The organism is Shewanella pealeana ATCC 700345, assembly GCF_000018285.1.
In the GTDB taxonomy this organism is placed as follows: Bacteria; Pseudomonadota; Gammaproteobacteria; order Enterobacterales; family Shewanellaceae; genus Shewanella; species Shewanella pealeana.
Map to the genome: position 1 here is coordinate 2549534 of NC_009901.1, position 461373 is coordinate 3010906.

Below are 461373 nucleotides of genomic sequence, written 5' to 3' on the forward strand. Positions count from 1 at the left end.
AAGATGAAGCGGGCCTTGGTTTACACCTTAAATCACCAGGTGCAAGCAAAGTATTGCTTACTGCTCCAGCAAAAGGTGCAATTAAGAACGTAGTTTATGGTGTAAACGAGCAAGACATCCTTGACGAAGATACGATTGTATCAGCTGCAAGCTGTACCACTAACGCGATTACACCAGTACTTAAAGCGGTTAATGACAAGTACGGTATCGAAAATGGTCACGTGGAAACAATCCACTCATATACTAACGACCAAAACCTAATCGATAACTATCACAGTGCAGATCGCCGTGGACGTAGTGCTCCATTAAACATGGTAATTACTGAAACAGGCGCAGCTAAAGCAGTATCTAAGGCGTTACCTGTGCTAGAAGGTAAGCTAACAGGCAACGCGATTCGTGTGCCTACACCAAACGTTTCTATGGCGATTATTAGCTTAAACCTGAACGGTGAGACTAATAAAGAAGAGCTTAACGAATACATAAAAGATATGGCGCTGCAGTCTGATTTGCAAAACCAGATTGATTACACTGATTCGACAGAAATCGTTTCGAGCGACCTTGTGGGTTCACGTTACGCAGGTGTTGTTGATTCGCAAGCGACCATTGCTGAAGGTAAGCGTGCAATCCTTTACGTATGGTATGACAATGAATTTGGCTATAGCTGCCAGGTTGTTGGTGTTATGCAAAAGATGCTTGGCCTTAACTACCAGTCATTACCACATGGCTAATTTGTTATAACTCTACGCTTTCTGATAAAACGCCTCTTACTGTATAGAGGCGTTTTTGTTTTTAGAACTAGCATTATCCAATAACATTACTTGCTTATTCACATCAAACCTAATCAATAAGCCGAACACATAATTTATAAGCCAGGTGCTGGGTAGGCGGTTGAGCATAGAATGAAGCACTTTAGTCAGTGACTGTTAAAAGTAAATGAGTTGAAAGGGTATGGACTTGTTTTCCTAAGCTTATGCACAGCTCTCAAGAGTTAATCTGAAAGGCTGGCAAAGCGTAAAGATATTAGAAGATGGGGCTTACTGTGAGGCCAATTATTATAATGACTCGCAAATAAACTTACTCACTTTAGGCCTTGAGAGCTAAAATGAACCCTAATCATTTCATAAATAGTGCTTAGATTCGCTAGCAATTTGACTGACTATTAGCCTTACAGCATAAAAAACGTTAGCTTTGGTTGATTTAACATCAAACGGGCATTAAATTGTTTTTTCGCGATTGACTATCAAGGGGAAATCGGTAGAATGCCATTCCGTAGTCAAGGGGAAGCTTGCTAAGCAAGTACTTGAATACAGATTAAATTGAAATGCGACATTAGCTCAGTTGGTAGAGCGATACCTTGCCAAGGTATAGGTCATCGGTTCGAACCCGATATGTCGCTCCAATTTACATCATGTGGCGCGATGGCAGAATGGCTATGCTGCGGATTGCAAATCCGTCGATCTCGGTTCGACTCCGGGTCGCGCCTCCACAATTAAGAATTTGATGAGTTTGGTTGATACTGTTAGACAGTAAAGCCAAGCAGTTTTGATACCGACAAAATGTATCATCAAAATCAAAGAGTTTGCCCGTGTGGTGGAATCGGTAGACACAAGGGATTTAAAATCCCTCGCTGAATAAGCGTGCCAGTTCAAGTCTGGCCACGGGTACCATCTTCTTATGAAGAGTAAATAAACCAGCCATTGAGCTGGTTTTTTTACATCTAAATTTTAGTATGAATTATAAGCAAGGAATTCCTTTTTATAAGAGACGCCTCGCAGCATAAGCGTGCTAGTTCAAGTCTGGCCACGGGTACCAAATAACTCTCTTAAGAGTTGCAGAGAAGCCTCGACGATGTCGGGGCTTTTTTGTATCTGGCGCTTACGATAAAAGCGCAAGGGATTCCTATTTATAACAGATGCCTCACTGAACAAGAGTATCAGTCTAAATCTGGCCACGGGTACCATCTTCTTATGAAGAGCAAATAAACCAGCCATTGAGCTGGTTTTTTTACGTCTGCAATTTTTAGAAAATCAGCACCACAAGGGATTCCATTTTTTAAGAGACGCCTCGCTGAATAAGCTTGCCACTCTTTTTGATATAACGAGTCTGGCCACGGGTACCACTATCTTTTAGAAGATCATGAAGAGAGGGCAAGGGTTTGTTATTAATTAAGCATTCTTTGAACATCTTTTGTCTTGTTAGATTATGTTTTAAGCGGTTGAATAAAATAAACAAATAACCGGTTGACTCATTTTTATAATCGAGTAAAGTATGTCTCGTTCCCAGCAGTTAAGGGCACACAATGGCGCGATGGCAGAATGGCTATGCTGCGGATTGCAAATCCGTCGATCTCGGTTCGACTCCGGGTCGCGCCTCCACAATTAAGAGTTTGATGAGTTTGGTCGATACTGTTAAACAGTAAAGCCAAGCAGTTTTGGTACCGACAAGACGTATCGTCAAAATCAAAGAGTTTGCCCGTGTGGTGGAATCGGTAGACACAAGGGATTTAAAATCCCTCGCTGAATAAGCGTGCCAGTTCAAGTCTGGCCACGGGTACCATCTTCTTATGAAGAGTGACTAAACCAGCCTAGTGCTGGTTTTTTTACGTCTGCAATTTTTAGAAACCTGCACCTAAAGTGATTCCTTTTTATAAGAGACGCCTCACTGAACAAGTGTATCAGTCTAAGTCTGGCCACGGGTACCAAATAACTCTCTTGAGAGTTGCAGAGAAGCTTGCGTAAAATGCGCGTAAGAAAATGTAAGACCGGCTTAAGCAAGCTCTACGTAAACAATGGAGAAGGGCAAAACACAAATAGCCTCCCTTAATGAACACTCCCAAAAATTACAGTTATCAAGCTTGTTTCATCATTCATTTAAAGCCAGTTAAATAGCTAGCTACTAATTAAGCGTTGTGTGAACATCTTTTGGCTTGTTGGAATATGTTTTAAGCAGTTGAATAAAACAAACAAATAACCGGTTGACTCATCTTCATAATCGAGTAAAGTATGCCTCGTTCCCAGCAGTTAAGGGCACAACATGGCGCGATGGCAGAATGGCTATGCTGCGGATTGCAAATCCGTCGATCTCGGTTCGACTCCGGGTCGCGCCTCCATAACTTTTTATTGTTATGACACTTATTAAAGTAGAAAAGAATAAGAATTTGATGAGTTTGGTCGATACTGTTAGACAGTAAAGCCAAGCAGTTTTGATACCGACAAGACGTATCGTCAAAATCAAAGAGTTTGCCCGTGTGGTGGAATCGGTAGACACAAGGGATTTAAAATCCCTCGCTGAATAAGCGTGCCAGTTCAAGTCTGGCCACGGGTACCAAATAACTCTATTAAGAGTTGCAGAGAAGCCTCGACGATGTCGGGGCTTTTTTGTATCTGGCGCTTACGATAAAAGCGCAAGAGATTCCTATTTATAACAGATGCCTCACTGAACAAGAGTATCAGCCTAAGCCTGCCATGGGTTCCATCCTCTCTTGTAACAGTAAAAAGGGCCCCTTCATTAACGTGCGGAGGCTTTTTTGTATCTGCTGTCTATAGAAAAGCCCGAGGGGTTTACTTTTTATAACAGATGCCTCGATAAATAAAGATGCCAGTTCAAGTCAGGCCACGGGTAGCATCCTCTCATTTAAAACGGTCAAAAGGTCTCTGCATGAACGTGTGGAGGTTTTGTGCATTGTAAGTTAGTGAGCTATAAGGCAAGAAAAGCGCTGTTACAACACGGAATACGCTTAGATAGTTCTTCTAATGAGATAGTATGTAGCTAGACCTTTAGAGTCTTAAATTGGCCTGTACGAGGAATAAAAAAGCCCTAACGAGTAGGGCTTAGGGCTTTAGCTGTTAATACTTAATTTGCATTGTACAAATCTAAATGCACTTCGCAGGTTTTGGTAGGCCTGCAATTTTAGTTGCCTGTTTAGCAGGACCGACTGGGAACAGGGTGTAAAGATACTTAGAGTTTCCTTTTTCAGCTCCAAGCTTTAGCCCCATCGCTTTTACAAGCACTCTGATCGCAGGACTGGTCTTAAATTCTAAATAGAATTCACGAACAAAGTTAATCACTTCCCAATGAGCGTCGCTCAGCTCTATCTGCTCTTCTTTGGCAATAACTGGAGCAAGCTCAGGAGTCCAATCATTTACCGACTTCAAATAACCTTGATGATCGGTTTCTATCTGTTTTCCGTTAAATTCTATCATTTTACCAACTAATTACTTTATCGTGCGTAAGACTAAGTGCTACAAATTCGTTGTAGTCTATCTGTTTGACATCTTTTAGAAGAACTTTAAGGCCTCTAGCTGTGACATCTTCTTGCAATGCAACGTAATTATACTCAGCTAGCTGAGTGCGCCATGTTTGCTTCAGAAGGCTATTTACGGCGTTAGCAGATAATAGAATGCAGTCATTCTTGCTGGCATAACGTAAGCACGTTTTTAGCGCAGAACTTTGCTCAGGTGACTCTTGTATAAGATGCAATATCATTAGAAAACGATAACCTCATCAGCATTGGCTAAGTGGCTTGAAATTTCTTCAGCGGACCTCTGTTCCACATCAATCCTAAAATCAGTCTGTTGTAAGCCGAGTTCAAGCATAGAGTCCTGGCATACTAACACTGTTTCTATGTCATAGAGCGGCAGGGCGCCGAGAGTGGCAATATAATCTTTAGCGCCAACAGACTCAGGATCTTGATCTTGTAGTAGGGTTAATAGCCCCTCATCAGTAAAAATCAAACTTACCTCTTGCTCGAAACTGGCACTTAAAAGGGACAAATCGAGCCCTTCACGGCCGTGTGCTGTACCGTGGGGAGCCTGTCTAAAAATAATACAAAGTTTTTTCACTTATGCTCCTAAAAACTGACGAGTCTGTCGGCAGTCTCAATTCCAATAACCAATTCGCCTAAACCACCCATGATGAAAGGAGGTTGCATATTCCAATGGCTGTATTGGTTTTCTTTCGCATCAGATTCAGATAAGACACCACGACGTAGCGCGGCTGAGACACAGTTCACCAGAGCCACACCGTGACGTTGGTGTAAATCAATCCAAGCTTGCTTAAGATCGAACTCATCGCTAGCAGGGCTATTGAGATGATTGGTGTTTAATACGCCATCTTGATAAAAGAAGACTTTCTCAATGGAGTGGCCGTTCTCTATAGCGGCTTTAGCGAATCTGTAGGCACTGTAACTCGATGCACAACCGTAAGCTGCTGAGTTAACCTGGATAATAAATTTGCTCATGGTAAAAAAAATGGCCCTGTAATAGGGCCATTTTAACTCAATTAAAATTAATTGGTATTAGTCATCGCCGCCAATACCCATTAAATGTAATAGGGCGATGAAAAGATTTAAGAAATCTAAGTATAAAGAAATGGTTGCGCGAATATAGTTAGTTTCGCCGCCATTAACGATTTTGCTTGTATCGTAAAGAATAAAGCCTGTCATTAACAATGCGATACCGGCGTTGAGTGCCATAAACACCATGCCGTTACCAAGGAAAAGGTTAACTAGGAGGCCAACAACCATAATAACTAGGCCAGCAATAAGGAAGCCGCGCATAAACGAGAAATCTTTCTTAGTCGTTACCGCATAACCTGAGAGAGTGATGAATATTACCGAGGTTAAACCCAGTGCCTGCATGATCAGCTGTGGACCATTAGCCATACCTGCATAATGGTTAAGGATGTAGCCCAGCGACGCACCTTGCATACCCGTGAACGCGAATACCCAAAATAGACCAGCACTCGAGTCAGCTTTTCTTAGCGTCACAAACAAAAGCACTAAACTACCGATAGATAAGCCTAGAGACATCATAGGGCTAATTGCTAATGCCATCGCCAAACCTGCGCACACTGCAGAAAACGCTAAGGTCATAGAAAGCAGCATATACGTATTCTTAAGCAGTTTGTTTACTTCAACTGAAGTACTGCTATACGCGGTTTGTTGTGTCATATCTTTCATTTCTTTCTCCGAAGACAAATTTTCAAGCTATTTTGTTGGAACACGAGATAAACAAGGAGTTCCCTCATTGTTTAAATGAGTCATTATCGCTTGTTAACTTATTGAATCATACAGCAGCCAAACCAAGGTATAAAGCGCTTGATTGATAAAATAGGCTGAAGTTAAGCTTAGTTAATCTAACCAGTCTTTATGTAGCTTTTCACTATCGCCCAAATAATCGAGTACCCAAGCCATGGCTGGGGACTTATTCGTCGCGTTCCAGGCTAAACAGCAAGGACTGGTTTTATTCGGTCTTTCAAGCTGCTTTTCTATTAATGCGCCGGTCTTAATAAACGGGAAAGCAAAATGGGCCGGCATATATCCAACACCTAAGCCTTCACGAAAACAGTTGATAGCGCGGATCCAGTCAGGCACAACTAATCGACGTTGATTTTCTAGCAGCCAGGTCATACGTTTAGGGATCTCACGAGAAGTATCTTCTAAACATATAGAAGGGTATTGCCTTAACTCATCATCTGTTAGCGGCCGATCAATTTCTGCAAGTGGGTGGTTTTTACCGACAAGAAAGCACCACTCGATTTCGCCCATGTCTCTAAAATGGTAATCACCACCAACAGGTATGGCGGTGGTTGCGCCTATTGCGATGTCGCTACGACCGGTAGCAATCGATTCCCACACACCATTGAATACTTCGATGCGTATAATCAGTTCGACATTATCAAAGGTTCGATAAAAGTCGGCGATTAAATTACTGATTTTATCTGCGCGTACGATGTTATCGAGCGCTATAGACAAGGTAGGCTGCCAGCCATTGGCTACGCGTATGGTATCGGCGCGCATTGTGTCAATGTCTGATAATAGTGAACGTGACTGTTTAACGAAGTGTTCACCGGCGGCAGTTAAGCTAACGCTCCTGTGATGACGAACAAAAAGTACCACGCCGAGTTCTTCTTCAATTTGTTTAACTGCATAACTCACAGCTGAAGGGACTTTATGTAATTTATTGGCTGCGGCGGTAAAACTGCCAACGCGAGCAACCATATCGATGAGCTGAAGAGACTGTTCAGAAAGCATGGTTCACATCCTGCTGTGATTTTTTTTGATAGCTAATGTGAAAAATAAACGTTTCACAGCACATTAGCAAGTGTTTACACTGCGCGACTTTAATAAATCCAGATCAGAATTTCGAATTATGAACTCACTAACAAGTGTAAAATACTATATTTTTCTAGCATATCTAGCGGTATTGAGCATGTTAGGCTTTATTGCCACTGACATGTACTTGCCTGCATTCAAAGCAATTGAAGACACAATGGCAACATCGCCATCACAAGTCGCAATGTCTTTGACATTCTTTTTAGCCGGCTTAGCGCTAGGTCAGTTACTTTATGGTCCTTTAGTTGAGCGTTTTGGTAAACGTAATTCACTGATCTTAGGTCTAGTATTGTTTGCTGCTGCAAGCTTCTCGATATCCGTTAGTGATTCAATTTTAGTATTTAATATTTCGCGTTTTATACAAGCATTAGGTGCATGTTCTGCCGGCGTTATTTGGCAGGCGATTGTTATTGAAAAATACGATGCAGCAAAAGCACAGGGCGTATTTTCTAATATTATGCCGTTAGTGGCCTTGTCACCAGCACTTGCTCCAATCTTAGGTGCGTTTATCTTACAATCGTTAGGTTGGCAGAGCATTTTCATTACATTGACCGGTATGGCTGCTGTAATGATTCTTTTGACAGTTTGGTTTGTGCCTGCAGAAACCAAAGCAATAAGCCATGAAAAGAAAGAGATCAGCTATTTAACAATCCTTAAGAACACTAAATACCTAGGCAACGTGGTTATTTTTGGTGCTTGTTCTGGTGCGTTTTTCTCATACCTAACACTGTGGCCAGTAGTGATGGAGCAGCATGGATTCGATGCTACAGCAATTGGGCTGAGCTTTATTCCGCAAACTATTACCTTTATTTTGGGTGGCTATGCGAGTAAAACGCTTATTCGTAAAATCGGTTCAGAGAAAACCTTAAAGCTATTACTATCTGTATTTGGCACGTGTGCTATGTCTATTGCAGTAGTGACAATCTTACTGCAAGGACTATCAATTTATCCATTGCTAGCTATATTCTCTGTACTTGCAGCGTGTAGTGGTGGTATTTACCCAATTGTTGTAAACGGTGCATTGCAGGAATTCTCTGATAACGCAGCTAAAGCGGCGGGTTTACAGAACTTCCTACAGATCAGCTTATCATTTGGTGCTTCAAGCCTTGTAGCTATGTGGGCGACAAGTGGTGAAGTTGCGATAGGTTGGGGGATTATGATCTGCTCATTCATCGTATTTATTGGCTTCAAACTACGTAACTATAAAAATTGGAATGAGGTTAGCGAAGAGATCGTAATGCCAGATCCTGCGCGCATTGCAATCAATCAGGATGAGAAATAAGCAAACTGATTCGTTCTTAATCAAAGTGATAATTTGTTAAAATTATCACTTTACAAGAACTACAGAGCGCTATATTATCCGCAGCGTTCGGAGAGATGGCAGAGTGGTCGAATGCACCGGTCTTGAAAACCGGCATGGGTTTATAGCCCATCTAGGGTTCAAATCCCTATCTCTCCGCCACATTTAAAAAATCCCGTTATCGCAAGATAACGGGATTTTTGCTATCTGGAGTTTAGCGATTAAACCCCAGGCTTCCTATTAGTTAAAGTCAGCTATCTCTCCGCCACATTCAAGATGAAGCCCCTAGCAGAAATACTAGGGGCTTTTAGTTGGCTGATTATTTTAATATGCTTTAATTTACGGCCTAAAAGGTGTTTGCGCGCATCATTGCATCCATGCCACCATCGACAAAAATTACACTGCCATGGATAAAACTGGCTTGTTTTGATTGTAAGAAGCTTACCACTGAGGCGATTTCTGCTGCTTCACTATTGCGGCCAATCGGTGCGACAAAGTTTCTTACAGCCTCGCCATATCGAGCATCATCTTTAGATGCTTGATGCAAAGGCGTTTCTACTGCGCCAGGTGCGATGATGTTGACTCTGATCCCTTTAGGCCCCCAGTTTACAGCAGTTTGACGACACCAACTGGTCACCGCATACTTTGACGCTGCATATGCGATATGAGCTTGCTGATCTTCATTTGCTAATTGTGTCGCTAGCGCTTCGTCATTATCTAGCATGGCTAACGCCATAGGATGCGGCGTGGCAACTTGCTGATTTGCCGCGACAGAGCCGATAACGACAACAGAAGGTTGCGTACCTTGAGCTAATGCGTCATAGAGACCAGTAACTAAAGATGTGACACCAAAGTAATTAACCTCAACGATGAGTCCACAATTAGGCGCAGTGACACCAAGGCCTGCACAACATACTAACCCATCTAGTGTACCTTTAGACTGTTCATAAACATGGTTTATGGCGTTTTGACGACCTTCAGCTGTCGCTAAATCAGCAGCAATACGGGTAAATTTGTCATCAGCTATTCTATCTATACCAATAATCGTGTGACCCGCTTTTTCAAGTTGAGCACAAACAGCCGCGCCAATGCCTGAGGATGATCCCGTTACTGCAGTAATAGGCATATTGTTTCTCCTTTAATCGTAAGCAATACTCTGCGCTTAACAAAGTAAATATAAAAGCGATAATAGATGTAGATAAAACCAGTATGCCCAGAGAGTCTGTTTGCCTCCTCGTTTAAAGAGACTAGATCTGGCACTCAAGGTTTTAGTGTTTTATAACAGGCTCGATGAGTTCACACCGGCATTATCTGGCTCGTTAGTCACAAATATGCGATTAAGCCTGATTAACAGTATTACGGCTATGATTGTCGAAAAGCTACTGAAGATGAGGGCATACCTCAAAGATTCAAGGCCCATACTAGGCGAAAGAATGTCACTAAGACCGCCGACTAAAACAGGGCCTATTCCCATTCCGAGTAACGAAACTAAGATTGATTGACATGCGATGGCAACGGCTCGTTGATGAGTTGGGACTAAATGAGTGAGTAAGCTAAAGCAGGGTCCTACCCACCAAACAGAAAAAAAGCTCGTTAGCGCGCAAGCAAACATCGCGACTGGCACGTTATAGCCAAAAAGTAGTATGGTCTGCTCACTTGGCCACAGCAGATAAAAGTACAGAGAGCTGATCCCAAGAATATGGCCTATTATTGGTAGCTGTAATGGCGAGGTTTGTTCACTACGTTTATCTGCTAAATAGCCGCCTAAAAGAATCCCGATTGCAGCTGCGCCACCGCCAATAATTCCGGCGAGTACGCCAGCACTGTATAGATCTAATTGGTGGCTTCGCATTAAAAAAGTAATATTCCACATACCAAAAGCATTTGCCGACATCGTTGCCATTGAACTTGAAAAAACGAGTAATTTAAATCGCTTGTGGGCCCATAGGGAGCGTAGTGTATCAGCTAACGTGTCGTTGCTAGTGTTCAGTTCTGTTTGTACTGCGGTTAAGTTAGCTTGTGCTTTGTTATTAAATTGACCTCTTATTGGCTCTTTTACAAAAATGAAAAATATCGCCGAAAGGATCAGAGCGGGGATAGAGAGTAAAAGAAAAGTGTGGCGCCACCCCAATAGACCAATGAGATATGCGCCAAGACCTAATGCTACAATAGAGGCCAGAGTCGCTGCTGAGCTGTAACAACTAATGGCAAATGCACGCTTATTTAACGGATATAAATCGGCAATAAGAGACATTGAAGAGGAGCCGATAGGGACCTCTGCTACTGCTACAAGCATCCGCGCGGCGACCAACATATAAAAGCCAACAGCAAAACCACATAGCGCGGTTGCAAATGCCCAAGCTAAGGCGCAAAAAGCCAATATTCTTGTTCGTGATTTTTTATCTGCTAACTGCCCGGCAGGTAAGCCTAAAACCGCAAACACAACAGCAAACGCCAGCCCCGACATTAAGCCCATCTGGGTGTCGCTGGCTCCGAACTCTAATTTTATGGGCTCAATCATCACTGCAATAATTTGCCTACCGATGAAAGTTTCACCATAAAATAAGGTCAACAACAGTAGCAGACCGTGTCGGCGCCACTGTTGTCCGTTATTGTTAGCGCAGCTGACCATAGTTATGCGCGTTCTCTGGCCATATTCATTGCCGTGTCGTCAATCATATCTTCTTGGCCGCCAACAGTGCCACGCCTACCCAGTTCGAGCAGTATATCTCTCGCTGGAATGCCATGTTTTTTCTCGGCTCTCTGAGCAAATAATAAGAATGATGAGTAAACGCCTGCATAGCCTAACGTCAGTGCATCTCTGTCGATTCTTATAGGCTGATCCATCATCGGGGTAACCAGATCTTCAGCTACGTCCATAATGTCATACAAATTAATCCCGTGGCTTACTTGCATACGCTCAAGAACGGCAACGAATACCTCTAGGGGGGTGTTGCCTGCTCCAGCTCCTAAACCTGCGACTGAGCCATCTATTCGCTCAGCACCAGCTTGGATTGCAGCTAGGGAGTTCGCGATACTCATTCCCATATTATGGTGGCCATGAAAACCAATTTGGGTATCGCTTTTTAGCTCTCCGCGTAAGCGCTCAATATGCGAAGTTACGTCTCCTGGCAGCATATAACCTGCAGAGTCGGTGCAGTAAATACAGTTCGCACCGTAGGACTCCATCAGTTTGGCTTGCTCAAGTAATTTATCAGGGCTAACCATATGAGCCATCATAAGAAACCCTACTGTATCTAGGCCTAATTCACGTGATAACGAAATATGCTGCCCAGATACATCCGCCTCAGTACAATGGGTTGCAACACGGATAGTATTAACCCCGAGGTCATGGGCCATGCGCAAATGATCACCCGTACCTATCCCAGGTAACAACAAAGCAGATACTTTTGCCTGCTTCATTTTAGGGATCACCGCGCTTAAGTATTCTTCATCGGTGTGCGCAGGAAATCCGTAATTGAGTGAGGCACCGCCAAGGCCATCACCGTGGGTCACTTCGATTAAAGGTACGCCTGCAGCATCGAGTCCTGTCGCAACATCAACCATCTCTTTCAAACTAATTTGGTGTTGGCGAGCATGCATGCCGTCTCTTAATGACATATCGTGTAAGATAACTTTTTTTCCAGTTAAGTTCATCGTGATCTCCTAGGCTAGCGCCGCTTCTTTGGTAACGTTAAGATGGGTTTTAACATTGAGCATTTTGGACGCTAGCATTTCTGCTGTTCTGGCTGCTGCAGCGGTCATTATGTCTAGGTTACCGGCATACTTTGGTAAGTAATCGCCCAGCCCTTCGACTTCTAAAAAGATAGTGACCTTACGACCATCAAACACCGGACCGTTTTTAAGGGTGTAACCGGGTACATATTGTTGAACTTGTTCAATCATCTTATGAACAGATGCAGTAATCGCCTGTTCATCGGGTTGATCTTTTGTTAGACAATGAATGGTATCGCGCATCAGTAACGGTGGCTCAGCAGGGTTAATGACAATAATAGCTTTGCCTTTTTCTGCACCGCCAATTTGTTCAACTGCACCAGCTGTGGTACGGGTAAATTCATCAATGTTTTGCCTCGTTCCCGGACCCACGGAGCGCGAAGATACCGTGGCAACAATTTCACCGTACTCTACAGCCTGTACTTGTGACACCGCTGCAACCATAGGAATAGTTGCTTGTCCACCACAGGTGACCATATTAATGTTGTTAATATTTTCATCAAGTTGCTCAAGGTTGACTGGCGGTACGCAAAAGGGACCAATTGCAGCTGGGGTTAAATCAATCATCACCACCCCTAATTCATTTAGTTTTCTTGAATTTTCTGCATGCACATAAGCTGATGTCGCATCGAAAGCAATTTTTATCTCATCGGCTTCAACAAAGGGAAGTAAACCATCTATACCATCAGCGGTTACTTTTAGCCCAGCAGCTTTAGCTTTAGCTAAACCGTCAGAGTCTGGGTCTATTCCTACCATCCACACCGGCTCAAGCACATCACTTCGCAGTAATTTGTACAGTAGGTCGGTGCCAATATTGCCAGAGCCAATCAGCGCACATTTTATTTTACTTGTCATGTCGGTTTTCCTTTGTATTATTTCCGTGCTGAGAGTTGAGATTGCATTAATCACAAAAACTGATGCTGCAGCTTCCCAAACCTTCGATTTCCATGGTGAATAAATCTCCAGACTTGGCCACAATTAAAGGAGCCAGTGCGCCAGATAGAATAAGCTCACCTTTTTTAAACGGAATACCATATTCGCCTAGTGTATTTGCTAACCATGCAACTGCTTGGGCGGGGTGGCCTTGAACGGCACTGCCTAGACCTGAACCGGCAAATTGGCCATTTTTTTGGATTTGCATTTGTGCAAGGGCGAGATCAATCTCTCTTGGTGGGGTATGCGTTTCACCAATGACAAATACGCCACAAGATGCATTATCTGCCACGGTATCGACGATATTTATACGCCAATCTTCGATTCTTGAATCGACGATTTCAAAGCAAGGAGCCACCCAAAGCGTAGCGTCAAGGACGTCCTCGGCTGTAACGCCTGGTCCCTGTAAATCATTCTTTAAGCAAAAGGCAATTTCACCCTCGGCTTTAGGCTGAATGAGTTTGTGTTTTGATAAGCTGATGCAATCGCCGTTGTTAAAATGCATGCTGTTGGTTAAGAAGCCAAAATCAGGCTGATGCACATTGAGCATTTGCTGCACGGCCAAACTGGTTACGCCAATTTTTTTGCCAATAAGTCGTTCGCCGTCATCTTCACGCTGTTGCAAGCATAATCGAGATATTTTGTATGCGTCATCGATGGTTAGACTCGCTGTCCGCTCACTCAAGGGAGCAATCGTTGTCCCTTTGCTAAGTGCTAACAGTAACTCTTTGGCATGCATTGCAATAACAGAGCTATTGGGTGTTTCAGCTACTTTATCGATCATTACCTGACTCCTAAGACACTTTTGACCACAGATCGGGTAGACCGGGATCTGTGCGTTTAATGATCTGCTTTAGCAGCAGTTTAAGTGCGTTTATCTCACCTTGACTAAGGCCATCAACAAGCTCATCTTCTATCGCTTTTGCTTGAGCTATTTGCTGTAGTGAAACTTGACGTCCCTGATCTGTCAAAAAGTAACATTGGTCAGTTTTTTTAAGTAAATTGCTATTAATCATATGTTGCAATTGAGCATCGCTGACACAACGGCCAGTGTATTCAATGTGAGTGTTAAGTTGTTCTATGTTGATCCCATCATTTATCGACAGCACTGAGAGTGCAAAAAAGTGAATATCTTGGAGCAGATGCTCTGTTAGTACTGAACGCATTTTACTGAGCATTTGAAAGTGAGACCGGCCTAGTAAGTAGCCCAGAAGATCTTCGTTGTAGCTACAAGCTAATGTGTCTTCTGCTTGGCTGAGATTGACCTCTTCCCATGGCTGAGGAACAGTGAGCGCGTATTGTCCGCTATGGAAAGCGAGAGGGGCTTGGTCATTGCGATCAAAATCCAATACTTCACCAATAAATATGATGTGGTCACCACCATCGTGGATAAACGCATTACGACATTGAAAACGAGCAGCGCACCCCTGCAGTAAAGGTGCTGAACTGACTCCCTTGTCTTGCAACAATCCTGAGAACTTATCTTCGCCTCGCGAGGCAAATCGCCCTGATAGTTCTTGCTGGGAGCTAGATAAAACATGAACGTTCCAATGTTCTGCGGCATTAAAGACCGGCACACTCATCGCCGATTTTGCAAGACTCCAAAGAACTAACGGCGGGTCAAGTGACACGGAGTTAAAACTGTTCGCTGTTAAGCCTACTTCGGTGCCATCTGCTGCTTTTGTGGTGATAATGGTAACCCCAGTAGTGAAGGTCCCTAGTGCATTTCTAAATGCCTTTGTATCAAAGTTTGGATTTGACATTACTTGTCCCTCTGTCGTGCACCATATGCGGAGCAAGCCCTAAGTGGCGTGCAATCATAGATATCAGTATCGTGTTGACAGGTAGGGCGATCATCGTCTTAATGGACTAAAAGCTTGCCGCAGTTTACCTAGAAGGTCACAGTAATTTGCAGTTAACCAATAACGCACTGCTTTACTTATATCAGAATATCGAACCGTTACCGGCATCGTCCGTACAGACCATGAATTAGGCGGGCTAGACAGCTAAAAAGGTGCAAACAACCGTATTAATAAAAGAGGGAACTCCCATAATGACAACACCCATAAATAGCCTCACTCAATTATTAACGCAGCAAAAGCAAGCGCATCTCGCTAGCCCAAACCCATCGGCAAGTGAACGTAAAAAAAGAATTCAACAAGTTATCGATGTATTAGTGGCTAATCACAGCGCTTTGGTAACCGCAATGGAAGCAGATTTTGGCGGACGTAGCCAAGGTTTCTCGCTAATGAATGACGTATTGGGTTCATTAGGTTCACTCAAGCATACTAGGGACAATTTAGACGATTGGATGGCTGCAGAAACTCGCCAGCCTTTTACGCCTTACGATCAGTTAGGCGCCAAGGCTGAAGTGAGCTTTCAAGCAAAAGGTTGTGTTGGAATTATAGGCACCTGGAATGCACCTTTATATACCTTATTAAGCCCACTCGCGTGTGCTCTAGGCGCGGGAAACAGAGCTATCTTGAAACCATCAGAGTTAACTCCCCGCACAGCTCAAACTATTGCTGAGTTGTTTGAAAAATTTATTAGCCCTGAAGTCGTGACTGTAGTGACAGGGGCTGCGCAAATCGGCGCTGCATTCGCGGCACTACCTTTTGATCATCTAGTATTTACCGGCAGTAGTGCAATTGGTCGAAAAGTGATGGCCGCTGCGGCAGAGAATTTGACTCCCGTAACGCTCGAGTTAGGCGGGAAGTCACCGGCGATCATTAGTGCTAGTGCTAACCTTGATCAGGCTTGCTACCGTTTAGCAATTGCAAAGGGCACTAACGGTGGGCAAATCTGTGTCAGCCCAGACATTATTTATCTACATCAAGAAAATCTCGAACAAGGAATATCTACGTTAAAGCAAGTATTCTCGAGCTTATATCCTTCAATAAGCGGTAATCAAGATCTCGTGCCTATAGTCAATCAAGCTCACTTTGAGCGAGTAGAAAGCTATATTAATGATGCAAAAGATAAAGGCGTAAGAGTTGAGTCGAGTCATCAAACCTCAGCCGACGCTATGACTCGTCGAGCGCCACTACGAATCGTTGTTAACCCTCACAATAGCTGTGACATTATGCAGCATGAGATTTTTGGTCTAGCAGTGGTGATTAAAACCTATTCAGAGATAGATGAAGTCATAAGTGATATCAATAGTCGTGATAATCCTTTAGCGCTGTATTATTTTGGTGAAAACTCAACAGAGCAGGCAAAGGTGCTTGGTTTGACTCGTTCTGGTGGGGTAACAATCAATGATGCTTTGATGCACGCCGCTATGCATGACGCGCCTTTTGGTGGTACAGGTGCTTCAGGAATGGGCCATTATCATGGTAAAGAAGGATTTTTACAGTTTAGCCATATGAAGACAGTTCTGACTATGCCTGATTATGACCCTCGCGCAGAGTGGGGCATGTTACCGCCATACCATGAAGGTTTTAAGGCGGTAATGGAGTCGCAAGTTACAGCAGATTAACGAAATGGATTAATTGTTAGCAATAATGAAAAATGGCAGCCACAGGCTGCCATTTTTATGTTTTTATTAATAACAATCTAAGGGATTGTATAAGGTTCAGTGCCCTTAGGTACGTAAACGCCCTCGCATTTATCTAAAAATTCAGCTCGTCGTGCTTTAGGGTTATAAAATTGCTTATACCAAATACGCACTTTCATAAACGGTCCATCACTGGGGATAAAGAGTCCATTTAGACAAGGGGCTTTATTAGTCCAAACCTCAAAATCTTGTTCAAAGGCGAGGCGACTCGCTTGCTGAAATTGGCGTGCAGCGATGGTGTCTTCAACAGTAACAACACCGTTGCCATTTGGTGACTTAACGAGTAACGCATGCCAGACTCGGACAGAACCATCTTCTACTGGCGTATTTGTTATCATCAAAATAGCGTCATAAAACCCCGTCATATGGGATATGAGTACTCCAGGGCCGTGATAACTAGTATCAGTATGCAATATTGGGCTACCGCCATCTTCACTAACTAGAGTTCGATGAGGTCCACATTGTCTTTGAATAGCTTGATGGCCTTTAAATTCATTTTCATAGCGTTGTACTGTCGAACCGTGGATCGGGCTCAAGTGGCCATAATCACAAATGTTGTCGATCACTTCTTGCGGATGTTGTTCAAGGATCCCTAAGTCATCGAACTGCCATTTAACCCAAGAATCGTCATCCCATTGGGGAAGCGATGGATGATCCCACTCTGGATCGCCATTTTCGGGATCATGCCAAACCCAAATTGCACCTAGGCTTTCTGTTACCGGCCAGGATTTTACACAAGCAGTTTTAGGAATTGGACCGTCATGGTAAGGAATATCATCACATTGCCCATCTGGACCAAAACGCCATGCATGATAAGGACAACGAATTCCGTCACCATCGATATTAGTTCCACCACCGTCGATGATGACATAAGAAGTATTATTTTCAGCGGCCAGATGCGTCTTCATATGAGGGCAGTACGCATCGAGTAATACAACTCTACCAGTGGCTTGGCCACGGTATAGTGCAAAGTCGCGTCCAAAAAACCTAACGGCTAAAGGCTTGTGAGTATTAATATCCTCGGCGGTGGCGATCATAAACCAGCCTCTAGGGAAGTCGAAATCACCTAAACGGTAATCTTGTGCTGTTGCCATGCGTAACTCCTTGCTAATTATGTTTTTTATATTATTCATTCCGGCACTATTACCTAACCGTGCCGGTATAATTATCGTTTTAATTATCGTTTTAATTATCTATGTACTTGGAAGTGGATCGTTAACGGTAGTCGGTGGCACGGAGTTATCTATTGATTCAACCTCATCGTTATTCAACTGTTTCATTCGAGTTTGATAAGGAGATAGTCCTTTATAGTAAAACCATGCAGAAACGAGCAGCAGCATCATAGTGGCCACGAGCGCATATTTGAGGCCTTCACCTGCGAATATTTCTCCAAACACGTCACTTAATGTACCTGTTAGCAACGGGCCAAGGCCTGCTCCGAAAAGTGTTAAGAATAGGTTTAGTGACGCAGCGCCAGTTGCACGTTGGCTGCTGGTCATTAAATGACTGATAGCTGCATAAGATAAACTCGGCCACCAGCAATTAAAAAAACTAAACAGGGCTGCAAAAACAATAGCGTGGGGGATTTTGATCTCTCCCACCATCCAAAAGGCGTCAGCTGGCCATAACATAAAGGCCACTCCCATAGGCAGGCTGATCAAAATACCTATGATGGGCAGGCCAATTTGCCAACGAGAGTCGCGCTTTGACAACTTGTCACAAAAAACGCCACTGAATATAGTACCGATAGCAGCAAAAATACCGCCGGCTAATCCAAAGCTAATACCAGCATGAGCTAAAGACATATCGTAGTTACGTACCATGAACGTCGGTACCCATATACCGTAACCATAACCAGCCATGCCTGCGAGTGCGCAGCCCATAGCGATCCAAATAAATCCTTTTACTTTCATTATTCCTTTTAACTGTTTGAAAAAGGACTCTTGCTTATTTTTTTCATTATTGAGCGTGGTATTTTTGTCGTAAACACCATGCCCAGGATCTTTGGTAAAGCAAAATAGCAGTAGCGCAAGCAAAATACCGGGGGCACCAAAGAATAAGAACACAGAACGCCACCCATATTCCTGCGCAATCCACCCGCCAGCAACCATTGCTGCTAGTAACCCAAGATGAGGGCCAATCATTAATACGCTAATGGCCAATGAACGACGGTGAGGCGGGTAAAGATCTGACACCATAGATATTGACGGCGCTATACCGCCAGCCTCACCCACTGCAACCGTCATTCTGGCTATCATCAATTGCCAGAAGTGCTGCGCCATACCACAGGCCATTGTTGCAATGCTCCATAGCCCGCAGCATACCGCAATAATGTTACGTCTATTTCCGCCTCTGTCAGCTAAACGGCTTAGAGGTAAGCTTAACCCTGCATATAGAATGGCAAATGCAAGACCACTTAAGAAACCCATTAACGTATCTGATGCACCAAACTCTTGTTTTATTGGCTCCAGAACGATGGCAATGACATTCCTATCAATAAATGAAAAGACGTAAACCAGTGCTAACAACACAAGCGTGCTATGTGTACGCCATGTCACTGAGGGTAAAATAGGCTGCATAATGAGCTCCATAATTAAGATCGCAGTTTCTCAAAGGTAACCTAGCGAAAAATCCAGACATCGTCCTTTTGGACGTGTTGCTATCTCGTGGAATAGATTCTTATATTTGTGTTCTTAGTACTCAGGTTTTATGGTCAGAAGAAAAATACAACTTTGAACTAAAGCGGGAGGGATGAATGGACGAATCGAACAAGCAATTGCCTAATGATTATCAAACGCAAAAATTAAAAGATCGCCAAGCGTTAAATTACCCATTCGAACCACCATTGTGTGATGCAAATGTTGTCTATGTGGCAAAAGGCGTGCTTTGGGCGCGACTCTCTATGCCGATGGGCCTAGATCATATCAATGTTTATATTTTGGAAGATTTCGATGGCTGGTATCTAATTGATACCGGTTTAAATACTGAAGGTAATAAAGCTCTGTGGCTTTCGCTTGCAGCAAATTACCTGAGCGCAAAACCGGTTAAAGGCGTTATCTGTACCCATTTTCATTATGACCACTCTGGCCTAACTAGCTGGTTAACCGAATATTTTAATGTGCCTTTGTATATGACTCACGGTGAGTACTATATGTTGAGAGGGGTAGCTGCAACTCATAATGCTACCGGGAGTAAACAGGATAAGCTGTTTTATACTCACGCAGGCTTGTCTGCTGAGTATGCCGCAAAGATTTTTGAAGCTTGTAAGAAAGATCCTTATATCACGCATTACCCGCCACGTTTTTCCCGCCTAAGAGAGGGGGATACTTTCAGAATAGGACATCGAGAGTGGCAGATTTGGATTGGGGAAGGTCATAGCCCAGAGCATGCTTGTTTATATAGTGAAGCCATAGACGAAGAACCTGCACTTTTAATTGCAGGTGACCAAGTTCTTCCCGAAATTAGTTCAAATATTTTGGTTAGTAGCATTGAACCTGAAGCGAACCCGTTAGCTAACTGGTTTAGATCGTTAAAGCGACTCAAAGCATTAGATAGTGAAACTATGGTACTGCCAGCACATGGTCCCGTTTTTGTAAACTTGCATACTAGAGCTGAACAACTGGAACAGCATCACATAAACCAACTGGATACACTGCGTCAGTTAAGCATGAGTCAGGCAAGCTTTAGTGCCTTGGAAGCTGTAGAGGCGTTATTTAAACGCCCTTTACAACCAATAGAGAAGCTGATGGCTCTTGGCGAAACACTGGCCCATTTAAATTGGTTAATAAACGTAGAAGAGTTAACAAAGACCCTTTGTAATAAAAGTAATAAATATTTATATAACAATAAGCTAAGAATAGCTTAGGGATTATAGTTAACAAGAAATAGATAACAGGAGAAAGTGATGGATATCATTGATCAAGCACAAAAAGTTAAAGCGCAACTGACAGCAGCAGGGGCGCCATTTGAATTGACGCAACTTGATCAATCAGGGGGCGTTGTGTACCGTAACGCGCCTAACAATCTCGCCGAAGTCATAGAGTCATCACGTCGTGATGATGAAAGTACTTTCCTAGTTTATCAAGATGATGTTTTCAGTTTCAGTCGATTCTACACTGAAGTCGACGCGCTTGCCGCGTGGTTCCATAAGCAGGGAATCGTACAAGGCTCTCGCGTCGCGATAGCATTACGCAATCGCCCCGAATGGGCGGTAACATTTGCAGCTATTGCAAAGTTGGGCGCCGTTCCGGTTCCGCTCAACAGTTTTGGACAGCCGAAAGAACTGTGGTCGGCGATAGACGAGGTGATGCCCAAGATTTTAGTGTGCGATAAAGCGCGCTGGAATAAACTGGATACCCATGTAGACAGTAATACTTTTGATGTGTTAGTTGTAGATGACAACGATAAGGCGACGCCGGATGTATCACATTACCAAGAGGTGGTCGCTAGCTACAAGCATTCAGAAACCGTTTTTCCTCATCTAAGTATCTTACCAGAAGATACCGCCCTGATTTTGTTTACCTCAGGCGCTTCAAGCAATGCAAAAGCGGTCGTCTCCTCTCAACGAGCTGTTTGTCAGGCGCTTTTCAATATCGATTTTATCTCTGCCATATCGGCAATGACATCACCAAAAGTAGTTGAAAGGATAATGGCTAAAGGCAATCCTCCAATGTTACTTACTGCCGTCCCGTTATTTCATGTCAGTGGCCTGCACGCTCAGTTATTAACCGCGCTACGAAGTGGTAGAGGAATGGTGATAATGCATCGCTGGGATCCTAAAGAAGCGGTGAAAATGCTCAAGCAGCATAATATCACTCAGTTTAATGGTGCGCCTTCTATGGTGATGCAGCTATTTCGTGAGCCAGGATTTCTGTCACCGACAGTATTAGGCAATATGGCAGGCCTAGGCTTTGGTGGCTCAGGCTTACCAGAAGTGCTAGTCGATCTAGTATTAAAAGAAATGCCTAATCATATGGTTGGTAGTGGTTTCGGCATGACAGAATCTAACGGTGTGGGCGCGTCTTCGTCTGGCGAAATGTTCAGAGTCAGCCCTAAAAGTTCGGGAATGTTATCCCCTTTAGTCAAGGTAAAAGTCTGTGATCCGATAGGGGATGAACTGCCAAAGGGAGAAGTTGGAGAGATTTGCCTCAAGTCCGTCACGATTATGCGTGAATACCTGAATAATAACCAAGGTACTCAACAAGCTATTCAGAATGGTTGGCTGCACACCGGTGATATTGGCTATTTAGATCGCCATGGTTTCTTGTTCGTAGTGGATAGGCTTAAAAATGTAATCATCAGAAATGGTGAGAATATTGCATCGGTCGAAGTCGAATCCAGCTTAATGTTACACCATGCTATTAAAGAGGCTGCAGTATTTGGTATTGCCGATGACATGGTTGGTGAAAGCGTTATGGCCGTCGTGTCGCTAAAAAGAGGACAACAGGTTGAGGAAGATGAGCTGAAGCTGCATGTTGCCGCTCAACTTGCAGGCTATAAAGTACCAAGTACCATTCATATTGTCGAAGATGACTTACCACGGAATCCAGCGGGTAAGTTGCTGCATAGCCAATTGAAACAAACTTATGGATTACGTAAATAAGGTTATGTTATTGCCAACGCCACAACCCCGTTTGGCGTTGGCATCCTAGATTAGGTCTTTGTTTATTATCTATAATTAGTAATGCTGTAAAGCCAGTTTGTGCTAGTCCAGATTGACGATGATTCAAAATTTGTAACCCTACATCATGAGTTCATTAGCTACCAAATTTAGTGGATTGTGTATTCCACTAGTTAACACGCTTCTTGCTGATACCGAGCAGGGAGTACTGGTAATCATTAGTTCACAATAGTGAGATAGCAAATGACATTCAGTGCCTTAGATAAACCTACAAATGACAACCAAACCACTTTCGACATCATTATCGTTGGCTCTGGAGCTGGGGCAATGGCTTCATCTATTGTTGCCTCTGATCATGGCTTATCAGTATTAGTGGTTGAAAAGTCGGGTAAGTTTGGCGGAACTTCAGCACTTTCTGGTGGTGGAATTTGGATCCCCAATAATGATCACTTCAAGGCAAAAGGTGGCCAGGACAGTTATCAACAAGCATTTGATTACCTAAAAGCGTCTACCGAGAACAGAGTGTCAGACTCTAGATTACATGCCTACTTAACTCATGCTCCAGAAATGATCCGATATTTAGAGCGCAAAAGCCGCGTACGCTACGCCGTTGCCGAAAAATACCCAGATTATTATCCTCATCTTGAAGGATCGTTGGCTGGTGGGCGTACTCTTGATCCTGAAATATTTGATACCACATGCATGGGCGATGAGGTTGAAAACCAGTTAAAGGCTTCAGCGTCTACGCTATTGATGGGAAAAATTGCGTGGACTGCCCGCGATGCTCATAAAGCGATGGCCCGTGAGCGCGGCTGGCGATTATTACTGTTAAAGCTGATCATGAAATATAAGCTTGATTTTGGTCAACGCCGTAAAACTCGGCGCGATAGACGGGCAGCGTTAGGCAGCTCATTAGTTGCTTCACTTAGGCAGTCAATGACAGATCGGAATATTCCGCTTTGGCTTGATACAGACTTTACCGATATCGTGTTTAGTCAAGATAGAGTTTGTGGAATTGAAGTCGTCCGTGATGGTGAAAAACAAACACTTAACGCAAAGCTAGCGGTGATTTTTGCAAGTGGGGGGTTTGAGCAAAATCAGAAGCTTAGGGATAAGTATCTGCCGAGCCCATCAAATGTTAAGTGGAGCGCAACGCCTCCAGGTAATAACACTGGCGCGGCTTTAGAAGCAGGGATCCGTGCTGGTGCAAACACAGATATCATGGATTGGTGTTGGTGGTCACCTACAGTGAAGGTGCCTAAAGAAGATAAAGCAAGAGGCCTTTTTGCTGAACGTGCTTTTCCCGGTGCAATTGTCGTTGATGGCTTGGGCAAGCGCTTTGTTAATGAGGCCGCTCCTTACCTAGAGTTTGGTGATGCAATGTATCGAAATAATGCGGCAACAGACGGTAAGTCTCTACCTGCATGGGTGATATTCGATGCAAACTTTAGGTTTAACTACGCCATGGGGCCTTTTATGCCGGCACAAATTCAGCCCGATAGTCGATTACCTAAAGGCTGGTTAAATACCCTTTATTGGAAGGCTGATAGTCTCGATGAATTGGCCAAACAGATTAAAATAGATGCCGATGGACTTTCACATACTGTAGAGCGGATCAATCGGTTTGCAACAACTGGGGTTGATGAAGATTTTGGCCGAGGGAGTAATGTTTTCGACCGCTATTATGGTGACACCAATGTTAAACCTAACCCTTGTTTAGCACCAATAGTTAAGGGGCCTTTTTATGCTATGCGAATTGAAGCGGGGGATATTGGAACTAAAGGGGGTTTGCTAACCAATGAGCATGCTCAGGTAATGAATACAGACAACATGCCGATTGCTGGACTCTACGCTATCGGTAACTGTTCAGCTTCTGTAATGGGTCAAAGTTATCCAGGTGCTGGAGCAACGTTAGGCCCTGCTATGACCTTTGGCTATATCGCCGCAAATCATATAGCAAAGGACATTACAAAGGACCTGACTAATGGCAAACAAACTACTCTCTAGCATTGAACAGGCTTTTACTCTGCTGTTATTTTGCCACTCTGACGAAGCATATTGTATATACAGTTGTGATTCGTTAATTGAAGGTATGCGTGCTTGGCCTATAGTGAGAGTAAAAGAGCATCATTTACTAGATAAGCAAGTAGCAGACGCTACAAACTTAAATGAGTGTAATCAAGATAGGTAATACGATGATCTTTGAAAGTAACGCGAACCCAGTTAACTCGACTAGTAATAATTTGAATTTAAACGCCGCAGTGTTAACCATTCCTCAACTAGTTTTGCGTGCTGCTGAATTGTATAACAGCGATGTTGCGATAGAAGATGATAGTGAGAAGATCAGCTACGCAGAACTCGCAACGCGGGCTTTAGCTGTGAGTAAAAGTCTTATTGCTGCTGGAGTAACACCAGGTGACCGGGTAGCTATTTGGCTACCAAACTGTGCCAATTGGGTTATTGCGTCTTTAGGCTTACAAATGGCTGGGGCAATACTGGTTCCGTTAAATACACGCATGAAACCCACAGAAGCTGCCGATATATTAGCACGTAGTGGCACTAAGTTATTGTTTGTAATGGGAGATTTTTTAGGCGTCGATTATCCAGCTGCATTGGCTAAATTGCTGCCTGTTAATGTAGAAGCACAAGTGATTGTTAGCGCACGCGCAGCTACAAGCAGTAATCCACTGCGCTTGACCCAAACATGGCAACAGTTTTTAGCAATGGGTAATAATCAGACAAGCGAAATCGCGCTTGAGCGCGCAAATGCTGTCAAGCCTGATGACATTGCAGATCTAATGTTTACCTCTGGAACGACAGGAAAACCCAAAGGTGTTATGAGCAGCCATCGCAGTTGCTTACTTGCATTTACTCAGTTTGTAGAAATCTTAGGAATAGAAAAGGGCGATCGTTATTTGGTGGTTAATCCTTTCTTTCATGCTTTTGGCTACAAAGCCGGTTGGTTAACCTGCTTAATTGCGGGGGCAACTATTTTACCTCACAAAGTGTTTGATGCTGATGAAGTGATAGAACGGATCCAAAAGGATAAGATATCTGTGTTGCCTGGGCCGCCGACATTGTATTTATCGATGCTATCTCACCCTAAGCTTGAATATACTGATCTTTCAAGCTTACGAGTTGCAGTAACGGGAGCAGCAACCATTCCCCCAGTCCTCATTGAGCGTATGCGCAGCGAACTCGGGTTTAAAATTGTTACAACGGCATACGGTTTAACTGAGTGTGGTGGTTTAGCGACAATCTGTAACCCTGATGAAGATGTCAATACAATCTCAACAACCAGTGGCAGTGCTATTAAAGGCACTCAAATAAGTATCCAATCGAACAGTGGTCAGCCATTAGGGATAGGTGTACAAGGCGAGATCTGTATCAAAGGATTTCATGTTATGCAGGGGTATTTTCAAAATGCTACGGCTACGGCAGAGGCGATAGATAACGATAACTGGCTGCATACGGGTGATATTGGAATGCTCGATGAGTGCGGTAACCTTACAATTACCGGACGCTTGAAAGACATGTTTATTGTAGGCGGATTTAATTGTTACCCCGCAGAAATAGAAGCGGTGCTGGCTGAGCATGATGCAATCAGTCTTAGCGCTGTAATTGGAGTACCATGCGAGCGAATGGGCGAGGTTGGCTGTGCTTATATTGTTTGCAAGCTAGGCCATACCATTAATGAACAGGAACTAATAAGCTGGTCACGAGAACGGATGGCTAATTACAAAGTGCCTCGTCATGTACGCTTCGTTAACTCTTTGCCTGTTAATGCCTCTAATAAAGTCATAAAAACCGCATTAGCGGCTGATTTTTCTGCTTAACCCTCCAATATTATCGATTAAAAAGTTGATTATAGGGCTGCCATGCATATATTTATGGCAGCATTTTTTTATCTGGTTCTAACCTAAACTAGCATGCCAAACTGAAATAGTAGCTATCGTACTAAAGATGTGACCCGTACCAATCCTCTTAGGCTTTTAATTAAAGGGCTTTCTATCAATATTAGTCCTATCAACAAGAGTCCTCTGAATTAAAGCTCTAGCAATAAAAGCCAATCTATTCAGAACCAACTGATTAGATGAATCATTTAAGAGTTATTAAAGGATGATTACGATTTTCACTATGCGCTCCATTTACTGGGATCCCCATGCTTATATATCTATGCTAGTGACACAGATAACACAGATAACACAGATAACACAGTGGCTTCACAGGCCTACAGTGTATGGGGGGGGCCTTGAAAGCGTATAAATCCATAGGAACAATAGTTCTGATGATTACTCTTTATACTGATGTATTGTAATCTACAAATATCCTAGCTTAGAGGTCGCCGCGTCCATGCATGTCATTAAAAACGTTCTATGTTGACTCTAAGTGGGCGGGACAAGCAGTGGGCCCGGTTAAATTAAAAAGTTGAATAATTAATAAGTTGAATAATTAATAAGTTGAATAATTATTAAGGCGAATACAGCTAGCTGTATTCGCCTTAATAGGGTTAGAGCAGAGAGATATGTAGATGTATAAACATTATGTCTGTAATGGTTTGTCTGTGGCGATGGCTATATTTTCAATGTTATTTTTAAGCGTATCTGTAACTGCGCCCTGCGCCTCTTTTGCTGGTTTTACACCGAGGAGACAAGCAAGCGCCGGCAACAAGAATATCGCCCCTAATACATTCACGAGAAACATAAACGCTAATAAAATGCCCATGTCGGCCTGAAATTTTAGCGCGGAAAAAGCCCAGGTCCCGACACCAATAGACATAGTTACCGCAGTAAACACTGCAGCGGTACCACGGCTTCGCATCGCTTTATAAAAGGAGTTACGCAAATCGTGGCCTTGATAAAGTGAATGTTGCATCTTCTCGTATATATAGATCCCGTAATCCACGCCAACGCCAATTCCTAGTGCAATCACAGGCAGGGTTGACACTTTCAGACCAATTCCAAGTATGGCCATTAGTGCATTACAAAGTATGCAAACTAACATTAACGGCAGAATCACACATAACACACCTCTGGCAGAACGAAAGGTTACCCAACACAATAAACTAATTGCGCTGAAGATAGAGATAAGCATCTGTACTTCAGCTTTTTCTACCGCTTCATTGGTTGCTGCTGCGACGCCAGCGTTACCACCCAATAACTTAAACTCAGCATTAGAGATGTTTTGGCTGTCGGTAAAAAGCCTAATTTCTTTCACTACATGCTTAAGCGTTGCATCTTGATGATCATTTAAATAAACCAACATGTTAATGGTTTTACAACCGTTATCATTAAGCGCATGTAACGGATTTGCAGCACTCGCACCGGCAAGCAATGCGCTTGGATCCCTTTGTAAAGTTCTCCATAAGGGGTTACCTTCGTTATTGCCAGACACATATAATTTAGCTAAACCCGCAGTGGTCTTTACCGAGCGGACACCATCGACACCCCGCATATGAAAATCAAACCGGTCAACTGCATTCATCACTTCCCAATCAAGGCAAGATTCATCCCGCTTATAGCTTTCAAGATACACTGATAAGACATCCATTCCGATAGAATAGTCTTTAATAATCTGTGCATTATCGAGATTATATTGTGAATCCTCTCTGAGCTCCGGCACACCGCTACCAATATCTCCAGTTAGCAGCGAGCGGGATTGCCATGTCCCTAGGGTTAACAGAATCAACATGACGCAGACTGACAAAAGCGCGGGTTTCGGGGTCGCCAAAGCAGACACCTTCCACCAGAGTTGCTGTTCCTTCTGTAGTGGTTGCTGTTTTTTATGCGAGGCCATTTTTTCTAATGTGAGGTAAGACAGTATCACTGGCATAAACATTTTATTGGTGATGATCATCAGTGCAACGCCTAGACAAGCCGTCATTCCCAACTCTTGCACCATAGGAATATCGATAACCATGATCACCATAAAACCCAGCGCGTTAGCAAGTAAAGCGACCGTACCGGGTATGGCTAATTTACGGATGGCATTAACAGCCGCATCAGGTGAACTATAGCCATCAAGTACATCTTGCTTCCAAACGTTGGTCATTTGAACAGCATGGGACACACCGATAGAAAAAATTAAGAAAGGGACGAGTACAGACATAGGATCGATGCCGTAGCCAAGCAGTGGTAGGATCCCAAGTAGCCAAACGACAGGCAGTAATGCAACGGTAATCGCCAACAAGGTGAGTTTTAGCGATAGAGTGTAACGCCAGAGCAGTAGCAAGGTCACAATGAATGCGATAACAAAAAACAGTAAAACCGTAGACAACCCATCCATGACATCGCCCATAACTTTAGCAAAACCAATGATTTGGATGTCAATTCCTTGTCCTGCTAATTCACTACGAATTTGTTCAAGGTGGGCAGCTACTTTTGCATAGTCTGTGGCTTCTCCTGTTTCAGGATCGGTTTCCATCAAATCGGCTTGAACCATGGCGGACTTAAGATCATTTGAGACTAAATTGCCCACTTGTCCAGATTTAGTTACATTGGTTCGCACCCAGTTTAGCCCTGCTTCGTCGGCTGTAAATCGAGAAGGGATAACCACATCACCCATGAATCCAAATTCTGTGACTTCCATGTAACGCACTTCCGGCGCAAATAATGATCTTACCGTTGTTCTATTTATGCCTGGTGTAAAAATAACTTCATCATGGACTTTTCTGAGTCGATTAAGAAATTCTGCATTATAAATATCCCCCTCACCGGTCCACGTCATACTGACCATGACTCGGTTACTACCGGTAAAGGTGCTTGAGTGCTTTAAAAAAGCCTGCATATAAGGGTGTTGAATAGGAACTAACTTAGTAAAGCCGGGATCAAAGCGAGTATCTAAAGCAGAGTAGCTAAGCAAAAGGGTGATCAACAAAAAGAGTAGCCCAAGAGGCTTACGTTTCTGGATGAGCTGACGGGCACTGAAGTCGACAAAACGTTTGAGTAAGCTGATTTCAGTGGAGCTATTTGAGCTAGATTGAGACAGTGACATAAAGAACTCCAGGGCTAGCTATTTGAATTATTAGTATTAGGTGTGCTTGGTATTAACCCTGTGCTGTTTGTGGCTGGATGTACCACTCCAGAGTCAGTTGCAAACAGTAATCGGCCATCAGGTAGCATTAACAGATCAGTAATTGATAAACGTCCACCACCTTGGATGATTTTGAACGTTTCTCCTTGATCATCACTCGCCAGTACAATTCCTCCTTGGCCCGCGATGAGCAACTCTCCACTTGGTAATAAAAGGTGATTAAACAAAGAAATGGGGTAGGGGAAGTTGATTTTATGCCAGCTATCACCATTATCTTCACTACGAAAAATATTGCCTCTCATCCCATACACAATCCATTTTGAACCGCCTAAATGCAGTCCTCCATATAGCGACCCATCGTAAAATGCTGCTAATTCTTGCCAATTGTCAGCGCCATTTTGTGAACGCAGAACCGTGCCTGCCTCGCCAACAATTAACCAATTTTGTTTGTTGTCGTCAGAGATTAGTCGATTTAAATGCCAATCCGTGGCCGCTGGAGCGGCAATTTTATTCCAGTTTTCACCGTTATCGTTGGAAACCATTGAATTGCCAAACGCACCTACAGTTAACCATTGACCACTATTTAGTTTGGCAATACTGAATAAAGGGTCACTGGCAGATGGGTCGAATGCGACTTCTCGCCAGTTAAGTCCGCCGTCAGTTGTTTTTAAGATCCAGCCCTCATGGCCAATAGCCAGCCCAAAATCAGGGCTGTCAAACAACATCCGGGTGATCAACGCATAGCGCTGAGTATCGATATTGCTCATATTCCATGTCTTCCCCTCATCTTTAGATAACAATATCGTCCCAAGCTCACCACTGGCGACGAGTCCAGCAGATGTAGCGACAACATTGGTGACGTTCATATTAGTAATGGGGATGCTACTGTGAGCGAGTGGTGCTGTTTCTCTTTCCGAAAAAGCAATAATTCCGGCTGCGGCGACAATCAATGAAATAGAGATAGTAAAAATTATATGCATAACTACTCCCAGTAGTAACTTTGCTATAGCAGCAAAGCCTCTGGCTTTCACTGGTGAAATAGCACGTTCAACTTAAACGATAAAATGAATGGCATTGTTTGTATTTCTATTAATAATCAATGCTTAATGATTTTATTTTAGCCCTAGGGTTTACCTATGTTTAGTAAGTTCCAAGGCATTGCTCTTAGGCTCATTATTACCAGTTAACCTAGAGTCTCATCGTCCAAATGAGCTAGGTACTAAAAGCAGTTTTTGCAGCAGTTTTTTGTTTTAGTCCGAATTAACGATGAGTGTTTGTAACAGCTGTGGAAACCTCAACAACATAAATGAAGTGGTAACGCTTGGCTTATCCAAACTTAGCTAGGTAATTCGAAGATTGAAATTGAATGCAAATTTGGGAGTAAATGTTTATGAGTGAACATAAAGAAGTATTTTCTGCAGGCTTAATTAAAGAAGACTATATAACCGTAGAGGCTCAAGCGTTGCTTGAACTCGCCGCCGCATTAGTTCCTAACCTTGCGGCACGAGCTCGACAAACAGAAATAGACGGTAAGGTGCCCCAAGCATCAATTGATGAAATAGCTGAAGCGGGTTTATTTGCTGTTTTACAACCTAAAAGGTGGGGCGGAGCAGAGCTCGACCCTCGTGTATTTTATCGAATTCAAATGATTCTGGCTCAAGGTTGCATGTCTACTGCATGGATCTACGGTGTTATTAGTGTTCACAATTGGCAGCTGCCATTGTTTCCTGAACAAGCTCAACAAGATGTTTGGCAAGAAGATCGCTCAACCTTAATAGCTTCAACTTACATGCCAGTGGGTAGAGCTCAAGCTGTTGAAGGCGGATTCACATTTTCCGGTCGCTGGGGCTTTTCAAGTGGCTGTGAGCATTGTGAATGGATCTTTTTGGGGGCTTTACTGCCTAAAGAAGATGGCAGTGAAGGTGTTGAGCACACCACATTTTTACTACCGAAATCCGATTTTAGTATTGAAAAGAACTGGGACGTTCATGGACTGCAGGGGACTGGCAGCCACGATATCGTCGTAGACAATGTCTTTGTACCTGCACATCGAACTCAACGTACCAATAACCATAGTGATGCAGGTTGTCCAGGCAGAGTGCTCAATCAAGGTTGGTTATACAAGATCCCGTTCACTCAAGTGTTCCAGAGAGCAGTTTCAACCGCATGTATTGGCGCATTAGATGGCGCAATTGAGGTGTTTAAGCAAAGAGCATCAGCTCATGTTGGCAAGCACGGCAGCAAGACCGCTGAAGATCCTAATGCACAGTTTGCAGTAACTGCGGCAATGATGACGAGTGATCAATTAAAACTAGTTATGATGCGTAATTATGAGCGTATCGTGAATTGTGCAAAGTCTGGCGAAAACTTGGAAGTAGAAGAGCGATTATTACAGCGGGCTCAAGCAGCATCGGTTCCCAAATTGTGTGGTGAACATGCCGATGAGTTACTTCGAGCCTGCGCGGGGTCAGGGCTTTATAAATCGAATCCAATTGAAAGGGTATTTAGAGATATTCACCAAGCACGTGGACACATAGCTAATAATGGTGATGCCTATATGCGCGCCCACGGTTCAGTCATGCTTGGGTTACCAAATCTTGATCCATTTATTTAATCATCTCATTAGATAACCGTTTTTGGAAAGGAGTTGCCATGTCTTCATCTCGCTATCATCTGTTGACAGTCAGTAAACTGGTAAATGAAACCTCAGATGCACGTTCAGTGATTTTTGAAGTGCCGCCGAGTTTACGTCAAAAATTTGCATTTAAAGCCGGGCAATTTCTTACATTCAGGATCCCTAAAAACGGCGAACATCTACTGCGTTGTTATTCGTTGGCTAGTACACCAGACGAACCTATGTTGAAAGTTACCGTGAAACGGGTGGCTAATGGCGTGGTATCAACTTGGGCGGTAAACGACTTGAAGGTCGGCGATCAAGTCGAGGTCATGCAACCTGCAGGTATTTTTATACCTAAATCCGTAAGTGGTGACTTATTGTTGTGTGCTGGTGGAAGTGGCATCACCCCGATATTTTCAATTTTACAAACTGCCTTGAAGCAAGGCTCAGGTAATATCCGCTTGATCTACGCCAATCGTGATCAAGACTCGGTCATTTTTAAAAATGAATTGATAACCCTAACAGAACAATATCCAAAACGGCTCGAGGTTATCCACCTTCTTGACTCCGTTTCAGGGATCCCAAGTAATCATTTACTGGCGCGATTAGCCCAACCCTTTGCTAGCACGCTTAACTTTGAGGGGGCATTTATTTGCGGTCCAGCACCTTTTATGGACTCAATGGAGTACGCATTAGAATCAATCAACTTGTCAGCCGACAAAATCTACGTAGAACGTTTTATTTCATTACCCAATGAAAAAATAGCGGGAGGGCAAGCAACTGACGTACCAAATAACCGAATCGAAACCGTTACACAACATAGTAATGGTGCTAGCGATACGTTGATCGATGCTGTCGCCACGATCGAGCTCGATGGTCAAACCCATAATATAGACTGGAGCAAACAAGATACCCTGCTTGAAGCCGCTGAAAAGGCTGGCCTATCTTTGCCCCATTCATGTAGAGAGGGAATGTGTGCATCTTGCATGTGCGAAGTCAAAGAGGGCCAGGTTCAACTACGCGCAAATGAGGTTCTTAGCGAACGAGATTTAAAACAATCGCTAACCTTAAGCTGTCAGGCAATGCCCCATTCTTCTAAAGTCCACATTTGCTATACGTAAACTTTCGACTATATGAATTCATGAATGAATCGAGTTCATGAATTCATATAGTCCCTATGCAGATGTTGGCTATTTATCTCCTTAACCTTAGGGTTCGACAAAAGTATTAGTGTGTTAGATAGCTGAAATCAATGAGTTAACTTTAGTACGATATATCGCTATTTCATTGTTTAGTAATATGAATATACAAAGATACATTCATAACGCCGACCTTTACCCTCCTCAACAAATCTATGTGTCAACTTCCATTGACACAAAATCGATATCGTTTTCTCACGAGCCTATAACAATTTGTTATCAGGAATAACTATCGGTTATGTTTGTAGTCTCAACGGACGATGGCGTAAATCGCTACCTTTTTTAATCTGATTAATACACAACAAACCGTGATATGCGGGTTTAGCTTGGCGCAATTAATGGCCAGCGGCATCATCTAAGGAGATTTAAGATGCAGTCAAATAGTATTAATCATGCTCGCCTTCTAGGAAAAGTCGCATTTATTACCGGAGCTGGCAGTGGTATTGGTGCAGCGACAGCAGTTCGTTTAGCTGCTGAAGGGGCGAAGGTTATGATTTGTGGTAGAAATCAGCCGCCTTTAGATCTTGTTGTAGCGCAGATAAAGCAGGCCGGTGGTGTGGCTACTGCAGTTATTGCAGATGTGTCTAATGAAACTGAGCTCGTAGCAGCGATAGAACGATGTGCTAGCGAATATGGTTCACTAGACATTATGGTCAACAATGCGATGGCCTTTACTTGGGGCAGTATCGAAGAGATGGACACGCAAGCTTGGCATGAAAATTTCAAAACCTCAGTAGACGGTACCTTTTGGGGAACAAAGGCCGCAATGAAATTAATGAAAAGTAATGGTGGCAGTATCATCAATTTATCATCAATTTGTGGCGAGCTAGGAACCCCATGGATGTCAGGCTATAGCGCAGCTAAAGCCGCAGTGACTAATTTTTCAAGAGCCGCTGCAGCCGAAGGCGCAGCGAGCAACATCCGCGTCAATACCGTCATTCCGGCTGTTGTTGAAACACCAGCTACAGAGGGGATGCTCTCAAATGCCACCGCTCGAAAGAACACTGAACGGTTAATTCCTATGGGGCGAGTAGGACAACCAGATGAATTAGCATCTGTTATCGCATTTCTTGCCAGTGATGAAGCATCCTATGTCACCGGCGTTAGCTTACCTGTCGATGGTGGCCGAGCAGCTGTACTCGTTACGGCAATGGATTGAGGTAGTGATGATTAGTAACCAAAGCATACAAGCTAAAGAAGCGCTGCTAAGTCCATTAATAATTGGCGATATCACGCTTAATAATCGTGTTGTGATGGCGCCGATGACCCGTAATCGCGCTAACAGTGATGGTACGCCCACGACCAGCATGGTTCAGCATTATTCTGATAGAGCATCCGCCGGACTCATAGTCGCAGAAGGAACTTGGCCTAGCCGCGAAGGGCAGGCATATTGCCGCCAGCCGGGTATTGAAACCAAAGAACATTGTCTGGCGTGGCGCCATGTCACAGATGCAGTTCATGCTAAAGGTGGAAAAATTGTGCTGCAGATAATGCATAGTGGCCGCATTGGAAGTAAGCACATTAAAGGCGAAACCGTTAAAAGCTTCGCACCATCAGCGATTCAAGCCGCTGGAAAGGTCTACACCGATAGCGCTGGCATGCAAGATTTTGATGTGCCGCTAGCCTTAAATACAGTGCAGGTTGCCCAAGTGATCGCCAAGCATCGCCAAGCTGCGATTAATGCAATAGAAGCTGGGTTTGACGGTGTTGAACTTCATTGTACCAGCGGATATTTACCCATGCAGTTCTTATGTTCTGGCTCGAATCAACGTACTGATAAATATGGTGGCAGTAGCGATAACCGTGCAAGCTTTGCTTACGAATGTTTATTAAGCATGAGTGATGCGATTGGCGCAGGGCGGGTCGGTTTAAGGATTAACCCCGGCAACAGTTTTAACGATTGCTCAGATGATAACCCGGCGCAAAGCCATATCAGTTTGCTAAAGCAAGTTAACGGTTTAAACCTTGCTTATTTACATGTGATGAAATCGCCATTAGCTGAAATAGATGCGTTTGCGTTAGCACGCGAACATTTTGACGGTCCGTTGATTTTAAATGATGGTTTCGAACCTGCAAGTGCTGCAGAAGCGGTACAAGAGCAATTGGGGCAAGCGGTCTCTTTTGCAAGACATTTCATCGCCAATCCTGATTTAGTTTATCGAATTAATGATGACCTTCCATTATCTACATTTGATCGCAAAAGCTTATATACCGCCGGTGATGCTGGCTATAACAATTATCAAACTCATCAATCATTAACCACGAGTTGAAAACCGGAAAAAAAGGAAATTAATAATGAAAATACTGGTACCAATAAAACGAGTGGTCGATCATAACGTTAAAGTCAGAATCAAGTCTGATGGCAGTGGTGTTGATTTTAATAACGTCAAGATGTCAATAAACCCATTCGATGAAATTGCCATCGAAGAAGCTGTGCGTCTAAAAGAAGCGGGGATTGCAACTGAAGTCATTGCGGTAAGCTGCGGCGCAAAAGCATGCCAAGAAACCTTACGTACAGCTTTGGCTGTTGGCGCTGACCGTGCGATTCAGGTCAATACCGATGCAGATCTAGAACCACTAGGTGTTGCCAAAATACTCAAACAAATTGTCAAGCGTGAAGCCCCGCAATTAGTCATTTGTGGCAAACAAGCAATCGATGATGATTGTAACCAAACTGGGCAGATGTTGTCTGCATTACTCGGTTGGTCACAAGGCACGTTTGCCTCAGAGCTTAAAGTCGATGCCAATGAATTGTCTGTTACCCGTGAAATCGACGGCGGGCTTGAAACTCTCATGCTTGCATTGCCTGCCGTTGTTAGTTGCGATCTACGTTTGAATCAACCTAGATACGCGTCGCTTCCTAATATTATGAAAGCTAAACGCAAGCCTTTAGAAGTCATTGAATTAAATGAGCTTAATGTCGATGTGAAACAACGAGTAACAGCCATAAATTATACGTTCCCGGCGACACGCAGTGCAGGTGTTATGGTGGAAGACGTTGCAGAGTTAGTGAGTAAATTACGTGAAGAAGCACGAGTACTATAAGGAGATAGTTAAATGAAATTGTTAGTTATAGCTGAACACGATAATACTCGAATAGCCGACGTAACATTTAATGCGATACAAGCCGCGGCGCAACTCGCATCGTTCTCAACAGATGCGAAAATTGAGTTACTCATTGCTGGAGATGATTGCCAAGCTGTCGCCAACGAGGCCGTTACTTTAAGTCATGTGGATACAGTACGTTGTGTTGAAGCCGCTCACTATCAAGCAGGCTTAGCGGAAAACTTAGCGAGTTTGGTTGTTGAGCAGACTGAAAAACATCAGTATCAAGCCATTATTGCAGCAAGCAGTAGTTTTGGTAAGAATGTGGCTCCCCGCATCGCGGCATTATTGGATGTTTCACAGATATCTGATGTAACCGCCATCAATGGTCTAGGCCGATATACAAGACCAATCTATGCCGGCAACATCATGCTCAACTGTGAGACGCAAGATCCTGTACAGGTGCTAACGATTAGACCGACAGCTTTTGATAAGGTCACTAACCAAGGCCAAGCCGAATGTATTAGTGAGTCTCCAGCACAAGATCTCGGTTTATCTCGGCTGATTAAACGTGAATTGTCTGAGTCAGACAGACCCGAACTTGGCGCGGCTAACATTATTATTTCAGGAGGGCGTGGCCTAGGAAGTGGCGATAATTACAAACAACTACTCGAACCTCTGGCTGATAAACTTGGGGCGGCTTTGGGGGCCTCTCGAGCTGCAGTTGATGCCGGTTACGTACCTAACGACTATCAAGTCGGACAAACCGGTAAGATTGTTGCGCCGGAACTCTATATTGCGGTTGGGATCTCCGGGGCAATACAACACCTTGCAGGTATGAGTGACTCGCAAATCATTGTTGCCATCAATAAAGATCCAGACGCACCTATATTTCAAGTCGCCGACTATGGCTTAGTTGGAGATTTATTTACTGCCATTCCAGAATTAACCGGAGCACTAACGTAAGTTTAATGTTTTTCGTATAGGCTGGTAGTACAGCCTATACGCAACCAATTTAAAAATAACAAAAATTATAAAGTTAATTGGAGGGGATTTTGCCTAATATTGACCTAGAAATTGAATACTACAATGACCTTGTTGAATCTATTTATGACGCTGCACAAAATAATTCCAGTTGGTCTGAGCCTTTAGAGGAACTGAGAAAGTTATTTGGCGCAAATTATGTCACTTTAATACTCAAACAACCCCTGCCTGATGATGAACAAGGCATAGGCCTAATGGTCGCGGTTGGCGGTAATATAGATGATGAGAGTAAAATCCAGTATTTGCCCTACGGCCATACGTTAACGCCCTTTAATGACCAAGAACCGAATACGATTGTAACGGTTGATGATCTTATGGACGAACAGCAGTGGATTGAGAGTTCCTATCGGCGTCATTGGTGCATGCACAATGATGTTTATCATGTGATGGCGGTTGATATCTCAATTCCTGATGTCGGTAATCTGCCTTTTAGGATCACTCGCGGAGAAGCCGATACCGCATTTAGTGCAGAAGATAAAGCATTATGCCAGTTTTTTGTTTCTCACCTTAGACGCGCGCTCGGGATCCACTTGCAACTCAATCGAAGTGAATCATTGGGCTCAATGTACTCTCAGGCCATCGGCCGTTTATCCATTGCCACCATTAAAATTGATGAGCAAGGTAAAGTATTAGATCAAAATATCTTTGCACGAGAAATTATCGATGCAGGAGATGGCCTAAAAATAGTCTGCGGTAAATTAACTGCGACATCGAGCAGCGATAACCGAGAATTAAAACATTTAGTCAAAGGCGCGTTTGAACGAGCACGTAATAATCGTAAAAATATTTTGCCTGAAGCCATGTCTGTTAGTCGCCCCTCTTGTGAGGTCAATTTAGGCATAGTGGTTGAAGTCATCCCAGGTCTTGATTGGGCTGAGGGTAAAGGTCAAGCTCAAGCAATTGTCTACATTCGAGATTCAGTGAGCAAATCTCAAGCCAGTAGCGATATGGCGAAGAAGCTTTTTGGCCTCACGCCTGCTGAAACAGCCTTGTCTTTACAGTTAACGAATGGTTTGTCGCTAGAAGAGGCATCTGAAGCCCTCAATATTCGTAGAAATACTGCTAGGGCACACTTACGCGCGATTTTTTCCAAAACCGGTGTTCGTCGTCAGACTGAGCTTGTACGAATTTTTCTAAACAGTGTGGCTGCGCTGGGTTATAACAATGTCGATTCAAAAAGTAATGACATTAGAACGGAGGAGTAACCTGTTATCTAGCTCATTGCTCTACGTTAGATGTAAACGGCGCATTTGGCGAAGCGCCGTGATGATATTATTTGCCGGTAAACACCGCTCGTCTTTTTTCGAGAAAAGCGACCATGCCTTCACGCTGATCTTCAGAAGCAAACAATAACGCATTGGCTTTACGCTCTAGCGCCATGGCAGCAGGGAGTGATGCGTCCATGCCTGCAAGTATAACTTCCTTTATTTGCTCAGCCGCTAAAGGAGGCATACGAGCGATACGTCTAGCATTTGTTAAGGCTTGTTCTAGTACGCTATCATCGTCGCACACTTCACTCACTAATCCGGCAGTAAATGCTTCTTGCGCTGTAATAGGGCGTCCTGTTAGTGCCATTTGCATGGCTTTTGCCTTACCTACTGCACGTACCAATCTTTGAGTGCCACCGATACCGGGCATGATCCCTATGGCGATTTCTGGCTGGCAAAACGCCGCAGTTTCGCCAGCTATTATAATATCGGCTAACATCGCAAGCTCGCAGCCCCCTCCATAAGCATAACCACACACAGCAGCTATAACGGGTTTTGGGCATTGCTCTATAGGCGCCCATAGTCTTTCAGTATGGCGCTGATAAATATCAATTGGACTGGCTTCGATAAGGCTAGTTATATCACCGCCAGCTGCAAAAACCTTATCGCCTCCGGTCAGCACTATACATCGTACTGTGGGATCATTAGATAAAGCGCTAAAGTGATCAGATAAACACTGTTGTAACTCAAGACTTAACGCATTGGTCGCCGCGGGTCTATTCAGAGTTAATAATGCTACGCCTTCCTCCGGCCTTTCTAATAACACCGTCTGTTGTTGATTCTCCAACTTATCTCTCCTCAAGTAGTGCCGTGCATCGATGTCTGTTGGTTGACGTGATAGTACAGAAAAAGCAACAAATTCGATTTTATTCATATTCATAGCCACTTTCACCCTTAGTGCAAATTGCGACATCGTCCATTTAGACGAAGCTAACTTTGCCTAGCTAATGATATTTATATAAGCCTAAGAAAAACGGCGAGTTAACTTCAATTTTGGCCGTTACAAATATGACTAAGGGTAAAGTTATGCAGATTGATTACCAGAATAAAGTGGTATTGGTGACAGGTGGCACTAAAGGTATTGGAGCAGGCATTGCTACGGAGTTTCTTGCAGCTGGAGCCAAAGTAATCGTTTGCGGTCGCAGTGAGCCGCAAACACTACCAAATTCCGGTAACAACACTGCGCAGTTTATTTATGCGGACCTTAAAAAACATGACGATATTGAAACCTTGTTTAGCACGATTGCTAAACAATATCCCCGTCTTGATGTGGTGATCAATAACGCCGGAGGAAGCCCTTTTGCGTTAGCCGACAAAGCCTCACCACGATTCCATGAGAGCATTCTTCGCCTAAATCTTATTGCGCCTTTAAATGTCGCTCAACAAGCGAACGCACTAATGCAAGAACAAGACTCGGGGGGGGCAATTGTGTTTATAGGCAGTATTAGTGCGCTTAGAGCCTCTCCAGGGACCGCAGCCTATGGAGCAGCAAAAGCGGCGGTATTGTCATTAGTACAATCTCTTGCCGTTGAATGGGCACCAAAAGTTAAGGTAATGGCCGTCAGCCCGGGTCTAGTAAAAACCGAGCAATCGCAGCTTCATTATGGTGATGATGAGGGGATAGCTGCGGTCGCTAAAACGATACCTGCAGGTCGATTAGCCGATCCGGCTGACATAGCTAAGGCTTGTTTATTTCTCGCATCAGAAAACGGTTTTTATGCCAGTGGTTGCAACTTATTACTTAACGGAGGCGGCGAAATGCCTGCGTTTTTAATGGCTTCTCAAACTACTCAATAATTAATAGCAGTAACAAAATGGTTTGTATGAGCTTTATAACGAGCGGGTACCAGCTTGTTTAACAACATTATTTTAAGCATTGAGTGCAGAGATACTCAAGAACAGCAGGAGGATTGACATTGGCTGATTATCCTTGGATGACCCAAATACGCACTTTAGTAGGCACAGAGTACGACCGTATATACGCATGGGATGCTATCAACCCTGCGATGGTAAGGCAATGGTGCGAAGTCATGGGAATTGATAACCCACTTTATACCGATGAACAATACGCATTAACAACAGAGTTTGAAGGCATTGTTGCACCGCCTTCAATGTTACAGACGTGGTGTTTAGCCGGGTTTAACGATGTTTGTGCGCCGGGGTCTTCAGAAGAAAACCCTTACGGCGTACTGAAATTATTGGAGGCACAAGGCTACCCAGCGGTTGTTGCGGTTAATTCTGAACTCGATTTTAAACGATATTTAAAAATGGGCGAGAAGCTTTGTTACACCACAAAATTAGAGTCAATTAGCGAAGAAAAAACCACCGGCCTTGGGGTTGGATACTTTGTCACTTTTATCATGACTTATTTTTCAACTCATAACGATGGTGAAGAAGAATTGGTCGGCACTTTATTATTTAGAGTGTTTAAATTTAAACCAGCAGCTCGCGCAGAATCCACGCCTGAAGTAAAACAGGATCCAAAGCCTGCTGCCAAAGTGTATAAGCGACCAAAGCCTGGGATCAGCGATGATAATCGGTTCTTCTGGGATGGCTGTAATCAACATGAACTTCGTATCCAGCACTGTACTTGTTGCGACAAACTACAGCATCCACCGGCACCGATATGTATGCATTGTCAGTCGTTCGAGCTAGACCATAAAGTGGTTAGCGGTAAGGGGAGTATCTTCTCTTTTGTGGTGATGCATTATCCAGAAGTCCCACCATTTGAGCACCCGAACCCAATCGCTCTCGTCGAATTAGAAGAGGGGGTAAGGTTAACGGCTGGCTTGATCGGCATTGAGCCTGAGGACGTAGTCATTGGTCAAAAAGTTAAAGTGGAGTTCACCACCTACGACGGTGATTTGACACTACCAATGTTCAAACCTGTCAGCGGATAAAAAGGGGGGATATTATGGATTTTTCATTAACCGAAGAGCAGCAAGCGATCTTTGAAATGTCTCAGGGAGTGTTTAACGATTGCTGCACCGATGAGTACCTACGTGAAGTTGACGATTCAAATATCACCATAATGGATACATTGTGGCAAACCTGTATTGAAACCGGATTACATGCGCTGTATTTGCCAGAAGAGTATGGCGGAAGTGAATTAGGAATGACCGAACTTGCATTAGTACTACAAGCACAAGGTGCAGCATTAGGTTTGGTTCCACTTTGGCGCCATCAATTAGCCGGGGCATGTTTAGCCAAGTTTGCTACTGCAGATCTACACCCCGTTGTGCGCGCAGCAGCTTCTGCTGACAATATATTAACCCTCAGTATGCCAAAGCTTAGCAAGCATAGCGCGTTAGTTAAGGCGACTCCGAATAAAGAAAACAACGGTTACTTACTTAGCGGTAAATTATCAGCTGTTGCAGACGCAGCTATCGCTAGCCATGTGTTGATGCCAATTGAAATCGCTAACAAAGTGGGTTTTGCGCTGGTGCAATTAGATGCTGTCAATATAGAGCGTATCGATGGAGTACTAACTCAGGGCGAACAAGTTTCAGATCTTGTTTTTAATCAATGCCCAGTATTCGGGCATCAGCTTCTAGCAGATGGTGCCAGTGAATGGCTTACTCCCAGAGTGCTTGCAGCCTTTAGTGCAATGCAGCTTGGAGTCAGCGAGGAACAGCTTAAAAGAACCGTTGAATATATCTGTGAGCGTCGTCAATTTGATCGTCAAATTGGCGCATTCCAAGCCGTTCAAATGACAATGGCTGATTGTCGTATTGCCTTAGAAGTGCTGCGTTCCACCTTATTGCAACTTTGCTATCGCATTGATGCGGGCCTTGGTTGTGATTCTGAAGCGCTAGCTTGTGCGCTGCATGCTTGTGATGCAGGACACTTGATAGGCCATAAAGCGCAACATGTTCATGGCGGTTTCGGTGTAGATATCAGTTATCCAATACATCGTTATTTGTATTGGAGCCGCGCAATATCACTAGGACTTGGCGGAAGCCAAGCAATAACCGAGCGGTTAGGTGACTGGTTAGCAGAGAATGACAAACTTGGATGGAAGTATGACCTCAATGAAAACAATTAATACTAAAAACAGTGTGGCTAGCAACTTTTCAAATGTAAATCTTGGTGACAAATTACCACAGCTTACAATTCCTATCACGGTTGCATTAATCACTAGTGGCGCGATTGCGACCCGAGATTTTTTCCCAGGTCATCATGATAAAGATGCCGCTAAGGAATTAGGCTCGCCCCATATTTTTATGAATATCTTGACGACTAATGCATTAGTTCAGGGCTTTGTTGAGCAATGGGGAGGGGCAAACATTCGTTTTACTAATCTGAACATTAAGCTAGGAATGCCAAATTACCCTGGAGACACCATGGTATTTAATGGAGAAGTCAGCGCACTTGATCCACAGAATCATTCAGCAGTGATTAGCCTTGTTGGGAAAAATTCAATGGGTGCCCATGTGAGTGGCTCCGTTTCTGTTTCATGGCCACGAGATTTCGCGTAATTAAAGGAGAATTTAGATGGATGCATCGATCAGTGGTAAGGCTGCTATTGTTGGTTTAGGCGCTACTGAGTTTTCTAAAAACTCTGGCCGTACAGAATTACGTTTGGCAATGGAAGCAACATTATCGGCACTTAAAGATGCCGGGATTGACCCGAGTGAAGTTGACGGTTTCTGCTCTTATTCTGTAGATAAAGTGCCAGAGTATGAAGTGGCTCGTTTACTCGGCTGTAAGGAAGTCAAGTTTTTCTCCCAAATCCCTCATGGCGGTGGCGCTGCGTGTGCACCGGTTATGCATGCCGCTATGGCTGTCGCCTCTGGTGTGGCTAAAACCGTTGTGGTGTATCGTGCGATGAACGAGCGCTCTTGGTATCGATTTGGTACCGGGGATTATGGTTTCGCTAATACGCCGACATTTGAAAATGTAAATTATGGTTGGTATATGCCTCATGGTTTTCATACGCCCGCATCATGGGTCGGTATGTTCGCCCAGCGATATATGCATGAATATGGCGCGACATCAGAAGATTTCGGACGCATAGCCGTTGCGGCGCGAGACTTTGCGGCGACCAATCCCGCCGCGTTCTTCCATAATAAGCCGATTACTTTAGAGGAACACCAAGCGTCAAGATGGATCTGTGAACCATTACATTTGCTTGACTGCTGCCAAGAGTCAGATGGAGCGGTTGCTATGGTGATCACCAGTGCAGAGCGAGCAAAAGATTTAAAGCAGAAAAGCGTGGTGATAAAAGCCGGCGCCCAAGGTATTGCACAAGGGCAGCAAGTGATGACTTCATTTTATCGTGACGATATTACCGGACTGCCTGAAATGGGCATTGTCGCAAAAGAGCTCTACAAGCAATCAAAGTTAACTCCTGAAGACTTCCAGACTGCAGTCATCTATGACCACTTTACCCCATTTGTATTGCCACAACTTGAAGAGTTTGGTTTTGCTAAACGCGGACAAGCGAAAGAGTTTATCCGTGCAGGCGAGCATGCTCGAGGTGGAAAGTTGCCGATTAACACCCATGGTGGCCAGCTTGGCGAAGCCTATATTCACGGTATGAACGGTATCGCAGAGGCGGTACGCCAAGTACGTGGCTCTGCGGTCAATCAAGTCGATGATGTTGAGAACGTATTAGTTACAGCTGGAACAGGCGTGCCAACCAGTGGCCTGATTTTAAGTGCGGAGGCTTAGGTATGTATATTGATTTAACGCCAGAACAGCATCAATTGCGCTTAAAAATTCGGGATTACTTTACCAAGCTGATGACACCAGAGCTCAAGGCTAAATTACGTGGAAAAGAGGGCGGAGACGACTATCGCGCTGTTATCGAGCAAATCGGTAAGGATGGTTGGTTAGCGGTGGGATGGCCAAAAGAGTTTGGTGGCCAAGGCTATCAAGCGACTGAGCAGCTTATTTTCTTTGAAGAAGCCAATATCGCAGGTGCGCCTCTACCATTTGTGACCATTAGTACGGTAGGTCCCGCATTAATGGAGCACGGCACAGAGTATCAAAAGCAGAAGTTCTTACCGGGTATTGCCAGAGGAGAAATCATTTTTGCCATCGGTTATTCAGAACCTAATGCAGGTTCTGATCTGGCTACATTGACCACGGCTGCAAAAGTTGAACAAGAAGGTTTTGTTGTCAATGGCAACAAAATGTGGACCTCTGGTGCTGAGTCTGCTGATTATATTTGGCTGGCAGCTCGAACAGATCCAGAGCAGGCGCGGCATAAAGGTATTTCGATTATGATCGTTGATACCCAAACTCCAGGTTTTTCACATACCGTGATCCCCACCTGTTCGAACCCAACGGCAGCAACTTACTATGACGACGTTGTCGTACCAAAAGAAATGCTTGTTGGCGAGCTCAATCGGGGCTGGAAACTGATCACTTCCCAATTAAACCATGAGCGTTTAGGGTTAGGAGCATGGTCAGATAAAGTGGTGAGTTTGTACCGTAAAGTTTACCTTTGGGCTAAGGCAAAAGATGAGCACGGCCGATGCGCAACTGATAATCCATGGGTGCGAAGCGCTTTAGCCAAGTGCTATTCGCGTTTAGAAGCAATGCGGCTGATTAATTTTAGAATTGCCGCAGATCTTGAGCAAGGGCAAATGGATGTTGCGTTGGCATCAATCACTAAAGTTTATGGTTCTGAATCTGCAATTGAAATATTGCGTCTGTTACAAGATATTGTCGGCAGTAACGGCATGGTCCGTGAAGGTTCAAGCGCCTCATTATTACTTGGCGAACTCGAGTATGAAGTACGTGCTTCTGTCACGCTGACTTTTGGTGGTGGAACAAATGAGATCCAGCGAGAGCTCATTGCGCAATTTGGATTGGGTTTACCCAGAGCACGTAACTAAAGTTAGAAGGATTTGCATCATGAGCGATATGGATTTATTTAAAAACGATGTAAAACAGTGGCTAGAAGAAAATTGCCCACATTCTCTCAGAACGCCGACTCCGGAGAATGAATTAGTGTGGGGCGGTAAAAACGTAAACTTTGTCACCCAAGATATGCGTGATTGGTTTGAGCGTATGCGCGATAAACGTTGGTTTTGTCCGGGATGGCCTTCCGAATATGGCGGTGGGGGGTTGTCGGCTACAGAAGTCAATATTCTCGAGAAAGAAATGCTCCGCATGCGATGCCGTCCACCGCAAATCAATCTAGGAATTTGGATGCTAGGTCCAGTGCTATTAAAGTATGGTACTGAAGAGCAGAAAAAACGCCTGCTGCTGCCGATGACACAAGGTGAAGTCCGCTGGTGCCAAGGGTTTAGCGAACCTAATGCCGGCTCAGATCTTGCCAATATCCGGACTAGTGCCGTCGATATGGGCGATCACTTTTTGGTTAATGGCTCTAAAATTTGGACCTCATACGGCGATAAATCGGACTGGATGTATGCCTTAGTAAGAACCGATAATAACGCCTCGAAGCATGCAGGGATCAGTTTACTCGCACTCGATATGGCAAGCGCCGGAGTAACGCCTAAAACTATCGATTTAATCAGTGGAAAATCGACATTCTGTGAAGTGTTCTTCGATAATGTCAAAGTGCCTAAAGACAACCTTATTGGTGATGTAAACGGTGGCTGGCCGCTAGCAAAGCTACTGCTTCAGCACGAGCGCAGCGCAATGAGCAAGTTTGGTGAGTTTAGTTTGCCAAATCATTTTCACCTCAAAACGTTTGTTAACGACTATATGCCCAAGCCTCACACTGTATCGGAAACGATTTTGCATGCACGCACCGTTGTTTGTGATATGGAAGAAAGGATCTTTAATTTGACGGTTCAGCGCATGGGAGAAGAAGCTCGTTCTGGAAAGGATGTTTTCCCTACGATGTCAATTATGAAGTATGCCCATAGTGAACAAGAGAAAGTTAAGTTTGAGTTGCTACTCGATGTGATGGGTTACCGAGCTCTGGGGTGGCAGCTAGATGGCTGCGCTAACGACAGTTTTAGCGAGCAAGAGCTTAGTGTTACCCGTGGTTGGCTAAATAGCTTTACGCAAACCATTGCGGGTGGGTCTTCTGAGGTTCAGCTAAATGTGATCGCTAAAAGAGTGCTCAACTTACCTGATAGTAAAGCGGGATCTTCAGTTAAAAAGGTAACAACATCATGAAGCTAATTTATAACGAAGACGAACGTATGTTGGCTGACACTGCCATAGAGTTTTTGACATCAAAAAGCCCTGTTGCAGCCAAAAGAGCCTTACGAGATGAAAATACCGAACTGAGTTTCGACCCGCTTATTTGGCAAGAAATGATCCAATTAGGCTGGAGTGGGATAAGCTTTTCTGAAACGTTAGGGGGACACGGTTTTAGCCATAAAGGCTTAGCGGGGATCTTTGAAGCCATAGGCAATAATTTAACTCACTCACCTATGCTGTCATCTGTGGTCATTTGTGGTGGCATTTTACAACAACTAGCTAAAACCAATGATTTATCCAAGCAGCATATCAGTTGGCTTGAACAAATTATCAGTGGAGACAAGCGCGTTGCCTTGGCACTAGAGGAAGGTGTAAGACACGACCCGGAAAATATTACGACGACAGCGATAAAGGTCGATGGTGGCTACCGCTTATCCGGTCATAAGGCGATGGTGATTGACGGAGTAGGTGCAGATGCACTGTTAATTGTAGCTCGCATTAACGATGTTAACGCGCCGATTAGTCTATTTTTAGTGGCCAATGATGGGCGTTTTAGCCATAACAAAATGTCGGTAATCGATTCCGGTAATTACAGTTCAGTGACGTTTGAGCAAACGCTAATCGGCGATGAGTCATTATTAACGAGTTCACTAGCCGCTAATGAGGTGAACCCAGCCAAAAGTGCACTTGATGTGGGTCTTGCTTTAGGCCGTTTATGCTTAGCCGCTGAAATGTTAGGTGCATGTTCAGCATTGTTTAACATGACAATCGACTATCTAAAAACTCGTGAGCAGTTTGACGTAAAAATTGGCACATTCCAGGCGCTTCAACATCGAGCGGCAAAATGTTTTATCGAGCTAGAATTAGCACGTAGTGCAGTTATTAACGGATTTGTTACGGCTGATAAGTTAAATAACTTGCAAGCTGAACAATCGGCCGATTCTGCTAGGTTATTACAAATCATCGATGATATTTCCGCCGCTGCATCGTTAGCAAAATGGAAAGTGGGCCAGTTGAGTGACATGATCTCAGGCGAAGCAGTACAAATGCACGGTGGAATAGGGGTGACCGATGAGTTGGATGTTGGGTTATATCTAAAACGGATCCGTGTGGCACAAATGAGCCTAGGAGACAGTGACTTTCATTTAGCACACTATGCAGCCTTAACCGAGTAATACCGCTGCAATCACGCGCATTAGTAGCATCGCTAATGCGCGTTCATTCGCAATACAGCCGCGACTCTGGCCAACCCCATGTTGATAACGCCATTTTTATGGCCACCTAATAAATAACATCTAATTAATGAAACTGTCTGAGTGTACGGTATAGGTGTTAATCATTCTCCTCGGCAATTTTAGTTTCACACTGCAAATGCTCCCTCTAAACGTTGTTTGTAAATTATCCCTCATGAAGCATCCACTGCATTGTAATAAATAATCAAGCGTGACTAATCAACAGTGACTTAACCTTAAAAATCTAGATTGAAATCGTAACTAAGTTGGTGTTATACAAGCAAGTTAACGAATTGAGGTAAGGATCTAAAGTGGCGAAGGTATTAGTGAGTTCATGTTTGTTGGGTTGTAATGTTCGCTATAACGCGAGTCAGATTGAGGTTAATAGCGCAGACTTTGATGACGTCGTTAAATCGCATAGCATCATCTCTTTTTGTCCAGAAGTTGCAGCCGGGTTAGTGATACCTAGAGCTCCGGCTGAAATCTGTCAAGGTTCAGGTGTGGATGTATTAGCAGGCTCAGCCAAAATAATGTGCCAAGACCAAACCGATGTCACTGAGGCTTTTATATTGGGAGCAGAGCTGGCTTTGCAAGTCTGCATTAAGCAAGGGGTAACCCATGCTATTTTAACGGAGTCTAGTCCATCTTGTGGTAGCTCAAATATTTATAATGGTAAATTTGAAGGCGTTAAAATACCAGGACAAGGGGTCACTTGTGCTTTATTAGAAAAACACGGCATTAAGGTAACAAACCAGTATGAATTAGCAGAATTAACCAGCCACAGCTAATTGAAAGCAAAGAGTCGTGTTTAAGAGTCTACATTGTTCGCAATAATCGCGGATTATCCAGATGTGAATAATCCGCGCTGGCATAGATTGCGGCCTTTATGTTGTCACTGAGGAGTGCATAGCGTGTCGCGTATTTGATACTCGTCTGAGCTACTACATCTGAGCTACTACATCTGAGTTATGCGCTATAGTTCAATCGCTGCTTTCATACCAGAACTAATAGCGCCTTCAATATAATTAACAGCACTACCGTCTCCGATTGAGCTGATTTTGAAGCCTTCCGCGACCAACATCTGCTCAAAGTCGCTATTAGGCGCTGCGCCTTGAGCCATAATGACGCTATCACTTGCTAATGTTTGTGCTGCATCTTCTTTATCTGTGAAGGTTACATTATTGGCATCAATTTTATTCACAGTTGAATTTGTAAGAATTTTTACTCCTAATTCATTGAGCTCTTGCAAGATCCGCCAACGACGTACAATCGACAGTTCGCTGCCTAAGTCTCTTGTTGGTTCGATGATGGTCACATCCCGTCCTCGAAGCGCTAAGAATTCTGCCAATTCTAATCCGACTAAACCCCCACCAATAACTGTAATCTTTTTACCCAGAGGCATCCATAACTTAGACAGCTGACGGCAGGCATCTAAACTGGATGTGACGCCACTTGCTGATCCGGCATTGAACATCGCTCGTTGTGAAAGTGACAGCTTTTGCTTAGCGATATCTTTGCCTTCGCCGGTCATGAGTAGACGCAATTCATCTCCAGACCATACGTGTTGCAGTTGCGAACCGACGATATTTGGACTCGTGCGGCGGGCGCCCACCGCAAGTAGAATTTCATCAGGTTGCAATTGGCTAAGTAATTCAACCGATGCTTCGGTATTAAGGCGAATATCCACCTTAGATTGCTTCAGCTGATTAATTTGGTATTCGAGTAATTTACCATTTTCAGGGTAGGTCATTGAGGCAAAAAACAGAGTGCCACCTAGGCGTGACCCTCGTTCAATCAGCGTCACTCTATGACCACGGTCACTGGCAACTTTTGCAGCTTCCATGCCACTAGGGCCAGCTCCGACAATAACGATATGTTTTACTTTGTCAGTGGCAATGATGTTCAGTGTTGATTCATGTCCTGTTCTCGGGTTTACCGCGCACTTCACTCGCTGATTAATAAAAATTTGGCTAACGCAGACATAACAATATATGCAGGGACGGATCTCCTCAGCGCGGTTATTGATGATTTTGTTTGGCAGCTCTGGGTCCGCTAGCAGTTTTCTCGCCATTGCAACAAAAGCTATTTTGCCACTGCCAATCGCTTTATCGGCAACATCGGGCTCTAAACGACCAACCGCAGTAACAGGGATTGAAACATGTTTACTCACCTCTGCGGCCCAATGAAGAAAACCTGCAGGCTTTTGTACTAAGGGCGCTTCGGTAAATGCATCGCCTCGATTAGTATTGGCATAGGCTGAAATACTCAAGGCATTGAGGCCTGCAGCTTCAACCAGCTTGGCGACCTCGATGCAGTCTTCAATTGTGATCCCGCCAGGAGTGCGTAATTCTGCCGCATCGAGCCTTAACCAAACTGGGTAATCATTACCAACTTGTTGCCGCACAGCCGCTATCACTTCGAGCAACAACCGCGCTCTGTTTTCGAGGCTGCCGCCATACTTATCATCACGTTTGTTGTAATAAGCCGATAAAAAGCCTGCAATAATGTAGCTGTGAGCAGCATGAATCTCGACTCCATCAAAGCCCGCTTGTTTAGCTCTAAGTGCGGCAGATGCGAACCAAGCTACCATTTGCTTGATATCTGCTTGGTCCATAACCCGAATTTTAATCTGCCCGCCTGCTTTTGGGCGAATGAAAGAGGCCAGTTCACTATGGGTTAAGGTCTTCATCATATCGCTATTGGTCGCGGGTGGCATTGATGGCACCCATAAATCCCTGCCTTCGGCTAAATCCCTTACCGCAGTTTTACCTGCATGCTGTAACTGGATAGCGATTTTGGCACCATGCTTATGTACGCGGTCGGTTAACTGCTTTAGACCGGGAATAAACTCATCAGATGAAATACCAACTTGGTAAGGCTCTGCAGTACCCGCAGGGTAAGCAATAGCACCCACCCCCATGGTTAGCAGTGCAGCGCCGCCTTTAGCCCTTTCTTCGTAGAAAGCTTGAATGCGTTCACCACAATGGCCATTAGACTCCGCAAAATTGGATCCCATAGGAGCCATTACCATGCGGTTTTTAAGCGTCAAACTGCCTATTTTTCCGGGTTTTAGTAAATGTTCGAAGTTCGCCATTGATACTCTCTCTAATTTTTGTCTTTGTGATCGTTATTATTTTTAATTATTCGTCATTAGGTAGCAGGCTGTTCGGAACACGATTAACCCATAATACCTAATATGTCAGCGCTAAAATTGCCGACACATTAACCATGCTTGAGAAAGTCGAGGCAAGTTCGGTTAAATAGGTCTTGGTGCTCTACTTGGATCCAATGCCCGCAGCGATTAAGTAACAAGAACCTTGCGTTAGGCGCGTTGTCTAGAAATTTATCAACTCCCGCGGGCGGGTTAAAGTTGTCATTGGTGCCCCAAAACCCCAAAATAGGGCATTCGACAAGTCGTAATTGCTCGGTCATATTTGGCACTAACATCGTCGAAAATAAGTTTTTTGGCTGGGTGGTCGCGACTTCTGCGCGCTCGCGCAGAGTATTGTCGTCTAGTTGCGATGAATCAAATAGCTGCAGACGCATGACTTGACGCATCTCTTCAACTCCCATGGGGCCTTGGCTATAAATCTCAACCATTTTTTGGATCCCTACCATTTGAAAGTAGGTTTCGCGATCTTCAACGCCGCCCGGGGCCATTAGAATAAGTTGCTCGACGGTTCGTGGGTACTTAAGTGCTTGCCCTAATGCAATCGCACCTCCTAAAGAGTTGCCGAGCAATGTGCATTGTTCGATCCCTGTTTTCAGCAAAAATTGATTTAAGGTCTCAACAAAAAAAGCTAAATCGTAATTAATGTCATTGGGCTTATCTGACTGACCAAAACCTGGTAAGTCCAGAACAATATTTCTAAAGCCTGCTTTTTCAAAAACAGGATAATTGCCTTTAAAGTTACTATGGCCGCTCGCTCCGGGTCCACTTCCATGGAGCCATAACACGGTTTTACCTTCTCCTTTGTCCAGATAGTGCAAAGTCAGTCCATTATCAAGAGTGACAAATTTTCCTTGGATCACATTTGAATCAGAGAGCGAGCTATTCATAGATTATTCCTTATCACCATGATCAAGGAGCCTAAGCAACAGCTTAGCTAATCAGGTGTAGTCAATTGCTAAAATTAGATTAATCCTCTAATTCAACTGTGTTTTTGACATCGTCCATACAGACCACAGAAGCAATAAGTTTGCTGATTTATAGCCCAGTAACAAGTTGGCCTTACTGCAACATTTATTTTAATTGGCACTCATAAATGCGCTTAGTCTTCTTGGACGATGTCTAGTTTTGACAGCTCTATCAACATGTTTCTCACCATATAGGTCCGTCGATATGACATCTAATTAAAGTCAGTCCAATTTGGAGAGAGCATGAAACATAAAGATAAAGTTATTTTTGTTACCGGTGCGGGTCAAGGAATGGGACTGGCAATGGTTAAGTTATTTGCCGAGCAAGGCGCTAAAGTCGCCGCTATCGATATTAATGAAGCTGCAGCTAAAAAAGTGGCTGAGCAACAAAGTGCTGAGTCAGGCACTGAGGTTATTGGTATTGGTTGCGATATTTCCCAGTCCAGTTCAGTCCGAGACGCGATTACGGAGGTGGTGCAACGCCTCGGCAGTATTGATGTTGTGATCAATAACGCGGGGATCGGCTCAATTGACTCATTTATCGATACCCCGGACGAAAACTGGCACAAAGTGATTAATGTCAATCTTACCGGCACCTTCTACTGTTGCCGCGAAGCTGCCCGTGTCATGAAAGAGCAGGGTAGCGGTTGTATCATCAATATTTCGAGCACCGCAGTGATGTCAGGTGATGGCCCTAGTCATTACTGTGCATCTAAAGCGGGCGTTATCGGACTTACCCGCTCAATTGCAAAAGAGCTTGCTGCAAGTGGCATTCGCGTTAATACCATAGTCCCCGGTCCTACCAATACCCCAATGATGGCTGATATTCCAGAAGAGTGGACTCAGCAGATGATCGACGCCATTCCATTAGGTCGTATGGGAGAACCCGCTGATATTGCCAAGCTTGCATCTTTTATTGCCAGTGACGATGCCTCTTTTATAACCGGGCAGAACTTAGCGGTAAACGGCGGAATGGCGTTTTTATAAGGGACAATCATGACGGAATCTATAGAAAAGCGTATCGATCGTCTGGAATCGATAGAAGAGATCCGCCAGTTAGCCGGTAAATACTCTTTGTCTTTGGATATGCGCGATCTTGATGCTCATGTTGGTTTATTCGCTGAAGATATTCGTGTCGGCAGAGAAAAAACCGGTAGAGCGCATTTGAAGAGTTGGGTTGATAGCACTCTAAGAGATCAATTTAGCGGCACCTCACATCATATTGGTCAACATATCATTGAATTTATCGATGAAAATCATGCGATTGGGGTCGTCTACTCTAAAAATGAACATGAAACCGGCGCCGAATGGGTTTTGATGCAAATGCTGTACTGGGACGACTACGAACGAATAGAAGGCCGCTGGTATTTTAGACGACGATTACCTTGTTATTGGTACGCCTCAGATCAAAATAAACCCGCAATCGGCGATATGAAGATGCGTTGGCCGGGAAAAACCTGTTATTCCGGTACGTTTCACGATCTATTTCCAAGCTGGAAGCAGTTTTGGTCGCAGCGACCCAATACAAACGAATTACCCAATGTCGCAACGCCTGCACCTATAGAGCAATTTTTAAACATGATGCGTAAAGATACTCCGGCACCAAAGATCCGGGTGAAGTAGTGGTTTGAAGCTTACATGGACAGCGATTACATGCAAATTAACGTCACCATTGATAAGGACATGATGTGAAAATTAAAAACCACAGTGGAGTGCCCTTGGCCTCCATGGAAGAGACTCAGGCAAAGAGTGACAAACGATCGAAAGCGGCGCAACTTATTAAACCTTATGCAAAATATACAATCGCAGACAGGGTAGAACAACAAGCGCAGTCGCAACAGGATAAAACATTTCTTGTTTATAATGACCAGCACTTTAGTTACGCAGAAGTCGATCAACGTGCAAACCAAGTGGCCAACTTAGCTGCATCTCGAGGTCTAAATGCTGGAGATGTTTGTGCAATGGTGCTTGAAAATCGGCCCGAGTTTTTCTTTATTTGGTTTGGATTGACCAAATTGGGCGTCATTGTCGCGTTTATTAATTCACAGGTTCACGGGGCTCCTTTATCCCACGCGATTAAAGAGACTGAAGCAAGCGCCGTCATAGTCGGTGAAGAGTGTGCCCACTTAGTGAGTAAGACTATCAGTGATATTACAGATTGCTCGCTGTTACAGGTGCCACTTTGGTTAGCTTCTGATGTCGAAAAAACTGCAGCCAACAAAGACCTTGAATGCTTTGATAGCAATTTAGCCTTGAATTATATGGATTACAGTCGTGAATTTGATTCAAGGGTAGCCCGAAAAGATATTACCGCAGAAACGCCGAGTTTACTTATTTTCACCTCTGGAACAACAGGCCTACCCAAAGCAGCCATATACAGCCATATGCGTTGGTTATGTTCTGGTGATGTGATGTCGGTGACAATCGATGCAACTGAATCTGATGTGTTTTACGTCTGCCTGCCTATGTATCATGGCGCAGCGGCAACGTCAGTGACTTCAACCGCTTTAGCGGCTGGCGCAAGTATTGTGGTTAGGCGAAAATTCAGTGTGCGTGAGTTTTGGCCGGATGTGCAGCAAAACGGGATTACCGTATGTCAGTACATCGGTGAGATCTGTCGCTATTTACTCAATTATGACGACAGTAAAAATCAAGGCCAAGGAGTAAAAGATCATACTTTACGCTGCATGCTTGGCGCCGGTCTTAGTGCCGAGTCTTGGTTGAGTTGGATTAACAAGTTTGGTGAGATGGACATTTATGAAGGTTGGGGCTCCACAGAGGCCAATACTAATTTAATTAATCTAGATAACTACATAGGTTCATGTGGCAGAGTAGCAGATTGGAGCAAGACCAATTTTCGCCTGGTTAAATTCAACACTGATTTAGAATGCCATGAAAAGGATGCCGATGGCTTGTATGTGCCTTGTAAAAGTGGTGAAGTCGGCGAGGCGATAGGCATGATCATTAATCATCCAGAGTTTGGCGGTGGCCGCTTTGAAGGCTATACCTCGAGTAATGCAACAGAGAAGAAGATCCTTGCTGATGTATTTACCCAGGGCGACGCATACTGGCGTTCAGGAGACTTATTACGTTTTGATGACAATGGCTATTTTTATTTTGTCGATAGAATAGGTGATACCTATCGCTGGAAAAGTGAGAACGTGTCCTCACAGGAAGTCGCAAATGAATTGAGTGGATTAGCAGGACTTGAATTGATCAATATCTATGGTGTTCAAGTACCTGAGCATGAAGGCAGAGCCGGAATGGCAGCAATCGTTATGCAACAAGGGAAAGATTTTGACCCTAATGCGTTTTATGCACTAACAGAGGCTAAGTTACCTCGTTACGCTGCGCCACAATTTGTCAGAGTCAGCAGTGTTGCAGACATGACTTCAACCTTTAAGCTACGTAAGGTTGATTTGCAAAAACAAGGATATAACCCAATTGGTTGTGACGATCCTATTTATATCCGCAATGATAAATTAGAGACTTATGTACGCTACTCCGATGAGGCGTTAACAGCAGTCGGTTTACCGCCGTTTAAACAAGTGTGATCAGGAGGATAAATGGGACTATTAGGTAATGCAGCCATCGTAGGAGCTGCTCAGTACAAACCTGAAAAATATCAAACAGCGCCACAGATGTTCCATTTGGAACAAGTCGCCGACTTAGCCAATCAAGCGCTACAAGATGCGGGTTTAGGCCTAAATGAACTCGATGGACTGGTGATCAGTGGCCCCCAGTTCCATGAAGCATCCATTTTTGTGCCTGCCATGGCGGCCGAGTACCTGGGAATAGAGGTTAACTTTGCAGAAGTGGTTGATCTTGGCGGCTGCACATCAGTGGGTATGATTTGGCGCGCCGCGGCAGCCATTGAGTTAGGTCTTTGTCAGGCGGTGCTGTGTGTTATCCCCGCGCGGATGGCGCCTTTAGCCCCCAATGAAGATCCAGCTTGGATGGCCGAAGCGATGCGCTACGGCGGCCATAGTACCGCTTTTGGTGCTCCAGAAGCTGAATTTGATATTCCATATGGTCATGTTGGGCAAAATAGTGGTTACGCTATGATTACACAGCGCTACGCGGCCAAATATGGCTATGATCCTGTGGCGATGGCAAAAATTGCTGTTGATCAGCGTACCAATGCTCAGTATCACCCCGATGCGATATTTAATGGCAAAACCTTAAGTGTTGAAGAAGTACTTGCCAGTAAAAAGGTTGCAGAACCCTTACATGTTTTAGAAATTGTCATGCCAGTTGCCGGCGGCGCTGCTGTTATTGTTGCTTCAAAAGAGTTGGCTGCTAAAGCAAAAAATCGTCCCGCTTTTGTGACTGGATTCGGCGAGCGCTTGTCATATAAATCTCCCTCGTATGCGCAAGAGATGACGGTAACACCTTTAGCACAAGCCGCTAAGCAGGCTTTCACTATGTCAGGTCTAAAGCCTGAGGATATGCAAGCCGCTCAAATTTATGACTGTTATACCATTACAGTTTTACTTTCGCTTGAAGACGCAGGTTTCTGTCCAAAGGGCGAAGGAATGAAGTTCGTCAGGGAGCATGATCTGACGTGGCAAGGTGATTTCCCGCTTAATACTCATGGTGGTCAATTAAGCTTTGGTCAATCAGCCTCAGCAGGCGGAATGTCGCAAGTTATTGAAGCATTCCATCAAATTTCGGGGCGTGCAGAGGGGCGGCAAATTAAGGATTGTGACAATGTTTTTGTCAGCGGTACTGGCGGCGTGATGAGTGAGCAAGGCGCACTGATTTTACAAGGAGGCTAATGATGAGCAGTTTTAAACCATTGCCATTGGCAACAAAAATTTCTATGCCTTTTTGGCAAGCATTAAAAGAACAAAGTATTCAATTACAGCAATGTAATTCATGCGACGGTTGGGTCTTTTTTCCTCGTAATCATTGTAGTCATTGCTTAGCGCATGACTTGACGTGGAAACCCGTTAGCGGCGATGCAACTTTATATACTTATACCGTTGCCCGAGTACCGACTATGGCGGAATTTAAAGACGAGTCCCCACAAATTCTCGCCGTTGTAACGCTTAAAGAAGGGGTGAGAATGAATACCACCCTTGTTGGCGTGCAAGAGAAAGACATCATGGTCGGCATGCACTTAAAGCCTGTATTTGACCAAGTTGATGTCAAAGGTAATACACTTTTAAGGTTCACCAGTGTTGATAGCGATTTAAGTGTTCTAGAGTATCAAGACCCTCTGGCTAACCTAGCTAGAAATAGTCAGGGACAAGTTCAGGTACCAATTACCAATTTAGCTGCACTGAATGCGTTAGTGACCGATGAGTTTTCTCCATGGAGTGAGCCGTTAACGGTAGATCAAGGCTTGATTAATGGGTTCGCTGATCTTTCTGGCGATGATTATTGGATCCATACCGACCCAGAAAAAGCCGCTAAAGAGAGCCCGTTCGGCACGACGATTGCTCATGGCTCGTTAGTGCAAGTGTTACAGTCACGGTTGCCACTGACCTTGCCATATGAAATTGTGGGTTTTAATACCATGGTTAATTACGGTTCAGACAGATTGAGGTTTCCGACCCCAGTCCCAGCTGGCGCACGGATCCAATCACGCGCTAGAGTTAAATCGGTAGCCTCTACCCATAAGGGACTGCAACTTATCCTCGAAGTCCATATTCATTTAGTCGATAACGATAGGCCTTCAGTTATCAATGAATTGGTCATTTTCTACCGCTAGTTTTCACTTTCCCCATTTAGCCTTGGCCGAGTTAACCGCTCGGCTTTTTTTTGCTAAAAATTAATAGTCCCCATTAGTTCGAGTTAAATCAGTCGGTTATATCATAATCCTTTTTTTAGTCTTAACGGACGATGAAGCTATTGATGCTGTTCAAGATAATTGAATTCATGCAGAAAAGGAGACAAACAACAATGGACATTAAAGCACTCGGCTATTTCGTTGCACAAACTGATGATCTCGCACAATGGCAGCAATATGCTGAAAATGTATTAGGCATGATGGTCACATCAGCCCCTGGCGGCGGTCTTTACTTAAAAATGGATGACCGACCTTACCGCATGCTAATTGTTGAGGGCAGTGATAAGCGTTATCTAGCGTCAGGATGGGAGCTTGCTTCACAAGCCGCTTTTAACACTGCGATTGAATCTTTAAACGCAAAAGAGGTGAGCTGGGAAGAAGGTAACGCTGCCGAATGCTTGCAGCGTGGTGTGCAGCAACTTGCAATAGTCATTGACCCCGCGGGCAATAGACACGAATTGTATTGGGGGCATAAATCTGATTGCCAACCGTTTATTTCACCTCAAGGTGTACCAGCCTTCCTTACGGGTGATATGGGATTAGGTCATACGGTTTTGCCAGCGCCTAATTTCGATGAGACATACGCATTTATGACAGATGTCCTAGGTTTTGGCTTATCCGATATATTCAATTTCAAACCCTCGCCAGACGCCGAGCCCATTCGTATTCATTTTATGCACTGCAATAACCCTAGACACCATAGCTTGGCTATTTGTGAGTTTCCATCGCCAGTAGGCTGCGTGCATGTCATGGTTGAAGTGGAGTCAATGACAGAAGTGGGCCGCGCCCATGATAGGCATCAAAATCACGGTGTTGCGCTATCAGCCACTTTGGGTCAGCACCTCAACGACAAAATGACCTCTTTTTACATGAAAACACCATCTCAGTTTGATCTTGAGTTTGGTTGCGGCGGTTTGCAAGTTGATTGGCAGGACCATTGCGCCTTTGAGTTTACTCGAGTGAGCATTTGGGGCCACGATTTTTCAGTTGGACAAAATCAACAAGGAGCCGAGTAGATGAATAAATTACAAACCGTAAAGCAAATGGTCGAACAGCTCGAAGACGGCATGACTATCGGTATCGGTGGTTGGGGACCAAGACGAAAGCCGATGGCGCTAATTCGCGAGATCCTTCGCTCAGACTTAAAAGATCTCACCATTGTTGCCTATGGCGGTGCAGACGTTGGCATGCTTTGCGCTGCCAATAAAGTAAAGAAAGTTATCTTCGCATTTGTATCTCTTGATTTTATTCCCCTCGAGCCCTTTTTCAGAAAGGCTCGTCAAAATGGTGACATCGACATCATGGAAATTGATGAGGGAATGATGTTGCTCGGCTTACGGGCTGCAGCATGGGGTTGCCCATTTATACCGACTCAAGTCGGCTTAGGTACCGATGTCGTTAAGGTTAATCCGGACTTAAAAGTCATTGATAGCCCCTATGACGATAAAGAGTGGGTAGCCATGCCAGCATTGAAGCTCGACGCGGCACTGATCCATGTCGATAGAGCCGATGTTCGCGGTGTGTGTCAAATCACTGGACCCGATCACTATATGGATGATTGGTTTGTTAGAGCGGCTAAAAAAGCCTTGGTGACCTGCGATGAACTTGTGGGATCTGAAGTATTTAACGACCCTAATGCAGCACGCTGTGTTTTTTGGGAGCGTAGCCTAACAACCGCAGTCGCCCATGTCCCCGCGGGTGCTCATCCAACCTCTTGCGCGCCTTTTTACGGTTTTGATACCGCCCATTTTAAAGAATACAACGCTTGTGCGCGTGACGGTGGTTTTGAACTGTATTTCGATAAATATGTAAAAGATAAGTGTGAAAATGATTATCAAGCGTTAGTCGGCGGGGTAGACACCATAAAACAATTAGCCTTACCGGTTTACTAAACATATCAACGACAGCAGCGCCTTGAATACATTGCGAGGCGGTCAAATTTTGCAGCAAGGAAAAGGATAACACGATGACTATAGCGAAAGAGTACAGCTTAGCAGAGCTGATGATATGCGCCGCTGCAGAGGCATTTCGCCATGATGGTGAGGTACTTGCAACCGGTATTGGGCTAATTCCTCGCCTTGGTGCTAGTTTAGCCATGAAAACTTTTAACAGCGATCTGATGATGACAGACTCAGAAGCTTATTTGTTGTCAGAGCCAAATCCGGTAGGGCCAAGAGCTGATAATTACATTCAGCAAAATGAAACATGGATGGGTTTTTCACGGATTTTTGATAATGTTTGGAGCCGTAAGCGCCATGCGATGGTAGGCCCGACTCAAATTGACCAATTTGGTCAGGCAAACATTTCAGCATTAGGCAGTGACTATAGTAAGCCAAAGGTGCAAATGCTTGGCGTAAGGGGCTTTCCTGGCAACTCAATTAGCCACCCTAATTCGTTCTTTGTACCAAGCCACAATACTCGTGTTTTCGTAAAAGGTGAGTGCGATATGGTGGCATCGATTGGTTATAACCCTGAACGGTTGCCAAAAGGCTACCGACTCGATGATATCGATATACGCCTAGTGATAACCGATCTATGCGTGATGGACTTTAACGGCCCGGATCACCAATTACGTTTAGTGAGTCTGCATCCCGGGGTCGCGCTTAATACGGTTATTGAAAATACAGGGTTTGCAATAGACATTGCGCAAAATGTAAAGACAACACCGCCGCCAACCGTTGAGCAACTCGCTATTATTGCCGCGTTAGATCCGCATAACTTAAGAGCAAAACAACTTAAAGACAATCCTCCTGGTGATAGAACCACTAGCGCCAAACTCGTAGAAGAGGTGGCCTAATGTCTAACAATACAGCTCACAGTGAAGCGGCCCCGCAAACTACGGATAACCAACTAGCCGCGCTTGATGTAAGTCAGCGCGAAGATATTGATGGCGTCGTGTTTTATGAGGTGCGGGAACAAGTTGCAATTGTAACCATGAATCGCCCCGAATATAACAATGCACAAAATTCGAAAATGACCTACGCGCTCGACGCCGCTTTTAAACGAGCGTGCGACGACGACAAGGTAAAAGTGATCATACTCGCCGGTGAAGGTAAGCACTTTTCAGCCGGACATGACATCGGCACCCCCGGACGCGACGTTGACCAAGAGTTTGATCGTGCCAGTCTTTGGTACGATCACAGCAATAAAAGCGGCGGTGAGTTTTTATATGCGAGAGAGCAAGAGGTTTACTTAGGTATGTGTCGTCGCTGGCGTGATATGCCGAAGCCGACCATTGCTATGGTACAAGGCGCCTGTATCGCTGGCGGGCTAATGCTAGCCTGGGTATGTGACCTAATTATCTGTTCTGATGATGCCTATTACTGCGACCCAGTTGTTCGAATGGGGATCCCAGGCGTTGAATATTTTGCGCACGTGCATGAGCTTAACTCTCGCATTGCAAAAGAGTTTTTATTCTTAGGCGACAAAATGAATGCTCAGCGTGCTTATGAGTTAGGCATGGTGAACCGAATTTTTTCGAGGAAAGATCTCACTAGCGAGACGTTAACCATAGCTAATAAAATCGCCCAAATGCCACGACTTGGTTTGCAACTAACTAAGCAAGCGATTAATAACGCAGAAGATTTGATGGGCAAACGTAGCACTATGGATATGGTTTTTGGCTTACATCATTTTGCTCATGTTCATAATGAGTCAATATCCGGAGACAAACTCGGTGGCTTTGATGCAAAAGCGATGGCAAAAGCCAACAAGGCTGCCAGCGGTGCAGAGAAGTGCAAGGAGACATCATGAGCCATGCCGTTGATGCTACAAATCCTGTTGATCCAGTGTATGAGCTTAAAACCGATTTAACTGAAATGCTGGGTTGCCGCTATCCCATTGTCCAAACCGCAATGGGTTGGGTGTCAGACGCAAACTTGGTGATTGCAACCACAAAAGCGGGCGGATTTGGATTCTTAGCCGGTGCGACAATAGAGGCTTCTGAGCTAGAAAATGAAATTCTCAAGGTTATTACTGCCACTGGGAATAGTCATTTTGGTCTCAATTTTCATATGTTCCAAGAGAATGCCAAAGAGTGTGTTGATCTCGCGATCAAGTACTCCCTTAGAGCCGTTAGTTATGGCCGAGGCCCAGATAAACAAACCATCTCGCGGCTAAAAGCAGCAAAAGTGTTATGTATCCCTACCGTTGGCGCACTGAAACATGCGTTAAAAGCGCAAGCGCTAGGGGCTGACATCATCACGATTCAAGGTGGAGAAGGTGGTGGCCATACTGGCGGTGTGCCTTCAAGCATACTCTTACCCCAAGTACTCGATGCGGTATCGATTCCAGTAATTGCGGCAGGTGGATTCTCAACCGGACGTGGTTTAGCTGCAGCTTTAGCTTCTGGAGCATGCGGTATAGCAATGGGGACTCGTTTTTTAATGACCTCTGACTCACCCACACCGGCACATACGCTCAATAAGTATTTGGAAGTTAACGACACCCAAGCTATTAAAGTGACAACAGCTGTAGATGGTATGCGCCATAGAATGATTAATTCTCCATTTATTGCGCGCCTTGAAAAAGCCAGCCCATTTGGGCGTCTACGGATCGCACTAGCAAGTGCATGGTACTGGAAAAATGAAACCGGAATGACATTTGCCCACATGGTCAAAGTGTTTATCGAATCGGTGAAAACTGAGCCTGGGGCCGTGTCTCAAGTTGTTATGTCCGCAAATCAGCCAGTGTTATTACAGCGTTCAATGGTCGATGGCCAACCCAATGAAGGCATTCTGCCAAGTGGTCAAGTTGCAGCCTCAATTAATGAACTTATCAGTGTCGATCAGCTAGTAACCGATATCGTAAAACAAGCACATCAATGCTTAAGCCAACTTCAGGCTCGAACATTAATTACCGAGACACCAATCAATAAAAATCACTCTACAAAGGAGGCTAGCTAATTATGGCCAATGCATCGGTTAACCCTATTTCGCTGCCTAAATCAGCATTTATTACAGAGCTAAAAAATGGCGTCGCGGAGTTGGTGATCAACAAACCGCCAGTCAATGCCTTAGATAGCCATGAATGGTTCGCCTTAGCTCATGAGATTGAACGACTCAACGCGGATCTAGCCGTTAGAGTGATTGTTATTCGTGCTGAAGGTCGAGGCTTTTGTGCCGGCGTTGACATTAAAGAACTGGATCAGTACCCAGAACGCATTGTTGCCGTAAATGCCGGTAATTATGCGACGTTTAAAGCCATTCATCGGGCAACAGTGCCGGTAATTGTCGCCGTTCATGGATTTGTACTGGGCGGTGGAATTGGTATCACAGGTGCTGCAGATATTGTAGTTGCATCCGATTGTGCCACATTTGCACTACCAGAGGTGGATCGCGGCGCAATGGGCGGTGGAGCCCATTTACAAAGATTGTTCCCGGTACAGAAAGTACGCTACATGTTTTTTACTGGTGACACTATCACGGCACCAGATGCAGAGCGCTATGGCTTTATTGAGCGCATCGTTACTAAGCAAGAGCTGCGTAAAACGGCGTTAGCTATTGCCACTAAAATCGCGGCGAAAAGTCCTGAAATGATCCGTATTGCCAAAGAAGCCTTAAATGGTATTGAAGATGGCAATCTCGAAGACAAATACCGCTGGGAGCAAGGTTTCACACTGCAGGCCTATACCTCTCCAGACTCAGCTGAAACTCGTAAGGCGTTTATCGAAAAGCGTGAAGCGAGCTTTTAGTTTTAACCCTTTACCATTCGAGGCAGCTTATGAATTTAACATATACAAAACAACAACAAGCGTTTCGGTTAGAAGTACGCCAATGGTTAGCGGATAACTTACCGGAACAAAAATTAGCAAGTTACGATACCCGAGAAGGATTTGAGCAACATAGGGTGTGGGAAGGCAAATTATTTGATGCACGTTTATCCATGGTTATGTGGCCAGAAGAGCTTGGCGGTCGCGGTTGTGATCTTATTGAATGGTTGATCTTTGAAGAAGAATATTATGCTGCTGATGCGCCAATGCGGGTTAACCAAAATGGTCAGTTACTACTCGGGTCAACATTAATCGAATTTGGTACCGATGAGCAGAAAAAGCAATTTTTACCCCCTATGGCCGCGAGCCAACATATGTGGGCTCAAGCGTGGTCAGAGCCTAATGCCGGCTCTGATATGGCCGCAATTACCAGTAAAGCGATACGAGAAGGCGACCATTATGTGATCAACGGTCAAAAGACTTGGTCCACAAGAGCGAGTTTTGCCGATTGGTGTTTTGGCTTGTTCCGCAGCGATCCTACTTCGAGTCGCCATCATGGCTTGTCGTATCTAATGGTGCCACTCGACGCAGAAGGGGTGACCATTAGGCCGATAAAAGCCCTTAACGGAAAAGATGCTTTTGCAGAGATCTTTTTTGATAACGTTAAAGTTCCTGTGGTTAATCGGGTGGGGGATGAAGGCGTTGGTTGGCGGGTTGCGATGGCGACGGCAGGGTTTGAGCGAGGATTGTTACTGCGCTCTCCGGCACGTTTTCAGCAGACGGCTCGCAAATTAGTCGAGCTGTATAAAGCCAATCAACAAACTGCTGATAATGATCCGAGTATTCGCAATCAGGTCAGTGAATATTGGTCGGCCGCCGAGGCTTATGCATTGTCTGCATACAATACCGTTGGCCGGCTAAATCAAGGTGACAAGATTGGCGCCGAGTCGAGCATCAACAAGATTTTTTGGTCAGAGTTAGATTTGAAGATGCACGAAACCGCTATGCGGATTTTGGGTTCTCGCGCCGAGTTACTCGACAATGATGCACAAGAAGCATATTGGCTCGATGGCTTTTTATTTGCGCAAGCGGGTCCTATCTATGCGGGATCTAACGAAATTCAACGCAATATTATTGCGGAACGCATGCTTGGCCTGCCACGCGCCTAGGGGGAATTATGGACTTTACATTCACAGAAGATGAACTCGCATTTCGAGAAGCCATCAGTCGATTTTTAATGACCGAAGCGGCTCCTGAGGCGTTGAGAGAGATTTGGGAGACTGATACGGGACGCTCACCTGAATTGCGCAATAAAATTGCCGAGCAAGGCTTAACGGCACTATCTATTCCAGAAGAAGATGGCGGCTTAGGACTTGGTGACGTTGCTTGGTCTTTAATGACCCAAGAGCTGGGTTATTACGGGATCCCCGATAGCTTAGCTGATACTGCATATCTTGCTGCAGGCGTGCTAACAGCGCGGCCGCAAACTGACAATCTAGAACGCAATCAACAGATTAAGCAATGGTTAACTGCAATCGGCGAAGGCAGTATTCGTGTTGCTGTCGGCCATCCAGTTAATCCGCTAGTGGCTGACGCTGCAGTAGCTGATCTGTTAATCCTGCTCGATGGTGATGATGTACATGCCGTTACACGTAAAGATATTGATGTAGTGCTGCGCCCAAGTATCGATTCATCAAGACGGCTTGCTAAAGTCAGTTGGCAACCAAGTCGCGATAGCTTGCTTGCTTCAGGTGAAGTAGGCAAAGCGATTCAACAGCAAATATTAAACCGCGGCGCTTTGTCAGCGGCTGGGCAGTTGTTAGGTTTAGCGCAAAGAATGCTAGATCTGTCTATTGATTATGTTGCACAGCGTAAGCAATTTGGCCGTGTAATCGGTAGTTTTCAAGCCGTTAAACACCACTTGGCAGATGTGGCATCAAAAATAGAGATGGCAAAACCCGTGCTATACCGCGCTGCAAAGGAGTTTGATGACGAAAGTGTCGACTCTTCTGTGTATATTTCTCAAGCCAAGATTTTTTGCGCTGAAGCAGCACACTTGGCGGCAAAAAACGGTATTCAAGTCCATGGTGCAATGGGATACACCTGGGAAGTCGATTTGCAGATGTTTATGAAACGGACCTGGGTTTTAGAGTCGACTTGGGGCGATGTGAGCTTTCATAAAGCCAGAGTCAATGAGTTTGTGTTTGACGCAAATAACAAAATTGGTCCAGGCCAAACCTTTGGGAGAACATAATGGCAAATGCTTATATCGTTGATGCGCTTCGCAGCCCAACAGGCCGCCGTAAAGGAGGCTTGTCTCATATACATGCCATTGATTTAGCGGCTCATTCTTTAAAGGCATTAGTAGAACGTAATGCTATTCCTGCAGCAGATTATGATGACGTTATTTTTGGTTGTGTCGATACCATAGGTTCGCAAGCTGGCAATATTGCACGTACTTCATGGCTAGCTGCAGGTTTACCGCTGAATGTACCCGGAACCACAGTAGATCGCCAATGCGGCTCGTCACAGCAAGCGATACATTTTGCCGCGCAAGCAGTGATGAGCGGTACCCAAGATGTGATAGCAGTGGGTGGTGTGCAGACTATGACACAAATTCCGATATCTTCTGCAATGTTAGCAGGCCAACCTCTGGGATTTAGCACACCGTTTGCAGAAAGTGAATTGTGGCATAAACGCTTTGGCGATGCGCCGGTGGATCAATTTTATGCGGCGCAGCGAATTGCAGATAACTGGCAGATTAGCCGCGAAATGATGGAATCATTTTCGCTAGAGAGCCATAACCGCGCATTAACTGCGATTAAAGAAGGCTATTTTGAGCGAGAAATCGTGCCATTAGCCGGAGTCACTCAAGATGAAACGCCAAGAGTATCAAGCCTTGAAAAAATGGCGTCTCTTGAACCTGTAGGCGATGCGTATCCGTCAATTACAGCTGCAGTGTCGAGCCAAACCTGTGATGCGTCGGCAGCCATGTTAATTGTCTCAGAACAAGCATTAGCTAAATATCAGCTTAAACCACGGGCACGTATTCATCATCTAAGTGTACTTGGTGATGATCCCATCTGGCATCTAACTGCACCTATTGCTGCAACAAAAGCCGCATTACAAAAAGCTGGCATGACTCTAGATGATATTGATCTCGTTGAAATTAATGAAGCATTCGCATCGGTTGCGATGGCGTGGCTTAAAGAAACGGGATATAGCCACGATAAGACCAATGTGAATGGTGGCGCAATTGCACTTGGGCATCCTTTAGGCGCGACAGGCGTACGCTTAATGACTGGTTTGTTACACGAGCTAGAGCGGCGCGGTGGGCGCTTTGGGTTACAAACAATGTGTGAGGGCGGTGGCCTTGCCAATGTCACCATTATTGAGCGTTTGTCATAAGCGACTTGAGCCAATACAAAAACAATAAAAGTTAGTGCAATTGAGGGAGCATAGAATGAAAGCATGTAATTCGAGAACCGTAATTATTACCGGCAGTGGCGGTGGCCTAGGTCGAGCTTATGCGTTAGCGTTGGCTGCAGAAGGAGCCAATGTAGTAGTTAATGATATTCGCGCCGACGCTGCTGCAGCCGTTGTTGACGAGATCTTGACTCAAGGTGGGCAAGCTATTGCGAACTCAGATGACATTACTCGCATGGACACCGCAACCAACATTGTCGATGCAGCGTTAGAGGCATTTGGTGAGGTACATGTACTGATTAATAATGCCGGTGTTTTGGCTGACAGAATGTTTATTAGCCTTAGCGAAGCAGATTGGGACAAGGTCATGCAGGTTCACTTAAAGGGCCATTTTTGTTTAGCCAATATTTTGGGGCGTCGTTGGCGTGACCTTGCAAAGGCCGGTCAACCGGTTGACGCACGGATCATCAATACTAGCTCAGGTGCAGGGCTTCAAGGCTCTATTGGGCAGTCAAACTACTCTGCTGCTAAAGGTGGCATTGCATCGTTAACATTAGTTCAAGCAGCTGAACTGGGGCGTTACGGGGTAACAGTAAATGCACTCGCGCCCGCAGCCCGCACCTCAATGACCCAAAGTGCCATGCCTGATGTGGTAAAGAAACCAGAAGATGGTAGTTTTGACCTGTGGGCGCCGGAAAATGTTGCGCCGCTGGTTGTATGGTTAAGCAGTTCTGAATCGAAGCATATCTCAGGACAGATCTTGGAAAGCCAAGGTGGACGGATCTCCTTATGTGATGGTTGGCGTACCGGTTTGACGGTAGATCATGGTAAACGATGGGAAATTAGCGAGGTAGGCTACGCTGTTGACCAACTCATAGGAAAAGCACCTGCAGCACAAAAAGTATGGGGTAGCTAAGGATTTTAGCTAAAAGCCTTTAGCTGAATTGAGACAATTGACCACGATAATGGATTAGCACCGAGGACAAATGGCAATGAACGATAATATTGATAATAAAAGACGTAGTTTGCTTAAAACAGGTACAGCACTTGGTGCTGCAGCATTGAGTGGAGTTTCATTAATCGCGCAAGGGGCTGACGCCGGTAACAGACAAAAGGCTAAGGTTGCGAGTGCCGATTTACCATTACCCGAGTACGATAACCTCGATGTTGTCGCGATGGCTGAATCTCTTAAAAAAGGTGAACTTACTCCTATAGAGTTGTTTGATGCGGCTTATGCACGCTTTGAAAGTCGCTCGGCAATCAATGTTGTTGCGGTGGAACATTTTGAACAAGCACGTGAGCATGCTTTGACGCTAAGTAAAGCGGGCAATAAAGAGCGCGCCGACAGTAACGCGCCACTTCGTGGTGTTCCTTTCGCGTTAAAAGATCTGCATATAAAAGTAAAAGGGACTGTTACGACCAATGGTAGCCCACTTTTTAAAGACTCGGTAGCAACCAACAACTCCACTCTTACTCAGCGGTATATGGACGCAGGCTTGAATATCATGGCTAAGTTGACCAGCCCTGAGTTTGGCCAAACGGCGACCACCGAATCGGCTCTTCACGGTGATACGCTAAATCCTTGGGACCTTGCTCGAACTAGCGGCGGCTCAAGCGGAGGCTCTGCGGCAACAGTTGCGGCAAGAATATTGCCAGCGGCACATGCAAGTGATGGCGGCGGCTCAATCCGAATTCCTGCATCAAACTGTGGTGTATTTGGTTTAAAGCCGAGTAGGGGACGAGTACCAATGGGCCCAGGAGCTATAGAGGGCTGGATGGGATTGTCAGTTCATAATACGGTGACCCGTTCAGTACGAGATTCGGCACTGTTACTCGACTTAACTCAAGGTAAAGAGGCAGGCTCTCGCATTACTCACCAAGATCAGAGCTTAATGGCTGCAATTAAAAAAGCGCCAAAAGGCCTGAAAATAGCGGTGATGAATAACCATCCCTTCGGCTTGCCCATTCATCCTGACTGCATTAAGGCGGTAAATAAAACTGCCAAACTGTTAGCTGCACTAGGGCATCACGTTGAAGAGGCACAGCCCATATTACCTATAGAAGGTATGTTTAAAGGCATGGGGGTCGCTACAACGAGTGGCTTACTTTACACCATTCAAGAGCAAGAAAAATTGCTCGGCCGTAAAGCACGAGAAGAGGAGTTTTCACCCATCGTGTGGCGTCACCTGCAAAATGCACCTAATTACACCGCTCAGAATGTGTTTAGTGCCCGTAGTGCGTTTGATGATGGCGCAAAGGCATTTGACCACTTCTTCAGTGATTACCATTTGATCCTGTCACCGGTAACCGCGGTGCCACCACCTAAAATCGGTGCGCTAAGCTTAAATCAACCCTATGATGATTTTGTGCAAGATATTATGTATGCCTCACCGATTACCGCACTGTTCAATATGACGGGCTTACCCGCTATGTCGGTTCCTTTACACTGGAACGATGATGGCTTACCTATTGGAGTGCAGTTTGCCGGACCTTACGGCGGCGAGCCCTTGCTGTTATCTTTAGCAGCGCAGTTAGAGCAAGCATCGCCGTGGGCAGATAAATTACCAGGGTTTATTAGTTAAGCTTCGAATGAAGCTTGAATACATGTTTTATCTACGTATTTCGGCAACTCCGATGGGGAACGGTGTTTTTCTGTATGTGCCATAACTTACTTTTGCCCCAACGTTGGTTAGCCTTCGAGTGAAGGCTGATCACATTTTTTCTCAGCTGTGGCTACGGGGAAGTGTGTTCTACATTTTCGCTTCATGGCTATCAATCGCCTCCAGCGGGGTATGTGCAGATACTGCTGAAGCACGCCTCAAGTACGTCCGTGTAGGCTCAACGAAAACATCCCTGTTTCCGACGGCTTCAGCCGTACCTACACTAGGTAATGGGTGTACTTATTTAGGTTGGTGTTGCTTGATGTCTAACTTGGAAATGCCCCAAAGCTAGCTAAGGAAGAAGTTTGTTTGCACCCTGTTTATCAGCTTAGCAATAGCTAAGCTAATGTGAGGCGCAACACACAACAACTGCGCCCGAATTATCATATGAGCCGAAGCCTAGTGACTTTTCACCCTGAGTGAACATTACAATTTATGCAATGATGAAGGTTGTTTTTTCACTCAAGCAGAGAAACTAGAATAGAGTTCTTTCTATGTTATAACTCATTGTTAAGGAATTGGTTTACTGTTAGTCTTGAGTAATTAAAGTACTGGCGTTCTGTTCTTATGAAGACCGTTCTTATTCGGAATTCAGCCTAATATACTGTTATGTTTTCAAGGAGGGCGGATGCCTGAACCTATTACAACTGTAGGACTAGGTGCAATTGCTGCGTATTTAGGCAAAGATGGAATAGCAAAGATACTTGGTCCCACAGCCGAGTATCTTGGTGGTGAACTACAAGAGTTCACTAAAAAAAGAATGAATAATGTTGGACAAATCTTCAGTAATGCAGAAAAAAAGCTAGGAGATAAAGTAGAGCAACCCGGCGCAATTCCACCTAAAGTTCTTAAAACAGTAATAAATGAGGGGTCTTATTCTGAAGATCAAATTGCCGTAGAATACTTCGGTGGTGTCTTAGCATCTTCAAGAACAGAATTATCAAGAGATGATAGAGGAGCAAGGATAGCGAAAGCATTAGATATTTTGTCGTGCTATCAGCTAAGAGCCCACTATCTAATTTACTCCTCACTCTCGCACCTTTTTAAAAATAAAGGTCAAAGCCTTAGAATGAACGAGCAACGTGATAAATTGGAAATGTTTATACCATTTGACGGTTTTGCTAATGCAATGGGCTTGACTCAAAAAGAGTGGGATAACCCTCAATTACTAACCCATATTTTTCAGGGGCTTAATTCAGATGGTCTTATCAGTGATCGCTGGGCATTTGGCCCAGTAGATACTTTAAAAACTATGAGTAGCAGCCCATTAATAACATTACCTGGTATTGTATGCACGCCTACATCAAGTGGTGCAGAACTTTTTCTATGGGGTTTTGGTAGTGGAAACCAAGATTTAGATTACATTTTCACAAATGATTTTTCTGCAAAGGTTGATGGGACTCCTGAATTAATTCAAGGCGCTCTAGCAACAAAAACATAGCAAGGTAATCAAACGGCCACGTAACCGTTTTCTCGGTTCCGCTTCGTTATACATTCTAGCCAACTATTACTTGCCGCTTATTGCTGCGTTATGTTTAAGGAGTAGATGTTGAGAAACTCGATATTTTCAAAGGTTTTCTTTAGAGACCCGACTCAAAGTGTTGGTCTATTGAAGTGGGTGAAACTTACATTACTAGAGTCTTATCTTGGTGAGCAAGTAATCGACATTATATTGTCTGTCTCATCCTATCAAACTAAATCTATTACTTGGAAAGGTGGAGACCACGCTGAAGGAGGGTATCGAGGGGAGCTAGAGTTTTTCATCCCTGCAACCTTGATCAACAGGTTGTTGAAGACGCATATTCTAGAGCTACTTGAAATTAAGTATTTTCAGCATTACCAAGTTCTTGAAAAGGGGAATACTAAGGAGAACAAAGCTTTATTTTCAGCAAATCCTAATAATCTTCCAGTATTGTCTGAGTTAAAGCTTAGTTATAACACTATATGGGTAGTCATAAACGTTACTATTGATGTGATTGTTTATTTGGCTACTTCTGATATTTCGGCTGCACTTTTAAGTGGGGCAGTGATTGAGTTTATTAGGCGTTTTAAAATTTAAGCATAACGAATGATATGGGGGCAGTGTAAACTTTGATTGAACACCATACATTCCCTAATCCCGCGAGCCATTTTTAGACACTTTAATCTAACGTATTTCTGTCCAAAAACGAGCTGGGGCTTTAGTCATAACTTAAAACCATAGTGGCGCATTTAGGCTTACAAAAAACACCTATTCCCCATCGAAGTTGCCGAAGGAGTTGAAGTCAATCACGTGAGCGAGGCAGGATGCTGAGGTAGCCTTAGTAGAGCCATGGAAGACGATTCTGAGGCGATAGCGATTGTCGAAAATAACTGAGGCTAGTATCGAATGCATGTAACTTCGTCTGGGGCGCTGAGGGTTTTTTAAGGGGGACTAGCGCTTTCCCCCTTGACTCGGGTGCGGGCGAAGCGCCGCGACGTTAGTTGTTAGACAGAGTCTAATTTGAAATCAGTGTGTGAGCTGAAAGCTCATGACCTCTATCGAGCACCGCTTGATTACTTAAAACGCTTTAGAGGTTTTCGAACTAAAAGCTCTAAATCACTTTTGTCCACTAACGAGCTAGACCTTTAGTCATAACACTAAACTCCAAGAATGTGCTTTTCTAACTCGGTGCAGATACGGCTGAGACCGTCGAAAACATGGATGTTTTCGTTGAGCTCACATGGACGTGCTTGCAGCGTGTCTCAGAAGTGTCTGCACATATGCTGCCCGCAGGCCATTGGAACCACTTTTGTTAGATGCCACTCTTAGCCAAAAATATATCGAGTCTTTTGGGGTTTTGTAATCAAACTAAGTTTGATTTGGCTTTACGAGGTAGTCGAGCTGCAAGCTCCAACAAACTTTTGTCTAACAACGAACTAAAAAAACGGCTCCTGTAGGAGCCGTATTAATTAACACAGATTTAAGTGACTAATGTAACTAATGTAACTAATGTAACTGAGTTAAGTACATAGAGTTTTAGTGACTAGAACGCCCACTTAACGTTTAAACCAATATAATCTCTGTCACTTAACGTGCGCTCTTTATACGCTTCATCTACATCAGGGTCGCCATAATAGCCGACATAGTCTAACGAGGTTTGGATTCCTGTCGGATTATGGGTAAAGCTAATGCCGACGCGTGCACGGTTATCCCCTTGACCACCCACACCGCCAGTTATGACACGCCCGCTTAACTGATTACTGTAGGCTAACGGTATGCTCATGTCCCAACTTTCGAAAATACCTGGATAAGACAGAGTTAAGCTCGCTGCAATAGCAAAACTATGATCTTCATAATAAAGCTCATTAGTATCTGGCGTTCCCGGAATACCAATATTGCGAGCTTCAACATCAAGAATGTCAACATAGCTCGCTTCAATGGTTAGGTTAGTTGCATCCGCTATAGACGTACGACCAAAGTTAACAATCGCATTTAAGTTAGCTTGTAAAATCTCAGCTTTACTCGGTTGAACCATTTCAAATGCCGTGACTAATGCGGGGGCTCCATCTTTATAGCTTACCTCCGCGCCAATTGACGCCGGGCCAGTACTGGTCGACATCGTCGCTCCAACTAAGGTTATTTCATCGAAATAACGCACATTGTAGCCACCGGATGGGAACTGGCCAGCGTTTGCCATAATGTCAATTTCAACCATAGGAATACGGTCGTTGTAGTTAAGATAATATAGCCCTAGCTCTGTTACGTCGGTAATACGATAGCGACTACCTACACCCCATTGACTGGTTTCATCAGGCGTAATATCTGGACCACGAGGACCAAATGCACAGGTTCCGTCAGGTAGGGCTTGTAGACAGTAAGCGCCATGGCCTACTGCTTGGCTGGTACTAAAGAAAGTACCGGGTGACGCGACAATCGTTTCTTCCCAGTTAAACTGCCAGTGCGCCATAACCGACCAATTATTGGTTAATTCAGCTTGTACTGACACCTGTTGCTCTGGAAGAAGGATATCTTTTACTTCGGTACCGGGTACATAGCTTTTAATCGCATCAGAAGGCCCTTGTGCAAGTGAGATACTTGGAAAAAATAGCGCTTCGCCCCATGCAACAACTTGCTGACCTACACGCAAATCTACATAGCCTTCATCACCCAATACAAAAGCGGTATATGCATACAAGTCGAGTAATCGCGTGTAACCACCATGCCATCTTTGCGCTTCGCTACTAAATTTATCATCTTGATAAACATCATCATAGAAGGTGCTACCAGATACAACTAAGCCACTATTACCCCATCTAAGGTGGCTCTCTAATAGTAGATATAGGCCGTTACCGATCAAATCATGCTGTTCAAAATTAGCATCTCCTTGGCTGCCTGCAGCCAAAATCTCATCCGGCTTTTCTAAGCGCATACCGGCGCTATAAGTTAACGTGCCTTTCCAATCTAGTGTCACGTCATCGCCAAGTTTAATGGTTTCTGCGCTATATGCCGAACTACTCAGGCATGAGCCTAAAATCGCCAGTGCTAAGGTATTTCGCTTAAATTTTTTCAAACTATCTCTCCCTAGATATTATTATATTAATGGCTTAAACGGCGTAGCGCTGCGGGGGTAAAGTTACTGGAAGTAAAGTCACCTTTGTTTAAGATAGGACCTTTATCTTGTTCCTGGAAAAGGTTGTAACCAACATAGCCACCACTGGTAAGATCGTGGTAGAAACTACTACCGGGCTCAAAAGCTTGGGTATCGAAGGCGTAGTAATAATTTACAAAAGCGTGTTGAACTAACTCATCTCGGGTATCGTAGTAATCGGCAACAATTGCATGCCAATTATCTTCATCTAGATACATGGTGCGTCGACCATATTTATGACGATAATCTTCTTTTAACTTTCCTTCTAATACCCAAACGCGGCGCAGCTCATAGCGCATGTATTCAGGGTTTGCATGGTTCACCTGCAATAGGGAGTCATATTTAACATCACCTTTATTTACCTTGTAGGTGTTAACTGGGATAAAGATCTCTTTGCGTTCGCCTAGCGTCCAGTTATAACGCTCTGGCGACCCATTCATTAGGCGATCTGAATCGATAGTGAGTTTTCCTGAAGAGGCACTTAGCGGTGTATCAAACCCGTATTCCGGTAACTGACGTACACGACGTGTTCCCGGGTTATAGTTCCATGCCAAGCGCTTACCCTGTGCATAGTTATTGGGTTCTGAAACAACTGTCGCACTTCCCTTAGTTCGAGTGGGGAGGATATTAATTGCTAATCCATAGGCTTGAACTTTGCCTAAACGCTCACCAAGTTGCTCTGGCACTGTACCTGTAAATATGCCGTATGAACGCGTTCTTCCCCATGCAATGACACCATCAGAGCTCACATCTGCAATGTCTCTTGTGGTATCAAATGTAAATGCTCGATATGCATAATTATTATTGGCTAGGGCTTGTAGCGGTTGCTCCATATCTGGGATAGGGAAGGGAACTCCACCCTGGTAGCCGGTAAATCCAAGGCCGTCATCAACGAGTTTAGCCTCCACTGCATTTCGCTTTACAACTTCACAAGAGGCATCTGGGTATCTAAAGTCTCTTCGCCCAGTGTAAACCGGCATTTTGAACGTATCAGGGTATTGCTCGAACATGGCCTTTTGACCAACGGTAAGTTGATCGCTATATTTCTGCCAGTTTTTGCCATCGATAGTATAAATGGGTTTGTCGTCTGCATAAGGGTCTACTAGGTGCTGTCCTACGCTTAGCTCATATTCAACTCCTGGTGGCTTTCCTAACCATTTTCCTGAATAAGCAGGGATGGTTCCTGCCGAATTACCTGCTGCTATTGCGCCTACACAAGTTAATTCATTGCCCAATTTGGCAACTTGCTCAGCGGGTGCACTCGCTAATGCAAAGTGTGATTGAACTATTAGCAAACTGGTCACTATTGGTGGTAACAGATTCTTTTTTAGCATCTTTATTCCTCTAGTTATGGTTCATATTGCTACAAGGTCTTGTTGATAATCTCATTATTTTTTTGTTTAAAAATATATCGCGCATTCCGATTATTTTGTAAAAAAAACAGATGAGAATCGTCTATTGGGACTAGTGCTAATAGAGGTAATGGCGTTTGGATTAGGTAGATCTTCTCTGCACTTAAACGTCTATTTATTCAGTTGTTAATGATTTCCTTATATTTAATTCATAAAAAGGCTAACGGTTTGTGAGCATTCAATTCGCCGTACTGGCTTTTTAGTCCACTTTGACGATGAATTAACTGCTCTAGCTCTGCTTAATGACACTTATCCGGCCATGTTGAAATGATTTTGCTCAACATTTGTATGGCAATTTAAATATCGAGGGGAAGAATATGAAGCAAGCACCTGAATATGTCGCGGGCCATGGGTTACTGAAAGGTAAGTCTGTATTGATCACTGCAGCTGCTGGCGCTGGAATTGGATTTGCTGCCGCTCGACGAGCCGCAGAAGAAGGGTGCCGGGCTTTAATGATTTCAGACATTCACCCAAGGCGGCTCGATGAAGCCGTTACTCGCTTACGTGCAGAAACTGGACTAGAGCAGGTATATGGTCAAATTTGCGATGTCACCAATCAACAAGATGTCAGTACATTAGTGCAATTAGCGGAGTCAAAGCTTGCCGGCATTGATGTACTCATCAACAACGCCGGATTGGGTGGACAAAAGAACGTTGTCGATATGTCTGATAATGAATGGTCTACGGTGCTTGATATTACTTTAACGGGCACCTTTAGAATGATCCGTGAGATCTTGCCCCACATGCAGGCTCGTGGACATGGCGTTATTGTTAACAATGCGTCAGTACTTGGCTGGCGTGCACAAAAAGAGCAAGCACATTATGCCGCCGCGAAGGCAGGTGTCATGGCATTAACCCGCTGTAGTGCTTTAGAAGCCGCAGAGCATGGCGTACGAATTAATGCGGTATCACCGTCAATCGCGTTACATGATTTTTTAAAGAAAGCTTCTAGCGAAGAATTGCTTAACCAACTTGCGAGTAAAGAAGCATTTGGCCGCGCAGCCGAAGTTTGGGAAGTGGCAAATGTCATGATGTTTCTCGCCAGCGATTACTCATCTTATATGGCGGGTGAAGTGGTTTCTGTCAGTTCGCAACAGGCTTAGGAGGTGTTCTCATGGCTAATATTGAAATATTAACTGCAGAGCAATTACTAGACTCAGCAAGCCTAGATCTGGGGCATTCCGATTGGTTAACCATTTCTCAAGAAAGAATAAACCTTTTTGCCGAAGCTACCGGCGACCATCAATGGATCCATGTTGATCCAGAGCGGGCCGCGACGGGTCCTTTTGGTGCTTGTATCGCTCATGGTTACCTTAGTCTTTCTCTAGTGAATTTGTTTCTACCGCAACTCGTTGAAATAAGAAACATCAGTATGGGCGTTAACTACGGCTGCGATAAAGTGCGCTTTCCCGCTGTAGTACCGGTTGGTAGCAAGGTCCGCGGCCAAGGAAAAATTATTCATAGCGTAAATAAAGGCGCGTTTATCCAAGCCACCATTCGCGTCACCATTGAGATCCAAGGTTCTGACCGCCCAGCCTGTGTGGTTGACACCATCAGTTGCTACACCTTTGATACGCCAACGACAAACTCTAATAACTAAAGGAATTATAAGATGACAGAAGCAGTGATCGTCTCCGTTGCACGTACCGCATTAAGCAAATCTTTTCGTGGCGCATTTAATGATACTGAAGCCCCGGTTCTTGGTGGCCATGTTGTCAAGTCTGTCGTTGAGCGTGCTGGTATTGACCCTAAGTCTATCGATGATGTGATTATGGGCGCAGCAGCCCAGCAGGGGACCCAATCCTACAACATTGGCAGACTCTCAGCTTATACCGCTGGCCTACCCGATACCGTATCAGGCATGGCACTAGACCGTATGTGCGCATCGGGTTTAATGAGTATTGGTGTTGCAGCAAAATCGATTATGACTGACGAGATGAGCACCGTTGTTGCCGGTGGCGTTGAGTCGTTATCGTTAACCCAAAATAAATATAAGAATACTTATCGAGCACAGTCTCAAGCGGCAATTGCTGCAATGCCTAGTGCTTACATTCAAATGATCGAAACTGCCGAAATTGTCGCAGAGCGCTACGGCATCAGTCGTCAGGCTCAAGATGAATACTCGCTGCTAAGTCAGCAACGCACCGCTAGCGCCCAGCAAGCGGGTTACTTTAATGATGAAATTGTACCGATTACTGTTCAGCAACTGACCTTTGATGAAAACCGCCAACCAGCAGGCCATAAAGAAACGATTGCGTTACAAGACGATTGTAATAGACCGCAAACAACGCTAGACAGTTTGTCTAATCTTGCTCCTGTTTGGAAAGGTGGCGAGTGGACTGGCGAAGGCCGCAATGTTACCGCGGGCAATGCATCACAGTTTGCCGATGGCGCAGCGGCAAGTTTATTAATGAGTAAAACCCAAGCAGCAAGCCTTGGTATTGCCCCCTTAGGAACTTACAAAGGTATTGCCGTAGCAGGTTGTGCCCCAGAAGAGATGGGAATAGGTCCGGTGCTCGCTATCCCCAAACTGTTAAAGCGTTTTGGTCTGACCATTGATGATATAGGTCTGTGGGAGATCAATGAAGCCTTTGCAAGCCAAGTTGTTTATTGCCAACACAAGTTAGAGATCCCCGCCGATAGATTAAATGTAAATGGCGGCGCTATTTCTATTGGGCACCCATTTGGTATGTCTGGCGCTCGTATGGTGGGTCATGCACTGATTGAAGGCAGGCGTCGAGGCGTTAAATACGTTGTTGTAGCAATGTGTATTGGCGGTGGTATGGGCGCAGCAGGACTCTTTGAAGTCAATCAGTAATAAAGGAGTGATTCATGTCAGTAATTTTAGAAAAAGCACAGAAACTATTCTTGTCAGACAATGACGCAAATGTACTCACAGGCCATCAATTTGAAACGGTTAATTATTTAGTCAAAGACAAAATAGGCATTATCGAGCTAAATCGACCCAATAAAATGAATGCTTTCAATCAAACCATGCGCAGCGAGCTGCAGGCTGCGATAGAAATGGCAGACAATAATGACGATTTAAGAGTGATTATGATCCGTGGTGCTGGTGATCACTTCTCTTCGGGCGCGGACTTGAAAGAGCTTGTTGGTGCCAAGCACGGTATAGAGGCACAGATCCTTAATGAATATAAGCCATTTTTATCACGTATTGCCCAGTCAAAAAAGATTTATATGGCAGTTGTACAAGGCGCCGCAGCAGGGATAGGCGGTTCGTTAGCCTTAAATTGTGACTTAGTCGTTATGGCTGAAAGCGCCTGCCTTTTTCAGGCTTTTGCCGCTATTGGATTAGTGCCTGATGGAGGCGCAAGCTGGCATTTAGTCAATAAACTGGGCTACAAGAAAGCGTTCGAACTTTGCGTCGAGGCCGACAAGCTCACGGCGCTGGAGTGTCTGAGCAGCGGCTTGGTCAATCGTATTTCTGATGATGCAAGTGTGCAAGGTGATGCACTTGTTTGGGCACAAAAATTGGCCACCGGAGCACCACTATCACAGCAGTACTTAAAGCGATTATTGCAACAAGCTCAGCGAGGGAGCTTACACGACACCATTCGCCAAGAGGCGCTGTATCAGCAGTTCTGCTTCAACAGTGACGATTTTAAAGAAGGTGTGAATGCCTTTTTTGAAAAACGCGATGCAACCTTTACTGGTAAGTAGCTGATATTAACCCGAATTAAAGCAATAGATCAGATTATTAAGAACGTTATTAATGGGAGACGTCATGCGCGAAGTCATGGATTTTGATGTTGTGATTGTAGGAGCTGGGCCTTCAGGGCTATCCGCCGCTTGCAGGCTCATGCAGCTGAGTAAACAGGAAAACCAACAAATTTCTGTTTGTGTTGTGGAGAAAGGTTCAGAGGTTGGGGCACATATCCTATCTGGCGCCATTATCGAACCTCGAGCAATCGATGAGTTGTTTCCCGATTGGCGGACTCTAGGGGCACCATTAACAACCAGCGTGACAGAAGATAGATTACTTTTTTTGTCTGATAATAAAAAATCAATCACCTTGCCCCAAGTCGCTGTTCCAAAGCCGTTACATAATCAGGGAAACTATATTGCAAGTTTAGGTAATGTTTGCCGTTGGTTGGCTGAACAAGCTGAAGCGTTAGGAGTCGAGATATTTCCTGGATTCGCTGCGGCAGAAGTCCTATACCATGAGGATGGCTCAGTAAAAGGCATTGCAACCGGAGACATGGGGGTCAGTAAAGATGGTCAACCGAACTCTCAATACATGCAAGGCATGGAGCTGCATGCAAAATTTACCTTATTCGGTGAAGGGTGCCGTGGTCATTTAGGAAAAGAACTGATCCACAAGTTTGGCTTAGCCGATGAAAGTGATGCACAGCATTATGGGCTGGGAATGAAAGAGATCTGGGACATTAATCCTGAGCTGCATCGTCCTGGACTGGTTGTGCATGGTTTTGGCTGGCCACTTGATAAAAATGCTGGCGGTGGTTTTTTCCTATACCACACCGATAATCATCAGCTAGTTGTAGGCTTAATTGTCGATCTCAATTACAGCAATACTCATTTAAGTCCTTTTGATGAATTTCAGCGCTTAAAGCATCACCCACAATTGGCACAATATCTAAAAGGTGGGTCACGGGTGTCGTATGGAGCAAGGGCTATAGCTAAAGGGGGACTCAATGCGTTACCTGTAATGAGTTTTGCTGGAGGCATGCTGCTAGGTTGTAATGCTGGCACATTAAATGTGGCAAAAATTAAAGGTACCCATACCGCAATGAAGTCGGGGATGTTATGTGCTGAAACCGTATTTGACCTGCTCAATAACGACGTAACATCAGGCTCCACTGACGCAGTGTTCGAAGCTAAATTTAAACAGTCTTGGCTTTATGAGGAGCTACATAGCAGCCGAAATTTTGGGCCCGCATTACACAAATACGGTACGCTCGCTGGCGGTGGCTTTAACTATATTGATCAGAATTGGTTTGGCGGAAAGTTACCCTTGTCGCTACGAGATAATATTGAAGACCATGCTTGCCTCCTCCCCAGCAGTGAGTCAAAACCCATTACTTACCCCAAACCTGATGGAATCTTAAGTTTTGATAAGTTGACCTCGGTATTTCTGTCCAATACCAATCACGAAGAAGATCAGCCTTGCCATTTATCACTACTCGATCATTCCGTGCCTTCTAAACACAACATCCCAATTTTTGATGAACCAGCAGCACGCTATTGTCCTGCTGGGGTATACGAGGTAGTTGACAACGGCGGAGGCAATGCACTGCAAATCAATGCGCAGAATTGTTTGCATTGTAAAACCTGCGACATAAAAGATCCGTCACAAAATATCAGATGGACAGTGCCAGAAGGCGGTGGCGGGCCGAGCTATCCCAACATGTAAAGCATATACGTTGTGATAAACCTCAGTGCCTAGTCTACAAGCAGGGGGGAGCGGTCTGTTCCCATATAGGCAATAGATTGCCTTCATAATAATCAATTTGGAGAGATGCTATGAGCGGACGTTTAATTGGAAAGGTTGCCTTAATTACCGGGGCAGCCCGAGGTGTTGGTTTAGCAACTGCGAGATTAATGGCAAGGGAAGGAGCCCAAGTTGTTCTCACCGATATAAATGCTGAACAAGGGAAAGAGATAGCAAATAGTATTGGTAATAATAGCTTGTTCATAGAACATGATGTCACTAAAGAGGCTGATTGGTCTGCTGTTATCAATCATATTGAAGCTAAATTTGGCCAATTAAATATTCTGCTCAATAACGCCGCAATCTTGCAACTTGGTGACATCAAAGAAGAAACGTTGGCAGGATGGCAGAGAGTGCACATGGTTAATTCAGACAGTGTTTTTCTTAGGATCCACTATGCTTTGCCGCTAATGGAAAAAAGTGGCGGTGGTTCAATTATCAATATGTCCTCTTCATCAGCCGTTTTCGGTATGCCACATTTTGCAGCCTATGGTGCGAGTAAAGCCGCTATTCGTGGACTGTCTCAAAGTGTTGCGGTTTATTGTTCGCAGACCAAAAATAACGTTAGGTGCAACACCTTGCATCCGGATTCAATTATGACACCTATGGTTATGGAGATAAGTGCACAAGCAGGTGATCGCAGCTTAGCAGATCCTGATCGTGCTAAGGCTTATGTATGCCGTCCTGAAGACGTCGCTAATAGTGTTTTATTTCTAGCGTCCGATGAATCAAAACATATTAATGGTGCCGCTATTGCGCTAGACGGTGGGGCGACAGTAACTCCTCCTTATATTTAATTTTGCTCGCTTTGGTTCATTAATAAATGGAGATTATTATGATATCTGAACAATTTGGTCTAGGAGTCGTTTCTAGCTATATAGAGTTTTTAAATACCGGTAACTTTGAAGGTATTGCCTCACTTTATAGTAAAAATGCAATCGTAGAAGACCCAATTGGTAGCGATAAAATTGTAGGTAGAACGGCAATACGTGATTTCTATCGTCAAGCGGTTTTGGGCGTTCATCAAGTAAACCAACTCGGTCAGGTTCGTGTCGCTAATAATGAAATAGCCTTTCCTTTCGAAGTGATTTTAGCAAACGATCCTACGCTTACTATTTCAGTTATTGATACCTTCAAGCTCAATGACGAAGGTGAAATTGACACCATGCGTGCATTTTGGGGGCCGGGAAATGTCACTTCGCTCTAGGCACAAAAATAACCACTCCATAACGACTCAGCTATAAAAGGATACGTTATAAATGGATTTTACCTTCACTGAAGAGCAACAAATGATCCGAGATACCGCGGAAGCTTTTCTCGTTGAAATATCAACCAGCGCCCAAGTACGCTCTGCAATGGAAACTGCAACGGGATATGACAAAGCCGTTTGGAACCGAGTGTGTGAGCAGATGTTTTGGCAGGGCGTTACCGTTCCTGAAAGTTACGCTGGTTTAGGCCTTGGTTATGTTGAGCTGGTTGCGCTATTAGAAAAAATGGGAGAGCGGCTGTTTTGTTCACCGTTTTATTCTACGATTGCATTGGCTGCAAATGCATTATTGATTGCTGGTAATGAGCAGCAAAAAAACCGCTATTTTGAAGATATTCTAGCGGGCGCTACCGCAACTCTTGCCTATACAGGAGCAAATGGTAGATGGGATGCGAAAGCGGTAGAAGCGCTGTGTGTCAGAGAGAATGGTCAATATAAATTAAATGGATGCTATCGATACGTTGTTGACGGTCATAGCGCTAATTTTTTAATTGTTGCAGCAAGAACCATCGGCAGTGTCGGTGAAGAAGGAATAAGTTTGTTTGTTGTGGATGGCTCTGCTAATGGTGTGCAGCGCAATTGGCTCCCAACGATGGATCAAACCCGTAAACAGGCACAGGTTGTGTTTGAAAACGTTATTGTTGATCCGGGGGCGTTACTTGGCGAGTTTGAGCAAGGGTGGCAGAATCTATCGGTCATTATTGATTTAGCCACTATTGCTATTGCGGCCGATCAAGTTGGAGGCGCACAAGTAGCATTAGATCAAAGCGTTGAGTACACCAAACAACGAGTTCAGTTTGGAAGAACTATTGCGTCTTTTCAGGCTATAAAACACAAAGCAGCCGATATGATGCTTAAAGCTGAGGCTGCGCGGTCGTCTATATATTATGCAGCATGCGTTGCCGACCAATTTCTAAATTATCACCGTCAAGATACTGATGGCGCGCCTTGTCACACTAAAAATCCATTCCGCAGAGAGTTAACCGAAGTTGCGAGTATCGCAAAAGCCTATTGCAGTGATGCATATTTTTTTAACGCTGGTTGCGGGATCCAACTACACGGTGGCGTTGGCTTTACCCAAGAGTATGATATTCAACTTTATTTTAAACGAGCCAAATCCACAGAAACGTATTTAGGTAACGGTGCCTATCACCGCGAGCGTTTAGCTAATCTTATTCTCCAGCCTGGAGCTTTATAATGAAACTCGATTTTGATAATGCAGATGAATGCTTTCGTCGCGATGTGAGTCAATGGCTTAGTGATAATTTAAGCGGTGAATTTGAATGTATTCGTGGCCGAGGTGGTCCTGGCGACGAGCATATGTTTATTGAAGAGCGTAAGGCTTGGGAGCGAAAACTATATCAAGGTGGCTGGACATGCATTGGCTGGCCAAAAGAGTACGGAGGAAAGGCGGCCAGCATAGTGCAGCAAGTTATTTTTAACGAAGAATACGCAAGGGCTGGAGGCCCAGGCAGAATAGGCCATATAGGTGAAACTCTAATTGGGCCAACATTAATAGCCTATGGCAGTGAGCAACAAAAACGCCGTTATCTTGCGGGTATTTTAACCGGCACCGAATTTTGGTGTCAGGGGTACTCTGAACCCAATGCTGGTTCTGACTTAGCTAACGTACATACCAAAGCTAAGTTTGATGATGAAACGGGCCAATGGTTAATAAGCGGCCAGAAGGTGTGGACATCGTTAGCCCACGAATCCCATTATTGTTTCGTTGTCGCTAGAACCGATCCAAAGTCTGTTGGCCAAAAAGGCTTGGGTTTCTTTTTAGTTAACATGGAGCAGCCTGAGGTCGATGTTAGACCCATAGCTCAAATGACATCAACCAGTGAATTCAATGAAGTTTTTTTTGATGATGCAGTATGTAGCAGCGATGATTTGGTTGGTCAATGTGGCGATGGTTGGACAATTGCGATGAGTCTACTTGGATTTGAGCGTGGAATTTCAACTCTGGGTCAACAGATGCTTTTCACTAACGAGTTCAACGATATAGTTAATGCAGCAAGAGCCAATGGGTCCGCTGATGATCCGATAATAAGGCAAAGAATTAGTGATGCGTATATTGGCTTAAAAATAATGCGCTATAACAGTATGCGTATGCTGTCAGATTCCAATGTTGACGGCGATTTATCTAAAGAGGCTATGTGCTATAAGCTTTACTGGGCGAGCTGGCACCGTAACTTAGGTAAACTTGCTATGGATGTACTTGGACCGGAGGCTGAAATTTTACTCGACAGCCCCTATCAACTGACTCAGCTACAATCTATGTACCTTTTTTCTCGTTCAGATACCATCTATGGTGGGACCAATCAAATCCAGCGCAATATTATTGCCGAGCGTGCTCTTGGAATGCCAAAAGAACCTAGAGGTTAAAGGTAAGAGATAAGTAAGAGATAAGAGGTTAGTCGGCTAGCGAAAAATGCAATAAAAAGCCTGAAGAATATCTTCAGGCTTTTTTATTACACGCTTAATACTTGAATATTAACTTGTGCTCGCCTGTAACTCCTGAAGTTTTTCAACTCTCGTTTTACTGCCAATTATGCGCTTAATATCTTCAATCATGACGTATAGGCAGGGAATTAACACTAAAGTCACCACAGTGGCAAACAACACGCCAAAGGCTAATGATACTGCCATCGGGATCACCATCTGCGCCTGCATGCTAGTTTCAGTCATGATGGGTACCAAGCCGATAAAGGTTGTCAGCGAAGTAAGCAAAATCGCCCTAAAGCGACGACATCCAGCTTCGAGTACCGACAACTTCATAGCCACACCTGACTCACGAGACTTGTTGATATAGTCGACCATCACCAGAGAGTCGTTAACGACAACACCCGCGGCGGCAATAATACCGAATACTGACAGAGCGCTTAAATCAAGGCCCAATAGCATGTGGCCGAGTACCGAGCCAATCACACCAAATGGGATCACAGACATGATCATTATCGGCTGTGAGTATGACTTGAGTGGTACGGCCAATAAGCTGTAGATCACTAACATAGAGATTAAGAAATCTCTAAGCTGGGTATCTGCGCTATCAAGTTGCTCCTGAATATTACCCGAAACCTCACTTTTAACCCGTGGGTACTTCGCTAATAATTCAGGTAAGAAGTTATCGCGTATATCTTTAGCCAGTTTAAACGGCTCTGCTTGGTCTGCGTCAACTGAGCCCCAAACATTAATAGTACGATTACCATTTTCACGGCGAATACTGTTGACCCCATCGGTCACCACGATTGCTGCCACCTCAGACAGTGGGATTTCAGCGCCTTGGGGCGTCTTAATCATCACATCAGATACCTGAGCTATAGAGTTACGTTGCTCTTCTGGATAACGCAGCATCACCTTGATCTCTTCACCGTTACGCAAAATACGTTGAGCTTCGAGGCCGTAGAAACTGTTACCCACCTGACGTGCAATATCCGCCAAGGTTAAACCTAAGCTGTGAGCTAGCGGCTTAAGCTCAAACTGGATCTCTTTAGCACTTGACTGGCGACTGTCGTTAACATCACCCACGCCTTTCAGCGTATTCAGTTTGGCTTTAAGCTCTTTAGCCGCAGCGATTAACTGCTCATCATCCTTACCTTCGAGCCTAAAGCTGATGTCACCATCATCTCGGCCTCCACCGAACAAATTATCTTGGATGGTGAATGATTTCATACCCGGAATGAGCGGCATGTTTTGACGCCATAGCTCGGCAACGGCAAAGGTATCGATAGGGCGAATTTCAGGATCCACCAGTTTTGTCATCACCTGCGCCGAAGTTCGACCGCGAAGTTCAACCTGCAGATCAGAAATCATCTTCTGGCCGTACTGCTCCTCAAGCTGATTATCGACACGTCTTAGTGCTTCTTCAATTGATAATGCTGCCGATAAGGTCGCATTTTCAGAGGCATCGATATTCATCTCAAATGTGATCCGTGGGAAATCATGAGGAATTTTCGGTTGACCAATAAAACGTACGAGCCCACCTGAATAGAGCCCTGCACAGACTAAGATCATGCTGATAAATATCATGATGACCGTATAGCGATACTTAACCGCAAGTTCAAGTGTTGGACGATAATAGCTGTGGATCAGTATCTTTAAGCCAGCATCGACTTTACCTTGTAAAAAGTTAACGCCGTTTCTAAGCCAATCGAGAGGATTTTTTGAGCCCGGTTTCACCACCGTCTTTTGCTTCATGCGCGCCAAGTGGGCAGGCAAGATAAGCTTAGACTCAATAAGTGAGAAAATAAGGCACAGGATAACCACAAAACCAATTGCTTGGCCAAAGGCCGAAGAGGGGCCATCATCGAGTGTGATGGGTAGAAAGGCGGCAATCGTTGTTAACACGCCGAAGGTCGCTGGCATAGCAACACGCTTAACTCCACGGATTACATTGTCGAGGGTTTGCCCTTTTTCCTCACATTCGGCGTGAGCACTTTCGCCCATCACAATGGCGTCATCAACCACAATACCTAAGACTAAGATAAAGGCGAACAAGCTAATGACGTTAATGGTGACATCAATCATCCCCATAGGCATAAACAGCAGAGTACCTAAGAAACAAACGGGTAGGCCCATCATCACCCAGAACGCCAGTCTTACTCGTAGAAATAACGCCAGCAAAATGAACACCAGTACGGCTCCACTTTTCATGCTGTCTAGCATAAGATTCAAGCGGCCCTCTAGGTAATAGGTCATATCCACCCAAGGCTCTAACTTAACTCCTTGTGGTAACACTTTCTGTTTCTCGGCGATATAGCCTTTAACTACATCGGCTACATCGGTAAGGCTTTGATCGTTAGCCGCGCCAATAAAGAAAGTCACAGAGTTCATGCCGTTAAACTTAGAGTACTGAATACCTTGCTCAAAACCATCGACCACAGTAGCCACATCACCGAGTAACAGGGTGGTTCCATCTTCAAGGGTGATTAACGGTAAGCTTTCAAACTCATAACCAACATAGGCTTGGTTCTGCACTCTAAGATTGATATAACCGTTCTCGGCGCGAATTTGACCGGCTGACATGTTACGTGAATAACCGCGAACGGCTTCTGCTACATCATTAAAGCTTAAGCCAAATTCACGCAGTCTATCTTTACTGACCTCAATGGCAATCTCATAGCCAAGACCACCATAGAAATCGGTAATATTAACCAGGGGTAATTGTAAAAGCTCGTCGTGGATCTTCTCACCCAAATCTTTTAGCTGGCGCTGGGAAAGATCGCCATAAAGGCTCATATACATCACTTCTTGACGAAGTTTAATACGCTCCACTTTTGGTCTTTCCATGCCATCAGGAAAACTTGAGATTGAGTCAATTTCCGATTTCACCTCTTCCAGTACCACCTGTGGGTCATAAGAGTCTTCTACTCGAAAGTATCCAGAAGAGACGTTACGATTAGAATAGGTGATCACGCGCTTAAGCCCTTGAACGCTCTCTAATGCTTCCTCAATCTTAATGGTGATCCCTTCTTCGACCTCCTGCGGCGCCGCACCAGGGTATACGGCATTAAACTCTAGCCAGTTGATCTCAACGGCCGGAAAAAACTGCTTACGAATCGTGTTTGCCGTTAACAGTCCACCCAGCAAGATAATAATCATTAGCAAGTTTGCGGCAACGCTATTGCGTGCAAACCAAGCGATGATGCCTTTGTTAGTATCTATCATGAATTAATCCTTATCTTCCATCGCGATTTGCGTAGGTTGCTGTTCAGGATTTTCTTCATCACGTAACAACTTGTCTTCAGGCAGAGCTAGCTCCATGCCTTCGATGGGGTAATCTAAAGCAGAGGTGATCACATTCATGCCTGATTCGAGACCATCGGAGACGATAACCTTAGAGCCGACTTGACGTAGAATGGTGATGTCTTTGTATCTAAGCTTGCCCTCATCATCTAGCACCGCGACCTGATTGTTGATCACAAGGTGGCGCGGCAGTTCTGCGACTAAACCCGCATGAGTACCATCGATTGTTGCAGTAACATAAGTGCCATAGCGTAATTCATTGTTGTTTGACTTTAGTCCGTAAGGATCGGTTACTTCAGCGACCAAGTAGGTCATGCGACTGCGATTATCAATCACGCCCTCACTACGCACCACAGTAGCAGGCCATTCTTGAGTCTTACCTGCGAATTCACCTTTCAATACCACTTGTGCATGTTTGCCTTTGTCATCTAAAAACTGCAGTTCCTTATCTGCAATAGGAAGACGGATCTCAGCTTCTGCGGTACTTAACACCTTACCTAATGGTGTGCCCATGCTGACGTATGAGCCTAAACCTATGTTACGCGCCTCGATTAGAGCATCGTATGGCGCTTTAATTAAGGTGCGCTCAAGATTACGTTTAGCACGTTTAAGCCCTGCTTCAGAAGAGTTTAACTTGGCAATCTCTTGCGCTAATTGAGGCTTTCTAAGACTCAGTTCAGTCGGTACACCATTCTTAATGCGTTTCCATTCCTCTTCGGCAACCTTACCGTACGCTTTCTCTTGCACTAATGTCGCTCGCGCCGAAGCCATATTCGCCTGCGCATCAATCAGTGCTGATTCGTAATCGCTAGGATCTATTTTGGCAAGGATATCGCCTTTTTTGACAAAGCCGCCGCGTACAAATTTTTCAGATAAGAAAACGATCTCGCCGTTTAGCTGGGAAACTAGTTCCGTCTCATATTTCGCATTAACTACGCCATAGGAGCTGACTGCAAAACTCATCGGATTAATTTGGACTGCCTCGACAGAGACCAAGGGGGTGGTATCGAGCTCTTCCTTCTCTTCTGGCGGCTTTTTCAATGCCGATATGCCAATAAATCCTGCCACGCCGATAGCGATGACAGCCATTGGTAAAATGATCTGTTTTTTGGTAGCCACAAACACGTCCTCTTGTTGAAGCAAATTTGCACTCAATAGCAATCTTTTTACTGCTTTGGCAGCAATAACGATGAGTAATCTAATTAGAATTTTGAATACATGTTAATGAAACTGGCGAAATGTAAAAGTGCGATAATGTAAACGTGTGTGACTCAATTTGACATAAATGAGATTTAGATTGGGGGAGAATATGTTTTATTGTATACAATAGTTCTTCATCTAACTGTTTTTACAGTTTAAATATTTACAGGTTAGTGGATTTAAAGAGAGCATTAAGAAAGCTAGAACAAAAACATATGATGATATTTAAATATGTAAAAATGTAACAAAAGCAATTTCTACTGGATTGCATCTGTCTATATGACTGAGCCTATGACTGAATCCAGCCTAGATTGATGATATAGCAGCAGAGGAAGGACAGAGTGAAGGGGAGTAAAGCAGGATTGAGCGAATAGAAAAAGCAGTGCTAATGCACTGCTTTAAATTCTACGATTTTAACCGCAGCATTTCTTATATTTCTTACCACTACCGCATACACATGGATCGTTACGATTCGGTGACTTTTCAAAACGGGTAGTTTGTGGCTTATTAAGCAGTCCAGTCAAAAGAAGGATATTTTCCTCTTGGTTTGGATCGACAGTAATCAAGCCCACCAGCTCATTATCAGTAAGCAGTTGTAATACTTCTGCTTCACGCTCGGCGGTTTGAACCAGTAGTTGAAGTGGGTTTTCTTCGGTTCCCACTTTTATTTCACGTTTAGTGTTGTAACCATAGCTTTCGTGCTTAGGCTTTGGGGTTTTACGCCCTTTAAAAAAGAATTTGTCTGACATCGCTATGGCGCTCAATCTAAATAAAGATAAATTTACGCAAGCTTATACTATAAAAAAGGCTTCAGTGGTATCTAAGTCTGATAATCGTGGCCTTTTTAGTACGAAAATTAGCTTTTGAACATAAATAGTCATTTCCTAGGGCTGCAACAACTATTTAGATGTAGGCGGGAAAGAACTCGTGTTTGTCTCGTCTGTCTAAATAGATAGCGGAGATTGAATCTAAAATGGCAATAAATACGCTTAATTGGCGGTTAAAGCGGCTGCAGATAGCCTTTTGACACAAGAGTTTGCCATCTGAGACCTTTTGCTATTTCCGCATCGAGGAAAACTTTGTTAAAATCGGCGCAAATTAAAGGAGAGCTTTTATATGCCAGTTTATGTTGTGGGCCACAAAATCCCAGACTCAGATTCAATTTGTGGTGCTATTGCACTTGCACACCTAAAAAACCAGATCGGTGAAGCGTCTGTTGCGACTCGTTTAGGTGATATTTCACCTGAGACTGCATTCATTCTTGATAAGTTTGGTTTCGAAGCGCCTGAGCTTAAGCTTAGTTATGCTGGCGAAGAAGTTTACATTGTTGACCATTCAGAACTGACTCAAGCACCTGACGACATCGCAGAAGCGACAATTGTTGGTATTGTTGATCACCATAAACTGGGCGATCTAACAACTTCAACGCCACTAGAGTGCTGGATCCGTCCAGTAGGTTGTAGTAATACCGTCATCAAGATGATGTATGACTTCTACAATGTTGAGATCCCAAAGAATATCGCTGGCATTATGCTTTGCGCTATTTTAAGTGACACGGTTATTTTCAAGTCGCCAACTTGTACTACAGCCGATATTAAGTGCGTAGAAGCACTTGCTGAAATTGCTGGCATCGAAGACTTTAAAGCCTTAGGCATGGATATGTTTAAAGTGAAGTCTGCGGTTGAAGGCACTCCTGCACGTGACCTTGTTATGCGTGACTTTAAAGACTTCAACATGAACGGTAACCTAGTGGGTATTGGTCAGTTAGAAGTGATCGATCTTTCAGTATTCGATGACATTAAAGCGGATCTAGAAGCGGATATTGCGGCGCTTAAAGCAGAAGGCAATCGTCACAGCGTACTATTGCTACTGACTGACATCATGAAGGAAGGTTCAGAAATGCTAATCGTCACTGACGATCTAGCTAAAGTTGAATCGGCATACAACTGCAAGTCAGTAGATAACAAAGTTTGGTTAGATGGTGTACTAAGCCGTAAGAAGCAAGTTGTACCACCACTACAGGATGCTTTCGCTTAATTAAGCAATTCCTGAACAAGATTCAGACATAAAAAAGGCCGAACAGATGTTCGGCCTTTTTGTTGGCTCTTAACTAATGAAAGCTAGTCTTTGGTGTCTCTGTGACGTAAGCCGTTAAGTCTCGCTTGGGCTAAGCCTAAAATACTATTTTTAGGGTAGTCGCCTTGTTGATTCAAGGTGCCGACTTTGCAACCCGTGAGCAATTCAATGGCTTGGTTAACATGGTTGATGGCCCAAATATGGAATTTGCCTTTCTCAACCGCTTCGACAATATCTCGACGTAACATTAAATTGTGGACATTCGACTGCGGAATAATGACCCCTTGGGTATCTCTACGCCCCTTAATCTTACACACATCAAAGAAGCCTTCAATTTTCTCATTGACGCCCCCAATGGGCTGCGCTTCACCAAACTGGTTCATCGAGCCGGTAATCGCGATATCTTGACGGATCCCTTTACCCGAAAAAGATGACAACATGGCGCATAACTCTGCCATTGTTGCACTGTCACCATCGACTCCACCATAGGATTGTTCAAAGGTGAGGTGAGTCGATAGTGGGATCTTATCAGTCTTACCTAAGATAGCTGCAATATAAGCGGTTAAAATCATTACGCCTTTTGAGTGGATACTGCCACTGAGTTCAACATTGCGCTCGATATCGAATACCTTACCTTCACCAAATGAGCTGGTGGCGGTAATTCGGCTAGGAGCACCAAATTGGTAATCGGTTGTCGACATCACAGATAGACCGTTCACTTGACCAACCGTTTCGCCTTGAGTATCGATTAAGGTTTGGCCATTGATAAAGCTTTGCATAAATTCATCTTTTGCGCGGCAGATGCGTTTTTCTTTATTAAATAGAGCCTGTTCCACATGGCTAACGCGGATCATGTTGGCATTCGCTGCACGGGCGCAATAGTTTGCCTCACGTAATAGATTGGCGATATCGACTGAATGCAGTGAAAGCATATTCTGATCATCGGCTTGACGCGAGCTAAACTCGATGACTCGAGCGATTGCTTTTCTATCGCAGTGTAAGATCTGGTTGCTGTGTACAATACTGGAGATGAACTGGGCATAATGCCCCTCAGACACATCGGTACGCGGCATTCTATCTTCAAAGTCGGCAGTTACGCGAAACAACTCGGTAAACTCGGCGTCATACTGCTGCAATAGCTTGTAGGTAGCAAAATCACCGAATAAAATGATTTTCACGTCTAATGGAATCGCCTCAGGATCCAATGAGATGGTGCCAGACAAGGTCACTTCACGCTCGAGAGAAGTTAAACTCAGCTTGCGTGATCTCAGAGCCCGCTTTAAGCCGTCCCATACATACGGATGCTCAAGTACTTTAACCGCATCTATCATCAGTACGCCGCCATTTGCCTTATGTAGACTACCTGGGCGAATGAGAGAGAAATCGGTAAAAACCGTGCCTTTATAGGTGGCATTTTCGACATAGCCGAAGATGGTGTGATAGTTCGGAGTCTCCTCAACGATGATAGGTTGTAATTGAGACTCCTGTGACACCAACACATTGATCTGGTAACGCCTTGGCATCTTCTTACTCATTGAAGCATAGGCGAGGGCGGCTTGCTCTTCGCTTTCCTCCAAGAAAATGTCCAGATTGTCGAGGATGTCTTTATGCATCGCCTTTATGTAGGATTTTACATTAGTCTGTTCTTTATATTGCTGTTTAAGACTGGCTAGTGCATGGGTAAGGACTTCTTCAGCGACTTGTTCATCGTGTTTTTGCTGCTTTTCAGAGTACTCTTCCTCCCACACGGTGATCTGCCTAACGATGCCACGAAGCTGAGCCTCAAGAGCTGAAATTGCATTCTGCATCCTTTCTTGCTCTTGCGCAGAGAGTGCCACATAGCTTTCTTCTGTATGAGGTTCCTCACCATTTAATGCAACAAGCTCGTAATTACCTTGGGCAGAGATAGATAGGCCAACACTATTACGCTTAGCTTCTTCGGTTAGCACCAGTAATGCTTCTTCCTGTCTCGAAGTCAGTTGGCTTTTTAATCTGTCGGCTCGGTTGTAGTACATCTCATTATCGAACGCTAAAGGCAATGCCTTAAGCAGTTTCGACATCAGTTTTTCTATGTCTTTTTTAAAGCTAAGCCCCATGCCTGCGGGAAGTTTTAGTACCTTGGGGCTGCGGGAATCATCGAAGTTAACTACATAGCACCAATCGAATAGTGTACGGCCGTTCGAATTAGGCGCTTGACGATTAAGGTGGCGTAAAACCATAGTACGCTTGCCTAAGCCGTTACGGCCAAGCGCGTAAATGTTATAGCCTTTCTCTTTCATAGAAAGGGCAAATTCTACCGCTTGTTGCGCGCGGGCCTGACCAACGATTTCGTCTAAGGGTTCGAGGTGTTTAGTCGACTTGCAGTCTGAAGAGAGCTTTTTTAGCGTCGACGCGCGGTAAAGCTTGGCACTGCTGAGAGGTTTTATTGGCATAATGCGTCCTCTTAATAATGACGGTCAATAATTTTACTCTATACAGTTAGATAGTAGATTTCTGCAATTATTTACGGATCGGCTAGATATTAGCCTATTACGCGGCTTGTTTGCTGGATATTTGTGCAGTGTGCAGTGGAAGGGACTTTAAAATAGCGATTATCAATAATCTATCATCAAATAAAAGTATTTAACTCTTTGATGGAGTGAAACTTTTACCATTAAGAGTTTTACCATTTACTCTATTGCAAGAGTAAATGGTGTATCTCGGTATTTATGCTTTGTGGTTTTTTATCGTGTGGTGTTGGATTTTTCCATGTGCAATCGGTATTACAAACCTTTTCGATATTGCTCATTGGTGGTGTTAGCAATCAACCCCTGTAACTTGCAAGAGAGCTCTGCTTCACTGCTGTTTAGCCTCTGTCTCAGTTCTTGTGAGGCTTCTGATGTATTCTGTGATTGTTGTTGTGGTGCCTGTTTTGAAAGTGACTCAACAAGCAAGTCTACAGTGTCAAATTGGCTTTGTTGTAGCTGACTCTTGGTAGAAACAGAGCGCAAATCAAGTAGCACGGAATCGAAATAGCCTTCAAGTTCAGTCAAGATCTGAGGGTTATAGAAGTGCTCGCTTCCATATAAGGCATTATGCTCACGGCGCTTCTTATCGATTACAAAGTCGATGCCTTTAACATTGGTCAAGGAGCTCGTCTTTTTACAAACCGTTAAGCACTCCTTATCCATAACCGCTTTATCGCAGCCACATGATTGCAAGAACAGACATTGGCGACTGCTCATTAACATCACAGGGTGATATAGACTGTAATGTAACTTGAAGTTGCTTGGCGCCTTAATGGCTTTTATCTGCTGCTTATTCAGTTCATTAGAAACGAATGCACCAACACAGCCTTGCTGCTGTAGGCTATGCATACACAGAGAGTTGCTTATGTTCAAATAAGGGCCTGCAACCCACTCAATGCCACTTTGGCTAGCAGCAAAACCCACGCCGCTATTGTTGCTGACAATGATTCTAGGCTTAATGTCGGCGAGTAATTGCTTTGCCGCAATGAAATCAGGCTCCATGATCACTGCGCCAAACCAAGGAATTAGCTCAGGCTCCTGGTTAAACAATAGACTCAGCTTTTCACGCTCAGCGGATATCGCATCAGGAATTGCATAATATACACTGACGTCTTTACCGTAGAGTGATTGTTTAATCTGGCGGTATAGGGCCAGATCTCGTCTATTCGCGATAAGAATCGACACGCCTGTGTGTTTATCAATGCTAGGGTTAGGCTGTTGAGCTGCGCCTATGGCTAATTGTCCGCAAGCGTTTGCAACATGCTTGCGCACCGTTTGCAAGGTAAGGGGCTCAACATGCTCTCTGCCATCGTTTAACCAGCAAACAATTTGGCGTTTCATCTCGGTTAATTCTTTAAAAGGGACGAATAGGTTTTCAGCAAGTTCGTCATAGTGGATAGGTTCGAGACCGAACTCTAGTCCACCAATGCTCGCGAAGCGTTTCGTGAGCTCGTCTGTCTGCAAGCCGTACTTGTCTGATGGAAGTAGCACAGAGACTGACTCCACATAAAACGCACGATACTTATCTTTGAGGTTATTAGTCTGAAGCTTTACTGAAATCCGTAATGCTTGGTTTTGTTGACCACTAAAGCGTAAGCTCACAATGGGTTTGTCTAAACTTAGCTTGGCAATTTTTCCGGCAAGGGTCTCAATGATCTCAGTCTTTTCATCATAGAGTGCTTTCTTAACATTCACTGAGCCTTCGGTGTTTTCTCCAGAGGCTAGCTTCAAACTCTCTATTCGCGTGAAGTGCTGCACCGCGTTGTCGCGAGGGTTATCGATATACATATTCTTACCGACAGCGCCCTGCAGATAACCGTTAGAAAAATCACGGTTAAATACTGTGTAGAGTGGAGCTTTGTCTGAGCTCATGATTTGATTCTGCTCAAGACGGCTTATCTGCTTACGCCAGGTATCAATGACTCGGTAGACATAGTGAGATTTCTTTATTCGCCCCTCAACCTTTAACGAATCCGCGCCGGCAGCATAAAGGGCGTTAAGATCAGAATACGCCGAATTGTCTTTTAAATTTAGTGGATATTGTGCGCCAACATCCGTAGTTTGATACTGATCTCGACACGGTTGGCTACAACGGCCACGATTGCCTGAATTACCGCCATGAGCAGAGCTGAAATAACAGAGACCGGAAAAGCCAATGCAGTTAGATCCGTGTACAAATACCTCTGTCAGCATATCTAGACTGTGAGCCTTATCTGACATCAGCCTAATTTCCTCGAGGTTAAGCTCCCTAGATAGGTTAGCCCTTGAGGCGCCAAGCTTAGAGAGAAACTCGAGTTGTCCGCTGTTATGGGTAGTCACTTGAGTCGATGCGTGAATATCAAGGCTGGGGTAATGTTGCTTCAATAGATAAAACAAGCCAAAGTCCTGAACAATTACCCCATCTATGCCGGTGTTGACTAGTTGGTTCAACAGCTTGAGTAATGCCGGTAGTTCCTGCTCTAACACTATGATGTTGAGTGTCAAAAACAGTTGGCAGTCGTGCTGATGTGCAATACGAAGCAGGCCATATAGATCTTCAAAACTTAAATTCTCGGCTCGGGTACGAGCATTAAAGCTATTTAGGCCACAGTAAACAGCGTCAGCTCCTGCAACAATGGCGGCTTTAATAGACTCGATATCACCACCTGGTGCGAGTAATTCAAGTTTTCTCATGGTATTCCTAGTTATCACGCAAATGGCAATATGTAGATATGGGGGGTAAAGACCTCTCGTAGTCGAGACGATCAAAGCTTATTGTAAGAGCAAGCTAGAAGCAGATCTATGTCAGTAAAAGCTATTTCTCTAAACTATGATACGGATCTTATCAATATCCTTAGCCGCTTCGGTTTCATTGCCACTTACTGCAGCTAACTGCGCAATATCTGTTTATACAAGAATGTATATAACAAAAACACACAAGTACTTAGCATAAAGATAATTAATGACTAATTTGTACGCATAAGATCCTGAGCTTTGGTTTTTTTAAAGAGAATAAATCTGAATTAGTGTAAGCTAAATGTTCTTATTCTCAAGTAATTACCTCGTGCATTACTGCTTAGAATTTCATCCGTATTCACTTAGAACACCAATATTAGAAGTCCACTATGCTTTACAATCAAAATCTCGCTGAACGTTTTCCAAAAGGTAGGTTTGCAATGTGGAGCGTTTATAGCTTCACTGGCGCGTCTATTTTAGCCTCTATCATTTTTTCTTTATTGCTTTTCCTTTCGATTGATGACGATCCTGTCATGCAATTATTGTTTGGTGGACTCGCCGTTATTTTTGAACTAGGTAAATTCTTCGCCTGGTATGAAGTCGGTGAGCGCTATTCAAGAAAGAACTTTTTCGGTATGTTTTCCGCGCTTGGCTTTTATGCCGTACTAGCCGCCATCTCCATCGGTGGCTCGATTGGCGGTATTAATAGTGCTACCAATAAAGCCCAAGAGCATGTTCATGTACAGCAGAGTAAAGTGAACGCTTTCAACATGCAGATCGACGCTATCGATAAGCAGATTGAGCTTAACAACGTTGCGGCAGAAAAGTATATCCAGATGGAGCGCATCGCAACGGGTGTCACTCGTATTCAAAAAGAGAACAACAAACTGCGTGAACAGCAGCAGCAACTCGCTATGCAACGTGACAGTGTTCCGGTTGTTAGCCAAGGCTCTATCGTTGGCCTAATTGAAAGCCTAGCGCTATCACTCAATATCAAAGCTGAAACGGCGCAACTTGGTTTAGTGGTGTTCCTGTCTATTTTATTGGATTTCTTCGCAGCCTTCTTTGTTGGTTTAATTGGTGAAGAGAACCGCTTCAGACAACGATTTAAGCAGCAATCTCAACAGCTAGAGCCTATTACGCTGGATGCTTATCGACGCCTGCATAATGATGACTCCGACTTTATTCCTATTTTCGAGCCAAAGCAGTTACCTGAGGCAGAACCTAAACCTCTATATGAACGCGTTCTAGATGCTCTTGGCAATAATCGAGTTAACTGTAGTAAACGTGCGGTGAGTCAATATTTGAATATTTCTACCGAAGAAGTAGATGAGGTTTTTGCGCGTATGTTCAGTGAAGGCGTAGTGACTAAAAAACCAAACAACCATTACCAATGGCATGGGGTGAATATGGACATTAACCCATCGCCTGAGCCTATTTAAGCTACCTCAATAGAATAAATGACTCCATCAAAGGAAGCAGCATTAGTTGCTTCCTTTTTTATTGGCTTTTTGTGGTAAAAACAAGCATAAGCTCCAAATTGGTATTTGAATAAAAACAGTAAAGCCCTTAGGATCAAGGCAATTAAAATATCAATAAGATCTCAGTAAATGCCAGCTAATCAGATTAATACTCAAGAAGAGCCTTTAACGCTTTATTTTATCTATGACTCTCACTGCCCGTGGAGCTATGCTGCCACGCCTGTTGTTGAAGAACTGCTTAATGCTTTCGACTATTCAGATGTCCATTTACTGCATTGCGCACATTTCAACGGTTCTGACGCACCTAAAAAGGCACAGGTTGAGCAGGTTAGTGCACTCAGCAATGTGGAATTTAGTGATGCTTATTCTAAGCAAGTAAGTAATAAGGTGTCTTCAGTTAAGACGGCGAACTTTATGTCTTGGGTGCAGTCTAAGCAAGCTGATAAAGAGTTTGAGTTCCTAAAAGTACTTCAACATCAACACTTTGTTGAAGCCAACCCGTTAAATTCGAGAGACGATTTCGACAAGATAATTAATCAATATAAATTATCGCCGTCAAATAAGGTGTTTAAAGATGCACTAAGCCATGAGGCAGAAAGTGTGTTAGCGGGTATTGCAGAGATTGGCGAGGCTATTGGCACCAATGCATTCCCAGTATTAGTGATGACATCAGGCGATCAGGCGATCTTTATCGATCACTCGCAACATTTGGCATCGCCAAAAGATGTGGTGGAAATGGTTCGTGCTGAGCTTGCTGATTTAAGCGATTAGTGAGTTAAATACGTCATCATGTGTAAGTGGGCACTCGTACAATAGTTCATGTATATAATGCCCTTGTATATTGCCAGTTGCAGTTGAGTAACCTTGGTCATTTTCGGTTCAAGGTTATTCAATTATTAGCAAAGCTAAAGGCACGAGAACCTAAACTAAAGCCTAATCAGTTGTTATAGCAAACTCGAATGAGCGCTACATAGAAGACGACCAACCCAAACCACTTAAGTACTAACAGAGTATCAATAAGCATACAGTCACTCCTTAGAGAAATAACCTTTGTCACACTAATCTGTAGGGCTTGTATTCATTGGGTGTAGTCACTCGTCAAAGGCTAGCATTCAAACCCGATAAACTAGTCCATAATCGCTTCTTTTAAACGGTTACAGCTTAGCAAACGAATGTTAAATATGGATTAATTAACCGCATTTTAATGAACTATTCATTTAGATAATTCAATGCTACCAATACTATGCCTTTTTCTGCGCATAAACATGAATGTAGCGACCTAGAGACAAAAACGGCTCTTGTCTACACAGCTTTTGTTCCATCGCTAAGATCTGCTCGAAGCTAAAATCGCCCATATCATGATTTTGCATATAATCATGAAATGTTCTAACCCCTGTTTTGCCTAAGATCTCAAAACCTGCTTGCTCTAAACAGCGATAGACTAGATCGGGCTCTATACCTTGCTGTGGCTGAAGTTTAAAACGTTTACGATGGGGCATCCCTTGTTCTATATGCTTAAGGTTACCGCAGATTAAATTTTTAAATAGTAGGCCGTTATAGTTATAGAACATCACTGAGATAATCCCTCCGGGCTTTACCTGCTCACAGAGTGAAGTCAATGCGCTAATCGGCTCTGCTAACCATTCCATTACTGCATGAAACAACACTAAATCGACGGGTTCATTAAGGTGCTCAGCTATATTCTGCACTGGACTATGAATAAATCGATATTTGTCTAATAGCTGATTGGCACTAATGTCTTGTTCAGCAAGCGATAGCATTTCACTAGATAGATCGCAAAGACTAACATTGTGCCCAAGTGCAGCAATCTTTTGCGACAATTGCGCTAAGCCGCCACCAGCATCGAGTACGCTAAAAGGCTGGTCTTCTTGTTTGCCCCGCAGATCTGCATCAGCAGCTAACCGAAACAAAATCTGTTCAATATCGTGCCATACCACAGTTTGTCTTATTTCACCTTTTGCGGTGCCATAAATACTCGCGGCAAACTTATGTGCTAAATCGTCAAAATTTCTATCTTGTTTCACTGTCTTCTTCATACGTTGAACGTTATCTGTTGGCGAAATTACGCGGGCGCGAATTCTCTCACAGCAAGCCAAAAAATCAAATCAGTGCAGCAACAAATAACCACTGTGAACCACAATATCTGCCGCGAGAGCCTAACTAAACTGATGTTATTATCGGATCCCCCAATGCAGGAAGTGAGTAAGTATGCAGATTATTGAGTGGTAATTAAAAATATCCCGGGGTTATAATTTAATTTATGCATCTACGTGGGTATCTATTCACTCTGTCACTGTGGCGTTGTAAGAGACGCGAGTTCAAAAAATAACCATAGAACATCTTAAGAGTTTCTGGTTTTATGTTTAAGAAATCAAGAGTTCCCATACTCATATTAATGCCTCAACCATATCTAATCAGGTAAAATTTTAATTATGATTATTGCCTCATTCTTCTGACCATACTGAGTTCCAGCACGATCAATCTTTAGAAAAATTGAGAGCTCCGTAAGTTTTAGGCCTCATGTGCGAACTGACTGTTATCTACACTATGGAACATTCACATATTTCTATTGAGTGCAGCTTTAAAAGCATGCAATTATCAGTAAGGTAAAGCGCACATGTCATATATTAGAATGTTAAGCGCTAAGGCTCCAATTCATATTTTTAAGTGACTTAATTATGATACTGACATCTTTGATTGATAATACTAGATTGAATCATCGAACAGACCTAACAATAGAAAGAGGGTTATCTATTCACGTTAGCACTATGGGGAAGAGCATATTATTTGATGCCGGGAGTAGCAGGGCCTTTTGTGATAATGCAGCCTTATTGAACGTGGATATCAAAGCTGTTGATGCTGCAGTGATTTCACATCGTCATCATGATCATTGTAATGGCGTTAACCATTTTATAGACAATAACTCGAAAGCTCAGGTCTATTTTCGGGAATGCGAAAAGACCAATTATATTTTCAAAGCATTTGGTTTTGAAAGTAATGTAGGTATAAATAAGCAGTTACTGACTAACGCTACTAATCGCTTAACCTTTGTTAACCAATTAACGGAGATATTTCCTAATATTTTTATCATCACTAATTTGGTTGATAAATACCCCGAGCCAAAAGGTAATAAATACCTTTTCACTGATTCTGAGGGCTGTTGTAAACCCGATACATTTGATCATGAATTACTACTCGTTATAAAGGAAGATGATGGGCTTGTCGTGTTTACGGGTTGCGCTCACAGTGGTGTGCTCAATATGATAGAGACTGCAGTCAATTCATTTCCTACTGCGAAAATTAAAGCTGTTGTCGGTGGTTTTCATTTGGTCGGGTTACCGCTCTTTAACAGTATCGGTGGGACTAAGCAGCAAATCGAAGAAATTGGGAAATTGATGTTAAATTACCCAATAGATAAGCTATATACAGGACATTGTACAGGCATGAAAGCCTATAACATTTTGAAAGGTGTGCTTGGAGAGCGCTTAGAATACTTTCCAACAGGTCGTAGCATTAGCATTTGACTTTATATAATCACTTATCAGATAAAATTTGTCGGTGATTTGTGTTGTTCAGATATGCTCACAAGTATTAATGGCTTAATAAGCCTACAGGCTATAAGTGTTTGGCATGAAAAGCGAAGATAGCGCTAATGGCTGAATATTGCGATAGGCAGCCGAGATAGGCTATAGATGTGCAAAATTTTTTAATCAAAAGTGGTAAGCCTATCTACGCTGCAAGTTTTACTGAGCACAAATAAATTTACCACTTTTCTTAAGCTATTAGCCTTTTAAGCAAGTTGTTTTAACGACGGAAGGTCACTTCTTCGGTTTCATTCAAGTGAATTTGTGTTTGTGCAACCTGAGTCTCAGCTAACACCTTACCCTGACGCACAGAGTAACGTACTGGAACCTGACGACGTAGCGCATCAAAGCCATTATCGGCAGGCAAGATAAGCAAGTTACCTGGTTTACCTAGCTCAATACCATAGGTGTCTTGGATGTTTAGCGTGCGTGCTGACTTGTTGGTGATAAGCTCTAGCGAGTTGTTGATTTGATCGTAACCCATGATTTGGCAAACATGTAGCCCCATGTGCAGCACCTGCAGCATGTTAGCTGTACCTAGTGGATACCAAGGGTCGAAAATATCATCGTGACCAAAACAGACGTTAATGTCAGCAGCTAGCATCTCTTTCACGCGGGTAATACCACGGCGCTTAGGATAATCATCGAAACGGCCCTGTAGATGGATATTCACTAGCGGGTTGGCAACGAAGTTAATCCCTGACATGCCAAGTAGACGGAACAGACGTGAAGCATATGCACCATTGTAAGAGTGCATTGCCGTTGTGTGACTCGCTGTTACGCGCTCGCCCATTTGATACTTATGTGCAAGAGCTGCAACCGTTTCTACAAAGCGAGACTGCTCATCATCAATTTCATCACAGTGAACGTCGATTAGGCGGTCGTACTTACGAGCAAGATCAAACACATAATGTAGCGACTCTACGCCGTATTCACGGGTAAATTCAAAGTGCGGGATCGCGCCAATCACATCTGCGCCTAGCTTTACCGCTTCTTCTAGTAGCTCTTTACCGTTAGGGTAAGACAGAATACCTTCTTGCGGGAAAGCCACAATCTGGATATCCACCCAAGGCTTCATCTCTTCTTTCACTTCAAGCATGGCTTTAAGTGCAATTAGAGTCGGATCCGATACATCGACGTGAGTACGAACGTGCTGGATACCGTTGGCAATCTGCCATTTTAGGGTTTGCTTAGCACGAGACTTAACGTCTTCGATAGACAGCATGGATTTACGCTCAGACCAGCGTTCGATCCCTTCAAACAAGGTGCCTGAAATGTTCCAGCTCGGCTCGCCAGCAGTTTGCGTGGTATCTAAGTGAACATGTGGCTCACAAAAAGGTGGCACAGCCATGCCGCCTTCACCATCAATCACTTGTAAAGAATCGGCACTTGGAAGTTCGATGCTTTGGCTCATAGCAGCAATCGCTTTGAACTTACCGTCTTCAATCAACAATTGTTGAAGGCCTTCTTGACCTTTTAGAGTCACATTTTTGATCAACATACTTGCTGATGACATGGTGTTTTCCTTATGCATTGGTAGCATTTTTACAATCTGATTTAACTAATTTTTGTTTATTCATGCGTTTTAGCGCTTCATCTATTAATAAATAGCTGATGGCACCCGCAAGTACGGCATTAATTGGCACTATGCCTGGTAATAGGTGGCCTGCTAGCACGCCTATCACGACACCGCTAATCGCAGCCCAATTTACCGTTGAAAACTTAGCATTGGCGAAGTCTTTATATTTTTCACGGTTACGTAAGTAATCGGCGATGATAATGCCACCAATAGGTGGGATAGCTGCCGATAGGAAGGTTAACCAACCGACAAAGTTATTATATAGCCATAGCGCGCACAGAGTGCCGATCACGCCGTTAAAAATTGACAGGTACTTACTCGGCAAGCCGGTAATGTTTGAAAAGCCTAAGCCCGAAGCATACAGCGCATTATCATTGGTGGTCCAAATATTAAGACCCAAGATGATAATGGCTGGGATTAATAGTCCCTGAGCAATCATAACCTCAGAGATATCAGCTTGCCCCGTTGCCGCAGCGCCCGCTGCGCCGAAGATAAACATCAACGAATTACCGACGAAGAAGGCAAACATGGTGACAAACACGGCAGTTTTAGGATTTTTACCGAAGCGAACAAAATCTGCGGTCAGTGTACCGGCTGAGATAAATGAGCCGACAACCAATACCAGAGCGGTATTAAAATCGATTGGATTTTCAGGCTCGACCGCCATTAAGCCTTGCATGCCGCCCATAGTGTCGACCGCTTGTAGTACCGAGAATCCGCCAAATAGGGCGATGGCTGGAACCGCGATGGCTGACAAAATCATAATCGCGCCAATACCGAAGTACACGGTAAAGGTCATCAGTAGACCCGAGACAATAATCAGCAGGTTGGTATCTATACCTGTGGCTTTCTGTACCGGAATAGCAAACATTGCCACGCCAACACCAAACCAACCAACTTGCGTGCCACCGAGAAGTAGCGAGGGTAGCCAAGAACCTTTTAAACCGAATGAGTAACGCGCGAGGAGATGAGTAGAGAGGCCTGTTTGAGCGCCGATGTAACCAAGAAATGAAGTATAGATACCGAGAATTAAATTACCAATAAGAACTGCTAGAACAAAATCATTAAAAGAGAGGCCTGTGCCGAGCGTTCCTCCCGTCCACATACTTGCTGAAAAAAAGGTTAATCCCAGCATCACCATCGTCAGAGAGAAAACACCTTTACGGCCCGATTGAGGAACCGGACTTAAACTGTAATTATTATCGCTTGCCATTTATTGCCTCTGGTCATGTAATTATTATTCACGGCCTACCGAAATTGCAAAATCACTCAAGCATAGAAAGCAAGCTCGAGTCTGTGCGCATCAGGCAAACGGCGCGTATTTTAGTGATAATGAATACAGAGTCAAGCAATAAACCCGCCTTAATTACAAATCGATGCATTAGTTATTTCAATGTAAATTCAATGCTATTTTAAAGCTATCACTTATGATGGGCAGCGAGTCTCTATTCAACCTTTAACTCCCATTTCAACCAACTTATTACATTTAAGTTGCTGTCAACCCCAGTGTACTTGAACTTTGGTGAATTGCTTGTCCTAAAGCATACGAGGTAGCTCCTCAACTATACTTTTAATTCGATGCTTGAAAGCTTAATTCGTAGTCAACTTAAAAGTTCGGTAGAGAGGACAGTTAACATGCCAAAATATGTGATAGAAAGACTACTTCCCGGTGCAGGGGATTTATCGGCTAGCGACTTACAGGGGATCTCTAGGAAGTCTTGTGATGTGCTAGAAGCGTTAGGACCCAAAGTGCAATGGGTTGAAAGTTATATTACCGATAATAAGATCTATTGTGTTTATATTGCGCCAGATGAAAGCTTGATCAGAAAACACGCGGAAATGGGAGAGTTTCCAATAGAAGCCGTTAATCAAGTTAGGACGATTATTGATCCAACGACATCTGAATAAATTCAAGCAGACTCGAGCTAACAAGCCTATTGTTGGCTCGAGTTTACTCGGGAAGTTATTCCCCGCGCCTTATGAAATCACCAAAAGTTTACCTATTATTTTGATGATTTCGATCTTGATGATTACGACTCGGGCACAACTTTAGGTTTGGGTTTAAACAGGGCCAATAGCGGGATGAGACACAGGTAGGAGACCAACAGAAAACCGAATGTAAATACGAACGCCGTCAAGGTTGATTGTTGATGTAAGATATTTTGCATCTGAGCCAAAAATGTCGGGTCGGTGATAGTGGTTCCTTGGGCTTGTGCCGCTTGCTGTAAAACTGGATTGGTTGGCGAAAGTGCACCGCCTAATTCGTTCCATTCCCGCTGCTGGGTACGGAAGAAATAAGTATTCACAATAGAGATCCCGAAAGAGCCGCCAATGGTGCGGCATAAGTTAAACACCACGGCACCACCGATTGTGTCTTTGGGGGCAAGGGTGGCGTAGGCCAACTGGCTAAGAGGCGCAAACACTAAGCCCATGCCTGCGCCTTGAATGATACTGGGTAATAAAATCCAATAGATGTTTATCTCAAGGGAGTATTGCGTCATCAAATAGGTTCCGAGCGCATTAAGACTCAGGCCAATAACAATCAACAACCTGGCATCAATTCTATCCATATAGCGCGCCATCATCAGTAGCACAAATGCTGATGCGAGACCTCTTGGCGCCATGGCAAAGCCTGTGGTTTCTACCGGGTAATTTAATAACTGCTCTAGCATCATAGGTTGCAACTGAGTGATACCGAACATTCCCATCGAGAAGCCAGCCATAACCAGACATGACATTGCAAGGTTACGGTCTCGCAATAACCAAACAGGAGCGATCTCACTCTTAGTCGTAAAAGAGCGTGCCACAAAGAAAATAATCGCAATGGCGCTGATTATGGTTGAAAACAAGATGGTATTGGACTCGAACCAAGATTCTTGATTACCCCGGTCGAGCACCATCTGCAGCAGACCAATACCGATTGTCATTGCGATAACGATTGGCCAGTCAATTTTAGGTTTACCTTTACCACTGAGCTTAACAAAGGTGTAAATCAGCGTAAGGCAGATGGCGCCAACGGGTAGATTAACGTAAAAAATCCAGCGCCAATCCATGTTTTCGGTAATGATCCCACCTAGTGTCGGCCCTAGAATTGGCCCAAGCAATACGCCAACACTAAATAGTGCCATCGCCTTACCGCGCTGATTAGCGGGATAGATCTGCACCATGATTGACTGAGATAGAGGGATCACCGAAGCGCCAAATGCTCCTTGCATCACCCTAAAGGTCACCATTTCAGTAATGGTATCGGCTTGGCCACAAAGAGCCGAGCTGACAATAAATCCACTGACTGAGATCAATAGTAGATTACGAATACCAAATTTAAGCGCAAGAAAACTGGCTAGCGGGATAAATATCGCCTCAGCCATAGAGTAGGAGGTCAGTACCCAAGTGACTTGATCGGACGTCACCCCCAATGCGCCCATCATATGCGGTAGGGCAACATTCGCAATCGTCATGTCGAGTAAGACCATGATAGCGGATAACATCACCGCCAAGGTCACCAGTTTACGACTGCCTTCACTTAATACTTGAGCATCACCAGGGCTTGACGATGCTTGAGAGAGCTCGGTCATGTTACTGCTCTTGTTTGTTTGCTGTGCTAACTGTATCTATGGTGACATTCGCGCTAGCGCCCACCCGTAACGGAGTGTCAGGGTGTTCACTTTCGTTAGCAAGACGAATGAGTATAGGGAAACGTTGCGGGACCTTTACCCAGTTACCGGTGGCATTTTCTGGAGGCAGCAGTGAAAATGATGAGCCGCTAGCGGGAGATATGGCTTCAATGGTGCCGTGATAATCCACACTCGGGTAGAGATCTAAGGTGATTGTTGCCTGCATTCCCTTAGTGATCAATTCTAGCTGGGTTTCTTTAAAGTTAGCTTGTACCCAATAGGTATTGGCCTCAACCAAGGGCACCAATGCTTGGCCAACAGACACCACGCTACCCGCATGGGCGGTTAACTTACCTAAGGTGCCACTTTTGGGAGCAAAGATATTGGTGTATGAAAGAGACAGACTGGCCTGACTGAGCGCCGCCGCGGCCTTTTTCACTTCCGGTGCGGCATTACCTTGCGCGCCTTGGGTTTTAATGAGTTGTGACATGGTTGCGCGGGCGGCAATCACATTCTCTTCAGCGGAGGAGAGCTTGGCGCGGGCATCATCGAGTTGCTGCGCTGGCAGTAACTGTTTTGCTACCAGTTGCTTAATACGTTGGTAGGTTGCCTGAGCATCGGTCAGTTGAGCCACGGCGCTTCTAACGTTGGCACTGGCAGCCAGGATCGCATCATCACTGGCGGCATTATTCTGTATCGCCACCTCGTAAGCGGCGCGAGCTTCATCGAGTTGTGCCTGAAAGGGGGCTGGATCGATCTGTACCAGTAAGTCACCTTGGCTGACCTCTTGATAATCAGATGCATTAACGCTGATCACCTTGCCATGGACTTGTGGTGCAATGTAAATGATGTTGGCATGAACATAGGAGTCATCGGTACTCGGGTAGTTCTTTTGATGCTGAATATAGAAATAACTAAGAGTAACAAGTGCCGCGAGCACTGTGGCGGCAATGATAAGGTTACGTATTAGGTGGGATTTTGGTTCTAGCTCTGCTGGTGCTGATGTTTCTGCTAAATTTTCGCTCATTATTTTAACCCAATTAGGTTATTTGACGTAAGCCGAGCGGTTGAACCTGTACTTAAGAAGCTGATAGCTCGGCGAAACATTCATTCGTTTCACAAATACTAGACCCCGTTTGTAGTAGTCACAATGTAAGTGACTAAAAAAGCATAAAAGTGAAGCCGATTTAATATTGAGTAGAGGGAATAATTAAGCATGTTAACCATAGTGTTAGCTATGCGTTAGCATTTGATTAAAGGAATATCTCGCCAGCGATTAGAATATTGCGGTATACATTTTTCTTCGCATTCTGCACTTCTACGAAAACTATCCTGTAAGCACTAATAAGTGTCGCCTCTTCTAGTCTTTTGAAAATACTGATTATTGGTAACTAATGGTTTATTGCTACTGGTTAAGCAATGTACCGCTGACTCAAGTGCATCCTTAAGTCGCTAAGGCTAAATCAGATGCCATTTACTTCAAATCTGATTTTAATTACGTTAACTATTGCTGCAGCGCTCACATAAACTATACACTGGCACCACATCTTTTTTACAAAAATAATTAGTGCTAATTCAATTACATCTAATTGATTTTACCAGCACCCTTTAGAGATTTGTGAACAGCACATTTAGGGACGAACGTATGCCAAGTCATCTCAACAGCACAGCATTCAAATTAACACTGCTTTTTTCATCAGTGGCACTCATTACTGGCTGCGAAAAAGAACCAGTGCAAATCACCCCTAAATTAGTTGTTGTTGAAAAGGTATCGACAGCAACTGTGCCACTTTATGGCAATTATGTCGGAGTAACAAAGGCCTCGTTGGATGTTGAAGTAAGAGCGAGGGTCGATGGCTTTGTTGAAAACAAAACTTTTATCGAAGGCAGTGCCGTCAAAGAAGGGGCACTACTTTATCGTATCGATAATCGGCCTTATGTCGCTGTGGTTAATCGTTTAAGTGCTAATGTTGAATCCCAGCAATCAGCACTTGAAAAGGCGCAACGTGATGTCGAACGTTTAAAGCCCTTGTATGAGCAAGACGCTGCCAGTCAGTTAGATTTTGATAATGCGCTGTCGGTTCTATCGCAAGCAAAATCCAGTGTTGCAGCAAGTAAAGCCGAACTTGAAGAGGCAAGGCTTGAACTCAGTTATACCGAGATTCAGTCTCCCATTAGTGGATTAGTCAGCCGCTCAGAAGTTGATATCGGCGCATTGGTCGGTAGCAGCGGTCAATCGTTATTAACTCGGGTTAAGCAGGTCGACCCTATTTATGTCACCTTTAATATGTCGGCGTTAGATTATCTTAATGCGCGCCGACGGATGACCAGTGACAAAGAACAACAAGCCGCTGAATCAGAAGGTAAAGCCGTTGAAGGTTTCGTTACAATTACATTGCCAGATAACAGTGAGTACCGGTATTTAGGTGATGTCGGCTTTACCGATCCTTCGGTCAACCCTGAAACTGGGACCTTTCAGGTAAGGGCTGAACTCCCCAACCCAGATAAAGAGTTACTGCCGGGCCAATACACCAATGTCAGAATTAAGCTCAGTGAAGTGAGTGGTGCAATCGTTATCCCGCAAAAAGCCACGCAAGTTGAGCAAGGTGGCGTCTATGTGATGATTGTGCTGCCCAATAATAAAGTTGAACGCCGCTTTATCGTGATAAAACATCAAGGTGAAATGGGCGTAGTAGTACAAAGTGGTTTAAAAGCGGGAGAGTTGGTCATTGTCGAAGGCATGCACCGTGTCCGTCATGGGCAACTGGCAGAGCCGTTAACTGCCGAGCAGTATAATAAGAAAGAGGATGTAAAACAAAAAGCGCAAGCATTGAAGCAACAAAAGCTTGAGCAGGAACAGGGGGATAACTAATGGCACAGTATTTTGTTAATCGCCCCGTATTTGCCAGTGTCATCTCTATTGTCATTGTGCTGCTGGGCTTAATTGCGATGTTTCAATTACCCATTGACCAATATCCTTACATTACACCGCCTCAGGTCAAAATATCGGCATCCTATCCCGGTGCCACATCCACTACCGCGGCAGAATCTGTGGCTACACCATTAGAGCAAGAGCTTAATGGCCTGCCAAATATGATTTATATGAGCTCTAAGAGTACCAACTCTGGTAGCACCAACATTACGATTACGTTTGATGTTGGTACAAACCCAGATCTTGCGGCTGTTGATGCACAAAACTCAACGCAACAAGCAACGGGGAGCTTGCCTATTGATGTGCAAACCGAAGGGGTGTCAGTTTCCAAAGAAGCCTCTGTTGAGCTGCTCAAATTAGCCTTAACCTCTGAAGATGAGCGTTATGATGAAATTTATCTAAGTAACTACGCCACTATTAATATTCAGTCAGCCTTAAAACGTATTCCGGGTGTGGGACGAGTCAGAAATACAGGTGCACGTAGTTATTCAATGAGAGTGTGGTTAAACCCCGACACAATGGCGGGTTATGGGCTCACTACCTCAGATGTTATCGATGCGATAAAAGCGCAAAACAAGGAGTCGCCAGCGGGCAGTATTGGCTCCCAACCAAATGCTGACACCTTGAGTATGACTCTGCCAATCACCGCCGCAGGCCGAATGAGCAGTGTTCCGCAGTTTAACGAGATTATTGTGCGTGCAAGCGCCGATGGTTCGATTATACGCTTGCGTGACATTGCCAACATTGAACTCGGTTCATCCTCTTATACACTGCAATCACAACTCAATGGCAACAATGCCACCATCTTGCAGGTTTACTTATTGCCAGGTGCTAATGCGCTAGAGGTTACTAAAAAAGTAAAAAGTGAGATGGCAAAACTTGCTCAAAAATTCCCTCAAGGGATGAATTGGGAAGTCTTTTTTGATGCCTCCGTGTTTATCGAAAACTCAATAGATGAGGTAGTAAAGACCCTAGTTGAAGCGCTTATTTTGGTTATTCTAGTGGTATTCATGTTTTTACAGAATATTCGCGCAACACTTATCCCCGCCATTGCGGTGCCTGTTTCTTTAATTGGCACATTAGCCGCCATGCTTGCCTTTGGTTTTACCATCAATACCGTGAGTTTATTAGCGCTAGTGCTGGCAATTGGTATTGTGGTCGATGATGCCATTGTTGTGGTGGAAAATGTTGAACGTTTAATGGATGAAAAAGGGCTGAGTTCATCCCAGGCAACTAAGGTTGCCATGAAGGAGCTCTCTGGTGCGCTTATTGCTACCAGCCTAGTGCTTGCTGCGGTGTTTGTGCCTGTGTCCTTCTTGTCTGGGATCACCGGTATTATGTACCGAGAGTTTGCTGTCGCGATAACGGTTGCGGTACTGATTTCAACTCTGGTGGCGCTGACACTTTCGCCGGCACTTTGTGCGTTATTACTCAGGCCAGGAGATAAAGCGACATCAGGCTTTTTCAAATGGATGAATGATCGTTTAGACACAGCCACAACTAAGTATGTCGGATTGGTGGTGTTAACCAACAAGCACGCCAAACGCAGTTATCTGTTATTTGCCTTAATGGTGGGCGGTGTGTACTTAACAATGAGTTCGCTGCCATCGAGCTTTATGCCAGATGAAGATCAGGGTCGATTTTTTATCGATGTGTCACTGCCTAATGGGGCAACGGTTAATCGTACTCAAGATGTCCTTAAGAAAGCCGAAGCCACAGTTCTTGCTCATCCTGCGGTAGCTTACTCGTTTACCCTAGCAGGTGAAAACAGACGCTCGGGTTCGAATCAAGCAAACGGTCAGTTTGAGATAATTCTAAAACCTTGGTCAGATCGCGTGGACAATGATGCAACCGTACAAAAAGTGATGAACGAGATTAAGCAATCACTCCATGATGTGCTCGAGGCTGAATTCAAAATTTATTTACCTTCGGCAGTCCCAGGCCTCGGCAATGGCTCAGGTGTAGAGATGGAGCTGCAAGATACTTCAGGGAGTAACTTTAAAGGCTTAATGGAAACCGCTGATGAACTGGTTGAAGCCTTAAAACTGCAACCCGAGATAGCGACAGCCGGATTATCACTGCAAACTGCCATTCCGCAGTTACACCTTAATGTCGATGAAGCTAAAGCCATGGCCATTGGGGTTAAGGTGTCTGATATTTATGGCACCATTAAAACATTTACAGACTCATCGACGGTTAATGACTTCAATTTATTTGGACGAGTGTACCGAGTGAAAGTACAAGCAGAAGAGCAGTATCGTCAATTTCCGGATCAAATAGAGGATTACCATGTTCGCTCCTCATCGGGCGCCATGGTACCAATAGGTGTATTGGCTACATCTGATTATTCGGTTGGGCCTGCAGCGCTCACGCACTACAACATGTTTACCAGCGCTTCGATTAATGCATCTCCTGCACCGGGTTATGCCTCAGGCGATGTGATCCGCGCGATTGAGCGGGTTGCAAAACCCATGCTACCTGACGAGTTTAGTTATGAGTGGACCGGAATAACCTATCAAGAGGTGCAGTCTGCCAATCAAACGGCTATTGCGGTGACGTTAGCGATGGTGTTTGTGTTCTTGTTTCTTGCCGCGCTTTATGAGAGCTGGACTCTGCCGATAGCGGTATTGCTCATCGCCCCCATTGCGATGTTAGGTGCATCAGTGGGGACCTTAGTGAGCGGCATGGAAAGTAATCTCTTTTTTCAGGTGGCGTTTATCGCACTGATCGGAATGGCTGCAAAAAACTCGATATTGATTGTCGAGTTTGCCAACCAATTACATAAAGAAGGTAAGAGCCGATTAGATTCAGCCATTGAGGCGGCTAATATGCGTTTTAGACCTATTTTAATGACCTCATTAGCCTTTATTCTTGGCGTACTGCCACTGGTATTTTCTGTCGGGCCAGGCGCTGTCAGCCGCCAAAGTATCTCTATTCCTATTTTATGTGGCATGATTTTCGCGACAACCATTGGCATCATTATGGTACCGCTGTTTTTTGTGACTACGGCAGGCTGGGTTCGCTCTAAAATCACCGGCAAAGCCGATACAGTGGAGGTGTCGACTCATGCCTAATCAATTCAATATCAGTCAATTCAATATCACTCAAGCCTATATCAAGCATAAGATGCCAATCGGTGGTGTTCGAGCATTTCGAGTGAACACCTCAGTATTGAGTGTCGCCTGTGGGATTTTGCTACTTTCTGGTTGCGCCATGGGGCCTGATTACCAGAGACCCGATCTTGAAATACCGGAGCAATTTCACCACGAGTTGCAGCAAACCGATGAGCAGAATGTTGGGCTGAAGCATTGGCGTGATTTTTATCTCGATCCTGATCTACAGGTATTGATAGAACATGCTCTCGATCAAAACCTAGATTTAGAGGGAGTGCGCTCAAGGTTGTTAGCCGCAAGAGCTGGGGTTACGGTTACTGACGCAGCACTATTTCCAGTTGTAGGACTTGATGCAAATGGTGAGCGAGCATTAGATAGCGCGTTGACCAGTACTGATCCCGTTAAAGAAGATACTTTTTATGTTGCCGGTACGGTTTCGTGGGAATTGGATCTTTGGGGAGCGAATCGTCGAAGAAGTGAAGCTGAATTTGCCAACTTCATCTCTTCACAAGAAGCACTTAATTTAGCCACCATCAGTCTAATCAGTGATGTTGCCAGCCGTTATTATGAATGGCTCGATGTTGAGCAACGTTATCAAATATCGCTTAATACTGTCGAGCTACGTAAAAAAGAGCGAGATCTTGCTAGGCTACGTAAGCAAAATGGTGTGATATCGGGCCTGCAAGTTAGGCAGGCGGAGGTGGAGTATCAAAGTGCCAGAGTCACACTACCGGATCTTGATTATGAGCGAAGTGAAAAGGCGAATCAGCTGCGAATATTACTGGGCGAATTTACGTATCCCCTTATTCCTAAAACTGAAGCGCAGTTAAAAGCTGAAGGAGCATTGTTTCCAGACTCATTTGCAGTGGGTATTCCATCACAGATGCTATCACAACGCCCTGATGTAAAGTCCGCTGAGCAAGCTCTTGTTGCAGCCAATGCCAATGTCGGTGTCGCTAAAACAGCATTCTTTCCTAAATTTACCATTAGCGGCAGCTATGGTTCTGAGTCTGAAAGCCTCAGTGACATATTTGATAGCCAGGGGCTGACTTGGTCGCTTTTAGGCGGGGTAACCGCTCCGATTTTCAATGCAGGTAAGATCTCAGCTCAATATGATATTGCTCAGGAAAATGCCAAACAGGCTATGCTCAGTTATAAAAGTACGGTGCTTGGGGCATACTTTGAAGTAAATGATGCGATGAACAGTTTCAGACGCTCTGAGCTCGCGATTGACGCTCAGCAGGAATTAGTCGTGGCATCAACTGAATATACCCGCTTAGCAACGTTAAGATACCGAAATGGTGTGTCGAGTTCGTTGGATCTGATGGATGCACAGCGAAGTCTGTTTAGCGCCGAACTGACTCTAAGTCAGGTGAAACGTGATCGATTATTGTCGATGATTACGCTTTATCGTGCGCTGGGTGGGGGAGTACTGACCCGTGATGAGATGAAGGCTGAACTTGAAAAACCGACTGGCAAGCAACAAGTTGAAGAAGTCACTAATCAATAAATAATAAAAATTTTTGAGCGATTAGTCCTCCAATTTCGGGAGGCTAGTCGCAGAGCTCTGCTAGGATACACTGCTCCTACAACTAAGCTCCTAACTCAGCTCCTACAATTCAGTTACTACAACTCCGCACTGCCCCCGAAAACATGCTAATTTTGCCACTGCTCGGTTAACACTTAATCAAGGGAATGTCTTTCCACCGCGTCGTATACTGTGGTGTGAGCATCTCTCTGCGCATGCCCCATTTCTGTGATATGCCTTGGGCGGCCAGAAACAGAGAGTCTGTGCCGTACTTTGCATTAATGCTATCTAGCACCAACATCTTGTTTGGGTTCCTGCACTTCTCGAATAGGTCGCCTTGTAAGTTGGCCTCGCTGCACAGGTTGATCAGGCCCACACCAATTTTGTAATAACGTATAGCGGGGTTGAATCTGACGATAGCGGCTCTTGTTGCTGCCTCAATCAGCTCACAGGTGTCATTTGTTGGATAATTAAAATGATGAACAAACTTAAATCCGCCGGGCTGCTCATCAAAAGGCGAGTTTGAGGCAAAAATCAGCATGCTTTTACATAGCGAACCTTGGGTTCTGGCCTTTGCTGCTGCGGTTGAAGCATGCTTGCTTAACGCCTGACACAAGGAGGTTGAGTCGGTGACTCTATTGCCTACGCTGCGGGTTGAAAATATCTGTTTCTTGTCTGCGCGGGCCTCATCCCAAGTTTTGCACACTTCACCATTTAACTCACGAATTGTACGTTCAAGCTCGATGCTAAATTGCTTACTAGCGATGCCGGTTTTCATTTGTGACAAAGCAAAAGCATTGTGGATATTCATCATCCCGAGTCGTTTAGCGATTCGATTGCCAACGCCCCATACATCGTTAGTTTTCATGGTCTTTAAAATCGAAATGCGCTGCTCATCACTGCTAATAGCGCATACACCGTTATATCCGGCGATTCTCTTGGCGGCATGATTGGCAACCTTAGCCAAAGTGAGCGTGGGGCCAATCCCAACACAGACCGGAAGCCGAGTTTCTTTCCACACGGCGCGCCTTATTTTCATCGCATGCTCAGTTAAACAAGGGATAGCGGGGTAACAGTGCTTAAATGATAGAAATGACTCATCGATGCTGTAGATATGCTGCTCCGGTGCAAAACGGCCAATTACCTCCATCATTGCTGCAGATAACGAGCCATAGAGCTCATAGTTTGAAGACAGCGCGATAACGCCTTTCTGCTCACACAGTTTCTGTGCTTCAAAGTAGGGACCAAACTTGTTAATTCCAGCCTCTTTGGCCAATCTGTTCGCCGCAACAATCATCCCGTCGTTGTTACTGAGCACTACGATAGGGCGGTTACGCCAGTCAGGCCTAAATACCTGCTCGGCGCTGCAATAAAATGAGTTTGCATCCACAAGTGCATACATGATTAATCGTTCTCTAAAATTGAGCTTCTACGATGACAGCGAATAGAACGTATAACCACGCCTTCAACACTAAAAGTATCGTGTTCAAGAATGGGCGTGCTCATGTGGGATTCGTTAGCGGATAGCAGTAATCGATTTACCTTATCGATAATCTTACAAACAAACGAGCCGTTGTAGTTGGCGACTATCACGTCTTGATTGCGAACCTCAACATGCCTATCGACAATTAAAATGTCACCATCAAAGATGCCAACACCTTGCATAGAGTCGCCATTGGCTTGGCCAATAAACGTTGAACTCGGATGTTCTATCAGTAACTCGTCAAGACTTAACGGCAGTTGCCGGTAATCGGTAGCGGGGGACTCAAAGCCTGTAATGCCAGCACTGGCTGCAATCGGGATAATGTTCATGCTAAAAAATAATTAACTGTATGTTTATACAGTATAGTGGTTTTATATCATTTTGCGCAATAAGGATGACAACTATCTGTGAGCAGTTTGCAGCATTCTCCTCTAATAACATGGTATTTAAAGACAGGTTTTCAATACTTACACTTTTATTTACAATAGCTTTTATCGCTTCAAATTTATGTAAGATTATTCTTAGTGAATAATGAGAAGTATTTGTTGATCAATGAGTTGTGGTTGTGACTCTAGTCTATTTCTATTGCTGGATGTTAAATGATATGACAAGAAGATGTGCGCTCAGCATTTGTTTATCTTTTATTGTTTCTATATGTATAGTTAATTTATTCTTGACTGTTAATAAAGGTAAGTTGAATAGTAAGTTTTTAACTAACATCCTTTTTATTAGTGATGCAATATACCGTTTTAATGTAAACAGCCTTAACAGTAAGTACATTTCTCTACCATCAAATGATTTAAAACAGGGGGTCATAGTAAAAAATTCTGAAGCTAAAAAAATTCGAGACCTATCTGAACATATAGATAATCTATTTGCTGTATTGAAAATCAATCCAATCATATCTAGCAACTTATGGACGGTCGCGAATGTATACCCAGAGTATGTCATTCCAAGGCCGTTTAGAGAGGAGTACATAAACCTTTTTGATAAGGATTTTGCTGAGGAAAACTACCTAGAACGTATTTTAAAATTAGAAAATATTGAAGAAACACTAGAAGGAAGTGGTTTAACTGTATTTGAAACAGTGAGAGTTTTCGGTCCTTATATAGAAGAGGGAACCAATGAAGAGTTATTTTCAATTTATTACCCACTATATTTAGAAGGCGTTGTTTTTTCTGTTTTAGTTATTGATGTAAAAAGTAATTTTTTAAATGATTTCATAGAAAATTTTAATGATGAAGAATTTACTTGGTTTGAAATGTCAGATAAAGACCGTCAAAACATCAGTACGATTATATACGAATCCTTAGCACTTAAGACCGAAGATAGAAAAGTGGGCCTAACAATAAAAACACCTACACTGTACAACTCTATTGCCATTTTAATATGTACGCTAATCATACACGGCTGTTTTTTAATTGCTGCATACATTAGAAAGTTTTATGTCGAAAGCAGCATAGATAGGTTATCAGGCTTCTATCGAAAAGATGGTTTTATGAGTAAAAAAATGTCTGTTAACTCTATGTGCCTAATTGATATCGATCACTTTAAGAAAATCAATGATACATATGGACACGTTGTTGGTGACATTGTGATTGCAGAAGTGGCTAATCGAATAAAAAACTCCATGCGCTCAACTGATCTCGCTATCCGCTGGGGTGGCGAAGAGTTTGTGGTTATTTTTAATGGTGAACTGTCTTTCGAGCAATTCAATAGCAAAGCCAATGGTTTATTGAGCACGATAAATAGTGAAACCATCAATGATATAGCCGTCACTATATCTATAGGTGCTATTTACTCCCAGTCTGAAATGAAATTGCAGGAAGCATTTCATCTTTCTGACGAAGCTCTTTATGAGTCGAAGAACTCTGGACGAAATAAAGTCACTATTCATCGTCATAGCTGAGTGATAGTGCATCTAATTATCACGTAGCATTCAACAATGCTAAGCTTAGCGAGCAATCCATTGCAATGTTTCAAGATAAGCAATTCAAACTAATCAAATTCGGTAGGACGTGCTGGCAATGCCCATCCCAAAAATCGGCTTTAACCATGAAAAATCCAATCAAGCCGAGTTTGAAATCATTGAGCTTGCTTCTCTACTTTCGAGACCTAGCCTAGATCACGAGCCTCAAATGCCCCATAGGGTGAGCTTTTTCATGTTCATCTGTATTGAAGCCGGGCAAGGTAGCCACATGGTGGATTTTGAGGAGTATCCATTCGAACCCGGCTCAATTATCTTTGTGCAGCGTGAACAAGTACACAGCTTTGATCTGTCATCGAAACCACAAGGTAAAATATTACTCTTCACTCAAGCCTTTTTAGACCGCCTGCATAGCAATATGCGCTTGCCAAATTATACGCCTACGCATCTTAACGCCTCCCATTCACCGCAGGCCCAGCTGAGCGAGCTTGATCGCAAGCGTACTCGCACATTAATCGCTGAAATGATTACCGAGCAGCAACAAGAGAACTGTGAGCCCTTAATCATCATGTATCTTTTCTCTGCACTCGCGTTGATTTTTCATCGCTTACGCCCAGAGTCCGTTCACGATAGGCTTACGGTGGAACAAAATGTTCGCTTAGCGCGATTTTTTGAACTGATGCAGCAAAACTTTTCGCGGGTGCGTGACGCCAACTGGTACGCACATCGACTCAACACCACCTATAAAACCCTTAACCAAGTATGTAAGTTGGCAACGGGTTTAACCGCAAAGCAGATGATTGACGCCTTTACAGTCGTTGAGATGAAAAGGCGCTTAGTGGTTAATAGTACAGCTTCACAACAGATGGCCTATGACTTCGGTTTCGAAGATGCCAGTAACTTTGTTAAATATTTTAAGAATCTCACCGGGCTAACGCCGACACAATTTCAGACCAAATACCGTAAACCTGTTCTATAGCGGTAACTGCTTAAACCCACATTGTCCCAAACCCACCAATTGTCATAATTTTCAGTCGGTTAGCGTTAAAGCTATCTGCAAGGTTCGATATTGACCATTTTCCGGCACAGTTCCACACTGCAAAAAAATCCCTTGTCTACTAACCTATAATTCATTCAGGCAAGGACGGAAGCAATGAATAAACTATCAAAAATGTTCACACAAACATTAACTGTAATTGGCGTAATGGGTCTCGTGGCCTGTTCTCATTTAACATCGGAGTCAGAGTCTATGAGCAATAAAGAGAAAGCGGTAGCCGTAATTGCAAGCATCGAAACAGGCGACCCAGCAGCAATCAACTACATTAATGCAGCGCAATATACGCAACATAATCTAGCCGTTGGTGATGGATTAGCGGGATTTGGAGAGGTGCTACAGGCCCTGCCAGAAGGCAGCGCGAAAGCCGGTGTTAAGCGAGCAATTCAAGACGATAATTACGTTGTGCTTCATACTGAATACAACTTTTTTGGACCTAAAGTCGGTTTTGATGTATTCCGCTTTGAAGATGGCAAAATTGTTGAGCACTGGGATAACTTACAAGTAATTGCACCAGTAAATCCAAGCGGACACACTCAGCTTGACGGCAGCACGGCCATTACCGACTTAGATAAGACGGCAGAGAACAAAGCTATAGTCGCAGACTTTGTTAATACCATCTTGATGAATGGCGACATGAGCCAGATAAACAAGTTCATCGACAACGAAGACAGCGCATACATACAACACAACCCAGGGATCGGCGATGGCTTAAGCGGTCTTGGTAAGGCACTCGAAGAGCTGGCTAATGCAGGGCTTACGATGAAGTATGACACAAATCATAAAATTCTCGGGGAGGGCAATTTTGTAGTCTCTATTAGTGAAGGTATCTTCGCCAATGAACATGTGGCCTTCTACGACTTATTCCGTCTCGAGAACGGTAAAATCGTTGAGCACTGGGACACTATCGAAACGATTCCAGCTCAATCGGAGTGGAAAAATACTAACGGTAAATTTGGTTTCTAACGTGCTCTAGAATGGCTATTTAGTGCGGTTATTTATACTGCTACTTAACATTAATACAGTTACTTAGCACAGCTATTTAGCACAGCCAATACTCATCGCGAGTACAACGCTAGTAAACATGCTAGCACCAAGTAAGCCGTTAGCTATCACATGGATAGTTAGCGGCCTTTTTATTCGTGTAAGCATCAGAGTGAAGTGACAATGACAGTGAAAGTGAAAGTGACCAGACTCAATATCCAAGATTATGCTCAGCAAATAGCACTCTATGAGCCATTTAAACCGGACTTAAGCTCCCCAAAAAGCAAGGCCCAATTAGTGAGCGAGCTACTTAACCAGCTCTCTGAGGTTTTGGTTTCACTCGGGATCACACATTTTCAAGATCACGACGCTCAAAGTCAGCGCATACTATTAGATAACGCCATGACGGTTTTGCCTGCAAATTATTTGTCAGCAGAGAGTACGGATGCACTGACTCAACTACTACAGATAGAAAGCGCCGAACGTGAGAGAACCGATGTAACAGACATAGCTGCAAAACCTTTTGTAATCATAGGCGATACTAAAATAATCCTATGGAAAGGAGACATAACCACACTCGCGGTTGACGCTATAGTGAATGCCGCCAATAACCAAATGCTTGGCTGTTTTCAACCTCAGCATAAGTGCATCGATAACGCTATTCATAATCGAGCTGGGGCGCAGTTAAGAGCCGATTGTGAGGTGATTATGGAGCTACAAGGCAATATTGAAGAGACTGGCATAGCAAAGATCACCCGAGCTTATAACTTGCCCTCTAAATTTGTGATCCATACCGTTGGGCCTATTGTACAAAATATGATTCAGCCGATACACGCAGGACAACTCGCGTCCAGCTATCGCAGTATTTTAACCCTAGCAAAGCAAACTGAGCGTATTCGCAGTCTAGCTTTCTGCTCTATATCAACCGGTATTTTTGGCTACCCGATTGAACAAGCCACACGAGTCGCACTCGATACCGTGACTCAGTGGTTAATGGAGAATCCAGATCAATTCGATACAATAGTCTTCAACGTATTTAGTGAGTACGACCACCATGTATACCAATCAGCACTGGAGGATTATGTATGTCAGCTTTGAATGCTAAAGCGCTCGATCAAAACACCTTAACCAGCATACCTGCGCTATTGAACCAGGCCGATGCGATTCTCATTGGAGCCGGCGCAGGCTTGAGTGCTGCAGCGGGAATTAATTACCTCGATCAGGATAAATTTGCACAAGTATTTCCTGGTTGGGTTAAAAAGGGCTTCACGGCCCAATATCAGCTGATGGGCTACCCACACTGGACTCAGTTAGAGCAATGGGGATATTACAAGGCACACCTTGAATATGTGTACTTTGGTCAAGATGACAATCAACTATATCGACAATTACGGCGCGCCGTAGCTGACAAAGACTACTTTGTGATGACATCAAATGTTGATGGTCTTTTCTACAAGAATGGCTTTGATAAAAACCGATTTTACTCACCTCAAGGGGACTATGGAAAAATCCAATGTACAACGCCATGTAGCGACCAAGTCTGGGATATTCGCCCCTTTTTAGACCAGATGGAAGCTTACTATGATGCCGATGAGCAAGTGTTAACAGATGAAATTGCGATTCCTCGCTGTCCAAATTGTGGCGGTGAGATGTTTATCCACGCTAGAATTGATGGCTCATTTATCGATTCGGTCCATGAGCCTGAAAGAATCAAGCTTATAGATTGGTTAAACCAGGTCGCAGATAAGCAACTTCTGTTGCTCGACTTGGGCTCAGGCTTTAATACTCCTACAGTCATTAGAATGCCAATGGAGCAAATTACAATGAGTCTGCCTAATGCAAATCTGATTAGAGTCAATCTAGATCATGCTGAAGTGCCTGCAAAACTTGCAACCAAAGCGATAGGAATAGAAGCCGATTTAAATGAGTTCATTGAAGTTCTCACAGCGAGTTAAGATAAATTGAGACTACATTTGATAGGTAATAAAACGGGTTAAACTTGTAGAGTAGGGAGCTTGGGGACTAATTAACTGGGCGCACAGTACTTGATTAAACCCTAATTGACTCAGCAATCGTTGACCATAGAGCGTCTGAACAATTTACTCAAACTCTCTAAGTACCCAAGCCCCCAAAATAAGCTCCCCAAACTCATCAATCCAGCCGAGCGACTCAGCTTTACGGTCTTATAGGTCAATGGCTTAAATCAGTTGAAACAGTTAAAATCTGGTCGAAACTGTACACAAATGTTATGTATAGCGGAGCATATTTACTCATACGTTATGGTAATCAGCAAGCGTCACTAAGATGAATGTTTTTATAGATAAATAAGGTGCATATAGAGCCAGCCAAAATAAAAGGTATAGCCCCCCAAAGTAGCCAACCATTCATTATCTCTGCGTATAAAATAACCATAGCGTTTATTATGATGACGGTAGATGTGCTCAGTATGGCGCTTTTGCTATGAGCAGAGAAACTACGAGCAGAATCAAAAAATAATTTATGAATACAATACCAAATAAAGCTCAGTGTGGTGCCATATGTCAAAAAGCCAAATAATCCGACGAGTAAAATGAAATTACTATCGATACCGCTAATAAAAATAGCAGTAAAAATAGTGATAATGAACGATGCGAACAAAGCTGATGTAAGTAGGTTGGCGTAGTCTTTCATTCTGTTTTTTAATTGACTAAAGTTAACGGCAGTTGATAAATTGATGAAAGTGTACTCTACGGTTCACATCTCGTCATGCACATTCGGCCATTAAGATCAACGTACTAGGGTTCAAGTGGCCCCTCGATTTATCTGAAGACTATTAACCTAAGGGTAGGTGTTAACTACTTCAATATTTCTTTAGACAAGAAACTCTATAAAAACTCCCCCATCAATTGGACGTAATTACACAGGAAAGTGTTATGCATAAAAGTAGATTAGCTGCATTGGTAATAGACAGCAAAGTTGATGATATTGAGGAAGCTAATATCTTTTGGGAGCAGGCACTAGGACTTGAATGCGTGCGTTCAAGTGAAGACTGGTCTTCAAGATATTCACACCTTAACGCACCCGATGATCAACCTCATATATTGATTCAAAAAACAACTCATGAGAGTCGAGTTCATCTTGATATCGAGACAGATGATATCACTGCTGAAGTGACGCGCTTGAAGGCTTTAGGTGCGAAAATTATAGAAAAGTTTGAGCGCTGGGTCGTGATGCAAGCACCGACAGGTCATCGATTTTGCGTAGTGAATCCTCAAAGAAAAGACTTTAACGATTCGGACAATGTTAATGTTTGGTAACAATTTAACTTGCAGCCTCTAAAATGAAGCCAATAACAATAAAAATGGCACCTGATACCTAAAGACTAACTCATGAAACCGAGCTCATGAAGGTTCATGAACTGAATAAATGGGTAAGGGCAGTAGTAAGGTGAGTTTTCACCTTAACGCTACCCCGTAGAGGGAAATGATTTACGTAAGCGCTTAATAACCTTGAACTAACTTCTGAATTAAACAAGGTCAAGGCTTTTAACAATAATAGCCTTGAGTGAAGTGAATTTAATAGAGCAGGGACTTAAAGAAAGGTTGAAATTAAGCCATTGTCAGATGTTGGTTTATATGCCTGTATGGCTAGTTAACCGTTTACTTAGTTTGGATGAGAAAGTTTGGTCGAAAAAATTCCATATGATGTCTCTAATGGCACAGTATGTTGAGCATTACCCCTAGGACAAGATAACCGGCACCAAATCCAACACAATAGCAACATTATGCAAGTCACATCGCATTTTAGCCCGCATGAAAAAGCTCTCTAGGTCAGCACTTGATAATCTTAAATCGTCGATGCTATGGTGGTTAATTGTTACCACTTTGTTGTGTCAGCTGTTATTTAACAGATTGACTTAGGGTTCTATTTTTATGTTTATTCACAAATGTGAACGTGTAGATGAAAATCTTGCGATTCAATTTTCTAATAATAATGAAGCAAACTTCAGTTTATTTTGGTTAAGAGATCACAGTACCGATCAGTCCAGCCTTAACCCAGATACATTACAACGAGATGTTGAAACCTTTTCCTTACCGACAGTGCCACAGGTAGAACAGTTCCAGATTATCAATAACGGCGCTCAACTGCGCATTCATTGGCTAGATGGTGATCTAGTCAGCGAGTTTGATGCTAGCTTTCTTTTTAATATGGCCTGTACGCCAGTTAATGACCCCTCATATCAGTTATGGGCTAACGAGCTACAAAACCAAGTCCCAGATTTTGATTTTGAACAGGTAACCGCTAACGATGCTGCTTTTTTGCCAGTATTAGAAAGTATGGATCGGTATGGTTTAGTGACATTTTCAGGCATGCCTTCAAATATGGAAGCGACCAAAAAGTTACTCAATCAAGTCGGGTATATCCGAGATACCGTATTTGGTAGTTTATGGGACTTTTCTAATAATGGCGCTCATAGTGACAGTGCCTATACCAGTGTGGGGATTGGGCTACATACCGACAGTACATATACACTTGACCCGCCAGGCTTACAGTTATTGCATTGTTTGGCCTTCGACGGCGAAGGGGCCTTTAACCAATTTGCCGATGGCTTTAAAGTTGCTCAAACCATTAAAAATGAAGACCCTGCCGCTTATGAGACTCTGAGCAAGATTAAGGTGCCTGCCCATTATATTGAGCCCGGCATCCAATTAAGAGGCCAGCATGAGGTTGTGCGCGAAGATATTAATGGCCAGTTTGAACAAATTTGTTTTAATAACTTTGATCGCAGTCCCTTTATGCTAAGTGCTAGTGAGCAAAAGGCTTTTTATCATGCTTATGGCCTGTTTCAACGTTTAATTAACGACCCTAAATATCAGGTGAACTTTCAATTACAACCAGGACGTGCGGTATGGTTTGATAATTGGCGTGTTCTTCATGCGCGTAGCGCTTTTAGCGGCTTCCGACATCTTGCCGGCGGCTACACTAATCGAGAAGATTACATAAGTAAAAAGCTAACCTTAAAAGGGAAAACACCATGGCAGGAGTAATCGATTTACGCAGTGATACCGTCACGCAGCCTTGCCAGAACATGCGCGCGTTAATGGCATCAGCCGAAACGGGTGATGATGTTTATGGTGAAGATCCTAGCGTTAAGCAGCTTGAATCCTATGCAGCTGAATTACTGAATAAACAAGCTGCGGTATTTTGCCCCTCAGGCACGCAAAGCAACTTAATGGGGCTGCTGTCTCATTGTGGCCGAGGCGATGAGTACATTGTTGGCAACGTTGCACATACCTATCTTTACGAAGGCGGCGGCGCCGCGGTATTAGGGAGTATTCAGCCACAGCCATTAACGCTACAAGCTGATGCAACCATGGATCTTTCCGAGCTGGAAAAAGCCATTAAGCCTAAAGACGTTCACTATGCCAGAACCAAGTTGATATGCCTGGAAAACACTCATGGAGGTCTTCCTTTACCTGACGGATACACTCAAAACGTTAAAGCGATAGCACAGCGCCATGGCTTAAGCATGCATTTAGATGGTGCTAGATTATTTAATGCCGTTGTTGCTGGTAATAAGAGTGCTGCGACATTAACTGCAGATTTTGACAGTGTTTCAATCTGTTTATCAAAAGGCTTAGGAGCGCCTGTTGGCTCGTTACTCGTAGGCTCAAATAAGTTTATCGATGAAGCTAGGCACTGGCGAAAAATGTTAGGTGGCGGTATGCGCCAAGCAGGAATTATTGCCGCTGCAGGCTTGTATGCCTTACAAAACAACGTTAGTCGCTTGAGCGATGATCACCGCCGAGCGAGCGAATTAGCAAATGCGCTAGGGCAGATTGACGGTGTTAGTATCCCGTTAGGTCAGGCCAACACCAACATGTTATATGTGAGCGTTAGCCAAGCAATGAGAGAACGCCTTGCTGAGCGTGCAGCCAATTACAATATATTGCTACCTGCTGGTGAGCAGATGCGTTTGGTCACTCACTTAAATATTAATGATGATGACCTAAAAGCCATTATTGAGTTATTTCAACAAGCGGCTTAACGCTAGGGCACCTGATGACACAAAACATCTCTTCACATTCCCAAGGCCATAGAGTCATGGGGTTTTGGCGCGTTTGGGCGCTTGCCGTAGGATGTGCTATTGGTTCGGGGATCTTTATGATGCCGACCTTGTTAGCCCCTTATGGCATGTTAGGATTGAGTAGCTGGCTAGTCGCTGGCGCTGGTACGGTGCTGATTGCACTGACATTTGCAAGGTTAGCAACCAGAATACCTAAAACCGGTGGTTTGTATATTTACGCTGACTCAGGTTTAGGGGCTATGGCCGGATTCATTGTCGGCTGGTGCTATTGGATCTCCTGTTTAACTGCCGTAGCAAGTGTTGCCATTGCATTTATCAGTTATCTCTCCGCTTATGTGCCAATGCTGGCAGAACACAATCAAGTCGGGTTGGTCGCATGTTTAGGTTTAATTTGGCTTATTATCGGCTTGAATATTCGGTCGATTAAGGGCAGTAGTATATTCCAAGTGATCACGACGATTTTAAAGATCGTGCCCTTGTTACTACTGGCAGTATTAGGCTTAATCAATATGCAGCCGGAAATGCTACCCGAGTACAATCCGACTGAGTTATCACCGATTGCGGCAATATCCGCTGCCACTATGTTGGTTATGTGGTCATTTTTAGGGATTGAATCAGCCACCGTTCCTGCGGGTAATGTGATCAAACCTGAAAAGACCATTCCAAGAGCGATTATAGCCTCTGTACTGACTATCTTAGTCTTGTATATCTTGGTGAGTTTAGCGGTGAATCTAACTGTACCGACGAGCGAACTTAAGGATTCAACTGCGCCATTTAAGCTAGCAGCTGAGCGGTTAATGGGTCCTGTTGGCGCGTTAGTGGTAACTCTTGGTGCTTTATTGTCGACGCTAGGATCCTTAAATGCGAATACCTTAATGTGTGGACAGATGCCGATGGCCATCGCAAAAAATGGCTTATTTCCGAAGCGATTTAAACATTTATCTAAAAATGGTACACCAACATTTGGTTTATTTGTGTCGGGCGGAATTGTCTCTGTGTTATTGATAATGAATTACACCAAAGGTTTAATCGGTGCGTTTACTTTTTTAGTGATGATGGCGACGTTAGCAACCTTGATGGCTTATACCTTATGTGCCATTGCTGAGTTTTACTTTTTAAAACAGGATAAACCATCGGCAGCACGAAACCGCGCCATCGTTCTAGGGATCGGCACCTTTGTGTATAGTTTATTTTGTATTTTGGGAGCAGGGCAGGAAATTGTCTTTTACTCTTTCTTCCTGATTTTATTAGGTTTGCCTATATACGCCTTACAAAGAAAACCAGAGAAAAGAAAAACAAAGACGAGCATGAATGAAGAGTTGTTCACTGACTAGTTGAACCTAAGCGGTACTGACATCAACATTTTTATATTACTGGCCAATGCTATGTTCAAGGCGCTACATCAATTTTGTAGCGCCGTTTGGCGGATTTAAGCAATCAGGCATCAGTGACATATCTCACTCCTTCTCCAAAGTTGGTTAGCTTCGAATGAAGCCTGATTCATTTATCTTCCCCACAGAAATCGCCAATGATTAAAACACATGCTCTGCATACAATTTAGGTAGCTCATCATCTCTTTTTAAAATTTCTTCCAACCTTTGCTCGAAGTTTTCTGGTTTTTTATCAATGAACAAATACGATTTGGGTTGAGGGCGCTCAAACCTTTCCTCTGTAATTACTGCACTTTTACCTTTCTCCATAAAGGCAAAAAGTTGAGCCATAAATTCAGTATTATCATTCTCATTATTAAAGTGGGCTCTGCCCGTTGGTTGAATAAGAAAGTATGTTGGCCAATAACCTGATTCTTGCTTCTTGTTTTCACTATATAAAAAAAGAGCAAGTCCATGCATGTTTTCACGAGCTCCAAGGTTATCAAAGTTGCATGCTGCTATTTTCCCAAAGCGCCACGTGTATACTATCTTGCGCTGACGATCAAAATAAATATCAGCCATTCTAGGTAGGCGAAGAAAAGCAACTGTAGCCATCATTGATATAACGAGTAAAACACAAATAATAATAATATCTAGATATACACTATCCTTATAACTTTCCCCACCGTAATTACTCACAGCATCGATATACTCTAATATAGAGCTTTCCCCATCCTTTCCCACTAATGCTTCATAGTAGATATAATCACTTTCATCATAATTAATTCCTTTAACTATAAGCTCTTTTTTCAAATTTATATTACTGTTTGCAAAAGAAACTTCCCCTTCGTTTGGACCAAAAGTACTTATTTGGATGAGTAATAATATCCACCCACATAAAACCCAAGGCGCAACAAATGCAAATCGAATATTATGAAATGCGTTAGCAACAGAAAGAGTCGTATTATCCACAGACATAATTGAATTTAGTGGGTCTTGGCGTGCTTTAAGAGTTACTCGACCATTGAGCCAATTACGTAGTTCAACAAATTTCTGAGCATGTCTAAGCTTCCAAAAAGGTTTAAGTTGTTTTCTTTTCATTCTTATTCTTATTAAAGTAATTCGTTATCTTTCATGCCAATAAAAGCACGTTCGATAAGGCCATTCTGACTTAGCATGCGCTTTGGAAGGCTTTGTTGCAGCGCTCAAATAATCAACAAATAGGTAATCAATATAAGATCAGTTATTATTTTACACAGAGCCTAGCACCTTAATCATTTAACAAATGCCTCACAAACATAATAAGCGTAAACGCCATCATATAAAGAAAGCAGTTTATCACTTAAGAAATTATGCGCAATATAACCAGTCACTAAAAAATAGAGGCAAAATTAGTCTTTGGTTATGTATGAGCAACTTAATCGAATGCGCTGCTGTTGGGATAATTAACTGGCAAATAAAAAACTCTAATTGCTTTTCCTAATCGAAATCCAAAAGGGGCTAGGGCAGTTACGAGGTTAGCCTCTTAATGATAATAGATTGAGAGAACAGCCACTTTCAGTGGTTGTTGGCTAAGGTACGCATAATTTGGTTTTAAAGTACTTGATGACTTTCTCAAGAAGTCCTTCATGAAGTCATTTGGAGGTCCTGAGACAAAGAAAAACCTATGTAATTGCCCGATATTTCCAAGTCGGAACCAACTGTTTTCGTGTGCTGAATAGCTACTTTACAAGCTTGGCTGGCCCAGGCCGTTAGACATTAGCGTTAATGAATAATTGAAGTCTCAATAAACTGCCAGCCGATTGTTACAGAACATAAATCAGTAGAACGAAAGATTATCATTAAAGAGCAACCGTCAGTTAAAAAAATCAGACTTTACCAACTAAATAGCTAATCCAATTGTAGTAACTGTTAGCTAGTAGATCTAATAGTGAATTATTAGTTCAACTTGCCCAGTTACAAATCTCAACAGCAAACTATCATGAGAATGGTGGTTACTTCATAAACTTAATCTACGTCCAGCAGAATTGAGTTATCAGGAAAAAGCCATAAACAGACAATTACTCATAGCATCACGTGATGCCGAATCCGACGTGGTGACTGAGATTCTCATTTTCGATGACAATTCCCACAAGGAGATAAGAAGCTACTGACACAAAAACCCTATTTAACATAATATACATTGTGCGCATAGCTGTGTAGGTGTCGCTGATATGGGGTTAGATGGCAGCTTTGTCTATATGAGCGTTCAATCAGGGTCTATATGGGATTCCAATCTGCTCATTAGCCATTGAACCGAATACCAAAGCTGCATGTAGATACACATAAACATCTGCAGTGTTCCTTAAGTCTTTTGCTTGAGTCTAAGTCGTTTGTTCAAAGCCAAATGTTGATAGTTAGCCTTTAGCATCTAAGCTCGAACCTGATTGAACGCCAACATTGACATGCCACTGAGCACTGCTAAGTAAACACAACTCATTAAATGATTGCTCTACAATCTAGGAAACTTAAACCTAAGAAAACTTTTGTGAGTATTCAGCTTGGTCGTTGAATGTAACTTGGCAATGAGATGGTCTAACCAAAGCTTTGAAACTGTGTATTCACACTGGGCGCTTAAACCCAGCATTGAAACTCTGTATTTAAATCAAGACATTGAATCTGTGCATTCAAGCTAGCATAAAAGCCTAGCTTGAAAATCAGACTGAAAATAGCCATTTATTAGCGTGCGCTACGTGAAATCTGACGAGCTGAGCTAGGCAAAGATTTAAAGCAGCCACACAGCGCGCCATATCATTTTCACTAAAGTTAACCATTTCAATGACTATTCAGTGCTTTTTAATACGAGCGCTAAATACCAGCGTTAAATATGAGCCTTGATATGGCTTGCTATAAATGAATATTAAATTCATCTAGGTTTTGTGCCAATCAAGAGTCACCGTGACTAGGCCTTGGTTGGCACTTGAACCTAAGTCTTAAGTCTAAGTCTGGTTTTGGTCTTGTTTTAGCCTAGTCATTGGCATAACGAGAGTTCAGTTCAGTGACATCTAAGTGAAAATATCGAATACCCATCATACAGGTATTAGCTTGGGCTTGGGCTTAGCCTTGAGATTAGGATTGGCTGAAAATAGATAGAAAGCAGCTAAACTGGCGCATAAACACAGTTTATTAATAACTTTCCTTGTTTGCTTAAAGATTATAAATAGTGCTGGTTTAGATAGCTGGTCATCATACCTAGCGAGCTATAGGCTATAGATACTGAGTTGATAGTTACATAGATGATAGTTACAGAGATCGGTGGATAAAGACTTATAGCGGGAAAAGCCCCTTTTAAGTCAATTGCCGATAATGTCACTTATCGGCATTAACCCATCTTTGAAATCCAAATAGAAATTCCAATAGAAATCACAGCACAAAACTAACTTGAATTTTGTAGTTAGCAATGTGATTAGTAATTGGATCAGATACAGAGTTGTATATTGGCTAAAGCAGAGAAAGATCGAATGGTTAATGTAAGAGACTATTTAAGGCTCGAACGCCAGGTGTGCACATAAATATAATAAGTTTACAATCAGCAGCTTACGTGTACACCCGAGTATAGTCGAGTGTATCGTTAGCTTATTTTAATAGTGTGAGTGGTTAATTATCGTGTACACGCCCTACTCTTTAACGACTCGATAAGAGCTTGTTCATACAGAACTCGGTCATCATCGCGCCCTGCTCGGCTAGAATTCATTGAGAGCTTGTATTAGGAGCTTGTGGCGTTGCTCATTCCTCTTCAATAGCACGAGATAGCACAAGATAATAGCCTTCTTCCCTACTCCATTTTTACTAGCTATGAGCTATAACTGTTGCTCGGGACATAACTGTATAAGATAAAGACTTACCGTCTATTTTAAACATGTCTTTTATCTCGCCACATTTCTGAAACCCTGTGCTGATATACAGTTTTTGTGCGGCTAGATTATTTGAAAGTACCCAAAGATCGATAAACTCAATTAGCGGTTCATCAGCAACCCACTCTAGCATTTGATTAATTAATTGTTTGCCGATACCGAATCTACGAACTGAACGATCGACCCCCATACCCAGTAATACTCTATGTTTAGTATGGTTTTCTGCATGACCTCTAATATCGATGTGCCCTACTATCTTTTTGTTATCATCAAAAGCCAGCCAAAGACGTCGCCAGCCCTGGTGGAATATTTCCGTGTTAATGCCAGCAGTAAAACGAGACTTCATAGCAGCATTCACCGATGACTCTACTTTAGACATAGGCTGGAAAAGTTGAGTTTCACCATCTCCATTGTCTGACAAATGATCATTTAAGTAACTGAAGAAACTTGTTAAATCATTTTGAGTTGCCTGTCTTATTTCCATGTCACTCCATTTTATCGCAGCTTTATAGTGCCGTATTACCATTGTGACATAAACAATAAAACCGAACTAAGCCGAAAAGTCGGGCGCAGGGGCTCCGTCTCAAACGCTTGTTATGCCAACTCAACTTATTATGGTTTTTCTTTGTTAACAAGCATATTCATGAATTTTGTAAACCGCCTTAGTCTTGTTTCAGGTTTCTTGGCACTGATTAGTCCATATGCGATAGCATAACGACTCGATTTGTTAAGAGTTTCATAAAACTCTTTAGCACTTGGCATACTATCGAGAACACTTAGGAAATCAGTAGGCACTTCCATTTCACTTACCACATAGGCTTTTTGCCAGCGCCCATCTGCTTTTGCCGCACGAATATGCATAAGCCCGGGTTCCATCATTCTATTCTCACTAATTAAACGTTCCGCATGCTTTGTGTTTCTTTTAGACCAGTTGCTTCGCGCTGTTCTGGGAGTAATGCGCTGAAGATAGGCTTGCTCATCAATTGACTTTTTAATACCGTCGATCCACCCCCAACATAGAGCTTCAATCACGACATCATCCCAAGTTACACTTTTAATCCCTGTGTTTTTTTTGTAGATCTTTACCCATAATTCACTTTCAGAGGCGTGATTAGTATTAAGCCAGAGACCGAGTTCTTTCGGTGTTTCAAATGTCTTGATGCTCAATAAGTCAGGTTCAGGCATTCAGTTGCTCTCTCTTTGGCCTAACGCCCCTCTAATAAGTGAACCATTTGCTGGCGGGCGATTTTCTCAGCAAATGGCATGATCGCCATAGTGGTCTTACTTCACAGCTAGCTTGAGCTAAGCATTAAACTTGGTACTTTCCACCTCTTCTAAAATGCCCATGCCTGTAGCATAAACACGCTAACACAATCTGAACTTGAACAAGAATCTGAACATAAACCTAAACATGAGTCTAAACAATAATTACGAGTAAGTATCTCTAACTACCTTAAAAACACCGCTAAGCTGAATTTCATGCAGCAGAAACAGTAAGCACCTGTTTAGTGAAAGAAAATGAATTTTCGTAAAATTAGAAATCGGAAAAGTACCAGCCATTATATAACCCCTCGATCACACGGCTAACCGCTGGAATACGATTTCTGGCATATACAACCCCCGCAGCAATGAGCACGACTGCCCGATTAGCGCGAGCCACGATTGCCCTTGGCTACTTATAGATGCTTTCAAGCATGTTAGAAGCCCTCAAGGGAGAGTTAGCCCTTAGGGCGCAGCCTTATTAGAAATTGATGACGCTTCACAGCGTTATCTTGACCTCAGGACTCTAGGTATAGGTGAAATTGGGCATAAAAAAACCGTACCCGTTAAGGGGTACGGTTTTGCCAAGTACATGCAGTATATCGAATAAGGATAGGCCACGAGCAGCCGAGTCCTTATCTCGAGTGTTGAACAAGCCCGATTGATACCTTATGCATTATCTAAGGCATCCTTTAAGTCTTTTAGGACTGTATCATGCTGCTCGCCAAATTCCTCAAGACGACCCTTTGCATGCCAAACATAGATATTTGCAATAAGTAAACACAAAGGAGAAGAAAAAACTACAAGAAATATAAAACATGTAAGAAACATACCTGAAATTTTCAATTCTGGAGCTAGACCAATGCATATTAGTATACCAATTAAACAACACGTTGCAAAAATACCAATATACTTACCAAATTTAGTTAATGTGTTAATAACACCCAGGTATTTCAATCTTTTTATATCTAGTTTTGCTGACACTCGACACTCTAGATAAGCAGCACCAAGTGATAACTGTAATTTCTTTCCTGTATCAGAACAAATAGTTTCAAAGTTTCGTATAGCTTGATTTCTAAGAGCATCCCAAAAAGAAAATAGCAGGTTTATCCCAACAGCCACCTCAAAGAGCGAACAGAAATTGACGGCGGAGTATAAGATTGGCAGTTCCTCTGTCATTTTGCCCCCCCAGTATACGAAACATCTACTTTCTCAATTATTTTATAAAAATCATTAAGTTTATTGCAAAAGCCCTCTTCCAAGAAATTTGCAACTTTTGGCTGTTCATCATTTTCAAAGTCTTCGAACTCTCCAATAATGTAAGACTTACTATCTCCAACTAAGTAGCTATACTGATATTTATTATTAAGGATACGGTTATAAGCAGAGTCCGAAATATTTTTTATTTTTAAGTTGCTAGATTTGGCATCCCTAAAAAGAAGTGACTTTTTTAACTTTCTGGGTTCATTGGTTAAAATATTGAAGCTAGTCTCTCCGTCCTCAAGAAAGTCAATAACGTTTCTAACAAACACGCTGTCATTAAAACTTTCGAAAAGATAGTTCTTATGACTACTATTATTAACCACCAAGGCTTGTAATGAGGTACAGCTTTTATTAACTATAAGATTGAGTATAAGACGAAATGCATCTTCACTAGTTATTCTTATGTGAGCAGAGATGCTCTCACTGGCTAATTTCTTTATGTCAGAAAACAACTCTTCATTAGTCATAGCAAACCTCACGCATTGGTAACATCAAGCAAGCACTCCTATCATTAATTTAACAACATGATACATGCTACCTCTCCGTTTGTTTAGCTTTGTTACTGTTTTTTATGTGCTTGTTGAAAATAATGATGACATGCATTCAACTTCACCCCCACCGTTCCACGATTTTTATTTGCTCCCTTTACTACTTTATTGGTGTTCATATCCTTTTGGATGAACTCAAGCGGCACTAATTTTGAGATCTCGCACGGGTTAATGCATAAATCGGCGCAAGACTACGGGCGAGGCCTTTGCGAATGAGCTACCCGCACCCGTCAGTTCTTTTACAAGGGTTACTAACATCTGGGGGGGATTCGGCAACGACTACGGCATTTCAACAATGCAAAAGTACATTTGCCCAAACTTCAAACTGTTTATTATTGCTCATTACGAATTAATCTTTAACGCGCCTTTGGGATAACGCCGATGCGCATTTCATATTGCTGGAATAACCCATTCTATAAGCTTAAACAACACTTCTACTTCAATCTAATGGATATGTTTAAATGAGCTTATAAGCCGTATATCGCAGGGATGCGATAAGCGAGCCTCCATGGAAGGAAACGGCGTGCTTATACGCCATTAAACATAGCCTCCTGCGGAATTTGTTTTAGGTGGCTACGTCCGCTCTTACTCAATTCCCTGCAGATAATCTAACGGTTTATTCTGCGCACTCTCATGACGCTCTATCTGTGTAGTGTGCAGATATTGCGATGTGGTGTCGATACTCTCATGACCCGCATCGGCCTGTACGTGTGACAATGGTCGACCGTTAATATTGATGTCGTGGGTGATCCCTGTGTGGCGAATATTGTGAATACTTAAGCCGCGCATTTGTAGTGCATCCTCACAAAAGCCGTCAGTTTCGATGCTATTCGCCGCAATTACGATGATCTTATCCACTTCTTCTCGAATTTGTCGGATCCCCAGGTTGGCATTTAAGTTGCCGACTTCGCGCCCTCGCCCCGCCGCTTTTTGGCGCACGATTAGCGGATGTTGCTCGTTGCTTGTTGGTAGTGGCGACAGTTTTAAGTAGCTACGATATTGCGTTAACGCATCGATTAATGCCTTAGATACGGCAACGCTTCTGCTCTTGCCGCCTTTACTCTTTGGAATATAAAAGCTCCAAATTCCGGTCTGGCGGTTTTGTTTAAACTGACTCATCACCGGTGAGAAACCAGCCCTTGCTGAAACTTCTGATACCCGCAGATAGCAGGAGTAGATAAGCTTGATTAGAAACAGACTGCGTTGATGAAGTTCTGGCTGTGCTTTGGCTAACTTCTCAACCGTTGACATGATGTAGGACCATTGCAGCTCGGTAAACGCCAACTGGTTATCATCATCTGTGTTGAGTCGGTACTTCTGCCTTGATGAGAATCGACTCTTATTAAGCCACATCTGCGCTGGATTTTTCTCGCAGTAATCCTCGCCCATTAGGTAGCTATAGAAGCTAGATAGAATCGCAACTTTGGTCTTGAGAGCACTGTCGCTGAGAGCATACGGCTGAATTTGCCCGTCGACTTTCTTACCTCTAAATGGCAGCCAAGCCGGGTTTGGCGTTCGTTCGTCGCTCGTCTTGTCCTGCTTGAATTGGGCCACGTTAAAATAGCCAATAAGTTCGGTTGGCGGATTTTTACAATACTCTATATATAGGCCGACTTCTCGGCGCCCTATTGCACTAACGTTGAGTTTTATTACATCAAAACACCAGTGCAGGAAGGTGGTTAGTTCGCTTCGATAGGCTTTATAGTTGTTTTCATTGTATTTTTGCTCGAATAGCCAATCTGTAGCGTGTTCAAACACTAAACCGGCTTCATCGAGATCCCCCAAGCTAAGTTGAGTGATATGTTGATTGACCAGCGGATTGCCAATTTGAATGTAGTCGATTGAATCAAAAAGCGGGATAACTGGAGGTAATTGCATAGGTATAGATGGATATAGAAAGTATAAAAGCCGATATCTCTATATTAATCAGTAAGGTTAAAAAGCGATATCCTTAATTAACCTTATATGACTACTTATTTGCTTTATCAGCTATTTATTACCGCTATGGCGCCTTTAACCGACTCTTGGCTTTGCTCATGACAGAGGCTTTTACATTGTTGTTGGCAGTGCTTGTCACAATGAATGCGTTTCTCACAGCTCCATAAGCAAAGCTGCCACACAGCCTGTTTGGTCTCACTATCCAAACACTTAAAATCGGCGGCGCATAACTGACCTTGCTGGATCAGCTGAGCAATCTTTGCTTCAGAAATACTGATATTTAACTGGCGAGTTGGACTATCCATTTCTATTCTCCATCAGAACTCAACTGAAATAACTTATCTAAGATCACTCACATAGCTAGTATCTATCACTAATCATACCGGACTTAGACCACAACCAAATGATAATGATTATCAATAAGCTTGTCGAGTCGTTTATGCTCTGGAATAAACACTGTGGAGAAAATTTGTGGTTTTAAAATGGGTGTTTAGGCTGTTCCAGTACTTAGCGTTCGCTGTCGGCCAAGAAATCGAAGCTAGTAAACTTCTCTACCCCATCAATTTCATAGCTAACAATTGCGCTCCAAACCATGTAGTCACTACTGCACGAACCATATATTAAGCTTCCCTGATGCTTGTTTTCGTCGATTTGGCTAAGTTTTACCGGAATAATCCCCATAAACATATCTCGACCCTGAACTTTAACCTTTATATTACTCACTTCTTGAGAAGTGCTGATTACAAGCTGTAACGGGCGCTCACTGGGGGTTTGCCAAGGGCTGATCGTTAACTCAAGGTCTACATCGGCTACACTTTGGGTACAAGGGCCAGATTTGAAATTACAAAGGCTTGGATCTACAGCCATTGAGGCCTGAGGTTCATGGCTATTTGGTTCACAACCTATGAGAAACAGACCCAGAACATAGCTTATAAAAAGGCTTAATACTGTTGATTTGTGAGTAACTTGCACGTTAATTAACCTTTTGATTAAAAGTTGTAACATTCTATTGAGTACCTTGATCTAGATCAACTTATCCCGCCCCTTAATTCCTATCTTTTTTGATATAGCTCAAGTATCATGACCTTGCCTTGCGTTACTTCATGAAATGCAAGGTTACACATTGACACAGAACACTAGTTTCCGATAGGAGACATGATTTGTTGTCAAAATATACGGGTAGAGTTTTGCTCTACACAATAATAAGTATAAGTAATAAGCAGTGGAAGCAATATGATGAACCATTCCCAGCCTCAAGGCGCTGATTACAACTACACCATCGTCCGTCAATTCGCTCTAACAACTGTGTTATGGGGAATTGTTGGCATGTCGGTAGGTGTACTAATTGCAGCTCAGTTAATCTGGCCGCAGCTAAACTTCGAAACTTCATGGTTAACGTATAGTCGTCTACGACCTCTACATACGAATGCCGTGATTTTCGCGTTTGGTACCTCAGCCCTTTTCGCCACATCCTATTATATCGTTCAACGCACCTGTCAAACTCGACTATTTGCACCTAAGTTAGCCGCATTTACGTTCTGGGGTTGGCAAGCCATCATTCTTTCGGCAGCAATTAGTTTGCCACTTGGTATTACCAGTGGTAAAGAATACGCCGAATTAGAATGGCCAATTGATATCGCAATTACCGTCGTATGGGTCTCCTATGCTGTGGTTTTCTTCGGTACTATCATTAAACGAACCACGTCGCATATCTATGTGGCTAACTGGTTCTTTGGTGCCTTTATTATCACGGTAGCTGTACTTCACATAGTTAACTCTATGGCTGTACCGTTAACTATGACTAAGTCTTACTCGCTATATAGTGGCGCTGTAGATGCTATGGTCCAGTGGTGGTATGGTCACAATGCGGTAGGCTTCCTGTTAACTGCAGGTTTCTTAGGTATGATGTACTACTTCGTACCTAAGCAAGCTGGTCGTCCGGTTTATTCGTACCGCCTATCTATCGTTCACTTCTGGGCACTTGTTGCTTTGTATATCTGGGCTGGTCCTCACCACCTACACTACACAGCACTTCCAGACTGGACTCAGTCACTTGGTATGGTGATGTCTCTAATCCTATTCGCTCCTTCTTGGGGTGGTATGATTAACGGTATCATGACGCTATCGGGTGCATGGCACAAACTTCGTACAGACCCTATCTTGCGTTTCCTTGTTGTTTCATTGTCTTTCTACGGTATGTCTACCTTCGAAGGCCCAATGATGGCAATTAAGACGGTTAACGCACTTTCTCATTACACTGACTGGACTGTTGGACACGTTCACTCTGGTGCATTGGGTTGGGTTGCCATGGTTTCTATCGGTTCTTTGTATCACTTGATACCAGTTCTGTTTGGCCACGGCCGTATGTACAGCACAAACCTAATTAACGTTCACTTCTGGTTGGCAACAATCGGTACTGTTCTTTATATCGTTTCAATGTGGATCTCTGGTGTGATGCAGGGTCTAATGTGGCGCGCAGTTAACTCTGACGGTACATTGACTTATAGCTTTGTTGAAAGCTTAGAAGCCTCTTACCCGTTCTACTTTGTTCGTTTCCTAGGTGGTGTATTCTTCCTTACAGGTATGTTCATAATGGCATACAACGTACTGCGTACTGTTAAGGCCCCTAAAGATTCTTTGCCAGCAATTGCTGATGCAAAAGCAGCTTAAGGAGTAGATACGATGAAATTTAATCATGAGATAGTTGAGAAAAACATCGGTCTATTAGGGATCCTCACTGTTGTCGCAATCAGCTTTGGTAGCTTGGTTGAGATCACACCCCTTTTGTTCCAGGAAGACACTACTGAGCCATTAGAAGGTCAAATCCCTTATACGGCTATGCAGATTGAAGGTCGTGATATCTATGTTCGTGAGGGCTGTTATGGCTGTCACAGCCAGATGATCCGTCCACTGCGTGCTGAAACTGAACGTTACGGTCACTATTCAGTGGCTGGTGAGTCAGTTTGGGATCACCCATTCCAGTGGGGCTCTAAGCGTACCGGTCCAGATTTAGCCCGTGTTGGCGGTCGTTACAGTGACAAATGGCATGAGGTTCACTTAATCGACCCTCGCGCCGTGGTACCGCAGTCAAATATGCCTGCTTACCCTTGGTTAGCTGAGAACACTTTAACCGGTGAACTTACTGGCCAGAAGATGCAAATCCTGCAAAATCTTCACCCTACTCATCAGATGTACACCGCTGAAGAGATTGATGGCGCTAAAGACGCTGTTAAAGGTAAGACTGAGTTGGATGCATTGGTCGCATATCTGCAATCACTAGGCCACGCGCTTAAATAAGGAGGCAAATTATGGATTACGGCACATTACGTGGAATTATAACCATAGTGGTAATGGTGACCTTCATCGGTATATTTGCTTGGGCATATAGCTCTAGTCGTAAGAAACAATTCGACGATGCAGCTAACCTAGTTTTCTCTGACGATGAGAAAATCTCGGTTTCGAAGGACTCAGGAGAACAAAAGTGATGAGTAACTTCTGGAGTATATGGATTATCGTACTCACGGTTGTGGTAATCATTGGTTGTGTTGTTCTACTACGTGCTTGTTCTAAGAACGACACGGGTGTAGAAGAAGGCAAGTCAATGGGTCACAGCTTCGATGGTATTGAAGAACTTAACAACCCACTACCTAAGTGGTGGAGTTACATGTTCTACCTTACTATCGTATTTAGTGTCATCTATCTTGCACTTTACCCTGGTCTTGGTAGCTTCAAAGGTCTTTTAGGCTGGACAAGCTCTAACCAAAGCGTACGTACCCTTGAAGAGTCTAAAGTTGCAGTTGAAACAGCTGTAAAAGAAGGCCGTTGGGTTCAGTATGACCAAGAAGTAAAACACGCAGACGAGAAGTTTGGCCCTATCTTTAAGGCATACGCTGATACACCATTGGAAGAGTTAGTTAAGAATGAAGAAGCCCTTAAAGTGGGTGGACGTCTATTCCTACAAAACTGTGCCATGTGTCATGGTAGTGACGCCCGCGGTAGTAAAGGCTTCCCTAACCTAACCGACAATGCTTGGTTATATGGTGGTGAGCTAGCAACGATTAAGACCTCTATCATGAACGGTCGTCACGGTATGATGCCGCCTAAAGGTGGTTTACCGATTGAAGACAGTGAGATTAAAGGTCTAGCTGAATACGTTGTGAGTCTATCGGGTCGCGAGCACGATGCTGCGCTTGCCGCTCAGGGACAAGGTTCATTCATGAAAGGCTGCTTCGCCTGTCATGGTATGGACGGTACTGGTAACAAGTTTATGGGTGCCCCTAACCTAACTGACAACGCTTGGGTCTACGGCGGAAGCCGCGGCGCTATCGAGCAGTCAATTAAGAACGGTCGTACAGGTGTTATGCCTGCATGGAAAGATGTATTAGGTGAAGAAAAAGTTCACGTAATCACAGCTTACGTTTACAGCTTGTCTAACAAGTAATCACACTGGATTAACACTTGGTGTAATAATAAGGCCTCGTTAACAACGAGGCCTTTTTTTTAAGTGCTAAATCACAGTTTTATCGGTAAAATATCTGTTCTTTTTTTCCAAGTTTCTAACAATTATTCTAATAATTATAGGTGATAAAAATGTCGACTCCACAACCCTGGTATAAACAGTTCTGGCCTTGGTTTCTTATCATATTGCCGCTTTGTGCTGTGGTCGCAAGTATCAATTTGTTTTGGGTTGCTTTTACCAACCAAGACCCATTAGTTACCGAAGAGTACTATAAAGAAGGTAAAGGCATTAATATTGACCTTCGAAAGATAAAACATGCTAAGCAGCTTGGAATGAACTACATGCTAGAGTTTGATGACAAGTACGTAGAGCTCTCTCAGCAAGGTGGCGACAAGTACCTTGCTGGATTAAGCATTAGCTTTTATCACCCAACACTTGAAGAACGAGATTTCTCGCAAATTGTTACCGCTGATGCCAATGGCGTATATCGAATCGATTTAACACAATCGATTGAAGGTCCTTGGGACGTCAGAATTGAAGGCTATGATCAAACTTGGCGCATTCAGCAACGTGTGATGCTAAAAGACGACCAACAGTACTGGTTAAACTAACTCCTTTATGCCCTAACCCGTTCGCTCTGCTGCGGGTTTTCAATAATTAGAAAAAGAATAACATCTCATGAGTCAAGCAAGCTGCTTTCATTGTAGCGAACCTGTTTTAACAGGTAAGCAATTTACCACCTGTATTAACGATGATGAGCAGCTTATGTGCTGCCCGGGGTGCCAAGCCGTGTCGCAAGCAATTATTGACGCGGGGTTGACCAATTACTATAAATACCGCACTGAGCCTGGTAGTAAACAGACTGCGTTGGTTCCTGAAGAGTTATCGAACTTCAGTGCTTATGACTTACCTGAAGTACAGCAAGACTTTATCCAGCAAAGAGACTCGCTCAATGAAGTGTCTCTAACGGTAGATGGCATTACCTGCGCGGCGTGCGCCTGGTTGATTGAACATAAAATCAATAAACTCGATGGTGTTGCAAAAATACAGGTCAACTCCACCACACAGCGTGCGCTGATAGCTTGGGATAGCGAAACAATTAAGCTGAGTGAAATTCTCAATCAGATAAGCTTAATTGGTTATCAAGCAGCCCCTTTTCAAGTTGACGAGCAAGAAATAAAGAGTAAGCGAGACAGCCGTAAGTTCCTGCTACGTCTTGGCCTTGCAGGTTTTGCTACCATGCAGGTAATGATGTTCGCCCTCGCCCTTTATTCTGGTTACTTTAGTGATTTAGACACCGAATACCGCGATTACTTCCGCTGGGTAAGCATGTTATTTGCAGCGCCGGTGGTGTTCTACTCGGCGCAGCCATTTTATTTTAGCGCCGTGCGCTCGATGCTAATGGGCCGCTTAAACATGGATGTATCGGTCAGTATTGCGATTTGTGGTGCATATATTGCCAGTTGTATCGAGACCATCAATGGGACTGGCGAGGTGTATTTCGAATCAGTCTCCATGTTTACCTTCTTCCTATTGCTGGGTCGCTTCTTCGAACAAAATGCCCGTCAAAAGGCGTCAGTTAGCTCCAGTAATCTGCACAAGCTGGTGCCTTTAACGGCGCAACTTAAAACGGATGAGGGTTTTGATGAAGTCCCTGCAAAACGTCTAGTCATTGGCGATATCATCTTAGTGAAACCCGGGGATGTCATCGCCGCCGACGGCATAGTGATCGAGGGCGAAACCGCCGTTAACGAAGCCATGCTCACCGGTGAGCAGATGCCGCTGCAAAAAATGATAGATGCCGAGGTGTTTGCCGGAACCATTAATATTGAGCAACCTATCTTAGTAAAGGTGACCGCGCTTGGACAAGATCAACTGGTTGCGGAAATTATTCGCCTGCAAGAGATAGCGTCCAACAATAAACCTAGAGTCGCGCTTTATGCCGACAGGTTCTCTAACTACTTTACTGCCGCGATTTTATTGATTGCAGCCTTAACCTACCTGTTTTGGTACTTCTACTCGCCAGAAGATGCTTTTTGGGTGACATTATCGGTACTGGTGGCAACCTGCCCGTGTGCCCTCGCTCTAGCAACGCCTACGGCTGTCACCTGTGGTACGGCGATTATGACTCGTTTAGGCATTATTACTCGTCGCTCTGGCGTGTTTGAGAAACTGCCGAAAATACAACATGTTGTTTTTGATAAAACCGGCACCCTGACCCTAGGTTCACTGTCGATTAGCGATGTTGAACTCACGGCCGATTGGTCAGAAACAGCTGTACTCGCCCATATTGCCGCATTGGAGTCAGGCTCTTTGCATCCAATTGCTAAGGCCTTTGCAGCACACTTTAATGGCGCCATCACTGTCAGTCATAGACAAAGTGTTGTTGGTAACGGGCTATCTGGCACTATCGATGGGCTTGAATATAGAGTCGGCAGTCAGCAGTTTGTTAATGGCACAAATGATGTTGAGGCGTCGACTATCGTCTGGTTTAGCCAAGGGCACACCTTGCTGGCTAAAATCACCTTAAATGATGAAGTGCGTCCAGAAACGGCGCAAGCCGTTACTCAGCTTAAGAAGATGGGCTGTAAAATCAGTATTGCCAGTGGCGATAACTCGACAGAAGTTGCTGCCTTAGGCCAGCGTCTTGGTATTGACGATGTACATAAGGGACTCTCACCTAAAGACAAGCTAGCTTTAATCGATAAGTTTCAGCAGCAGGGTCAAGTGGCCATGTTTGGTGATGGCATTAACGATGCTCCTGTACTCGCTGGAGCGAACTTATCTATTGCTATGGGCAGCGGCGCCGCGATATCTAAAAATAGTGCCGATATCATTTTATTGGGTGATAACCTTTCGCGTTTTGCCGACGCAGTAAAGGTCGCTAAATCAACGGGGAGGATTATCAAGCAGAATTTATTCTGGGCGCTAGGATATAACCTGTTTATAATTCCACTGGCCGTGAGCGGCCACGTTGCTCCTTACATCGCTGCATTGGGGATGTCAGCAAGCTCACTCATTGTTGTCAGCAATAGCCTAAGACTGCTTAAGGTTCGTTTATGAGTATTATCTATGTCCTGATCCCAATCGCTATGCTTTTCGTGCTCGTCGCGGTAGGTGTATTCTTCTGGGCCGTAAAATCTGATCAGTTTGATGATTTAGAAAAACAGAGTGTGTCGATTCTTTTTGAAGAAGATGAGGCGCCAAAGGAAAAACCACAAGCCAACAAACTCGATGAAAACAACCCGAGTAAGAAGTCTGCTGAGTGAATGATTTCAGCCTAATTGGGGCATTTATCGTCGGCGTAATGGGCGCGGGACACTGTATTGGTATGTGCGGTGGCCTTGTCGGGGCATTATCGGCTAACTTACCCAAGAATAGTGGCGCTAATGCTCTGGTATCCCAACTAGGTTACCTGCTGAGTTACAACAGCGGTCGTATCATCAGTTACGCCACTGCCGGTGCGTTAATTGGTGGCAGTGCCAGTGCCCTTGGAGTCTTGTTCGATGCCGACTCCTATTTACTGGTTTTGCGCATTTTTGCTGGCCTTATGATGATCATCACCGGGCTTTACATCGCACAACTCTGGGCTGGCGTGGTTCAGATTGAGCGTATTGGAAAATTACTGTGGCAATATATCGCCCCAATTGCCAATAAATTCATTCCGATAAAAAACCGCTCCCACGCCTTTATTGCTGGTGCGCTTTGGGGCTGGCTCCCTTGTGGTCTGGTTTATAGCATGTTGACCTGGGCTGTTGCTGCGGGGAACCCGCTTGAAGGCGCTCTTATCATGCTTTGCTTCGGCCTAGGCACATTACCCGCATTATTAAGCGCAGGTATTGCAGCAAGCAGCTTTAGCCGCTGGGTGCAGAAGAAAACAGTACGAATAATAAGCGGACTGGCGTTAATCGGTTTCGGAGTACAAACCTTGTACGTGGCGATTAACCAGCTTAACTAGCTCCGATTATCAAATTAGTTTAACATAGTAGATGAACAGTCAAAATTGAGAGAGACAATGTCAGCAGATAACAACAAGAATCGCCGTCAGATGGCGTCAGGATGTGCGATTCATTGTCATGATTGCAGCATGGGTACACTTTGTATTCCTTTCACACTTAACTCCAATGAGTTAGATCAGCTTGATGAGATCATCGAACGTAAGAAGCCGATACAAAAAGGCGAACCGATTTTTAAATCTGGCGATCCGCTAAAGTCTTTGTTTGCGATCCGCTCTGGCACAATCAAAAGTTATACCATTACAGAACAAGGCGATGAACAGATCACAGGCTTCCACCTCGCTGGCGATGTCATCGGTTTCGATGGGATTCATTCCCAATCTCATCAGAGTTTCGCGCAGGCCCTTGAAACCTCAATGGTTTGTGAAATCCCTTATACCACTCTCGACGAGCTAACAGGTAAGATGCCTAAGCTTAGACAACAGATCATGCGCTTAATGAGTAATGAAATTCAAAGCGATCAAGAGATGATCCTGTTATTAAGCAAGAAGAATGCAGAAGAGAGACTCGCAGCCTTTATCAGTAATTTAGCTAAGCGCTTCGGCAGCAGAGGTTTTTCACCAAGAGAGTTTAGGTTAACCATGACTCGTGGTGATATTGGTAATTACCTTGGTCTGACCGTTGAAACAATTAGCCGCTTACTTGGTCGCTTTCAAAAAGCAGAACTTATTGAAGTTAAAGGTAAATACATTACAATATTAGATATTGACGCATTAAGCGAACTATCTGGTAACAGTAATATTGCGCGATAGGATTTATTCGGCAATCAGCTTGATCTAAAACAATATAAATTCATCGCAATCATGCAAGATGAAACTAGACGATATTTAGATAAGGAAACGGCTATGATGGACTATCAGAAACTCCTTGTGGTTGTCGACCCAACGACAGAAAAACAGGCGGCTCTAGCAAGAGCCGTTGAACTCGCCTCAGAAAGCAAAGCCGAAATTACGGTCTTTTTATCGATTTTCGACTTCTCCTACGAGATGACCTCAATTCTTTCCGGTCAAGAAAGAGAAGCGATGCGGGAAGGTGTCATTAACCAGCGTAAAGCTTGGATAGATGACATTATAAAACCTTATTGTAAAGATGGCATAAAAGTCACATCTGAAGTTATCTGGCATAACCGCCCTTTCGAAAGCATTATCAGACAGGCAATTGACGGTAACTACGACCTTATCGTTAAGGGTACTCACGAGCACGATAAGCTTAAGTCGGTAATATTCACACCGACAGACTGGCATCTTATGCGAAAAGCCCCTATCCCAGTGCTGCTAGTTAAAGAACATGACTGGCCTGTAGCGGGTAAGATAGTTTGCGCCATTAACGTCAGTGCAGAAGACGACGCAAATGAGACGCTTAATGGTAAAATTATCACTCACGCCAGCAAACTCGCTAAGCAATTTAATGCTCAGGTACATCTAGTTAATGGTTACCCTGGCACTCCTGTTAATTTAGCCATAGAGCTGCCTGATTTCGATGCCCACACTTACAGTGAAACCATTAGGCTTCAACACGAAGAACGAATTTGCTATCTAGCAAATGCCTACGGGATCTCTCCTGACTTTTGTCATGTAAAAGAAGGCTTACCAGAAGATGTCATCCCCGATTTAGCCGCTGAGTTAGATGCAGAGCTAGTGATTTTAGGCACGGTAGGCAGAACCGGACTTTCTGCTGCATTAATCGGTAATACGGCAGAGCATGTCATCGACAGTATCAACTGTGACTTATTGGCGATAAAACCTGATGGTTATAAATCACCATTAGAAGAGGTCTAACCGCTTTCTAAGCTTTACCCGAAGCCATTAAGCTGGAATAATACGCGCCCTGAACTATTGTGTACTAGGCGCGTTTTTTATGTCCGAAGAATTAACTCCACAACAAGTCACTCGTATGACTAAACTGCAGAAGCGTTTACGCACTGAAGTTGGCCGTGCAATTGGTGATTACAACATGATTGAAGAAGGTGACCGAGTTATGTGTTGCCTCTCGGGTGGCAAAGACAGCTACGCCATGCTCGATATCTTGTTGAACCTTCAGCAACGCGCTCCTATTAAATTCGAAATCGTTGCGGTTAACTTAGATCAGAAGCAACCCGGTTTCCCTGAAGATATTCTGCCAGCATACTTAGATACTTTAGGCGTGGCTTACCATATCCTAGAAAAAGATACTTACTCTATCGTTAAAGATAAGATCCCAGAAGGCAAGACTACCTGCTCACTATGCTCGCGCCTACGCCGCGGTACCTTATATGGCTTTGCGCAAAAGATTGGTGCGACCAAAATTGCTCTAGGCCATCATAGAGATGACATCATCGAGACCATGTTCTTGAATATGTTCTTTGCCGGTAAGATGAAGGCAATGCCACCTAAGTTACTATCAGATGACGGTGCCAACATGGTTATTCGCCCGTTAGCCTATGCTCGCGAAAAAGATATTGCTGAGTATGCAGCGCTTAAAGGCTTCCCAATTATTCCTTGTAACCTTTGTGGGTCACAAGAAAACCTCAAACGTGCAGCAGTCAAAGAGATGTTAGTACAGTGGGACAAGCAGCATCCAGGTCGTATTGAAACCATCTTCACTGCGATGCAAAATACTGCCCCATCACAGGGTGTAGACAGAGAGCAGTTTGACTTCTTATCACTGCAGCGTGACCCAGATGCGCCAATGAGTGGTCAAGTTGCCGAATCTGATCTGCCTGCATTCGATTTCGTTGATGTATCGAATAACGGTCATATCAACCTTGATGCCGCTGCGCGAATCGATGTTGTCAGTACTTATACGCCAGAATAGCCTATTGATGAATAAAGATAAAAAAAGCCCTGATTAACAGGGCTTTTTTGTAGCAGTATTTCGGCTCTTAGTAACTTATTTCACTGTCCAAGGACTGATAACCTTAGGTGCTACAGATGTCTTTAAGCTAGTTAGCGCTGCTAACTGACTGCTTTCAAGACGATATGTGCCTGTCACAGGAATGGCCTTATCATCGATGTAAACTGTCGCGTCACCATCAAACTCTAGATTTAGACCTGCTATATCCGATGCGAAATAGCGCATTGGAAAGCCTTGCATCTGACTCAGTAAAGCATTCATCTCTTGCTCTACCTGCATAAGCTCTGCTTGCTTGTAAGACTGCTTGGTATTCTTTGCCCTTACCTGCATTGCAATTGCACAAGACTGTGCATCACCTTCGACATCGAGATTAATCAAGGCACGATCGGACTTAAGTTGACCGTCGTAGGGTAAAAATAATCTTTGGTCTTTAGTGATGGTTAATGGGAACGAATCTTTTTCGGTAGTGATGGTTCCGTTATTAACTTTACAGCCATTGGCCTTAGACACTGAGAATGCAATTTCGACCAGCTGGTAATTACCCTTGTTTACCTGCTTGAGGCGCTGATAAAAACTCTGGTATTCAAGTGAGATTGGCTGAGCCTGACTTACCGTCGAAACACTTAATAAGATACAGCTAAGCAGCAGTTGTTTTTTCATTATTATCCACTAAAAATCGTTGGTTTTGGCGTAACATTTCAAGTAGCTCATCGATATAAGCTTCTTGGCGTTCTGAATAGTTGATCAATCCGTAAACGAGATCTTCAGCTCTAGGCGTCTTGTTCTCTGCGCGTAGGTCTGCTCTTATCGATCTCAGTAAAGAGTATGCGGCATTCGAATTGAGATTGCGCATGTATGAAGCAACTGAGTCTTCTACTGTTTTAAATAGTGCGACCTCATGAGATAAACCTTCTGTTCGCGATTGAGGTACTAAGCCACAGCCTTTTCTAAAACACCATTGACCGAAAAAGTTTAGACCTTCACGGGCAAAGCGAGAGCTCCCCCAACCTGTTTCGTTCGCAGCTTGAATTAGCACCATTTCTTCGGGTATGACATCGACTCTGACTAATAGTGTGTCGATATGCTTAATAGTAAGGCTTCTAAGGGTATATTGATACTTTTCAGATATTTGCTGTAATCTAAACTCATCGGCCTCGGTAAGAGATTTGCCATTAATAATCTGATTACGCGTCGCAATTAAAAAGTCTCTTTCATCTTGAATAATCGCGTTTTGGTGTTTAATAGACGGCCGTAAAAAAGCGAAAAATTCGCGTTTCTTTTCACTCACATCGGTTATTGCAGCAAAATCAGGTACAACACTGGCCACTTCACCGTTTTTAACGGCTTTACCTAATACAGGCGCTTGTTCTTCATTTGCTGGAATGAACACCAGTCTGATAAGTAGGAGCAGTGCAATGACTAACCCTAACGCGATAGTAAACAACCCAACTTTACCTGTTTTCACTCATTTTCCTTTCTAGAATTACATGGAATTCACAGTTAGTTAATCTGTTGGCTATTATATGCTAGCTTTACCCGATAATACATCGCGAAAAATTTCAATAATCTAGGTATAATATATGCCTCTTTTTACAGGCTTTGGGTATTCAGGAAGGAGACCCCAACAATGAAACACAATGGGCTGAATCATTATAACCATGTGGTAGCCATAGGTGGCGGACATGGACTGGGCAGAGTGTTATCAGCACTTTCCTTTTTAGGACCCAAATTAACCGGAATTGTCACAACAACCGACAATGGCGGCTCCACTGGACGCTTAAGGGCGCAGCAAGATTGTATTGCCTGGGGTGACTTACGTAATTGCCTAACTCAATTGGCTAGGCGGCCCTCTGTCGGTTCACTTATGTTCGAATACCGATTCTCAGGTGAAAGCGAATTAAGTGGCCATAATCTTGGCAACTTGATGCTAATGGCACTAGATGAGCTCTGCGTACGACCATTAGATGCGGTTAATTTAGTGCGTAACTTTTTAAATATTGATACGCGCCTCATTCCAATGTCTGAAGAGCCAACGCATTTAGTGGCTTTACAGGCCAGTGGTGAGAGTGTTTTTGGCGAAACCGATGTCGATAAGATGCAAGACACGCCGATCGCTTTGTCTCTAGACCCGCAAGTACAAGCGACTTGTGAAGCTTGTGAAGCAATACTTGAAGCTGACCTTATCATATTGGGGCCTGGAAGCTTCTTAACAAGCATCATGCCGCCGTTACTGCTACCCAAAATTGCCCATGCACTTGCGGAGTCAAAAGCTGAAGTGATCTTAGTGGATAACTTAACCGATGAGCCCTCGCCCATCGCTAACTGCAGCTTAAGCAATAAGGTCAACTGGTGCCATCAAGTGTTGGGATTAACTATCATCGACAAAATCCTTTGCAATGCAGATACTCACTATGAAGAGAATAACATCTGTTATTACCCTCTTCGCAGTTCACATCATATCGGCTTACATGACAAACAGGCGCTAGCCGATGCCTTGTCTATCATGGTTAGTCATAAGCACTGTTTAGAACAAGCTTAGTTAGTTTTGACCAGTAATGAATCCACCTAGTTCACTAAATGGTATCGGGCGTTCAATAAAAAAGGACCTTAGAGGTCCTTTTTTATTGAACGCATGAACTTTAAGAGGTAACGCTTAAAGTACTTTTGCGATAGCTGCACAGATCACAGGCATGTTTGTCTTGGTCATGCCCGCTACGCTGATGCGGCCTGAGCCGACGATGTAGACTGCAAACTCATCTCGCAAGCGGTTCACTTGGTCTTTATTTAGACCTGAGAAACTGAACATGCCGTTTTGGCGAGAGATAAAATCAAAATCTTGTTCTACACCCGCAGCTTTTAATGATTCAACAAACAGTGTACGCATTTCTGCGATACGCTCACGCATCTCTTTTAATTCGTCATGCCAAAGCTGCTTTAACGTTTCATCTTCTAAAATGGTGCTAACAATTAACGCACCGTGCGCAGGCGGATTTGAATAAGAAGCACGAATGGTGCTCTTGATTTGGCTAAATGCATTAACTGCTTCATCACCGTTCGCAGCGACAACTGTTACCGCACCGATACGTTCATTGTAAAGGCCAAAATTCTTTGAGAATGAGTTAGCAACAATCAATTCTGGAACAGTATTGGCAACGATACGAAGCCCTTGCGCGTCTTCTTCAACGCCTGAACCAAAACCTTGATAAGCAAAATCGAACAGTGGCACTAACGATTTTGCTAAGCATAGATCAGCAACTTGCTGCCATTGTGCGTTATCTAAGTCGATACCCGTTGGGTTATGACAACAGCCGTGTAGCAATACGAGATCGCCAGCTTCTGCAGTCTGTAGATCGGCTAGCATTGCATCGAAATCTAGACCATGAGTTTCCGCTTTATAGTAACGGTACTCTGCAATTTCTAATCCTGCAGTGCTAAAGATATTGTTATGGTTTGCCCAGGTAGGATTACTGATCCAAATCTTGTTAGAGCTAGTATGACGAACTAGGAATTCTGCAGCAACGCGTAAAGAGCCTGTTCCACCTGGAGCCTGCGCTGTTAATGCTCGAGATTGAGAAATGACTGCATGCTCAGTACCAAACAACAGAGTTTGAACTACGCGGTTATAGGCTTCAACACCTTCCATACCAAGATAGCTTTTACTCTTTTCCGTAGCTAATAATTTTTCTTCTGCAAATTTTACAGATTTTAAAATAGGTGTCTGGCCAGATTCATCTTTATATATGCCAACGCCCAAGTTCACTTTGTTGTCGCGAACATCTGCTTTAAATGCATCTGTTAGGCCTAAAATTGGATCGGCAGGGGCCAGCTCAACCTGGGAAAATATCATTATGGCTTTCCTAAATATTAGAAGTGTAGGGTTATCGGGTGTATTTATAACATTGATGCTATTAGTGAGAAAGAGAGATTTACGACTATTAGTAAATTTTGGGTCTTAGCATTGTTTTTATTAGTTTTACGCTGAAAAATATGAATATTCACAAATATCAGTAACTCATACTAACAATAATATAATTGCGGAACTCTATCGTTAGAGCAAAACAAAAAGCCTTCACAAAAGTGAAGGCTTTTTATCGATAACGACTAGAAATAACAGGGATTAACCGATTTTTTTTAGGCCGCCCATGTAACCGCGTAATGCTTCTGGCACTGTGATAGAACCATCTGCATTCTGGTAGTTTTCAAGTACAGCCACTAACGTACGGCCAACAGCTAAGCCTGAACCATTCAATGTGTGTAGTAAGCTTGGCTTCTTGTCAGTTTTACCTTTGTAGCGCGCTTGCATACGACGCGCTTGGAAGTCTTGCATGTTACTGCAAGATGAAATCTCACGGTAAGTATCCTGCGCTGGCAACCAAACTTCGATGTCGTAAGTTTTCGCAGAGCCAAAGCCCATGTCACCAGTACATAAAACCATTGTACGGTATGGTAGACCTAGCTTCTGCAGAACGACTTCAGCATGGCCCGTTAAGTCTTCTAAGGCCTGCATTGAATCTTCGGGCTTAACAAGCTGAACCATTTCAACTTTGTCAAACTGATGTTGGCGGATCAAACCACGAGTATCACGGCCATAAGAGCCCGCTTCACTTCTAAAACAAGGTGTATGTGCAGTCAGTTTGATTGGTAAATTATCTTCTTCAACGATAGTGTCACGAACTAAGTTAGTCAGTGGCACTTCAGCTGTTGGAATTAGACTTAGACCTTGGCCTTCTTCAGTCGCAGGTTTGGTATGAAATAAGTCTTCACCAAATTTAGGTAACTGACCCGTTCCTAATAAACTGTCTTCATTCACTAGCAAAGGTACATACGCTTCAGTGTAACCATGTTCTGTTGTATGAAGGTCTAACATGAATTGTGCTAAAGCACGGTGCATGCGAGCAATTTGCCCCTTCATCACGATAAAGCGCGAACCTGTAATCTTCACGGCGTTTTTAAAGTCTAAACCACCAATATTTTCACCAAGTTCAACATGATCTTTGACTGCGAAATCGAACTCTTTTGGTGTGCCCCAACGGCGAACTTCGACGTTTTCAGACTCATCTGCACCCGTTGGTACTGACTCATCAGGTAAGTTCGGCACGCTCATTGCGATAGCGTTTAGCTCTTCAAGTAGTGCAGCTAATTCAGTCTTCTTAGCATCAAGCTCTTCGCCTAGGGAACCAACTTGAGCCATGATAGGTGCAACATCTTCGCCTTTAGCTTTAGCTTGGCCAATCGACTTAGAGATAGCGTTACGCGACGCTTGTAGCTCTTCGGTTGCAACCTGCAAAGACTTGCGAGTTTCTTCAAGTTTGCTTAGACGCTCAACGTCTAAAATAAAACCACGAGTCGCAAGGCGCTCGGCGGTCATTTCTAATTCACTGCGTAAAAATTTTGGATCTAACATATTTTATTATCTTAATAGTTAAAAACGAGAAAACACCAATTGCTGTCCCAGATAAACGACAAAAATACAAACGCCGACATTAACAACAACATTGAATACGGCTTTCACCAAATATCCCTGTTGCATTAGCAACAGAGTCTCATTGGAAAAAGTAGAAAACGTGGTTAGGGCCCCTAACATACCAACCCCAATAAACGCCTTAAACTCCGGGCTAAGTTCGCTCACTTGTCCGAGTGCAAAAATAACACCCATTAAAAACGAACCTAAAATATTAACGACAAGTGTACCAAAAGGAAATCCACTACCAAATACCTGAAGCATCAATAATGAGATAAGATAGCGTAAAACCGCACCAATTGAGCCACCTAAGGCCACAAAAAGTACATTATTCATATCTTTTCTCCTCACTTTGTTCGTCAAGAAGCTTCAACTGAGCCAGTTTATCTTTAATACGCTTTTCAAAACCACGCTCTGTTGGATAGTAAAATTGCTGTTCGGTTAAAGATGGAGGCAAATATTTCTCGCCACTTGCATAGGCATTAGGTTCGTCATGAGCATAACGATAGCCTTCGCCTTTGCCTATCTCTTGCATCAATTGAGTCGGTGCATTACAAAGATGCTTAGGTACAGGTTCGTGTCCCGTTTCTCGGGCAAGCTGTCTTGCCTTCGCAAAAGCGGTATATACCGCATTACTCTTAGGTGCACTCGCTAAGTACAACACAGCTTGTGCTATGGCACGCTCACCTTCCGAAGGCCCCACCCGATGAAAGCATTCCCATGCATTAACGGCGACGGTCATCGCCATTGGATCGGCATTACCTATATCCTCTGAGGCGATGGCTAAAAGACGCCGACCGATATAAAGCGGGTCACAACCGCCCTCAAGCATTCGACAATACCAATATAGTGCCGCATCAGGAGCAGAACCACGAATCGACTTATGAACGGCAGAAATCAAGTCGTAATACTGATCGCCATTCTTATCAAAGCCAGCAAGTTGCTGCCCGGCTACCTGCACTATCATCTCTTCAGTGAAGGCCTCACCATCTTTAAGCATATCGCTCATTAGCTCGATAAGGTTTAACGCCTTACGCGCATCACCGTCACAAGTTTGAGCAAGCTTTAAGGCTACATCGGGTGGCAGCAGAAATTTACGCTTACCTAAGCCACGCTCTTCATCTTTTAGCGCTTGTTGGACTATCTGCCCAATTTCATCCGCTTCAAGCTGTTTAATAACATAAACCCTAGCTCTGGATAATAATGCGTTGTTTATCTCAAATGATGGATTTTCTGTGGTTGCGCCAATAAAAATGACTGTGCCATCTTCGATGAAAGGCAAGAATGCATCTTGTTGACTCTTGTTAAAACGATGAACCTCATCGACAAATAGCAAGGTGCGTTGTCCACGAGATTGAGCCACGTTCTTAGCATGCTCAATTGCGCTGCGGATCTCTTTTACACCCGATGTTACCGCAGAAATACGTTCAACATGGGCATTAGCATAACGCGCCACTAACTCGGCTAAGGTAGTTTTGCCTGTGCCGGGGGGGCCCCAGAACATCATGGAGTGAGCTCTTCCTGCCTCAAGCGCTTGGCGCAGGGGTTTGCCCTCACCTAAAAGATGAGTCTGACCTATATATTGCTCTAATGTTTCCGGCCTCATCCTAGCGGCTAAGGGCCTAAAATCCGGTGCGAAATCAAAACTGAAACTAGACACTGACTTCTCTTAATTTTGCGATTTTAAACGCTGATCATCGATATCGACATCATCAGGTACGATAAACTTAAACAGATCTTTGTCATTCTCTGCAATAGGAGTTTGATTCGTCAGGGTAAAATCACTGGTATTACCCTGTTGATCTTTTAAGACCATTTTAGTCAATTGCTGTTGGTTGAAGCAAACCTCAACTTCCGATACGCCGCTATCTTTATCTCTGGGGCTAATATCAAAACAGTCGCCGTTATTTACCACATCATATTGCGACCATGTGGCGTCATCGGAATGAACTAATAAAGCGATAGGAGATGCATTGATGGCCTGATTTATATCCATAACAGAGACTTCTTCTGCAAATGGATTATAGATCCACACATCCGTGCCATCGGCAACGATCAATGACTCATCGGGTGCAGTCAGATGCCAATAAAACTGGTTAGGGTGTGAAAGTGCGAATACGCCCTCGCCTGTTTGAATAACTTTTTGATTTATATCTGTCACAGTTTGATTAAAGTTCGCTTTTAAGGTGTTAATTTCCATTAGCTTTACTTTTAAATCATCCTGCCCTCCAGCCATAGCTGGAAGGTGGCAAAACAATGGCAGACTCAAGGCTGCTATCGTGAAAATCTTTTTCATTATACTCTCCGAGAAAAGCCATATTTAGGCTTAACGCTAAATCTAATTAGTCGTATTCAAACTGTTTTATACGTAATCTTTTGGCGGTGGTGGCGCTAGTACCTCACGATTGCCGTTATGCCCTTGGGCACTGACGACGCCTTGAAGTTCCATCTGCTCGATGATTCGCGCCGCGCGGTTATAACCAATCTTGAACTTACGTTGGACGCTAGAGATTGAGCCACGACGAGTTTGAGTAACGAAGGCGACCGCTTCATCATATAATGCGTCTACCTCTTCTTCACTGTCGCTAGCTTCACCGGGTAATAATACCTGCTCGCCTTCTGCTGAACCTTGTAAAATTTCTTCGATATATTGTGGCTTACCACGCGCATGCCAATCGGCTACCACCTTATGAACTTCATGATCGTCAATAAATGCGCCGTGTACTCGCATAGGAATACTGGTACCAGGTGGTAAATAGAGCATGTCACCCATACCTAGCAAGGTTTCAGCCCCCTGCTGATCTAAGATAGTTCTAGAATCGATTCGCGATGATACTTGAAACGCCATACGTGTTGGAATGTTAGCTTTAATCAAGCCAGTTATCACATCAACTGACGGTCTCTGAGTCGCCAAAATCAAGTGAATACCAGCCGCACGAGCCTTTTGAGCAATTCGAGCTATGAGTTCTTCTACTTTTTTACCGACGATCATCATCATATCGGCAAACTCATCGACGACAACAACAATAGAAGGCAACTTATCCAGCTCAGGCGCTTCAGGCTCCATACTATCTGAAGACTTCCAAAGTGGATCGTAGATAGGTTCACCTGACTCTTTTGCTTGTTTAATCTTAGCGTTATAGCCTTTAAGGTTTCGCACCCCTAAGGCTGACATTAGCTTATAACGACGCTCCATCTCCCCAACGCACCAACGCAGTGCATTAGCAGCTTCCTTCATATCGGTTACTACTTCACAAAGAAGATGTGGAATCCCTTCATAAACCGATAACTCCAGCATTTTAGGGTCGATCATAATGAAGCGAACGTCATCAGGGCCAGACTTATAGAGTAAGCTGGTGATCATCACGTTAACGCCAACCGACTTACCCGAGCCTGTAGTACCAGCAACAAGAAGATGCGGCATCTTACCCAAGTCAACGACAACCGGTTTACCACCGATATCGGCACCTAACACCATGCTTAAGTGGGATGGGTTTTCTCTAAAATCTTCACAATCGAGTACATCGCGCATAAACACAGTTTCGCGGAACTTGTTTGGTAACTCTAATCCCACATAAGCCTTACCAGGGATCACTTCGACAACCCGCACATTTTCAGCCAGTAGAGAGCGTGCCAAATCCTTTGATAGATTTGTGATTTTTGAAGCCTTCACGCCTGGAGCCAGTTCAAGCTCGAAACGAGTCACCACCGGACCTGGATACACCCCTACAACATTAGCGGTAATGTTGAAATCGGCTAACTTAACTTCGACTAGTTTACCAATCTGCTCGAGCTCTTCTTGGCTAATCGGATTTGTGGTGCGATTAGGCACATCTAATAAGGAAATACAAGGTAAAGGCGCCATAGGTGGGCGCTCTTGCTCAAGTTCTTGTCCAGGCAGAACCACTATCCCATCGACAACTTTGGCTTTGTCTTGTTCATTACGCTTACTCACTGAAACAGGCTCGCTTGATACTTTGTTATCAGTATCAATTAACTCAACATCGTCAGCCTCATCATTGACCCATGGCGCGGCAATGTGTGGCTCAATCATCTGTGGGTCGATATTGATTGGCGCTGCAGCTTGTACAAAGTCTTCAGAACGTTCAAATATTTGGGGTTCAATCCTAGGTTGAACGCTGTCAACCTTAGGCTTTTCTTTGTTAACTGTGACCGTTTTGGCCGCTGGGCTATCTTCGTTTGACTCTTCATCATCTTCACCTGCGGCGGTATTACGGCGCTCTTTAAAACGCTCAACCACTGACAAGAAGCCTCTAGTGTCTTCGGTGTCACCCATTTCTGGCTTAAATTTGTTAGGAAGTTCTTTAAGGGCTCTAAAAAACCAGATTGTAGCGTAACCAGTTAAGTCGACAACGGTTAACCAGCTAATGCCAGTGAGTAACGTAAAACCTGCGCCAACAAAGCAGAGTAATAATAATGTGGTACCCAGACTATTAAAGTAAGGCAGCATTGCCTGACCAATGACGTCACCTGCAACCCCACCAGCAGAGAAACCATAGATACCATTGGCGTTCATGCTCGCTAACGCGGCAAGACTGAAAACAATAAGCAAGAATCCGATGAGACGCAGACCCACGGAAAAATAGTCTATTTCAAGCAACTTATGAGTACGCTTGAATAGCAACCATCCTGTTAAGGCGATAATGATTGGAATGATATAGGCGCAATAACCAAAGAAATAAAATAAAACATCAGCCAACCAAGCGCCTACGGCACCGGTTAGATTATTAATTTCGCCATCAAAGTTTGATTGACTCCAACCTGGATCGGAAGAATGGAAACTGCTCAAAGCAATAAGAACGTATGTCGCCGTCATGCAACAAAAAATAAGACTACCTTCCAATAATCTTTGAACGCCAGAGAGCGTTTTAACACTATTTCCCTTAGACAATGGAAAACCTACACTAAAAAAACCTCAATTAAGGACAAGATACCAGAAATTAAGACTTTATGCAGCGTTTGCGACTTCTAAGCACGACTGAATATTTATTCACCCGGACACTTTGCATCAATTTGTATCCTTTTGGATTTTGTATAAAAAAAGGAGCCCGTTTGGCTCCTTTTTATAGAAAGTATGTCAATTAAGCATCTGAAACGGTATTGATAGCAACACGATTGGTTTGCTTAACTTCTTCCATCACGACATAAGTACGAGTATCTGAAACTGCTGGCAACTTCAGCAGTGTTTCACCGAGTAAACGACGATATGCAGACATATCTGAAACTCGCGTCTTTAATAAATAGTCAAAATCACCAGAGACTAAATGACATTCTTGGATGTCATCGAGCAGTTGTACGGCTTTATTGAACTTATCAAACACCTCAGCAGTGTCACGGTTTAAGGTGATTTCTACAAAGACTAATAATGAAGCACCCAAGTAATGAGGGTTTACTAATGCCGTGTAACCCTTTATATAACCTTGCTTTTCAAGTCTTTTAACTCTTTCAAGGCAAGGTGTTGGGCTTAAACCTACACGCTTAGATAACTCGACATTTGAAATTCGGCCATCAATCTGTAATTCATTAAGTATATTTCTATCAATACGATCTAAGTCTTTTATAGGACTCTTTTTATTATTAACCATATATATAACCCTGGTTGGCTGATAAGGCGATATTATCATCTACTTTTAAAAAATCTTCAGCAGCATAAACTGCGTAATGAATACTATACTAGATTTCCCTGAAACATTCACGTTCAGGCAATATAAAATAACAATTACACCCATAGAGAATGGGTTTTTATGCGAATTTGAGGCTCGAAGATGATTATAGGTGTTCCAAAAGAAATCAAAAACCACGAATATCGTGTTGGTATGGTTCCATCAAGTGTTCGTGAATTGACGTCACGTGGTCATGAGGTTTTTATTGAAACAAATGCTGGTTCAGGCATTGGTTTTGTAGATCAAGATTACATCGAAGTTGGTGCAAAAATACTGGATACCGCTGCAGAGGTATTTGCTAAATCAGAAATGATTGTAAAAGTAAAAGAACCCCAAGCCGTTGAACGTGCAATGTTGCGTGAAGACCAGCTACTGTTTACCTATCTTCATCTAGCGCCGGATCTGCCTCAAACAGAAGATCTCGTTAAAAGTGGCTCTGTGTGTATAGCGTACGAGACAGTTACTGATGATCGCGGTACCCTTCCACTACTCGCACCTATGTCAGAAGTTGCTGGACGCATGTCAATTCAAGCCGGTGCTATGGCATTAGAAAAATCTATGGGTGGTCGCGGCATGCTACTCGGCGGCGTACCCGGTGTAGAGCCTGCTAAAGTCGTTATCATTGGTGGCGGCATGGTAGGTACCAACGCTGCGCAGATGGCTGTTGGTCTAGGTGCTGACGTTGTTATCTTAGATAGAAGCATCGATGCGCTTCGTCGTCTCAATGCACAATTCGATAATAAAGTTAAAGCTATCTACTCAACGGCAGACGCTATCGAAAAACACGTACTAGAAGCTGACCTTGTTATCGGTGGTGTACTGGTCCCAGGCGCCGCAGCACCAAAGCTTGTGACGAAAGAACACATCAAACGTATGAAGCCTGGTTCAGCAATTGTAGACGTTGCAATCGACCAAGGTGGTTGTATTGAGACATCACACGCTACAACTCACCAAGATCCAACTTATATCGTAGATGATGTTGTACATTACTGTGTGGCAAACATGCCTGGCGCTGTAGCCCGTACATCAACATTCGCTCTTAATAATGCTACTTTGCCGTATATCATTAAGCTAGCTCAATTAGGCTATAGAGAAGCGCTATTACAAGATAAGCACTTACTTAATGGCCTTAATGTTATGCACGGTAAGATCACTTGCGCCGAAGTTGCTGAAGCATTGAACCTTGAGTTTGTTGATCCAACTATCCTGCTTAAGTAAAACGACTCATAAAAAAAAGGAGCCTATATGGCTCCCTTTTTTTGAACTCTTGCTAATGACTTAGCTTATCGTAGAAAAACTGTAGCCCTTTCCCCTAACTGTGTTAATTAGAGTCTTAGGTAATTGCATCTCAAACAGCTTACGGCGGGTATTACTGATATGCATATCCAGATTACGATCAAATTTTCCGAGCTCTTTCTCCAGTATACGAAGTTGTAGTTCCTGCTTAGTTACCACTTGACCTTTTCTCTCGAACAAATATTTAAACAGCCTAAACTCAGTCTGAGTGAAAACCACCGATTTCTTATAAATTGAAATAGTGTTTAGCCTATCATCAAAGTCAATATCTTCAGGTTTAACACTTTTTAGCTCAGGCCAGTTGTTTTTGCTTTCTAATCTGCGTCCCACGGTCTGTATCCGAACCAATAGCTCACGCTGACTACAAGGTTGAATTAAATAGTCATCGGCACCAAGCTCATAAGCATGGATCCTGTCTTCTTCAGAATCTGTATCCGAGAATATCATTTTCGGTGTCTTCGTTTGCTTTAGCAGACAATGCTCAATATCAGTTATATCTGACATATTAAGGAATAATAAAATTAGATCGGCATAGATAGACGCCTCTTTAAGGCGTTGTTCATCAAAGTTGTTTGCGAGGGTTACAGTAAAATCATTGCCTGCAAGAAGCTGAGCCAATTTCCCTATAACAGTGGAACCATTATCCACCAGCAAAATGTGTTTCATTACCTAACAGCTCAAATACGAATAATTCGCATTAAGATTACATTAAATAAAACCAATAATCTAGTCGCTTGTATTAAATTGATTTAGCTCTACGAGCCTAATAATCATTACAAGAACAAAAAAGGCCAGCTGCGGTAGCAAACTGGCCTATTGGAGACAAAGATTTTGATTACTTACTTAACATCAGCTCTCGGATATATTTAACTGGAGCACTGCCGTAACTCAAAAACTCTTCATGGAAAGCTTTTAAATCGAAATCATCACCCTTTAGCGCCTTATACTCTTCTCTAAAGTCATAGATCTCACGATAACCTGAATAATAGCTAGTCAGCTGAACCTGACTCAGCGTTGCTCTACGCCATTTACCTTCGGCTTCAGCTTGCTGCTGAAAGGCTTCATTCATCATCAAGTCTAACGCTTGCTCTTCAGTCATGCCTTTTACTTGGATACTGTAATCGAGAATAGTGTTACAGATCACGCGTAAATTCCATTTGTAGTACATGAGCCACATTTCAGGCTCAAAATCACCATAACCCTCTTCAAGCATCATACGTTCGGTATAGACAGCCCAGCCTTCAACCATGGCGCCATTACCAAACAGACTCTTGATAAGACTTGGGGACTCGTTGGAGTAGACTAGCTGAGTGTAGTGACCAGGAATAGCTTCGTGGATATTAAGCACTTGCAGGATCCAGTGATTATATTCACGTAAGTAACTCTCTGCTGAATCACTACTCATCCCATCGAGTGGAGTAACGTTATAATAGGTGTTTCCTGATTTTTCATATGGTCCAGGCGCACTGATCGATGCTCCCGCATAGCCTCTCATATAGGCAGGCGTTTCACGCACAACCAAAGGCTTATTCGGATCCAGCGTCACTAGGTTTTTCTCATTTACGAAAGCCACAAGTTCAGGGATCTGCGCTCGTACCTCATCAACAAAATCGTCCCGCTTAACATGCTTAGCCGATAGCTTATCAATAAGCGCCTTTATCGCTAGCTTGTCATCTTTAGGTTTTGGTGTATCAAAATACTTACCCCAGATTTTTGTCGTTATCTTTGCCATTTCAGCTTGGACACGGTTTTTATCATTTACGGCTTTTTCATAAAGGGCTTTGCCCGACATCCCAGCTTGAATATCGTAGGCAAACTTTTGCTCGTAAAGCTCAGCTCCAATACGGAAACTTCTCGCCCCTTGCTTGTCAAGTTTCGACTCTAAGGCCTTTAACCAGTCAAGGTGCTCATTTATAGCGATAGTCGCTTCATTAAATCGATTAGCAAATAGCGCCTTCTCTTGATTGGTTAATCCTGATTTAATCGCCTGATCGAGTAACTCATTTGAGAACACGGAAAACGCGCCCTTATTTTGCATAATGGCAAGTTGTGTGTGCTCAAGAGTGGGATCTTTAATATTTGCACGAGCAGCCGCATAATATGCGGGCACATTTTCCATTCTAAACATCACAGAACGAAGGCGTTCGTCTAAAGGAGCAAAGTCTTCATTAATTATCTGTGCAAAACCACCTGAAACATTGTAACGGGAAGGATCCCATTGCCAGGACTTAAAGGTCTCAATGTTCCACTTCATCTCAGCCAGTAGGTTCTCAATCAGTCGATAATCGGTCAACATGGTAGGGGTCATCAACTTAGGATCGAACTTTGCCAATTGTTGCTGCTGAGTCTGTACAAAGGTGAGGCTCGCCTGCCTCGTTTCGGCGTTAGGCACTTTTAGAACGCCGTCGTACTTGTGAAAGCCGCTGTATAGGGCCCATGTTGGGGATTCAACCCACAAGGCATCGATAAAACTAGTGCTAAATTGAGCAAATGCTGAATTTTGATCAGTAATCTCGACCGCTACGGGTTCTGTTGTTTGCTGACTTTGACAGGCCGTAAGGCCTAGCAGAGAAAGCGCTATCGCCAATGGCAGCGCGGCTCTTTTCATATTGTGATCCCTTAATTTGTTAGTTCGTGGTCTTTGCCACTTTTAATGCCCTCTCAGTAAATCATGTTCTGGTGATTTTTTCAGTAACTATGCTTATTTTGACAAGCTTTGTTACACAAGGAGGGCTTAATTTTATTATGGTTATCAAATCATAAGTGGCTTTGGGTCCACGATAAGATATCGGCGAAGCGATAATGCTCAAATTGCCCGAAACCGTTAAGCTGTCTCATTTTCAACTTGGTAAACATCGGGGTGGTCAATCCACAAAGAAATCGCGTAACTAAAACCGGGCTTGCGTGTACACCTAGTTTTTTTATCGCTTCGAGGCAGCACCCATTGAAGTCAAACTGACTCAAAGGTTTTAGCCCCGCGGCTACCGGCAATTTAGCCGTTTGCCCACTACATACGCTACAGTGACCACAAGGTCCGCTTAAGCGAGGATCGGCAAAGTATTGAGCCAGTTGTAAACTTAAGCAGGACTCACTATCAAAAAAATCCACCAGCTGATTAATACGGGTAATTTCGCTCTGCTCTTTGATACTAAAACGATTAAACAGTCTCGAAGCTAAAGAGTCATCAATATTGGTGCTAAATATTTCATAAACTTGAGTTAACTGCTTGCTTTGCAATTCGATAAGCTGTTTTTGATGCAAGTAATCTAAGGCTTTGATCGCTCTATCTCGGCTATGAGGCACTTTCTGCTCTAATGCCTCAAAGTTAGCGCTATACCAAAGCTTTGCCTTCTGTGAACTATCGAGCACGGCATTGATAAAGACTTGCCTATCAGGATCGAACTTTTCCAACATCTGCTCAACCGGACACAAGAGCTTAAAACGATATTCGGCAAAATAACTGTATTTTGGCTTGATGACCCGTAACATTTCTAAGTACACCAGTAACGTCTTTAAGCTCAAAATTCGAATATTCGATGCGCTAGACAATGGGTTAAGCATCAACTCCCACACTGAACTGGTTTGCGCTTCACGCTTTATTTCATCGATAACATGCTCTATCGCACTCAGTTCTGGAGTGTCACCATATACGAAGTTTTCTAAGACATTAAGGTTATCTCTATTGGCTAGTACCAGACAGTCGGAACTAAAACCATCACGCCCCGCACGCCCTATCTCTTGAGCATAGTTTTCTATGGACTTAGGAAGATCATAATGGGCGACAAAGCGAATATCACTCTTATCAATTCCCATTCCAAAAGCGATAGTGGCGACGATAATAGGCACCTCACCTGACATAAACTGTGCTTGAATCGATTTACGCTTATCGCTGTCCATGCCTGCATGATAAGCAAGTGCTGAGAACCCCTTCTTAATCAAAGCATTTGCAACAAACTCAGCCGTCTGCTGTAAGGTCACATAAACAATACCACTATGCTCTTTTCTCACCTCGAGCCAATCGCAGAGGTAATTTAGCTTATCTGGTGATGAGATCCCTACAGTTTGAAGATTTAGATTCGGACGATAAAAACCCGTTAAAGTGACGCATTGCTCAGCTATACCGAACTTTTTCCCCATATCCTCTATAACTTTAGGGGTCGCTGTCGCCGTTAGAAGCAATACTTGTGGGATCTGCAGTTGTCTCTGATAAGCAGGTAGTTTGAGATAATCAGGTCTAAAGTTATGTCCCCACTCTGAGATACAGTGCGCCTCATCGATGACTAGCATAGAGATAGGTACTGTTGAGATAAACCGCCTAAAACGTTCGTTATTAAGGCGCTCTACTGAGATCATTAAAATCTTAATCCGCCCAGAGGTTACCCCCTCAATAACCGCACTCGCCTGCTCATTGGTCTGAGTCGAGTCGATAGACGCGGCTGAAATGCCCTTTTTATTTAAAAACTGTAACTGATCGTCCATCAAGGCGAGTAGTGGTGATACCACAAGAGTTAAGTGTGGTAGGGCTAAGGCCGGCAATTGATAGCAAAGAGATTTACCTGAACCCGTAGGGAAAATAGCCGCAGCGCTTTGACCATTTAGAATATTTTGGACAACTTCTTCCTGTCCTTCACGAAACTGCTGAAAACCAAAATATTGGCTTAGCAACGCATGGGCGTTATCCATATATAATCCTGTATCATCTGATGTGTTAAAAAGAGGCTAAAATGGTTTGTAAAAAAATGGAGAACGGTTTATTTCTCCGAGTCAACTATGTCAACGGAACGGTTTTTTTCCAAACGGAAATAGGCTTTAACTGGGTTGTGATCTGAAGTTGAAGTGATAATAGATTCAGCCTTAATTAACTCTAATCCCCTATAAAAGATATGATCGAGATTATGGCCTAGGACACGAGTTCTAGAATCCACACTCGGTATTGCCTCGGTAAGATCTGCGCGCTTTGCCAGTTGTCTAACAGTATCGAAGCGTTCATCGCTCCAAGTATTCATGTCGCCAGCAAAAATAACAGGCCCTTGATGCCCTTTGATGGCCTCTTCCACGATCCGCAACTGAGCCTTGTATTCCTCTAAGCCGAAAGTAAAGTTAATACTATGTATGTTAGCCACCAACAGTTGGCTCTTATCGGATAAGGCGTAATAAGAGATCAACATAGACTTGGGGAAATTAATGTAAGGCTCTGGCTTTCTAAATACACAGCTGCTGGTTGCAGGTTCTCGCGTTAGATTCATCACACCAACAGGCTCATTCTCAAAACTGAATGCTTTAGCAAGCAGCATAGATAACTCTTGAGATTCAACGAATGAATTCAGCTCTGGGGTTAACTGAGCCTCCTGCAGCAAAAGCAGGTCTGAACGCTCAGCAAGTTGCTTTAACGTTTCATCCCACCCCTCACTTTTCTGCTTATAAAGATTCCAAGTGGTTACATCGAGTTTACCGTACCTATCGAGAGCGCCTTTGGCTGGTTGGCTGATACACTGAACATCTTGGCTAGCACCAATCTGATTAGTAACCAGTGCATCTTCAGTAGGGATCACCGATGCGTCATACACGTAAGCAACAACGGCGAGGGCTGCGATAAGCGCCAGAAATATAAGCTTGCGGATAATTTTTGCCATAATGGACTTATTCAACTCTGTACTTAGATTTAAAGTAATCTTTTCATTATAATAGCTTATTAGTGTTAGTCACATAATCATTCAATTAAGAGGTTAGTTAGCTCAAATCATCGTTTATCCGCTGATTTATGCGACTAAAGGTAAGACTATCAGACACAATATGTATGAATTTTATCAGCTACTCACCATAGCTGGCGTGTTTCTTTACTGGCTTATTATTGCAGGTATCAGTATTCGCGTAGTTGCAAAGCGGCGCTCTATTGGAGTTTCTTTAGCCTGGTTAATGATTATTTATATCGTGCCATTAGGTGGCGCCTTTGCCTATCTACTGTTTGGTGAATTAAATTTAGGTAAGAAGAGAGCGGTTCGCGCAGAGCTGATGTTTAAACCCTACGGTGAATGGTTTAAAAAACTCTATGAGTATCGGCAATATCGCCCTCATGTCGCGAGTCTATACGGCCAGTCGATCAGTGCCATTTGTGAAAAACAAGTTGGGATCCCTGCACTTGCCGATAACCATCTGACTCTGTGTAGTGAAACTTATGAGATCTTAGATAACTTAATTGAAGATATCGACAAGGCAAGTGAGACGATTCTACTCGAGTTCTATATCTGGCACCCCGGTGGGCGCGCCGATGATGTAGCTAACGCCCTCATCAATAGCGCTGCTCGAGGGGTGAAAGTACGCTTATTACTTGACGCTGCGGGCAGCAGGCACTTCTTCAAGAGCCATTGGCCAAAATTAATGAAAAAAAGTGGCATTCAGGTGATCAGTGCTCTCGAAGTGTCTCCTTTTCGTATGTTCTTTAGACGGCTAGATCTTAGACTTCATAGAAAGATCGTCGTCATCGATAATCAAATAGGTTATACCGGCTCAATGAATCTTGTCGACCCTAAGTATTTTAATCAAGATGCTGGCGTTGGCGAATGGATTGATGTGATGGTGCGGATCACCGGCACCTCAGTTCCAGTGCTTAATAGCATCCATGCCTGGGATTGGGAAGTGGAAACTAATGAGCGTTTCTTGCCTGAACAGCCAAAATGTTTGTCTCATGAGGACAGCGAGATCACAGACTTAGTTCAGGTGATCCCATCTGGGCCAGGTATGCGTGAAGAGGTGATCCATCGAGTGCTACTACAAAGCATTTACCAGGCCTCAAAAAGTATCGTTATCACTACGCCCTACTTTGTGCCAAGTGACAATCTACATATGGCACTGATCATTGCGGCGCAACGTAACGTTAAGGTCGACATTATCGTTCCTGATAAGAATGATTCATTAATGGTTGAATGGGCGAGTCGAGCATTTTTTAGTGAACTGTTAGAGGCGGGCGTTAATATTCATCGATTTAAAGGCGGTCTATTGCACACCAAATCTGTTGTCATCGACAGTAATCATTGCTTGATTGGCACAGTTAACTGGGACATGCGCAGTTTATGGCTCAACTTCGAAGTGACCCTTGCGGTTGATAACCTAGGCTTTACCAAAAAGCTTGAACAGGTACAGCAAGAGTATCTTAAAAATGCCGATAAGGTCTGCTTCGAGCAATGGCAAAAGCGTTCAATAGCCAGTCGCGGAGCCGAACGAATTTTCTATTTATTCAGCCCGTTACTCTAGTTCTTGCAATGATTCTTATATTCGCTGTTTTCTTTAGCCGCCAACGTAGCGATTCGTTGGCGCCACTATGGCCACAAAGCATGACTCTAATTGGATTGTTATGAACAAAGTTTTTATTATTGGACTACCACGAACTGGCACCACCAGTATCAGTGTAGCCATGTTAGATTATGGTTTTAAAGTTGCACACACAGCATACACACAACAGGCATTTAACCTAGCCGATATTGTCTCTGATGCCCCCTGCTTTAGCGACTATCAGCAACTAGATAAGCTATTTCCCGATGCTAAGTTTGTTTATCTAGAGCGAGAGCTATCTCTGTGGATCCCCTCTATGCAGATGCTGATCAACAAGATGAAAGTCGAGTTGGACTTAAAGACTGGGACATTTAACCCCGTGTTAAAGCGCAGCTTTAACCATACTTTTATGTTAGACAAAACTGATAATCCTGATGAACCAGCTCATTTAGAGAAATGTTATTTAGATCATAAACAACAAGTTCTCCATTATTTCGCCGATCGTGATGATTTTATTCGGATCAACATCAGTCATGAAGAGAGTCTAGGTCAATTACTTACTTTCCTTGGGCTAGAAGTCGATGGCAGCCCACAGTTTCCTCATCTAAACATAGGACGAAACGTGGCTTGCTGGGAAGAGCACAAACATCCAAATAAAGTTAATGCCAATAGTATAGGGCCGCTACGCAGAAAATTTTTCGATTATGCCGCTAAGCTTTAGCAAAAGCTCTGGCAACTAAATTCCGGCTTGAAAGGATAGTGCAAGAATTACAGACAGCAAAAAGCCCGTTATCTTTCGATAACGGGCTTTTCAGAATTTGGCGGTGAGCGAGAGATTCGAACTCTCGTTAGGTATTAACCTAAACACACTTTCCAGGCGTGCGCCTTCAGCCACTCAGCCAGCTCACCAAACTAATCAGTTTTACGTGGATAATCACCACGATTACCAAAAAATATCAATTAACGAATATTTGTCTGGCAACGGAGCGCTACTTTACTTAAAAGGCACAATTGCGTCAAGCCAAATTACCGTAATCTCAAACGTTTGCATAATTGCTAGCCAATTCCGCACAAAATAGTTAATGGATTAACTTAACTTGAATTTTTGCACCTCTTTCGACATCTCTGCCGTGTCCTCAACGAGTTTATCAGTTAGAACGCTTAGCTGATCTGCCACGCTGTGAGTTTGCAGATAGATCTCGCTAATTTTCTGCGCATTTCGATTCACTTCTTCAGCCACGGCCGTTTGCTCATGAGTCGATGCTGCGATCTGCTCGTTCATACTCTCGATAACACCAATATGATCGACTATTTTATCTAGTTCGCTACTGGCTCGGTTTGCTTCTACAACACTTTCGTTGGTCTGCTTAGTTCCACGCTCCATCGCCAATACCGCAGTGTTAGCACCACTACGTAAACGTTCAGTCATGGATTTAATATCACCCGTTGCCGTTTGTGCCCGCTGAGCGAGCCCACGAACCTCATCGGCGACGACGGCAAATCCTCTGCCTGACTCTCCGGCTCTAGCCGCTTCGATTGCAGCATTAAGAGCCAGTAGGTTTGTCTGGTCGGCAATACCACTGATCACATCTGACACAGTGACAATGCTTTGAATATCTTGCTCGAGTTGCTGCAATGCCTGTGCTGAATCACGAATATCACCCGCGAGTACACCAATGGCATCACTGGTACGCCCTACCTCGGCATTGCCCTCTTTAGCCTCAATATTCGCCTGAGTCGAGGCCTCTGATGCCCGCTCTGCATTGATAGCGATTTCGGCAACCGTGGCACTCATCTCTGTCATCGCAGAAGCAACCTGCTCAGCTTCGCCATGGCCAAGCTCTACATCTTGACGTAGTTGAGTAGAGTATTGCTCCATCTGAGAGACAGCAGTCAATAAAGAGGTCGAATTAATACGTACGTGTTCAATCACGCGCTCAAAGTCAGACATCATGTCATTAAAGGCCAGAGCCAACTCACCAAATTCATCTTTACTCTGTTGATCAATACGGATGCTAAGATCAAAGTTTGCCCTAGCTCGAGTGACACTGTTGTGCAAGTTGGCAACACTGCCATGAATATAGCGCAGTACAGAGATAGAGAGAGTCAGTACAATCCCTGCGCCGAACAGCAGTCCTAATAATGTGATGTAAAAACTTTGGCTGGCCGCCGATAAACGCTGCTTGGTCACATTGATAAGCTCGGTTGACAGCGCATGTTCAAATTCTCTTAATAACTCAATCCGTTGGGTGGACGTTTGAAACCAGGATTCAGCTTTCTGCGCTGCAATCTCAGAAGTTATCTGCTTAAAAGCGATGTTTCTATACTGGTTAACATCTTTAACTGCATTGGTATTTAACAGTGCTTGATAGTTTGTCTTACTTTGTTCATCGGCTAAGGCTAAGAAACGCTCTTGATAACTGGCCTGCTCTGCCACTAAGGTTACAAAGCGGCGATAGACATCTTCTTTAAACCCCATATTGCCAAAAGTTGAACTGAGTACTGCTCGCTCTATGCCTGCTCTCTCCTTCATTTGCAAATATGCCGAAAATGCTGCAGCTCTTATAGCTATCTCTTGGTTAGCGGCATTATTTGCCGTCAAGTCAACAATACTCAGTAATAGTGCATTAACCTGGGTGTAGAACTTTACCTCTTCGGCGACAGAAATAGATAAACCTTCAACACGAGTACGTATATCGGGGATCTGGCTAAGCAGGCTTTCTACTCGTGCAATTTGTGTCGCAAATGCAGTTGGGAGTTCATGGCTTTTAAGAAATTGCTGGTAACTGTTAAGCAAAGCGTCCGTTGCATCATGCTGCTGTGGAAGTTTCTGAGAAAACGATTGGCCTTGGGAGCCGATAAACCCAGCACTCATGCCTCGCTCTTTTTGGATTTCATGAACTAAGTTACTGTTGGTCACAGCCAATTCGCTTAACACCAAAACCTCAGTAAGCTCGCTCTTTAATTGGTATTGGGTTTTAGCGTAGAGACCACCGAAAATGACTGATGCAATGAGTGGCGGTAGGATAAGGACAAAAAACTTCTGCTTTAAGCTGAGATTAGCAATGATAGTCCGCTTCATATGTTAAACAACCCTGTTTAAATATTATTTTATTGTTGCAATAGCATAGTCGAAACCTACTGTAGGTAAATAGATTTCTTAAATTTTTTGAAAAAAAAGCCCGTATCAACGGGCTTTTTTTCTTTAAACTATAATAGTCACTCAATGCGCCAACTAAATGTAGGTGGCTATGATAAGAGTTAAGCTATTTACGCATTGCCTTTTACTTTCATATTCAGTGTCTGAGCAAAATTCAGCATTCTGTCTAATGGTTTTAACGCATCTAAGCGTAAACTATCATCGACAAATATCTCATGATGACTCGCATCTACGTTTTCTAACGCACTCTCGATAGCTTTTAAGCCATTCATCGCCATCCATGGGCAATGTGCACAACTCTTACAAGTCGCTCCATTACCACCCGTTGGTGCGGCAATTAAATTTTTATTAGGTGCAGCTTGCTGCATCTTATAGAAGATCCCTTTGTCGGTAGCCACGATAAAAGTATCATTATCCATGGTTTGCGCCGCTTTAATCAGCTGGCTTGTTGAGCCCACAGCATCGCCTAGCTCTACCACACTTGCAGGAGATTCTGGATGTACCAGTACAGCGGCATTTGGATGGATCTTTTTCAGCTCACGTAAAGCTTTGGCTTGGAATTCATCATGAACGATACATTCGCCTTGCCACATCAACATCTCGGCACCGGTTTGCTTGGCGATATAGCTGCCTAAATGACGATCTGGTCCCCAGATAATCTTTTTATCTTCACTGTCTAGGTGCTCAACGATTTCAAGGGCAATGCTCGATGTAACCACCCAGTCGGCTCTGGCTTTTACCGCCGCTGAAGTATTGGCATATACGACTACCGTGTGATCTGGGTGCGCATCGCAGAACTCACTGAATGTCTCGATTGGGCAACCTATATCTAAAGAACAGGTCGCTTCGAGCGTCGGCATCAAGATAGTCTTCTCAGGACTTAAAATTTTTGCGGTTTCGCCCATAAATTTAACGCCAGCGACGATTAACGTCTTTGCTGGGTGATCACGACCAAAACGCGCCATCTCTAACGAGTCAGAAACACAGCCTCCCGTTTCTTCGGCTAAGGCTTGGATCTCTGGGTCGGTATAGTAGTGCGCCACAAGCACGGCATCTTTATCTTTTAAAAGCTGCTTAATTTTTGCTTTTGATTCGGCTTTTTCTCGCTCAGATAAAGGAGCTGGCTTTGGTGGAAAAGGGTAATCAATATTTTCGATAATTGGGGCGAATGCGCTCATAGTACAACCAACGGGCAATAACAGATTAGCGGAATTATACGGAATACTTCACAAATTTAAAACTCTTATAGCGACGCTGCCAATAAAAAAGGCGCTATTTCTAGCGCCTTTGAAGGAGTCCTATATCGATTACTGCATCGCTAACAACATCTCTTGCGGCTGCTCAAGGTACAGCTTCCACAGATTACAGAAGCGTGCAATGGTGCCGCCGTCGATAACACGATGATCCCCAGACCAGCTCACCTGCATAATCTTGCGTGCTTCAACTTCGCCTTTGTCGTTAAAACGTGGCAGAACTTGCAATTTACCTAAGGCAACAATCGCAACTTCAGGTTTATTGATGATAGGCGTGGCCACCGTACCACCCAAGGCGCCAATATTTGAAATGGAGATACTTCCTCCTTTCAAATCATTCGGCGATACGCGGCCGCTTCTCGCAGCGGTGGTTAGACGAGTGATCTCAGCAGCGATTTGCAAGATTGTTTTATCTTGCACATCTTTGACGTTAGGCACGAGTAAGCCGACCTTAGAGTCAACAGCCATGCCGATATTGTGGCTCGCCAAATAGGTCTGCTCGGTGCAATCGCCGTTCACACGGCTATTCATATCTGGGAACTGTGATAGCGCCAGTGACATAGACTTCATGAAGAAAGGCATCATGGTGAGTTTAAGCTCATCGGTCGAATACTTTTTCTTCACGCTTTCACGAAGTGCGACTAATTCAGTTAAATCAAATTCTTCACAGTAGGTGAAATGCGGAATCGTCGAAACCGATTCGCTCATCATCTTCGCCATGACCGCACGAACGCCTTTTATCGGCTCCACCCTATCGGCTTGGCGATGGCTTGGTTGCTCAATAACAGCTGCAGGATTTGAAACTGCAGGAGCTGCAACAGACTTTTGCGTTACCGAGATATTTGACTGGCCACCATTGGCATGATGACGTTCAACATCTTCTTTATAGACGCGGCCATTTTTACCTGAACCCGAAATTGTTGAAATATCGAGATCCAATGAGCGCGCTAAGCGGCGAACTGCTGGACTTGCTAAGGCTTTTCCTTGTGGCGTTGCCTCGAGAGATTGACTCGATGAACCAGACTCTGGAATTAGAGGAGACGCTGCTTGCAGCTCTCCAGCTCCAACCTCGGCCTCGACTTCAATGGCAAACAGCGGAGCGTGCACTTTTGCAAGCTGCCCCTTACGAACACGCAGCTTTACAATTTTGCCGTTTTTAATCGCCGGTATCTGCACTAAAGCCTTATCAGTCATGACATCGGCTATCGGCTGATCTTCAACAACGGTATCACCTTCGCTCACTAGCCACTCGACCAACTCACACTCAACGATCCCTTCGCCAATATCGGGGAGTAAAAACTCTTCGATAGTCGTGCCAGGCGTTACGCTCTGCGAGATTTGATTATCTGAACCAGACTCTGATTCGACCTCAGAGATAGCGGCGTCTTCAGTCGCTGTATTTTGAGAAGCCGTAGCTTGACCGCCAGTGTCAGCTTCGCCTTCAACATCCACCGAGTAAAGCGGCGCGTGCACCTTAGCAATCTCGCCCTTAGCGTAATAGAGCTTAGTGATCACTCCTGCATTTGGTGCTGGAATTTGTACTAAGGCCTTATCGGTCATGACATCGGCGATAGGTTGATCTTCAACAACACTGTCACCCTCTTGTACTAACCATTCAACCAGCTCACATTCGACAACGCCTTCGCCGATATCCGGAAGGATAAATTCTTTAATCATGGCTGGCTCCTAAAATTTTACCGAAGCTTTAATCGCTTCAAACGTCTTTAACGCATCTGGCATATATTCTTTTTCGTGGATCAAAGGATACGGCGTATCTAGACCACACACTCGCGCTATCGGCGACTCAAGATATAAGAAACACTCTTCTTGAATTGTCGCGGCGATCTCACCGGCAAAGCCACCCGTTAACGGCGCCTCATGATTGATCAATAGACGCCCAGTCTTTTTAACCGATGCTGCTACCGTGTCAACATCCCATGGGGACAAGGTTCTTAAATCGATAATTTCACAGGAGATCCCTTTCTTCGCTGCCATCTCTGCGGCGTTTTCTAAGATTTCCATCTGTGCGCCCCAGCCAAGTAAGGTGATGTCTGTACCTTGTTTGATAACTTCGGCTTTACCGAGTTCGATAACATGGTCGCCCTCAGGCACTTCACCCACCGATGCACGGTATAAGCGCTTTGGCTCAAAAAATATCACCGGGTTTTTATCACGAATAGAGGCGATTAACAGCCCTTTTGCCTGCTCAGGGTTACGTGGAACGACAACTTTGAGACCCGGTGTTTGGGTAAAATAGGCTTCTGGTGATTGCGAGTGATAATGACCACCTGCAATACCGCCGCCGTAAGGTGTTCTAAAAGTAAGGCCGCCAACATTAAACTCGTTACCGCTGCGGTAACGGAACTTGGCACTCTCATTCACTATCTGATCGATGGCAGGAAAGATATAATCGGCAAACTGAATTTCAGCCACCGCCGTCATGCCGTTCGAGGCTAAGCCATTGGCGAAACCGGCAATGCCCTGCTCGGTTAACGGTGTATTGAAGCAACGCTCACGGCCAAACTTTTCCTGTAGGCCCGAAGTTGCTCTAAATACCCCACCAAAGTGGCCGACGTCTTCGCCGAACACCATCATTTTTTTATCCGCTTCCATTTCCGAGCTTAGGGCTTGGTTAATGGCTTGCAACATATTCATCTGAGCCACGGCTTATACTCTCCCTGCACTTTTTGGATACGATTCTGGATACTTCTTAACATGGTTTTTTAAGTCAGCTAGCTGCTTCTTCAGAATTGGGGTTGGTGTGTCATATACATCTTCGATAATGTTATCGATATGAGGAGTTGGAATTTTTTCAGCAACCTTAAGCTCAGATAGCACCTCTTCACGGTACTTAACATAGAGATCGGCATCGCGCTGCTCATTCATCCAGCCCTTATTGATCATCCATAGCTTGAAACGTTTAACTGGATCATGCTGCTGCCATTTTGCCTCTTCATCTTTCGAGCGATAGCCAGAAGGATCATCAGATGATGAATGAGCACCTAATCGATAAGTCATGGCTTCAATCAAAACAGGGGCATTATTGTCTAACGCATAGGCGCGAGCCTGTTGAGTTGCCGCTAATACTGCCAACATGTCGTTACCATCGACACGAATGGTATGCATGCCATAGCCCACACCGCGGCTAGCAATACCGTTACCTTTAAACTGTTCATCAGTAGGTGTTGAGATGGCGTAACCGTTATTACGGCAAAAGAAAATAACTGGAGAATTGAGCACTGCTGCCATATTTAGACCGGCGTGAAAATCGCCTTCTGAGGCTGCGCCTTCACCAAAATAACAGATTGCTACATTACGCTTACCCTGCATTTTTAGGCTATATGCAACACCTGTAGCTTGAGGGATCTGTGTGGCAAGCGGAGATGAAATAGTTTGATAGTTAAGCGCTTCACTGCCGTAATGGATCGGCATCTGGCGGCCCTTGCCAAAATCTTTTTCATTACTGAACATCTGATTCATAAACTGCTCAGTGGTAAATCCGCGGTAACGAATCGCAGCATGTTCACGGTACTGAGCCAAGATCACATCACCATCATCGAGTGCTGCAGTGCTGCCTATTATCGACGCCTCTTCACCAGTACAGGTCATATAAAAGCTAATACGACCTTGACGCTGCGCCCCCAACATACGCTCGTCTAATACACGGGTAAATACGCAGGTATCATGGATTTTAGCCGCTAAAGCTTCATCGATAACGGGTAATACGGCCTCTTCATAAGCGGTACCGTCCGCTTGGAGAATTTTTAAAATGGGGATCGCGAGTGAGTCTTTATCTAAAAAGCTCACGCGATGGACTGTTTCAGCATTCGTTGTTGCGTTGCTCATAATGTGCTCTTGTTATTGAGGGTGCCGTTAAACGATAAATACAGCACCATTCTATTTTAATACGCGGGAAGAACATTACGTTAACGTAAACTAACTCTCAATACTTCCCATCATTGAAACGACAACTAAGCATCTCTGTGCATGTATATATTGGTTTACATGCACAGTTATTCAGTTCGAATCTAGTCTAAACGACTTTCATCTGCGGACTTTAAACATAAGACTGTCCGCTGCCCTACTGGCACCTTAGCATTGGGGAATACAATGGATTCAAACTCATGCTCAACTTTCACCTCAAAACCGCCCTCTTTCGCTAAAGTGTAGCCTCTAGGGAAAGCGGTAAAGTTTTCGACATCGTTGGTGAAAGTAAATTCAAAGTCGTCGTATCGTTTGTTTACCGAACGACAAACTTGATAAAGGTTTAAACGCTTCATATCAAAACTTGGTAATTTAAGCTCTTCGCCACACATCAATAGAGTTAGCATCTCTTTCATCGCGATAAAACGAGTCATATCATTTTGTCCCATAGGGAACACTTTACCTAGTTCGATAGTAAAGGCATCTGCATGATAATTTTCAGAAGAGAAATAACTAAAGGTCGTGGTTGGCTCATGGTGGAATAAAATGGTATTCACGCCGCAGGATTCGAGAAACATAATCTGTTCTTTGCTGTACTTTCTATTACCACGATAGGGGTAAATAGCAAACTTCTCATGCTTAGAGGCCCGAATTGCAGTATGTAAATCGTAATGCATTCGATGACGCTCTCCCGAATGGGCGCTGAAAAACTTGTCGACATATTGCTCAAGCTTTTGTGCTCTCACTCGCTCAGGGTTACAAAGCCCCTCTCCACGTGAATGAGCACCATTAAATAACCGATTAAGGTTTTCATCGATAAAACGTGTGCCATTATGAATGGCGGGAGGATTACCGATAAGAAATAATACTCTTTGCTTGAGAACAAGTTGTTCATCAAGTAATTGTGTCATTAGGTCGTTACACAATTCAATAGGCGCAGTCTCATTACCGTGAACGGCACAAGATAAGACGAGATCTTTAGTGTGTTTAACGCCTAAAGGCTCGAACATGATAACGCCTGTATCCCAAACCTCTACATGGACTTGGTTAGCAAGATCAAATTCAAAACTTTCTGTTAAGTATTGTGGATGCGCGAGGGTTAACGCTAAAAAGTCCTTAGACTGTTTCAATTGTTGAAACACAAACTACTCCTTATTATTCATGTCAGCTTTATTTGGCAGAAATTTCAAATACCACGGGTATTTGTAACACCTAGCTTCGCTAATTCTGTCAGCGATAGTAGCATATTTGACAGCTGTATCTCGTAGCCTTTTTAGCCCCTGTAGTACAACAAATCATCAGCTATGCGCTTTTTTACTTGCGCAAACCTAAAAAATAAAACAAGATAAAGACATCTAGCCATCCAAACGGCTATTTGTGATAATTTATTGAGGAGACAGTAATGGCATTGGCAACATTCGGCGCAGGGTGTTTTTGGGGAGTTGAATACTTTTTCAGAGAAGTTGAAGGTGTCATTGACTGTACGTGCGGATATATGGGCGGCAAAGACAGCTACACCCGCTACGCAGAAGTCAAAACGGGTACCACTGGTCACGCAGAGGTTGTGCAAGTGGAGTACGACCCTAACATTGTGAGTTACCAACGCTTACTGGAGGTTTTTTGGCAGAACCACAATCCCACCACATTGAATCAACAAGGTGGTGATATTGGTAGCCAGTATAGAAGCGCTGTTTTTTTTCATGATAAACAACAGAAGCATCAGGCCGAAGTTGCCAAATTAGCACTCATCAAAAGTGCAAAATGGGGCTCACGCCAGATAGTCACTGAAGTTGTACCTTGTCAGCAGTTTCATCAGGCTGAAGCGTATCATCAAGATTACTTAGCTAAAAATGAATTGCCTAGCTGTCATATCAGTTATTAACACCGATAAACAACGAGTCATAATTGATATTACGTACTCATTTATATAAAGCGCAAAGAAAAGCACTCAAGGTTCCATAATGAAACTCATGACTGTGTGCAGGAACTACATTTGCCTGTTTATCAACTTTAGCCATTAAAAAATCATCACAAGAGTTATCGTTATTCAATTTGAGTAATAAAGGTTTGCTCGTCATCCACAAAAGCCACAAAGCCGCCGTGATAGATAAATACCCGACCACGCCCCTCAACTAGGCAGGCAAGCTGTGGGTGCAAATCTTCTTCGTTATCCTTACTTTGATAAATGCCGGTATCGGTGATTACGCCGCTGAGGGTAGGCAAATATCCATAAGTGCGCTTGGCTTGAGCAATCAGGTTCAATTCGCTGGCGGTAGAGAAGCAAAATGGGATCCCACCGGCTTCTTCGATAAATAAAGTTTTCAGTTCTTCAAAAGCTGTAATCACCAGCCAGTCGATGCCGTTAACATGATGGATATACATAGAGTTTCTCGGTAATTCTGATGCGGAGATTCTATCACTATCAGAGCAAGAACGTAGTAGAGATTTAGTTGCTAAAGGCAGTAATTCTGTGCCATTTCCGGACATTCACTAGGCAACTTGAAACTCACTTTGGCCCCAAAGTGAGTTAGCCTTCGAATGAAGGTTGGTTACATTATCTTTGGTATCGTTGCTATGGGATAGCCCGTTTGAACTTGTAGCTAAGTAGTTATCAATCGCCTCCTGCGGGGTATGTGCAGACACTGCTGAAGCGCGCCGCTAGTACGTCCTTGTAGGCTCAACGAAAACATCCCTGTTTCCGACGGCTTCAGCCGTATCTACACTCGATAATTGGTGTACTCATTGGGCGTAGTGGTTTGAAATCTAGCTTAGAAGAACTACGTTTTTGTACAGTTACATCGTACTGGTTAGGGTTTTATAGCTCACTTTAATAGCAGTGATGCACATGTACCCTTGGGTATGTAAGAGGTAATGCCAAAAAATCATAAAGATATATTTGTGCATTCTCGTTTTTTGCGGGATAACAGGCGAGCGCACTTTTACCAGAGGCGTATTGGATACAATTATTAATAATGACGTTTGATGCATTGTTAATAATTGAGTTTTATTGAATAATGTAGTGCGTATTTTTCCGACAATCATCGACAAAACGCGCGAGCGTCATATTAAAATGTTAGGTCTAGGTAACAATGAACCAAACTACAATAAAGATTCTAAACGATCTAAAAGTCTCAATTGATGAGGCTGTTAGACACTGGGAGATCTGGTGGGAGCTTGGTTATTCTGGAAATCGTACAGAGTTTAAGTCTGAATTTGATTCTGAGGACTATAACTACTATTTACACGCTTCATATGAAGCTCACAGCTTATCAATGTTTTTGGCGTTAGGGCGCATTTTTGATCCAGATAGTCGCTCATCAAGCATTCGGGCTCTAAAAGCCAATTTAAGTGAAAATGGCACAAACAAGCCTCTGATTTGATCAATGAAAATCTTAAACTCCATGAGGATAGTGTCAGAAAACTGCTAGATATCCGGAGTAAAATAGTCGCTCACATAGATACAACCTATACTGACAAATCCGTTTTGAAAGCCAATTCCATTAGCCCAAACGATATAAGAGATCTGATTTTAACGGTACGCGAATCTTACTATATGGTACTCCGTTACCTATCATTGAATACGCAACAACACCCTGATGGTGCGTTTGCGGAGTCAACTCTAAAAGTCCTAAGGAAATTAAAGACCTAACAAAAGCATGAACGGGACGTTTACTCGTGTCGCATTTTGTAAAAGTCGGTGATTTGGACGATTCAATCAGTTTGGGCTAGTAAACGCCCGTTATGCTAACGTTACCGCATACTTGATTGTCATACTTCCCTAATACCAATCATTACTTCCAGAGCTTTAGCTCTAACGCGTTTCTGTCCAAAAATGAATTTGTAACATCTGAATCCGCTAATTCGGATAGGTGAATAGTCAGATGTCAGTGTGGCTGTGGGCTTCGGTTTCAAGGATGAAACCGCAGAGGGGCCAAGGACGGCTTTATAGCATCCCACAGAAGTAGCGACATCTGAAATTACTGCTCATTATTGGCTTTCTTCGTGTCCTCAGTGTTCCAATAACATCCGTGTTTAACGGCCAGTTAGCGATTCCTAGCTCTTGCTTATTAGCACATTCACCATATTCGCCGTGGTGAATCGCTTTAATCCAAATATAAGCTGCGTGCCTTACTATTTGATAAATCAAACAGGCTAATCGGTAAGAGGCTGTTACTGCGTGCCGCTTGAGTTAAAGCCCATTGATGCGTAATGGGCTTTAATATATCAAGAACAAACTTGGCAAGTTCGGCTCCAGCATCACATTCTGCGTATGGTGCTACTAGGGAGCGGCCGCTACAGCTCAAATCGAAGCTTCCCTATTGCTATAGGTAATACAGAGTTACTTAGCTAATTGAACGGTATCCACATCAATCGTTGAATAAGACCAACCGCTATCAATTTCACCTTGAATTACCACTTTAGTTTCAGGTGTTGCTTCGACGCCGTTCCAATCATGATCGTCAATCTCAATGATGATCTCACCAGTATCATCCCTGAACGTATACTCTTCATCACCTAAGCCTGACACTATATAGCCCGTTAATGTCACAGGAGTATCATCTTTCGCTTCTAAAGCCACTGCAACAGTCTGAACCTTTACGTTACTCGGACCAATAAATCCGCCTTTTTGCTCATGAGCTTGAGCTGCGAACGCACTTGATGATGATAATATCAATGCACTTACTAATAATACGTTTTTCATGTCATTACTTCCTCTATGAATTAATACTGTAGTACATACTAATTTTAATGCTGTATTTAATATCAACACCATAGCGGACACGCCGTGAAGAAAGTGTGAATTCTGGTTTTGGATATAAACTAATTACTTGTTCCGCCACAAAATATGAGTTTTATCTACAGAGCATTCTTGAGCTAAAAGTGGCTAAGAAATCGATTCGAACAGGAACAACACTGCGACAGTAATACCCAATAAAAAAACCTGCCCAGTTATTTACTGCGGCAGGTTTCATATTTACGGTTTTACCTTACTCTTACAGCGCGATAGCAAGCTCCGCACCTTGACGAATAGCGCGCTTGGCATCGAGTTCGGCAGCCACATCGACACCGCCAATAAGGTGAACTGGAATGCCTGTAGACTTCATCTCATCAACAAGTTCGGTATTTGATACTTGCCCAGCACATAAGATGACATTATCGACATCCAATACCTCGCTTTTACCATCGATGCTAATGTGTAGGCCTAGCTGGTCGAATTTCTCGTAGCTAACGCCTGTTTTCATTATTACATGATGCTGCTTCAGCACCGATCGATGGATCCAACCGGTGGTTTTGCCAAGCCCCTTGCCCATCTTGGTCGATTTACGCTGTAGCAGATACACTTGTCTGTGTTTATCTTCAGTAACTGGGACTGTGAGTCCACCAGGCTCTTTATAGTCTTTATCTATCCCCCACTGCTTTAACCAGCGATTAAGATCCAGTGTTGAAGACTCAGACTCACACAGGAAGTGAGCCATATCAAAACCTATGCCTCCCGCACCGATTAACGCGACCTTCTGACCAATTTCGACTTCGCCATTGAGCACCTTCTGGTAATCAACCACCTTAGGGTTATCGAAACCAGGTAACTCAATAGGTCTTGGTTTTACACCACTAGACATAACGATTTCATCAAACTTCTCATCACGTACCACACTGGCATCGAGACGAGTGTTTAAGCGAAGTTCCACCTTATGTAGCTTAATCTGATTAAGGAAGTATCGAATTGTTTCGTTAAACTCTTCTTTCCCCGGGATCTTACGAGCTAGGTTAAACTGACCACCAACTTCAGCTTTCGCTTCAAATAACACCACTTCATGGCCACGACTCGCCGCATAAATAGAAAATGCCATACCGGCTGGACCAGCGCCCATAACCGCAATACGCTTCTTCTTTTGTACCGGCGTGAAGTTAAGCTCGGTTTCATAACAAGCTCTAGGGTTAACAAGACAAGTTGCACGTTTAAGGGCAAAACTATGGTCCAAGCAGGCTTGGTTACAACCAATACAGGTATTAATCAGTTCAGGTGTATTGGCAGCTGCTTTATTGACAAACTCGGCATCAGCAAGGAAAGGCCTCGCCATCGACACCATGTCGGCCTGACCCGATGAGATAATGTGCTCGGCTATTTCAGGTGTGTTAATTCGGTTAGTGGCAATAAGCGGAATTGACATCTCTTTCATCAAACGCTCAGTCACCCAAGCAAAGGCGCCGCGCGGTACGCTCGTGGCAATGGTCGGTACACGAGCCTCATGCCAACCAATACCTGTGTTGATAATGGTCACGCCAGCTTGTTCTAGCCATTTAGCCAGCTGCACCACCTCTTCCCAAGTCGAACCGTTATCGACAAGATCTAACATAGATAATCTAAAAATAATGATAAAGTCAGAGCCGACTTTTTCTCGAATTTTTTTAACAATTTCGATCGGGAATTGGGCACGATTTTCAAAAGCCCCGCCCCACTTATCGGTACGTTTATTAGTACGAGAGCTGATAAACTGGTTTATCAAGTAACCTTCGCTTCCCATCACCTCTACACCATCATAACCCGCCTTTTTTGCTAGAGCTGCGCTGGTGGCATAATCTTTGATTGTCCCGTTAACCTGTCTTGCAGACATAGCCGATGGTGTAAATGGGGTAATAGGCGATTTAATCTTACTCGGTGCACTAGAGAAAGGATGGTAGCCGTAGCGACCGGCATGCAAGAGTTGCATACAAATTTTGCCGCCAGCCTCATGCACGGCTTGAGTCACTTTGGTATGTTTCTTAACCTGCCACGGAAAACTAAGTTGGCAGGCATTAGGTGCTAAACGCCCCCGTAGGTTTGGCGATATGCCACCTGTCACAATAAGACCTACGCCACCTAATGCGCGCTCTTTATAAAACGCTGCCAGTTTCTCAAAGCCGCCCTTTTCTTCTTCCAAACCTGTATGCATTGAGCCCATCAATACTCGGTTTTTTAACTGGGTAAATCCCAGATCTAAGGGTTCTAATAAATGCGGAAACGACATTCAAACATCCTTTTTAAACAAGTGATTTAATCCAGCATACCCTGTGTAAACAATAACCTCAATAAGTGTATGAATAGATTCCTTTACAATTGAGTTTTCCTTTCATGACGGTTTTCAGTTAGCATTATGCCAACTAAGCTAGAAAGGAGTGGCTAATGCCCACTAAACCCTCAATTTTTAAAAGGATATTCCTCCTTATTTGGAATACCGTTAATGGATTAAGAAAGCTTTTCCTTAATCTTATCTTCTTCGGTGTCATTGCCCTTATCATCGTAAGTCTTAGCACCGACGATGGTGTAGAAGTTGAAAATGGTGCCGCACTGGTGCTCAATCTATCTGGCACAATTGTTGACCAAAAACGTCAAGTCGATCCTATCGAAGCGGCGATGAAAAGTGGCAATGAAGCCGATGGAAGCGGCGAAATTTTACTTTCTGATGTGCTATACGTGATAGATAACGCTGCTTCTGATGAACGTATTAGTCAACTGGTATTAGATTTAGGCATGTTGCGCGGTACAGGTATAAGCAAGCTGCAATCTATTGGTAACGCGATTGATTCATTCAAGGCCACTGGCAAAACTGTTGTCGCCAATGGCAATTGGTATGGTCAAAATCACTATTTTCTTGCGAGCTTTGCAGACAAAGTCTATCTAAACCCTCAAGGGAGTGTCGAAATTGAAGGTCTGGGCCGCTATCGTCTCTATTTTAAATCTGCATTAGAGAAGCTTAAGATCAATGCTCACGTGTTTAGAGTCGGTACTTTCAAGTCTGCGGTAGAACCTTTTATTCGTGATGATATGTCTGATGAAGCTAAAGAAGCTAACTTAGTACTATTAAACGATTTATGGCGAAGCTACGCTGACACAGTTGCGGCTAACCGTGGCATTAATAGCAACGACTTATCCCTAAGTGCCGATGATTACCTCGCCCAGCTTGATAAAGCGGACGGTAAGTCGGCTGATATGGCTGTTAATATGAAATGGGTCGATGGTCTTAAGTCTGCTGAAGAGTTTAGGCTTTCGATGGTGGATGCCGTCGGCAAGTCTAGCGATGGTAACAGCTACAAACATATCGATTTTTATGATTATCTGTCTGTGACTCAAGCTCATCCTTCATTATCCTTAAACGATCAAGTTGGCATCATTGTCGCAAAGGGTAATATCTTAAATGGTTCACAGCCTGCCGGACAAATTGGTGGCGACAGTACATCTGAGCTACTTCGAAAAGCCCGTTTCGATGATTCGATAAAAGCGGTTGTACTCAGAGTCGACAGCCCAGGTGGTAGTGCCTTTGCTTCCGAGCAGATCAGACAAGAAGTCCTTGCACTTAAGGCGGCTAACAAGCCTGTCGTTGTCAGCATGGGCAGCTACGCTGCATCGGGTGGATACTGGATCTCTGCCAGTGCAGACTATATTTATGCAACGCCAACAACGCTCACTGGCTCAATTGGGATCTTCGGTATGATCACTACCTTTGAAGACTCATTAGCAAGCATTGGGGTTCATACAGATGGTGTCGGTACTTCTGAGTGGGCAGGCTTCTCTGTGACTAAAGGCCTTTCACCTCAGATCCAAGCTGTCATTCAGCGCCATATTGAACGTGGATACTACGACTTTATCTCGTTAGTCGCTAAAGAGCGTGATATGAGCTTAGATCAGGTTGATAGCATCGCTCAGGGTCGAGTGTGGACCGGTCGTAAGGCATTAGAGCTAGGACTCGTCGATGGTTTAGGTGAGTTGCAAGATGCGGTAACCAAGGCTGCTGAAATGGCTTCTCTCGATACCTTTGATACCGAGGTGATTGAGAGAGAGTTGTCTCCACAAGAGCAATTCATTCAAGAGATGTTCGCTACGGCTTCGAGCCATCTACCACCGAGCGTCACTCAATCGAGCCTACTTGAAACCATCCTTAGTCAATGGTCTGGTGTGGTTGAAGAGTTTAAAGCTTTCGATGATCCAAATGGTGTTTATCTTTATTGCGATACCTGTAACTTTTAATTACTAATTAAGGTTACAGTTAACAAAATATGCCCGGCAAATGCTGGGCATATTTATTTTCAAATCCACTCTCCTACACCAAATGCTACCAACCACGCTAAAAAGCGTACTTATAGCAAACTTGCTACATATGGTTTCATCTCTTCAACCTCAGTATCAGAGGATTTAACTACCGAGTTGAACAACACAATATTTTAGTGTGCCTTACTTAGGATTATTGAGCCATATAGCCTGCATCTACTGTCACTTTGGGTATATAATCCATGCACCCTGCTTTAATCCAGAACTAAAAAACAAAATCCAATGACAAAACGATCTATCTATGTAGCCTACACTGGCGGTACAATCGGTATGCAAAAAACCGATCATGGTTTCGCACCTGTTGCAAATTTCCTCACAGGCTGCGTTAAAGCTATGCCTGAGTTTTATCATGACGAAATGCCAGACTTTGTCATTAATGAATATTCGCCTCTTATCGACTCTGCGAATATGAAACCAACCGATTGGCAAATGATTGCCAATGATATTAAAGCAAAATACGATCAGTATGATGGTTTCGTTATTCTCCATGGTACCGACACCATGGCTTTCACCGCATCAGCGCTCTCTTTTATGCTACAAGGCTTACAAAAGCCTGTCATCGTAACCGGTTCGCAAATCCCTCTTGCCCAATTGCGTTCAGATGGACAAACCAATTTACTCAACGCCTTGTATATCGCGGCCAACTATCCAGTTGCCGAAGTTTGCCTATTCTTTAATAACAAACTCTTTAGAGGTAACCGCACCACCAAGGTCCATGCCGATGGCTTCAATGCCTTTGCATCACCGAACTTCCCGCTTCTATTAGAGGCTGGCATTAAAATTCGCTGGCATGCAGGTAAACGCGCAAAGTTTGATCCAAAGCTTGAGCTTCAGGTCGCCAAAATTAGCCCGCAACCTATCGGTGTTGTAACGCTTTATCCAGGGATCAACACAGAGATCTTTGAGAACATATTGCTTCAACCCGTTAAAGCACTCATCTTACTGACTTTTGGTGTCGGCAATGCACCACAAACACCCGAGCTGTTAAAAACCCTCAAGCAAGCTCATGAGCGCGGCATTGTCATAGTTAACCTCACTCAGTGCTTGCAGGGGCGGGTTAATATGGATGGCTACGCCACAGGTAACGCACTTGCCGAAGCAGGAGTTACCAGTGGTTACGATATGACAACAGAGGCTACACTGACTAAATTGCACTATTTATTGTCTACCGACATGACCCCTGATGAGATCCGCGCTGCGATGAAGGTTTCTATTGCAGGTGAGTTAACCGCCGACTAGCCAAATAGTGTCAGGCCGTGACAGCATAAAAGAAAGCCCAAGCATTTTGCCTGGGCTTTTTTGTTAGCGATGTTTATCTTATACCAATCAGTATAAGAAGTTGATCTACTCAGAGCGTTTTTTGGCAAACTAATTCAAGGTGAATAACTGACAGAATGGTTGTTCCCTTGTGAAGTTGTTCAACGTAGAAGTAGGCAGCCAAAAACGCTCCAGAATGGCGAGTTTTAGCGGCTCTGATACTGTGTTAACGAGCTTAAACGTAGAATAACTATGCTCTTCACTCGTTGCCTTGCCTCAGTGCCGCTAAACTCTCGCTGAGCGACCAAATCTTTATACTGATTGGTATTAATTATAGGTCCTGTTCTTTAAATTCAGCTATCGCCTCACCTTTAAATTGCTTTTTAAGCTCTGACTTAGATAACTCATTGACCTGGCCAGTACTATTGATAGTGAAATGATCGGTCTGATTGAGTTTTCGCGCTTGATAGAGCATCACCACTTGTTGAGTCGATGCACGCTGCTTGTCAGTCAATACACTACCATCTTCCCACTTACCCAGTTCAACAGCGCTTAAAAGACGCTGATACACTTCACTAGGCATGTCATCGATGACTTTATTTATATCGGTCATACTTTCTTCCGTTTATGCAGAACGATCTGTATTCGAGTAATTAAGTAGCCAACGAAGCCCAGTGAAAATGCACCTACCGCAACATACGATCGTGCACCTTCGGCAGGCTCACCGCCCCAAAACCAAGTCACTACACCACCAATAAACAAGGTTAACGCTAAAAAGCTTTGATTCATTAACTGATTCGATCGCTTGATGTGGCTAATCACTCTCAAGTTCTCATTATCAGCTGAGATACTCGCCTTACAATAAGAGCACTGCTTTGCCTTACTCGAAATGCGTTTGTTACAGCTAGGACAATCAACTAAAGCCATTGGCTACCTCTTAGCTCTTTGTTTACATCTTAAGGTTACGTCTTAAGTTGACCACTTGGTCTTACTTAAGTTTATCAACTACTGCGTTCATCGCAATTAATGACGCTTCACCAAGATAGATACAGCGCTCTGGTGACCAGCCTGCCATTAAGTCAGGCATATTGGCATTATCTTTAAATGGCATTTCTAGGGTGTTTGAGAGACAACCAAAAGTATGAGCAACCCAGTTAGACGCTACGGTTAGATTTGCTTGGCCTGGCTCGTCTTTATCGTAACCAAAATCATCCTGAAAATCAGGGCTTGCCATCAATAATGCATCAACAAACGCTTGTTGACGTGCGGCGTCTTTCTCTGTGAAAGCCGGTACACCTTCGCAACCCGCTAAGAAGACATACGGTAAGCCTTCATCTCCGTGCACATCATAGAAAAGATCAACGCCAGTCTCTTTCATCTTATTAACCACATATAGAACTTCAGGGCTCTTCTCAAGAGAAGGCGTTTTCCATTCACGGTTAAGGTTTGTACCGACTGCGTTAGTACGCAGATGACCACGGGCGCTACCGTCTGGGTTCATGTTCGGTACGATATAGAAGTTTGCCTTATCAAGTAGCGCTTTAGCCGTCGGGCAATCGCTATCAAGCAGATTGTTCATCAGGCCTTCAACTAACCACTCGGCCATGGTCTCACCAGGGTGCTGACGCGCGGTTATCCAGATGTTGGCTTTGTCTTCATCACCGTCGCCTATCTTAACGAGGGTCATGTCACGGCCATCTAGTGTTAAACCTAAGTGCTCTAGACTCACTTGTGGGTGAACTTGTACTGCGGCTAGAAGATCTTGGTGACGCTCGTAACTGTAAGGCGCGAAGTAAGCAATTTGAATCGCATCACAATCCAAGTCAACTTCAATACTAAGCTTACCGTCTTTATATTGAGTCGGCAGTCTAAACCAATTTTGTCTATCGTAAGTCGCTACCGCTTGGTAATCTTCCCAACCTTTAGTGTAAGAGGCTTTGTCTGCATTAACGATATTGAGCGTGTATTGGTTACCCACCACACCTTCGAGTTTAAAGTTAAACCACTGAAAAAACTCACCACCTTCATCTGGGCGGATCGCTAACTGTACGTCATCTTTATTATCTAGATTGATAACTTCAATATTTCCACTATCAAAATTCGCGGTAATACGCATAACACTTCCTTTTACTTTTGCTAATACGGCGTGACTGTTACTGTTTGACGCTGCAAACAAGCCAACTCTCGTTCTTTGCGCTATAGAATAAACCAAAATGTGATAAGGAACAGCCAAAACCCGCTAAAAACCGCTAAATATCACAGCCATGACTATATACATTCGACTCTAAAGCCGAATACAGAGCTTTACCCCTTACCTGAAATTCCATACAATCGCTGCAATTCGTAAAACAAGAGGGATACTATTCCCCTTGCAGTACCGTATTCGTTAAAGAACGGAGAGACTAATGACCCAAGCTAGACATTGTGACTTACTTATTCTGGGTTCTGGCCCAGCAGGCTATACGGCCGCAGTTTATGCCGCTCGCGCAAATTTAAAGCCTGTATTGATCACTGGTATTCAACAAGGTGGACAATTAACCACCACGACTGAAGTAGAAAACTGGCCAGGAGATGCTGAAGACTTAACAGGTCCAGCATTGATGGAGCGTATGCAGAAGCACGCTGAAAAGTTTGAAACTGAGATTATTTTCGATCACATCAACGAAGTGAACCTAAATGTTCGCCCTTTCCAACTGAAAGGCGACAACGGTGAATTCACTTGTGACTCACTCATCATCTCGACTGGTGCATCAGCCATCTACCTTGGCCTAGAGTCTGAAGAAGCGTTTAAAGGCCGCGGCGTATCAGCCTGTGCGACCTGTGACGGTTTCTTCTATCGTAACCAGAAAGTTGCCGTGATCGGTGGCGGTAACACTGCCGTTGAAGAAGCACTTTACTTAAGCAACATCGCGTCTGAGGTTCATCTTATTCACCGTCGTGATAGCTTCCGCAGTGAGAAGATCTTAACTAAGCGCCTGATGGACAAAGTAGCCAATGGCAACATCATCCTTCACCTTGATAACACACTCGATGAAGTAGTTGGCGATCAAATGGGTGTAACGGGTCTTAAGATGAAGAGCACTAAAGACGGTAGCATTAAGGATCTTGAAGTTGCTGGCGTATTCGTTGCTATTGGCCATAAGCCAAACACATCTATGTTTGAAGGCCAGTTAGAAATGAACAATGGCTATATCAAAGTGCAAAGTGGCCTTGATGGTAACGCGACTCAAACTAGCATCGAAGGTGTGTTTGCAGCAGGTGATGTGATGGATCAACATTACCGCCAAGCAATTACATCAGCAGGTACTGGCTGTATGGCGGCATTAGACGCAGAACGTTACCTAGACGCAAAATAGGAATAACTAAATAAGAGCGCTTAAATAAGCACTCTATTGTTAAACTAAAAAGCCAACACTCAGTGTTGGCTTTTTATTTTCTACTATTTTATTTTTAGTTATAACGTCCTTGAGTAGAGAACGACCTCAACATCATCTGCGACATCTGGATGAGATATTTTTTTAATAAACTTCATTCCAAGTTTTTTCATAATATTAATTGATGCTAGGTTCTGCTCGTCAGCTATGGCAGATAAATATTTAATATCCACTTGAGTATTGACTAGGTGATCGACAACCACACGGGCACTTTCAGTTGCTATACCCTTCCCCCAAGCGCTCTGTTTAAAGCGCCAACCAATTTCTAAATTATTGAATTCCGGCTTTTCAGTAAAGTAGTTCATGGGTCTGATAAGGATCCAGCCGACGAATAAGTCATCCTCAATAGCGTGCTGGCTATTTTCTACTGAGTAAACAAACACCTTCCAAATGCCCCAACCTTTCTCTAAATTCAAATACTTCGCAAGTCGAGGTAGAAACACATTATCAATCTCATCACGCGTTGTTTTGCGGCCACAGCTAATGTAGCGCATCACCATAGGATCTTGATCGAGTTCAAACAGTAGTTCGGCATCGTCTAAAGTCATAGGAGAAATGACCAATCGATCTGTTTTTAGTGTTGTCATACCAGCAAAAATCCATTTGTAGTCAACTAGTGGAATCATCATAGCAATAGCAAAAGCAAATGAGTATTCAATGGTTTTTACGTTAAAAAGTATTGTGTTGCTATTAATACAATCTGTATAAGACGGTGAATGTTAGATAAGAATTTAATAGCAATAAAAAAAGGGAGCCCTAGGGCTCCCTTTTTCGAAAGATTCTAAACTAATTACTTAGCTAAAGCGTCTTTTGCTTTTTCAACTAAAGTTGCAAATACAACTTTATCGAAAACAGCGATGTCAGCCAGGATCTTACGGTCGATTTCGATTGATGCTTTTTTCAAACCATTAATGAAACGGCTATAAGATAGACCATTTTGACGAGATGCCGCATTGATACGTGCAATCCATAGTTGACGGAATTGACGTTTCTTTTGACGACGGTCACGGTAAGCATATTGACCAGCTTTAGTTACTGCTTGAACAGCAACACGGTAAGTACGGCTACGAGCGCCATAATAACCTTTAGCTAATTTAAGTACTTTCTTGTGACGAGCACGAGCGGTTACACCACGCTTAACTCTAGGCATTGTTCATTGCTCCTTTAATTAAGCGTATGGTAGTTGACGTGCAATTGCTGGCACATCAGACTTAGCTACTTGACATTTTGCACGTAAGTGACGTTTACGCTTAGTGCTCTTCTTGGTCAAAATATGACGTAAATGGGCTTGTTTGCGCTTAAAACCGTTAGCAGTTTTCTTAAAACGCTTTTGTACACCCTTGTCTGTTTTCATTTTAGGCATTGCTAAAACTCCGCATTGGGACAATTAATAAAACGCAAGGCGAACAGGAAACCTTAACAGGCCCCTGCTACTTTTATGGTTGCCTTACTATTTCTTTTTCGGCGCAAGAACCATTACAGCTTGGCGACCTTCCATTTTCGGGAAAGACTCCACGACTGCAATAACTTCCAAATCAGCTTTGATACGGTTCAAAAGATCCATACCTAAACTTTGGTGAGCCATCTCACGACCACGGAAACGCAGCGTTACTTTCGCTTTGTCGCCGTCTTCTAGAAAACGAGTCAGGTTGCGTAGTTTTACCTGGTAATCGTTTTCGTCTGTACCGGGACGGAATTTAATTTCCTTCACCTGTACAATTTTCTGCTTCTTCTTTTGTTCTTTTTGAGCTTTTGCTTTGTCAAAAAGGAACTTACCGTAGTCCATAACACGACAAACTGGCGGCTCAGCGTTAGGACTGATTTCTACTAAATCAACACCGGCTTCATCAGCAACTTCTTGTGCTTCTTTAATAGTTAAGATGCCTAACTGCTCACCATCAAGACCGTTTAGACGGACTTCTGGCACGCCAGTGATGAGTTCGTTAATTCTGTTTGGGGCCGCCTGGCGCCCTGCTGTTTTCTTGATCTTTATGACCTAATCCTCCAACAAATTGAGACTACGGAGCGAAATCTGGTTCTTGAGCTTAGTAGCAAATTCTTCGATTTGCATTTTACCTAAGTCAACGCCTTCACGGGTACGCACCGCTACTTCCTTATTTTCCATCTCTTGGTCACCAACGACCAATAGATAAGGCACACGCCTTAAGGTATGTTCGCGTATTTTAAAGCCTATCTTCTCATTCCTCAAGTCTTTAGTTGCACGAATTCCATGTTCTTTGAATAAATTAACGACTTCGTCCACATAATCGGACTGTTTATCGGTAATATTCATTACAACGACTTGAACTGGTGACAACCAAGCTGGGAATTTACCTGCGTATTCTTCAATTAGAATACCCAAGAAACGCTCTAACGAACCTAGAATCGCACGGTGGATCATAACAGGTGTTTGACGACTGTTATCTTCAGCAACATAAGTTGCACCTAAACGACCAGGTAACGCGTAATCGAGCTGCACTGTACCACATTGCCACGCCCTGTCTAGACAGTCGTGCAAAGTAAATTCAATCTTCGGACCGTAAAACGCGCCTTCGCCCGGTAAAATTTCAAATTCGATGTCATTTGCTTTAAGAGCTTGCTTAAGCGCCTCTTCAGCTCGATCCCACATCTCATCATCACCGATGCGTTTTTCTGGGCGTGTCGACAGCTTAACCACGATGCTGTTAAAGCCGAATGTTTCGTATGTATCGTAAACCATCTTGATACACGCGCTCACTTCCTGCTGCACTTGCTCTTCGGTACAGAAGATATGTGCATCATCTTGAGTGAAACCACGTACGCGCATTAAGCCATGTAGTGAACCCGATGGCTCATTACGGTGACAACAACCAAACTCTGCCATACGTAATGGCAAATCACGGTATGATTTAAGACCTTGGTTAAAGATCTGCACGTGACCTGGACAGTTCATAGGCTTAACTGCGTATTCACGGTTTTCAGAACTGGTTGTGAACATAGCTTCTGAGTACTTGTCCCAGTGACCACTACGTTCCCACAACACGCGATCCATCATTAATGGCCCCTTCACCTCTTGATAGGTGTATTGACCTAGCTTTTGACGAATAAACTTCTCAAGTTCTAGGAATAGACTCCAACCGTCATTATGCCAGAACACCATACCCGGTGCTTCTTCTTGCATATGGTACAGATCTAACTGCTTACCAATTTTACGGTGGTCACGCTTAGCCGCTTCTTCAAGACGGTTAAGGTGGACTTTAAGCGCTTTCTTGTCTGCCCAAGCCGTACCATATACACGCTGCAACATCTTATTGTCTGAGTTACCACGCCAGTATGCACCAGCAACGCTCATCAATTTGAAGTTTTGGCAGAATTTCATGTTAGGCACGTGAGGACCACGACACATGTCGATGTATTCTTCATGGTGATAAAGAGCAGGCGTTGAGTCTTTTGGAATATTCTCATCCAAAATAGCCATTTTATAAACTTCACCACGTGATTCAAACGTATCACGCGCTTCTTGCCAGCTAACTACACGCTTATCAACAGCGTAATTAGTTTTAGCAAGTTCAGCCATGCGCTTTTCTAGCGCATCGATGTCTTCCTGAGTCAACTTATGATCTAAGTCGATGTCATAGTAGAAACCATTATCGATAACCGGACCGATAGCCATTTTGGTTTCAGGGAACAGTTGCTTAATCGCGTGACCTAGCAAGTGAGCACAAGAGTGACGAAGAATTTCAACACCCTCTTCATCTTTAGCGGTAATGATTGAAAGATCTGAATCGGTTTCAATCAGGTCACATGCGTCTTTTAGTTCACCGTTCACGCGACCAGCGATACACGCTTTAGCAAGACCAGGACCAATGTCAGCAGCAACATCTAAAGTAGAAACAGAGTGAGCAAACTCGCGTTTGCTTCCGTCAGGAAGTGTAATTACAGGCATGATTTTTCCTTTCCCAGTGGTGACCCCTACGTAGGGCCACTTGGTTTTAAAATTAAGTGTGGTTTACGCCTCTGGGACTAGACCTTACAGTAGTCTGTGTTTTCCAGCGCGCAAGCCATCAATTCTAAGTGATACGGGCTGTACGATGCAAGTTTTCCATCATATTAGTTTTTCTTATCACGACCGCAAAATTATTAGGGCCAAATGTAATAAAACTAACCACTTAACGTCACACTTTGTTCACGTTTCATGACTAACATGGCCGCATCTAAATAAGGAGGTCGTAATGATTAATACATTGATGTTTGCCGCAGCGCTTTTTCAAGCCGATATAAGCCAAGTTAAACCTGTAGCAGAGGTAGATATAGATAAAAAAGTGATTGCCACTCAGATAGAGACCGAACTTAACAACGCCTGGGCACAGATGACTCTGACTTTGGAACAAGAAAGCTCCGCCTTAAAGGAAATAGAAACGAACGCTGAACTCGTTGAATTTAACTCACTCCAAGACCGTAAATTGACCCGTCTAAAATATGAAACCGGTCGTCTGTAACTCGGAATAAACGATACTTGCGTCTTCTATTCACTCACACCTATGGCTATGATGTCCTTATAAAGGCTAATAGCTGACACATGTTATATTTTAGCCACCTCTTCTATCTATACAGAAAATGGGTATAAATATGACAACTTGGGCATTAGTGACTGGCGCTGCAAAACGTATCGGACTCGCAATTGCGACTCAACTACATGATGATGGTTACAATGTAGTGCTCCACTACGGGCAATCGATTGATGACGCCCAGGCACTATGCGACACGCTAAACACTAAGCGCGCCGACTCTGCAATCATAATGCAGGCCGACTTAGCCAATAGCGATGCAATCGACACACTAATCGCTAAAATAAACTCAGCTGGAATCAGACTATCTGTACTTATCAATAATGCTTCTTGCTTTTACCCTACTCCAATAGGTGAAACCTCTTTTATTAAAGCGCAGCAGTTGCTTGCGACAAACCTCATCGCGCCTTATCTTTTGGCTGAAAAGCTCAGCCCGCTACTTGAGGCCAATAATGGTTGTGTGATTAACCTTTTGGATATCCACGGCAGGCGCCCGCTAAAAGATCATGGACTATACTCTATATCAAAGGCTGCACTCGAAATGGCTACCTTGTCACTGGCTCAAGAACTCGCCCCCAATATACGTGTTAATGGCGTATCACCCGGTGCGATTTTATGGCCAGAGCAATCCGGCGAACAATCGCAACAAGCTATATTAAGTGCTATCCCACTGGCTAAGCTTGGCCAAGTTGATGATATTGCCAGGCTTATTTCTCATTTAGTGAGCGCGCCCTATATCTCAGGCCAAGTGATTGCCGTAGATGGAGGACGAAGCGCAGTAGGTTTTATGGGAGCGTAATTATGCGATTCATCAACAAGACGATTAGTTGCCCCCACTGTGGGCATCACCAACATATCAATATCGATGCTACTTGTGGTGATCAGGATTACTACGAAGATTGTCGAATATGCTGTAACCCAATCCATATGCGTTTGCACATGGATGAAGCCAAGCACAAAATCGAGTTTTTCATTGATTCAGACGATGAGCAGATCTACTAAGCCACAGATCTGCCCATCAATTTGTTGCGAAAGCAAGTATTAGTTATTGTCGAAACGTTTGGCAAGTACACGCTCTACCGTATCGACGATGGCTTGAGTCTGACTGTCTATCTCAATGTTAATGTTATCGCCCTTAACATAGCTGTCTAAATTGGTTAGTTTCAACGTTTCAGGAATTAAATGCAGCATAAAGGTGTCTGCTGTCACCTCTCCTACCGTCAGACTACAGCCGTTTACACCAACAAAGCCTTTATACAAAATGTAATTCATCCATTTAGGCTCAACCTTCAAACGAATGTCGTAATGTTCATCAGTAGCGCTCACCAAATCTACCTCGGCTTGAGTGTGAACATGCCCCGATAAAATGTGGCCACCTATCTCACTTCCGAATGTTAATGAACGCTCGATGTTAACCTGTGAGCCAACTCTCAGTTTTGATAGGTTAGTTAGCTTAAGGGTCTCTTCCATTACATCGAAAAACACCCTATCATCTTCTATTCTTGTGACTGTTAAACATACACCGTTATTTGCGACACTTGCCCCTAGTGAAAGTCCCTCGCGCAAATCCGGCCCAATTGCGATTTGTAGCGTGTTTAAGCCTGATTTCTTATCTATCGCCAACACTTCGCATGTTGCTTGAACTATACCTGTAAACATCTTATCTCTCGTTAGTATATTAAGGGCTGTACCCATGAACCATTCTGGCTTTCAAGCCAAACGCTTAGTCCAATTAGCGCTACCAGTGCTTATTGCCCAAGTCACACAAACCATGATGGGCTTTATCGATACCGTTATGGCTGGGCGTGTTAGCGCCGTCGATATGGCCGCAGTAGCGATCAGTGCCAGTCTTTGGCTACCGGCATTATTGTTTGTTCAAGGCTTATTAATGGCCTTTACACCAGTATTTGCTCACCATCATGGTGCCGATAATCAAAAAGCGATTCAACCATTAGCTTTTCAAGCTGGTTATATTGCCATAGTTGGTAGCCTTGTTGTGGTGCTTATCCTCTCATTTGCAGAGAATATTTTCACCATGATGGATCTTGAACCTGAGATGGCAAGACTTGGCGTTGGTTACCTTAATGGCTTCATGTGGGGCGTACCCGCGTTCGTACTTTATCAAGTATTAAGAGGCTGTAGCGAAGGGATCTCTTATACCTTACCGACTATGGTGATTGGTTTTGTCGGCCTAGCAGTCAATATTCCCGCAAACTACATCTTTATATATGGTCATTTTGGTGTGCCAGCAATGGGCGGTGCAGGCTGTGGTATAGCAACGGCGCTCGTGTTCTGGGCCATGTTAATCGCCATGGTGATCTACATGCAGCTGCATAAAAAATTTAAAGAGCTGGCACCGTTCAAATCTTTTCACATGCCAGACCTAAAAGTCATGTTTGATATGACAAAACACGGCTTCCCTATCGCTATGGCGCTGTTCTTTGAAGTGAGTTTATTTGCAATCATTGCGCTGCTATTGGCCCCTTTAGGCGCCACAGTGGTAGCAGGACATCAGATTGCACTTAACTTTTCATCGATTGTATTTATGTTACCGCTGTCGTTGGGTATCGCGGTTTCAATCCGCGTAGGCTATTACTTAGGCCAAGACAAGCCTGAAATCGCAGCGCTAGTCACTAAGCTAGCACTAATGATTTCCTTTTCGTTAGCAGCATGCACTGCTGTGATTACTATTTTATTTAGAAACGAAATAGCGCTGCTTTATAATGATAATCCAGAGGTTATCACCCTGGCGGGTAGCTTGATGTTCTTTGCCGCTATCTATCAATTATCGGACTCAATACAAGTGGTTACCGCAGGTGCGCTACGTGGTTACAAAGATACCCGCAGCGCATTTTATATCACACTGGTTTCGTATTGGGGTGTAGGTATGACCTTAGGCTATACCTTGGCTCGCACCGATATTATTGTGCCGCACATGGGCGCGCAAGGTTTCTGGATTGGTTTGATTGCCGGTTTAACCGCTGCTGCAATTATGTTTGCAGCTCGACTACGCTACATTCAAAAACAGGGCGTTGTGCACTCAGCAATATAATTGAGTGTCGATAGACTTCGCGAAACAAAAAAAGGCTAACTCTTTTCGAGTTGGCCTTTTTATTTTCAATGTCCCGTCCTGAGATAAGTTGACACTTTGGAGACTTATCTATGAAACCTTCAGATTCAATCCGCAGTAAACGTACACAACGTGATTACACATTAGGCTTTAAATTAGCCGTAGTCAGCCAGGTAGAAAAAGGCGAGCTGACTTATAAACAAGCTCAAGAGCACTACGGTATCTAAGGTCGAAGTACCGTTAGAATCTATTTGGATTAAAGGTAAGGTTACCGTTGCCATCATACGGGTAAACATGAGCCTTAACGTTATTACCAGCATGTTCACAAATAGTCTTATTGCATATTTTGTATATGTTACAAGCACAAATATCTCTCTGACGTGAACTCTTTGATGTTAACTAGTGCCTATCACCGGATGCAGACCTTAAGTAAAAGTACTAATATGAGCCTTACAAATAATTAGTATGCCGGAGAAATACTATGGCCTTTGCGCTTTGCGATCTTACCGTCACCAGCACCGCTTTTAATCAGCTAGGTTCAATTCCTAAAGCGCACACGGGAGAGGCAGAAAATACCTCTCCCCAACTCACCTGGACAAATGTTCCTGACGGCTGTAAATCTTTTGCGGTTATCTGTCACGATCCCGATGCTCCAAGGGTGAACGCCGATGGTTCATTCGGCTACGTACATTGGCTTGTGTACAATATTCCCTATGGCATTCACCAACTTGAAGCAAACAACACACTCTATACATCGGGGATAAATGATTTTGGTCTAGGTGGCTACGGTGGCCCTATGCCACCCAAAGGCCATGGCATTCATCTATATTACTTCTGGGTTTTAGCGCTAGATGAAGAATTGGATCTGCCCGAAGGACTTAACATGCAGGAGTTGTTAGCTAAGATAGAACCTAATTTAATCGGCATGAACCGCTTAGTTGGAAGCTATCAGCGGGACTAGAGCTACCGGAGACGTCTTTTAAGAGCTTGCTCTTCTGCTTCTCACGAATAAGTGAAGACGTGGCTAATGAGCCTATACAAATTCACTTATCGCGTCCTGTGGAGGCTAAAATTTGTCCTTGCTCGCCCAGCGATTGTTAATCATACACATGTTAAAAGGCCTGTTCGGCGTCAATGCTTCTCGTTCGACCAGTATTTCTTTGAGCTACCACACCTGAAACCTAAACCCACAGCCGAACCGACATCAGACTATTCAACTCTTCGAATTAACTATCTCAGGTTTTACCAGCTCATTTTTGGACATGGCCCTTAAGATTTAATGAACAAAAAAGCCTCATCAAAAGAGGAGGCTTAACCACTTATCTACACCTGTTGAATTGATTAATGGCTTGATGAATGACCGTGAATACGATGTTTGGTTACAAAGCTGACGAGTAAACACATAATAAAGACGACCCCATATAAACCATTACCGGTCAGCATTGCGGCATGTGCACCATAACTCTTCACAATTGGACTGGTAACAACGAAGGTCAACATAGTGCCTATACTGCCACAAAATAAAATAAAATTAACAATGCGAGGCGATGCTTCTTTTGTCTGCTGTGACGCCAGTGTAATGATGGTTGTATAAATAGCGCTACTGAAAAAACCTAGTACTGAGATGATAAAAAGTAAATGCTCTGTATTTTTATCCATATTGAACCAGAACATTAATCCAGTGGCTAAAGCAGAAAGCACCAATACAAAATATTGAATATCAAATCGCTTCATTATCATGCTAAAGCCCCACATACCGAGCATGTATGCACCCCAGAAGTAACTCAGTAACTGACCCGCTCCACTTAAATCCATGCCCAACGACTTAGTTGCATACTCAGGGATCCATGAAATAAAAGCCATTTGCCCCAAAATATAACAAAGGGCTGCAATCGCTAAAAACAGAATACCTAGACCCCACTTCTCTTTTACCGCTTGTTGTTGCTCCTCAGACTTAATCAGTACAGGGAATTCGCAAACAAGTGCCAGAATAAAGATAGCAACGTAAATCATGCCAATGGCAGCATATACCCAATACCAAGCAACACTGTGTGCGAGTAATGCTGCCGAAATTAGCGGGAAAATCATACCAGCCATACTGAAAAATGAATCGGTAAACAGTAATCGAGAACCACATTGTTTACCATGATAGAGCCGAGTAATTAAATAAGTACCAATTGACATGGTAATACCACTCACCACACCAAGAACAAACATGCTAGCTGAGAAGATGGCAAGGTTATGACCAAACATGAGCCCTAAAACTGCCAGAACCATCAGGATAAAACCAAAAATCAGTTGTTTTTTTAGTGCAATAATTTCCATTAACCATACGTTTAAGAAAATAGAAATTAATACACCGGTATTCAAGAATGTAAAAGTGTTACTCATGCTGGAGATAGGTAAATTGAAAAATTTAGCAATATCCCCCATCACAATCCCGGTGACAATAATCAAAGATCCTGTTAATGCATAGGATAAAAAGCTTATCCATGTAAGTAGGATGCGATTGCGGTCGGTCATAGCAAGTCCTGTATCGGTAAAAATTGGATAAAAAAAATCGACCTTTAAAAAGTCGATTCAAACTAAGTTATTTTAACATGATACAACTTGATACATTAATAGGAATTTTAAAACACTCCTAAATAAATTAGCCTCCGCTCATTTACTTTACCTTCTACATACTCACAAACAAACATCGAAAACAATACAAGCAACCAAGTAAACATACAGCCAACACCAACAACATATTTGCAATGAGATTGATATTGTAAATATCGCACGTTAGCCATAATTAATTGCATAAAAAAGCACAACCTATGTTCATAGCCATTAATGATATTAGCGAAAGAACAACATTTAGACATCCTGTACAACACCCGGTAGAGGTAATCAATGAAGATGTGGGCAGTGTTTAGCAATTATTAAAACAGCTTAGCTAACACACAAAACGCGCTGGCTGAGAACAGAAGAAATACCCCCCCGTTCTCAGCTTGTTTCATCAGTTCGGTCTATACAGTGGTTAACAGCCCTTTGGAAATATCCAAACTTCAATAGCGCCATCTTTACTGCCAAAGTCATCACCTGATGTGCCTGGGCTCGAAGGTGCCGTATCTTGAGTGGGCGCACTATTACAGGTCGTAGATGGGATGACCGACCAGCTTCCGCCACCAGCTCCGGCTCCATCATCGCCGGCACCACCGCCTCCATAACCACCACCGCCGCCACCGCCGCCAGAAGCACTAAAGCTATCATCTGCATTGCCGCCTCTGCCGTTTGAACCGACCCCAGGGTCGCCATTTACCCACTCACTATTAGCGCCTAAAAATCCTTGTCCGCCTTGGCCACCAATACCATCTTTGCCGTCATTGGCGCCATTTCCACCATTGCCCCATTCATCGGTGCTACCACCGTCTGCAACATCAATAATGGCTTGGCCTACGCCAATGGTTCCTTGGCCTATGATTGATGAGGCTGCAACGCCACCAGCACCACCATCTGTGCCATCGTTCAGCCATCCAGACGAGTCACCACCTCCACCACCGCCGGCAATAAGTATGACATCGTCTTCAAGTGAAGCTGGGCTAGTTTCTGCAATCATAACCAGTGTCGAAGAGCCACCGTCACCATCGATATTACTCAGTGTGCCATTTTCACCGATGAAGAAGTTGAATGATGTTTGCCCATAATCGTCTAGGAAATGAGATAACGTCGTGACTGTCGAGGCAAAACCACTCTTACCACCATCACCACCAGAGGTCCAGAGCCCACCACTAGAACCAATGCCACCTTCTCCTCCCCAAGCTAAAATGGCCATAGGCGTATCGTTGTCCAGAGTGGTATCAAAAGATGCGCTAACCTGGCTGAAGATATCAACCAGATTAACAGAGGTAACCAGATCTGAGGCATCTATTGCTTCACAGCTAGTTATTGGCGTGCCGCCATCAACTCCACCATACTCGGTGCTACAAACTTCTTTATCAACGGCTGGCAATAAACATTTATAGACGGTGTTGCCATCATCGGTAACATCCTGCTTAACCGAATCGCATGGGTCAGACTCGGCAACGGCTGTTGAATTACAAAAACCAACAGAGGTGATATCGCAAATGCCTCCATCTATCCATGTCGCGCCAACAAGATTAGCGTTATCAAAATCTGTATCCGTGACGGTCGCATTATCAAGGTCTGCTGGAGATAATTGTGCGCTGGAAAAATAAGCCCCACTCAGATTGGCATTACTAAGATCTGCATAGGTCATTTCCGAACCACGAAAGTCACCCTTGCTCATATCGGCGCCACTAAAATTGGTTCCGGTAAGCGTTGATTCGAAAAGGTCGACATTGGTTAATATGGCATCAGTTAAATCCGCGCCGGAAAGATCTGCAAATGTGAGTGTTGCATTATCCAGGTCTGCGCCTGACAAATCACAATTCTTGCATGCGTTGGTGGAAATAAGCGTAGTCACATTGTCATCTGTAGTATCGGCATAAGCAGGACTTATCAGGACATTACCGATGGTACTCAGTAGTTTGGAAACAATCGAATAATTAACGCTATTTGCTTCTGGCTGCGAACCACTATCTGGCGTCGTCACTAAGAAGGTCGTATCTGTGCTATCTACATGCTGACCGTGGGTCAGTACTAGTTGAAACTCCCCCGCAGGTATGACGGCCGAGACGCACTCATCATTGGCTGTAATGCTAAGCACTTCCTCGCCACTGCTATTATTAAGCACCATAGAGTGATTTGAATTGCTGTTACCATCTTCATAGCAAAATGTATGCTTGAGGGGACGCGAATATTGGTAAGGTATGAGATCAGAGCCTGTCTCGCCATTAGAGTCATCTTCTACCGTTGCCGACGGTGGCTCAAGAAATAAAGCAACGGTACCTTGTTCGGGGCTGGCTCGTAAACGACTATTATTGGCAAAGTCCTTTTCGGTTAAAAGGCCTGATTGTATTTGAGTCTCATTGTCGTTGCTATCACAAGCAGTGACAAAGGTGAGAGAAAATGTTAACGCTAACAACGCGTTAAACTTGCTGCGGTAATCATTGATAGTCTGCACGTTATTTTCCTTATAATGGAACAGAACTTCGGAAGTTGTAGATTTTTATGAAGTTGTAATAATGGGCTATCCATAAGCCTTTGGTGAGCGGGGCATTGTTCTTTTTAGATAGTGAATTAGAGTGTTGTTTTAGTCAACCTTACATGAGAATAAGTAACCAATTGAATTGTGTGTTCATCTTGATGTATTCATTCGCATCTATGACCTCCCCCCTATGCTTCATCAACATTATCAAGGTGGTTATTAAACCAGCATTGAAGATGGGGCTGTGTTTACTGTCGGCTAAATACTATTGGGATTATAAATGTAAAAAAACTATCAAATTTCCGCCAACTAACAAAAACCTTAGCAAGTTACCCTTGCTTGAGAGGTTATCATCATTAAGCGACCTGTAGTCTGCTTTTAGTATAAGTACCAGAAACTTAAAAGAATTGCTGATGGTGTTATTTTTGATAAGTTGAAGCTTTCCCGGCTCAAGCCAAACCAGTGGGTGATTGGGCTCGATGAGATTCAAAACACTTTTAGCCTCCAACAAATACCAGACTGATAAAGGAAGCAACGAAAGGCAGAGTAATGGCCAAATTAAGTTAAAAAACTCACTCAAACTTTCCATCCTTAGAAACATAACGCCCTCATAAGCCGAGAATAATACTGGCACAATTTGTTGCGCCGTTTTCTTTTGAAACAAATTTGATAGCGTGACTCGATGGGCTTGCTATATTTCGCTAGTAACAACCTGAATAACAATTAACAGAAATACAACTATCAACATAAAGAAATATGGCATTTTATATTTTCGAAAAGTTCTACTGTCACCCGCGGAAGTAATCAAATGTAATAATCTTGAAGACACGCTAATTGGTTTGTTCTTCAGCGTTCCCCCTGAAGCGATCTTGCGCACCTTTGCAGAAACAAATTTACCACCAAAATGTTTTAAGTCGGCTGCAATGTCAATTTTCGATTGTTCAATGATTGCTTCATTGAGAGGAAGTTCGCGCGTAATACGTAAATATCTTTTCCCACCGTCAAGAATTCTAACTTCAAATTCTGCATGTTCAACGCGCTCATGCAACTTTCTAAAACCGCCACGAAGAGCTAATTCAGACTTGAATTCAAATACAAAGTGTATTGTTTGATTAGAATCTGGTTCAAACATATAAATTTAACCAGCACTCCGTAGTTAAATAATAAATATAACGCCTGGCTAATGAGTAAACCCAATTCTGGCGGGCGATTTACACCGCAAATGGCATGGCAGCGTTGTGAATCTAATTTAATTGCTTGTTATAACTCCTTCACTAAACAGTATGTTACATGACCTTTGGGATAATCAGGCAATTCACCAAAAACTTTGTATCCACGCTTCTCATAAAATGGTTTTGCTTGAAAGCTAAGAGTTTCTGTACGCATATAGCCAAAGCCTTTTTCTTTGGCAAAGTTTTCCGCTGCATCCATTAATTTACTTCCAACGCCTTGTCCTCTGGTTTCGTCAGATAACCATAACAGCTCGAGGATACAATAATTCCAGAAAGCTACCGCTCTTATACCTCCAACGACTTTTCCATTTTCATCTTTAGCAAATGCAGCAAATTTAGTATCAGGTTCGAAAACCACATCGTCTGAAATGTACTTTTGGTTATAGGACTGAATACCTTTACTTATAGTTTCAAGATCTTTTTTATTAGGAGAGGTTGTTACTTCGATGTTCATTTCTGCATCCGTGCTAGTGAGTTATGACGCCCCATTCAGAGGCAAATGATTATTGGCTAGAATAGCGACGCAGGAGCAAAGGCAACTGTTATTTTTCCTGCTGAAATGGTTTGTTAGATATTCTCTTTTATAAAATTAAGAATTTCATTGTGAATGTTTGAGTTCGTACCATGCCCAATGTTTTCATATGTATTAAAAACAACATTTACATTATTTTCTTTGTATATTTCTTGGCATTTAGCCCAACGGTCAGGTTGCATCTTTTCACCTAAAGTCGAGTGTATAACTTTTCTTTCCAGATCTGAGTACGCATCATCATATTCAACAGCGTCATTAGTGTCGTTTTCGCCCATGAATAAGAATTGAGGCAAGGAAGCCCATTGGGTTTTGTTAAAATCAGTACCTGTAATCTTTTTAAAATCATTGACACCAAGAGGGTAATCTAAAACCTCATCAGAGACATTATCTATAGGTAACATTAAAATCCCATTTAATCCACCAGCAACAACTAACTGAAGACTATCAGGATGTAACATAGAAAAGCGGTTAGCCAGACTTCCAGAAGCAGAAAAACCAGTTAAAATTACTTTTTCATGCACTTTCACAGAATGGTTGGTGAGTTCCTTTTTGGCTTGAGAAATCATTGCTAGTAATTGTAGGTCTAACCTTTTTAAGTCTCCTGATTTTACTAACAACGTATCTCGATCTAATGCATGAGTATATATTTCCCAATCTGTTTTTGGACGTGGAAAAATTGGAATAAGTATTGGTGAGTTTAGCTTTTTTGCTACCCATGGGCCTACAGCATTTCCCACTATAGCTTTTTTTGCGCTTTTGTAATGTACATCAAAATCATCAGAAATAACGCCAGTATTGTTCGTTTCAACCACCAAGTAATTTGTGTCGATACTCGCTGGGATCTTTAATAAGAACGGAAAGGAAAAGCCTTTTTTTGGTTCAGCCTTAACCTCAATAATTTTTTCTGCATAGCTACCGTTACTTATTAATATAAGAAACAAAACTGCACTTTTTTTAATTAACTTCTCAAATAACATGGTGACTCCTCCTTGAGAACACTTAACGCCTCACTAAGAGGCAAATGATTATTGGCTAGAATAGCGACGATGGAGCAACAACCAACTGTCACTTGTCCTTTTGAGTGCCTTGTTATGTGTTTGATACACCGTCGAATTTTTTATATAAGTAATAAACAAAAGAAGCATTTATACTACCAAAAACAGCTATTAATTTAACTAACATTCCAGTTTGAGGTGCATTTGCATAAATAAAACCTACTGCAAAAAATGAAATGGCCACTAAAACAAATGCCAAAACCATCGCGAGTTTAAAGTCGCTTTTATTATCTCTAATTTTAACTGTATCCATTACATTTGACATATCCATCCTTAGTTTGAGAAACACAAAACATTTGTATAGTGCGCATGCGCGTTTATTAAACCGATTATTTAAATCAACATCAAGCTAAGCACATGATACTAAGTGATAAATACTTCCCCCTCAAGTAAAAGTGCGCATAATTCATGCAAGTTTTTCATACTTGATCGTTCAAAGTAGATGGTACTGTATAAATAAACAGCATCAAGAGGTGTTTATCATGACCGCGACCAAAAGTCCTTTCCTTATGCAAGTGCGTGAACATATGCGTATGCGGGGTTACAGTATCAAAACTAAATCTAGCTAAAGCCAAGTCAGTCCAAAATAGGTCGACTAAATAACAAAACTGTCATTAGCTAATTGTCGGGCGTTTATCGAGTACATTTGTTAGAATCCTTTGCAATTTTTATGGTGGCTATATTTGCTGCCACACTCTGTATGTACGGCACTGTTATGTACGGCACTGTTTCGAATCATTAATTTTCAGCAGAGTGTTCAGGTTTTACATTTTAAAGGCAGGCTATGACCGTTCTTCTAATGACTCCCCCCATGACCCAGCTAAATACGCCCTATCCGGCCACGGCGTATTTAACGGGTTTTTTACGCTCTCGAGGTTATGAGGCGGTGCAGCGAGATCCTGCTATTGAGCTTTTCATAGAGATGATGACTGCGCCAGCGCTGGAGGTTATCCGTCAGCATGTGGAAGAAAACTACGAGCACTTTGAAGACGATGAACTGCCTGATGTTATCTTTAACTTTTTAGCTGAGTTTGACCGTTACCATCTAGCGGTAGAACCTGCCATCCGCTTTTTACAGGGTAAAGACCCAAGCCTTGCGGTGCGTATTAACTCTCGCCGTTTTTTACCTGAAGGCCCTGCGTTTGATGCGATAGCTCAAATGGAAGCGGTATCTGGCGATGTGTTGCAAGCGGCCTTTGGTAATCTAGGCGTACAAGATAAAGCTAAGTATCTAGCCACATTGTTTATTAACGATCTGTCTAGCGTCATCACTCAAGGGGTTGATCCCTATTTTGAAGTCAGCCGTTATGGCGAGAAACTTGCGGCTGCGAATCCAAGCTTTGACAACCTCTACGATACCTTGATGGATGAGCCGAGTTTCAGCTCAGAAATTTTGGAACAATTAGTCGAGCAGTATCTAGAAGAAACCCAGCCGAGCGTGGTCGCGTTAACCGTGCCCTTCCCTGGCAATATGCTCGGCGCGCTGCGTATCGCGCAAACTTGTAAAGCCATCAACCCTGAGATCCCTATTGTTATGGGCGGCGGCTTTATTAACACCGAGCTACGCGCGCTGAAAGATCCTCGAGTGTTTGAGTTTGTTGACTTTATCTGTCTCGATGACGGCGAGCGACCTTTTATCACCCTGCTTGAATATTTCCAAGGGCAACGTGAAGTCGATGACTTAGTACGAACCTATTTCCTTGCAGAAGATGAGAACGGCGAGCCTTACGTACACTTCAATGACAATGCCGAGCTACACGATATCCCGCAAACAGATGTAGGTGCACCTATATACGATGGCCTGCCATTGGGTGAATATTTGTCACTTTGTGAAATGCTCAACCCAATGCATCGCATTTGGAGTGATGGACGCTGGAATAAGCTCACTATTGCCCATGGCTGTTACTGGCGTAAATGTAGCTTCTGCGATGTCAGCCTAGATTATATCGACCGCTTTGATGCCGCCGGAGCCGATGTTTTAGTGGATAGAATCGAGCAGCTCATTGAAGAAACTGGCGAGACAGGTTTTCATTTCGTCGATGAGGCGCTACCTCCAAAGCTTTTGTTTGCACTAGCAAAACGCTTAATTGAGCGCAAAGTGGTGATCAGCTGGTGGGGCAATATTCGTTTTGAGAGAACATTTAGCCGTGCGCGCTGTCAGTTGTTAGCAGATTCAGGCTGTATCGCAGTAAGCGGCGGGCTTGAGGTCGCATCAGATCGTCTGCTTAAACTAATGAAAAAAGGTGTCAGTGTTGAGCGAGTAGCTCAAGTCACCAAGGCTTTTAGCGATGCAGGCATCTTGGTTCACGCCTATTTGATGTATGGTTTCCCAACGCAAACCGAGCAAGAGACGGTCGATTCACTAGAAATGGTGCGTCAGATGATGCAACAAGGTTGTTTCCAGTCTGCCTACTGGCACCGTTTTGTGGCCACTATCCACAGCCCTATTGGGATCAATCCTGAGCAGTTTGGCATCACCCTTGCCGAGCGGCCAGAGATCTTGTTTGCTGAAAATGATGTCGACTTTACCGATCCAACCGGTACAGATCATGAAATGCTAGGTGAAGGCCTGCGTAAAGCAATTTACAACTATATGCACGGCATTGGCTTTGAGCAGCCGATGAGCTTTTGGTTTAACCAGAGCGTAACGCGTACTCAGATGAAAAAAGATTTGATCTCAAAAGCGATTAACAATCTGATTGAAACAGATTAACCACTGCATATCTTAAACAGCTAGTTGCTAATGCGTTTTAGCCTATAGTCGTTCTAATCTAAAGCAAGGCCACTTTCATCTAAGAAAGTGGCCTTTTGTTTATACTGATTGGTATAATACTTAAGCAAGATTATTCTTTCGCTTTTGATGGCCTACTGTTAATAACACCTAAAAATAAAAATATCACCGATAACAAGAAAAAACTGGAACTCCCTAGCAGATCTTTCTCGATTAGATTATAAATTAAGGCTAAAAGCATAATCATCGATCCAATAAAATAATGGCTGGATTTTGATAAAGCATTTTTTTTCATGTCGACTCCATTCTGAGTATATGCATTTCAGTGACTTGTTATAGATAGTCTTTAAACCAATTAACCAGTTCTTTTTCAGCTGTTTCTTTATTCTTATCCAAGAAATGATTATCTTCAGGATATATCACTAGCTTATGAGGTATGTTGTTGGTTGATAACGCGTCGGCGAGGTCCATTGAGTGCTTAACAGAGACGCGTTTATCATTAGTACCGTGTATAAGTAAGATAGGCATGGTGGGAGATAATTCACTGACCCAGTTTAATACCGACCGTTTTTGTAGTTCTGCGACTTTATTCTGCTCGTAGTTTGGAATTCGGTGCAAATATACTTTTTCCATTTCAGGGCGGTAAGTTAGCCCTTTTTGCAGATCGGAATTACTTGAAATAGTTGCTATGGCTTTTATATTATTGACTTTTTTCACTGCTAAATGAGTTTGCATTCCACCACGACTTGCGCCGTACATGCCAATACGTTGCGCATCAGCTCCTTCAATACTAGGGATGAAATCCATTAAGGCGATGACATCATTGATATCACTTCCTCCAAATTCATCATGGGCAGTTGACTGACTATTAAAAGTCCCACGATATTGGCTACCAATAATCACAAATCCTTCGTTAGCAATAGGAAACAAGTTATTCATCATTGAGCCGAAAACAACACCACCAAAGTTGCCGTTACCGCCACGATTATAAATCAGTACTGGCAACTTCTCTGTAGATACTTTTGGCTTTATGATATAGCCCTTTACGACATTGCCATCTACAAGGTATTCAAAAGTAGAGCAGGATAAATTAGTCTTATAAAGATCAAACTTTTCCTTACCAAAGCGCGAATCAAAACGAGCTAAAGTTTGTTTAAGCTTTTCCTCAGAGTTTATTTTCCTTTTAAATTTTTTCTCCATGCCATTACGCCATGAATCATAATCAGTGAAAATCCAAGTAAAACAGTTTTTTTGCTCAGTAACGCGTTCATCATTGATCAAATTGGTTGCTTGAGAACTAAATGAAAAAATAACTAAAAGGATGATTAACAGATTTTTGGTCACATGAACTCCATGTCGGTGATTAAAGGTTGGTATTGATACGATATTATTTAAACAAAGCCGCAAAAATTTTTTCGAAGAGTTTTAGAAACTTGCCACAGACAACACAGGTTAGCAATAAGCCTTTTGATTGGATAAAATGAAAAAATTGATGACTAACCGTTCTATATGTAACGCTAAATGTGGTTGTGGTTGTGGTTGTGGTTGTGGTTGTGGTTGTGGTTAGAAATTTATCAGTTGAGATACCATCAAGCTAAATTTAATTAGTAATAAATACATTAAGCTTAGGCCTCCAAAATGGCGGATAAGCTAAGCGCTCACACTAAGTGTATTAGCCATTACAGAGCAAACTCAAAATACTCACAGTTTGCGGGAATTTTTTGCTGTTCCGACCAAGGGCCACCCCACTGGCAACATTTTGTAAAACCCGTAGCCACTCTCCATGACCAATGACCACTAAGGTATTGATGCCGAGTGACTCAATACTGGCAAAGAAGCGCTCTACTCTTCCTAATACCGGCGTTGCAGACTCGGCATGTTTGATGGCGATATGATTTGCACTGAAACGGCCAAGGGGCTTACCACTGGATAATTTTTCATAAAACAATTGGCAACGACCTTGGCACTATATTCTATGAGCACAGCTCTATATATAGTTGAGCCCGACTAACTAGCAAACGACTCCATCCCAGTATTTATCAGAAATTGATCCATTAAAGATCCGAAACATCAAATCTCAGATACAAAAAAACCAGCTTTCGCTGGCCTACATATAAACTTTATTCTTCTATAAAAGAATTGGTTGCGGGAGCTGGATTACTTTCGATAACAGAAGTAGCAACGACCTTCGCCAGCCTTTCATAAAGAGTTGAGCCCGACGAGCTAGCAAACTGCTCCATCCCGCGTCTTATTTATCTTTCACCATCGGTTCTAAATCACTGTTTAAAGGCAATATGCCCAGTCCATAAATTTCAGGCACAAAAAAACCAGCTTTCGCTGGCCTACATATCACATCATTCTTTAAATAAAGAATTGGTTGCGGGAGCTGGATTACTTTCAATAACAGAAGTAGCAACGACCTTCGCCAGCCTTTCATAAAGAGTTGAGCCCGACGAGCTACCAAACTGCTCCATCCCGCGTCTTATTTATCTTTCACCATCGGTTCTAAATCACTGTTTAAAGGCAATATGCCCAGTCCATAAATTTCAGGCAAAAAAAAACCAGCTTTCGCTGGCCTACATATCACATCATTCTTTAAATAAAGAATTGGTTGCGGGAGCTGGATTTGAACCAACGACCTTCGGGTTATGAGCCCGACGAGCTACCAAACTGCTCCATCCCGCGTCCGATTTGACGCTAATAACTGTTTTGATTCTGCTATAAATGAATTGGTTGCGAAAACTGGATTACTTCCTATAAATGAACTGGCAACGACCTTCGCCTAGCTTTTATAAAGAGTTGAGTCCGAGTAGCTTTTATACTGCTCCATCCCGCGTCCGTAATATTTATTCGTTTTACTTCATTATAAGGAAGTGGTTGCGGGAGCTGGATTTGAACCAACGACCTTCGGGTTATGAGCCCGACGAGCTACCAAACTGCTCCATCCCGCGTCCGATTTGACGCTAATAACTGTTTTGATTCTGCTATAAAAGAATTGGTACAACCGAGTGGATTCGAACCACCGACCCCTACCATGTCAAGGTAGTGCTCTAACCAACTGAGCTACGGTTGTATTGGTTGCGGGAGCTGGATTTGAACCAACGACCTTCGGGTTATGAGCCCGACGAGCTACCAAACTGCTCCATCCCGCGACTGTTAATAGACTTTTGATTCTTCTATAAAGAATTGGTACAACCGAGTGGATTCGAACCACCGACCCCTACCATGTCAAGGTAGTGCTCTAACCAACTGAGCTACGGTTGTATCGTTCAAGAACTGGTTGCGGGAGCTGGATTTGAACCAACGACCTTCGGGTTATGAGCCCGACGAGCTACCAAACTGCTCCATCCCGCGACTGTGTTCTTGCTGTTCGTTTGGCAGTTGCCTTGGAACGAGCGCTATAGTATGGCGATAGCGTGATTGTTGCAAGCAAAAAAACACAAATAGTTGCCAAGCGGTGATTTGATGGCCAACTTGAGCGGTGTTTAAGCGTTTAAAGCAATTTTTAAGTAAAACAATTACAAAGCAGAATGATATTAGCCAATTTTTTGCTCATTTAAATAGCCTTCAAAGGCATTTGTTAGCACTTCTATCAATAACTCCCCTATTCAGATGTCAGTTTTAAGGCTAGCTATAAATGTTACTCGATCACCAGTAAGCAAAAGAGCCACTTTTATTAGTGGCTCTTTTAAATTCATTGCTGAACCCTATCGGCTCAATGCTGGGACAGGTTTTGAAATAATAGGCCTGTCATCAATCGGTAAGTGTAGTAAAGCCGCTACAAAGGCTAAAACCACGGTACTCCACCATATCGGTTCATAACTACCGTAATAGTCATAAATACGACCACCAACCCAGGCGCCGAGAAAGCTTCCTATCTGGTGAGTAAAAAACACTAAACCATATAAAGTCGATAAATAGCGCGCACCAAAGATCTGTCTAACTAGACCAGAAGTCAGTGGTACTGTACCTAGCCAACAAAAACCAATAGCTGCACCAAAAATAGCCGCGGTATGATTAGTAACAGGTAAAGTCACGAAAGCTGCTATCACCACGGTTCTAATTAAGTATAAAGCTGACATCACATAGCGTTTGTTAAACTTATCACCCATTACGCCCCAAAAATACGAGCCAAAGATATTAAAAATACCTACGTATGCCAATGCTAATGCTGCCGTAGAGCTATCCAAATGCTTATCAGATAGATAACTGGGTAAATGAGTAGCAATAAACATTACATGAAAACCACATACAAAGAAGCCCAAATGTATAAGCCAGTAATTGCGATTAGTACAAGCCTGCTTAAGCGCCTCTGTTAATGTTTGATCATCCAATTGCTCAGAGCTAGTTTCACTTGGCTTAACCGTTTTCATAAAAGAAGCGAAAGCGAACATAAAACAACAAAGCAGTGCGAACACCTGTAGTGCTGTTTGCCAGTCAAACTCGGTTAGTAAACTTTGGGCGCCAGGGATCACCGCGAACATACCAAAAGAGCCTGCGGCCGTGGTCAAACCAAATGCCTTCGCTGTATGCTCCGCCGGAACTACTTTTGCGACAGCGCCAAGTACAACCACATAGCTGGTTGCACTTAATCCCAAACCAATCAACATACTAATAGACACATAAAACATTTCTGTCGACGTTGATATTGAGGTGAGCAGCAGACCTAAGCCATATGCTATAGCGCCAAGCATAATGACTCTCTTCGAGCCAAAGCGATCGGCAGCCATCCCAACAAATGGCTGAAACACACCAAAGAGGAGGTTTTGCAAGGCAATCGCAAAACTGAAGAATTCTCGTCCAACATCAAAGCTCATCGAGATAGGCATCATAAAGATCCCAAATGACTGGCGGATCCCAAGGCTAATGATAAGAATACCGATCCCTAACCAAACCAGAGCAGGAAAACGAAATATACTCATAACGGGCCTCCGTTATTGGCATTAGCGGATTCTGGTATCGACTTAGGCATTTGATGACAGCCGCCATCTGTTGCATTCATAGCAAATGCATTCAGTAAAGGCTTACAGTAATGGACTAGTGTCAGCGTTAATAGGAGTAAGGATGTCATGCGCAGCAGCTGCGCGAATAGAGTTTGAGAACGCATTAGATTTGAGGCTGAGAAAAGAAGACGCGCATCCTACAGCGACGTGAAACATGACACAAATGAATAATTAGAAACAATACTATGCATAGAATGCATGTTTGAAACTAGAGTTAACTATCACTAATAAAAAACGGGCATTCAATACTGAAATGCCCGTTCTATTCTTTCAACCAAATGTTCGCCTAGTTAATCAAGGCACAACAAAGATATCACTTACCCCAAGGGTTAGTTGGATCTTGTGACGCCGCTGGTCGTTTTGCGCCACTGCTGCGATTTTGCTTGTAAGAATCTTGCGCTCTTGCCTTACCTTTACTAAAGCCTGATCGCGGACCATTTTTCTTCATTTCCTTATAGTTTTCCATGGCCTTTGCGCGCATTTCTGCGACAAGCTCCACGGTTAACTTTTCAGGTTTGCGCGGCACAATACCGTCGGCATAACCACGTTCTCGCGGCTTTAGCTCCATTTGTGCTTCGTTGCCTTTTGGCATGCGCTTAAAACGATATAGGTAAAATGCTTCTACGCGTTCCCTCGCCCAATCAGTCTTTTTCAAAAACTTAATGCACGATTCCATATTCGGATTTAAATTAAAGCATGCCAATTTAAGGGCTGCATAAAGTACTTTATAGTCATAGAACTTCACAAGCTCAGTTAGCATTGTTTCAAGTTTTAAGCCGTGAAGCGGGTTGTTCTGTTGATGTTCAATCATGAGGCGTCCAAATATCGCAGATAATATAAAGCGTAAGCACCGAAAAATGATAACTATTTAATCGATACTAAAGACCAACCATAACGCTGGTCATAACTATGACTTAATAATAACAAGAAAATGCCTTTATCACCCACGAAAATCGTTCTAGAAGATCATTTATTTACCAAAACTAAGCCAGCCTAGCCAAAAAATCTTTGTAAAAAAGTCCAATCACACTCATCTACGCTAAGCCCTTGATAGCCAATTACATAAACAAGATAAAGCCAAAAGGGTCAATCTGGGCGACAATTGTGAACGGAAGCAAACATGGGTGTGACCTAGCCTTCATAGTTATCAACGACATATTTAAATTAGCTTGCAGCCATATTATCTTACCCCCAAATGGCCAACACCAAGTTAAGAGAGTGAGCTATGGTTAACATCCGTGAACAGATCAAACAGCTTGTAAACCTTTCAGGAATTTTTCTCACTAAGCACGAGATTGAAAATATTGAGATTACAGATTTTGGTTTGAATAACTTTAATCACGCCGGATTAATCGTTCATACCTATATCAATACAGAGCGATGCTGCGCTAAAGAGCTCATCATGCTACCGCACCAGATCTGCCCTGAGCATGTTCACCCAAGTATTGGAACACAACAAGGTAAAGAAGAGACCTTTCGCTGTCGATTTGGAAAAGTGAGCGTCTTTATTGAAGGAAGTGTCACCCAAAAACCTACAGTAGATCTACCAAAAGACACCGAAAATTACACAGTGTTTCACGAGGTGATATTAGAGAGAGGCGAACAGTTAACCTTAGCTCCCAATTCTAAGCATTGGTTTAAGGCTCATAGTGAAGGAGCTGTCGTTTCTGAGTTTTCAACGACTTCAAACGATGACGCGGATCTATTTACTAATAAAGCAATTAACCGATCAAGTCGACTCAGTTTATAAGTGGGCGTAGAAAACCTACGCCCGTTGCACAAGTGCTACTTACGCACTTCAAGCAGTTTATCAACGTTCTGCTGATTAACCACAGTCCAAGGAATGTCATAGCGTTTAGACAGGCCATTATTCCAATTTAATTGATCTGCATATTGCTGCCATACCTTAGATGTCGGCTTGTACTGCTCACCGATAATATGACGTAATGCCACATCGATAGAGCCTTGCATCTGGCCATTTGCGTCTTGCAGAATAGAAGTCATTTTATCACTTTTTACTGCATGCAAAGCATCGGTTACGCCGTCAATACCGGCAATAACATAGTTATCAACTGAGTCACCTGTGCCTTCAATCGCTTCAATTGCACCGAGTGCCATTTCATCATTTTGACCAATCACACCACTGATTTTACCCTGATGCTTCATTAACCAGTTTTCCATCAAGGTCATACCTTCGGCGCGAGACCAGTTAGCCGTCTTACGCTCAAGTACCTTAACCGCTCCTTCTGGACATTCAGCGATGGCTTTTTCATTACCCTGACCACGCTGGATCTCACCAGAGCCACCCTTTGGTCCTTCAAGAATAACCACATTACCCTTACAGCCAATTTGTTCCATTATAAACTTAGCTTCTAAGTAACCACCTTCAACGTCGTCAGAAACCACTTCAGCGGTCATTTGATCGGTATTTAAACGCGCATTGGTAACGATAACGGGAATACCAGCGTCGTTAGCCATATCCACAACATCAATATTGGCATCGAAATCCATCGGGTTAATGATGATTGCGTCATGGTTGGTACGAATAGCCGTTTCAGCCTGGTTATTTTGCACTAACGCGTCATAGCGACCATCATACATAGTGATCTTAACTTCACCCGATTTTACTAACGGGTGGTCGTAGGCTGCTTGCTGCATAAGTTGCACAAATTCAGCCTTCATACCGTACATTAACACCGCTATTTTAATGTCATCTTTAGCAAATGCCGCCCCAGAAGATAACGCTAATGTGCTACCGAGTAATGTAGAGATAATGGTTTTTTTCATTTTAATCATACCTTTTTCTTTTTATTTTTAACTCTGCTCTTTTTAAAGAGACCACTTTTAAAGAGATTGCTTCTAACGTGACTGCTTTCTAGAAGGGTCTAACATCACTGCCGCAACAATGAGTAAGCCTTTGATAATTTGTTGGTAGTAAGACTGAACGCCGAGTAGATCTAAACCGTTATTCATCACCCCGATAATCAGTACCCCAAACAAAGTGCCGGTAAGCGTACCGAGTCCACCAGCCATTGAGGTGCCGCCAATGACCACAGCGGCAATAGCGTCAAGCTCATAGCCAAAGCCCGCACTGGTTTGCGCCGAGCCTGTACGTGCAGTCAAGATCAAACCCGCAATTGCCGCCATCACGCCACACAGGGTGTAAACAGCAACTTTAACCTTATGTACGTCGATGCCAGAGGTCTGAGCCGACTTTTCATTACCGCCCACCGCAAATACATAGCGACCGAAAACTGTCTTATTAAGTAAGAACCAAGCAGCAACGAAGATGACGGCAAAAATCACCACAGGTGTTGGGATGCCAAAAGTGTAGCTATTACCTAGTGCACGAAAGCCGCGATCCAGCGACGAAACCGGATTACCATCAGTCGTCAACATGGTCATGCCTCGGGCTACTGACAGCATACCCATGGTCACGATAAAGGCTTGCAGACGGAATTTTGAAATAATGTAACCGTTCAAAAAGCCACAAATAGCACCGATACAGATAGCCACCATTAGCGGCAGTAAGATAGGCGAATCAAAACCACCAATCAGCATGTTGGATGAATTTGTCACAAAGCGTGCTGAAACAATACCGGCGAGCGCCAGCACCGACCCCACCGAGAGGTCGACCCCAGCCACAATAATCACGAAGGTCATACCCACGGCTAAAATGCCGTTAATAGAGACCTGACGTAAAACAGACAGCAGATTTCCTTGAGTAAGAAAATAGTTACTATCCCACATGCCATTGTGGATACAGATCTCGCCTAATACGGCGATGGTGGCGCAAATAAACAGAAACGCCAACACGATACCGTATTTGTGTAAAATCGGTTTTAGTCGAGTAATAGGTAATCTCAGACTCTTATCTGTAGCAACAGATGTATTCATTTTTTATATCCTAAGAAGCAATACTTAATAACAGTTGTTGGCTGGCTTCTGCCTGTGACAGTTCACTGACAAGCTCACCATTTTTAAACACAATAATGCGGTCACTCATGCCGATAATTTCTGGTAACTCAGAAGACACCATGATGATCCCTTTTCCTTGCAGAGCTTGTTCAGACATGTATTTGTAGATCTCTTTTTTAGCGCCTACATCAATACCTCGGGTAGGTTCATCGAGCATAAGAAGTTGTGGATTGGTCAAAGACCATCGGCCTAAAACCACCTTCTGTTGGTTACCACCAGAAAGGTTGCCTACGATTTGCTCTTTGTTGGGTGTCTTAATCTTGAATAGCTCGATCATCGACTCAATCCGATTACTCTCTTGCTTTTCATTCACAACAAATGAAGAGGAGCATTGCTCTAATGAAGAGATGGAAATGTTTTCACCAACAGAGCTAGTCAGCACTAAACCTGATGATTTTCTATCTTCAGTCACATAGGCCATGCCAGACTTAATCGCCTGTCTTGGTTGGAGTTTTGTAAACTCTTTATCATTAAAGCAGATTGAGCCTGATTCGAACTCGTCAACACCGAAGATGGCGTTCAGCACTTCAGAGCGACCCGAGCCCACTAAGCCATAGATCCCTAAAATCTCGCCATTCCTGACCTTAAACGAAATATCGTTGAATTTTTTTGATGTTAAATTTTTAACTTCTAACAACACTTGTTCGCTTGGCTGGTTAAATTTAGAGAACTCTTCATTAATCTGACCGCCAATGATCTGTTCAATCAGTTGCTCTCGAGTAACGTCACCGATCAAACCTTCACTGATATAAGTTCCATCTCGAAATACCGTGTAATTTGTGCAATGTTCAAAAATTTCAGACAACCGATGTGAAACATAGACGATGCCCTTCCCCTTAGCGGCAAGTGACTTAATCGCCTTAAATAGCTTCTTCGAATCCTCTTCGCCTATGGCTGAGGTCGGCTCGTCTAGAAACACGATATTGGCATTGGAGTGAGATAACGCCTTAGCAATTTCAACCAACTGCTGATGGGCAACACACAGCGTATGCAGCATGGCATTGACTGGAATATCAAATTCCAGCTCATCCATAAGGGCCTGCGCTCTTTGGTTGAGTGTTTTAAAATCCACAATACCAAAACGATTACGTGGTTCCTGGCCTAAGTAGATGTTTTCAGCAACGGTTAGATTGGGGATCATACTCAGCTCTTGCTGAACAATAGTGATCCCCGCTTCTATGGCCTCTTTAGCATTAGCAAACACTCTAGGCTTGCCATTGACCATGATGCTGCCTTCATCTGGCTGCAAAAAGCCCATCACAATACTTAGAAAAGTGCTCTTGCCTGCGCCATTACCACCACATAAAGCATGGATTTCGCCAGCATTCAGGGTGAAATTAATATGCTTAAGGGCTTTAACCTCACCAAAGGACTTTTTAACCGAATTGACTGATAATAAAGGAGCCTTATTCATTACAGCCCCCTGTTAGTTGCGCCTCTGCCAACCGTGGATACTGGCTATAAAGCGTATCGATATAGCGATCATAAGCGACTTGATACTGTGCAACGTTGTTGCAATTAGGCTGAGTACGACTCTCTTCATTAAGCGCAATTAACTGCTCAATGATCTCGTTGTCCATCCTTCCTTTTAACGCCCAGCTCGCCTGAATCGCCGCCCCAAGCGCGGCCGCCTCTTCAACTTCTGGGCAGATCACTTCGCAGTTCATGGTATCGGCAATCATTTGACGCCAATGAGCAGACTTCGCCCCACCGCCAATTAACCGAATTTGCTCGATATTAATCCCTGCACCACGTAGCAGTTCCAAACCGTATTTAAGGCCAAAGGTTGCGCCCTCAACCACAGAGCGCACTAAGTTGTCGCGTGTGAAGTTGGCAGCATCTAAACCATGGATAGAGGCTTTGCCATCAGGAAGTGCAGGCACCCGCTCGCCATTAAAGAACTGAAGAAATGAGATATTACCGGCGCCGATCTGAGAAGCCTCAATCGAGTGGTTAAACTCAGCAAGACTCATCTTGAGCACGTCTTGCACCAAGCTCGTTGCCGACGTGACATTCATGGTGCAGATAAGCGGCATCCAGCCATTTGAGCTCGAACAGAAGTTGGCAATACTCGGATGCTTTAGCTCAACTGGCTTATCAGAAAATGTATATATGGTGCCAGAGGTGCCAAGCGACATAGTGATGATGCCGTTTTTAACGTTACCGGTACCGATTGCGCCCATCATGTTATCGCCACCGCCAGAGGAGACCACAACGTTATCACTCAAGCCTAAGCGCTCTTTTGCCTGACCAATCACCACGCCAGTGGCTTTTTCAGCACGATTAAGCTCGGGTAACGCCTTAAATAGATTGCCGCTTGGGTCGATAAGAGCACAAACATGCTCATTCCAACAACGATTACGCACATCGAATAAACCTGTGCCAGAGGCATCGCCAAAGTCGGCGCAGTACTCGCCCGTTAGCCAGAAATTCAAGTAATCATGTGGCAGTAGAATATGGGCAATCTTGGCAAAGTTTTCAGGCTCATGTTGCTTCATCCACAGGATCTTCGAGGCCGTGTAACCGGTTTCAACCCTAAGGCCTAACCTGTCTATACACGCCTGTTCGCCACCTAGCATTTGCAACAGCTGTGCATTCTCTGGCGCTGTTTCCGTGTCACACCAAAGTTTGGCTGGACGAATGACTTCACCTTGGCTGTCTAAGGCAACAAGCCCGTGTTGCTGACCCGACACCCCGATGGCTTTAATCATTTTAGGATCGACATTAGCCGTCGATACCGCCTGCTCGAAAGCTGTCACTAAGGCATCAATCCACCAACTTGGCTGCTGCTCACGACGACCGTTTGACTCAGAGATCAACTCATGGGGAGCAGAACATTCAGCCAACACACGAGATGTGCCTAAATCAACCAGAATGACCTTAGTGCCCTGTGTGCCACAATCGACACCCGCGACAATATTCATCGCTTACTCCATCTCTATCATGATCTTTACATCTGAAGGGTTCGCTTCAAGTGCTCTAGCATAGGCCTTTAGTGAATCTTCAAACTTATAGGTCTTGCTGATCAACGGCTTGACGTTTAACTTGCCTGAAGCGATAAGGTTGATGGTTTTAGGGTACATATTGGCGTAACGGAAGATGGTCTTGAACGTGATTTCTTTAACCTGAGCCGCAACGATATCGAATTTAACAGGCTCTACAGGCATTCCCACTAAAACGACTGTGCCATTTGCTGCAACGTGCTGGCAGATACGGGTAATCACCGCTTCAACGCCGCAACATTCAAACACCACATTGACGCCACGGCCGCCAGTTTTAGCCGCAACCACCTCAGCCACATCTTGGGTCAAGCTGTTAACCACGGTAATGCCTTCATAGTCATTAACCGTAGCTAACTTTTCATTGACGACGTCGACAACGATGACTTCAGCGCAGCCACTCGCCAACGCTGATAGTGCGCACATAACGCCAATTGTACCCGCGCCGTAAACTAGGCCAATATCGCCCGGTTTAATTTCGGCTTTAGTCGCAGCCTGCATGCCGATAGCTAAAGGCTCAACCATGGCACCTTCTGCATAGCTCATATGCTGAGGGATTTTAAAGGTGAAAGCCGCAGGGTGTACCACAAACTCAGAGCAGCAACCGTCGTAAGGAGGCGTAGCCCAAAACTGCACATCCGGATCTAGGTTATAGATCCCCTCCATAGTCTCTGCTGACTGTGGCTGAGGTATGCCCGGCTCCATACAGACTCGGTCCCCCTCTTTAAGGTGCTTAACATTGCTACCTACCGCGGTGACGATACCTGCCGCTTCATGGCCGAGGATCATTGGTTTTTCAACGACAAAATGTCCTATACGGCCATGAGAAAGGTAATGAACGTCTGAGCCACATATACCAACGGCTTGAATTTTAATTTTTACATCATTTGCACCGACTTCTGTAGGCGTCATTACCTCTTTTAAGGCAAGTTCATTTACTTTTTCTAGTACCAAAGCTTTCATGTAATGGTTCCCTTTATCAAAACAATGTTATCGATGTCATTAACACTTTCATTTAAGATAATCTTTTACTTGAAAAGCTTTTGCGCTAAAACTCACAAAAATCAGCACCTCCAGCACCGCCCTTATAAATAACTGTTTTCTTAAAATAAAACAATTCACAAGCAGCATTACACTTAAATCAATTAAATGTTATCGATAACATTTAATTTCTGTTATTTTGACAAGAAAATACATAACATTGGCTTGAGTAAATCTAGGACTAGGAAGTAATACGCGGATATTGCCTCTACCTAAATGAAGAGAACGGTAAATGACGCGGGAACTAAAGAGCATGAAAAAAGTTAAGCTATCAGATATTGCCAAGATGGCTGGTGTATCCTCGATTACCGTCAGTAGAGCGTTATCAACGCCTGAAAAGGTCAAAGCTGATACCTGTGAAAAGATCCAGAAAATAGCGCAAGAGCTTGGCTATATACCCAACCTAATGGCAAAAGGGCTTAAGTCTCGATCAAACACCATAGGGGTTATTGTTCCGACAATTATCAACCCGTTTTTTGCCAGTGCGGTAAAGTCCATCATTCGTAGTGCCAATAAAACAGGTTATAACTGCCTATTCTTCACCTCAGATGAATCGCAAAAAATAGAGCAAAACGCAGTCAATACGCTAATTAGTTACAATATCGACGGGATCATCATTGCCGTTATTTCAGAAGATGAAAACTATACTCCCGCTTACTTTTCAACCTTAGAGAAGTTACACGTCCCAGTGGTATTGCTCGACAGACATATCGAGGCGCCACATATTTGCGGAGTGTATTTAGATAATGTCGATTCAGGCTACAAGCTTGGCAAAGAAGTGTTATTAAACAATTACCAACGGGTGTTAATCGTATCCGGCTCAGCCAACTCTAAAGTGGCCAATTCACGATTAGCAGGCCTTAAGATGGCAGCGGAAGAGACACATTCAAATACGATTATCGATGTGATCAAGGCGGACTTTAATACCCAATTGGCAAAGGAATTAGTGCAAGATTACCTATCACAGCATAAACCCGATGCCATTATTGGTTTAAACAACCAGATCACCTTAGGTGCGCTTGAGGCCAGTGTTTCACATCACTATCAACTTGGAGCGGATATTCATTTCTATAGTATCGATGAAATCACCACCGCAAAACACTTTGGCATCTCCATCCCCTGTATCAGGCATGACGTTGAAGAGTTTGGCTACCATGCCGTGACGCAGTTAATCCGGGCCATTGAGTCTGAGCAGTGCGACAAACTGTCTGATATCATCATTAGAGGCACGGTAGTTAAGTAAGTCCCTTATCCGTACTGTATTTGAATCTCAATCAACATCGATATAAACCTGCTGTTTGAACCTCCAGATTAAATCTGCTGATTAAACCTATGGCCCTGAAAAGCTCATTATTGAGCCAGTAGGGGCATAGATAATCTTCAATCGCGATGAAAACAAACGCAATCATATAAATAACCCGCCATTCATCGCATGATTGCTCGACATCTAAGCACTGACCTCTGTATAATCCGCGGCTGTTTTGCCTCTCAAGCAGGATTAGTCACCCTAACCTGTTAGCGTCTTTGGCTTTCACTTTATATTAATCACTCAGGATACTCTTTTGATTTCTACCGCAAATATTACGATGCAGTTTGGCCCAGAGCCATTATTCGAAAACATTTCCGCTAAGTTCGGTAACGGCAATCGCTACGGCTTAATCGGCGCAAATGGTTGTGGTAAATCCACCTTTATGAAGATCCTCAGTGGCGAGCTTGCACCGACCTCAGGTAACGTTTCAATTACCCCAGGTCAAAAAGTCGGTACTTTGAGCCAGAACCAATTCGCATTTGAAGAATTCAGCGTTATCGACGCGGTAATTCAAGGCGATGCTAAACTGTGGGAAATCAAGCAAGAACGTGAGCGCATCTATTCACTGCCAGAAATGAGTGAAGAAGACGGTATGAAAGTGGGCGAGCTTGAAAGTGAGTTTGCTGAAATGGACGGTTACAGCGCTGAAAGCCGTGCCGGTGAAATCCTACTTGAAGCGGGTATCGAAGAAGAGTTTCATTTCGGCCTAATGAGCCAAGTTGCGCCAGGTTTTAAATTGCGCGTGCTATTAGCACAGGCATTGTTCTCAAATCCAGATATCTTGCTACTGGACGAACCAACCAACAACTTGGATATTCACACCATTAACTGGTTGGCTGAAGAGCTAAACAAACGTAAGTGCACCATGATCATCATTTCGCATGATAGACACTTCTTGAACACTGTTTGTACTCATATGGCCGATATCGATTACGGCGAGCTACGTATTTACCCAGGTAACTACGAGTACTTCATGGAAGCGTCTTCACTTATTCAAGAGCAATTGCTTGCGGGTAACGCCAAGAAAAGTGCTGAAATGACCGAACTTCAAGACTTCGTTAACCGTTTCGGTGCTAACGCGTCTAAAGCGAAGCAAGCTAGCTCTCGTGCTAAGAAGCTTGAAAAAATCAGCCTAGATGAAGTTAAATCATCAAGCCGTATGACACCGTCACTCCGTTTCGATGATGGTAAGAAGATGCACCGCCAGGCGCTTATTCTTGAAAACGTCGGTCATGGTTTTGACGGCGAAACCCTATTTGAAGGCGGAGAGTTGATCCTTGAAGCTGGCGCTAAACTAGCTGTTATTGGCGAGAACGGTGTCGGTAAATCAACCTTCTTACGTTGTTTGGTGAATGAATTACAAAACAACCATGGCGTAATCAAGTGGTCTGAGAATGCTTCAATCGGCTACTGCCCGCAGGATAGCAGCAAAGACTTTGATAATGATCTAAGCCTATTTGATTGGATGTCACAATGGCGCCTTCCTAAGCATAACGACCTAATGGTACGTGGCATGCTAGGCCGTCTACTATTTACTGAAGACGACATCAACAAGAAAGCGCGCAACTGTTCTGGTGGTGAGAAAAACCGCCTATTATTTGGCAAGTTAATGATGATGGACATCAACGTGCTGGTAATGGACGAGCCAACTAACCACATGGACATGGAAGCGATTGAAGCATTAAACAATGCGCTTAAAGTGTATGAAGGTACGCTGATTTTCGTTAGCCACGATCGTGAGTTTGTTTCATCTTTGGCAACTCGTATTATCGATGTTAAAGACAAGAAGCTGGTTAACTTCCAGGGTACCTTTAATGAGTACATGGCAAGTCAGGCTGAAAATGAAGCAAGTAAAAGAGCCTAATTGATTATTTCCCTGCACGCCATCAGGCATGCTGGGTTAATCCATAAAAATGGCGCTAATCTTTTGATTAGCGCCATTTTTTATGTAAACCATTAGAGTCAAGATTTAACCTTCACTTTTCTCGGTTAAAGTCTATTTATGCTCAAGGTGGTATTGATATAAAGCTTCAATATCTGCGCTACACATCAATGGCATCGCGCCTTTAAGCTTATCTAGCGGCCAATCCCACCATTTCATCTGTAAAAGCTTAGAAACCGAATCACTATCGAAACGTTGCTTCACAAGTTTATTGCTGCCAACAACGACTGTGTATGGCGCTACATCTTTGGAGATCACCGCTCGTGCGCCAATCACTGCGCCGTCACCTATGCTCACCCCAGGCATAATCATCGCCTCAGATCCAATCCATACATCGTTGCCGATAACCGTATTGCCCGCACGCTCGAAGCCACTCTTTACCCCATCACCAAATGTTTCTTCGGAAAATGGATAGGTGGAGATCCAATCCAAACGATGGCCCTGATTGCCCGCCAACATAAAACACGCGCCAGAGGCGATGGAGCAGAACTTACCGATAATCAGCTTATCGACTTCACCAAATACTCCCGCCTCCCACACATCTATGGTCGAGCCATCACCGAGCAGGTAACGCACAGCTTGATCTTCAAAAGATTTGCCGTGATAAAAACCTGAATAGTAAGAGTACTCCCCTACTTCGATATTTGGGTTAACGACTTGCTGTTTGAGCTTTTTAGAATCAAGCCAACTGGTAAACTCGTTCATTTTTAACCTTGAAAGTTCTAATATAGTAAATGTGATTCAATAATCATTTAATCTTAAAGCGCAATACCAATGCCTACTGCATTATCAAAATGATTATAATCAGAAATGGTCATCCCGTAGCCACTTTGCAGCTTTAGATAGCCTCTTAAGCCTTTATATATTGGAAAGCGCCAACTCAACTCTTCATAGCCTTTAGAAAAACCACTTTCTACAAGGTTTCTTAGGGTTAAGCTCACTTGATGATCACCAAAATACCAATCACCTTTGACTGTGCCATAGCCCATATAGTCTTCAATATCAGGGTTATAATCCGTACTTGAAAAGTCAGCTCTTAGCCAAGGCTTTATACTGATTTCAATATCCTTATATGCCAATGAAAACTCCAAATAAACGCGGTTCCAACTTCGCTCATAAATGCCACCTTTGCCATTTGATTGGTGCTCGAAACCTAGGCTAGTACTTCGCCAAGTATCATCGGCCTTCCCGTGTTGCCAGAACCAAAACACTTGCGGCTGATATTGTGAATCTCGAAAGTAGGCCGACTTGTCGTAAGCCTGCCAATTAGATATTTGGCTGTAAGCGATGTAAAAGCCATCATTGTCAGTGAAGAGATTGTTCGCGATGCCATATTTAAGACTAAATTGAAACTGCAGATTGGTGTTACTAATGTTCTCATTATTTGGGTTTTGGGGAGCGTAGTAAGCTTGATTTGCTGATTGCGTTTGGTAAATCGGTAAAATGAAGTTGTTGTCAAACACCGTTAACTTATAAAGATCATCAGCTGGAGTTAACCCTGCAACCCCTGTGATATCATTACTAATAGTGGCTTGCTCTTTTGCCTGGAGTGAACCTGCAGCCAGTAAGCTTGCTAGTAAAATGACATAGGTTTTAATATTGGTTTTATGCTTCAAGTTACTTATCTCCCTATTAAATAACGACGAACTTCATCAACAATTGCACTTATCATTTTCCAGATGTTCGTCTCAATATTCTAATATATTGGATTTATTTTGATTTTACACCTTTCATCGCTAATCTTCGCCTTAAAAACCAAAGACTAAGCTACCGTTTCCGTTTTTAATGTCGTAAATTGTCTGTAGCTTAGCCTTTTTAGTAAGTTAAAATTGAAGCCTGGCTTCAAAAGTATCTATTTCGAATAGCGTCTGTTGTATAAGGCTAGGTTGCCATTCCTTCTTCGCAACAACTATCCGGTATCACCTGTTTTGAAAGTCAGTAAAAAGGAGCCCATACAGGCCCCTGAGTAATGAGTTAATCAACCACGATAAACATACTGTAATTACATAAAGATAAACTGACGATAAAGCGCAATAAGCTGCTGTCGAATGATCTTAGCCTGATCCGCGCCACCTTCACCTTCATCGACACACAGGAGTAACTCCTTCTCCTTGGCTGTGATCTGCTGACACAGGGCTGACAAATTCTCACAAAATTGCGCCCTATCCATGTGGCTAACTGCAACCTGAGTTTGACTACCAGAGTCGAGTCTACGCTTAGATGAACTAGGCACTATGCCATTGGCCATGTTATAGATAATTTGATGGCCTCGTCGCTCAGCAGACTCGTCGATGGCACTTTGCATCGCAGTTGTCACCTTATCTGCATATAGAATCGCTTTGCCGTTCTCGTTACGCGCAGCTCGGCCGATAATTTGAATCAGCGCCTGTTCAGAACGTAAGAAACCGGCTGTATCGGCATCGAGTACCGCCACCAAGGATGCCTCAGGAATATCTAAACCTTCACGCAATAGGTTAATGCCTATCAGCACATCAATCTCTCCCACACGCAGAGCTTTTATGATCTCGACCCTATCGTTGGTTTTGATATCTGAATGTAAATAGCTGACTTTAATCCCTTTGGCAGACAAAAAGTCATTTAACGATTCAGCGCTTTTTTTAGTTAACGTGGTCACCAGTGTCCGCTCGTTGCGGGCAAGTCTAAGGGCTATCTCTTGAACGAGATCCTCAAGATTATTGTCAGAAGGACGAATTTCAATTTCAGGATCGAGTAAACCTGTAGGACGTATAATCTGCTTAAATACCTGCTGTTTTGATTTTGATAGCTCGTAGTTGCTCGGAGTGGCTGACACAAAAATGGTTTGTGGTTTAATGCTCTCAAACTCAGTGAAGCTCAAAGGACGGTTGTTACGGGCAGAAGGGAGACGAAACCCAAAATCGATTAGAGTGTTCTTACGGCTCTGATCACTCTTATACATGGCCGATATCTGCGGGATCATCACATGTGACTCGTCAATAAACAGTAAGCCATCTTTAGGGAGATAGTCGAACAAGGTTGTTGGCGGTAACTGTGGGTCGCGTTGATTTAGATAGGAAGCATAGTTCTCAATACCTGGACAATAGCCCTGTAATCGCAGCAACTCGAGATCTGACACTGTGCGCTCATATAACCTCGCCGCCTCAGTCAGTCTATTATCTGCATTGAGTATGGCGACCTGTTGCTCCATATCGCTCATTATCTGCCCGCAGGCCAATTCCACCTGCTCTATAGATACCGAATACAAGGTTTTTGGCGAGACACAATATTCAGCGATTGTCTCGAGTTGCTGGCCACTGATGGCATCAATCCAATACAATTGATTGACTCGGCCAGCTTCAATTTCAACTGTCAGCGCCTGATGCTCGGAATCAGCAGGAAAGATATCAATCACTCCCTCACGTACTAAAAACGTCGCCCGATTGATAGTGCGATTACAACGCGTGTACTGCAACCGCTCCAACCGCTGGATTAAATCATCAAGGTCTATTTCTTGTCCTAGCCAGAGCTTAACTTGCAAGGAACGGTAGGCATCAGGATCTCCTAAACCATATATCGACGAGACAGACGCCACGACGATAACATCTCTACGCTCAATCAAGGCCTTAGTGGTTGATAATCGCAGCCGCTCTAAGTGCTCGTTAATGGCTGAGTCTTTACGAATGAAACGATCGCTACCGGGAAGGTACACTTCAGGCTGATAATAATCGTAATAAGATACAAAGAATTCAACGGCATTTTCAGGGAAAAAATGCCTCATTTCACTATATAGCTGCGCGGCTAATGTCTTGTTATGAGCCAGAATAATCGTTGGCCGTTTTAACCTATGAATGATATTGGCCACAGTGAAGGTTTTACCCGAACCCGTAACACCTTTTAAGGTTTGATGGCTGCTTCCACTATCAATCCCATCGACTAAGCGAGCGATGGCTTCAGGCTGATCGCCTGAAGGCGTATAGTTCGAATGTAAGATAAAGGTATTTTTAGACATAAGCACTCGCCTTTAATCAAGTCTCGCTGCGTGTCTGTAGTACAGCTCACAGCAGCTTAGATTAACTATAGAGTATCAAGCTTAGTCGATGGCTAGGAGGCTGGTTTAAGTCGGATAAAATAATTGATTTACTAATTTAACGCTTAACCCCAATCAAGTGCCATCAAAAATATTGATAGCACACCTGCACCTTAGCCTTAAGCATATCTTGAACTTATATTAGCCGTCACTCTAACCTCTAACCTCTAACCTCTAACCTCTAACCTCTACGCCCTGGCCTTAACGGCATAAGGCTCACTAAGCCGCCGTTTCCTTTGGTTCATCCGGAGCATTGCAAGTGTACTGACAGCTTTCGGCCACACCTTTTTTATGTGAACTACAAGCTAGAAAGCTCTTGCCCGTACGACTGTTGGTACGCTTAACTAATTTACCCGAAATACACTCTGGACAGACTTGGATCTTATGGCCGCATTTTGCAGAGCTGCAGAAGTGCTTAGTTTCGTTACTAAGCATAGGGGCGCTATTACAGACTCGGCATGCCTCAAGCTTAGTATCGCAATAGTCTTGCCCTAAGGAGCAAGTGTAAAACAAGCCATAACGACCCTCTCTTGGGATGAGTTTGCCCTCGTTACACTCAGGGCAACAAAGTTGCTCGTGATATAGGGGAGCAAGATCGCTAAGGTAAACACGTATATCGGCTGTAAAGCCCCTTAGCTCTTTAACAAATACAGACTCTTTACCTAATTCAGCCTGAACAAATACCGTTTGTTTGGCTCGTGACAATGCGACGTAAAATAAGCGTCGCTCCTCGGTATCGGCGTAACTATCAAGCTTTGGTAACAAGACTTCTAAGATAGGATCGCTATCGATTTTGCATGGGAAACCATACTTGTCGTCATTCACATCGAGCACGATAACAAAGTCGGCTTGCTTACCTTTAGAAGCATGGGCAGAAAAACCTGAGATCTCAAACTGCGGATAACTCTTTTGCCAACGACTCAGCTCTTTTAGCGACGCGTTAAAGCGGCCGATTAACATCACCGTCGCGCGCTTAGGTTTCTTTATATGGCTTGTGACCTCATAGATACTGTCAAAAGCCTGCGCGACTGCAGCCTCTTTATTATTAATAAGCAAGCAAACTTGTGGATTCTCGCTGTGGCTATGGGTCGTAAGGCGCTTCTTTAACTGGGCAGGGTTTGCCTGAATAAATTGTGAAGCCACCTTCTCGATTCTGTCGTTAAATCTGAAGGTCTTGTCAAGCATAACAGTTGCTGTCGCGCCGAAGGTTTCACTAAACTGAGTGGTTAAACCGAGATCGCTACCGGTAAAACGATAAATCGCCTGCCAGTCATCTCCCACACAAAACAGGGCACATCCTGGGCTTGAGTCCCGCAGCTCTGTCACTAACTTGGCGCGCTCTGGCGAAATATCCTGAAACTCATCAACCATGATGTATTTATATCGAAAGCGCTCAGCGGTTTTCTGATGAAAATCCTTGGCTTGGGTTATCTTCAGCGCTTCGGCGATCATGTCAGAAAAATCTAAAGTATTAAGTAATTTAAGTTGCTTGTCATAACGGTCATATACCCACCTAAAGAGGTGTAAGAACGCCTTCCATCTGAGTTGGTTATAAGTCGCAATCTTCTTGTTTGAACCTGCAGTCATGGTTAACGACTCAAGCATGGCTAAGGTATAGCTTGAAGACTTAAACAGCCCCAAAAAGCTCGACATCAAGCGACTCACATTACGATACACGCCTAAGTGTTTAACCTGAGCAAATACCTCTTGCGGAGAGATAGGCTTAAAAAGCTGACTCTGTTCAAGGCCTAGCTCGCCGCAGCGTCCACACAATAGCGCCTCTAGAGCCTGCTCTAATCCGCCCTTTTCGGCCTGCCAGCTAAAGGTTTGCAACAGGCAGGTGTTATGACGCTTATGTAGCGAAATCTTCCACTCACGGCTTTGTTGGTACGCTGCTTTATCGATATCTGGACGTGTATTGCCCTGTTTATCCAGCCCAAAATGCTCTAGATAGGCATCGAGTACAGGAATATAGAAATCAGGTTGATAGACGCTCTTTCCTGGCTCTGTGATCTCAAGGCTCTCTTGAGAGCGATATTTAGGCTCATACTCGAACTCGATACCGTGGGTATAAAGGTAATTACAGATGGTTAGCTCTTGAAAGCTCTTAACTAGATCGCCCGATAACGCACGGATCTCGTTATTTTTCAGATAGGCGCGATACTGGCCTTGGCTGTTAAAATCCAACTCGTTCACTTGAGGGTACAGATAACGGCCAAAATAATCGGCAACGGGATCGGCCATCTGTGGATCGGCAACAATGTCGTCAATCTGTAGATCGACAAATTGCGTCAGACGCTTATCATCACTCGCCAGTACAGACACTTGGGTCGAGCGATTTAAGTAGTATTGGATGATCTCCTTACCTAAGGCATGAAAGGTACTGACTTTAACCCCAGCTAATGTCCCATCTCCGTGCGTAGAAACTCCAGCTATGGTACTTATTCGTTGCTCAAGTTCGACTCTGGCATCTCTGCCGTAGGCTAGCATCAAGATCTCTTCCGGCCGCGCCAAACCTTGATTAACCAAGTATGCGGCCTTTGCCGCCATGGTGCTGGTTTTACCTGTGCCCGCCCCCGCAATCACTAAGGTGTTGTTCTCATCTATAACACAGGCTTGACGCTGTAATGGCGTTAATGGGTTTGCCTCTATAGAGTCAAACAGTTGCTGATGCGCATCTAGCTGCTTTTCCTGCCACCACTGGTTATATTTTGTGGTAAACGCCTCGGGCTGCTTAATGAACTTTGCGAGTCTGCAGTTAAACTGACTGGTGTCAAAACCTAACTGGCTAAAATGCTCGACACGGTTAAATACCGCCAATGAATCTTGAAACTCATGCTGTAACTGGTTTGTATCTGAATCACGTAAATATCGCTTATGTAGACCAAAGCGATTGTCAAAACGCATTATATCTGCCAGTAGATCATCATAGCTGACTTGTAGCGCCGCTTTGCTGTGTAGCACATGGTTACTCAGAGCGTACTTAAACAGAGGTTTACTGTCGATAAAGCGGAAAAAGCTAAAACGCTTATCTCCCCAAACTAATGTTTGGGTAAACCAGCCTTCACGCACTTCAACGGTTTGATTGAACAGCGGGTAAGGATGAAGCTTACCGTTTATGGTTAACCCCTGCTCGCAAAGCTTGGCACCATTACAGAATATGATCCCTTGCACAAAACCGAACTCAACAGAATGTCGCCTAAGCTCCATTTACAACCTCTGATTGATAAAATACCGCGGCATAATATCAAGTAATTTCAGCTGCAAATAGCAGTAATCTTGTTATGTGCTTAAATTTTACCAGCACTTTATACACTAGGCCCATGTGTAAATTGTTGATAAAAACATCGGTGTAAATCGCAAGGTCATTTTTAGCTTTTTTTAAATATAAAATCTGCATGACAAGCGTGATTGACCACACAAAAACGAAGCGAAACCCACTAATTAAGCGCAGCATCACATACCCAAGTTTCTTATACATGCTAGCCTCTATATACATTCATAGCACGCAAAAAACTAAACAAATGCTATGCAATATCATCTAGATAACAGATCCATTGATGGAATGATAAAAGGGTTCACCATAATGAAAAAAGTACTAATTGCTGGTCTTGTAAGCTGTTTATTCGCAGGTACTGCTAGTGCAGAAAGTGCAAAAAACCTAGACAAAGATACTGCGCTTGGCATGGCAAGTCTCATGATTTGTACAACCTTCTATGCCGAACAAGATATGCACCTTGAAGGCAACATTGTCGGCCAATCGATGATGGCTCACAAAAACTCTGGTATTGAAGAGATGGTTATGTCAAAAGAAACCAGCGAAGCATTAGATGATTATATGAGTATCTTCAATGCAGCCAATAAAGAGCAGCAAGTTAAGCTTTGTGATGATGCAATCAAATTTGCTCGCGAAAGTGATTTTGTCGAGGCTGAATAGGCCAGCAGCTTTATGCTTAAACACTTTGATAGCCCCGTAAGGGGTTATCTTGTTTTTATGCTTTATCCCAAACCACCTTTTTCAAGCTTTATTTCCCTAAACCAAGCTTAATAGCACCGCCCTCTTTAATGCGCATTGAGCCCGAAGCCACTGTTAGCGTTGACTAAATACAGCTGTAGCCCATAATCACAAGTAAAATGCACTGCAATGCCTTATCTTGCTTATATTTTGGAGCTTTTTTAATGAGTAGCCTTAAACTCAAACCGCACCACTTAGTCTTACTATTCGCCTTAGCGATAGCTTTCTATGCCTGTTATTTACTCATCTCCCCTTATTTAGGCTCGATAGTACTGGGGTTTATCGTCTCTATATTATTTCTCCCGCTCCATACTCGAATTCAACAGCGCATGCCTAACAGCCCTAATATGGCCTCAGTATTTTCGTGTACATTAGTGACGGTGATGGTGTTGATCCCATTACTGTTTGTGGCGATGGCGATTATGAATGAAGGCATCAACTTTATGACTAATGCCTACGGTTGGCTTACTGACGGCGGAGCAAAAAGCTTTCTTGCTCACCCTTATATTCAAAGTGGCGTCGCCTTACTCAATAAGTGGCTGCCATTTGACACAATTAAGATAGATGAGCTGGTACAACAAGCAGCAGGAAAAGTAACCCAGCTGAGTAGCAGCTTATTAACTGCCAGTACGGGCATTGCAGGTGATGTAGCTGATACCGTTTTAGATTTTGGACTGATGCTATTTGTGTTGTTTTTCTTTTTGCGTGATCAACAGAAAATCATCGATAACACTCGCCATATCATTCCATTATCTCGCTCGCAGCAAGGGCTTATCTTCAATGAAATCGGCGTTGTTGCCAAGTCTGCTGTGTTAGGTGCATTTCTTACTGCATTAGCCCAGGGTGCACTTGGCGGAATAGCCATGTCGTTAGCCGGATTTTCGGGGTTGTTTTGGGGCAGTATGATGGCGTTTGCGTCTTTTATCCCCTTTGTTGGCACCGCAATGATCTGGCTACCAGCCTCGATTTATTTGTTCATCACCGGTGACTGGCAATGGGCGCTATTTTTGATTGTGTGGGGTGTGGTGGTTATTGGCTCGATTGATAACTTTCTTAGACCTTGGCTTATGCAAGGCAATACCGGCATGAGCACGCTACTGCTGTTTTTCTCGCTACTGGGTGGTTTACAGTTGTTTGGCCTAATCGGCTTGATCTATGGGCCGATCATATTTGCCGTTACCTTGGTGTTAGCTCGGCTATATGAAATTGAGTTTAAAGACTTTATTGAGCAACAAGATAAAGAGTAATTACCGAGTTAACTCCTACGCTTCCGCTATCAAAACAGGCCGCTTAACGTTAAGCGGCCTGTTTTATGACCATTCAAGTTTTCACTTCTAAACTTTCATTTAGAAAATTCAATTTAAAATTTTCATTTAACACCTCTATTTCGAACAAAATCGAAATAACAATTGACACAGCAGCCAGCTACAACTACATTTCCAGATACATGGAATTGTCAAAAAGTAAAAGGTGCTAAATCATGTACACCAGTCAAACAACCCAAGCGGCAACCGATGCTATCGAGTGGGCGTTAACTCATGGTATGGCACTAAAAACCACACCTTACTCGGCAACCCATACCGCCTTCAGCTTTACGCCGACACCTATTAGCAAGGCGAGGTATCAACAGCTGGTGGACTCAGTCGGTTTGCTTGGCAAGCTGGTTCATTTTGTATCTGAAGATCACCGATTCTTAAACCAAGCGATCGCCCCTATCACCAAAGGCGATCCCTTCTTTAAGGCCCTGCTGGAGATGCATCAAGCTATTCATCAAGCAAGCAATCAAACGAGCGTTCAAGTGAGCAATCAAGCGCCCCAACAATCAATTGATCAAGGCGTGTCGTCAGAAAGTCGTGGTGGTGACGCCAAACGCTTACCGCTACTCATTATGCGCAGTGACTTTATGGACGATGCGGCCTTAGGACCAAAGCTTATCGAGTTCAACGGCATTGCCGCAGGTATGGGGCCATTCGGACAACGAGTCCATGAACTACATAAATACCTGCAGCTTCAAGCCGCCGATACGTTTAACTTGTGGTCAGCCAGCCCAAACAGCAAGCTGGTAGACAATCACGCATTAGAGGGATTGGCTCAAGGCATAGCTAATGCCACATTTAAAATTAAGCGCGAGTTTACAAAAAACGACGCTTCGACAGGTTTTAAAAACAGTCCTCCCGTGTTCCTAATGGTAGTGCAAGCCAATGAGGATAATGTTTACGATCAACACCTGTTAGAGCATGTACTGCAAGCAAAAGGCATTAAAACGGTAAGACGCACTTTTCGCGAACTGCACGACAAACTCACAACCGGTAAAGATGATAGATTACTGCTCGAGGGTGTCGGCCCCATCGATACCGTGTATCTGCGCGCTGGTTATCAATATTGTGATTATCACGCCAATGACATCATCAGCCGTGTATGCTGCGAAGCACTGATGCAAACCCGTATTTTTATTGAAAAACACCGAGTGGCGGTTAACGCTACCGTTAGCCAGCAACTGGCCACCAGCAAGCGGGTGCAGATGTTACTGTCTTCTATGGCACCTGACGCCCTCACCCGTTTTGGTTTAACTTTAGATGAGGCCAAAACCGTTAAAGGCTTACTTGGCGAGATGCGCGCAGTCACTCAAGACAGCGCTACATTGATTGCCCACAGTAATACTGACGAATGGGTGCTAAAAAACCAAGGTGAAGGTGGCGGCCACTGCATATTTGGCGAAGACATTCTGCCAAAGCTTGCCGAGCTTAAACCAAGCGAATATCAGGCCTGGTCACTGATGCGAAGACTACATCCAACCGCGAGAGCTACGGCCGCGTTAACCGTACGCAAAGGTGAGCTCCACAGAGTCGACGATTTAATTAGCGAAATCGGCATGTTCACCGTACATATCGACGGCGGGGCAGCGATAAACATAATAGATGATAGCGAGCAGGATACGAACAAACAGCTTAACGCCAAGCAAGCTTACGCCGGTTACTTGATAAGAAGTAAATCAGCGCGCACCACAGAAGGCGGCGTTCACAGCGGTCAGGGCGTATTGGATTCGTTAGCTTTTAGTGATTAGATTTTAGTGGCTAGCTTTTAGTGACTAGCTTTTAGTGACTAGATTCTACTAACTAGATTTTAGTAATTGAGGCTAATCGTTAGAACTGCAGATTAAGTTTGTAGCCGAAATTGACTACATTATATTGCGAGGAAGATCTTTAAATTAGCCGTACCAGCTAATTAAGCCACTCAAACAAACTTGAGTGGCTTACTAGATTAGCTCATTAATCAATATGTTCGCATCGGCCAAACTCAGCGCCGGACTTAACCTTATTAATTAAGCCTTTAGGGAAACCTGTTTTTACCGATTGCCCATTTTCGCACACATAGACCTGATCCATGTTGACATGGTAAGACATGTGCACGCCAGCAATTCCGCCTACCATTTCAGAGCCTGAACCACTGATTGACAATGGGTTGTTCATATAAGCATTTTCAGCTTCCATGACTCCCTGCTTGCCAAAAAATTCGGTTAAAGGCATCCAGCCAATGGTGTCGATGTAGATTGCACCCACAAATCCAGCCCAAAAATCGCCCGCTCGTGCAATGATGACACTGCCATCATCAGTCATATCAAACGGAGAGGCAGGAACTGCACCAAATGTGCTTTGTACCCATTCAGGACTTTCGAGTTCACACAAGTCTTGGCCCCACCATAAGAATGGAATGTCTTCACACCAAGTTAGGCCACCGATATCGGTAAATGCCGCATCACCTTTTTTAGTATGATCCCAAAGTAAGGTATTGCCTTGCTCGGTCGCTAGGGCAACCATTTTACCATCGTAAGAAGAAGCATGAGATTCAGTCGCGCCAACCTCATCATAAAGATTGATCATTCGACCTTCATTAACCCAGGCTACCGCTTCCCAACCGTCAGCAGAACCCAGCACTACGTCACCATTACCAGAGATAGAATGTGCTCGTACCCAGCTATATTTATCCCAGTTAACATCTCGGGTGTCTAATTCATGCATACCGGCTTTTGGGGTCCAAATAAATGGCACCAGCTCACCTTCGCCATACTCAGTGCAATAACCGTTGTTATTAACATCTTTGTAGGCCAATCCTACAACGGTATTACCCGCATCATCGATATCCCAAGCAGAAGCCGCTTGCGTGCCCTCCATACCAGAGCCACCACAGGTGTTACCGGTAAAATCTCCTAAAGACATCGCCCCATTGGCACTAGTCCAAATCGCTGGAGCGCTAATACCATTACCGTCTAAGTCAGAATTAACCAACAACTTCTTACCATTACGGTTCATCTTGCCACTGCTTGCCGAGATGTAATCAGGTAGGATGTTAAAGCCTTTATTTTCATCCCATGTAAACCCAATACCGTTAATCACTCCCATGGAAGAGCGTCCATTTTTTGCAAGATCCGTTAGATACGCATTAACTATGGGCCTAAACTCGATACCATCATGGTAACCATTAAAGGTTAAGTCGGCTTGCTTAGCCTTACCAGCTTCAGCAAGGATAGGAGTGAAGTCACAGGCATTATCGACTGCGGGGTTGCTCCCTTCTGCCTCATTCCAATACTCAGCAACTGACACTAAAGGTGTTTGGCGAGTTGGATAGCCTCCTTGGAAGATCTCTTCGGTATATAAAACATAATTTTGCCCAGGAGTTAGACCATTGATCTTAAATGATCCATCAGGTCCCACCTTACCCTGAGTTAAATTACCAGATTGAGCAGATACGGCATCAAACAGTGGATCATTAACATTGCGCGCAATGATATTGATACCGCTGTATTCTGTTTGACCATCTTTTAAGCGTAATGTCCCTTCAATGGAGCCAAACTGACTCTTATATTCGGCAGTTGGGTATAGGTTTGAAATCGAAACGCGGTCATCGAGTACATTGACTGTGCTTTGACTCACGCCACCCGCGCCATCATGACGGATATAAGGAAACATAGTTTCGATAATATCAGGATCGGCAGGGTTGCCTCCCCAATCAGCGGGATATTCAAAATCATGAATAGATTCAACATCACAACCCGCAACGCCTGGATATAACGGCGCACCGGGCCAGCTTAAGTAAGCCAACTGTCCGTTCGTCTGGGAGTGCGACAAGTTAAGGGCGTGACCAAACTCATGGGTAAAGACACCCGCAACTTGATTACCTTCTGTATCTTGCACATAAACATTCCAACCATTGAGCACGGCTGTCGCTTCTGTAATATTACCGTTTTCGTCCGCCCACTCAGGAAAGGCGATTCCGAGTACCGCAGATTTAGGCACACCAAAAAAGTCTTCTAAAATACTGCCGTCGGTGTCATATAAGACATAGAAACCATAGCCGTTTTCAACGGTATAAATTTGCGCTGCATTTGCCCCGGTCACATCTGCAATGCCCACCTGCTCTTCGATGGTGCCAGCAATATTAGCCTCAAACGTCGACGTTTCAACACTGTTCCACTGATCGAAGGCAAATTGAGTGATCTCATTTGCACGTTCAATCGACAAGAAAACACTGCCATCGTAATCAAAAGTAAAAGCTTCGCCGCCATCAACATAGACAGGAATAGAACCGGCTGACGTGTCCCATTTATAGGGCTGAGGATTTGCGCCATCAGTAGTAATCAATGGGCCTGCAGCCATGACACTGCCAGAGCTTAAAAACATGGCGATTGCCAGTGTAGATTTAGATAATTTCATTATTTCATCTTCCCATTGTCAATCCATTGCTGTGAAACGGCGCGCCCAACAACACTCATAAAGAAAGTTGCACTGATAGCCTTAGGGTTGGTCATCATATTTTGCTCTTCATGAGTCAATAAGCCGGCAGCAAACTCCACATCTTTAAAGATGCCGTAGTTATTAAATTCGTTAAGCACATTGCCATTGACTAGGTTGAACTTTCCATGGGCCATGCCCGCAGTGGTGCGCAAACCCGTTTGCTTAGCTGACTTGTGCATAAAGGCGACAACTGACTCCCCTTCAATCCAGCGCGGAAAGCCTTCTGGTGCCATGGCAAGCATCTGTCTACCGTCTGGCATTACGCGAGGCTTTAATAAGCCAAATTGACGAAATGTATAAGTTGAGTTCTTAGCGTGCTGACCTTTTGCCGCACTACCGATCTTGATGCTAACTTCGGTATAGGGGATCCCCTTATCTGTTAAACCGTCGGTTACCTTCTCAACTTGCCCAGAGATAATGCTTTCAGAGGTATTAATTAATTGTGTAAGATTTTGAGATTTTAATTTTGCCGCTTGCGCCATGGGTGCTAACAGGATTAAAGCTGTTAGCAGCGCTGTAACACTGGCAATACTTTGCTTGAGTTTCATACACCTTCCTTATTTATTATTGATGAGTAGAAATTCGTTTAATGTGAGTAGAACGCCTACTGGTTAATAACCGTACCTGAAAATTATTGAGCGAAATATCGGGGAAACCCTGATTTTTTCCAAATACAAACTAAGTTAACGATAAGTTAAATTTGCTTATTATTTGCTACGCGGATACCTTCTAATATTAATCAAGCCCCTGCTTAGTGTCTGTGTAACAGATAACGAGAGAGTTTATTTGTATATTATTCTGAACAGAATTCGGTCGAGTTTTACATATATCCTGACTGTCACGTCAATTGTTGCCATCTGCCTGATTCCCAAGCTGGGCCACGCTTTTTCAAGTTTGGAGACTAGCCGTATAGGCCTTAGTAGCGGCTTGGAAGAAGACATTATTTTAGCCCTGCTGATCGATCATCAAGACTTTATGTGGGTAGGGACTAAAAATGGACTGTTTGTCTATGATGGCTACCAAGTACAGAAACATATTCCACAACCCAGCGCCCCCAATAGCCTTAGTGCGTTAGATATTCGCAATATCTATCAAAGCAGTGATCACACTATCTGGGTTTCAACAAATAGCGGTGGGTTGAATAAATATGTGCCACAAAGCAATACGTTCGTCCATTATCGTCATCAATCAGAACAACAAAATAGCATCAGTAATGACAGTGTATATGATGTGGTAGAAGGACCTGATGGGCACCTATGGATTGCGACTCAGATAGGCTTAAACAGATTAAACCGCAGCACAGGCGAGATAACGCGCTTCTATCATGAAGCCAGTGATCCCACTTCATTACCCAATGATTATGTATACCGGCTCTTCTTAGATAGTAAGCAGCGGTTGTGGCTTGGCACCATTGGCGCGGGGCTCGCTTATTGGGACAGTGCAGAACAAGCGTTTATTCGAGTCCCGCTGCCAGCAGGCGGACATGACGATATATTTGCCATCACTGAAGATACGAGTCAAAACCTATGGATCGGGAGTCGTAATGGCTTACTAAAGATGGGTCCACAGCGCGATAATGTCGAGCAGATCTATTTAACGCCCTCTTCTGCACAGCAGCCACTTATCATCAAGCTTCACTTGACCCAAAAAAACACCCTCGCGATTGGCACCAGTGGCTACGGCCTTATGATATTAGATCTCACTAACAACCAGCTAGTTAGCGAGTATAAAAAGCCGCAAGCCGCTAAAGGAACCGCCACTAGCATAGTTGAAAACTCGCAAGGCACGCTTTTTGTCGGCACTTGGGGCGCAGGAATTCAGCGAATCGAGCCGAAAGTTCCCTACGTTTCATTGATCACTAAACCCGATAATAAAGCACTCCCAGCCATCAGAAACATTAGCGCGCTTTACACTGACCAGACTAATAACAAAACCTGGGTCGGCACATCAGGCACAGGCTTGCATTGGTTAGATCAAGACTCGGGGCAGATTTTAAAGGTGCAGTCCCCACTTGCACAACATTTAGTCGAAGGTGTACACAGCATCACCCAGCTAAGCAATGGACAGCTCTATGTGGGGACATCTCAAGGCTTGTGGCAATTATCGGCACAAGGTGAAACCTTAGCTTTCTTTAGGCACGAGCCGACTAATCCAAATTCTATCGGCAAAGGTTATGTCAGGGTCATAGAGCCTGCATTAGATGGAAACTTATGGATTGGTGTTGGTGGCACCGGGCTACACCACTTCAATCCCAGCACAGGAAAGTTTACCGCCTATCGGCACCAGAGTAACAATAAAGAATCTATCAGCGGCAATTACATCACCTCCCTCCTCGTCAATGGTGATGAGATCTGGGTAGGAACTCGCTCAAGTGGCCTAAATCGATGCCAGACACGCAATTGGCGTTGCCAGCGGTTTAAACCAAACTCTGAACTTGAACAACCACTGAGCCATTTCTATATCACAGATCTCGCCATCGACAGCAAACAGCAGATTTGGGTCGGAACCGACGGCGGTGGCTTAAGTAAAGTTGTATTTGATAGCGACAATAAGGTTGAAGCATTCCAAGCCGTGAGCAAGCACCTTGGATTTGTGGGGCAAAGCATCATCTCAATTACACCTGAGTCCGATGGCAATTTATGGCTAACAACAAAGAAAGGTATTTCGTTTTTTAACCCATCTCGACAGACGGCCTTTAATTTAGGCGATGATCAACTTTTTCATGTCGGTAGTTTTTCACAAAATGCCCGCTCACAGAGTAGCGAGTACAGTTACTTTGGTGCCATCAATGGGGTTATTCGTATTGAGCGCAACCGAGTGATAACTCCAGAGCTCCCCGCCCCGATCAAGTTTACCAAAATTGAACATGAGTCTTTGCCCATACCACTAATGAATATTGGTATCGCGAGCGATCTTGAGCTAGCTCTACCTTGGGGCGAAGTCCTCACTTTAGAGTTTTCATTATTAGATTTTTCCGAGAAGAGTCATGACTATGAATATCGTTTGACGCCATCAAGCCCATGGCAGAGTTTAAACAACCGAAAACACATGACATTTTTTAATCTAGACCCAGGTTTTCACCCGCTTGAAGTCAGAGGAAAAGGGAATAATGGCCAATGGAGTGAGCCCGCCAAACTCAATGTTCAGATAGTGCCACCTTGGTGGATGAAAACTTGGGTCAGAATCGCATTTATCTTCGTCATCATACTGATGTTTATCGCATTTCATAAAATGCGGATTGCCCGTTGGAAGAAACACTCGGCGCGACTACAGGCGCTGCAAGAGCAGAAGCAGATTGCACTCGATGACGTTAAAAGTCGTGAACAGCAACTGAGTACAGCCTATCAAGGACTTAGAAGTCTAGCGACTCAAATACAAAATGCTAAGGAAGAAGAGCGAAAATCCATTTCAAGAGAGTTACATGATCAGTTTGGACAAACGTTAACGGCCACAAAAATCAATCTTCAGCTCTATAAAAAGTTTAACTATCAAGAACAAGAGCGCATAGATTCAGCCATATCAATTACCCATACTATGATCCAACAGATGCGGGCCATCTCTTTCAATTTGCGCCCCGCTCTCTTGGATGATGAAGGCCTAGTCGCAGGGGTTAAGCTTCAACTCGAAAAGATGTCAGCCTTAATTGCTAACCCAATCGAGTTCAGCGTTAGCAGTGATTTTCCCATCGTTAATCAAGGGATCACCATTAATGTATTTCGGATCATCCAAGAGTCGGTCAATAACGCCATTCGACATGCTGATGCCAAGCAAATTTGTGTCAGCCTCATCTATCATAGCGAACAATTACTCATCGAAATAAAAGACGACGGTAAAGGATTTGATGTCGAAAAAGCTAAGCAAAATACCTTTAGTGGCATCCATCTAGGACTACTCGGTATGGAAGAGCGTGTGCATTCGTTATCTGGAAAATTGATGCTTCACTCAAGTGTCACAAATGGTTCAATAATTAAGGTGGTGATCCCTAATGTCTGAAAAAATTACAATTATACTCGTCGATGACCATATATTAGTCCGAGCAGGGATCCGAAGTTTATTAGAGTCCATCGCCAATGTTGAAGTCATTCAAGAGTCAGGAGATGGAATTGAAGCCTTGTCGTTACTGCGAGCCCACGAACCGACACTGTTGATATTAGACATCTCCTTACCCGGCTTGAACGGACTCGAAGTCGCCCGTAGCGTCACAAAGATGAAGACCAAGACAAAAATCTTAATGCTGTCGATGCACAGCGACATTGAATACGTTGCAAAAGCACTCACCATAGGCAGCCACGGTTACCTCATGAAAGAGTCTGCCGTCGACGAACTCGAAACCGCTATTTCTACACTGATGAGTGACAAACAATATATAGGGAAAAACATCGATCTGCAGATGGTCGATAAACTCAAAGGCGATAGCAATCAAGACAGCGATTTAATAGAACTGCTGACTAGCCGTCAGAGGCAGATCTTGCAGCTGATTGCCGAAGGTTATTCAACAAGGGAGATAGCCCTACGCATGAATGTAAGTATTAAAACGGTTGAGACCCATCGCGCCCATATTATGTCCCGCCTCAATATATTTGATATTGCCGGTCTCGTGCGGTTTGCCATTCGTTCTAAACTGATTTGCCTCAATGAAGAGCCACACTAAATGGTGTGGCCCTGACGCTTAAGTTCGAAATCAATACTCGACGCATCATGGCTTGCGACAAAGCCATTAATAGTGGCAGTAACAGAATACTGCGACAGAAGACAGCAACAGATACGGCAATCACTTAGCAGCCAACAACATTATTACCCCTTGTAACAGTTAATCACTCCACATATTGCCAATACATTCAAATAAACCTAGATCATTTTCACTCTTCTATTGCTCAGGAAAGTATCAGGGGAGTGCTCAGGCAAATATCAGGGGAGTGCTCAGGCAAATATCAGGGATTCCCCGATAGTTTAGCCCGCTAAAGTTAGCTAATTTGATCCAATGGCAGTCGCTTTATTTCAAATGCCCAGTTTTTTGAAGCTTATCAGCAATATTCAAATAGACATATTTAATAAGAATCATAAATAAATGGAGTGTATTAATGAGAAAAACAACTAAAACCCTTATCGCCCTGAGTATAGGCTTGTCCTTTGCAACTCAGGCAGCGGATCAACGCTATATCATCCAAGTTGATGAGGGACACAAGGGATTAGTCAAAGCCCTAGCTAAAAAGGTAGGTGGCGAGCTTAACGTAGACGGCAGCGGCTTTATCGCAGCAACATTTTCAGGCAAAGACCTCAGCACAGTTAAAGGCTTGCTCAATAATCCACATGTTAAGCTTGTAGAAGAAGATCAACGCCGCGTACCGCTGTCGCTATACAGCGATGACATTGGCGATCCATCCGTCACACAGCTAACACCCTATGCAGTCTATCAATCACAAGCTGACCAACTCACATTAAACCCCAGTGCAGGCACTAAGGTGTGTGTAATTGATTCAGGGCTGGATCAATCTAATCCCGATTTTGTATGGTCATCTATTACAGGTGACAGTGACTCGGGCACCGGCAACTGGTATGAACATGGTGGCCCCCATGGCACCCACGTAGCCGGAACCATAGGCGCAGCTGACAATGACTTTGGCGTGATTGGCATGGCGCCAGGTGTCGATATGCATATCATTAAAGTCTTTAATGCCAGTGGCTGGGGTTATTCATCAGATTTAGCCCACGCCGCTAGCCTTTGTAGCGCAGCAGGCGCGAACATTATTAGCATGAGTCTAGGTGGCGGCTCGCCAAATACCACCGAAGAGAACGCCTTTAAATCCTTCACCTCTGACGGTGGCTTAGTCATCGCGGCTGCAGGTAACAGCGGTAATAATGTGCGAACTTACCCAGCAGGCTATACCTCGGTGATGATGGTAGGCGCAAATGATGCTGACAATAATATTGCCGTATTCTCACAATTCCCCGCCTGCTCAACCTTTTCTACCGGCAAAGGCAAAAAAAGCAAAACTGAGATTATTGACGGCAGTTGCGTAGAGATCACCGCTGGCGGCGTGAGTACCCTATCGACATACCCTCAAGGCATGGCGGTTAATTCCAACCTTGAAGCAGACGGACAAAGCATCGCCTCTTCGGCAATGGAGAACGCCGGTATCGTAACAGCCGAGTCGTACTTTATGGGAACAGCCGAGGCAATAGATGCAAGCGCTAATGGTAAAGTTTGTCTTATCGATCGAGGCGTTATCTCATTCCACGATAAGGTTAAAAACTGTGAAGCTTCAGGCGGTTTAGGCGCTGTTATCGTTAACAATGTCGATGGCATGCTATATGGAACATTGGGGGATGCCAATATCACTGAAATTCCAGCCGTAGGAGCCGCATTAGCCGATAGAGGCGCTTTACATGCCGCAACACAGATGACAGTTAAAATTGCCGCCAGCGACTATGGTTTCATGAGCGGAACTTCAATGGCGACCCCAGCGGTCTCAGGATTAGCAGCGCTGTTATGGTCAAACCATAGCGGTTGTACTGGTACAGATATCCGAGAGGCGCTAAAGGCCTCTGCATTTGACGCTGGAGAATCGGGCCGCGACGATTACTTTGGCTACGGTATCGCCAAGGTCGCCGACGCCAGTGCTTATCTCGATAACATGGGTTGTAACACCACTGAGCCGTTAGAAGATATCGAGCTCAGCGCGACAACATCATTTTCAAAGGGTAAGGATAGAGTGAGCTTAACTTGGTCTGGCGCTAGCAGCAGTCGAGTCGATGTTTATCGTAACGGCCTTATCCAAACCACAACAAGTAATGACGGCAGCCACGAAGATACATTAAGAAATGCTTACGGCATTTACACTTACAGTGTTTGTAATGCAGGTACCAACCATTGCTCTAGCAATGTCAGCGTCAACTTTTAATTTATTTGATTGATTGATGCTTGTTAGTCGCAAACAATCAACAAAAATAGCCTAAAAAGCCGCATTCGCGGCTTTTTTAATTAATGTGCTTATCAACTCTCAAAAATGTATTTCAACAAAATATTCAGCGTTTAATTATCGCTGGTAACTTTAATCCCCCAGCAATACCAAGCAACATACAAAAAACTGTTGTGATCCCAGCTGGAGATAATGAGGGTAAGCCCAACAAAAGCTGACTATCATTACCACCACTCGCAATAGCCGCCCCAATCCCCATCAGACAGCCAGCTAAAAAGTGTTTTAGGCTACTGCGGCTAGTTAATGCTACTAGGTCAAATGTTTTCTTATGCAATGCGGCTACAACCATACCAGCTAATAAAGCTGCAATGAGTATAAAACGGCTTTCATCAGGCCAGATTTCTGATTTATCATACCAAAGCGATAAACTCACATCCTTTAATAACCCGCTCGGTGTCCATTTAGGTTCATGCAAAAAAACAATGCCTGCACACAGGCCTATTCCTAACATACTGAGCCAAAGCTGACGATTCTCTTTTGTCATCTTGATTGTACAAAACAAAATTAAGCCTGATAACGTAATGAGTATGCCTGTATGCAAATTAGGCTCAATTTGATACGGGGATTTTTGGTACTCTAGAGAAAAAGTCGCTAACAATAACCAACCTGCTAACCACCCAGTAATTGTAAAAAACATAACTAGCTTGCCTCTAGCCAACTTACTAATAGTTGAAACACCACAACCACCATTAAAAGAAGCGCCAAGCCCAAAGAGGAATCCGCCAACTACAGCTAACATTGAGTACTCGTATGAGATAAAAGGTGTTTTCACATCTAAAAGATATCCGATAACGATAGAAACCCAAGCCAATGAGCCGCTCATTACAATGGAAAGTAGAAACATTGGTTTACCGGCTAATGCCTCATTTACACCACGAACAAGGCATAACCCAGTTGTTTGAGCTAAGTAACCAAGCAAACCGATAAGAAGTATCGAAAATACAAACAAAGTCATTAAATATTCCCTTAACAATAGCGACTAACTCTGTATAGACTAGTAAGGCAAATAAACTCCATTTCGTCCATCATCACAAAAATTTCAATCAAATTGGCAGCTATGATAAATAGAGATTTAAAGCAGCATATTAGTCAGCATTTTCTTTTTGAGAACTTAATCATTTGTGGTGAAACTGCTACTCCCTCGAAAATAGCCAATATCCCGCAACAAGAAGAGACTTGGAGCGCATTACAACAACTGGCAGTACACCTTCTCGACCCTATTGTCGAACAGTTCGGCTCAATAACTCTGACTTATGGATTTTCCTCGCCAGAATTAGCACGAGCAATATCTAAGAATAAAAATCCGCATATTGCGCCTAACCTTGATCAACATGCGTCGCACGAGCTAAACAGCAAAGGAAACTTAATCTGCCCTCGCCTTGGCGCCGCCGTGGATTTTTTTGTTGATGCTATGCCAGAACAAATGGACGAAGTAGTATTGTGGATCGCAAAAAATCTTAAGTTTGATCGTATCTACTATTATGGTAAATCACGGCCGTTGCATATCAGCTATGGTCCTGAGATGAACCAGTTTGTGCAGCTTATGAATACCAATCAAGTCACTGGCCGACGAACGCCTGGAAAACGAGCAATTGGAGACAATGCCCTATCCTTGTTAAAACAGCTTGATTACTAGTTTTGTAGTGGCATAGCGTTTAGCCAAAGTGCTATAACTGAGGTTTGTGAGTTAATAAAGGTTAATCAGAAATACCAATATGATAGATAACCAGCCAGACAGTAAACAAAGTGATAAATCTAGTATTTGGCTTACAAGTCAAGAAGCCATGAAGCATTTTGGTGTGTCTGGCTGTGAGCTTATGCATAAGCGTGAAAGTGGTGAGTTAACATTTAAAAAGCAAGGTAATGCCTACCTCTATTTAATAACGCCAAAGAGTAAGTAACTCAAACGTTAACTATGAAGCAGTAAGCTAATTAAGGATATAGCGTGGACGCAACTAAATTTAATCAACTCGTTAGCTCTGTTCCTTTAGGAAAGAAATTACCTGAAGCTATCTATCTACATAAAGACTGTTTTCCTGAGTTAGATAACTCCCTAACTCAATTTATTCTTGCAGTTGGCAGCGCACTTAAAATAGATCCGAATGAGTGGCATATAGTTAAGTTATCACGCAATGAATTCAGACTATCGCTACTCTCCTACCCGACCTTTTTCACAGAAGCTTATCCATCACTCACTCAAAGTGTAACGGTTGACCTGAATAAACTAAGTCACCGTATCGTTGACTACAAAGACAGTGACAATCCGCCAATCCTGCACCGCAAAGAAACCATGCTTCCTGCTCAACATGAATGCTTTGATGAATTTAAAGCAATCACTGAAGAGGGAGAAAATGCCGGGCTTTACCAAAATAGCCGTATGATCGGTTTCAAGCAAAGCTGGCTACGCACTATTGAAGCGCATGGCTATACGCTGGTAGACGGGCGATTATTTCGAAGCTCTGCAGTTATAGACCAAAGCAATACAACAGTAACAAGTATTGACCGCCATAAAACTGCGATTGTGAGGCATGAACTCTCTGCCCCAATGAAGCAACTCGCCAAGCAAGGCTACCTTAATGGCGAACATACTATCTTTGATTATGGCTGCGGTCGGGGCGATGATTTAACAGAACTAGAAGCTCACGGATTAGACGCCTTAGGCTGGGACCCGAACTTTCGACCAGAAGCTGAAAAGGTAAAGTCCGATCTCGTGAATATCGGTTTTGTTATTAATGTGATTGAAGATAAAGTTGAGCGAGATGAAGCACTCCTCGGCGCTTGGGAGCTTACAGAAAAGTTACTGGTCGTTTCTGCAATGTTAGCCAACGACAAATTCATCAGCCAGTTCACACCCTATAAAGACGGTGTCATTACATCAATAAATACCTTTCAAAAGTATTATGCTCAATCAGAGCTAAAAGGCTATATAGAGCGCACACTTGATGAAAACGCAATCGCCATTGCCCCCGGTATTTTCTACTTATTTAAAGATAAACTGGAAGAGCAACGTTTTCTTTCTGGCCGCTTTAAACGCCACCATTCATGGAAGCAATTAACCACTCCAACGCCAACAAGTGAAGAACAAGCAAGGCTACTGTTTACAAAGCATCACAATCTACTTAACCGCTTTTGGGACAAGTGCTTGGAACTTGGTCGTTTACCCGCTTTAGAAGAGTTTACTGAAACGCCAGAGATAATTGCCGCGATTGGAAACGCCAAGAAAGCACTAAAACTGCTGCTACAAGTTCAAGGTGAGCAAGCAACGAAGGTGTTCGAGGCCGCAATTGCAACAAGGCGAGAGGACTTATTGGTTTATTTTGCTCTATGTCAGTTTGAACAACACAAAGGCTATACACACTTACCCAATGAGCTGAAGCGAGATATAAAAGTATTCTTCGACACCTATAAAGTTGCCCAAGCAGAAGCTAAAACCCTACTCTACAGGATCGCTAATACCCAAGAAATAGAGCAAGCATGTATTGAAGCACATCAAATACTACCTGCAAGTAAATTAAATGATGGCCACTCGCTTGAACTGCATAAACAATTCTTGCCGCTTCTACCCGCCTTGCTGAGAGTTTATGTTGGCGCTGCCGTTCAGTTATATGGGGAGTTAGACGAAATAGACATCGTAAAAATCCATATAACATCAGGTAAAGTCAGCTTTATGGGCTACGATAATTTTGATACAAGCCCCTTGCCGACACTGCGAGAACGTATCAAGGTCAAGATGTGGCAATTGGATGTAGACTTTTTTGATTATGTTGATGAGCATTCTAGGCCACCTCTAATCAACAAACATTTGCTACTTACATCTACTGACGAGACTTATAAAAAGCAGTTAAGTTTTGATAAGAGGTTAAGCAAGCTGCTAGGGCTTAATGAGCATGACAATGTGTTCATGTCAAAATGTGAGTTTGACTCAAAGCTATTAATGTTAAACAAAAAAATCATTGGATTTACCATTAAATCTGTAACATGATGCAACTTTAATTGTTAATGAGTTTCTCATGTTACCGCTACCGTCCAGTAATAAACTCGATATTCCTGCATTAAGCCGAATATTCGACAATACAACCAACTCCTACAAGCTACTTTTCTTTCGTGCTTTACTTAGCTTGATTCAGGATGGGAAAACGCCGGACGGAAAAGTTAACAGCACTGAACTGGCGCAATACTTATTAGCTCACGCTTGGGTACCATCAGTCTATTTTAAATTAAACCTCGGCACTCAAGATCAAATTGTTCAACACCTCTACGACCTAAATTTAGTAGCAGTCGACCTGTCACAGCATAAAGGTAAGCCCTTTACACTATTGTTCGAAAAGTTAGCCAAAACTAACAACTCTAAGATTAACAAACAAGTTTTAAAGTATGTGCCATACCGTTTACTTCAACCCTTCTTTAGTGCCGAATTACAAGGCATAAAGGATGCCGAAAAAAATAACCTAACGTATGAACTATCACAAAGTCAGTTCGACATTGTTAAACCTATTTACAAAATTTCCTTTATTGAAGATTGTAATTTACCCCAATTAACATTACACCCAGACTGGTATGAGTACTTATGCAATAACATCATTTTAGTACAAGGTTGGGCCGAGCTAAATTGGACTCGTTACTTACAGCGAAAAAACCCAAACACGCCTTCGATAAGCAATAAACTGACGTTGAATACTAAACGTGAATCATTAGTTAAGCAGCGGAAATTTTGGGATGAATTTATCTCGCAACATCAACCCAAATGCATTTTTACCGGAGAGCAACTTAGCACTGCCAATTACGAATTAGACCATTTTGTACCTTGGTCCTATGTTGCCCATAATCAGTTTTGGAACCTCTTGCCTATATTAAACAGCTGTAACTCGTCTAAAAGTAACAAACTACCAGACAAATGCTTTTTACAGGACTTTACAAAGCTACATTTTGAAGCTGTTACTATGGCAATAAAGCACCGACGTATTGACATCATTGATGACTATATAACCATCCTTCAGTGCCCAAAAAGCGAATTAACTGACAAACTGAAATTCACTGGCAAGCTGAGCCACGTATTACAAACAGTACTGGACTCTGCAGGCTTACAAGGGTTTGAGCCAAACTGGAAGTGGACTAAATCAGAGTCAAACCAACACTGTATACCTAACCAGTTATAAATTGTAATTCATTATCCTAATTCCTCCGTGCATTGCATCTAATAATCATCTAGAATATTCACCCTCCTCGTTATACCTATAACGTCTTACTATATGTTTGACGTGATAAGTTGACGTACTAAGATTTAACTAACGTCATATTTAACGTTAGGAGTTTCATATGAAAAGCCCACAAGATGGTTATTGTTTTTCGTTTCCGGCAGTCAGAGGTATTCAAGCAGGAAAGCCTTTTTATATAGCAACTTGTCCTCTTAGCACTATTCCCAAGATCTTCGTTTTTGACGAAGAAGAAGTGCCACCAGAGTTGCGTGCCCAGCGAACGTTAAACAAATCACGTATCCCAGAGATGGTACGTTATTTAGTCGAAAATCCAAAAGACTACGTTTTTTCAGCGTTAACTGTATCTGTTGCGTCTACAGTGATATTCGAAGAAAGTGATCACAACAACACCCCAAATCTAGGTACGTTGAAAGTCCCTATGGACGCACAGATCCTAATTAATGATGGACAACATAGACGTGCAGCAATTGAAGCTGCAATCAAAGAGCAACCAGAGATTGCACACGATAATATTGCAGTATTGTTTTTTGTCGATGAAGGACTAAAACGCAGCCAACAGATGTTTGCAGACCTAAACAAATATGCAGTTAAACCAAGCCCTTCTCTGGCAGCGCTTTATGATAGTCGCGATGAAAGCGCCGAGCTTGCAAGGTATCTAGCGCAAAACGTTAAACCTTTCGAAGGTTTTACTGAGATGGAAAAATCCAGCATAAGCTCAAAAAGCGGAAAGCTATTTACCTTAAGCAGCCTAAAGCAAGCTAACAGAGCTCTACTAGGTAAAGGTGTTAAAGACAGCTTTACTGAAGAAGAGAAACAATTAGCCGCAGACTATTGGCAAGCAGTATTTGCAGAAACACCTGAATGGCAAATGGTAATAAATAAAGAATTATCTCCTTCGCAGTTTAGGCAAGAGTATGTGCATGCGCACGGCGTTGGCCTCCATGCGTTGGGTGCATTAGGTTGCTCATTAATCACAGCGCAACCTGATGTCTGGAAAGAAACAATTAAGCAGTTAAAAAATGTAGATTGGCGTAAATCCAACCCTGTATGGGCCAACCGCAGCATGTTACATGGCAAGTTAAGCAAAGCGTCAACCAACATAATGTTGACGACAAATGCACTCAAGCAAAGCTTATCTCTATCATTAACGCCGGAAGAACGCGCTCTAGAAAATAAACATATACCAAGTAGTGAGGCATCCAATGGCTGATTTATTCCAAGCCGATGCGCTAGATGATGAGCAGTTAGAATATATTCAAAATGAATTCTTTGCTGGTTTCAAGCGATACAAAAACAGCGATACGTTACCAGCAGGTCTCGATAAATACGACAAACTCGATGATTCTTTAAAGCATCAAGTTAGTATCAATTTATGTCGAGAACTATTGCGTGAACAAAAGAATAACGAAGGCTTTCCGTTAAAACACTTTATCGATGATGTTCAAAGTGTTTATTGTTCTGATAACCGCCCTTGGGTAATTGGCTACAGTGGTGGTAAAGATTCATCAGCCGTTGTCACGCTCATTTACCTAGCTCTGCTATCACTTGATGAATCTAAGCGCACCAAGCCAGTATATGTTGTGGCATCAGACACATTGGTAGAAACTCCATTAGTGGTCGATCATGTAAATCGTTCACTTGAAAGCATTGGCAATAATGCCAAGAAAGATGGTCTACCGTTAACAACACATAAAGTATTACCAAAACCGCACCAAACGTTTTGGTCATGTTTACTGGGTAAAGGTTACCCTGCACCAACTCAAAGTTTCCGTTGGTGTACTGAGCGCATGAAAATCGATCCTGTTAGTGACTTTATTAAAGATAAGGTATCACAGCATGACGAAGTGATTGTTATTTTAGGCTCTCGCAGCCAAGAAAGTGCGTCTCGTGCGCAGGTTATCGCCAAGCATAAAATAGAAAACACACGACTAGCTCGTCACACCACACTAGCCAATGCATTTATCTATACACCAATTGATACCTGGAGTATGGACGATGTATGGAAGCTAATTCGCGCCTGTAGCTTAGAGGTGACCATTTCACCGATGGGTATAGGTAAAAAATGGGCTGATGAATATGGTCTTGAATGGGAAAACCCATGGGGTGGTAAAAACCTTACTCTATGGAACCTATATAAAGATTCATCAGACCAAGGCGAATGCCCAATGGTTATCGACGATAGTACGCCTTCATGCGGTAATTCACGTTTCGGTTGCTGGACATGTACCGTAGTCACAAAAGACCGTGCAATGGAAAGCTTAATCCAAAACGGTGAAGAATGGATGCAGCCACTGCTAACATTCCGCAACAAGTTGGCTGAAACCAATGTGCCGGCAAACAAAGATATCTACCGCAATTACAAACGACGCCAAGGTAAAGTCAATTACCAACGCGTAAAAGACGGACAAGAATTATCTGAAGAACGCGCACACGTGCCCGGGCCTTATTGGCTTAAATACCGTAAAGAGTGGTTAACCGAACTGTTAGTGCAACAAAGAGAGTTCAATAAAGATGGCTATTCAGTCACCTTAGTTACCGAGCCTGAACTACACGCTATTCGCCAAGAATGGTTGAACGACCCGAACGAACCAGACTGGGCTGACTCACTACCAAAAATCTATCGCGAAGTATTTGGTGTCGATCTTAATTGGGTAATTAACGACAACTCTAGTTTCGGTGAAGTTGAAGCGCAGATTCTTACCGATTTAGGCGAGCAATATAACGTTGAGCCTGAAATGGTACAAAAGCTTTTGGATCTTGAGCTTTCTTTAGAAGGCCTAAGTCGTCGTACCGGTGTATTCGATAAACTCGGTACCCTACTAAGGCAAGACTGGGGCACGCTTGATGAAATCAAACAGCGCCACGCTCAACTGCAAAGTAAGTCAGATTTTGATATCCATAAGGATCAAATCGACAAATATGAACGTGAAATTCTTGAGCTAGAAAAGCAAGCCAAGGTGGAGTTTTAAGATGATAATCAAAAGCCTGGTGATCAATAACTTTCGAGTATTTCGTGGCGTACACGAGATTGACTTAGAACCAAGAGTAACCCGTAAACACCAAACTGCTGCATCGCCTATCGTGTTATTTGGTGGATTAAATGGTGCAGGTAAAACCTCTATTTTATCTGCAGTCCGTGTGGCCTTGTACGGCCGCGCAGCATTTGGCCGCGGCATGAACTCAGCTCAATATCAAGAGCAACTAGATGCACTGATTCATAATGGTGTAGGGATTAGTGCAGACAAAGCGTCAATCCAGCTCATCTTTACTCATAGCCAAAATGGTGTTGAAAGCGAATATCGCGTCACTCGTGGTTGGAAGCGTGGCCAAAAAGATAAATTGGTTTTAGAGCAGAACAACACTGAACTCAGTAGCATGAGTTACGATCAATGCCAAAGCTTCCTTAATGAGCTTATCCCGCCGGGGATCTCAGACCTATTCTTCTTCGACGGGGAAAAAATTGCCGATCTTGCAGAAGATGAATCCGGTGAAGTACTGCAAACTGCAGTTAGACGCCTTTTAGGTATTGATGTTGCCGAGCGTTTGCGTAGTGATTTAGCTATCTATCTAAAACGCCATGATGCCGCAGCAATGCCAGATAACATCAAAGCTCAAATTGACAAGTTAGAATCTGATCGCACTGCAGCCGAACATGCCGCTGTAGAGCTAACTAACAAAGCATCATTGTGCCGCGCAAAAATCGAACTAATAGCTAAAGATATCGAAAAAACCGAACTTGATCTATCTTCACGAGGTGGTGCTTGGGCACAAAGCCGTGAGCAAGAAAAGGCTAAACAGTTTGAACTAGACGCTGAACGCAAAGAACTAGAAAAAACACTACGGGCGGAGATTGAAGGTGACCTACCATTTGCATTGGCCCCCAATGCAATGCAAGCACTACTCACTCAATTAGAAGCCGAAAAGAAAGCTAAGCAAGCTGATAGTTTTAACTCTGAGCTAAAGGGCTTCTTAACTGAATTAGAGCAGAAGTTATCATTCTCGCTATCTAACTCCTTTGTCGCAATAGAAACAATCAAAGAATGTTTAAATGATCGTGAATCACAGCAGGTAAAGACTGATATCCAGCTTGATTTAGCAGATAGAGAGTACGATCAAATTAAAGCGCAGATTAACAACCAAGCGCCCTCTTCCTATAAGCGTTTTGACGAAGCACGTAAACGCTTAGCTATAGTTGAAGAGCAACTAGATTCTATCTCAATTAATATTGCCCGCGCACCAGAGCAAGAACAACTGGAGACGCAACTTGAAGCGTTAAAAGAGCTTAATAGCCGCCGCACCGCTGCAATTGTAGAGCATAGAGATACGACTGAAGCGGCGAAACGAAAATACCGTGAAGCAATTGATTACGCACGTAAAGTACAAAAGCTGCATGACAAGCATAAAGTCGCCTCTACCGCTGAAGCATCGCTAACAAACGCGCAAAATACCCATGCATTGTTAGCAGAATTCAGTGAGCAACTAACTGCAGTACGTGTTAAACAACTAGAAGCTGAGTTTATCAAAAGCTATCAAAAGCTGGCACGTAAAGAAGACCTAAAGCTTTCAGCACGCATCAACACTACTACCTTTGACGTTGAGTTAATCGATGAGGATCAGCACACCATTAGCCGTAGAGGCCTGTCTGCCGGTGAAAAACAGATCTACGCTATTTCAATTCTCGAAGCATTAGGTAAAACATCGGGTAAGAAACTGCCAATCATTATCGATACACCGCTAGGTCGACTTGACTCTAAACACAGAGATAAGTTGATTGAGCACTACTTCCCTGAGGCCAGCCATCAAGTAATCATTCTGTCTACCGATACAGAGATTGATGAAGCGTACTTTGGAGAGGATTATCTAAAAGATGACATTTCTCATGCCTTTGAGATTCAGTTTGATGCCGCCACTAAATCATCAAAACTGCGTGAAGGTTATTTCTGGGAACAGAACTCTGCTAATAATGAAGTGCAACAAAATTCAGTAGTAGGAGCCAACTAATGCTACCAAATCGGATGAACCTAACTCGCTCTACTGAAGAGCAATTGAAAAAACTGAAGCAATACACGGGAATCGCACCCAACGTATCATCACGAATCGCCTTCTTCCGCTCAATAGAGTCAGGTTTTATCTATCGACCAGCAGATTCTATTGACACTGAAGCAAAACTAGATGGTAGTTTGGTATTAGATAAAGTGACTTGGATGGGGGAAACGCAGTTGGTGAGTGAACAGCTACTAAAACTTAAGTACCCAACATTAGAAGGTCGCTCTCTCATGTCTGCATGGGCTGCCCATGTTGAAGATGGGATTGCAGCTGTCCGAAACCACAAAAAAATCAATGAACTTTCAAATGCTATAGTGACTTAATAGCCATTTTGTGACTCTGACAGAACTCATAACAGTTCTGTCAGAGAATACTTGCCATAAATAAATTAACTAAATATATTACTGCATACGTCCTTTAATAGAATTTTTATTTATACCAGAGTCGATGAATAGGATCGTATATGGCACCTTCACTTATTAATTTCCCTGAGACTGTATAGTCAACTTCTAATCCAGTCAACTCTTCAACTTTTAAATTAATCTCATTAATTGACATTGGTCTAACCATCTCATGAAGGAGTTTTCTGACGGCTTGTGAAGTATTTAAACGCCTAGTGTCTTCTCCCCATTCAGCTAAACCAAGCAAGAGACTTTTTGCTAAATAAAACCTTGAGTCCCTTTGAGCCAAATTTAAAACTGTGTAGCCATTAGGTGATTTTGTACCAAGAATAGCCTCTACCTCTGATGCATGTATGCCTATTTGTTGCTTGTTCAAGTGTGCGAAAATCACATCTAACAAACGCTTATTGTCATCTTTAGTCCCTGGAACATCACGATCTATTAGCCCCCAATAATCAGGACCAATCTGAATCATCCGAGCAGTTCCCTGTATTTGTAAATGTTCATGTACACCGCGAAGTTTCTCTAGTCTTCTTTTTATTTCATTTCCTTTCAAAGGCGTGCCAGCATCTTCAAGAATTCTAGTGAATGCATCCGCCATATCGATTCTATCTTTTGGTGTTTGGTTAGAATCACTACGTGTCCAAACATTCTTATTCAAATATGTGATTTTTGACGAATCTTCTAAAATAATATTCAATATATAATGATCTAGTTTATTCGACAATGAAGGAAAATTATTCAGTAGACTATTTAATATTTCAGTTATATGCCACTGTTTCAAAAGCTCATTTTTTAATAGTAAATTTTCGCAAACAATTTTAATTTGCTCGCAGAGGTCATTAGGTAAAGTATTGAAGTGCTTTAAGCCGTAGGTACCTCGACTAAATAGCCGTCCACCAACACTTGCTACTGAATTATGCGCAGTTCTAACATCGACTTCCTTGCCAAAAATTTTTGAAGCTCTTTTCGCAATTTCAGTAAAGTGCAGCGGAGCCTCTGCTTGCTGCAAAACAGCTAAAACAGCAGACTCTCGACTTTTGCCAATCGCTATTAACTTCGAATTATTTTCAATACCATTAAAAATCATTGCGCTTTCAAAATGGTCAAACAACAAAAAGTATAATTCAGTACAATTATTCTCGGTGACTGCTGATTTCAGTGTTGTTTTGATCTCACTTAATGTCCAAGTACCTTCTTTAGATTTTTCAATTAAATTAATTCTTAATTGAAAAATCAAATTATCCCAAGCCTCTTGCCTTATTCTACCTATAATATTTGCACCATTAACATTGATAATAGATAATTTTCCTTCTGTAAAAGTCTCAATAATGGCTGCAAGGTGTTTGAACTTTCCTATATAACCAGCAAACCAATCATCCTCCGTTTCCAGTAACTCCATGTACAAGGGCTCTGTTCTATTAGTTAGTAATTTATCTATTTTAAAATAGATGCAATCATCCCAATATTCGGTGTCAATAATTCTAGCGACATGCTTTTTTTGTATTTGCCTAATTCGCTCTCGTGTGACTCCAAACTTAGTACCCACTTCCTCTAAGGTTAGAATGTGTCCATGAAACCCCATTCTGAGTTCAATTATTTCTTTTTCTCTATCTTTCAATAAGCTCAATGCCTGAGTGAAATGTTCTTTTAAAGGAATATTCGATGCAAGGTTATATTTAAATTCATTATTACTTTGAGCTGTGAAATCCATTTTTCCGAAAGGCTCTGCAGTAATAGGTTTATGAAAATTTTGTGAAGCATCACTATTTAAAAAAGCATCAAGCTTACTTTGCTTTCGACTTATAATTTCTAGCAATAAACTATATAAGTCTCTAGCAGATTTACGTCCGAAATTTGGCCATGATAGCATGGTCTTGTCAGTAATATCTTTCAAATCATTTAACGAAGTAAATCCATTAACATTGAATACATTAAACAATCTAACAGGTAAATTAAGTTCTTCCAGTGGTTTTTCTAACAAACTAAATGGCAAAATAGCGATTAAAGGCATTAACTCTGTACTAGAAATTTCAGCCTTAAGCAGGTTAAACCTCCCTATCCCAGACGTCTCTTTTAACGTTGCTGGCAACTGGGAGTAGCGATTTATATAACTTACATCGTCATAAACACCGTGACTATAGAGATCATCAAAGAGTTTTACATCATTAACCTTCGCTAAACGAACCCAACCAGAAACCTCACCAGTAAACGCATTTACAGAATAGTATTTACCCTCTGTTGTTTTCCCAAATAATTGTTTTTCTGCTAGAGAAGTTTGGCAATACTTTTCAAGTTCATTTTCCAATACAGTAACAGGCTTGTTAACGGGAAACGATGCTAAGTTATTTTCTACTATATAAGCAAAAATATCCTCTTTAGACTTAGCAGACTTCATTTCATTTAAATAATTTAAAGCTGTAGAGTGTAAGCTCCCCACATTATCTTCTACAACAGTACAATCAGCCCCCTTACTCGAACAATCATGTTCAAGATAACCAAAACCATCTAACATTAAATAAATAGGTACTTTATTATTTGATAACGACACTTCTACAATACTGCCACCAGAACTTTGATAATTGCTTGGTAATGCCCATTTAGCGGCAGCTGTAGATAAAACTTTGCCTTTAAAAGCTAATAATTTATCAGCGTCGACTATATTTGGCCTGACAAAACCAACATGAATCAACCCTGTATATGATTCACTTCCATTTAATGCCTTCCAGGCTTCATGAATGCTAATTAAATCACGATATACACTTATTTTGGGTGCTTCTATTTCGTGATAAAGAGCAAAGTATAATTTTAGTGACGCCATCAATAATTACCTTATTCAGCTAGAAAGTATTCTTCAAAAGGGATCTCACCCGTTTGGTCATACGCGTTATACATCTCTTTAATGCCTTGTTCGGCAAGGCGCTCAATAAAAGAGTAAATGGCTATAGAATCCGAGTTTAAGCCTGAATTTTCTACGACGGAATACAATACTTTGTCAGGATCTAAATCAGCAACACGTAAAAAAGAATTAACACTAGAAGTTAACCCTACAGGAACCGTTTTATTTTTAACCCCTAGTGCAACAGCCAATCGATACAAGTCATAGCGTACTAATTTGTCACCATCTTCACCTGCTAGAGGGTTTAGCTCGTCTAATAACTCATCAATTTTTTCTACGGTAACATCTGTAAGTCCAATTCTATTAGGCTCTGTGCTCATAATTAACGGCTCCGAATAATACGTGATTGGGTTGAAGAAATACGTTCAATGGCATAACGAGCACCAATTCGCTCTTTAAAGTTTTCGATATCTTTATTCGGGTCAATCTCACCTTCATGCACCAACAATACAACTTGGTCAGCCATTTTAGGCAAGTATTTCAGTACATTAGCTCGATGCTTAGGGTCTAAACGCCCAAGTGGTGTATCCATGATAATCGGGCCGGTTTTTCTAGCTGTACGATTTAAACCATCAATAAGTGACAATGCTACAATCTGCTCTGCACCCGCACTACGTTCTTTAAGCGCTCGGCCTTGGTGATCTAAAATCGTTAATCCATAATTTTGGTTAATTTCTAACCCTGAGTACGTCGTCTCTGTCGTTAACTGACTAAACGCACTAGTCGCATATTTTTCAACTTGTAATCGCGCAGAATCTCTTAATTCATTAATGCCTTCACTAAACACACTCTCAAGACTTTGATACAAGCCTACTTTAACCGAACTCAGTGAATTAGTGCCTTGTGTACTTTTTGAAATAACATTGGATATTTGTGTTTGGTCTTTCTTTATTTTTTCTAGGCTTTTCTCTACGCTACTAATATCATTTTCAATGTTAGATAACTGCTTAATATAGCTGTCACGTATATTTCTTTGGCGTGATATCTCGTCAGTATCAAAACCGCTTATTTCATCTTCAATTTCATCTATATTGGTTTCAAGCTTCATTAACTGAACTTTGGACTTCCGCTCTTTTTTTATTAACTCACAAAAACGAACACCTTCAGATTGAGACTGAATTTGTGAAAACTGTTCAATTTTATTATCTAAATCCCGAATATCTTTAATATCAACAAACGACAATGATGCTTCAGCTTTTAATACTGCCACTTGCCCTTTAATCTCTGTAATTTCAGTTTCTGAAATAGTCTGAGAACATGTTGGACAAATGGGATCTAATAAACTTTTTTCTAATTCTAATATTTTAGAATCTAGAATGACTTTATTATTTGAAGCCTCAAACATAGCTGAACGCTGCTCTTTAATATTTATTAAAACCGGTTGCACCCCAGTATATAAAATATCCTTCCATGCATTTTTAAGTAACTGACGACGTTCATTTTGATCGTAAATGATATTGTTTTCAGTTGCTTTTTTAGTTGCAGTTAAAACATCTAGTTCTGCTTTACTTCTTTGCGCGGCTTCAGTGTTTTTTTAATTTTTCGTCAATTGTATCGACTAAAAGCTCAACGTCATTTTTCTGTTCTTTTAGCGATTTCAAGTCAGCTTTGGCTGTATCTTCTTTAACATCTAAATCACTTTGGCGTGTTGCTAAGCTTTTTAGTTCAGATGAATTATTTGCATCACGCGTTTGTATTCTTCGTGATTCTTGCAATAAAACAGCGAAATCTGCACGCCCATTAATTAACGAAGGCACGCCTAAAGCTTGTTCAATATGCAGTTTTATTTTTTCGCCCTGGGCATTTTTATCCAATAATAAGTTTTCATACTCTTGTAATAACTCACCGTCGAATAAAAAGAATCTTGAGATCTCCTCAGGAGAAACTTGGTTAATCTGGTTTAATATTTTATCTCCAGCAATCACTTCACCATCAACTTTTAAACCAATCACCTCTTCAAAGTCATTATCGATTGAAGGCACTGACACGTGACTTTTCTTGGTTATTTTTCGTCGTAATTCATAGCTCTTTTCTTCGTGTGTAAATTTAAGCAAAATTGACATTGACCAATCATCAACACTTGCAGCTTCAATATTAACTAAGTTTACACGTGGAATAGTACGCAAATGACGACCAACCGCCAGTCCGTAAAATCCCCAACGAATAGAGTTCAAAAAACTGGTTTTACCGCGCATGTTGTCTCCATAAAGCAACATAACATTTTGTGTTTCATGTTGCGGAAACTGTACAATTTGCTCACCTTTATAAGGCATGAAATTATTAATAACGATTTCTTGTAACTTCATATTGATAGGTCACCTTGTGGCATTGAAATTGACGCTTCAACTACTTTTTTAATTTCGTTAACGCTATTTCTTTCTTTTTCAAACTGATGCTTTTGCTGAATGGCATAGCACTGTTCAATTAACAGTGAATCTATTGGTACCTCGAGTTGAGCATTAATTTTTAACAATACAGATAATGGATTACTTTTACTCATCTTCAACATCTCCTAACTCTTCAATTCCATCAGTGCCATAGAAGCCACACTCTTGAGGGTCTATACCTAACTCAATTGCGATTGTGATTAATTTAGTCGAACCTGATTTGTTCATTGCGGTGCCTGAAAACTGAATACTTCTTTGTAATTCACTCTTCAATAATGATAATTGACCAGGCTCACTATCTAAACAGATAGGCACCATCACAGCATCATATATAACCGCTTTATGTTTATTGGCGCTTATGCGTAACACGCGACCTCGTCGTTGTATAAATTGCCTTGGATTCTGCGATGAAGCAAGAATAATAACATGTGAAATTTTAGGAATGTCCACTCCTTGGTCTAAACAGCGAATAGAAACCATAATGCCTCCAAATTGCTTAAACCACTCAAGTGACGCAGCGGAATCTCCTTTCATATTGGTATGATATTCACAAGGCGAATGACCACTTTCTTTTAAAGCACTAATAACTTCTCTGACTTGATATTGGTCTTCACAATATACTAACCAGCTCTCACCTTCTTTATAGTTCTCTTTAATCACTCTTGCTGCATAGGGGATTTTAGCAGACGCTTTTTTAGCAATACGCGAACGCTGAATTAACATTAGTTGCAGTTTTACAGAGGTAATTGGTGCTCCATTAGCATCACGTTTAGAGCGCGCATATTCTTTATAAATAGCTTTAGTTTCTAGCTCCCATTGCTCAGACTCTTCTACCGTAAAGCGAATAGCTTCAGGTAAATATTCATACTTAACTAAGCGACCACTATTAATGGCATCTACTAGCGTGAAAGGGGGCTGAACAATATCGCCGAAATAGTTAAATATCTTTTCTGTGCCGACAGGGTCGCCGTAACGATTCGGAGTAGCGCTTAGCCCTAATCGTTTACCAGCATCAATGGTTAGTATATTGGAGTTTTCTAGACTGCCAATTTCATGTACTTCATCAGCCACAATCATTAAATGTGGCCCAGCACATATTGCATTAATAAACTCAGGAAGCCTCGCCGTTGCCATCGTGGCAAGGACCACCCTTACGCCTAAATCTTTATCTGGTTGAGTGATTGTATTTAAGCGTCTATTTTTTCTCCATCGGTCATGCCCATCACCTGCTTTTAGTAATATGACATCAGGAATATCAGACTTTATCTCTTCGGACCACTGCTTATGTAATAAGCGATCAGGTACCAACACTAAAGCGACACCGCCGCCCTTTAAATGCTCATTCAAGGCGACTAATGCTGTGAAGGTTTTTCCGCTACCCGTGGCATGCTCAAATACACCACGGCAACCTTGTTGTTTCCATGCTTCTATCGCGTTGACTTGATGGGGTAAAGGGGTTCTTTTAGGCGCTTCATAATCAATCTGCTCAATGTTTGGGGGCATAAAATAATCATCCAATGTATCGGGCTCTATATCTGCTATCGATTCTTTTGAAATACTTTCTAGTTTTGACTTAGCAACTTGAGGAAAAGGGATCACATCTAAAGCATCTATATCGTTATCCCAAAGTGTTTCAAAATACTCACTGTTTCTATACACCTGACGAGCATCTCTCCCTTCAACCCAGCTTCGAAATACATCAATCGTTTCGTAATTACCACGCTCATGCCAACCATTCCAAGTTTCGTTTATTGAGCCCTTGAAGGTAACTGTTTCATTATTGGCGTGAATAATGCCTACTTTTTCATGAAATAAGCCATTACCTATTTTTCGAAATGCGATTTTAACTTCGAGGCAGCCACACTTGATAAGTGTGGCTAACGCCACCGTATTTTTAATGGTGCTTGTATTTTGCATTAATAAGTTAACTGAACTTAAAAGACTATTTTCGACAAACTGTTCATCAATGACAGGATGATAGCCAGACTCTAACGCTTCAATGTCAGCATTTGATAAGTATTGAGAACAAACAAGCCGAATCTTGCCACCACGTTGAGCAAACTTAACGAGCTCAGGGCCAATCAGTAAAAAGACTGTGGAACTAAAGTAACCAACAGAACGATCATATGAACTAGCTTCTTGTAAGCATGGCTTATAAAAACTATTAACTAAATCATCATGGCCGGTTCTGTATTCTTCTTTTAACTCTATTTCACTTAATTTCACTTAATTTCCCTTCAATCCAATACAGCAACAGAAAATCAACTTCTCCAACATCAATATACAACTTGTTAAATACTAATTTGGATATTTACTAAATATTTTTATATTAAAGACTAAGCGAACACAGAATAGAGATATTATTCACATAGTTTCGTTGTAGTATAATGTAGTGCCATAGTTAATTTGGCTATCATTAGCATATAATATAGCGATTGATGTTTAGCTTGAAAGTTGAAAAAACTTACCTTTAAAGAAAAGAGCAACTTTCTGTCCCCCACACTACATCAGTGAAATATTTGATATTAACTACTCCTTTGATACAAATGTGTCGTTGGATAAAAAATCTGTCTATTAACCATCAAATTTCTTGACCTATTTCAAAACTTCTTTCTGATGCCAAATCAAGTACTCAATATTAGGCAACCAAATATCCTTCTTTGGTAGTTTAATATGTCTACTTTCAAAATCAAAAAATAGTCGCTGGGCTTGCTCACCGCCATTCAAGCTTTCTGACAACTTAATGGTGTAATCCTGTGTAATAGTAAAAGCACCTTTATCAAAAGCTTTATGATGTAATGCACATAGGGTTAAACCATTGTTTACATCGCACGGCCCATGGAACTGCTTCCATTTGATATGAGCAGCTTCTAAGCCTACAGAGATATCGTCCATTCGCAAATCAAAGCCACAAACCGCACACTGGTAGTTATAGGCGCGTAACACTTCTTTTCTAAATCTAGGATCTCGCTTTTGAACCTGCTTAAAGCTGAATTCAAGGCCTAGGTGACGCGTAATATCATCAACAATACTCTGTGGAAAACTATCTTGTAGAATTGTTTCTAGAAGCTCTAGGGTTAAGTTAGAGTCTTGTTTAATCAATTTATAAGCAGCAGCGTTAAAACCACCGCTTACCTGGTGTTTAATTAGTTCACGTTTGCTGGGGTCTGTATTACTCTTTCGAGCAATGCAGTTTTCAGCATTATTTAGCGTCCAAATATTATCGTTTATTAATCGCCAAAATGGGTACTCAGCATGATAAATTGACCGAGCTGGACCAAATCGTTTAAGCAACTCAGTGACCTCTTCGTCAACTTCAGTTTCATAATCAAAATATTGACCATGACCTTGGAGATACTTCGAGAGTGCATAGGCCATCATTAATGGTTTGTTAGGTGCACGCTGATCACTTCGAGACCATCGTTTTACAGCTAAGACTGCAGCCCTAAGTTCATTTGGCGTCATTTAAATGCTCCATTTCAGCTAAAAGCATTAATATTGGCTTGGTGACACTAGAATTGATCAAACTTAAGAAGTGATTGATATCTTGTTTTTTGAGATTTAAATCCATTTAATTGACTCAGTAATCTGTAGTTATTTGATTATATACATTTATTTGGTGCTAATAATATGCGCTATCGCAAAAAACACCCCGAAAGGTGTTTTTTATCAGTCTGTTAGGTAACTCGTTAACCAAGCAGCTCCCAAAACGCTTTATCTTTGATCTTCTGCACTTTCTTATCGCCATCCACATACAAGCTGTAGTGCTTATCTAGCTCACGAATGCTCTTCATCAGGTTTTCTTGGTCTGACTTATCATCCTTGTTGAAGATTGACTTAATGTCTTGGTTTTTAATCTGCGATACACGGTGCACAATCCAGCTTAAGATGTAAGACGAATAATCATTTTCGCTGGTCTTAAAGTGGGTAATATCTTGCGTTGACAAAATCACCCCCACTCCATATTCTCGGCCCTCTTTTAGTACCTTGCGGAGGCTTGGGAAGTTTTGCGACATAAAGTTATCGGCTTCATCAACAAGCAATAGCTTAGTGACTTGTCTAAAGTCGCCCTGCACTTCAGGTTTGCCTTGCTTTTGCATCTGCGAATAGAACAAGTCCATCGTCAATGCCACAACCAGATTTTGAATTTCTGATGGGTAACCTGCTAATTCAACCACTGTTATGCCGTCCACCAGCTCATATAAGCTAGTGCACTTTTCATGGTTATCTTCGAAGATCTCCAGCTCATACAAACTTTCCAGCGCAGCATAGAGTGAATCTTCAGTTGGCTCCGTCTCTTCAAATAGCGCCCAAATATCACTAATTGTTGGCGCCGGTTTGCTCCAAGTACTTTGATCGCCCTTTTTAATACCAGCTAGCTCATAAGCTTCGCCAATCAGCTTTCGCAGTTTTAGTTGTTGCTTCTGCCCTAAACCAAATGCTTTACCCATGGTCTCAGAGAAACCACGCGCCGTATGCACAGGCAGCATAGGTGTATCACCAAATAAACTAAGTGGATTATATGGCAGTTTATGCAGGTTAAACTTTTTACCGTTAGTGGCTGTTAAAAACTTCTCATCGACATAATCTGACTTGTAATCGAAGATCAGAATACCAATAGCTTTACCATCCACATTACGCGCTTGCTGACGATACAACTGAGTCACTACCGACTTGGTACACTGCGTTTTGCCTGTACCCATGGTGCCAATAATGCCTGAGTTGGTGTTCATAAACTTAGCGGTATTGGTTGGCTCCCAATATACTTCTGCATTATCACGCACGTCATGACCCACTAGAATTTTTATAGGCTCATTATCTTGCTCAGGTTGACTAACAGGAGTTTGCCCCGCGGTTTTGGAAGGCACATTCAAATCGCTATGTGCTGTATCTGAATCCTTTTCTACAAGCTCGGCGTCTTTTATTGGATCTTTAGTCGGTAAAAAATCACTGAGCTCGATAGCCCGACTTGAGATCGTATGAGTATCTGTACTTGTGCTTTGTTGAGTAGTTGTTTGTGGCTCAGGTAAATCCTGCTCTGGTTGTTTTCTCGTTTCACTTGAATTAGCTGCAACAAGCAAATATTTTTCTGGAATATGGCAAAGTTGCTCGGGACGAACATCCGTCATTAACTCTCGCAGCGGTGTACTAACAAGTTGTTTCAAATAACTAATAGGCAGCTGAATTTTTAAGATGTCGTCGACTTCATTAAAATCTGCTTCAAAGAAAGTATCGTTTTCAACATGAGAGAGCATAAAACCGTCTGGATAATTTGCTAGCTCAGCAATACTGTAGTCACCTTGTAACCACCATTCTCGATCAGCTAAGAATCCGTCAAAGTAAGTATCTGAATAGAGATTATATAGCTCATACTTGTCGATCTGCATCAGCACCTGTCTGATGAACAGGCCACGATATAACATGCCAGCAAAGTCATTACGGCCCAATATGTCTTCACACAGGTAACGTTTAAGCTCTTTAGCTTGCTGCACACCTTTACTGTGGGTTTGTTTGATGCCGGTTTTCACTTCAAGTGGTAACACGTACATCTGTTTATCTTTAAAGCCGACAAACAGTACATCATCAGAGATGAGGCCTGACTTGTAACCTTGGACGTTACGCGAGAAGTCACTATCAGACATCTTAAGACCGATGTTACCGGTTACACGGATCATCTCGGCAACCGAAAGCGGTACCCAAGTAATATCAGATTGCGACAGTAAGCAGTTTACAAATTTATACGCACCAATAATGCCCTTTTTCTCTTTACGCTCGTTGGCATTAGCGGTGATCATCTTAAGCAGCCACTCACCATTAAAGGCATTAAACTCTTCAGTTATCCCGCCTTCGTCCTGTTCAAGCACCTTCTTATAAAGCTCGGTTTGGCGAGTAACGGTAATTGCGTCGTAATTCGCCGAGTTGGTGTAGTTATCCGAATAGTGGATCAACACCATATCTTTTGCATTCTCGAAAAAATCTAAGGTCACCTTAGGGTCAATAATGGTCGTCCAGATGGAACTGACATAAGAACGCTCTAGTAAGGCTCTAAAGTTATCACTCACCACCAGCGCCATCGACTTTGAGTTACCAGTCGGCTCGCTAGATAGACGCGCAGGCTTGATGAGGCCGCCAAGCTTTTGGGCAATTTGTAGATGTGCTTGCCCTTCGGTATCGACATTCTTAAGGCCGAATGCTGTAAAGTAGCTGTCTTGTTTATTTGCAGCTGCTTCACCCGCCATTAGACCATGACAAACCACTCCACTTAGCTGTTTATCGACATTGACATCTCTTGGCTCTACCTTGCTGTTATTTCGAAAGAAGCTAAGGTGTGAATAAGCTTGTTTGCCATCAATTTTGCCATTCTCAAACTTACTATAAGTGAGTCGAGTGCGTAACAAGTCGATAATCATATCCGCTTGCTCACGTACAGCGCCTTTATCTAGTTCATATAAGTTTTTCAGCTCATCGTAACTCGCCGTCTCGGCGAAGCGATCGAATTCGCTATAGACAAGTTTATCGTCATACAGATTCACATGAACTTGGCAGACCTTATCTTTATTCGCCTTAACAAAATCAACCAACCCCATAAAAATTTCGTGGTTTGATTTGTTATTAACTGAGTTAATAATCAATGTCGCTTTCGGGCCTGCATTAAACAGTGCCGAGAAGGCATTTTTAAATTCACCGACTTTATCTTTTACTAGCTTACGCACATAAGAAAAGCTCGTATCTTGTTGTGGTACGAGTTCTAACCAAAAGCTATTTTCTTTCTCTAACTGACTAAAGGCAAAACCATGAATAGGGTCGTAGATAAAAGGTAATAATCCACGGGCATTTAGTCTATCAAGCGTCACTTTTGGCAGTGTCTTAAAACTATGGCTTTGATCTAGGGTTACATGCTCAGCTAGTGATAAATAGTAAGCAATGACCATAGGGTGGAATGGCGTAATAAATTCTTGGCCACTAAAGGTCGCAAATCCGATATTAATCAACTGCTTTTGCTCTGCCGTAAGCAAAATATCATCGCCGATAGCGCTAATAGCATCATTGTATTGTTTTACAACCTGCCCCGCTAAAACACGATACTCCGGCCCCCAACTACAGAGGCTAGGCAATGTACGGTGTTCATGGTAATAGTCAAATAATGCTCGATAAGCAACAAACAACGAAGGGTATGTCGCCTCAATATCGTTGAGAGATAACGGATTTTGTTGCTCATCGCGTCTAGTGAGCAGCAAACCGTCAACAATTTCAGCTTCCCACTGCAATAGGGTTAAGCGTTTGCCCTTGGGTGAAAGTTCTTTGTTATCGAGTAAGACTTTATTCTTTGCGCGATTAAAGCTACCAAGATAATCATCTTGATATAGTCGCGTAAATCTGTCTTTATCTAAGATCAGTGGCAGTGTTAGTGAGTCTGTTGCGATTGCGCCCTCAACATTAAACGTTAGCCATGAATCTTGACCTTTAACCACAAAATGTAGCTCGTCAGATTCATTCGCTATCTGCTCGAAATTAATCTCGCTTGTCGTTTCATTGTCGAAAACCTGTCCAATCTCATCGAGTACTGCTTTAGTGCCCTCTTTGCCACCGTCTATGCCAATCACAAAACTGCTGTCTTCTGTTTGCAGTGTGATCCGCGCGGTCTTCTTGGATGAAGTTGGTGGTTCGATTAGGAAGTTATTTCTAAAGGCATCAATATAGAAATCGCCGCTTCTAATGACTAACACTTTAAACTTATAGCGTTCCGCTGTTTTCTCTCTTTTTAGATCTAGAGTGAAAAACATCGCTTTGCCAGTATAGGCGCCAGTAACCGTCACTCGGCTGCGTTTTCCGCCTGAGTTCACTGGATTTGCGATTTCAATTAAGTCCGTTTTATTGTGCAGAATTGAACACTGCTTACGTTCGATTTTCCCGCCAATAAATGTCAACTCAAAACCAAAATCTTGTTGGTCTTCTTCTATAACCAAAATCAAATGGCGCTCTCTGCGACCCGCCTTGGTTTCTGACTTATTCTTTGCTATTAGCTCTCCTTGGAGGATCACCTCACTTTCGAGCTCTAATAGGTTTTTTCTGTTTGCTTCCTGCTCTTGCTTACATGCACTAAATTCTAATTCGGTTTTCCAGCTTTCAAGGCCTTCTCCGCCAAAATTTCGCTCAACAAACTTAGAACCGAAATCTTTTTCAGCAAGCTTTTCTTCCAATTCATTAGGGAAATGATGAGTGATACGTTCAATATCTTCATATAGCCGTTTGTTCTCATCGAGTCGTTTATTGATTTGTTCTGGCTTACCATCCCACGTCAGAATTGCAGGGTCATTTAATAAGCCCAGCTCGCTAAACTTTAGATCGCCATCGAGTAGTGCATTGTAAAGTTTTTCAAAACCAAACATGGTTGCACCATCATCGACGATTTGATTAAACCTATGCTCGAGTAAACATTCTGAGACTTTGCGAGTCCCGTTAACGTCATCGATTAACTTGTACATTGCTTGTTTAATCTGCTCTGGGTGCCAGATACTTGCAGGCTGAGCCACATTTTCAGCAGAATTAATCAGCGTGTCTAACATGCTGTTGTGGATCACTAGCAATGCACAGTCTTCAAACTCACCGAATTGCCCAGCAACTTCATCGCGCAAGTGTGAGATGAAGTTCTCTGTAAAACCAGGTGCCGTATTCGAGTCTTCGCTATGTAATACCGGCAAAAGACGAGAATGACCGCATGTGACTATTGATAACTTTGTGCCTTTAACATCAATCGTGCCATCGGCTTTTGATACAATCGAGTCAAACAGTTTCATGCTATTTTCATTATCAGGAGACTGAAACTGATATCGATAGCCAGGCTTAATGGAATGCTGTCCCCAATTTAGGAATTGTTCAGCTAAAAAATCATTAAATTGTTTTAAAGACATATACTGCATCTCCACTGTCACTCATACGCTCAACATTGCCGATGCGTTCGTAAAATTCGATTAAAGCCTGTTGGCTTTGCTTGTCAAAAAAGACACCTCTTGCTTCGAAAGCTAAGATAAGCTCATGGAATCGCAGCTTATCTTTTTCACCCACTGCAATATTGGTCAATAAAATGAGGTAATCTTGATTAAACACCATTACTCGCCCTGCACGCCCCCGACTCTGAATAAAGTGAGAGCAAAGCTCAGCTTCTGCTGATTTGACATATTGCAAATTGATATCGTATCGAGTTTCACCTCGACCAAATTGTGCTGCACCTAGCTTTAGTAAGTTGTCGAGTTGATCTAGTGGGTCTCTAGAATCCGATAGACTGGTATTAAGTTGTCTAGTTTCTTTAAATTCAGCTGCGTAGTTTTCAAGTGCATCTACACATGTTGGGTATTCTGCTAAGTTTTGCGCAAACGCCCAGATAGGCATAGTCTGATTTTTACTATCTTGTAGATTTTCATTCATCGATAAGTAAGGAAAGATACTCCAAAGGGCGGTAGACAATTGCTTATGCCCATAGTCCTTTACCAATTTGCGCTCATCACTTGCTTTTTCGGTATCTAAAATGAAGTAATGCAGCTTAGGGCTTGGCTCACCTGAGCGCCAATCTTTTAAATTTAGTGCCAATTGCGCAGTGTACAAGTGCGCATATAGTCGAAGAAAATCTTTGAAAATAGACAGTAAATATTTAGGCCGTTTACTTAAAAATGTAAGATCTTGTTGGAAATGATTAGCCATAAATGGCAAATATGGCGCCTCCTTAGGCACAACATCACCCTCTTCAGGATCCTGAGTTTTTAGGTGAAGGCTGAGTACGTCATATAGCTGCTGTTCGAGAAAGTTTAGCTTTGCATTCGGTTTTTCTGTAAAAGAAAAATCTTGTAGCAAACTAGCAAACATATTGCCTAAGCGACTGTTTGGCGTATTACCCACAGCCTTATGCGTTTTGAACAATAAGAATTCTGGTGCAATCTTAAACAATTCATCACCTTGAAAATACATCTTATAAAGGATCGGCCAAAAATCAGCTTCATCTAACTTACGCAAGAATGTCTTTTGGCTAGCCTCTTTGAAGTCTGTTAGTTCAAATTGCTTTTTCTTTTTACCGGTTAGATCTGTAGGATCTTTAAAGGGAATAAACTCTTTTCGGTAGGCGTGTTTTACCACGTGCCCTAGTGCACTGTCCCAATCAAAAATGTCATACCTGTCTTTTGTTCGGATAGGAAAGTAACTGTTTAACGTATTGTTTTTTACCTGCAACTCAGATTTTAATCGCAACATAATTATAGGCCACTCACTTCAAATTCATCAAAATCGTCGTTTGCAATTTTGTATCGGTCATTTTTGTAAAGTATGTGCAAAGTACTCGTTTCATTAGCAACTTCAGCTATCTCTTCAACAAGCTCATCTAAGAGCACGACGGTATTTTTATCGTGCTTATTAGGGCGATAGCCTTCAACAATACGTAGCATCAGACTCAATAAGTTGATGTTTGTCGGTAATTTCACGATACGTTTACCCACTTTAAAATAGGTATTGAAGTGTGACGTTTTAGTCTCTTTATCTTCGGCTATCTGGGGCACATGAACTTTAAGCTCTAAATCTGCAGCTAACTGGAAACCATTGTGTTCAGAAATAAAGAACTCGCCTTTGCCTAGCCTTGGCGCATTACGATTGTTGTATTTATGGATAGCAGCAATTGCTACATCTTTATAATATTGGCGTAATGCCAACTTATGCTCATCAGAACCATCAAAGTGACAATGTAGGTGCCAAACCTCAGAATATTTCTTAATCAGATCTTGTTGGAAGTCAGCACAAAATGAAAGGTGATAGTTGTTAGCAAACTCTGAATTTTTTAACAAGTAAAACAGTCTTAGATAAGATTCAGGCGCTAGGGAACGAGTAAAGCCCTTTAATAGAAGGGCTTCTACAAATACCTCATAGTTATGATCAGGTAAGCCTAAACTTCTCGATAAAATGAATTTATCTATATGCTGCGTTCGGATATTAGCAGGATCAAAATCTACAATTTTACTGGCTAATTCGTTATCAAAACCGGTGAATAAGTTATCAAATAAGTAACCAGGCCCTGCTAATAAATGAAATACAAAATCAAGTAATGCACGTGCGGTAAGGAACTGGTCCTTAACTAATCTAGCTTTAAACAAAAGCTCAATAATTGTTTGCTGTACCGCTTCATCACTTAAGAGCTCATAATTGGCACACAACTTTTTGTCTACTGCTTGCGTTAGTGTTTTTTCGTGCTCAAAATGGTCGCGGATGATGTTATTAGTCGGCGCGGTGAGCTTTTGAAACAGCTCTTTTACAAACTCGGCCGTGTAACCATTTTGCCCTAATACAAACTTGGGAAACTTCTCAAAGTCTAAAAACTGGTGATTTGACTCGGTTGGCGAGTCATCAAGGAAGCTTTTTATCGATGATTTAATATCATCGTGCTGCTCTGCGCCTTCTTGCGCATAGTTGCCAAGCATACCGACGTTAATACCAACTACGAGCGTTTTATTAGAAGTACGGTTTTCTTCAAATAAAGTATCAAGTGTTTGGATTGCATTAGAGGTTGGTGAAAAGCTATGGGTCGCATCTAAGTGAAACTTATAGCGGTCTTTAAACATCGCCATTTCACAATAACGCGTTAAGATTTCAGACTTACCATCGCCACTACTGCCGCATAAAAAGATAATGTCATCTTCTGTTGCACTAAGGAGTGCTTCTTTAAAAGCTTGTTCAATGTTGGTCGTAATGAATAGATAATTCTTTATCTGATCTTCGATAGAGTTATCATTTTGATGCAGAGTACGCACCGCATACGGGGATGATTTTGATAAAACAGATAACGCGGATTTAAACCTTAACATAACACTCCAAGCAACATAGCGTTAGCGTGGTAAGCACTTATAAATGTATGGCAAGGCAGACTTGGATTGAGTATCAAATATAGAGCTCACTAATTGTGTGAACCGCACTTTGATTTAGACTCATCTTGAAGCGTCTCTTCCTTAAGCACTTACTCCTTTAATATATGCCCATACAATACGTGTTTGTATAAAAAATACAAGTGAGCCTATTCTTAAAAATCATATAGATGTCTCATTTTTAGCATGAACATCCACTACGAAATTGAATCGTAAATAATTTACTGAAGATAACTAGGTATGGGCGATAGTAACATAGTGTCAAACATGAAATATACAGCTGTATAATCACATGATGAAATAGAAGTACCTAAGCAAGCGTTAATTATGTTTCAATCCCGGTGCAGCTTTGCTTTATAAAAAAGCAGACAAGTTCTAACACGACTAATTTAATTGCTGAATTTCGCTACCGGCAGCTGATCACGAATACCGAAAAACGGATCAACAGCTTAATTTTATCTGCAGCCTGCAGATATGAGGCAAAGCGTTATCAACGACATAACTCATACACAAAAGAAATGCCGTCATACTCTGTTATAAAGGGAATAGAAAAATTTAAAGCAGCTCTTTACGCTCGCTGATGCACTCGTACGATCCCATTTCAAACAGGCGGCAGATCCATGGGCGGTTCTCATAGATAGTACACATTAAGGTGTCTCTATCGACTGCTGAACACCAGCCATCATCCAGACGCAACATGGTTTCAGCGCCATACTCGTCAATACTGATATGCTCATCAGGTACGCCGGTGTCGGTCACTATCATGACTTCTAAACGGCAACAACAGGCTTGGCAGTTTGAGCAGGTCACTTCTGAGTTGATTACAGGATCGGATATATCTTTTACGTCAATGTTCATAAACAGCAGTATTAAATTTAATGGCCGCTAGGATACGCTAAAACTGCAGTTTTCACGACTAATTTGCTCTCTATCGTTTTTAACGCAAAGAACCCAGTTTGTACTGGGTTCTTTGCTTTGGTTTGATTCTTTATTTTTATTAGGTTTGGGCTTAACTTTCCGACATTAACGGATCCGCAGGTACTCTCACCCAACCTTCCATCAGTACTCGAGCACTGCGGCTCATCACGGCTTTATTGACCTGCCAGTCACCATCGACTTGGCTTGCCTCTGCACCGACCTTTAGGGTGCCAGATGGATGACCAAAGGTGACAAAGCCAGGGTTAACTGCATTACTCTGCCCCTCACCTGCTGCCAAGCTGACTAGCGTGCCAGGGATAGCTGCTGCGGTGCCGATAGCGACGGCTGCGGTGCCCATCATGGCATGGTGAAGCTTGCCCATAGACAGTGCGCGTACATTTAAATCGATAGTGTTTTTATCTATAGCTTTGCCACTGGATGATGTGTAGTCCACTGGTGCTGCTACTATGGCCACTTTGGGCGTATGCTGACGGTTTGCCGCTTCGTCGATATGCTTAATCAGCCCCATCTGCACTGCGCCGTGGGCACGAATCGTCTCAAACATGGCAAGCGCTTTAACATCGCCGTTTATAGCTTCTTGCAGCTCTGAGCCTGTGTAACCCAACTCTGCCGCATTGATAAACACGGTTGGAATACCTGCGTTGATCATGGTGGCTTGCAGTACCCCACCAGCTACTACATCGGTTGGCACGATTAGGTCATCAATCAAGTTACCTGTTGGGAACATGGCGCCATCACCATCGGCTGGGTCTAAAAACTCAACTTGCACCTCGGCAGCGGGGAACGTGACACCATCAAGCTCGAATTCCCCCGTCTCTTGCACTTCTCCGTTGGTGATGGGTACATGAGCGATAATGGTTTTACCGATGTTTTTCTGCCAAATACGCACCACTGCAATACCGTTTTCAGGAATGCGGCTGCTATCGACTAAACCGTTACTGATTGCAAATGATCCCACAGCGGCAGTTAAGTTGCCGCAGTTGCCACTCCAATCGACAAAAGGTCTGTCGATAGCGACTTGGCCAAACAGGTAATCGACATCGTGATCGGCCTTGTCACTCTTGGCAAGGATCACTGTTTTACTGGTGCTCGATGTTGCGCCGCCCATGCCGTCAGTTTGTTTGCCATAAGGATCTGGACTACCTATGACTCTTAGCAGCAGCGCATCACGGGCAGCGCCTGCTACCTGCGCTTCCGTTGGCAAGTCGGTTAAATTAAAGAACACCCCTTTACTGGTGCCGCCACGCATATAGGTTGCAGGCACTTTGATTTGCGGCGGGAATTTTGTTTTCTGGTCTGTTGATGTGGTCATAAGTTTTACCGTTTGAATTCTTTTTGAGCCATTAGTCATATGTAAAATCAAACAACATGAGCGTGAGGTTTTATATCGTTATAAAGATGAGCTTTGGTGGCATGGATGCCACCGCAGAGCCTATAATGATGTACTTGCGGCGTCTCATCAGGATAACGATATTAAAGTATCTGCTTACAGCTGCGAGATTAAAGAGCAAAGATTAAAACTCTACTCTTTATTGGCTGAAGGCGCTTTATCCGCAGATTCCCTCTTTGCCCGCTGAAGGCTCATGTTGAAGACTCCTAGCTGGTTGAAGACTCTAAAAAATCTTGGGCGAAGCGTTGTAATATGCCGCCCGCTTCATAGATAGAGACTTCTTCTGCTGTATCGAGTCGGCACTTAACTGGGATCTCAACCACTTCACCGTTACTGCGAGTCATGATCACGGTCAATAACGCGCCCGGTGTACGTTCACCAAGTACATCGTAGGTCTCAGTGCCATCAATCTGATATGTATGACGGTTATCCCCATTGGTAAACTCAAGCGGTAATACGCCCATACCCACAAGATTAGTGCGATGAATACGCTCAAAACCTTCGGCTACAATCACCTCAACACCTGCAAGGCGTACGCCTTTGGCTGCCCAGTCTCGGCTAGAGCCTTGCCCGTAATCTGCACCAGCGATGATGAGCAGCGGTTGCTTTCGCTCCATGTAGGTTTCAATCGCTTCCCACATGCGTGACTCAACACCTTCCGGCTCGATACGAGCATAAGAGCCTTGCTTTACCTCAACTTCGCCGTTTTTACCAATTTTGGTCACCATCTCGTTAAACAACTTAGGGTTAGCAAAGGTCGCACGTTGAGCGGTTAAATGGTCACCACGGTGCGTGGCATAAGAGTTAAAGTCGACTTCCGGTAGCCCCATCTTATCAAGGTACGCACCCGCAGCACTGTCGAGCATAATCGCATTTGATGGCGATAGATGGTCGGTAGTGATGTTGTCGCCGAGTACCGCAAGCGGCCTCATGCCTTTCATGGTGCGCTCACCTGCTAACGCGCCTTCCCAATAAGGTGGACGGCGGATATAGGTACTCTGTGGACGCCAGTCATATTGAGGATTAACCTTCTGCTGATTATCGTCGCCGTAGTCGACCTTGAGGTCGAACATTGGCTCATAGACTTTACGGAACTGCTCAGGCTTAACACTCTGAGCGATCACCGCATCAATCTCTTCATCCGTAGGCCATAGATCTTTAAGCAGAATATCGTTGCCGTTACTGTCTTGGCCCAGCACGTCTTTTTCAATATCAAAACGAATGGTGCCTGCAATCGCATAAGCTACCACTAATGGCGGAGATGCAAGAAAAGCTTGCTTAGCGTACGGGTGAATACGGCCATCGAAGTTTCGGTTTCCACTGAGCACTGCCGTTGCGTATAGATCGCGGTCGATAACCTCTTGCTGAATGATAGGATCTAACGCCCCGCTCATGCCGTTGCAGGTAGTACAGGCAAAACCGACAATACCAAAGCCAAGCGCTTCAAGCTCGGGTAATAGCTTGGCATCTTCCAGATAGAGCTGCACCGCTTTTGAACCTGGGGCCAAAGATGTTTTTACCCAAGGTTTACGAGTCAGACCTTTGGCGTTGGCGTTACGGGCAAGTAGACCCGCTGCAATCACATTGCGTGGATTAGAAGTGTTAGTACAGCTGGTAATGGCGGCAATGATACAAGCGCCATCAGGCATTAGGCCGGCTTCCTCTTCAGCTTTATTGGCAAAGGGGGCACTAATACCTTTTGCAGTAAGTTCGGCAGTTGCTACGCGGCGATGTGGATTAGATGGTCCCGCAATGTTACGGCCAACGCTTGATAGGTCGAAACGTAGCACACGCTCATACTCCGCATCTTTTAGGCTATCCGCCCAAAGTCCTGCTTGTTTAGCATAAGTCTCAACCAGCTTAACTTGGCTATCATCACGGCCAGTCAGCTTTAGGTAATCGATTGTCTTATCATCGATATAGAACATGGCTGCGGTTGCGCCAAATTCTGGCGTCATGTTGGAGATAGTCGCGCGATCGCCCAATGTCAGATTTGCTGCACCTTCACCGAAGAATTCTAGATAAGTTGAAACCACTTTCTCATTACGTAAAAACTCGGTAACAGCCAATACGATATCGGTTGCGGTAATGCCTGGTTGGCGTAGCCCCACCAGCTCAACACCCACAATGTCGGGTAGACGCATATACGATGGGCGCCCGAGCATCACACTCTCAGCCTCTAGTCCACCAACACCGATTGCGATAACGCCCAGAGCGTCAACATGGGGCGTGTGGCTGTCGGTGCCAACTAGGGTATCGGGGAAGGCAACGCCATCTCGGGCTTGGATAACGGGCGACATCTTCTCAAGGTTGATTTGATGCATGATACCGTTACCCGGCTGAATGACATCGATATTTTCAAAGGCGGTTTTGGTCCAGTTGATAAAGTGGAATCTATCATCATTACGTCTATCTTCGATGGCGCGGTTTTTCTCAAAGGCATCTTTTTCAAAGCCCGCGTGCTCAACCGCGAGTGAGTGATCCACAATCAATTGTGTGGGAACCACTGGGTTCACTTTTGACGGGTCGCCGCCCTTGTCGGCAATGGCGTCACGCAGACCCGCTAAGTCAACCAGTGCGGTTTGCCCTAGAATGTCGTGACACACGACACGGGCTGGATACCAGGGGAAATCTAAGTCGCGTTTACGGTAAATAATCTGGCTTAGGCAGTCATTTAATGACTCAGGGCTACATCGGCGTACTAGGTTCTCGGCATACACACGAGAGCTATAGGGCAGTTTGGCATAAGCACCCGGGCTGATGGCATTCACAGCCGCTTCGGTATCGAAATAATCGAGCTCTGTACCAGCTAACGCTTTGCGGTATTGGGTATTTAATTGGGTCATAATGCGTTCCAGTTTAAATATGGTGCAAGGTTCGAGGACGCTTCGCTTTTAGGTCCTAGGTCCTAGGTACTAGAGCGTTCGCAAGCTCACTGCTAGGACGCTTCGCGGCTAGAACGGGCTTCGCCCTGCTATACAATCAAAAGCCTAAAAAGTACTGCTGTTATCTTTTGACTGTATAGGCTCTAGCAGGAGCGTAGCGACGCTCTAGCCGTGACGAAGTCGCGTTCTAGAATCTAAGGTCTATCTTTCACCAATAGGGTTAACCTTGCGTGGCTCGCTACCCGTGTAATCTGCACTTGGGCGGATAATACGGTTATTAGAGCGCTGCTCCATCACGTGTGCCGCCCAGCCAGTTAAACGTGAACAGACAAAGATTGGCGTGAATAACTTAGTTGGAATACCCATAAAATGGTAAGCCGATGCGTGGAAGAAGTCGGCGTTACAGAACAACTTCTTGCTGTCCCACATAAACTCTTCACAGGCTACAGAGATATCATAAAGCGAGCTGTCACCAAACTCAGCCCCAAGCTTTTTAGACCAAGCCTTGATGATAACGTTACGTGGATCTGACTCGCGGTAAATCGCGTGACCAAAGCCCATGATCTTCTCTTTACGCTCAAGCATGCCCGCCATCTGCTCTTTAGCATCTTGTGGTGATGAGAACTTTTGGATCATATCCATAGCCGCTTCGTTTGCGCCGCCATGCAGCGGGCCACGTAGTGTACCGATAGCGCCTGTAATACAAGAGAACATATCTGACAGGGTTGAGGCACAAACACGGGCGGTGAAGGTTGATGCGTTAAACTCATGCTCCGCATATAAAATTAACGACACATCCATGACGCGGCGGTGTAGCTCCGATGGCGCCTTGCCATTGAGTAGGTGCAGGAAGTGACCGCCGATAGAGTCTTCGTCTGTTACACAGTCGATTTCAACGCCCTCGTGCGAGAACTTATACCAATAACACATGATGGCAGGAAACGCGGCTAATAGACGATTAGAGGCTTTATTCTGCTGAGTAAAGTCATTCTCAGGCTCTAGGTTACCCAAAAATGAACAACCGGTACGCATCACGTCCATTGGGTGTGCATCGGCTGGAATACGTTGCAGTACTTCTTTAAGCGCTTGTGGAAGATCGCGCTGAGCAAACAATTCAGTTTTATAATGATCGAGCTCAGTTTGATTCGGTAACTCGCCGTTAAACAACAGGTAGGCTACCTCTTCAAATGTGGCATTATCAGCCAAGTCTGACACGTCGTAACCACAATAGGTTAGCCCCGAACCTGACTTGCCCACTGTACATAGGGCTGTTTCACCAGCACTTTGACCACGAAGGCCTGCGCCACCAATCTTTTTATCAACTGCCTTGTTTGAAACCTCAGTCTTATCTACCATTGCTCTCTTCCTTCTAGTTTTTTTACCCCATCAATACTAGGTTGCAGGGCTTCTTATCGTTATACACCAGCGCGATTCCGTCACACTGACGCTTTGTTATCGTTTGTAAGGTACTGTCTATTGCTTTAAATCTTTAGCTTATTTCTTTAGTTAACCATTGAGGCTGAATTACAAGTTCTTGCCTTCTGAAAACAGCTTATCTAGCTTTTGCTCATAATCGTGGTAACCCAAGTAATCGTATAGATCCATGCGAGTTTGCATTGAATCAACCACAGCCTTTTGGTCGCCATTTTCAAGAATTGAGGTGTACACCATCTCGGCAGCTTTGTTCATGGCTCTAAAGGCACTTAACGGATACAGCACCATAGAGGCGCCCCATTCGCCTAGTTGCTCTTTGTTCCACAGTTCGGTTTGGCCAAATTCAGTAATATTGGCAAGGATAGGTACATCGAGAGCATCGGCAAATGCGCGGTAATGCTCTTCAGTTTTAACCGCTTCTGCAAAAATGCCGTCAGCGCCTGCGGCCACATAGGCTTTAGCGCGGGCAATCGCTGCTTCTAAGCCTTCCTGGGCGAAAGAGTCGGTACGCGCCATGATGAAAAAGTCAGGATCGGTGCGGGCATCCACCGCGGCCTTGATGCGATCGACCATCTCTTGTGTTGATACAATCTCTTTATTAGGACGATGACCACAACGCTTTTGCGCCACTTGGTCCTCCATGTGCACCGCAGCTGCGCCGGCTTTTTCCATATCACGAATGGTTTTAGCAATGTTAAATGCGCCGCCCCAGCCAGTGTCGATATCCACCAGCAAAGGTAAATCGCAGGCTGAAGTAATACGCTGCACATCGACAATCACATCATTAAGCGATGTCATGCCGAGATCCGGCAGACCATAAGAGGCGTTTGCCACCCCGCCACCAGAAAGGTAAATAGCTTGGTGACCAATCTTTTTTGCCATCATGGCTGAATAAGCATTGATGGTACCTACTATCTGTAGGGGCTTGTTAGCGGCTAATGCCTCGCGAAACTTCTTACCTGCGCTCATGTGCTGATCCTTTTGTTTATCGTTCACTGTGCTGTAGTCTGTATTTGGCTCTGTACTTAGCTCTGTACTTAGCTCTGTACTTAGCTCTGTACTAGGGCTTAGCTCAAGCACTGCAAAATTTATAAGGTTATTACTGTCAGTTGTTGATTTTTTATGGTGTTGCTTAATCATTAGCTAGCTTGTTTTGAATACTAGATTTTGAGTACAAAATATGGCGACGCATCAGCATCTCTGCGAGTTCTGCATCACGATTACAAATCGCTTGTACTATGTGTTTATGCTCATCGAAGGCGGTAGTCACTCGTGGCCCCGTCATCCCTAGCTGTACGCGGTACATACGCACTAGGTGATATATGCCGTCAAACAGCATAGAGATAAGGTGTTTGTTTTTACTGCCTTGAATGATGCGATAGTGAAAGTCCACATCACCTGCTTCCTGGTAATAAGAGCCTGCCGATTGGACCTTTTCAAAGTGACTGTTGAGCAAGGCTTGTAGATCAGTGATCTCTTGATCGGTCATATTTATTGCGGCAAGCCTTGCCGCCATGCCCTCCAGAGACTCTCTCACCTGATAAAGCTCAACGAGCCCTTCGGCGGTAAGGCTCACCACCCTTGCGCCAACATTGGCTTTACGCTCAACTAAGTGACTAGCCTCTAAACGATTAATCGCCTCACGGATCACCGCTCGACTAACGGCATATTTTGTCGACAACTCAGTTTCACTTAACTTTGAGCCCTGCAAAACCTCGCCCTCTACGATAGCTTTACGTAGCTGGAAAAAGGTCTTATCGGCACTGGTAACAGGCTGTTCGTTAAAAAAAGTCATCAGTTAAATACAATATTAGTTTTTAATGGATTGTCGACAATCTAGCCATTTAAATACAAATAGTCAACAATGCACCGACAAATTGTCGACAAAGTAAGAGTAAAGTCTAAGAGACAGCTTGGGGTTAAATTAGCTAACTAGGACGGAAATCTTTACGGACTACTCAAGGTTATTGTTAGCTTGGTGACTCTAGTTTGGTGGCTGATAAGTTGTTCTTTTACCTTAACTTCAATAGCACCTAACAGGAGGTACACTTATCGCCCTCATAGGCGTTAATTTCGACCATTCACCTATGGTAAAACGTTCCTGCTCATGTACACTCATAACATACTGACTTGTAGGATAAGTTCATGAGCCAACGCACTCTTCATACACTCTTCAAACCTAAATCAGTGGCCATTATTGGCGCCTCAAATAAACCCAAACGAGCCGGTAATGTCTTGATGAAGAACTTGCTCTCCGGTGGTTTCTCGGGACCTATCATGCCGGTGACCCCAAAATATGAAGCGGTGATGGGGGTGTTAGCTTATCCCAACATTCAGGCTCTGCCACTTATTCCCGATCTTGCCATTATCTGCACCACCGCAAGCAGCGTACCTAGCATCATTGAAACTTTGGCTCAATTTGGCTGTAAGGTCGCCATTGTTATGGCCTCTGGTATGGCCGATGAATTTAACGAGGAAGGTGTCAGCCTATTAAGTCAGATGCAGCAATTTGCCGATAGGTATGGCATGCGGATTTTGGGCCCCAATAGTTTGGGGATGATATTGCCAAACTTAGGCTTAAACGCCAGCCTTGCTCACACCAGTGCCCTGCCAGGCAAGATAGCATTCGTATCGCAATCAGCGGCTATCTGCACCACGGTACTAGACTGGGCAAATAACAAAGGCATTGGTTTCTCCTCTTTTATCTCTCTCGGTGATGCCAACGATATTAACTTTGATGAGCTTTTGGATTACTTGGGAAGAGATTCCAAAACCGATGCCATTTTGCTCTATATCGACTCGATTAACGAAAAGCGTCACTTCTTGTCTGCGGCGCGGGCGGCGTCACGTAATAAACCCATATTAGTGATTAAGTCTGGCCGAAGTATTGAGGGCGGCAACGCCGCTCAGTTACACACTGGTGGCGTGTCTGGAAACGATGCTGTTTATGAAGCCGCCTTCAGACGTGCAGGTATGCTCAGGGTTAACGATCTTATCGAGCTCTTTGCCGCAGTAGAAACCTTAGCCCACTCACGGCCTTTGCAAGGCGAGCGTCTTGGGATCATCAGTAATGGTGGTGGCCCTGCCGTTTTGGCATTGGATGAACTGATTTTAGGCGGAGGCAAATTACCATCACTGTCCCCCGAGATCTATCAGCGTCTGGATGCATTACTTCCTAAAAGCTGGTCTCGCCAGAATCCGATTGATATCGGAGGTGATTCAGATGCAAACCGTTATGCTAAATCTCTTGAGATCTTAATGGACAGTGACGATCTCGATGCGATCTTAATTTTGCACTCACCCTCAGCGTTAGGTGAAAGTGTCGGGGTCGCCGAAGCCATTGCAGATACTATTGCTAAGCACCCCAATCGGCACAAAATCAATATTCTTACCAACTGGAGCGGCGAAGACTCAGCCTATGAGGCCCGTAAGCATTTCTCAAAGTCTCGCATTCCGACCTATCGCACACCAGAGGGTGCCGTTGGGGCCTTTATGCATATGGTTGAGTACCGTCGTAACCAAAAGCTACTGCAAGAAGTGCCGCAATCCATTCCTGATAATATTCCTGCCGATTCCACATTGGCCCGTGAAAAGTTACAACAGGCGTTAGACCAAGGTAAAACCGTTTTAGAAACCCATGAATCACGTGCAATTTTAAGTGCCTATGGACTTAACACTATCGATACCTGGTTTGCGACAACTGCAGAGCAAGCCGTTGAGTTTGCCAAGCTGGCTGGTTACCCTATTGCGTTAAAGCTGCAGTCACCGGATATTCACTATAAATCTGACATACAAGGTGTGATGCTGAATCTCACTTCCGATCTAGAAGTTGAACATGCAGCCAATGCCATGATTGAAAGGGTGATCTCAGTTAATCCCGATGCTCGGATTGAGGGACTCATAGTGCAGAAAATGGCGCTCACCGCCGGTGCGCAGGAGATAAGAGTCGCGGTTGCTAATGATCCTGTTTTTGGTCCGGCAATTTTGCTAGGTGAAGGCGGCTCGGAATGGGAACCCACTAAAGATGCGGTCGTTGCCCTTCCCCCTCTTAATATGACGCTGGCGCGTTATATGGTGATCCAAGCCCTCAAAACCCAAAAGCTCAGGGATAGGCATTTGCCACTAGGGCTAAATATGCATGCACTTTGCGTCATGCTGACCCAGATCTCACACTTAATTATTGACTGCCCTGAAATCGCCACTCTCGACTTAAACCCCGTGTTGTGCGCAGGTGAGCAGATCACTCTACTCGATGTTAATATCGGTCTACAGCAAGAACCGGTTGATAACGCTTCGAGGCTGGCAATCTCTCCTTATCCAAAAGAACTCGAAGAGATGGTTACCCTTAAGAATGGCAATAAGGTCATGCTACGGCCAATTTTGCCAGAAGATGAGCCTAAACATCTGGCTTTTGATAACTCCCTTTCTGATGAGGATAGATACAAGCGCTACTTTGGGGTTCGCTCTAAGATGACCCATGAAGAGATGGCGGTATTAACTCAAATTGATTACGCCAGAGAGATGGCCTTTATCGCAACAGCGATTGGCGAGGATGGAGAAGAAACCACGTTAGGCGCCATACGAGCCTCTATCGATCCCGATAATACTGAGGCTGAATTTGCGATGGCTGTTCGCAGTAATTACCAGGGCCAAGGTTTAGGTAAACTGTTGCTTGAGAAACTAGTCAAGTATTACAAAGACAATGACACCTTAGTCCTCACTGGTTTTACCATGTTTGAAAATAGAAACATGGCGAGCCTAGCAAAGCGTTTAGGCTTTAGCGTAACCTTCGATATGGAAGATCGATTGATTAACATGCATATGGACTTAAAAGCTGACTAAGCCTTTCTCAAGCGTAAAAAAGCCATTAAGACAGATTCTTAATGGCTCTATTTATTTAAGTGCTTGCTCAAGTGCATAATCAAGTGAGCTTATGACGAGTAAACTGACTGCGCTCGTTCTATACCAGTTCTTCGGCAACCCTTTCACCAATAACACAGTTACGCCCAGATGACTTTGCCCGGTATAAGGCTTCATCGGCGCGAATAAAGTAACTGTCTTTATCGTCGCTCGCCTTAAGTGAGGCCACGCCCACCGAGACAGTGACATTTCCAAGGGGTAACTTCTTCTCTTTACCTATGGTTAGATTACGACCTGCTATCTTGATCCGAATATTCTCGGCAACTTTATGGGCATCTTGATGTGAGGTATTAGGCAGCAAGACCACAAACTCCTCGCCGCCATAACGTGCCACAAAATCTTCCCCTTTCACGGCATTCTTAAGTGCCTGAGCCACATAGGCGAGCACCTTATCACCGATTAAATGGCCGTGAACATCGTTAAATTTCTTAAAGTAATCTATATCGACAACCAACAAGCTACTTTCAACGTTCGAAAGATTGAAACTATCGATGTGGCTTATCACTTCTTTGTCAAATGCTCGGCGATTATTCAGTGACGTCAGTTGGTCTGTCATCACTACAGAACGAAGTTCGACCATCTCTGTTTTTAGCGCATCTACCTCTTCACTCATGCTGGTGAGGCTCTTATCCATATCAATATTGGCACTGATTATTTCATCGAGCTCAGAGGTTATACCGTTCACTAAATCCTGTAATACAGCAGGTTCAGGATCATCTTTGAGAGCCGTGTCAAATTCTGTCAACGACTCAGAAAAACGTGATGTGCCCTTACTCATACTCGCTATCTTTGCCAATAAGCTATTGATGAGTATGTGAGTTTCTGTTTGAACATTTTCGATGAGTTCAGGTGAGTGGACCTGGATATAAGTCCTATAGAGCTCCTCACTCATGGTAGGAGTAAAGGCAAGGTTATTAGCTAATAAACCATCTATCGCACGCTTCAGATCGAGATTAATCCCTTTATAGTATTCATACCAAACCGCATAGTTTTCAGGGGTGACAGGAATATTTAATTCTGACATTTTTGGTACAGCGTGGCGCAGTATTTTTGCTGACAGCTCTGTTTCAGACAAATGTTGTGCCATATCCATAAATTGACGCCTCTCGATCGATTTCCATGATTATCAATACTTTAAACAAAAAAAAGGGGCTTGCCACCCCCTTTTCAAATAAATTTACTGATTAATGACTATTTATTTCCTACAACCCAAGAAAATATCGGTACTTGGGCGATATATACTGGTTTTCACATTCATCAAGCCAAGTAAGCTATCGAACAAGTTATCATGGGAAAAACCTCCCTTAGCCGCTTCTTTATTTAGGCAGGTTAGATCCAGACGATTTTGTTCGGCGAATCCGTTAGAGATCCAAGCTAATAAAGGCACCTTAGTCTGCTCACCTGGCGCAAATGAATACGGCGTACCATGAAGATACATACCGCTTTCCCCTAATGACTCACCGTGATCCGAGATATAAAGCATTGCAGTGTCAAATTGCTTACTCTCCCCCTCTAGTTCTTTGACCACCTGTGACACAATATAATCTGTGTACAAAATCGTATTGTCATAGGTGTTAACCAGCTGTTGGTGAGTACAGTTTTGAATATCACTTCTCTGACAGTCAGGTACAAAGCGCCGGTGTTGCTCAGGGTAACGCAGATAGTATGTCGGCCCATGGGAGCCAATGATATGCAGCACCAGCAAGGTGTCTTTTCGCTCAATCGTCTTAAGGCGTTTATCCAGCTCATTTATTAAGACTTGGTCATAACAAAATTCGCCGTTGCATAGCTTGGGATCGCTGTTATGGTCGATAACCACATGCTCTATGTTCTGACAAACCCCTTTACAGCCGCTGTCATTATCGAGCCATTCGAGTTGAATGCCTGCATGATTCAGTATGTCGATGACATTATCTTGAGCCATTGCACGACGAGAGTCGTAATTTTTATGATCCATTCTTGAAAACATGCAAGGTAAAGAGACTGCGGTTGCAGTGCCACAAGAGTGCGTATCTTGAAATGCGATTAAGCCTTGAACTTTGGTATGCGCATTGGTTGGTCTGTCATAACCATAGTAATGATAATTAGCCGCTCTTGCCGTTTCGCCGACCACCAGCACCACTAAATTAGGCTTAGTTTGCGGATGGGTTTTAGAATTAGTTTTAGCCGTGGTATTTTTCGCATCTAGGCCAAGCTGTTTATACTCAAGCGGCTGTTGCAGATAGTTGACATCAATGTACTTGGCGGTAGAACCAATAAAATAGGTAGGAATAACATAACGCTTAATGATGTCGTTATTACGGCCAAAAGAGACGTAGTTTTGATAATAGAACATGCCTATCACCACTATGCCCGCGAGCATAGACAGCATAAACACGGCCTTATGCAGTAACTCCTTACTAAAGGGTTTGTATTGAATATTGGCTTTATATATAAGCAAGCAAGGTATTAGCCCCGTCACAGCGAAATTGAGGACAGATGCCCAATTAAGGTAGGTCGCCGCCTCCGATTGATTGCTCTGAACGGTGTTTTCAATCATGCCGTAGTCAAAAACCACTCCATATTGAAAAGCGGCAAAAAACACACTCGATGATATCAGGGTCAGAATGATGAAGAATGGCTTTGCCAGGTACTTCACACTAAAAATACTAAATAAAAAAGACAGTGCAAATAACAGAAAAAAAGGCATGGTCGCAATAAAGGCCATATTCACATCGGCTTGTTTATCCACGCCCTGTTTGATAATTTGAAAAAGCGGAATATTAAGTACGCACACATAATAAATCGCAAGTATAAGTGTGAATTGAATACTATTTAGATTTCTAAGACGTGATAACACTGAGTTTACTCACTTATTTTTAAGGTTATTTATGGCTCTCCTTGCCTATAGCCCGCTATCGGGGGGGATGGCTTTATAATAGCACCTTAACAAAATGGCTAATACTGTATCAAACGAAAGAATGATACATTTTTGCTAAAAACGTATCATTTGTATCATGCGGAGAGCTGATCTAATACTAATTGGTATTAAGCTTAAATAGGCAGGGTTTTGCTTAGTGAGTACCATTTTAAATGGAGATTATCGAACAAGAAGCTGCCGTACAAACGGGCTATTAGAGGCTGCCTGCAGATAGAAGTGAACCTAGCATACTCTCATTATGGCTAGCGGCGTCGAGTTGACTAAAACTCGAGATTAATCCTTTCGAAAAAATCTAATAACTGAGCACGCTCTTTATCGTCAAATTTAGCCGTCAGATCTTGAGTCAACTGCATATGAAGTTTATCGTGCTCTTCGAACATTTCACGGCCACTATCGGTAAGTTCAACTAAAATAGAACGTCTATCGTTAGCATGGGGAGTACGTACAACCAACCCAGCTTCGACCATCTTATCGACCTGAACCGTTAGCGTCCCCGTTGTAATACCGATCTTTTGCGCTAATTCTTTCATACGCATGGGGCCGTTAAGCCCCAATATTTCAACTGTGTGAACTTGAGGCAAGCTAAAGCCTTTATCTTTGACCACAGCCATTTCCCAAGATGATAACTTCTCGTAAAACTCGATCATTGCATGATTTAGGCTATCATCTTGGTTCTTCATTGTGTTCATTCCTCGTTATAAGGGGCTTATTGTGCCTGAGTCACTGGATTAACTTCAATAGTGATATGAGATAAGCGCTCAAATTGTGATAGCTTTTCCTTAAAATAACCTGCTTTTTCAGTACGTTCACAATGAATGATCATACTAGCAGCATAATGGTCGGCACTGATTTTCCAAATATGCAGATCTACAAGCTGTGCGCTTTCTTGCTCAATGGTTTGTCTGATCTGCTGCATGTAGCTTTGTTCAATACTTGCATCCAACAATACTGGCCCTGTTTGTTTAAGCAGTCCCCATGCCCAACGAGTAATAATCACTGCCCCCACAATACCCATAATAGGATCCAGCCAAGTTAGACCAAAATATTTACCCATCAATAAAGCTGCTATTGCTAACAGCGAAGTGAGCGCATCGGCAAGGACGTGAAAGTAGGCAGCCCGTAGATTATGATCTTGGCCATGATGATGGCTATGCTTATGTTCATGGCTGTGTTCGTGATTATGTCCGTGCTTATGTCCGTGCTCATTTCCATGATCGTGGCTATGATGATCTTTCAATAAAAAAACACTGACTACATTAACAATAAGACCAATAATCGCCACCAAAATAGCCTGGTTGAAATAGATCTCATGAGGATTAAAAATTCTCACACTCGACTCTACCAGCATCACGAGGGCGACTAAGCCCAAGGCGATCGCACTGGTGTAGCCCCCGAGTACGCTAACCTTACCAGTCCCATATGAAAACTCCGCAGAATTAGCATGCTTTCGTGCATAACGGTAAGCAAACAAGGTAATCATAAAAGCCGCTGCGTGGGTTCCCATATGCCAGCCATCAGCTAATAATGCCATTGAACCATAAATGGTACCGGCAATGATCTCTGCCAGCATAGTCACTATCGTAAGCACTAAGACATAAAACGTATTACGTTCACCCGAACTATTTTGGGTTGAAAACTTCTGTTTATCTACGCAATGAATTGCAGCCTGTTCACCATCGTTCATAAATAACACCCTTGAATATTTTGTTTTAACATCTAGCCATAACCTCTTAGCTATCGTTCATTTCTGACTTATCACTTCTGTTTACAAGCCTGTCTGACCAGCACAATTTCGATGACAAACAAGGAAATCAAACTGACCAGCAAGGTTTGAGCTACGAATTAATCGTGAAACAAGTAATTTGATAATCAAACTAAGTTTGCGCTTTTAGGAGACGTAAAACAAGACTTGGGACTATTTATATGATCTTGCACTATACCGTTGAACATAAATGATGCGTTGTTAATGAGCTTAAACCTAGGTAAAGACGAACTTTATGCAAACCTCGCAGTCATATTTGGATAGCAATCATTGGGGCTGTAACAGCAGGCTGAGTATTTTTTTTGTTTTTTTTAACCCTTTTTGAAAACGACCCCGTTTATAGAGGTATTGAACACAGACAATACCTTTTTCTTTTGGAGATTTTATGACTTTATTCACTGCTGCAAACAAACATTTTGCTCGTACTCTTTTAGCTTCTTCTTTAATTCTTTCGGCTTTTTCATTCAATGCGAGTGCGACTAGCCCAGCCCATCCATCTGGATTAAATCAAAATATGATCAGTGCACAAATGTATAGCGCGAGTGATTACACTGCGACCAAAGAAACAAAAATGTATCCAAAACCAGAAGCGGGTCAAGTCCAGCATATCTTGACTCTACCTAAGCTAGATAATGAAGACGATTACAGAGTGGAGATCCAGATCGGTCAAACAAAGATGGTCGACTGTAACAAGCATGGTTTATCAGGTGAACTCAAACAACATTCGGTCAAAGGATGGGGCTATAACTATTATCAAGTAGACACCATTAGCGATGGTCCAAGCACTATGATGGCCTGCTTCGAACAAACTAAAACGGAAAAATTCTTACCTATTGGTGATGATCTAATGCTTAAGTACGATAGTCGCTTACCGAAAGTCTTTTATCTACCAGAAAACACTCAGGTGCGTTATCGCGTCTGGAAAGCCGAATCAGCATTTAACTATTCGGGTGAAGCGGCACAATAATCAGCTTCGATTTCTGAAGTGTGTCTAGTCCTAAAATAGGTTGACGGTTTTTATTAAGCCAGTTGGAACTCCCGACTGGCTTTTTTATGTACTTCATTAGGGGTTTTCATCCCTAAACTAAGATGCGGCCTTAAATGGTTATAAGTCTCTATCGACTCTTTGATTAACATATCGAGCTCCTTCATCGTACGGCAGCGATAAAGCAAAAACTCGTGCTTCAAAATCCCATTAACCCGCTCTGCAAGTGCATTTTGGTAGCAGTCATATCCATCTGTCATGGACGGAGTAATACCATTTGCCGCTAACGTCTCCTGGTACTCAGCTGAGCAGTACTGCATCCCTCTATCTGAGTGGTGAATGGCATCGCCTGTTGTCTGACGATTCTTTATCGTCATATTCAATGCTTTGACCACGTCACAAGCTTTCATTTCATGGCTTAACTCATATCCCATTATCTTTCTTGAGTACGCATCTGTTACCAGAGACAAATAGTGCGTCCCCTCATCTGATTTCACGTAGGTGATATCGCTAACGAGCACCTCTTCAACACGCTTGACCGCTCTGTCTTTTAGTAAGTTGGGATACTTTCTTAGCCAGTGATGGCTATTGGTCGTTTTAGTGTAATTTTTTCTGGGTTTTACCAGCATATTTTGTTGCTTCAAATACTGAAATAACCCATCTCTACCGAGCTTTATCCCTTGTTCTATCAGTTGTGGCTTGATGAGCTGGTAGAGCTTGCGCGTCCCCACTCTAGGCATAAACTGGCGCCAATACATGACCATCTTCATCACAGGTTTAAGCGTTTCAGCTTTTGCCGTTCTGCGTTGTTTCCATTGATAAATTGCTTGTCTAGATAAGTTGAACTGCCGACTCGCTGTGGCTAACTTTATGGTGCCTTTTACTTTGGCGAACCAGAGCGTTCGGCTAAGTACTTTTTTTCTAAATCGATGCCGTATTCGTTTTTAAGCAACTCGACCATATCGCCATAAATCATGTTTTTCATTTCTAGATTAGAGACTTGCTTCTCCAATCGCTTAATTTTCTGGGCTGGCGTTTCTTTAGATTTAGACATAGGAGAGTGCTCAATAGGCTGGGACCAGTCTAATCTACCATGCTTTCGTAACCATGTAAGGACGGTACTTCTTCCTTGGATACCATAGTGGTCTTGAGCTTGCTTATAGGTCAGCTCGCCTTTTTCTACTTGGCTGACGACGGCTAATTTAAAGCCTAATGTGTAATCACGCTGAGTACGTTTATTGCTGATAGAACCTGAAGGTTTCATAGATAAGTCTCCAATGTGTCAACTTATCTCAGGACGGGACAGTGTTGACATAAAAAAAGCTACCAATTTGGTAGCTTTTTTCGTATTTGCAATCTGTTAGACTTTTAGAGCACCAATCGCTTCTTTACACAAAGCAGTAATGCGTTCCCAGTCACCCTGCTCCATCGCATCTGTTGGCGCAATCCAGCTACCACCAATACAATCGACATTCTTAAGTGCTAAGTAATCTTTATAGCTACTTGGGGTAATGCCGCCAGTTGGGCAGAAACGAATATTTGCCAGTGGGCCAGAGAAAGCTTTAAGTGCATTTACGCCACCAGAAGCTTCAGCAGGGAAAAACTTGAAGTTTGTGTAACCCAGTGCCATGCCTTTCATCACTTCTGAAATGCTAGCAACTCCAGGAATTAGCGGTGTGTTACCCGCCATAGCAGCTTCTAACAATTCAGTTGTTGCACCTGGAGTGATAACAAACTGAGCGCCAGCGTCAATTGCCTGTGCTAACTGTGCTTTATTTAGAATAGTACCCGCGCCTACTAGGGCTTCAGGTACTTCTTTAGCAATCTTAGTGATCGCTTCTAATGCACAATCGGTACGTAGTGTTACCTCTAAAACCGAGATCCCGCCAGCAACGAGTGCTTTAGCAAGCGGCACTGCATGTTCAATCTTATTGATCACCATTACAGGAACAATAGGGCTGCGTTTAAAAATATCTTGTGGCTGTATTAACCAGTTATTCTCAAGCATTGCGTTACTCTTCCTTAAACTTTAATAGTGTTCATCAATAGCACTAGTGCATCGCGCACCAGTTTCTGGACTGCTTAAGCTTGCGCGCAGTGCACCGAAAAGCTCTCGTCCCATTCCATAACTTGTTCTTTGCAGATCGACTTTATCGGCAGCTCTTGCATTAAGCTCGGCCTCATCGACTAGCAGAGACAGTTCACCCGTTGTCGCATCGACTCGAACTAAATCACCATTGTGGATCTTAGCGATTAGACCGCCATCTAACGCCTCTGGCGTTAAATGAATGGCTGCAGGCACCTTGCCAGACGCGCCTGACATACGGCCGTCAGTCAGTAGAGCGACCTTATAGCCTCTATCTTGTAGCGTACCAAGGATAGGAGTGAGCTTATGTAGCTCCGGCATGCCGATGGCTTTTGGTCCTTGACCTTTTACTACCACCACGCAATCTTTATCTAAATCACCCGCTTTAAAGATAGCTTCAAGCTTGTTTTGATCGTCAATCACCACTGCTGGCGCTTCAACAACTCGATGTTGCTCAGCCACTGCAGACACTTTAATCACCGCGCGGCCCAGATTACCTTTAAGCAGCTTTAGGCCACCGTTGTTTTGGAACGGCGTGTTAAGCCCCGTTAGCACTTCGTTATCTAAGCTTGTTTGCGGACCATCGACCCATTTAAGCTCGCCATCACGGATTTGCGGCTCTTGGGTATAACGCTTAAGACCAAAACCTGCGACTGTATCGACATCTTCATGAAGTAAGCCGCCGTCCAGCAGTTCTTTTATTAAGAACGCCATACCGCCAGCAGCGTGGAAGTGGTTAATATCGGCGTGACCGTTTGGATACACACGTGCTAGTAGCGGCACTGCATCTGAAAGCTCAGAGAAATCATCCCAGTTGACGATAATGCCAGCAGCGCGAGCCGCGGCCACTATGTGCATGGTCAGATTAGTCGAGCCACCCGTTGCCAATAGTGCAACGATACCGTTAACCACTGATTTTTCAGATACGACTTTACCGATTGGCGTATATTGAGTACCCATTTCGGTTAGACGACAAACCTGCTTAGCGGCTGTCTTGCTCAAGACTTCACGTAGCGGATCGTCTGGATTAACAAAAGATGAGCCAGGTAATTGAAGTCCCATCACCTCTAGCATCAACTGGTTACTGTTGGCCGTGCCGTAGAAAGTACAAGTACCCGCACTGTGATAAGACTTAGACTCAGCATCTAACAATGCCGCTCTGTCGATTTCGCCTTGGGCATACTTTTGACGAATACGCGCCTTTTCCTTATTAGGAATACCCGACTTCATCGGGCCAGCAGGTACAAATAGCATAGGCAAATGGCCAAAGCTCAGTGCACCAATCAACAGACCCGGTACAATCTTGTCGCAAATACCTAGCAGCAAAGCACCGTCGAACATGTTATGGGATAGACCTACCGCTGTTCCCATGGCAATCACTTCACGGCTTAACAGGCTAAGCTCCATGCCAGGCTGACCTTGGGTCACGCCATCACACATAGCAGGAACGCCGCCTGCAACTTGTGCAACACTACCGACTTCGTTACAAGCCTGTTTCAACAAGTCTGGGTACGCACCGTATGGTTGGTGAGCAGACAACATGTCGTTAAAAGAAGTGATAATACCGATATTTGCTTTGTTTAACTGCTTTATGTCGGACTTGTCGCTTGGGTTACAAGCTGCAAAACCGTGAGCTAAGTTACCGCAACTCAGTGCGCTACGGTGAACGCCTTTATTTTTAGCATCATCGAGCGCCGCTAAATACTTAGCGCGAGAATCTTTGCTTCGTTCAATAATTCTGTCAGTAACAGATTGTACAACGCTGTGCATAATTACTCCTTAAGCGCTCCAGTAAACATCAACAGGTGTTTTATGCTGTTCGAGAACGGCTCGAATTGGCATTTCACGCGTGTCTTCGCTTGCTAGTGCTTGTCGGTAAACCTCAAGTTTTTGTTCACCAACGATATGTAGATAGATTTGACGGCTGGCTAAAATAGCTGACTTTGATAAAGAGATCCGTGAATGAGGTGCATTGCCAGGTGTAACCGCAACACACAATTCAGCCGATGTTAATGCGTTATCAAGTTCAGCATCTGCAGCACAAGGGAACCATGAGCAGGTATGCCCATCATTGCCCATGCCTAATACGACAACGTCAAAAGGCGTTGGAAAGCTACCAAGTTGCTCAATTGCCATAGCACAACCTTCTTCTGGTGAAGAATACATATTCTTCAAACCACGAAATTTAGCACTGGCGGCTCTATTCTTGAGTAAGTTATTTCTTACCAAACGCTCATTAGAATCACCGTGCTCAGGGCTGACCCAGCGTTCATCGGCTAACGTGATAAACACATCACTCCAGTCGATCGCTTTCTTGCTAAGTAGTTCAAACAACTTAAGCGGAGTAGAGCCGCCAGAAACAATCAGGCTTGCCTTTCCGCGGGCATCAACAGCGTCTTGCAGTTGATTAGCAATACGCTCGGCCAGTTGCGCTTCTAACGCCTCTTTATTATCGAACGATTTGAAAACAGTTTCTTTAATCATTGTCTTCCCCTTACTCGTCCCAAGAACGGCCATCTTTAGTGATAAGCGCAACAGAGGCGACTGGGCCCCATGTGCCAGCAGGGTAAGGCTTTGGCGTTTCGTCTGTTTCTTCCCACGCTTGAATAATACCATCGACCCAGCTCCACGCCTGCTCGACTTCATCTCGGCGTACAAACAGCGCCTGATTGCCTAACATGGCTTCAAGCAATAAACGCTCGTATGCATCGGCAATTCGTTCACTCTTGAATGTTTCAGAGAAACTTAAATCGAGTTTGGTGGTTTGTAGACGCTGCTTTTCACCTAGACCCGGCACCTTATTCAACATCTGGATTTCAACCCCTTCATGAGGCTGTAATCGTATTGTCAGTTTATTCGGTGGCAGATTACGATAATTTGAACTGTATAGGTTGTGCGGTGGATTTTTAAAATACACCACGATTTCTGAACTCTTAAACGGCATACGCTTGCCACTACGAAGGTAGAATGGCACGCCAGCCCAGCGCCAGTTATCGATGTCTACGCGAAGTGCTACAAAGGTTTCAGCTTTAGACTGAACATTCGCGCCCTCTTCCTCTAAGTAACCTGGAACCGGAGCGCCTTTTAAGAAACCAGAGCTATATTGACCACGAACCGTATTCTCATAGATGTTATCAGCATTGATTGGTCGCAGTGACTTAAGCACTTTTACTTTTTCGTCACGAATATTGTCAGCATCTAAGTTAACTGGTGGATCCATCGCCACTAAGGTTAATACCTGTAATAGATGATTTTGGATCATGTCGCGCATCTGGCCCGCTTTGTCGAAATAACCCCAACGGCCTTCGATACCCACCTCTTCAGCAACAGTTAGCTGTACATGATCGATAGTACGGTTATCCCACTTAGAAGCGAAAAGAGAGTTGGCAAAACGCAATGCAAGTAAGTTTTGCACCGTCTCTTTACCTAAGTAATGGTCGATACGATAAACTTGGGTTTCTTCGAAATAGGCTGAGACTTGGTCGTTAATGATGCGAGAACTTGCGAGATCGGAACCGATTGGTTTTTCTAGAACGACGCGAGAGTCAGGGAAAATAAGTTTTTGTTCGTGAAGGCAACGACAGATATCGCCAAAAATAGCAGGAGGAGTGGCGAAGTAACTCACCATGACGCGTTTTTCTGGCTCGAGAATATCGTGGAAAGCTTGATAGCCATCAGACTCTGTGAAGTTGGTGCCTACATAATGACAACGGTCTAAGAAACGGTTCACCGTCTCTTCACAAAGCTCGTCTTTTACAAAAGTCGTTAAGGCGTTTACCACCAGCTCGCGGTATTCTTCTTGACTAAATTCATCCTTTGCGACGCCGAGGATTTTAGTATCGACATTCAGCAAATTGGCTTTATCGAGTTGGTATAAAGAAGGAAGTAACTTACGCTTCGCAAGATCTCCCTTGGTACCAAATAGAACAAAATCACAAGCTTTGGCTTTAGGTGTCGTAATGCCCATCGCTTCAATATCTCCTTTTGACACTGTGCCCCATCATTTTTGATGAGAATTCACACGTTTGTTGTAATATAACAACAGAAATAGCTAATTGCATCTAAATTTTATAATAAACTTCAAGTTAGCTTATTAGGCATGTTACGCCATAATCTGGTATGCTTTCGTGATAAAATTACTAAAAATTATCGTGTTTGTACCTGTTGTCATTATAAATTAATGTTGGCCTAAGCGCTCTGTAATTAACGGTAACTAAACGACAAATAATTAGCTTCAACAAAATATAATAAAACTACATTACTATTGAGTGGACGTACGCATATGAATACCCTCGAAAAGGTGCAGAAAAGCCTTACCCATTTTAGTAAATCTGAACGTAAAGTTGCAGAAGTTATTTTGTCTTCGCCACAAACCGCGATTCATTCTAGTATTGCGACGCTGGCAAAAATGGCAGATGTGAGTGAACCTACAGTCAACCGTTTCTGTCGTCGCCTTGATACTAAGGGCTTTCCAGACTTCAAGCTCCACTTGGCCCAGAGCCTAGCCAATGGTACGCCATACGTTAGCCGCCATGTAGAAGAAGATGATAGTCCAGACTCTTACACCACTAAGATTTTTGAATCTTCTATGGCGTCACTAGATACCGCCAGACAAAGTATCGACACAGCCGCTATCAACAAGGCTGTAGATATTTTAACTCAAGCTAAGAAAATCTCTTTCTTTGGCTTAGGCGCCTCCGCTTCTGTTGCGCACGATGCTCAAAATAAATTCTTCCGCTTTAATGTACCTGTCATCAGTTTCGACGATGTTCTTATGCAGCGTATGAGCTGTATAAACAGCAATGAAGGCGACGTAGTGGTATTGATATCTCACACCGGCCGCACTAAATCGCTTATTGATATCGCTAAGCTTGCCAGAGAAAATGGCGCTGCCGTTATTGGTATTACCGCCAGACATTCTCCACTATCAACGGTTTGTACGCTTCCTGTTACAATGGAAGTACCTGAAGATACCGATATGTACTTACCTATGGCTTCACGTCTAGCACAATTAGTTATAATTGATGTGCTAGCCACAGGATTTACCCTCAGACGAGGTCCTCGTTTCCGCGAGAATTTGAAGCGAGTAAAGGAAGTCTTAAAAGAATCAAGAATAGACAAAGATCCAGTTCTGTAACTGACTTTCGACATGATTTTAGGCAGTTCAGCCTAGGCTGAATTGCCCACTTTCAAAGATATGTTGGAATAGGTCACAAAATTAAAAACTTGAGTTAGATCATTTTGTTCGTAAATTTACTACAAGTATGGGTGTTGTCTGTTAATATAGGGTCAGAATTATTTAAAACTTAACGGAGTATCTCATGTTCCGCAGAACCAAAATTGTAACAACTTTGGGTCCAGCCACAGACCGTGATGACAACTTACGCCGCATTATTGCTGCCGGTGCTAACGTTGTTCGCTTAAACTTCTCTCACGGTGCACCAGAAGATCATAAGAAACGCGCAGACGATACACGAGCGATTGCAAAAGAGCTCGGCGTTCATGTTGCCGTTTTAGGCGATCTACAGGGCCCTAAAATCCGAATCTCAACTTTCAAAGACAACAGAAAGGTTATGTTAGTGCTTGGTCAAGCCTATACCCTTGATGCCGATCTAGCGAAAGGTGAAGGTGATGAAAACCAAGTCGGTATCGATTATAAAGAGTTACCACAGGACGTTAGTCTTGGTGATATCTTAATGCTCGATGACGGCCGCGTTCAACTACGCGTTGAAAGCGTCGAAGGTAACAAGGTTCATACCATAGTGACGGTTGCCGGTCCTTTATCAAACAATAAAGGTATCAACAAGCAAGGCGGTGGCCTTTCTGCGGCGGCTCTAACAGAAAAAGACAAGCAAGACATCATCACCGCAGCTGAGATTAAAGTTGATTATCTCGCCGTCTCTTTCCCAAGAAGTGGTGCAGATCTTAACTACGCTCGTGATTTAGCACGTCAAGCCGGTAGTAATGCGTTAATCGTCTCTAAAGTTGAGCGCGCAGAAGCCGTTGCAACTGACGAAGCGATGGACGATGTCATCATGGCGTCTGATGCCGTTATGGTTGCTCGTGGTGATCTCGGTGTTGAAATTGGTGATCCTGCTCTTGTTGCAGTTCAAAAGAGACTGATTAGCCGTTCACGTCAATTGAATAAGCCTGTTATTACAGCAACTCAAATGATGGAATCGATGATCTCTAGCCCAATGCCAACTCGTGCAGAAGTGATGGACGTAGCAAACGCGGTTCTAGATGGTACCGATGCGGTAATGCTAAGCGCCGAAACTGCTGCCGGTGACTTCCCAGAAGAAACCGTTAAAGCCATGGCTGAAGTCTGTTTAGGTGCGGAGTCTCATCCTAGTGTTCAAGTTTCTAAGCACAGATTGGATCAGCAGTTCACCACCATCGAAGAGACGATTGCATTATCGACTATGTATGCAGCAAACCACCTAGAAGGTATCAAGGCCATTATCGCCCTTACCGAATCTGGTGCAACGCCGCAGATGATGTCTCGCATCAGCTCTGCTCTGCCAATTTTTGCCTTGTCACGTCATGAGTCGACTTTGGCTAAGATGGCGCTTTACCGCGGTGTTCAGCCTGTGTATTTTGATTCGACTGCACATGCTCCAGAAGCGGTAGCTCAAAAAGCACTAGAGACGCTTTCTCAAGCTGGTTACCTTGTAAAAGGCGACATGGCGATGATGACTAAGGGTGATGCAATGGAAACCGTTGGTGGCACTAACACCAGCAAGGTTGTTGTTGTTTAAACCATACTCCCCCTTAAATCATTAGGGATTTAGTCAATAAAAAAGGTACGCATTGCGTACCTTTTTTTATACTCAATAAACGGGTTAAAGTTTATCGAACTCGTCAACAGCGATAGCAGCTAAGCGCAGCTCATCAGCTTTAATCAAGTTTTGGTGCTCTTGCTCTGAGATTAACGAGATCTCCAATGCAGCGCCAAACAATGCCACTGCTGGCAACTTCTTCGGTAAGCTGCCCTCTTTCTGTGCTTGCTTAAGCTTCTTATACAGCCCTTTGCACCCATGTTTAGCAATAAAGGCATTTTCAACTTCGGTAATACCACTTGTATCCCCATCAAAACTTGGGCACAAGAAAGTTAACCTGTCACGAGCTGGACCTTGCTTATTCATCGCATTGGCCAAATCAATCGATAGCTTATCACTCGCATCTTTAAATCGGTTACCAAGCGGGAAGATTAATGCACGCAGCAGCAATGCAACCCCGCGATTTGGGAAGTTACGAATCGCTTCATCTAACGCTTTTGCCGCTAAGTGAAGACGGGTAGCCATAACGTGGCGTACCGCTGGTAAGTCATCAAACTGACGACCATTATCTTCAAAAAGTTTTAAGGTCGCAGAACCAAGATATAGCTGACTTAACACATCGCCCATACGTGCACTTAGCATCTCTTTACGTTTCAGATCGCCGCCAAGAATAAGCATAGAAACATCTGTCATCAAGGCTAAGCCAGCAGATAAACGCGTCATGTCTTTATAATACTGCTTGGTTTCACCACTCACTGGTGATTGAGCAAAACGGCTGCCAGTCAAGGCATTACCTAACGCGCTAAAGGCATTACGAGTCGCATAGCCAATATGTCCCAGTAACAAGTCATCGAAACGCTCAAGGCCTTCACTGGTGTCTTGCATTCCCGCCGCTTCCATCTCAGCTAGCACATAAGGGTGACAACGTGTTGCCCCTTGGCCGAAAATCATCAAACTTCTGGTTAGAATATTTGCCCCTTCTACCGTGATAGAGATTGGCAGCGCCATATAACCATGGCCTAGATAATTCTTAGGTCCAAGCTGAATGCCCTTACCCGACTGAATGTCCATCGCATCATCAATCACCTTTCGACCAAGCTCAGTCATATGATATTTAGCAATTGCGGTCACAACTGACGGCTTAACCTTTAAGTCGATGCCGGTGGTGGTTAAACGTCTTGCGGCTTCAAGTTGATACGTATTGGCAATCACACGAGCAAGTGCCTCTTGCACCCCTTCAAATTGACCAATATCCAGACCAAACTGCTGACGCACTGCGCTGTAGGCCGTCGTCGTCTTGGTAGCCATATGGCCTGAAGCGGTTGATAAAGCGGGTAGTGAAATGCCACGACCAGCCGACAAACACTCAACTAGCATTCTCCAGCCGCGTCCCGCATATTGAGGGCCACCGATGATCCAATCCAATGGAATAAACACATCTTTACCTCGGGTCGTACCATTCATAAACGCCATATTGAGCGGATTATGACGACTACCAATCTCGACGCCTTCATGATCAGTTGGAATTAACGCACAGGTGATGCCGATATGTTTTGTGTCACCTAACAAGCCATCTGGATCGGACATCTGAAATGCAAGACCGAGCACATCAGCTACAGGAGCAAGGGTTATATATCGTTTATCCCAATTCAGTTTTAGGCCGAGTACTTCTTCCCCATTAAACTCTTGGCGACAAACGATACCAGTGTCAGGAATTGCACCAGCATCACTGCCCGCGTCTGGACCCGTTAAGGCAAAACAAGGAATGGCACTGCCATCGGCAAGTTGGGGTAACCAATAATCTTTCTGTTCGCTAGTACCATAATGGGTCAATAGCTCTCCAGGACCTAATGAGTTAGGTACCATAACGGTTACTGCCGCGCTAACGCTACGGCTGGCAATCTTACTGACGATAGTCGAGTTTGCGTAAGCCGAAAACGCCTTACCACCATATTTTTTTGGAATGATTAACGCAAAGAAGCCTTCTTTCTTGAAGTATTGCCAAAGTTCTGGCGGTAAGTCTTTTCTGTTATTCACTATGTCGTAATCATCGATCATAGTTAATGCTGTCATGACTTGATTATCGATAAAGTCTTGCTCTTCTGATGTCAGCGTCGGTTTACCGTAACTGTGAAGTAACTGCCAGTTAGGTTTGCCTTTAAATAGCTCGCCTTCCCACCATACATCGCCCGCTTCCATCGCTTCTTTCTCAGTAACAGAAAGTGGTGGCAATACTTTTTTGAAAAAACTAAATACAGGACGCGTAATTAACTGCATCCTGATGTTTTTAACGCTGAATACAACGACTATTGCGATAAGCAACAGTACTAATAATGTCGTAGCCATAATTTTTACATTACATCCTTAGTAAGTGGAACGGACACTCCGGCAGACAAATACGGAATGACTTTTCTGATAACAGCTTCAATATCATTTTGCTCCCCAAAATCAGCTTCTGCAATTTCTGTTAATGCATCGGCTGACGCCATGGTGAAAACAATCGTACCTAAGGTAAAGTGTAATCGCCAAAACATCTCTGCGGGAGGAATATGTGGTGCACTTTCGGCGACAGCCTTAACGAATAACCCTAAGTATTCTCCATAGTGTGTGGTGATAAACCAACGGAGGTGACCTTGGCTTTCAATGTAACCACGCCCTAATAATTGCAAGAAGGTCGTAGTCCCTTCCGCTCTCAAGCTATTAAGATCGAGTAAAGGTGCCACCAAGGTCGAAAAGATGTCGTCTAAGGATGCGTTCGCATTATTACTACGCACAGCAACAATGGCCTCGGCGGCAGCTGGCATAAACACATCGAGGTAACGTGCGAGTACCGCCCGGATCAGCTCCTTTTTAGAGCCAAAATGGTAATTCACAGATGCAAGGTTTACTTCAGCTTTACTTGTAATTAGTCTTAGTGAGGTTTCTGAAAAACCTCTTTCTGCAAATAATTTTTCCGCAGCATCCAGTATTCTTGTTTTTGTATCGGAGCGATTTGCCATTCCGTTGCCTCTATTTCTATTTAAAACACTCGTTTAAATTAAACATTCGCTTTCTTTTTGTCAAACGAAATCCCTTTAATCAAGCAAACAGGTCAATATTTCAGTAAGCAATCTTAATCCCCTATTAATCGGCAACAAAATAAGTAAAATATGCAACACAATAATAACAGGGGATATTGAGGATGAGTAAAAGCCTAGTTAAGGTTTCTAAACTTTCGGCAGTGATTGCGCTAACACTTGGCGTTTCAGCTTGTAGTAAAATAGAGGCTGAGAGTAAGCCTGTCACAGTTGATAAAACTATAGAAGCTAAACAGTTTATCAAGGATGCTGAATCTAAAATGGCCGATCTCTCTATTGAGATTAATCGCTCTGAGTGGATCTATAGCAATTTTATCACCCAAGATACTGCGGCACTGGCAGCCAGTGTTTCTGAAAAATATACCGCTGCATCGGTAGAGCTCGCGACTACATCGGCGCAATTTGCCAATCTTCCATTAAGTGACGCTGAAAAACGTAAACTCAATATACTTCGTAGTTCTATCGTACTCCCAGCTCCACTCGATGTGGTAAAAAATGCCGAACTGGCCAATATTAGTGCCGAGCTAAACGGTCTATACGGTAAAGGAAAATATTGTTTCGAAGATGGTCACTGCCTAACTCAGCCTGAACTGTCTGCCATTATGGGAACATCAACTAATCCAGATGAGCTTTTAGAGGTGTGGCAAGGCTGGCGTGAAATAGCCAAACCTATGCGTCCGCTTTTTGAAAGAGAAGTGGAGCTTGCAAATGAAGGGGCCAAAGATCTGGGTTACGCAGATCTCTCTGAGCTTTGGCGTAGTAACTACGATATGAAGCCTGACGAGTTTTCCACTGAACTTGACCGATTGTGGGGGCAAGTTAAACCTTTATATGATTCGCTACACTGCTATGTTCGTGGTGAGCTAAATGAGCAGTATGGTGATGATGTGGCACCAGCATCTGGAGCTATACCAGCCCATCTACTCGGCAATATGTGGGCACAAAGCTGGGGCAATATTTATGAGCAAGTCGCGCCAGAAAATGCCGATCCTGGATATGATGTCACTGAGCTGTTAGCCAAGCATAACTTTGATGAGATAAAAATGGTTGAGCAGGCCGAGACCTTCTTTACTTCTCTTGGCTTCGAGCCACTACCTGACACATTCTGGGAACGTTCTTTATTCGTCCAGCCTGAGGATCGCGATGTGGTTTGTCACGCATCGGCCTGGGATCTCGATAGTCGCGACGATATCCGCATAAAGATGTGTATTCAGAAGACCGCCGAAGACTTTACCGTAATTCATCATGAGCTTGGGCATAACTTCTATCAACGCGCTTATAAAGACCAACCGTTTATCTTTAAAAATAGCGCCAACGATGGTTTCCACGAGGCGATTGGCGATACTGTTGCCTTATCGATTACGCCAGATTACTTGAAGCAAATTGGATTACTTGACGAAGTCCCTGATGCGTCCAAAGATATTGGGCTACTACTCAAGCAAGCATTAGATAAGGTGGCGTTTTTGCCATTTGGTTTGATGATTGACCAATGGCGCTGGAAGGTCTTTAGCGGTGAAATCACACCTGAACAATATAATAAAGCATGGTGGGAACTTCGCGAAAAATACCAAGGTGTGAAAGCTCCTATCGCCCGCAGCGAAGCAGACTTCGACCCAGGTGCTAAGTATCACGTGCCCGGTAATGTGCCCTACACGCGCTATTTCTTAGCGCATATTCTGCAATTCCAATTCCATCAATCCCTATGTGAGATTGCTGGTGATAACGGCCCAGTTCATAGATGCAGTATTTATGGCAACAAGGAAGCCGGAGCAAAACTCAACACCATGCTAGAAATGGGGCAAAGCAAGCCTTGGCCTGAGGCGTTAGCGGCAGTAACTGGCACTAAAGAGATGGATGCCAAAGCCGTACTCGATTACTTTGCGCCACTGCAAACTTGGTTAGATGAGCAAAACTCCACTGCAAATCGTCAATGTGGCTGGTAAATGCTAAATAATGCAGTGGACTGCTATTTTGTGTGAGTAATGCAAAATCCAAAAGGCTATTTTACTTAAAGTAAAATGGCCTTTTTAAAACCTAAATAAACTAAAATAAAGCTAAAAATCAGCGGACTTTCACCCCTTTGTGATTAGTTTCTCTAGCTTCAATTCGTTTCTGCTCAGATTTTGTCAGCATGACATAAAGCGCTCCAGTGCCGCCATGGTGGGTTTGGGCACTGTGAAAAGCCAGAACTTCATCTATCTGTTCAAGCCAGGTAACAACAAAGGATTTCATTAATGCAGGGATAGGCTTAGTGTTAGCACCTTTACCATGAATGACTAAAATACTTCGCTCGCCCTTTTCCCGACTCTTTTGGATCTCGTTATATAGTACCTCTCTGGCCTGAGCGACTTTTAACTGGTGCAAAAGCACTTCATATTTAACCGGATAATCACCTCGGCTTAAACGATGAAACACCGCCTCTTGTACTCCGTCCCGCTTAAACTCCACCACATCTTCTGGTGCAACAGGATTAACTTCTTGAACCTGTGTAGTCAGCTTAGACAAGTGCTCACTCATCTCTAGCTGCGATCGGCAAGCAGCTTGCGCCTGCGTCGAGGCTTTTTGCTCCCAGATCGTACAAGAGGTATTATTTTTAAGCGGCCTTACACTTGCCATCTCTTCGAGAAAAAGAGTCATATCCTCTTCACCCATAAGTGCTCCCATAGGCTTAACGCCACAAACAATCTGAACGGATAATCATTGGCCAATTTCTGGCATAAAAGACGGTTTCTACACATCTTGTAAAGATCTAGTACTTTAGTTCAGCTTAACCATCTATTATAGTGATAATTAATATATTCTCGGTCTATCCAAATTACATGCTCAAAAAAGTTGCTACATCGCTTACGTTAATAAGCGCACTATATCTCAGCTTCATTCAAGTCGCATTCGCCAATGATAACGACTCGCTAAATGCCGTCTATAGCCATTTTAGCGAAGCCTTTAATGAGCTAGATGCCAGTATAATGAAGTCTATCTACTCTGAAGATGCTTGTTATATTCCTGAAGGCCAAGATAAAGAGATCACCTTAGGTCGAGATAAGATCGTTGCTTTGTACGACGCTTTTTTTGGTAAGATAAAGCATAAAAATGCAAAAATTGAGGTCGACTTTAGGGTCATTGAACGCAACATCGTAGGAAAAAGTGCAACTGATGTCGGCTATTACCTTATTCGTTTCCATCCTCCTGTCGATAATGGCGAGCCAAGCAGCGAGTTTGCCGGTAAGTTTGTGGGAGTGTCCAAGAAGAAGAGCGATGGTAAATGGTATTTAACCGTCGATACCAACAATCGCGCCGAAGCATCTTTTTATTATAATGCCAAACCAAGTCCAAACCTTTATTATGGCCGCCAATTTCCAACATTGAGCCAAAGCACATTACCTAATAACCATGACAAACCATAACATCAGCATTAAGCCAAAGTTCACCACCCAATAACCATGACAAACCATAACATCAGCATTAAGCCAAAGTTCACTACCCAATAACCATGACAAACCATAACATTGAAGCCGAATCCTTATGCCCTTGTTGTTCAGGGCTATCTTATCAGTCTTGTTGCCAACCATTTCACCTTAAGACGCAAATAGCACAAAATCCCGAGCAGTTAATGCGCTCTAGATTTAGTGCTTTTTATCTAAACAAATTTGCATATCTGATTGAAACTCATCACCCAGACTTCTTAAATGGCCTCACAGAACAAAACCTTGCACAAGAACCACTGCCAGATTGGTTAGGTCTTGAAGTGAAGTCTGCAAGTGAAGATGGCAATCAGGGGCGTGTAACTTTTCAAGCTTGGTATCAATTAGACAATGAGCTAGATGCAATACATGAATGTTCTGATTTCATTAAGCTGGAAGGTAAATGGTTTTACACCAAGGGGGAACAAAAGGCTGCCGTTTTCCCTAAACGTAATGATAAATGTGTGTGTAACAGCGGTAAGAAGTTTAAGCAGTGTTGCGGTCAGTAAGTAATGCTGAGCTTGGCTCTTAGTGCAAATTCAATTGCACTAAAAAAACATGAAGTAAATCGTTTAGTGTTTGGCTAATTACCCACAGATAGAGCCGATAAATTCGGCTTTATCGTATCAAGCAATCTTTGATATGGCACAAGACTAATGGATCGCTGAGGATTTTTGTAAAAACTGACCGAACTCGGATACTCGTAGGGCTGGGCTATATAAGAAGCCTTGTGCTTGATGACACAAGTGTTTAGCGAGGAACTGCTCCTGCTCTTTTGTTTCGACACCTTCAGCGGTGAGCGAGATATTGAGTGCCGATGCCATTGCAATAATAGCACTCACTATTTCTCGGCTTTCACGACTGACAGAAAGGTCTGAGATAAATGAGCGATCAATTTTCAACTTACTAATTGGGAACTGTTTTAAGTATCTCATCGAACTATAGCCAGTACCAAAATCATCAATGGCGAGTCCAACGCCGAGTGCTGCTAGCTCGTGACACAAATTAGTTGCAGAGCGAATATCTTCCATTAACTCAGTTTCGGTGATTTCAAGGATCAAACTATTTGGTTTTAAACGATAGCGGGTTACAAGCTCCCAAACCTGCTCAAACAAGTTACTGCTAAAAAACTGTCTTGCAGACACGTTTACGTGCATGGATATATCAATTTGATGGCGTTGCCAAAGGTTTAACTGTTTACATGCCGCTTCAAGCACCCATGAACCAATATCGTTAATCAGTCCCGTTTGTTCGGCAATATCGATGAAAGCTCCAGGGTAGAGCACGCCTTTCTTTGGATGGTGCCAACGGAGTAATGCTTCTGCACCGATATAAGACTGAGTTGCCAAATCTTTGAGTGGTTGATAATACAGTTCAAATTGACGCCCTTTTATCGCGAGGGCTAGGTCTCTTTCAATTTGAGCATCTTCTTTAAATGCATTTAACAAGGCAGAGTTAAACAACTGGATAGCATTACCTTGCCGATTTTTGGCATATTGAATGGCGATGTCTGCACAGGTCAAAGCCGAAAACTTCTGCTCAATCGAGGAAAGATCGACTCTAGCTAAAGCCGGCCTTGGTTCAATTTGCTCAATTCCAATGGTAATCGTCGCTTCAAGCTGATGATATAATCGCTCAGTTGCCTGCTCTATCCAAGCTTCACTTGATCCACTTTCAAACAAAATCCCAAACTCATCACTTCCTATTCGTGCGACCTCTGAAATTTTATTTACTTCGGCAAAATGGCGAATTCGTCGGGCGATTTCAACTAAGATGATATCGCCATTTGCATGACCATAGGTATCGTTAAAACGTTTAAACCCTCTAAGATCGATCATGACTAAATGGCCAGTATGCGATTTTTCAAGGACTCGACTGAAGTGTGTTCGATTATATAACCCAGTTAAGCTACAGCGCCAAGCTAGACGAAATAACTCATTTTGATGATAGTGCTCTTCAGTACAATTTTCTGCATTAACTAAGGCAAAATGGTTGCCCCTTTCAGAGATAAAGCGCTTTACCGAAAAACGCATCCAGTAAGAACTGCCATCATCGCGGACTAAATAGACCTCTTCTTCAGAGGCCTCCCCTTCCCGAGCTTTTTTCAACACCTCATCAGATAAGTCGGGATATTGTTTGAAAAAGTCTAATACCTGAACCTTTCGACCTAACACTTTTTCTTTAGGAACTTTGGTTAAGTTAAAATGGGCCTTATTAACATATTCAATAAGATCAGTGGCTAAATTAACCACCATCATTATCTGCTCTGACTGCTCTGCAGCTGATAAGAACAGGGTTAAGCGCTCATCTTTATCATAGCCGTATTGAGTCGCTAATGTTAATGCTAGCTGATCTGCGACTTGTGAACAGAGCTGCACCTCAAGATCACTCCAAGGCTCTGTCTGCTCTTTGCGCTCAAGACTTAACATCCCCTCTAAATGTCCATTAATACGAATAGCCACTTCTAAAACTGACAAGATCCCTTGTTGCTGGTAATAAGCTTGAAGTTCGATTAGTCGCTTGTCACTACAGCAATGCTCTGCCGTAATATGACGTTCATCTTTTAATTGACTGATAAAATTGGGACAAGAGGAAGGGACTGGGCGAATAGAGGTAAGTGCTGATGAATTTGGAGAAGTATTGAGGCGTGTGATTTGTGTCAGTGTATCCGTGTCAGCTGACAACGCAGAGACGACAACACTCGAAACACTAAGTTGCTGAGAAAGTAATTCAGCCGCAATTTGTGCTGTTGACTTAAAGTCGCCCAACATCTTTGCTTCTGAATTAACAATGTACTCCAACAATTGCTGAAATTTATGTTTCTTCACACGTAATCCTAAATAGGGTAAGCAAAGAGCTTACCAAATAGCTTTAAAATTAAAGCTAATATATTATTTTTATAGGGTACAAGATTACACGAGTTAACGCATTTTCAGCAAGTTATCCGAAGGACTTTTACAAACCATTTTCTAGCTGAAATATCATTTTTTCGGCGCTAAAAGAGAACGTTAGACTAACTTTTGCACTTTGACCTTCAAGTAGGGTCTGTGCAGTCACCCCCTCAAAGCGTTGTTGTGCCTTTTCAATGACAGTGTTTGCTAACTCTTCGCAATTATCACCCTGTAACTCTAAATCTAATACCGTGTCATATTCATCAATAACGGCGCCAACATCCACAAAGCTACCACAGTCATTACAAGTATCATTAACTAAATCTGACTGTGCCTTTTGAATATTTTTCATCTTTAACTTGTCTCTATTAAGATCATTTGAATATCTGATTATATATCAGCAAATCAAAATAGAGCAGGATCATCATCAAGCTTGAGCTATTAATTCGCTCATTTTACGTTGCATGAGTAATTGATCGCCAAAATGCATCAATTCCACCTTTGCTTTTGTCGACACCTGACGATAGCGTTGGCGAGTAGAGAGTGCACAGTTAGCTAACACCTCTTGCATTCCTAATGGCTCATTGTGACGGATCACTATGGCTTCTTCGTTTAATGCGTTAGCCAAACGAAAAGCCGTAGGCCCATTTAATTGGTACGTCTTACTGTTATCTGTCACGCTATGGTCACTATCGAGTAGCCCGAGTAGCTTCTGAGGAGCGGGAAGTTCAAACTTTGTGCGCAGGTCATCGCAAAGATGCCCTGGAGTCTGAAATTGCGCCATATCACGCGCATCTTCCGAAAGCATAGAAAGCAGTAACCCAAATTCCCCTCGTCGGTTTGAACCGACTGCGTGATTGAGTCTCGATCCCAACTGGGATTCGTTAACTAATGTACTTTCTAACTGTATAACACTCATTGTGAATAAAAATAAACCAATAAAACAAACTGTTAAAACCTTATCGACCCGATGAGTCATTACTTTAGGCTTTATTTCGGATTCAATTACATTGGCCAGTAGTTTCTAAACTCATAGCAATTGTTTTAGTAACTAGCTAATTAATAATCACATTGAGCAAGAATACATCTACAAAACAACTCGTTGTCAGTTAATTGACCAAACAGTCCGTTCTTTAGGGTTTATTTCAAATTTTGGCTTTACAGGAATTTTTTTTCTGACTACTATAGCCGCCGCAATTGAGGAGGGGTTCCCGAGTGGCCAAAGGGATCAGACTGTAAATCTGACGGCTCAGCCTTCGAAGGTTCGAATCCTTCTCCCTCCACCATTTGCGCACAATTTGTAGAAAGATATTCGTGGAGGGGTTCCCGAGTGGCCAAAGGGATCAGACTGTAAATCTGACGGCTCAGCCTTCGAAGGTTCGAATCCTTCTCCCTCCACCATTTCTATTTACGAGTTGAATGTAAGACGTACAAAGTAACAAACACAATAGGCCAATATTGTGTGCAAGATGAAGTAAGAAAATGTGGAGGGGTTCCCGAGTGGCCAAAGGGATCAGACTGTAAATCTGACGGCTCAGCCTTCGAAGGTTCGAATCCTTCTCCCTCCACCACTTCTTAACTTACTAGTACTATGTATTAGCAGTTTTGAAGTAAATTAAAGTAAAAAGTAGTAAACACAATAGGCCAATATTGTGAGCAACATGAAGTAAGAAAATGTGGAGGGGTTCCCGAGTGGCCAAAGGGATCAGACTGTAAATCTGACGGCTCAGCCTTCGAAGGTTCGAATCCTTCTCCCTCCACCACTTCTTAACTCACTAGTACTATGTATTAGCAGTTTTGAAGTAAATTAGAGTAAAAAGTAACAAACACAATAGGCCAATATTGTGAGCAACATGAAGTAAGAAAATGTGGAGGGGTTCCCGAGTGGCCAAAGGGATCAGACTGTAAATCTGACGGCTCAGCCTTCGAAGGTTCGAATCCTTCTCCCTCCACCACTTCTTAAACTTACTCTCTCCTACTCTTAGTCTGCTCTCTCATTAGTTCAGTCTGCGTTAGTTTAACTCTGTAACAATTCTTCCCTACTACAATAATCAATTCAGATAAATATCCATTTAAACCTAGTTATAACTTAAAAACTATTCTGTTAATCGCCTTATAACTCAAACAAATATCAATTGCTGCTTCAATAAATATTTATTAATCATGCATTTACATTTCTTTGACAAGTAGTATCAAATCCTTTTATTAGTACCATTCATCTCATATTTTCACTATGATTTAAAATCAATGTTTTAATCAGAGGCGATAAAGTGACTAATACTTGGGTAAATCAAGCAATCGAAAAAATTGAAGCTGACTTTCAACGAAGTGCAGACACGCATCTGATCAAGCTAGATACGCCTGGCTTAAATGGTATTGATATTTACCTAAAAGATGAAAGTACTCACCCAACAGGAAGTTTAAAACACCGTCTCGCTCGCTCACTCTTTCTTTATGCTCTGTGTAACGGCTGGATAAAGGAAGGCACTACAGTTATAGAATCATCTTCTGGCAGTACTGCCGTATCAGAAGCCTATTTCGCACGACTACTGGGTTTGCCATTTATTGCCGTCATGCCAAGTACCACAGCTAAGAAGAAAATCCAGCAAATTGAGTTTTATGGCGGTCAATGCCACTTTGTCGATCACTCGAGTAAGATCTATGCCGAGTCTGAACGTCTCGCTCAGCAACTCGACGGCCATTACATGGATCAGTTCACCTATGCCGAGCGCGCAACGGATTGGCGAGGAAACAACAATATTGCTAACTCTATCTTTAACCAGATGGAAAAAGAGCAATATTCGATTCCCACATGGATTGTAATGAGTCCAGGAACGGGCGGAACCTCGGCAACAATCGGTCGCTATATCCGCTATCAAAGATTAACGACCAAACTGTGTGTGGTCGACCCTGAAAACTCCGTTTTCTTTGATTACTTCAACACCGGTGATAAAAACGTTAGTTGTGCGAATGGTAGTAAGATCGAAGGCATTGGCAGACCCCGCGCCGAACCGTCATTTATTCCAGGAGTAGTTGATGAGATGCGTAAGATCCCAGATCCGGCATCGGTCGCTACTATCAATTGGCTAGAGAACATTATTGGCCGTAAGACAGGCGCATCTACTGGCACCAACCTTTACGGTGCCCTACAGCTCGCAAGTGAAATGGCTGCTAAAGGTGAGACAGGCTCTATCGTCACTCTTATTTGTGACTCGGGTGAACGCTATTTAGACACTTATTACAACAATGAGTGGATCAAAGAGAATATCGGCGATCTTAGCGACTATGAAGATGCTTTAGCACATTTTAGCGCGACTTGTGTATTAAATTGCCCAAGTTTGAAATAAGCCTGTCAGATAAAAAAGCCCTTGAGTTCGTAAGAATCAAGGGCTTGTTATTTAAACTATTGCAGCCAATTCGGGCGAATTAATTGCTGTCTAAGTCATATAGCATGTGTTGAGCGTACTCTAGTCAATATTTAAGTACTTATGAGTTTGAACCGATAAACGCCAGTTACGCTCAATACAGGTCTTCATCGCCAACTCTGTCGCACGAGGTATCTGGCTAATGGGTTGTAAACAGACGGTTTTACCGGTTAAGTTAATGTCTTCAAGCAGGAGATCTAACTCATCGATGTGCTTTTGCGTCGCTACTGGATGCTTAATCTCATTAGCACGATTAAGTGCCTGAGCTAATACAGCATATCCGCCTTTCATGTTCACTTTTGGTGATACCGTTACCCAAGTATCTGGATGACAAAGCACATCGAAGGTTCCACTGGTCTCAATCTGCGTTTGATAACCTTGGGCATGGAGATATTGAGTTAATTCGCTCAAGTCATATAAGCAAGGTTCACCGCCTGTGATCACAACAAGCTTGGCGGTAAAGCCCTTGTCTTCAAACGCACTGACTAACTGCTCTACAGTTAACTCCGACCAACGACCCACAGTTCCATCGACTTGAATAACTAAGTCCGGTGCAACTCGATTATCCTCGAGCAATTCCCAAGTCTGCTTAGTGTCGCACCAAGAGCAACCAACAGGACAGCCTTGAAGTCTAACAAAAATGGCTGGCACTCCAGTATGAGTCCCCTCGCCTTGTATTGTTTCAAACACTTCATTAACTGGATATTTCATTATCTGACCTCTTGATTAGCTGGGCGGCATTTATAGTAGATTTTACTCAGAGTCGCAAGTAGTTTAAAAGCATTCACAGCTGAGCTAAACTACTCAGTCTTATTTATTGAAAGATTAAAGCTTAATTATGTCAAAAGCCGTTGTAGTTTTTAGTGGTGGTCAAGATTCGACAACCTGCCTCATCCAAGCCCTTCAACATTTTGATGAGGTCCACGGGATCACCTTCGATTATGGACAAAGACATAGAGAAGAGATCGAAATTGCCAAAACACTGGCTAGCAAGCTTAAATTGGCTAGTCACAAGGTGATGGACGTAACTCTACTCAATGAATTAGCCATCTCAGCGCTCACCCGTGACTCCATTCCGGTCTCCAATGATTTAATGGATAACGGCCTACCAAATACCTTCGTTCCAGGGAGAAACATTCTGTTTCTAACGCTCGCTGGGATCTATGCCTATCAGCTTGGTGCCGATGTTGTTATTACTGGTGTGTGTGAAACAGACTTCTCAGGCTATCCCGATTGTCGTAATGACTTTGTAAAAGCGATGCAAGCGGCACTTGAGCAAGGTATGGACAAAAAGCTAACCATTCAAACGCCTTTAATGTGGTTAGATAAAGCTGAAACTTGGGCTTTAGCGGATAAATACCAAAGCTTAGATCTAATCCGTGATGAGACGCTAACTTGTTATAACGGAATTAAAGGTGATGGTTGCGGTACCTGCCCAGCCTGCCTATTAAGAAAGCGTGGGCTTGAAGAGTACCTAGCCGATAAAGAGGCGATACAAGCAAGACTTACGGCTAAATGCTAAAACTCAAATTAGGGGCTAATAGCCCCTATGGGGTCGCGCTGGTCATCACCCTAGTTTGTGTCTGTTTTTTTTATTTGCAACTTGACGCTTTACTGGCCTATCAGCGAGTGCTCATCCTCGATGGACAGTGGTGGAGGTTACTAACCGGTAATTTACTGCACACTAATGCATGGCACCTATATATGAACTTAGCGGGTTTATGGGTGATATTAGCGCTACATGAGCAACACTACCAAGCCAAAGGGTTTAGTGTGCTCTTCTTCATACTATGCCTTATGCAAGGGATCGGCTTACTGGTGTTTTATCCAAGTCTTATCGGTTATGTCGGTTTAAGCGGCATGCTGCATGGACTCTTTACATATGGCGCGGTGTTGGATATTCGCAATGGATTAAAATCAGGTTACCTACTGCTATTAGGGGTATTCCTAAAAGTCGCCTACGAGCAATACTTTGGTGCAAGCATTGAGATGACTCAGCTCATCGACGCCAGAGTGGCAACTGAAGCCCATTTAGTGGGACTTATCAGTGGGCTTAGCTGTGTCGGCTCAATTTTAGCTTTCAAACATTTTCGAGCCAAAACTCGTCCTCAGAAATAAGTGATTCATGGTTAATAATCAAAAAGGAGAGCAAGTTTAACTGGCTCTCCTTTTTTAATTAATGATTTTAATTAAAAGCTTATTATCACTAAGCCTTTATAAACTGCTCTCTGAGTCGGCTGACTTGATCGCGAACAGCTGCAGCTTCTTCAAACTCTAGGTTCTTAGCATGCTCATGCATCTGCTTTTCAAGCCTATCAATGTCATGGCTGATGTCTGCAGGTTTAGCCACATGGTAACCCCCTTCTTTCTCCGCTACGCCTCGCTCACTATCGACATATTGATGATCGCCAACGTCCATAACATCAGTAATGCGCTTAACCACACCTTTAGGTGTGATGCCATTATCTAAATTGTATTGATGCTGTTTTTCACGACGACGATTAGTTTCAGTTATCGCTTTATCCATCGACTTAGTGATTCGATCGCCGTAAAGGATCACCTTACCGTTGATGTTTCGCGCCGCACGACCGATAGTCTGAATAAGTGAGCGCTCAGAACGTAAAAAACCTTCTTTATCGGCATCGAGAATACAGACTAAAGATACCTCAGGCATATCTAAGCCTTCTCGTAGCAAGTTGATACCGATAAGTACATCGAATACACCCAATCTTAAGTCACGAATGATTTCAACACGCTCAACGGTATCAATATCTGAATGCAAATATCTGACTTTAACACCGTGCTCATCAAGATACTCGCTGAGATCTTCAGACATACGTTTAGTCAGTGTTGTGACTAACACACGCTCATTCACTGCGACTCGCTTGCCAATTTCTGAAAGCAAATCATCAACTTGAATACCAACAGGCCTCACTTCAATCTCAGGATCAAGCAGACCAGTCGGTCTCACAACCTGCTCGGCAATCTCCCCATCAGACTTATCAATTTCATAATCACTTGGCGTCGCTGAAACAAAGATGCTTTGTGGCATAAGTGCTTCAAACTCTTCGAACTTAAGCGGACGATTGTCTAGTGCGGAAGGCAGACGAAAGCCATACTCAACAAGGTTCATCTTCCTCGAACGGTCACCTTTATACATGGCGCCAATTTGCGGCACTGTGACATGTGACTCATCAATAATCAGCAGACCATCATCAGGCAGATAGTCTAACAAGGTAGGAGGCCCATCGCCGGGAGCTCGCCCAGATAGGTATCGGGAGTAGTTTTCGATGCCAGAGCAGTAGCCAAGTTCAGTCATCATCTCAACATCGTACTGCACACGTTCGGTTATGCGCTGCTCTTCTATCAGCTTATTGAGTTCAAGTAGCTGCTTCTTACGATCTCTGAGCTCTTGTTTAATATCTTCTGTCGCCGCTAAAATTGATTCTCTAGGCGTCACATAATGACTCTTAGGATAAACGGTGATCCGAGCGATTCGCTTTACCACATGACCAGTAAGTGGGTCGAATAAGCTTAAGCGCTCTATCTCGTCATCAAACAGCTCGATGCGAATGGCATTTTTGTCCGAATCTGCCGGAAAGATATCGATGACTTCACCACGTACTCGATAAGTACCGCGCTGCAGTTCAATATCATTACGGGTGTATTGCAGCTCACTGAGGCGCTTTAAGATATCACGCTGCTCCATATTGCCACCCTCTCGAAGGTGTAACAGCATCTTCATATAAGCTTTAGGATCGCCCAGGCCGTAAATCGCCGATACAGAGGCAATCAGCACCACATCTTTTCGCTCTAATAAGGCTTTGGTGGCCGATAAGCGCATCTGTTCAATGTGTGCATTCACCGATGCATCTTTCTCAATAAATGTGCCCGTTGAAGGAACATACGCTTCAGGTTGATAATAGTCGTAGTAAGAAACGAAATATTCGACGGCGTTATGGGGAAAGAACTCTTTCATCTCCCCGTAGAGCTGAGCAGCAAGCGTCTTATTGGGCGCCATAATAATGGTTGGGCGTGACATTTTTGCGATAACATTCGCTACAGTGAAAGTCTTACCTGATCCAGTAACACCTAATAGTGTCTGGCAAGCAACGCCGGACTCGAGTCCCTCAACAAGCTTGTTGATGGCCGTTGGCTGATCGCCTGCAGGCTTGTACATGGACTCTAATTGAAATACAGATTCTGACACTCAGATACTTCCCTAGAAAGATGAGCGATTATTTTAACCTAATTCGATTAAAAATGGCGCGTAATCGTGAATTTATCAATCGACATATATATAAGAAGGCTAATCAAACATGACAAGACTACAACTACAGCCTATATAGTAAGGCACAGGGGGGCTCCTTTAAGACCTGAATGGATATTTAAGTTTACCACTAGCCATATCCTTGCTTCATATTTCTATACCTTCACCCAATTGAGGTTTGTAACACATGCCTGTGTCTCACACTCCGACGACCAGAAGCGGTCTGGCTAATGTTTCTATTTTGGCAAGTCTTAAACGCCTCATACCTCGAAGAGGTTCGAGCAATCTTGCCACGGTTACTGATGTAACTATCAATATCGGCATACTAGTGCTAAGTGAAACTTTACAACATCGACTAAAGTGCATACTTATTGATGCCTTTGTCACCAAAGCCTGTAGAATCGGCATTTTAATTCACAAGAATCACCCACAAAGCGGTTACACTTTAGCAACACTTTTGAAGTTGCCCCAATTAACTGTTGCTTTTTACATCACACTGTTTTTATTGGCTAAAAAAAACAATCAATAAATTCGTTCAATTTAAGCTCAATGCCCAATCCATCGGCATTTGAAGATGATTTTTCGACTTAACCCACAGGCTTATCCACAGAATCAGTGGATAACTCGCACAAAGCTTATCTACAGGGGCTTTTAGAGCATAGTGCAACTAAAGTACGACCTGATGTTTTTTTGAAAGTTTCCTACATTTGTAATTATCACTGCAGGATTCGGGCTAGAATTAACGACTGAACGATATAAAATTGCGATTAACTCATACACTTGCATTTGCAACTGCTCACATATTAACAAAAACGCTGCATTCACCAGCATTATGTGTATTAGGTGAGCACTTAAGCATATAAATTCATTTTTTTTCCCTTGTCGAGTTGACTCAATTGTAAGAGCGATTTAATATGCGCTCCGTCTTCAACGAGACGTAACTTAAACGCTTCCCCTGTAGTTCAGTTGGTAGAACGGCGGACTGTTAATCCGTATGTCACTGGTTCGAGTCCAGTCTGGGGAGCCAAGTTAAGTTAAATTAGATAGTTATCTAATTAATGTAAAAAGTAATTCCCCTGTAGTTCAGTTGGTAGAACGGCGGACTGTTAATCCGTATGTCACTGGTTCGAGTCCAGTCTGGGGAGCCACTTTTTATAAGGTTAGATTATTGTCAAACTAAAATAGCAATTCCCCTGTAGTTCAGTTGGTAGAACGGCGGACTGTTAATCCGTATGTCACTGGTTCGAGTCCAGTCTGGGGAGCCATTTTAGTCTTAATAAAATATTGCAATTCCCCTGTAGTTCAGTTGGTAGAACGGCGGACTGTTAATCCGTATGTCACTGGTTCGAGTCCAGTCTGGGGAGCCATTTTTTATTAAAGTTAATTAAAGTATTGCGATTCCCCTGTAGTTCAGTTGGTAGAACGGCGGACTGTTAATCCGTATGTCACTGGTTCGAGTCCAGTCTGGGGAGCCACTCTTTAGTTAAAGTAAGTTAAAGTATTTCGATTCCCCTGTAGTTCAGTTGGTAGAACGGCGGACTGTTAATCCGTATGTCACTGGTTCGAGTCCAGTCTGGGGAGCCACTTTAATTTAGCTACAATATGTTTGAAAGGTTTATTCGATTCCCCTGTAGTTCAGTTGGTAGAACGGCGGACTGTTAATCCGTATGTCACTGGTTCGAGTCCAGTCTGGGGAGCCAACCTTTTCATCATCACCTCGCCTCTTCTGTTGTACTTCTCAGCTGTAAATTCCAAAACATTCATATTAAAATCTAATCCGTTATAAATACGCTGCAATAAACCCCTAAATCTGTTTATAATGCCTCCAATTAAACCAGTGTTACTCGAACAAATTCGAGTTATGACGTGCGTTGAACGGACTCTCTTATGACAACCTCTAAACTTTTCCAGTTGTTTTTAGTTTTACTTTTTTCAGGACTCACCTTTTTAAGTTACCAAGATGAAAAGCTAAAATTATCGACTCAAGCTCAACTGCAACTTGATCAATACGCCAATACCATCAAGCAACAGCAGCAATGGCAAGGAAAAGGTGAAGCGCTTTTTGACACCCTCACACAACAATTTAACTTTCAATTTTTCCAATATATCGATACGTCGGATAGCGGTAATAATTTCACTCATGGCCAATTAGCTCCAACAGAGAAAGTAAATTTAGCTAAATTTTTTTCCCTTCAATCACCACACACTCAGGCTTTAGATGCTGGGAGATTACAAGTTAAACTATCTAACCTAGCGACAATTGATAGCACTGTGGCCCGGTTTCAAAATGTCCTGTTTATCATTTGGACGACATTCCTACTGATTAGTGTCACTTACCTACTATTAACCATGAGACAAAAAAGAAGTATTCGCTATATTTCAATGTGTGTTGAAAATTTAGCTAAGCTCTCTTTCGGTGCAATTGAAAATTCACGTATAAAAGGCGAATTTAAAAGCATAGGAGTCACGTTCGATAACAGTAAACAGCTTTTAAAAGCCAAAATCGATGGATTCCATAAAACCCATGAACGACTAAGCAAAACCGCTTTTCATGATCCGATCACAGGTTTTGGTACTCGAGCTCTATTTACCGAAAAACTTGATGAAATAGGAAAACCCGAACACAAAGGCAAAGGTGTTTTGATGGTTATTAGGGCGACGGAACTCGCCTCTATCAATCAGATGCATGGTAGAGAAGCGGGGGATGATTATCTTACTCGCATTGCTAATGAGATTAAGTGTGCATTTAATGAAATTCCTCAAGCACAGTTTTATCGGATCTCAACTGCCGACTTTGCCATTGTTATTGCCGATATAGCTATCAAGCAAGCCACCGGAATAGCCGATGCTCTTAAGACAGCATTTAATGAATATCAACAGCAAGTTGGCACTCCAGCTATTGGTCATACCGGCTTAGTGCCCTACCTTCAAGATAGCGACCCAGTCTCTTTAATGACACTGGCTGATACCGCCGTCAGTATTGCTCAAACATTAGGCCCTAACAGCTACCATATCCAGGAAAAGCTAACAGGCGGTGAGCTTTTTGGTGAGAGTCGCTGGAAAGTGGCGATCAACGACCTTTTAAGACGAAAAGCGATAAGGTTCTACATTCAACCTATTCGTCCATGTCGACATAATGTCGAATTCTATCGAGAGCTACTATCACGCTTTTATAATAGCCAAGGAAAACTATTACCCACAGCAACAGTCATCGCGATGGCAGAACGTCACGGCATGAGCGAAGAACTCGATAAGCTAATCGTTTTGAATACACTTCGCATGCTTATCCAGTCACCGAATCTAGACGGGCTTATAGGTATCAACATCAGTGCTGCCTCTGCTACCAATAAATCGTTTGTTTCTTGGTTAAAAAACATACTCAGCAGGCAGAGACAAATCGCAGCTAGATTAGTATTTGAGGTGAGTGAGTCTGGTATGCAGGCAAATCTTAGTGCCACCTACCATTTTATTAATGAACTCCATAGTGTCGGTTCACGGATCTCTATCGAACGATTTGGTTTAGGCTTTACTTCATTTAAACTTTTTAAAGAAGTTCGCCCTGACTATATCAAGTTAGATCCTAGTTACACTCAAGAAATAACCCAAGATCCACACAATAAATTTTTCGTTAAAATGATCATAGATATCGCCCGAAAACTCGGGATAAAAGTAATTGCAACTGGAGTAGAAAAGCAGCAAGACAAGTTGGCAATGGAGCAACTGCTCATTGATGGCTTACAAGGCTACTATATTTCGGAACCTAGCCCGTTAAAAAAGGAAGAAAAGTCGCTTACTACTGCTTAATACTGACTATTTATAAAGCAAACTTTTTATCCTTGCTTTCTATGTGTTGTTAATGGCTTAGGAAAAGCCGATAATGGAACATATTCTGTCTAAAAAAATTGATTAGAGATGAGTGAATATCTCCTGTTATTGATTGGCACAGTGCTAGTCAACAACTTCGTATTAGTAAAATTTCTTGGCCTTTGCCCTTTTATGGGGGTATCTAGCAAGCTTGAGTCGGCTATCGGCATGTCAATGGCGACGACTTTTGTTCTGACGCTAGCCTCAATTTTAAGTTATTTGGTCAACCAGTATCTGTTGCTACCTTTTGATCTCGGCTATCTGCGCACCATGAGCTTTATTCTTGTGATTGCAGTTGTGGTGCAGTTCACCGAGATGCTGGTTCAAAAAACCAGTGCATCTTTGCATCGCGCCTTAGGTATTTATCTGCCTTTGATTACCACTAACTGTGCCGTACTCGGTGTCGCCCTCCTCAACATTAATGAAAAGCATGGCTTTATTGAATCTGCCATATTTGGCTTTGGTGCTGCGGTTGGTTTCTCATTAGTGTTAATTCTTTTCTCTGCCATGCGAGAGCGTCTTGCTGCTGCCGATGTTCCCACACCTTTTAAAGGTGGGGCCATTGCTATGGTTACCGCAGGACTAATGTCACTCGCGTTTATGGGATTCACAGGGTTGGTTAAATAAACATGTCAGCTATTGTCATTGCTATTGTTGTACTCACAATACTCGCGCTCGTATTCGGTGTATTGCTGGGCTTTGCTGCCGAAAAATTTAAAGTTGAAGGCAACCCCCTAACAGATCAAATTGAAGCACTATTACCACAAACCCAGTGTGGCCAATGTGGTTACCCTGGCTGTCGCCCCTATGCAGAAGCCATTGCGAATGGCGACAAAGTCAACAAGTGTCCTCCTGGTGGCGCTGCAACCATGGAAAAGCTCGCCGATCTTATGGGCGTCGAACCTGAGCCACTCAATGTCACTGAAGCTGTGCAAATAAAAAAGGTCGCATACATACGTGAAGATGAATGTATTGGCTGTACAAAGTGCATACAGGCCTGCCCCGTCGACGCGATTTTGGGCTCCGGAAAATTAATGCATACCGTCATTACCGATTATTGTACGGGCTGTGACCTATGTGTTGCGCCTTGCCCTGTCGATTGTATCGATATGCTACCAGTAGAACAGACCACTAAGACCTGGAACTGGCAACTTAATGCCATTCCCGTCAAGCAGTTGCAAGAGGATAAGCCGTGTTAACTTTATTAGAGCAAATTGATAAAGGGACGCTTTGGCGCTCACATGGTGGTGTTCATCCTCCAGAATTAAAAAATCTATCAAACAAAACGACGATTTCAGAGTTACCACTCGCGAGTCAATTCGTTTTACCACTTACCCAAGTTGGCGACAGCGCCCTACTCACGGTTAAGGTTGGCGATAGAGTGCTAAAAGGTCAGAGCCTGACATCGGGTACTAGCTTTGCTTATAGCCCTGTGCATGCACCTACGTCCGGTGTTATCAGCCAAATTCAGCCTATGCCAAGCAATCACCCTTCTGGCATTGCGGTATTAAGCTGCGTAATTGATGCCGATGGCTTAGATGAATCGGTAGAGATTCTAACGGCAGATGTTGCATCTTTAAGCAACCAAGAGATCTTAAGCAAGATCCAGCAAGCAGGTATTGCAGGACTGGGCGGCGCAGCTTTTCCGACTCATATCAAGTTAAGCCCTGCCAGTGACATCGAACTAGTGATTATCAATGGTATCGAGTGCGAGCCTTACATTACCTCTGACGATCGTCTAATGCGTGAACACAGCGATGACATCCTTGCTGGTATTGCGATTATCCATAAGCTACTCAAGCCAAAACGCATCATTATCGCCATCGAGGATAATAAGCCCGAAGCAATTGAAGCGATGCAACATGCGCTTAATCGCAGCGAGTTAGTGACAGATAGCGCCAGGATCACTGCAGTTCCAACCAAATATCCATCTGGTGGTGAAAAACAGCTAATACAGATCTTAACTGGCCAAGAAGTGCCATCAGGCTCTATTCCTGCCCAGCTCGGTATGTTAGTACAAAACGTCGGTACGGCTTACGCCATCCATGACGCAGTCAGTAATGGCCATGCTTTGACACGCCGTGTCGTCACAGTGACAGGCTTAAATAGCCAAACACCAGGCAACTATTGGGTACCCATTGGTACGCCAGTCAGCCACATTCTCAAGCAGCTTGGTTTTAATGGCGACTTAGCCACCGATAAAGTCATAATCGGTGGGCCTATGATGGGTCACTCGCTACCCGATATTTCTGCTCCTGTGTTAAAAGGCACAAACTGCGTTCTGTTACCGAGCAGTGAAGAGATAGCGCCTGAACAACCAGAGAAACCTTGTATTCGCTGTGGCGAATGCGCCGTCGTCTGCCCTAGCCTGCTCTTGCCACAGCAACTATTTTGGCATGCAAAAGCTGAAGAATACGATAAAGCCTCAAGCTTTAACCTACACGACTGTATCGAATGCGGTTGCTGTAGCTTTGTTTGCCCAAGTGATATCCCATTAGTAGAGTACTACCGTATCGCCAAGTCAGCGATACGTACGCAAACAGAAGAGAAAAAACAAGCCGACTTTGCTAAACAGCGCTTCGAAGCTAGATTACAGCGTCTAGAAGAGGAGAAGCTTGCTCGCGAAGCCAAAGCTAAAGAGGCAGCAGAGCGCCGTAAGGGCAGTATGTCTAGCGGCGACAGAGACGCTGTTGCCGAGGCCATGGCCCGTATTAAAGCTAAGAAAGCTGCCGATAGCCAGCAGGCCGAGGTCACAGCTTCTGCCGAGGCTCCTTCGGACAAGAAAGCTCAAGTTGCAGCAGCGATTGCCCGTGCCAAAGCCAAAAAATCAACTACCAATACAGAAATGAACACGGTAGATGATTCTGCTGAGTCTTCAGCAACAGATAAGAAAGCACAAATAGCTGCGGCAATTGCCCGTGCTAAAGCTAAAAAAGCTGCGCAGGCTGACACAACTAATACAACTGAAGAGAGTGAAGCCAGCGGTTTAGACAAGGGGGAGGCGCGAGAGGCGCCAGTTGAAATGCCTGTAGAGATACAAGCTAACAACAAGAAAGCGCAAATAGCCGCAGCGATTGCACGTGCTAAGGCTAAGAAAGCTGCACAAGCTGAGAAAGCTCAAACTAGTAACTCCGTAAACTCAGAGACTTTAGAGCATGAGACTTCAGAATCTGTGCCTGCTGAAGATGCTAAGAAAGCACGCATTGCAGCAGCCGTCGCTAAAGCTAAGGCCAAAAAGCTAGCTTTAACGACTGAAGTTCAAGCCGCAAAAACTCAAACTATAGATGCTCAATCTATAGAAGCGAAGGCTAGTGAAACGATAGACAGTGAGATATCAGAACCTCTGCCTGCTGAAGATGCCAAGAAAGCACGCATTGCAGCAGCCGTCGCTAAAGCTAAGGCCAAAAAGCTAGCTTTAACGACTGATGTTAAAACTGTAGAAGCTCAAGCTGCAGAAACTCAAACTATAGGTGCTCAATCTGTAGAAGCGAAGGCTAGTGAAGCTCAAGCCATTAAACCTATAGATAGTAAAGCTGTAGACAGTGATACTTCAGAAACTGATTTTTCTGAACCTTTGTCAGCCGAAGATGCCAAGAAAGCACGCATCGCCGCAGCGGTTGCTAAGGCTAAAGCGAAAAAGATGCAACAAAAATTGCAGGAGAAGGAATAAACCATGGCGTTTAAGTTAGCCTCATCACCTCATTTAAAGGTGCAACTACAAACCCAAAGTGTGATGCGCCGGGTTATTCTATGTGCCCTGCCGGGTATTGCAGCTCAGTGTTATTTTTTCGGCTTTGGCGTACTCATACAAGTTATGTTGGCTATTGTTGTTGCATTAACCGCAGAAGCAGCAGTACTTGCGTTAAGAAAACGCGCGGTACTTTCTACTATTAGCGATAACAGCGCCTTATTAACGGCAATCTTAATTGGTGTCGCCATACCGCCTATCGCTCCATGGTGGTTAGTGGTGATTGGTACCTTGTTTGCGATTGTACTCGTTAAGCAGCTTTACGGTGGTCTAGGGCAAAATATCTTCAACCCGGCAATGGCCGCTTACGTCATGCTGCTTATCTCGTTCCCGGTGCAGATGACAAGCTGGTCAATTCCAACGGCGATTGCTCAAAACCCGATGGATATTGGCTTAACGCTACAGGCAATATTTGGCTCGATGAGCGCCGAGCAATTAAGTCTTTATAAACTCGGTTTTGACGGCGTAGCTATGGCAACCCCGCTCGATACTGTTAAGACCGACCTATCTTTAGGCCTAACGACCTCAGAAAGCTTAACTAAAGCCATTTTCAGCGATGGCTATGGCGTAGGTTGGTTCTGGGTCAACATGGCTTACCTAGCGGGCGGCCTTATTATGCTGAAGCTAAAAGTGATCCGCTGGCACATCAGTTTCGCCATTCTAGGTTCACTCTTCGTCTGTAGCAGTTTTGGTTACCTGTTAAGCCCTGATACTCATGTAGGTCCACTACTGCAGCTATTTTCAGGTGCCACCATGATTGCGGCATTTTTTATCGCAACTGACCCTGTAACGGCCGCAACCAGTGTTAAAGGACGCCTGTTGTTTGGCACACTAATAGGTGTGATGGTCTATGTTATTCGTACCTATGGTGGCTACCCAGACGCTTTCGCTTTTGCCGTTTTACTGGCCAATCTATGTGCGCCATTTATTGATTATTACGTCAAGCCGCGTACTTATGGACACCGCACGGGCAACTGAGCATAAAGAGAATTTATTTTGAAAAAATCAATGTTAAAGAATGGTTTGCTTCTAGGTCTATTTGCACTCTTGTGTACTGGCTTAGTCGCTGTGGTAAACCTATTTACTTACGATAAAATCAAGCAACAGGAAAAAGTCGAACTCGCGCGCGTGCTACATCAGATCATTCCTGATGAAATCCACGATAACGAACTGACTTCGCACTGCATTTTGCTTAATTCAGTGGAGTTTTTAGGCACTGACAATTCACTGCCTGCCTATATCGCGACCAAAAACGATAAGGGAGTAGCGATTGCCATTGAAGCCATTGCCCCTGATGGCTATAACGGCAATATTCGCATTATTGTCGGTATCAGCGATAAAGGTGAAGTGTTAGGCGTACGTACACTATCGCATCAAGAAACCCCTGGTCTTGGTGATAAAATTGAACTTAGAAAGTCTGACTGGGTGCGCTCTTTCGATGGACTTTTTTTATTATCAGATAAAGATAAACGATGGAATGTAAAAAAGGATGGCGGCGAAATCGATCAGTTTACGGGTGCCACCATCACACCACGTGCATATGTAAAAGCCGTTAAGAATGCCGTTAGCTATTTTAATGCCAACAAGGCACAGCTGTTATCGACACCTGCCAATTGCGAGGTTGGAAAATGAGTGATTATAAAGAGCTAACCAAACAAGGGCTCTGGAAAAACAATCCTGGTCTAGTGCAGCTTTTGGGCCTGTGCCCTCTTCTGGCCGTTACCGCAACCTTGACCAACGCCCTAGGTTTAGGTCTTGCGACCATGCTGGTATTAATCGGCTCAAACATCTTGGTCTCTCTGGTGCGTGACTTTGTACCAAAAGAGATCCGCATTCCAGTGTTTGTGATGATCATTGCAGCGCTAGTAACAACCGTGCAGTTATTAATAAATGCATACGCTTACGGCCTGTACTTATCACTTGGGATCTTCTTGCCACTTATCGTCACTAACTGCGTCATTATTGGCCGCGCCGAGGCTTTTGCATCACGTAATAGTGTTGCAAAATCAGCCTTTGACGGGCTCATGATGGGATTAGGTTTTACCTTAGTCTTATCTGTTTTAGGTGCAGCTCGTGAAATATTAGGCCAAGGCACACTATTTTACGGCGCCGACCAACTGTTAGGTGAATGGGCTAAGTCATTAACCATTCATATCTGGCAGGTCAACACTAGCTTTCTGTTAGCCATGCTACCACCTGGTGCCTTTATCGGTATGGGCTTACTCATCGCACTTAAAAACGCCATAGATCAATATCTTGCTACGAAACAGCCTAAAGTCGAGCAAGAAGCGCCTACTCGAGCGCGTATTACTAAGGTCAATTAAGCCGCAATAAATAATAACAATACAGGATACGGATATAGATAATGAATACAGAGAAGCGCCGCCAGATCCTTGAAAGACTTAGAGAGAATAATCCTCATCCTGAAACTGAGCTTAATTTCTCAAGCCCTTTTGAGCTGCTGGTTGCCGTTACATTATCAGCACAGGCTACGGACGTTAGTGTTAATAAAGCCACCGATAAACTGTTCCCGGTAGCCAATACGGCTCAGGCTATTGCAGCCCTTGGCGTTGAAGGTCTTAAGCAATACATTAAAACCATCGGCCTGTACAACAATAAAGCCATTAACGTGGTAAAAGCTTGTGAGATCTTAGTCGAAAAATACGATGGTGAGGTTCCAGAGGATCGTGAGGCACTCGAAGCCCTTCCCGGTGTTGGCAGAAAGACTGCCAATGTGGTACTCAACACGGCTTTTGGCTGGCCAACCATCGCGGTCGACACTCACATAGACAGGGTATCAAATCGCACTAAGTTCGCAATTGGCAAGAATGTCGTCGAAGTGGAAAAAAAGCTGCTAAAAGTCGTTCCAGCCGAGTTTAAGGTCGATGTACACCACTGGCTTATATTACACGGTCGCTACACCTGTATTGCCCGTAAACCTCGCTGTGGTAGCTGCATTATAGAAGATCTGTGTGAGTACAAAGATAAGGTTTATCCTGAAGACTAGCCCTATTGAGGCTCGACGAGTCGATTAAGTCGTGGTCATGGATTTACAGACGGACAGCTACAAAAAAAGCCGCTAAAAGCGGCTTTTTTTGTAGCTGTATAAATTAATACATACAGATAAAGAAAACAGTTAAAAACGCAGCAGTAATCGCTGTAAGACCTAGTGCCATCTTTAGTTCAGTTTGCATGGTGTTCTCCTTAAGTAACTCAGTCAATAATATAAGAAATATGCGACTTTCTCAGACTAATTTAGGCATTTTGTGATCTAGGCACTGACTAAAGAAATTGATCTGGCTCAATTTTTACAAACAGTATCTATCAGCAATAATTTATACCAATCAGTATAAAGATTTGGTCGCTCAGCGAGAGTTTAGCGGCTCTGAGGCAAGGCAGCGAGTGAAGAGCATAGTTGTTCTACGGTCAAGCTCCCTCTTGTTCCATAAGAGTCACTGCATCAGAACCGCTAAAACTCGCCATTCTGGAGCGTTTTTGGCTGCCTACTTCTGCGTTGAACAACTTCACAAGGGAATAGCCATTCTTTCAGCTATTCGCCTTGAATTAGTTTGCCAAAAAGCGCTCTGAGTAGATCAACTTCTTATAACGATTGGTATTAGATATACTTCTGCACATCTATTACCCTATTCGACTAGGAAATCAACCATGGCACAACTACTACACACCATGCTCCGCGTTGGCAATCTTGAACGCAGTATCGAGTTTTACACCAAGGTTTTAGGCATGAAGCTGCTAAGACAGAGTGAGAACAGCGAATATAAATACACCTTGGCTTTTGTCGGCTATGACGAAGAGTCAACGGGTAGCGCGGTTATAGAACTGACCTATAACTGGGGAACTGAGTCTTATGATCATGGCAATGCATTTGGTCATATCGCTATCGGTGAAGAAGATATCTATGCGCGCTGTGAAGCTATCGCTGCGGCAGGTGGCAAGGTTATACGCCCGGCGGGACCTGTTGCTGGCGGCACGACTGAAATTGCTTTTGTAGAAGATCCTGATGGCTACAAAATTGAATTTATTCAGATGAGTTCGGCTGAAAACGGTTTAGGTTAATCCGTTTTTTAAGCAATAAAAAAGCGCCCTAAGGCGCTTTTTTTATGTCTAAAACCGTTTAGATTTTGAAACTTGCTTGAAGGTAGAAATAACGTCCAAGCGTGTCATAAGTGTACGGATCGGTGTTAGCGTCATTATTACCAGAGTAATATGGAGGTTCTTTATCAAATAGGTTGTTAACACCTAATGACAATTGAAGCCCGTTATTGAAGTAATATGAGCCAGAAATATCGTGATAAACAACACTTCCAACTGTTGGAGCTAAACAGCTTGCATCTGCCGCTTGACAGTCATAGCTATCCATACCTGAGATATAACGAGCCTGATAGTTAGCAGACCAATCTGCACCTTGTACGCCTAAGTCAAAGTTACTCTTAACCTTGGCAAAACTACCCATTCCCGATGTGATATAGCCGGCATAATCAATAGATTGACCAGAGATTTCAGACACGTTCTCAAGCAGAATAGTCGTATCTAGACCGGTTCTCCAATCTAAGCCCAACACTTCAAATGTATAGGCTAGGTTCACGTCAATACCTGAAGTATCTTCTGCACCAATGTTTTGTAGCTGATTGTTAAATTTAATTTTACCGCTCAATGGATCATACGTAATATTAGCCGATTGACAAAGCGCGGTGTCTGTATTGATTTGCTCACCAGAACTATTCATACACTGCTCTGCGATGTAGTTTGAATCAACTAACGCGATTGAGTTGGTGATTGAAATATCGTAGTAATCAGCTGTTACAGAGAATCCATCTAAGTAACTAGGCGAATATACAAAACCTACAGTGAAGGTTTCAGCTTCTTCTGGAGTAAGGTTTTCGTTACCACCACGAGTCACTTCAGCTTGGTAGCTCTTCTCACCAGTTACAGGGTGAGTGATCTTATCAAATGAAGTAGCGCTTCCTGAATACAATTCATCAACTGATGGTGCTCTAAAGGCTGTAGACGCAACACTTCGTAGCATCAAGTCATCAGTCATTTTCCAAGTTAAACCAAGCTTCCAAGTGCTATCGCTACCAAATGTGCTGTAATCGAAGTAACGTACTGCCGCACTTAAGTCAACTTGCTGAGCAAGAGGAAGATCTGCTAGCAATGGAATCGCTAATTCTAAGTAAGCTTCATTTACATCGTACTCACCTTCAGTTGGGTCAACTTTAGGATCGTTTGCTAGACCTTGAGCGGTTAGCGAATCAGGAATGAACCAAGCTTTCTCTTTACGGTGCTCGATACCCGATGCAAAGCCTAAGTAACCAGCAGGTAATTCCATCACCTCACCAGAAAGGTTACCCGATACGATGAACATTTCACTACCACCAGTGTTTTGCTCGGTGTAAGTGTAACCGTCCATATTGTCACTTGACCATGATGTTTGGTCTAATGGGTTGAAGTTACCTTCTGAGATATCTTTATTTAGGGAGCCCATGTTGACCAAGTTAGCAAGACGGTCAACCGAGTCATTACGACCGTAGTTCACTGATGTGTCCCATGTCCAACCGTTATCAAGCATACCTTCTAGGCCAACAACTACACGCGCAGTATCGACAACTTGGCTGAATTCACGTGGTCCCACTTCAGTCAAACGGCGAGCATACCCAAGATCGTCTCCGTAATTGATGCCATGCTCTAGTAAGCTATCTCCCATAGCTTCAGTATACTTAAACTCTGTATAGATAGGTTGCGGTGCCATTTGCTGTTCTGACCAACGCTTTGAATACATAGTTTCAGTAAACAAAGTTGTATCGTCAGTTAAGTCAAAGTTCGCCAGCGCTGTAAAGTTTAAGCGTTCCATAGGCGTGTATAAGAAGCTATCCGCAGAATAGTTATATGCATCTTCTACATGATTATATTCGTCCCAGCTGCCATCAGGGTTGCCTTGGTAGTCTCCATCTGGTCCATAAAGGTGACCATTCTCTGAGTAAACACTACCCGCACAAACCAACTCGCCGCCACTTTCTGTTAAAGGACATTCGGAAAAACCACGATCGGCTTGGCTTGCTGAGCCACGCTTCATGTATTGAATACCCATGACAACGTTACCGCCATCAAAGTTGCCACCAGTGGTTAAATCAAAGCTAGTCTCTTCAGCATCACCTTGACCAGAGATACCGCTTTGAACATTTAGCTCTAAACCTTCAAAATCGTCTTTTAAAATAATGTTTACTACACCAGCAACCGCATCTGAACCGTACACAGAAGATGCACCATCTTTTAGTACTTCAACACGCTTAATCATTGATACTGGAATTGTATTTAAATCTACCGTAGAAGCAGCACCAGTACCAGAGTTAACCATACGACGGTTGTTAACTAGAACAAGTGTTCTTTGTGAGCCTAAACCACGTAAGTTAATTGAAGCTCCACCTTGTGAGCCGTTGTTAACGCCAGGATTTGTCATGGCGCCGCCTGTAGCGGTCATTTTCTGTAGCACTTCATCAATAGAAGTCGCGCCAGAAGCTTTAATTGCGCTAGCGTCGATAACAGTCACTGGCGAAGCCGTTTCCATATCGGTACGCTGAATGCGGGAGCCGGTAACAGCAATGCGTTCTACATCGGCACCGACTTCTTCTGCGAAAGCTGTATTTGACACGGTAAAGGCTGTCGTAGAAACCGAAGCGATTAAACCGAACTTGATCGCTGAGGCCAATTTAGATGGTCTGTTCATTATGTAGTACTCCCTAACCTTTTATTTTTATATACACGCCATTTGTTATTTTTGGCGTTGGTATGGATACTGCAATTTCACGTTTATGCCGTCAATCGAGCAATTTATTAACTATTTACGCTTTTTTGTTAAAAATTCTCGCAGCAAAAGTAGCGCAAATTAAACAACAAACAGAATCATAATGCATAAGCCGCCACTCAAAAGAGTTATTCGCTACAAGTGGCATCATTAACAGATAAAGAAACTAAAAAGAACGCAACCTTTCGTTAACCCAACAAAAACAGAAAAACGTGACGCGGATCACACTTTTGGCAGGGTGACTTTAGTAAGTCACAGTGTTTAAGTGCTTTTTTTTTTGATGTTGCTCATATTTTTTCTCGTTAAATAGAGCTAACACTCAGTTGCTGTTCAGGAAAGGTCTGCTCGCAAATGATGACGTGTGAACAAATGTAACAACGCAACAAATCAGCAATTAACAGCTTGGTACAAATTCATCACAATTTAGCCCCTAGATATAACGGCTCTGTCCATTCAATCTAAATGGCACGCATGACTAGCCTAAACCGTAGAAGCTAGACACGAGATAGTTACAATATTGGATTTATATGAGAGGTTTTATCGTTTATAAGCTCTACATTATCTTTTCACGGTAAGTGCACACAGACCTTATAGGAAGGAGCGAGGCCATTAGCCGGTGAAATATATTCATGCATTAAGACTTAACTCTGGCAGGCTAATAGCTGAACGATATTGGAGGCTTAAGAGGTAACTTTTAAATATATTGAGGAGCATTCACATCTCACTCCTCTAATATAGAAAGTATAGAAAGCATCTAGCTGAGTTTAACGCTCTGAAATAAAGAAGATCCCTAGCAGGGTTAAGACACTGGCTGAATGATATTAAAGTGGCTATAGGCTCTAGGAGTGGCAATGCGCCCTCTTGGCGTTCTCTGTATAAAGCCTTGCTGAATTAAAAAAGGCTCTAACACATCTTCAATCGTTTCTCGCTCTTCGCCGATAGCCGCCGCGAGATTATCTAAACCTACTGGGCCGCCCATAAATTTGTCGATAATTGCCAACAACAACTTTCTATCCATATAGTCAAAGCCTTCCGCGTCAACATCAAGCATATCGAGTGCTTCTTCGGCGATAATTTTAGTCACTTCACCGCGATGTTTAACTTCGGCAAAGTCACGCACGCGCCTGAGTAGGCGATTAGCGATACGTGGTGTACCACGAGAGCGACGTGCAATTTCAATCGCACCTTCGTCATCGATAGCAAGATCCATGACTTTAGCGGAGCGAGTCACAATGCTTGATAGGTCTTTAACATTGTAGAACTCGAGTCTAAGTGGAATTCCGAAACGAGCTCTTAAAGGCGAAGTTAATGCACCTGCACGGGTCGTTGCACCGACCAGTGTAAATGGCGGCAGATCTAGCTTGATTGAACGCGCGGCCGGGCCCTCTCCAATCATGATATCTAGCTGATAATCTTCCATAGCTGGATATAAAATCTCTTCAACCACGGGGCTTAAACGATGAATTTCGTCAATAAACAATACATCATTTGGCTCAAGGTTAGTTAACAAGGCAGCTAAGTCGCCAGCCTTTTCTAAAACTGGGCCGGAAGTTGACTTAATGTTCACTCCCATTTCATTGGCTACAATCATTGCCAAGGTGGTTTTACCTAAACCTGGAGGACCATAAATCAGCATATGATCCAGTGCTTCCCCTCGTTTTTGCGCTGCTTGAATAAAAATCTTAAGCTGCGCGCGAGTATCATCCTGACCGGTATACTCATCCAGCATCTTCGGACGCATAGCGCGATCAACGGCTTCGATTTCATCGCGCTCTATTATGTTCGGTTGTATAAGTCGATCTGCTTCAATCATCTTTTTCCCTTACAGCATCGATTTCAATGCAGATTTAATCAGCGTTTCTGAACTCATACCATCGGTATAAACTGATGATACTGCTTTGCTCGCTTGGGCAGGTTTATAACCCAGTGATAACAGTGCAGCAATTGCGTCTTCTTCAGCTGTGTTTACAACTTCTGACGCCTTGTAATTTGATTGCAGCATAAACTCGCGCTCAGAGCCGACAGAAGCTTCCATTAAGCTCTTTAACTTATCGCGCATTTCGACCAATAAGCGCTCGGCGGTTTTTTTACCTACGCCGGGTAATTTAACCAAAGTCGCGATATCATCTCGTTCAACACAAGCAACAAATTCACCCGCTGTCATACCTGATAAAATCGTTAAACCCAGTTTTGGTCCAACGCCATTAGCCTTGATAAGCAATCGAAACAGACTTCTTTCTTGTTTCGATACGAAGCCGTATAACAACTGCGCATCTTCTCTCACCACAAAGTGAGTATAAATAACGGCCTCTTGCCCAAGCTCAGGTAGCTCGTAAAAGCTGGTGAGTGGCATTTGAAGCTCATAACCGACTCCAGAAACATCGACCAGAACTTCTGGTGCCTGTTTCTCAATAAGTATTCCGCGAATACGACCTATCATTTATATCGTCCATATGTTCTTACATTTGCTCTGCCAGCCAAGGCAACTAGACTCTGACTCGTGTGATAATGACACACAGCCACACCAAGCGCATCAGCGGCATCGGCTTGTGGCGCGCTTGGGAGTTTTAGTAGTTGCTGGATCATGTGCTGCACTTGCGTTTTTTGCGCGCGCCCAGTGCCCACTACCGCACTTTTAATCTGAGTTGCACTGTATTCGGCAACGGGCAGATTAGCCGCGGTTGCCGCGACGATAGCTGCGCCTCTTGCTTGACCAAGTTTTAATGCTGAATCCGCATTTTTGGCCATAAACACCCGCTCAATCGCAAATTCATCGGGTTGATATTGTCTGATAATTTCAGATAAACCATCGAAAATCTGCTTTAGGCGTAATGGCAACTCATCAGAGCTGGTACGAATACAGCCACTGCCAACATAAACTTGTTGCCTGCCTACACATTTAATAACACCGTATCCAGTGATCCTAGACCCAGGGTCGACCCCCAAAATAATGGCCATATTTTACTTATTCCAGCCCTTCCATCACTTCGTCAGAAATTTCTGCGTTGTGATACACCTCTTGAACATCATCATGATCTTCAAGATTATCAATCAAACGAAGGAATTTAGGCGCGGTATCCGCGTCCAAATCGGCTTTTGTCGATGGGACCATAGTTACTTCAGCATTAACCGACTCAAGCCCTGCATTATCCAATGCATCCTTCACTCTTCCAAAGTCTTCCGGTGAAGTTAGCACATCGATAGAACCATCTTCGTTAGTCACGACATCTTCGGCGCCCGCCTCTAATGCCGCGTCCATTACCGTATCTTCATCGACACCTTCATATGAAATAATGCCTTTCTTATCGAACAAATAAGCAACAGAACCGTCGGTGCCTAAGTTACCGCCAGATTTGCTGAATGCATTACGCACACCAGACACTGTACGATTTTTATTATCAGTCATCGTCTCGACTAATACCGCCGTGCCACCTGGGCCATAACCTTCATAGATGATGGTCTCTAATACTTGCCCGTCGAGTTCACCAGCGCCACGCTTAATCGCACGTTCGACCGTATCTCGGGTCATGTTGTTAGAAAGGGATTTGTCGATGGCGGCACGTAAACGTGGGTTCGAGTCTGGATCTGAACCACCTTCGCGGGCAGCAACCGTGAGCTCTCGAATGAACTTTGTAAAAAGTTTGCCACGCTTTGCATCTTGGGCCGCTTTACGATGCTTAATGTTGGCCCATTTACTGTGTCCTGCCATCTCTATCTCCTCAATACTGACTTATACCCAAACGACCTGTAAGAGCTAAAGATTCGTAATTATCAAGTCTCTTGGGTATATTTTACCGAAAAAAAAGCCGAGTCTTAACTCGGCTCTTTATGGGTTTTATTATTCTGTGTCTTTAGCGTCAGCTTTTGGCTCCGCTTCGACGACACTGACACCTAGTTCAGCTAACTGCACTGGATTGGCAAATCCTGGTGCATTCGTCAACGGACAAGCCGCTGTCGTCGTTTTCGGGAATGCCATCACGTCACGGATTGAGCTCGCGCCCGTCATCAACATGATGATACGGTCTAAACCGAAAGCCAAACCTGCATGTGGTGGTGTGCCGTAGCGTAATGCTTCGAGTAGGAAGCCAAACTTCTCGCTCGCTTCTTCGTCATTAATGCCTAGAATTCTAAATACAGCTGACTGCATCTTGCTGTCATGAATACGCACCGAACCGCCGCCTAATTCACAACCGTTTAGTACCATGTCATAAGCATCAGAAATCGCACCAATTGGATTCGCTTCTAGTTCTTCAGGCGTCATGTTGCTTGGCGCTGTGAATGGGTGGTGCATTGCATGCAGGCCGCCATCAGATGTGCGTTCAAACATTGGGAAGTCAACAACCCAAAGAGGCTTCCACTCGCCTTGTAGCAAGTCAAAGTCTTCACCGGCTTTAAGACGTAGTGCGCCCATCGCTTCTGCAACGATATTAGCTTTATCTGCACCGAATAGGATTAGATCGCCAGTTTGAGCACCTGTGCGCTCAAGCAATGCGTTAACCACATCTTCACTTAGGAACTTAAGTACTGGAGACTGAATGCCTTCCATGCCTTGAGCAAGGTCATTAACTTTCATCCAAGCTAGGCCTTTAGCGCCGTAAATAGTCACATACTTTGCGTATTCATCTAACTGCTTACGTGAAAGTTTCGCGCCGCCAGGAATACTTAGTACAGCAACACGGCCTTCTGGATCGTTTGCTGGACCATTAAATACTGCGAACTCAACTTCTTTGACGATATCTGCAACATCGATTAATTCAAGCGGGTTACGTAAATCTGGCTTATCAGAACCGAAACGACGCATCGCTTCTTCGAATGTCATCTTAGGGAACTCGCCCAAATCAACATTCAATAACTCTTTGAATAAACCACGTACCATTTCCTCAGTCTTATCCATTACTTGCGCAGAAGTCATGAATGAAGTTTCGATATCGATCTGAGTGAATTCTGGTTGGCGGTCAGCACGTAAGTCTTCATCTCGGAAGCACTTAACGATTTGGTAGTAACGGTCAAAACCTGACATCATCAACAACTGCTTAAACAATTGTGGTGATTGCGGTAATGCGAAGAACTGACCTTTATAAGTACGGCTTGGTACTAGGTAATCACGCGCACCTTCTGGTGTCGCTTTAGTCAGGATTGGGGTTTCAATATCTAAGAAACCGTTGCCATCTAAGAAACGTCTTACCGCGCTAGTAACCTTTGAACGGAATACGATACGGTCAGCCATTTCTGGACGACGTAGGTCTAAGTAACGATACTTTAAACGCTGCTCTTCAGTGTTATGCTGATTTTTGTCCATGTTGATTGGCAATGGCGCTGAGCTGTTTAAAATAGTTAGCTCTAGACCCAAGATCTCAACCTCACCAGTACGCATATCTGCGTTAATCTGGCTATCCGGTCTCGCTCTTACAAGGCCTTTAATCTGAACACAAAATTCGCTGCGTAGTGTGCTTGCAACATCAAAAACTTCAGGAAGGTCTGGATCATAAACAACCTGAACGATACCTTCTCTATCACGAAGATCGAGAAAAACTACGCCGCCCAAATCTCGGCTGCGATTAACCCAACCCACTAGGGTCACTTCTTGACCTACGTGAGACTTATTGACGTCTCCACAATAATGACTGCGCATTTAACTCTTTCCTTTATTCCGCAAAGCGATGCTTGAGGATCTGGTTCAAAACAAGACAAAAGCGGCATTATAGAGAAATATTGCCGTTTTCCAAATAACTTCTCGACTAGTCGGCTAACTATCAATCAATTTAGATTAAAAATTAATAAGTTTGGCTTATCTTAGCAAAACTAGGTACTTCTATATGCCCTACCACCCGCATTTTTTACACGATACATCTGTTGATCCGCTGTTTTTAATAGTGCATCGATACACTCACCATCTTTTGGATAAACCGCAATACCGATACTGGCCGATACTGACACTGTTTGTTCACTAATCAAAAAAGGCTTAGATAGACTGGCTAATAAATTTTCAGTTACGTCATAAACCGATTTAAGATCTTTGATATCATTTAAAATAATCACAAACTCATCGCCACCAAGACGCCCTACCGTATCAGAGCGACGGATACCATTAGTCAGTACTTCGCTTACATGCACAAGTAATTTATCACCAACTTGGTGCCCATATCGATCATTAACCTGTTTAAATTTGTCTAGGTCTATGAAGACCACTGCAAACTGCGCCGTATCCCGTGCATGCTGCAAGATAGCCTGTTCGAGGCGGTCTTCGATTAGCGCACGGTTCGGTAATTGAGTTAAGCTATCGTGTTTAGCAAAGTGTGCCATTTTATTTTCGGCTTCAATACGTAAAGCGACCTCTTTACGTAAACGCTTATTGGCTAATAGTGCTATAAAGACGACTATAGTTAACATCGAAAGCACTAGAATACCGATCTTCACCTTGTTTTCATATTCCTCACGACCAAACTCGACTGTCTGCGACGCCCACTTCTGATGGATCTGCTGCTGTCGTGTAGAATCAATATTGGCCAAAACAGCGTTGATTAATGGTAACAGGGCTTCCTTAGTATGGTGTATACCAAAATGACTGCGCTGCTCGGCGAAGTCGACTAACATAGACATTTTCAAATTAGCGTACTGCCCGCGTCGAATACCGCTGTTTAGGTTGACAACCTTATCGATAAAGACATCTGCTTGAGCTTGACTCACTGCTCGTAGACCAGCATCACTATCAGGTACTAATATCAATTTCAGGTTTGGATACTTTCGCATCAACTCACCCACAATATGATAGCCTTCTATGACGGCAATTCGTTGACCACTAAGCTCATCTAAACTGTAAGTACTCACGCTATTTAATGATGTTACAACCCCCCAAGGAGAGGGCCAATAGGAATCGGTGAAACTCAATTGGAATTCACGCTCAGGCGTTTTAGCCACACTGCCAGCCATATCCACCTCACCACGGATTAAAGCATCGAGTAGGCTACCCCATTCATCGTACACTTGCGTTTCAATATCTAGCCCCAGTTCATTTGCTATGATATTAACTATCTCACTATTAACCCCCGCGTATTGACCAGCCTTTTGATACTCCATCGGGCGCCAGTTGCGAAGGTAACCGACTTTCACGGTACCAATCTCATCAATTATTCGCTGCTGAACAGGCGTTAAGTTAATCAAACTCTGCTGACTTTTAAAAATTCTATCTTCAGGGTTCAACATCCACTTTCGCTCAATTTGTGCCAATTCACTCTGAGAGATCAGCGTAAAACCTGCAGAAATTCTGTCTGCAAACCCTTGCTGACTACCCCGATTTAGCACGTACAAGTCGGTCTTAAATTCCAGAGCCATATACTGATAAAATTGATCCCAGTTATGATTTAACAGCAAATAATGCTGAGTCCAGGCTGCTGCAGCAACAAACGCGCTAATCTCCCCTCTCTGTGATGCCTCAATCATGCTATCAACAGAGTGATAATAACGAATTTCAGACTCGGGAAGTGTGTCAATTAGCTCAGATAGATAGGGTGACGTTGGTGAAACCGCAACAACTTTGCCTTTGAGCTCGTCTACATTTTGCAGTGGTTTCTCAAACGAGAATAAACGACTCGTCACCCGATAGATGGTATGTGCACGATTAAGCCCTGTTTGCATAGACGCACTTTCTGGATAGCCTAAGTGCACGTCGGCAATCCCCCGCTTAACATTATCGATGCTCTGTTTCATGCTGCCAGCCACAAAACGGATAGGTAGCCCTGTTTTCTCAGACCATAACTTCCAAATATCGATTAACAAACCATGGGGGAAGCCGTCAGTGCCGATATCAGCAAATGGTTCAACCCCCATTTGCATCGCAATCACGATATCATTTTGGTATCTAAGGTTGCCCAGCCATTTGTGCCTAAGTTCTTCGATAACCTCTGGACTGATTGCCTCAAATCCTGATGTGATTTTTGATGCTAATGCTTTATTTTCTTCCTTTAATGCTGGATAGAGGGAAAACGAAGAGATGAGCTTACGGTTCTCGAGCGGATATTTAACGGATATAGTGTTGTTAATTTGGCTTTCTCTTAGAAAGCCTTCTAAGCCCACAAATACAAGAATCTCCTCATCAATTACCGACTTCAGCAGTTCAGTACGATTATCAAAATAGGCAAATGTAAGTTTTGGCTCCAGAGACTTCAAAATTTCGATCTGGGCTGCGCCTTTTACAACCCCAACTCTGTATGGAATGATGTCAGAAAAACTTAATGGGATAGGTAGCTGATAATTTAGATAAAGGTAACTGTTTACACTGGCTATTTTTGATGAAAAATCATACTGCAGGTCTCTTGCGCTTGTTTTCGCCATGCCGATGTGAACATCAGCCCTTCCTAGCGCTAAGTCACTTAAAGAAGTAATCCAATCCGCAGGTTTAAAAATCACTTGGGTTTGAGTCTGTTTCGACCATTCCAACCAAATATCAACCAAGAACCCACTGGGTTGATTGTTTTCATCCACAAACTGGAAAGGATAAGTATCATTACTCATCGATATGATGAGCGGAGACTTATCTACAGCCACGTCTGACAGAGTCGGAAATGTGACAAACATTGTTGCTATTGTGAGCAATAAACAAGTGATAGTTTTCAATTACATTTCCCACAAGGTTAAAAATATGCGCGCCATTTGTTTCAATATTGCTATTAGACAAAATTTTATGAGGAAATTCCAGTGCTAGTCTTGCCGCTTATAGACATGTTTAGCTAGAATGAGGTGTTGAACTCCCACAATTTGATCACATGAACTCTTCACAAGACAATCTCTTTGCCAAGCCGTACGAACATGTCAGCGATTTTCAATTCGATGACAAAGTAGCAGGTGTATTTAACGATATGATCAGACGCTCTGTTCCTGGTTATGGTCAAATCATCAATACCATAGGTGATTTAGCACAAAAATATGCTACCCCTAACAGTAAAATTTATGATTTGGGTTGCTCATTAGGCGCCGCCACATTGAGTATTCGCCGCCGTGTCGAAGGCCGTAACTGCCAAATCATCGCTATAGATAACAGCGAGTCTATGATTGAGCGCTGTAATGAAAACTTATCGGCTTATGTTAGTGAAACGCCTGTAGAGCTAGTCTGTGGTGATATTCGCGATATCAAAATAGAGAATGCCTCTCTAGTCGTACTTAACTTTACGATGCAATTTCTCGCTCCTAGCGATCGTGAAAGTCTGCTTAAAAATATTTACCAAGGTCTTGTGCCTGGTGGTTTACTCGTACTGTCTGAAAAGCTCTACTTTAAAGAAGATAATATCCAGACAACATTGGATGATTTACACCTCGATTTCAAAAGAGCAAATGGTTACAGTGAGTTAGAGATCAGTCAAAAACGCAGTTCGTTAGAGAATGTAATGAAGCCTGATACGCTCGTCGAGCACGAAAATAGGATCAGAGCACAAGGGTTTAGCCAGTTCAGCGTTTGGTTCCAATGTTTTAATTTTGCATCAATGGTGGCAATTAAGTGATTAGCTTTAGCTCGTTTTACAAACAAATTTCAGACTCCAGCCTACAACACTGGTTAGAGACGCTTCCATCCATTCTTGGTCAGTGGCAACGTGATCACAAACATGGCTCCCTACCAAAGTGGGAGAAAGTGCTCAATAAACTGCATTACCCTGACGCCGACATCATAGATTTCAAAACCAGTGTAAAAATTGGTTCTGGTGAACAATTAAGTGATGGCGAAAGAGAGAAGCTTGAGAATCTTTTAGGGATTTTTAAACCTTGGCGTAAAGGCCCCTACTCACTACACGGCGTAGAAATTGATACCGAATGGCGATCAGACTGGAAGTGGGAGCGTGTCGTGCCACATATCTCCCCCCTAGCCAATCGCACCGTGTTAGATGTTGGTTGTGGTAGTGGTTATCATATGTGGCGTATGTTAGGCGAAGGTGCTAAGCACGTAGTCGGTATCGATCCATCACCTCTGTTTATGTGCCAGTTCGAAGCCGTTAAACGTTTAGCCGGTAATGAACATCCCGTTCATTTCCTACCGCTTGGCATCGAAGAGTTACCACCGCTAGATGCCTTCGACACCGTTTTTTCGATGGGGGTTTTATATCACCGCCGCTCGCCTATTGATCACATTTATCAGTTAAGAGATCAGCTCCGCACTGGTGGTGAACTAGTACTAGAAACACTGGTGATTGATGGCGATGAAAATACCGTACTCGTGCCAAAAGACAGATATGGCAAGATGAATAACGTGTGGTTTTTGCCCTCTGTTGATGCGCTGATGCTTTGGCTAAAGAAGTGTGATTTCACCGACATACGTTGTGTCGATGTTGATGTGACCTCACTTGCAGAGCAAAGAAGCACTCAATGGATGCCAAATGAGTCATTAGTAGACTATTTAGACCCTAATGATGTTAGCCTTACGGTTGAAGGTTATCCAGCGCCTAAAAGGGCGACAATCATTGCCACCAAGAATCAACCTAATAAAGATTTGATCTAGCCAAAATAGTAATGGGAAGCACTATGTTCAAGCAGATAATTTGTATCGCCGCGATTTCAGCCCTGATATCGGGTTGCGCAACGACGAAAGAAAACAACGCACCGATCCCTGTTGATGCCGCTGCGTTAGAAGCCAGCCTAACTAAACAAGAAACGAATATTCTTGGTGCAATCGATAGCTGCAATCAAGCACAGTCAGTCGGCTTTGCCTCTCTAACCATGCAAATTGAAGAACTCAATACCAAAGTTGAGCAACTTAACGTCAAGGAAAAAGCGGCAGTCGTTCCCGTTATCGCGCCAGTACAATGCCCTCCTTCACCTATTGGTGACAAGTTTATGCTAGGCGCTATCGAAAACGTTTATGTCGATGAGGTTAAAGCAAGTTTTGATACTCGAATTGACACCGGCGCCGAATCTTCATCGCTCGATGCACGTAATATCATTCTATTTGAAAGAGATGGCAGTCAATGGGTTCGATTTGACGTATTTACTCAAGGTGATAAGCAGCCAGCTAAGACATTTGAGTCAAAAGTTGAACGTTTTGTAAGGATCAAGCAAGACTCTGATGAGAAAAGTGATCGCAGACCCGTTATCCATGCACACCTAGAGATAGGTCAATATAAGGCCGAGACAGAGCTAAACTTAAGCGATCGCAGTCATTTGGAGTATCCATTGTTACTTGGACGCAAGTTTATGCAAGACATCGCTGTTGTCGATGTTGGACAAAATTATATCCATGGAAAAAAACAAGACGCTCAGCCGTCTAAGACAAAAAAATAGGATAAATGCAAATGCATTCTAAAAAACCCTTTTATATTTTAGTGGCGTTACTATTTATTAGCGGAATTGCCGCCAGTGTCTACCGTGGAATTGAGCACAGCGTACCTTTCCTTCCAGGTAAACAAGTACAGAGCTGGGCAGTCGATGCCAAAGTCAGCTTTCAAGGAACTGGTGAGCCTGCTGAAGTCTCTTTCTCTTTGCCTGAAGATCCTGCCTATGAAATTCTGGTTGAAAATGCCACGTCACCGGGTTATGGCTTAACCATCACCAATAATGCTATCGACCGCCGTGCAATTTGGTCAGTCCGTAGCGCATCGGGCAAGCAAGATCTTTATTATAAAGTAACCCTAATCCCAACGGGTCAAAATAAGCTTCTAGCCGATGGAGTGCCAGCGGTTCCTACCACATATAGTTGGCCTGCGACCGAAGAAGCAGCTGCGCAGCAGGTGATTGAAGAAGTTTGGTCACGCAGTGCCACTAGCCTTTCTTTCGCCCAGCAGCTAAACAAAGTATTAAATGCCAACGAGCGTAGCCAGAATATCGAGCTACTACTTACAAGTAATACACCGACTAAATTATTTATCAGAATGCTTCACAGCAAAGGGCTCCCAGCTAAAGAAGTCAGTGGCCTTTATCTCGAAGATCAACGTCGTAGACAGCAATTATCTAATTTTGTAGAAGTTTACCATGATGGCCAATGGTACTTATTCAATGCTGAAGATGGCAGTCAAGGTCGCCCTGACAATCTACTGTTATGGGATCGCAGTGGCACATCTGTACTCGATGTTATAGGTGGAGTTAACTCACAAGTTAACTTCTCTATGCTACAAGATACGCGCTCGGCACTGGCTACCGCAATTGATGTCATGAAAAATGACAACGCCTTAGACTTCTCTCTTTATCAATTACCACTTGAAGAGCAGAGCCTATTTAAAGGGATCTTACTTATCCCTATCGGCGTATTAATGGTGGTTTTTCTTCGGGTAATTATCGGTATCAAAACCTCTGGTACCTTTATGCCAGTATTGATTGCATTGGCATTCATTCAAACCACCCTTTTAACGGGTTTGATTGGTTTCTTGCTCATCGTCGCCTTTGGTTTAATGATCCGTTCCTACTTATCAGAACTAAACCTATTGCTCATATCGAGGATCTCTGCCGTCATCATTGTGGTGATAGGCATCATAGGTCTCTTTACACTGCTCTCTTATAAGTTTGGCTTAAGCGAAGGCTTAACCATTACCTTCTTCCCAATGATTATTTTGGCGTGGACCATTGAAAGAATGTCTATTCTATGGGAAGAGGAAGGTCCAAAAGAAGTTATCGTACAAGGTGGTGGCAGTCTATTTGTGGCAACACTTGCCTACCTAGCAATGAGCGCAACTTGGGTCCAGCATTGGGTATTTAACTTCTTAGGCATTCATTTGGTGATCTTGGCGCTAGTGCTATTAATGGGCCAATACACTGGATATCGCTTGCTTGAGCTTAAACGCTTTAAGCCTCTAGCTGGAGAAAAATAATGTTTCTAGCGAGCCCTTCTGCCTTAAAACGCAACGGCGTGCTTTGTATGAACAAGCGTAATATCGACTATATAGGTCGTTATAATCCGCGTAAATACTATAAGCGAGTGGATGATAAGCTAACCACTAAGCAATTAGCCCTTGCTAATAATATCGCCGTACCCGATTTAATCGGTACGGTGTGTGAGCAGCATGAGATTGCCGATATACCCGCTATGGTTCACGATAAAGACGGCTTTGTGATTAAGCCATCTAAGGGCTCTGGCGGAAAAGGAATTTTGGTTGTCACTAAAGTCGAGCATGGTCGTTACTACAAGCCCAATGGGCAAGAAGTTACGCCATCAGAAGTCTACCGCCACGTATCAAACGTTCTCAGTGGGCTATTTTCTCTTGGCGGAAAGCCAGATGTGGCCATTGTCGAAGGCTTGATTCAATTTGATCCTGTATTTGATGGCTACTCTTATGAAGGTGTACCAGATATACGTCTGATCATCTTTAAAGGTTTCCCCATCATGGGAATGTTACGGTTATCGACTGCGGCGTCTGACGGTAAGGCCAACCTACACCAAGGCGCGGTTGGCGTCGGTATAGACATCGCAACGGGTAAAGGTTTACATGCAGTTCAATTCGATCAGCCTGTTGACTTTCACCCTGATACGCAGAAGAAACTGATCTCGATCGCAGTTCCGCAGTGGGATACGCTACTGCATACAGCATCGATGGCTTATGAAATGTCAGAGCTGGGTTATCTAGGTACCGATATGGTGCTAGATAAGAATAAAGGCCCACTTCTACTTGAGCTAAATGCACGTCCTGGTCTAGCCATACAGATAGCCAACGGTCGTGGTATATTGCCCAATCTTCGTCATGTTGAAAAAATGGGCAACCACAACATGACTGTAGAAGAACGTGTGGCGTATGCAAAAATACACTTCAGTGCCAACAGTTAAACAATTTACTTGGCTATTAAGCCCATTGTTGTTTTTTGTTTGTTGGTTTAACACGGCAGCTCTGGCTGCCGTGTCTCCAATTCCGCTCCTTGTCGAACAATGTATGGCTTATCGTTTTCCCGATAAGCCATTTAATCATGCAAGCGACAGCCGTACTCTTGCCGTTAAACTCGAACGTGATTTAATTGGTTTTTTTAATATCAATGACAGAATTAAGTACTATCGACAATTTTCACTCACCTACGCAGACCGAGAGCGCCTGCTACAATGCCAGCTATATTTAGCCGATGAGTTAGCCCTATTTTTTAAGTCTACTCAGTTTCAGTCAATACGATTTAAACTCGCTGAAAGTGACAACCCTGACGTGCAAGCACTGGCTATGCGCATTAACCGAATTGCTAACAACACCGAAGCTCCCAAATACAAAGCGCAATTACATACCGCCCAAGCGGCATTTAAACAAGGTGTAAGCAGCCAATCACTTAGCCTTAATTTCGCCAACAATAGCTGTAAGCTCCCCCAAAACAAAGATGCTACAAAGGGAGCCGACTTTAATGGCTCATTAGCCAGTTATCTTATCAAGCAGCCTGATCAACAATGCCGCAAAGAAGTGTGGCAAGCCTATCAGGCTCGGGCATCGATTAAGAATAAAAGCTCGTTAGATTTAATTAAGGACTTACGCCAGCAACAGGCGAAACATTACGGCTTTAACGATTTTGCCAGCGAGCAACTCGACCAGCAATGGCTATCTAACCCTAGCCTGGTTGCAGAATTCTTGCGTGTGCAAACTCAACAAATCGGTATCGCGCCCTGGGATCTCGGCTTCGTCCTATCCAAAGCGAGATCAACCTCGGTTGAGCCTGTTTTAGCTGAACAATGGTTAATACAGATAGCGGCCAAACTTGAAGCTTTTGGTATTGCCGTGACCCCAATTAACGAAAGGGTGTATCGTGCATACTTAGACGGGCGTTTAATGGGTGAAATCTATCTCAGCCATGCCAAGACAATCGGTGTAAAGCGGATCCGCCAGTTGGTTGTTGGTCAACAATTTGGCCAAGTCGAGCTATTGCTTAAACCTGAGTTAGATAGTTACCAACAACAAAGTGCTGTAATCGAGTCTATGGCGAAAATTATTACTCAATTTGCCTCTGGGCAGCCATTTTATTTAAATAATACAATAGGAGAAACTCAAGATACCGCACAGATCGACACACTTTGGTTGCAGCAATACCTTCAAAACCAGCTTATGCCAAAGTTAGCAGCCGACAGCAGAGAAGCCATTGTTCTGAAATATGCCAAACAACTGCAAGTGTTCAGAGCAAAGGTCGCCCTTAATACCTATTTAGCGCCCGGTAGCTTATTAAAATTCGATTTGCATCATGCCTTTACTCAGGCATTTTCGGCCAACTGGGACAATATCAAGGATGCACCATACACCTTCAGTGCCATCGTCTATGAAGGGCCGCTCTACTATCAAAAGATATGGCAACAAGCACTTGCAAACGTTATTTACCAATCGACAAAAGACTGTCAGAATCAAAAACTTGTTTTCGATTATTTAGTCGTTAATGAATCATCTAATAGCATCGCCAATATACTGCAACTGTTGTTCGATGGACCATTAACCAATGACTCATTCATCAAAAGGACTCAACATGCCCTCAATCATCAAGATCAGCACCCTCGCCGCTGCTCTCTTTTGCGCAAATAGCTTTGCCGCAGACCTTGCTGTCACAGAGTCAACCAAGAGTCAGGTTTATCAAGGGATCAAAAACAATCTCGAAGAACACCTATTTGAACTGCCACCTCGCGTACAAGGTCATTATGGCATTCGCCAATACCGTATGACTGGCGATGCTAAGTACGCTAATGCCGCACTCGTTGACCTTTATGCCGTTACCGAGGCACAAGCCTTCTACGCCTGTAATCTAGATAAGGAAAACTTCATCATTGAGCAAGCCGAACAAGCCATATCGGTATTAGGTAAAGGACCTCGCGCTAAGGCTCGCAAGAAAGCACTTCAGCCCTTCCCTGAATTCATCTTCTATACCGATGTATTATTGCGTTACTCAAGTCGTATCGATGAATTTGGATTTACAGGCCCCTGTCATGGCAAGCTTACCGCCGTTTTGAAAAAAGCCGATCTAAAAACCGGTTTAACTGATAAAGCTATGATTGAAACTTGGGCCGCACAGCTAGTGAACTATGTTTACTGGGCTAAACAGATTGGCGTAGGTGACTATCTTGCGGATTATAAGCAAGCCTTTATTGAGGTCTATCCAGATAACAAAGACGATAAACTCAATAAGAAACAATATCGTAATAAGCTATACGGCATGACCCACTTTATCTTTGCCGCTAGCGAATATTATCAGCATAATGTCGACGCCAAAGAGTTCGCTTGGATCCTCGACCATTTTGAGCACAATATTGATCGCATCTTAGAAGATGCCACCGACGATATTATTGCCGAAGTGGGGATCAGCTTCTTACTTGCAGGCAAAACTGATCACCCAGTGGTGAAGAAAACCCAGCAGCATATTATTAACGCCTTCGACACTAAGGAGCAGATAATCCCTTCACCGCGAGGAAACCCCGATCTGGTTATTGGTGAACACCGAAATGTATTAGCCATGATGTTATTGGATTGGCCGGAAAAGTTGCACAAGGGTCCTTATCTGTCAGAGTTAAAGGCGACCAAAAAATATCTTCCGAAACAGGTAACACCGATAAAAAGACAAGCTAAATAACCAACATTAGTTCCGAACATAATAATATCTAACATAACTAGATAGGGCTCAAACCTGAGCTCTATCTAGTCTCATTAAGCATGTTAAACCATTCATTTTATAAGCAATATTGTGAATATAGCGATACAAATAATCATTGTTAATGCTGCTTCGCAAGTTTGCGGACCAATACATCTCGCTTGAAAGGCTTTGGCAAGTAATCATCCATCCCTGACTCAAAACACTTTTGAATATCATCGTCTAAAATTGATGCAGTTAAGGCTATAATTGTAACTCGCGGTTCGCCTTCTTCTTTTTCAAAAATACGAATTGCTCTCGTTGCCTCAAAACCATCCATGATTGGCATCATACAATCCATTAAAATGACAGAAACGCCTCCGATATGACGTTTATAATTCTCCAATGCTTCCCTGCCGTCATTGGCGATAAGATACGGAAGGTTTAGCTTTTTTAAGTTAATAGAGACAACCTGTTGGTTCACTTTATTATCTTCAACTACCAGCACTATTTTCTTACTCTTTTGGGAGTCACTGTTTAACGGGACAAGATCCTCTTCTTGCTTTTGACAATGGGATACAGACTTAATTAAGGTATTCAAACGCTCACCTAACAATGGCAATGTAATGTATCCAGCGACCAGCTCACCAAAATCAGTATTAATCGAATTATTTGCTCTAGCAATGATAATTGGAGTCAATGAACACTCTTTCGCAATATCAACCAGTACCTGTTTATCGGAAATATCATCAACATTTAACACGATTACACTTGAAGGCTTTAATAGCGGCCTGATTTCAGACACTTTAGTTATTTTATCGAGTTGATGATTTGAATCAATAATATTTTGAACTAGAAGAGGGCTATGCTTAATCGCACAATAAATCAAATGTTGTGAGTCGAGTCGTTCGCAGACTCTTTCTTCTTGTTTTGGAAAGGCTAAGATAAAATGAAATTCACTCCCAACACCTTTATCAGAACTAATCATTATTTCGCCCCCCATTATTTTTACCATTTTGGTGGCAATAGAGAGGCCCAACCCCGTTCCACCATAATCAATGGAAGTATTACTTTCCTCTTGTTGAAACTCCTCGAATATTTTCGCATGCTTATTCTTATCTATACCGACTCCAGTATCTTTAACTGAAAAGAGCAAACGAATATTCTCACCTTCCTCCGCTTTTACCACTAATTTAAATGACACCGAACCTGAACGTGTAAACTTAATGGCATTCGAAGCTAAATTCATTAAAATCTGACGCAGCTTTTGTTCATCGGCGCAGATATATGTTGGCACTTCATCGCCGATTATAATTCTGAGTACTATATTCTTTTGCTGAGCCTTAGGTGTAATTAAAGCAGCAGTGTCATATATAACCTCTTTTATATTGCAAGTATGCGGACAAAACTCAAGGTGGCCAGACTCAATTTTTGATAAATCTAATATATCATTTATTAACATTAATAAGGTTTGAGAAGACGAGTTAATTGTTGCAAGGTAATCTTTCTGTATCGCTGTAAGTTTTGAGTCCGTTAGAATCTCTGTCATACCAATGATACCATTGAGCGGCGTTCTAATTTCATGAGACATATTAGCCAGAAATGAGCTTTTAGCACTGTTCGCCTGTTGCTCTTTTTCTCTTGCGAAAATAAGCCCTTTCTCCATCCTAGTGATGGCATAAAAAATATAATATAGGATCCCAATGATTAAGAGCACTAATAGCAGCTCTACTATAGACTGGGTAACGACTAACCCTGAAACACTTTTATCAACTTTAAGCGGGATCGTATTAAACAAAGTTTCTAGACTACGTTCCACACTGTGAACATTTTGCCTGAGCGTTCCATGATAGCCTAACGACTCCGAGTAACCTCTCCTTTTCATCGATGACTGTAACTGAAAAAAAGCATGCTCAAATGACAAAAATGCTTGTTGCAACGGTAATGTAGATTGAGGTTTATCTATAATGTGCTGTTCTATTATTTTAAACTGATGAGTAATCCTTGTGAGTAACCTGGAGTCAAAACTTTTAAAAAAATCAAATACTGTTAGCTGATTGGCAATAATAAGTTCTAATAGTTCTGTATCTTTTAACTGATTAGTGAGTAATTGGAGCTCATTAGAGTTGTGTTCAAACCGTGCGAGTAAACCTTGCTCAGCACTGGTACCATTGATGCTGTATATTTCATTAATTAACATAGAAAAAGTGTCTATATAATCATCAAGCTCTTCTAATACTCGTTGATTATTATAGCTTATATCTAAATTACTTTGAGTCAGCAACCGATCAATCTGAGTTAATTGCTGTACCAATTTCGCTTTAAAATCCAGTACTTGAAAAGTATACTTCGGGTCTATTCGACTAATAAAATCCTTTTCGCTGCGCCGTATCATCAGTAATGTATTGGCTGATACAACAACCTCATTTTCTAGCCTTGATAAATCCAACTTAGTATTCGACACGTACTGAGTTATAGATACATTAACAATGAGCAATATAACAATTGCGACACTTCCTGCTAGCAAAAATGTCTTTATGGACCAACTTCCCTGTTTAAGCATGATACCCCCTGTTACACACAGTCCATAAACAATAGGCTATATAAACAGTTAGCACCAATAATCAATTTGTAAAATGGAATGAAAATATGAAGGAAAATACCTTAAAAGGTGCACTTGGGACGAGTTAAGATTGAAGGGGGTGATATCGTTAAAATAACTTACACCTTAATATTGATTATGCTGCCAATCAAATCTGACGAGGTTTGTATCACCTCTGCCGACGCCTGAGCATGAATAACAGCTTGAGTTGCATCGACTAATGCTTCTGTCACTCCACCAGTGGAAACCGTCGTTGTGCCAGATGCTGATTGACTCGCACCTGCAACATCAATCGTCGCTTGCGTTAAATCTGACTGAGCAGACTGAAAGCCATATTGGCCAGAGATAATACTCGGTGGTATCTGCATAACATCTCCACTAAAATAGAAACTTAATCGTTCAATTATTATCTAATTTTTGTACAAAGTACAGCCACAAGCTCTAGTCATGCATTATCATAATCTCTATGGTGTTCAAAAACTCTGAATAGTGATTAATAGCGTTAGAGTTAGCTAATATCCCTGTATAATGATAGGGTTATTACGTAAAGGTTGGAGCCCGATCGCAGGTGAGTTTAGGAGTGTATCTGAATGAATAAAGCAAAAATACTGGTTGTTGATGATGACCCTATTTGTTCGAGTCTTTTACTGTCAGTACTAGGCGATGACTACCAAGTCACCACGGTCAACTCTGGTGCTGATGTGATTGATATTGCAAATATCCAGCGACCCAATGTTATCTTTTTGGATATCATGATGCCGGGTAAAAATGGTTACCAAGTACTTAAAGATCTAAAGCAAGACCCGCAAACATCAAAGCTACCCGTTATTATTGTCAGTGCGCTTGCAGAGGAGTCCGATGAAAGTCTTGGGCTTAGACTCGGCGCAGATGGCTACCTAGCCAAGCCTATCAGTCCGAAAGAAGTGTTTGCTGTACTTAAGAAGTACCTCTAATGAAGCTGAAGCCTACACAATAAAAACCATCTATTGCTAATTGCAAAACATTAATGATGTATACCGCTTGCGAAAAAGCTACGTTGACACTCTCTGCAGCGCAGCTTTATCGGTACTGGCTGTATGCCAATTAAGGTCAATCCCCCTAAGCCGAGGGGATAGCTCAGAATATTAGGCACAAACCTAAAACTCACGAAAACCTGCTTACTCTGGCAATGCTTACATTGACAAAAAAGATGTTGCTCCATTTTCTTTCGCAGTGACGCCATCCTTGCTCCCAAGCTATAACTTAGTATTTATCCCATCATTAGTGCTAAAAATAGCCATAAGAACTTTTTGAACACGATACTGCCTTCGCTGGTTACCCTCAATGTTCCCGACAAACTATGGTAGTCGAGCTTGATTTGATTACCACTCAGCTCAAGTGTTTTATATTGTCTAAACATACTCAAAGTAAATCCTTTTAATTTGCATTCCATAAACCTACCAGGCAATTATTAGCCTATCTAAACTGTAAAAGAAAACAACCTCTAATGATTCACCTTGCTAGTATGTACTTATAGCGCAATCACCAGCCGCTTTCCCAGTCTTTCCATACTGGGTTTAATCCACGCTCAAGCATTGCGTTAGCAACCACTTGCGGTGAGCGCTCATCGCTGATCTCAAACTGATCCAGCTCGGTGTTAGGTTCAACATAGCCGCCGGGTTGCGTCGAGCTTCCTGCACTAACATTAGTTACCCCTAGTGTAAATAGGTTATCCCGTAGCTTAGGCGTTTCGCGTGTCGATAGACTAATCTCTAGTTGTTGATTAAACAATCTAAAGGCACAGATCATCTGCACTAAGCCTTTATCAGTCAGCTCAACCTTTGGCGTTACCCCACCAGTACAAGGCCTCAACCTTGGAAGCGAAATGCTATAACGACTGCGCCAATAAGTTTTCTCCATGTAATCTAAATGATGCCCCATTAATAGTGCGTCGAGTCGCCAATCATCTAAGCCGAGTAATACCCCAAGACCTATTTTATCGACACCAGCTCTCGCTACCCTATCGGGAGACTCGAGCCGATAACCAAAATCCTTCTTCTTACCTCGGGTATGGTGCTCGCTATACGTCACAGGATTATAGGTTTCTTGGTATAGCATCACCGCATCGAGCCCTTCTGCGACTAGCTCTCTATAGTCTTGCTCTTCCAACGGCTGCACCTCCATGGCCACATGGCTAAACTGCTCTGTGATCAGTGGTAACACCTGCTTGAAGTATGGCACGCCCACTTTCGACTCATGCTCACCCGATACCAGTAAAATTGAATCGTAGCCCATGCTCTTAATCGATCGCATCTCGTCTTTGATTTCACTGTCAGTTAAAGTCTTACGCTTGATTTTGTTACTCATGGTGAAGCCACAATAATCACACTCATTGGCACAGAGATTTGAAAGATAGAGCGGAATATACATGCCGATACTCGCGCCAAATCGCTGACGAGTTAACGCGACAGCTTGCTGAGCCATCTGCTCAAGAAATGGCTCAGCCGCCGGTGACAACAGCGCAAGTAAACTATCTACGTCTCCCGATGGTTTCTGCATTGCGCACTCAACATCCGCAGCTGTGCTTGAATACAATCTGAGTTTAAGCTCTGAACGAGACAGCTTTTTAAACACATCAACAAAGCTCATAAGCACTCCTTAACAACAAAATAAGTGCTAATCATTTAAGAACCCCGTTAACGGACTGGTATTGTGCGCTTGATGACTCACGGCGCCTAAACCTGCGATATAAGCTTGTCGTCCAGTATTAACAGCTTGAGCAAAACAGCGCCCCATAGTGACCGGATCGCGACTACTAGCTATGGCGGTATTAACCAGTACGGCATCGGCGCCGAGCTCCATCGCATGTGTTGCCTGAGAAGGTGCGCCAATTCCCGCATCGACTATCACAGGCACCTTGGCCTGCTCGATAATGATCTTTAAGAAAGGTTCGCTTGCCAGTCCCTGATTTGAGCCAATAGGACTGCCAAGCGGCATTACCGCTGCACAGCCGACCTCTTCGAGCCTGCGGCACAGCACAGGATCGGCATGAACATAGGGCAAGACCACATAGCCCTGTTCGCATAAAATACGCGCCGCCTCCAAGGTTTCAATGGGATCGGGCATCAGGTATTTGGGATCCGGGTGGATCTCAAGCTTTATCCAGTTGGTCCCCAGCATTTCTCGCGAAAGATGCGCGGCAAACAGCGCTTCTTTAACGTTCCGCGCCCCAGCGGTGTTCGGCAGTAGCTTTACCCCGCTATCGATTAATGGCTTAAGAATATTGTCACTGCCAGTATTAAGATCTAGCCTTTTAACCGCTAGAGTCACTAATTGAGACTCAGAAGCCCCTACCGCATCCAACATGGTTTGGGCTGTTGCGAATTTTCCTGTGCCAGTAAATAGTCGCGATTCAAATTGGTGATCGGCAATCGTTAACATTTTAGCCTCCCGCAACTACTGAAAAAATCTCAAGCTTATCATCCGCCAGACAAGACACTGTCTGCCAGCGAACACGAGGCAAGACTTCACCATTTAGCGCTATAGCAATACCTTGAATATCCACGCCTCTCACCTCGGCATACATTTCAATCACACTTTGCACGCTTGAGTTAATCGCAACTTGCTTGCTCTCATCATTGATACTGATAGCAATGCTGTCATTACCTTTATACATATTCTTTCTCCGTAGACGGTAACTTGCCGCAGTTTTTTTCGGCACCAGATAGACCTTGAACGTCCCCACAGATCACGCACTCGGGGCTACGCGGTAAACGGGCTTCTCGCCAACTAAAGGATTTGCCATCGAAGCGAAACAGCTTACCTACCGTCTGCCTATCTCCTAATAATTGTTGCAGCGCCATTAATGCCTGCATTGACGCTAACGCTGCGACCATAGGCCCCAAAACACCGACAGTTTGGCAAGTTTGATTCACCGACATATCAGCTGGATACAAACAGTGATAACAACCAGATTGTGGATTATGCTGTTGATTGATATTGAGCAGCTGTCCCTGAAAATTTGCCGCCGATGCCGACACCAAAGGGGTACGGCTCTCGATCGCAAACCTATTGACTCGCTGTCGGGTTTCGAAGTTGTCAGTGCAGTCGAGTAGCTGAGCATAGGGCTCATCAAGTGTTAACACCTGACTGATATTGTCTTGAGTTAAATGCTCACTCACCGCGATAAGCTGAGTTTGAGTGTAGGCACGGCTGAGTTTATCCTTGGCCACCAGCGCTTTATTGTTACCGATATCGCTATCGTCAAATAGCAATTGTCTGGGTAAATTTGACAGCTCTACCCTATCTCCATCAACAAGAGTGATATGACCCACACCAGCGGCGGCTAGCTGCTGAGCAACTAGATTGCCCAAGCCACCAACGCCGATGATAACAACATGAGACTTGGAAATGGCAATCTGACCAGCCTCGCCAACTTCAGGCAATAACACCTGACGCGAGTATCGTAAAAAATCACTATCAGTGAGTGACATACTATTTCTCATCAGCCCATGCCCTATTCAGAGCCGTAAACGCCGCAGTGGGATCATCGGCCTCAGTCAAAGCTCGCACCACTGCGATGTCATCCACACCCGTTGCTTTAACACTTCTAAGGCGCGCTGCATCTATGCCGCCAATTGCGACGATTGGCAGCTCGCCTTTCATCAAAGAAACATAGCGGCTCAGTTTTTCTAGCCCCTGAGGCAAAGATGGCATCTGCTTGGTGGTGGTGGGAAATATATGCCCAAATGCGATATATGATGGCTGATGTTGCTTTGCCAACAAAATTTCGAAATAGCTATGACTCGACAACCCAAGTGCAATGTCAGCTTCACGTAGCTGCTTTAAATTACTGTCGAGCAAGTCTTCCTGACCAAGGTGAACCCCGTAAGCTTGATGTTTAATGGCAAGCTGCCAGTGATCGTTAATGAACACTCGTGATTGATAGTCACGACCTAGAGCAATGGCTTTGATTATCTGCGCTTCAAGGGTTGGCGAACTTGCATCCTTAACTCGCAGCTGAATTGTTTTAGCCCCCGCTTTTAACAAGATTTGTAGCAATTCAACATCAGCAACTACAGGATATAATCCCAAGGTGCCATCAATCTGCTTAAAGTCGCCTCGCTGATTATTCATCAACTCCCAAGCAGCAAGCGACATAGGTTCGGTATCGCTTGCTGTGATAACTTTGATATAGGGAAATTGCTGTAAGTCTTTTGGCCATGCCGTTCTTGCCAAGCATCCAGGTCCACTGCCCGGCTGATAGCTGGCGATCAGTCCTGCATTCACATAGGCCTTTGCCACAACAATCGCATCATTGAGCACAAAGCCATGGGCCATTACAGATGCAATTGCCGATGACAAGGTGCAGCCTGTACCATGACTATTTTGGCTATTGACTCGATGACTTGATAACCAAAAACTCTGCCACTGATGCTTATCAGATATTCCTTCAACATCAGTACAAACGAGTAAATCATTAGCCTGATGCTGACACCAGGCTGGACCAAGATCGCCACCTTTGGCTAGCACCGAAGTGCTTAACTGTTCTGATAGCTGTTTGGCTGCCGAGATACATGCATCAACACTCTCAAGCTCTGTTGCAGCCAGAATGGCTAACTCACTCACATTAGGCGTGATTAATGTGAGTAATCCTTTAAACGGCGTAAAATCAAGCCTTCCGCCATTTGCCAGTGCATCACCGCAGGTAGCCACCATCACAGGGTCTAAAATAATAGGCACTACAATGCCAGATTGACGCCAACTAGCTTGCTGCTTAGCTAACCATTTGGCTAGATAATCAATTTGAGCCTGCTCGGCCAGCAAGCCAATTTTAATGGCTGCTGGCGGTAGGTCGCTAACTAAGGTGTCTAGCTGAGACTTCAACATTTGACTTGATACAGACTCAACCAATGCCACAGTTACAGAGCTCTGTGCTGTCACCGCAGTGATAACGCTGCAGGCGTGGGCATCAAGATCTGACATTGTTGCCAGATCCGCTTGAATGCCTGCACCGCCGCCACTATCAGAGCCCGCTATCGTCCATACAACAGGAAGCCTAACAGGCAATGTATGTGCGTTTGCCATGATTAATCCTCTAACGCAACATCAGGCTGTTTATGACTCGCTTCATGATAAAGTTCAGCACCTTTAGCTTTAAACTCGGCCGACATTTGCGCCATGCCTTGCTCTCTTTGCGATGCACGTTTTGCCGTATCAGACTCACTGCCAGTGTATGAGTCATACTCTGTAGCAGATTTGATATCAATCACTCTAGCCTCAGCCTCACGCTCCTGAGCTGCGGCATAATCACGCACCTCTTGGGTAATCTTCATTGAGCAGAACTTAGGGCCACACATAGAGCAGAAATGAGCGACCTTGGCAGACTCTTGAGGTAAAGACTCATCGTGATATGCGCGCGCCGTCTCAGGATCTAACCCTAAGTTATATTGATCTTCCCAGCGAAACTCGAAACGCGCTTTTGATAATGCGTTGTCACGTATTTGGGCGCTCGGATGCCCTTTTGCCACATCACCGGCATGAGCGGCAATCTTATAAGCGATTAGCCCTTGTTTCACATCATCCTTGTTAGGCAGACCTAAATGCTCTTTAGGCGTGACATAACACAGCATTGCACAGCCATACCAGGCGATCATTGCCGCGCCGATCCCCGATGTGAAATGGTCATACCCAGGAGCAATATCCGTGGTTTGTGGGCCTAAGGTATAAAACGGCGCTTCATCACACACCTCAAGCTGCTTATCCATGTTCTCTTTAATCAAGTTCATTGGAATGTGCCCAGGGCCTTCGATGATAGTTTGTACGTCATATTCCCAAGCAACCTTAACGAGCTTGCCAAGCGTTTCTAGCTCAGAGAACTGGGCTTCATCGTTGGCATCGGCAATCGAGCCTGGACGCATGCCGTCGCCTAATGAAAGTGACACATCATAGGCGGCGCAGATCTCACAAATTTCTCTAAAATGCTCATAAAGGAAATTTTCTTTATGATGCGATAGACACCATTTCGCCATGATAGAGCCACCACGAGAAACAATGCCTGTTAGGCGCTTAGCGGTCATCGGCACATAGCGAAGTAATACACCGGCATGAATGGTGAAGTAATCAACGCCCTGCTCAGCTTGTTCGATTAAGGTATCGCGGAACGTTTCCCAGTTAAGATCTTCGGCAACACCATTAACCTTCTCTAGTGCTTGATAAATAGGCACGGTACCAATGGGTACAGGAGAGTTACGAATAATCCATTCACGAGTTTCGTGGATATATCGCCCAGTAGATAAGTCCATCACGGTATCGGCGCCCCATCGGGTCGACCAAACCAGTTTCTCGACTTCTTCCTCGATGGATGACGTCACCGCCGAATTACCAATATTGGCATTCACTTTAACTAAGAAGTTACGACCAATAATCATTGGCTCAGCTTCAGGGTGGTTGATGTTTAGAGGAATAATTGCGCGGCCACGAGCAATTTCTTGTCTGACAAATTCAGCGGTAATTGGCTCGCCAATCACCGCGCCAAAGCTCTCACCTTTATCTTTTTGGGTCAGAATAGGGTCGGTTACCTCAGACTTGGCCATATTCTCGCGTATGGCAATATATTCCATCTCAGGGGTAATAATGCCTTGGCGGGCATAATGCAATTGGGTGACACGTTTGCCTTCTTTTGCACGGCGTGGTGGCAGCAACGACTCGAACCTTAGATGATCTAAGCCATCATCTGCGAGGCGCTGCTGGGTAAAACCTGAGCTGGCACTTGTAAGCTGCACAGTATCACCACGCTCTTCAATCCAGTTTTCACGGAATTTTTCAAGACCTTTGCGTACATCAATATTTGCATCAGGATCTGAGTAAGCGCCCGCGCAGTCGTATACTTTTAGCGGCGGGTTAGCTTCAAATACGGGGTTGGCTTCATCACCAGCCACTAAGGTGTCGCTTTGATGGATTTGACGCATGCCCACTTTAAGATCTGGGCGACTGCCTTCAAGATAAACTTTCTCCGAATTTGGGTGCTGTAGCGGTTTTAGGTTATCAATAAACTGTTGTGCTTGAGCACGGGTTTCGCGGCGATTTGACATTAGCAAACTCACTTTTTATAAGAAATGAAGTTGCTTGCCAGGAGAAAATGAGAATGTGAAAAGTTGAACATATAACTAGCGGTAAATTCTAGTTACACGTAACCACCGAAATACTGCTTTTGGCGCTTATTTAAAAGCCATGTTATGCAGTAGTTTCGCTTGTTTCCTTCGCAGGTTCTAGCCTGATCAGGTTCAACGGATCCCGAATTAACGGTCTCAGCCATATGGCACTCCGACAAGATGAGCTGGCAGTATAGACTCATAGATAGGTTCGATACAAGAGCTTAAAAAGTAATTAGACCAGAAGTTAACAACACACAGCCAAACCATTAATCCACTGAAATATAAGCACAAATACCAGCGAAAGACTAAAAGCCAATCACAACTATGAATTTTTATCACTTCTTTTATAATTTATTTTATGACTTCTTTTATAAGTATCCAGACCATCCATGCCATTTTCTTCACTTAATATTTAGCGCTGTTTACCGACCATTCGCTTGTTTAATCTTGCGGCTATCGCATCGTTAATCGCTTTTTTAACCTTATCTCCTCCACAATTAAATGGAAAACCGATCGTCTCAGCATAAGGGTTAATTTGATCACCAATTTTGACAATACGATAACAAGTATCCCCCTTCCTAATGATGCGATTAGGGTCGAGTACATGGTCAGTTGTGGCCACCTTGCTATATGTATCAACCTCAGGAAAAACTAGCTCCTGCATGTCGCCGTCCATCTCACTAAGGGAGCGCTGCTGGGTATATTTTGCAGCACGCTCTATGACCAGCGAGTCGAGTTGACTGGCTCTTTGCTTTGCTAAATAAGACTGAGTAAACCGGTTCACGCTTGACGTACGACTCTTACTTTTAGCTGTTGTATTTAGAGACGCTTGAAGAGATATGTCAGAAGTTGCGGGCTCAGATAACGCAGCTTTTGGGGGCTTTGCTTGATCATTTAACCCACTCGTTGGTGCGTTAACAAGTGCTGATATTGATGATGGATTGGCTGTAGAAACTTGCTCGAGTGTCACTTGATTTACTATCGATGCTTCTAATTCAGGCACTTTTTGAGGAGCATGATAGAGATAGGATTGAATTTTTGGAGCAGAAACTTTTTTTATTAAAGGTGCCGATCTAATCCATAAATCATCAATCGCAGCAATAGCTATGATGTGCAGTAATAATACACAAAGGGTTATTGTTAAACCTTTGAATTGTCTTTGGTCATTTTTCTCAGTTAATAAGCTTGAGTTGATCCTAAACTCACTATCAGGGCAAACAAAATTTAACTTGGTGTCAGGCTCATCAAGTTTGTCTACTGTAACGATCTCCTCACCATAGACCCTTTGCTTAAGTCTTACCTCCCGCCGTCCTGCATATCTCAATGACTTAATCCCTTTTAAGCACTCTTCCTATAATGGCATCAATCTAGAGCAACAACCTTTTACCTTAGTTCAACATTTTTTAGCTGCTGGCTTTTTCACTCCACAATGCTGCAACCTCAAACAACTCTTAACCATTTCTTAATACTACTAGGCTACTGTTTCAGGGTTACATGCAAAATAAATTTGAAACTAGACGACAAAAAACTTAGCTTACACGTGTTCGCTTAAACTCTAGCTTTTCCAATGAAAGATGTTACACTGCCCCTAATTGTGGTCAAACCAGAAGTCTTTTATACGATGGCAGTAGAACAAGCGACAGCTTCAGACAATCAAGGTTCTCATCCTACAGCTAAGAAAATAACAGTGGCTAGCTACTGTGCTAGAGAAGAGCTGGCAAACAGTATAAGCCATGGTATCGGTGTCATTGTCGGTATTGTCGGGCTTATTCTGTGTTTACTAAAGGGCTTTGATCACTTAAGTTTTGTTCAGTTAACGGGTGTGGTTGTTTACTGCAGTAGTATTATTTTGCTTTTTCTGTGCTCGACCTTATATCACAGCGCGACATCACCAATGACCAAACATAGGCTAAAAATTGCCGACCACTGCGCTATCTATCTGTTGATCGCAGGTACCTATACACCGCTGATGCTTATCACGTTAACCAGCAGCGAAGCCGATTGGATTCTGATTGCTATCTGGTCACTGGCAATTGGTGGAGTATTATTTAAAACTCTATTTATTGGACGTTTTAAGGCCTTCAGTCTGGTGCTGTATCTGGTGATGGGCTGGCTTTGTGTAACTGTGATGCAAGACTTAATTGCTAACATGTCAGATCTTGGCTTTAATCTGTTAATTGCAGGCGGATTATTTTATAGCTTAGGGGTTATTTTTTATGTCGCTAAACGTATCCCTTTTAATCATGCTATTTGGCACCTATTTGTATTAGGCGGCGCAGTTTGTCACTTTCTGTGTATCTATCTAACAGTGATTTAATTATTCTGTAATCAAGGATTACGTGCACTCTTTGCTCAATAGTTACTATTAAAGTGAGCTCACTGACAAAATGCTTGAAATGCTTCAGTGAGTCGCTCGGCCTCATCTTGCTTATTGGCCTGCTTAAACAGCTCAATAATACACTCAATTGTGCACAATCCGCCCTCTATTTGATTACGCCGCAAACTAAACTGCGACTCAGGGGTATGCTTTAATGAAAAGGTCTTCGCCGCTTTCAAGTAAGGGCTTTGGCGCAGCATCTTGCGCGCTTCTTGCCAGGTCGCATCTAAAATCACTAAAGTTTTCGGCAGTGACTGAAATTCATGCTCTCTATGAGTCGGCTCTTGTGTTTGGCACATATTCTGTTCAGAGCTCTCGTCAGTTTCGTCAGTGTCATCTTCTGGAAATAACAGCGCAGTCTCAGGTTCTTGCAGCTTAGCTAACAGCTCTGCAGAAGGCGCGACACGTGACCACATTACCCGCTGGCAATCTTTGGGAAACAGTTTAAGAGCTAGGTTGCCAGTATTCGTCGGACGGGTAGCTTCACGTTCATGGGTTAATAATATGACTTGCACAGAACAGACTCACAATTTAATAACCGCAAGAGTATATACCGAAACACGTTAAAGATAACGTCGCTAGCGGAGTAAACTGATGCAAAAGGCGCCCGATACTGCTCGAAATGGGCTTAAAGTAAAAGATCCACCTTCTGAAAAAGATGGTTTAGGCTTAAAGCAAAAAAGCGCCCCTCAGGTAAGGGACGCTTTTTTTTGAACCATTAACGACATCTATCACCGACAAGCTTTATGTCGAGAACTAGATGCTAAAGATTAGATGTTAATAATTGAGAATCTATCTGTACTTCTTTACTTTCTTTAGGGCAACCTGCTGCTTTAGCATAGAAAGATGGTCAGTAAACACCACACCATTAAGGTGATCCATTTCATGCTGCAACACAATGGCTAAGAATTCATCGGTATCGATTTCAAATGCTTTACCTTGACGATCTAAAGCGCTTACCTTAACGCCTTCATGACGATTTACCTTAGCGCGATACCCAGGAATCGATAAACAGCCCTCTTCACCTTGGTATTCACCACGAGATTCTACTATCTCAGGGTTAATCAATACCATTGGCTGATCACGCTCCTCAGAGAGATCGATGACCAAGATAGCATGCAAGCTACCAACTTGAGTTGCAGCCAACCCAATGCCATCGTCGGTGTCATACATAGTCTCAATCAAATCATCGATAAAGCCTTGTACAGACTCAATATCTGTTACCGGAACCGCTTTACGCTTAAGGCGCTCATCGGGGATCGTTAAAATGTCTAACACTGCCATATTATTATCACACTAGAAGTAAACTCAAAAATTCGCGCTATTATGACCGAATCAAGCGCAAAGGCAACTCCAGTAAGGATTTAAGTTAATTTTCTACCTCTATTTACTCTACGGCTTATTACACACCTAACCGAGCTAGCCTAAAACCCGCCCAATACTGGCTTGTTATCTACTGAACCAACCAGCTTCTATTTTGCACAATAACCTCCACTTTTTTGCAACATGTGGTAGCATGACTCAAAATGTATAAAATATACGGATAATAATATGACTCAAGCAGGACGCACTGCGCTGCCCCCTACATTCTTTGTAGCCAATACCATGGAGATCTTTGAACGCCTTGCTTGGTATGGCTTTTTTGCTCTCTCTTCGCTTTATATGACCTCACCACAAAATCAAGGCGGTCTAGGATTCTCCGAACAAGAGCGTGGCTTATTGCAGGGGATGATCCCCTTCTTCCTCTATCTATTTCCTGTTCTAACAGGCGCCCTCGCCGACCGCTATGGCTACCGCAAGATGTTCCTCGTTGCCTACGCCATCATGTGCCCAAGTTATTACTTATTAGGTCAAGTCGATACCTTTATGGGCTTCTTTGTCGCCTTTATGGGCGTTGCGGTTGGTGCCGCCTGCTTTAAACCTGTCGTCACCGGCACGGTGGCACGAACCACAGATGATACTAACCGCGGCTTAGGCTTCGGGATCTTCTATATGATGGTCAATATCGGCGGTTTCTTGGGCCCATTTATCGCAGGTTATGTTAGAGCGATAAGCTGGGACTGGGTATTTATCATGTCAGCCTTCTGGATTGCGGTTAACTTCATCCCAGCTTACTTCTTCTATAAAGAACCAACGGATCAGAGCCAACAGAAAGGAAAGCCTCTAAAAGCGGTATTCCAAGATATCCAGCAAGTATTAGGTAACGCACGCTTTGCTATTTTGTTCTTTGGTACCTTAATCATCTTAATGTCTTACGGTGCTAAATGGATCACGGGGGAAACCACATTAATCATCTACGCCGTTTGGTTTACATCTCATATCATCTGGGACAAATTAGCCTCATCTAGCAAGCAGGCCCCTTGGTATGCACAAAAGATAAGTCTAGGTAATAAACCCTTCGTTATTTACCTACTGATCCTCTCTGGTATGTGGATGGTCTACCAGCAGATTTTTATTACCTTGCCTATTTATATTCGTGACTTTGTCGATACCTCAGATCTCGTCTTGATGCTTGCAGGCTATCCTGATCTGCAGCAGTTTTTTGCTCCTGTCGATTTAAGTCTATTGCAATCAGAAATGACCCGGTTAAGCCACGAAGTCGCTGCTGGTACGCTAAATGTACAACAAGCTTACTTTGAATTGGTGCACACTAAGGTGATGGTGCCAACGGCAGAAATAAGCCAAGGCTTTGCTGCTATAACCCAAACACCAACAGCCGCAGCTCAGTATGCCCAAACATGGGCAAGCGAGTATCGCCAAGTTAATCCTGAGTACCTTATCGGACTTAACTTCCTATCAATTGTGGTAATGCAGTTGATGATTAGCCGCTTCGTTGAACGCTTCCAAGCCCTGCCAGTACTTGTTGGCGGCACAATTATTCTTGCCATCGGCACTGCCATTGGCGGTATTGCCCATGGCGCAATCATGGGCGGAGCCATGGTACTGACCTCAATTTTGGTATTCTCAATCGGTGAAATGGTGGCCTCACCTAAGAGCCAAGAATATGTCGCAAGCTTTGCGCCTAATGATAAAAAAGCCATGTTTATGGGCTACTACTTCGTCTCTTCGGCGATAGGCTTCTTACTAGCCGGCCCTCTATCTGGTTACCTCTATGCAGAAGTAGCCAAAGGTGCAGGTCGTCCAGATATGATGTGGTACATCATTGGTGGCTTTGGTCTATTAACCGCGTTTGGTCTGGTTATGTTCCACAAATTTGGTACCACGCCACAAGCGGATGACGATACCGATGTGACACTTGCTCAAGCAAGCTAAGCACAAAATAGACTTGTGGGAGGTAATCCTAGTCTATTGAAATAGGTCTATTGATAATAGGCCCCTTAAAACCAGACGTAGAAAATAGCCCGCGTAAGTAAACTTACACGGGCTATTTTTTGCTCTGAGATTCAATTATGAACGTTAGGAGCATAGAATTAATACTAGAAGTTAAAATTGCGAGCGTATTGCAAACACCCACTGTGTGTCTTCATTTTCAAAACTCTCTAGTTTTTCCCAGTCATACTGATAACGCACGAGCCAAGACCACTGTGGGTTAATTTGGTAACCAAGTGCAAGCCAGCTTTGTGCCTCATAACGCTCTACCCCATCGATACCCAAATTACCCTGAGCATAGAACTCACTGTACCAATGCTCAGACAACGGCTTGAGTACTGTCATATTCACATTCGCAGCAGTACTATCTGTGTAAGACTTAACGGCCAAGTGATTCACTGCAATTTCGGTAAAGACCTGAGTCGAAAACCAACCTTGATGCTCAGTCATCAAACCTAGCTGAAATTTATAATAACTCGCATTTCCATGTGGAGAGCCTGTTTTAGCATGTTGCACTGAAGCTCTCACATTTAGCTGATCCGTCGAATATAAATAGCCCATGTGCCACTTGTCGCCACCTAAATTAGTATTGGCGGAAAACTTTTGATGACTAGTCGCAAAACTGCCCCCAAGCTTAAAAACATCGCCATCGAAGCCAACATAAAGCGAATCATTTAAATTAAGGGGATCGGCAATATGCCTGAAATCATTAGCATAAGTAGGCAAAGAGATAGCAGAAAGTAATAAAAGAGAGCCTACAGAAGCTGTGAACGCCTTTACTGACATTATATATACCGTTAAAAAGCGCTATTATTACTTTAGCGCCAAACTTCAGCAAGAGGTTTCACCTTATATTACAAGCAGATAACACATACACACAAATAACAGCAGCAAACCAACAAGTGTTGCCGTCAATGCTGAATGGCGAATACAAACAAGCCTAAGAGTTGATTTTACCTATGTTAAAACCTACCGTAATAAAAGGAAATGAGCACCATGCAAGCGAGTAGTAAACCTTCACCCATGGCACAAATATGGCACATAGTGTCTATGATCCCTCAAGGTAAGGTCTATTCTTACGGTAAGGTGGCCGACTTAGCAGGCCTACCCGGCCGGGCACGTCTGGTCTCAAAAGCATTACGCGCCGCTCCACCTGAGATGGCACTTCCATGGCACAGAGTGATCAATAGCCAAGGGAAAATATCCTTCGCTGAACATACGCCGCCCTTTATAGAGCAGATGCAATGTTTACGGGCAGAAGGCGTTATAGTGAACCGTGGCAGAATTAAGCTGTCAGACTATGAATGGCAACCCGATATCGCAACGTTAGTGCTTTCCCTGCCATATTAGAAAGCAAATAAGGAGGTAAATTTGCCTAGAAAGATACCGACTCTATTCGCTATTAGCCTGTTAGCAGCAAGCGGAACAACGCTTGCCGACACCACAGTGCTAACGCCCCATACTGCCGAGTATCAAGTTTATTACGGCAGCATAGAGCTTGGGCGTGCTCGCTATATTCTTGAGGCTCCACAGGGCAATTTTTTTCAGTATCGTTTCGATAGCGATGTTGGACTATTAATGCTGTCCGACAAGCGTCACATCCTTAGCGAATTTACCTTAGAAGATGCTAATCAGCTGGTGCCTATGCGCTACTCCGTCGAACGCACAGGTACAGGCCCGAGTTTTCGGGAGCAAGCCGCCTTTGCTAAAGGGCAGAATGTGGTTCACAGCCGCTATAAAGATGAGCGCGCTAAGTTCCCCTACGACAATCAACTATTTGATCCATTGATGGTCCAACTGCAATTTAGACTCGATATGCAAGCCCATAAAGATGAGCTGCATTACACCATGGTAAAAGAGGGAGAAGTCGATGACTACGCCTTTAAAATCGTGGGGAAGGAACGAGTTAATATAGAAAGTGGCAGTTATCAAACCGTCAAATTTGAAGTTGTACGTGATAGTAAAAAACGCCAAACCTTCTTTTGGATGGCGCCAGATCTCAGTTATCTGCCAATACGGTTAACCCATTTTGAAAAAGGCAGTAAGCAGCTGGATATCAAGCTTCTTAATTATCGTTTTGGACCGAGTGATGAAAAGTTACAACCAACAACTGAGCAGGCGCTTGTCGATGATAAGGCTAGCAACGAGGAAGGCTGACTTTACTAACCATAAACATGCCAATAAAAAAGCTCGCTAGGTTTAACCTTGCGAGCTTTTTATTTTCTAGCAATTATTTAGCTCTGTGATGAACTCACCAACTCACCTTTTTTAAACAGCTTCCACTCACCTGGTGTAAGCACATTCCACTGTTCATTATTGGTGAGCGGTCGCGTGGCAATCACTGTGACCACATCATTAGGTGTCGTCTCTTTATCAAAATCGATTACCACATCGGTATCAATCAATTTAGCCTTGCCGAAAGGAGCACGGCGAGTGATGTAACAAAGGTTATTACTACAATAACTCATTAAATGCTCACCATCACTTAAGATCATATTGAACACGCCTAAGGCGCGAATTTCATCTGCGAGGGTCGATATGTATTGATAAACAGTTAACCTATCATCGGGAGCTTGATCACCAAACTTCTCTACCACTTGATCCATGATCCAGCAAAAAGCCATTTCACTATCTGTATCTCCAACCGCAGTAAAACGCTTGGACACAAACTTGTCTTCATAATCACTCAACTGGCCATTGTGGGCATAAGTCCAATATTGCCCCCAAAGCTCCCGTGTAAACGGATGAGTATTCTCAAGAGAGACACAACCACGGTTGGCTTGACGAATATGGCTTACTACCACTTCGCTCTTTATCGGATAAGATTTAATTAACTGGGCAATATGAGATTCGCTGCTAGGACGAGCATCCTTAAAAGTGCGATTGCCCTTACCTTCGTAGAAAGTGATCCCCCAACCGTCGACATGAGGCCCAGTGACTCCGCCCCTTTGTGCTAATCCAGTAAAACTAAATACTATATCAGTCGGTACATTGGCGCTCATGGCCAGCAACTCGCACATTAATCTCTATCCCATTCAATCTACTACATCATTAATAACGCCATTCTAACCACTTGATAGCCATTGTGGAATGCTGACTGCGTACAAATAAATTAAACATTTGTTTGAAAACTACTTGTATTAAAATTAACGAACGTTTAAATTTTATGAAACACAGGTCTGACCACAGGCTATAATTGTGAGATAGAACTCAAAATAAGTGTCTTTAGGTTAACTATAGCTCACACATAAAAGGAGAATTACAGTGACTACCCTACTTTGGATCATGGCGTTGATTTTTACCATAGGCGCTTTAGCTTATCTAAGAGTCTCTCTTTTAACCGCCACCTTAGGCACCGCGGTTGTATTAGCAATCGGAACCGGCGCCGCGAGCTTAAGCCCATTACTCTGGGTAGTATTTCTTGCCATTGCCCTGCCTCTTAATATCAGCTCATTCAGACAGAACGTCATCACTCGACCCCTTCTTAAGATGTACCGTGGCATTATGCCGGAGATGTCTTCAACAGAAAAAGAAGCCATCGAAGCGGGAACCACATGGTGGGAAGCAGACCTATTTGCAGGTAAGCCCGATTGGAGCAAACTTCATAACTATCCAAAAGCTAGCCTAAGTGCCGAAGAGCAAGCTTTCCTCGACGGTCCTGTTGAAGAAGTTTGTCGCATGCTAAACCAACATCAAGTTTCTCATGAGTTAGGTGATTTACCAGAAGAAATCTGGCAATACCTTAAAGATCATGGCTTCTTTGCGATGATCATTAAAAAGAAATATGGCGGCTTAGAGTATTCAGCTTATGCACAATCACGTGTATTGCAAAAACTTGCAGGTCTAAGCAGCGAGCTTGCCTCAACGGTTGGTGTTCCTAACTCATTAGGCCCTGGTGAACTACTGCAGCATTATGGCACCAAAGCTCAGCAAGACCATTACCTGCCCCGTCTTGCTCAAGGTCTAGAAGTCCCTTGCTTTGCATTAACTAGCCCAGAAGCTGGCAGCGATGCAGGCGCTATTCCTGATTTCGGTATCGTGTGTAAAGGCGAATGGGAAGGCGAAGAAGTACTGGGTATGAAACTAACCTGGAACAAGCGTTATATTACCCTTGCGCCAGTAGCTACAGTACTTGGCCTTGCATTTAAGCTTCGCGATCCAGACCAATTACTTGGCAATCAAGAAGATTTAGGCATTACCTGTGCACTTATTCCTACCGACATTGAAGGTGTTGAAACTGGCCGCCGCCACTTCCCACTAAACTGTATGTTCCAAAATGGTCCTACTCGCGGTAATGAAGTGTTTGTACCACTGAGCTTCATTATTGGTGGCGTTGAAATGGCTGGCCAAGGCTGGAGAATGCTGGTTGAGTGCCTATCGGTTGGACGTGGTATTACTTTGCCGTCAAACTCTGCCGGTGGTATTAAAACTGCAGCCGTTGCAACGGGGGCTTACGCCCGCATTCGCCGCCAGTTCAAGCTACCTATCGGTAAACTTGAAGGCATCGAAGAGCCGATGGCTCGCATTGGTGGTAACGCTTATCTTATGGATGCGGTAACCACACTGACTACAACGGGTATCGACCTTGGTGAAAAGCCATCGGTTATCTCAGCGATTGTGAAATTTCATCTCACTGACAGAATGCAACGATGTGTCATTGACGCCATGGACATTCACGGTGGTAAAGGGGTGTGTTTAGGCCCAAATAACTATCTTGGTCGTGGTTATCAGGCAGCGCCTATTGCAATTACGGTTGAGGGGGCAAACATTCTCACTCGCTCGATGATTATCTATGGTCAAGGTGCTATTCGCTGCCATCCGTATGTATTAGCCGAAATGGAATCGGCGTTCGATCCAGATGCAAACAAGGGCCTACGTGATTTTGATGCGGCTATCTTTGGGCATATCGGATTTACCACCAGCAACCTAGTACGTAGCTTGTGGATGGGTCTAACGTCTAGCCGTTTCTCTAATGCGCCATACTCGGATAAGACGAAGCGTTACTATCAGCAGATGAACCGGTTCAGTGCAAACTTGGCGTTACTATCAGATCTAGCAATGGCAACATTAGGTGGTAACCTTAAGCGCAAAGAACGGATCTCAGCACGTCTTGGCGACTTACTCAGCCAGCTTTATTTAGCATCGGCAACCCTTAAGCGCTACGAAGATGAAGGCCGACTCACCGAAGATCTACCATTAGTACAGTGGGCAGTTGAAGACTCACTCTACAAATTACAATCATCTTTAGATGATCTACTCGACAACTTCCCCATGGGTTTAGGTATTGGACTACGCGCAGTGATCTTCCCATTCGGTCGTCCACTTAAGCGCCCAAGTGATGTGCTTGACCATAAGGTCGCTAAGATCATGCAAACCCCTTGTGCAAGCCGCGACCGCCTTGGTAAAGGCCAGTTCTGGACGCCAACAGAGCATAATGCTGTGGGTATTCAAGAGCAGACCTTTAAGGATATCTTGGCATCAGAACCTATCTACGACAAAGTCTGTAAGGCCGCAGGTAAACGCCTACCCTTTATGTGGTTAGATAAAATAGCTGCAGAAGGTAAAGAGCTTGGTGTGCTAAGTGAAGAAGAAGTCGCATTACTTGAACGAGCCGAAATTGGCCGTATGAAGTCAATCAACGTCGATGACTTTGATCCTGAAGAGCTAAAAGCTCGCACGCTTGAGTACACAAAAGAGGTGCAAGCAGCTTAATTACTGAGCAGAAGCACGCAGTAAAAGGCTTAAGTATTCACTTAAGCCTTTTTTATTTTTCATTCGTAATCAGCTTTCAACTAATCCAGTACTAAAACTAAGCTCTAAAACAACTAAGTACTAAAACAACTAAGAGCTTAACGGCTAGCAAACATTAAGCGGCCAACTCAATTGCTTGCTCACGTAAATAATCCATTCCCGCTAAAAAACCACTAAACATTTTTAGCGCAATAAATTGGCCAGCCTCGGTGGTAAAATAGCTATCCCCTTGCTTAATTAGCGCGCCAGAAGCTAATAGGTAAGTGAGTTCGACAGGAAAGGCTTGCCACAAGCTCTTACCCGTATGGGCTTTAAACAGCGCGTTATCTAAGCAGCCTTTCCCCATCATTATCATTAAATGATGCTGATTTATCGATTTTACGCTAAGTAATTTATGATGACTTGTACCTACGCCGCCTTGATTAATCAATTGAATATATTTATCAATACTAAAGCTTGATATCTGAAATTGCTCGCCAAAGCGACCAAACGCACCCGATCCCACACCAAAGCAGTTTTCACCATCTAACACGTATTTGTTCTCAACAGCTTGGCCGAAATTACGGCTGTAAGTCCATGGGAACTCCATCATATAGCGATCTGACATCACCTGCTTAACGGCCAAAAACTGTGGAAAAAGATCTTTAGGCTCGCCCGCTAAACATTGAGACTTTTTACGACTCTTACCTATCCCTAGCGTCAACGGGTAGGTGGTTATTTGGTCGGGTTCCAATTGGATCAACCGCTTAATATCCGTCACGACACTATCGGGAGTCTGGCCTTTAAACCCGTACATTAAGTCCACATTAACCGTAGGAAACAGTTCGATGCCGCGTCTAATATCAATTTCTTGTTCATCACCTGAACCGAACTTTTCAAACCGGCTACTGGCTTTTAATATTCTATCGTCAAAGCTCTGTAAACCAATAGACATTCGATCTACTAAGCCATTAAGTACTTCAGGATGACCCGTTCTAAAGTAGCTAGGGTCAGTCTCACAAGAAATTTCACGCACTGTGGTTAAGCTTTTAATTAACTCGATGGTCTTAACTAACTCATCTTCTAGTATCGTCGTTGTACCGCCACCAATGTATACCCGGTTAAAACGAAGACCGCTCTCAATCACGTGGCGTATTTCTTTTCGTAAAGCCTGGAAATATTCGAGCGCTTTTTGTTGGTTATATTTAATTTTATGAAATGAGCAGAAGCGGCAAAGTGTATGGCAAAAAGGAATATGAATATAAAGGGTTTCAATATGTTGCTCTTGGGTAAAAGCTACTGATGACAGCGAGGCTGGAAGCACTGTAGCATCCGCTAAGCTAAGCGAATGCGTAATTGTATGCTGCATAACAAAATCCAGGCTTTGTGTTGCTAAACTTAAACGTAGATCGGCAAATGACATAACTCACCTTGTGATGCTGAGTTTACCTAAACCTCAGGTAAGTGATTACCTAATACCTTACTCCTTGATTACATTAAAAAGTGTGTTACAAAGCCGATGTTTAATGATAAAGCTCCCCTCTTGCACTAAGCCCGTCACAGAACAAAGCATTGAGCTCAGACAACCCCTGTAAACAAACTCTAAACACAAAATACAGGGGCGTGGTATTAATCCTCACTCTCGTAACGTTGATTTTCTACATTTTAAAACCCCATACAGACCTTTGGCCAGTCTAAAGGCATCGGCTTTTCGAAAATGACAGAGGATCAACAACTCGATGTAGTGATCGCTTTTGCGAGGCAGGATCCTCAGCCTCTTACCATCAAGCAGGTGAAACTACACCATAGACTCAGTTATTATCGTTAGCGATTGCAGTTGCTGCTCCAATAATAGCCCCGCCCACTATGACACCAGTCAAGAAATTATCATTGTTATTTCTCCACTGGTCATGGCGGTTATCATGCAGAGCATGACGGATTTCGCGGCGCGCTTCGCGTTTTTCTCTGGCGACCTCTCGGTAACCCTCACGAATTTCACGTTTGGCACATTTGCGGGTCTTGCAACGTAATACTTCACGGGCTGCTTCGCGCTTTTCACGGTTAACTTCGCGGATCCCCTCACGGATCTCTTTGCGTACTTCGTAGCGGCCAGCATTGGCATCAAAGCTCCCTAGACCGGCAACCAGCAATACTGTCAGGGCGAGTGTCAGGTCTTGTTTCATTTTTTGCCTCTCGTGTCTTGATGAAATGCTGCGGCACGTTTTTCAAAGTTTGCTAACGCTTGTTTGCACTCCTGCACATTGAGTTCTATATTGGTGCCGTAACCAAAGCTAGCGGCATAGAGAAACGCTCGGTCACCACCCAGAGTGCGACTGATTTCGCTATTGATATTCATTGCCTCGGTTTCTAATTGTGCGCGTTGTTCTGCGGCCACACAGCCAAGAGCTAAGCCTGTCTGATAGCCGAAATTCTTCAGTCCTGTATCAATTTTCTCTTCTTTTAATAAAATTTCCTGCTGAGGTTCGTCAGCCCAGACTGGTGTTGTCAGTGTCGTTATCGCGACGAGTAACAATGTATTTGAGGTGCGACGCATAAATCTCTCCAGGTCCCCAACTTTTGATTAATTCCACTTAGTGAAGTTTGCACTTCACTATAAGTGAGTCAGTTTCAGTGATTATTCGCTGATGGTGCTAGTAGGCCTGTGTGAAGATGAACGCAAGCTGAACGCTGACCGTAGGGCTGGCACTGCAGCAACGACAAGGGGTTGATTAGATTGACTGTTATAATTAATCACAGCGACAAATACCTGAGTGTCGACATAGAAAAACACTGGCAGATAGCCAGTGCTTTAGTTTCATCGCCCAGTAAAAAAATCGCCACAAACCATCGTTAATCAAAAGCATAGCCAAACAGGATGGCGACGATTAATAGTTCAAAGATCAATACTGCTCTTGAAATCAGTAAGGGAGGTCCATCTCTGATGGCTAAAGAGAACAAAAGCCCATGGCTCCTGTCCTCTTTTTATTTTACTGTACCAATGAATAGAAGATTGCCGAGATTGAAACTAATCCGATAATCACTACAAAAACATTACTGATGGTACCTGAGTATTGCTTCATCGCTGGTACTTTCATGATGGCGTACATAGGCATGATAAACAACAGCAGAGCGATGATTGGTCCACCTAAGCTTTCAATCATTCCCAAAATATTGGGGTTGATAGTTGCTACAGCCCAAGTGGTCAGTAGCATAAAACCTGCAGTAACACGATTCAGAGTAACAGGGTTGACCTCTTTGCCCTTACCGCGTGCAGCCTTGATGATTAAACCATTAAAGCCTTCACTCGCCCCGATATAGTGGCCAAAGAATGACTTAGTGATAGCGATGATCGCAACAATTGGCGCAACATAAGCGATAATCGGCGTATCAAAATGGTTCGCTAGATAAGTTAATATCGAAACATTTTGCGCTTTAGCCTCAGCTAGATTGGCAGGCGATAGGCTAAACACACAACTAAACACGAAAAACATCACTGTTACAACCATAAGAATATGGCTAAAAGCTAAGATCCGTGAACACTGTTTTTCAGCATCATCACCGTGAAATTTTCTACGATCGACCGCAAAGGAGGAGATAACCGGAGAGTGGTTAAATGAAAATACCATCACAGGCAGTATCAACCACAAAGCCATTAAAATGGTACTTATTCCACCTTCTGCAGGCATCACATTGCTAAATATTGACGTGTTCCAGTAAGGGATCAGGTAAACAGAGAGCAGCAGAAGCACGGCAACGAACGGGAAAACCAGTATACTCATCGCTTTGATAATTAACTGTTCACCTAAACGAACTACGGCAATCAAGCCAATAATCAAGATTAAGGCCAATGTTGCACGGTTAGGCGGAGTCATGCCCAGCTGATGTTGCATAAAGCTTTCAACAGTATTGGTAAGTGCAACACTGTAGACGAGTAAAATCGGGTAAATAGCAAAGAAATAGAGTAAGGTGATGACCTTACCCATGCCTACACCAAAATGCTCCTCTACCACTTCGGTGATCCCTGCTTCTGGGTTTGATCCCGATAACACAAAACGTGTTAAGCCGCGATGAGCGAAGAAGGTCATTGGCAGTGCCAGTAGAGCCATAAGAATGAGCGGGACCAAGCCACCTTGCGCCGCATTAATTGGCAGGAAAAGGGTGCCAGCCCCCACTGCCGTACCATAAAGCCCCAATACCCATAGAGTATCGCTCTTGTTCCAGCTTGATTTTACCTTGAGTTGTGCCGAGGTATTTTCAGTTTTGTTAATTACAGAGTCCATTATGGACATCTCCTTAGACGGTTCTTATATGACCTTTTAAGGGTTCTGTTTTCATACCTAACTTCACATCACGTAGCCGCTGAAAATATCAACCAAAGCAACATCGACAACATAAGATAGGGAGTTTAACTTCAAAACCTGAATGAAAAACTAGCAGAGCCCCACAAAGGCCGCGCAGTATAGGGGAGAGATTTGGGGATAAATGTGATTTCAGACAAACTTATTTAGGTTTTACAAATTTAAGAAGCTGATCGTTGCTTTTTCAAGCAACCAAAGAAAGAGTCAACTGCAGCCACGCCAATTTCTGCTTGTTATAACTGACATAGACTTAACAGAGCTGCTAATTGGAGGAAGTGAAAATCTATACAGGCACAGAACAACCCAATAGACAAGAACCGTACTTAGGGTAAGACTCACTCTCATAAGTAAAAGATCCACCTTCTGAAGAAGGTGGCTTTGCCCATCTGTTATAAAGCAGACTCCCTAAAAGGGAGCTTTCCTACCGTGCGTTAACAAGACGCCGTAAATATATCCCTATAGGCTCTACTAAATCATCCCTGATTTAGAAGCTTGTACCGCACTATTAGCAAAGCTCAAGTATCACTTGAGTTAATAAGCTATATTTAAATGAACTTATAAGCCGTGTATCGCATGGATGCGATAAGCGAGCCTCCATGGACACTTTCTCTTCAAACAAAAGTCGGCGTGCTTATAAGTCGTTAAACATTGCCTTACTCCGCAATGCCATTGAACGTACTTCAGGCAGAGCCTAATTAATGATAACGGCCCCTACTGAAGTAGGTGGTTTAGGGCTGAAAACAAAATGAGCACACACCTCACGCGTACCCTACACTTAATTTATTACGGACAATGACGGTAAATTACATGGATTTAAGTGATATTTCGATAAGAGCAAGATTACTTGCTAGTAATATTATTATTTGTAGCATCCTGATTGTATTCAATATTGTTGTATACAAATCAATATCAACCATGGAAACAACTTCACACTGGGTAGACCACACTGAAGAGGTAATAGCTCTAACCAATGGTCTCGTCAACTCAATGGTTAATCAAGAAACAGGAATTAGAGGGTATGCCATAACTGGAGAAAATGAATACCTAGAGCCCTATTTATCAGGCAAGGAAGACTTTCAAACATTTTTTAATGCTGCAAAATTGTTAACCTCAGACAACCCTTCTCAGCAAGTACGCTATGATGACGTTGCAAAGCAATCAAAGCTATGGGGTGAGTATGCCGAATCCATTATTTCGCTGCGTAAAAATATCCGAAGTGGTGAACAAATTAATACACAGCTTAAGGAATTAATTAATTCAGGTATCGGCAAGCAACAAATGGATAACATAAGGCTTGAGTTAAATAAGCTTGGATCTTCAAATTTAAATATCACAGTACTAAATGCCATGGTTAATATGGAGACAGGTTTACGCGGCTTTTTACTCAACCGTCAAGAAACTTATCTTGAACCATATCAAACTGGAAAAAACGTGATAGACCAACAAAACTCCAATATCAAGGAAACTAGACTCGCAGAGTCTATTGATTCATGGATTAATGACTACGCCCAACAAGCGATTACATTAACTCGTCAATCAACTCAGTTCAAATCAATGTCAGATCTCTATGCTGTGCTAGACAAGAAGCAGGGGAAAGTATACATGGATGAATTGCGTTCGAAAGTAACTGGCATCATTGATGTTGAGCTTAGTTTGATGGAACAAAGAAAAGCCGAATCAGCAAGTGCGGCAACTATGGCAACAAGGGTCATCATATGGGGTTGCATTATAGTCATTCTACTTGTCTTTGTATTTTCTCATATCACATCAGTAAGTATCATTAACCCCATCCAACAAGCCGTAGCCTATGCAAAACAATTAGCCGCAGGTAATTTAAATATTAATGTTGGACAACAAGGTAAGAGTGAATCAGGCGTACTGCTATTAGCAATCCAAACTGTTTCAAATAATCTGAAGGACATGATCGGACACATTGCACAAACCAGTAGTAAACTCAATGACGCTTCAACGTACCTAAACTCAGTGCTTGATAAGACAGGCTCTGGCGCAAAAGATCAGCTAGATAAAACTGAGCAAATAACAGATGCCATGCAACAGTTATCGCTTGCCGTACAGGAGGTCTCGCAAAATACCGTAAATGCTTCGCATGTCGCGACGAAAGCTGTTGATGAAGCCGAGGCTGGCTATGGAGTTATCCAAAATACCATCGGACATATTGGTGATTTAAATGATGAGATTAAACGAACGTCCTTAAAAATTACTAGTCTTGCAGAAGAGACAAACAATATCGGTAAGATTCTCGACGTAATTGGTGGCGTTGCTGAGCAAACTAATTTATTGGCACTAAACGCTGCGATAGAAGCTGCTCGGGCGGGTGAACAAGGGCGAGGATTTGCAGTTGTCGCTGACGAAGTGCGTGTGCTAGCTCAAAGAACACAAGAATCGACTACTGAAATACATTCTTTAATTGAAAGTATTCAAAGTGGTACAAAAGATGTTGTTAATAGTATGCAGCAAAGTACTGGCTTATTAACAGCAAGCATCGACTCAGCAAGTCATTCAGGTGGGACATTTTCAGAAATTACGCGATCCATCACCAAAATTAATGACATGAATACGCAAAGCGCTAGCGCAACAGAGCAGCAAAGCGTTGCAACTGAACAAGTTAATACTAGTATGTTGGCAGTCAATAGCATCTCTCAAGAAAATTACACTTTAATGATGGACTCAGTTAGGTCGTGTGAAGACCTAACAAACCTGTCAAATTCATTAAATGCTACTGTTAAGCAATTCAAGATGTAACCAGAAATACTGACTTAATTAAAGTATGTAAATTAAGTCAGTATTCATCGCTAGCTAGGGTTAACCATGGCTATAGCCAAATTGAACTCGGTTAAAATTAGCCCCCTATCTCAAAGTGGCTAACTCTCTATTAATCAAATTGATTTGTAAGGCCTAGTTAGGTTAATACAATTTCACTAGGCTAGTGTTACTCGAAATAGCAACTGACTATGGCTATTCTCGACTGGATAACCTGGAACATGCTTTTTTACTAATGCAATAACATCGACAATAATTAGCTGGATGAACATCAATCCCCCCACTAAGCCTACAGCTAAGATTGTTGCGTGATATTCACTAAAGTACTCCATTTTCGGATCTCCATATCAAAAATGTTAACGAGCGAACACAGCCAAGAGTTTTATCCCCTTATCCATTAGTTAGCTAAATGCCATCAATACTCACCTTAAAGAACTTAACCTTATCCGATAATTGATTGAACTTCCAAGGCGGATCTATGACCGAAATATTCCTTACCCCAAACTTAGCTAAGTCTTCCAACGAGTAATACCATCCTACATAGTCCTCAGCCTGATGAACCTTCTGGTAGTTAGGATTTTGCCCAAGATAAGTTATTTCTTGATCGACACCGATTACATTAAAAAAGTGTTTTTCTCTTAATGTCGTCGCTGCAATATACTGCTCGAAGCTTGCTCTTGCTGAACTTTGTGAGGCTTCGGGCAAACTTTTTAAATACTCTTTAGTAGCCTCAAGCATACCCGTTGTACCGCCGTGAAAGCCGATCACAGCGTGGTTCGAAATACGATGAGTGATAGATGAAGAAAAGACATAATTGGCGCAGGAAGATATACAGTAGTCGATGACTTCAACTCCGATGTTATGTTTAAAGATGAACTCCCCCAAATCCATTCCATTATTGACTTCGCCACCTTTACTTTTTATCGATATCCATTTTATCAAGTCAGTATGTTCTTCAAAGAGCAAAAAAGCGGCTTGATTGGCATCTTCTGTTAATGCTCCCTCGTAATAGATTGTATCTTTTTTAAGGCTGACCTTAGTCAATTCATCTGCTTTGACTATAAATGGAACGCTCAGCAATAACATGGCTAACACTATAAATCTATTCACGCAGTCTCCCTGTGGCAATTGACAGTTTGCTTCCCCAGAGTCTAGGATAAGCCCCAACCATATTAACTTGAATTCAACATACCAATGTAAGCTATTGATGTAAAGCGACTAATCCAAGGTGTTTATTGGATCAACATGAGTCAACGTGATAGTGATGAAGCCATCAAATAAAGTAAAATAGCGGTAATGATGTCGTATTTCTGTAAGGTTTGATCCACATACCACACTAACAGAATTAGATTCGGCCTTCACAGGAAGACCGAATTAACTCAATAAATCAACTCTACATCGATAGATGCCTGACTAAATCGACCACACTCACTTGTCACTCAGGTGCCTTGCTGACAGCCAGATTCTCATCAGCTATAACAGTCGAACTTGTCTCCCCAGTGTCAGGATGGTTGTCACTGTTACAGTCTAACTTGATTGCATCCACGGGGATTAAGCTGATTAACTCGACTCCTATCGGTATCTCAAGTTCACCGCTAATCAACCTCACCTTCCCCTCTTGCAGGTAAATAAGCGGGATGGCAGCTTCTGCATACTGCTTCATAAACATAGCGTAATTGAAGTTCTCAGTGAGACGGGTGCTTTTAATGGTTGCCCCCTTTGCCATTAAGCTTGCGAGCTTAGAGTAAGAGACATCATCACCAAATAAACTTAAGCGTTCCAAGTAAGACTCAGATAATTGATGCCTTGCACTTGAGATTTCACCATTATTGAGTCCAAAAACTTTTTTACTACCAAATACATCTTGAAAATAGAAAGTTACGAGAGGATTAAGCTGCCTATATGGCGACATCACCAGAACTCGACCTATTCCCGCCATATTCATATGATTCTCGGCGTGTTCCGATGCTGGATTACCGAAATATACTGGAATGCTATCCATACGGGCTAAGCGAACATTATCCCAGTTATTATCGGCAAGCAGCACAGTGACCCCCTTTGACTGCAATGTTTTAGCCAGTGCTCGTGGAAACTTGGATGCACCGAAAATTAATAACCCTTGAGAGGAGTCTGCGGTAACGCCGAGTACCTTAGCCCACCTCCCCGCAGTTAAGCTTTGGATCACTACAGTACCAATAATAATGAGGAAGACTAAAGGTACGATAAGCTCCGCGCCTTTAATGCCGATAGCTTCCAATTTAATGGCAAATAAGGATGACACGGCCGCTGCGACAATACCTCGTGGTGCGACCCAGCTTAAAAACCATTTATCCCCCTTTGAAAGCGAGGTACCGATGCCACAACACCAGATACTTAAGGGACGTGCAATTAACATCACCACCGCGAGTAGTGCTAAGCCTTCCCAGCCTAGGCTTAACAGCGCATCGGCATTGAGTCTTGCCGCAAGTAATATAAACAACGCAGAAATAAGTAATACCGTCAGGGTCTCTTTAAACTCGAGAATATCGGCAATATCCACGCCTTTCATGTTCGCCAGCCAAATGCCCATCACGGTCACCGAGAGCAAACCGGCTTCTTCTTGTAATAGGTTTGAGCCAACGAAAACCGCTAGCATTAGGGTGAGAACAGCCGTATTACGCAAATAGTGTGGCAATAGATTATTACGCAAAACGAGGCCAACTAAATAGCCACTTATCACACCAAAGCCAAGACCAACGGCCAACATGGCACTTAAAGCATGCAGAACATGTGTGGTTGGGTCGGCCGCAACCGCGATATATTCAAACACCAACACGGCAAGCAGCGCACCTATTGGGTCGATGACTATCCCTTCCCAGCGCAATATACTCGCAAGTTCAGTTTTTGGTCTTACACTTCGAAGCATAGGCACAATAACAGTCGGACCAGTTACCACGACCAAGGCACCAAATAAAAGCGCCATTGACCATTCGAAATCGAGTAGATAGAAGGTGCCGACCGTAATACAGGCCCAAGTGATCACAGTGCCGAGTGTCACCAAGCGGGTCACCATAACACCGTGCTCTTTTATTTCTTTGAAGTTAAGGGTTAATGCACCTTCAAAAAGAATGACCGCAACACCAAGAGAGATGATAGGGAACAACAAGTCGCCAAAAATAACATCTGGCTGTAAGAAACCAAGACCTGGTCCAAGCAGGAGGCCGCATAGTAACAGGGGTAAAATGGCAGGTAGTCTCAATTTCCACCCTATCCACTGACAAAACAACGATAACACACCTAGCAAAGCAAGCATCGCAGTGATCTGCTCCAGCATAGCCTATTTCCTTATCTGATCGTTTCTATTGAAACGATGTTTGTTAAAACATGCAGTTGAGTGTAAAAACTATAGTCAAACCTGAGTAAAATACGATAACGCTAAGAAAAGTAAATCAATATTATCGTTAAATAATCTAGGTGGGTAAGAATGCAGCAAGGCAGAGGTGCTAGGTGCTAGGTGCTAGGTGCTAGGTGCTAGGTGCTAGGTGCTAGGTGCTAGGTGCTAGGTGCTAGGTGCTAGGTGCTAGGTGCTAGGTGCTAGGTGCTAGGTGCTAGGTGCTAGGTGCTAGGTGCTAGGTGCTAGGTGCTAGGTGCTAGGTGCTAGGTAAATAGAAAAGCGGACAAACTATAGAATTAAAAGCAGTAAAACGAAAAAAACCTTACAACGCTGTAGAAGCTTTCGTTTTTATGTTTGCGGAGCGGATTGGCTTGGATTACTGCCGAACCCACGAACGAAACGTGACATGCTAACTCATTTCAACAATGTTGCTAGACTAAAACAACCAAACCAGCAAAAACAACAAAACGAAAAAAGCCCTTACATTGCTGTAAGGGCTTTCGTCTTTGTGTTGGCGGAGCGGACGGGACTCGAACCCGCGACCCCCGGCGTGACAGGCCGGTATTCTAACCAACTGAACTACCGCTCCAAAACTTTTCTAGAAACCATTAATTCTGATTTCTAAAGTCATTGCTATGTCACTAACATGACTTACGACTAACTAAACTAGCTAGCTTTTACTAAATTGGCGGAGCGGACGGGACTCGAACCCGCGACCCCCGGCGTGACAGGCCGGTATTCTAACCAACTGAACTACCGCTCCAAAACTTTTCTAGAAACCATTAATTCTGATTTCTAAAGTCATTGCTATGTCACTAACATGACTTACGACTAACTAAACTAGCTAGCTTTTACTAAATTGGCGGAGCGGACGGGACTCGAACCCGCGACCCCCGGCGTGACAGGCCGGTATTCTAACCAACTGAACTACCGCTCCAAAACTTTACTAGAAATCAATCGTGTCAATTTCCAATGTTACTCGTTATGTCACTAACAAATAACTAAAATTTAGTACTTGATTGGCGGAGCGGACGGGACTCGAACCCGCGACCCCCGGCGTGACAGGCCGGTATTCTAACCAACTGAACTACCGCTCCACATCAAGTGCGGTGAATAATACGTAGAGTGAGGTAGTCCGTCAATAGGTTTTTCATAAGATTTTAACTGACTAATCGAAAAATAAACAATTCGTTTTTTCCTTAGACGATTTAGCAAGAAACACTAGCTTTTTCCAAGCTGATTATCGGTATCTTCTGGCATGGTAAGATCGATTTGGTCCAACTCAAGCAAAACTTTCTCTTTACGGATCTCTTTTTCCAGTCGAGCCTCTGTCGCAGCTAATGCTTTTTTAAGATTACTACGCTTACGAATAAACAATAAAACCAATACACCAACCACTATCAGAACAATATTGATTAAAACTATCAGTAAAATCGCTTCTTCTTTAGCTGCCTGCTCCTGTACCTTGGCTATCGCTTCGGCTCTGGCTGCAAGCTCTTCTTCACTAGGTGGTGGCTCAGGAGGTTCAATCAGATTAAAAAATAGTTCTGGTAGGCTTAAATAGATCTCTCTTCCATCAAGGGTTGTGCTCATCGCGCTAATTTTCAGATCGTAACTTCCAAAGTCTATGACTCTAGGTAGACTGAACTGACTTTGCTTTTCGGTGAAATTCGCGATTGAGACAGGAATAACCTTACCCGTAGGCCCCATAATTTCGGCCTCTAAATGAGTCTGCTCCAATAACAGTACTTCATCGTCTATCTCAACATCCAATGTCCAGAGCCCGAGATTAGGAGTTTCAGTGGGGAGCAACTTCACGTCAATTGGGCGTTGAGACAACCTAAAGTCTTGTGTGTACTCTCGCTCTAACACCGTATTTTTCGCCTGAACTTGCAAGGCGTAATCTCCCCAGGGCTGCTCCAAATCTAAATCACTGGTAAATATGCCGTCATCTGGTTTCTCATCGAGTGCCTCACCGTTATCTCGATAAGCACCTACGATTACGGTTCCCGCAGCGTAGTTTTCATCTGCGGTATTATTCTTGCTAATAAAACGTGCAGTCCAATTCATCATAAAATCTAGACCAGGTAGGCGAACTTTCTGCTCATCTCCTAATAATCTGGCTGTTAATTTAAGACGTTCCCCTTGGAACAGAGGTTGAGGGATGGCATCGACCTCGATTGTCAGTATCGAGACCTTTTCAATAACAGAGCCCTGCACCACTTGTCCAAGCAACTGCCAAGGACCTGGCATCGGCTTTTTAATGGTGATCATGTCACCCGTTAGGCCCTCCATCCAAGTGACTTTATCTTCTGGGTGACGATTCACATACCATTTACTGCCATCTGGACGCACAATCACCACAGGACCACTGCCGTACTCTCTGTGGATGAGCAGTGTCATAGAATCGACCATGTGGTCGATTCTAAACCGATTTTTCAGTTCCGAGGCATGATTAGAGAGCACGACATTGGCGAATGTTGCCGCGCTCAGTGAGCAATAGCAGAGTAAGAAAGCAGTAAACAGTTTAACTCTTCTAACCATATTGGGACTCATAAAGTGACATTTATCCGCGCCAGAGGCATTGTCCTGATTTTGCGACTAAGTCTAATCGCTCTTCGTGTCTAATCAGTTCATCGGCCGATGCGGCGATCACTTTAAGTTTTGTTCTATCAGCGCTTAAACGTTGGATACCACCGCCCTCTTGTCCTGCTTTTTCGCTTGAAAGGTTAAATTTAGTCTGACCACCCGTCATTAACAGGTATACGTCAGCCAAAATCTCAGCATCGAGTAATGCGCCGTGAAGATCACGGGCAGAGTTATCGATACCGTAGCGCTTACATAGTGCATCCAAGTTGTTCTTTTGGCCTGGATGTAAATGCTTAGCGATGGCTAACGAATCAAGGATTTGGCAGATGTCAGCAGTTTTTGGACCTAGCGGCTGCAACATTGAAAATTCGTGATCCATAAAGCTAACGTCGAAGTTAGCGTTATGTGCCACAATTTCTGCCCCATCGATAAACTCGATAAAGCTTTGGGCTACTTCATGGAACTTTGGCTTGTCTGCAACAAACTCATTGGTAATACCATGGACCGCGATAGCCTCTTCATCGATAGGCTGTTGCGGATTAATGTATTCATGATAATGACGACCCGTTAAACGGCGGTTCACCACTTCGACACAACCAATTTCAATAATTCGATGGCCTAAATAAATTGGGCCACTCGATTGGTTCATACCTGTGGTTTCGGTATCGAGAATAATTTGCCGCTTGGCACTTGAAACAATATTCATATGAATTTATACATTTCTCAGTTAAATTTTTTGGGTATACTCGCCCGCAATTATAGCTATGGTAGCAACTTGATGACTGGACTGAAACAGATCTCTATCTATACCGACGGTTCTTGCCTAGGAAATCCGGGCCCTGGCGGTTATGGCATCGTTTTAAAGTACAAAAAACGCACCAAAGAACTGGCCGATGGTTTTGCCCTCACCACCAATAATCGTATGGAGATGCTTGCGCCGATTATAGCCCTCGAAGCGCTAAAAGTGCCATGCGAGGTCATATTAACCAGCGATAGCCAATATATGCGTCAAGGGATCACCCAGTGGATCCATGGTTGGAAACGTAAAGGGTGGATGACTTCAACAAACCAGCCCGTGAAAAATGTCGATCTTTGGAAGCGTTTAGATACAGTATCACAACGCCACCAAGTTGAATGGCGCTGGGTAAAAGGCCACGCAGGACATAGCGAGAACGAACGCTGTGACGATCTTGCGCGCCAAGCTGCAGAGGCTAAGCCCACACAAGAAGATAACGGGTACCTAGCTCAGCAAAAACAAGACTAATAATAAACTCGGCCTAGAACCTGTCACGCTGGCTGGTTCTAAGCTTTATCTTTAGAACTTATCTTTGGAACATTAGTGCTCCGTATTAAGAAAAGTTCGGCAAAAATCAATAAAGGCTAAACCCACCGGGGTAAAGTGGCGGCTCTTATGATGGATTCGATAAAACTGTCGCTCTAATCCTAACCCTTCAACTTCGATGACTGACAACTCTTTACGGATCAGTTCTTTCTCAAGAGTTAGCTCAGATAACACCCCAAGCCCTGCTCCCTGCTTTACCGCTTGTTTAATCGCATCCGGAGTCGAAAATCGGAACTTTTCTTGTGGTTGCATATCCAGAGCATTCGCCGCACTGACAAAACAATCTCGAGTGCCAGAACCCTCTTCTCGCATCACCCAGGGCATGCCGCTGAGCTCACTCGGCGCAACAGTTTTACCCGCGAGCGGGTGCGCAGGATGACAAAAAACCAACAACTTGTCTCTGTGCCACGCTTCGACGGCAATACGACTGTCGAGACATTGCCCCTCAATAAAACCCATCTCACTTCTAAACTCTAAAACCGAATTAATGACCTTTTGGCTATTTTCGATATCGACATTCACCAAGGTATTAGTGTACTGCTGACAAAATGCAACCGCCGACTTTGCTAACAGATAATTACCTATCGTAGAGCTAGCGCTAACGTTGAGGTTACCGCCAAGCTCGGTGCCGGCTGGCGAAAAAGCATGTTCAATTTGATCAATCTTTTGCAGTGCTTGGGTAGCTAAAGGTAACAGTAGACTCCCTTGAGAGTTTAACCGTAAGCGATTACCAATACGTTCAAATAAACGCGCATCCAGTTGCTTCTCTAATTCTGACAATGCCATAGAGGTGGCTGGAGACGATAAACTCAACATCTCGGCCGCCTTTGCAACTTGCCCGCTGCGAGCTACCGCTTCAAAAACGGCTAGCTGTTTTAATGTAATACGCATTAAGTCTCTTAATATTTATCTGAAGATTTTGGCGCATGGCCTGCACGACTCGCACTGGGCGCCGTCGACCAACTTGGCCGCTTAACTTTACGTTTTAGTTGTATTGGGGTCAGAGGGCTCTCTAATTTCTTCGCCACCAAGACATATACGCTACCAGTACTGGGCAACCAAGACTTAAGCGCATGAGACCAAATATTGTCTGTTTTCATTTCTTTAAGCAGATGATGATGTAATAAACGCTCATCGGCAACCACTTGATACCCCAGTAGACCTAGCCAGTCTTTTACCCGTGAGGGCATAAAAAAACGACCGCACCATGGAATATCTTGCTGATGGCTAGGCAGGATTTTCCCCATAAACATAGGGCTGAGAGGGTTAAATCCGGTTATCACCAAGTGACCACCAGAAATGAGCACTCTATCGACTTCACGCAGTAAACGATAAGGGTCGGCTTCAAACTCGAGGAGGAAGTTCATCACTACCGCATCAATGCTGGTGTTTTGGATCGGTAACTGGCAGTAATCCCCCTCTATATTCGCCTGAGCCTCATCGAATAAAGAGTACTGTCGACTAATACCAACCCCAGTTTTTGCCATTTTATGACTCAAGGGGCCTAGATTAAGCATGAAATAACCAAAAATTCTTGGCCACCAAGGAGATAAAGCCTGCTCTACGCTTTGGCGTATAACGGGCCCATTCGGGAGTTCTGACCAATGATAAGGCTTTAACGGTAATTCAGACTGTGACAAATCAATCTCCAAAATCACTGACGTTCTACTTTAATAACGAAAGCGGTATACAAGCAATAGCTTTGCTCAGTAAACTAACTAAAGTGCTCAATTTATTTTGCTGGAGCGCTTAATTATATTAAATGAGAGAGTTTAGACATGTTACATATCACTCCATTAGCCGCGTTCAATGATAATTATATCTGGGTGTTCCAATCTCAGCAAAATACTGGTGCCGAAAGTAGTGGCATCTACGTCGTAGATCCTGGTGATGGCCAAGTTGTCATCGACTACTTAATCCAAACAGGACAGGCACTGCTAGGCATACTCATCACCCACCATCATCATGATCACACCGGTGGGATCGAACAGTTGATCCGTCGATTTGGTGCACAAATTGCCGTTTATGGACCGCAAAGCGAGAATATTATCGGTGTAAATCACCCTATCGTGGCAAACGGTGACATCTCCCTCACAAATGCAGGTTTAAATGCAAAAGTTATTCAGCTACCCGGCCATACCTTAGGTCATATCGCTTATTTAATCGAAGATGTTCTATTTTGTGGTGATACTCTGTTTAGTGCTGGCTGTGGTCGTATTTTTGAAGGCAGTGCCGAGCAGATGTACCAATCACTCAGTGAGCTAGGTCAGCTGCCTGACAATACCAAAGTTTGCTGTGCTCACGAATACACCATAGCGAATCTAGCATTTGCTAACAGGGTTGAGCCTAATAATGCAGCCCTCATAGATTACACAAAAAAAGCCCAAGCCCTTCGAGCTCAAAATCTGCCGACCTTGCCTTCATCAATTGGACAGGAAAAGGCGATTAACCCCTTTTTAAGAAGCGATAGTGAAGAAATTTGCCAATCTTTATCCATTCAATTCCAACAACCTATCAATAATCCATTGCAAAGCTTCTCACTTCTACGCCAATGGAAAGACAATTTCTAAAAAATAATCTACAATAGCCCGCTATTCTAGCGCCACTAGGCCAGATTTACTCTGGTTTTTTTGAGCCTAAATTAAGGACACTGATTTTAGATGCGCGTACCATTTTTATTTGTCGCAGGGGGTATTGCTCTGTTGACAGGTTGTCAAACTTTAGACAACCAACAGACTTCGGAAGGGATCCCTGCCAAGCCAGTTGCAGTTGAGAAAGTCGCCCCTAAGCCTATTGAGCCAGAGATTGTTGAGGTCGTTGAAGTCACCGATATTTGGCAACGAATTCGTCTCAATATGCAGATGGAAGTCCCCGATGAAAAACTCGTTCGCCAATATCGCGACTGGTATATAAAACATCCTCAACATTTAGAGCGCGTATCTGAGCGAGCGACGCCATTTATGTATCTGATTGTAGATGAGATCGAGAAGCGTAATCTACCAATCGAGTTGGCTCTGCTACCCATTGTTGAGAGTGCTTTCGATCCTTTTGCCTACTCACATGGTGCAGCATCAGGCCTTTGGCAATTCACTTCGCCAATGGCACGTCACTTCGGCCTACAGATGAACTGGTGGTATGACGGTCGCAGAGATGTCCCCGCCGCCACGATTGCCGCTTTAGATATGCTTGAGTACCTTCATGGTAAAACGGGGCAAAATTGGTTATATGCCATTGCCGCCTACAATACAGGTGAAGGACGCGTGATTAACGCGGCTAAGCGCAACAAGAAAAAAGGATTATCGACTGATTTCTTTAGTTTAAATCTTCCAAGAGAAACTGAGCGCTATGTTCCTCAGTTACTTGCGTTAGCCGACGTGATCAAAAATGCCGATAAATATGGCATTAAACTGACCCCCATCAGCAATGAGCCACAAATTGAAGTCATCAATATTGGTAGTCAAATCGATTTAGCGCTTGCCGCTGACATTGCCAATATGACCACATCAGAGCTACACAAGTTAAACCCAGGTTTTAACCGTTGGGCCACGGCTCCTGATGGGCCACACAAACTTGTATTGCCCGTTGATAAAGCCGATGCCTTTAAACTGGCATTAAATGACACTAGCACAACCGATCGCCTCAACTGGGAACGCTATAAGATTGAGTCAGGCGACAGCTTAGGATTAATCGCAAAACGTTACCGCACTACGATTTCGGCATTGAAGGCAGTCAATGATATCAATGGCAACACCATTGTTGCCGGAAAGTACCTGTTGATCCCCGTTGCAGCGAAGAACCTTGATGAATACCTGTTGTCAGCCGATCAACGTCTAGCGCGTCAACAAAATAAAGCCCGTGGTGCCAGTAAAATTACCTATAAGGTCAGATCCGGTGATTCTCTGTGGAAAATTGCCAAGCAGCACAAGGTGAAAACGGCCCAACTTGCCAGCTGGAATAGCATGGCACCTAAAGATCCGCTGCAGATTGGCCAGAAGCTCGTCATCTGGTCTGGTACCGTATCTAACAAGAGTGGCTTAAGCGAAGTGATGCGTACCGTAAATTATAAGGTCCGTAATGGTGACTCTTTGGCTCGCATCGCCAATAAGTTCAATGTCAGCGTTAGCGACCTCGTTCGTTGGAACTCACTCGAAAAGAGCAAGTATATTCAACCCGGTCAAATGCTTAAGCTGTATGTTGATATGACAAAAGTCAGAACATAAGTTGAACCCATTAAAAAAGGCGACCTTAGGTCGCCTTTTTTATAGCTATGACTTGGTTAACCAGTTAGTAGCTGTATATTACAGGAAGCATGGCTGGCACTTGAGATTCAGTCGCACGTCCGGCGAAGATCGCCTCAAGGCTATAACCTTTACCTATCTTCATTGCGACGTTCGCAGGGATTTCAAATTGTACTCGTTGAGTCTTACCCGCTGGCATCACTAGTTCACGAATTGCCTGAGTAAACATCATCTCATTTGACCAAGCCCAGACTCGGTTTCCTTGCGGATCGAATAACCATAAGTCTGCCGTCATTCCTGAAGGAAACATCAAAGGTACTCCATAAGGCTGATTATTTGTGTATTCCAGCGTAATATCAGCCTTGCTTTTCACCACAAGCTGAGCATCTAATAAGCCCTGACTCACAGATTTCCCCTCTTTAACCTCTCGCTGTTCATCCTTAGCACCTCCAACAATAGCAGCTGGGGCAACGACAACTGCCGCCAGATCTTGTTGAACACTCGCCGTGTTATTCGCAGTAGCGCTATCAAGATTTTTGGCCTCGGTTTGCTGACCAGAACAGCCCAGCAAAGCAACAGCGATTAAAGGCGGTAAAAGTGTCTTAACCATTAAAGGCCTCCAAATTTCTTAAATAAGCTGTCTTTTAGCTTATTGGTTTCATCTTTAAGTTTTGAGTCCAGTAATGCTTTAGTGTCTAACGCAAATTTTGGCTCTGACATAGTACCGCTAATGGCAAATGGGATCTCGACGCCATAAAGTGAATCGCGAGTGTCTCCGCCTTGCCCTTCAAGTGAACCAACCACAGATGTGGTTAACTTATAATCTAAAGCTTCACTGATAATGTTAGCCGTACCCGCCCCTTTTAAGCGAATAAGTGGTGAAGCCATATCCAGATCAGGATTTGTAACTACACCCTTAGCGACATTAAATGAGCCTGTCATGCTGGTAAAGTCTGTCTTCTTTTCAGTAGAGCCAGAACTTGCCGACAGATCGCCACCCAACTTAGCTTTTGCTTCACGGATCATCTGTGGAATATTAACGCCATGAATTGCACCATCAGTAATTTCAAACTGACCGTTTGCGATAAGGTTGCGCTTTAAGTTATCGGGGACTAGGCTACGCCCCTTACCCGCTACGTTAAAGTTAGCCTTACCATCGAGCAGATCTACTTCGGCCATATCGATTAGCAGTGCACGAATGTCCACGCCTGAAAGACGCTTATCAAACTGATAGTTAGCTACTTTTTCTCGGCCATCGAGTTTTGCAGTTGCATTGATTTTTCCGCCATATAGATCAGCTGATAATTGCTTAATATCGGCTACACCGCCTTTCAGCAGCAACTTCATCACCCAGTTTTGAGTCTTTAAGTTAGCCACTTTGACTGACTTGATCCGTACATCAACGTCAAGATTAACCGACTTCATCGCGGTTAAATCTGGCTCAATCGCTTTCGATGGCTTTGCTGTTGGCTTATCTTTTGGTTTATCTTGCTTAGCCGCCTCGCCCTCATGCTTTGGCAATAATGCATCAAGGTCGACATCTCCCACCTCAAGCTTAGCGACAACCTGAGGTACTTTACTACCGTACGCGATATCAAGCTTACCGTTGGCGTTGATATTGGCAGCACTAAAGCTTGAAAGCACTAGACTCAATGTTTGCTTATCTAATGCCACGACTAAAGAGGTGGTTAAATCAGCCTTTAAGCTACCATTGGGTATACCTTCACCAGTGACTTGATTATTAACGACGAAATCATTAATGGTAATAGTCTGAAGATCTTGAGCGACCTTTATCTGCCCTTCCCCTTGGCTAGTTACAGCCATATCAGGCATGGTGGCAGCAAATTCATACTTTAAAGGCGCAAACTCTCCCAACTGGAACCGACCTAAGGTTAACTCTTTTAAGGCAAAAACTTGTTCGCTTTGGCTTAAATGGTCAATATTAGTAATTTGAGTATTGGTAATTGCGATACCACCGATATCTAGCCGTGCTAGCGTGGCATGACTCGAAGCCGTGTTTTGTGTCGCGCCTTTTGAGACGCTCTTCTTGTCCGCGTTACCCGCTAAGCCATCGAAACTGTTTCGCCCATCCTTTTGCGTTTCCAGCATCAAGGTCAAGCCATCAAGGTTTAGCTGAGATATCTCCACCTCTTTCTTTAATAGCGGCATTAATGCAACTTCGGCAACGACTTGGTTCACCGACACCATGGATGCATTTTTAAAACCTTCTGGATTTGAAAGTGTGATCTTCCCCAACTCTATCCCCAAGCTAGGAAAAAATGTCCACGATAAGTCACTACCAATAGCCAACTCACGGCCCGTTTGCTTTTTCACCAGCTCGACGATTTGCGGCTTGAAGTCATTAGGGTCAAAAATCACGGTGACATATAGCACCAAGGCGAGGACTAATCCTAAGAGCGTTATAAAAAACCATTTTAAAAATTTCATAGCAGATCCCATCTGTTATCACTAAAAGACTTTTATAAAAATCATATAATGAGCCTTTATAAAGCGTCTAATTTGAAGAAATAATTATAAATTGAGTACCGAAATATCTAGCGCTTCATTCGATATAGCCACTCCGTTACCGTCGGCATAGATAAATGATTGAGGTGAAATAATAACGCCGTATATTTCTACAGCAATGTTAACTTCACCAATACCCTTTTTCACTGTTTTGATTGGGTTAGCACCAATAGCTTGAATTCCGAGGTTAATCGTTTTCAATGTACCGACATCTCGCACACAGCCTAAAATGACCACTCCTTGCCAGCCGTTATCCGCAGCATTTTGGGCTATCATATCGCCTAATAGCGCGCAATCCATCCCTCCTTGGCCGTCAACAACTAAGACTTTACCTCGACCGTCTTGCGCGAGTAACTCTTTGACTTTTGAATTGTCTCGATAGCATTTTACAGTGACGACTTCACCCCAAAAGCACTCCTGTTTACCATAAGAAATGAACATAGGGGGGAGTAATATGAGTTTGTCGCCATAAGTGTCGAATAAATCGGGTAACAGATCTAGCATCAAGCCTCCATGCATAGGTAGAAGTAACACATCTGCCTAGATTGACAGGTAAGGAGTCGAAACCCAAGTATTAACACAGAAATTTACGATAATTTATGTCATCTAGACTTTTCCACGAACAAAATACAAACTATAATATTAATCAATGTCTCAAACAAACTCCTCTGTTAGTTAACCGTAGGTAAAAATGAACACTAATATCGAATTAGAAAGTGCTCTCGCAGCACTTGACCAATATGGTTATGATAAAAAACATTCCAGTGATTTAGAGCAAGCTCGTAATAAAGCCCAGATGTTAAAATATATCGACTCACTAGACTTTAGCCTTCGTCGGTTATTAATCTTACAAGAAGCGGTTAATGAGCAAGTCGAAAAAGAAAAGAAGCTAATCGCTCAGAAAGAAAGTATTCAAACCTATAAAACAAAAATCATTAATCTTTCACGTCAATTTAATCTTTCCTACGATGAAGTTGTTCAGATAATGAAACAACAAGAAAACGGTTAAAAAACAACAACCTCATGCATGTGTTATAGCTAAACGCAATAGCTTATAACTTTAGTTGTTAACTTTAAATTACGGATTAATAAGTGACTAAATAAGCCTTTAAGTTTTTTAATATCATCTAACTGCAGATTTATAGCCTATGGATGGGCTAAACTATCAAAATATATAAACATCCGCGCAACGACTACAGCAAACGAATGATGCCCATTCGATAACAAATTGATTTAAACACTAAAGCGAGACTTAGCGGCAGCTCAAAGTGTTCCGCCCAGCCCCTTCTCACCTACTTACTTACTATAAACAACGTTTTACCAAAAATCTTATTGCTGGTTCTGAATGACTCGCCACCTGATGGTGTAATGAGTTATTTACTCTCGTTCTCTTCTTGATTCTAGTCTTAAAGAGTAGACTAACGGGAATAATTTTTATTTGTCATTGTCGATGAGAACAGCATTCAAAATATAAATAGAGTTTAAATATGCAATTAGTCTCCCAACTTAGCCGCCCTTACCTCCCCCCACTTACTTTACTGCTCTTACTTTAAAGGAATGCTGAAATACTTTGAAAATATCCGTTTCCAACTTCTAATTTTTTTAAGTCTAACTCCGAGTACCATACTAAAAAAAAGTAAGTACAAGCTAGGTTCAATAATTTCAGATTTAACAGACCAATAAAAGTGTACAGGAACTAAGACCGCGATAAGATATATAAAATTATGGAGTCTTTGCCAACGTTTTCCCATTTTTCGTCTAACTGCGTTAAACGAAGTAATAGCTAACGCAAATAACAAGATATAAGCTGTCGCGCCGACAAGTATGTAAGGACGCTTTACTACTTCTTCAAAAAATAGTGACCACGCAAACAGTAGATCCAAGCTAAAAAAAGCCAACACATGCAAACTCGCATAGGTAAACACATACAATCCCACTAAGCGCCGAGTTTGCAATAATAGCCCTAGTTTAAATTTCTTGGCCAAGGGTGATATCAGCAAAGTTGCCGCTAACGCGTTAAGCGCTCCGGTACCAGTAAAGTGGATAATATACTGCACAGGATCTCCGCCCGCATTATCACTCAACACCTTGAGGACTAAGTAAACTATTGGGCTTAATCCAATGAGGTGAAATGATGCTTTTAGCCAAAACAAATGACGGCTAGTCGAGCCCATGAAAACCTCCTTCGAACGTTTTCTTAAATACCAGTGTCACCACTTTAATAGAATCGTTTCAGATCTATGCCGCTATAGAGACTAGCAACTGACTCGCCATAGCCATTAAAAGGCAGTGTTGGGATCCTTTTGGCGGAAAATAATCCCCCCTGCGAGATTCTTCGCTCCGAAGCCTGAGACCACCTTGGATGATCCACCGAGGGGTTAACATTGGCAAAAAAACCATATTCATTTGGGGCAAGTTGATTCCAAGATGTGGCAGGCTGTTTATCGGTCAAGCGAATACGCACTACCGACTTAATACTCTTAAAACCGTACTTCCAAGGGACGACCAATCGAATAGGTGCGCCATTTTGCGGTGGCAATGTTTTGCCATATAGTCCAACCGACATGAAAGTTAAATCATTCATCGCTTCGGCTAAGGTTAACCCCTCTACATAAGGGTAATTGATCCCCCCTCCCACATATGGATTCTTCTGCCCCGGCATCTGCTCGGGATCGTACAAGGTTTCAAAAGCCACGTATTTTGCTCTGCTGTTTACCCCTACTTTTTTAAGCAGCGACGCCAGAGAGAAACCAACCCAAGGGATCACCATAGACCAAGCTTCTACGCAACGAAAATTATAGGTACGCTCCTCTAACGGAAACAGACTAAGCAAATCGTCATAATCCAGTGTCATCGGCGTATCGACTTCACCATCAATAATCAACTTCCAGGGATCGACTTTTAGCTCCTGAGCATTATCTTGGGGATCTGTCTTACTGGTGCCAAATTCAAAGAAGTTATTGTGAGAGATAATCTTCGATTCAGGGGTTAGCTCACCATAGAGTAAATGATCATACTCAGTTTGTTTTTCAAAGGGTAACGCCTTGGTGGCAAAAGCCGCTTTTTGCTTATCACTTGAGAATAGATCGAGTATTCCAGCATTAGCATGGGAAGACAGTAGCGCTCCGGCACCAACAAAGCCTAATTGTTTCAAGATTTGCCTACGGTCTTGATAGATCTCTTCAGGGGTGATATCGCCCTCTTTATATTTGTTCCATGCTACTGCTTTTCTTATATTCATTCGCTAACACCACCCTAGGCTGTGGACTAATCCATTTCACTTAACTAATCAGACCGACAAAACAATAAAAAGGTTTCACCCTTTTCCTATTACATCTCATTAACAGCTGCCTATGTCTGCAGCACTTACTTAACCAATCGCTTGGTTAAGCTTGCAGTGTCTAAACTGCCGTGACACCCTAAGGCTTCATTTATCATGTTAAGAGCCTTCTCACATGCCATTAGAGTTAGCCTTCTCCACCCCACAAATTGTCGTTATTGCCGCTATAGCCTTTCTATCAATGCTAATTGGCGCTCTATTTAATCAAAAAAAGACCCGTAGTCGATGGGAGCAAGCACGAAGCCAGCTAACCGAGGAGATGGAACAAACAAAGCTAGAACTTAATGAAGATATTCTTGAACTTAAAGAAACAATTCATCAAAAAGAATTAGTGATAGATCAATATCAAGACAAACTAGAGTTTCGTTTAGAGCAATTAGGCAAAGCCCAAGCCCAAGCCGAGCGCACCCTTGAGCTTGAACAGTCACTGGCGGATAACCAACGCAAACAGATGGAAACGCAACTGGCATTGTCAAAGTCTAACGCCATGCAACAAACGCTTACTGCCAGTTTCGAAGCCAAGCAACAAGCGCTCAATGACAAGATCCAGCTACTGGAAGATTCTGAGGTTCGCCTTAATGCCCAGTTTGAAAATTTAGCCACTAAAATTTTCGAATCAAGAAGTGAAAAACTGCAAACCCAGAATAATCAACAATTAGATAGTGTACTGGCCCCTTTCAAACAGCAACTTGAGGGTTTTAGAGCACAGGTTCAAGCTTCATACTCACATGAGCAGACACAGCGAAGTGCACTTAAACACCAACTCGACTCATTAACTGAACTTAATTTAAAGATGAGCCAAGATGCTGTTAACCTGACTAAGGCGCTCAAGGGTGACAACAAGCAGCAAGGTAACTGGGGTGAAGTCATTCTTGAACGAGTCTTGCAAGAAAGCGGCCTAAGAGAAGGTCACGAATACGATACTCAGACCGATCTCAAAAATGAAATAGGTAAGCGCTTTAAACCCGATGTAATTGTTCACCTACCAGAAAATAAAGATGTGGTTATCGACGCCAAGATGTCACTCGTGGCTTACGAGAGATACTTCAACAGCGACGATGAAGCCGTACGAGCCCAGGCGATTAAAGAACATATTATCTCGGTACGCGGTCATATTAAGGGCTTAAGCCAAAAAGATTACCAAAAGCTGCATGGTTTAAAGAGCTTAGATTACGTATTGATGTTTATCCCACTTGAGCCTGCGTTTCTTTTGGCACTCGAGCATGATCCTAGCCTGGTCAACTATGCTCTCGAGAGCAATATTATGCTCGTCAGCCCAACCAATTTATTGGTGGCTCTACGAACCATTAACAATATCTGGCGCTACGAATACCAAAATCAAAATGCGCAGTTAATTGCCAAGCAGGCCGGAAGGATCTACGACAAGTTATGCGGATATCTTGACGACATGGAAAAACTTGGTCGTGCAATTGAGTCGGCGGATAAAAACTTCAGCAACGCCATGAGTAAGTTATCGACGGGTAAAGGGAACGTCATCCGTCAAGCGCACCAGATGCAGCAACTTGGAGTAGAAACCAGTAAAAAAGTGGATGCCCAACTTCTAGATAAAGCGCTAAGCTTATCTGGTGATGATTTTCATCATGATGAATTGACTTTAGATACCGAAAAAATTTCTTAATAGGGACTTTTAGGAGGATAGTTACCAATGCACAAGCAGTTGAGTCGCATTTTAATCGGGGTAATCGCAGTATTTGCATCCTCCTCTGCTGTTGCTTCCTCGTTTACTCAAGAGCAGCAGCAATATTTAGACGCCAGAACCGCACTAAAGAAAAAGCAATTAGATCGTTACCAATCTCTTAGGGGTGAGCTGGATGATTATCCTCTCACCATCTACCTTGATTTTCATAACAATGTTAACGACATTGTAAATCTTCCCGCGAAACAGGCCAAACAAGCATTTGCTGTTTTTGAGGGCAGCCCGCTGTATAACACCGCTCGCTACCGCTACCTAAAGCGCAGTGGCAGTGAAAAACGCTGGAAGGACTTCCTAGCCGTCAGTCCAGACAAGCCAAATAATGTCGCCCTACAGTGTTACTTTTACCGTGCACAATTACAGCAAGGTAATCAACAACTCGCTTTTGATGGCGCCGAATCACTATGGCTTTATGGGCGTTCTCGACCAAAAGAGTGCGACCCGTTATTTAAAGAGTGGCAAAAAGCTGGCCTTCGGACCCAAGAGTTAATTTGGTCACGTATGCTACTCAGTTTCGAGCAGGGACAATATGGACTGCTCTCTTACCTTTCTCGCCAATTGACCAGCAATAAAGGCGATGCGAAACGATTACTCGCGGTGTATAAAGATCCCCGCAGTCTTCGTCATAAATCAAAATTCAGCGGCTCGGCAAAAATCAATGCCACGATTGTGGATCTGGGTTTAAGAAAATTAGCTAAGAAAGATTTAAAACGAGCAGTCAAACTGTTTGCCACTTATCAAAAGGCAGACCGTTTCAGTGATTACCAAGGAAGAAAACTCAGTCGCTACCTAGTCAGAAGAGCGCTGATTTATCAAGTACCCGAGTTGCAAAGCTATGTTGATACCATTTTGCCCCTGCTCGATAGCGATGACTTAGTCGAAATGCGTCTACGCTGGGCCCTGAGAGATAATGATCAAAAAAGTTTTAACCAATTCTTACCCCAGCTAAGCGAGCAAAAACAAAATACAGCCCGCTGGCAATACTGGCGAGCCTCTGTTTTGGCTGATGAAAATACTGACACAAGCCTACAGCAATCAAAAGCATTGTTTGAAAAGCTCAGTCACAAACGTAATTTTTATGGTTATCTAGCCGCGGCTAAACTTAAGCAGCCCTACAAGTTGCAGCACCAAGCGACGAAAAGCGATAAAGGCTTACAACCTAGTTTATTCACAGACAAAGGACTTGCCCGAGTACAGGAATTACTCGCTATCGACAAACAATCGGATGCCAGAGCCGAATGGGTGATGTTGCTTAATCGGCACAATAAGCAGATGCAAAAAGAGTATGCGGTCTATGCCGTTGAGCAAAAGTGGCACAGTTTAGGGGTTCAGGCCAGCATACAAGCTCAGCTTTGGAACGACATGGATATGCGTTTTCCTTATGCTGCACAAGAGTCTTTTAGTCGAGCCAGTAAGAAGTACGCCGTGGATATCGATGAGATCCGCGCTATTTCTCGCCGAGAAAGTGCCTACTACCCCAATGCAACATCGGGAGTCGGAGCTAGAGGGTATATGCAGTTAATGCCAGCGACGGCAAAACAAACAGCCAAGAAAGCCAAACTGCCTTATAAAGGCACTAAAAGCCTATACGATGCCAAGCTCAATATCGCTTTAGGCAGCGCCTATTACGGTGGTTTACTCAAGCAATTTGATCATAATCGAGTTCTGGCTACCGCTTCTTATAATGCCGGGCCTCATCGTATAAATCGCTGGTTAAAAAGAACTGACGGTAAACTCGATGTGGTGAGTTTTATCGAGTCAATTCCCTACCGAGAAACAAGGGAATACGTGCAAGCGGTATTGAGCTATCGAGTTATTTACCAAGTTAAACAAGGAAAAGCACCTGAGCTACTCTCAGAGCAAGAGTTAGAATTTAACTATTAACCTCATAAGTTCAGCGAGCCATAACGACTGCCCCAATCGTTCTGGCTCGTAGTGACAATAGCCATACATTTGGTCGTACTGATGCGAAGTTATCAGATAGTTTCATCAATCTGCTTATTAAAGAGCAGATAGACGTAGCCCTAGATGATGTGGATGCGCCCCACTCCATGCTCTCAATTGAATTGATGAGCAAGATTAATGTCGATTTAGTACAAGGGAATTTATTTCGACCTCAGTTCATCCACATCCCCGGTCAAACAAGTGTAGACACACTACTGCAAACACAACTATTAGCTTAATAGCACTGGAAAGTGGGCTGAATTTCCACCATAGTAGGAAACAGAACGGATTTGTCTGCCCTTAAAAAATATCAACATTGTTTGCACAAGGAACTCTATGCACAATGACAATATTAACGCTGTTTTGCAGCAACTCGACACAGTACTACTCGGTAAGCCTCACCAAATTAAGCTAGCGCTGACCTGTATTTTAGCTAAGGGGCACCTGCTTATTGAAGATCTTCCCGGTATGGGGAAGACCAGTCTCTCTCAAGGTTTGGCGCAAACCTTAGGCCTGAGTTACCAAAGGATCCAGTTTACTAGCGACATGCTGCCAGCCGATATTCTTGGCGTTTCCATTTTCGATAAAGAACAGTCTCAATTTACATTTCATCCGGGTCCGATTTTTAGGCAGATGATCCTCGCCGATGAGATCAATCGTGCCAGCCCTAAGACCCAGAGTGCGTTACTAGAAGCGATGGCAGAGCAACAGATCACCGTAGATGGTAAGACCCTCCCATTACCGCAACCCTTTTTTGTCATCGCGACTCAAAATCCCTGTGAACAATCGGGCACATTTCCACTTCCAGAATCACAGCTTGACCGATTTATGATGCGGATAGCCATCGGCTACCCAGCGCCCAAGGCTGAACTGGCAATGTTAAAGGGGCAAGATAGCACTTCAAGTGAACGAGTCTTACCTCAATGCCTAACCCAGTTAACCTTGCAAGAGTTACAGACACTGACTCAAGAAGTCAGCGCGTCAGACTCTCTGCTGCAATATATTCTCGCCTTAGTTAACGCCTCTAGAGCTGAGTCTCAAGGCTCAGGACTCTCTCCAAGAGCCAGCAAGGCAATACTGCAAGCCGCGAAAGCTTGGGCGATGATCCATGGGAGAAAATATCTAGTCCCAGAAGACGTTCAAGCGATATTTCCCCATGTAGCAGAGCACAGAATTAGACAATTTTCTCATCAGCAAGGTGAGGCGCTATCGGCTAAAATTCTCAATAAAGTCAACCCAATACTTTAGTTATCCAGGCTAAACGTTTCTAGGCTGGGCCCCTTAAGCTGATTTAAACCAGCACTAGAGTGACAGGAGATTATGCAAAACCAGACTAAGATAAAAACCAAGCTCAACCGACAGTGGCAAACTTGGATCTCACGCCGATTACCCGCAAGAGAGCAGATAACCCTCAGTCACAAGAGTATTTTCATTTTACCAACAGGCTTTGGTCTGGCTTGGCTCGTCCTGCTGGTTGTATTGTTTTTGTTTGGCACCAACTACCAAAATAATCTGGTCATGGGGTTAAGCTTCTTGCTGTTAAGCATTTTCAACACCTGCATCATCTATAGCTATAAAAATCTCGCCGGATTAAGCCTCTCTAGCAGTAAAGCAAATAATACTGTTGCAGGCCAAGCTATCTATTTCCCGATCAATCTATCTTGTCCGAATCGAGCCTACGAAGTTCAGCTTAACTTTCAAAATCAACCTCTAGAAGTCGTCAAAAAAGTAAGCGAACACCAGACACAAGCATTGGTCACCTATAACAAAGCCCATCGCGGCATCAATCATCCAGGCCGAGTAAAAATCGAAACACGCTATCCTCTAGGGCTTTTTCGGGCTTGGTCACATATCGACCTCGCGCAGGCCCAGCTAGTCTATGCCGAGCCAGTTATCGACCCTAACCCAGTTTATTTAAATTCAGACCATACAAGCGAGCAGCAAGATACGGGTAAATATGTGGCAGGAATTGATGAGTATAAAGGTTTACGAGAATACGTTCTTGGCGAGTCATTAAAGCAGGTTGCCTGGAAACAATGGGCGCAGGGACGAGGCATGTTGACCAAAGAGTTCGAAGAGCCCCAAGGGGCACCTATGTGGTTATCATTAGATCCTAAGTCCAATGATATCGAACTGGCCTTGAGCCATCTTGCCTGGCATACCGAGCAACTAAGTGCTAAGAGACAAGTTTTTGGTTTAAAGATTGGTGGGAGTACTATCCACCCCTCTCATGGCGAGCACCACAGAAACAAGGTCCAGACGCAACTCGCCTTATATCCGAGTTCAAGCCCACACCCAAATCCAAGCCCAAAGTATGCCCCTAAGGCTGGCCTATGACACAGAAAGAGCGCCAGAGTATTTCCCGCCATACCTTGATGTGGCTACTACTTGCCAATATTGCCATTTTATCTCCGCTCTATGAGCAGGTCACGCTGTGGTCACTGGCAATTTGCACTATCTGCATCTTCTGGCGAATTGGCATCTATCTAGGCAGAGTCGCTAAACCGCCTAAATGGCTGGTGACTAGCTTAGCCTTTGCCGCGGCCGCAACTCTGGCAATGGTGGCTGGCCAAATTGGCGTGCTTACCGCCATGGTCAACCTGCTTATTTTAGGTTATGCACTCAAATACATAGAGATGCGGAATCGCCGAGATGTACGCGCCGTCGTGTTAGCGGGGTATTTTCTAATTGCGTTTACCTTTATTCACCAGCAAAGCCTGCTCTCTAGCCTACATCTCGTGATTGTTACCATGATTAATACCTGCGTGTTGATCAGCCTCTATCACGATGAAGGTAACTTCAAATACGCGGCAAAGTTAGGCGGTAAAATCATCCTACAAAGTATCCCCTTGGCAGTTATCTTATTTCTTGTTTTACCCCGACTGCCTCCGCTGTGGATGGTGCCCCCACAAAATGGCGCCCAAACAGGGCTTTCAGATAAAGTGAGCTTTGGTGATATTGGCCAGTTAACCCGCTCCAGTGCTTTAGCTTTTAGAGCTACTTTTACTGGTAATGCACCAAGTAACGACAAACTTTATTGGCGCGCCATTGTACTAGAAGACTATAACGGCAAAGATTGGACTCAAAACCCAAGTATTATCGAGGCGCAGTCATCGCCTAATAGAACCAGTCCGAGTAACAGGCCTTTTTCAAGTAACGAGCGGACTCGAGTCCAAGCAAATGTATCGACAATCGATTACCAAATAATCGCCGAGCAGAGCGCCCAGCACTGGCTATTTGGTTTAGATGTCGCAACCAGCCAAGATCGCGGCATAAAACGCCTAGCCGATTACAGCCTCTATGCCACTCGCCCCATAGATCAGAGACGCCTATATCAAGTCACCAGCTTTAACGAATCGATAATGGACAGCCAGCTCAGTGACAGCAGTAAAACAGTTAACCTCACGCTACCAACAGGGAGTAACCCAAAAACCCAAGCCTTGGCGGCGCAGTTTGCCACTCACTATCCCTCTGCTGAGCAAAGGCTTAACGCCATGATGCAGTACTTCGCTCAGCAGCCCTATTATTACACCTTACAACCTCCTAGAGTCGGTAAACAGCAAATCGATGATTTCCTGATTGAGAATAAGGCGGGATTTTGCGTTCATTACGCCAGTGCATTCGCCTTTATGGCGCGCGCAACGGGGATCCCTGCTCGGCTCGTCACGGGTTATCAAGGGGCGGAGTTCAATCCAAGTGCTGGGTATTACAGTATCTACCAATATATGGCTCACGCCTGGGTTGAAGCATGGCTGCCAAATCGAGGCTGGGTACGCTTCGATCCCACCGCAATGATCGCGCCGGAACGGGTCGAGCAAGGATTCGATGCGTTTTTTGACCCAGAATCCACCTACCTGATGGACAATCCTTTTAGTGCGCTTGCCTATCGTGATAACCCCTTTATAAACCAGATGCGAATGCAACTTGCCAGCGTCGACTATTTTTGGAGTGTTTGGGTTCTCGGCTTCAATGATCAAAAGCAACAAAGAGTATTGGAGGAGATCTTAGGCGAAGTGACCCAAACTAAACTCACCATATTTATCCTTATTAGCCTTTGTGTCATAGGCTTGGCCATCGCCTATAGCGCAGGGCTGGTGCAGTTTCACCGTTCAAGTGATAAGCACCTTAATGCCTATTACTCTGTGTGCAAAATGCTACGTCAAAGAGGGCTTGCTAGAGCCCACCACGAAGGCCCACTCGATTACAATCAGCGGGTGGCAGCGGCCTTTCCTGACATAGCCGAAGACTTTAACAAGTTAACCCACTACTTCATCACCATTCAGTATCAAAACCTCAGTAAGCGCAGCCATAAAAGCTTCTCTCGATTACTTATCAAGCAATCGAGATGGCTAAAAATCAATATCGTTAAACAGAGATTGGCACTTAATAAAACAAACACATAGAATGGTTTAATCTGGCAGCCTCCCTGCCCATTCGACTGCATCGTTGTTAAAGGACCGCCATGCTATATCTAGTGCAATCAAACCAAATGGAAGCGTTATCTAAGCTTTTAGCTAATGAATTACGCACGCCATTGCCTAACAGCCCATTATTAATGCCAGAGCATATTTTGGTGCAGAGTCCGGGCATGTCTACCTGGTTAAGATTAGAGATAGCAAGACAAAATAACATCGCTGCCGGCCTTGAGTTTCCACTGCCATCAAGTTTCATCTGGCAGTTGTGTCATACCCTATTAGAAGATGTGCCTAAAGAGAACGCCTTCACTAAGGCGGCAATGACTTGGAAGCTGATGGAGCTGCTGCCCACACTTATCGACGATGAAGATTTTGCCCCACTGGCAAATTACCTCAACAATGGTAACGCTAGCCAAGAAAGTGTTGTCAAACCCGCTGACTCTGACGATACCCTAGCTGACTCGTTCTCATTAAGTGGTGATAGCGAAGAGACACAAGAGAGTGAAGACCAAGGTGAGAGCGAGCAAAATCCACTTAAGCTATATCAGCTCTGTGGCCAAATTGCCGATATTTTCGACCAATATCTTGTGTACCGCCCTGATTGGATCAGCGCCTGGGAGGCGAACGAGCCTACCTTGCCGCCTAAAGGCGATAAGCTTAGCCCTGCTCAAGCCTGGCAGCCCATTCTCTGGCGCGCGCTCATCGATTTTAATGCCAACACCTTAGGAAAAAGTCGCTATCACCGCGCTAACTTACACCAAGCACTGTTTGATGCTCTCGATGATCCTAATACTAGCCTAGAGGCGCTACCTAGGCGCTTATTCGTGTTTGGGATCTCCTCAATGGCGCCACAAACACTCGATGTCTTGCATTATTTAGCCAAGCGCATCGACGTGATAATGCTCAATTTGAGTCCCTGTCAGCACTATTGGGGGGATATTGTCGATCCGCGTCTGCGCGCACGTATGGCGCTGCAATACGCCGATAAACACAAATTGGAAGTAGAATGGGAAGATAAACTTGAAGTGGGTAACCCACTGCTTGCCAACAATGGCAAGATGGGCCGTGAGCTGCTCGACTTGCTGTTAGAGCTGCCCGAGGAGCATACCGCATTCGATCTTGATTACTATCAAGCGCCTAGTACCCAAACCATGCTAAATGGTGTGCAATATGACATCTTAGAGCTGACCACACGAGGCCAGAGTCTAGGGCCCGATGCCGCGCTGTACTTAAGCTTAGATGGAAGACGAGTCATTACTGATTCCGATGACTCGATCACGGTTCGCAGCTGTCACAGCCCGCTACGTGAAGTTGAAACCCTACACGACCATCTGCTAGAGATGTTATCTCGTCCTCTCACAGATGAACAACTTGCAAATGGTGAAACACCGCTGGCGCCAAAAGATATCGTGATCATGATGCCTGATGTCGCGGCTTATGCTCCCTATATTGACGCGGTCTTTGGCGCAAAACAGGGCGGTCACTATATTCCCTATGCGATTGCCGATCGCGGCGCCGCTCAAGAATCGCCGCTTATCGCCAGTTTTCTACACCTATTAAAAATCAATCAGAGCCGCTTTGGCCTGACTGATATTATCAGCATTTTAGAGGTCCCAGCGGTGCTTCGCCGTTTCGAACTCGACGATGAGAGTCTCGCGGTAATAAAGCGCTGGTTAGATCAAGCCGGAGTTCGCTGGGGACGAGATGAGACCAGCCGCACTGAGTTTCAACTGCCCGCATTTGAACAAAACTCTTGGGCCTTTGGTATTAAACGCTTAATTTTAGGCTATAGCTTTAGCGATGACGCGCCACTTTATCAAGAGCGATTATCGGTGAATGGCGTAGAGGGACAAACGGCGCAGGCATTAGGTAAATTGCTCGACTTTATCGAAGCACTCGATCACGTGCATCACTCACTCGCTCAAGTCTGCAGCTTAAGTGAGCGCATGACGCAGCTCGAAGCTATCCTCGAAGATTTTTATGAAGTCGACGATGACGAGATTGTCCAGCGACAAGAGATCCGTGAGGCCATCGTTAAACTCAACGAGGAGCTTACCGAAGCAGGCCACACTACGCCTCTAACCATAGAGGTGATCCAGAATTGGTTTAACAGCCGCTTATCAGAATCTCGAGTAGGCCAGCGTTATCTTGCCGGTAGTGTTAACTTCTGCACCTTGATGCCTATGCGCTCTATTCCTTTTAAACTTGTGTGTTTATTAGGTATGAACGATGGCGTATATCCACGTGTTCAGCATCCCGTTGGCTTCGATCTTGTGGCGCAAATGGGGCCGAGAAAAGGTGACCGCTCGCGTCGATTAGACGACCGATATCTGTTTCTTGAGGCTATCCTATCGGCTCGCGAGCAGCTCTACATCAGCTATATCGGTAATAGTGAACGCGATGACTCAGAGCGGATCCCATCTATGTTGGTATCTGAGCTTATTGAGTATTGTCAGTTGGTTTATCTACCACATGATCTTGAACAACAAGCAAGCACTCATGAGCTTGAGGCCGATGGCAACGCATCACAGCAACTTATCGAAAAGATAGAGAAAGGCGTAGCAAAGCACCTGATCCGCAAGCAGCCTCTACAACCCTTTGATCCGCGACTTTATAGCGCACAAAACAGCCTAAAGAGCCAAGATAGTGCCGCTCCTAAACTACAACAAAGCTACTCCGCTCAGTGGTGTCCGCAGGGCGCTCAGTCAAGCGATACCTTTACGGCATTTCGCAACAGCTATAACGGCTTTATCGGCCACAACGCTCAACTACTGCCTTTCAGTGAAAAGGCACATGCTGAAACAATAGACGGCATAGAAACCGAAGAGCTGGAACTATCGGCACTGATCCGTTTCTTTAGAAACCCTGCACAATACTTTTTTAATCGAAGTTTAAAGGTTGATCTGGGACTGGATATTCAGGCAGATGATAATGACGAGCCCTTCAGCCTCAATGCACTAGAGCGCTATAAGCTACAGGCAACACTGCTAGATAACGCTATCGGCAACGGTGAAGAGCGACCAGAACAAGCGCTACTTGAGCGATTAAAGGCGCAAGGTAACTTACCATTAAAGCCCTTTGACGACCTGATTTTAAATCAGTATCTACATGATATTAAGCCGCTTATCGGCCGCTGTTTATACCTAAAAGGCGAAGCTTCTCATTCGGTTGACATCGACCTGTTATTCGATGAAACAGATGTTGACCTTGATGATAACAGTAATAACGAACTTGATAATCGTTTAGCCCTGAACCTTGTTGGCCGTATCGATGACTTAAGTGCAAAAGGCTTGGTTAACTACCGCCCCGGCACCGCCAATGGCCGGGATTTAATTCGTGTCTATTTACGTCACCTTTGTCTATGCGCCATGGGAAGCCGCACCCAAGTTCAGGCGCAAAGTGACTCAGTCGTAGCAAACACCAACATGGTCAGTTATCTGCTCGATATTGGCCATTTCCATGCCTATGCGCCAATCACGCCTAAGCAAGCAAAGACTCAGCTAAAGCAATGGATCAGCTGCTTTAAACTCGGTCAAGTGCAGCCATTAATGTTTATGCCGCGTACCGCTATGGCCTATGTGGAAGCAGAAGGAAGTCACAGACAGAAACTTCTCGAGGCGCAATCACAATGGCTCGATGAACAGAGTCAATTAGGTGAAGGCTTAGAGCCCCACTTTCAGCGTCTATACCGTTTCCCTGAAGACTTTAGTGAGCAAACCTTCGCTAAAACGGCAACCCGTTTACTTGAGCCACTTTTAAGCTTGTATCATAAAGACAAACTCAGTGAGTTGGCCAGCTTCGTCGAGGCCGGTCTAGATACAGTGGATCTAACTGATGCACTAGGCGAGGCTAACTGAAATGAGTGACGAAAACCGTGAGAACCAAACAGTAAATATGACAACTTCAGCCAGTAGCCAGTTAAGTGCCAATATCGTCACCGAAGCGTTAGATACCCTAACCCTTCCCTTTGGCGGTAGCCGTTTAATCGAGGCCAGCGCCGGTACAGGTAAAACCTTTACCATTGCCGGACTCTATGTGCGCTTACTACTCGGTCATGGTATTGAAGCGCCGCTCACCTGCGAGCAAATTTTGGTGGTGACCTTTACCAACGCCGCAACGGGTGAACTTAGAGACCGTATTCGTAAGAAAATTCAGCTGGCGTATCGCTGTTTTATCGGCCTTGAAGTGGACGATGAACTGATTAACTCTCTCTATCAAGCCACGCCTGAAGCAAGCCTGCCTATCGCCCGTAAACGTCTAGACTTGGCGTTAAAATCCCTCGATGAGGCGGCTATTTTCACTATTCACGGTTTTTGTCAGCGCATACTGGCGGATATGGCGTTCGAGTCATCCTTGCTATTTGAGTCAGAGTTTACCCTAGATGATAGCGAGTTCCTGCACCATGCGGTACGGGATTTCTGGCGCGAGAGATGCTACCCGTTAACAGGCTGCTTAGCCGATGCGATTATCAGTAAATTTAGCGATCCCGATACCCTTTCTCGTCAGCTCAGGCCGCTTCTTGGTGCCAGCAGCGCTGTCGCCAGTCCAAAACCTCAAGCCTTTGAAAAACTTGAGGCTGAACTAAGCCAGAGTCTAAGCCGCTTTAAACTTATCTGGCCTAGAGAGCGCGAACAAACCGAAACCTTGTTACACGCCTTGCCGCTCAACGGCGCACGTTTTGGCAAGAAAGCTGACGGCTACCCGAAACTGGCTAAGATGCTCGATGATCTCGATAACTGGGTCGCCTTCGGTCAGGCTCTGCCACCAGCAAAAGTACTTGAAGCCCTATCGCTTAACGAGCTTAAGTTAAATAAAGGCGGTGAAGTGCCCACGGCGCAGCAAGCGCCTATGCTGGATCATATCGAAAGACTGGCACAACTTATCGCAAACCTTATTCCGAGCTTTCTGTATTGTGCAAGAGATGGCATCGCCTCACGTTTTGCCAAGCAAAAGCTTGAGCGTAACCTGCTGACCCCAGATGATCTGCTGCTAACACTGGCTAAAGCACTTAACGTCAGCCAAGATAATCGCTTAGCCAGCAGTATCGCCCAACGCTTTCCGGTGGCGTTAATTGACGAGTTCCAAGATACTGACCCATTGCAGTTTGAGATCTTTAACGCTATCTATCAAAGCAGTGGCTCTAAAAGTACAGCAGCTAATGGTGATAAAACGCCAAACGACAAACTCAGCCTGCTAATGATTGGCGATCCCAAACAGGCGATCTACGCCTTTCGCGGCGCCGACATTCATACTTATATTCAGGCTCGCGCCCAAACGGCTAAACACTATAACCTAGATACCAACTATCGCTCTAACAGGCAGATGGTGGATGCGGTCAACGGGATCTTCAACCACAGAGACGATCCCTTTATCAGCCAATCTATCCCCTTCGAGCCAGTAAAAGCATCAAGCTTTGCTGACAAGAAAGTGCTTAATGAAAGAGCAGCAGACAGCAGCGCTCTCAGGTTAAGGCTATTAAGTGAAGAAGCTGAAAAAGGGCTCAATAAGACCACGGCCAGACAGTTAATCGCCGATGATGTGGCCGATGAAATTGCGAGGCTGTTAATTGATGCACAGCAAAATCTTTGTGCGATTGGCACCAAGCCACTTAGAGCCAAAGATATTGCAATCTTGGTCAGAGACAGACACGAAGCCAATGTGGTCCGAGCTGCATTAAGTGAGCGTCAAATTGGCTCGGTATTCTTAAGCCGAGATAGCGTATTTAACACTTTAGAAGCCAGAGAGCTTGCGCTAGTGCTGTATGCGATGGCCGATCCTAAAGATGAGCGCGCATTAAGAAGTGCTCTAGCCACCTCATTGCTCGGTTATAGCGCCGAGGCGATCCATAGCTTTAACCAAGATGAAGATAAGCGTCAGACACTGCTCGAACAATTTGCGCAGCTACATCAAGTTTGGTTAAAGCGCGGGATAATGCCTGCGCTACTGACACTTGCTAGCCAAACACAGATCATCGAGCGTTTGCTTAGTGGTGAAGAGGGAGATAGACGCTTAACTGACTTTAGACACCTAGGTGAGCTATTGCAGCAAAAAGCCACCGAGCTCGATGGTAGCAGCGCGCTTATCAACTGGTATGAGCAAGCGCTTATTGAAAACCTGCCAAATGAAGAGGCGCAGCTGCGTTTAGAGAGCGAGCAAAACCTTGTCCAAGTAGTCACGATTCATAAGAGTAAGGGACTCGAATACCCTATCTGTTTTGTGCCCTTTGTCAGCCTGAGCCGCGATAACCGTAAAAGACCTGCCCCCATGCTTTACCATGATGACAATCAGCTTATCTGGGATATTGAACAGACAGATGAAGGCTGGGATCGACAAAAGCGTGAAACCTTGGCCGAAGATCTGCGCCTACTCTATGTTGCGCTGACAAGACCCGTGCTTAAGTGTTATCTGTATATCGCCAATCATAGCCGATTTACTAAAAAGTCGGGTATGAGCAGTCAATTACATGAAACCGCCATAGGTTATCTGTTGGGCGTTGAAGATAAGGCCTGCGATTATGACCGACTACTCGCCCAAGCCCAATTACTGCAACAAAAGGATCCTCAGGCCATCAGCCTGTCAGAGCTACCTGCGGCGGGTTCAGATGAATACAGTGACACAACACTAGTCGTGCTAGAAAAAGAGGACACCACTGAACAGCAGCTTGCGCCTAAAATACTAAACAGGCCTATGTTAACGCCGTGGCGTGTAGGCAGTTACTCAGGCCTCGTAAAACATTTAGCCCATGAAAAAGTGCTACCGGGTATGGATGATGAGCAGTTCCCTGAGCTCGATGTGATCCAAGATGAAGTGGATAGCTCGCCATCACGCTTTACCTTTGAGCGCGGCGCTAACGCCGGTAGCTTTATGCACTTAGTGCTGGAGCTGATTGATTTTACCCAAGCCGAAACAGATCTTGAGCAGCAACTGCCTATCGCCATGGCAAAATACGGTATAGACGAGAGCTGGACTGAGGTACTTAAAGATTGGTATCTGGATCTGCTTTATGCGCCGTTAGCCAGTGATAACTCCTTAATGCTGGCCCAGCTGACTGCGGGGCAAAAGTTGGTTGAGATGGAGTTTTACTTGCCAATCAACGCCCTTAGTTGCGACAAACTCAATAGCCTCTTAACTGAATTTGGTTACAGTGCAGGCCTTAGTTTTGACGAATTGCAGGGTATGTTAAAAGGTTTTGTGGATTTAACCTTTGAACATAATAATCAGTTTTTTATTGCCGATTATAAGTCGAATCACTTGGGCGATGACTTGAGTCAATATCATTATGCCAATATGCAACACGCCATTCGCAGCCACAGGTACGATCTGCAATACATCATCTATACCCTTGCTCTGCACCGATATCTGGCGCTTAGAATGGCGAACTATGATTACGATCTGCATATCGGTGGCAGCTTTTACCTCTTCTTACGGGGCATGTCGACAAGCAGTCCACAATCCGGCGTCTTTTATGATAAGCCGCCTAAGTTACTAATTGAGAAGCTCGATGCCTTATTCGGGAACCAGATGACAGCACAAAGTATTGAACAGTCAAATAACGCTCAAGTGGAGGTCAAATGATCACCACCACTAAGCCGATTAACGATTTACTCAAAGAGTGGCAAGAGCAGCGGCTTCTCACCTCGCTCGACCGGCACTTTGCCCTGCAATTAGCCCAGCTTCATCAAGAAACTGCGCCGTTATTCACGCTTATTTGTTCCTTAGTGAGTCAGTATCTCTCAAGCCAGCATACCTGTCTGCCGCTAAAACAGATTGATACCAGCAATCCATTTAAAGAGCAGATCAGCCAATGCCAAATCAATATCAACATTGATGAGCTTGAACAAACGTTGTTGCAGTTTGACGCCATTGGCACTGCCGATGACGCCGAGCTTAAACCTTTGATAATCGATAAAGGTAACCTGTATCTTCAGCGTTATTTTAGCTACGAGACGCAGGTTGCCGAACATCTGAATCGACTCTCTTTTGCGCCAGTTGACTCTAGTCTTAATGATGACACTGAACTGGCGAGCGCCAGTGAACTATTAAATCAGTTATTTCCAGCCAATGAGCAGCAATATGACTGGCAAAAGATCGCCACCGCCACTGCTATGACAAAAAAGCTAGCCGTTATTACAGGCGGCCCTGGTACGGGTAAAACCACAACCGTTACTAAGCTGCTGTATTTATTATGCTCAAGGCAGGAGATGACGATTAGGCTAGTCGCCCCAACGGGTAAGGCTGCGGCGCGCCTTAGTGAGTCGATTAAAGCGTCAAAGCTTAGACTTGCCAGTGAGATGAGCCAAATTGGCACTGCAGATCTCGAAAAAAACATCGCTAAAATCCCAGAAGAAGCGGCCACCCTACACCGCTTACTTGGGGTGATCCCAAATTCACACCAATTTAGGCATCATAAAGACAACCCACTCAGGCTGGATCTGTTAGTGATAGATGAAGCCTCCATGGTTGATTTACCTATGATGCACAAGGTGCTATCGGCTCTGCCTGAGCATGCTAAATTAATTCTACTTGGCGACCAAGATCAGCTCGCCTCAGTTGAAGCGGGCGCGGTGCTTGCCGATATCTGTGCTGGTTTAAAACAAGTTAATAAGAAAACAAAGCAGAGTCGCTGGCAGATGCATTACTCACCAGCGCAAGTTGAGCTACTGAGCCAGTTAACCAGCACCTCCTTAGCGGAGTTTGCCAGCGCAAATCCAAAAATCGGTGATAGCTTATGCATGCTGATGCACAGCCACCGCTTTCAGGGGGATGCCGGTATTGGTCAATTGGCAACGGCGGTCAATCACTCTAACTTACCTCGTATCGCCGAGGTTTGGCAGACAGGCTATCAAGAATTATGCTGGATAGAACATGCTATCGCTAATACTGCCCACGGCAGCAGTTCGCAAGTAAATAGCTCATCAGCTAATAAAGGGCTTGAAGCGCTACTTGTTCAGACCATTGAGCAATATGGCGTGTACCTAGCGGCCATCTCACAAGGGGACGTCGATGCAGACAAGATCATCGACAGCTTTAATCAATACCGTATTTTATGTGCCATGCGCGCCGGAGAATATGGCGTCGAGGGAATAAACCAGAGTGTCACTACAGCACTAGCCGCTAAGGGACTCATCCATCCGGAGCAAGAGTTTTATGCTGGCCGCCCTATCATCATTCAGAGCAATGATTACAACCTAGGCTTATTTAACGGTGATATCGGCTTGATTTTACCCGATAGCAGTAGCCAAACAGGTCGTTTAATGGCGCACTTTATTCAGGCCGACGGCAGCTTACTTAAGGTGCTACCAGCGCGATTACCGAGCCATGAGACCTGTTATGCCATGACTGTACATAAGAGCCAAGGTAGTGAGTTTAACCATGTATCCTTGGTGCTACCGATAAAACCAAGTATCGCACAGCAACAGCTCTTAACTAAAGAGTTAGTCTATACCGCCATCACTCGCGCAAAGCATCACTTTACCTGCCTTGGCAGCCAGAGAGTGTTTGAGCAAGCCAGTCGCTGTCTAACCCAGCGAGCCTCGGGCTTGGCGCAACGTTTATGGCGCGATTAACTTTTTGAGGTTTGTCTAGCTAAGCTTTCACTTTTAGTGGCTTAACAGTTGAGCAGTGTTGTTAAGTTCAAGTTGTTAAGCTCTAGTTGCTAAGTTCAAGCTTCTAACTTCTAAAAGCGGAATAAAATACCCAATTAAGGCGCATTAAGAGCAAATTCTCGAATATAAAAACAGCATTTAAGCTAAATCGGCTAGGCAATACTTGCATTAAAAAGTGATTACGCCATAGTGATCCGGCTGACTTTTATCATGGGTAACAGGTGGAGACAAAATGACCCAAAAGAATTTATTATTGTTGTGTGGTGGTGGCGGTGATGAGCACAGTATCTCACTCTTATCGGCCAACTTTTTTGAAGCGCAACTCGCCACTTTGCCACACTTTAATGTGCTGCGCGTTGAACTCAATGCTAAAGGTCAATATCACACCCAAGCGGGCGAGCTTTGCGAGCTAACCAATAGCCAGCAGCTCCGCTTTGATGATGAGACCAAAGCCCCATGGAATGTGGACTATGTGATCCCTTGTATTCACGGCTACCCAGGTGAGACAGGTGACATCCAGTCCTATTTTGAATTGATTAACCTACCCTATTTTGGCTGTGACTCAGAATCAAGCAGCAACTGCTTCAATAAAGTCACCGCTAAGATGTGGTTTAGCGCTCTTGGGATCCCCAATACGCCTTATATTTTCTTAAGCGAATTTAATCAGCAATCTTTGGAACAAGCCGAGGCTGCATTGGCAAAATGGGGGTCTATCTTTATTAAAGCCGCCTCACAGGGCTCATCTGTCGGTTGTTACCGCGTCGATAGCATAGAGCAGCTAGCAAGCTCATTAGAGGAGGCATTTACCTTCTCGCCATATGTGGTGATCGAGAAGACAATTACCGCCCGTGAATTAGAGGTAGCCGCCTATGAAGCCGATGGTGAAATCATCGCGACCAAACCGGGTGAAATTATCTGCGCTAGCAATACTTTCTATAGCTTCGATGAGAAGTATGCAGAAAACAGCCAAGCACAGACTGTGATTGAAGCTGATGTTGATGAGGCAATTGCCAAGCAAATTCAAGAATATGCGATTAAAGCGTTTAAGGGGATGAAGTTACGTCACCTATCGAGAATCGACTTCTTCTTAACCGAAGACAATGAAATTTTGCTTAATGAGATCAACACATTCCCAGGTCAAACGCAGATATCTATGTTCCCTAAGATGCTACAAAATCATGGACATAATTTTGCTCAGTATCTTTCAGGTAATATTTTGGCGCAGTTAAAAAGTTAATGTAAAAAGCCTAGATATAAAGCTTAGAGTAAAGACTAACGTCTTTAGCCTTGTCCCGTCCTGAAATAGGTTGACGGTTTTTACTAGACCAGTAGCTTCTGCTGCTGGTCTTTTTTATGCACTTGATTAGGTGTTTTCATACCCAAGCTTAAGTGCGGTCTCAGCTCATTGTATATAAAAATTGACTCCTCAACGAGTTGCTTTAACTCATTAAGGTTGCAGCAAGGAGATAATAGAAACTCTTGCTTTAATATCCCATTTATACGTTCTGCTAGTGCGTTTTGGTAGCAGTCATATCCATCGGTCATTGATGCGCGGATGTCACTTCTTTGCAACGCTAACTGATAAACGGCAGAGCAATACTGTAACCCTCTGTCTGAGTGATGCACTGCTCGATGTTGATACTGCCGATTACTTATCGTCATTTCTAACGCTTTGACTACGTCTGTAGCTTTCATTTCATTACTTAATTCATATCCCATTATTTTACGACTGAACGCGTCAGTTACCAATGATAGATAATGTATGCCTTGCTCTGATTGCACATATGTTATATCACTAACAAACACCTCTTCAGGTGCTGTTGGCACTAACTCTTTCAGTAAATTTGGATGTTTCTTCATCCAATGTTTACTGTTAGTCGTCTTGGTATAATTACGCTTAGGTTTGACTAACAAGCCTTCACTTTTCAAGTAACTAAAGAAGTTATCGCGCCCAAGTTTAATCCCTTTCTCGATGAACTTAGGTTTAAGTAAAAAGTAGAGTTTCTTGCCACCAATCCGAGGCATAAACCGACGGATATCTAGTATCATCGCTCTTACAGGGGCTAACTCCATTGCTCTACAATTCGCTCTTCGTTCTCTTTGATAGATAGCTTGTCTTGTTATACCCAGAAGCTTACAAGCGCGATTTAAGCTCGTTACTTTCTGTTTTTGAAGACTTCTCGCTCCCTGGCTAAGTACTTTTTTCTAAGGCCAGCTCCATATTCTGCATCAATAATATCAACGGCTTCATTGAGTAATAGATTACGTAAGTGCTCATCTTCCAGCTCTTTTTCAAGGCGCTTAATCTTTTGAGCTGGGGTTTCTTTAGCTTTAGTTGTTTTTGGCATAGTCATTCTCACTGGTTGAGTCCAGTCCATCTTACCGTGCTTTCTAAGCCAAGTAAGTACCGTGGAGCGACCTTGGATGCCATAGGTTGTTTGAGCTTGTTTATAAGTCATATCGCCTTTTTCTACGGCAGCTACAACTTGTAATTTAAAGCCTAACGAATAATCTCGCTGTGTTCGCTTAACGCGGGCTGGTATTGGTGTAGTCATTATAAAGTCCTAAATGTGTAAACACATTTCAGGACAAGACACCTTAAATACAAAAGCCAGCGCAATATGCGCTGGCTTTTTAGTTTCAAGCTATTGTGACAAGATTAGATCACCAACCTTCAACACCTTTCATATCAGGAAGGTGATGGGCAATACCCTTGTGGCAGTCGATACAGGTCTTCTCACCACTGGCAAGAGAGGTTGAGTGCATCTTAGCTGCACGTGGTGATTGGCGAGTAAAGTCCATGTAATCGAAGTTGTGACAGTTACGGCACTCCAGCGAATCATTGGCTTTTAAACGCGCCCACTCATGTTCAGCAAGCTCACGACGCTTCTCTTCGAACTTTTCGCGAGTATTGATGGTACCGAACACCTTACCCCACACTTCTTTCGATGCTTGCATCTTACGAGCAATCTTATCGGTCCAGTTATGAGGTACGTGACAATCGGGACATGTCGCTCGCACACCACTGCGGTTAGTGAAGTGAATCGTTGTTTTAAGTTCTTCGTAAACGTTATTTTCCATCTCATGACAGCTAATACAAAACGCTTCAGTGTTAGATACTGTCAACGCAGTGTTAAAGCCACCCCAGAAAATCACCCCAGCTACGAAGCCACCGAGCGTTAAAAAGCCTAAGCTGTAATGAACACTTGGCTTTCTCAGCACTGTCCATACCTTTTTAAGGAAAGATCGTAATTTAGCGATCATAACTACTCCTAGTGTGCTTTCTTATTAGAATCGGCTTTCATTAGCTGGTCCATATCCACAAACTCATTCGGCACTAGAATTTTAGCGTCTAGTTGTGGCACGTGGCATTGGGTACAGAAGTAACGTCTTGGAGACAGGGTCGCAAGGAAGTTGTTCTCGCGGTCCATATAGTGAGTCACGCTCACCATAGGTGCTTGTGACTCACCCGTGCGGCTACGGTCGTGACAAGACATACACTTATTAACCTTTAAGTTAACCTGATAGCCATCAATCTTATGGGGGATCACTGGTGGTTGCATCGGGTAGTTACGCACTTCTTTTACATCAGAGTTAATCACTTTTTGCATCGCAGGTGGCGTTGGCTCAACGTTCAGCGGAGCCTCACGTAGCGTCGCTATCTTGTCAGCTGGAATAACCTCTGCTGAAACACTAAAAGCACTTGCTAAAGATAAGCTCATCAAAGCAGCTGCAGATACTCGTGTTAATGTTTTCATTATTATTTCTCCTTATGCCTTGACGATCTTCACTGCGCACTTCTTAAAGTCGGTCTGCTTAGACAGTGGATCGGTTGCATCGAGAGTCACCTTATTAATCAGCTGACTCGCATCGAACCAAGGCACGAACACTAATCCCACTGGCGGCTTGTTACGACCACGAGTTTCGACTCGGGTCTTAATTTCACCTCGGCGAGAAATCACCCGTACTTCATCACCGCGGCGTAAGCCTCGCTGTTTGGCATCTTGTGGATGCATAAAACACACAGCATCAGGGAAGGCTCGATATAGCTCAGGTACGCGCTGCGTCATTGAGCCTGAATGCCAATGTTCCAGTACACGCCCCGTCGATAACCAAATATCAAACTCATCATCTGGCGACTCAGCAGCTGGCTCGTATGGCAGTGCAAAAATAACCGCTTTACCGTCTGGCTTACCGTAGAACTCAAAACCAGAACCCGCCTTCACATAGGGATCACTACCTTCTTTAAAGCGCCATTTAGTTTCTTTGCCATCCACAACAGGCCAGCGTAGGCCGTGAACCTCATGGTAAGTATCAAATGGTGCCAAATCATGGGCATGACCACGACCGAAGGTGGCATACTCCTCAAATAGACCTTTTTGAACATAGAAGCCAAAGTCTTCAGCTTCGTCATTCATGTATTTACTGTTTCTGTCTGACAGTGGGAATTTCTCCACGTTGCCGTTTTGATACAGCACTTCAAACAGTGTCTTACCTTTAAATTCAGGGTTTGCAGCAAGTACATCGGCAGGCCAAACTTCGTCAGTAGTGAAGCGCTTTGAGAACTCCATTAGCTGCCAAAGATCTGAGCGAGACTCACCCGGCGCTTTCACCATCTGGTGCCAGAATTGGGTACGACGCTCGGCGTTACCATAAGCGCCCTCTTTCTCTACCCACATCGCGGTTGGCAGAATAAGGTCCGCAGCCTGCGTGGTTACTGTTGGGTAAGCATCTGATACCACGATGAAGTTTTCAGGGTTGCGATAACCCGGCAAGCCTTCTTCGTTGATATTAGGACCGGCCTGCATATTGTTGTTCACCTGAACCCAATAGGCATTGATGTCACCATCTTTTAGACGACGGTTTTGCTCAACTGCGTGATAACCAGGCTTTGGTGGAATAATGCCACTTGGAATACGCCAAATCTTTTCAGCAATCGCTCTATGCTTTGGATTTTTAACCACCATGTCTGCAGGCAGACGGTGTGAGAAGGTTCCCACTTCACGTGCAGTACCACAAGCCGAAGGCTGACCAGTAAGAGAGAATGGGCTGTTACCCGGAGTCGAAATCTTACCCGTTAACAAGTGAATGTTGTAGATAAGGTTGTTACACCACACACCACGAGTATGCTGATTAAAGCCCATGGTCCAGAAAGAGGTTACTTTCTTATTTGGATCGGCATAAAGCTCAGCCAGCTCTATTAGCTTATGTTCTGGTACCCCAGAAAGCTTGCTAACAGACTTCACGTCGTAATCGGCAACAAACTTCTTAAATGCCTCAAAGTCGATAGGTGTTGAGTCGCCGGCTGTTTTGACGTTCTTAGCGGCTTTTTGTAGCGGATGAGATGGACGCAGGCCATAACCGATATCGGTTTCACCTTTGCGGAAGTTAACGTGTTTGTTAACAAAGTCCCAATTCACTTTATCGTTTTGAATGATGTAGTTTGCAACGAAGTTCAGCATTGCTAAATCAGTCTGTGGCGTAAATACGATGCCTAAATCGGCAAGGTCGAACGATCTATGTTCAAATGTCGAAAGAACTGCCACATTCACATGAGGGGCGCTTAAGCGGCGATCTGTCACACGGCTCCAAAGGATCGGGTGCATCTCTGCCATATTAGAGCCCCAAAGCACGAATGCATCGGCCGCTTCCATATCATCATAGCAACCCATTGGCTCGTCGATACCGAAGGTACGCATAAAGCCACCTACGGCAGAGGCCATACAGTGACGAGCGTTAGGGTCGATATTGTTTGAACCAAAGCCCGCTTTCATCAGTTTTGAAGCCGCGTAGCCTTCCCAAACAGTCCACTGACCAGAACCAAACATACCAATTGCGGTTGGTCCTTTGTCTTTAATGGTTTTCTTCCACTTTTGCGCCATAGTATCAAACGCGGTATCCCAAGATACGGAAGTAAACTCACCGTTCTTGTCATACTTACCGTCTGTCATACGTAGCATTGGGGTTTGAAGTCTATCTTTACCGTACATGATCTTAGATAGGAAGTAGCCCTTGATACAGTTAAGGCCCTTGTTCACTTCACTTTCTGCATCACCATGTGTTGCAACCACTTTGCCGTCGCGTGTCGCAACAATCACCGAGCAACCTGTACCGCAAAAACGACACGGCGCCTTGTTCCATTCTAGTTTTGTTTCTTCAGAACTGGTGATCAGGTTACTCGCGGTAGCGGGTAAGGCTAGGCCAGCGACACTCGCTGCAGTCAAAGCAGCGTTGGCCTTCATAAATTCGCGTCTGTTCATTTTCATTGTTCACCCTCTTCAAGCACTTCACTTTGGTGATAAACCATTGCAGCCGACAACACTCCTGGTATGGCATTAATAGTTTCGATACTTGTCATTAATGATTTCTGGCTATTGCCTTCTAGCACTACGACCAATTTCACTTCGTTATTTACCGACAATTCGGCATTTTCCATCTCAATAATGGTTTGCCTTACTGCTGACATCTGCTCAGGTTGTACTTGAAGTACTAAGCTCGTTACGTGAAGTTCATTGCTCATCTTTATCACTCTACTTATTTATTTTTTTGTTTTTATAGGTTTAACCTGCTCCAGGTGGGCCGGTTAGAATTTGGCTGAACCAAATTGCAAAGCCGAGTCCAGAAACAAGCAAAACAGATAAAAGGGGGGCGAGAAATACAGTCAGAAAAATGAATATTCTAAACTCTAGTTTTTTCTCATCATTCGGTGTGGAACTCATAAATCCTCCAACGAGTGGGGCTATCTAACATGTTTTTATGGTGAATCGATTTATGTTAAAGCGAGAAAGTCAACCATCTATTACAACCATTAACTCTGTGCTTTCATCTTGCACAAAATGATATCAACAAGTTAACAAACTTATGTATACCTATAATTTGGTAAAATCATACCTAGGTTGATCCAGATCATCATTTTTAAACAACAAACACCAAGATCACCCTTCTTAAACATTAAAACCGATTAATTGATCAATAGAATCACTTGTTAAGCTATTCATAACATTCTAAACAATGGAACAAACTAGGCTAAATTTCAAACAATGCGAATGGTTTTATAACAAAATATTCAATAAGAGGTATTAAGCTTATTTTAAGGCTGGTCAAATATCACACTATTAAACGACAAAACGGTAGGTTATGAAGAATTGTGGAGGGGAGCTCTGCGACAACTAATAGAGAAAAACAAACTTTTTGTTTTCAGCCCTAAACCACCTACTTCAGTAGGTGGTTATCATCAATTAGGCTCTGCCTGAAGTACGTTCAATAGCATTGCGGAGTAAGGCAATGTTTAACGACTTATAAGCACGCCGACTTTTGTTTGAAGAGAAAGTGTCCATGGAGGCGAGCTTAGCATCCATGCGATACACGGCTTATAAGTTCATTTAAACATAGCTTATTAACTCAAGTGATACGTGAGCTTTACTAATAGTGCGGTACAAGCTTCTAAATCAGGGATGATTTAGTAGAGCCTATAGGGATATATTTACGGCGTCTTGTTAACGCACGGTAGAAAAGCTCCCTTTTAGGGAGTCTACTTTTATAACAGATGGGCAAAGCCACCTTCTTCAGAAGGTGGATCTTTTACTTTTATCATTTAATGATTAAAAAAACGCGCGGCGTTAACCGTGCGTTTCTTCAGTGCTAAAACAGATCTAGCTCAACATCATGCTTGAGCTATCTGATTTAAAATTCGCTTTTCTGAGATTGGATAAGCCGTACCTAACACCTGGGCAAAACAGGACACCCGATACTCTTCAATCATCCAGCGAGCTTCAATTAACACATCAGGGACAGGCATAGACTTAGGTAACTTAGCCAATTGTGCCCTCAGTAACTCTTGTACCTTATTGACGCTAAGCATATGCAAGCGGTCTCGGTTAGGGTCAACAGGTAACTTTTCTAGACGGTTTTCAATGCCTTTTAGATATCGGTTCAGGTCGCCTAATCGTTGCCAGCCAGATTGTTCTACAAAGCCTTTAAACACCAACTGGTCTAATTGGCTTTGAATATCACTCATCGCAAAAGCGATATCTAGACTTATTTTGCCCTTCAAGCGCTTCTTAATACGATTGTAGATGGTTAAGATCTCTTCGACCTTTAAGGCGATTTTCTCGGCGGTAGGGTTAAGCTCCTGCCTTACCCAGTCTTTGGCCTCGGCAAAGGCTGTTTCTGAACGAACGTCTATGCCCTTCTCATCCAGCAGCTGTTGTACAGCAGCCGATAAAATATCATCGATGAGAATATTTACTTGCCCAAATGGGTTGAAGTACATCGCTAATTTGGCTTTGTTTGGTAAGGATTTTTGTAAGTGCTTTACCGGTGACGGAATATTAAGCAGCAATAAACGTTGTAAGCCGATACGATGCTGCTTTTGCGCCTCAAATTCATCATCAAATAATTTGATCGACACGCTGGTTTTATCATCCACCAGCGCCGGGAAAGCTTTAACTTCAAAGTTACCTTTCTTCTGCTCAAACTGCTTTGGTAAATCGCCAAAGGTCCATTGCTCAAGGCCTTTTTTCTCTATGCCTGAGTCCGCAACCTTTCGAATAGCTTGCACCACTTGGCCTTGCATACTGGCTTTTAACGGCTCTAGCTCACGGCCTTCTGCCAACAACTTGCCTTTATCGCCTTCAATTTTAAAGTTAACTAACAGGTGTTTAGCAAATTGTGACGAGTCAAAGTCATCTGGCGAAATACGCGTGCCGCTCATACGCAGCAGCTGTTTACACATGGCATCGACAAGAGGTAGCTCAAACGGTGTCATCGCCTGTAAACAAGCCTTGGCGTAATCAGGCGCTGGCACAAAGTTACGCCGCAGTGCCTTAGGCAGTGACTTGATGAGTGCAATGCACTTCTCTTCACGAAGGCCCGGTACTATCCAATCAAAGTCTTGCTCATCGACTTGGTTGATCAGTGCCACAGGAATATGCACAGAAACACCATCATCTGCTAGTGATGGTTCAAAATGATAACTCACCTTAAGGACTAAGTTGCCTTTATGCCATTTCTCAGGAAAATCCAACGCAGAGATGTGGTCACTACTTCGTTGCATCAAGGTTTCACGCTCGAAATCGAGCAAATCAGGCGTTGTCTGCTTAGTTTTTTTCCACCACTTTACAAACTTAGGCGCGTTATAGATCCCATCTGGAATTTTAGGCTCGTAAAACGCATACAGCGCCTGCTCATCCACCAAAATATCGCGGCGACGGGACTTATGTTCAAGCGACTCAATATCTAGCAATAACTTTTGGTTATTAATAAAAAAGGCTTCATTGGTTCTGAGCTCACCGTCTGCCAGTGCCGAACGAATAAAGATCTCTCGCGCTTCAACAGGCTCAACGGGACCGTATTGCACCTTGCGTCGATTAACTATTTGCAGGCCAAAAAGCACTTGGTTCTCTAATGCGACCACTGAGCCCAGCTTAGACTCAAAATGTGGCTCAACATAGTTCTTCTTCACCAGATGCGCCGCCAGTGGCTCAACCCACTCAGGTTGAATTTTGGCGCAGCAGCGAGCAAACAAACGCGAGGTTTCCGTCAGCTCCGCCGCCATAATCCACTTAGGGCCTTTTTTCGCTAATGGCGAGCCTGGGAACACAAAGAACTTGCGATTACGGGCGCCTAAGTATTCATTGTCTTTATCTTTAAAACCGATATGGCTTAACAGCCCCGTCAGTAACGAGCGGTGCAGTGCTTCATAGTCCAGCTCTTCGCTCGGCGAGTTCAGCTTCCATTTAAGCTCATGGGTCGCTTGCCTTAGCTGAGTGTACAAATCTTGCCATTCACGAACGCGCAGATAAGCCAAGAACTCTGTCTTACACTGCTTTCTAAATTGGCTGCTGGACAGCTCTTTCTGGCTCTGCTTTAAATAATCCCACAGATTAAGCCATGAGACGAAATCGGAGTCTTTGTCAGTGTAGCGACTATGAGCCTGATCTGCCGCCTGCTTTTTATCCATTGGGCGTTCGCGGGGATCTTGAATAGAAAGGCCCGCAGTGATCACTAAGGCTTCATGCAAACAGCCATTTTGCTGCGCCTCAATCACCATACGTGCTAGGCGGGGATCCACGGGAATATGTGCCAACTGACGACCCAGCTGAGTAAGGTTTAGCTGACCTTTGTTTTGGATCACTGCCTGCAACTCTTCAAGCAATAAGAAACCATCTCGAATATAGCGAGAGTCAGGTGGCTGAATAAACGGGAAGCCTTCGATATCACCAAGCCCAATCGACAACATCTTCAAAATAACCGAGGCTAAGTTGGTGCGAAGAATTTCGGGATCGGTAAACTGAGGACGAGAGATAAAGTCATCTTCACTATAAAGCCTGATACAAATACCCGGAGCAACACGACCACAACGCCCTTGTCGCTGGTTAGCACTGGCTTGAGAGATTGGCTCAATAGGTAAACGCTGCACTTTAGTACGGTAACTATAGCGACTAATGCGCGCCGTGCCTGGGTCAATGACATAACGAATACCCGGTACCGTGAGAGAGGTTTCTGCTACGTTGGTCGCCAATACAATGCGGCGGCCTACATGGCTACTAAAGACTTTTGATTGCTCGCCGTAAGATAAACGAGCATACAAGGGTAAAATTTCAGTATCGCGATATTGACGACGATTAAGCTGCTCGGCGACGTCACGAATTTCACGCTCACCATTCATAAAAATAAGAATGTCGCCAAGGCCTTCCTGCATCAGCTCATCGGTTGCGGCGAAAATACCTTCAACAAGATCTAAATCTTCATCTTGGTCTTGCACCAATGGACGATAACGAGTCTCTACCGGATAAGTACGGCCAGAGACTTCAATCACAGGGGCATTATTAAAGTGTTTAGAGAAGCGGTCCACGTCGATCGTCGCCGAGGTAATAATCACCTTAAGATCAGGGCGCTTATTCAGCACATTTTTCAAATAACCCAAGATAAAGTCGATATTCAGGCTACGTTCGTGTGCCTCATCGATAATAATAGCGTCGTATTGATTTAAGTATTTATCATTCGTTAACTCGGCTAGCAAAATACCGTCGGTCATTAACTTGATATAGGAGTCACTGTTTATTGCATCGGCAAAGCGGACTTTAAAGCCAACAGCTTCGCCTAGTGGCGTATTCATCTCTTCAGCGATACGCGTGGCAACACTGCGCGCGGCTAATCTGCGAGGCTGAGTATGGCCAATTACGCCCCGAGAACCTAAGCCAAGTTCGAGACAGATTTTAGGCAACTGAGTCGTTTTACCCGAGCCGGTTTCACCCGCCACAATCACAACCTGGTTTTCGGCTATCGCGGTGGCAATTTCGTCGCGCTTTTGCGATACAGGTAAACTATCGGGATAGGTAATTTTAGGGCGGTTAGCCAAACGCAACTCGACTTTCTGCCGAGACTCAAGCGCTAACAGCTCGAGGCTTTCAAGGGTAGCCGTTTTCTTTTCTGAGTCAGGATCTTTTCTGAGCCTAAACAGACGACGCCTAATTTTAGCGGCGTCCGCTTCATAACAGGATTTTAAGAATGCGTTAGATAAAGGATGCTGTTGCGAACTCAAGTGCAAATTCCATAGCCAAGACGAAAGAGAGTGATCCTAGCAAGGAACGCGGGAGGTTGGTATAGCCGTCTTAAAAATACTTTATCTTCTCAAGCCTAACACGGCATTTTAGTCGGTGTTTCGCCTTGATATCGATATTCTTTGATAAGAGTTGGCGCCATGATCAACTCTTATCAAATTACCACTCTAACAAATCGCTAATTTGTCATTAAGCGGGTGATAGATAACACTGCTGCATATAAGTGTTAATCGCTTCGAGTACGTTCGCACGGCTAATGGTACCTACCACCTTACCCTCTTCGACCACAGGATAGATTTTTGGCTTAGGCCCCAGCATCTGCTCAGCCAGTTGCAGCACACTCGAATCAGGCGTGACAGAGAGCACATCTGTGCGCATACAATCTTTCACTATCGCAATTAAGTCACAGTGGTAGCTACTTTTCAGCATTACGGCAAGACAGTCCTGTTGTGATAAGAATCCCACTAGTTGCCCATCAGCTTCAACGACTGGTGCGCCAATCTTTGTATGCTTTAGCAGTTGTTCTACAGCGGTCGCTAGCGACATAGAAGGCGTTAACAATACAGGATGGCGATCCATGTGCTCTTTTACATTGATTGAATCCATTTCGTTCCCCTATTTGGTTGTTCTATTGTTAGTTTAGCTAAGATTGAATAACTAGGGCGGAGATTAAAGCGATAAGCTTAATCGAAAGGATCAATAGCGACGGGGAACTAGCACTATCTCCCTTAATTGAATAATCAAATGCTTATGTTTTATTCACACTTCTGAGAATTGCATCTGACTCAACTAATGCGTCGATAACCTTTTTAACTCCTGTCGATTCAAAAGTAACACCAGCGACCTCTAAACCATTAAATAAAGCATAGGTAATGCTATTTAATTTTTGGTCTTCAATTTTAGAGAAGCCTGAGGAAAAAACATATTCAGCAGATAATTCGCCATCCATGCAATAATTATTGCTCACAACCCTCATGTATTTATGACCCACTAAAATAATAGATTCAACTGTATGTGGTACTTGTTCATTAGCATTACAACTACCAATATTTTCAACCAGCTTCACAGAATGGCGACCATCTAGATAATTCTTAATCTGTGCAATCATTTCCGTACCATTATCTCGTACAGCAGTACCAACAGCACTGACAGTGTAATCATGCTGTTGATTCACAATCCAATGATGTGCGGTTGTTTCATCGCCTGAAGTTATGGAGGTGTTTTGTGTAACGCAGCCACTTAACATAGTTATGCTACAAGTAATTAATATTGAAAAATACTGTTTCACAGTCGTAGGTCTCTTTATAGGCAATATTTGATATAATATTGCTCCACTTCCTCTAAATAGCATTTAAGTAATCAAAGATTTCTAATAAAACTAATTGAGCTTGCATGAAAATGCTGAAGGGGGGTTATTTTTATTTACAATCAATCGATTATAACCGACAAAAGTTTGGCATCAACCTCTGACAGTCAATCTTCTGACTCTTATCTCAATAAAAACAATCCACTCAAAGTGAGTCACTAGTTTAGGGGGGAAAATTAGAGCTGACAGTAAAAGAGCCACCTACTGAAGTAAGTGGTTTAGGGCTGAAAACAAAAAAACCGAGGCTAGGCATCGGTTTTATTTAAATCTAATTTATTACTTACAAAGTGGCTCTCTAAAGCTCACGCCTGTATCCCAAGGCTGCTCAATCCATGTGTCTTGTGCGATATCAACGATATAATCATCGACTAATGGCTTACCGGCAGGTTTTGCACAAACGGTCACAAACTTAGCCTTAGGGTAAATTTCACGAACGATTTTTGCTGTCGAACCACTATCAACTAAATCATCAATAACGATAAAGCCTTCACCGTCGCCTGGTGCTTGCTTAATGATTTTAGTTTCACGTTGGTGATCATGATCGTAGCTAGAGATACAGATGGTATCTACATTACGAATACCTAATTCGCGAGCTAGAATAGCCGCAGGTACTAATCCGCCGCGGCTTACCGCAATAATGCCTGTCCACTGCTCTGCAGGTAATAGGCGCTCAGCCAACTCACGGGTATAACCTTGCATTTGATCCCAAGTGATCAGAAATTTCTTGCTCATGTGCAACCTTTTATGCGTATTCGCTATTTTAGGGGAAAGAGATTGCGCGGCATTTTGGCTTGTTATTCAGATCCATACAAATTTATGTTCGTGATGTATTTCACAGATTTCGATTAACTTAGCAATGATAGGGTGCAGCATTGAAAGAGTTAGATAAAAGCGTTACACAATCGGTAACGACTCTATAGGTTATTGTTAGTGATTATGTTGGAACTCAATGCTTGTGATAGGTTAAAACTGACTTGCAATCGACCTAGCTTATTAAAATATTTTACAGCGGTATTGCTCTAGGTTAAATCAGTACTTTTCAATTGCTGGTACTTCTCTAATACACCGTTGCGAACTAGGCCACGTTTTACGTTAGTGCACAGTTTGCCAAAACGACGAATGTCATCGAATTGTGGGATCTGACCATTAGTGATCGCCGCTTCCCAATAACTGAGTTCAGTATCGACTAATTCTAATAACTTTTTAGGACACCCCTGACAATTACCGTCAGGGCCACAGACAAAAGTCTCAGACTCGTATAACGGAAACTCCAGCTTCACCTGCTCGATAATGTGCAGCATAGCTGTCTTTCTATCAGGCTTTTGAGCTATCGTGCTTTGTGAATTTTCAGTCGTCATCAGATAATTCGCGAGGTTTAATTTCGCTCATTATATAACCTTACAAACAGTTTTATTAGTAAATAATAATTTAACTCGTTTGTTGGGTCTAAAATGATAAAGCTTAAGGCAAAATACTAAAGCGTGTAAAAGCGCACCAAGCTCAGAATAGTGAACTTAAGTGCGCGTCGTCATAGATAAAGTGAGTAAAATGAATGTTCACAAGTTGGTTATAAATCTGACCAGATCATCACTTGCGCAGGTTCATTATTTTTTCGTGTAGCTCGGTACATGCCCTCAGTGTTAAAGGGCGTGGCGATATTGCCGCGTTGATCGATGGCGATCACACCGCCAGTGCCACCAGCCGTAATAAGCCGTTGATTAATCACTTCATCGGCTGCTTGAATAATCGATTTCTTCTGATATTTCACCTTAGCGCAAATATCCCCCGCCACATGGTAGCGAATAAAGTACTCTCCGTGGCCAGTTGCCGACACGGCGCAAACACCGTTCTCGGCATAGGTGCCAGCACCTATAATGGGCGAGTCTCCAATGCGGCCAAATCGCTTTGCCGTCATGCCCCCAGTTGAGGTTCCTGCCGCTAAATTACCATTTTGATCTAGGGCTACTGCGCCCACAGTACCGAACTTATAGTCAAACTCGCTATAATCGAGGGCACTTTGTTTATAATTATGGTGAGAATTAGGGCCAGTACTAGAGCCTGTACTCAATCCTGTGCTTGCTTGATATTCAGGGCTCGACTCCGCTTTTTGAATTTTCTCTTTAGCACTCTTTAACTGCTGATAACGGCTTTCAGTATCAAATGAATTAACTGGCACTAATTGAAAACCCTGAGTCAGTGCAAATTCCTCTGCACCTTGGCCAGATAGCATCACATGAGGAGATTTTTCCATTACAGTCATTGCTAAATCAATTGGATTTTTAATATGTTTCACTCCGGCCACCGCTCCGGCATTCATGGTTTTTCCATCCATAATCGACGCGTCCATCTCGTGGCTGCCATCATAGGTATACACAGCGCCGAGCCCCGCATTAAATAGCGGACTATTTTCTAGGATATTAATCGATGCACGAACGGCTGATAAGCTGTCCCCCCCTTTTGCGAGAATATCGTAACCCGCGTCGACGGCTTGTTGGAGTTTGTCGCGATAAGATTTTTGCTGCTCGGGTGTCAAATTAGCCTTAGAGATGGTGCCTGCGCCACCATGAATCGCAATTGAAAACGGCTTATCACTGGCCATGGTACCTGTCGAAATGAGTGACGATAAAACAAGCAAGACTGTACTACGGAGCATCGTATACTTCACAAACTGTATCCTATTGTATTTATTTGCTCTCTTTGTAACCATTTTCGGCCATAATTACAATCAGCAACTTGCTTGAGTTAACGATTCTAGTGACAATAGCTTGTCTCAATTAAACTAATGATAAGAGTCTAATTTTTGTTAATAAGTTTGCTTCGTGTGCTGACCATAACTTTTCTGCTTGTCAGTGTTATATGCGTGACATTTTCCGTTCGAGCCAATGACTGGTTAACACTCAAAATTAATGGCGTTGAAGGTAGTCTCGAACGTAACGTAAAGGCTCACCTTGGTGCTCTACCCGAATCGAGTGTGCAACGCCGTGCTTTTATCTTTAATGCCGAAGACAACATAGAGGCCGCGATGCATTCTATGGGCTATTATCACAGCCGTGTTTCTCAAAATGTTATTAATAATGAAAAACGTGCTTGGGTGTTAAATCTAGACATAGATGCAGGTAAGCCCACGCTTATCAGCTGGGTTGATATTCAGGTCAAAGGTGAGATGCGTAATGATCCGATCTTTGAAAAATGGCTCAGCCAATTAAAAGTCAGGCCAGGCGACAGACTCAATCACGGTGTTTATGAAGATGTGAAAGCGCAACTGCTAACACTGGCACTGGCACGTGGTTATTTTGATGGTAAGTTTGATCAAGCTGAAATTGCGGTAAATCGCGACTTTAACACCGCAAAAATCTCGCTCTACTATGACTCTGGTAAACGCTACCACATAGGAAAAGTCAGCTTTACTGGATCTAACTTAGAGCCACAAATTTTAGAAGAGCTGGTCCCATTTAAATATGATGCGCCCTACAGCACAGGTAACCTAGCCCAGTTAAACAGGCAACTATTAGATACTGGTTACTTTTCCAATATTAAGGTACTACCTTTAGTCGATCAGGTTGAGGGAATACAAGTGCCCGTACGAGTTGAACTGAGCCCTAGACCTAACCACTCTATCGAACTGGGTTTAGGTGCCGATATCGGGAATACTGTAGATAACAGTCTTGAACCTCGTGTGCGAGTAACTTGGCGTACTCCACAAATCAATAAATATGGCCACTCTCAAGAGACCACTGCAGAGTGGGCTCCAGATAAACCAAAATTTTTAACCACTTATACAATCCCCCTGACCCATCCACTCGATGACCAATTGAAAATACGTATGGGTATGCTAAGAGATAAATATGGCGTGACTCAGGTTTATAACAGCGAAGACCGTGACTTTAAAAATACTGGCCAGCTCGAATCATCTAAGATGTTATTTGCTGTCATCAGACAACAGCGGCTTCAGAGTAAGTGGTTATTCAATTATTCGGCTGAGATCATGCGGGAGAACTATACCCAATCGGGTGTCGATTACGACCCAAGATTTGTATTATTTGGTACAAGCCTATCTAAAACCACTCGTGGCGATAACTCTCTGGATCCAAAATCTGGCTTCTTTCAGTTCTATAGCCTCGAGTATGCAGACCCAAGTCTTGGCTCAGAGGTTAGACTCGCCCGATTACAAACCAAGTTTAAGTGGATTAATACCTTTTTTGATAAACATAGAATCGTTTCGAGACTCGATATGGCCGCAAATCTCACAAGTGAAGGTTCACTTGCGAATATTCCTCCCTCTTTACGTTACTTTGCCGGTGGTGATCAGAGTATTCGTGGTTATAGCTATAACGAACTCGGTCCCTCTATCGACTCGGTCAATGACGAGGGTGAGATTATTCGAGAAGTCGTTGGTGGCCGCTATTTAATGGTAGGTAGCCTAGAATACCAATACTATGTCACCCCTACTTGGCGAGTCGCTACGTTTGTTGACGCGGGTAATGCTTTTGATGTTAATCAAATTGAGCTGGTGACCTCAGTGGGTGCTGGTATCCATTGGATCTCCCCCATAGGTCCAGTCAAACTAGATGTCGGTATTGGACTTAATGAAACCGATACTATCAGTCGCCCTTGGCGCATTCATATCACCATGGGAGCCGAACTATGACAGCTTCCAATACACAACCGAGTAATGAAACCAAAACCGCAAAGAACCCCACTAAAACAAAATCTTGGTATATGCGACTTTGGGGCTGGTTTAAACTCTTAAGCCGTTTTGTCATCTACACGCCACTATTGCTGCTTGTTTTCCTTGCTATGCTAATTGGCACTCAGTTTGGTAGTCATATCGCTATTAAGCTTGCCGATCTTTTTGTGCCCGATTTGGAACTAGATTATCAATCGGGCCAGCTAAACCGCAGTCTGGGCCTAAACTATGCCGCCTGGCAGATGAACGGCGTCAAAGTCGAAGTCACCGACTTAGAGCTTGCATGGAACCCTATGTGTTTGATGCAGAAACAGCTGTGTGTGGAGCAATTGAATAGTTCAAAAGTTAACGTTGAGATCGATACAGCCTTGATTGGTGAAGGTGTCGATACACCTTACAATACCTCCATTGATACCGCGCCCGACTCAAGTTTAACGCCTGAGATACCATTAGCCAATGACGCAAAGCCTATCGATGAGCCGGTTAATGATGCACTTGCCCCCACAGAAGAGAAGCACTTAGAGATCACCCTTCCTTTTGGGATTAGCCTAGTGAGTGGTGCCCTGCAAAATGTCACCGTGCGTGTAAACGATATGGACTTTAATGCTAATCAACTTAATTTAAGTGCTGATTGGCTATCGACTGGGATCCGCGCCAGTTCAATCTACTCTGAAGGCCTGTTGGTCTCTATCCCTTTCTCAGACTCAAGCTCAGAATCAGAAGATGGCGTAAACAGTGACAGTCTGGCTAAGGCTGAAACTGAAACTGAAACTGAAACAAAAGAGAGCACTAAGCCAAGCGGTACTGAGGCCAGTCAAGCTCAAGGGAAAGCGCCAAAGCAAGAGGCTGAAGATGACCAATGGGTTATGGCAAACCTACCCGAAGTCTTTATGCCGATCCCGGTTTTTGTAGAAAGTTTAGATATCGATAATGGGGACTTGGTCTTGGGCACAAGAAAAGATCACTTTTCTAAACTCCACTTAGCCGGAAGTTACCAGCAGTTCTTAATCAATATCGACGATTTTAGCGCCAGCCATGATTATGGTGATATCCGTCTCACAGGACAGATGTCGCTCATTGACGATTATCCTATGGACATTGAGTCTTCAATTAAATTGGCTCATGTCGCGGAATTACCAGGGCTTGCCAACCAAACTTTAGCTATATCAGTCAAGCAGGGCTTTGAATCGCTTAAGAGCCATATCCTTGGTAGCGGCCAATTTGATTTCACTATTGACTCTACAATTGAACTAGCTAAGCCAAAGATCCCATATCAGCTGACATTAAACGCCAAACAGCTACAGTGGCCGCTTAAAACTGCCGACTTTAGGGCAAATGACATCAAGTTTTCTAGCCAAGGTAACCTCGACTCTCAACAGGTTACACTACAAACCCTATTTTCTTCTCCCTACCAGCCAACACTCGATGTTGACACTGTGTTCAGTCACGCCGAGAACCGTTTTGTTTTTGATAAGCTACACGCCAATAATCAAGCGTTAGGCGATATTGCTCTGCAAGGTTCATTCGAATACGGTGAGAACTTAATCTGGCATGCTAAAGTCGCAGCCCAGCAATTCGATACAGGTCTATTAAACCTTGGCTTATCGGAGCCATTACCGAGTAGCGAGATCACTGGCCCTTTAAACACCCATGGCCGATTCAATCTCAATGATAATGCTTGGTCTATCGATGTCGAAGATGCGCACCTTAATGGGCATATCATGCATTACCCCCTAAATGTTGATGGCGGGTTATCCATGAACAGTAAATGGCATTTAAGCTCACAAGGACTGAATGTGAGTGCATTACAGAGCCGTCTGTTCATTCAAGGAGAGGTCGATAAAGTCTGGTCACTTAACGGCAAGCTATCAGTACCAGACTTAAGTTTATGGCAGCCAGATGCTAAAGGCGCGATTAATGCCGATATCCAGGTCTCTGGTGAAAATGAGCACCCTAACATTGGCGTATCATTAATTGCCGAAGAATTACAGGCTCTTGAACTGGAGTTAGCCAAGCTGACTCTAAACGGAAACTATAAACCTTTCGATAATCAAGGTTTCATTGCATCATTCAATCTGCAAGACTTTAAGTATCAAGACTTAGCTCTCTCGAGTATCGGCCTTAACGCCCAAGGCGACTTAAATGAGCAGGCCCTGTTGCTGACGTCTCAGGGAGACTTGGTGTTAAATACCGATTTAACCAGTGAGTACGACCAAGAGAAACAGCGACTGAGAGCTCAAGTCAAACAACTATCATTATCCTCTCGACTCGGTGATATTAGCCTCGACGCCCCTTTCTCTGCCGATTACAGTTTAGAGAGCCAAGCAGGTAGCATCGCACCGTTTTGCTTATCACACATTGGTGGCAAATTATGTTCGAAAGAGCCGACACAATTGGGCTTAGATGGCAATGCCGCACTCGAGTTTGTTGGCGATCTTGGTGTACTCGCTAAGCCCTGGTTACCTGAAAGTCTGCAATGGACGGGACCTGCAACACTCACCTCAAGATTTCAATGGTTTGAACATGCCAAACCCATTGGCAGCGTCGAACTTCAACTGCAAGCTGGCAATATTGACTTTCAAGCCACCAATAATAGTGACGTGGCTATTGGTTACAAATCCGTACAGCTACGAAGTCGCTTAGATGAAAAACAGCTGATGACCTCGTTATCCCTTGAGTCCTATGACATTGCTAGTATGGAAGCTAATCTTGCAATCAATGTCACCCCAGATAGAAACATGCAGGGTAAGCTTTCACTGCATCAGATAAACCTACAAGCCTTAGCAGAGTTATTGCCGGAGCTTGAAGTACTGGAAGGTAAGATCTCAAGCGAGCTAGAGATAAGTGGCAGTTTGAGTGAACCAGAGGTTTCTGGCGAGATCGCACTCAATAACGGCTCCATTATGGCGACGGCGAACCCGACATTACTAGAGGATGTCGATCTCGACTTCATCTTTGCAGGTAAGAAGGCCAAAATCGATGGCGAGCTAAAAATGGGTAAAGGCCAAGCCTATGTCGATGGTGAGCTAGATTGGGCCGAGCAAAACCTTAAAGGGGCTTTCGGTATAAAAGGCGACAATTTAGCGGTGATCCAACCGCCATTGGCCATTTTGAACGTAGGCACTGATCTACAAGTTAAGTTCACTAACGAGTCTTTCGATATTAGCGGTGACATCAATGTCCCTTCCGGTCGGATCACCATAGTGCAACTCCCAGAAGGTGGCGTCGCCGTTTCTAAAGATGTTGTCTTTGATGACAGTTTAGCCACCACCGAACAACAAGTGTCTCCAATGGCCGTGTCTGCAGAGGTTAACCTCAATGTCGGTAATAAGTTACGGGTGGACGGCATGGGACTGACAGGCAAGTTGCAGGGGAAATTGGAGCTTAAACAGAGCCCATTTAGACCGCCATTGCTCTTTGGTGAAATAAAAGTTATCGATGGCAACTACAAATTTATGGGACAAACACTCGACATTAGAGCCGGTGAAATGCAGTTTATTGGCCCGATAGACGTCCCCAACCTCAATATCGAAGCTGTGCGTGAGATAAAAGATGAAGATGTCATTGCAGGCGTTCGCATAACCGGTACGCCGATGAAACCTATCGTTAACCTATTTTCATCACCAGCCAAAGAGCAGGCGGAGATCTTAAACTATATTGTTCGAGGAACAGGCCTGAACAATACCAGTGTCGATCAAAACAGTGGCTTAATGATGGGGGCTGCGCTGTCGCTAAGTAGCCAAATTGGTGGTGGCGCCATAGGCAATATAGGTAACACAGCTACAGGCATCATTGAAAAGATTGGATTTTCAAATGTGCAGCTCGATGCTAATGATGATGGCCGCTTTGCCATTAGCGGATTTATCGGTGATAAGTTGATGGTCAAATATGGGATCGGAGTGTTTAATCCGGGTTATGAGATGACCGTGAGGTATTATCTACTGTCTCAGCTTTATCTCGAAACAGTATCGGGCACCATAGAGCAGTCTCTCGACCTCTACTACCGCTTCGATCTGTAATACCAATCAGTATAAAAGCCAGCTGCTACTTTTACACAGAAACAAAAAAGCCATCTTCACGATGGCTTTTGTTTAATACAGAATGACAGATAATTGTTATTTGCTTTGGTTACCTGACTGACCAGCTTTAGTCATCTGAATATTTAGTTATCTGAATAACCTAAGTCGACAGGCATATCATCTCGAAGACTCTGCCACATCACACCACTATTAATGCCATAAGTACGCATTAATGCCGGCACGTCGGTATAGTTTTTGTCAATCGCAAGTTGCTGCAACTGCTTATAAAAATCCATTGCTAATGCGCGGGCTTCAGCGCTTGAGAAATAGTAACGCCCGACTCGACTATATAAACCTTTAAAGCCATTCAAGATTAACACGTAAAGTGGATTTCCTGATGAAAATGCTAAAGTGTGCTGTAGCTGATAGTCAAACTCAGCATATGCTTGAGCCGTATCTTCAAGCTCAGAAAGATGAGATAAGGCTTCTATCGCTTCTTCAGGATTGTTACGGATAGCACCTCTAAAATAGATCGCACTGACGCTACTTCTCGCAGATAGCAATTGGTCAACGAGTTCAGGAAAACCATCGGGATTCAATTCGGCGATAGTTTCCAAAATATTCAAACCAGACGTTTCCCAAAAGTTATTCACTCTTGTTGGCTTACCATGTTGAATCGTCAACCATCCATCACGAGCCAAACGTTGTAGCACTTCTCGTAATGTTGTACGAGTTACACCAATCAGTTCTGAAAGCTCGCGTTCTGCGGGCAGAATAGAGCCTGGCGGAAACTTATCTTCCCATATGGATCGCACAATATACTTCTCTGCAAAGCTTGCAGGACCTTTGGCATTGATGATCATTAACCTACTCTACCCAATTATTAGTGTTGTTCTTGGACAGATCATACCAGAGCGGCGAGAAATGAAAAACCAAAACAGACCGATTAGACGGTATCCATCCAAATAAACCTATCAAAGCGCTTGTTTTTTACGCTGAGCATGGGGGGTTAAATGATTTTTTTTTGATATAGATATCTGTTTCGTCATTATCGGCTATTTAAGTCATCAAAAAAGCTTTTACCTTTTCATTATCGCTAGTAGCATACGGTGCAAATTTGTTTGCTACTCAAATCAATAGAGAGGATTCCATGCCTGTGACAATGAGTCGGGCGTTTCTTGATAACTTCTTAGGTAACTCACCGAAGTGGTTCAAAATCGCGATCATATCGTTCTTAGTGATCAACCCTATCGTGTTTTATTTTAATCCATTCGTAGCGGGTTGGTTGTTAGTTGTTGAGTTTATCTTCACCTTAGCTATGGCGCTTAAATGTTACCCGCTGCAACCAGGCGGATTATTAGCGATTGAAGCTGTGGCTATCGGCATGACTTCGCCGAGCCAAGTGCTACATGAAATTGAAGCAAACCTAGAAGTGGTTCTACTACTGGTCTTTATGGTCGCCGGTATTTACTTCATGAAGCAGTTGCTTCTGTTTGTTTTCACCAAAATGATCACTAAAGTACGTTCAAAGATATACGTTTCTTTATTGTTCTGTATTTCATCAGCATTCCTTTCTGCGTTCTTAGATGCATTAACCGTTATCGCAGTGATTATTACTGTTGCGGTTGGTTTCTACTCTATTTACCACAAAGTAGCATCAGGAAAGACCTTTGGTGAAAGTCACGACCACACCTCAGATGGCTATCCACAGCTATGTGAAGAAGAGCTTGAATCATTCAGAGGCTTCTTACGTAACTTGCTTATGCATGCCGGTGTTGGTACTGCATTAGGTGGTGTTTGCACCATGGTTGGTGAACCACAAAACCTGATTATTGCTGCACAAGCAAACTGGCAGTTCGCTGAATTTGCTATTCGCATGTCACCAGTAACTGTGCCTGTATTCTTTGCTGGTATTACAACCTGTTTTTTAGTTGAGAAATTTAAGGTGTTTGGCTACGGTCAACAGCTACCTGACGCGGTTCATAAAATCCTATCTGATTACGACGCTCATGAAGATGCAAACCGCACCAAGCACGATAAAGTAAAGCTTCTTATCCAAGCGGTTATTGGTGTTTGGTTAATCGCGGGTCTTGCTCTGCATTTAGCTTCTGTTGGTCTAATCGGTCTTTCTGTGATTATTCTTGCGACTGCATTTAACGGTATCACTAACGAGCACGCACTAGGTAAAGCCTTCGAAGAAGCCCTACCATTTACGGCGCTATTAGCGGTATTCTTCGCTATCGTTGCTGTGATTATCGATCAACAGTTATTCGCACCTGTTATTCAGTGGGCACTAAGCTATGAAGGTAACACTCAGTTAGTGATCTTCTACATTGCTAACGGTCTGCTTTCAATGGTGAGCGATAACGTATTCGTAGGTACGGTGTACATTAACGAGGTGAAATCTGCACTACTTAATGGCCAAATCACTCGTGATCAGTTCGACCTTCTTGCTGTAGCAATCAACACGGGTACTAACCTACCTTCTGTTGCGACGCCAAATGGTCAGGCTGCGTTCCTATTCTTACTAACATCTGCTATCGCCCCACTTATCCGTCTTTCTTACGGAAGAATGGTGTGGATGGCGCTGCCATACACTATCGTACTCTCTATCGTAGGTGTACTTGCGATTCAGTTAGGTGCGCTAGAGCAGATGACACAATACTTCTATGACAGTCAAATGTTAATCCATCACTCTGCTCAAGCAGCTGCAGATGGTGTAGTATCATCACATTGATAAGCATTTTGTGAACTATTTAACAAATAGTTAGTCATATAAAACGCCCTATTCAATAGGGCGTTTTTTTTATTTGCAATGGAGACAATGTCGTTGAATGCACTAATTCGTTTTTCCCACTCTAGAGCCGCTTGGCTAATTCTGATGCTCTCTGCGGTCGCACTTGAACTGGCGGCATTGTTTTTCCAACACATCATGAAGTTAGATCCCTGTGTCATGTGTATATACCAGCGCGTAGCGGTATTTGGCTTAATCTTTGCTGGCTTAATAGGCGTTATTGGATATCGGTCACGTATAGCAAGAGCCATTGGGGTCATAGTTTGGGGCGTGAGTGCGATTTGGGGACTAAAGCTGGCACTAGAACTTGTCGATATGCAGATGAATCCGTCTCCATTTGCAACCTGCTCTTACCTTCCCGAGTTCCCAAGTTGGCTGCAACTCCATGAATGGCTGCCATCAGTCTTTATGCCTACAGGCATGTGTACTGATATTCCCTGGGAGTTTATGGGGGTGACTATGGGACAATGGATGATTGTTGCCTTCGGCGGCTACCTGCTTGCCTTAGCGATTTTCTTCATTCCAGCCTTGAAGAGATAATACATAAAACGACAGATAAAAAAACGCCCTATTTCTAGGGCGTTTTTCTACTTCGACTCTTGGCTATTCAACATCTTTCATTGGCCAAAGCACGATATGATCTTCAATATCTCGGATCTTAGTTTCACAGGTCACCTTACCCGCAACCGACATTCCGGCCAATATCATGGCCTCTTTTGAACCCGTTCTTAGAGGATGCCAACTTGGCAACTCACGTCCTTGTAAAAGACGGCGATAGGCACAGCTATCGGGCAACCAGGTAAGTGACTCAAGGTTATCTACGGTCACCTTAGTGCAACTCGGTACGAAATTAAAACGCTGTTCATAGCTCTTACAATGGCCAGCTTTGTTATCGAGTAATTGACACGCAGCATTAGTGTAATAAAGCTCTTCGGTTTCATCGTCGATAAGCTTATTTAAACAACACTTACCACAACCATCACATAATGACTCCCACTCTTCAGTGTTCATCTGCGCTAAGGTTTTTTCATCCCAAAATGCCATGCTTAACTCATTAACTCATATAAACTGATTAGCCAAGCATTATACAACGCACACGCAGCTCTATGCACTAGTGCCGAAGCTGTCGATAGGGATCGAGTTGAAATTTGTGACTCTGATGCTCAAAATTACATCGACTGCGACTTATTTAAACAAAAATAGCGACTCTAGGCCGCTATTCATTAAACTGACTATAACACCCGCAATTAGATGATCGGAGGATACTTAATTCTTTCTGAAAGGTAGGTAACGGAAATAGCAAAGTAGTCTGAATTATTCCATTGCAGCAAACCGCGGTAATTATCATAAATAAGATAGCTACGCCCCGCAATGCCGTCAGGCATCACCATAGATATCTGCATATCTTCTCGTTTGGGTAAGTCACTGCCGTCAAAACGCCTAACGCCCAAAGCTTGCCACTCATTAAAGCTTTTCTTGATACTCAAGTCAGCAAGAGAAGACTGAAATTGATTGGGGACCTTAACTTGCCTGCCCCAGGTTTCCGTTGCTTTCCAGCCAGCCTGCTGCAGATAATAAGCTGCTGATGCAAAAACATCACTGTTATTACTCCAGATATCCTTTCTACCATCGCCATCGCCATCTTGAGCGTAAGCTAGATAGATACTAGGTAAAAACAGAGGCTGCCCCATGGTTCCTGTCGAAGTGCCCTTTAACTCGGAAAAATCGATATGGCCTTGGTCGACAATCTTTAGAGCTGCAAAAAACTCTTGACGGAAATGGGCTTCGCGCTGACCTTGATAGGCTAGAGAGGCTGTAACTGATAATACAGGGTAGCCACCCGCATCTTGGCCAAGGTTAGACTCTATGCCCAAAAGCGCCACAATAAAGCGCGGCTGAACGCCATAACGTTCGCCAATTTTTTCAAGCTCGGTGTAGTGTTGCTTGTAAAACGCTCTAGCCAGATCAACCTTTGTTTGAGGTACTATTTGTGGGAGGTATGTCTCAAGGGTAATGGGATCTTCAATAGGGTCTTTATTGGAAACCAGCGCCTTTTTAAACATCTTTATTTTAGGGAAAACCTCATCAATCGTTTGCTGACTGAAACCTTTATCTATCGCATCTTGCTTAAGCTCAGCAACATAGTTACTAAACGTTCCTTGGGTCTCACTCTCGGCCATTGCTGTGGACGATAAAAAACTCAAAGAACACGCTAAAGTCAGAATCTTTTTCCCTAAAAACATAAATCCCCTTTATTAGATCTTTTGTGGCTTTAATCGCTGATTTAATCTGGATTAAAACCGATCTCTTTCTTATGTTGTTCTAGTAAATTAACAACTGGAGGCGGTAGCTGTAAATAGAATCCTTTCTCTTTCAATTCAGATCTCACCTTTTTAATATCGGCGAACCCCAAATGGTCTCGCTTTTCAATCGGCAACATCATCACTAATTTGGGCTCACCAAACATGGCCATTAATGCTTCAGGAACGCGTTCAAAATCGTTGCGTTTTTCAACGAAAAGGTAACTTTCAGCCTTTCTTAGACTTTTATATACTGCACAGATCATATACGACTCAATTTCCAAACTATTCAACTTGCCAGCTAAGGGAGCACACTATACCATGGTCCGTTAGGAATATAATGGATATCGGCCCAGCGCTGAACTTTATAGAGAGCAATACAGGAATGCAAACACCTAGCCTCGAATTAAAAGGCTCTTCTTTTACTCTTTCTGTACTGCATATCAACAGTGATGATATGGCAGTTATAGCGGCAGAGTTGGATGCTAAGCTCGCTATTGCGCCACAGTTTTTTATTGGTGCACCTTTAGTGGTTAACCTAAGTGCGATTCAAACGAGTAATTTTGACATACTTGGCTTAAAAGAGATATTAACCAGTCGTCAATTAATCATCGTTGGGATCACAAGCGCATCAGCAGCATTGACTAAGCAAGCGAAAGCTATCGGTCTCGCCACGGTAAAGTCGGGTAAAGAATCAAATTCACAGCCTCAACTGCCTAAAACCACCCAAATCGTCAAACAGAACGTACGTTCAGGGCAACAGATCTATGCCCAAAATGCCGATCTGATTATTGTCGGTGCGGTCGGTAACGGGGCAGAAGTTATCGCTGATGGCAGTATCCATATATACGGTACATTACGTGGTAAAGCTATGGCTGGCGCTTCAGGCGACAGACAAGCTGTTATCATGGCAAAGAAACTTGAAGCAGAGCTAGTATCGATTGCAGGTCAATACTGGTTAACTGAGAACCTTCAGCAAAACGGAGCCGCACCAAGCGGTTGTATTCGTCTAGAAGGCGAGTCGCTTACGGTTGAATCATTGCCTCTTTAAATAGAGTGTAAATTAGAAAGGATTATTATAAATGGCACAGATTATTGTTGTCACATCGGGTAAAGGTGGCGTGGGTAAAACCACCTCAAGTGCTGCAATTGCCACAGGTCTTGCAATGAAAGGCCATAAAACGGTTGTTATCGATTTTGATATTGGCCTCCGTAACCTAGATTTAATCATGGGCTGTGAACGCCGCGTAGTCTATGACTTTGTTAACGTCATCAATGGTGAAGCTAATCTTAATCAGGCCTTGATCAAAGATAAGCGCTGCGCCAATCTTTTCGTATTACCCGCTTCCCAAACTCGTGATAAAGATGCCTTGACTAAAGAAGGCGTGGGTAAGGTACTTGAAGATTTAGCCAAAGATTTTGAGTACATTATTTGTGACTCACCAGCGGGTATCGAAACCGGCGCTATGATGGCGCTTTATTTTGCTGATACTGCGATTGTAACAACCAACCCAGAAGTCAGCTCTGTTCGCGACTCAGACCGAATTCTTGGTATGTTACAGAGTAAATCTAAGCGTGCAGAAGAAGGGTTAGAGCCCGTCAAAGAGTATTTACTATTGACTCGTTACTCTCCCGCTCGTGTGACTACTGGCGAAATGCTAAGTGTTCAAGATGTTGAAGAGATCTTAGCGATTCCACTATTGGGCGTTATCCCGGAATCACAAGCCGTATTAAAAGCCTCTAACTCTGGTATACCTGTCATTATCGATCAAGAAAGTGATGCAGGTATGGCCTACAGCGATGCTGTAGAAAGGTTATTAGGTGAAGAACTGCCTTTCCGATTTCTTACGGAAGAGAAGAAAGGTTTCTTAAAACGAATTTTTGGTAGCTAACTTATGTCTCTTCTTGATTATTTTAAAACGAAAAAGGAACCAAACACTGCGGTCACAGCGAAAGAACGACTGCAAATTATCGTGGCTCACCAGAGAGGGGAGCGTGAAGCGCCGGATTACTTCCCTCAAATGAAGCAAGAGATTATCGAGGTGATCCGAAAGTATGTGCAAGTCGGCCCAGACCAAGTCTCGGTTCAACTTGAACAGACAGACGATAATTTCTCAGTGCTTGAGCTTAACGTGACTCTTCCAGAGCAGAACTAAACGCCTAGCCCCCAATAAAAAGCCCGCTTACGCGGGCTTTTTTGTTTTACGAATTGGTATTATAACTTCAGTGCTGATAAAGACTCGGCAACTATCGCTTCTCGCCAACCCGTAAGAATAAGTGGTTTATTCCCTTTCTTAGCATCCCAAACCCACTGTAAGTATTCATGTATATACTTTTTAGAGCCTAATAACTCTAACGGGATACTCTTAGATTCTGCTTGTTCTGTAATGCTGTTTTTAATACTCTTAAATGCGTTTTTATAACCGGTTTTAAGAGCGATAACATCTAATGGCTTAGGCGGGTTATCGTAACTAACATTGGTAATGATCTTAATGATCTCTTTACCATGAATACGCTTTTCCTGCTCCGTGAGTTCCGTCATTTTAAAGAGATCATTGGTTGACTTAGGCTGCTTCTTAGCTAAGGCAATCAGAGCATGATCTTTCACCACAAAGCCCAAAGCCAGATCTTTCTGTAACGCTCGCTTTAGGCGCCACTGAGATAAATCCCTCAATACAGCCAGCTGATTTGAGGATAGCTGAAAGGCATTTTTAACCTTTAAATAGGCAGTCTCAGGTTCCGGAGTATCTAAACGTCCTTGAGTCATACGAACGCCTTCTTCATAGACCCAATCTAGTCTGCCCTGCTCTTCTAATAACTTAACCAATTGTGGGTAGAGCTTATAAAGGTAATAGACATCATTGGCAGCGTAGTTGAGCTGCGCCTCTGTCAAAGGTCGTTTTAGCCAGTCGGTGCGAGACTCACCTTTATCTAAGCTTACTTCAAGAGTTTGCTCTACAAGCTTGGCATAACCTAGACCATGCCCCATACCAGCTAGACCTGCAGCAATTTGACTATCGAATAGATTAGTAGGTTGGCAATTGCCATAGCGTGCAAACACTTCTAAGTCTTCACTACATGAATGCAGTAACTTAACGCTGCTTTCTTTGCTTAGCAGTTGCCAAAATAATTCAAGGTTACTCACAGCTAATGGATCGATTAACGCAAGAGTCTTACCATCATAGGCTTGAATAAGGCCCAATCTTGCATAATAGGTACGAGTACGAACAAATTCTGTGTCTAGCACCAATAAATCAGCATCTTGGTATTGCTCTACAAGGGCCGCTAAACTGGCATCATCTTCAATATATTGAAACGCTAACAAAGTTGTCTACTCCATAAATATGCAAAAGCCGGCTATTGCCGGCTTTAGTGTATCAAAAGTGGCAATCACCACTTAATGACTGACGAGGCTAGTCTTACTTGACCTCATCTCTCAATTCCCTACGTAGGATCTTACCTACGTTGGTTTTAGGCAGTTCATCTCTAAATTCTACCAGCTTAGGGATCTTATAGCCCGTCAAATGCACGCGACAATGCTTGATTACATCCTCTTTGGTTAAAGATTTGTCGTTTGCGACCACAAACACCTTAACCAACTCCCCTGAAACTTCATGAGGTACGCCTACAGCTGCGACTTCGATCACCTTTGGATGCAGTGCAACCACTTCTTCAACTTCATTCGGAAATACATTGAATCCAGAGACTAAGATCATGTCTTTCTTACGATCAACAATGAAGAAGTAGCCTTTTTCATCCATATAACCGATATCACCCGTTGCCAGGTAACCTTGTTTGTCGACGACGTTACTGGTTTCTTCAGGACGTTGCCAATATCCCACCATCACCTGTGGACCTTTGGCAAACAGCTCACCAATTTCACCTTGTGGCAAAACATTACCTTCATCGTCACGCACTTGAATATCAGTGTTCGCAACAGGGAAACCGATTGAACCATTGTAACCATCAAGGTTATATGGACAACAGGTAACCAGTGGCGCGGCTTCTGTCAGGCCATAGCCTTCAAGCAAGCGGGTTTTAGTTAACCCCTGCCATTTATCGGCAACAGCGCGCTGTACCGCCATACCGCCACCAATTGATAGCTTAAGCTCTGTGAAGTTTAGCTTAGCGAAATCTTCATTGTTCACCAAGGCATTAAACAGAGTATTCACGCCTGTTAACACGGTAAATGGATGCTTATCGAGTTCACCGATGAAGGCTGGCAGATCTCTTGGGTTGGTGATCAACAAGTTGTTTGCGCCTTTATGGATAAATAGCAAACAGTTAACCGTTAAGGCAAAAATATGGTATAGCGGCAATGCTGTTACTACGAACTCTTTTCCGTTATCAAGCAAAGGACCATAGGCTGCGTCCGCTTGTAAAAGGTTGCTCACAACGTTGCCGTGGCTAAGCATGGCACCTTTCGACACCCCCGTCGTTCCACCAGTGTATTGTAAGAAGGCCAAGTCGTCTTTTTTTACGCTTGGCTTCACATACTGCAAACGGCGACCTTTATATAGCGCCTTACGCATAGAGATTGCCTGTGGCAAATGGTACTTAGGCACCATCTTTTTGATGTACTTAACGACGAAGTTAACCAAGGTGCGCTTTGGAGCACTTAATAGATCACCAAGCCCAGTTAAGATGACGCTTTCGACTGGTGTTTCGTCAACCACTTTCTCTAAGGTGTGAGCAAAATTGGAAACGACAACAATCGCTTTCGCGCCTGAGTCTGTCAACTGATGCTTAAGTTCACGTGGGGTGTACAATGGATTGACGTTAACAACCACCATACCCGCTCGTAAAATACCAAACAGAGCAATAGGATATTGCAGCAAATTCGGCATCATAATGGCGACCCGATCACCTTTATTCAACTTCAAATCATTTTGCAGATAAGCCGCAAAAGCTCGGCTACGCTCTTCAAGTTTGCGGTAAGTTAAAGTTGCGCCCATATTCACAAACGCAGGTTGATCCGCATATTTATTAACCGATGTTTCGAACAGATCGACAAGCGATGCATATTGTTCAACATCAATTTCAGAAGGCACATCATCTGGTAAATTATTAATCCAAAGTTGGTCCACAAAAATCTCCTAATATCTCCAGCTGCGGCATAAAAAATACCACAATGGTCGTTAGCAGCTTGCCAATGAGCAAGCTAACATACTGTCTATTCATTATATTTATTGGAAACGCCGACAAATCATACGGTCGTTTAAATTTTGATTATCATCACATAAATGAGACAAAAATCCTAGCCTCTTTTTTGCTTAGCCTTTTAAGAAAACACTAATGACCTTCGACACCTTCTCAGCGCTCCCCATATGAAGGTGATGATCCCCTTCAATTTCTACACTCTGTAACCGCTTGAACCAGCGATTTGCCATAGGGATCGCCTCACGTAACTGAGAGAAACCTCGGTTACCTGAAATTAATAGAGTGTTGACTTTATGGGCTTGCATTAAGGCATCGACTTGAGAAAATGTCAGTCTTAAAGGAGAGTCTAATTTTAAGCGCGGATCACTGCGCCAGCATACCCCAGAATCGAAGATTTGCATATTGCGCTGGGTCAATAATTCGCACCATTGCAGCTCTAGTGCGGTTAATTTGTGCCGTGCGAGCACAGCAACAGCCATATCACGGTAAACATTGGCGGGTTTATCTATTGATGCGAGAAACCTGCGGTGAGCACTAAAACTCTTATCTAATCTATTTTTAGATTTAGATTCATCTTCATAGAGCGGAGATAAAGCCTCTATTAAGATCAAATTTTCAACCCTATCAGGAAATGCAGCGGCATACGCAGATGCTATGATCCCGCCAAGAGAGTGACCTAAAATTGCCACTGGAGCTTGAATGTTAGGTAACTTCTGGAGTAAAGCATCGAGATCGTACAAATAATCAATCCAATGCAAGGGATATGCGCCCGGACGATGCTCTGAGCCGCCGTGTCCGGGCCAATCGATAGCGAGAATTTGGTAATCGGTTAAATGTTCACTCAAAGGCTGAAAACTGTTGGCATTATCTAACCAACCATGCAGCGCCAATATCAGTGGTTTATCCGCACTACCCCATAGCCGTCCTGCTAACTTAATATGGGGTAACTGGATACTAACTTCATCACCAAACTCGCGTACTAAGCTCATCTATAGTCTTACTTTTTAACAAATTTCAGCGTCATTCTATCGCTTTCTCCGATAGCGAGATACTTTTGTTTGTCTTGATCTTCAAGCGCTAAACGTGGAGGCAGTGTCCAAACGCCTTTTGGATAGTCTTTGCTGTCTTTAGGATTTGCATTGACCTCAGAACTGGCAACAAGACTAAAACCAGCTTTCTCAGCCAATTTAATCACAGATGCCTGATCCATATAGCCTGTTTTGGCATCCATATCTGGCTCACCTCGGTGTTCAACAATACCGAATGTGCCACCGGGCTTTAGCACTTTATATGCCGAGGCAAATACAGGCTCTAAATAGCCTTTCATTGCCCAATTATGCAAGTTTCTAAAAGTTAGCACCGCATCTGCGCTATTTTCATCACCCATGCTGTAGTAAGTCGGTGGCTCAAAGGTCACGGTCGTTGCGCCGCCCACTTTGGCCTTATTCTCTTTTAACCAAGCTTCAAATTTTTTTCCAACCTTCGGGCGGTAACTATTCCGCGCCTTTTCGTCAGCAGGATGAGTGTCAAAGTTACCAGCAATATAATGGCCTTCTTTCGCTAAATACGGCGCTAGAATTTCTGCGTACCAGCCGCCACCGGGCCACAGTTCAATAACGGTATCGCTAGGCTTAATATCAAAGAAGTTCAGAGTTTGTTCTGGATGGCGGTATTGATCACGTGCGCTATTTTTAGCTTGTCTAAAATCGCTAGTTACCGCAGTTTGTAAGGCTGTATTCTCATGGTTATGTGCATTGACCATAGTACTTAACGATAGGCTACACGTACTTGCAAGCAAAATACTTGCCGCTAACATTGTCTTTTTCATTGTAATTCCCCTATTGATGACAGGCATCAAACTAACAGGTCAGTTAACAAAAAAACAACAGCCATAAACAAGGCGTTACATTTTAATTTTTTGACTGCGTTTCTCTGCGGCGTCATCAACCCTTCGCCAACATAAAAAGAGCATCAAAGCGCTTGTGGCTAGCCATGTACCGACCCAAAACCAGGCAGGCAACCAACTCAGACTCGCAAGTAAGTTTGCATCGCCCTGCCCTTCGAGTCCTAATAACACCATGGGGCTTGCGAGTGCATTTAGGATAATCATCAAGGCCATAACCCTCAGGCTACTTGCTAATAATTGGTTTTGCTTAAGCTTTAGCGGCAATAAAAATAACACCGCCAAAATGACTAAAATGGAAATGGTCAGCAGATCTCGTGCCCAGAGTAAGATAGTCAAGATCACCACGCCCCCAAGAATCGCGAAACTAATGCGTATACCACGGGGCCAAGTAGCAAACATAAAGATGAGATAGCCCCACAACGCCGCGCCAAAATAACCAGCAAAGCCAATCAATAGCGGCCACCCCCCTTGACTAAAGCAGAGCCCTGCACCATTAGGAAATAGCTGTATATGACTGACCATACCGCCGCTTATGAGTGTTGCGAGGCCATGAGAAAGCTCATGAAAATAACTTTCTAACCACTTAAAGGGAACGCTAATAAAGGGCAAGCGAGTGACTAAGAAGGCAATAAAAAGTTCAAGCAAGAAACGGGTTCGTCCCGGTGCACCGGAGGAGTGTGGAGCTAACGCAGCAGAGTGATGTTCAGGCATAAGTATCTATGCCTACCATCTGTTGGATCTCTTCTCGCTTAGCGGCATGCTGATTAATGAGGTATTGTGCCACTGCGCCCCGTTGGCCACTCGTTTGGTTTTCATATTCAACATGAGCACCAAGCCGTGACTGAAGCGCAGTTGCATCTTCATGATACTCATTAACGATTATTGCTTGCTGAGCTTTAATTGGCGATGCAGCCTCAACACTCTCTGTAACGACAGCTTTCGCCTGACTTGAGGCGATAGACTTGTTAACTTCAACTTTATTAGCAGTAAGTTGACTGGTGTTGATCTGCATTATATCGTCCTTAATTTACTCGGAAAATGCTTTCCTTAACGGTAAAGGCTACTCTCTTCCTGGTAATTTCTGCCATGTGACTGTATCACGCAGATAAACTGGCGCTAAATCATCAACAGAGGTAGTTTGGCCTTTCTCTACGCCATCTTGTGCCAGTGCTAACATGTATCTAGCTTCTGGGAATTTAGCGGCCTCACAGAGCTCAATGGTAGGCAACAGCTCGATTAACTGTGGATAGGCATCAAAACCAGTACCACAGGCAGCAATGGTAGAAGTCTCATCTAAGCTCAGCACTATCGCCTCTGGAGCACTGACCACTTCTTGATCCACTAAGGTAGCTAGCCCATCTACCGAAATATATTGGCCCCAGTAAATCTCCCCCATACGCGCATCGATAGCGGCTAACACTTGAGTAGCGCCTTTATCGATAGCCGATTGTGCCATGGCCGCCAGCGTTGAGATACCAATAACAGGTAACTCCTGACCTAACGCTAGCCCCTGGCTAATACTGGTACAAATTCGAATACCGGTAAAGCTGCCTGGCCCTCTTCCGTAAGCAATAACATCGACATCTTGCAGCTTTAGCTGAGCTTGAGCCAATACCGATTTAACCATAGGCAATAAACGCTGACTATGCTCACGCGGCGCATCCGCTTGCTCACTATAGACAATGCCTTGATGGCTAACCGCTGCAGAACACGACTCAGTGCAGGTATCGAGCGCTAATACGCTCAACTGTGTCGTACCGTTAGAATCTTTTGTCATGAATTACTTACCAAACCTATTAATTATATGATTTAACGTCGAAAAAAATGCAAACAAGCCACACTTTCAGCCGATCATTAAAGGCTCAACCAGCCACACTTCAACGTACAACTTGGTTAATGTCAATTTTGGCAATTATACCCCAACTAATGCCAAAGCATTAAGCTCTAAGGCCAAATTACTTTTTCCATGCGCTAATGCTAGTCGAAATAGCCTGCTAGATTACAAACTGCCTCAAGCTAACAAACAGCGATTGAGCTTGATTAATTACTCATAAAGTACGCCAAAACAGAAAATTTACTCTAAATTTAATTAAGAGATTTGCTCATGACTTTAAGAGCAAAGGCAAGGCTTGGGAGGTTGAATGCGACAGATCAACATAGATTGGTTGCGTTTGTTTCGTTACTCACTATTGTTCATCTTCTTTTCTATGTTGATGACCGTCTTTATGCTGATCTGGCTTTCTAATAGTCTAGAAGAAGCTTGGCAGAAAGGACTGATGTTAACCTTTTCAGAATTTGAAATGACCGTTGAACTGACACTAACACTGCTCATATACATTAGCTTTCCAGTACTACTATTTCGCTTCCTGTATTATTTTTCCAAGATGCTCTATCGTGGACGAAATCCAGGGGTCGCAATCATTAGCTACAAAACACTATTTAACCCATTAAACTTTCTACTGTTTCCAAGCTTACTCAATCCACAAGGACTAACTTATCGGCGACGCTGTTTAATGGCGCTCATCTTACTGAGTGCCATCTACTTGACCATTTTGTTGATCACTTAATACGCTCTAAAAACGCTGTCGCCTTATCTAAGTCTCGAGTTCTCGACATCGGAGGTAAAGAGTTTAAAAAAGCCTGTCCGTAAGGCTTATTAACGATTCTGTTGTCACATAAAATAAGCACGCCTTTGTCTTTCTCATCTCGGATCAAACGGCCAACGCCCTGATTTAACGTGATCACCGCTTGTGGCAAGGATATTTCACTGAAGGGATCTTTACCCTCTCGCTCGATACTTTCGCTTCGCGCTCGAAACAAATTATCGTCGGGTGAGATAAAGGGCAGCTTATCGATAATCACACAACTCAGTAGACGACCACGTACATCGACCCCTTCCCAAAAGGCGCCAGTACCGAGCAATACCGCATTACCAAGCTGACGATACTTCTTCAATAAGCTCTGCTTACCTGCCTGCCCCTGCACCAAAAGTGGATAAGAAACCCTTCTTTGCAGCGCGGGCGCAACAAGGTTTAGCATTCTGTGACTTGTAAATAGGATGAAAGTCCGACCTTTTGCGGCATTGACCGCCTTAACACAGACATCGACAAATTGTGACAGTGCAGCATGGTGGTTGCTCACACTGGCTAAATGCCGAGGCACGCAAAAGAGCGCATTATTAGCGTAATCAAAAGGACTCTCTAATAACATCTCTTGGCACTGAGTTAAGCCCAGTTGTCTGGTAAACAAGCTCAAATCACGGTTAATTTGCAAGGTTGCCGAAGTGAAGATCCACGAAACATCAGATTCAAACAGTTTGCGACACTCTTTAGCCACATCAATAGGTGCAATACGCAACACTAAATAGCGATGGCCGTAATCGATACTGTAAGCGGCCTGATTGTTCTCACATAAGAAAAATAGCTCTAACTTATTTGTAATAAGCTCCAGTTTTACAATTGTGTCGTCTAAGTTATCACTGCGTCCAACATGGCCTAACAACAGACTCTGCAGAACTTTTATCTCTTTAATTAAAGCCCACGACAACACAGACAGCTCTTTGTTGCCTAATAGGCGGCGCCAATCGCTATCACCCAGTTCAAACAACATTTGATGCCACTCGTTTAAAATAGCGCCGCAACGAGAACTGAGTGCTTCTATCTGCTTGGCATCTCTAAGCTCTTGACGATAAATATCGATTAACTTATCGAATAGCTCAGAGAGTTGCCGTGTTGAACACTGCTGACCAAAGTAAGTTACGGCGATATCGGGAAGCAGATGCGCCTCGTCAAAAATCACCACATCAGAATCGGGTAATAGCTCGGCAAAACCGGTTTCTTTTATGATCCTATCGGCGAGAAAGAGATGATGATTGACGACGGTAACCTTAGCATTCATGGCTCGATTACGGGCTTTACGCGTAAAGCACTCATCAAAATAGTCGCAGCGCTGACCAATGCAGTTCTCTTTACTACTGACGATTAACGGCAACGCGGGAGAGTTTTCTGTTACTGCCGTCAACCCACCAATATCGCCGTCAGTCGTTTGGCCTCCCCACTGATTAATTCTGAGCAGGTCGTCTAATACCTGAGTCTCCATCGAACTCGCACCCGATAACTCTTTCTCCATCAAATGCTGGCACAAATAGTTATTGCGCCCTTTTAGCAAAGCGACTTTAGGCGTTAGGTTCAGCATGGCCGACAAGGCTGGTAAGTCTTTGTAAAATAGCTGCTCTTGCAGGTTTTTACTTCCGGTGCTAATAATGATTTTCTTGCCACTTAATAGCGCGGGAATAAGATAAGCAAAGGTTTTACCTACACCTGTGCCAGCCTCAACCACCAACTTTTTACGACTATGAATGGACTCCGCTACAGCGTGCGCCATCTCGGCTTGCACATCTCGACGACTGAAACCTTTAATCGATTGTGCTAATACACCTTGGCTTGAAAATGCAGCAGCGACTTGTTGTGTTAATCTAACGCTCAAGAGGTAGGGAACCTTTAATTAGCCTAGATGGCTTGCTTTACAAAGTGTGGTGCAGTTTATCTTAATTAGCTTTACAAGATCAGCTTTAGTTTTATCAGTTCACTCTAGTATTCCAATCATAACATCACCAACTATTGTCTCGTTTTCAGAACAAAGAACTTTCAAAACCTGCTAGCTATGGCAAACCTTAGTCAAAAATGACATTTAGATGAAGTTTACTCATCTGAAGAAATAAGAGGTTGCAATCATTTTTAAAACTGATTAATTTAAATACCAAGATAAACGAATCGCTTAGCTCAACGAGCAAGCCTTGAGCATTCAGAGCTATTAAGCTCACAGATTTAAATTGAGAGAAACGAATATGACAAAGCTTTTGAACACTATGCATCATCATCACCATATGCGGTAGCCTTCGGAAGCTCACTGCCGAAGGACTATTTCCTTCCGGCGGTTGATTTAAAAATATCAAAAACCCTTGGAAGGAATTCCAAGGGTTTTTTGGTTTTATCTTAACAGCTTGTTTTATAAGAATTTTTAAATTAACTAATAGGAAGTACCCCATGTCAGAGTCAACTAGATTACGTATCGCAATCCAAAAATCAGGTCGTTTATCAAAAGAATCACAAAAACTGTTAAAGAGCTGTGGCGTTAAATTTAACGTCAATGAACAACGTCTTATCGCCCACTCTGACAATATGCCAATTGATCTATTACGTGTTCGTGATGACGATATTCCAGGCCTAGTCATGGATGGTGTTGTTGACCTTGGGATCATTGGCGAAAATGTACTAGAAGAGGAACAAATCGAGCGTCAAAGCTTAGGTAAACCTGCTGAATGCGTTAAGCTGCGTGAACTTGATTTTGGTGCTTGTCGCCTATCTTTAGCGGTACCTAATGAATTTGAATACCAAGATGCAAGCTCACTCGAAGGGCTTCGAATCGCCACCTCTTACCCCAACCTGCTACGTCGCTACATGCAAGAGCAAGGCATTAATTACCGTGATTGTATGCTTAAGGGCTCAGTTGAAGTCGCACCTCGTGCAGGTTTATCGGACGGTATTTGTGATTTAGTCTCAACAGGTGCCACCCTTGAGGCAAACGGCCTTTACGAAACCGAAGTCATTTACCGCTCTATGGCTTGCATCATTCAATCGACTCAGTCGCAACCCGATGACAAGCAAGCGCTTATCAACAAAATCTTATCTCGCATCAACGGTGTGGTACGTGCAAAAGAGAGCAAATACATCTTGCTACACGCGCCAACAGAAACCTTAGAGCAAATTGTTGCCCTACTACCTGGTGCTGAAAACCCAACAGTATTGCCACTAAATGATGATACTAACCGTGTCGCTATCCACGCTGTCAGCACCGAAGATCTGTTCTGGGACACCATGGAGCAATTAACTCAGTTAGGTGCCAGCTCTATTCTGGTCATGCCTATCGAAAAAATGATGGGGTAAGAGCATGCAGATCCTCAACTGGCAATCACTCTCACCACAAGCGCAATTAGCGGCGCTGAAACGCTCGCCATTAATTGGTGACAACAGCCTTGAGCAAAATGTAGCGAGGATCATCGAAGCCGTTGTAGCTAACGGCGATCAGGCGCTAAAGGACTTTAACCGTGAGTTCGATGGGGTAAACCTAGAAACGCTAAAGCTAACGACTACACAAATTGAGCAGAGCTGTAAACTGGTGCCTGAAAGTCTAAAACAGGCTATCGCTCAGGCTAAAAACAACATAGAGCGGTTTCACCAGGCGCAGTTACAGCCAAAAGTTGATATCGAGACTCAGGCAGGCATCCGCTGTGAGCTTCGCTCCGAGCCTATTGAGCGTGTCGGACTCTATATCCCTGGTGGCACGGCGCCGCTTATATCAACCGTACTCATGTTAGCCCTACCGGCAAAAATTGCTGGCTGTAACAAACGCGTTCTAGTGAGCCCACCACCGATTAATGACGCTATCATTTATGCGGCAAATGAGTGTGGCATTGAAGAGATCTATCAGGTCGGTGGCGCGCAAGCTATTGCTGCATTAGCCTTCGGCACAGAGTCTCTGCCACAGGTAGATAAAATTTTTGGCCCCGGAAATCGTTTTGTCACCGAAGCAAAGCGTGCCGTCAGCCAAGATAATCGCTGCACAGTGAGTATCGATATGCCTGCGGGCCCATCAGAAGTACTGATTATTGCCGATGGCCAAGCCAATGCTGAATTTGTCGCCGCCGATCTGTTATCTCAAGCTGAACACGGTGCTGACTCACAGGTCATGCTAGTCACCGACTCAACTGAGCTCGCAGAAGCGGTCAACACAGCCCTTGCTAATCAGCTTAAGCAGTTATCGCGCACTGAGATAGCGACGACAGCACTTAAGAGTAGTCGTACTTTGATTGTTGATGATATACAGATGGCGGCTCTGGTTTCAAACCAATACGGGCCAGAGCACCTCATCATTCAAACTAAGCAACCAAGAGACGTATTACGCAATATTCGCGCCGCGGGCTCTGTGTTTTTAGGCGCTTATACTCCAGAATCTGTCGGCGATTATGCCAGCGGTACTAATCACGTCTTACCGACCTACGGCTATAGCAAAACCGTTTCTAGCCTATCTCTGGCAGACTTTAGCCGCAGATTCACGGTACAAGAGCTCAATGCTAAAGGGCTACAAACTATTGCAGATAGCGTAATGACACTGGCAGCAGCCGAGCTACTCGATGCCCACAAGAATGCCATAGCCATTCGACTCGCAAGCCTTAGTGCAGATGATGACACTAATAGCGGTAATGAGGAGGAGTTATGAACACTGCAACTAACGGCTTGAACTTAGCTCAACGCCTAGCCAGACCTGAATTGCTCGATCTACAGATCTATCAATCGGCAAGGCGTATTGGCGGTCAAGGTGATATCTGGATCAATGCAAACGAGTCGCCATTTAATAATAGTGAACTTGAAGGGCTGAACCGCTACCCGGAATGTCAGCCTCCAGAACTTGTTAATGCCTATAGCAACTACAGCAAGGTCGCAACTGACAGCATCATTACGAGTCGCGGCGCCGATGAGGCGATTGAGTTACTGATCCGTGCTTTTTGTATACCAGCCAAAGACTGTATCGCCACTTTTGGCCCAACTTATGGCATGTACGCCATCAGCGCGAAAACCTTTAATGTTGGGGTGAAAGCGTTATCACTAACCGAAGATTTTCAGCTACCCAGTGATTACCTTTCTCAAGTAAGCGGCGCCAAGTTGGTATTTATCTGCAACCCTAATAATCCAACGGGTAGCGTTATAGCGCGGGATAAGGTGATTGAAGTTATCAACAACTGTCAAGATGCTATTGTGGTTGTGGATGAGGCTTATATCGAATTTAGCCCCGAATTCAGCGTCGCCGATTTAGTCGCGACTTTCCCCAACCTTGTGGTTCTGCGCACTCTGTCGAAAGCTTTTGCATTGGCGGGAGCGCGGTGCGGTTTTTTACTGGCTAACCCTAATATTGTTGATATCTGCATGCGAGTTATCGCTCCCTACCCTGTGCCTCTTCCTGTCAGTCTTGTGGCTGAAAAGGCGCTTAGCACATCAGGACTTGAAACCATGAGCCGACAAGTCAATGACATGAAGCAGCAGGGATTAAGGTTAGCGAATGCATTACAGCGCTATGGTGCCAAGGTCGTAAAGGCACACGGTAACTATGTACTTGCCGAGTTTGCAGATAAACAACAGGTTCAGCAAAAGCTATCGCAAGCGGGAGTTATCGCCAGAAGTTATAGCGACCCGCGCCTTAGCCAAGCAATTCGATTTAGCTTTACTAATCAAGCACAAACAGACTATCTCATTCAACTGTTTCAACAAAAATAAAATAGCTAGAAAGCTAATAATTAAAAAATAACGATAGCTTGACTGGTATTGATTTAGTTAAGCGCAAATTTGAAAGGTATACCCGCTATGAAGCAGAAAATTTTATTTATCGACCGTGATGGCACCCTAATCGAAGAGCCAGTTACAGATAAACAAGTCGATAGTCTAGCTAAACTCGTGTTTGAGCCAAATGTGATCCCTGCGCTATTAAAGCTGCAGAATGCAGGTTACAGACTGGTCATGATCAGTAATCAGGATGGTCTTGGTACGCCTTCTTTCCCAAAAGATGATTTTGACGCGCCGCAAGATATGATGATGCAGATCTTAAATAGCCAAGGTGTGTTATTTGATGACGTGCTTATCTGCCCACACTTTGATGATGAAAACTGTAGCTGCCGTAAACCTAAGCTTGGCCTAGTTAAAGGTTACCTGACTTCTGGCAAGATAGACTTTACCCAGTCAGCCGTGATTGGCGATCGTGAAACTGACCTTGGCCTTGCAGATTCAATGGGCATATTAGGGCTGCAATACCACCCTGAGACGCTTAATTGGAACGCTATTGCCGCTAAGTTGCTGAACAAGAACCGCTGCGCAACTGTCACTCGCACCACTAAAGAAACCGATATCCGCGTCACTGTTGATTTAGACGCCGCAGATAAAGGTGCGATCAACACAGGCATAGGTTTCTTTGACCATATGCTGGAACAGATCTCGACACACGGTAATTTCAAGCTAGATGTTCAGGTCGATGGCGACTTAGAGATTGACGATCACCACAGTGTTGAAGATACGGCGCTCGCTATCGGTGATGCATTGCGACAAGCCCTTGGTGATAAACGCGGCATTGCACGCTTTGGTAACTCACTACCTAATGATGTATTCCAGCAGGCAATTCCTATGGATGAAGCCAGTGCTAGCTGTCTATTAGACTTATCTGGCCGTCCTTTTATCAAGTTTGACGGCGAGTTTGACCGTGAGCTTGTGGGGCAGCTGTCTACTGAAATGGTGCCGCACTTCTTCCGCTCATTCGCCGATGGCCTACGCTGCACCCTACACATCAGCACTCAAGGTGATAATGATCACCACAAGGTTGAGAGCTTATTTAAAGTCCTTGGTCGTACTCTTCGACAAGCAGTAGCGATAGAAGGTGATGCGCTGCCATCAAGTAAAGGTGTGTTATGAGCCAACAAGATAAAGCAGGCTTGAGCGATGATCGTTCATTGAACAATAACAAAGCCATAGTCGGCAACACCGTTATTGTCGACACAGGTTGCGCCAATTTAAGCTCTGTGCGTTACGCCTTCGAACGTCTAATGACGGATATTGAGCGCGAGCGCCTATTTGTCACCGATGATATCGAGATGATAAGAGCTGCCGAGCGGGTGATTTTGCCTGGTGTCGGCACTGCTGCGGCTGCCATGAGCGCTTTACAAAGCAAAGGCTTAGTACAACTTATCCCTGAGTTGACCCAACCGGTACTCGGTGTGTGTTTAGGCATGCAGATGCTGACAAGAGTATCTAAAGAACGTGGCAGCCAAAGTGAAGACTGTCCGTGTCTCAATATCATACCGACTGATATCAATTTACTCGACACCAAAGGACTGCCACTGCCGCATATGGGCTGGAATCAGCTAGTGCCAGGCTCACATCCCATCTTTGACGGGATCACAGCGGGCAGTTATGTGTATTTTGTCCACAGCTACCGAGCACCAATCAGTGATTACACTATCGCTACGGCGCAGCACGGAGAAACATTTAGCGCGGCAATTGCCAAAGATAATTTTATCGGTCTGCAGTTCCACCCTGAAAAAAGCGCGGAAGTCGGTGCAAGAATGCTTAAAAACTTCCTGACTATGGATCAAGCGACGTTCAGTCCAACAAATAACCAACTGGCGTATGGCCAGCAAGAGGCGCAGTTATGATTATTCCAGCAATCGATCTTATCGATGGTCAAGTTGTTCGCCTCTATCAAGGGGATTATGCCCAGCAGACCACCTTTAATTTAAGCCCATTAGATCAGCTTAAGTCTTACCAGCAGCAAGGTGCCAGCCTACTGCATATCGTCGATCTTACCGGGGCTAAAGAGCCTGATAGACGTCAGACTGCGCTCATTTCAGAGTTAGTCAATAATCTGGATACCCCGATTCAAGTCGGCGGTGGCATTCGCACCGAAGCCCAGTTAAGTGAACTATTAGAGATTGGGGTTAGCCGTGTGGTTATCGGCTCATTGGCCGTAAAAGAGCCTGAATTGGTAAAAAGTTGGTTTACCAAATATGGTAGTGACGCTATCTGCCTAGCCTTAGACGTTAATATTAATGAACAAGGCGAAAAGATTGTCGCGGTATCGGGTTGGCAGTCAGGTGGCGGTAAGAGCTTAGAATCACTTGTGGAAGAATTTAAGTCCGTCGGTTTAAAACATGCCTTAGTGACCGATATTAGCCGTGATGGCACCCTTAAGGGCGCTAATACTGAGCTGTATTATGAAATCGCGACTCTCTATCCAGAGATCCAATGGCAGGCTTCAGGAGGCATAGCGACTTTAGACGACGTTAATGCGGTAAAACAAAGTGGTGCAACAGGCATCATCATAGGAAAAGCCTTATTAATAAATCAGTTTACCGTTGAGGAGGCTATTGCATGTTGGCCAAACGCATAGTTCCCTGCCTCGACGTCAAAGAGGGAAAAGTGGTAAAAGGGGTACAATTTCGAAACCATGAAATAGTCGGTGATATCGTTCCCCTCGCCCAACGCTACGCAGAAGAAGGCGCCGATGAGCTGGTCTTTTATGATATTACCGCCAGCGCTCACGATAGAGTGATTGATAAATCTTGGGTGAGCCGGGTCGCTGAACGCATCGATATCCCATTTTGCGTGGCAGGCGGTATTAGAACCATTGAGCAAGCACGTGAAAAACTCGCCTTTGGTGCCGATAAAATATCTGTCAACTCACCCGCGCTTACCGATCCGAGTCTAATTGCACGATTACAGGATGAATTTGGCCGTCAGTGTATCGTCATTGGTATCGATTCTTATTATGACGCCAGCAGTGACAGCTATATGGTCAAACAGTTTACTGGCGATGAGTCTGCCACTAAAGATACCCAATGGTTTACACAGAATTGGGTAGAAGAGGTGCAAAAGCAAGGTTGCGGCGAAATAGTACTTAACGTGATGAACCAAGACGGCGTACGCCAAGGTTACGACATTAAACAACTGTCGATGATCCGTAGCATCTGTGACGTACCATTAATCGCTTCTGGCGGGGCCGGTACCATGGAGCACTTTGAAGAAGTGTTTAGCCTAGCTAATGTCGATGCAGCACTTGCGGCTAGTGTATTCCACAAAGGGATCATCGACATTCAGGCGCTAAAGCGGTATCTAAAAGATAAAAATATTGCTGTCCGGATCTAATTCAGTGAGACCTTGACCCAAATTAAGGATGTAACATGACAAGTACCAAGCAAAACCAGCAATACGGCGATCTAATCACTCAATTGGACTGGAAAAAAACAGATGGCCTAGTTCCTGCTGTCGTACAGAACTTTTTAACCGGTAAAGTCTTGATGTTAGGCTATATGGATAAAGCTGCGTTAGACAAGAGCCTATCGACTAAACAAGTCACCTTCTTTAGTCGCAGCAAGCAACGGCTCTGGACCAAGGGGGAAACCTCTGGTAATACGCTTGAATTAGTTGCTATCGATATGGACTGTGATAACGACAGCCTGTTAGTACAAGTAATCCCCAACGGGCCGACTTGCCATAAAGGCACCGAAAGCTGCTGGAAAGATGGCAAGGCTCACAGCTTTATCGATAACCTTACTAGTCTAATTGCATCACGTAAGGGCCAAGATCCACAGTCGAGCTATACCGCTCACCTGTTTGAGAGAGGCACCAAACGTATCGCCCAAAAAGTCGGCGAGGAAGGCTTAGAAACTGCGCTAGCCGCTGCGACTAATGATAAGCCAGAGCTGATAGATGAAGCATCGGATCTCATCTACCACCTGTTGGTGCTGTTAGAAGATCAAGAGTTAAGTATGCAAGATATCAACTTAAACCTGATGAAAAGACACAATAAGGCTAAGTAGCCGAGTGATAAGGGCGTAAGCTAAATTTACGCCCTTTATTTTTGGGGATAATTAACCCGTCGCAACGATTCATAACAGCATAATCTTTCAATTATCCTCCACTTTAACCGGCGATTTTACACTATAGAAAACACTGTTTTTACAAAGAGTAAAATCCTCGTTGTCCTAGTGTTGCAACCCACAACTTCTGTTACAATCTGCGCCACTAAAATTAAGCTTCTCAATAATAAAAGTGTGCCCTATGAATCTTGCAGATAAAGTTTTAGTCGTAAATGACAACCTCCCAATTCGTACCGACAAACCTGTTCACTCAGGCAAGGTCCGCAGTGTTTACTGGTTAACCGAAGAAGATAGCGCTCGGTTAATTAAAGATAAAGGTTACGATGTACCAGCCGATGCTCCACTTGCCATTATGGTGATCAGTGACCGTATCTCAGCATTTGATTGCGTATGGCAAGGTGAAAATGGCTTAAATGGCGTTCCTGGTAAAGGTACGGCGCTTAATGCCATCTCAAATCACTGGTTTAAACTTTTCAAAGACAAGGGGCTTGCCGATAGCCATATCCTTGATATCCCTCACCCACTCGTATGGATAGTGCAAAAAGCCCGTCCGGTGATGATTGAAGCCATTGCACGCCAGTACATTACTGGCTCAATGTGGCGTTCATACACCAAAGGTGAGCGTGAGTTCTGTGGTATTACTATCCCTGAAGGCCTAGAGAAAGATCAGAAACTCCCAGAACTGCTGATCACACCATCGACTAAAGGTGTATTAACGGGTCTTGAAGGCGTGCCTGAAGCTGATGATGTAAACGTATCGCGCAGCGACATTGAGCGCCACGTTAAAGGCTTTAATTTCAGTAATGAGTCTGATATCGATCTTTACGAGAAACTGCTTAAAGAAGGCTTTGACGTGATTAGCGACGCACTGGCTGAGCACGATCAGATTTTTGTCGATACCAAGTTTGAGTTTGGCTATGTCAATGATGCTGCTGGTAATGAAAAGCTCATTTATATGGATGAAGTGGGTACGCCAGATAGCTCTCGTATTTGGGATGGTTCATCGCACCGTGATGGTAAGATCATCGAGCAATCTAAAGAAGGCTTTAGACAATGGCTACTTAATCACTTCCCAGATCCAGATATCTTGTTAAACAAAAATCGCATGGTGGAGCGTTTCGCACTTGCAAGTGATAACAAGTTACCAGAATCTGTGATGATGGATATCTCTAATACTTATGTGGGTATTGCTGAGAAGATCATCGGCAAGAAGCTGCATATCAGTGACAATCCTAAGCAGGAAATCATCGATATCTTGCGCGACGAGTATCAACTTATCGTTTAATCGATGAGAAGACAATTGTAATAAAAAAGCCGCAATATCAATTGCGGCTTTTTTATTAATCATGTCTTGTCCTGAAATGTGTTTACACATTTAGGACTTTATAATGACTACACCAATACCAGCCCGCGTTAAGCGAACACAGCGAGATTATTCGTTAGGCTTTAAATTACAAGTTGTAGCTGCCGTAGAAAAAGGCGATATGACTTATAAACAAGCTCAAACAACCTATGGCATCCAAGGTCGCTCCACGGTACTTACTTGGCTTAGAAAGCACGGTAAGATGGACTGGACTCAACCAGTGAGAATGACTATGCCAAAAACAACTAAAGCTAAAGAAACCCCAGCTCAAAAGATTAAGCGCCTTGAAAAAGAGCTGGAAGATGAGCACTTACGTAATCTATTACTCAATGAAGCCGTTGATATTATTGATGCAGAATATGGAGCTGGCCTTAGAAAAAAGTACTTAGCCAGGGAGCGAGAAGTCTTCAAAAACAGAAAGTAACGAGCTTAAATCGCGCTTGTAAGCTTCTGGGTATAACAAGACAAGCTATCTATCAAAGAGAACGAAGAGCGAATTGTAGAGCAATGGAGTTAGCCCCTGTAAGAGCGATGATACTAGATATCCGTCGGTTTATGCCTCGGATTGGTGGCAAGAAACTCTACTTTTTACTTAAACCTAAGTTCATCGAGAAAGGGATTAAACTTGGGCGCGATAACTTCTTTAGTTACTTGAAAAGTGAAGGCTTGTTAGTCAAACCTAAGCGTAATTATACCAAGACGACTAACAGTAAACATTGGATGAAGAAACATCCAAATTTACTGAAAGAGTTAGTGCCAACAGCACCTGAAGAGGTGTTTGTTAGTGATATAACATATGTGCAATCAGAGCAAGGCATACATTATCTATCATTGGTAACTGACGCGTTCAGTCGTAAAATAATGGGATATGAATTAAGTAATGAAATGAAAGCTACAGACGTAGTCAAAGCGTTAGAAATGACGATAAGTAATCGGCAGTATCAACATCGAGCAGTGCATCACTCAGACAGAGGGTTACAGTATTGCTCTGCCGTTTATCAGTTAGCGTTGCAAAGAAGTGACATCCGCGCATCAATGACCGATGGATATGACTGCTACCAAAACGCACTAGCAGAACGTATAAATGGGATATTAAAGCAAGAGTTTCTATTATCTCCTTGCTGCAACCTTAATGAGTTAAAGCAACTCGTTGAGGAGTCAATTTTTATATACAATGAGCTGAGACCGCACTTAAGCTTGGGTATGAAAACACCTAATCAAGTGCATAAAAAAGACCAGCAGCAGAAGCTACTGGTCTAGTAAAAACCGTCAACCTATTTCAGGACGGGACATCAATATGTACTGCCCTAAAACCCAAAACCAGACAAGTTATCGGCTGCAACAATTTATTGAAAAGACTACTTATAGATAGACTCTTCGCCTTCAGGTCGTGTCTTTAATACCTTTAAAAACCACATATACTGCTCTGGGTAAGCTAAGATCACCTGCTCTACCGCCTTATTCAACGCAATGGCTTCATTTTCTTTACCCTGCATGGTTTCAGGGGAGATTGCAGGCATCACAGTTAAATCAAAATGGCGCTTAACTTGATCATAGCCAATCTTGACCGGCATAACTTGGGCGTTACCGGCCTGAGCTAAACGGCCTACAACAGGTAATGTCGCCTTAGTGGTACCTAAAAAGGGCGCAAAGATACTCTTATCTCGCCCAAGATCTTCATCGGGTAGGTAAAAGAAGCTGTTATCTTGCTTAAGCTCGGTAAGCAAGGCTCTGATCCCTGCTTCACGCATATAAATATTGCCGCCTTGGGAGCTACGCATACGGTTATTAAACCAGTTAAACAGATCATTCTTGTGAGCCTTAGCCATCGAAACCATAGGTAAATCGATGTTCAGCCTTAAACCTGCGTATTCAATCCCCCATACATGCGGCATGATAAAAATCACTGGCTGACCCGCTGCACGTGCATTCTCAACATGCTCAAATCCATGCAGCTGCACTCGACGTCTCATATGAGCACGAGACTTTAACATCAATTCTGATTGTGCCAGCAAGATCATCACAAAGTTTTCGACGTTATCTTTAACTAACGCTTCAATCTCATCGGCTGATTTTTCAGGGAAACAAGTGGTCAAATTTGCCCTAGCAACCTTAATTGGCTTCTTAGCAATTTTCATCACTAATTTAGCCAGTGTACGGGCGATTGGATCCCTTAACCTTGCAGGCATAAGACCAAATACCACCAGCACTAGAATGGCGACCCAGGTTAACCAATATCTTGGGTGCAACAAACTAAGCTTAAAACGTCGGTCAAAATACTTCGGCTTTCTAGACAAGGATAAAACCTCTACAGCAAATGGAAACAGAAAAAGCCACTCAATTGAGTGGCCTCTTCATTACAGTGCTAAAGCAATTATTTCTTTGCGTTAGCCTCTTCGACACGGCTTTTAAGCTTCTGTCCCGGACGGAACGTCACTACACGGCGTGCCGAAATTGGGATATCTTCTCCCGTCTTTGGGTTCCTTCCCGGTCTTTGATTCTTATCCCTCAGGTCAAAGTTGCCAAAGCCAGACAGCTTGACCTGCTCACCACTTTCAAGAGCTTGACGAATTTCTTCGAAAAACGTCTCAACCATCTCTTTCGCTACTCTCTTGTTGATACCTAGCGTTTCAAAAAGATGTT

363 protein-coding genes, 33 tRNA genes, 3 pseudogenes, 1 riboswitch and 1 other annotated feature (2 of these 401 only partly in view) are annotated in these 461373 nt (G+C 43.6%); of the genes and pseudogenes, 195 read left to right on the plus strand and 204 right to left on the minus strand.

All coding sequences use genetic code 11. The features are described from left to right. The 8 genes from SPEA_RS11025 to SPEA_RS11060 form a co-directional block, all read left to right on the plus strand. Positions 1-728: the 3' portion of a glyceraldehyde-3-phosphate dehydrogenase gene (locus tag SPEA_RS11025; protein WP_012155342.1), read on the plus strand. Its footprint begins 709 nt before the window's first position; 728 of the gene's 1437 nt are visible here — the last part of the coding sequence; its start codon lies off the left edge, out of view; it ends in the stop codon at positions 726-728. Positions 729-1323: 595 nt separating this feature from the next. Then, positions 1324-1399 (plus strand) — tRNA-Gly (locus SPEA_RS11030). A gap of 13 nt (positions 1400-1412) precedes the next feature. Further along, positions 1413-1486: transfer RNA gene (locus tag SPEA_RS11035), tRNA-Cys, on the plus strand. A 95-nt stretch (positions 1487-1581) separates the two neighbouring features. Continuing rightward, a tRNA-Leu gene (locus SPEA_RS11040) sits at positions 1582-1667 on the plus strand. Between the two features lie 634 nt (positions 1668-2301). Next, positions 2302-2375, plus strand: a tRNA-Cys gene (locus SPEA_RS11045). Positions 2376-2470: 95 nt separating this feature from the next. Beyond that, positions 2471-2556, plus strand: a tRNA-Leu gene (locus SPEA_RS11050). Positions 2557-3035: 479 nt separating this feature from the next. After that, positions 3036-3109 (plus strand) — tRNA-Cys (locus SPEA_RS11055). A gap of 132 nt (positions 3110-3241) precedes the next feature. Then, positions 3242-3327 (plus strand) — tRNA-Leu (locus tag SPEA_RS11060). A 545-nt stretch (positions 3328-3872) separates the two neighbouring features. Here SPEA_RS11060 and SPEA_RS11065 read toward each other — a convergent pair. The 6 genes from SPEA_RS11065 to punR all read right to left on the minus strand — a co-directional run bounded on the left by SPEA_RS11065 (position 3873) and on the right by punR (position 7033). Next, the gene (locus SPEA_RS11065; protein ID WP_012155343.1) at positions 3873-4202 is read right to left on the minus strand and encodes a TusE/DsrC/DsvC family sulfur relay protein; all 330 of its coding nucleotides are present in this window, start codon (positions 4200-4202) and stop codon (positions 3873-3875) included. A 1-nt stretch (position 4203) separates the two neighbouring features. Then, positions 4204-4485, minus strand: coding sequence for a sulfurtransferase complex subunit TusB (tusB, locus tag SPEA_RS11070; protein ID WP_012155344.1), 282 nt, complete (start codon positions 4483-4485; stop codon positions 4204-4206). Then, positions 4485-4841 (minus strand): sulfurtransferase complex subunit TusC, encoded by a 357-nt coding sequence (gene tusC / locus SPEA_RS11075; RefSeq protein WP_012155345.1) that lies wholly within the window; start codon positions 4839-4841, stop codon positions 4485-4487. Before tusC ends, tusB begins: the two co-directional genes overlap by 1 nt. Positions 4842-4849: 8 nt before the next feature. Then, the gene (tusD, locus tag SPEA_RS11080; RefSeq protein WP_012155346.1) at positions 4850-5239 is read right to left on the minus strand and encodes a sulfurtransferase complex subunit TusD; all 390 of its coding nucleotides are present in this window, start codon (positions 5237-5239) and stop codon (positions 4850-4852) included. Positions 5240-5296: 57 nt separating this feature from the next. Next, positions 5297-5950, minus strand: a complete 654-nt coding sequence (locus SPEA_RS11085; protein WP_041411461.1) for a Bax inhibitor-1/YccA family protein — start codon at positions 5948-5950, stop codon at positions 5297-5299. 180 nt (positions 5951-6130) lie between these two features. Next, positions 6131-7033, minus strand: a complete 903-nt coding sequence (gene punR / locus SPEA_RS11090; protein ID WP_012155348.1) for a DNA-binding transcriptional activator PunR — start codon at positions 7031-7033, stop codon at positions 6131-6133. 118 nt (positions 7034-7151) lie between these two features. Between punR and punC the strand changes: the two genes are divergently transcribed. Together punC and SPEA_RS11100 are read left to right on the plus strand one after the other, a co-directional pair. Beyond that, complete coding sequence (gene punC / locus SPEA_RS11095) at positions 7152-8396, plus strand: purine nucleoside transporter PunC (RefSeq protein WP_012155349.1); 1245 nt, start codon at positions 7152-7154, stop codon at positions 8394-8396. Positions 8397-8485: 89 nt separating this feature from the next. Then, positions 8486-8576 (plus strand) — tRNA-Ser (locus SPEA_RS11100). Between the two features lie 184 nt (positions 8577-8760). Here SPEA_RS11100 and SPEA_RS11105 read toward each other — a convergent pair. From SPEA_RS11105 to SPEA_RS11130, 6 genes are all read right to left on the minus strand, one after another. Further along, on the minus strand, positions 8761-9540 hold the full coding sequence (locus tag SPEA_RS11105) for an SDR family oxidoreductase (RefSeq protein WP_012155350.1): 780 nt from the start codon (positions 9538-9540) through the stop codon (positions 8761-8763). 150 nt (positions 9541-9690) lie between these two features. Further along, entirely contained in the window at positions 9691-11046 is a 1356-nt protein-coding gene (locus tag SPEA_RS11110; RefSeq protein ID WP_012155351.1) for an MFS transporter, read from the minus strand. 2 nt (positions 11047-11048) lie between these two features. Beyond that, complete coding sequence (dmpG, locus tag SPEA_RS11115; RefSeq protein ID WP_012155352.1) at positions 11049-12071, minus strand: 4-hydroxy-2-oxovalerate aldolase; 1023 nt, start codon at positions 12069-12071, stop codon at positions 11049-11051. Positions 12072-12080: 9 nt separating this feature from the next. Then, on the minus strand, positions 12081-13004 hold the full coding sequence (locus tag SPEA_RS11120) for an acetaldehyde dehydrogenase (acetylating) (protein ID WP_012155353.1): 924 nt from the start codon (positions 13002-13004) through the stop codon (positions 12081-12083). A gap of 46 nt (positions 13005-13050) precedes the next feature. Then, positions 13051-13866: a fumarylacetoacetate hydrolase family protein gene (locus SPEA_RS11125; protein ID WP_012155354.1), complete on the minus strand. Its 816-nt coding sequence runs from the start codon at positions 13864-13866 to the stop codon at positions 13051-13053. A gap of 10 nt (positions 13867-13876) precedes the next feature. Beyond that, positions 13877-14845: a flavin reductase gene (locus SPEA_RS11130; RefSeq protein WP_012155355.1), complete on the minus strand. Its 969-nt coding sequence runs from the start codon at positions 14843-14845 to the stop codon at positions 13877-13879. A gap of 290 nt (positions 14846-15135) precedes the next feature. Here SPEA_RS11130 and SPEA_RS11135 point away from each other — a divergent pair, with 290 nt between their 5' ends. Next, positions 15136-16560, plus strand: coding sequence for a coniferyl aldehyde dehydrogenase (locus tag SPEA_RS11135; protein ID WP_012155356.1), 1425 nt, complete (start codon positions 15136-15138; stop codon positions 16558-16560). A 77-nt stretch (positions 16561-16637) separates the two neighbouring features. On the opposite strand, the gene SPEA_RS11140 is transcribed toward SPEA_RS11135, so the two are convergent. Further along, entirely contained in the window at positions 16638-17732 is a 1095-nt protein-coding gene (locus tag SPEA_RS11140; protein ID WP_041410930.1) for an aromatic ring-hydroxylating dioxygenase subunit alpha, read from the minus strand. A 99-nt stretch (positions 17733-17831) separates the two neighbouring features. Then, complete coding sequence (locus SPEA_RS11145; protein WP_012155358.1) at positions 17832-19217, minus strand: spinster family MFS transporter; 1386 nt, start codon at positions 19215-19217, stop codon at positions 17832-17834. 176 nt (positions 19218-19393) lie between these two features. On the opposite strand from SPEA_RS11145, the gene SPEA_RS11150 reads away from it, so the two are divergent. From SPEA_RS11150 to SPEA_RS11170, 4 genes are all read left to right on the plus strand, one after another. After that, positions 19394-20503 (plus strand): MBL fold metallo-hydrolase, encoded by a 1110-nt coding sequence (locus SPEA_RS11150; RefSeq protein WP_012155359.1) that lies wholly within the window; start codon positions 19394-19396, stop codon positions 20501-20503. A 39-nt stretch (positions 20504-20542) separates the two neighbouring features. After that, positions 20543-22240: a class I adenylate-forming enzyme family protein gene (locus tag SPEA_RS11155; RefSeq protein WP_012155360.1), complete on the plus strand. Its 1698-nt coding sequence runs from the start codon at positions 20543-20545 to the stop codon at positions 22238-22240. 261 nt (positions 22241-22501) lie between these two features. After that, entirely contained in the window at positions 22502-24265 is a 1764-nt protein-coding gene (locus SPEA_RS11160) for an FAD-binding protein (protein WP_012155361.1), read from the plus strand. A 188-nt stretch (positions 24266-24453) separates the two neighbouring features. Further along, the gene (locus SPEA_RS11170; protein ID WP_012155362.1) at positions 24454-26094 is read left to right on the plus strand and encodes a FadD3 family acyl-CoA ligase; all 1641 of its coding nucleotides are present in this window, start codon (positions 24454-24456) and stop codon (positions 26092-26094) included. Between the two features lie 706 nt (positions 26095-26800). Here SPEA_RS11170 and SPEA_RS11175 read toward each other — a convergent pair. After that, positions 26801-29251, minus strand: coding sequence for an efflux RND transporter permease subunit (locus SPEA_RS11175; protein ID WP_012155363.1), 2451 nt, complete (start codon positions 29249-29251; stop codon positions 26801-26803). 14 nt (positions 29252-29265) lie between these two features. After that, on the minus strand, positions 29266-30270 hold the full coding sequence (locus SPEA_RS11180; RefSeq protein ID WP_012155364.1) for a WD40/YVTN/BNR-like repeat-containing protein: 1005 nt from the start codon (positions 30268-30270) through the stop codon (positions 29266-29268). A 410-nt stretch (positions 30271-30680) separates the two neighbouring features. On the opposite strand from SPEA_RS11180, the gene SPEA_RS11185 reads away from it, so the two are divergent. The 7 genes from SPEA_RS11185 to SPEA_RS11215 all read left to right on the plus strand — a co-directional run bounded on the left by SPEA_RS11185 (position 30681) and on the right by SPEA_RS11215 (position 38400). Beyond that, positions 30681-31904 (plus strand): acyl-CoA dehydrogenase family protein, encoded by a 1224-nt coding sequence (locus SPEA_RS11185; RefSeq protein WP_012155365.1) that lies wholly within the window; start codon positions 30681-30683, stop codon positions 31902-31904. A gap of 38 nt (positions 31905-31942) precedes the next feature. After that, positions 31943-33028, plus strand: a complete 1086-nt coding sequence (locus tag SPEA_RS11190) for a ferredoxin--NADP reductase (RefSeq protein WP_012155366.1) — start codon at positions 31943-31945, stop codon at positions 33026-33028. Positions 33029-33476: 448 nt separating this feature from the next. Then, positions 33477-34265, plus strand: a complete 789-nt coding sequence (locus SPEA_RS11195; protein WP_012155367.1) for an SDR family NAD(P)-dependent oxidoreductase — start codon at positions 33477-33479, stop codon at positions 34263-34265. After that, positions 34198-35376 carry an alkene reductase gene (locus SPEA_RS11200; RefSeq protein ID WP_223296589.1) on the plus strand — a complete coding sequence of 393 codons (1179 nt, stop codon included), beginning with the start codon at positions 34198-34200 and terminating at the stop codon, positions 35374-35376. Before SPEA_RS11195 ends, SPEA_RS11200 begins: the two co-directional genes overlap by 68 nt. Before the next feature lie 25 nt (positions 35377-35401). Beyond that, positions 35402-36151, plus strand: a complete 750-nt coding sequence (locus tag SPEA_RS11205) for an electron transfer flavoprotein subunit beta/FixA family protein (protein ID WP_012155369.1) — start codon at positions 35402-35404, stop codon at positions 36149-36151. A gap of 12 nt (positions 36152-36163) precedes the next feature. After that, complete coding sequence (locus SPEA_RS11210; protein ID WP_012155370.1) at positions 36164-37117, plus strand: electron transfer flavoprotein subunit alpha/FixB family protein; 954 nt, start codon at positions 36164-36166, stop codon at positions 37115-37117. Between the two features lie 89 nt (positions 37118-37206). Next, complete coding sequence (locus SPEA_RS11215; protein WP_012155371.1) at positions 37207-38400, plus strand: helix-turn-helix transcriptional regulator; 1194 nt, start codon at positions 37207-37209, stop codon at positions 38398-38400. Positions 38401-38467: 67 nt separating this feature from the next. Here SPEA_RS11215 and SPEA_RS11220 read toward each other — a convergent pair whose 3' ends face one another. After that, positions 38468-39343, minus strand: coding sequence for an enoyl-CoA hydratase (locus SPEA_RS11220; RefSeq protein WP_223296495.1), 876 nt, complete (start codon positions 39341-39343; stop codon positions 38468-38470). Positions 39344-39489: 146 nt separating this feature from the next. On the opposite strand from SPEA_RS11220, the gene SPEA_RS11225 reads away from it, so the two are divergent. From SPEA_RS11225 to SPEA_RS11265, 9 genes are all read left to right on the plus strand, one after another. Beyond that, positions 39490-40260 (plus strand): SDR family oxidoreductase, encoded by a 771-nt coding sequence (locus SPEA_RS11225; RefSeq protein ID WP_012155373.1) that lies wholly within the window; start codon positions 39490-39492, stop codon positions 40258-40260. A 119-nt stretch (positions 40261-40379) separates the two neighbouring features. Then, on the plus strand, positions 40380-41363 hold the full coding sequence (locus SPEA_RS11230; RefSeq protein ID WP_041410932.1) for an OB-fold domain-containing protein: 984 nt from the start codon (positions 40380-40382) through the stop codon (positions 41361-41363). Between the two features lie 14 nt (positions 41364-41377). Next, complete coding sequence (locus tag SPEA_RS11235; protein WP_012155375.1) at positions 41378-42508, plus strand: acyl-CoA dehydrogenase family protein; 1131 nt, start codon at positions 41378-41380, stop codon at positions 42506-42508. Further along, positions 42495-42941: a MaoC family dehydratase gene (locus tag SPEA_RS11240; RefSeq protein WP_012155376.1), complete on the plus strand. Its 447-nt coding sequence runs from the start codon at positions 42495-42497 to the stop codon at positions 42939-42941. The genes SPEA_RS11235 and SPEA_RS11240 overlap by 14 nt, the downstream gene beginning before the upstream one ends. Before the next feature lie 16 nt (positions 42942-42957). Continuing rightward, positions 42958-44136, plus strand: coding sequence for a lipid-transfer protein (locus tag SPEA_RS11245; protein WP_012155377.1), 1179 nt, complete (start codon positions 42958-42960; stop codon positions 44134-44136). Positions 44137-44138: 2 nt separating this feature from the next. After that, a complete protein-coding gene (locus SPEA_RS11250; protein ID WP_012155378.1) occupies positions 44139-45308 on the plus strand; it encodes an acyl-CoA dehydrogenase family protein in 1170 nt (389 codons plus the stop codon). A 19-nt stretch (positions 45309-45327) separates the two neighbouring features. Continuing rightward, on the plus strand, positions 45328-46566 hold the full coding sequence (locus SPEA_RS11255; RefSeq protein WP_012155379.1) for an acyl-CoA dehydrogenase family protein: 1239 nt from the start codon (positions 45328-45330) through the stop codon (positions 46564-46566). Beyond that, entirely contained in the window at positions 46563-47768 is a 1206-nt protein-coding gene (locus tag SPEA_RS11260; protein WP_012155380.1) for an acyl-CoA dehydrogenase family protein, read from the plus strand. The genes SPEA_RS11255 and SPEA_RS11260 overlap by 4 nt, the downstream gene beginning before the upstream one ends. Positions 47769-48136: 368 nt before the next feature. Continuing rightward, positions 48137-48613 carry a 2-thiouracil desulfurase family protein gene (locus SPEA_RS11265; RefSeq protein WP_012155381.1) on the plus strand — a complete coding sequence of 159 codons (477 nt, stop codon included), beginning with the start codon at positions 48137-48139 and terminating at the stop codon, positions 48611-48613. 185 nt (positions 48614-48798) lie between these two features. On the opposite strand, the gene SPEA_RS11270 is transcribed toward SPEA_RS11265, so the two are convergent. Beyond that, the gene (locus SPEA_RS11270) at positions 48799-50919 is read right to left on the minus strand and encodes an NAD(P)/FAD-dependent oxidoreductase (RefSeq protein WP_012155382.1); all 2121 of its coding nucleotides are present in this window, start codon (positions 50917-50919) and stop codon (positions 48799-48801) included. A gap of 128 nt (positions 50920-51047) precedes the next feature. Then, positions 51048-51884: an alpha/beta fold hydrolase gene (locus SPEA_RS11275; RefSeq protein ID WP_012155383.1), complete on the minus strand. Its 837-nt coding sequence runs from the start codon at positions 51882-51884 to the stop codon at positions 51048-51050. Positions 51885-52205: 321 nt separating this feature from the next. On the opposite strand from SPEA_RS11275, the gene SPEA_RS11280 reads away from it, so the two are divergent. From SPEA_RS11280 to SPEA_RS11365, 18 genes are all read left to right on the plus strand, one after another. Next, positions 52206-52949 (plus strand): SDR family NAD(P)-dependent oxidoreductase, encoded by a 744-nt coding sequence (locus tag SPEA_RS11280; protein WP_012155384.1) that lies wholly within the window; start codon positions 52206-52208, stop codon positions 52947-52949. A gap of 9 nt (positions 52950-52958) precedes the next feature. Beyond that, positions 52959-53585 carry a nuclear transport factor 2 family protein gene (locus SPEA_RS11285; protein ID WP_012155385.1) on the plus strand — a complete coding sequence of 209 codons (627 nt, stop codon included), beginning with the start codon at positions 52959-52961 and terminating at the stop codon, positions 53583-53585. Positions 53586-53650: 65 nt separating this feature from the next. Then, a complete protein-coding gene (locus SPEA_RS11290; RefSeq protein ID WP_012155386.1) occupies positions 53651-55516 on the plus strand; it encodes a long-chain-acyl-CoA synthetase in 1866 nt (621 codons plus the stop codon). 12 nt (positions 55517-55528) lie between these two features. Continuing rightward, positions 55529-56740 carry a thiolase family protein gene (locus SPEA_RS11295; protein WP_012155387.1) on the plus strand — a complete coding sequence of 404 codons (1212 nt, stop codon included), beginning with the start codon at positions 55529-55531 and terminating at the stop codon, positions 56738-56740. Then, positions 56740-57678 (plus strand): bifunctional OB-fold nucleic acid binding domain-containing protein/MaoC family dehydratase, encoded by a 939-nt coding sequence (locus SPEA_RS11300; RefSeq protein WP_223296496.1) that lies wholly within the window; start codon positions 56740-56742, stop codon positions 57676-57678. Before SPEA_RS11295 ends, SPEA_RS11300 begins: the two co-directional genes overlap by 1 nt. Positions 57679-57869: 191 nt before the next feature. Beyond that, complete coding sequence (locus tag SPEA_RS11305; protein ID WP_012155389.1) at positions 57870-58772, plus strand: VOC family protein; 903 nt, start codon at positions 57870-57872, stop codon at positions 58770-58772. Then, positions 58773-59648: a CoA transferase subunit A gene (locus SPEA_RS11310; RefSeq protein WP_012155390.1), complete on the plus strand. Its 876-nt coding sequence runs from the start codon at positions 58773-58775 to the stop codon at positions 59646-59648. It begins immediately after the preceding gene. A gap of 74 nt (positions 59649-59722) precedes the next feature. After that, positions 59723-60553, plus strand: coding sequence for a CoA-transferase subunit beta (locus SPEA_RS11315; RefSeq protein ID WP_012155391.1), 831 nt, complete (start codon positions 59723-59725; stop codon positions 60551-60553). After that, on the plus strand, positions 60553-61509 hold the full coding sequence (locus tag SPEA_RS11320; RefSeq protein ID WP_012155392.1) for an enoyl-CoA hydratase: 957 nt from the start codon (positions 60553-60555) through the stop codon (positions 61507-61509). The genes SPEA_RS11315 and SPEA_RS11320 overlap by 1 nt, the downstream gene beginning before the upstream one ends. Continuing rightward, a complete protein-coding gene (locus SPEA_RS11325) occupies positions 61506-62660 on the plus strand; it encodes an NAD(P)H-dependent flavin oxidoreductase (protein WP_012155393.1) in 1155 nt (384 codons plus the stop codon). Before SPEA_RS11320 ends, SPEA_RS11325 begins: the two co-directional genes overlap by 4 nt. A 2-nt stretch (positions 62661-62662) precedes the next feature. Next, entirely contained in the window at positions 62663-63448 is a 786-nt protein-coding gene (locus SPEA_RS11330; protein ID WP_012155394.1) for an enoyl-CoA hydratase family protein, read from the plus strand. A gap of 29 nt (positions 63449-63477) precedes the next feature. Next, entirely contained in the window at positions 63478-64635 is a 1158-nt protein-coding gene (locus tag SPEA_RS11335; RefSeq protein ID WP_012155395.1) for an acyl-CoA dehydrogenase family protein, read from the plus strand. A gap of 8 nt (positions 64636-64643) precedes the next feature. Continuing rightward, positions 64644-65720 carry an acyl-CoA dehydrogenase family protein gene (locus SPEA_RS11340; protein ID WP_012155396.1) on the plus strand — a complete coding sequence of 359 codons (1077 nt, stop codon included), beginning with the start codon at positions 64644-64646 and terminating at the stop codon, positions 65718-65720. Continuing rightward, complete coding sequence (locus tag SPEA_RS11345; RefSeq protein ID WP_012155397.1) at positions 65720-66874, plus strand: acetyl-CoA C-acetyltransferase; 1155 nt, start codon at positions 65720-65722, stop codon at positions 66872-66874. The genes SPEA_RS11340 and SPEA_RS11345 overlap by 1 nt, the downstream gene beginning before the upstream one ends. A 55-nt stretch (positions 66875-66929) precedes the next feature. Further along, positions 66930-67808: an SDR family oxidoreductase gene (locus tag SPEA_RS11350; RefSeq protein WP_012155398.1), complete on the plus strand. Its 879-nt coding sequence runs from the start codon at positions 66930-66932 to the stop codon at positions 67806-67808. Positions 67809-67884: 76 nt separating this feature from the next. Beyond that, positions 67885-69474: an amidase gene (locus SPEA_RS11355; RefSeq protein WP_041411472.1), complete on the plus strand. Its 1590-nt coding sequence runs from the start codon at positions 67885-67887 to the stop codon at positions 69472-69474. 706 nt (positions 69475-70180) lie between these two features. Continuing rightward, a complete protein-coding gene (locus SPEA_RS11360) occupies positions 70181-70993 on the plus strand; it encodes a hypothetical protein (RefSeq protein ID WP_012155400.1) in 813 nt (270 codons plus the stop codon). Between the two features lie 105 nt (positions 70994-71098). Continuing rightward, positions 71099-71611: a hypothetical protein gene (locus SPEA_RS11365; protein ID WP_223296497.1), complete on the plus strand. Its 513-nt coding sequence runs from the start codon at positions 71099-71101 to the stop codon at positions 71609-71611. A 946-nt stretch (positions 71612-72557) separates the two neighbouring features. Here SPEA_RS11365 and SPEA_RS11370 read toward each other — a convergent pair. Continuing rightward, positions 72558-74084 carry a DUF1302 domain-containing protein gene (locus tag SPEA_RS11370; protein WP_012155402.1) on the minus strand — a complete coding sequence of 509 codons (1527 nt, stop codon included), beginning with the start codon at positions 74082-74084 and terminating at the stop codon, positions 72558-72560. Positions 74085-74110: 26 nt separating this feature from the next. Beyond that, entirely contained in the window at positions 74111-75496 is a 1386-nt protein-coding gene (locus tag SPEA_RS11375; protein ID WP_012155403.1) for a DUF1329 domain-containing protein, read from the minus strand. Between the two features lie 395 nt (positions 75497-75891). Between SPEA_RS11375 and SPEA_RS11380 the strand changes: the two genes are divergently transcribed. The 9 genes from SPEA_RS11380 to SPEA_RS11420 all read left to right on the plus strand — a co-directional run bounded on the left by SPEA_RS11380 (position 75892) and on the right by SPEA_RS11420 (position 84699). After that, positions 75892-76677: an SDR family oxidoreductase gene (locus SPEA_RS11380; RefSeq protein ID WP_012155404.1), complete on the plus strand. Its 786-nt coding sequence runs from the start codon at positions 75892-75894 to the stop codon at positions 76675-76677. Between the two features lie 11 nt (positions 76678-76688). Then, positions 76689-77174, plus strand: coding sequence for a MaoC family dehydratase (locus SPEA_RS11385; RefSeq protein WP_012155405.1), 486 nt, complete (start codon positions 76689-76691; stop codon positions 77172-77174). A gap of 12 nt (positions 77175-77186) precedes the next feature. After that, entirely contained in the window at positions 77187-78392 is a 1206-nt protein-coding gene (locus SPEA_RS11390; RefSeq protein ID WP_012155406.1) for an acetyl-CoA C-acyltransferase, read from the plus strand. A gap of 14 nt (positions 78393-78406) precedes the next feature. Then, a complete protein-coding gene (locus SPEA_RS11395; protein WP_012155407.1) occupies positions 78407-79255 on the plus strand; it encodes an enoyl-CoA hydratase/isomerase family protein in 849 nt (282 codons plus the stop codon). A gap of 64 nt (positions 79256-79319) precedes the next feature. Next, positions 79320-80966 carry an electron transfer flavoprotein-ubiquinone oxidoreductase gene (locus SPEA_RS11400; protein ID WP_012155408.1) on the plus strand — a complete coding sequence of 549 codons (1647 nt, stop codon included), beginning with the start codon at positions 79320-79322 and terminating at the stop codon, positions 80964-80966. A gap of 110 nt (positions 80967-81076) precedes the next feature. Then, positions 81077-81841 (plus strand): SDR family oxidoreductase, encoded by a 765-nt coding sequence (locus SPEA_RS11405; protein WP_012155409.1) that lies wholly within the window; start codon positions 81077-81079, stop codon positions 81839-81841. Positions 81842-81879: 38 nt separating this feature from the next. Then, positions 81880-82251, plus strand: coding sequence for a nuclear transport factor 2 family protein (locus tag SPEA_RS11410; protein WP_012155410.1), 372 nt, complete (start codon positions 81880-81882; stop codon positions 82249-82251). Between the two features lie 52 nt (positions 82252-82303). Next, positions 82304-83509, plus strand: a complete 1206-nt coding sequence (locus SPEA_RS11415) for an acyl-CoA dehydrogenase family protein (protein WP_012155411.1) — start codon at positions 82304-82306, stop codon at positions 83507-83509. Continuing rightward, entirely contained in the window at positions 83509-84699 is a 1191-nt protein-coding gene (locus SPEA_RS11420) for an acyl-CoA dehydrogenase family protein (RefSeq protein ID WP_012155412.1), read from the plus strand. The genes SPEA_RS11415 and SPEA_RS11420 overlap by 1 nt, the downstream gene beginning before the upstream one ends. Positions 84700-84807: 108 nt before the next feature. On the opposite strand, the gene SPEA_RS11425 is transcribed toward SPEA_RS11420, so the two are convergent. The 3 genes from SPEA_RS11425 to SPEA_RS11435 form a co-directional block, all read right to left on the minus strand. Then, positions 84808-87981 carry an efflux RND transporter permease subunit gene (locus SPEA_RS11425; protein ID WP_012155413.1) on the minus strand — a complete coding sequence of 1058 codons (3174 nt, stop codon included), beginning with the start codon at positions 87979-87981 and terminating at the stop codon, positions 84808-84810. 3 nt (positions 87982-87984) lie between these two features. After that, positions 87985-89178, minus strand: a complete 1194-nt coding sequence (locus SPEA_RS11430; RefSeq protein ID WP_012155414.1) for an efflux RND transporter periplasmic adaptor subunit — start codon at positions 89176-89178, stop codon at positions 87985-87987. Between the two features lie 494 nt (positions 89179-89672). Further along, positions 89673-90008 (minus strand): PBPRA1643 family SWIM/SEC-C metal-binding motif protein, encoded by a 336-nt coding sequence (locus SPEA_RS11435; protein ID WP_012155415.1) that lies wholly within the window; start codon positions 90006-90008, stop codon positions 89673-89675. A gap of 367 nt (positions 90009-90375) precedes the next feature. Between SPEA_RS11435 and SPEA_RS11440 the strand changes: the two genes are divergently transcribed. Beyond that, a complete protein-coding gene (locus SPEA_RS11440) occupies positions 90376-91296 on the plus strand; it encodes a manganese-dependent inorganic pyrophosphatase (protein ID WP_012155416.1) in 921 nt (306 codons plus the stop codon). Positions 91297-91379: 83 nt separating this feature from the next. On the opposite strand, the gene SPEA_RS11445 is transcribed toward SPEA_RS11440, so the two are convergent. Both SPEA_RS11445 and SPEA_RS11450 read right to left on the minus strand, forming a co-directional pair. Next, positions 91380-93767, minus strand: coding sequence for a Lon protease family protein (locus tag SPEA_RS11445; RefSeq protein ID WP_012155417.1), 2388 nt, complete (start codon positions 93765-93767; stop codon positions 91380-91382). 330 nt (positions 93768-94097) lie between these two features. Continuing rightward, complete coding sequence (locus SPEA_RS11450) at positions 94098-96515, minus strand: peptidase U32 family protein (protein WP_012155418.1); 2418 nt, start codon at positions 96513-96515, stop codon at positions 94098-94100. Positions 96516-96946: 431 nt separating this feature from the next. On the opposite strand from SPEA_RS11450, the gene SPEA_RS11455 reads away from it, so the two are divergent. Then, a complete protein-coding gene (locus SPEA_RS11455; protein ID WP_012155419.1) occupies positions 96947-97999 on the plus strand; it encodes a hypothetical protein in 1053 nt (350 codons plus the stop codon). Between the two features lie 168 nt (positions 98000-98167). After that, complete coding sequence (locus SPEA_RS11460; protein ID WP_012155420.1) at positions 98168-98809, plus strand: thioredoxin domain-containing protein; 642 nt, start codon at positions 98168-98170, stop codon at positions 98807-98809. Between the two features lie 470 nt (positions 98810-99279). Here SPEA_RS11460 and cmoM read toward each other — a convergent pair whose 3' ends face one another. Next, positions 99280-100083, minus strand: a complete 804-nt coding sequence (cmoM, locus tag SPEA_RS11465; protein ID WP_041411476.1) for a tRNA uridine 5-oxyacetic acid(34) methyltransferase CmoM — start codon at positions 100081-100083, stop codon at positions 99280-99282. Between the two features lie 654 nt (positions 100084-100737). Here cmoM and SPEA_RS11470 point away from each other — a divergent pair. Next, the gene (locus SPEA_RS11470; RefSeq protein ID WP_012155422.1) at positions 100738-101583 is read left to right on the plus strand and encodes an MBL fold metallo-hydrolase; all 846 of its coding nucleotides are present in this window, start codon (positions 100738-100740) and stop codon (positions 101581-101583) included. A gap of 280 nt (positions 101584-101863) precedes the next feature. On the opposite strand, the gene SPEA_RS11475 is transcribed toward SPEA_RS11470, so the two are convergent. Together SPEA_RS11475 and codB are read right to left on the minus strand one after the other, a co-directional pair. After that, the gene (locus SPEA_RS11475; RefSeq protein ID WP_012155423.1) at positions 101864-103159 is read right to left on the minus strand and encodes a cytosine deaminase; all 1296 of its coding nucleotides are present in this window, start codon (positions 103157-103159) and stop codon (positions 101864-101866) included. Between the two features lie 10 nt (positions 103160-103169). Beyond that, complete coding sequence (codB, locus tag SPEA_RS11480; RefSeq protein WP_012155424.1) at positions 103170-104435, minus strand: cytosine permease; 1266 nt, start codon at positions 104433-104435, stop codon at positions 103170-103172. Positions 104436-104857: 422 nt separating this feature from the next. On the opposite strand from codB, the gene SPEA_RS11485 reads away from it, so the two are divergent. Then, positions 104858-105130, plus strand: a complete 273-nt coding sequence (locus SPEA_RS11485; RefSeq protein ID WP_012155425.1) for a DUF4242 domain-containing protein — start codon at positions 104858-104860, stop codon at positions 105128-105130. Between the two features lie 122 nt (positions 105131-105252). On the opposite strand, the gene SPEA_RS11490 is transcribed toward SPEA_RS11485, so the two are convergent. Continuing rightward, complete coding sequence (locus SPEA_RS11490; protein ID WP_012155426.1) at positions 105253-106797, minus strand: MDR family MFS transporter; 1545 nt, start codon at positions 106795-106797, stop codon at positions 105253-105255. 1 nt (position 106798) lies between these two features. Then, entirely contained in the window at positions 106799-107863 is a 1065-nt protein-coding gene (locus SPEA_RS11495; protein WP_012155427.1) for an HlyD family secretion protein, read from the minus strand. A 618-nt stretch (positions 107864-108481) separates the two neighbouring features. Between SPEA_RS11495 and SPEA_RS11500 the strand changes: the two genes are divergently transcribed. Genes SPEA_RS11500 through SPEA_RS11510 form a run of 3 tightly spaced genes read left to right on the plus strand, consistent with a single transcriptional unit; the run spans position 108482 to position 114391 of the window. Beyond that, positions 108482-109708, plus strand: coding sequence for an efflux RND transporter periplasmic adaptor subunit (locus SPEA_RS11500; RefSeq protein WP_012155428.1), 1227 nt, complete (start codon positions 108482-108484; stop codon positions 109706-109708). Then, a complete protein-coding gene (locus tag SPEA_RS11505; protein WP_012155429.1) occupies positions 109708-112842 on the plus strand; it encodes an efflux RND transporter permease subunit in 3135 nt (1044 codons plus the stop codon). Before SPEA_RS11500 ends, SPEA_RS11505 begins: the two co-directional genes overlap by 1 nt. Then, positions 112835-114391: an efflux transporter outer membrane subunit gene (locus SPEA_RS11510; RefSeq protein WP_012155430.1), complete on the plus strand. Its 1557-nt coding sequence runs from the start codon at positions 112835-112837 to the stop codon at positions 114389-114391. The genes SPEA_RS11505 and SPEA_RS11510 overlap by 8 nt, the downstream gene beginning before the upstream one ends. A 166-nt stretch (positions 114392-114557) precedes the next feature. Here SPEA_RS11510 and SPEA_RS11515 read toward each other — a convergent pair whose 3' ends face one another. Both SPEA_RS11515 and SPEA_RS11520 read right to left on the minus strand, forming a co-directional pair. Then, complete coding sequence (locus SPEA_RS11515; protein ID WP_012155431.1) at positions 114558-115811, minus strand: Y-family DNA polymerase; 1254 nt, start codon at positions 115809-115811, stop codon at positions 114558-114560. Between the two features lie 2 nt (positions 115812-115813). Beyond that, positions 115814-116221 (minus strand): LexA family protein, encoded by a 408-nt coding sequence (locus SPEA_RS11520; RefSeq protein WP_012155432.1) that lies wholly within the window; start codon positions 116219-116221, stop codon positions 115814-115816. A 275-nt stretch (positions 116222-116496) separates the two neighbouring features. Between SPEA_RS11520 and SPEA_RS11525 the strand changes: the two genes are divergently transcribed. The 9 genes from SPEA_RS11525 (at position 116497) to SPEA_RS11570 (ending at position 127258) form a co-directional block, all read left to right on the plus strand. After that, on the plus strand, positions 116497-117801 hold the full coding sequence (locus SPEA_RS11525) for a GGDEF domain-containing protein (protein ID WP_150102223.1): 1305 nt from the start codon (positions 116497-116499) through the stop codon (positions 117799-117801). Between the two features lie 118 nt (positions 117802-117919). Continuing rightward, positions 117920-118798 carry an AraC family transcriptional regulator gene (locus tag SPEA_RS11530; RefSeq protein WP_012155434.1) on the plus strand — a complete coding sequence of 293 codons (879 nt, stop codon included), beginning with the start codon at positions 117920-117922 and terminating at the stop codon, positions 118796-118798. A gap of 174 nt (positions 118799-118972) precedes the next feature. Continuing rightward, positions 118973-119839, plus strand: coding sequence for a nuclear transport factor 2 family protein (locus SPEA_RS11535; RefSeq protein ID WP_012155435.1), 867 nt, complete (start codon positions 118973-118975; stop codon positions 119837-119839). A 201-nt stretch (positions 119840-120040) separates the two neighbouring features. Next, complete coding sequence (locus SPEA_RS11540; RefSeq protein ID WP_012155436.1) at positions 120041-120955, plus strand: protein-ADP-ribose hydrolase; 915 nt, start codon at positions 120041-120043, stop codon at positions 120953-120955. Further along, complete coding sequence (locus SPEA_RS11545; RefSeq protein ID WP_012155437.1) at positions 120943-121812, plus strand: SIR2 family NAD-dependent protein deacylase; 870 nt, start codon at positions 120943-120945, stop codon at positions 121810-121812. The genes SPEA_RS11540 and SPEA_RS11545 overlap by 13 nt, the downstream gene beginning before the upstream one ends. Before the next feature lie 957 nt (positions 121813-122769). After that, positions 122770-123153 carry a VOC family protein gene (locus SPEA_RS11555; protein ID WP_012155439.1) on the plus strand — a complete coding sequence of 128 codons (384 nt, stop codon included), beginning with the start codon at positions 122770-122772 and terminating at the stop codon, positions 123151-123153. Positions 123154-123768: 615 nt separating this feature from the next. Continuing rightward, positions 123769-124884: a trimethyllysine dioxygenase gene (locus SPEA_RS11560; protein ID WP_012155440.1), complete on the plus strand. Its 1116-nt coding sequence runs from the start codon at positions 123769-123771 to the stop codon at positions 124882-124884. After that, positions 124872-125885: a low-specificity L-threonine aldolase gene (gene ltaE, locus SPEA_RS11565; RefSeq protein ID WP_012155441.1), complete on the plus strand. Its 1014-nt coding sequence runs from the start codon at positions 124872-124874 to the stop codon at positions 125883-125885. The genes SPEA_RS11560 and ltaE overlap by 13 nt, the downstream gene beginning before the upstream one ends. Before the next feature lie 14 nt (positions 125886-125899). Further along, positions 125900-127258 carry an APC family permease gene (locus tag SPEA_RS11570; protein ID WP_012155442.1) on the plus strand — a complete coding sequence of 453 codons (1359 nt, stop codon included), beginning with the start codon at positions 125900-125902 and terminating at the stop codon, positions 127256-127258. A 198-nt stretch (positions 127259-127456) separates the two neighbouring features. Here SPEA_RS11570 and SPEA_RS11575 read toward each other — a convergent pair whose 3' ends face one another. The 8 genes from SPEA_RS11575 to SPEA_RS11610 form a co-directional block, all read right to left on the minus strand. Further along, the gene (locus tag SPEA_RS11575) at positions 127457-128395 is read right to left on the minus strand and encodes a hypothetical protein (protein WP_012155443.1); all 939 of its coding nucleotides are present in this window, start codon (positions 128393-128395) and stop codon (positions 127457-127459) included. A 2727-nt stretch (positions 128396-131122) separates the two neighbouring features. Then, a complete protein-coding gene (locus SPEA_RS11580) occupies positions 131123-131671 on the minus strand; it encodes a GNAT family N-acetyltransferase (protein WP_012155444.1) in 549 nt (182 codons plus the stop codon). A 128-nt stretch (positions 131672-131799) separates the two neighbouring features. Then, positions 131800-132372: a YdeI/OmpD-associated family protein gene (locus SPEA_RS11585; RefSeq protein WP_012155445.1), complete on the minus strand. Its 573-nt coding sequence runs from the start codon at positions 132370-132372 to the stop codon at positions 131800-131802. A 744-nt stretch (positions 132373-133116) separates the two neighbouring features. After that, the gene (locus SPEA_RS11590; RefSeq protein ID WP_041410933.1) at positions 133117-133626 is read right to left on the minus strand and encodes a hypothetical protein; all 510 of its coding nucleotides are present in this window, start codon (positions 133624-133626) and stop codon (positions 133117-133119) included. Next, a complete protein-coding gene (locus SPEA_RS11595; RefSeq protein WP_012155446.1) occupies positions 133623-134177 on the minus strand; it encodes a hypothetical protein in 555 nt (184 codons plus the stop codon). The genes SPEA_RS11590 and SPEA_RS11595 overlap by 4 nt, the downstream gene beginning before the upstream one ends. A 666-nt stretch (positions 134178-134843) precedes the next feature. Next, positions 134844-136136, minus strand: coding sequence for a tyrosine-type recombinase/integrase (locus SPEA_RS11600; RefSeq protein WP_012155447.1), 1293 nt, complete (start codon positions 136134-136136; stop codon positions 134844-134846). 107 nt (positions 136137-136243) lie between these two features. Continuing rightward, positions 136244-136501, minus strand: a complete 258-nt coding sequence (locus SPEA_RS11605; protein ID WP_012155448.1) for a hypothetical protein — start codon at positions 136499-136501, stop codon at positions 136244-136246. Between the two features lie 202 nt (positions 136502-136703). Further along, positions 136704-137201, minus strand: a complete 498-nt coding sequence (locus SPEA_RS11610) for a hypothetical protein (protein WP_012155449.1) — start codon at positions 137199-137201, stop codon at positions 136704-136706. 228 nt (positions 137202-137429) lie between these two features. On the opposite strand from SPEA_RS11610, the gene ccoN reads away from it, so the two are divergent. The 11 genes from ccoN to ttcA all read left to right on the plus strand — a co-directional run bounded on the left by ccoN (position 137430) and on the right by ttcA (position 147464). Then, on the plus strand, positions 137430-138866 hold the full coding sequence (ccoN, locus tag SPEA_RS11615) for a cytochrome-c oxidase, cbb3-type subunit I (protein ID WP_012155450.1): 1437 nt from the start codon (positions 137430-137432) through the stop codon (positions 138864-138866). A 12-nt stretch (positions 138867-138878) separates the two neighbouring features. After that, complete coding sequence (ccoO, locus tag SPEA_RS11620) at positions 138879-139493, plus strand: cytochrome-c oxidase, cbb3-type subunit II (protein WP_012155451.1); 615 nt, start codon at positions 138879-138881, stop codon at positions 139491-139493. 11 nt (positions 139494-139504) lie between these two features. After that, the gene (locus tag SPEA_RS11625; RefSeq protein WP_012155452.1) at positions 139505-139681 is read left to right on the plus strand and encodes a CcoQ/FixQ family Cbb3-type cytochrome c oxidase assembly chaperone; all 177 of its coding nucleotides are present in this window, start codon (positions 139505-139507) and stop codon (positions 139679-139681) included. Continuing rightward, positions 139681-140637 carry a cytochrome-c oxidase, cbb3-type subunit III gene (gene ccoP, locus SPEA_RS11630; RefSeq protein WP_012155453.1) on the plus strand — a complete coding sequence of 319 codons (957 nt, stop codon included), beginning with the start codon at positions 139681-139683 and terminating at the stop codon, positions 140635-140637. The genes SPEA_RS11625 and ccoP overlap by 1 nt, the downstream gene beginning before the upstream one ends. 149 nt (positions 140638-140786) lie before the next feature. Then, positions 140787-141266 carry a FixH family protein gene (locus SPEA_RS11635; protein ID WP_012155454.1) on the plus strand — a complete coding sequence of 160 codons (480 nt, stop codon included), beginning with the start codon at positions 140787-140789 and terminating at the stop codon, positions 141264-141266. 67 nt (positions 141267-141333) lie between these two features. Continuing rightward, on the plus strand, positions 141334-143718 hold the full coding sequence (locus SPEA_RS11640; RefSeq protein WP_012155455.1) for a heavy metal translocating P-type ATPase: 2385 nt from the start codon (positions 141334-141336) through the stop codon (positions 143716-143718). Beyond that, positions 143715-143924 (plus strand): cbb3-type cytochrome oxidase assembly protein CcoS, encoded by a 210-nt coding sequence (ccoS, locus tag SPEA_RS11645; protein ID WP_012155456.1) that lies wholly within the window; start codon positions 143715-143717, stop codon positions 143922-143924. The genes SPEA_RS11640 and ccoS overlap by 4 nt, the downstream gene beginning before the upstream one ends. Continuing rightward, positions 143921-144613: a sulfite exporter TauE/SafE family protein gene (locus SPEA_RS11650; RefSeq protein WP_012155457.1), complete on the plus strand. Its 693-nt coding sequence runs from the start codon at positions 143921-143923 to the stop codon at positions 144611-144613. Before ccoS ends, SPEA_RS11650 begins: the two co-directional genes overlap by 4 nt. Positions 144614-144670: 57 nt before the next feature. Then, entirely contained in the window at positions 144671-145423 is a 753-nt protein-coding gene (gene etrA / locus SPEA_RS11655) for an electron transport transcriptional regulator EtrA (RefSeq protein ID WP_012155458.1), read from the plus strand. Positions 145424-145516: 93 nt separating this feature from the next. After that, positions 145517-146449: a universal stress protein UspE gene (gene uspE / locus SPEA_RS11660; RefSeq protein ID WP_012155459.1), complete on the plus strand. Its 933-nt coding sequence runs from the start codon at positions 145517-145519 to the stop codon at positions 146447-146449. Positions 146450-146528: 79 nt separating this feature from the next. Beyond that, positions 146529-147464: a tRNA 2-thiocytidine(32) synthetase TtcA gene (gene ttcA / locus SPEA_RS11665; protein WP_012155460.1), complete on the plus strand. Its 936-nt coding sequence runs from the start codon at positions 146529-146531 to the stop codon at positions 147462-147464. A 75-nt stretch (positions 147465-147539) separates the two neighbouring features. Here the strand turns inward: ttcA and SPEA_RS11670 are convergent, their stop codons facing one another. Both SPEA_RS11670 and SPEA_RS11675 read right to left on the minus strand, forming a co-directional pair. Further along, positions 147540-148163: a DUF2987 domain-containing protein gene (locus SPEA_RS11670; RefSeq protein WP_012155461.1), complete on the minus strand. Its 624-nt coding sequence runs from the start codon at positions 148161-148163 to the stop codon at positions 147540-147542. Beyond that, positions 148141-148968 (minus strand): glucosaminidase domain-containing protein, encoded by an 828-nt coding sequence (locus SPEA_RS11675; RefSeq protein ID WP_012155462.1) that lies wholly within the window; start codon positions 148966-148968, stop codon positions 148141-148143. Before SPEA_RS11675 ends, SPEA_RS11670 begins: the two co-directional genes overlap by 23 nt. 162 nt (positions 148969-149130) lie before the next feature. Here SPEA_RS11675 and yvcK point away from each other — a divergent pair, with 162 nt between their 5' ends. Further along, complete coding sequence (gene yvcK / locus SPEA_RS11680) at positions 149131-150042, plus strand: uridine diphosphate-N-acetylglucosamine-binding protein YvcK (protein ID WP_012155463.1); 912 nt, start codon at positions 149131-149133, stop codon at positions 150040-150042. Positions 150043-150156: 114 nt separating this feature from the next. Here yvcK and SPEA_RS11685 read toward each other — a convergent pair whose 3' ends face one another. From SPEA_RS11685 to lrp, 7 genes are all read right to left on the minus strand, one after another. After that, positions 150157-151350: an amino acid aminotransferase gene (locus SPEA_RS11685; RefSeq protein ID WP_012155464.1), complete on the minus strand. Its 1194-nt coding sequence runs from the start codon at positions 151348-151350 to the stop codon at positions 150157-150159. Between the two features lie 270 nt (positions 151351-151620). Then, entirely contained in the window at positions 151621-152907 is a 1287-nt protein-coding gene (gene serS / locus SPEA_RS11690; RefSeq protein WP_012155465.1) for a serine--tRNA ligase, read from the minus strand. 18 nt (positions 152908-152925) lie between these two features. Continuing rightward, complete coding sequence (crcB, locus tag SPEA_RS11695) at positions 152926-153300, minus strand: fluoride efflux transporter CrcB (protein ID WP_012155466.1); 375 nt, start codon at positions 153298-153300, stop codon at positions 152926-152928. Continuing rightward, entirely contained in the window at positions 153293-154624 is a 1332-nt protein-coding gene (locus SPEA_RS11700) for a replication-associated recombination protein A (RefSeq protein ID WP_012155467.1), read from the minus strand. The genes crcB and SPEA_RS11700 overlap by 8 nt, the downstream gene beginning before the upstream one ends. Before the next feature lie 9 nt (positions 154625-154633). Further along, positions 154634-155260, minus strand: a complete 627-nt coding sequence (gene lolA, locus SPEA_RS11705) for an outer membrane lipoprotein periplasmic chaperone LolA (RefSeq protein ID WP_012155468.1) — start codon at positions 155258-155260, stop codon at positions 154634-154636. 66 nt (positions 155261-155326) lie between these two features. Then, a complete protein-coding gene (locus tag SPEA_RS11710; protein ID WP_012155469.1) occupies positions 155327-157876 on the minus strand; it encodes a DNA translocase FtsK in 2550 nt (849 codons plus the stop codon). 190 nt (positions 157877-158066) lie between these two features. Beyond that, positions 158067-158570: a leucine-responsive transcriptional regulator Lrp gene (lrp, locus tag SPEA_RS11715; RefSeq protein ID WP_012155470.1), complete on the minus strand. Its 504-nt coding sequence runs from the start codon at positions 158568-158570 to the stop codon at positions 158067-158069. A 180-nt stretch (positions 158571-158750) separates the two neighbouring features. Here lrp and ald point away from each other — a divergent pair, with 180 nt between their 5' ends. Beyond that, positions 158751-159866: an alanine dehydrogenase gene (ald, locus tag SPEA_RS11720; protein ID WP_012155471.1), complete on the plus strand. Its 1116-nt coding sequence runs from the start codon at positions 158751-158753 to the stop codon at positions 159864-159866. Between the two features lie 60 nt (positions 159867-159926). On the opposite strand, the gene SPEA_RS11725 is transcribed toward ald, so the two are convergent. The 4 genes from SPEA_RS11725 to SPEA_RS11740 all read right to left on the minus strand — a co-directional run bounded on the left by SPEA_RS11725 (position 159927) and on the right by SPEA_RS11740 (position 165577). Further along, positions 159927-160610, minus strand: a complete 684-nt coding sequence (locus SPEA_RS11725) for a response regulator transcription factor (protein ID WP_012155472.1) — start codon at positions 160608-160610, stop codon at positions 159927-159929. Positions 160611-160779: 169 nt separating this feature from the next. Then, positions 160780-162552: a DUF885 domain-containing protein gene (locus SPEA_RS11730; RefSeq protein ID WP_012155473.1), complete on the minus strand. Its 1773-nt coding sequence runs from the start codon at positions 162550-162552 to the stop codon at positions 160780-160782. Positions 162553-162701: 149 nt separating this feature from the next. After that, the gene (locus SPEA_RS11735) at positions 162702-164627 is read right to left on the minus strand and encodes a RecQ family ATP-dependent DNA helicase (protein ID WP_012155474.1); all 1926 of its coding nucleotides are present in this window, start codon (positions 164625-164627) and stop codon (positions 162702-162704) included. A gap of 68 nt (positions 164628-164695) precedes the next feature. Continuing rightward, positions 164696-165577 (minus strand): endonuclease/exonuclease/phosphatase family protein, encoded by an 882-nt coding sequence (locus tag SPEA_RS11740; RefSeq protein WP_012155475.1) that lies wholly within the window; start codon positions 165575-165577, stop codon positions 164696-164698. A 160-nt stretch (positions 165578-165737) separates the two neighbouring features. Between SPEA_RS11740 and cls the strand changes: the two genes are divergently transcribed. Both cls and SPEA_RS11750 read left to right on the plus strand, forming a co-directional pair. Beyond that, the gene (gene cls / locus SPEA_RS11745) at positions 165738-167195 is read left to right on the plus strand and encodes a cardiolipin synthase (protein ID WP_012155476.1); all 1458 of its coding nucleotides are present in this window, start codon (positions 165738-165740) and stop codon (positions 167193-167195) included. Between the two features lie 100 nt (positions 167196-167295). Further along, on the plus strand, positions 167296-167934 hold the full coding sequence (locus SPEA_RS11750) for a sulfotransferase (protein WP_150102224.1): 639 nt from the start codon (positions 167296-167298) through the stop codon (positions 167932-167934). A gap of 98 nt (positions 167935-168032) precedes the next feature. Here SPEA_RS11750 and SPEA_RS11755 read toward each other — a convergent pair. From SPEA_RS11755 to astE, 8 genes and pseudogenes are all read right to left on the minus strand, one after another. Next, positions 168033-168122, minus strand: a tRNA-Ser gene (locus SPEA_RS11755). 178 nt (positions 168123-168300) lie between these two features. Further along, a complete protein-coding gene (locus tag SPEA_RS11760) occupies positions 168301-170295 on the minus strand; it encodes a methyl-accepting chemotaxis protein (RefSeq protein ID WP_012155478.1) in 1995 nt (664 codons plus the stop codon). Positions 170296-170483: 188 nt separating this feature from the next. Beyond that, positions 170484-171551 carry a quinolinate synthase NadA gene (nadA, locus tag SPEA_RS11765; RefSeq protein ID WP_012155479.1) on the minus strand — a complete coding sequence of 356 codons (1068 nt, stop codon included), beginning with the start codon at positions 171549-171551 and terminating at the stop codon, positions 170484-170486. Between the two features lie 129 nt (positions 171552-171680). Then, positions 171681-172937 (minus strand): annotated as a pseudogene (locus SPEA_RS11770) (dihydrolipoyllysine-residue acetyltransferase); the annotation flags it as partial. 134 nt (positions 172938-173071) lie between these two features. Then, positions 173072-173303, minus strand: a pseudogene (locus SPEA_RS23510) (biotin/lipoyl-containing protein); the annotation flags it as partial. Between the two features lie 9 nt (positions 173304-173312). Beyond that, positions 173313-174290 carry an alpha-ketoacid dehydrogenase subunit beta gene (locus tag SPEA_RS11775; RefSeq protein WP_012155481.1) on the minus strand — a complete coding sequence of 326 codons (978 nt, stop codon included), beginning with the start codon at positions 174288-174290 and terminating at the stop codon, positions 173313-173315. Between the two features lie 3 nt (positions 174291-174293). Continuing rightward, on the minus strand, positions 174294-175472 hold the full coding sequence (locus SPEA_RS11780) for a thiamine pyrophosphate-dependent dehydrogenase E1 component subunit alpha (protein WP_012155482.1): 1179 nt from the start codon (positions 175470-175472) through the stop codon (positions 174294-174296). A gap of 182 nt (positions 175473-175654) precedes the next feature. Further along, positions 175655-176692, minus strand: coding sequence for a succinylglutamate desuccinylase (gene astE / locus SPEA_RS11785; RefSeq protein ID WP_012155483.1), 1038 nt, complete (start codon positions 176690-176692; stop codon positions 175655-175657). A 260-nt stretch (positions 176693-176952) separates the two neighbouring features. Between astE and msrA the strand changes: the two genes are divergently transcribed. After that, positions 176953-177432 carry a peptide-methionine (S)-S-oxide reductase MsrA gene (gene msrA / locus SPEA_RS11790; RefSeq protein ID WP_012155484.1) on the plus strand — a complete coding sequence of 160 codons (480 nt, stop codon included), beginning with the start codon at positions 176953-176955 and terminating at the stop codon, positions 177430-177432. Positions 177433-177593: 161 nt separating this feature from the next. Here the strand turns inward: msrA and SPEA_RS11795 are convergent, their stop codons facing one another. Next, positions 177594-177932, minus strand: a complete 339-nt coding sequence (locus SPEA_RS11795; protein WP_041410936.1) for a hypothetical protein — start codon at positions 177930-177932, stop codon at positions 177594-177596. A 707-nt stretch (positions 177933-178639) separates the two neighbouring features. Between SPEA_RS11795 and SPEA_RS11800 the strand changes: the two genes are divergently transcribed. Beyond that, positions 178640-178930: an AbiU2 domain-containing protein gene (locus tag SPEA_RS11800; RefSeq protein ID WP_012155486.1), complete on the plus strand. Its 291-nt coding sequence runs from the start codon at positions 178640-178642 to the stop codon at positions 178928-178930. Between the two features lie 959 nt (positions 178931-179889). On the opposite strand, the gene SPEA_RS11815 is transcribed toward SPEA_RS11800, so the two are convergent. Together SPEA_RS11815 and SPEA_RS11820 are read right to left on the minus strand one after the other, a co-directional pair. Next, a complete protein-coding gene (locus SPEA_RS11815) occupies positions 179890-180252 on the minus strand; it encodes a YgiW/YdeI family stress tolerance OB fold protein (RefSeq protein ID WP_012155487.1) in 363 nt (120 codons plus the stop codon). A 292-nt stretch (positions 180253-180544) separates the two neighbouring features. Continuing rightward, complete coding sequence (locus tag SPEA_RS11820) at positions 180545-182560, minus strand: oxidoreductase (protein ID WP_012155488.1); 2016 nt, start codon at positions 182558-182560, stop codon at positions 180545-180547. Between the two features lie 155 nt (positions 182561-182715). Between SPEA_RS11820 and sppA the strand changes: the two genes are divergently transcribed. Beyond that, positions 182716-184557 carry a signal peptide peptidase SppA gene (sppA, locus tag SPEA_RS11825; RefSeq protein ID WP_012155489.1) on the plus strand — a complete coding sequence of 614 codons (1842 nt, stop codon included), beginning with the start codon at positions 182716-182718 and terminating at the stop codon, positions 184555-184557. A 303-nt stretch (positions 184558-184860) separates the two neighbouring features. Beyond that, positions 184861-185877: an asparaginase gene (gene ansA / locus SPEA_RS11830; RefSeq protein WP_012155490.1), complete on the plus strand. Its 1017-nt coding sequence runs from the start codon at positions 184861-184863 to the stop codon at positions 185875-185877. 349 nt (positions 185878-186226) lie between these two features. Here the strand turns inward: ansA and SPEA_RS11835 are convergent, their stop codons facing one another. The 3 genes from SPEA_RS11835 to SPEA_RS11845 form a co-directional block, all read right to left on the minus strand. Next, a complete protein-coding gene (locus tag SPEA_RS11835) occupies positions 186227-186508 on the minus strand; it encodes a YeaC family protein (protein ID WP_012155491.1) in 282 nt (93 codons plus the stop codon). Beyond that, positions 186505-186822, minus strand: a complete 318-nt coding sequence (locus tag SPEA_RS11840; RefSeq protein WP_012155492.1) for a hypothetical protein — start codon at positions 186820-186822, stop codon at positions 186505-186507. Before SPEA_RS11840 ends, SPEA_RS11835 begins: the two co-directional genes overlap by 4 nt. A gap of 61 nt (positions 186823-186883) precedes the next feature. Beyond that, on the minus strand, positions 186884-188011 hold the full coding sequence (locus SPEA_RS11845) for a M14 family metallopeptidase (protein ID WP_012155493.1): 1128 nt from the start codon (positions 188009-188011) through the stop codon (positions 186884-186886). Between the two features lie 289 nt (positions 188012-188300). On the opposite strand from SPEA_RS11845, the gene trxB reads away from it, so the two are divergent. After that, complete coding sequence (gene trxB, locus SPEA_RS11850; protein ID WP_012155494.1) at positions 188301-189251, plus strand: thioredoxin-disulfide reductase; 951 nt, start codon at positions 188301-188303, stop codon at positions 189249-189251. Between the two features lie 98 nt (positions 189252-189349). Here the strand turns inward: trxB and SPEA_RS11855 are convergent, their stop codons facing one another. The 5 genes from SPEA_RS11855 to thrS all read right to left on the minus strand — a co-directional run bounded on the left by SPEA_RS11855 (position 189350) and on the right by thrS (position 193254). Beyond that, positions 189350-189916 carry a GNAT family N-acetyltransferase gene (locus SPEA_RS11855; RefSeq protein ID WP_041411484.1) on the minus strand — a complete coding sequence of 189 codons (567 nt, stop codon included), beginning with the start codon at positions 189914-189916 and terminating at the stop codon, positions 189350-189352. A 203-nt stretch (positions 189917-190119) separates the two neighbouring features. Beyond that, positions 190120-190479 (minus strand): 50S ribosomal protein L20, encoded by a 360-nt coding sequence (gene rplT / locus SPEA_RS11860; protein ID WP_012155496.1) that lies wholly within the window; start codon positions 190477-190479, stop codon positions 190120-190122. Positions 190480-190497: 18 nt separating this feature from the next. Beyond that, the gene (gene rpmI / locus SPEA_RS11865; protein ID WP_012155497.1) at positions 190498-190692 is read right to left on the minus strand and encodes a 50S ribosomal protein L35; all 195 of its coding nucleotides are present in this window, start codon (positions 190690-190692) and stop codon (positions 190498-190500) included. An 87-nt stretch (positions 190693-190779) separates the two neighbouring features. Then, positions 190780-191322: a translation initiation factor IF-3 gene (gene infC, locus SPEA_RS11870; protein WP_041410939.1), complete on the minus strand. Its 543-nt coding sequence runs from the start codon at positions 191320-191322 to the stop codon at positions 190780-190782. A 3-nt stretch (positions 191323-191325) separates the two neighbouring features. Continuing rightward, complete coding sequence (gene thrS, locus SPEA_RS11875) at positions 191326-193254, minus strand: threonine--tRNA ligase (RefSeq protein ID WP_012155499.1); 1929 nt, start codon at positions 193252-193254, stop codon at positions 191326-191328. 286 nt (positions 193255-193540) lie between these two features. Here thrS and SPEA_RS11880 point away from each other — a divergent pair, with 286 nt between their 5' ends. The 3 genes from SPEA_RS11880 (at position 193541) to SPEA_RS11890 (ending at position 194878) form a co-directional block, all read left to right on the plus strand. Next, positions 193541-193807 carry a hypothetical protein gene (locus SPEA_RS11880; protein WP_012155500.1) on the plus strand — a complete coding sequence of 89 codons (267 nt, stop codon included), beginning with the start codon at positions 193541-193543 and terminating at the stop codon, positions 193805-193807. Between the two features lie 130 nt (positions 193808-193937). Then, positions 193938-194675, plus strand: a complete 738-nt coding sequence (locus tag SPEA_RS11885; RefSeq protein WP_012155501.1) for a pteridine reductase — start codon at positions 193938-193940, stop codon at positions 194673-194675. 2 nt (positions 194676-194677) lie between these two features. Further along, a complete protein-coding gene (locus SPEA_RS11890; protein ID WP_012155502.1) occupies positions 194678-194878 on the plus strand; it encodes a CPXCG motif-containing cysteine-rich protein in 201 nt (66 codons plus the stop codon). Between the two features lie 39 nt (positions 194879-194917). Here SPEA_RS11890 and SPEA_RS11895 read toward each other — a convergent pair whose 3' ends face one another. After that, positions 194918-195535: a riboflavin synthase gene (locus tag SPEA_RS11895; RefSeq protein ID WP_012155503.1), complete on the minus strand. Its 618-nt coding sequence runs from the start codon at positions 195533-195535 to the stop codon at positions 194918-194920. A gap of 34 nt (positions 195536-195569) precedes the next feature. On the opposite strand from SPEA_RS11895, the gene SPEA_RS11900 reads away from it, so the two are divergent. The 3 genes and pseudogenes from SPEA_RS11900 (at position 195570) to SPEA_RS11910 (ending at position 197907) form a co-directional block, all read left to right on the plus strand. Beyond that, the gene (locus tag SPEA_RS11900) at positions 195570-196928 is read left to right on the plus strand and encodes an MATE family efflux transporter (RefSeq protein ID WP_012155504.1); all 1359 of its coding nucleotides are present in this window, start codon (positions 195570-195572) and stop codon (positions 196926-196928) included. Positions 196929-197038: 110 nt separating this feature from the next. Next, positions 197039-197170: pseudogene (locus tag SPEA_RS23090) on the plus strand (IS3 family transposase); the annotation flags it as partial. A 257-nt stretch (positions 197171-197427) separates the two neighbouring features. Further along, a complete protein-coding gene (locus tag SPEA_RS11910; protein ID WP_012155506.1) occupies positions 197428-197907 on the plus strand; it encodes a YbhB/YbcL family Raf kinase inhibitor-like protein in 480 nt (159 codons plus the stop codon). Between the two features lie 380 nt (positions 197908-198287). Here the strand turns inward: SPEA_RS11910 and tsgA are convergent, their stop codons facing one another. From tsgA to SPEA_RS11945, 6 genes are all read right to left on the minus strand, one after another. After that, positions 198288-199469, minus strand: coding sequence for an MFS transporter TsgA (tsgA, locus tag SPEA_RS11915; RefSeq protein WP_012155507.1), 1182 nt, complete (start codon positions 199467-199469; stop codon positions 198288-198290). A gap of 499 nt (positions 199470-199968) precedes the next feature. Beyond that, the gene (locus SPEA_RS11920; protein WP_012155508.1) at positions 199969-202014 is read right to left on the minus strand and encodes a pentapeptide repeat-containing protein; all 2046 of its coding nucleotides are present in this window, start codon (positions 202012-202014) and stop codon (positions 199969-199971) included. Between the two features lie 715 nt (positions 202015-202729). Next, complete coding sequence (locus SPEA_RS11930; RefSeq protein ID WP_012155509.1) at positions 202730-203170, minus strand: hypothetical protein; 441 nt, start codon at positions 203168-203170, stop codon at positions 202730-202732. 128 nt (positions 203171-203298) lie between these two features. Next, on the minus strand, positions 203299-203724 hold the full coding sequence (locus SPEA_RS11935; protein ID WP_012155510.1) for a GNAT family N-acetyltransferase: 426 nt from the start codon (positions 203722-203724) through the stop codon (positions 203299-203301). 113 nt (positions 203725-203837) lie between these two features. Then, positions 203838-204779, minus strand: a complete 942-nt coding sequence (locus SPEA_RS11940) for a hypothetical protein (RefSeq protein WP_012155511.1) — start codon at positions 204777-204779, stop codon at positions 203838-203840. 112 nt (positions 204780-204891) lie between these two features. Next, complete coding sequence (locus tag SPEA_RS11945) at positions 204892-205122, minus strand: hypothetical protein (RefSeq protein ID WP_150102225.1); 231 nt, start codon at positions 205120-205122, stop codon at positions 204892-204894. Between the two features lie 519 nt (positions 205123-205641). Here SPEA_RS11945 and SPEA_RS11950 point away from each other — a divergent pair. Continuing rightward, a complete protein-coding gene (locus SPEA_RS11950) occupies positions 205642-207570 on the plus strand; it encodes a B12-binding domain-containing radical SAM protein (protein WP_012155512.1) in 1929 nt (642 codons plus the stop codon). Positions 207571-207921: 351 nt separating this feature from the next. On the opposite strand, the gene SPEA_RS11960 is transcribed toward SPEA_RS11950, so the two are convergent. The 12 genes from SPEA_RS11960 to SPEA_RS12015 all read right to left on the minus strand — a co-directional run bounded on the left by SPEA_RS11960 (position 207922) and on the right by SPEA_RS12015 (position 213402). Then, complete coding sequence (locus tag SPEA_RS11960; RefSeq protein WP_012155513.1) at positions 207922-208932, minus strand: alpha/beta hydrolase family protein; 1011 nt, start codon at positions 208930-208932, stop codon at positions 207922-207924. Between the two features lie 328 nt (positions 208933-209260). After that, positions 209261-209536: a histidine phosphatase family protein gene (locus SPEA_RS11965; RefSeq protein ID WP_012155514.1), complete on the minus strand. Its 276-nt coding sequence runs from the start codon at positions 209534-209536 to the stop codon at positions 209261-209263. Between the two features lie 192 nt (positions 209537-209728). After that, positions 209729-209834 (minus strand) — tRNA-His (locus SPEA_RS23095). Between the two features lie 128 nt (positions 209835-209962). Continuing rightward, positions 209963-210068, minus strand: a tRNA-His gene (locus tag SPEA_RS23100). Positions 210069-210196: 128 nt separating this feature from the next. Continuing rightward, positions 210197-210273: transfer RNA gene (locus SPEA_RS11975), tRNA-Met, on the minus strand. Positions 210274-210462: 189 nt separating this feature from the next. Then, positions 210463-210539: transfer RNA gene (locus tag SPEA_RS11980), tRNA-Met, on the minus strand. Between the two features lie 45 nt (positions 210540-210584). Continuing rightward, positions 210585-210661, minus strand: a tRNA-Val gene (locus tag SPEA_RS11985). Positions 210662-210663: 2 nt separating this feature from the next. Further along, positions 210664-210740: transfer RNA gene (locus SPEA_RS11990), tRNA-Met, on the minus strand. Between the two features lie 35 nt (positions 210741-210775). After that, a tRNA-Val gene (locus SPEA_RS11995) sits at positions 210776-210852 on the minus strand. Between the two features lie 13 nt (positions 210853-210865). Then, positions 210866-210942: transfer RNA gene (locus SPEA_RS12000), tRNA-Met, on the minus strand. A 353-nt stretch (positions 210943-211295) separates the two neighbouring features. Then, a complete protein-coding gene (locus SPEA_RS12005; protein ID WP_012155515.1) occupies positions 211296-212510 on the minus strand; it encodes an MFS transporter in 1215 nt (404 codons plus the stop codon). Between the two features lie 394 nt (positions 212511-212904). Further along, positions 212905-213402, minus strand: coding sequence for a VF530 family protein (locus tag SPEA_RS12015; protein WP_012155516.1), 498 nt, complete (start codon positions 213400-213402; stop codon positions 212905-212907). A gap of 414 nt (positions 213403-213816) precedes the next feature. Here SPEA_RS12015 and SPEA_RS12020 point away from each other — a divergent pair, with 414 nt between their 5' ends. Then, positions 213817-214341: a D-lyxose/D-mannose family sugar isomerase gene (locus SPEA_RS12020; protein ID WP_012155517.1), complete on the plus strand. Its 525-nt coding sequence runs from the start codon at positions 213817-213819 to the stop codon at positions 214339-214341. A gap of 35 nt (positions 214342-214376) precedes the next feature. Here SPEA_RS12020 and SPEA_RS12025 read toward each other — a convergent pair whose 3' ends face one another. The 5 genes from SPEA_RS12025 to SPEA_RS12045 form a co-directional block, all read right to left on the minus strand. Beyond that, positions 214377-215387: a substrate-binding domain-containing protein gene (locus SPEA_RS12025; protein ID WP_223296498.1), complete on the minus strand. Its 1011-nt coding sequence runs from the start codon at positions 215385-215387 to the stop codon at positions 214377-214379. Between the two features lie 63 nt (positions 215388-215450). Then, positions 215451-216488, minus strand: a complete 1038-nt coding sequence (locus SPEA_RS12030; RefSeq protein ID WP_012155519.1) for an ABC transporter permease — start codon at positions 216486-216488, stop codon at positions 215451-215453. Positions 216489-216498: 10 nt separating this feature from the next. Beyond that, entirely contained in the window at positions 216499-217983 is a 1485-nt protein-coding gene (locus tag SPEA_RS12035) for a sugar ABC transporter ATP-binding protein (RefSeq protein ID WP_012155520.1), read from the minus strand. Continuing rightward, positions 217976-219493 carry a xylulokinase gene (gene xylB / locus SPEA_RS12040; RefSeq protein WP_012155521.1) on the minus strand — a complete coding sequence of 506 codons (1518 nt, stop codon included), beginning with the start codon at positions 219491-219493 and terminating at the stop codon, positions 217976-217978. The genes SPEA_RS12035 and xylB overlap by 8 nt, the downstream gene beginning before the upstream one ends. Before the next feature lie 3 nt (positions 219494-219496). Continuing rightward, entirely contained in the window at positions 219497-220531 is a 1035-nt protein-coding gene (locus SPEA_RS12045; protein ID WP_012155522.1) for an NAD(P)-dependent alcohol dehydrogenase, read from the minus strand. A 331-nt stretch (positions 220532-220862) separates the two neighbouring features. On the opposite strand from SPEA_RS12045, the gene SPEA_RS12050 reads away from it, so the two are divergent. Both SPEA_RS12050 and SPEA_RS12055 read left to right on the plus strand, forming a co-directional pair. Then, on the plus strand, positions 220863-221852 hold the full coding sequence (locus tag SPEA_RS12050) for a LacI family DNA-binding transcriptional regulator (protein ID WP_012155523.1): 990 nt from the start codon (positions 220863-220865) through the stop codon (positions 221850-221852). 319 nt (positions 221853-222171) lie between these two features. Next, a complete protein-coding gene (locus tag SPEA_RS12055; RefSeq protein WP_012155524.1) occupies positions 222172-223782 on the plus strand; it encodes an ABC-F family ATPase in 1611 nt (536 codons plus the stop codon). Between the two features lie 132 nt (positions 223783-223914). Here the strand turns inward: SPEA_RS12055 and SPEA_RS12060 are convergent, their stop codons facing one another. The 4 genes from SPEA_RS12060 to SPEA_RS12075 all read right to left on the minus strand — a co-directional run bounded on the left by SPEA_RS12060 (position 223915) and on the right by SPEA_RS12075 (position 231136). Beyond that, the gene (locus tag SPEA_RS12060; protein ID WP_012155525.1) at positions 223915-224565 is read right to left on the minus strand and encodes a CatB-related O-acetyltransferase; all 651 of its coding nucleotides are present in this window, start codon (positions 224563-224565) and stop codon (positions 223915-223917) included. Positions 224566-224618: 53 nt separating this feature from the next. Beyond that, complete coding sequence (locus SPEA_RS12065) at positions 224619-225476, minus strand: phospholipase A (RefSeq protein ID WP_012155526.1); 858 nt, start codon at positions 225474-225476, stop codon at positions 224619-224621. Between the two features lie 386 nt (positions 225477-225862). Then, positions 225863-227848 carry an excinuclease ABC subunit UvrB gene (uvrB, locus tag SPEA_RS12070; protein WP_012155527.1) on the minus strand — a complete coding sequence of 662 codons (1986 nt, stop codon included), beginning with the start codon at positions 227846-227848 and terminating at the stop codon, positions 225863-225865. A gap of 297 nt (positions 227849-228145) precedes the next feature. After that, a complete protein-coding gene (locus tag SPEA_RS12075; protein ID WP_012155528.1) occupies positions 228146-231136 on the minus strand; it encodes a UvrD-helicase domain-containing protein in 2991 nt (996 codons plus the stop codon). Between the two features lie 376 nt (positions 231137-231512). Between SPEA_RS12075 and SPEA_RS12085 the strand changes: the two genes are divergently transcribed. The 3 genes from SPEA_RS12085 (at position 231513) to SPEA_RS12095 (ending at position 235005) form a co-directional block, all read left to right on the plus strand. Then, entirely contained in the window at positions 231513-231863 is a 351-nt protein-coding gene (locus tag SPEA_RS12085; protein WP_012155529.1) for a hypothetical protein, read from the plus strand. 242 nt (positions 231864-232105) lie between these two features. Further along, positions 232106-233188, plus strand: coding sequence for an AI-2E family transporter (locus tag SPEA_RS12090; RefSeq protein WP_012155530.1), 1083 nt, complete (start codon positions 232106-232108; stop codon positions 233186-233188). Between the two features lie 233 nt (positions 233189-233421). Further along, entirely contained in the window at positions 233422-235005 is a 1584-nt protein-coding gene (locus tag SPEA_RS12095) for a glutathione synthase (protein WP_012155531.1), read from the plus strand. A gap of 205 nt (positions 235006-235210) precedes the next feature. Here SPEA_RS12095 and SPEA_RS12100 read toward each other — a convergent pair whose 3' ends face one another. Together SPEA_RS12100 and SPEA_RS12105 are read right to left on the minus strand one after the other, a co-directional pair. Continuing rightward, positions 235211-237652: a zinc metalloprotease gene (locus SPEA_RS12100; RefSeq protein WP_012155532.1), complete on the minus strand. Its 2442-nt coding sequence runs from the start codon at positions 237650-237652 to the stop codon at positions 235211-235213. Continuing rightward, positions 237652-238281 (minus strand): hypothetical protein, encoded by a 630-nt coding sequence (locus SPEA_RS12105; RefSeq protein ID WP_012155533.1) that lies wholly within the window; start codon positions 238279-238281, stop codon positions 237652-237654. The genes SPEA_RS12100 and SPEA_RS12105 overlap by 1 nt, the downstream gene beginning before the upstream one ends. A gap of 379 nt (positions 238282-238660) precedes the next feature. Here SPEA_RS12105 and SPEA_RS12110 point away from each other — a divergent pair, with 379 nt between their 5' ends. The 3 genes from SPEA_RS12110 (at position 238661) to SPEA_RS12120 (ending at position 244635) form a co-directional block, all read left to right on the plus strand. Beyond that, on the plus strand, positions 238661-241726 hold the full coding sequence (locus tag SPEA_RS12110) for a ligand-binding sensor domain-containing protein (protein ID WP_223296499.1): 3066 nt from the start codon (positions 238661-238663) through the stop codon (positions 241724-241726). Next, entirely contained in the window at positions 241719-242384 is a 666-nt protein-coding gene (locus SPEA_RS12115) for a response regulator (RefSeq protein WP_012155535.1), read from the plus strand. The genes SPEA_RS12110 and SPEA_RS12115 overlap by 8 nt, the downstream gene beginning before the upstream one ends. 430 nt (positions 242385-242814) lie before the next feature. Beyond that, positions 242815-244635 carry a S8 family serine peptidase gene (locus SPEA_RS12120; RefSeq protein ID WP_012155536.1) on the plus strand — a complete coding sequence of 607 codons (1821 nt, stop codon included), beginning with the start codon at positions 242815-242817 and terminating at the stop codon, positions 244633-244635. Between the two features lie 124 nt (positions 244636-244759). On the opposite strand, the gene SPEA_RS12125 is transcribed toward SPEA_RS12120, so the two are convergent. Next, complete coding sequence (locus tag SPEA_RS12125; RefSeq protein ID WP_012155537.1) at positions 244760-245668, minus strand: YeeE/YedE thiosulfate transporter family protein; 909 nt, start codon at positions 245666-245668, stop codon at positions 244760-244762. Positions 245669-245770: 102 nt separating this feature from the next. Between SPEA_RS12125 and SPEA_RS12130 the strand changes: the two genes are divergently transcribed. The 8 genes from SPEA_RS12130 (at position 245771) to dndE (ending at position 255298) form a co-directional block, all read left to right on the plus strand. Beyond that, entirely contained in the window at positions 245771-246349 is a 579-nt protein-coding gene (locus tag SPEA_RS12130) for a hypothetical protein (RefSeq protein WP_012155538.1), read from the plus strand. 79 nt (positions 246350-246428) lie between these two features. Beyond that, the gene (locus SPEA_RS12135; RefSeq protein WP_041410946.1) at positions 246429-246614 is read left to right on the plus strand and encodes a hypothetical protein; all 186 of its coding nucleotides are present in this window, start codon (positions 246429-246431) and stop codon (positions 246612-246614) included. Positions 246615-246658: 44 nt separating this feature from the next. After that, positions 246659-248695, plus strand: a complete 2037-nt coding sequence (locus SPEA_RS12140; protein WP_012155539.1) for a DNA phosphorothioation-associated putative methyltransferase — start codon at positions 246659-246661, stop codon at positions 248693-248695. Positions 248696-248723: 28 nt separating this feature from the next. Next, on the plus strand, positions 248724-249869 hold the full coding sequence (locus SPEA_RS12145) for an HNH endonuclease domain-containing protein (protein ID WP_012155540.1): 1146 nt from the start codon (positions 248724-248726) through the stop codon (positions 249867-249869). 160 nt (positions 249870-250029) lie between these two features. Further along, a complete protein-coding gene (dndB, locus tag SPEA_RS12150; protein WP_012155541.1) occupies positions 250030-251139 on the plus strand; it encodes a DNA sulfur modification protein DndB in 1110 nt (369 codons plus the stop codon). Further along, positions 251132-252898, plus strand: a complete 1767-nt coding sequence (locus SPEA_RS12155; protein ID WP_012155542.1) for a DNA phosphorothioation system sulfurtransferase DndC — start codon at positions 251132-251134, stop codon at positions 252896-252898. Before dndB ends, SPEA_RS12155 begins: the two co-directional genes overlap by 8 nt. A gap of 1 nt (position 252899) precedes the next feature. Continuing rightward, on the plus strand, positions 252900-254930 hold the full coding sequence (dndD, locus tag SPEA_RS12160; protein WP_012155543.1) for a DNA sulfur modification protein DndD: 2031 nt from the start codon (positions 252900-252902) through the stop codon (positions 254928-254930). Further along, a complete protein-coding gene (gene dndE, locus SPEA_RS12165) occupies positions 254930-255298 on the plus strand; it encodes a DNA sulfur modification protein DndE (protein WP_012155544.1) in 369 nt (122 codons plus the stop codon). Before dndD ends, dndE begins: the two co-directional genes overlap by 1 nt. 106 nt (positions 255299-255404) lie before the next feature. Here dndE and SPEA_RS12170 read toward each other — a convergent pair whose 3' ends face one another. The 16 genes from SPEA_RS12170 to SPEA_RS12245 form a co-directional block, all read right to left on the minus strand. Beyond that, on the minus strand, positions 255405-258197 hold the full coding sequence (locus tag SPEA_RS12170; protein ID WP_012155545.1) for a sigma factor-like helix-turn-helix DNA-binding protein: 2793 nt from the start codon (positions 258195-258197) through the stop codon (positions 255405-255407). Positions 258198-258208: 11 nt separating this feature from the next. Beyond that, positions 258209-258595: a hypothetical protein gene (locus tag SPEA_RS12175; protein WP_012155546.1), complete on the minus strand. Its 387-nt coding sequence runs from the start codon at positions 258593-258595 to the stop codon at positions 258209-258211. Positions 258596-258597: 2 nt separating this feature from the next. Further along, positions 258598-259662 (minus strand): hypothetical protein, encoded by a 1065-nt coding sequence (locus tag SPEA_RS12180; protein ID WP_012155547.1) that lies wholly within the window; start codon positions 259660-259662, stop codon positions 258598-258600. 136 nt (positions 259663-259798) lie between these two features. Further along, entirely contained in the window at positions 259799-260581 is a 783-nt protein-coding gene (locus SPEA_RS12185; protein WP_012155548.1) for an AAA family ATPase, read from the minus strand. After that, positions 260578-260775: a DNA modification system-associated small protein gene (locus SPEA_RS12190; protein ID WP_041410947.1), complete on the minus strand. Its 198-nt coding sequence runs from the start codon at positions 260773-260775 to the stop codon at positions 260578-260580. The genes SPEA_RS12185 and SPEA_RS12190 overlap by 4 nt, the downstream gene beginning before the upstream one ends. Next, on the minus strand, positions 260768-262888 hold the full coding sequence (locus SPEA_RS12195; protein ID WP_012155549.1) for a DEAD/DEAH box helicase family protein: 2121 nt from the start codon (positions 262886-262888) through the stop codon (positions 260768-260770). Before SPEA_RS12195 ends, SPEA_RS12190 begins: the two co-directional genes overlap by 8 nt. Positions 262889-263257: 369 nt before the next feature. Then, positions 263258-264127, minus strand: coding sequence for a phosphorothioated DNA-binding restriction endonuclease (locus SPEA_RS12200; protein ID WP_012155550.1), 870 nt, complete (start codon positions 264125-264127; stop codon positions 263258-263260). A gap of 224 nt (positions 264128-264351) precedes the next feature. Beyond that, a complete protein-coding gene (gene dptH / locus SPEA_RS12205) occupies positions 264352-269574 on the minus strand; it encodes a DNA phosphorothioation-dependent restriction protein DptH (RefSeq protein WP_041410948.1) in 5223 nt (1740 codons plus the stop codon). After that, positions 269555-270904 carry a DNA phosphorothioation-dependent restriction protein DptG gene (gene dptG, locus SPEA_RS12210; protein ID WP_012155552.1) on the minus strand — a complete coding sequence of 450 codons (1350 nt, stop codon included), beginning with the start codon at positions 270902-270904 and terminating at the stop codon, positions 269555-269557. Before dptG ends, dptH begins: the two co-directional genes overlap by 20 nt. 2 nt (positions 270905-270906) lie before the next feature. Continuing rightward, positions 270907-272502, minus strand: coding sequence for a DNA phosphorothioation-dependent restriction protein DptF (gene dptF / locus SPEA_RS12215; RefSeq protein WP_012155553.1), 1596 nt, complete (start codon positions 272500-272502; stop codon positions 270907-270909). A gap of 612 nt (positions 272503-273114) precedes the next feature. Continuing rightward, positions 273115-273417 (minus strand): YkgJ family cysteine cluster protein, encoded by a 303-nt coding sequence (locus SPEA_RS12220; RefSeq protein WP_012155554.1) that lies wholly within the window; start codon positions 273415-273417, stop codon positions 273115-273117. 151 nt (positions 273418-273568) lie between these two features. Then, entirely contained in the window at positions 273569-274810 is a 1242-nt protein-coding gene (gene prpF / locus SPEA_RS12225) for a 2-methylaconitate cis-trans isomerase PrpF (protein ID WP_041411492.1), read from the minus strand. 284 nt (positions 274811-275094) lie between these two features. Further along, the gene (gene acnD, locus SPEA_RS12230; RefSeq protein WP_012155556.1) at positions 275095-277734 is read right to left on the minus strand and encodes a Fe/S-dependent 2-methylisocitrate dehydratase AcnD; all 2640 of its coding nucleotides are present in this window, start codon (positions 277732-277734) and stop codon (positions 275095-275097) included. A gap of 240 nt (positions 277735-277974) precedes the next feature. Then, on the minus strand, positions 277975-279129 hold the full coding sequence (prpC, locus tag SPEA_RS12235) for a bifunctional 2-methylcitrate synthase/citrate synthase (protein ID WP_012155557.1): 1155 nt from the start codon (positions 279127-279129) through the stop codon (positions 277975-277977). 168 nt (positions 279130-279297) lie between these two features. Further along, positions 279298-280176, minus strand: a complete 879-nt coding sequence (prpB, locus tag SPEA_RS12240) for a methylisocitrate lyase (protein WP_012155558.1) — start codon at positions 280174-280176, stop codon at positions 279298-279300. Positions 280177-280339: 163 nt separating this feature from the next. After that, positions 280340-281002: a GntR family transcriptional regulator gene (locus tag SPEA_RS12245; RefSeq protein ID WP_012155559.1), complete on the minus strand. Its 663-nt coding sequence runs from the start codon at positions 281000-281002 to the stop codon at positions 280340-280342. A 350-nt stretch (positions 281003-281352) separates the two neighbouring features. Here SPEA_RS12245 and SPEA_RS12250 point away from each other — a divergent pair, with 350 nt between their 5' ends. Next, the gene (locus SPEA_RS12250; RefSeq protein ID WP_012155560.1) at positions 281353-284049 is read left to right on the plus strand and encodes a bifunctional acetate--CoA ligase family protein/GNAT family N-acetyltransferase; all 2697 of its coding nucleotides are present in this window, start codon (positions 281353-281355) and stop codon (positions 284047-284049) included. A 118-nt stretch (positions 284050-284167) separates the two neighbouring features. Here the strand turns inward: SPEA_RS12250 and SPEA_RS12255 are convergent, their stop codons facing one another. The 4 genes from SPEA_RS12255 to dmeF form a co-directional block, all read right to left on the minus strand. Then, positions 284168-285220: a GGDEF domain-containing protein gene (locus tag SPEA_RS12255; protein ID WP_012155561.1), complete on the minus strand. Its 1053-nt coding sequence runs from the start codon at positions 285218-285220 to the stop codon at positions 284168-284170. Positions 285221-285322: 102 nt separating this feature from the next. Then, positions 285323-286966: a phosphoethanolamine transferase gene (locus SPEA_RS12260; protein ID WP_012155562.1), complete on the minus strand. Its 1644-nt coding sequence runs from the start codon at positions 286964-286966 to the stop codon at positions 285323-285325. Positions 286967-287307: 341 nt separating this feature from the next. Then, positions 287308-287727 (minus strand): MarR family winged helix-turn-helix transcriptional regulator, encoded by a 420-nt coding sequence (locus SPEA_RS12265; protein ID WP_012155563.1) that lies wholly within the window; start codon positions 287725-287727, stop codon positions 287308-287310. A gap of 26 nt (positions 287728-287753) precedes the next feature. Further along, positions 287754-288731, minus strand: a complete 978-nt coding sequence (dmeF, locus tag SPEA_RS12270; protein WP_012155564.1) for a CDF family Co(II)/Ni(II) efflux transporter DmeF — start codon at positions 288729-288731, stop codon at positions 287754-287756. A gap of 463 nt (positions 288732-289194) precedes the next feature. Here dmeF and eco point away from each other — a divergent pair, with 463 nt between their 5' ends. After that, positions 289195-289776 (plus strand): serine protease inhibitor ecotin, encoded by a 582-nt coding sequence (gene eco / locus SPEA_RS12275; protein ID WP_012155565.1) that lies wholly within the window; start codon positions 289195-289197, stop codon positions 289774-289776. A 53-nt stretch (positions 289777-289829) separates the two neighbouring features. Here eco and SPEA_RS12280 read toward each other — a convergent pair. From SPEA_RS12280 to zwf, 5 genes are all read right to left on the minus strand, one after another. Next, positions 289830-291058 (minus strand): IS3-like element ISSpe3 family transposase gene (locus SPEA_RS12280; RefSeq protein ID WP_086024290.1). Its coding sequence is split into 2 segments (ribosomal slippage): positions 289830-290707 and positions 290707-291058, totalling 1230 coding nucleotides; the frame shifts between segments, so codons are not numbered across the junction. A 96-nt stretch (positions 291059-291154) separates the two neighbouring features. Beyond that, complete coding sequence (locus SPEA_RS12290) at positions 291155-291802, minus strand: bifunctional 4-hydroxy-2-oxoglutarate aldolase/2-dehydro-3-deoxy-phosphogluconate aldolase (RefSeq protein WP_012155566.1); 648 nt, start codon at positions 291800-291802, stop codon at positions 291155-291157. A gap of 21 nt (positions 291803-291823) precedes the next feature. After that, a complete protein-coding gene (gene edd / locus SPEA_RS12295; RefSeq protein WP_012155567.1) occupies positions 291824-293650 on the minus strand; it encodes a phosphogluconate dehydratase in 1827 nt (608 codons plus the stop codon). A 9-nt stretch (positions 293651-293659) separates the two neighbouring features. Continuing rightward, positions 293660-294364, minus strand: coding sequence for a 6-phosphogluconolactonase (pgl, locus tag SPEA_RS12300; protein WP_012155568.1), 705 nt, complete (start codon positions 294362-294364; stop codon positions 293660-293662). Positions 294365-294374: 10 nt separating this feature from the next. Continuing rightward, positions 294375-295847 carry a glucose-6-phosphate dehydrogenase gene (gene zwf, locus SPEA_RS12305; RefSeq protein ID WP_041410949.1) on the minus strand — a complete coding sequence of 491 codons (1473 nt, stop codon included), beginning with the start codon at positions 295845-295847 and terminating at the stop codon, positions 294375-294377. A 315-nt stretch (positions 295848-296162) separates the two neighbouring features. Here zwf and SPEA_RS12310 point away from each other — a divergent pair, with 315 nt between their 5' ends. Both SPEA_RS12310 and pyk read left to right on the plus strand, forming a co-directional pair. Further along, complete coding sequence (locus tag SPEA_RS12310; protein WP_012155570.1) at positions 296163-297017, plus strand: MurR/RpiR family transcriptional regulator; 855 nt, start codon at positions 296163-296165, stop codon at positions 297015-297017. Between the two features lie 184 nt (positions 297018-297201). Then, positions 297202-298638 carry a pyruvate kinase gene (gene pyk / locus SPEA_RS12315; protein ID WP_012155571.1) on the plus strand — a complete coding sequence of 479 codons (1437 nt, stop codon included), beginning with the start codon at positions 297202-297204 and terminating at the stop codon, positions 298636-298638. Between the two features lie 84 nt (positions 298639-298722). On the opposite strand, the gene SPEA_RS12320 is transcribed toward pyk, so the two are convergent. Both SPEA_RS12320 and psrA read right to left on the minus strand, forming a co-directional pair. Further along, entirely contained in the window at positions 298723-301005 is a 2283-nt protein-coding gene (locus SPEA_RS12320; protein ID WP_012155572.1) for an acyl-CoA dehydrogenase, read from the minus strand. Positions 301006-301010: 5 nt separating this feature from the next. After that, entirely contained in the window at positions 301011-301658 is a 648-nt protein-coding gene (gene psrA, locus SPEA_RS12325; RefSeq protein ID WP_012155573.1) for a TetR family transcriptional repressor PsrA, read from the minus strand. Between the two features lie 182 nt (positions 301659-301840). Here psrA and SPEA_RS12330 point away from each other — a divergent pair, with 182 nt between their 5' ends. Further along, a complete protein-coding gene (locus tag SPEA_RS12330) occupies positions 301841-303679 on the plus strand; it encodes a M2 family metallopeptidase (protein ID WP_012155574.1) in 1839 nt (612 codons plus the stop codon). A 118-nt stretch (positions 303680-303797) separates the two neighbouring features. Here the strand turns inward: SPEA_RS12330 and smrA are convergent, their stop codons facing one another. Further along, the gene (gene smrA, locus SPEA_RS12335; protein WP_223296500.1) at positions 303798-304400 is read right to left on the minus strand and encodes a DNA endonuclease SmrA; all 603 of its coding nucleotides are present in this window, start codon (positions 304398-304400) and stop codon (positions 303798-303800) included. A gap of 155 nt (positions 304401-304555) precedes the next feature. Between smrA and SPEA_RS12340 the strand changes: the two genes are divergently transcribed. Then, positions 304556-305140 (plus strand): YybH family protein, encoded by a 585-nt coding sequence (locus SPEA_RS12340; RefSeq protein ID WP_012155576.1) that lies wholly within the window; start codon positions 304556-304558, stop codon positions 305138-305140. Between the two features lie 86 nt (positions 305141-305226). Then, positions 305227-305706, plus strand: a complete 480-nt coding sequence (locus tag SPEA_RS12345; protein ID WP_012155577.1) for a YchJ family protein — start codon at positions 305227-305229, stop codon at positions 305704-305706. A gap of 144 nt (positions 305707-305850) precedes the next feature. Here SPEA_RS12345 and SPEA_RS12350 read toward each other — a convergent pair whose 3' ends face one another. The 3 genes from SPEA_RS12350 to SPEA_RS12360 form a co-directional block, all read right to left on the minus strand. Further along, a complete protein-coding gene (locus tag SPEA_RS12350; RefSeq protein ID WP_012155578.1) occupies positions 305851-308025 on the minus strand; it encodes a putative bifunctional diguanylate cyclase/phosphodiesterase in 2175 nt (724 codons plus the stop codon). 127 nt (positions 308026-308152) lie between these two features. Next, positions 308153-308440 (minus strand): DUF406 family protein, encoded by a 288-nt coding sequence (locus SPEA_RS12355; RefSeq protein ID WP_012155579.1) that lies wholly within the window; start codon positions 308438-308440, stop codon positions 308153-308155. A gap of 75 nt (positions 308441-308515) precedes the next feature. Next, entirely contained in the window at positions 308516-309007 is a 492-nt protein-coding gene (locus SPEA_RS12360) for a VC2046/SO_2500 family protein (RefSeq protein WP_150102228.1), read from the minus strand. Positions 309008-309289: 282 nt separating this feature from the next. Between SPEA_RS12360 and SPEA_RS12365 the strand changes: the two genes are divergently transcribed. From SPEA_RS12365 to SPEA_RS12390, 6 genes are all read left to right on the plus strand, one after another. Next, positions 309290-309374: transfer RNA gene (locus tag SPEA_RS12365), tRNA-Tyr, on the plus strand. 30 nt (positions 309375-309404) lie between these two features. Further along, positions 309405-309489 (plus strand) — tRNA-Tyr (locus tag SPEA_RS12370). Between the two features lie 85 nt (positions 309490-309574). Further along, positions 309575-309659, plus strand: a tRNA-Tyr gene (locus tag SPEA_RS12375). A 107-nt stretch (positions 309660-309766) separates the two neighbouring features. Next, positions 309767-309851, plus strand: a tRNA-Tyr gene (locus tag SPEA_RS12380). Between the two features lie 107 nt (positions 309852-309958). Then, positions 309959-310043: transfer RNA gene (locus tag SPEA_RS12385), tRNA-Tyr, on the plus strand. Positions 310044-310358: 315 nt separating this feature from the next. Beyond that, a complete protein-coding gene (locus SPEA_RS12390) occupies positions 310359-311435 on the plus strand; it encodes a PLP-dependent cysteine synthase family protein (RefSeq protein ID WP_012155581.1) in 1077 nt (358 codons plus the stop codon). A 120-nt stretch (positions 311436-311555) separates the two neighbouring features. Here the strand turns inward: SPEA_RS12390 and queE are convergent, their stop codons facing one another. Then, entirely contained in the window at positions 311556-312224 is a 669-nt protein-coding gene (gene queE, locus SPEA_RS12395) for a 7-carboxy-7-deazaguanine synthase QueE (protein WP_012155582.1), read from the minus strand. Between the two features lie 127 nt (positions 312225-312351). Here queE and queC point away from each other — a divergent pair, with 127 nt between their 5' ends. Both queC and rrtA read left to right on the plus strand, forming a co-directional pair. Then, complete coding sequence (queC, locus tag SPEA_RS12400) at positions 312352-313035, plus strand: 7-cyano-7-deazaguanine synthase QueC (protein WP_012155583.1); 684 nt, start codon at positions 312352-312354, stop codon at positions 313033-313035. After that, positions 313029-313631 carry a rhombosortase gene (rrtA, locus tag SPEA_RS12405; RefSeq protein ID WP_012155584.1) on the plus strand — a complete coding sequence of 201 codons (603 nt, stop codon included), beginning with the start codon at positions 313029-313031 and terminating at the stop codon, positions 313629-313631. Before queC ends, rrtA begins: the two co-directional genes overlap by 7 nt. Before the next feature lie 88 nt (positions 313632-313719). Here rrtA and uvrB (SPEA_RS12410) read toward each other — a convergent pair whose 3' ends face one another. Further along, positions 313720-315723 carry an excinuclease ABC subunit UvrB gene (uvrB, locus tag SPEA_RS12410; protein ID WP_012155585.1) on the minus strand — a complete coding sequence of 668 codons (2004 nt, stop codon included), beginning with the start codon at positions 315721-315723 and terminating at the stop codon, positions 313720-313722. A gap of 1011 nt (positions 315724-316734) precedes the next feature. Between uvrB (SPEA_RS12410) and SPEA_RS12420 the strand changes: the two genes are divergently transcribed. The 16 genes from SPEA_RS12420 to gloA all read left to right on the plus strand — a co-directional run bounded on the left by SPEA_RS12420 (position 316735) and on the right by gloA (position 327472). Then, positions 316735-316810 (plus strand) — tRNA-Asn (locus SPEA_RS12420). A gap of 45 nt (positions 316811-316855) precedes the next feature. Next, a tRNA-Asn gene (locus SPEA_RS12425) sits at positions 316856-316931 on the plus strand. A 41-nt stretch (positions 316932-316972) separates the two neighbouring features. Beyond that, positions 316973-317048, plus strand: a tRNA-Asn gene (locus SPEA_RS12430). A gap of 26 nt (positions 317049-317074) precedes the next feature. Beyond that, positions 317075-317150 (plus strand) — tRNA-Asn (locus tag SPEA_RS12435). Positions 317151-317182: 32 nt separating this feature from the next. Beyond that, positions 317183-317258 (plus strand) — tRNA-Asn (locus tag SPEA_RS12440). 33 nt (positions 317259-317291) lie between these two features. Next, positions 317292-317367: transfer RNA gene (locus SPEA_RS12445), tRNA-Asn, on the plus strand. A gap of 40 nt (positions 317368-317407) precedes the next feature. Continuing rightward, positions 317408-317483: transfer RNA gene (locus SPEA_RS12450), tRNA-Asn, on the plus strand. Positions 317484-317670: 187 nt separating this feature from the next. Then, positions 317671-319587: an EAL domain-containing protein gene (locus tag SPEA_RS12455; protein ID WP_012155586.1), complete on the plus strand. Its 1917-nt coding sequence runs from the start codon at positions 317671-317673 to the stop codon at positions 319585-319587. A 108-nt stretch (positions 319588-319695) separates the two neighbouring features. Further along, positions 319696-320274, plus strand: coding sequence for an electron transport complex subunit RsxA (gene rsxA / locus SPEA_RS12460; protein WP_012155587.1), 579 nt, complete (start codon positions 319696-319698; stop codon positions 320272-320274). A 2-nt stretch (positions 320275-320276) separates the two neighbouring features. After that, positions 320277-320846, plus strand: a complete 570-nt coding sequence (rsxB, locus tag SPEA_RS12465) for an electron transport complex subunit RsxB (RefSeq protein WP_012155588.1) — start codon at positions 320277-320279, stop codon at positions 320844-320846. Further along, entirely contained in the window at positions 320840-323317 is a 2478-nt protein-coding gene (gene rsxC / locus SPEA_RS12470; protein ID WP_012155589.1) for an electron transport complex subunit RsxC, read from the plus strand. Before rsxB ends, rsxC begins: the two co-directional genes overlap by 7 nt. Positions 323318-323320: 3 nt before the next feature. Then, complete coding sequence (gene rsxD / locus SPEA_RS12475; protein ID WP_012155590.1) at positions 323321-324373, plus strand: electron transport complex subunit RsxD; 1053 nt, start codon at positions 323321-323323, stop codon at positions 324371-324373. Positions 324374-324391: 18 nt separating this feature from the next. Beyond that, on the plus strand, positions 324392-325027 hold the full coding sequence (rsxG, locus tag SPEA_RS12480; protein WP_190272069.1) for an electron transport complex subunit RsxG: 636 nt from the start codon (positions 324392-324394) through the stop codon (positions 325025-325027). Next, entirely contained in the window at positions 325024-325719 is a 696-nt protein-coding gene (locus SPEA_RS12485) for an electron transport complex subunit E (protein ID WP_012155592.1), read from the plus strand. The genes rsxG and SPEA_RS12485 overlap by 4 nt, the downstream gene beginning before the upstream one ends. 41 nt (positions 325720-325760) lie before the next feature. Next, the gene (gene nth, locus SPEA_RS12490; protein WP_012155593.1) at positions 325761-326402 is read left to right on the plus strand and encodes an endonuclease III; all 642 of its coding nucleotides are present in this window, start codon (positions 325761-325763) and stop codon (positions 326400-326402) included. A 659-nt stretch (positions 326403-327061) separates the two neighbouring features. After that, complete coding sequence (gene gloA / locus SPEA_RS12495) at positions 327062-327472, plus strand: lactoylglutathione lyase (protein ID WP_012155594.1); 411 nt, start codon at positions 327062-327064, stop codon at positions 327470-327472. A 58-nt stretch (positions 327473-327530) separates the two neighbouring features. Here gloA and SPEA_RS12500 read toward each other — a convergent pair whose 3' ends face one another. The 7 genes from SPEA_RS12500 to SPEA_RS12530 all read right to left on the minus strand — a co-directional run bounded on the left by SPEA_RS12500 (position 327531) and on the right by SPEA_RS12530 (position 338831). Further along, a complete protein-coding gene (locus tag SPEA_RS12500; RefSeq protein WP_012155595.1) occupies positions 327531-330140 on the minus strand; it encodes a TonB-dependent receptor in 2610 nt (869 codons plus the stop codon). An 877-nt stretch (positions 330141-331017) separates the two neighbouring features. Then, positions 331018-332031, minus strand: coding sequence for a Holliday junction branch migration DNA helicase RuvB (gene ruvB, locus SPEA_RS12505; RefSeq protein ID WP_012155596.1), 1014 nt, complete (start codon positions 332029-332031; stop codon positions 331018-331020). A 9-nt stretch (positions 332032-332040) separates the two neighbouring features. Beyond that, positions 332041-332658 (minus strand): Holliday junction branch migration protein RuvA, encoded by a 618-nt coding sequence (ruvA, locus tag SPEA_RS12510; RefSeq protein WP_012155597.1) that lies wholly within the window; start codon positions 332656-332658, stop codon positions 332041-332043. Further along, on the minus strand, positions 332655-333176 hold the full coding sequence (gene ruvC / locus SPEA_RS12515) for a crossover junction endodeoxyribonuclease RuvC (RefSeq protein WP_012155598.1): 522 nt from the start codon (positions 333174-333176) through the stop codon (positions 332655-332657). Before ruvC ends, ruvA begins: the two co-directional genes overlap by 4 nt. A 7-nt stretch (positions 333177-333183) precedes the next feature. Further along, entirely contained in the window at positions 333184-333927 is a 744-nt protein-coding gene (locus SPEA_RS12520; RefSeq protein WP_012155599.1) for a YebC/PmpR family DNA-binding transcriptional regulator, read from the minus strand. A gap of 129 nt (positions 333928-334056) precedes the next feature. Next, positions 334057-335850 carry an aspartate--tRNA ligase gene (gene aspS / locus SPEA_RS12525; RefSeq protein WP_012155600.1) on the minus strand — a complete coding sequence of 598 codons (1794 nt, stop codon included), beginning with the start codon at positions 335848-335850 and terminating at the stop codon, positions 334057-334059. A 170-nt stretch (positions 335851-336020) separates the two neighbouring features. After that, entirely contained in the window at positions 336021-338831 is a 2811-nt protein-coding gene (locus tag SPEA_RS12530; RefSeq protein ID WP_041410951.1) for a diguanylate cyclase domain-containing protein, read from the minus strand. 149 nt (positions 338832-338980) lie between these two features. On the opposite strand from SPEA_RS12530, the gene cmoA reads away from it, so the two are divergent. Genes cmoA through SPEA_RS12565 form a run of 7 tightly spaced genes read left to right on the plus strand, consistent with a single transcriptional unit; the run spans position 338981 to position 346700 of the window. Next, positions 338981-339712 (plus strand): carboxy-S-adenosyl-L-methionine synthase CmoA, encoded by a 732-nt coding sequence (cmoA, locus tag SPEA_RS12535; RefSeq protein WP_012155602.1) that lies wholly within the window; start codon positions 338981-338983, stop codon positions 339710-339712. Next, positions 339709-340701 carry a tRNA 5-methoxyuridine(34)/uridine 5-oxyacetic acid(34) synthase CmoB gene (gene cmoB / locus SPEA_RS12540; protein WP_012155603.1) on the plus strand — a complete coding sequence of 331 codons (993 nt, stop codon included), beginning with the start codon at positions 339709-339711 and terminating at the stop codon, positions 340699-340701. The genes cmoA and cmoB overlap by 4 nt, the downstream gene beginning before the upstream one ends. Before the next feature lie 23 nt (positions 340702-340724). Then, positions 340725-341480 carry an ATP-dependent zinc protease family protein gene (locus SPEA_RS12545; protein ID WP_012155604.1) on the plus strand — a complete coding sequence of 252 codons (756 nt, stop codon included), beginning with the start codon at positions 340725-340727 and terminating at the stop codon, positions 341478-341480. A gap of 11 nt (positions 341481-341491) precedes the next feature. Next, a complete protein-coding gene (locus tag SPEA_RS12550) occupies positions 341492-343000 on the plus strand; it encodes a UUP1 family membrane protein (RefSeq protein WP_012155605.1) in 1509 nt (502 codons plus the stop codon). Beyond that, entirely contained in the window at positions 343000-343950 is a 951-nt protein-coding gene (locus tag SPEA_RS12555) for an alpha-L-glutamate ligase-like protein (RefSeq protein WP_012155606.1), read from the plus strand. The genes SPEA_RS12550 and SPEA_RS12555 overlap by 1 nt, the downstream gene beginning before the upstream one ends. After that, the gene (locus SPEA_RS12560) at positions 343919-345661 is read left to right on the plus strand and encodes a M3 family metallopeptidase (protein ID WP_012155607.1); all 1743 of its coding nucleotides are present in this window, start codon (positions 343919-343921) and stop codon (positions 345659-345661) included. Before SPEA_RS12555 ends, SPEA_RS12560 begins: the two co-directional genes overlap by 32 nt. Then, entirely contained in the window at positions 345606-346700 is a 1095-nt protein-coding gene (locus SPEA_RS12565) for a DUF3541 domain-containing protein (protein ID WP_012155608.1), read from the plus strand. The genes SPEA_RS12560 and SPEA_RS12565 overlap by 56 nt, the downstream gene beginning before the upstream one ends. A gap of 139 nt (positions 346701-346839) precedes the next feature. Here the strand turns inward: SPEA_RS12565 and SPEA_RS12570 are convergent, their stop codons facing one another. Together SPEA_RS12570 and SPEA_RS12575 are read right to left on the minus strand one after the other, a co-directional pair. Further along, complete coding sequence (locus tag SPEA_RS12570) at positions 346840-349260, minus strand: hybrid sensor histidine kinase/response regulator (protein ID WP_012155609.1); 2421 nt, start codon at positions 349258-349260, stop codon at positions 346840-346842. A 158-nt stretch (positions 349261-349418) separates the two neighbouring features. Beyond that, positions 349419-349667, minus strand: a complete 249-nt coding sequence (locus SPEA_RS12575) for a hypothetical protein (protein ID WP_012155610.1) — start codon at positions 349665-349667, stop codon at positions 349419-349421. 222 nt (positions 349668-349889) lie between these two features. Between SPEA_RS12575 and SPEA_RS12580 the strand changes: the two genes are divergently transcribed. Next, a complete protein-coding gene (locus SPEA_RS12580; protein ID WP_012155611.1) occupies positions 349890-350252 on the plus strand; it encodes a response regulator transcription factor in 363 nt (120 codons plus the stop codon). Positions 350253-350548: 296 nt separating this feature from the next. Here the strand turns inward: SPEA_RS12580 and SPEA_RS23270 are convergent, their stop codons facing one another. The 8 genes from SPEA_RS23270 to SPEA_RS22420 all read right to left on the minus strand — a co-directional run bounded on the left by SPEA_RS23270 (position 350549) and on the right by SPEA_RS22420 (position 358758). Beyond that, positions 350549-350698: a hypothetical protein gene (locus SPEA_RS23270; protein WP_190272070.1), complete on the minus strand. Its 150-nt coding sequence runs from the start codon at positions 350696-350698 to the stop codon at positions 350549-350551. A gap of 122 nt (positions 350699-350820) precedes the next feature. After that, on the minus strand, positions 350821-351927 hold the full coding sequence (gene thiH, locus SPEA_RS12585; RefSeq protein ID WP_012155612.1) for a 2-iminoacetate synthase ThiH: 1107 nt from the start codon (positions 351925-351927) through the stop codon (positions 350821-350823). 27 nt (positions 351928-351954) lie between these two features. Next, positions 351955-352719, minus strand: a complete 765-nt coding sequence (locus SPEA_RS12590) for a thiazole synthase (RefSeq protein ID WP_012155613.1) — start codon at positions 352717-352719, stop codon at positions 351955-351957. A 1-nt stretch (position 352720) separates the two neighbouring features. Next, positions 352721-352954, minus strand: coding sequence for a sulfur carrier protein ThiS (gene thiS / locus SPEA_RS12595; RefSeq protein ID WP_012155614.1), 234 nt, complete (start codon positions 352952-352954; stop codon positions 352721-352723). After that, positions 352947-353771: a HesA/MoeB/ThiF family protein gene (locus SPEA_RS12600; protein ID WP_150102229.1), complete on the minus strand. Its 825-nt coding sequence runs from the start codon at positions 353769-353771 to the stop codon at positions 352947-352949. The genes thiS and SPEA_RS12600 overlap by 8 nt, the downstream gene beginning before the upstream one ends. Before the next feature lies 1 nt (position 353772). Further along, positions 353773-355365, minus strand: a complete 1593-nt coding sequence (gene thiE / locus SPEA_RS12605) for a thiamine phosphate synthase (protein ID WP_012155616.1) — start codon at positions 355363-355365, stop codon at positions 353773-353775. 2 nt (positions 355366-355367) lie between these two features. Next, a complete protein-coding gene (gene thiC / locus SPEA_RS12610; RefSeq protein WP_012155617.1) occupies positions 355368-357371 on the minus strand; it encodes a phosphomethylpyrimidine synthase ThiC in 2004 nt (667 codons plus the stop codon). 146 nt (positions 357372-357517) lie between these two features. Then, a riboswitch (TPP riboswitch) is annotated at positions 357518-357616 on the minus strand. A gap of 230 nt (positions 357617-357846) precedes the next feature. Then, positions 357847-358758 (minus strand): hypothetical protein, encoded by a 912-nt coding sequence (locus SPEA_RS22420; protein WP_012155618.1) that lies wholly within the window; start codon positions 358756-358758, stop codon positions 357847-357849. Positions 358759-359001: 243 nt separating this feature from the next. Between SPEA_RS22420 and trhA the strand changes: the two genes are divergently transcribed. Further along, a complete protein-coding gene (trhA, locus tag SPEA_RS12620) occupies positions 359002-359751 on the plus strand; it encodes a PAQR family membrane homeostasis protein TrhA (protein ID WP_012155619.1) in 750 nt (249 codons plus the stop codon). 59 nt (positions 359752-359810) lie between these two features. Here the strand turns inward: trhA and SPEA_RS12625 are convergent, their stop codons facing one another. After that, the gene (locus SPEA_RS12625) at positions 359811-360326 is read right to left on the minus strand and encodes a DTW domain-containing protein (protein ID WP_012155620.1); all 516 of its coding nucleotides are present in this window, start codon (positions 360324-360326) and stop codon (positions 359811-359813) included. A gap of 277 nt (positions 360327-360603) precedes the next feature. Continuing rightward, entirely contained in the window at positions 360604-361095 is a 492-nt protein-coding gene (def, locus tag SPEA_RS12630) for a peptide deformylase (protein ID WP_012155621.1), read from the minus strand. A 267-nt stretch (positions 361096-361362) separates the two neighbouring features. On the opposite strand from def, the gene SPEA_RS12635 reads away from it, so the two are divergent. Further along, positions 361363-363084 carry an MFS transporter gene (locus tag SPEA_RS12635; RefSeq protein ID WP_012155622.1) on the plus strand — a complete coding sequence of 574 codons (1722 nt, stop codon included), beginning with the start codon at positions 361363-361365 and terminating at the stop codon, positions 363082-363084. A gap of 171 nt (positions 363085-363255) precedes the next feature. Here the strand turns inward: SPEA_RS12635 and SPEA_RS12640 are convergent, their stop codons facing one another. Then, the gene (locus tag SPEA_RS12640) at positions 363256-363927 is read right to left on the minus strand and encodes a hypothetical protein (RefSeq protein ID WP_012155623.1); all 672 of its coding nucleotides are present in this window, start codon (positions 363925-363927) and stop codon (positions 363256-363258) included. 210 nt (positions 363928-364137) lie between these two features. On the opposite strand from SPEA_RS12640, the gene SPEA_RS12645 reads away from it, so the two are divergent. Both SPEA_RS12645 and SPEA_RS12650 read left to right on the plus strand, forming a co-directional pair. Beyond that, positions 364138-364491 carry an MGMT family protein gene (locus tag SPEA_RS12645; protein ID WP_012155624.1) on the plus strand — a complete coding sequence of 118 codons (354 nt, stop codon included), beginning with the start codon at positions 364138-364140 and terminating at the stop codon, positions 364489-364491. Positions 364492-364512: 21 nt separating this feature from the next. Then, a complete protein-coding gene (locus tag SPEA_RS12650) occupies positions 364513-365298 on the plus strand; it encodes a DUF3108 domain-containing protein (protein WP_012155625.1) in 786 nt (261 codons plus the stop codon). A 77-nt stretch (positions 365299-365375) separates the two neighbouring features. On the opposite strand, the gene SPEA_RS12655 is transcribed toward SPEA_RS12650, so the two are convergent. Further along, on the minus strand, positions 365376-366161 hold the full coding sequence (locus SPEA_RS12655) for a class II glutamine amidotransferase (RefSeq protein WP_012155626.1): 786 nt from the start codon (positions 366159-366161) through the stop codon (positions 365376-365378). Between the two features lie 244 nt (positions 366162-366405). Here SPEA_RS12655 and fadE point away from each other — a divergent pair, with 244 nt between their 5' ends. Then, positions 366406-368853 (plus strand): acyl-CoA dehydrogenase FadE, encoded by a 2448-nt coding sequence (gene fadE, locus SPEA_RS12660; RefSeq protein ID WP_012155627.1) that lies wholly within the window; start codon positions 366406-366408, stop codon positions 368851-368853. Positions 368854-369007: 154 nt separating this feature from the next. Here the strand turns inward: fadE and SPEA_RS12665 are convergent, their stop codons facing one another. The 4 genes from SPEA_RS12665 to SPEA_RS12680 all read right to left on the minus strand — a co-directional run bounded on the left by SPEA_RS12665 (position 369008) and on the right by SPEA_RS12680 (position 373151). Next, the gene (locus SPEA_RS12665; protein ID WP_012155628.1) at positions 369008-370294 is read right to left on the minus strand and encodes a coproporphyrinogen III oxidase family protein; all 1287 of its coding nucleotides are present in this window, start codon (positions 370292-370294) and stop codon (positions 369008-369010) included. 388 nt (positions 370295-370682) lie between these two features. Continuing rightward, a complete protein-coding gene (locus tag SPEA_RS12670) occupies positions 370683-371054 on the minus strand; it encodes a hypothetical protein (protein WP_012155629.1) in 372 nt (123 codons plus the stop codon). Beyond that, positions 371051-371425 (minus strand): hypothetical protein, encoded by a 375-nt coding sequence (locus SPEA_RS12675; protein ID WP_012155630.1) that lies wholly within the window; start codon positions 371423-371425, stop codon positions 371051-371053. Before SPEA_RS12675 ends, SPEA_RS12670 begins: the two co-directional genes overlap by 4 nt. A 433-nt stretch (positions 371426-371858) precedes the next feature. Continuing rightward, positions 371859-373151 (minus strand): serine/threonine transporter, encoded by a 1293-nt coding sequence (locus tag SPEA_RS12680; RefSeq protein ID WP_012155631.1) that lies wholly within the window; start codon positions 373149-373151, stop codon positions 371859-371861. A gap of 885 nt (positions 373152-374036) precedes the next feature. On the opposite strand from SPEA_RS12680, the gene SPEA_RS12685 reads away from it, so the two are divergent. Further along, the gene (locus SPEA_RS12685) at positions 374037-375992 is read left to right on the plus strand and encodes a CHASE3 domain-containing protein (RefSeq protein ID WP_041410952.1); all 1956 of its coding nucleotides are present in this window, start codon (positions 374037-374039) and stop codon (positions 375990-375992) included. Between the two features lie 176 nt (positions 375993-376168). On the opposite strand, the gene SPEA_RS23275 is transcribed toward SPEA_RS12685, so the two are convergent. From SPEA_RS23275 to dnaQ, 9 genes are all read right to left on the minus strand, one after another. Beyond that, on the minus strand, positions 376169-376342 hold the full coding sequence (locus SPEA_RS23275; protein ID WP_041411504.1) for a hypothetical protein: 174 nt from the start codon (positions 376340-376342) through the stop codon (positions 376169-376171). A 73-nt stretch (positions 376343-376415) separates the two neighbouring features. After that, positions 376416-377120 (minus strand): hypothetical protein, encoded by a 705-nt coding sequence (locus SPEA_RS12695; RefSeq protein WP_150102230.1) that lies wholly within the window; start codon positions 377118-377120, stop codon positions 376416-376418. A 325-nt stretch (positions 377121-377445) separates the two neighbouring features. Continuing rightward, a complete protein-coding gene (locus tag SPEA_RS12700; RefSeq protein ID WP_012155634.1) occupies positions 377446-379323 on the minus strand; it encodes a cation:proton antiporter in 1878 nt (625 codons plus the stop codon). Between the two features lie 572 nt (positions 379324-379895). Continuing rightward, a tRNA-Asp gene (locus tag SPEA_RS12705) sits at positions 379896-379972 on the minus strand. Between the two features lie 97 nt (positions 379973-380069). Continuing rightward, a tRNA-Asp gene (locus SPEA_RS12710) sits at positions 380070-380146 on the minus strand. Positions 380147-380243: 97 nt separating this feature from the next. Then, positions 380244-380320 (minus strand) — tRNA-Asp (locus SPEA_RS12715). Between the two features lie 83 nt (positions 380321-380403). Further along, positions 380404-380480 (minus strand) — tRNA-Asp (locus tag SPEA_RS12720). A 124-nt stretch (positions 380481-380604) separates the two neighbouring features. Beyond that, positions 380605-381939 carry a TIGR03503 family protein gene (locus SPEA_RS12725; protein WP_012155635.1) on the minus strand — a complete coding sequence of 445 codons (1335 nt, stop codon included), beginning with the start codon at positions 381937-381939 and terminating at the stop codon, positions 380605-380607. A gap of 10 nt (positions 381940-381949) precedes the next feature. Beyond that, complete coding sequence (gene dnaQ / locus SPEA_RS12730) at positions 381950-382678, minus strand: DNA polymerase III subunit epsilon (protein WP_012155636.1); 729 nt, start codon at positions 382676-382678, stop codon at positions 381950-381952. 72 nt (positions 382679-382750) lie between these two features. On the opposite strand from dnaQ, the gene rnhA reads away from it, so the two are divergent. Further along, the gene (gene rnhA, locus SPEA_RS12735) at positions 382751-383236 is read left to right on the plus strand and encodes a ribonuclease HI (protein WP_041411506.1); all 486 of its coding nucleotides are present in this window, start codon (positions 382751-382753) and stop codon (positions 383234-383236) included. Positions 383237-383308: 72 nt separating this feature from the next. Here rnhA and SPEA_RS12740 read toward each other — a convergent pair whose 3' ends face one another. After that, the gene (locus SPEA_RS12740) at positions 383309-384205 is read right to left on the minus strand and encodes a LysR substrate-binding domain-containing protein (protein WP_012155638.1); all 897 of its coding nucleotides are present in this window, start codon (positions 384203-384205) and stop codon (positions 383309-383311) included. Positions 384206-384213: 8 nt separating this feature from the next. After that, positions 384214-384954, minus strand: coding sequence for a class I SAM-dependent methyltransferase (locus tag SPEA_RS12745; protein ID WP_012155639.1), 741 nt, complete (start codon positions 384952-384954; stop codon positions 384214-384216). 138 nt (positions 384955-385092) lie between these two features. Here SPEA_RS12745 and gloB point away from each other — a divergent pair, with 138 nt between their 5' ends. Beyond that, positions 385093-385884, plus strand: coding sequence for a hydroxyacylglutathione hydrolase (gene gloB, locus SPEA_RS12750; protein ID WP_012155640.1), 792 nt, complete (start codon positions 385093-385095; stop codon positions 385882-385884). A gap of 90 nt (positions 385885-385974) precedes the next feature. Then, the gene (locus tag SPEA_RS12755) at positions 385975-387534 is read left to right on the plus strand and encodes a lytic transglycosylase (protein WP_012155641.1); all 1560 of its coding nucleotides are present in this window, start codon (positions 385975-385977) and stop codon (positions 387532-387534) included. Between the two features lie 64 nt (positions 387535-387598). Here SPEA_RS12755 and SPEA_RS12760 read toward each other — a convergent pair whose 3' ends face one another. From SPEA_RS12760 to SPEA_RS12770, 3 genes are all read right to left on the minus strand, one after another. Next, entirely contained in the window at positions 387599-388162 is a 564-nt protein-coding gene (locus SPEA_RS12760; RefSeq protein WP_012155642.1) for a BsuPI-related putative proteinase inhibitor, read from the minus strand. Next, entirely contained in the window at positions 388162-390000 is a 1839-nt protein-coding gene (locus tag SPEA_RS12765) for an AsmA family protein (protein ID WP_012155643.1), read from the minus strand. Before SPEA_RS12765 ends, SPEA_RS12760 begins: the two co-directional genes overlap by 1 nt. An 84-nt stretch (positions 390001-390084) precedes the next feature. Continuing rightward, positions 390085-390582, minus strand: a complete 498-nt coding sequence (locus SPEA_RS12770) for a putative 4-hydroxy-4-methyl-2-oxoglutarate aldolase (RefSeq protein ID WP_012155644.1) — start codon at positions 390580-390582, stop codon at positions 390085-390087. A gap of 187 nt (positions 390583-390769) precedes the next feature. Here SPEA_RS12770 and SPEA_RS12775 point away from each other — a divergent pair, with 187 nt between their 5' ends. Continuing rightward, positions 390770-391087, plus strand: coding sequence for a hypothetical protein (locus tag SPEA_RS12775; protein WP_012155645.1), 318 nt, complete (start codon positions 390770-390772; stop codon positions 391085-391087). 535 nt (positions 391088-391622) lie between these two features. On the opposite strand, the gene msrQ is transcribed toward SPEA_RS12775, so the two are convergent. After that, on the minus strand, positions 391623-392252 hold the full coding sequence (gene msrQ / locus SPEA_RS12780; protein ID WP_012155646.1) for a protein-methionine-sulfoxide reductase heme-binding subunit MsrQ: 630 nt from the start codon (positions 392250-392252) through the stop codon (positions 391623-391625). A gap of 44 nt (positions 392253-392296) precedes the next feature. Further along, positions 392297-393319, minus strand: a complete 1023-nt coding sequence (gene msrP / locus SPEA_RS12785) for a protein-methionine-sulfoxide reductase catalytic subunit MsrP (RefSeq protein WP_012155647.1) — start codon at positions 393317-393319, stop codon at positions 392297-392299. Between the two features lie 214 nt (positions 393320-393533). Here msrP and rmuC point away from each other — a divergent pair, with 214 nt between their 5' ends. The 9 genes from rmuC to SPEA_RS12830 all read left to right on the plus strand — a co-directional run bounded on the left by rmuC (position 393534) and on the right by SPEA_RS12830 (position 412333). Continuing rightward, positions 393534-395057 (plus strand): DNA recombination protein RmuC, encoded by a 1524-nt coding sequence (gene rmuC / locus SPEA_RS12790; protein ID WP_012155648.1) that lies wholly within the window; start codon positions 393534-393536, stop codon positions 395055-395057. Positions 395058-395084: 27 nt separating this feature from the next. Then, a complete protein-coding gene (locus tag SPEA_RS12795) occupies positions 395085-397016 on the plus strand; it encodes a transglycosylase SLT domain-containing protein (RefSeq protein WP_012155649.1) in 1932 nt (643 codons plus the stop codon). A 396-nt stretch (positions 397017-397412) separates the two neighbouring features. Next, positions 397413-398324 carry an AAA family ATPase gene (locus SPEA_RS12800; RefSeq protein ID WP_012155650.1) on the plus strand — a complete coding sequence of 304 codons (912 nt, stop codon included), beginning with the start codon at positions 397413-397415 and terminating at the stop codon, positions 398322-398324. A 72-nt stretch (positions 398325-398396) separates the two neighbouring features. Further along, positions 398397-399413 carry a DUF58 domain-containing protein gene (locus SPEA_RS12805; RefSeq protein ID WP_012155651.1) on the plus strand — a complete coding sequence of 339 codons (1017 nt, stop codon included), beginning with the start codon at positions 398397-398399 and terminating at the stop codon, positions 399411-399413. Continuing rightward, on the plus strand, positions 399410-401479 hold the full coding sequence (locus SPEA_RS12810; protein ID WP_012155652.1) for a transglutaminase TgpA family protein: 2070 nt from the start codon (positions 399410-399412) through the stop codon (positions 401477-401479). Before SPEA_RS12805 ends, SPEA_RS12810 begins: the two co-directional genes overlap by 4 nt. A 59-nt stretch (positions 401480-401538) precedes the next feature. Then, a complete protein-coding gene (gene recC / locus SPEA_RS12815) occupies positions 401539-405348 on the plus strand; it encodes an exodeoxyribonuclease V subunit gamma (RefSeq protein WP_012155653.1) in 3810 nt (1269 codons plus the stop codon). Positions 405349-405385: 37 nt separating this feature from the next. Next, on the plus strand, positions 405386-409066 hold the full coding sequence (recB, locus tag SPEA_RS12820) for an exodeoxyribonuclease V subunit beta (protein WP_049768006.1): 3681 nt from the start codon (positions 405386-405388) through the stop codon (positions 409064-409066). Continuing rightward, a complete protein-coding gene (recD, locus tag SPEA_RS12825) occupies positions 409063-411057 on the plus strand; it encodes an exodeoxyribonuclease V subunit alpha (protein WP_012155655.1) in 1995 nt (664 codons plus the stop codon). Before recB ends, recD begins: the two co-directional genes overlap by 4 nt. A gap of 271 nt (positions 411058-411328) precedes the next feature. Further along, positions 411329-412333, plus strand: a complete 1005-nt coding sequence (locus tag SPEA_RS12830; protein WP_012155656.1) for a D-alanine--D-alanine ligase — start codon at positions 411329-411331, stop codon at positions 412331-412333. Positions 412334-412416: 83 nt separating this feature from the next. Here SPEA_RS12830 and SPEA_RS22775 read toward each other — a convergent pair. The 12 genes from SPEA_RS22775 to SPEA_RS12895 form a co-directional block, all read right to left on the minus strand. Further along, a protein-coding gene (locus SPEA_RS22775) for an IS3-like element ISSpe1 family transposase (protein WP_086024287.1) occupies positions 412417-413651 on the minus strand; the annotation gives its coding sequence in 2 pieces (ribosomal slippage) (positions 412417-413294 and positions 413294-413651; 1236 coding nt in all). 109 nt (positions 413652-413760) lie between these two features. Then, positions 413761-414360: a cytochrome c3 family protein gene (locus SPEA_RS12845; RefSeq protein WP_012155657.1), complete on the minus strand. Its 600-nt coding sequence runs from the start codon at positions 414358-414360 to the stop codon at positions 413761-413763. Positions 414361-414368: 8 nt separating this feature from the next. Further along, on the minus strand, positions 414369-414854 hold the full coding sequence (locus SPEA_RS12850; RefSeq protein WP_012155658.1) for a nitrate reductase cytochrome c-type subunit: 486 nt from the start codon (positions 414852-414854) through the stop codon (positions 414369-414371). A 12-nt stretch (positions 414855-414866) separates the two neighbouring features. Further along, positions 414867-417356: a nitrate reductase catalytic subunit NapA gene (napA, locus tag SPEA_RS12855; protein WP_012155659.1), complete on the minus strand. Its 2490-nt coding sequence runs from the start codon at positions 417354-417356 to the stop codon at positions 414867-414869. A 2-nt stretch (positions 417357-417358) separates the two neighbouring features. Next, positions 417359-417616 (minus strand): chaperone NapD, encoded by a 258-nt coding sequence (locus SPEA_RS12860; RefSeq protein WP_012155660.1) that lies wholly within the window; start codon positions 417614-417616, stop codon positions 417359-417361. Between the two features lie 40 nt (positions 417617-417656). Further along, complete coding sequence (locus SPEA_RS12865; RefSeq protein WP_012155661.1) at positions 417657-417815, minus strand: periplasmic nitrate reductase, NapE protein; 159 nt, start codon at positions 417813-417815, stop codon at positions 417657-417659. 944 nt (positions 417816-418759) lie between these two features. Further along, on the minus strand, positions 418760-422641 hold the full coding sequence (hrpA, locus tag SPEA_RS12870; RefSeq protein WP_190272071.1) for an ATP-dependent RNA helicase HrpA: 3882 nt from the start codon (positions 422639-422641) through the stop codon (positions 418760-418762). Positions 422642-422849: 208 nt separating this feature from the next. After that, the gene (locus SPEA_RS12875) at positions 422850-423266 is read right to left on the minus strand and encodes a CBS domain-containing protein (protein ID WP_012155663.1); all 417 of its coding nucleotides are present in this window, start codon (positions 423264-423266) and stop codon (positions 422850-422852) included. 142 nt (positions 423267-423408) lie between these two features. Continuing rightward, positions 423409-423948 (minus strand): hypothetical protein, encoded by a 540-nt coding sequence (locus SPEA_RS12880; protein WP_150102231.1) that lies wholly within the window; start codon positions 423946-423948, stop codon positions 423409-423411. A gap of 354 nt (positions 423949-424302) precedes the next feature. Further along, a complete protein-coding gene (gene gpt, locus SPEA_RS12885) occupies positions 424303-424758 on the minus strand; it encodes a xanthine phosphoribosyltransferase (RefSeq protein ID WP_012155665.1) in 456 nt (151 codons plus the stop codon). A 287-nt stretch (positions 424759-425045) separates the two neighbouring features. Beyond that, entirely contained in the window at positions 425046-425384 is a 339-nt protein-coding gene (locus SPEA_RS12890; protein ID WP_012155666.1) for a hypothetical protein, read from the minus strand. A 209-nt stretch (positions 425385-425593) separates the two neighbouring features. Then, positions 425594-426679, minus strand: coding sequence for an isoaspartyl peptidase/L-asparaginase family protein (locus SPEA_RS12895; protein ID WP_012155667.1), 1086 nt, complete (start codon positions 426677-426679; stop codon positions 425594-425596). Positions 426680-426826: 147 nt separating this feature from the next. Between SPEA_RS12895 and SPEA_RS12900 the strand changes: the two genes are divergently transcribed. Further along, on the plus strand, positions 426827-428674 hold the full coding sequence (locus SPEA_RS12900) for an autotransporter assembly complex protein TamA (protein ID WP_083766679.1): 1848 nt from the start codon (positions 426827-426829) through the stop codon (positions 428672-428674). Continuing rightward, on the plus strand, positions 428671-432732 hold the full coding sequence (locus SPEA_RS12905) for a translocation/assembly module TamB domain-containing protein (protein WP_012155669.1): 4062 nt from the start codon (positions 428671-428673) through the stop codon (positions 432730-432732). The genes SPEA_RS12900 and SPEA_RS12905 overlap by 4 nt, the downstream gene beginning before the upstream one ends. A gap of 143 nt (positions 432733-432875) precedes the next feature. On the opposite strand, the gene fadR is transcribed toward SPEA_RS12905, so the two are convergent. Then, complete coding sequence (fadR, locus tag SPEA_RS12910; RefSeq protein WP_012155670.1) at positions 432876-433595, minus strand: fatty acid metabolism transcriptional regulator FadR; 720 nt, start codon at positions 433593-433595, stop codon at positions 432876-432878. Positions 433596-433882: 287 nt separating this feature from the next. Here fadR and nhaB point away from each other — a divergent pair, with 287 nt between their 5' ends. After that, on the plus strand, positions 433883-435469 hold the full coding sequence (gene nhaB / locus SPEA_RS12915) for a sodium/proton antiporter NhaB (RefSeq protein ID WP_012155671.1): 1587 nt from the start codon (positions 433883-433885) through the stop codon (positions 435467-435469). 93 nt (positions 435470-435562) lie between these two features. Beyond that, positions 435563-436066, plus strand: a complete 504-nt coding sequence (gene dsbB / locus SPEA_RS12920) for a disulfide bond formation protein DsbB (protein ID WP_150102301.1) — start codon at positions 435563-435565, stop codon at positions 436064-436066. A gap of 63 nt (positions 436067-436129) precedes the next feature. On the opposite strand, the gene SPEA_RS12925 is transcribed toward dsbB, so the two are convergent. The 3 genes from SPEA_RS12925 to SPEA_RS12935 all read right to left on the minus strand — a co-directional run bounded on the left by SPEA_RS12925 (position 436130) and on the right by SPEA_RS12935 (position 438092). After that, positions 436130-436570: a YcgN family cysteine cluster protein gene (locus SPEA_RS12925; protein ID WP_012155673.1), complete on the minus strand. Its 441-nt coding sequence runs from the start codon at positions 436568-436570 to the stop codon at positions 436130-436132. Between the two features lie 203 nt (positions 436571-436773). Further along, positions 436774-437769, minus strand: coding sequence for a lytic murein transglycosylase (locus SPEA_RS12930; protein ID WP_012155674.1), 996 nt, complete (start codon positions 437767-437769; stop codon positions 436774-436776). 41 nt (positions 437770-437810) lie between these two features. Further along, a complete protein-coding gene (locus SPEA_RS12935) occupies positions 437811-438092 on the minus strand; it encodes a YcgL domain-containing protein (RefSeq protein WP_012155675.1) in 282 nt (93 codons plus the stop codon). A gap of 119 nt (positions 438093-438211) precedes the next feature. On the opposite strand from SPEA_RS12935, the gene minC reads away from it, so the two are divergent. From minC to minE, 3 genes are read left to right on the plus strand one after another with little or no spacing between them, the layout of a single operon-like run. Continuing rightward, entirely contained in the window at positions 438212-438877 is a 666-nt protein-coding gene (gene minC, locus SPEA_RS12940) for a septum site-determining protein MinC (RefSeq protein ID WP_041411514.1), read from the plus strand. A gap of 31 nt (positions 438878-438908) precedes the next feature. After that, positions 438909-439718 carry a septum site-determining protein MinD gene (gene minD / locus SPEA_RS12945; protein WP_012155677.1) on the plus strand — a complete coding sequence of 270 codons (810 nt, stop codon included), beginning with the start codon at positions 438909-438911 and terminating at the stop codon, positions 439716-439718. Between the two features lie 3 nt (positions 439719-439721). Beyond that, positions 439722-439982, plus strand: a complete 261-nt coding sequence (gene minE, locus SPEA_RS12950) for a cell division topological specificity factor MinE (protein ID WP_012155678.1) — start codon at positions 439722-439724, stop codon at positions 439980-439982. Between the two features lie 59 nt (positions 439983-440041). On the opposite strand, the gene rnd is transcribed toward minE, so the two are convergent. The 7 genes from rnd to tsaB all read right to left on the minus strand — a co-directional run bounded on the left by rnd (position 440042) and on the right by tsaB (position 446669). Then, positions 440042-441151 (minus strand): ribonuclease D, encoded by a 1110-nt coding sequence (gene rnd, locus SPEA_RS12955; RefSeq protein WP_012155679.1) that lies wholly within the window; start codon positions 441149-441151, stop codon positions 440042-440044. Positions 441152-441245: 94 nt separating this feature from the next. Then, entirely contained in the window at positions 441246-442913 is a 1668-nt protein-coding gene (gene fadD / locus SPEA_RS12960) for a long-chain-fatty-acid--CoA ligase FadD (protein ID WP_012155680.1), read from the minus strand. Between the two features lie 186 nt (positions 442914-443099). Further along, a complete protein-coding gene (locus tag SPEA_RS12965; protein ID WP_012155681.1) occupies positions 443100-443975 on the minus strand; it encodes an alpha/beta fold hydrolase in 876 nt (291 codons plus the stop codon). Between the two features lie 8 nt (positions 443976-443983). Further along, positions 443984-444814, minus strand: a complete 831-nt coding sequence (locus SPEA_RS12970) for a class I SAM-dependent methyltransferase (RefSeq protein ID WP_012155682.1) — start codon at positions 444812-444814, stop codon at positions 443984-443986. A 75-nt stretch (positions 444815-444889) separates the two neighbouring features. Beyond that, positions 444890-445603 carry a M50 family metallopeptidase gene (locus tag SPEA_RS12975; protein ID WP_012155683.1) on the minus strand — a complete coding sequence of 238 codons (714 nt, stop codon included), beginning with the start codon at positions 445601-445603 and terminating at the stop codon, positions 444890-444892. Next, the gene (locus SPEA_RS12980; RefSeq protein ID WP_012155684.1) at positions 445596-445904 is read right to left on the minus strand and encodes a hypothetical protein; all 309 of its coding nucleotides are present in this window, start codon (positions 445902-445904) and stop codon (positions 445596-445598) included. The genes SPEA_RS12975 and SPEA_RS12980 overlap by 8 nt, the downstream gene beginning before the upstream one ends. Before the next feature lie 48 nt (positions 445905-445952). Then, positions 445953-446669: a tRNA (adenosine(37)-N6)-threonylcarbamoyltransferase complex dimerization subunit type 1 TsaB gene (gene tsaB / locus SPEA_RS12985; protein ID WP_012155685.1), complete on the minus strand. Its 717-nt coding sequence runs from the start codon at positions 446667-446669 to the stop codon at positions 445953-445955. Between the two features lie 364 nt (positions 446670-447033). Between tsaB and SPEA_RS12990 the strand changes: the two genes are divergently transcribed. Beyond that, the gene (locus SPEA_RS12990) at positions 447034-447459 is read left to right on the plus strand and encodes a hypothetical protein (protein WP_012155686.1); all 426 of its coding nucleotides are present in this window, start codon (positions 447034-447036) and stop codon (positions 447457-447459) included. Here SPEA_RS12990 and yoaA read toward each other — a convergent pair. Further along, a complete protein-coding gene (yoaA, locus tag SPEA_RS12995; protein WP_012155687.1) occupies positions 447452-449377 on the minus strand; it encodes a DNA repair helicase YoaA in 1926 nt (641 codons plus the stop codon). The two genes, SPEA_RS12990 and yoaA, sit on opposite strands and share 8 nt — an antisense overlap. 384 nt (positions 449378-449761) lie before the next feature. Further along, positions 449762-449881 (plus strand) — a sequence feature (His leader region). A 56-nt stretch (positions 449882-449937) separates the two neighbouring features. On the opposite strand from yoaA, the gene hisG reads away from it, so the two are divergent. From hisG to SPEA_RS22780, 10 genes are all read left to right on the plus strand, one after another. Continuing rightward, positions 449938-450837, plus strand: a complete 900-nt coding sequence (gene hisG, locus SPEA_RS13005; protein ID WP_012155688.1) for an ATP phosphoribosyltransferase — start codon at positions 449938-449940, stop codon at positions 450835-450837. A 4-nt stretch (positions 450838-450841) separates the two neighbouring features. Then, the gene (gene hisD, locus SPEA_RS13010) at positions 450842-452170 is read left to right on the plus strand and encodes a histidinol dehydrogenase (RefSeq protein ID WP_012155689.1); all 1329 of its coding nucleotides are present in this window, start codon (positions 450842-450844) and stop codon (positions 452168-452170) included. Beyond that, on the plus strand, positions 452167-453222 hold the full coding sequence (gene hisC, locus SPEA_RS13015) for a histidinol-phosphate transaminase (protein WP_012155690.1): 1056 nt from the start codon (positions 452167-452169) through the stop codon (positions 453220-453222). Before hisD ends, hisC begins: the two co-directional genes overlap by 4 nt. 87 nt (positions 453223-453309) lie before the next feature. Beyond that, on the plus strand, positions 453310-454404 hold the full coding sequence (gene hisB / locus SPEA_RS13020; RefSeq protein ID WP_012155691.1) for a bifunctional histidinol-phosphatase/imidazoleglycerol-phosphate dehydratase HisB: 1095 nt from the start codon (positions 453310-453312) through the stop codon (positions 454402-454404). Continuing rightward, positions 454401-455144, plus strand: coding sequence for an imidazole glycerol phosphate synthase subunit HisH (gene hisH / locus SPEA_RS13025; protein ID WP_012155692.1), 744 nt, complete (start codon positions 454401-454403; stop codon positions 455142-455144). The genes hisB and hisH overlap by 4 nt, the downstream gene beginning before the upstream one ends. Beyond that, complete coding sequence (hisA, locus tag SPEA_RS13030) at positions 455141-455878, plus strand: 1-(5-phosphoribosyl)-5-[(5-phosphoribosylamino)methylideneamino]imidazole-4-carboxamide isomerase (protein WP_012155693.1); 738 nt, start codon at positions 455141-455143, stop codon at positions 455876-455878. The genes hisH and hisA overlap by 4 nt, the downstream gene beginning before the upstream one ends. Further along, complete coding sequence (hisF, locus tag SPEA_RS13035) at positions 455860-456633, plus strand: imidazole glycerol phosphate synthase subunit HisF (RefSeq protein ID WP_012155694.1); 774 nt, start codon at positions 455860-455862, stop codon at positions 456631-456633. The genes hisA and hisF overlap by 19 nt, the downstream gene beginning before the upstream one ends. A gap of 35 nt (positions 456634-456668) precedes the next feature. Then, positions 456669-457307 carry a bifunctional phosphoribosyl-AMP cyclohydrolase/phosphoribosyl-ATP diphosphatase HisIE gene (gene hisIE, locus SPEA_RS13040; RefSeq protein WP_012155695.1) on the plus strand — a complete coding sequence of 213 codons (639 nt, stop codon included), beginning with the start codon at positions 456669-456671 and terminating at the stop codon, positions 457305-457307. Between the two features lie 241 nt (positions 457308-457548). After that, positions 457549-458652: a phosphoribosylaminoimidazolesuccinocarboxamide synthase gene (locus tag SPEA_RS13045; protein ID WP_012155696.1), complete on the plus strand. Its 1104-nt coding sequence runs from the start codon at positions 457549-457551 to the stop codon at positions 458650-458652. A 103-nt stretch (positions 458653-458755) separates the two neighbouring features. Continuing rightward, positions 458756-459990 (plus strand): IS3-like element ISSpe1 family transposase gene (locus tag SPEA_RS22780; protein WP_086024287.1). Its coding sequence is split into 2 segments (ribosomal slippage): positions 458756-459113 and positions 459113-459990, totalling 1236 coding nucleotides; the frame shifts between segments, so codons are not numbered across the junction. A 98-nt stretch (positions 459991-460088) separates the two neighbouring features. Here the strand turns inward: SPEA_RS22780 and lpxM are convergent. Both lpxM and ihfA read right to left on the minus strand, forming a co-directional pair. Beyond that, on the minus strand, positions 460089-461027 hold the full coding sequence (gene lpxM, locus SPEA_RS13060) for a lauroyl-Kdo(2)-lipid IV(A) myristoyltransferase (protein WP_012155697.1): 939 nt from the start codon (positions 461025-461027) through the stop codon (positions 460089-460091). 77 nt (positions 461028-461104) lie between these two features. Further along, positions 461105-461373: the 3' portion of an integration host factor subunit alpha gene (ihfA, locus tag SPEA_RS13065; protein WP_012142935.1), read on the minus strand. The gene runs 28 nt beyond the window's last position; 269 of the gene's 297 nt are visible here — the last part of the coding sequence; its start codon lies off the right edge, out of view — the gene reads right to left on this strand; it ends in the stop codon at positions 461105-461107.

Bases quoted from the DNA above. Each gene is read 5' to 3' on its own strand.
- msrP (WP_012155647.1), bottom strand. From the start codon at position 393,319: ATGAATATAAGAAAAGCAGTAGCATGGAACAAATATAAAGAGGGCGAT.
- SPEA_RS11170 (WP_012155362.1), top strand. From the start codon at position 24,454: ATGATCTTTGAAAGTAACGCGAACCCAGTTAACTCGACTAGTAATAAT.
- SPEA_RS11740 (WP_012155475.1), bottom strand. From the start codon at position 165,577: ATGGCAAAAATTATCCGCAAGCTTATATTTCTGGCGCTTATCGCAGCC.
- SPEA_RS11240 (WP_012155376.1), top strand. From the start codon at position 42,495: ATGAAAACAATTAATACTAAAAACAGTGTGGCTAGCAACTTTTCAAAT.
- SPEA_RS11930 (WP_012155509.1), bottom strand. From the start codon at position 203,170: ATGTTTGAACCAGATTCTAATCAAACAATACACTTTGTATTTGAATTC.
- SPEA_RS11530 (WP_012155434.1), top strand. From the start codon at position 117,920: ATGCCCATCCCAAAAATCGGCTTTAACCATGAAAAATCCAATCAAGCC.
- SPEA_RS12830 (WP_012155656.1), top strand. From the start codon at position 411,329: ATGACCCAAAAGAATTTATTATTGTTGTGTGGTGGTGGCGGTGATGAG.
- hisIE (WP_012155695.1), top strand. From the start codon at position 456,669: ATGACAAGTACCAAGCAAAACCAGCAATACGGCGATCTAATCACTCAA.
- SPEA_RS11200 (WP_223296589.1), top strand. From the start codon at position 34,198: ATGTCACCGGCGTTAGCTTACCTGTCGATGGTGGCCGAGCAGCTGTAC.
- SPEA_RS12905 (WP_012155669.1), top strand. From the start codon at position 428,671: ATGACAGCTTCCAATACACAACCGAGTAATGAAACCAAAACCGCAAAG.
- SPEA_RS11500 (WP_012155428.1), top strand. From the start codon at position 108,482: ATGCCAAGTCATCTCAACAGCACAGCATTCAAATTAACACTGCTTTTT.
- SPEA_RS12220 (WP_012155554.1), bottom strand. From the start codon at position 273,417: ATGAACATTGACGTAAAAGATATATCCGATCCTGTAATCAACTCAGAA.
- SPEA_RS11310 (WP_012155390.1), top strand. From the start codon at position 58,773: ATGAATAAATTACAAACCGTAAAGCAAATGGTCGAACAGCTCGAAGAC.
- ansA (WP_012155490.1), top strand. From the start codon at position 184,861: ATGACAAAACGATCTATCTATGTAGCCTACACTGGCGGTACAATCGGT.
- SPEA_RS11065 (WP_012155343.1), bottom strand. From the start codon at position 4,202: ATGATAGAATTTAACGGAAAACAGATAGAAACCGATCATCAAGGTTAT.
- SPEA_RS12170 (WP_012155545.1), bottom strand. From the start codon at position 258,197: ATGGCGTCACTAAAATTATACTTTGCTCTTTATCACGAAATAGAAGCA.
- SPEA_RS11545 (WP_012155437.1), top strand. From the start codon at position 120,943: ATGTCAGCTTTGAATGCTAAAGCGCTCGATCAAAACACCTTAACCAGC.
- SPEA_RS11450 (WP_012155418.1), bottom strand. From the start codon at position 96,515: ATGAGAAAACTTGAATTACTCGCACCAGGTGGTGATATCGAGTCTATT.
- SPEA_RS11950 (WP_012155512.1), top strand. From the start codon at position 205,642: ATGACCGTTCTTCTAATGACTCCCCCCATGACCCAGCTAAATACGCCC.
- hisF (WP_012155694.1), top strand. From the start codon at position 455,860: ATGTTGGCCAAACGCATAGTTCCCTGCCTCGACGTCAAAGAGGGAAAA.
- SPEA_RS11255 (WP_012155379.1), top strand. From the start codon at position 45,328: ATGAGCGATATGGATTTATTTAAAAACGATGTAAAACAGTGGCTAGAA.
- SPEA_RS11590 (WP_041410933.1), bottom strand. From the start codon at position 133,626: ATGACAGAGGAACTGCCAATCTTATACTCCGCCGTCAATTTCTGTTCG.
- SPEA_RS11340 (WP_012155396.1), top strand. From the start codon at position 64,644: ATGGACTTTACATTCACAGAAGATGAACTCGCATTTCGAGAAGCCATC.
- recB (WP_049768006.1), top strand. From the start codon at position 405,386: ATGACAACTTCAGCCAGTAGCCAGTTAAGTGCCAATATCGTCACCGAA.
- SPEA_RS12265 (WP_012155563.1), bottom strand. From the start codon at position 287,727: ATGAAGAACCAAGATGATAGCCTAAATCATGCAATGATCGAGTTTTAC.
- SPEA_RS12200 (WP_012155550.1), bottom strand. From the start codon at position 264,127: ATGACGCCAAATGAACTTAGGGCTGCAGTCTTAGCTGTAAAACGATGG.
- SPEA_RS12550 (WP_012155605.1), top strand. From the start codon at position 341,492: ATGCATTCTAAAAAACCCTTTTATATTTTAGTGGCGTTACTATTTATT.
- fadR (WP_012155670.1), bottom strand. From the start codon at position 433,595: ATGATCATCAATGCCAAAGGTCCTGCAAGCTTTGCAGAGAAGTATATT.
- dndE (WP_012155544.1), top strand. From the start codon at position 254,930: ATGCTACCAAATCGGATGAACCTAACTCGCTCTACTGAAGAGCAATTG.
- nth (WP_012155593.1), top strand. From the start codon at position 325,761: ATGAATACAGAGAAGCGCCGCCAGATCCTTGAAAGACTTAGAGAGAAT.
- SPEA_RS12310 (WP_012155570.1), top strand. From the start codon at position 296,163: ATGAATACCCTCGAAAAGGTGCAGAAAAGCCTTACCCATTTTAGTAAA.
- prpB (WP_012155558.1), bottom strand. From the start codon at position 280,176: ATGAGCGCAGGTAAGAAGTTTCGCGAGGCATTAGCCGCTAACAAGCCC.
- SPEA_RS11135 (WP_012155356.1), top strand. From the start codon at position 15,136: ATGACAACACCCATAAATAGCCTCACTCAATTATTAACGCAGCAAAAG.
- hisG (WP_012155688.1), top strand. From the start codon at position 449,938: ATGTCAGAGTCAACTAGATTACGTATCGCAATCCAAAAATCAGGTCGT.
- gloB (WP_012155640.1), top strand. From the start codon at position 385,093: ATGTTACATATCACTCCATTAGCCGCGTTCAATGATAATTATATCTGG.
- SPEA_RS11880 (WP_012155500.1), top strand. From the start codon at position 193,541: ATGATTAATACATTGATGTTTGCCGCAGCGCTTTTTCAAGCCGATATA.
- SPEA_RS11510 (WP_012155430.1), top strand. From the start codon at position 112,835: ATGCCTAATCAATTCAATATCAGTCAATTCAATATCACTCAAGCCTAT.
- dnaQ (WP_012155636.1), bottom strand. From the start codon at position 382,678: ATGAATATTGTTTCAAGTGCCAAGCGGCAAATTATTCTCGATACCGAA.
- SPEA_RS12050 (WP_012155523.1), top strand. From the start codon at position 220,863: ATGAAAAAAGTTAAGCTATCAGATATTGCCAAGATGGCTGGTGTATCC.
- SPEA_RS12860 (WP_012155660.1), bottom strand. From the start codon at position 417,616: ATGAGCAATGAACTTCACGTAACGAGCTTAGTACTTCAAGTACAACCT.
- SPEA_RS11330 (WP_012155394.1), top strand. From the start codon at position 62,663: ATGGCCAATGCATCGGTTAACCCTATTTCGCTGCCTAAATCAGCATTT.
- gloA (WP_012155594.1), top strand. From the start codon at position 327,062: ATGGCACAACTACTACACACCATGCTCCGCGTTGGCAATCTTGAACGC.
- SPEA_RS11520 (WP_012155432.1), bottom strand. From the start codon at position 116,221: ATGAACATTATCCCGATTGCAGCCAGTGCTGGCATTACAGGCTTTGAG.
- yvcK (WP_012155463.1), top strand. From the start codon at position 149,131: ATGAAACACAATGGGCTGAATCATTATAACCATGTGGTAGCCATAGGT.
- SPEA_RS11280 (WP_012155384.1), top strand. From the start codon at position 52,206: ATGAAACATAAAGATAAAGTTATTTTTGTTACCGGTGCGGGTCAAGGA.
- SPEA_RS11420 (WP_012155412.1), top strand. From the start codon at position 83,509: ATGAAACTCGATTTTGATAATGCAGATGAATGCTTTCGTCGCGATGTG.
- nhaB (WP_012155671.1), top strand. From the start codon at position 433,883: ATGCCTGTGACAATGAGTCGGGCGTTTCTTGATAACTTCTTAGGTAAC.
- SPEA_RS12455 (WP_012155586.1), top strand. From the start codon at position 317,671: ATGACAACCTCTAAACTTTTCCAGTTGTTTTTAGTTTTACTTTTTTCA.
- zwf (WP_041410949.1), bottom strand. From the start codon at position 295,847: ATGGGCATTACGACACCTAAAGCCAAAGCTTGTGATTTTGTTCTATTT.
- SPEA_RS11400 (WP_012155408.1), top strand. From the start codon at position 79,320: ATGCGCGAAGTCATGGATTTTGATGTTGTGATTGTAGGAGCTGGGCCT.
- SPEA_RS11315 (WP_012155391.1), top strand. From the start codon at position 59,723: ATGACTATAGCGAAAGAGTACAGCTTAGCAGAGCTGATGATATGCGCC.
- SPEA_RS12990 (WP_012155686.1), top strand. From the start codon at position 447,034: ATGCGACAGATCAACATAGATTGGTTGCGTTTGTTTCGTTACTCACTA.
- SPEA_RS12655 (WP_012155626.1), bottom strand. From the start codon at position 366,161: ATGTGCGAGTTGCTGGCCATGAGCGCCAATGTACCGACTGATATAGTA.
- SPEA_RS12135 (WP_041410946.1), top strand. From the start codon at position 246,429: ATGATAGATAACCAGCCAGACAGTAAACAAAGTGATAAATCTAGTATT.
- SPEA_RS12795 (WP_012155649.1), top strand. From the start codon at position 395,085: ATGCACAAGCAGTTGAGTCGCATTTTAATCGGGGTAATCGCAGTATTT.
- xylB (WP_012155521.1), bottom strand. From the start codon at position 219,493: ATGAATATTGTCGCGGGTGTCGATTGTGGCACACAGGGCACTAAGGTC.
- SPEA_RS11835 (WP_012155491.1), bottom strand. From the start codon at position 186,508: ATGACCGATATAAATAAAGTCATCGATGACATGCCTAGTGAAGTGTAT.
- SPEA_RS12700 (WP_012155634.1), bottom strand. From the start codon at position 379,323: ATGCTGGAGCAGATCACTGCGATGCTTGCTTTGCTAGGTGTGTTATCG.
- serS (WP_012155465.1), bottom strand. From the start codon at position 152,907: ATGTTAGATCCAAAATTTTTACGCAGTGAATTAGAAATGACCGCCGAG.
- SPEA_RS11190 (WP_012155366.1), top strand. From the start codon at position 31,943: ATGTCTTCATCTCGCTATCATCTGTTGACAGTCAGTAAACTGGTAAAT.
- SPEA_RS11250 (WP_012155378.1), top strand. From the start codon at position 44,139: ATGTATATTGATTTAACGCCAGAACAGCATCAATTGCGCTTAAAAATT.
- SPEA_RS12575 (WP_012155610.1), bottom strand. From the start codon at position 349,667: ATGCAGATACCACCGAGTATTATCTCTGGCCAATATGGCTTTCAGTCT.
- SPEA_RS12975 (WP_012155683.1), bottom strand. From the start codon at position 445,603: ATGCCTGAACATCACTCTGCTGCGTTAGCTCCACACTCCTCCGGTGCA.
- SPEA_RS11225 (WP_012155373.1), top strand. From the start codon at position 39,490: ATGCAGATTGATTACCAGAATAAAGTGGTATTGGTGACAGGTGGCACT.
- SPEA_RS11730 (WP_012155473.1), bottom strand. From the start codon at position 162,552: ATGAAAAGAGCCGCGCTGCCATTGGCGATAGCGCTTTCTCTGCTAGGC.
- SPEA_RS11325 (WP_012155393.1), top strand. From the start codon at position 61,506: ATGAGCCATGCCGTTGATGCTACAAATCCTGTTGATCCAGTGTATGAG.
- SPEA_RS12190 (WP_041410947.1), bottom strand. From the start codon at position 260,775: ATGAGTAAAAGTAATCCATTATCTGTATTGTTAAAAATTAATGCTCAA.
- SPEA_RS11640 (WP_012155455.1), top strand. From the start codon at position 141,334: ATGAGTCAAGCAAGCTGCTTTCATTGTAGCGAACCTGTTTTAACAGGT.
- SPEA_RS12485 (WP_012155592.1), top strand. From the start codon at position 325,024: ATGAGTGATTATAAAGAGCTAACCAAACAAGGGCTCTGGAAAAACAAT.
- minE (WP_012155678.1), top strand. From the start codon at position 439,722: ATGTCTCTTCTTGATTATTTTAAAACGAAAAAGGAACCAAACACTGCG.
- thiH (WP_012155612.1), bottom strand. From the start codon at position 351,927: ATGAGCTTTGTTGATGTGTTTAAAAAGCTGTCTCGTTCAGAGCTTAAA.
- SPEA_RS11160 (WP_012155361.1), top strand. From the start codon at position 22,502: ATGACATTCAGTGCCTTAGATAAACCTACAAATGACAACCAAACCACT.
- ccoO (WP_012155451.1), top strand. From the start codon at position 138,879: ATGAAATTTAATCATGAGATAGTTGAGAAAAACATCGGTCTATTAGGG.
- SPEA_RS12145 (WP_012155540.1), top strand. From the start codon at position 248,724: ATGTTACCGCTACCGTCCAGTAATAAACTCGATATTCCTGCATTAAGC.
- SPEA_RS12520 (WP_012155599.1), bottom strand. From the start codon at position 333,927: ATGGCAGGACACAGTAAATGGGCCAACATTAAGCATCGTAAAGCGGCC.
- SPEA_RS12845 (WP_012155657.1), bottom strand. From the start codon at position 414,360: ATGATCGCTAAATTACGATCTTTCCTTAAAAAGGTATGGACAGTGCTG.
- SPEA_RS12090 (WP_012155530.1), top strand. From the start codon at position 232,106: ATGAGTAGCCTTAAACTCAAACCGCACCACTTAGTCTTACTATTCGCC.
- SPEA_RS12765 (WP_012155643.1), bottom strand. From the start codon at position 390,000: ATGAAATTTTTAAAATGGTTTTTTATAACGCTCTTAGGATTAGTCCTC.
- SPEA_RS11365 (WP_223296497.1), top strand. From the start codon at position 71,099: ATGTTGAGAAACTCGATATTTTCAAAGGTTTTCTTTAGAGACCCGACT.
- SPEA_RS23275 (WP_041411504.1), bottom strand. From the start codon at position 376,342: ATGGAGTACTTTAGTGAATATCACGCAACAATCTTAGCTGTAGGCTTA.
- SPEA_RS11845 (WP_012155493.1), bottom strand. From the start codon at position 188,011: ATGCGTATTACCGCGAATTTTGATAGTGGAAATATTGAAGTTATCAAT.
- SPEA_RS12675 (WP_012155630.1), bottom strand. From the start codon at position 371,425: ATGCGTCGCACCTCAAATACATTGTTACTCGTCGCGATAACGACACTG.
- dptF (WP_012155553.1), bottom strand. From the start codon at position 272,502: ATGTTAAGGTTTAAATCCGCGTTATCTGTTTTATCAAAATCATCCCCG.
- SPEA_RS11525 (WP_150102223.1), top strand. From the start codon at position 116,497: ATGACAAGAAGATGTGCGCTCAGCATTTGTTTATCTTTTATTGTTTCT.
- SPEA_RS11180 (WP_012155364.1), bottom strand. From the start codon at position 30,270: ATGCATATAATTTTTACTATCTCTATTTCATTGATTGTCGCCGCAGCC.
- SPEA_RS11385 (WP_012155405.1), top strand. From the start codon at position 76,689: ATGGCTAATATTGAAATATTAACTGCAGAGCAATTACTAGACTCAGCA.
- SPEA_RS11555 (WP_012155439.1), top strand. From the start codon at position 122,770: ATGCATAAAAGTAGATTAGCTGCATTGGTAATAGACAGCAAAGTTGAT.
- smrA (WP_223296500.1), bottom strand. From the start codon at position 304,400: ATGGGAGCACTTATGGGTGAAGAGGATATGACTCTTTTTCTCGAAGAG.
- tusD (WP_012155346.1), bottom strand. From the start codon at position 5,239: ATGAGCAAATTTATTATCCAGGTTAACTCAGCAGCTTACGGTTGTGCA.
- SPEA_RS12290 (WP_012155566.1), bottom strand. From the start codon at position 291,802: ATGCTTGAGAATAACTGGTTAATACAGCCACAAGATATTTTTAAACGC.
- SPEA_RS12255 (WP_012155561.1), bottom strand. From the start codon at position 285,220: ATGGATATGGCACAACATTTGTCTGAAACAGAGCTGTCAGCAAAAATA.
- SPEA_RS12640 (WP_012155623.1), bottom strand. From the start codon at position 363,927: ATGTCAGTAAAGGCGTTCACAGCTTCTGTAGGCTCTCTTTTATTACTT.
- dptH (WP_041410948.1), bottom strand. From the start codon at position 269,574: ATGTCTTTAAAACAATTTAATGATTTTTTAGCTGAACAATTCCTAAAT.
- SPEA_RS11235 (WP_012155375.1), top strand. From the start codon at position 41,378: ATGGATTTTTCATTAACCGAAGAGCAGCAAGCGATCTTTGAAATGTCT.
- SPEA_RS12025 (WP_223296498.1), bottom strand. From the start codon at position 215,387: ATGATTAAAATGAAAAAAACCATTATCTCTACATTACTCGGTAGCACA.
- SPEA_RS12850 (WP_012155658.1), bottom strand. From the start codon at position 414,854: ATGAAAACATTAACACGAGTATCTGCAGCTGCTTTGATGAGCTTATCT.
- SPEA_RS11155 (WP_012155360.1), top strand. From the start codon at position 20,543: ATGGATATCATTGATCAAGCACAAAAAGTTAAAGCGCAACTGACAGCA.
- SPEA_RS12600 (WP_150102229.1), bottom strand. From the start codon at position 353,771: ATGTCACTCACTGATAGTGATTTTTTACGATACTCGCGTCAGGTGTTA.
- ccoS (WP_012155456.1), top strand. From the start codon at position 143,715: ATGAGTATTATCTATGTCCTGATCCCAATCGCTATGCTTTTCGTGCTC.
- SPEA_RS11120 (WP_012155353.1), bottom strand. From the start codon at position 13,004: ATGACAAGTAAAATAAAATGTGCGCTGATTGGCTCTGGCAATATTGGC.
- SPEA_RS11335 (WP_012155395.1), top strand. From the start codon at position 63,478: ATGAATTTAACATATACAAAACAACAACAAGCGTTTCGGTTAGAAGTA.
- SPEA_RS11395 (WP_012155407.1), top strand. From the start codon at position 78,407: ATGTCAGTAATTTTAGAAAAAGCACAGAAACTATTCTTGTCAGACAAT.
- SPEA_RS11405 (WP_012155409.1), top strand. From the start codon at position 81,077: ATGAGCGGACGTTTAATTGGAAAGGTTGCCTTAATTACCGGGGCAGCC.
- SPEA_RS11800 (WP_012155486.1), top strand. From the start codon at position 178,640: ATGAACCAAACTACAATAAAGATTCTAAACGATCTAAAAGTCTCAATT.
- pgl (WP_012155568.1), bottom strand. From the start codon at position 294,364: ATGATTAAAGAAACTGTTTTCAAATCGTTCGATAATAAAGAGGCGTTA.
- SPEA_RS11735 (WP_012155474.1), bottom strand. From the start codon at position 164,627: ATGGATAACGCCCATGCGTTGCTAAGCCAATATTTTGGTTTTCAGCAG.
- SPEA_RS11535 (WP_012155435.1), top strand. From the start codon at position 118,973: ATGAATAAACTATCAAAAATGTTCACACAAACATTAACTGTAATTGGC.
- SPEA_RS11605 (WP_012155448.1), bottom strand. From the start codon at position 136,501: ATGGATAGTCCAACTCGCCAGTTAAATATCAGTATTTCTGAAGCAAAG.
- SPEA_RS11750 (WP_150102224.1), top strand. From the start codon at position 167,296: ATGAACAAAGTTTTTATTATTGGACTACCACGAACTGGCACCACCAGT.
- SPEA_RS11780 (WP_012155482.1), bottom strand. From the start codon at position 175,472: ATGAGCAACGCAACAACGAATGCTGAAACAGTCCATCGCGTGAGCTTT.
- SPEA_RS11600 (WP_012155447.1), bottom strand. From the start codon at position 136,136: ATGCAATTACCTCCAGTTATCCCGCTTTTTGATTCAATCGACTACATT.
- minC (WP_041411514.1), top strand. From the start codon at position 438,212: ATGCAAACACCTAGCCTCGAATTAAAAGGCTCTTCTTTTACTCTTTCT.
- prpF (WP_041411492.1), bottom strand. From the start codon at position 274,810: ATGACCACATCAACAGACCAGAAAACAAAATTCCCGCCGCAAATCAAA.
- hisA (WP_012155693.1), top strand. From the start codon at position 455,141: ATGATTATTCCAGCAATCGATCTTATCGATGGTCAAGTTGTTCGCCTC.
- SPEA_RS11585 (WP_012155445.1), bottom strand. From the start codon at position 132,372: ATGCCTGAACCTGACTTATTGAGCATCAAGACATTTGAAACACCGAAA.
- SPEA_RS12865 (WP_012155661.1), bottom strand. From the start codon at position 417,815: ATGAGTTCCACACCGAATGATGAGAAAAAACTAGAGTTTAGAATATTC.
- msrA (WP_012155484.1), top strand. From the start codon at position 176,953: ATGGCATTGGCAACATTCGGCGCAGGGTGTTTTTGGGGAGTTGAATAC.
- SPEA_RS12020 (WP_012155517.1), top strand. From the start codon at position 213,817: ATGGTTAACATCCGTGAACAGATCAAACAGCTTGTAAACCTTTCAGGA.
- SPEA_RS11185 (WP_012155365.1), top strand. From the start codon at position 30,681: ATGAGTGAACATAAAGAAGTATTTTCTGCAGGCTTAATTAAAGAAGAC.
- dndD (WP_012155543.1), top strand. From the start codon at position 252,900: ATGATAATCAAAAGCCTGGTGATCAATAACTTTCGAGTATTTCGTGGC.
- SPEA_RS11125 (WP_012155354.1), bottom strand. From the start codon at position 13,866: ATGATCGATAAAGTAGCTGAAACACCCAATAGCTCTGTTATTGCAATG.
- SPEA_RS11145 (WP_012155358.1), bottom strand. From the start codon at position 19,217: ATGCAGCCTATTTTACCCTCAGTGACATGGCGTACACATAGCACGCTT.
- SPEA_RS11760 (WP_012155478.1), bottom strand. From the start codon at position 170,295: ATGAAGCGGACTATCATTGCTAATCTCAGCTTAAAGCAGAAGTTTTTT.
- SPEA_RS12355 (WP_012155579.1), bottom strand. From the start codon at position 308,440: ATGAAAAATATTCAAAAGGCACAGTCAGATTTAGTTAATGATACTTGT.
- SPEA_RS11470 (WP_012155422.1), top strand. From the start codon at position 100,738: ATGATACTGACATCTTTGATTGATAATACTAGATTGAATCATCGAACA.
- punR (WP_012155348.1), bottom strand. From the start codon at position 7,033: ATGCTTTCTGAACAGTCTCTTCAGCTCATCGATATGGTTGCTCGCGTT.
- SPEA_RS12580 (WP_012155611.1), top strand. From the start codon at position 349,890: ATGAATAAAGCAAAAATACTGGTTGTTGATGATGACCCTATTTGTTCG.
- recC (WP_012155653.1), top strand. From the start codon at position 401,539: ATGCTATATCTAGTGCAATCAAACCAAATGGAAGCGTTATCTAAGCTT.
- SPEA_RS12565 (WP_012155608.1), top strand. From the start codon at position 345,606: ATGCCCTCAATCATCAAGATCAGCACCCTCGCCGCTGCTCTCTTTTGC.
- rmuC (WP_012155648.1), top strand. From the start codon at position 393,534: ATGCCATTAGAGTTAGCCTTCTCCACCCCACAAATTGTCGTTATTGCC.
- uvrB (WP_012155527.1), bottom strand. From the start codon at position 227,848: ATGTCTAAAAATACCTTTATCTTACATTCGAACTATACGCCTTCAGGC.
- rplT (WP_012155496.1), bottom strand. From the start codon at position 190,479: ATGCCTAGAGTTAAGCGTGGTGTAACCGCTCGTGCTCGTCACAAGAAA.
- SPEA_RS11495 (WP_012155427.1), bottom strand. From the start codon at position 107,863: ATGAGCGAAAATTTAGCAGAAACATCAGCACCAGCAGAGCTAGAACCA.
- SPEA_RS11570 (WP_012155442.1), top strand. From the start codon at position 125,900: ATGACACAAAACATCTCTTCACATTCCCAAGGCCATAGAGTCATGGGG.
- edd (WP_012155567.1), bottom strand. From the start codon at position 293,650: ATGCACAGCGTTGTACAATCTGTTACTGACAGAATTATTGAACGAAGC.
- dptG (WP_012155552.1), bottom strand. From the start codon at position 270,904: ATGTTGCGATTAAAATCTGAGTTGCAGGTAAAAAACAATACGTTAAAC.
- msrQ (WP_012155646.1), bottom strand. From the start codon at position 392,252: ATGGGCTCGACTAGCCGTCATTTGTTTTGGCTAAAAGCATCATTTCAC.
- SPEA_RS12360 (WP_150102228.1), bottom strand. From the start codon at position 309,007: ATGAGTGTTATACAGTTAGAAAGTACATTAGTTAACGAATCCCAGTTG.
- SPEA_RS12685 (WP_041410952.1), top strand. From the start codon at position 374,037: ATGGATTTAAGTGATATTTCGATAAGAGCAAGATTACTTGCTAGTAAT.
- minD (WP_012155677.1), top strand. From the start codon at position 438,909: ATGGCACAGATTATTGTTGTCACATCGGGTAAAGGTGGCGTGGGTAAA.
- SPEA_RS12670 (WP_012155629.1), bottom strand. From the start codon at position 371,054: ATGAAACAAGACCTGACACTCGCCCTGACAGTATTGCTGGTTGCCGGT.
- SPEA_RS12250 (WP_012155560.1), top strand. From the start codon at position 281,353: ATGAGCCAACGCACTCTTCATACACTCTTCAAACCTAAATCAGTGGCC.
- SPEA_RS11150 (WP_012155359.1), top strand. From the start codon at position 19,394: ATGGACGAATCGAACAAGCAATTGCCTAATGATTATCAAACGCAAAAA.
- SPEA_RS11900 (WP_012155504.1), top strand. From the start codon at position 195,570: ATGAACCATTCTGGCTTTCAAGCCAAACGCTTAGTCCAATTAGCGCTA.
- ttcA (WP_012155460.1), top strand. From the start codon at position 146,529: ATGTCCGAAGAATTAACTCCACAACAAGTCACTCGTATGACTAAACTG.
- def (WP_012155621.1), bottom strand. From the start codon at position 361,095: ATGGCAGTGTTAGACATTTTAACGATCCCCGATGAGCGCCTTAAGCGT.
- SPEA_RS11360 (WP_012155400.1), top strand. From the start codon at position 70,181: ATGCCTGAACCTATTACAACTGTAGGACTAGGTGCAATTGCTGCGTAT.
- SPEA_RS12800 (WP_012155650.1), top strand. From the start codon at position 397,413: ATGCACAATGACAATATTAACGCTGTTTTGCAGCAACTCGACACAGTA.
- SPEA_RS12725 (WP_012155635.1), bottom strand. From the start codon at position 381,939: ATGAGTCCCAATATGGTTAGAAGAGTTAAACTGTTTACTGCTTTCTTA.
- SPEA_RS11670 (WP_012155461.1), bottom strand. From the start codon at position 148,163: ATGAAAAAACAACTGCTGCTTAGCTGTATCTTATTAAGTGTTTCGACG.
- thiE (WP_012155616.1), bottom strand. From the start codon at position 355,365: ATGGCAAACGCACATACATTGCCTGTTAGGCTTCCTGTTGTATGGACG.
- SPEA_RS11140 (WP_041410930.1), bottom strand. From the start codon at position 17,732: ATGGCAACAGCACAAGATTACCGTTTAGGTGATTTCGACTTCCCTAGA.
- acnD (WP_012155556.1), bottom strand. From the start codon at position 277,734: ATGACCCAATTAAATACCCAATACCGCAAAGCGTTAGCTGGTACAGAG.
- SPEA_RS11895 (WP_012155503.1), bottom strand. From the start codon at position 195,535: ATGTTTACAGGTATAGTTCAAGCAACATGCGAAGTGTTGGCGATAGAT.
- SPEA_RS11685 (WP_012155464.1), bottom strand. From the start codon at position 151,350: ATGATATTTTCCCAGGTTGAGCTGGCCCCTGCCGATCCAATTTTAGGC.
- eco (WP_012155565.1), top strand. From the start codon at position 289,195: ATGACTTTATTCACTGCTGCAAACAAACATTTTGCTCGTACTCTTTTA.
- SPEA_RS12970 (WP_012155682.1), bottom strand. From the start codon at position 444,814: ATGAAAAAGACAATGTTAGCGGCAAGTATTTTGCTTGCAAGTACGTGT.
- ruvB (WP_012155596.1), bottom strand. From the start codon at position 332,031: ATGATTGAAGCAGATCGACTTATACAACCGAACATAATAGAGCGCGAT.
- SPEA_RS11275 (WP_012155383.1), bottom strand. From the start codon at position 51,884: ATGAATAGCTCGCTCTCTGATTCAAATGTGATCCAAGGAAAATTTGTC.
- SPEA_RS11110 (WP_012155351.1), bottom strand. From the start codon at position 11,046: ATGGTCAGCTGCGCTAACAATAACGGACAACAGTGGCGCCGACACGGT.
- SPEA_RS12085 (WP_012155529.1), top strand. From the start codon at position 231,513: ATGAAAAAAGTACTAATTGCTGGTCTTGTAAGCTGTTTATTCGCAGGT.
- SPEA_RS12740 (WP_012155638.1), bottom strand. From the start codon at position 384,205: ATGCGTATTACATTAAAACAGCTAGCCGTTTTTGAAGCGGTAGCTCGC.
- SPEA_RS11355 (WP_041411472.1), top strand. From the start codon at position 67,885: ATGAACGATAATATTGATAATAAAAGACGTAGTTTGCTTAAAACAGGT.
- SPEA_RS12590 (WP_012155613.1), bottom strand. From the start codon at position 352,719: ATGTTAACGATTGCCGATCACCAATTTGAATCGCGACTATTTACTGGC.
- thrS (WP_012155499.1), bottom strand. From the start codon at position 193,254: ATGCCTGTAATTACACTTCCTGACGGAAGCAAACGCGAGTTTGCTCAC.
- SPEA_RS11300 (WP_223296496.1), top strand. From the start codon at position 56,740: ATGATGAGCAGTTTTAAACCATTGCCATTGGCAACAAAAATTTCTATG.
- hisH (WP_012155692.1), top strand. From the start codon at position 454,401: ATGAGCCAACAAGATAAAGCAGGCTTGAGCGATGATCGTTCATTGAAC.
- SPEA_RS11445 (WP_012155417.1), bottom strand. From the start codon at position 93,767: ATGCCAATAAAACCTCTCAGCAGTGCCAAGCTTTACCGCGCGTCGACG.
- rrtA (WP_012155584.1), top strand. From the start codon at position 313,029: ATGCTAAAACTCAAATTAGGGGCTAATAGCCCCTATGGGGTCGCGCTG.
- SPEA_RS11380 (WP_012155404.1), top strand. From the start codon at position 75,892: ATGAAGCAAGCACCTGAATATGTCGCGGGCCATGGGTTACTGAAAGGT.
- SPEA_RS12115 (WP_012155535.1), top strand. From the start codon at position 241,719: ATGTCTGAAAAAATTACAATTATACTCGTCGATGACCATATATTAGTC.
- rsxA (WP_012155587.1), top strand. From the start codon at position 319,696: ATGAGTGAATATCTCCTGTTATTGATTGGCACAGTGCTAGTCAACAAC.
- SPEA_RS11435 (WP_012155415.1), bottom strand. From the start codon at position 90,008: ATGTCAGACAAATTCTTTTTTAAAGGGCGTAAAACCCCAAAGCCTAAG.
- SPEA_RS11885 (WP_012155501.1), top strand. From the start codon at position 193,938: ATGACAACTTGGGCATTAGTGACTGGCGCTGCAAAACGTATCGGACTC.
- SPEA_RS11245 (WP_012155377.1), top strand. From the start codon at position 42,958: ATGGATGCATCGATCAGTGGTAAGGCTGCTATTGTTGGTTTAGGCGCT.
- ltaE (WP_012155441.1), top strand. From the start codon at position 124,872: ATGGCAGGAGTAATCGATTTACGCAGTGATACCGTCACGCAGCCTTGC.
- SPEA_RS11625 (WP_012155452.1), top strand. From the start codon at position 139,505: ATGGATTACGGCACATTACGTGGAATTATAACCATAGTGGTAATGGTG.
- SPEA_RS11515 (WP_012155431.1), bottom strand. From the start codon at position 115,811: ATGTATGCACTTGTGGATGCAAACTCATTTTATTGCAGCGCCGAGCAG.
- SPEA_RS12770 (WP_012155644.1), bottom strand. From the start codon at position 390,582: ATGCTAGATCTGTTACCCGATTTATTCGACACTTATGGCGACAAACTC.
- SPEA_RS11415 (WP_012155411.1), top strand. From the start codon at position 82,304: ATGGATTTTACCTTCACTGAAGAGCAACAAATGATCCGAGATACCGCG.
- SPEA_RS11220 (WP_223296495.1), bottom strand. From the start codon at position 39,343: ATGAATATGAATAAAATCGAATTTGTTGCTTTTTCTGTACTATCACGT.
- SPEA_RS12775 (WP_012155645.1), top strand. From the start codon at position 390,770: ATGAACACTAATATCGAATTAGAAAGTGCTCTCGCAGCACTTGACCAA.
- SPEA_RS12130 (WP_012155538.1), top strand. From the start codon at position 245,771: ATGATAAATAGAGATTTAAAGCAGCATATTAGTCAGCATTTTCTTTTT.
- SPEA_RS11320 (WP_012155392.1), top strand. From the start codon at position 60,553: ATGTCTAACAATACAGCTCACAGTGAAGCGGCCCCGCAAACTACGGAT.
- SPEA_RS11390 (WP_012155406.1), top strand. From the start codon at position 77,187: ATGACAGAAGCAGTGATCGTCTCCGTTGCACGTACCGCATTAAGCAAA.
- SPEA_RS13045 (WP_012155696.1), top strand. From the start codon at position 457,549: ATGAATCTTGCAGATAAAGTTTTAGTCGTAAATGACAACCTCCCAATT.
- ald (WP_012155471.1), top strand. From the start codon at position 158,751: ATGATTATAGGTGTTCCAAAAGAAATCAAAAACCACGAATATCGTGTT.
- SPEA_RS12760 (WP_012155642.1), bottom strand. From the start codon at position 388,162: ATGGTTAAGACACTTTTACCGCCTTTAATCGCTGTTGCTTTGCTGGGC.
- ruvA (WP_012155597.1), bottom strand. From the start codon at position 332,658: ATGATAGGTCGTATTCGCGGAATACTTATTGAGAAACAGGCACCAGAA.
- SPEA_RS11105 (WP_012155350.1), bottom strand. From the start codon at position 9,540: ATGCCTATTACTGCAGTAACGGGATCATCCTCAGGCATTGGCGCGGCT.
- cmoA (WP_012155602.1), top strand. From the start codon at position 338,981: ATGAACTCTTCACAAGACAATCTCTTTGCCAAGCCGTACGAACATGTC.
- SPEA_RS11940 (WP_012155511.1), bottom strand. From the start codon at position 204,779: ATGTTATTTGAGAAGTTAATTAAAAAAAGTGCAGTTTTGTTTCTTATA.
- SPEA_RS11795 (WP_041410936.1), bottom strand. From the start codon at position 177,932: ATGTATATCCATCATGTTAACGGCATCGACTGGCTGGTGATTACAGCT.
- SPEA_RS11490 (WP_012155426.1), bottom strand. From the start codon at position 106,797: ATGACCGAGCTCTCTCAAGCATCGTCAAGCCCTGGTGATGCTCAAGTA.
- SPEA_RS12925 (WP_012155673.1), bottom strand. From the start codon at position 436,570: ATGGCATTTTGGGATGAAAAAACCTTAGCGCAGATGAACACTGAAGAG.
- SPEA_RS12560 (WP_012155607.1), top strand. From the start codon at position 343,919: ATGCAAAAATACACTTCAGTGCCAACAGTTAAACAATTTACTTGGCTA.
- SPEA_RS11540 (WP_012155436.1), top strand. From the start codon at position 120,041: ATGACAGTGAAAGTGAAAGTGACCAGACTCAATATCCAAGATTATGCT.
- SPEA_RS12320 (WP_012155572.1), bottom strand. From the start codon at position 301,005: ATGGCTACGACATTATTAGTACTGTTGCTTATCGCAATAGTCGTTGTA.
- trxB (WP_012155494.1), top strand. From the start codon at position 188,301: ATGACCCAAGCTAGACATTGTGACTTACTTATTCTGGGTTCTGGCCCA.
- SPEA_RS12980 (WP_012155684.1), bottom strand. From the start codon at position 445,904: ATGCAGATCAACACCAGTCAACTTACTGCTAATAAAGTTGAAGTTAAC.
- uspE (WP_012155459.1), top strand. From the start codon at position 145,517: ATGATGGACTATCAGAAACTCCTTGTGGTTGTCGACCCAACGACAGAA.
- SPEA_RS12570 (WP_012155609.1), bottom strand. From the start codon at position 349,260: ATGCTTAAACAGGGAAGTTGGTCCATAAAGACATTTTTGCTAGCAGGA.
- rsxB (WP_012155588.1), top strand. From the start codon at position 320,277: ATGTCAGCTATTGTCATTGCTATTGTTGTACTCACAATACTCGCGCTC.
- SPEA_RS11210 (WP_012155370.1), top strand. From the start codon at position 36,164: ATGAAATTGTTAGTTATAGCTGAACACGATAATACTCGAATAGCCGAC.
- SPEA_RS12500 (WP_012155595.1), bottom strand. From the start codon at position 330,140: ATGAACAGACCATCTAAATTGGCCTCAGCGATCAAGTTCGGTTTAATC.
- SPEA_RS12555 (WP_012155606.1), top strand. From the start codon at position 343,000: ATGTTTCTAGCGAGCCCTTCTGCCTTAAAACGCAACGGCGTGCTTTGT.
- SPEA_RS11295 (WP_012155387.1), top strand. From the start codon at position 55,529: ATGGGACTATTAGGTAATGCAGCCATCGTAGGAGCTGCTCAGTACAAA.
- SPEA_RS12120 (WP_012155536.1), top strand. From the start codon at position 242,815: ATGAGAAAAACAACTAAAACCCTTATCGCCCTGAGTATAGGCTTGTCC.
- lolA (WP_012155468.1), bottom strand. From the start codon at position 155,260: ATGAAAAAGATTTTCACGATAGCAGCCTTGAGTCTGCCATTGTTTTGC.
- SPEA_RS12810 (WP_012155652.1), top strand. From the start codon at position 399,410: ATGACACAGAAAGAGCGCCAGAGTATTTCCCGCCATACCTTGATGTGG.
- SPEA_RS11725 (WP_012155472.1), bottom strand. From the start codon at position 160,610: ATGAAACACATTTTGCTGGTGGATAATGGTTCCACTGTTATAGGGAAA.
- ccoN (WP_012155450.1), top strand. From the start codon at position 137,430: ATGATGAACCATTCCCAGCCTCAAGGCGCTGATTACAACTACACCATC.
- SPEA_RS12030 (WP_012155519.1), bottom strand. From the start codon at position 216,488: ATGAATACATCTGTTGCTACAGATAAGAGTCTGAGATTACCTATTACT.
- SPEA_RS12645 (WP_012155624.1), top strand. From the start codon at position 364,138: ATGCAAGCGAGTAGTAAACCTTCACCCATGGCACAAATATGGCACATA.
- rnhA (WP_041411506.1), top strand. From the start codon at position 382,751: ATGACTGGACTGAAACAGATCTCTATCTATACCGACGGTTCTTGCCTA.
- hisB (WP_012155691.1), top strand. From the start codon at position 453,310: ATGAAGCAGAAAATTTTATTTATCGACCGTGATGGCACCCTAATCGAA.
- SPEA_RS12930 (WP_012155674.1), bottom strand. From the start codon at position 437,769: ATGTTTTTAGGGAAAAAGATTCTGACTTTAGCGTGTTCTTTGAGTTTT.
- SPEA_RS11270 (WP_012155382.1), bottom strand. From the start codon at position 50,919: ATGGCGAACTTCGAACATTTACTAAAACCCGGAAAAATAGGCAGTTTG.
- SPEA_RS11195 (WP_012155367.1), top strand. From the start codon at position 33,477: ATGCAGTCAAATAGTATTAATCATGCTCGCCTTCTAGGAAAAGTCGCA.
- SPEA_RS12245 (WP_012155559.1), bottom strand. From the start codon at position 281,002: ATGACTTTTTTTAACGAACAGCCTGTTACCAGTGCCGATAAGACCTTT.
- SPEA_RS11945 (WP_150102225.1), bottom strand. From the start codon at position 205,122: ATGTCAAATGTAATGGATACAGTTAAAATTAGAGATAATAAAAGCGAC.
- SPEA_RS11475 (WP_012155423.1), bottom strand. From the start codon at position 103,159: ATGTCATCAGCAAGTATGTTGATCAAAAATGTGACTCTAAAAGGTCAA.
- gpt (WP_012155665.1), bottom strand. From the start codon at position 424,758: ATGAGCAAGAAATTTCTGATCACTTGGGATCAAATGCAAGGTTATACC.
- SPEA_RS12100 (WP_012155532.1), bottom strand. From the start codon at position 237,652: ATGAAATTATCTAAATCTACACTGGCAATCGCCATGTTTTTAAGCTCT.
- pyk (WP_012155571.1), top strand. From the start codon at position 297,202: ATGTTCCGCAGAACCAAAATTGTAACAACTTTGGGTCCAGCCACAGAC.
- SPEA_RS12125 (WP_012155537.1), bottom strand. From the start codon at position 245,668: ATGACTTTGTTTGTATTTTCGATACTTCTTATCGGTTTGCTTGGTTAC.
- SPEA_RS11205 (WP_012155369.1), top strand. From the start codon at position 35,402: ATGAAAATACTGGTACCAATAAAACGAGTGGTCGATCATAACGTTAAA.
- rpmI (WP_012155497.1), bottom strand. From the start codon at position 190,692: ATGCCTAAAATGAAAACAGACAAGGGTGTACAAAAGCGTTTTAAGAAA.
- SPEA_RS11485 (WP_012155425.1), top strand. From the start codon at position 104,858: ATGCCAAAATATGTGATAGAAAGACTACTTCCCGGTGCAGGGGATTTA.
- rsxD (WP_012155590.1), top strand. From the start codon at position 323,321: ATGGCGTTTAAGTTAGCCTCATCACCTCATTTAAAGGTGCAACTACAA.
- SPEA_RS11460 (WP_012155420.1), top strand. From the start codon at position 98,168: ATGCCAGCTAATCAGATTAATACTCAAGAAGAGCCTTTAACGCTTTAT.
- SPEA_RS12005 (WP_012155515.1), bottom strand. From the start codon at position 212,510: ATGAGTATATTTCGTTTTCCTGCTCTGGTTTGGTTAGGGATCGGTATT.
- psrA (WP_012155573.1), bottom strand. From the start codon at position 301,658: ATGGCAAATCGCTCCGATACAAAAACAAGAATACTGGATGCTGCGGAA.
- SPEA_RS12345 (WP_012155577.1), top strand. From the start codon at position 305,227: ATGACAAACCATAACATTGAAGCCGAATCCTTATGCCCTTGTTGTTCA.
- SPEA_RS11635 (WP_012155454.1), top strand. From the start codon at position 140,787: ATGTCGACTCCACAACCCTGGTATAAACAGTTCTGGCCTTGGTTTCTT.
- nadA (WP_012155479.1), bottom strand. From the start codon at position 171,551: ATGAGCGCATTCGCCCCAATTATCGAAAATATTGATTACCCTTTTCCA.
- SPEA_RS11610 (WP_012155449.1), bottom strand. From the start codon at position 137,201: ATGTTACAACTTTTAATCAAAAGGTTAATTAACGTGCAAGTTACTCAC.
- SPEA_RS11560 (WP_012155440.1), top strand. From the start codon at position 123,769: ATGTTTATTCACAAATGTGAACGTGTAGATGAAAATCTTGCGATTCAA.
- SPEA_RS12185 (WP_012155548.1), bottom strand. From the start codon at position 260,581: ATGAAGTTACAAGAAATCGTTATTAATAATTTCATGCCTTATAAAGGT.
- etrA (WP_012155458.1), top strand. From the start codon at position 144,671: ATGTCAGCAGATAACAACAAGAATCGCCGTCAGATGGCGTCAGGATGT.
- SPEA_RS11595 (WP_012155446.1), bottom strand. From the start codon at position 134,177: ATGACTAATGAAGAGTTGTTTTCTGACATAAAGAAATTAGCCAGTGAG.
- SPEA_RS11910 (WP_012155506.1), top strand. From the start codon at position 197,428: ATGGCCTTTGCGCTTTGCGATCTTACCGTCACCAGCACCGCTTTTAAT.
- SPEA_RS11175 (WP_012155363.1), bottom strand. From the start codon at position 29,251: ATGTCACTGTCTCAATCTAGCTCAAATAGCTCCACTGAAATCAGCTTA.
- SPEA_RS12035 (WP_012155520.1), bottom strand. From the start codon at position 217,983: ATGAATAAGGCTCCTTTATTATCAGTCAATTCGGTTAAAAAGTCCTTT.
- SPEA_RS11890 (WP_012155502.1), top strand. From the start codon at position 194,678: ATGCGATTCATCAACAAGACGATTAGTTGCCCCCACTGTGGGCATCAC.
- SPEA_RS12155 (WP_012155542.1), top strand. From the start codon at position 251,132: ATGGCTGATTTATTCCAAGCCGATGCGCTAGATGATGAGCAGTTAGAA.
- prpC (WP_012155557.1), bottom strand. From the start codon at position 279,129: ATGGTAGATAAGACTGAGGTTTCAAACAAGGCAGTTGATAAAAAGATT.
- dndB (WP_012155541.1), top strand. From the start codon at position 250,030: ATGAAAAGCCCACAAGATGGTTATTGTTTTTCGTTTCCGGCAGTCAGA.
- tsaB (WP_012155685.1), bottom strand. From the start codon at position 446,669: ATGACAAAAGATTCTAACGGTACGACACAGTTGAGCGTATTAGCGCTC.
- napA (WP_012155659.1), bottom strand. From the start codon at position 417,356: ATGAACAGACGCGAATTTATGAAGGCCAACGCTGCTTTGACTGCAGCG.
- SPEA_RS11410 (WP_012155410.1), top strand. From the start codon at position 81,880: ATGATATCTGAACAATTTGGTCTAGGAGTCGTTTCTAGCTATATAGAG.
- SPEA_RS12105 (WP_012155533.1), bottom strand. From the start codon at position 238,281: ATGAAACTCAAGCAAAGTATTGCCAGTGTTACAGCGCTGCTAACAGCT.
- SPEA_RS23270 (WP_190272070.1), bottom strand. From the start codon at position 350,698: ATGTTTAGACAATATAAAACACTTGAGCTGAGTGGTAATCAAATCAAG.
- SPEA_RS11130 (WP_012155355.1), bottom strand. From the start codon at position 14,845: ATGTCAAATCCAAACTTTGATACAAAGGCATTTAGAAATGCACTAGGG.
- recD (WP_012155655.1), top strand. From the start codon at position 409,063: ATGATCACCACCACTAAGCCGATTAACGATTTACTCAAAGAGTGGCAA.
- SPEA_RS12890 (WP_012155666.1), bottom strand. From the start codon at position 425,384: ATGACGACTGAAAATTCACAAAGCACGATAGCTCAAAAGCCTGATAGA.
- SPEA_RS11935 (WP_012155510.1), bottom strand. From the start codon at position 203,724: ATGAACATCGAAGTAACAACCTCTCCTAATAAAAAAGATCTTGAAACT.
- SPEA_RS12680 (WP_012155631.1), bottom strand. From the start codon at position 373,151: ATGGACTCTGTAATTAACAAAACTGAAAATACCTCGGCACAACTCAAG.
- SPEA_RS12755 (WP_012155641.1), top strand. From the start codon at position 385,975: ATGCGCGTACCATTTTTATTTGTCGCAGGGGGTATTGCTCTGTTGACA.
- SPEA_RS12045 (WP_012155522.1), bottom strand. From the start codon at position 220,531: ATGAAAGCTTTGGTACTAGAAAAAGTAAATGAACTTGCCTTAAAAGAG.
- punC (WP_012155349.1), top strand. From the start codon at position 7,152: ATGAACTCACTAACAAGTGTAAAATACTATATTTTTCTAGCATATCTA.
- SPEA_RS11815 (WP_012155487.1), bottom strand. From the start codon at position 180,252: ATGAAAAACGTATTATTAGTAAGTGCATTGATATTATCATCATCAAGT.
- sppA (WP_012155489.1), top strand. From the start codon at position 182,716: ATGCCCACTAAACCCTCAATTTTTAAAAGGATATTCCTCCTTATTTGG.
- SPEA_RS12015 (WP_012155516.1), bottom strand. From the start codon at position 213,402: ATGATTGAACATCAACAGAACAACCCGCTTCACGGCTTAAAACTTGAA.
- SPEA_RS12635 (WP_012155622.1), top strand. From the start codon at position 361,363: ATGACTCAAGCAGGACGCACTGCGCTGCCCCCTACATTCTTTGTAGCC.
- dmeF (WP_012155564.1), bottom strand. From the start codon at position 288,731: ATGAACGATGGTGAACAGGCTGCAATTCATTGCGTAGATAAACAGAAG.
- SPEA_RS12895 (WP_012155667.1), bottom strand. From the start codon at position 426,679: ATGCTCCGTAGTACAGTCTTGCTTGTTTTATCGTCACTCATTTCGACA.
- cls (WP_012155476.1), top strand. From the start codon at position 165,738: ATGTATGAATTTTATCAGCTACTCACCATAGCTGGCGTGTTTCTTTAC.
- SPEA_RS12545 (WP_012155604.1), top strand. From the start codon at position 340,725: ATGTTCAAGCAGATAATTTGTATCGCCGCGATTTCAGCCCTGATATCG.
- ruvC (WP_012155598.1), bottom strand. From the start codon at position 333,176: ATGGCCATTATTTTGGGGGTCGACCCTGGGTCTAGGATCACTGGATAC.
- SPEA_RS11840 (WP_012155492.1), bottom strand. From the start codon at position 186,822: ATGGCTTTAGTTGATTGTCCTAGCTGTAACAAACGCATTTCGAGTAAG.
- SPEA_RS11085 (WP_041411461.1), bottom strand. From the start codon at position 5,950: ATGACACAACAAACCGCGTATAGCAGTACTTCAGTTGAAGTAAACAAA.
- SPEA_RS11580 (WP_012155444.1), bottom strand. From the start codon at position 131,671: ATGGAAATAAGACAGGCAACTCAAAATGATTTAACAAGTTTCTTCAGT.
- SPEA_RS12965 (WP_012155681.1), bottom strand. From the start codon at position 443,975: ATGAGCTTAGTACGCGAGTTTGGTGATGAAGTTAGTATCCAGTTACCC.
- thiC (WP_012155617.1), bottom strand. From the start codon at position 357,371: ATGTCAAATCGCCGCGAAACCCGTGCTCAAGCACAACAGTTTATTGAT.
- SPEA_RS11505 (WP_012155429.1), top strand. From the start codon at position 109,708: ATGGCACAGTATTTTGTTAATCGCCCCGTATTTGCCAGTGTCATCTCT.
- SPEA_RS12075 (WP_012155528.1), bottom strand. From the start codon at position 231,136: ATGGAGCTTAGGCGACATTCTGTTGAGTTCGGTTTTGTGCAAGGGATC.
- SPEA_RS12060 (WP_012155525.1), bottom strand. From the start codon at position 224,565: ATGAACGAGTTTACCAGTTGGCTTGATTCTAAAAAGCTCAAACAGCAA.
- SPEA_RS11855 (WP_041411484.1), bottom strand. From the start codon at position 189,916: ATGACAACACTAAAAACAGATCGATTGGTCATTTCTCCTATGACTTTA.
- thiS (WP_012155614.1), bottom strand. From the start codon at position 352,954: ATGTATAAAGGTAATGACAGCATTGCTATCAGTATCAATGATGAGAGC.
- tusB (WP_012155344.1), bottom strand. From the start codon at position 4,485: ATGATATTGCATCTTATACAAGAGTCACCTGAGCAAAGTTCTGCGCTA.
- ccoP (WP_012155453.1), top strand. From the start codon at position 139,681: ATGAGTAACTTCTGGAGTATATGGATTATCGTACTCACGGTTGTGGTA.
- queC (WP_012155583.1), top strand. From the start codon at position 312,352: ATGTCAAAAGCCGTTGTAGTTTTTAGTGGTGGTCAAGATTCGACAACC.
- SPEA_RS12175 (WP_012155546.1), bottom strand. From the start codon at position 258,595: ATGAGCACAGAGCCTAATAGAATTGGACTTACAGATGTTACCGTAGAA.
- SPEA_RS11375 (WP_012155403.1), bottom strand. From the start codon at position 75,496: ATGCTAAAAAAGAATCTGTTACCACCAATAGTGACCAGTTTGCTAATA.
- trhA (WP_012155619.1), top strand. From the start codon at position 359,002: ATGAAAGATGTTACACTGCCCCTAATTGTGGTCAAACCAGAAGTCTTT.
- SPEA_RS11575 (WP_012155443.1), bottom strand. From the start codon at position 128,395: ATGAAAAGAAAACAACTTAAACCTTTTTGGAAGCTTAGACATGCTCAG.
- tsgA (WP_012155507.1), bottom strand. From the start codon at position 199,469: ATGACCGACCGCAATCGCATCCTACTTACATGGATAAGCTTTTTATCC.
- SPEA_RS11285 (WP_012155385.1), top strand. From the start codon at position 52,959: ATGACGGAATCTATAGAAAAGCGTATCGATCGTCTGGAATCGATAGAA.
- codB (WP_012155424.1), bottom strand. From the start codon at position 104,435: ATGGCAAGCGATAATAATTACAGTTTAAGTCCGGTTCCTCAATCGGGC.
- hisC (WP_012155690.1), top strand. From the start codon at position 452,167: ATGAACACTGCAACTAACGGCTTGAACTTAGCTCAACGCCTAGCCAGA.
- queE (WP_012155582.1), bottom strand. From the start codon at position 312,224: ATGAAATATCCAGTTAATGAAGTGTTTGAAACAATACAAGGCGAGGGG.
- SPEA_RS12805 (WP_012155651.1), top strand. From the start codon at position 398,397: ATGCAAAACCAGACTAAGATAAAAACCAAGCTCAACCGACAGTGGCAA.
- SPEA_RS12330 (WP_012155574.1), top strand. From the start codon at position 301,841: ATGAGTAAAAGCCTAGTTAAGGTTTCTAAACTTTCGGCAGTGATTGCG.
- SPEA_RS12095 (WP_012155531.1), top strand. From the start codon at position 233,422: ATGTACACCAGTCAAACAACCCAAGCGGCAACCGATGCTATCGAGTGG.
- SPEA_RS12665 (WP_012155628.1), bottom strand. From the start codon at position 370,294: ATGTCATTTGCCGATCTACGTTTAAGTTTAGCAACACAAAGCCTGGAT.
- SPEA_RS11440 (WP_012155416.1), top strand. From the start codon at position 90,376: ATGCCAGTTTATGTTGTGGGCCACAAAATCCCAGACTCAGATTCAATT.
- SPEA_RS11455 (WP_012155419.1), top strand. From the start codon at position 96,947: ATGCTTTACAATCAAAATCTCGCTGAACGTTTTCCAAAAGGTAGGTTT.
- SPEA_RS12935 (WP_012155675.1), bottom strand. From the start codon at position 438,092: ATGATCTGTGCAGTATATAAAAGTCTAAGAAAGGCTGAAAGTTACCTT.
- SPEA_RS11820 (WP_012155488.1), bottom strand. From the start codon at position 182,560: ATGTCGTTTCCGCATTTATTAGAACCCTTAGATCTGGGATTTACCCAG.
- SPEA_RS12340 (WP_012155576.1), top strand. From the start codon at position 304,556: ATGCTCAAAAAAGTTGCTACATCGCTTACGTTAATAAGCGCACTATAT.
- SPEA_RS12875 (WP_012155663.1), bottom strand. From the start codon at position 423,266: ATGGATTCAATCAATGTAAAAGAGCACATGGATCGCCATCCTGTATTG.
- hisD (WP_012155689.1), top strand. From the start codon at position 450,842: ATGCAGATCCTCAACTGGCAATCACTCTCACCACAAGCGCAATTAGCG.
- SPEA_RS11260 (WP_012155380.1), top strand. From the start codon at position 46,563: ATGAAGCTAATTTATAACGAAGACGAACGTATGTTGGCTGACACTGCC.
- SPEA_RS11345 (WP_012155397.1), top strand. From the start codon at position 65,720: ATGGCAAATGCTTATATCGTTGATGCGCTTCGCAGCCCAACAGGCCGC.
- aspS (WP_012155600.1), bottom strand. From the start codon at position 335,850: ATGCGCAGTCATTATTGTGGAGACGTCAATAAGTCTCACGTAGGTCAA.
- SPEA_RS11350 (WP_012155398.1), top strand. From the start codon at position 66,930: ATGAAAGCATGTAATTCGAGAACCGTAATTATTACCGGCAGTGGCGGT.
- lrp (WP_012155470.1), bottom strand. From the start codon at position 158,570: ATGGTTAATAATAAAAAGAGTCCTATAAAAGACTTAGATCGTATTGAT.
- SPEA_RS11305 (WP_012155389.1), top strand. From the start codon at position 57,870: ATGGACATTAAAGCACTCGGCTATTTCGTTGCACAAACTGATGATCTC.
- dmpG (WP_012155352.1), bottom strand. From the start codon at position 12,071: ATGAACTTAACTGGAAAAAAAGTTATCTTACACGATATGTCATTAAGA.
- crcB (WP_012155466.1), bottom strand. From the start codon at position 153,300: ATGAATAATGTACTTTTTGTGGCCTTAGGTGGCTCAATTGGTGCGGTT.
- SPEA_RS11425 (WP_012155413.1), bottom strand. From the start codon at position 87,981: ATGATAGATACTAACAAAGGCATCATCGCTTGGTTTGCACGCAATAGC.